The organism is Maribacter sp. Asnod1-A12 (assembly GCF_045063735.1).
In the GTDB taxonomy this organism is placed as follows: domain Bacteria; phylum Bacteroidota; class Bacteroidia; order Flavobacteriales; family Flavobacteriaceae; genus Maribacter.
The window spans coordinates 1,497,056-1,958,428 of the sequence record NZ_JBEFNZ010000006.1 but is presented as its reverse complement, the minus strand read 5'-3'; the positions used below and the strand labels follow the sequence as shown (position 1 = coordinate 1,958,428).

Annotated in this window: 415 protein-coding genes, 1 tRNA gene and 1 pseudogene (2 of these 417 only partly in view); 196 read left to right on the top strand and 221 right to left on the bottom strand. The window is 34.9% G+C overall.

All coding sequences use genetic code 11. From position 1 onward, the window contains the following. The 8 genes from ACJJVP_RS08315 to argH form a co-directional block, all read left to right on the top strand. Positions 1-404, top strand: the 3' portion of a protein-coding gene (locus ACJJVP_RS08315) for an aspartate aminotransferase family protein (RefSeq protein WP_405412623.1). Its footprint begins 721 nt before the window's first position; 404 of the gene's 1,125 nt are visible here — the last part of the coding sequence; its start codon lies off the left edge, out of view; the stop codon is at positions 402-404. Continuing rightward, entirely contained in the window at positions 401-1,597 is a 1,197-nt protein-coding gene (locus ACJJVP_RS08310) for a glutamate-5-semialdehyde dehydrogenase (RefSeq protein ID WP_405412622.1), read from the top strand. Before ACJJVP_RS08315 ends, ACJJVP_RS08310 begins: the two co-directional genes overlap by 4 nt. Before the next feature lie 152 nt (positions 1,598-1,749). Further along, complete coding sequence (gene proB / locus ACJJVP_RS08305; protein WP_405412619.1) at positions 1,750-2,517, top strand: glutamate 5-kinase; 768 nt, start codon at positions 1,750-1,752, stop codon at positions 2,515-2,517. Beyond that, positions 2,514-3,455, top strand: a complete 942-nt coding sequence (locus ACJJVP_RS08300; protein WP_405412616.1) for an acetylornithine carbamoyltransferase — start codon at positions 2,514-2,516, stop codon at positions 3,453-3,455. The genes proB and ACJJVP_RS08300 overlap by 4 nt, the downstream gene beginning before the upstream one ends. Continuing rightward, on the top strand, positions 3,445-3,627 hold the full coding sequence (locus ACJJVP_RS08295; RefSeq protein WP_405412614.1) for a hypothetical protein: 183 nt from the start codon (positions 3,445-3,447) through the stop codon (positions 3,625-3,627). The genes ACJJVP_RS08300 and ACJJVP_RS08295 overlap by 11 nt, the downstream gene beginning before the upstream one ends. Then, positions 3,617-4,396 (top strand): acetylglutamate kinase, encoded by a 780-nt coding sequence (gene argB, locus ACJJVP_RS08290; RefSeq protein ID WP_405412611.1) that lies wholly within the window; start codon positions 3,617-3,619, stop codon positions 4,394-4,396. Before ACJJVP_RS08295 ends, argB begins: the two co-directional genes overlap by 11 nt. Position 4,397: 1 nt before the next feature. Further along, the gene (locus tag ACJJVP_RS08285) at positions 4,398-5,471 is read left to right on the top strand and encodes a M20 family metallo-hydrolase (RefSeq protein ID WP_405412609.1); all 1,074 of its coding nucleotides are present in this window, start codon (positions 4,398-4,400) and stop codon (positions 5,469-5,471) included. A 62-nt stretch (positions 5,472-5,533) separates the two neighbouring features. Continuing rightward, positions 5,534-6,811 (top strand): argininosuccinate lyase, encoded by a 1,278-nt coding sequence (argH, locus tag ACJJVP_RS08280; RefSeq protein WP_405412607.1) that lies wholly within the window; start codon positions 5,534-5,536, stop codon positions 6,809-6,811. On the opposite strand, the gene ACJJVP_RS08275 is transcribed toward argH, so the two are convergent. Then, positions 6,808-7,689, bottom strand: coding sequence for a YihY/virulence factor BrkB family protein (locus ACJJVP_RS08275; protein WP_405412605.1), 882 nt, complete (start codon positions 7,687-7,689; stop codon positions 6,808-6,810). The genes argH and ACJJVP_RS08275 overlap by 4 nt on opposite strands. A 226-nt stretch (positions 7,690-7,915) precedes the next feature. Between ACJJVP_RS08275 and ACJJVP_RS08270 the strand changes: the two genes are divergently transcribed. Together ACJJVP_RS08270 and ACJJVP_RS08265 are read left to right on the top strand one after the other, a co-directional pair. Continuing rightward, positions 7,916-15,571, top strand: a complete 7,656-nt coding sequence (locus ACJJVP_RS08270) for a BspA family leucine-rich repeat surface protein (protein WP_405412602.1) — start codon at positions 7,916-7,918, stop codon at positions 15,569-15,571. A gap of 4 nt (positions 15,572-15,575) precedes the next feature. Then, a complete protein-coding gene (locus ACJJVP_RS08265) occupies positions 15,576-16,502 on the top strand; it encodes a PorP/SprF family type IX secretion system membrane protein (RefSeq protein ID WP_405412600.1) in 927 nt (308 codons plus the stop codon). Here ACJJVP_RS08265 and ACJJVP_RS08260 read toward each other — a convergent pair. The 5 genes from ACJJVP_RS08260 to ACJJVP_RS08240 all read right to left on the bottom strand — a co-directional run bounded on the left by ACJJVP_RS08260 (position 16,499) and on the right by ACJJVP_RS08240 (position 21,601). Further along, entirely contained in the window at positions 16,499-17,560 is a 1,062-nt protein-coding gene (locus tag ACJJVP_RS08260) for a putative zinc-binding metallopeptidase (protein ID WP_405412597.1), read from the bottom strand. The two genes, ACJJVP_RS08265 and ACJJVP_RS08260, sit on opposite strands and share 4 nt — an antisense overlap. A 35-nt stretch (positions 17,561-17,595) precedes the next feature. Beyond that, on the bottom strand, positions 17,596-18,438 hold the full coding sequence (locus ACJJVP_RS08255; RefSeq protein ID WP_405412596.1) for a pseudouridine synthase: 843 nt from the start codon (positions 18,436-18,438) through the stop codon (positions 17,596-17,598). 75 nt (positions 18,439-18,513) lie between these two features. Then, a complete protein-coding gene (locus ACJJVP_RS08250; protein WP_405412593.1) occupies positions 18,514-19,419 on the bottom strand; it encodes a geranylgeranylglycerol-phosphate geranylgeranyltransferase in 906 nt (301 codons plus the stop codon). Between the two features lie 13 nt (positions 19,420-19,432). Next, positions 19,433-20,371, bottom strand: a complete 939-nt coding sequence (locus ACJJVP_RS08245) for a mevalonate kinase (RefSeq protein WP_036156915.1) — start codon at positions 20,369-20,371, stop codon at positions 19,433-19,435. Positions 20,372-20,518: 147 nt separating this feature from the next. Beyond that, entirely contained in the window at positions 20,519-21,601 is a 1,083-nt protein-coding gene (locus tag ACJJVP_RS08240) for a diphosphomevalonate/mevalonate 3,5-bisphosphate decarboxylase family protein (RefSeq protein WP_405412591.1), read from the bottom strand. Positions 21,602-21,682: 81 nt separating this feature from the next. On the opposite strand from ACJJVP_RS08240, the gene ACJJVP_RS08235 reads away from it, so the two are divergent. Beyond that, the gene (locus tag ACJJVP_RS08235; protein WP_036156919.1) at positions 21,683-22,156 is read left to right on the top strand and encodes a TspO/MBR family protein; all 474 of its coding nucleotides are present in this window, start codon (positions 21,683-21,685) and stop codon (positions 22,154-22,156) included. Here the strand turns inward: ACJJVP_RS08235 and ACJJVP_RS08230 are convergent. The 7 genes from ACJJVP_RS08230 to ACJJVP_RS08200 form a co-directional block, all read right to left on the bottom strand. Continuing rightward, positions 22,153-22,692: a DUF1697 domain-containing protein gene (locus ACJJVP_RS08230; protein WP_405412588.1), complete on the bottom strand. Its 540-nt coding sequence runs from the start codon at positions 22,690-22,692 to the stop codon at positions 22,153-22,155. The genes ACJJVP_RS08235 and ACJJVP_RS08230 overlap by 4 nt on opposite strands. Beyond that, positions 22,692-23,975, bottom strand: a complete 1,284-nt coding sequence (locus ACJJVP_RS08225) for an NAD(P)/FAD-dependent oxidoreductase (protein WP_405412586.1) — start codon at positions 23,973-23,975, stop codon at positions 22,692-22,694. The genes ACJJVP_RS08230 and ACJJVP_RS08225 overlap by 1 nt, the downstream gene beginning before the upstream one ends. Further along, entirely contained in the window at positions 23,975-24,721 is a 747-nt protein-coding gene (locus tag ACJJVP_RS08220; RefSeq protein ID WP_405412584.1) for a glycerophosphodiester phosphodiesterase, read from the bottom strand. Before ACJJVP_RS08220 ends, ACJJVP_RS08225 begins: the two co-directional genes overlap by 1 nt. Positions 24,722-24,724: 3 nt before the next feature. Continuing rightward, the gene (locus tag ACJJVP_RS08215) at positions 24,725-26,500 is read right to left on the bottom strand and encodes an alpha-amylase family glycosyl hydrolase (RefSeq protein ID WP_405412582.1); all 1,776 of its coding nucleotides are present in this window, start codon (positions 26,498-26,500) and stop codon (positions 24,725-24,727) included. A 46-nt stretch (positions 26,501-26,546) separates the two neighbouring features. Beyond that, entirely contained in the window at positions 26,547-28,850 is a 2,304-nt protein-coding gene (locus ACJJVP_RS08210; protein ID WP_405412580.1) for a glycoside hydrolase family 65 protein, read from the bottom strand. A gap of 70 nt (positions 28,851-28,920) precedes the next feature. Continuing rightward, positions 28,921-29,577, bottom strand: coding sequence for a beta-phosphoglucomutase (gene pgmB, locus ACJJVP_RS08205; RefSeq protein WP_405412578.1), 657 nt, complete (start codon positions 29,575-29,577; stop codon positions 28,921-28,923). 12 nt (positions 29,578-29,589) lie between these two features. After that, positions 29,590-30,612, bottom strand: a complete 1,023-nt coding sequence (locus ACJJVP_RS08200; protein ID WP_405412576.1) for a LacI family DNA-binding transcriptional regulator — start codon at positions 30,610-30,612, stop codon at positions 29,590-29,592. Positions 30,613-30,935: 323 nt separating this feature from the next. Between ACJJVP_RS08200 and ACJJVP_RS08195 the strand changes: the two genes are divergently transcribed. Beyond that, positions 30,936-34,058, top strand: coding sequence for a SusC/RagA family TonB-linked outer membrane protein (locus ACJJVP_RS08195; protein WP_405412573.1), 3,123 nt, complete (start codon positions 30,936-30,938; stop codon positions 34,056-34,058). Positions 34,059-34,076: 18 nt separating this feature from the next. Next, complete coding sequence (locus ACJJVP_RS08190) at positions 34,077-35,687, top strand: RagB/SusD family nutrient uptake outer membrane protein (RefSeq protein WP_405412571.1); 1,611 nt, start codon at positions 34,077-34,079, stop codon at positions 35,685-35,687. Positions 35,688-35,993: 306 nt separating this feature from the next. Here ACJJVP_RS08190 and ACJJVP_RS08185 read toward each other — a convergent pair whose 3' ends face one another. Further along, positions 35,994-37,646, bottom strand: coding sequence for a solute:sodium symporter family transporter (locus ACJJVP_RS08185; RefSeq protein WP_405412569.1), 1,653 nt, complete (start codon positions 37,644-37,646; stop codon positions 35,994-35,996). A 274-nt stretch (positions 37,647-37,920) separates the two neighbouring features. Between ACJJVP_RS08185 and ACJJVP_RS08180 the strand changes: the two genes are divergently transcribed. From ACJJVP_RS08180 to ACJJVP_RS08160, 5 genes are read left to right on the top strand one after another with little or no spacing between them, the layout of a single operon-like run. Beyond that, on the top strand, positions 37,921-41,277 hold the full coding sequence (locus ACJJVP_RS08180) for a VCBS repeat-containing protein (RefSeq protein ID WP_405412567.1): 3,357 nt from the start codon (positions 37,921-37,923) through the stop codon (positions 41,275-41,277). Then, the gene (locus ACJJVP_RS08175) at positions 41,267-44,518 is read left to right on the top strand and encodes a VCBS repeat-containing protein (RefSeq protein WP_405412565.1); all 3,252 of its coding nucleotides are present in this window, start codon (positions 41,267-41,269) and stop codon (positions 44,516-44,518) included. The genes ACJJVP_RS08180 and ACJJVP_RS08175 overlap by 11 nt, the downstream gene beginning before the upstream one ends. 4 nt (positions 44,519-44,522) lie before the next feature. Then, positions 44,523-45,854: a vanadium-dependent haloperoxidase gene (locus ACJJVP_RS08170; RefSeq protein WP_405412562.1), complete on the top strand. Its 1,332-nt coding sequence runs from the start codon at positions 44,523-44,525 to the stop codon at positions 45,852-45,854. Between the two features lie 5 nt (positions 45,855-45,859). Continuing rightward, positions 45,860-46,759 (top strand): AraC family transcriptional regulator, encoded by a 900-nt coding sequence (locus tag ACJJVP_RS08165; RefSeq protein ID WP_405412559.1) that lies wholly within the window; start codon positions 45,860-45,862, stop codon positions 46,757-46,759. Beyond that, positions 46,752-47,609: a hypothetical protein gene (locus ACJJVP_RS08160; RefSeq protein ID WP_405412557.1), complete on the top strand. Its 858-nt coding sequence runs from the start codon at positions 46,752-46,754 to the stop codon at positions 47,607-47,609. The genes ACJJVP_RS08165 and ACJJVP_RS08160 overlap by 8 nt, the downstream gene beginning before the upstream one ends. Positions 47,610-47,617: 8 nt before the next feature. Here the strand turns inward: ACJJVP_RS08160 and ACJJVP_RS08155 are convergent, their stop codons facing one another. After that, on the bottom strand, positions 47,618-51,340 hold the full coding sequence (locus ACJJVP_RS08155; protein WP_405412554.1) for a metallophosphoesterase: 3,723 nt from the start codon (positions 51,338-51,340) through the stop codon (positions 47,618-47,620). 57 nt (positions 51,341-51,397) lie between these two features. Here ACJJVP_RS08155 and ACJJVP_RS08150 point away from each other — a divergent pair, with 57 nt between their 5' ends. Beyond that, positions 51,398-52,615 (top strand): Pycsar system effector family protein, encoded by a 1,218-nt coding sequence (locus ACJJVP_RS08150; protein WP_405412552.1) that lies wholly within the window; start codon positions 51,398-51,400, stop codon positions 52,613-52,615. Here the strand turns inward: ACJJVP_RS08150 and ACJJVP_RS08145 are convergent. After that, a complete protein-coding gene (locus ACJJVP_RS08145; protein WP_405412550.1) occupies positions 52,604-54,976 on the bottom strand; it encodes a GAF domain-containing protein in 2,373 nt (790 codons plus the stop codon). The genes ACJJVP_RS08150 and ACJJVP_RS08145 overlap by 12 nt on opposite strands. A 111-nt stretch (positions 54,977-55,087) precedes the next feature. Between ACJJVP_RS08145 and ACJJVP_RS08140 the strand changes: the two genes are divergently transcribed. The 7 genes from ACJJVP_RS08140 (at position 55,088) to ACJJVP_RS08110 (ending at position 61,665) form a co-directional block, all read left to right on the top strand. Further along, positions 55,088-55,987 carry a metallophosphoesterase gene (locus tag ACJJVP_RS08140; protein ID WP_405412547.1) on the top strand — a complete coding sequence of 300 codons (900 nt, stop codon included), beginning with the start codon at positions 55,088-55,090 and terminating at the stop codon, positions 55,985-55,987. 151 nt (positions 55,988-56,138) lie between these two features. Further along, positions 56,139-56,834 carry an aquaporin Z gene (gene aqpZ / locus ACJJVP_RS08135; protein WP_405412544.1) on the top strand — a complete coding sequence of 232 codons (696 nt, stop codon included), beginning with the start codon at positions 56,139-56,141 and terminating at the stop codon, positions 56,832-56,834. Between the two features lie 96 nt (positions 56,835-56,930). Beyond that, positions 56,931-58,247, top strand: coding sequence for a gluconate:H+ symporter (locus ACJJVP_RS08130; protein WP_405412542.1), 1,317 nt, complete (start codon positions 56,931-56,933; stop codon positions 58,245-58,247). A 10-nt stretch (positions 58,248-58,257) separates the two neighbouring features. Beyond that, positions 58,258-58,719 (top strand): RidA family protein, encoded by a 462-nt coding sequence (locus tag ACJJVP_RS08125; protein ID WP_405412540.1) that lies wholly within the window; start codon positions 58,258-58,260, stop codon positions 58,717-58,719. Between the two features lie 5 nt (positions 58,720-58,724). Next, positions 58,725-59,837: a D-TA family PLP-dependent enzyme gene (locus tag ACJJVP_RS08120; RefSeq protein WP_405412538.1), complete on the top strand. Its 1,113-nt coding sequence runs from the start codon at positions 58,725-58,727 to the stop codon at positions 59,835-59,837. A gap of 2 nt (positions 59,838-59,839) precedes the next feature. Beyond that, complete coding sequence (locus ACJJVP_RS08115) at positions 59,840-60,907, top strand: dipeptidase (protein ID WP_405412536.1); 1,068 nt, start codon at positions 59,840-59,842, stop codon at positions 60,905-60,907. Between the two features lie 104 nt (positions 60,908-61,011). Then, the gene (locus ACJJVP_RS08110; RefSeq protein WP_405412533.1) at positions 61,012-61,665 is read left to right on the top strand and encodes a hypothetical protein; all 654 of its coding nucleotides are present in this window, start codon (positions 61,012-61,014) and stop codon (positions 61,663-61,665) included. 5 nt (positions 61,666-61,670) lie between these two features. Here the strand turns inward: ACJJVP_RS08110 and ACJJVP_RS08105 are convergent. The 3 genes and pseudogenes from ACJJVP_RS08105 to ACJJVP_RS08095 all read right to left on the bottom strand — a co-directional run bounded on the left by ACJJVP_RS08105 (position 61,671) and on the right by ACJJVP_RS08095 (position 65,343). Further along, positions 61,671-62,054 (bottom strand): annotated as a pseudogene (locus ACJJVP_RS08105) (PH domain-containing protein). Positions 62,055-62,074: 20 nt separating this feature from the next. Further along, positions 62,075-64,252 (bottom strand): acylase, encoded by a 2,178-nt coding sequence (locus tag ACJJVP_RS08100; protein ID WP_405412530.1) that lies wholly within the window; start codon positions 64,250-64,252, stop codon positions 62,075-62,077. Between the two features lie 47 nt (positions 64,253-64,299). Then, the gene (locus ACJJVP_RS08095) at positions 64,300-65,343 is read right to left on the bottom strand and encodes a TPM domain-containing protein (RefSeq protein WP_405412528.1); all 1,044 of its coding nucleotides are present in this window, start codon (positions 65,341-65,343) and stop codon (positions 64,300-64,302) included. 184 nt (positions 65,344-65,527) lie between these two features. Here ACJJVP_RS08095 and ACJJVP_RS08090 point away from each other — a divergent pair, with 184 nt between their 5' ends. After that, positions 65,528-67,267 carry an ABC transporter ATP-binding protein gene (locus ACJJVP_RS08090; protein ID WP_405412526.1) on the top strand — a complete coding sequence of 580 codons (1,740 nt, stop codon included), beginning with the start codon at positions 65,528-65,530 and terminating at the stop codon, positions 67,265-67,267. Positions 67,268-67,641: 374 nt separating this feature from the next. Here ACJJVP_RS08090 and ACJJVP_RS08085 read toward each other — a convergent pair whose 3' ends face one another. From ACJJVP_RS08085 to ACJJVP_RS08070, 4 genes are all read right to left on the bottom strand, one after another. Beyond that, the gene (locus ACJJVP_RS08085; RefSeq protein ID WP_027065921.1) at positions 67,642-67,974 is read right to left on the bottom strand and encodes a 2Fe-2S iron-sulfur cluster-binding protein; all 333 of its coding nucleotides are present in this window, start codon (positions 67,972-67,974) and stop codon (positions 67,642-67,644) included. 70 nt (positions 67,975-68,044) lie between these two features. Then, positions 68,045-69,103, bottom strand: coding sequence for an NAD(P)/FAD-dependent oxidoreductase (locus ACJJVP_RS08080; protein WP_405412524.1), 1,059 nt, complete (start codon positions 69,101-69,103; stop codon positions 68,045-68,047). A 72-nt stretch (positions 69,104-69,175) separates the two neighbouring features. Further along, positions 69,176-69,415: a NifU family protein gene (locus tag ACJJVP_RS08075; RefSeq protein ID WP_036156981.1), complete on the bottom strand. Its 240-nt coding sequence runs from the start codon at positions 69,413-69,415 to the stop codon at positions 69,176-69,178. A gap of 2 nt (positions 69,416-69,417) precedes the next feature. Continuing rightward, positions 69,418-70,560, bottom strand: a complete 1,143-nt coding sequence (locus ACJJVP_RS08070) for a P-loop NTPase (protein ID WP_405412521.1) — start codon at positions 70,558-70,560, stop codon at positions 69,418-69,420. A 212-nt stretch (positions 70,561-70,772) separates the two neighbouring features. Between ACJJVP_RS08070 and ACJJVP_RS08065 the strand changes: the two genes are divergently transcribed. Continuing rightward, positions 70,773-72,449, top strand: a complete 1,677-nt coding sequence (locus ACJJVP_RS08065) for an amidase (protein ID WP_405412518.1) — start codon at positions 70,773-70,775, stop codon at positions 72,447-72,449. Positions 72,450-72,698: 249 nt separating this feature from the next. Here ACJJVP_RS08065 and ACJJVP_RS08060 read toward each other — a convergent pair whose 3' ends face one another. The 11 genes from ACJJVP_RS08060 to ACJJVP_RS08010 all read right to left on the bottom strand — a co-directional run bounded on the left by ACJJVP_RS08060 (position 72,699) and on the right by ACJJVP_RS08010 (position 91,888). Continuing rightward, the gene (locus ACJJVP_RS08060; protein WP_405412516.1) at positions 72,699-73,364 is read right to left on the bottom strand and encodes an ABC transporter ATP-binding protein; all 666 of its coding nucleotides are present in this window, start codon (positions 73,362-73,364) and stop codon (positions 72,699-72,701) included. Positions 73,365-73,432: 68 nt separating this feature from the next. Beyond that, positions 73,433-75,850, bottom strand: a complete 2,418-nt coding sequence (locus ACJJVP_RS08055) for an FtsX-like permease family protein (protein WP_405412514.1) — start codon at positions 75,848-75,850, stop codon at positions 73,433-73,435. 42 nt (positions 75,851-75,892) lie between these two features. Then, on the bottom strand, positions 75,893-76,606 hold the full coding sequence (locus tag ACJJVP_RS08050) for an ABC transporter permease (RefSeq protein ID WP_405412512.1): 714 nt from the start codon (positions 76,604-76,606) through the stop codon (positions 75,893-75,895). 2 nt (positions 76,607-76,608) lie between these two features. Beyond that, positions 76,609-78,273: an ABC transporter permease gene (locus ACJJVP_RS08045; protein WP_405412511.1), complete on the bottom strand. Its 1,665-nt coding sequence runs from the start codon at positions 78,271-78,273 to the stop codon at positions 76,609-76,611. Between the two features lie 34 nt (positions 78,274-78,307). Continuing rightward, positions 78,308-80,707 carry an ABC transporter permease gene (locus ACJJVP_RS08040; RefSeq protein ID WP_405412509.1) on the bottom strand — a complete coding sequence of 800 codons (2,400 nt, stop codon included), beginning with the start codon at positions 80,705-80,707 and terminating at the stop codon, positions 78,308-78,310. Between the two features lie 229 nt (positions 80,708-80,936). After that, positions 80,937-83,369 carry an ABC transporter permease gene (locus ACJJVP_RS08035; RefSeq protein WP_405412507.1) on the bottom strand — a complete coding sequence of 811 codons (2,433 nt, stop codon included), beginning with the start codon at positions 83,367-83,369 and terminating at the stop codon, positions 80,937-80,939. Positions 83,370-83,471: 102 nt separating this feature from the next. Next, positions 83,472-85,820 carry an ABC transporter permease gene (locus ACJJVP_RS08030; protein ID WP_405412505.1) on the bottom strand — a complete coding sequence of 783 codons (2,349 nt, stop codon included), beginning with the start codon at positions 85,818-85,820 and terminating at the stop codon, positions 83,472-83,474. Positions 85,821-85,842: 22 nt separating this feature from the next. Then, positions 85,843-88,260 carry an ABC transporter permease gene (locus ACJJVP_RS08025; RefSeq protein ID WP_405412502.1) on the bottom strand — a complete coding sequence of 806 codons (2,418 nt, stop codon included), beginning with the start codon at positions 88,258-88,260 and terminating at the stop codon, positions 85,843-85,845. 146 nt (positions 88,261-88,406) lie between these two features. Next, complete coding sequence (locus tag ACJJVP_RS08020) at positions 88,407-89,102, bottom strand: ABC transporter ATP-binding protein (protein WP_036157001.1); 696 nt, start codon at positions 89,100-89,102, stop codon at positions 88,407-88,409. Positions 89,103-89,251: 149 nt separating this feature from the next. Then, positions 89,252-90,502, bottom strand: a complete 1,251-nt coding sequence (locus tag ACJJVP_RS08015; RefSeq protein ID WP_405412499.1) for an efflux RND transporter periplasmic adaptor subunit — start codon at positions 90,500-90,502, stop codon at positions 89,252-89,254. Positions 90,503-90,541: 39 nt separating this feature from the next. After that, on the bottom strand, positions 90,542-91,888 hold the full coding sequence (locus ACJJVP_RS08010) for a TolC family protein (RefSeq protein WP_405412496.1): 1,347 nt from the start codon (positions 91,886-91,888) through the stop codon (positions 90,542-90,544). Positions 91,889-92,089: 201 nt separating this feature from the next. Here ACJJVP_RS08010 and ACJJVP_RS08005 point away from each other — a divergent pair, with 201 nt between their 5' ends. Together ACJJVP_RS08005 and ACJJVP_RS08000 are read left to right on the top strand one after the other, a co-directional pair. Then, positions 92,090-93,454 carry a sigma-54-dependent transcriptional regulator gene (locus ACJJVP_RS08005; RefSeq protein ID WP_405412494.1) on the top strand — a complete coding sequence of 455 codons (1,365 nt, stop codon included), beginning with the start codon at positions 92,090-92,092 and terminating at the stop codon, positions 93,452-93,454. Then, positions 93,454-94,800 (top strand): sensor histidine kinase, encoded by a 1,347-nt coding sequence (locus tag ACJJVP_RS08000; RefSeq protein ID WP_405412491.1) that lies wholly within the window; start codon positions 93,454-93,456, stop codon positions 94,798-94,800. The genes ACJJVP_RS08005 and ACJJVP_RS08000 overlap by 1 nt, the downstream gene beginning before the upstream one ends. A gap of 1 nt (position 94,801) precedes the next feature. On the opposite strand, the gene ACJJVP_RS07995 is transcribed toward ACJJVP_RS08000, so the two are convergent. From ACJJVP_RS07995 to ACJJVP_RS07975, 5 genes are read right to left on the bottom strand one after another with little or no spacing between them, the layout of a single operon-like run. Then, positions 94,802-95,146: an MGMT family protein gene (locus ACJJVP_RS07995; RefSeq protein ID WP_299322039.1), complete on the bottom strand. Its 345-nt coding sequence runs from the start codon at positions 95,144-95,146 to the stop codon at positions 94,802-94,804. A gap of 13 nt (positions 95,147-95,159) precedes the next feature. Beyond that, entirely contained in the window at positions 95,160-95,786 is a 627-nt protein-coding gene (locus ACJJVP_RS07990; RefSeq protein WP_405412489.1) for a LysE family transporter, read from the bottom strand. Between the two features lie 4 nt (positions 95,787-95,790). Further along, complete coding sequence (gene trmB, locus ACJJVP_RS07985; RefSeq protein ID WP_405412486.1) at positions 95,791-96,459, bottom strand: tRNA (guanosine(46)-N7)-methyltransferase TrmB; 669 nt, start codon at positions 96,457-96,459, stop codon at positions 95,791-95,793. Between the two features lie 52 nt (positions 96,460-96,511). Next, on the bottom strand, positions 96,512-97,582 hold the full coding sequence (locus tag ACJJVP_RS07980; RefSeq protein ID WP_405412484.1) for a sensor histidine kinase: 1,071 nt from the start codon (positions 97,580-97,582) through the stop codon (positions 96,512-96,514). Next, complete coding sequence (locus ACJJVP_RS07975; protein ID WP_405412483.1) at positions 97,583-98,269, bottom strand: response regulator transcription factor; 687 nt, start codon at positions 98,267-98,269, stop codon at positions 97,583-97,585. 184 nt (positions 98,270-98,453) lie between these two features. Here ACJJVP_RS07975 and ACJJVP_RS07970 point away from each other — a divergent pair, with 184 nt between their 5' ends. The 5 genes from ACJJVP_RS07970 to ACJJVP_RS07950 all read left to right on the top strand — a co-directional run bounded on the left by ACJJVP_RS07970 (position 98,454) and on the right by ACJJVP_RS07950 (position 105,438). After that, positions 98,454-101,261: a TonB-dependent receptor domain-containing protein gene (locus tag ACJJVP_RS07970; protein ID WP_405412481.1), complete on the top strand. Its 2,808-nt coding sequence runs from the start codon at positions 98,454-98,456 to the stop codon at positions 101,259-101,261. A 45-nt stretch (positions 101,262-101,306) separates the two neighbouring features. After that, positions 101,307-103,334, top strand: coding sequence for a beta strand repeat-containing protein (locus ACJJVP_RS07965; RefSeq protein ID WP_405412479.1), 2,028 nt, complete (start codon positions 101,307-101,309; stop codon positions 103,332-103,334). Positions 103,335-103,577: 243 nt separating this feature from the next. Next, positions 103,578-103,886: a T9SS type A sorting domain-containing protein gene (locus tag ACJJVP_RS07960; RefSeq protein WP_405412477.1), complete on the top strand. Its 309-nt coding sequence runs from the start codon at positions 103,578-103,580 to the stop codon at positions 103,884-103,886. A gap of 180 nt (positions 103,887-104,066) precedes the next feature. Next, complete coding sequence (locus ACJJVP_RS07955) at positions 104,067-104,390, top strand: T9SS type A sorting domain-containing protein (RefSeq protein ID WP_405412476.1); 324 nt, start codon at positions 104,067-104,069, stop codon at positions 104,388-104,390. 70 nt (positions 104,391-104,460) lie between these two features. Further along, entirely contained in the window at positions 104,461-105,438 is a 978-nt protein-coding gene (locus tag ACJJVP_RS07950; RefSeq protein ID WP_405412474.1) for an acyl transferase, read from the top strand. Here ACJJVP_RS07950 and ACJJVP_RS07945 read toward each other — a convergent pair. The 3 genes from ACJJVP_RS07945 to tyrS form a co-directional block, all read right to left on the bottom strand. Continuing rightward, a complete protein-coding gene (locus ACJJVP_RS07945) occupies positions 105,435-105,884 on the bottom strand; it encodes a hypothetical protein (RefSeq protein WP_405412471.1) in 450 nt (149 codons plus the stop codon). The genes ACJJVP_RS07950 and ACJJVP_RS07945 overlap by 4 nt on opposite strands. 68 nt (positions 105,885-105,952) lie before the next feature. Continuing rightward, positions 105,953-106,486, bottom strand: a complete 534-nt coding sequence (locus ACJJVP_RS07940; protein ID WP_405412468.1) for a hypothetical protein — start codon at positions 106,484-106,486, stop codon at positions 105,953-105,955. Between the two features lie 148 nt (positions 106,487-106,634). Further along, positions 106,635-107,927 (bottom strand): tyrosine--tRNA ligase, encoded by a 1,293-nt coding sequence (gene tyrS, locus ACJJVP_RS07935; protein ID WP_405412467.1) that lies wholly within the window; start codon positions 107,925-107,927, stop codon positions 106,635-106,637. A gap of 104 nt (positions 107,928-108,031) precedes the next feature. On the opposite strand from tyrS, the gene ACJJVP_RS07930 reads away from it, so the two are divergent. Continuing rightward, the gene (locus ACJJVP_RS07930; protein ID WP_405412464.1) at positions 108,032-109,039 is read left to right on the top strand and encodes an NAD-dependent epimerase/dehydratase family protein; all 1,008 of its coding nucleotides are present in this window, start codon (positions 108,032-108,034) and stop codon (positions 109,037-109,039) included. On the opposite strand, the gene ACJJVP_RS07925 is transcribed toward ACJJVP_RS07930, so the two are convergent. The 3 genes from ACJJVP_RS07925 to ACJJVP_RS07915 are packed head-to-tail and all read right to left on the bottom strand — an operon-like array spanning position 109,020 to position 111,519. Further along, positions 109,020-109,454, bottom strand: coding sequence for a DUF4296 domain-containing protein (locus tag ACJJVP_RS07925; RefSeq protein ID WP_405412461.1), 435 nt, complete (start codon positions 109,452-109,454; stop codon positions 109,020-109,022). The two genes, ACJJVP_RS07930 and ACJJVP_RS07925, sit on opposite strands and share 20 nt — an antisense overlap. Continuing rightward, a complete protein-coding gene (locus ACJJVP_RS07920) occupies positions 109,451-110,788 on the bottom strand; it encodes a dihydroorotase (protein WP_405412458.1) in 1,338 nt (445 codons plus the stop codon). The genes ACJJVP_RS07925 and ACJJVP_RS07920 overlap by 4 nt, the downstream gene beginning before the upstream one ends. Positions 110,789-110,790: 2 nt before the next feature. Continuing rightward, complete coding sequence (locus ACJJVP_RS07915; protein WP_405412455.1) at positions 110,791-111,519, bottom strand: polyprenol monophosphomannose synthase; 729 nt, start codon at positions 111,517-111,519, stop codon at positions 110,791-110,793. Between the two features lie 135 nt (positions 111,520-111,654). Here ACJJVP_RS07915 and ACJJVP_RS07910 point away from each other — a divergent pair, with 135 nt between their 5' ends. Genes ACJJVP_RS07910 through ACJJVP_RS07900 form a run of 3 tightly spaced genes read left to right on the top strand, consistent with a single transcriptional unit; the run spans position 111,655 to position 114,733 of the window. Beyond that, positions 111,655-113,328 (top strand): ArnT family glycosyltransferase, encoded by a 1,674-nt coding sequence (locus tag ACJJVP_RS07910; protein ID WP_405412452.1) that lies wholly within the window; start codon positions 111,655-111,657, stop codon positions 113,326-113,328. Continuing rightward, positions 113,328-113,981, top strand: coding sequence for a DUF4271 domain-containing protein (locus ACJJVP_RS07905; RefSeq protein ID WP_405412449.1), 654 nt, complete (start codon positions 113,328-113,330; stop codon positions 113,979-113,981). The genes ACJJVP_RS07910 and ACJJVP_RS07905 overlap by 1 nt, the downstream gene beginning before the upstream one ends. 8 nt (positions 113,982-113,989) lie before the next feature. After that, positions 113,990-114,733 carry a uroporphyrinogen-III synthase gene (locus ACJJVP_RS07900; protein ID WP_405400665.1) on the top strand — a complete coding sequence of 248 codons (744 nt, stop codon included), beginning with the start codon at positions 113,990-113,992 and terminating at the stop codon, positions 114,731-114,733. Positions 114,734-114,789: 56 nt separating this feature from the next. Here ACJJVP_RS07900 and pckA read toward each other — a convergent pair whose 3' ends face one another. From pckA to ACJJVP_RS07880, 4 genes are all read right to left on the bottom strand, one after another. Continuing rightward, positions 114,790-116,406: a phosphoenolpyruvate carboxykinase (ATP) gene (gene pckA / locus ACJJVP_RS07895; RefSeq protein ID WP_405412446.1), complete on the bottom strand. Its 1,617-nt coding sequence runs from the start codon at positions 116,404-116,406 to the stop codon at positions 114,790-114,792. Positions 116,407-116,657: 251 nt separating this feature from the next. Continuing rightward, complete coding sequence (locus tag ACJJVP_RS07890; RefSeq protein ID WP_405412444.1) at positions 116,658-117,791, bottom strand: glycerate kinase; 1,134 nt, start codon at positions 117,789-117,791, stop codon at positions 116,658-116,660. Continuing rightward, entirely contained in the window at positions 117,792-119,258 is a 1,467-nt protein-coding gene (locus tag ACJJVP_RS07885; protein ID WP_405412442.1) for an SLC13 family permease, read from the bottom strand. A gap of 61 nt (positions 119,259-119,319) precedes the next feature. Continuing rightward, positions 119,320-119,712, bottom strand: a complete 393-nt coding sequence (locus ACJJVP_RS07880) for a DUF423 domain-containing protein (RefSeq protein ID WP_405412439.1) — start codon at positions 119,710-119,712, stop codon at positions 119,320-119,322. Between the two features lie 81 nt (positions 119,713-119,793). Here ACJJVP_RS07880 and ACJJVP_RS07875 point away from each other — a divergent pair, with 81 nt between their 5' ends. The 4 genes from ACJJVP_RS07875 to ACJJVP_RS07860 all read left to right on the top strand — a co-directional run bounded on the left by ACJJVP_RS07875 (position 119,794) and on the right by ACJJVP_RS07860 (position 122,663). Beyond that, positions 119,794-121,167: a saccharopine dehydrogenase family protein gene (locus tag ACJJVP_RS07875; RefSeq protein ID WP_405412436.1), complete on the top strand. Its 1,374-nt coding sequence runs from the start codon at positions 119,794-119,796 to the stop codon at positions 121,165-121,167. Positions 121,168-121,226: 59 nt separating this feature from the next. Next, entirely contained in the window at positions 121,227-121,697 is a 471-nt protein-coding gene (locus ACJJVP_RS07870; protein ID WP_405412433.1) for an Lrp/AsnC ligand binding domain-containing protein, read from the top strand. Positions 121,698-121,735: 38 nt separating this feature from the next. Then, positions 121,736-122,053, top strand: a complete 318-nt coding sequence (locus ACJJVP_RS07865; protein ID WP_405412432.1) for a hypothetical protein — start codon at positions 121,736-121,738, stop codon at positions 122,051-122,053. A gap of 103 nt (positions 122,054-122,156) precedes the next feature. Then, the gene (locus ACJJVP_RS07860; RefSeq protein WP_405412430.1) at positions 122,157-122,663 is read left to right on the top strand and encodes a ferritin; all 507 of its coding nucleotides are present in this window, start codon (positions 122,157-122,159) and stop codon (positions 122,661-122,663) included. A 73-nt stretch (positions 122,664-122,736) separates the two neighbouring features. Here ACJJVP_RS07860 and ACJJVP_RS07855 read toward each other — a convergent pair whose 3' ends face one another. The 5 genes from ACJJVP_RS07855 to ACJJVP_RS07835 all read right to left on the bottom strand — a co-directional run bounded on the left by ACJJVP_RS07855 (position 122,737) and on the right by ACJJVP_RS07835 (position 129,498). Further along, a complete protein-coding gene (locus tag ACJJVP_RS07855) occupies positions 122,737-123,435 on the bottom strand; it encodes a zinc metallopeptidase (RefSeq protein WP_405412428.1) in 699 nt (232 codons plus the stop codon). 130 nt (positions 123,436-123,565) lie between these two features. Then, a complete protein-coding gene (gene ald / locus ACJJVP_RS07850; protein ID WP_405412426.1) occupies positions 123,566-124,666 on the bottom strand; it encodes an alanine dehydrogenase in 1,101 nt (366 codons plus the stop codon). A gap of 139 nt (positions 124,667-124,805) precedes the next feature. After that, entirely contained in the window at positions 124,806-125,060 is a 255-nt protein-coding gene (locus ACJJVP_RS07845) for a SemiSWEET family sugar transporter (protein ID WP_405412423.1), read from the bottom strand. 89 nt (positions 125,061-125,149) lie between these two features. Continuing rightward, entirely contained in the window at positions 125,150-128,554 is a 3,405-nt protein-coding gene (locus ACJJVP_RS07840) for a DUF559 domain-containing protein (protein WP_405412421.1), read from the bottom strand. Between the two features lie 83 nt (positions 128,555-128,637). Then, on the bottom strand, positions 128,638-129,498 hold the full coding sequence (locus ACJJVP_RS07835; protein WP_405412418.1) for a UbiA family prenyltransferase: 861 nt from the start codon (positions 129,496-129,498) through the stop codon (positions 128,638-128,640). Positions 129,499-129,616: 118 nt separating this feature from the next. Between ACJJVP_RS07835 and ACJJVP_RS07830 the strand changes: the two genes are divergently transcribed. The 6 genes from ACJJVP_RS07830 to ACJJVP_RS07805 all read left to right on the top strand — a co-directional run bounded on the left by ACJJVP_RS07830 (position 129,617) and on the right by ACJJVP_RS07805 (position 135,033). After that, entirely contained in the window at positions 129,617-131,491 is a 1,875-nt protein-coding gene (locus ACJJVP_RS07830) for a T9SS type B sorting domain-containing protein (protein WP_405412415.1), read from the top strand. Between the two features lie 63 nt (positions 131,492-131,554). After that, positions 131,555-132,433 carry a cell division protein FtsX gene (locus ACJJVP_RS07825; RefSeq protein ID WP_405412413.1) on the top strand — a complete coding sequence of 293 codons (879 nt, stop codon included), beginning with the start codon at positions 131,555-131,557 and terminating at the stop codon, positions 132,431-132,433. Between the two features lie 9 nt (positions 132,434-132,442). Beyond that, positions 132,443-132,706, top strand: a complete 264-nt coding sequence (locus ACJJVP_RS07820) for a DUF3098 domain-containing protein (protein ID WP_405412410.1) — start codon at positions 132,443-132,445, stop codon at positions 132,704-132,706. Then, a complete protein-coding gene (locus ACJJVP_RS07815; protein WP_405412407.1) occupies positions 132,707-133,504 on the top strand; it encodes an undecaprenyl-diphosphate phosphatase in 798 nt (265 codons plus the stop codon). A gap of 22 nt (positions 133,505-133,526) precedes the next feature. Continuing rightward, the gene (gene truB, locus ACJJVP_RS07810; protein WP_036157081.1) at positions 133,527-134,240 is read left to right on the top strand and encodes a tRNA pseudouridine(55) synthase TruB; all 714 of its coding nucleotides are present in this window, start codon (positions 133,527-133,529) and stop codon (positions 134,238-134,240) included. Between the two features lie 64 nt (positions 134,241-134,304). Continuing rightward, on the top strand, positions 134,305-135,033 hold the full coding sequence (locus tag ACJJVP_RS07805; RefSeq protein WP_405412404.1) for a hypothetical protein: 729 nt from the start codon (positions 134,305-134,307) through the stop codon (positions 135,031-135,033). Between the two features lie 32 nt (positions 135,034-135,065). Here the strand turns inward: ACJJVP_RS07805 and ACJJVP_RS07800 are convergent, their stop codons facing one another. Genes ACJJVP_RS07800 through ACJJVP_RS07780 form a run of 5 tightly spaced genes read right to left on the bottom strand, consistent with a single transcriptional unit; the run spans position 135,066 to position 140,851 of the window. Further along, a complete protein-coding gene (locus ACJJVP_RS07800; protein ID WP_405412402.1) occupies positions 135,066-135,680 on the bottom strand; it encodes a thioredoxin family protein in 615 nt (204 codons plus the stop codon). Positions 135,681-135,738: 58 nt separating this feature from the next. Further along, on the bottom strand, positions 135,739-137,142 hold the full coding sequence (locus tag ACJJVP_RS07795) for a TolC family protein (protein WP_405412400.1): 1,404 nt from the start codon (positions 137,140-137,142) through the stop codon (positions 135,739-135,741). A gap of 2 nt (positions 137,143-137,144) precedes the next feature. Beyond that, positions 137,145-138,497, bottom strand: coding sequence for an HlyD family secretion protein (locus ACJJVP_RS07790; protein ID WP_405412398.1), 1,353 nt, complete (start codon positions 138,495-138,497; stop codon positions 137,145-137,147). Continuing rightward, positions 138,490-140,172 carry a peptidase domain-containing ABC transporter gene (locus tag ACJJVP_RS07785; protein WP_036157092.1) on the bottom strand — a complete coding sequence of 561 codons (1,683 nt, stop codon included), beginning with the start codon at positions 140,170-140,172 and terminating at the stop codon, positions 138,490-138,492. The genes ACJJVP_RS07790 and ACJJVP_RS07785 overlap by 8 nt, the downstream gene beginning before the upstream one ends. After that, positions 140,165-140,851, bottom strand: a complete 687-nt coding sequence (locus ACJJVP_RS07780; RefSeq protein ID WP_036157093.1) for a TetR/AcrR family transcriptional regulator — start codon at positions 140,849-140,851, stop codon at positions 140,165-140,167. Before ACJJVP_RS07780 ends, ACJJVP_RS07785 begins: the two co-directional genes overlap by 8 nt. A 205-nt stretch (positions 140,852-141,056) precedes the next feature. Between ACJJVP_RS07780 and ACJJVP_RS07775 the strand changes: the two genes are divergently transcribed. Genes ACJJVP_RS07775 through ACJJVP_RS07765 form a run of 3 tightly spaced genes read left to right on the top strand, consistent with a single transcriptional unit; the run spans position 141,057 to position 142,902 of the window. After that, complete coding sequence (locus ACJJVP_RS07775; protein WP_405412394.1) at positions 141,057-141,620, top strand: DNA-3-methyladenine glycosylase I; 564 nt, start codon at positions 141,057-141,059, stop codon at positions 141,618-141,620. Positions 141,621-141,641: 21 nt separating this feature from the next. Continuing rightward, on the top strand, positions 141,642-142,229 hold the full coding sequence (locus ACJJVP_RS07770; RefSeq protein ID WP_405412393.1) for a hypothetical protein: 588 nt from the start codon (positions 141,642-141,644) through the stop codon (positions 142,227-142,229). Further along, on the top strand, positions 142,210-142,902 hold the full coding sequence (locus ACJJVP_RS07765) for a DUF2490 domain-containing protein (protein ID WP_405412391.1): 693 nt from the start codon (positions 142,210-142,212) through the stop codon (positions 142,900-142,902). Before ACJJVP_RS07770 ends, ACJJVP_RS07765 begins: the two co-directional genes overlap by 20 nt. On the opposite strand, the gene aat is transcribed toward ACJJVP_RS07765, so the two are convergent. After that, positions 142,894-143,526, bottom strand: coding sequence for a leucyl/phenylalanyl-tRNA--protein transferase (gene aat / locus ACJJVP_RS07760; RefSeq protein ID WP_405412388.1), 633 nt, complete (start codon positions 143,524-143,526; stop codon positions 142,894-142,896). The two genes, ACJJVP_RS07765 and aat, sit on opposite strands and share 9 nt — an antisense overlap. A gap of 132 nt (positions 143,527-143,658) precedes the next feature. After that, the gene (locus tag ACJJVP_RS07755; RefSeq protein WP_405412386.1) at positions 143,659-144,036 is read right to left on the bottom strand and encodes a DUF3127 domain-containing protein; all 378 of its coding nucleotides are present in this window, start codon (positions 144,034-144,036) and stop codon (positions 143,659-143,661) included. A gap of 126 nt (positions 144,037-144,162) precedes the next feature. On the opposite strand from ACJJVP_RS07755, the gene ACJJVP_RS07750 reads away from it, so the two are divergent. Then, the gene (locus tag ACJJVP_RS07750) at positions 144,163-145,311 is read left to right on the top strand and encodes a sensor histidine kinase (protein WP_405412384.1); all 1,149 of its coding nucleotides are present in this window, start codon (positions 144,163-144,165) and stop codon (positions 145,309-145,311) included. A gap of 2 nt (positions 145,312-145,313) precedes the next feature. Then, complete coding sequence (locus ACJJVP_RS07745) at positions 145,314-145,670, top strand: hypothetical protein (RefSeq protein WP_405412382.1); 357 nt, start codon at positions 145,314-145,316, stop codon at positions 145,668-145,670. On the opposite strand, the gene ACJJVP_RS07740 is transcribed toward ACJJVP_RS07745, so the two are convergent. Both ACJJVP_RS07740 and greA read right to left on the bottom strand, forming a co-directional pair. Continuing rightward, on the bottom strand, positions 145,657-146,049 hold the full coding sequence (locus ACJJVP_RS07740; RefSeq protein WP_405412379.1) for an HIT family protein: 393 nt from the start codon (positions 146,047-146,049) through the stop codon (positions 145,657-145,659). The two genes, ACJJVP_RS07745 and ACJJVP_RS07740, sit on opposite strands and share 14 nt — an antisense overlap. A gap of 76 nt (positions 146,050-146,125) precedes the next feature. Beyond that, complete coding sequence (gene greA / locus ACJJVP_RS07735) at positions 146,126-146,602, bottom strand: transcription elongation factor GreA (RefSeq protein ID WP_405412377.1); 477 nt, start codon at positions 146,600-146,602, stop codon at positions 146,126-146,128. Positions 146,603-146,734: 132 nt separating this feature from the next. On the opposite strand from greA, the gene ACJJVP_RS07730 reads away from it, so the two are divergent. Further along, the gene (locus ACJJVP_RS07730; RefSeq protein ID WP_405412375.1) at positions 146,735-147,172 is read left to right on the top strand and encodes a hypothetical protein; all 438 of its coding nucleotides are present in this window, start codon (positions 146,735-146,737) and stop codon (positions 147,170-147,172) included. Between the two features lie 7 nt (positions 147,173-147,179). Here the strand turns inward: ACJJVP_RS07730 and ACJJVP_RS07725 are convergent, their stop codons facing one another. After that, positions 147,180-147,845 carry a hydrolase gene (locus tag ACJJVP_RS07725; RefSeq protein WP_405412373.1) on the bottom strand — a complete coding sequence of 222 codons (666 nt, stop codon included), beginning with the start codon at positions 147,843-147,845 and terminating at the stop codon, positions 147,180-147,182. A gap of 104 nt (positions 147,846-147,949) precedes the next feature. Further along, a complete protein-coding gene (locus ACJJVP_RS07720) occupies positions 147,950-150,112 on the bottom strand; it encodes a TonB-dependent receptor (protein ID WP_405412370.1) in 2,163 nt (720 codons plus the stop codon). Between the two features lie 365 nt (positions 150,113-150,477). On the opposite strand from ACJJVP_RS07720, the gene ACJJVP_RS07715 reads away from it, so the two are divergent. After that, positions 150,478-152,928, top strand: coding sequence for an ATP-binding protein (locus tag ACJJVP_RS07715; protein ID WP_405412368.1), 2,451 nt, complete (start codon positions 150,478-150,480; stop codon positions 152,926-152,928). Here the strand turns inward: ACJJVP_RS07715 and ACJJVP_RS07710 are convergent. The 9 genes from ACJJVP_RS07710 to ACJJVP_RS07670 form a co-directional block, all read right to left on the bottom strand. Beyond that, entirely contained in the window at positions 152,903-154,261 is a 1,359-nt protein-coding gene (locus ACJJVP_RS07710; protein ID WP_405412367.1) for a sigma-54-dependent transcriptional regulator, read from the bottom strand. The genes ACJJVP_RS07715 and ACJJVP_RS07710 overlap by 26 nt on opposite strands. Positions 154,262-154,439: 178 nt before the next feature. Continuing rightward, positions 154,440-154,757, bottom strand: coding sequence for a hypothetical protein (locus ACJJVP_RS07705; protein WP_405412364.1), 318 nt, complete (start codon positions 154,755-154,757; stop codon positions 154,440-154,442). 605 nt (positions 154,758-155,362) lie between these two features. Beyond that, on the bottom strand, positions 155,363-155,668 hold the full coding sequence (locus tag ACJJVP_RS07700) for a hypothetical protein (protein ID WP_405412361.1): 306 nt from the start codon (positions 155,666-155,668) through the stop codon (positions 155,363-155,365). A gap of 154 nt (positions 155,669-155,822) precedes the next feature. Continuing rightward, positions 155,823-156,125, bottom strand: coding sequence for a hypothetical protein (locus ACJJVP_RS07695; protein ID WP_405412359.1), 303 nt, complete (start codon positions 156,123-156,125; stop codon positions 155,823-155,825). A 209-nt stretch (positions 156,126-156,334) separates the two neighbouring features. Beyond that, entirely contained in the window at positions 156,335-157,873 is a 1,539-nt protein-coding gene (locus ACJJVP_RS07690; protein ID WP_405412356.1) for a DUF4301 family protein, read from the bottom strand. Continuing rightward, positions 157,870-158,433 (bottom strand): AAA family ATPase, encoded by a 564-nt coding sequence (locus ACJJVP_RS07685; protein ID WP_405412353.1) that lies wholly within the window; start codon positions 158,431-158,433, stop codon positions 157,870-157,872. Before ACJJVP_RS07685 ends, ACJJVP_RS07690 begins: the two co-directional genes overlap by 4 nt. After that, positions 158,394-159,026, bottom strand: coding sequence for a nicotinamide riboside transporter PnuC (pnuC, locus tag ACJJVP_RS07680; RefSeq protein ID WP_405412351.1), 633 nt, complete (start codon positions 159,024-159,026; stop codon positions 158,394-158,396). Before pnuC ends, ACJJVP_RS07685 begins: the two co-directional genes overlap by 40 nt. Then, positions 159,010-159,270: a thiamine-binding protein gene (locus ACJJVP_RS07675; RefSeq protein ID WP_073240827.1), complete on the bottom strand. Its 261-nt coding sequence runs from the start codon at positions 159,268-159,270 to the stop codon at positions 159,010-159,012. Before ACJJVP_RS07675 ends, pnuC begins: the two co-directional genes overlap by 17 nt. Positions 159,271-159,296: 26 nt before the next feature. After that, positions 159,297-159,935, bottom strand: coding sequence for a 4'-phosphopantetheinyl transferase family protein (locus ACJJVP_RS07670; protein ID WP_405412349.1), 639 nt, complete (start codon positions 159,933-159,935; stop codon positions 159,297-159,299). 81 nt (positions 159,936-160,016) lie between these two features. On the opposite strand from ACJJVP_RS07670, the gene ahcY reads away from it, so the two are divergent. After that, positions 160,017-161,333: an adenosylhomocysteinase gene (gene ahcY, locus ACJJVP_RS07665; protein ID WP_405412347.1), complete on the top strand. Its 1,317-nt coding sequence runs from the start codon at positions 160,017-160,019 to the stop codon at positions 161,331-161,333. A gap of 72 nt (positions 161,334-161,405) precedes the next feature. On the opposite strand, the gene ACJJVP_RS07660 is transcribed toward ahcY, so the two are convergent. Continuing rightward, complete coding sequence (locus ACJJVP_RS07660; protein ID WP_036157135.1) at positions 161,406-161,990, bottom strand: DUF3332 domain-containing protein; 585 nt, start codon at positions 161,988-161,990, stop codon at positions 161,406-161,408. A gap of 228 nt (positions 161,991-162,218) precedes the next feature. On the opposite strand from ACJJVP_RS07660, the gene ACJJVP_RS07655 reads away from it, so the two are divergent. Further along, positions 162,219-162,740, top strand: a complete 522-nt coding sequence (locus ACJJVP_RS07655) for a 5' nucleotidase, NT5C type (protein WP_405412345.1) — start codon at positions 162,219-162,221, stop codon at positions 162,738-162,740. Here the strand turns inward: ACJJVP_RS07655 and ACJJVP_RS07650 are convergent. From ACJJVP_RS07650 to ACJJVP_RS07630, 5 genes are all read right to left on the bottom strand, one after another. Next, positions 162,732-163,745, bottom strand: coding sequence for a phytase (locus tag ACJJVP_RS07650; RefSeq protein WP_405412343.1), 1,014 nt, complete (start codon positions 163,743-163,745; stop codon positions 162,732-162,734). The genes ACJJVP_RS07655 and ACJJVP_RS07650 overlap by 9 nt on opposite strands. Positions 163,746-163,771: 26 nt before the next feature. Beyond that, complete coding sequence (locus tag ACJJVP_RS07645; RefSeq protein ID WP_405412340.1) at positions 163,772-166,654, bottom strand: TonB-dependent receptor; 2,883 nt, start codon at positions 166,652-166,654, stop codon at positions 163,772-163,774. 186 nt (positions 166,655-166,840) lie between these two features. Further along, complete coding sequence (gene rpmA / locus ACJJVP_RS07640; RefSeq protein ID WP_276493468.1) at positions 166,841-167,101, bottom strand: 50S ribosomal protein L27; 261 nt, start codon at positions 167,099-167,101, stop codon at positions 166,841-166,843. A 41-nt stretch (positions 167,102-167,142) separates the two neighbouring features. After that, a complete protein-coding gene (rplU, locus tag ACJJVP_RS07635; protein WP_405412336.1) occupies positions 167,143-167,808 on the bottom strand; it encodes a 50S ribosomal protein L21 in 666 nt (221 codons plus the stop codon). Positions 167,809-167,904: 96 nt separating this feature from the next. After that, positions 167,905-168,360, bottom strand: a complete 456-nt coding sequence (locus ACJJVP_RS07630; protein WP_405412334.1) for a DUF4199 domain-containing protein — start codon at positions 168,358-168,360, stop codon at positions 167,905-167,907. 182 nt (positions 168,361-168,542) lie between these two features. Between ACJJVP_RS07630 and ACJJVP_RS07625 the strand changes: the two genes are divergently transcribed. Beyond that, positions 168,543-169,865 carry a M16 family metallopeptidase gene (locus tag ACJJVP_RS07625; protein ID WP_405412331.1) on the top strand — a complete coding sequence of 441 codons (1,323 nt, stop codon included), beginning with the start codon at positions 168,543-168,545 and terminating at the stop codon, positions 169,863-169,865. A gap of 8 nt (positions 169,866-169,873) precedes the next feature. Beyond that, on the top strand, positions 169,874-171,943 hold the full coding sequence (locus tag ACJJVP_RS07620; protein WP_405412329.1) for a M16 family metallopeptidase: 2,070 nt from the start codon (positions 169,874-169,876) through the stop codon (positions 171,941-171,943). 70 nt (positions 171,944-172,013) lie between these two features. On the opposite strand, the gene ACJJVP_RS07615 is transcribed toward ACJJVP_RS07620, so the two are convergent. Together ACJJVP_RS07615 and ACJJVP_RS07610 are read right to left on the bottom strand one after the other, a co-directional pair. Then, positions 172,014-172,757 (bottom strand): head GIN domain-containing protein, encoded by a 744-nt coding sequence (locus ACJJVP_RS07615; protein WP_405412326.1) that lies wholly within the window; start codon positions 172,755-172,757, stop codon positions 172,014-172,016. Between the two features lie 74 nt (positions 172,758-172,831). After that, positions 172,832-173,716 (bottom strand): DMT family transporter, encoded by an 885-nt coding sequence (locus ACJJVP_RS07610; RefSeq protein ID WP_405412323.1) that lies wholly within the window; start codon positions 173,714-173,716, stop codon positions 172,832-172,834. A gap of 157 nt (positions 173,717-173,873) precedes the next feature. On the opposite strand from ACJJVP_RS07610, the gene ACJJVP_RS07605 reads away from it, so the two are divergent. After that, a complete protein-coding gene (locus ACJJVP_RS07605) occupies positions 173,874-174,248 on the top strand; it encodes a heavy-metal-associated domain-containing protein (RefSeq protein WP_405412320.1) in 375 nt (124 codons plus the stop codon). A gap of 1 nt (position 174,249) precedes the next feature. Then, a complete protein-coding gene (locus tag ACJJVP_RS07600; protein ID WP_405412318.1) occupies positions 174,250-174,672 on the top strand; it encodes a hypothetical protein in 423 nt (140 codons plus the stop codon). Positions 174,673-174,682: 10 nt separating this feature from the next. On the opposite strand, the gene ACJJVP_RS07595 is transcribed toward ACJJVP_RS07600, so the two are convergent. Then, complete coding sequence (locus tag ACJJVP_RS07595) at positions 174,683-175,630, bottom strand: pyridoxal-phosphate dependent enzyme (protein WP_405412315.1); 948 nt, start codon at positions 175,628-175,630, stop codon at positions 174,683-174,685. Positions 175,631-175,912: 282 nt separating this feature from the next. Here ACJJVP_RS07595 and ACJJVP_RS07590 point away from each other — a divergent pair, with 282 nt between their 5' ends. Then, positions 175,913-178,720 (top strand): T9SS type B sorting domain-containing protein, encoded by a 2,808-nt coding sequence (locus ACJJVP_RS07590; protein WP_405412312.1) that lies wholly within the window; start codon positions 175,913-175,915, stop codon positions 178,718-178,720. A gap of 26 nt (positions 178,721-178,746) precedes the next feature. On the opposite strand, the gene gldD is transcribed toward ACJJVP_RS07590, so the two are convergent. Genes gldD through mutY form a run of 4 tightly spaced genes read right to left on the bottom strand, consistent with a single transcriptional unit; the run spans position 178,747 to position 182,194 of the window. Beyond that, positions 178,747-179,307, bottom strand: coding sequence for a gliding motility lipoprotein GldD (gene gldD / locus ACJJVP_RS07585; RefSeq protein WP_036157160.1), 561 nt, complete (start codon positions 179,305-179,307; stop codon positions 178,747-178,749). Continuing rightward, positions 179,297-180,625, bottom strand: coding sequence for a gliding motility-associated protein GldE (locus tag ACJJVP_RS07580; protein ID WP_405412310.1), 1,329 nt, complete (start codon positions 180,623-180,625; stop codon positions 179,297-179,299). The genes gldD and ACJJVP_RS07580 overlap by 11 nt, the downstream gene beginning before the upstream one ends. A gap of 21 nt (positions 180,626-180,646) precedes the next feature. Beyond that, positions 180,647-181,117: a single-stranded DNA-binding protein gene (locus ACJJVP_RS07575; RefSeq protein ID WP_299800438.1), complete on the bottom strand. Its 471-nt coding sequence runs from the start codon at positions 181,115-181,117 to the stop codon at positions 180,647-180,649. 27 nt (positions 181,118-181,144) lie between these two features. Continuing rightward, the gene (mutY, locus tag ACJJVP_RS07570) at positions 181,145-182,194 is read right to left on the bottom strand and encodes an A/G-specific adenine glycosylase (RefSeq protein WP_405412307.1); all 1,050 of its coding nucleotides are present in this window, start codon (positions 182,192-182,194) and stop codon (positions 181,145-181,147) included. Positions 182,195-182,321: 127 nt separating this feature from the next. On the opposite strand from mutY, the gene ACJJVP_RS07565 reads away from it, so the two are divergent. The 5 genes from ACJJVP_RS07565 to ACJJVP_RS07545 all read left to right on the top strand — a co-directional run bounded on the left by ACJJVP_RS07565 (position 182,322) and on the right by ACJJVP_RS07545 (position 187,127). Further along, a complete protein-coding gene (locus ACJJVP_RS07565) occupies positions 182,322-182,612 on the top strand; it encodes an HU family DNA-binding protein (protein ID WP_027065813.1) in 291 nt (96 codons plus the stop codon). 257 nt (positions 182,613-182,869) lie between these two features. Next, complete coding sequence (locus ACJJVP_RS07560; RefSeq protein WP_405412304.1) at positions 182,870-184,417, top strand: Rne/Rng family ribonuclease; 1,548 nt, start codon at positions 182,870-182,872, stop codon at positions 184,415-184,417. Positions 184,418-184,506: 89 nt separating this feature from the next. Further along, on the top strand, positions 184,507-185,694 hold the full coding sequence (locus tag ACJJVP_RS07555) for a tRNA modification GTPase (protein ID WP_405412302.1): 1,188 nt from the start codon (positions 184,507-184,509) through the stop codon (positions 185,692-185,694). A 200-nt stretch (positions 185,695-185,894) separates the two neighbouring features. Beyond that, positions 185,895-186,197: a DUF3667 domain-containing protein gene (locus ACJJVP_RS07550; protein ID WP_405412300.1), complete on the top strand. Its 303-nt coding sequence runs from the start codon at positions 185,895-185,897 to the stop codon at positions 186,195-186,197. A 453-nt stretch (positions 186,198-186,650) separates the two neighbouring features. Next, entirely contained in the window at positions 186,651-187,127 is a 477-nt protein-coding gene (locus ACJJVP_RS07545) for a regulatory protein RecX (RefSeq protein ID WP_405412298.1), read from the top strand. Here ACJJVP_RS07545 and ACJJVP_RS07540 read toward each other — a convergent pair. The 4 genes from ACJJVP_RS07540 to bioA form a co-directional block, all read right to left on the bottom strand. Then, on the bottom strand, positions 187,124-187,984 hold the full coding sequence (locus ACJJVP_RS07540; protein WP_405412296.1) for a cupin-like domain-containing protein: 861 nt from the start codon (positions 187,982-187,984) through the stop codon (positions 187,124-187,126). The genes ACJJVP_RS07545 and ACJJVP_RS07540 overlap by 4 nt on opposite strands. A gap of 77 nt (positions 187,985-188,061) precedes the next feature. Next, a complete protein-coding gene (gene bioB / locus ACJJVP_RS07535; RefSeq protein WP_405412292.1) occupies positions 188,062-189,156 on the bottom strand; it encodes a biotin synthase BioB in 1,095 nt (364 codons plus the stop codon). A gap of 102 nt (positions 189,157-189,258) precedes the next feature. Further along, positions 189,259-190,470 carry a beta-ketoacyl synthase N-terminal-like domain-containing protein gene (locus tag ACJJVP_RS07530; RefSeq protein ID WP_405412290.1) on the bottom strand — a complete coding sequence of 404 codons (1,212 nt, stop codon included), beginning with the start codon at positions 190,468-190,470 and terminating at the stop codon, positions 189,259-189,261. 8 nt (positions 190,471-190,478) lie between these two features. Beyond that, positions 190,479-191,753 carry an adenosylmethionine--8-amino-7-oxononanoate transaminase gene (bioA, locus tag ACJJVP_RS07525; protein WP_405412287.1) on the bottom strand — a complete coding sequence of 425 codons (1,275 nt, stop codon included), beginning with the start codon at positions 191,751-191,753 and terminating at the stop codon, positions 190,479-190,481. A 108-nt stretch (positions 191,754-191,861) separates the two neighbouring features. Here bioA and ACJJVP_RS07520 point away from each other — a divergent pair, with 108 nt between their 5' ends. Next, on the top strand, positions 191,862-193,298 hold the full coding sequence (locus tag ACJJVP_RS07520; RefSeq protein WP_405412286.1) for an ArnT family glycosyltransferase: 1,437 nt from the start codon (positions 191,862-191,864) through the stop codon (positions 193,296-193,298). On the opposite strand, the gene bioD is transcribed toward ACJJVP_RS07520, so the two are convergent. From bioD to ACJJVP_RS07505, 3 genes are read right to left on the bottom strand one after another with little or no spacing between them, the layout of a single operon-like run. Continuing rightward, entirely contained in the window at positions 193,293-193,910 is a 618-nt protein-coding gene (gene bioD / locus ACJJVP_RS07515; protein ID WP_405412284.1) for a dethiobiotin synthase, read from the bottom strand. The two genes, ACJJVP_RS07520 and bioD, sit on opposite strands and share 6 nt — an antisense overlap. Before the next feature lie 6 nt (positions 193,911-193,916). Continuing rightward, positions 193,917-194,300, bottom strand: coding sequence for a DUF2007 domain-containing protein (locus ACJJVP_RS07510; protein WP_405412281.1), 384 nt, complete (start codon positions 194,298-194,300; stop codon positions 193,917-193,919). A 6-nt stretch (positions 194,301-194,306) separates the two neighbouring features. Next, positions 194,307-195,464, bottom strand: coding sequence for an aminotransferase class I/II-fold pyridoxal phosphate-dependent enzyme (locus ACJJVP_RS07505; protein ID WP_405412279.1), 1,158 nt, complete (start codon positions 195,462-195,464; stop codon positions 194,307-194,309). 307 nt (positions 195,465-195,771) lie between these two features. On the opposite strand from ACJJVP_RS07505, the gene ACJJVP_RS07500 reads away from it, so the two are divergent. The 7 genes from ACJJVP_RS07500 (at position 195,772) to ACJJVP_RS07470 (ending at position 202,250) form a co-directional block, all read left to right on the top strand. After that, a complete protein-coding gene (locus ACJJVP_RS07500) occupies positions 195,772-198,051 on the top strand; it encodes a PAS domain S-box protein (RefSeq protein WP_405412276.1) in 2,280 nt (759 codons plus the stop codon). Next, a complete protein-coding gene (locus ACJJVP_RS07495; RefSeq protein WP_405412273.1) occupies positions 198,048-198,458 on the top strand; it encodes a response regulator in 411 nt (136 codons plus the stop codon). Before ACJJVP_RS07500 ends, ACJJVP_RS07495 begins: the two co-directional genes overlap by 4 nt. An 88-nt stretch (positions 198,459-198,546) precedes the next feature. Beyond that, positions 198,547-200,346 (top strand): M61 family metallopeptidase, encoded by a 1,800-nt coding sequence (locus ACJJVP_RS07490; protein WP_405412271.1) that lies wholly within the window; start codon positions 198,547-198,549, stop codon positions 200,344-200,346. Next, on the top strand, positions 200,347-200,880 hold the full coding sequence (locus ACJJVP_RS07485) for a GNAT family N-acetyltransferase (RefSeq protein ID WP_405412268.1): 534 nt from the start codon (positions 200,347-200,349) through the stop codon (positions 200,878-200,880). A gap of 71 nt (positions 200,881-200,951) precedes the next feature. Then, entirely contained in the window at positions 200,952-201,518 is a 567-nt protein-coding gene (locus tag ACJJVP_RS07480; RefSeq protein ID WP_405412265.1) for a hypothetical protein, read from the top strand. Positions 201,519-201,528: 10 nt separating this feature from the next. Beyond that, positions 201,529-202,041, top strand: coding sequence for a DUF2975 domain-containing protein (locus ACJJVP_RS07475; protein WP_405412262.1), 513 nt, complete (start codon positions 201,529-201,531; stop codon positions 202,039-202,041). A 2-nt stretch (positions 202,042-202,043) separates the two neighbouring features. Further along, positions 202,044-202,250, top strand: a complete 207-nt coding sequence (locus ACJJVP_RS07470; protein WP_036157206.1) for a helix-turn-helix transcriptional regulator — start codon at positions 202,044-202,046, stop codon at positions 202,248-202,250. A 54-nt stretch (positions 202,251-202,304) separates the two neighbouring features. On the opposite strand, the gene ACJJVP_RS07465 is transcribed toward ACJJVP_RS07470, so the two are convergent. From ACJJVP_RS07465 to ACJJVP_RS07435, 7 genes are all read right to left on the bottom strand, one after another. Then, positions 202,305-202,583: a F0F1 ATP synthase subunit epsilon gene (locus tag ACJJVP_RS07465; protein ID WP_405412260.1), complete on the bottom strand. Its 279-nt coding sequence runs from the start codon at positions 202,581-202,583 to the stop codon at positions 202,305-202,307. A gap of 79 nt (positions 202,584-202,662) precedes the next feature. Beyond that, positions 202,663-204,171: a F0F1 ATP synthase subunit beta gene (gene atpD, locus ACJJVP_RS07460; protein ID WP_405400543.1), complete on the bottom strand. Its 1,509-nt coding sequence runs from the start codon at positions 204,169-204,171 to the stop codon at positions 202,663-202,665. A gap of 167 nt (positions 204,172-204,338) precedes the next feature. Beyond that, on the bottom strand, positions 204,339-205,973 hold the full coding sequence (locus tag ACJJVP_RS07455; RefSeq protein WP_405412258.1) for an SGNH/GDSL hydrolase family protein: 1,635 nt from the start codon (positions 205,971-205,973) through the stop codon (positions 204,339-204,341). 18 nt (positions 205,974-205,991) lie between these two features. Continuing rightward, the gene (locus ACJJVP_RS07450; RefSeq protein ID WP_405412257.1) at positions 205,992-208,775 is read right to left on the bottom strand and encodes a TonB-dependent receptor; all 2,784 of its coding nucleotides are present in this window, start codon (positions 208,773-208,775) and stop codon (positions 205,992-205,994) included. A 267-nt stretch (positions 208,776-209,042) separates the two neighbouring features. After that, positions 209,043-210,887, bottom strand: coding sequence for a glutamine--fructose-6-phosphate transaminase (isomerizing) (gene glmS, locus ACJJVP_RS07445; RefSeq protein ID WP_405412256.1), 1,845 nt, complete (start codon positions 210,885-210,887; stop codon positions 209,043-209,045). A gap of 154 nt (positions 210,888-211,041) precedes the next feature. Beyond that, positions 211,042-212,955: a DUF4270 domain-containing protein gene (locus tag ACJJVP_RS07440; protein ID WP_405412255.1), complete on the bottom strand. Its 1,914-nt coding sequence runs from the start codon at positions 212,953-212,955 to the stop codon at positions 211,042-211,044. A gap of 5 nt (positions 212,956-212,960) precedes the next feature. Next, on the bottom strand, positions 212,961-213,770 hold the full coding sequence (locus ACJJVP_RS07435; RefSeq protein ID WP_405412253.1) for a glycogen/starch synthase: 810 nt from the start codon (positions 213,768-213,770) through the stop codon (positions 212,961-212,963). A gap of 102 nt (positions 213,771-213,872) precedes the next feature. Here ACJJVP_RS07435 and panC point away from each other — a divergent pair, with 102 nt between their 5' ends. The 6 genes from panC (at position 213,873) to radA (ending at position 218,873) form a co-directional block, all read left to right on the top strand. Further along, positions 213,873-214,718, top strand: a complete 846-nt coding sequence (panC, locus tag ACJJVP_RS07430) for a pantoate--beta-alanine ligase (RefSeq protein WP_405416151.1) — start codon at positions 213,873-213,875, stop codon at positions 214,716-214,718. 8 nt (positions 214,719-214,726) lie between these two features. Further along, entirely contained in the window at positions 214,727-215,077 is a 351-nt protein-coding gene (gene panD, locus ACJJVP_RS07425) for an aspartate 1-decarboxylase (protein WP_073240922.1), read from the top strand. A gap of 2 nt (positions 215,078-215,079) precedes the next feature. Beyond that, positions 215,080-216,045 (top strand): lysylphosphatidylglycerol synthase transmembrane domain-containing protein, encoded by a 966-nt coding sequence (locus ACJJVP_RS07420; protein WP_405412252.1) that lies wholly within the window; start codon positions 215,080-215,082, stop codon positions 216,043-216,045. Positions 216,046-216,071: 26 nt separating this feature from the next. Next, a complete protein-coding gene (locus tag ACJJVP_RS07415) occupies positions 216,072-217,214 on the top strand; it encodes an alpha/beta hydrolase (protein ID WP_405412250.1) in 1,143 nt (380 codons plus the stop codon). A 53-nt stretch (positions 217,215-217,267) separates the two neighbouring features. Beyond that, the gene (locus ACJJVP_RS07410; protein WP_405412247.1) at positions 217,268-217,438 is read left to right on the top strand and encodes a hypothetical protein; all 171 of its coding nucleotides are present in this window, start codon (positions 217,268-217,270) and stop codon (positions 217,436-217,438) included. Between the two features lie 73 nt (positions 217,439-217,511). Next, complete coding sequence (radA, locus tag ACJJVP_RS07405) at positions 217,512-218,873, top strand: DNA repair protein RadA (protein WP_405412245.1); 1,362 nt, start codon at positions 217,512-217,514, stop codon at positions 218,871-218,873. A 105-nt stretch (positions 218,874-218,978) separates the two neighbouring features. Here radA and ACJJVP_RS07400 read toward each other — a convergent pair whose 3' ends face one another. Together ACJJVP_RS07400 and ACJJVP_RS07395 are read right to left on the bottom strand one after the other, a co-directional pair. Continuing rightward, positions 218,979-220,019 carry an aldo/keto reductase gene (locus ACJJVP_RS07400; RefSeq protein WP_405412243.1) on the bottom strand — a complete coding sequence of 347 codons (1,041 nt, stop codon included), beginning with the start codon at positions 220,017-220,019 and terminating at the stop codon, positions 218,979-218,981. A 69-nt stretch (positions 220,020-220,088) separates the two neighbouring features. After that, positions 220,089-220,853 (bottom strand): exodeoxyribonuclease III, encoded by a 765-nt coding sequence (locus tag ACJJVP_RS07395; RefSeq protein ID WP_405412241.1) that lies wholly within the window; start codon positions 220,851-220,853, stop codon positions 220,089-220,091. Positions 220,854-220,966: 113 nt separating this feature from the next. Here ACJJVP_RS07395 and ACJJVP_RS07390 point away from each other — a divergent pair, with 113 nt between their 5' ends. Both ACJJVP_RS07390 and ACJJVP_RS07385 read left to right on the top strand, forming a co-directional pair. Further along, a complete protein-coding gene (locus ACJJVP_RS07390; RefSeq protein ID WP_405412239.1) occupies positions 220,967-221,488 on the top strand; it encodes a hypothetical protein in 522 nt (173 codons plus the stop codon). 26 nt (positions 221,489-221,514) lie between these two features. Further along, positions 221,515-223,605: a TonB-dependent receptor family protein gene (locus tag ACJJVP_RS07385; protein WP_405412237.1), complete on the top strand. Its 2,091-nt coding sequence runs from the start codon at positions 221,515-221,517 to the stop codon at positions 223,603-223,605. Between the two features lies 1 nt (position 223,606). On the opposite strand, the gene ACJJVP_RS07380 is transcribed toward ACJJVP_RS07385, so the two are convergent. Then, positions 223,607-225,151 (bottom strand): glycine--tRNA ligase, encoded by a 1,545-nt coding sequence (locus ACJJVP_RS07380; protein ID WP_405412235.1) that lies wholly within the window; start codon positions 225,149-225,151, stop codon positions 223,607-223,609. 37 nt (positions 225,152-225,188) lie between these two features. Further along, positions 225,189-226,088, bottom strand: coding sequence for a hypothetical protein (locus ACJJVP_RS07375; RefSeq protein ID WP_405412234.1), 900 nt, complete (start codon positions 226,086-226,088; stop codon positions 225,189-225,191). Positions 226,089-226,128: 40 nt separating this feature from the next. Between ACJJVP_RS07375 and ACJJVP_RS07370 the strand changes: the two genes are divergently transcribed. Next, positions 226,129-226,836: a ComF family protein gene (locus tag ACJJVP_RS07370; protein WP_405412231.1), complete on the top strand. Its 708-nt coding sequence runs from the start codon at positions 226,129-226,131 to the stop codon at positions 226,834-226,836. Positions 226,837-226,881: 45 nt separating this feature from the next. Continuing rightward, positions 226,882-228,498, top strand: coding sequence for an Ig-like domain-containing protein (locus tag ACJJVP_RS07365; RefSeq protein ID WP_405412229.1), 1,617 nt, complete (start codon positions 226,882-226,884; stop codon positions 228,496-228,498). Here the strand turns inward: ACJJVP_RS07365 and ACJJVP_RS07360 are convergent. Together ACJJVP_RS07360 and ACJJVP_RS07355 are read right to left on the bottom strand one after the other, a co-directional pair. Then, positions 228,482-229,267, bottom strand: coding sequence for an amidohydrolase (locus ACJJVP_RS07360; protein WP_405412227.1), 786 nt, complete (start codon positions 229,265-229,267; stop codon positions 228,482-228,484). The two genes, ACJJVP_RS07365 and ACJJVP_RS07360, sit on opposite strands and share 17 nt — an antisense overlap. 3 nt (positions 229,268-229,270) lie before the next feature. Further along, the gene (locus ACJJVP_RS07355) at positions 229,271-229,735 is read right to left on the bottom strand and encodes an ankyrin repeat domain-containing protein (RefSeq protein ID WP_405412226.1); all 465 of its coding nucleotides are present in this window, start codon (positions 229,733-229,735) and stop codon (positions 229,271-229,273) included. A gap of 132 nt (positions 229,736-229,867) precedes the next feature. On the opposite strand from ACJJVP_RS07355, the gene ACJJVP_RS07350 reads away from it, so the two are divergent. The 3 genes from ACJJVP_RS07350 to ACJJVP_RS07340 all read left to right on the top strand — a co-directional run bounded on the left by ACJJVP_RS07350 (position 229,868) and on the right by ACJJVP_RS07340 (position 233,002). Then, positions 229,868-232,060 carry a PAS domain S-box protein gene (locus ACJJVP_RS07350; RefSeq protein ID WP_405412224.1) on the top strand — a complete coding sequence of 731 codons (2,193 nt, stop codon included), beginning with the start codon at positions 229,868-229,870 and terminating at the stop codon, positions 232,058-232,060. Positions 232,061-232,074: 14 nt separating this feature from the next. Next, positions 232,075-232,482 carry a response regulator gene (locus ACJJVP_RS07345; RefSeq protein WP_405412223.1) on the top strand — a complete coding sequence of 136 codons (408 nt, stop codon included), beginning with the start codon at positions 232,075-232,077 and terminating at the stop codon, positions 232,480-232,482. Positions 232,483-232,600: 118 nt separating this feature from the next. Beyond that, positions 232,601-233,002 carry a response regulator gene (locus ACJJVP_RS07340; RefSeq protein ID WP_405412221.1) on the top strand — a complete coding sequence of 134 codons (402 nt, stop codon included), beginning with the start codon at positions 232,601-232,603 and terminating at the stop codon, positions 233,000-233,002. 2 nt (positions 233,003-233,004) lie between these two features. Here the strand turns inward: ACJJVP_RS07340 and ACJJVP_RS07335 are convergent, their stop codons facing one another. The 3 genes from ACJJVP_RS07335 to ACJJVP_RS07325 form a co-directional block, all read right to left on the bottom strand. Next, complete coding sequence (locus ACJJVP_RS07335) at positions 233,005-234,369, bottom strand: DUF5689 domain-containing protein (RefSeq protein WP_405412218.1); 1,365 nt, start codon at positions 234,367-234,369, stop codon at positions 233,005-233,007. 15 nt (positions 234,370-234,384) lie between these two features. Further along, on the bottom strand, positions 234,385-235,932 hold the full coding sequence (locus ACJJVP_RS07330) for a hypothetical protein (RefSeq protein WP_405412216.1): 1,548 nt from the start codon (positions 235,930-235,932) through the stop codon (positions 234,385-234,387). 260 nt (positions 235,933-236,192) lie between these two features. Continuing rightward, complete coding sequence (locus ACJJVP_RS07325) at positions 236,193-236,417, bottom strand: helix-turn-helix domain-containing protein (protein WP_405412214.1); 225 nt, start codon at positions 236,415-236,417, stop codon at positions 236,193-236,195. 64 nt (positions 236,418-236,481) lie between these two features. Between ACJJVP_RS07325 and ACJJVP_RS07320 the strand changes: the two genes are divergently transcribed. Further along, positions 236,482-237,075 (top strand): hypothetical protein, encoded by a 594-nt coding sequence (locus tag ACJJVP_RS07320; RefSeq protein ID WP_405412212.1) that lies wholly within the window; start codon positions 236,482-236,484, stop codon positions 237,073-237,075. A 297-nt stretch (positions 237,076-237,372) separates the two neighbouring features. Here the strand turns inward: ACJJVP_RS07320 and ACJJVP_RS07315 are convergent, their stop codons facing one another. Continuing rightward, positions 237,373-237,717, bottom strand: a complete 345-nt coding sequence (locus ACJJVP_RS07315; RefSeq protein ID WP_405412209.1) for a helix-turn-helix domain-containing protein — start codon at positions 237,715-237,717, stop codon at positions 237,373-237,375. Between the two features lie 243 nt (positions 237,718-237,960). Here ACJJVP_RS07315 and ACJJVP_RS07310 point away from each other — a divergent pair, with 243 nt between their 5' ends. The 8 genes from ACJJVP_RS07310 to ACJJVP_RS07275 all read left to right on the top strand — a co-directional run bounded on the left by ACJJVP_RS07310 (position 237,961) and on the right by ACJJVP_RS07275 (position 246,979). Further along, on the top strand, positions 237,961-239,229 hold the full coding sequence (locus tag ACJJVP_RS07310) for a site-specific integrase (RefSeq protein WP_405412208.1): 1,269 nt from the start codon (positions 237,961-237,963) through the stop codon (positions 239,227-239,229). After that, positions 239,198-240,190: a tyrosine-type recombinase/integrase gene (locus tag ACJJVP_RS07305; protein ID WP_405412205.1), complete on the top strand. Its 993-nt coding sequence runs from the start codon at positions 239,198-239,200 to the stop codon at positions 240,188-240,190. Before ACJJVP_RS07310 ends, ACJJVP_RS07305 begins: the two co-directional genes overlap by 32 nt. A gap of 2 nt (positions 240,191-240,192) precedes the next feature. After that, positions 240,193-241,203 carry a tyrosine-type recombinase/integrase gene (locus ACJJVP_RS07300; protein ID WP_405412203.1) on the top strand — a complete coding sequence of 337 codons (1,011 nt, stop codon included), beginning with the start codon at positions 240,193-240,195 and terminating at the stop codon, positions 241,201-241,203. A 293-nt stretch (positions 241,204-241,496) separates the two neighbouring features. Continuing rightward, positions 241,497-241,916, top strand: a complete 420-nt coding sequence (locus ACJJVP_RS07295; protein ID WP_405412201.1) for a DUF6660 family protein — start codon at positions 241,497-241,499, stop codon at positions 241,914-241,916. A gap of 60 nt (positions 241,917-241,976) precedes the next feature. After that, positions 241,977-244,157, top strand: a complete 2,181-nt coding sequence (locus tag ACJJVP_RS07290; RefSeq protein ID WP_405412200.1) for a TonB-dependent receptor — start codon at positions 241,977-241,979, stop codon at positions 244,155-244,157. 11 nt (positions 244,158-244,168) lie between these two features. Then, positions 244,169-244,585 (top strand): Fur family transcriptional regulator, encoded by a 417-nt coding sequence (locus tag ACJJVP_RS07285; RefSeq protein WP_405412199.1) that lies wholly within the window; start codon positions 244,169-244,171, stop codon positions 244,583-244,585. A gap of 55 nt (positions 244,586-244,640) precedes the next feature. After that, positions 244,641-245,012: a DUF3703 domain-containing protein gene (locus ACJJVP_RS07280; RefSeq protein WP_405412196.1), complete on the top strand. Its 372-nt coding sequence runs from the start codon at positions 244,641-244,643 to the stop codon at positions 245,010-245,012. Continuing rightward, a complete protein-coding gene (locus ACJJVP_RS07275) occupies positions 245,012-246,979 on the top strand; it encodes a heavy metal translocating P-type ATPase (RefSeq protein ID WP_405412193.1) in 1,968 nt (655 codons plus the stop codon). The genes ACJJVP_RS07280 and ACJJVP_RS07275 overlap by 1 nt, the downstream gene beginning before the upstream one ends. Before the next feature lie 321 nt (positions 246,980-247,300). Here ACJJVP_RS07275 and ACJJVP_RS07270 read toward each other — a convergent pair whose 3' ends face one another. From ACJJVP_RS07270 to ACJJVP_RS07255, 4 genes are all read right to left on the bottom strand, one after another. Further along, a complete protein-coding gene (locus ACJJVP_RS07270; protein WP_405412191.1) occupies positions 247,301-247,963 on the bottom strand; it encodes a hypothetical protein in 663 nt (220 codons plus the stop codon). 92 nt (positions 247,964-248,055) lie between these two features. Next, entirely contained in the window at positions 248,056-249,135 is a 1,080-nt protein-coding gene (locus ACJJVP_RS07265) for a hypothetical protein (protein ID WP_405412189.1), read from the bottom strand. Further along, positions 249,116-249,658 (bottom strand): hypothetical protein, encoded by a 543-nt coding sequence (locus tag ACJJVP_RS07260; protein WP_405412187.1) that lies wholly within the window; start codon positions 249,656-249,658, stop codon positions 249,116-249,118. The genes ACJJVP_RS07265 and ACJJVP_RS07260 overlap by 20 nt, the downstream gene beginning before the upstream one ends. Continuing rightward, positions 249,658-250,095, bottom strand: a complete 438-nt coding sequence (locus ACJJVP_RS07255) for an RNA polymerase sigma factor (RefSeq protein ID WP_405412185.1) — start codon at positions 250,093-250,095, stop codon at positions 249,658-249,660. Before ACJJVP_RS07255 ends, ACJJVP_RS07260 begins: the two co-directional genes overlap by 1 nt. Before the next feature lie 348 nt (positions 250,096-250,443). On the opposite strand from ACJJVP_RS07255, the gene ACJJVP_RS07250 reads away from it, so the two are divergent. From ACJJVP_RS07250 to ACJJVP_RS07205, 10 genes are all read left to right on the top strand, one after another. Next, the gene (locus ACJJVP_RS07250) at positions 250,444-251,112 is read left to right on the top strand and encodes a recombinase family protein (protein WP_405412182.1); all 669 of its coding nucleotides are present in this window, start codon (positions 250,444-250,446) and stop codon (positions 251,110-251,112) included. A gap of 318 nt (positions 251,113-251,430) precedes the next feature. Next, positions 251,431-252,693 (top strand): GTPase-associated system all-helical protein GASH, encoded by a 1,263-nt coding sequence (locus tag ACJJVP_RS07245; RefSeq protein ID WP_405412180.1) that lies wholly within the window; start codon positions 251,431-251,433, stop codon positions 252,691-252,693. 1 nt (position 252,694) lies between these two features. After that, positions 252,695-253,666 carry a hypothetical protein gene (locus ACJJVP_RS07240; RefSeq protein WP_405412177.1) on the top strand — a complete coding sequence of 324 codons (972 nt, stop codon included), beginning with the start codon at positions 252,695-252,697 and terminating at the stop codon, positions 253,664-253,666. Continuing rightward, positions 253,659-254,516, top strand: coding sequence for a hypothetical protein (locus tag ACJJVP_RS07235; RefSeq protein ID WP_405412175.1), 858 nt, complete (start codon positions 253,659-253,661; stop codon positions 254,514-254,516). Before ACJJVP_RS07240 ends, ACJJVP_RS07235 begins: the two co-directional genes overlap by 8 nt. Beyond that, entirely contained in the window at positions 254,509-257,622 is a 3,114-nt protein-coding gene (locus ACJJVP_RS07230) for a hypothetical protein (protein ID WP_405412174.1), read from the top strand. Before ACJJVP_RS07235 ends, ACJJVP_RS07230 begins: the two co-directional genes overlap by 8 nt. 112 nt (positions 257,623-257,734) lie before the next feature. Continuing rightward, complete coding sequence (locus ACJJVP_RS07225) at positions 257,735-258,178, top strand: hypothetical protein (RefSeq protein WP_405412172.1); 444 nt, start codon at positions 257,735-257,737, stop codon at positions 258,176-258,178. A 50-nt stretch (positions 258,179-258,228) separates the two neighbouring features. After that, entirely contained in the window at positions 258,229-258,432 is a 204-nt protein-coding gene (locus tag ACJJVP_RS07220; protein WP_396632899.1) for an antitoxin Xre/MbcA/ParS toxin-binding domain-containing protein, read from the top strand. A gap of 974 nt (positions 258,433-259,406) precedes the next feature. After that, positions 259,407-260,534, top strand: coding sequence for a Gfo/Idh/MocA family protein (locus ACJJVP_RS07215; RefSeq protein ID WP_405412170.1), 1,128 nt, complete (start codon positions 259,407-259,409; stop codon positions 260,532-260,534). Positions 260,535-260,645: 111 nt separating this feature from the next. Next, on the top strand, positions 260,646-260,942 hold the full coding sequence (locus ACJJVP_RS07210) for a DUF6166 domain-containing protein (RefSeq protein WP_210708100.1): 297 nt from the start codon (positions 260,646-260,648) through the stop codon (positions 260,940-260,942). Positions 260,943-260,969: 27 nt separating this feature from the next. Next, positions 260,970-261,266 (top strand): hypothetical protein, encoded by a 297-nt coding sequence (locus tag ACJJVP_RS07205; protein ID WP_405412168.1) that lies wholly within the window; start codon positions 260,970-260,972, stop codon positions 261,264-261,266. A gap of 176 nt (positions 261,267-261,442) precedes the next feature. Here ACJJVP_RS07205 and ACJJVP_RS07200 read toward each other — a convergent pair whose 3' ends face one another. Next, the gene (locus tag ACJJVP_RS07200) at positions 261,443-262,696 is read right to left on the bottom strand and encodes a hypothetical protein (RefSeq protein WP_405412167.1); all 1,254 of its coding nucleotides are present in this window, start codon (positions 262,694-262,696) and stop codon (positions 261,443-261,445) included. Positions 262,697-262,829: 133 nt separating this feature from the next. Between ACJJVP_RS07200 and ACJJVP_RS07195 the strand changes: the two genes are divergently transcribed. Then, positions 262,830-263,867 carry an endonuclease/exonuclease/phosphatase family protein gene (locus ACJJVP_RS07195; RefSeq protein WP_405412165.1) on the top strand — a complete coding sequence of 346 codons (1,038 nt, stop codon included), beginning with the start codon at positions 262,830-262,832 and terminating at the stop codon, positions 263,865-263,867. Positions 263,868-263,924: 57 nt separating this feature from the next. Here the strand turns inward: ACJJVP_RS07195 and ACJJVP_RS07190 are convergent, their stop codons facing one another. The 10 genes from ACJJVP_RS07190 to uvrC form a co-directional block, all read right to left on the bottom strand. Next, positions 263,925-264,365, bottom strand: a complete 441-nt coding sequence (locus tag ACJJVP_RS07190; protein ID WP_405412162.1) for a hypothetical protein — start codon at positions 264,363-264,365, stop codon at positions 263,925-263,927. A 77-nt stretch (positions 264,366-264,442) separates the two neighbouring features. Further along, on the bottom strand, positions 264,443-265,768 hold the full coding sequence (locus tag ACJJVP_RS07185; protein ID WP_405412160.1) for an endonuclease: 1,326 nt from the start codon (positions 265,766-265,768) through the stop codon (positions 264,443-264,445). Between the two features lie 71 nt (positions 265,769-265,839). Beyond that, complete coding sequence (locus ACJJVP_RS07180) at positions 265,840-267,219, bottom strand: hypothetical protein (protein WP_405412159.1); 1,380 nt, start codon at positions 267,217-267,219, stop codon at positions 265,840-265,842. Between the two features lie 11 nt (positions 267,220-267,230). Further along, the gene (locus ACJJVP_RS07175; RefSeq protein WP_405412156.1) at positions 267,231-269,780 is read right to left on the bottom strand and encodes a TonB-dependent receptor; all 2,550 of its coding nucleotides are present in this window, start codon (positions 269,778-269,780) and stop codon (positions 267,231-267,233) included. Between the two features lie 171 nt (positions 269,781-269,951). Continuing rightward, on the bottom strand, positions 269,952-271,589 hold the full coding sequence (gene pgi, locus ACJJVP_RS07170; RefSeq protein WP_405412154.1) for a glucose-6-phosphate isomerase: 1,638 nt from the start codon (positions 271,587-271,589) through the stop codon (positions 269,952-269,954). Continuing rightward, a complete protein-coding gene (locus ACJJVP_RS07165; RefSeq protein ID WP_405412152.1) occupies positions 271,576-272,871 on the bottom strand; it encodes a peptidoglycan DD-metalloendopeptidase family protein in 1,296 nt (431 codons plus the stop codon). The genes pgi and ACJJVP_RS07165 overlap by 14 nt, the downstream gene beginning before the upstream one ends. Next, on the bottom strand, positions 272,871-273,842 hold the full coding sequence (locus ACJJVP_RS07160) for a tryptophan 2,3-dioxygenase family protein (protein WP_405412150.1): 972 nt from the start codon (positions 273,840-273,842) through the stop codon (positions 272,871-272,873). The genes ACJJVP_RS07165 and ACJJVP_RS07160 overlap by 1 nt, the downstream gene beginning before the upstream one ends. Before the next feature lie 7 nt (positions 273,843-273,849). Beyond that, a complete protein-coding gene (locus tag ACJJVP_RS07155; RefSeq protein WP_405412148.1) occupies positions 273,850-274,629 on the bottom strand; it encodes a DUF3108 domain-containing protein in 780 nt (259 codons plus the stop codon). Positions 274,630-274,989: 360 nt separating this feature from the next. Next, positions 274,990-277,281: a patatin-like phospholipase family protein gene (locus ACJJVP_RS07150; RefSeq protein WP_405412145.1), complete on the bottom strand. Its 2,292-nt coding sequence runs from the start codon at positions 277,279-277,281 to the stop codon at positions 274,990-274,992. Continuing rightward, complete coding sequence (uvrC, locus tag ACJJVP_RS07145) at positions 277,259-279,052, bottom strand: excinuclease ABC subunit UvrC (protein WP_405412143.1); 1,794 nt, start codon at positions 279,050-279,052, stop codon at positions 277,259-277,261. Before uvrC ends, ACJJVP_RS07150 begins: the two co-directional genes overlap by 23 nt. Positions 279,053-279,531: 479 nt before the next feature. Between uvrC and ACJJVP_RS07140 the strand changes: the two genes are divergently transcribed. Continuing rightward, positions 279,532-280,092, top strand: coding sequence for a 5-formyltetrahydrofolate cyclo-ligase (locus ACJJVP_RS07140; RefSeq protein ID WP_405412141.1), 561 nt, complete (start codon positions 279,532-279,534; stop codon positions 280,090-280,092). A gap of 6 nt (positions 280,093-280,098) precedes the next feature. Here ACJJVP_RS07140 and ACJJVP_RS07135 read toward each other — a convergent pair whose 3' ends face one another. From ACJJVP_RS07135 to ileS, 4 genes are read right to left on the bottom strand one after another with little or no spacing between them, the layout of a single operon-like run. Then, entirely contained in the window at positions 280,099-280,752 is a 654-nt protein-coding gene (locus tag ACJJVP_RS07135; RefSeq protein ID WP_405412138.1) for a lipoprotein signal peptidase, read from the bottom strand. Positions 280,753-280,785: 33 nt separating this feature from the next. Continuing rightward, positions 280,786-281,406 carry a hypothetical protein gene (locus ACJJVP_RS07130; protein WP_405412136.1) on the bottom strand — a complete coding sequence of 207 codons (621 nt, stop codon included), beginning with the start codon at positions 281,404-281,406 and terminating at the stop codon, positions 280,786-280,788. A 40-nt stretch (positions 281,407-281,446) separates the two neighbouring features. Then, entirely contained in the window at positions 281,447-281,830 is a 384-nt protein-coding gene (locus ACJJVP_RS07125; protein ID WP_405412133.1) for a TraR/DksA family transcriptional regulator, read from the bottom strand. Between the two features lie 3 nt (positions 281,831-281,833). Further along, positions 281,834-285,232 (bottom strand): isoleucine--tRNA ligase, encoded by a 3,399-nt coding sequence (gene ileS / locus ACJJVP_RS07120; RefSeq protein ID WP_405412131.1) that lies wholly within the window; start codon positions 285,230-285,232, stop codon positions 281,834-281,836. A gap of 187 nt (positions 285,233-285,419) precedes the next feature. Here ileS and ACJJVP_RS07115 point away from each other — a divergent pair, with 187 nt between their 5' ends. Beyond that, positions 285,420-285,824 carry a hypothetical protein gene (locus tag ACJJVP_RS07115; RefSeq protein ID WP_405412129.1) on the top strand — a complete coding sequence of 135 codons (405 nt, stop codon included), beginning with the start codon at positions 285,420-285,422 and terminating at the stop codon, positions 285,822-285,824. Positions 285,825-285,876: 52 nt separating this feature from the next. On the opposite strand, the gene ACJJVP_RS07110 is transcribed toward ACJJVP_RS07115, so the two are convergent. The 4 genes from ACJJVP_RS07110 to ACJJVP_RS07095 all read right to left on the bottom strand — a co-directional run bounded on the left by ACJJVP_RS07110 (position 285,877) and on the right by ACJJVP_RS07095 (position 291,792). Next, positions 285,877-288,288: a TonB-dependent receptor plug domain-containing protein gene (locus ACJJVP_RS07110; RefSeq protein WP_405412126.1), complete on the bottom strand. Its 2,412-nt coding sequence runs from the start codon at positions 288,286-288,288 to the stop codon at positions 285,877-285,879. Beyond that, positions 288,281-289,009 carry a DNA repair protein RecO gene (gene recO, locus ACJJVP_RS07105; protein WP_405412124.1) on the bottom strand — a complete coding sequence of 243 codons (729 nt, stop codon included), beginning with the start codon at positions 289,007-289,009 and terminating at the stop codon, positions 288,281-288,283. The genes ACJJVP_RS07110 and recO overlap by 8 nt, the downstream gene beginning before the upstream one ends. 124 nt (positions 289,010-289,133) lie before the next feature. Then, positions 289,134-290,477, bottom strand: a complete 1,344-nt coding sequence (gene gdhA, locus ACJJVP_RS07100; protein ID WP_405412121.1) for an NADP-specific glutamate dehydrogenase — start codon at positions 290,475-290,477, stop codon at positions 289,134-289,136. A gap of 160 nt (positions 290,478-290,637) precedes the next feature. After that, positions 290,638-291,792 carry a cystathionine gamma-synthase gene (locus tag ACJJVP_RS07095; RefSeq protein ID WP_405412120.1) on the bottom strand — a complete coding sequence of 385 codons (1,155 nt, stop codon included), beginning with the start codon at positions 291,790-291,792 and terminating at the stop codon, positions 290,638-290,640. A gap of 83 nt (positions 291,793-291,875) precedes the next feature. On the opposite strand from ACJJVP_RS07095, the gene ACJJVP_RS07090 reads away from it, so the two are divergent. Beyond that, entirely contained in the window at positions 291,876-292,619 is a 744-nt protein-coding gene (locus ACJJVP_RS07090; protein ID WP_405412118.1) for a DUF3298 and DUF4163 domain-containing protein, read from the top strand. Here the strand turns inward: ACJJVP_RS07090 and ACJJVP_RS07085 are convergent. Then, positions 292,616-293,077 carry a DinB family protein gene (locus ACJJVP_RS07085; RefSeq protein WP_405412117.1) on the bottom strand — a complete coding sequence of 154 codons (462 nt, stop codon included), beginning with the start codon at positions 293,075-293,077 and terminating at the stop codon, positions 292,616-292,618. The genes ACJJVP_RS07090 and ACJJVP_RS07085 overlap by 4 nt on opposite strands. Before the next feature lie 131 nt (positions 293,078-293,208). On the opposite strand from ACJJVP_RS07085, the gene ACJJVP_RS07080 reads away from it, so the two are divergent. Continuing rightward, the gene (locus ACJJVP_RS07080; protein WP_405412115.1) at positions 293,209-293,562 is read left to right on the top strand and encodes an arsenate reductase family protein; all 354 of its coding nucleotides are present in this window, start codon (positions 293,209-293,211) and stop codon (positions 293,560-293,562) included. Continuing rightward, a complete protein-coding gene (locus ACJJVP_RS07075; protein WP_405412113.1) occupies positions 293,559-294,470 on the top strand; it encodes a DMT family transporter in 912 nt (303 codons plus the stop codon). Before ACJJVP_RS07080 ends, ACJJVP_RS07075 begins: the two co-directional genes overlap by 4 nt. On the opposite strand, the gene ACJJVP_RS07070 is transcribed toward ACJJVP_RS07075, so the two are convergent. Both ACJJVP_RS07070 and ACJJVP_RS07065 read right to left on the bottom strand, forming a co-directional pair. Beyond that, positions 294,459-295,076, bottom strand: a complete 618-nt coding sequence (locus ACJJVP_RS07070; RefSeq protein ID WP_405412111.1) for a GntR family transcriptional regulator — start codon at positions 295,074-295,076, stop codon at positions 294,459-294,461. The genes ACJJVP_RS07075 and ACJJVP_RS07070 overlap by 12 nt on opposite strands. Before the next feature lie 102 nt (positions 295,077-295,178). Further along, the gene (locus ACJJVP_RS07065; RefSeq protein ID WP_405412109.1) at positions 295,179-295,652 is read right to left on the bottom strand and encodes an acyl-CoA thioesterase; all 474 of its coding nucleotides are present in this window, start codon (positions 295,650-295,652) and stop codon (positions 295,179-295,181) included. A gap of 122 nt (positions 295,653-295,774) precedes the next feature. On the opposite strand from ACJJVP_RS07065, the gene ACJJVP_RS07060 reads away from it, so the two are divergent. The 5 genes from ACJJVP_RS07060 (at position 295,775) to trxA (ending at position 299,534) form a co-directional block, all read left to right on the top strand. Beyond that, positions 295,775-296,749 carry an NAD(P)H-dependent flavin oxidoreductase gene (locus ACJJVP_RS07060; RefSeq protein WP_405412107.1) on the top strand — a complete coding sequence of 325 codons (975 nt, stop codon included), beginning with the start codon at positions 295,775-295,777 and terminating at the stop codon, positions 296,747-296,749. 21 nt (positions 296,750-296,770) lie between these two features. After that, positions 296,771-297,733, top strand: a complete 963-nt coding sequence (locus tag ACJJVP_RS07055) for a YheT family hydrolase (protein ID WP_405412105.1) — start codon at positions 296,771-296,773, stop codon at positions 297,731-297,733. Between the two features lie 154 nt (positions 297,734-297,887). Beyond that, positions 297,888-298,367, top strand: coding sequence for a c-type cytochrome (locus tag ACJJVP_RS07050; protein ID WP_405412103.1), 480 nt, complete (start codon positions 297,888-297,890; stop codon positions 298,365-298,367). Positions 298,368-298,503: 136 nt separating this feature from the next. Next, positions 298,504-299,193, top strand: coding sequence for a DsbA family oxidoreductase (locus ACJJVP_RS07045; RefSeq protein WP_405412100.1), 690 nt, complete (start codon positions 298,504-298,506; stop codon positions 299,191-299,193). 44 nt (positions 299,194-299,237) lie between these two features. Beyond that, complete coding sequence (gene trxA, locus ACJJVP_RS07040) at positions 299,238-299,534, top strand: thioredoxin (RefSeq protein ID WP_036157315.1); 297 nt, start codon at positions 299,238-299,240, stop codon at positions 299,532-299,534. Here trxA and ACJJVP_RS07035 read toward each other — a convergent pair. From ACJJVP_RS07035 to ACJJVP_RS07025, 3 genes are all read right to left on the bottom strand, one after another. Beyond that, complete coding sequence (locus ACJJVP_RS07035) at positions 299,531-300,640, bottom strand: lactonase family protein (RefSeq protein ID WP_405412098.1); 1,110 nt, start codon at positions 300,638-300,640, stop codon at positions 299,531-299,533. The two genes, trxA and ACJJVP_RS07035, sit on opposite strands and share 4 nt — an antisense overlap. Before the next feature lie 69 nt (positions 300,641-300,709). Then, a complete protein-coding gene (locus ACJJVP_RS07030) occupies positions 300,710-301,066 on the bottom strand; it encodes a DUF2237 family protein (RefSeq protein WP_405412096.1) in 357 nt (118 codons plus the stop codon). Positions 301,067-301,126: 60 nt separating this feature from the next. Next, positions 301,127-301,477, bottom strand: coding sequence for a DoxX family protein (locus ACJJVP_RS07025; RefSeq protein WP_405412094.1), 351 nt, complete (start codon positions 301,475-301,477; stop codon positions 301,127-301,129). 78 nt (positions 301,478-301,555) lie between these two features. On the opposite strand from ACJJVP_RS07025, the gene ACJJVP_RS07020 reads away from it, so the two are divergent. Then, entirely contained in the window at positions 301,556-301,927 is a 372-nt protein-coding gene (locus tag ACJJVP_RS07020; RefSeq protein ID WP_405412092.1) for a DoxX family protein, read from the top strand. Positions 301,928-302,050: 123 nt separating this feature from the next. Further along, positions 302,051-302,326 carry a hypothetical protein gene (locus ACJJVP_RS07015; protein WP_405412091.1) on the top strand — a complete coding sequence of 92 codons (276 nt, stop codon included), beginning with the start codon at positions 302,051-302,053 and terminating at the stop codon, positions 302,324-302,326. A gap of 9 nt (positions 302,327-302,335) precedes the next feature. Here ACJJVP_RS07015 and ACJJVP_RS07010 read toward each other — a convergent pair whose 3' ends face one another. Both ACJJVP_RS07010 and ACJJVP_RS07005 read right to left on the bottom strand, forming a co-directional pair. After that, positions 302,336-303,967, bottom strand: coding sequence for a SulP family inorganic anion transporter (locus tag ACJJVP_RS07010; protein WP_405412090.1), 1,632 nt, complete (start codon positions 303,965-303,967; stop codon positions 302,336-302,338). Positions 303,968-304,049: 82 nt separating this feature from the next. Next, complete coding sequence (locus ACJJVP_RS07005) at positions 304,050-305,024, bottom strand: phytanoyl-CoA dioxygenase family protein (protein WP_405412088.1); 975 nt, start codon at positions 305,022-305,024, stop codon at positions 304,050-304,052. Positions 305,025-305,170: 146 nt separating this feature from the next. Here ACJJVP_RS07005 and ACJJVP_RS07000 point away from each other — a divergent pair, with 146 nt between their 5' ends. Continuing rightward, positions 305,171-306,019, top strand: a complete 849-nt coding sequence (locus ACJJVP_RS07000; protein ID WP_405412086.1) for a helix-turn-helix domain-containing protein — start codon at positions 305,171-305,173, stop codon at positions 306,017-306,019. A gap of 124 nt (positions 306,020-306,143) precedes the next feature. Further along, on the top strand, positions 306,144-306,671 hold the full coding sequence (locus ACJJVP_RS06995) for a DUF421 domain-containing protein (protein ID WP_405412084.1): 528 nt from the start codon (positions 306,144-306,146) through the stop codon (positions 306,669-306,671). A gap of 49 nt (positions 306,672-306,720) precedes the next feature. Here the strand turns inward: ACJJVP_RS06995 and ACJJVP_RS06990 are convergent, their stop codons facing one another. Next, entirely contained in the window at positions 306,721-307,638 is a 918-nt protein-coding gene (locus ACJJVP_RS06990) for a nicotinic acid mononucleotide adenyltransferase (RefSeq protein ID WP_405412081.1), read from the bottom strand. A 110-nt stretch (positions 307,639-307,748) separates the two neighbouring features. On the opposite strand from ACJJVP_RS06990, the gene ACJJVP_RS06985 reads away from it, so the two are divergent. After that, the gene (locus ACJJVP_RS06985; protein WP_405412079.1) at positions 307,749-308,750 is read left to right on the top strand and encodes an NAD(P)H-dependent glycerol-3-phosphate dehydrogenase; all 1,002 of its coding nucleotides are present in this window, start codon (positions 307,749-307,751) and stop codon (positions 308,748-308,750) included. On the opposite strand, the gene ACJJVP_RS06980 is transcribed toward ACJJVP_RS06985, so the two are convergent. The 4 genes from ACJJVP_RS06980 to ACJJVP_RS06965 all read right to left on the bottom strand — a co-directional run bounded on the left by ACJJVP_RS06980 (position 308,747) and on the right by ACJJVP_RS06965 (position 312,791). Continuing rightward, entirely contained in the window at positions 308,747-310,414 is a 1,668-nt protein-coding gene (locus ACJJVP_RS06980) for a glycerol-3-phosphate dehydrogenase/oxidase (RefSeq protein ID WP_405412077.1), read from the bottom strand. The two genes, ACJJVP_RS06985 and ACJJVP_RS06980, sit on opposite strands and share 4 nt — an antisense overlap. A gap of 139 nt (positions 310,415-310,553) precedes the next feature. After that, positions 310,554-312,044 carry a glycerol kinase GlpK gene (glpK, locus tag ACJJVP_RS06975; RefSeq protein ID WP_405412075.1) on the bottom strand — a complete coding sequence of 497 codons (1,491 nt, stop codon included), beginning with the start codon at positions 312,042-312,044 and terminating at the stop codon, positions 310,554-310,556. A 78-nt stretch (positions 312,045-312,122) separates the two neighbouring features. Then, complete coding sequence (locus ACJJVP_RS06970) at positions 312,123-312,431, bottom strand: antibiotic biosynthesis monooxygenase family protein (RefSeq protein WP_405412073.1); 309 nt, start codon at positions 312,429-312,431, stop codon at positions 312,123-312,125. A gap of 3 nt (positions 312,432-312,434) precedes the next feature. After that, positions 312,435-312,791, bottom strand: coding sequence for a hypothetical protein (locus ACJJVP_RS06965; protein ID WP_405412071.1), 357 nt, complete (start codon positions 312,789-312,791; stop codon positions 312,435-312,437). Positions 312,792-312,873: 82 nt separating this feature from the next. On the opposite strand from ACJJVP_RS06965, the gene ACJJVP_RS06960 reads away from it, so the two are divergent. From ACJJVP_RS06960 to ACJJVP_RS06925, 8 genes are all read left to right on the top strand, one after another. Further along, entirely contained in the window at positions 312,874-313,398 is a 525-nt protein-coding gene (locus tag ACJJVP_RS06960) for a CvpA family protein (protein WP_405412070.1), read from the top strand. A 187-nt stretch (positions 313,399-313,585) separates the two neighbouring features. Next, positions 313,586-314,065: a CAP domain-containing protein gene (locus ACJJVP_RS06955; RefSeq protein WP_405412068.1), complete on the top strand. Its 480-nt coding sequence runs from the start codon at positions 313,586-313,588 to the stop codon at positions 314,063-314,065. A gap of 263 nt (positions 314,066-314,328) precedes the next feature. Then, a complete protein-coding gene (locus ACJJVP_RS06950) occupies positions 314,329-314,838 on the top strand; it encodes a CAP domain-containing protein (RefSeq protein ID WP_405412065.1) in 510 nt (169 codons plus the stop codon). Between the two features lie 111 nt (positions 314,839-314,949). Next, complete coding sequence (locus ACJJVP_RS06945) at positions 314,950-315,492, top strand: 3-hydroxyanthranilate 3,4-dioxygenase (RefSeq protein ID WP_405412063.1); 543 nt, start codon at positions 314,950-314,952, stop codon at positions 315,490-315,492. Next, positions 315,489-315,860 carry a DUF1304 domain-containing protein gene (locus tag ACJJVP_RS06940; protein WP_405412061.1) on the top strand — a complete coding sequence of 124 codons (372 nt, stop codon included), beginning with the start codon at positions 315,489-315,491 and terminating at the stop codon, positions 315,858-315,860. Before ACJJVP_RS06945 ends, ACJJVP_RS06940 begins: the two co-directional genes overlap by 4 nt. Positions 315,861-315,940: 80 nt before the next feature. Further along, positions 315,941-317,494, top strand: a complete 1,554-nt coding sequence (locus tag ACJJVP_RS06935; protein WP_405412059.1) for an aldehyde dehydrogenase family protein — start codon at positions 315,941-315,943, stop codon at positions 317,492-317,494. A 583-nt stretch (positions 317,495-318,077) separates the two neighbouring features. Beyond that, entirely contained in the window at positions 318,078-318,986 is a 909-nt protein-coding gene (locus ACJJVP_RS06930) for an OmpA family protein (RefSeq protein ID WP_405412057.1), read from the top strand. A 32-nt stretch (positions 318,987-319,018) separates the two neighbouring features. Continuing rightward, the gene (locus tag ACJJVP_RS06925; protein WP_405412055.1) at positions 319,019-319,672 is read left to right on the top strand and encodes a hypothetical protein; all 654 of its coding nucleotides are present in this window, start codon (positions 319,019-319,021) and stop codon (positions 319,670-319,672) included. Positions 319,673-319,727: 55 nt separating this feature from the next. On the opposite strand, the gene ACJJVP_RS06920 is transcribed toward ACJJVP_RS06925, so the two are convergent. The 4 genes from ACJJVP_RS06920 to ACJJVP_RS06905 form a co-directional block, all read right to left on the bottom strand. Beyond that, on the bottom strand, positions 319,728-320,726 hold the full coding sequence (locus tag ACJJVP_RS06920) for an acyl-ACP desaturase (protein WP_405412053.1): 999 nt from the start codon (positions 320,724-320,726) through the stop codon (positions 319,728-319,730). Positions 320,727-320,790: 64 nt separating this feature from the next. Next, positions 320,791-321,525: a metallophosphoesterase family protein gene (locus tag ACJJVP_RS06915; RefSeq protein ID WP_405412050.1), complete on the bottom strand. Its 735-nt coding sequence runs from the start codon at positions 321,523-321,525 to the stop codon at positions 320,791-320,793. Next, positions 321,522-322,604 (bottom strand): DNA helicase PriA, encoded by a 1,083-nt coding sequence (locus ACJJVP_RS06910; protein WP_405412048.1) that lies wholly within the window; start codon positions 322,602-322,604, stop codon positions 321,522-321,524. Before ACJJVP_RS06910 ends, ACJJVP_RS06915 begins: the two co-directional genes overlap by 4 nt. 24 nt (positions 322,605-322,628) lie before the next feature. Further along, the gene (locus ACJJVP_RS06905; RefSeq protein WP_405412046.1) at positions 322,629-323,762 is read right to left on the bottom strand and encodes an SPFH domain-containing protein; all 1,134 of its coding nucleotides are present in this window, start codon (positions 323,760-323,762) and stop codon (positions 322,629-322,631) included. Between the two features lie 185 nt (positions 323,763-323,947). Between ACJJVP_RS06905 and ACJJVP_RS06900 the strand changes: the two genes are divergently transcribed. Together ACJJVP_RS06900 and ACJJVP_RS06895 are read left to right on the top strand one after the other, a co-directional pair. Then, complete coding sequence (locus ACJJVP_RS06900) at positions 323,948-324,892, top strand: carbohydrate kinase (protein ID WP_405412044.1); 945 nt, start codon at positions 323,948-323,950, stop codon at positions 324,890-324,892. 1 nt (position 324,893) lies between these two features. Continuing rightward, positions 324,894-326,834 (top strand): amylosucrase, encoded by a 1,941-nt coding sequence (locus tag ACJJVP_RS06895; RefSeq protein WP_405412042.1) that lies wholly within the window; start codon positions 324,894-324,896, stop codon positions 326,832-326,834. Here ACJJVP_RS06895 and ACJJVP_RS06890 read toward each other — a convergent pair. The 3 genes from ACJJVP_RS06890 to ACJJVP_RS06880 form a co-directional block, all read right to left on the bottom strand. After that, complete coding sequence (locus ACJJVP_RS06890) at positions 326,821-327,957, bottom strand: ATP-binding protein (protein ID WP_405412040.1); 1,137 nt, start codon at positions 327,955-327,957, stop codon at positions 326,821-326,823. The genes ACJJVP_RS06895 and ACJJVP_RS06890 overlap by 14 nt on opposite strands. Positions 327,958-328,036: 79 nt before the next feature. Then, positions 328,037-328,789: an SDR family NAD(P)-dependent oxidoreductase gene (locus ACJJVP_RS06885; RefSeq protein WP_405412038.1), complete on the bottom strand. Its 753-nt coding sequence runs from the start codon at positions 328,787-328,789 to the stop codon at positions 328,037-328,039. 12 nt (positions 328,790-328,801) lie between these two features. Further along, positions 328,802-329,668, bottom strand: a complete 867-nt coding sequence (locus ACJJVP_RS06880) for an aldo/keto reductase family oxidoreductase (protein WP_405412036.1) — start codon at positions 329,666-329,668, stop codon at positions 328,802-328,804. Between the two features lie 168 nt (positions 329,669-329,836). Here ACJJVP_RS06880 and ACJJVP_RS06875 point away from each other — a divergent pair, with 168 nt between their 5' ends. The 18 genes from ACJJVP_RS06875 (at position 329,837) to ACJJVP_RS06790 (ending at position 350,491) form a co-directional block, all read left to right on the top strand. Further along, positions 329,837-330,838 carry an AAA family ATPase gene (locus ACJJVP_RS06875; RefSeq protein ID WP_405412033.1) on the top strand — a complete coding sequence of 334 codons (1,002 nt, stop codon included), beginning with the start codon at positions 329,837-329,839 and terminating at the stop codon, positions 330,836-330,838. A gap of 88 nt (positions 330,839-330,926) precedes the next feature. After that, on the top strand, positions 330,927-331,793 hold the full coding sequence (locus ACJJVP_RS06870; RefSeq protein ID WP_405412032.1) for a DUF58 domain-containing protein: 867 nt from the start codon (positions 330,927-330,929) through the stop codon (positions 331,791-331,793). A 5-nt stretch (positions 331,794-331,798) separates the two neighbouring features. Then, positions 331,799-333,460, top strand: a complete 1,662-nt coding sequence (locus ACJJVP_RS06865) for a hypothetical protein (RefSeq protein ID WP_405412030.1) — start codon at positions 331,799-331,801, stop codon at positions 333,458-333,460. Further along, complete coding sequence (locus ACJJVP_RS06860; protein ID WP_405412028.1) at positions 333,461-334,459, top strand: vWA domain-containing protein; 999 nt, start codon at positions 333,461-333,463, stop codon at positions 334,457-334,459. It begins immediately after the preceding gene. A gap of 1 nt (position 334,460) precedes the next feature. Then, positions 334,461-335,507, top strand: a complete 1,047-nt coding sequence (locus tag ACJJVP_RS06855) for a VWA domain-containing protein (protein WP_405412026.1) — start codon at positions 334,461-334,463, stop codon at positions 335,505-335,507. Further along, positions 335,500-336,351 carry a tetratricopeptide repeat protein gene (locus ACJJVP_RS06850; RefSeq protein ID WP_405412025.1) on the top strand — a complete coding sequence of 284 codons (852 nt, stop codon included), beginning with the start codon at positions 335,500-335,502 and terminating at the stop codon, positions 336,349-336,351. The genes ACJJVP_RS06855 and ACJJVP_RS06850 overlap by 8 nt, the downstream gene beginning before the upstream one ends. A gap of 59 nt (positions 336,352-336,410) precedes the next feature. After that, entirely contained in the window at positions 336,411-338,132 is a 1,722-nt protein-coding gene (locus ACJJVP_RS06845; RefSeq protein ID WP_405416149.1) for a BatD family protein, read from the top strand. A 2-nt stretch (positions 338,133-338,134) separates the two neighbouring features. Then, a complete protein-coding gene (locus tag ACJJVP_RS06840; protein WP_405412023.1) occupies positions 338,135-338,896 on the top strand; it encodes a tetratricopeptide repeat protein in 762 nt (253 codons plus the stop codon). Between the two features lie 57 nt (positions 338,897-338,953). After that, the gene (locus ACJJVP_RS06835; protein WP_405412021.1) at positions 338,954-339,250 is read left to right on the top strand and encodes a hypothetical protein; all 297 of its coding nucleotides are present in this window, start codon (positions 338,954-338,956) and stop codon (positions 339,248-339,250) included. A gap of 63 nt (positions 339,251-339,313) precedes the next feature. Beyond that, a complete protein-coding gene (locus ACJJVP_RS06830) occupies positions 339,314-340,906 on the top strand; it encodes a SulP family inorganic anion transporter (protein ID WP_405412020.1) in 1,593 nt (530 codons plus the stop codon). A 152-nt stretch (positions 340,907-341,058) separates the two neighbouring features. Next, a complete protein-coding gene (locus ACJJVP_RS06825; protein WP_405412017.1) occupies positions 341,059-341,688 on the top strand; it encodes a carbonic anhydrase family protein in 630 nt (209 codons plus the stop codon). A 295-nt stretch (positions 341,689-341,983) separates the two neighbouring features. Next, positions 341,984-343,003, top strand: a complete 1,020-nt coding sequence (pheS, locus tag ACJJVP_RS06820) for a phenylalanine--tRNA ligase subunit alpha (protein WP_405412014.1) — start codon at positions 341,984-341,986, stop codon at positions 343,001-343,003. Between the two features lie 9 nt (positions 343,004-343,012). Beyond that, the gene (locus ACJJVP_RS06815; RefSeq protein ID WP_405412012.1) at positions 343,013-343,408 is read left to right on the top strand and encodes a hypothetical protein; all 396 of its coding nucleotides are present in this window, start codon (positions 343,013-343,015) and stop codon (positions 343,406-343,408) included. A 207-nt stretch (positions 343,409-343,615) separates the two neighbouring features. After that, positions 343,616-344,107 (top strand): GbsR/MarR family transcriptional regulator, encoded by a 492-nt coding sequence (locus ACJJVP_RS06810; protein ID WP_405412009.1) that lies wholly within the window; start codon positions 343,616-343,618, stop codon positions 344,105-344,107. Between the two features lie 102 nt (positions 344,108-344,209). After that, positions 344,210-345,295 (top strand): efflux RND transporter periplasmic adaptor subunit, encoded by a 1,086-nt coding sequence (locus ACJJVP_RS06805; RefSeq protein ID WP_405412007.1) that lies wholly within the window; start codon positions 344,210-344,212, stop codon positions 345,293-345,295. A gap of 39 nt (positions 345,296-345,334) precedes the next feature. Continuing rightward, on the top strand, positions 345,335-348,484 hold the full coding sequence (locus tag ACJJVP_RS06800) for an efflux RND transporter permease subunit (RefSeq protein ID WP_405412005.1): 3,150 nt from the start codon (positions 345,335-345,337) through the stop codon (positions 348,482-348,484). A gap of 7 nt (positions 348,485-348,491) precedes the next feature. Then, the gene (locus ACJJVP_RS06795) at positions 348,492-349,895 is read left to right on the top strand and encodes a TolC family protein (protein ID WP_405412003.1); all 1,404 of its coding nucleotides are present in this window, start codon (positions 348,492-348,494) and stop codon (positions 349,893-349,895) included. Positions 349,896-349,912: 17 nt separating this feature from the next. Next, a complete protein-coding gene (locus tag ACJJVP_RS06790) occupies positions 349,913-350,491 on the top strand; it encodes a TetR/AcrR family transcriptional regulator (RefSeq protein ID WP_405412001.1) in 579 nt (192 codons plus the stop codon). Here the strand turns inward: ACJJVP_RS06790 and ACJJVP_RS06785 are convergent. Continuing rightward, complete coding sequence (locus ACJJVP_RS06785; protein ID WP_405412000.1) at positions 350,488-350,961, bottom strand: CYTH domain-containing protein; 474 nt, start codon at positions 350,959-350,961, stop codon at positions 350,488-350,490. The two genes, ACJJVP_RS06790 and ACJJVP_RS06785, sit on opposite strands and share 4 nt — an antisense overlap. 52 nt (positions 350,962-351,013) lie before the next feature. Between ACJJVP_RS06785 and dinB the strand changes: the two genes are divergently transcribed. From dinB to ACJJVP_RS06755, 6 genes are all read left to right on the top strand, one after another. After that, positions 351,014-352,117 carry a DNA polymerase IV gene (gene dinB, locus ACJJVP_RS06780; RefSeq protein WP_405411997.1) on the top strand — a complete coding sequence of 368 codons (1,104 nt, stop codon included), beginning with the start codon at positions 351,014-351,016 and terminating at the stop codon, positions 352,115-352,117. Between the two features lie 111 nt (positions 352,118-352,228). Further along, on the top strand, positions 352,229-352,654 hold the full coding sequence (locus ACJJVP_RS06775) for a hypothetical protein (protein ID WP_405411995.1): 426 nt from the start codon (positions 352,229-352,231) through the stop codon (positions 352,652-352,654). 147 nt (positions 352,655-352,801) lie between these two features. Beyond that, positions 352,802-353,887 (top strand): efflux RND transporter periplasmic adaptor subunit, encoded by a 1,086-nt coding sequence (locus ACJJVP_RS06770; protein WP_405411993.1) that lies wholly within the window; start codon positions 352,802-352,804, stop codon positions 353,885-353,887. A 16-nt stretch (positions 353,888-353,903) separates the two neighbouring features. Continuing rightward, the gene (locus ACJJVP_RS06765; protein ID WP_405411991.1) at positions 353,904-357,152 is read left to right on the top strand and encodes an efflux RND transporter permease subunit; all 3,249 of its coding nucleotides are present in this window, start codon (positions 353,904-353,906) and stop codon (positions 357,150-357,152) included. Further along, entirely contained in the window at positions 357,139-358,587 is a 1,449-nt protein-coding gene (locus ACJJVP_RS06760) for a TolC family protein (RefSeq protein WP_405411989.1), read from the top strand. Before ACJJVP_RS06765 ends, ACJJVP_RS06760 begins: the two co-directional genes overlap by 14 nt. Before the next feature lie 264 nt (positions 358,588-358,851). Further along, positions 358,852-359,376 carry a PAS domain-containing protein gene (locus ACJJVP_RS06755; RefSeq protein ID WP_405411987.1) on the top strand — a complete coding sequence of 175 codons (525 nt, stop codon included), beginning with the start codon at positions 358,852-358,854 and terminating at the stop codon, positions 359,374-359,376. A gap of 72 nt (positions 359,377-359,448) precedes the next feature. Here the strand turns inward: ACJJVP_RS06755 and pyk are convergent, their stop codons facing one another. The 5 genes from pyk to ACJJVP_RS06730 all read right to left on the bottom strand — a co-directional run bounded on the left by pyk (position 359,449) and on the right by ACJJVP_RS06730 (position 363,809). Further along, the gene (pyk, locus tag ACJJVP_RS06750) at positions 359,449-360,891 is read right to left on the bottom strand and encodes a pyruvate kinase (RefSeq protein WP_405411984.1); all 1,443 of its coding nucleotides are present in this window, start codon (positions 360,889-360,891) and stop codon (positions 359,449-359,451) included. Between the two features lie 2 nt (positions 360,892-360,893). Then, a complete protein-coding gene (locus ACJJVP_RS06745) occupies positions 360,894-361,358 on the bottom strand; it encodes an IPExxxVDY family protein (RefSeq protein ID WP_405411982.1) in 465 nt (154 codons plus the stop codon). Between the two features lie 115 nt (positions 361,359-361,473). Next, a complete protein-coding gene (rnc, locus tag ACJJVP_RS06740) occupies positions 361,474-362,208 on the bottom strand; it encodes a ribonuclease III (RefSeq protein WP_405411980.1) in 735 nt (244 codons plus the stop codon). A 9-nt stretch (positions 362,209-362,217) separates the two neighbouring features. Further along, positions 362,218-363,468, bottom strand: coding sequence for a beta-ketoacyl-ACP synthase II (fabF, locus tag ACJJVP_RS06735; protein WP_405411978.1), 1,251 nt, complete (start codon positions 363,466-363,468; stop codon positions 362,218-362,220). Positions 363,469-363,575: 107 nt separating this feature from the next. Continuing rightward, positions 363,576-363,809: an acyl carrier protein gene (locus ACJJVP_RS06730; RefSeq protein WP_008269813.1), complete on the bottom strand. Its 234-nt coding sequence runs from the start codon at positions 363,807-363,809 to the stop codon at positions 363,576-363,578. Positions 363,810-364,101: 292 nt separating this feature from the next. On the opposite strand from ACJJVP_RS06730, the gene ACJJVP_RS06725 reads away from it, so the two are divergent. The 4 genes from ACJJVP_RS06725 to ACJJVP_RS06710 all read left to right on the top strand — a co-directional run bounded on the left by ACJJVP_RS06725 (position 364,102) and on the right by ACJJVP_RS06710 (position 368,297). Then, positions 364,102-364,677, top strand: coding sequence for a phosphoribosylglycinamide formyltransferase (locus tag ACJJVP_RS06725; protein ID WP_405411976.1), 576 nt, complete (start codon positions 364,102-364,104; stop codon positions 364,675-364,677). Further along, positions 364,677-365,312 (top strand): viroplasmin family protein, encoded by a 636-nt coding sequence (locus ACJJVP_RS06720; protein WP_405411974.1) that lies wholly within the window; start codon positions 364,677-364,679, stop codon positions 365,310-365,312. The genes ACJJVP_RS06725 and ACJJVP_RS06720 overlap by 1 nt, the downstream gene beginning before the upstream one ends. Positions 365,313-365,426: 114 nt before the next feature. Next, a complete protein-coding gene (locus ACJJVP_RS06715) occupies positions 365,427-366,353 on the top strand; it encodes a PfkB family carbohydrate kinase (protein ID WP_405411972.1) in 927 nt (308 codons plus the stop codon). A 45-nt stretch (positions 366,354-366,398) separates the two neighbouring features. Continuing rightward, positions 366,399-368,297 carry an amidophosphoribosyltransferase gene (locus ACJJVP_RS06710; protein WP_405411971.1) on the top strand — a complete coding sequence of 633 codons (1,899 nt, stop codon included), beginning with the start codon at positions 366,399-366,401 and terminating at the stop codon, positions 368,295-368,297. Between the two features lie 1,065 nt (positions 368,298-369,362). Here ACJJVP_RS06710 and ACJJVP_RS06705 read toward each other — a convergent pair. Further along, complete coding sequence (locus ACJJVP_RS06705) at positions 369,363-369,971, bottom strand: superoxide dismutase (protein ID WP_405411969.1); 609 nt, start codon at positions 369,969-369,971, stop codon at positions 369,363-369,365. 119 nt (positions 369,972-370,090) lie between these two features. Here ACJJVP_RS06705 and ACJJVP_RS06700 point away from each other — a divergent pair, with 119 nt between their 5' ends. The 4 genes from ACJJVP_RS06700 (at position 370,091) to ACJJVP_RS06685 (ending at position 378,660) form a co-directional block, all read left to right on the top strand. Further along, entirely contained in the window at positions 370,091-373,186 is a 3,096-nt protein-coding gene (locus ACJJVP_RS06700; RefSeq protein WP_405411966.1) for a UvrD-helicase domain-containing protein, read from the top strand. Positions 373,187-373,192: 6 nt separating this feature from the next. Further along, a complete protein-coding gene (gene kbl / locus ACJJVP_RS06695) occupies positions 373,193-374,386 on the top strand; it encodes a glycine C-acetyltransferase (protein ID WP_405411963.1) in 1,194 nt (397 codons plus the stop codon). Positions 374,387-374,499: 113 nt separating this feature from the next. Further along, the gene (locus ACJJVP_RS06690; RefSeq protein WP_405411961.1) at positions 374,500-375,843 is read left to right on the top strand and encodes an OmpA family protein; all 1,344 of its coding nucleotides are present in this window, start codon (positions 374,500-374,502) and stop codon (positions 375,841-375,843) included. 72 nt (positions 375,844-375,915) lie between these two features. Continuing rightward, the gene (locus ACJJVP_RS06685; RefSeq protein WP_405411960.1) at positions 375,916-378,660 is read left to right on the top strand and encodes a PD-(D/E)XK nuclease family protein; all 2,745 of its coding nucleotides are present in this window, start codon (positions 375,916-375,918) and stop codon (positions 378,658-378,660) included. Positions 378,661-378,662: 2 nt separating this feature from the next. Here the strand turns inward: ACJJVP_RS06685 and ACJJVP_RS06680 are convergent, their stop codons facing one another. Then, on the bottom strand, positions 378,663-379,373 hold the full coding sequence (locus ACJJVP_RS06680; RefSeq protein ID WP_405411958.1) for an SDR family oxidoreductase: 711 nt from the start codon (positions 379,371-379,373) through the stop codon (positions 378,663-378,665). A gap of 116 nt (positions 379,374-379,489) precedes the next feature. Between ACJJVP_RS06680 and ACJJVP_RS06675 the strand changes: the two genes are divergently transcribed. Then, complete coding sequence (locus ACJJVP_RS06675) at positions 379,490-380,833, top strand: sugar porter family MFS transporter (RefSeq protein ID WP_405411956.1); 1,344 nt, start codon at positions 379,490-379,492, stop codon at positions 380,831-380,833. Positions 380,834-380,903: 70 nt separating this feature from the next. Here ACJJVP_RS06675 and ACJJVP_RS06670 read toward each other — a convergent pair whose 3' ends face one another. From ACJJVP_RS06670 to ACJJVP_RS06585, 18 genes are all read right to left on the bottom strand, one after another. Further along, complete coding sequence (locus ACJJVP_RS06670; protein ID WP_405411955.1) at positions 380,904-382,001, bottom strand: imelysin family protein; 1,098 nt, start codon at positions 381,999-382,001, stop codon at positions 380,904-380,906. 4 nt (positions 382,002-382,005) lie between these two features. Then, entirely contained in the window at positions 382,006-383,403 is a 1,398-nt protein-coding gene (locus ACJJVP_RS06665) for a di-heme oxidoredictase family protein (RefSeq protein WP_405411952.1), read from the bottom strand. A 108-nt stretch (positions 383,404-383,511) separates the two neighbouring features. Then, positions 383,512-384,675, bottom strand: coding sequence for an imelysin family protein (locus ACJJVP_RS06660; RefSeq protein ID WP_405411950.1), 1,164 nt, complete (start codon positions 384,673-384,675; stop codon positions 383,512-383,514). 377 nt (positions 384,676-385,052) lie between these two features. Further along, the gene (locus ACJJVP_RS06655; RefSeq protein ID WP_405411948.1) at positions 385,053-386,903 is read right to left on the bottom strand and encodes a PAS domain S-box protein; all 1,851 of its coding nucleotides are present in this window, start codon (positions 386,901-386,903) and stop codon (positions 385,053-385,055) included. A gap of 144 nt (positions 386,904-387,047) precedes the next feature. Beyond that, on the bottom strand, positions 387,048-387,446 hold the full coding sequence (locus ACJJVP_RS06650; RefSeq protein WP_405411946.1) for a response regulator: 399 nt from the start codon (positions 387,444-387,446) through the stop codon (positions 387,048-387,050). A gap of 18 nt (positions 387,447-387,464) precedes the next feature. Continuing rightward, positions 387,465-391,460, bottom strand: coding sequence for a chemotaxis protein CheB (locus ACJJVP_RS06645; protein WP_405411943.1), 3,996 nt, complete (start codon positions 391,458-391,460; stop codon positions 387,465-387,467). 238 nt (positions 391,461-391,698) lie between these two features. Then, entirely contained in the window at positions 391,699-392,040 is a 342-nt protein-coding gene (locus ACJJVP_RS06640) for an antibiotic biosynthesis monooxygenase family protein (protein ID WP_405411941.1), read from the bottom strand. Further along, positions 392,037-392,372 (bottom strand): n-acetylglutamate synthase, encoded by a 336-nt coding sequence (locus tag ACJJVP_RS06635; RefSeq protein ID WP_405411938.1) that lies wholly within the window; start codon positions 392,370-392,372, stop codon positions 392,037-392,039. The genes ACJJVP_RS06640 and ACJJVP_RS06635 overlap by 4 nt, the downstream gene beginning before the upstream one ends. A 33-nt stretch (positions 392,373-392,405) precedes the next feature. Next, positions 392,406-393,317, bottom strand: a complete 912-nt coding sequence (locus ACJJVP_RS06630; RefSeq protein WP_405411935.1) for a helix-turn-helix domain-containing protein — start codon at positions 393,315-393,317, stop codon at positions 392,406-392,408. A gap of 1 nt (position 393,318) precedes the next feature. After that, positions 393,319-393,831 (bottom strand): hypothetical protein, encoded by a 513-nt coding sequence (locus ACJJVP_RS06625; protein WP_405411932.1) that lies wholly within the window; start codon positions 393,829-393,831, stop codon positions 393,319-393,321. A gap of 41 nt (positions 393,832-393,872) precedes the next feature. Further along, positions 393,873-394,823: an SDR family oxidoreductase gene (locus ACJJVP_RS06620; protein ID WP_405411929.1), complete on the bottom strand. Its 951-nt coding sequence runs from the start codon at positions 394,821-394,823 to the stop codon at positions 393,873-393,875. Positions 394,824-395,027: 204 nt separating this feature from the next. Beyond that, positions 395,028-396,749, bottom strand: coding sequence for a leucine-rich repeat domain-containing protein (locus ACJJVP_RS06615; protein WP_405411926.1), 1,722 nt, complete (start codon positions 396,747-396,749; stop codon positions 395,028-395,030). Positions 396,750-396,840: 91 nt separating this feature from the next. Further along, positions 396,841-397,458, bottom strand: a complete 618-nt coding sequence (locus tag ACJJVP_RS06610) for a hypothetical protein (protein ID WP_405411924.1) — start codon at positions 397,456-397,458, stop codon at positions 396,841-396,843. Next, on the bottom strand, positions 397,458-398,030 hold the full coding sequence (locus ACJJVP_RS06605; protein WP_405411923.1) for a hypothetical protein: 573 nt from the start codon (positions 398,028-398,030) through the stop codon (positions 397,458-397,460). The genes ACJJVP_RS06610 and ACJJVP_RS06605 overlap by 1 nt, the downstream gene beginning before the upstream one ends. Before the next feature lie 53 nt (positions 398,031-398,083). Then, entirely contained in the window at positions 398,084-398,620 is a 537-nt protein-coding gene (locus ACJJVP_RS06600; RefSeq protein WP_405411921.1) for a hypothetical protein, read from the bottom strand. 88 nt (positions 398,621-398,708) lie between these two features. Further along, positions 398,709-400,553, bottom strand: coding sequence for a hypothetical protein (locus ACJJVP_RS06595; protein WP_405411919.1), 1,845 nt, complete (start codon positions 400,551-400,553; stop codon positions 398,709-398,711). Between the two features lie 207 nt (positions 400,554-400,760). Next, the gene (locus ACJJVP_RS06590; RefSeq protein ID WP_405411917.1) at positions 400,761-401,645 is read right to left on the bottom strand and encodes a PhzF family phenazine biosynthesis protein; all 885 of its coding nucleotides are present in this window, start codon (positions 401,643-401,645) and stop codon (positions 400,761-400,763) included. A gap of 54 nt (positions 401,646-401,699) precedes the next feature. Next, a complete protein-coding gene (locus tag ACJJVP_RS06585) occupies positions 401,700-402,239 on the bottom strand; it encodes a sigma-70 family RNA polymerase sigma factor (RefSeq protein ID WP_405411915.1) in 540 nt (179 codons plus the stop codon). 222 nt (positions 402,240-402,461) lie between these two features. Here ACJJVP_RS06585 and ACJJVP_RS06580 point away from each other — a divergent pair, with 222 nt between their 5' ends. Continuing rightward, positions 402,462-403,502, top strand: a complete 1,041-nt coding sequence (locus ACJJVP_RS06580) for a succinylglutamate desuccinylase/aspartoacylase family protein (protein WP_405411914.1) — start codon at positions 402,462-402,464, stop codon at positions 403,500-403,502. A 141-nt stretch (positions 403,503-403,643) separates the two neighbouring features. Here ACJJVP_RS06580 and ACJJVP_RS06575 read toward each other — a convergent pair whose 3' ends face one another. The 5 genes from ACJJVP_RS06575 to ACJJVP_RS06555 form a co-directional block, all read right to left on the bottom strand. Next, entirely contained in the window at positions 403,644-404,372 is a 729-nt protein-coding gene (locus ACJJVP_RS06575) for a hypothetical protein (protein ID WP_405411912.1), read from the bottom strand. A 306-nt stretch (positions 404,373-404,678) separates the two neighbouring features. Then, positions 404,679-404,939: a GIY-YIG nuclease family protein gene (locus tag ACJJVP_RS06570; RefSeq protein ID WP_405411910.1), complete on the bottom strand. Its 261-nt coding sequence runs from the start codon at positions 404,937-404,939 to the stop codon at positions 404,679-404,681. A gap of 99 nt (positions 404,940-405,038) precedes the next feature. After that, positions 405,039-405,299, bottom strand: a complete 261-nt coding sequence (locus tag ACJJVP_RS06565) for a GIY-YIG nuclease family protein (protein ID WP_405411910.1) — start codon at positions 405,297-405,299, stop codon at positions 405,039-405,041. Between the two features lie 47 nt (positions 405,300-405,346). Further along, positions 405,347-405,420: transfer RNA gene (locus ACJJVP_RS06560), tRNA-Ala, on the bottom strand. 136 nt (positions 405,421-405,556) lie between these two features. Next, entirely contained in the window at positions 405,557-406,354 is a 798-nt protein-coding gene (locus ACJJVP_RS06555; RefSeq protein ID WP_405411909.1) for a universal stress protein, read from the bottom strand. Positions 406,355-406,407: 53 nt separating this feature from the next. On the opposite strand from ACJJVP_RS06555, the gene ACJJVP_RS06550 reads away from it, so the two are divergent. The 7 genes from ACJJVP_RS06550 (at position 406,408) to ACJJVP_RS06520 (ending at position 412,104) form a co-directional block, all read left to right on the top strand. Beyond that, entirely contained in the window at positions 406,408-406,908 is a 501-nt protein-coding gene (locus ACJJVP_RS06550) for a GNAT family N-acetyltransferase (RefSeq protein ID WP_405411906.1), read from the top strand. A 12-nt stretch (positions 406,909-406,920) separates the two neighbouring features. Continuing rightward, complete coding sequence (locus ACJJVP_RS06545) at positions 406,921-408,255, top strand: MATE family efflux transporter (RefSeq protein WP_405411904.1); 1,335 nt, start codon at positions 406,921-406,923, stop codon at positions 408,253-408,255. 21 nt (positions 408,256-408,276) lie between these two features. Continuing rightward, a complete protein-coding gene (locus ACJJVP_RS06540; RefSeq protein WP_405411901.1) occupies positions 408,277-409,044 on the top strand; it encodes an enoyl-CoA hydratase/isomerase family protein in 768 nt (255 codons plus the stop codon). A gap of 255 nt (positions 409,045-409,299) precedes the next feature. Beyond that, entirely contained in the window at positions 409,300-409,689 is a 390-nt protein-coding gene (locus tag ACJJVP_RS06535; protein WP_405411899.1) for a hypothetical protein, read from the top strand. Positions 409,690-409,745: 56 nt separating this feature from the next. Next, entirely contained in the window at positions 409,746-410,195 is a 450-nt protein-coding gene (locus ACJJVP_RS06530) for a 6-pyruvoyl trahydropterin synthase family protein (protein WP_405411896.1), read from the top strand. A gap of 83 nt (positions 410,196-410,278) precedes the next feature. Beyond that, positions 410,279-411,265, top strand: a complete 987-nt coding sequence (locus ACJJVP_RS06525; protein WP_405411894.1) for a hypothetical protein — start codon at positions 410,279-410,281, stop codon at positions 411,263-411,265. Between the two features lie 74 nt (positions 411,266-411,339). Then, positions 411,340-412,104, top strand: a complete 765-nt coding sequence (locus ACJJVP_RS06520; RefSeq protein ID WP_405411892.1) for a UDP-2,3-diacylglucosamine diphosphatase — start codon at positions 411,340-411,342, stop codon at positions 412,102-412,104. A gap of 629 nt (positions 412,105-412,733) precedes the next feature. On the opposite strand, the gene ACJJVP_RS06515 is transcribed toward ACJJVP_RS06520, so the two are convergent. The 6 genes from ACJJVP_RS06515 to ACJJVP_RS06490 all read right to left on the bottom strand — a co-directional run bounded on the left by ACJJVP_RS06515 (position 412,734) and on the right by ACJJVP_RS06490 (position 417,550). Next, positions 412,734-413,996, bottom strand: coding sequence for an MFS transporter (locus tag ACJJVP_RS06515; protein ID WP_405411890.1), 1,263 nt, complete (start codon positions 413,994-413,996; stop codon positions 412,734-412,736). Between the two features lie 104 nt (positions 413,997-414,100). Continuing rightward, entirely contained in the window at positions 414,101-414,463 is a 363-nt protein-coding gene (locus ACJJVP_RS06510; protein WP_405411889.1) for a hypothetical protein, read from the bottom strand. Between the two features lie 62 nt (positions 414,464-414,525). Continuing rightward, positions 414,526-414,909: a VOC family protein gene (locus ACJJVP_RS06505; protein ID WP_405411886.1), complete on the bottom strand. Its 384-nt coding sequence runs from the start codon at positions 414,907-414,909 to the stop codon at positions 414,526-414,528. Next, entirely contained in the window at positions 414,906-416,594 is a 1,689-nt protein-coding gene (recJ, locus tag ACJJVP_RS06500) for a single-stranded-DNA-specific exonuclease RecJ (protein WP_405411883.1), read from the bottom strand. The genes ACJJVP_RS06505 and recJ overlap by 4 nt, the downstream gene beginning before the upstream one ends. A 128-nt stretch (positions 416,595-416,722) precedes the next feature. After that, positions 416,723-417,073 (bottom strand): four helix bundle protein, encoded by a 351-nt coding sequence (locus ACJJVP_RS06495; protein ID WP_276493283.1) that lies wholly within the window; start codon positions 417,071-417,073, stop codon positions 416,723-416,725. A gap of 48 nt (positions 417,074-417,121) precedes the next feature. Next, positions 417,122-417,550: an OsmC family protein gene (locus tag ACJJVP_RS06490; protein ID WP_405411880.1), complete on the bottom strand. Its 429-nt coding sequence runs from the start codon at positions 417,548-417,550 to the stop codon at positions 417,122-417,124. A gap of 66 nt (positions 417,551-417,616) precedes the next feature. On the opposite strand from ACJJVP_RS06490, the gene ACJJVP_RS06485 reads away from it, so the two are divergent. Beyond that, complete coding sequence (locus ACJJVP_RS06485) at positions 417,617-417,832, top strand: hypothetical protein (protein WP_405411878.1); 216 nt, start codon at positions 417,617-417,619, stop codon at positions 417,830-417,832. Between the two features lie 419 nt (positions 417,833-418,251). On the opposite strand, the gene ACJJVP_RS06480 is transcribed toward ACJJVP_RS06485, so the two are convergent. The 8 genes from ACJJVP_RS06480 to ACJJVP_RS06445 form a co-directional block, all read right to left on the bottom strand. Beyond that, entirely contained in the window at positions 418,252-418,824 is a 573-nt protein-coding gene (locus ACJJVP_RS06480) for a uracil-DNA glycosylase family protein (RefSeq protein ID WP_405411876.1), read from the bottom strand. Positions 418,825-418,901: 77 nt separating this feature from the next. After that, positions 418,902-419,246, bottom strand: coding sequence for a HopJ type III effector protein (locus ACJJVP_RS06475; RefSeq protein WP_405411874.1), 345 nt, complete (start codon positions 419,244-419,246; stop codon positions 418,902-418,904). 33 nt (positions 419,247-419,279) lie between these two features. Next, a complete protein-coding gene (locus ACJJVP_RS06470; RefSeq protein WP_405411872.1) occupies positions 419,280-420,251 on the bottom strand; it encodes a transporter in 972 nt (323 codons plus the stop codon). Between the two features lie 3 nt (positions 420,252-420,254). Then, positions 420,255-421,292 (bottom strand): cytochrome-c peroxidase, encoded by a 1,038-nt coding sequence (locus ACJJVP_RS06465; RefSeq protein ID WP_405411870.1) that lies wholly within the window; start codon positions 421,290-421,292, stop codon positions 420,255-420,257. Positions 421,293-421,345: 53 nt separating this feature from the next. Further along, positions 421,346-422,149 carry an MbnP family protein gene (locus ACJJVP_RS06460; protein ID WP_405411867.1) on the bottom strand — a complete coding sequence of 268 codons (804 nt, stop codon included), beginning with the start codon at positions 422,147-422,149 and terminating at the stop codon, positions 421,346-421,348. Positions 422,150-422,383: 234 nt separating this feature from the next. Further along, on the bottom strand, positions 422,384-422,707 hold the full coding sequence (locus ACJJVP_RS06455; RefSeq protein ID WP_405411866.1) for a hypothetical protein: 324 nt from the start codon (positions 422,705-422,707) through the stop codon (positions 422,384-422,386). A gap of 138 nt (positions 422,708-422,845) precedes the next feature. After that, entirely contained in the window at positions 422,846-423,517 is a 672-nt protein-coding gene (gene rsmI, locus ACJJVP_RS06450; protein ID WP_405411864.1) for a 16S rRNA (cytidine(1402)-2'-O)-methyltransferase, read from the bottom strand. 155 nt (positions 423,518-423,672) lie between these two features. Next, entirely contained in the window at positions 423,673-424,365 is a 693-nt protein-coding gene (locus ACJJVP_RS06445; protein ID WP_405411862.1) for a hypothetical protein, read from the bottom strand. Positions 424,366-424,468: 103 nt separating this feature from the next. On the opposite strand from ACJJVP_RS06445, the gene ACJJVP_RS06440 reads away from it, so the two are divergent. From ACJJVP_RS06440 to arfB, 7 genes are all read left to right on the top strand, one after another. Beyond that, entirely contained in the window at positions 424,469-425,113 is a 645-nt protein-coding gene (locus ACJJVP_RS06440; protein WP_405411860.1) for a thymidine kinase, read from the top strand. Then, on the top strand, positions 425,106-426,212 hold the full coding sequence (gene alr / locus ACJJVP_RS06435; protein WP_405411858.1) for an alanine racemase: 1,107 nt from the start codon (positions 425,106-425,108) through the stop codon (positions 426,210-426,212). The genes ACJJVP_RS06440 and alr overlap by 8 nt, the downstream gene beginning before the upstream one ends. An 84-nt stretch (positions 426,213-426,296) precedes the next feature. After that, a complete protein-coding gene (gene mscL / locus ACJJVP_RS06430) occupies positions 426,297-426,704 on the top strand; it encodes a large conductance mechanosensitive channel protein MscL (protein ID WP_036150583.1) in 408 nt (135 codons plus the stop codon). 242 nt (positions 426,705-426,946) lie between these two features. Further along, a complete protein-coding gene (locus ACJJVP_RS06425) occupies positions 426,947-427,936 on the top strand; it encodes an aspartate-semialdehyde dehydrogenase (RefSeq protein WP_405411855.1) in 990 nt (329 codons plus the stop codon). An 86-nt stretch (positions 427,937-428,022) separates the two neighbouring features. Next, positions 428,023-430,179 carry a prolyl oligopeptidase family protein gene (locus ACJJVP_RS06420; protein ID WP_405411853.1) on the top strand — a complete coding sequence of 719 codons (2,157 nt, stop codon included), beginning with the start codon at positions 428,023-428,025 and terminating at the stop codon, positions 430,177-430,179. A gap of 85 nt (positions 430,180-430,264) precedes the next feature. After that, a complete protein-coding gene (locus ACJJVP_RS06415) occupies positions 430,265-431,254 on the top strand; it encodes an ABC transporter ATP-binding protein (RefSeq protein WP_036150589.1) in 990 nt (329 codons plus the stop codon). Between the two features lie 14 nt (positions 431,255-431,268). Further along, positions 431,269-431,670: an alternative ribosome rescue aminoacyl-tRNA hydrolase ArfB gene (gene arfB / locus ACJJVP_RS06410; protein ID WP_405411850.1), complete on the top strand. Its 402-nt coding sequence runs from the start codon at positions 431,269-431,271 to the stop codon at positions 431,668-431,670. A 13-nt stretch (positions 431,671-431,683) separates the two neighbouring features. Here the strand turns inward: arfB and ACJJVP_RS06405 are convergent, their stop codons facing one another. The 10 genes from ACJJVP_RS06405 to pdxA form a co-directional block, all read right to left on the bottom strand. Then, positions 431,684-433,012 carry a GntP family permease gene (locus tag ACJJVP_RS06405; protein ID WP_405411848.1) on the bottom strand — a complete coding sequence of 443 codons (1,329 nt, stop codon included), beginning with the start codon at positions 433,010-433,012 and terminating at the stop codon, positions 431,684-431,686. Between the two features lie 73 nt (positions 433,013-433,085). Beyond that, positions 433,086-433,556 carry a 3-oxoacyl-ACP synthase gene (locus tag ACJJVP_RS06400; RefSeq protein ID WP_405411846.1) on the bottom strand — a complete coding sequence of 157 codons (471 nt, stop codon included), beginning with the start codon at positions 433,554-433,556 and terminating at the stop codon, positions 433,086-433,088. Then, positions 433,543-434,151, bottom strand: coding sequence for a hypothetical protein (locus tag ACJJVP_RS06395; RefSeq protein ID WP_405411844.1), 609 nt, complete (start codon positions 434,149-434,151; stop codon positions 433,543-433,545). Before ACJJVP_RS06395 ends, ACJJVP_RS06400 begins: the two co-directional genes overlap by 14 nt. 173 nt (positions 434,152-434,324) lie before the next feature. Then, positions 434,325-435,440: an NAD(P)/FAD-dependent oxidoreductase gene (locus ACJJVP_RS06390; RefSeq protein ID WP_405411841.1), complete on the bottom strand. Its 1,116-nt coding sequence runs from the start codon at positions 435,438-435,440 to the stop codon at positions 434,325-434,327. 81 nt (positions 435,441-435,521) lie between these two features. Further along, on the bottom strand, positions 435,522-436,874 hold the full coding sequence (accC, locus tag ACJJVP_RS06385) for an acetyl-CoA carboxylase biotin carboxylase subunit (protein ID WP_036150607.1): 1,353 nt from the start codon (positions 436,872-436,874) through the stop codon (positions 435,522-435,524). Positions 436,875-436,958: 84 nt separating this feature from the next. Next, positions 436,959-437,447, bottom strand: coding sequence for an acetyl-CoA carboxylase biotin carboxyl carrier protein (gene accB / locus ACJJVP_RS06380; protein WP_405411839.1), 489 nt, complete (start codon positions 437,445-437,447; stop codon positions 436,959-436,961). A gap of 33 nt (positions 437,448-437,480) precedes the next feature. Continuing rightward, on the bottom strand, positions 437,481-438,473 hold the full coding sequence (locus ACJJVP_RS06375; RefSeq protein WP_405411837.1) for a beta-ketoacyl-ACP synthase III: 993 nt from the start codon (positions 438,471-438,473) through the stop codon (positions 437,481-437,483). 233 nt (positions 438,474-438,706) lie between these two features. Beyond that, a complete protein-coding gene (gene rpmF / locus ACJJVP_RS06370; protein WP_027065618.1) occupies positions 438,707-438,904 on the bottom strand; it encodes a 50S ribosomal protein L32 in 198 nt (65 codons plus the stop codon). A 7-nt stretch (positions 438,905-438,911) separates the two neighbouring features. Continuing rightward, positions 438,912-439,442 (bottom strand): DUF177 domain-containing protein, encoded by a 531-nt coding sequence (locus ACJJVP_RS06365; RefSeq protein ID WP_036150613.1) that lies wholly within the window; start codon positions 439,440-439,442, stop codon positions 438,912-438,914. Between the two features lie 122 nt (positions 439,443-439,564). Further along, a complete protein-coding gene (gene pdxA / locus ACJJVP_RS06360) occupies positions 439,565-440,617 on the bottom strand; it encodes a 4-hydroxythreonine-4-phosphate dehydrogenase PdxA (RefSeq protein WP_036150616.1) in 1,053 nt (350 codons plus the stop codon). Positions 440,618-440,755: 138 nt separating this feature from the next. On the opposite strand from pdxA, the gene ACJJVP_RS06355 reads away from it, so the two are divergent. Beyond that, positions 440,756-441,340, top strand: a complete 585-nt coding sequence (locus tag ACJJVP_RS06355; protein WP_036150617.1) for a riboflavin synthase — start codon at positions 440,756-440,758, stop codon at positions 441,338-441,340. A 4-nt stretch (positions 441,341-441,344) separates the two neighbouring features. Here the strand turns inward: ACJJVP_RS06355 and ACJJVP_RS06350 are convergent, their stop codons facing one another. Both ACJJVP_RS06350 and ACJJVP_RS06345 read right to left on the bottom strand, forming a co-directional pair. Continuing rightward, entirely contained in the window at positions 441,345-442,433 is a 1,089-nt protein-coding gene (locus ACJJVP_RS06350; protein ID WP_405411833.1) for an acyltransferase family protein, read from the bottom strand. Between the two features lie 7 nt (positions 442,434-442,440). After that, on the bottom strand, positions 442,441-444,252 hold the full coding sequence (locus ACJJVP_RS06345; protein ID WP_405411831.1) for a sodium:solute symporter family protein: 1,812 nt from the start codon (positions 444,250-444,252) through the stop codon (positions 442,441-442,443). Positions 444,253-444,327: 75 nt separating this feature from the next. Between ACJJVP_RS06345 and ACJJVP_RS06340 the strand changes: the two genes are divergently transcribed. The 3 genes from ACJJVP_RS06340 (at position 444,328) to ACJJVP_RS06330 (ending at position 447,764) form a co-directional block, all read left to right on the top strand. Further along, entirely contained in the window at positions 444,328-445,083 is a 756-nt protein-coding gene (locus ACJJVP_RS06340; protein WP_405411830.1) for a sulfite exporter TauE/SafE family protein, read from the top strand. A 51-nt stretch (positions 445,084-445,134) separates the two neighbouring features. After that, positions 445,135-446,121, top strand: a complete 987-nt coding sequence (locus ACJJVP_RS06335) for a hypothetical protein (protein ID WP_405411828.1) — start codon at positions 445,135-445,137, stop codon at positions 446,119-446,121. Positions 446,122-446,240: 119 nt separating this feature from the next. Beyond that, a complete protein-coding gene (locus ACJJVP_RS06330) occupies positions 446,241-447,764 on the top strand; it encodes a GH3 auxin-responsive promoter family protein (RefSeq protein ID WP_405411826.1) in 1,524 nt (507 codons plus the stop codon). Positions 447,765-447,774: 10 nt separating this feature from the next. On the opposite strand, the gene ACJJVP_RS06325 is transcribed toward ACJJVP_RS06330, so the two are convergent. Together ACJJVP_RS06325 and cls are read right to left on the bottom strand one after the other, a co-directional pair. Further along, on the bottom strand, positions 447,775-448,341 hold the full coding sequence (locus tag ACJJVP_RS06325; RefSeq protein WP_405416147.1) for a hypothetical protein: 567 nt from the start codon (positions 448,339-448,341) through the stop codon (positions 447,775-447,777). 53 nt (positions 448,342-448,394) lie between these two features. Then, entirely contained in the window at positions 448,395-449,819 is a 1,425-nt protein-coding gene (gene cls, locus ACJJVP_RS06320) for a cardiolipin synthase (protein ID WP_405411824.1), read from the bottom strand. 133 nt (positions 449,820-449,952) lie between these two features. Here cls and ACJJVP_RS06315 point away from each other — a divergent pair, with 133 nt between their 5' ends. Further along, entirely contained in the window at positions 449,953-450,363 is a 411-nt protein-coding gene (locus ACJJVP_RS06315; protein WP_405411822.1) for an arsenate reductase family protein, read from the top strand. A gap of 70 nt (positions 450,364-450,433) precedes the next feature. After that, positions 450,434-451,990 (top strand): hypothetical protein, encoded by a 1,557-nt coding sequence (locus ACJJVP_RS06310; protein WP_405411820.1) that lies wholly within the window; start codon positions 450,434-450,436, stop codon positions 451,988-451,990. A 58-nt stretch (positions 451,991-452,048) separates the two neighbouring features. Here ACJJVP_RS06310 and ACJJVP_RS06305 read toward each other — a convergent pair whose 3' ends face one another. Next, positions 452,049-452,231, bottom strand: a complete 183-nt coding sequence (locus ACJJVP_RS06305; protein WP_405411818.1) for a hypothetical protein — start codon at positions 452,229-452,231, stop codon at positions 452,049-452,051. 256 nt (positions 452,232-452,487) lie between these two features. Here ACJJVP_RS06305 and ACJJVP_RS06300 point away from each other — a divergent pair, with 256 nt between their 5' ends. Next, positions 452,488-453,525 carry a helix-turn-helix domain-containing protein gene (locus ACJJVP_RS06300; protein ID WP_405411816.1) on the top strand — a complete coding sequence of 346 codons (1,038 nt, stop codon included), beginning with the start codon at positions 452,488-452,490 and terminating at the stop codon, positions 453,523-453,525. Here the strand turns inward: ACJJVP_RS06300 and ACJJVP_RS06295 are convergent. The 3 genes from ACJJVP_RS06295 to ACJJVP_RS06285 all read right to left on the bottom strand — a co-directional run bounded on the left by ACJJVP_RS06295 (position 453,522) and on the right by ACJJVP_RS06285 (position 455,142). Then, on the bottom strand, positions 453,522-454,214 hold the full coding sequence (locus tag ACJJVP_RS06295) for an SOS response-associated peptidase (protein ID WP_405411814.1): 693 nt from the start codon (positions 454,212-454,214) through the stop codon (positions 453,522-453,524). The genes ACJJVP_RS06300 and ACJJVP_RS06295 overlap by 4 nt on opposite strands. A gap of 185 nt (positions 454,215-454,399) precedes the next feature. Then, on the bottom strand, positions 454,400-454,849 hold the full coding sequence (locus ACJJVP_RS06290; RefSeq protein ID WP_405411812.1) for a PA2169 family four-helix-bundle protein: 450 nt from the start codon (positions 454,847-454,849) through the stop codon (positions 454,400-454,402). 50 nt (positions 454,850-454,899) lie between these two features. Further along, a complete protein-coding gene (locus ACJJVP_RS06285; protein WP_405411809.1) occupies positions 454,900-455,142 on the bottom strand; it encodes a hypothetical protein in 243 nt (80 codons plus the stop codon). A gap of 266 nt (positions 455,143-455,408) precedes the next feature. Between ACJJVP_RS06285 and ACJJVP_RS06280 the strand changes: the two genes are divergently transcribed. Beyond that, positions 455,409-455,621 (top strand): DUF2945 domain-containing protein, encoded by a 213-nt coding sequence (locus ACJJVP_RS06280; protein WP_405411807.1) that lies wholly within the window; start codon positions 455,409-455,411, stop codon positions 455,619-455,621. Between the two features lie 15 nt (positions 455,622-455,636). Here the strand turns inward: ACJJVP_RS06280 and ACJJVP_RS06275 are convergent, their stop codons facing one another. Continuing rightward, positions 455,637-456,713: a DNA topoisomerase IB gene (locus ACJJVP_RS06275; protein WP_405411806.1), complete on the bottom strand. Its 1,077-nt coding sequence runs from the start codon at positions 456,711-456,713 to the stop codon at positions 455,637-455,639. Positions 456,714-456,969: 256 nt separating this feature from the next. Here ACJJVP_RS06275 and ACJJVP_RS06270 point away from each other — a divergent pair, with 256 nt between their 5' ends. Continuing rightward, on the top strand, positions 456,970-457,575 hold the full coding sequence (locus ACJJVP_RS06270) for a DUF2652 domain-containing protein (protein WP_405411803.1): 606 nt from the start codon (positions 456,970-456,972) through the stop codon (positions 457,573-457,575). A 97-nt stretch (positions 457,576-457,672) separates the two neighbouring features. Beyond that, positions 457,673-458,140 (top strand): Dps family protein, encoded by a 468-nt coding sequence (locus ACJJVP_RS06265; protein ID WP_405411801.1) that lies wholly within the window; start codon positions 457,673-457,675, stop codon positions 458,138-458,140. Between the two features lie 75 nt (positions 458,141-458,215). On the opposite strand, the gene ACJJVP_RS06260 is transcribed toward ACJJVP_RS06265, so the two are convergent. The 3 genes from ACJJVP_RS06260 to ACJJVP_RS06250 are packed head-to-tail and all read right to left on the bottom strand — an operon-like array spanning position 458,216 to position 459,097. Beyond that, positions 458,216-458,410: a hypothetical protein gene (locus ACJJVP_RS06260; RefSeq protein ID WP_299798917.1), complete on the bottom strand. Its 195-nt coding sequence runs from the start codon at positions 458,408-458,410 to the stop codon at positions 458,216-458,218. A gap of 6 nt (positions 458,411-458,416) precedes the next feature. After that, complete coding sequence (locus ACJJVP_RS06255) at positions 458,417-458,764, bottom strand: hypothetical protein (protein WP_405411798.1); 348 nt, start codon at positions 458,762-458,764, stop codon at positions 458,417-458,419. Then, positions 458,765-459,097 (bottom strand): YtxH domain-containing protein, encoded by a 333-nt coding sequence (locus tag ACJJVP_RS06250; protein WP_405411796.1) that lies wholly within the window; start codon positions 459,095-459,097, stop codon positions 458,765-458,767. Between the two features lie 194 nt (positions 459,098-459,291). Here ACJJVP_RS06250 and ACJJVP_RS06245 point away from each other — a divergent pair, with 194 nt between their 5' ends. From ACJJVP_RS06245 to ACJJVP_RS06235, 3 genes are all read left to right on the top strand, one after another. After that, entirely contained in the window at positions 459,292-460,653 is a 1,362-nt protein-coding gene (locus ACJJVP_RS06245) for an NAD-dependent succinate-semialdehyde dehydrogenase (protein WP_405411794.1), read from the top strand. A gap of 5 nt (positions 460,654-460,658) precedes the next feature. Then, positions 460,659-460,829, top strand: a complete 171-nt coding sequence (locus tag ACJJVP_RS06240; protein ID WP_405411793.1) for a hypothetical protein — start codon at positions 460,659-460,661, stop codon at positions 460,827-460,829. Positions 460,830-460,945: 116 nt separating this feature from the next. Further along, positions 460,946-461,373, top strand: the 5' portion of a protein-coding gene (locus ACJJVP_RS06235; RefSeq protein ID WP_405411791.1) for a Pycsar system effector family protein. Its footprint extends 775 nt past the window's final position; 428 of the gene's 1,203 nt are visible here — the first part of the coding sequence; it begins with the start codon at positions 460,946-460,948; its stop codon lies off the right edge, out of view.

The following is a 461,373-nucleotide window of genomic DNA, read 5'->3' as shown; positions in this document are numbered from 1 at the left end:
GATTTCCTGTTGGCGGTGTCCTAATTCATGAGAACATTAAAGCAAAATACGGAATGTTAGGAACCACTTTTGGTGGAAACCACCTGGCATGTGTAGCTACTTTGGCTGTACTTGAAGTTATTGAAAAAGAAAACTTGATAACCAATGCGCAAGAGCTGGGAGTGTATTTTAATGAAAAGGCAAAAGAAATTTCGCAAGTAAAACGAGTAAAAGGAAGGGGATTAATGTTAGGATTGGAATTCGATTTTCAAGTTGCCGATTTACGCAAAAAATTAATCCACGAACAACACTTGTTTACCGGTGGAGCAAAAGATAAAACGGTACTTAGAATTTTACCTGCTTTGAATATTACAAAACAAGATTTAGACGTGTTCTTCACAGCTCTTAAGACTGTATTATCATGAAAACAACACTTAGTTTAGAAAAAAGAAATGCCGTATTAAAACGTATGGCAGAATTGGTGCAACAAGAGGAATCTATTTTAATGTCTGCCAATGAGAAAGATTTAAATTCTTTTGAATCAGGCGACATTGCCATGATCGATCGCTTAAAGGTAAATAAGGACAAGGTAGCAGAAATGGTTTCTTCCTTAAAAAAGTTAGCTTCCCTACCTGACCCTTTGCATGTAGAACGTTTTCAATTTACGCATGACAACGGTTTAGAAATCAGTAATAAAACGGCTCCGTTCGGTACTATTATGATTATTTATGAATCTAGACCGGACGTGACTATTGAAGCTGCCGGGATTGCTTTTAAATCTGGAAACAAAATTTTACTAAAAGGTGGTAAAGAGTCGCTAAACTCAAACTTAGTTCTGGTCAACCTTTGGCATAAAGCATTAGAATCTTGCGACTGTGCTACAGATTGGGTGACCTACCTAAATTACTCTAGAGTAGAAACACAACAGTTTTTAGAAAATCCTACCCAAAAACTAGATTTGATTGTTCCACGTGGTGGCGAAAAATTAATCGCTTTTGTAAAACAACACGCTAAGTGCCCAGTAATTGTAAGTGGGCGTGGCAACAACTTTGTATATGTTTCTCAAGATGCAGATCTGCAGTTGGCACTTGATGTTATTGTAAACGCAAAGACGACTAAAATATCGGCTTGTAATGCGGTGGACAAGGTACTTATTTCTAGAGATTTACCTCGTAAGGCTGAATTTTTAAGTCACTTGATACAAACACTAAAGAAGCATAATGTAGAAATATTGACCGATGCAAAACTAGCCGGTATGGATGGTACTTCGCAAATGGAAAATGATTTGGTCTGGTATGAAGAATTTTTAGATTATAAAATTGTCATTGGGCAAGTGCCTGATGTTGATGAAGCTATACAATTGATCAACACTTACGGTGGTGGACATTCTGCTGCTATCATCACAAAAGACGAAGAAGAGGCAGATATTTTCATGCAATCAGTTGACACGGCTGCAGTATACCATAATGCATCTACCCGCTTTACTGATGGCGGACAATTTGGATTAGGTGGCGAACTAGCAATAAGTACTGACAAATTACACCAACGCGGTCCCATTGGCTTGCAGCATTTGGTTACCAATAAATGGTACGTTAAAGGAAATGGACAAGTAAGATAGGTGATTGGTTGTTCGTTGTTCGTTGTTCGTTGTTCGTTGTTCGTTGTTCGTTGTTCGTAAAACGAATAATTATTGTGTCCGGTCGAGCGCAGTCGAGACCTGAAAAAAGGAGTTAGGAAAAATAAAATAAGCCTGACAAAATCAGAATTAGCATGTTGAAAAAGAGAATTTTATTGAAATTAGGTTCCAATACCTTAACCAAAGACACTGACCATATTTCTCGTGGTAAAATAGAAGATATTGGTAGGCAAATAGCTGCACTAAAAAATCAATATGAATTCATTATTGTAAGTTCAGGGGCTATCGCCGCAGCAAAGCAATTCGTTAAGATTGAACATAACGGTGAAGAAATTAACGTTAAGCAAGCGCTCGCATCTATTGGTCAGCCTCATCTTATGCGTATTTTTCAAGAGAATTTCAGAGAATTAGGTCTTTTTACTTCTCAATGCTTATTGTCCTATTCTGATTTTGAAAAGGAACAAACTAGAGTAAATATTAAAAACACGATAAACGTTCTGGTCGCTAATAATTTCATCCCTATCATTAATGAAAATGATACGGTAGCAACCGATGAAATTAAGTTTGGTGATAACGATAAATTAGCCGGATTAACAGCTTCTCTTTTATCTGCGGATATTCTAATTATCGCTACTAATACTGATGGAATTTATACGAAGTCTTCCTTATCGACCTCTACTCCAAAAACCATTGAAACAGTATCCGATCTAACCACTCTATTAAAAGAAATTGGCGAATCTAAATCTACCCATGGCACAGGCGGTATGCAATCTAAACTAGATGCAGCAACCATTGCCCAAAAAGCAGGTATAGAAACTTGGATCACCAATGGTTTAAAAGATCATTTCATTACTGACGCCATTGATAACAACAGCACATTTACAAAAATTAAAGCATCATGAATTACCTTTCTATAAACGATATCGATTCTTTATCTACCTGGGTAAAAGAAGCAATTGCCCTAAAAGAGCAACCTAAAAAACATAAAGCTCTTGGAAGTGATAAAACTATAGGTTTACTATTTTTCAACAACTCACTTCGTACGCGTTTAAGCACTCAAAAAGCAGCGATGAATCTAGGTATGGAAGTCATTGTCATGAACTTTGGTAGCGAAGGTTGGGCTTTAGAATATGCTGATGGCACTATTATGGACCAAGGTACATCTGAGCATATTAAAGAAGCTGCACAGGTCATTTCTCAATATTGCGATATCATTGCTATTCGTGCTTTTGCAGGTTTAAAAGATAAAGAGTTGGACGAAACCGAGGAAGTTTTGAACGGATTTAAAACATACGCATCAGTACCTATCGTAAATATGGAAAGTTCTGTTGGGCACCCGTTACAAGCACTAACCGATGCCATTACTTTAGAGGAACATAACTTTAAGAACAATCCAAAAGTAGTTTTGTCATGGGCACCACACCCAAGGGCTTTACCACACGCGGTAGCTAATTCATTTATACAAATGATGCAAAAGCAAAATGCTGAATTTGTAATTACACATCCGGAAGGATATGAGCTAGACCCAAACATCACTAAAGATTGTACTATTGAGCACGACCAAGAAAAGGCGCTAGAAAATGCCGATTTTGTATATGTAAAAAACTGGAGCAGTTATACTGATTACGGTCAAATAAAATCTCAAGATACCAATTGGCAAATGACCCTAAAAAAATTAGGGAAAGCTAAATTTATGCATTGTCTACCGGTACGTAGAAATGTAGTGGTTGCTGATGAAGTTTTAGATAGCAATCAGTCTTTGGTCATAGAACAAGCGAATAACAGAACATACGCAGCACAATTGGTGCTAAAAAAAATATTGGAAAGCAATGAAAATTAATAAGTGGATTTACATAGGCATCGCTTTATTTGCCCTAATCTTATTTGTCGTGAATATGGCAGATATTGACCACAGCACCGCACATTGGAAAACGTACATGGGTCCTGTAAGCAACATTATTCTTATTATAGCCATGGTTCTCATGTTTAAATTTGCCGATTATGAAAAGTAAATTAAGTGTTGTAAAAATTGGTGGTAATGTCATTGAAGATGAAAAAGCCTTAGATATCTTTCTTACTGCATTTTCCAAAATTGAAGGATTAAAAATATTAGTGCACGGCGGTGGTAAATTGGCTACTCAACTAGCTACAAAACTAGGCATTGAATCCAAAATGATAGATGGTAGGCGTATTACCGATGCGGAAACCGTAGATATCATTACCATGGTCTATGGCGGATTGGCAAACAAAAAAATTGTTGCTCAATTACAAGCAAAAAATACGAACGCTATTGGCTTAAGTGGTGCGGATGGCGATAGCATACAGGCGCATAAACGTCCCGTTAAGGAAATTGATTATGGATTTGTTGGTGATATTGATGGAGTAAATTCAGAACTATTGACCAAACTGTTATCTGCCGATTTAACTCCAATTTTCTGTGCGTTATCGCATGACGGAGCCGGGCAATTACTGAATACCAATGCAGATACCATTGCTTCTGAAATTGCAATTGGCATGGCATCGACCTATGAAACAACTTTGTATTATTGCTTTGAGAAAAAAGGAGTTTTAATGGATATTGCCGATGAAAACAGTGTTGTTAAACATATTGATTCCAACACCTATCAAAAGCTCTTATCTGACGGTATCATTGCGGACGGAATGCTACCAAAACTTCATAATTGCTTTCATGCATTAAACAATAAAGTAGCAAAAGTATGCTTGGGTGATGTTACGATGCTAGATAAAAAAACAAAACTGTTCACGACAATACAACTTTAAGATGAACCAAACAGAACTTACGGAAAGTGCCATATCTTTATTAAAGGAACTTATTTCAATAGAATCTTTTTCTAAGGAAGAAGACAAAACTGCCGATGCTATACAAGCTTGGTTGGCTAAATACGGCATCCCTATAGAAAGAGATTTCAACAACGTTATTGCGAAGAATAAATTTTGGGACGATGCTAAACCAACGCTACTTTTAAACTCGCATCACGATACCGTTAAACCTAATAAAGCATATACCAAAGACCCTTTTTTGCCTCACATTGAAGATGGAAAATTATTCGGATTAGGTAGTAATGATGCTGGAGGTCCATTGGTATCTCTATTAGCAACTTTCGCAAACTATTACCATGATGAAAACCTAAACCATAATATTCTTATGGTCGCTTCAGCAGAAGAAGAAAATGCAGGTGAAAATAGTTTACGTGGGTTATTACCAAAACTTCCGCATATAGATGTTGCTATTGTTGGCGAACCTACACTAATGTTACTTGCTATTGCAGAAAAAGGTTTGGTCGTTTTTGATGCCGTGGTAAAGGGCACTCCGTCACACGCTGCACATCCCAATGATGATAATTCCATCTATAATTCTATCAAAACATTAGAATGGTTTAAGAACTTTAAATTTGAGAAAACTTCTGAAGCCCTTGGAGATGTAAAAATGACCGTCACTCAAATTAGTGCAGGATCACAACACAATGTGGTACCAGCTCAAGTTGATATGGTAATTGATGTTCGTGTAAATGATGCCTATAGCAACAAAGAAATTGCAGATTTACTGAAGAAGAATGCGCCATGCGAATTAAAGGAGCGATCTTTACGCCTTAATTCGTCGAAAATAGATAAAGATCATCCATTAGTAAAATCGGGGATTGCATTAGGCAGAACAACTTATGGCTCACCTACACTCTCTGATCAAGCAGCATTAAGTTGCCAGTCAATGAAACTAGGTCCTGGTGACAGCACTCGCTCCCACTCTGCCAATGAATTTATCTATGTACATGAAATTGAAGAAGGAATAGATTTGTATATTAAAATATTAAAAGGGTTCCTTTCAAATAACCATTAACAATAACCAATGACCAATAAGCATTGTTCACTGCTTAATTGCTAATTGATAACTAACAACATATGAAACTCTGGGATAAAGGATTTAGCACTGATAAAAAGATTGACCACTTCACCGTTGGAAATGATAGAGAATTAGACCTACACTTAGCTAAATATGATGTAATAGCTTCTAAAGCGCATGCTAAAATGCTTGGTAAAATAGGACTGATTTCCCCTAAGGAAACTGCCGAGCTAGTAAATGAATTAGACCATATTGCAGCACGTATTGAAAAAGGGACTTTTACTATTGAAAATTCCTTTGAGGACATGCATTCTAAAATTGAATACTTGCTTACCTTAAGCCTGGGTGATACCGGTAAAAAAATACATACGGCACGTTCTAGAAACGATCAAGTTCTTGTAGCAATGCACCTATTTTTAAAGGACGAATTGACCGAGATCAAGACGATGACTAAATCGCTTTTCAATCTTTTGCTAGTAAAAGCACAAGAACATAAGGATGTCATGTTACCAGGATACACGCATTTACAGATTGCAATGCCTTCCTCATTCGGACTATGGTTTTCCGCCTATGCAGAAAGCTTAATAGATGACCTTTATTTTATTGAAGCAGCTTATAAAGTTGCCGATCAAAACCCTTTAGGCAGTGCCGCTGGTTATGGTAGTTCTTTTGCCATAGACCGAAGCTACACTACCGAAGAAATGGGTTTTGCAACTATGAAGTATAATGTAGTGGCTGCACAAATGAGTAGAGGAAAAGCAGAAAAAGCGACAGCCTTTGGTATTGCCAATATTGCCGCGACCTTGTCTAAAATGGCTATGGATATCTGTTTGTACATGAGTCAGAATTTTGATTTCATCTCATTCCCAGATGAGTTGACTACAGGTTCTAGCATTATGCCACACAAGAAAAATCCTGATGTCTTTGAATTGGTACGTGGTAAGTGTAATAAGTTACAATCCATTCCAAATCAATTAACCTTGGTTATCAACAACCTACCAAGTGGTTACCATAGAGATTTACAATTGGTAAAGGAAATTATTGTTCCTGCCATACAGGATATGAAAGCCTGTTTAGAGATTTTGACTTTTAGTCTCAAAGAGATTAAAGTAAATGACAGTATTCTAGATGATCCAAAATATGATTACCTATTTAGTGTAGACACCCTAAATGAACTGGTACAAAATGGAATGCCTTTTAGAGATGCATACAAGAAAATGGGTATGGAAATTAACGAAGGTACATTCTCACCAAAAAGAGATATTCATCATTCTCATGAAGGTAGCCTTGGTAATTTATGTTTGAAAGAGATTAATGATAAAATGAAGGAAGTTTAGTCTTCCTTCAAATATCTATCTGAATAAGTTTTAGTAAACTGAGCTCCGAAGGTGACAATCAAGCTTGAGTAAGATACCCATAACATAACCAGTATTATACTACCTGCCGCGCCATATGTAGATCCGGGTTCTGCTTTACCAAAATAGAAAGCCAGGGCATACTTACCTATTAAAAATAGAAGTGCCGTAAGTGCTGCACCAACCTTAACCGCTTTCCATCGTACATGGGTGCTGGGTAAATATTTAAACATTGCCCCAAATAATAAGTAGATAAACCCAAGTGACAACAGTAAATCTAAAACAAAACCTAATTCTAGCATCCCTTCTGGCAATAAGTTAGAGAGTTGGGTAGAAAATGCCGACAACAACGAGGTCAATACAAAACTTACCAATAGTAAAAAGCCTATAATAAGAATGAACCCAAAACCTTTTAAGCGCATGAACAACGTTGACAGAAACTCATTTGAGTATTTAGGTTTTGTTTCCCAAATATCATTTAAGGCATTCTGCAGCTGATAAAATACCCCTGTAGCACCATAAATAAGCACCCCAATACCTAATAATGTAGCAACTAAAGAAGTTTGCTCGCTACCTTGATTTTTAATGATATCTTGAATAGATTGTGCCGTATCCGAGCCCATTGCCGAAGAAATCTCAGTATATAATTCGCCCTGTACAATCTCTTTTCCCCAGATACCACCAACCAATTCCAAAATTAAAATTAACAATCCGGGTAATGATAAAATGGCATAATATGCAATTACAGCACTAATTTGAAAAGGCTCTTTATCTATCCATATCTTAAAGGTTTTTACTAATAACCTAGGTAGATGAGTAAGCTTGAATTTAGATTGTTTTTCTTCAGTATTAATTGACATTTAGTGTAGAATTTTGGCGCTCATTAAAAGTACCATAGATGACTTATTCTTTGTAATCCAATCCAAAAAAATAATACCTCTTAAACACTGTCAATCAAACTCATACTTACAATTACCAACAAAGAATTCTCTTACACAACTGTTTAATAGCTGTTCACAACAAATAATTTTAACATTTGGCATTCATAGGCATATTTGAAAAACACATTTGATCAAACTAACCAGCATGTCATTACTTAAAAAGAGTATTGCCCTTTGTCTTTTTCTATTAAGTGCCAACTTATTTTCACAGTCATTCACATCTATTTGGAATACCAATAATATAGAAACCGGTTCTTCTGCAAATAACCAGATCACCGTACCAACAAACCCTGCATACACCACCTACAACTTTGATATAGATTGGGGAGATAGCACTACTGATACTGGAGTAACCGGTAATATTACACATACCTATGCAACTTCAGGAAGTTATACCATTAGCATTAGTGGCACATTTCCTTCAATTTATTTCAATGATGAAGTAGCCAATGATAAACTTAAAATTATTGAAATACTTAGTTGGGGAAACATCCAATGGCAAACCATGGAAAATGCTTTTTATGGCTGTGAAAATCTAAATTTTGATGCTATTGATTCGCCTGATCTTTCACAGGTTACAACACTTAAATATATGTTTCGTGGTTGCACTTCCTTTAATGGAATTATAAATGATTGGGACATTAGCAACATAACAGATTTATCAGGATTATTTTATGGCTGCAATATATTCAACAGACCACTTGATTTATGGACTACCAATGCTGTTACGGATATGTCTGAAACTTTTGCTGGTGCCAGAGATTTTAATGAACCGCTAGATAATTGGAACACTGCCAATGTTACTACAATGTATCGCATGTTTTATGGTGCATCCGATTTTAATCAGAACATCAATAATTGGATTGTAGACAATGTAACCAATATGTCAGGCACCTTCTACTCCACAGGAAGTTTTAATGAACCCTTAAACAATTGGAATGTAAGCAAAGTAACATTTATGTCGTCAATGTTTGATGGGTCTGGTTTTAATCAACCCATTGATAACTGGAATGTAAGTAATGTAACTAATATGTATGCAATGTTTAGACATGCTGTTTACAATCATCCATTAGATAGTTGGGACGTTTCTTCTGTTGTTTACTTCTCCGAAATGTTTCAAAGACACAGAACCTTTAACCAACCTTTAAATAGTTGGAATGTAAGCAATGCGACAGATATGCATGGTATGTTCGATGGTTGGATTTGGGGACAAGTTTTTAACCAAGCCTTAGATAATTGGAACGTAAGCAATGTAACAGACATGAGTTATATGTTTAGAGACAACACTGCTTTTAACCAAGACATAAGTGGTTGGGATGTGAGCAATGTTATCAATATGGAAGGAATGTTTGAAGATACTACTGTTTTTAACCAAGATATAAGCTCTTGGAATGTTAGCAACGTAACCAATATGACCAACATGTTTCAGCAAACAGATGTTTTTAATCAACCTCTTAATAGTTGGAATGTAGCTAATGTTACTGATATAACAGGTATATTTTCAAATGCAGCAGCATTTAATCAACCGTTAAATAATTGGAATTTAGCCAATACAACCAACTTTGTCGACATGTTTAATAACGCCGTATCCTTTAACCAAGATATTAGTGGATGGGATACCTCTGGAATTACAAACATGGGCAGTATGTTTAACGGTGCAACTTCTTTTGACTCAAACATAAGTTCTTGGAACATATACGCAGTAACGAACATGAATAATATTTTCTCGAACAGTGGCATATCTCAAGAAAATTATGATAATATTCTAATTGCATGGGCAGGACAAACCGTTAGTCCTGGAGTTAACTTAGGTGCTACCAATCTACAATACTGCGATGCTTTAAATCAAAGACAGAGTTTAATAGATGATGATGGATGGAATATTACTGGAGACGCTGTAAATTGTTCTTATGTGTTATGTACTGAAATTACCATGCCACATGCGAGTGATACAGCAACACCGGCAAATAGTGATATTCGTTGGGATCCAGCACCAAACGCTACTGGCTACCGTATTTACCTAGAATTAGAAAGAGGTGGGGCAAGAAATTATGTTAATATCAATGGTTCACCAGCAAATAATCTAGATGTTGGTAATACTGTTGGAGTTAGTTTCACTAACGAATTTGATCCAGGAGATATCGTTTATGTAACTGTAGTGCCCTATAACGATGAAGGTCCTGCCGTAGGCTGTCAAGAAATTAATTTTACAGTAGTAGAAAGCTGGGTAAATAGCCCAGATGCATTTAAACTAACTTATGATACTACATTACAAGAAGGAACGACTACAACACCCATAAATCAACTTATAATTCAAACACAATCTAGCTTCACTTATGATTACAATATAGACTGGGGCGATGGGCAATACGACAACAATGTTACTGGAGATATCACACACACCTATTTAACTCCAGGAATCTATACAGTTAGCATTATAGGAACCTTTCCAAGTCCTAGGCATAATCAATCTAGTGGAGATGCTTATAAACTACTTAGTATTGACCAATGGGGAACGCAGGTTTGGGAAAGCATGAATAATGCCTTTGCTGGTTGTGAAAATATGGAATACAACGCTACAGACGTTCCTAATTTAACCAATGTAACAGATATGACCAGTATGTTCATTGTATGTAACAAATTCAATGGTGATATCAACAATTGGGATGTAAGTAATGTTACAGGCATGTATGGTGTTTTTGGTTCTGCCGATATATTTAACCAACCTTTAAATAACTGGGATGTTAGCAATGTTACTAACATGAATTTTATGTTTGCCAGTACAGATGAATTTAATCAAGATATTAGTTCTTGGAATGTTGGCAATGTAACAGATATGGCAAGAATGTTTAATAGCGCAGATTCATTCAATCAACCTTTAAACAGCTGGAATGTAAGTAATGTTACTGATATGTCTCAACTATTTTATAGTGCAGAAGTATTTGACCAACCACTTGATTCATGGAACGTAACAAAGGTTGAAGAAATGGATCAAATGTTCTACTCTGCCGAAGCATTTAATCAAAATATTGACAGCTGGGATGTTTCATCAGTAACAACTATGAGTCAAATGTTCTATTATGCATTAGCTTTTAATGAACCTCTAAACAGTTGGAATGTTTCTTCAGTGACAACTATGAATTCTATGTTCTATAATGCTGAAACCTTTAACCAGCCTTTAGATAATTGGAATGTGAGTAGTGTAAACACAATGGCTTCTATGTTCAGTAGTACCGATAGTTTTAATCAGAATATAGATAGTTGGAATGTTACCAATGTTACCAACATGAGCAGTATGTTTAGTTATGCTTTAAATTTTGATCAACCACTTAATAGTTGGGACGTAAACTCTGTAGTAAACATGTCTAGCATGTTTCGTGGTGCAGCTGAATTCAACCAACCATTGATTGATTGGGATGTAAGTGCAGTAGCAAACATGACCTCTATGTTTGAAGATGCCGTACTTTTTAATCAACCTATAAATACGTGGAATGTCAGTTCAGTAACACTAATGGAATCTATGTTTGAAGATGCTGCAGTGTTTAACCAAGATTTAAACAATTGGAATACGGCTGTAGTTACCAATTTTAATTCTATGTTCAAAAATTCCTTGGTTTTTGACGGTACTATCACCAACTGGAACACAGGTGAAGCATTAAATATGGCAGAAATGTTTAGTGGTGCAACGGCTTTTAACCAAAACATAGATTCTTGGGATGTTTCTTTTGTAACAACCATGGAAGCTATGTTTAATGAAGCTACCAGTTATAACCAAACCATGAACTCATGGAACGTAGCTTCTGTTACTACTATGGAAGATATGTTTAAAAATGCAGGTGTTTTTAATGAAAACATTGGTGACTGGAATGTTAGAGGAGTAACCACTATGGAAGAAATGTTTAGTGGAGCAACCTCCTTTAACCAAGACCTAAATAACTGGCGTATTTCTGGAGTAAACAATATGGATTATATGTTTAGAAATGCATCGGCATACAACCAACCTATGGATTTATGGAATCCTGGTAATGTAACTATGCGTTCTATGTTCCATGACGCAACTGCTTTAAACCAAAGTTTAGCTGAATGGGATGTGAGTGGTGTAACCAATATGAGCGATATGCTCGATAACACGGCTCTTATACGAGAAAATTATGATAACACTTTAATCGCTTGGTCAGAACAGACCTTGACCAGTGGAATCACCCTAGGTGCTGAAGGACTACCTTATTGCGATGCGCAGGAAGAAAGACAGTCAATGATAGATACGTATGGATGGACGTTTAGCCAAGATGTACGCGATTGTCCTATACCAGAGTGTACGCAATTAGCATCACCTTTAAATGGAGATACTGACGTACCTGTGAACACCAACATAACTTGGGATGCTGCCTTATTTGCACAAGGCTACCGTTTAACCGTAGGTACTTCTGCCGGTGGTAATGATATAGTAGATAATGAAACAATCACCAATGAAACATCTTTTGAATTTACTTCTGATTTTAATACTGGAGATACGGTTTATGTAACTATCACTCCTTTTAACGATGAAGGTGATGCTGTGGGTCCTTGTACCGAAGAAAGCTTTACTATATCTACGGATCCGGCAACTATACCTGAATGCACCAATTTAACCGAGCCGTTACATTCTGCAACAGATGTTGCGGTAACCACAGATTTAAGTTGGAATCCAATTTCGAATGCAGATGGCTATAAACTTACTGTTGGCACTTCTTCTGGAGCTAACGACTTATTAGATTCTGAAGATATTGGTAATATAAATACCTATGAATTTACTTCTGACTTACCTGAAGATAGTGATATTTTCGTCACTATAATTCCTTATAATGATGAAGGAGATGCTACTTCATGTACCGAAGAAAGTTTCCATACCGAATTAATTCCTGTACCACCAGTTTGTACAACCCTGACCAGCCCTATAAATGATGCAACCGATGTTGCTATTGATACTCATTTAAGCTGGACACCAATAGCTAATGCAACTGGTTATTTAGTACTAGTTGGTACCACCTCTGGCGGTATAGAAATAGTAAACAATGCAGATGTTGTTGGCGCTAGTACCTATGACATCCCTGTAGATTTACAGGAAGGCAGATTACATTACGTAACCATTATACCTTATAATGATGAAGGTGATGCTACGGGTTGTACTGAAGAAACATTCACAACTGGTGATTCTACAAGTCCACCGTCATGTACCACATTAACAGCTCCTATTAATGGTGCAACTGCGGTTGACCCTGGCACAAATTTAACTTGGGCAGAATTATCATCTGCAACCGGTTATAAATTGACTGTAGGAACAACAAGTGGAGGTTCAGATATTTTTACAGATGATGTGTTAAATGTAACTACATACGACCTTGCCGCCGATTTACCAGAAAGCACACCTATTTATGTGACAGTAACACCATATAACGACAATGGCGATGCTATTGGTTGTACCGAAGAAAGTTTTACTACCGATGGTGCTCCTTTATGTACCACACTAACAACTCCTGCAAACGGTGCTACAAATGTTCCTGTAGACACCAATATTGAATGGAACACAGTAGCTAATACCGACGGTTACCGAATTACCGTTATTGGCAGCAACAGTACGGCAAATAACATGACCGATTTTGAAGTGACAAGTGGCAATACCTTTAACTTTTCAAATGATTTTATAGAAGGAGAAACGGTTACGGTAACTATTAAACCATATAACAACAACGGAGAGGCCAGTGGTTGTACATCCGAAACTTTTACAATCGTGCCTCCACCAGTACCCACTTGTACTACGCTTATTACACCCGTAAACAATACTGCAAATGCAGATATAGATACTGATATTAGCTGGAATGCTGTTGCCGGAGCAACGGGTTACACGATAACCGTAACAGCAAGTGAAAGTACTGCCAATAACTTAACTGAAGTAGACGTTATTGCAACTTCCTATGATTTCACGAATGACTTTATACAAGGTGAAATGGTAACAGTTACCATAACACCATTTAATGAATCTGGTGCCGCTACAGGCTGTACATCAGAATCATTTGCCATTAAGCCCGTACCTACATGTACTAGCTTAAACACACCTGTAAATGGTAATGACGCGGTCGATGCCAGTATTTCAATATCTTGGGATGCAGTATATGATGCCATTGGGTATTTCGTTACCATTTCCGCCAATACAAGTACCGCTAACAATGTAACGGATTTTAAAACCACAGCTACTTCTTTAGATTTCACTGATGACTTTACGCAAGGTGAAACCGTTTCAGTTACCATTATTCCTTACAACGAGTCTGGTAATGCAATTGGTTGTACTACAGAAAGTTTTTCCATTCAGGCAGTGCCTACTTGCACAGGTTTAATTTCACCTGCAAATGGTGCTATAGATGTACCTGTAAACACTGATATAGAATGGACAACAGTGCCTGAAGCAGATGGCTATCTTCTTACGGTCACAGGTAGTTCAAGCTCAGCAAATAATGTTGACCAACTGAATATAACTACTGGTAACAGCCATATGTTTACCAATGATTTTGATCAAGGCGAAACCGTATCGGTTACTATAATACCTTACAACAATGCTGGGGAAGCCATTGGTTGCACTATGGAAAGTTTCAGCATTAAGTCTATTCCAAATTGTACCTTCTTAACCTCTCCTCTAAACGGTGCAGTTTTGGCAGAAGTAAATGAAATTTCATGGAATACCGTACCGGATGCAGACGGATACAGATTAACTGTTTTCGCAAATAACAGTACGGCAAACAATGTATCCGATTTAGAAGTTACCGATACTACATATACTTTCCCTAATGAATTTAACGAAGGTGAAACAGTTACAGTGACGATAGTTCCTTTTAATGATATTGGCGATGCCATTGGTTGTGTTTCTGAGAGCTTTACCATAAGACCATTACCAACTTGCACCAATTTGATAGCTTCGTTACAAAATGTAAATAATGTTGCCGTAACCGCAGATATTGAATGGAACCCTTCAAACGATGCAGATGGTTACAGAATCTCAATAGGTACAACCGCCAACGGAAACGATATCGTAGACAATGAAGATGTAGCCTCTTTGACCAGTTATATACTGAATGAAGATTTACCATCTGAAACACAAATTTTCATCACCATTACGCCTTACAATAGTTCTGGAGACGCTGAAAGTTGTACTACCGAAAGTTTCACAACTGAAGTAATCGCACCCGATTGTGCGGTTCTTATTAGTCCGACAAACGGAGAAACAAATGTTTCATTAGAGAGTACAATTTCATGGAATGAAGTCGAAAAAACCAACGGCTATCGTATTTCCATTGGAACCTCAGCGAATTCTAACGACATCATTGACAATGTGGATATGGGTAATTTAACAACATATACTCATCATGATGAGTTTCCATTTGACACTGAAATTTTTGTAAATATCACCTCATATAACAGCGCAGGAGAATCCGCTGGTTGTGAAACTCAATCATTTACTACAATGATTCCAGAAGATGAAACAAAATACGGATTCTCACCTGATGGTGACGGTATAAATGAATACTGGCATATTGAAAACATAGATTACTACCCTGAAAATGTAGTGAGTATTTATAACCGTTGGGGAGATATGGTTTTTCAAATTGAAAACTATGACAATGCCGCTAACGTATTTTCAGGTACTGCGAATATGAGTATGAAATTAGGCGCAGACCAATTACCTGCAGGCACCTATTTCTTCAACATTCAAATAGATGGTGAAACTATATTAAGAAAAACACAAGGTTTCCTTGTATTAAAGCGATAATTACATGCAGAATTTATATAAAAATATCACTTTAATAGCATTCGTTTTAGGAGCATTGATCAATAATATAATGGCTCAACAAACGCCAACATTCTCAGAGTACAATTACAATCCGTACCTAGTAAATTCTGCTTTTGCCGGTTTGGCAGCTAGTGCAGAAATAGGTATTAGTAATACTGGAACTTTCAATCAATTTGAAGGTAGTCCTAAAAGCTTTGCCCTTAGTTTTCATACTCCCTTAAACCGAGGAAAAGTTGGTTTGGGAGCCGGATTAATTCGTGATGAAGTTGGAGTCACCACTTCAACCAGTGCATTTGCTACGTATTCTTACAAAATATTTTTCGACACCAAAAAGAATAGACCTTATTGGCAAATATATACCCCTAATTCATTATCCTTTTCTATATCTCCAGGTGTGCAACAATATCAAGAAAATTTACTGGAGCTAGGTATAATGGACGATCCTAATTTCGCAATGAACATTAATGCCACCATACCTACTATAGGACTTGGTTTCTTATTAAACTTAGCAGATGTATATGTTGGCTTCTCCACACCAAATGTAATTGGAGATATGCTGGTATCTGATGATAATGTGGAAATTAACGTGCCTTATTACGGGTATTTGGGCTATCGGTTTTTCTCTAACAAATTTGAAGAATTAATGATTAAGCCCAACCTATTATTAAAGTATGAAAATGGCGCTCCTTTTCAAGCAGATGTAAATATAACCGTAAGTTTTAGAAACCGATTTGAACTAGGAACCGGTTACAGAACCAATTCCTCTATAAATCTGTTGGCTGGAGTTTATCTTTTCAAAAACATTAGAGCTATTTACAGTTATAACGTAGCAACAAATGATTCTCCTTTAGGAAACACCCATGGTATTATTGCTACCTATCGTTTTGGAGAAGGCTTTAGTAGAGACTAGACCTTTCTCAACAAATCGTGAATGAATTCTAATTTCCTTTCTACTGGTTTAGAAATTATAAACGGATAAGGGTCATCTTCTCCCATAGAGCGGTTCATACTATTTAAAGTGAACAATAAAGGAATACCGGTATTCATTACTTTCTCAAACTTGATTTCTTTATAAGGGTCAAAACTAGCACTCATTTTTAGGTTTTTCTTAGCCGTAATTTTCGGATTTGATTTAAGTCCGAAATTATAGGCCGTTTCCAATACATCTGTTAGGTGTAGATAATGAGACCACGTTTCTGCCCAATCTTCCCATGGGTGAGAAGAAGCATACTTACTAATAAAACTTTGTTGCCAATTCAATTTTGGACCATTGTTATAATGATTGGCCAATGCATCAGCATACGACTCTGATTCATCACCAAAAATGCTTCTAAATTCTGCTAAAACATCCGGATTATCACGAATTAGCAAATCCCAAAAATAATGCCCCACTTCATGCCTAAAGTGACCAAGCAAAGTTCTATAACGCTCTGCCATTTGCTGCTTTACTTGCTCGCGAACAACAGGATCTGCTTCATCTATCATTAGGGTAATTACACCATCTGCATGCCCCGTTTTTAAATCTTTGGAACCTTCTGGCAAATCATCTTTAGCTAAAAAATCAAAACAAAAACCCTTCTCATCATCTATCGTTTTGCTGACTACTGGCAATCTAAAACGCAATAGTTGATATACCAATCTATGCTTTGCAACTTCTATGTGCTTCCACTTTTCAAGGTTATCTTCATCTAAAAGATGCGGAATTGTTCTGTTAAGGGTACAAGCAAGACAGAATTTGCGACCTCTTGAAGCATCTACTAACCAATTACAAACGTTGTACTTGTAATTTTCACAGTACTCATAGAATTTGCCATCCAATTCAGGAATTTGCCATTTAGACACATTCGCATCTAAAGCCACTATCTTATTATAATAAGAAGAATAGCCTAACAGATAGCCACAATTTACGCATGTATTATTTTCGAAAACAACTGTATTCTTACAGTTCGTGCACTGAAATAATTTCATATCCTATAGTCTTTTAAATAGACAAGGACATTGTATTACTTGATCATCTTAAGATTTATAACCTCTTGATCGGTCAAATACCTCCAGTGTCCTCTTGGTAAATCTTTTTTGGTAAGACCACCATAAACCACCCTATCCATTCTTTGGATTTTATATCCTAAAGTATCAAAAATGCGTTCTACGATTTTGTTCCTAGAACTATAAATTTCAATACCTACTTCTCTTTTTGGAGCATCGGCTATAAAACTTACATCTTGTACACGAACCGCCTTTTCATCAACGACTACGCCTTCTTGTATCTTCTTTAAATCAGCACTTCTCAACTCTTGATCTAAAACCAAATGATAGATTTTACGCATTCCGTTTATTGGACTCTTCAGTACCTTGGTCATGCTACCATCATTGGTGAACAAAAGTAAACCTGTATGTTCTTTTTCCAATTTATCAACTGGTAATAATTTTGACTTAGACGCACTAGATATTAACCCAGAAACATGTCTCTTACCACGTTCATCTCTTATGGTAGTCACAAAATCTTTAGGCTTGTTGAGAAGAACATACTCTCTCTTGATAGGATTTAATAATTGACCATCGAATTTTACCTCATCGGTCAACTTTACCTTATAACCCATTTCTGTAATAGGTTTCCCATTTACAGTTACATTACCTGCAGCAATGTATATATCAGCATCTCTTCTAGAGCATACTCCAGAGTTAGCAACATATTTATTTAACCTAATAGAATTTGGATCTTGGGGCTTAGCCGGTGTTACATTTTTCTTGATGGGCGCATTACCACGAGCATAGCTCTTCTTCTTGAAATTACCACCTTGCCTACCTGAAGCATTTTTTCCCCTACTAGAATCATCCCTACTCATAACTGTACTAATTTTGCACAAAGGTAGCAAATTGCATTGCGGTTCAAATAGTTATATGAAACATATTACGAACAACTATAGTATTCTATTTAAAACCAACTGTACATCTATAAGTAGAATACTAAAGACACCCATAACTATGATAAGTTTTAGAATGTTGTGCAGCAATACATAGTCTTTACGGGCATTCGCCTTAAAAAGTAACACGATGAACAAAATCATTAAGAACACACATAATATGAAGTAAAAGTTCATATACCCTACATCAAACTGAAAAATCAGTAGTAAAGATGGTACCAAGGTCAAAAAAATTAAAAAAGAAATCAACAATTTTGATGTTCTAGCACCGTAAATAATAGGAATGGTTCTATAATTCTGAGCTAAATCTCCTGATATATTTTCTAAGTCTTTCACCATTTCACGAGCAAGTATCAATAAAAAGAGGAATACTGCATGTACAAAAATGACAGGCTGAATATTCTTATAATAAACGAACACTACGAAAAAGGGCGTAATTGCCAATGTAGCCGAAATAAAATTACCTAAAAACGGAATTCGCTTTAGCTTATGGGAATAGATCCAAATACCAAATATGTAAGATGAAAAAAAGAATACCGCTTTGAACGAAACATAGCTAGCGACTACTACTGCCAAAAAGTTCAATACAAAATAGGTGGTCAACTTAAACCGCTGACTTACCAAACGATCTAACATGCTTTTTCGTGGTTTGTTAATAAGGTCTTTCTCTGCGTCATAAAAATTGTTAATGATATAACCACCGGCAATGACCAAAGCAGATGCCAATACAATTACGAAGAGATTAATATCGAATACCACCCTACGTACAGGAAGTTCTGGCGCAAGTATATAAATAGATGCTAAATATTGAGCTAGAGCTATAACTAAAATGTTATACCCTCTAACCACTGAAAACAGACTCAGTACTTTTAAAAGTAAGAGTTTATTTCTTCTATTAAGCATTTATGAAAATTACCTAAAAATTATAGACTACTTCTAGTTTATAGTCTTTTAACGCAGTTTTAGCTTTTTCAAAATCTTCTGTAAAACCTAATATATAACCACCACCACCTGAGCCACAAAGCTTTAAGTAGTAATCATTGGTATCAATTCCGTTTTTCCACAAAGCATGGAACTTTGCAGGAATCATAGGTTTAAAATTATCTAAAACAACATGGGAAAGTTGCTTTAAATTACCGAATAAGGATTGAATATTGCCATTCACGAAATCTTCTACACAGGCATCTGTATGTTTAATGAACTGATTCTTTAACATACTTCTAAAACCATCATTTTTCATTTGTTCCATGAAAATCTGAACCATTGGTGCAGTTTCACCAATAATTCCGCTATCTAATAAAAATACCGCTCCCTTACCTTCTGCATTTTGAGAAGGAATACTTGTAGACTCGATATTGTCTTTAGAATTTATAAGTATCGGAAGGCTTAAATAGCTATTTAAAGGATCTAGCCCAGATGATTTACCATGAAAAAACGATTCCATTTTACCGAATATCGTTTTAAGTTTCAATAATTTTTCTCTAGTTAAATTCTCAAGAACCGTTATTTTATCTTGTGCGTATTTATCATATATTGCTGCCACCAAAGCACCACTACTACCCACTCCATAGCCTTGCGGTATAGAACTGTCAAAATACATACCTTCTGCAACGTCTGCTTTTAAAAGGTCCAAATCAAAAGAAACCAAATCTGGCTCTTTTTCTGTAAGCTCCTTTAAGTACACAGCAAAAGATGCTAAGCTTTCATTAGATTTGTTTGCCTCTTTTGACATGTTGGCATCAGATTTCAAAGCTCCCTTATAAAAATTATAGGGTATTGATAATCCTTTGGAATCTTTAATGATACCATACTCTCCAAAAAGAAGAATTTTTGAATAAAAAAGCGGTCCTTTCATTTTTTTAAAACTAAGCTGACATTGAAACTTATATAAATATAGTCAAAGATTCACAAAAAGTTGAACGTTTTACCCTAAAGAGTTAAACAAATTAGATAAATCATTCTTTTATAAACGTTTCTTCCAAAGAAATAGTACTTAAATGACCTACAACTTCTTAGCACCCAAACCAATTTGATCGCAAATATACTGCCCATTTTGACAATAAGGCACCAACTTTTCTTTTATAAAAGGAAAAACGATATCTTTTTCATTTTCAGGATATAAGACATGAACATTGGCTCCTGCATCTAAAGTAAAGCAAACATGCGTTTTAGATGTCTCCCTAAATTTCCAAATCTCATTGATTATAGAAAGTGTGTTTGGTTTCATCAATATAAAATAAGGATTGCTTGTCATCATCATGGCGTGTAATGTAAGTGCTTCACTTTCCACAATATTTATAAATGAATCTAAGTCTCCTTCTGACAAAATGGACTTTAACTTCTCTAAATTTTTATGTGCCTGGTCAAACCGCTGCGTAGCGAAAGGATGACCATGCATTAATTCATGCCCCAACGTACTGCTGACCTGTTTTTCGCCTTTATCTACCAATAAAATGGTGTCATGAAAATTATTAAATACCTCATGTACTGCGTATGGATATTTTATACCGAATAAGTTCGAGCTTCCTTCAATTGAAGATGTTTCTCCCCATTGTACCAAAGGTCCTTCTATACTGCGACATGCACTACCAGAACCTAATCTTGCTAAAAATGAAACTTTTTGGTTAAAATGTTCTTCTGAAAACGTCTTTAGAAACGTTCTTTCCATCTCCATAAAACATAAAGCCAAAGCAGACATACCACTAGCCGATGATGCAATACCACTACTATGCGGAAAAGAATTTGATGTATTGATTACGAAGTGATAGTCTTTTAAAAATGGCAGATAGACCTCTATTCTCTTTAAAAATGTATTAATTTTTGGTTTAAACTCTTCTTTTGCCTCTCCCTCAAAAAAAAGATCGAACGAAAACTCTTCACTTTTTTCATGCTTCTTTTTATACTCAACGCTCGTTTTAGTAACACATGCCGCTAAAGTAAAACTGATAGATGGATTTGCAGGTATCTGATTCTCTCTCTTTCCCCAATACTTCACCAAGGCAATATTACTGGGCGAAGCATACGAAACAATGCCTTCTTCTTTCAATGTTGTATACGGTACTGGAATAAAATCTTTTTCTGACATTGAATTTTCAATTTGTGCAAATATAGTTTTTAGGGCAATCAATTAAAATAAATCCTTATTTTAGAGCTAAACACCAACCAATTGAAAAGAAAACTAACGTACGTCTTTATTGGTATTATCGTATGCTCTACCATAGGATTTCTAAGCAGTGTAGTTACACAAAGCTCTGTAAACGATTGGTATATGACATTGAACAAGCCAAGTTTTAATCCGCCAAATTGGGTTTTTGCACCTGTTTGGAGCGTTCTTTATGTAATGATGGGCGTTTCTGTAGGTTGGGTCTGGGCAAAAGGATTTCATCATAAGTGGGTAAAAACAGGATTGTACCATTTTGGTTTTCAACTACTTTTAAATGGATTATGGAGCATTGTCTTTTTTGGACTTAAACAACCTTTCTATGCATTACTTATTATAATTGCTCTTTTGATAGTGCTTTTACTAACCTTTAAATGGTTTAGAGTGGTAAGTAAAATTGGTGCATACTTGTTAATTCCATATATATTATGGGTCTGTTTTGCTACAGCTTTGAACTTCAAAATTTGGCAACTAAATTAACTAGCCATTTCTAACAATTTATTCATTGTTCTATAATTTCTGGTTGTTGCCAATACATTCAACTTTCTCTCAATTAAGTTATTGTTCAATTTTGCTTTGCCATATCCGGCATTACACTTTAAATATATACAACCATCAGCAATTGAAAACTCTTCATTTACAAAAGCTTCCGTTTTAAACTTAATCAATGTTTCAATGCTTGGAGAACTACCTACAAGAACAAAATATAGCTGCTTTTTGATGCTATCATCATCAGATGCGAACGGATTATCATTTACCATACCAGACACCTGATCAGTGGTTCTTATTAGTACAGGCACCTCAATACCAAATCTATTCAAAATAGCTTCTGCAAGCAACCCTTCTAATTCTGATGTAGAATCAACTACGCTTTTAAAAATGATATTACCACTTTGAATATATGTCTGGACATCTTTTAGCTCTATACTTTCGCATAATTCTCGAAGTTCAGCCATAGGAATTTTATTCTTTCCAGCTACATTTATACCTCTTAAGAATGCGATATATGCTTCCACTATTTTTGACTATTTGAATTTAAACCTTCCACTACTCCATTGGCAGCAATAAAACCACCCGTCCAAGCATTTTGAAAGTTAAATCCGCCAGTAATGGCATCTATATTTATAATTTCTCCTGCAAAATATAGACTTGGTAGAATTTTACTTTCGTAAGTTTTAAAATTGATTTCTTTTAAGTCCACACCACCGGCCGTAACAAACTCTTCTTTAAAAGTACTTTTTCCATTTACCTGAAAAATACCTGCAGTAAGTTGTTCTGATAATGAAGTTAATTGTTGTTTTGATACTTCTGGCCATGTTGTTGTATCATCTATACTGGCTGCTTTTACCAAGTTTGCCCATAAACGTTTAGGAATATCCAACACCTTGGTTCTTAAAACCGTTTTCTTTTCCACTTGTTTCACCTTAAGAAACAGTTCCAATAATCCATTTTGATGATAATCCGGCACCCAGTTCACTTGAATTTTGAATTGATAATTATACTGCTCTAAAATTCTTGCTCCCCATGCTGAAAGCTTTAAAATTGCTGGTCCGCTCATTCCCCAGTGCGTGACCAACAAAGGTCCTTCAGAAAATAAACTCGATACATCTATTTTTGCTTTTACCGACTTTTTACCAAAATTCTTTTTCGGTATTAACTTTACCTCAGCATGTGTAGCTACACCTGGTATAGCTGAAATTCGTTTATCTTTTATATTGAAAGTGAATAGTGATGGGACCGGCGGAACAATTTTATGTCCTAACCCTTCAATATATTTCCACATTTTAGGATTGCTTCCCGTAGCCAGAATAAGCTTTTTGCAGTACATGAAACTATCGCCAATGGCTACTTTCCATTTTTTGCCTACTTCTTCATTTATTTGCTCTATTCCTGTCACGGAGCAAAGGGTTTTCACCTGAATCCCTAATCTATCTGCCTCTGAAACAAAACAGTCTATTATTGTCTGTGATGAATTACTGACAGGAAACATTCTACCATCGTCTTCAATTTTTAAAGCAACACCACGTTCTTCAAAAAAGCCTACGGTATCACCACTTGCATAGGTATGAAATGGACCTAAAAGTTCTTTCTCACCTCTAGGATAGTTTTTGCTTAAATCTGCAGGGTTAAATTCTGCATGGGTAACATTACAGCGACCACCACCAGAAATTTTAACCTTGGTAAGCACCTCTTTACCACGCTCTAAAATTGCAATTTTTGTATTTGGTCTTTTCTCGGCAATATGTATTGCAGCATAGAAACCTGCTGCGCCACCACCAATTACTAAAACATCATACATTATTTAACCCGTTCTGGAAAGTTTGTAATAATACCATCTACCGCAATACGCTTCATAGCTTCAATATCCGCAGGCTCGTTTACTGTCCAGGTATATATTTTAAATCCGGCATCTCGAATTTCATTTGCCTTTTCTAAATCCAGATTTTTAAAATATGGATTAATTGCTACGGCATTCAATTCTTTAGCCACAGGTATAGCATCTACTGGGTTTTCTTCAGTCAAGACTGCAATGGCTACCTTTGGGTTATGCTTACGCAGTTCCTTCAGCTCGTCCCAATTAAAACTTGAGATTATAAAATTTTCTGCAGACCAATTTCTTTGTTCTATATAGTAATTCATAATATGGTTAACCTTATCTGCAGTACCAGCACCTTTAAGCTCTATATTTAAAGCTACCTTGTTGTCAATAAGCTTTAAAACATCTTGAAGCATTGGTATTTTATGACCACCATCAACAATTACCTGCATTAAATCAACTATGTAATAATCTTCAATATTACCTGGTGCATTTGTCAATCTATCTAATGTTTCGTCATGAAAAACTACAATCTCACCACTTTTAATTTTAAAGACATCAATTTCAATCATATCCACTCCCAAATCCATTGCCTTTTGAATAGACGGCAAGGTGTTTTCAGTTTCGTGACCCATAGCACCTCTATGACCAATTACTAACGGTTCTTCTTTCATATGACAAGATGCTAAAGTGATACAAATAAAAGCTAAGGCAATTCTTTTGAGCATATCTTAAGATTTTAATTCAAAAATAAAGGATTCTAAAGGATTTAGGTTGATTGCGACATGACCTTCTCCATTTTCTATTCGTAATGAGCTGGTATGACCATAAAGTGCATCATTTAAAGGATAACTACCTTCTTTTAATTGCCATGTATTCATTAAATCGACCGGTAGTTTTAAATCGAAAGAAAAGTGGTCGTTGACATCAAAATTTGAAACAACTATCAGTTTTTGACTGCCTGACCAGCGAACATAAGATAGTACCCGATGGTTATAATTTTCAGTAATTTCTTTATTGTAAAAATGAATCTCTCTGTAATAACCCATTAAGGCTTCACTACTTATGGTGAAATTCAATAATCGCTTGTAAAAATCTCTTAACGAAGCTTCTTCAGGTGTAGATTGACCTCCATCATATTTCTTATTATTCACCCATCTTTGATGATGGGGAACACCTATATAATCGAAAATAGATGTTCTTGACGGACTACCAAAACCGGCATGTTCTGCGGCTGGCTCACCTACTTCTTGCCCAAAATAAATCATCGTTGGCGATGTACTTATCGTTGCCGAAACTACCATTGCGGGTCTGCCGATTTCAGCATTACCGACAAACTCTGGACTGGCGATACGCTGCTCATCATGATTCTCTAAGAAGTGAAGCATATTATGCTCTATATCTTGCAGACCATTTTGAACAACCGGTAAATGATCAGACCAGCCATAACCTTTCATGATATGTTTTAGACCGTCATAGAAATCGACCTTATCATATAAATAATCCATTTTACCTTTGTGAATATAGGTTCTATATAAATCTGGATTATAGACCTCAGCCATAATAAAAGCATCAGGGTTTTCCATTTTAATAGATGAATTCATATAGCTCCAAAACTCTACTGGCACCATTTCTGCCATATCATATCTAAAACCATCAACACCCATAGCTAACCAATACAGAGCAACATCTCTAAACTTTCTCCAAGAACTAGGTACTACTCTCTTTTTCCAATAGTTATAATGCTCTTCATAATTTTTTTCTCCAAAATCATTTGGCAACATATCAAAATCTAACCTACCATCTGGTCTTACACCGTAATTTATGCGAACAGTTTCATACCAATCGTTCATATCTGGTTGTGGACTTCTAGAACCGTTACCTGTCCATTTCGCAGGAATCTCTTCTAATTTAGCATATGAAAAATCTGGAACATCACCACCTAACGGAACATAACCATCTCGCCATTGTGGAGTTATAAATTCCGTTCCGGGGATGTAATAAAAATTGTTATCCTTTTGATATTCAACAGATGTGTCATCTCCAAATCCGAAATCAGAAACACCTTTAGGGTTCGTCTTCCCCTCATACTTTCTCGCAACATGATTTGGTACAATATCAATAATCACCTTCATGCCCGCCTTATGTGTACGATCAATAAGCGATTTGAACTCCTTTAACCTTTTTGAAGGATCTTTTGCTAAATCTGGGTTAACATTGTAATAATCTTTAACCGCATAAGGCGATCCCGCCCTACCTTTAACTACGTCTGAATCATCATTTGAAATACCAATTTCAGTATAATCATTAATTACAGCATGATGAGGTATACCTGTATACCAGATATGGGTAACACCCAACTCTTTAATTTCCGTTAGTGCTTTTTTATTAAAGTCTGCAAATTTACCAACTCCGTTTTCTTCAATAGTACCCCAAGGTTTGTTATTGGTATTTGTGTTTCCAAAAAGTCTGGTAAATACATGATAAATTACAATCTTACTATTCATGGGGCAATTCAATTTTAAACTTTAAAGCACTAAAATAAAGAATAGATTATACTGTAGTCAACTCGCCTGGTAATAAAGCTACCTTCTTACCATTAACACGAATGGTCACTTCTTCATTTCCTGTCAAAAGAAAAGTAGTGTTCTTAGCAGTAACGTTTACTTTAATTATTCTATTTCTAAAATTGACTTTAAAAGAATATGCAGTCCATTGATTTGGAATTTGAGGCTTAAAAGACAACTTATCGTTTATAATTCGCATGCCTCCGAAACCTTCAACAATACTCATCCAAGTACCTGCCATAGACGTTATATGCAAGCCTTCTTCCACTTCTTTATTATAGTCATCTAAATCTAACCTAGATGTTCTTAAATAAAAATTATAAGCTTGCTCCATTCTACCTAATTTCGCTGCCTGTATACTATGCACACATGGCGACAATGAAGATTCATGAACTGTAAAAGGCTCATAAAAATCAAAGTGTTTTTCTAAATCTTCTAACGAAAAATCTTCTTCAAAAAAATAAAAACCCTGTAAAACATCCGCTTGTTTTATGTAAGGAGACCTAAGAATTCTATCCCAACTCCATTTCTGGTTAATTGGTCTTTCGGTTTTTGGTAAATCATTCACTCTAACCAAATCTTTATCTAAAAAGCCATCTTGTTGTAAAAATACACCATGTTCCTTTGAAAATGGCAGGTACATTTTAGTGGCTACTTTCTTCCATTTTTCGCATTCCCTATCCGTAAGTTGAGTTTTACCAATTATTCTATGATAATCATCTGGATAGCCACTTTTAACTTTATCTAATTGCGTAAGCGTATAATTGATACACCATTTTGCTAAATAGTTGGTATACCAGTTATTATTAACATTGTTCTCATACTCATTAGGCCCTGTAACCCCTAGCATAACAAACTTGTTTTTTACTTTAGATAAGTTTACGCGCTGATGCCAAAATCTAGAAATACCGATTAACACCTCTAAACCCATTTCTGGTATGTAGCTATAATCCCCGGTATATCTAAAGTAATTATGAATAGCAAAGGCAATAGCTCCATTTCTATGAATTTCTTCAAAAGTAATTTCCCATTCATTATGGCACTCTTCACCGTTAATAGTTACCATTGGGTATAAAGCCGCTCCATTAGAAAAACCCAACTTTTTGGCATTTTCTATAGCTTTCTCAAGGTGGTTGTAACGATACTTCAATAACTTTCTCGCAACCTTATCATCTTTAGTGGCCATATAAAACGGAATACAATATGCCTCTGTATCCCAATAGGTACTTCCACCATATTTTTCGCCGGTAAACCCTTTTGGACCAATATTCAGTCTAGAATCTGTACCTAAATATGTTTGGTTTAACTGAAAAATATTAAAACGAATTCCTTGCTGCGCCTTTACATCCCCTTCGATAACAATATCGCTCATTTCCCAAATAGCAGCCCAAGCATCTTTTTGTTTTTGTAATAGTTGATCAAAACCTAAGGCACTTACTTTATCTAAACTGTTATTGGCTGCTTGTTTAAGTTCTTCGTTCGGGCGATTTCTTTTAACCGTGTATCCACCAAATTTCGTTAAAGTAATAGTTGAATCGGCTTTAACAAGTTGTTCAAACTTTAATGAAATAAAAGAATCTGTTTTTTCGACCGAAATCCCAGAAACTTGTTCACCATTATACTCTAATTCAGCCTGCATAAATGTACAGGTCTCAAATTCGGTTTTCATGGTATGTGCCTCTATAAAAGCGCGATTTTCGGATGCGGTTACTTTGGTCGTATTCCAAAATTTATCGTCCCAATTACTATCCTCATTGGTAATACCACTATCTAAAAAAGGCTCAAATATTAGTTTAGCATCGGTGTTTAGTACTTTAATAGTGTATGAAATGGCACCAACTTCATCAATATCTAAACTCAAGAAACGTTTTACTACAACATCAATTTCTACATTATTAGAAGACACTGCTTGAAAGCTACGAGTGTAAACGCCCTCTTGCATATTTAATTCTCGTCTAAAATTTGACACTTTTTTACTAGTTGCCAAATCGAACTCTACATCATTAATATAAATTTTTATTCCAATCCAATCGGGAGCGTTCAGTACTTTTGCAAAATATTCTGGATACCCATTTTTCCACCAACCCACACGAGTTTTATCAGGATAATAAATACCCGCAATATAACTACCTTGAAAAGTCTCGCCCGAATAGGTTTCTTCAAAATTGGCACGCTGCCCCATCGCACCATTACCGATACTAAATATACTTTCTGAAGATTTTACATTTTCTTTATCGAAACCTTCTTCTATGATGCACCAATTATCTGGTTTTATATAATCCTGATTCATAAAAATTATTGTTGAATTAAAATGTGAAAAAACAAAATTAAAATAGAAATACCTTAATTTATTTTCGATGCTATTTGTTAATTAACGATTCCAAAAAATCATCGTTCATCTCGGTAAAGTCGTTAAAATTATAATCTGCTTCATTTAGTATTTCAGCATCCCCTATAGCTATACTTAACATTTTTGCTTTATTAGCAGCTTGAATACCCGCAACGGCATCTTCAAAAACTACACAAGAATTTGGGGCAACACCCAAATTATTCGCAGCAATTAAAAAAACCTCTGGATCTGGTTTAGCTTTAGTGACACTATTACCATCTACGATACTATCAAAATATAACAATAAATCAACCTTCTCTAAAATTGGTCTTGCATTTTTGCTGGCAGACCCCAATGCTATCGGAATATTCTTATTTTTCAAATATTTTAAAACCCGTACTACATCTGGTAGAATTTCACTTGAATTCATTTTTTCAATATAAGCAAGATAGTCCACATTTTTCTCTACCATCCACTTATCAAATTGATTTTGTGTAGCCGTAAAATTACCGATATCTAAAAGAATCTCTAAACATTTTTTTCTACTGACTCCTTTAAATAGCTCATTTTGCTCTTTAGTAAATTCAAAACCTAATTCGTTAGCTAGTTTTCGCCACGCCAAATAGTGATACTTAGCCGTATCAACAATGACACCATCCAAGTCAAATATAAAACCTACTTTTTCCATTATCACAAAATATTAATTGATTGTAGAACCTCTTTTAATTAATGTTGCTTTTATCACCTCTGTTCTAAAAGGTTCTTCAACAACTTCTGTAGACTCTATTCTAGTAATAAGCATTTTAGCCGCTAATTTTCCCATATTTTCACCATGCTGCGCCACCGTACTTAATTTAGGTGAGGAAAACCTTGACAAGATACCATCTGTAAAACCTATTACAGATATATCATTAGGTACATTAAATCCTAAATTTTGAATAACGCTCATACTCTCTATAGCAAATATTTCATTTACGCAAAGTACAGCGTCAATCTCATTTTTTTTAAAAAAATCAGTCATTGACTTTGTATTATCCAACCCTTGAGGTATCGTAAGAATTAAATTTTGATCAACTTCGATATTATTTTTTTTCAAAGCATTAATATACCCTCTTTTTCTAGACTCACTAACATTGAAATAATTTTCCGTGGTTATCAATGCAATTTTATTACAACCCACATTAATAAAATGACGTACAGCTTCCGTTGCGATTTCGGCATCGTTCAAAATTACTTTGTCACATTGCACTTCATGAGTAACACGATCAAAGAGCACTATAGGTATACCTTGGTCTAGTAATTCTTTCAAATGGGTAAAATCATTCTTTTTTTGAGTTTCCGCACTTAATGATAGTATAAAACCATCTATACTACCGTTTGCTAACATTTCCATATTAATCACCTCTTTATCAAAAGACTCATCAGAAATACAAATAATTACATTATACCCCATTTGATTGGCATACATTTCTATACCTCTAAAAACAGTAGTAAAAAAATGGTGTACAATATCAGGAATAACAACACCTATATTCTTTGTTTTTTTATTTTTAAGACTAAGGGCTATGTTATTCGGACGGTAATTATAGAATTTTGCAAAAGCTTTAATTCTTTCTTTTGTCTCCTTACTAATTTCTTTGCTATTCTTTAAAGCTTTTGAAACAGTAGAAATAGAAACATCCAACTCTCGTGCAATATCTTTTAGTGTGATTTTTGGCTTCAACAAAAAAGGTTTTAAAACTTTAAGATAAGAACTTAAATTTTCACAAAAGTTAAAGTTATCTAACAACTATGTTTTGGTAAATATATATCAAAAAGAAGCATTCTCACGCCGAAATATCTATCACATATTCTTATATTATTGAATATTTAATTATGAATATAATAAAATCGCCCTTATTCAATCATTATACTCGCAAAAATTAAAAGTTATCAACACGAAACCGTTTTCGTAAATTTTTAACTTTCGGGATACTCTTGTCGGTACACCTTTTTGCATATTTTTAACAATTGAAATCAAATTAACTCAACTTAAATTAACAATTTATGAAGATTACATTCCTAAAAAGTCTGTTAATTCTCGGTGCATTTTTGTGCTTCGGATTTATACAGGCCCAAGAAGTATCTGGAACTGTTTCAGATGCTAGCGGACCTTTACCAGGAGCAAGTGTTCTTGTAAAAGGTACAACGAACGGTACGCAAACCGATTTTGACGGCAATTACACATTGGTCGCCGAAGATGGCGCTGTACTTATTGTAAGTTACATCGGCTATAAAACTCAAGAAGTAGCTCTCAATGGCAGAACTACAGTAAACTTCACTTTAGATGAAGATGCCGAAGCATTGGAAGAAGTTGTAATTATCGGTTACGGTACCACAACTGTAAAAGATGCGACCGGCTCAGTAACCGCAGTAACTGCTGAAGATTTTAACGGTGGAAACATTGCTTCACCAGAACAGTTAATACAAGGTAAGACTGCCGGTGTTAACATTCAAGAAACTAGTGGTGAACCAGGTGCAGGTATCCAAATCAACATTAGAGGTTCTAACTCTGTACGTGCAAATAACAATCCTTTATTTGTGGTCGATGGTGTTCCATTAGGTGCAGGCGATACATCGCCACAAGGTGAAACAGGTTTCGGACAAAGTTCAGTGAAAAATCCATTAAACTTTATCAATCCAAATGATATTGAAAGTATGAGTATTCTAAAAGATGCTTCTGCAACTGCAATATATGGTTCTCGTGGAGCTAACGGTGTTGTAATTATAACAACAAAGAGTGGAAAAGGAAGCAGCAAGGGAGTTTTCGATTTCTCTAGCTCATTAAGTATTGCTACTGCAGCAAATACTTTTGATTTGTTAGATGGTCCTGAATTTTTGGCAGGCGTAGCTTCTGTAGGCGGTAATGCCGATGCAGTAAATTTTGGTTCTAATACGGATTGGCAACAAGTTGTATTGAGATCAACGGCTTCTCAAAATCAAAACCTTTCTTATTCTAAGAATTATGGAAGTGGTAATGTAAGAGCAACTTTTGGTTATGGAAAACAATTTGGTATTGTGGAAAATTCTGACTTGGAAAGAATAACAGGTAGGATAAATCTAAACCAAAGATTTCTAGATGATAAATTGGTTTTAGGATTACAAATGTCTGTTGCCAGAATCAATGACTCACAAGCACCTATTAGTGCTCAAGCAGGTGCTTCAGGTGATGTACTAGGTGGCGCATATGCCGCTAACCCGACATGGCCTTCAAGTTCTACTTTTAACGCTGGCGGATTAAACGTTAATCCTCAAAATGCATTAGACAATACTCAGAACATTACCAATACCAACAGATATTTATTGAACGGTTCTATTCAATATAACTTTACTCCTGAAATTTCGGCTAAGTTAAATGCCGGTTTAGATAAAGCTGAAGCATCTAATACATCAGTTGTTTCTAAAGACATAAATAATATTGCCGGTGTCACCGATATAGGAAGAGGAAATTATGGAGTTTTAGAAAGAAACAATAAAACTTTTGAAGCTACAGTTAACTATAACAAACAGTTTGAAAACTCAAGCCTTGAGGCATTAGTTGGTTTTGGTTATCAAGACTTTCAAACCTTCGGTTTCAATGCTGCAGGTAGAGGTTATTCAACAGGTGACCTTAACGAAATGGGCGCTGATTTAAGAAGCGCTGTTACAGATTTACAGAATGCAGTATCAGGTCCTTACCAACAAGCTTATTATGCTCCAAATACAAACGGAGTTCTAATAAATAGATTGCTACCTACAGTAGTTCCACAAGAAGAATTAGGAAGAGCATTGAATAGTGCGGTAACTTCTGTTTATACCGATTCTTTCGACAATACTGATGAGTTACAATCTTTTTTCGCAAGAATTAACTATACTTTAAATGACAAATATTTATTTACTGGTACAATGAGAGCTGATGGCTCTTCTAGATTCGGACCTGAAAATCAATACGGTTATTTCCCTTCTGGAGCATTTGCTTGGAAAATGAACGAAGAAGAATTTGTTGGGGAGAAAGTATCAACACTAAAACTTCGTTTAAGTGCAGGTCTTACTGGTAATCAAGATGGATTGGGATATGGAAATTTTGTTGCGAGACAACGATTCTCTGGTTTAGAAATTCAACAAAATCTTGAAATCAACGCTAATGGTACAGAAATAGTTGCAACGGATAGACCTGAACTAAAATGGGAATCTTCATTCAACTTAAATGCCGGTATTGATTTTGGTTTTAACAACGATCGTTTCAGCGGTAGTTTTGATCTTTATAGAACAAAAACAACAGATATTCTTTTACAAACACCATCAGGAGTACCTGCTGTTGATCCTTACCAGTTTCAAAATGTAGATGCAAGCATCATAAATCAAGGTATTGAACTTGCTTTGGCTTATGATTTCGTACAAACCGATGACGCTACTTTCTCTGCAGATTTCAATATTTCTTATAACAATAATGAAGTTTTAGATTATGCAGGTAATATTGATACCGGTGCAGTTAATGGACCTGGATTAACAGGTGCATTTGCTCAACGTTTTGCTTCCGGACAATCTTTATATTCTTATTACCTACCTATTTTCGAAGGCTTTGACGGTGATGGAAACCCAACGTATCAAGACGTAGATGGTAATGGGGTTGGTGATCCCTTTGCTGATAAAACTTTTGTTGGCGAAGATGCTTTACCAGATATCACTTCTGGTTTAAGTTTAAATTTAAGAGTTAAAGATTTTGACGCATCAGTATTCTTTCAGGGTCAATTTGGATTCTCTGTATACAACAACACAGAAAATGCTTACTTCACTGCAGGTGCGCTTTCTAATTCTCGAAATGTGACTCAAAATGTATTGGGTAACGGAGAAAACCCAGGAGCCTCTGCTGATGCTTCAACTCGATTTTTAGAAAAGGGTGATTTCGTTAGATTTCAAAATGCAAGCATTGGGTACAATGTACCATTATCTGGAGAAGGTTCTTTAAATTCTTTGCGTTTTTCACTTACTGGACAAAACCTTTTCTTGATTACAGGATACAGTGGTTTAGATCCTGAAGTAACTGCCAATACCGGTGATTTAGATTCTGGTGTTCCTTCTAGAGGTATCGACTACGGTTCTTACCCAAGACCAAGAACAATCACTTTTGGTATTAACGCATCATTTTAATTAAAAAAATTGTATATCATGAAAAATAATTTTAAAATCTTAACGCTTTCTATTCTATCGTTGGTGGGGATTACGTCCTGTACCGACCTAGAAATAGAAGAAACAGATTCTATAATCTCTGACGGGTTTCAAGGCTTAGCCGACCCGTCATCTACCGTTACAAACCTTTACGGTACGCTTGCCGGTCAATATGCCACACAGGAAAATTACTTTGCACTTCAAGAAGTAACAACCGATGAGCATTTAATTCCTACACGTGGAGGTGACTGGGGTGATAATGGTCTATGGAGAGTAATGCATACCCATGATTGGGATGGTCAACATACTTTCATCGTTAATCTTTTTCAAGATTGGAGCGGAAACCAATTGCAAGCATCACAAGTTTTAGATTCAAGAAGTAACCCATCTGCCACAAACATTGGAGACGCCAGTTTTATCAGAGCTTATAGTATGTGGGTTATATTAGACAACTATGGTCAAGTTCCTTACAGAGATACTTCATTACCATCCTCATCTATTCCCGAAGTATTAACAGGACAAGTGGCTGTTGATTTCATTCTTAACGATATTGAAACCTCTATCGCAAATGCACCTACAACTGCTGCTGCTAGCGGAGATGCAAATTTAAGAATAAGTAAGGCTGCAGCAAGATATCTAAAAGCTAAAGTTCTTTTAAACAAGCATATTTATATAGACAGCACGCCTGATGCTGCTGATATGGCAGAAGTTGTTTCTTTAGTTGATGCAATTTCAGCAGACGGCTATGCATTACAAGATGGATACTTTAACCTATTCTTACCAGATGCAGATACTGAAACTATCTGGGCATTAGAAGCTAACACCATTAACAAAGTGGTAATGGGTCTTCATTATAATAGCACCAGTATTCAAGGTGGTGGCTGGAACGGATTTAGTACACTAGCTGAATTTTATGACCTATTTGAAGGCGACTCAGAGTCTAATGAACTAGATGCTTCTCAAAACCCGGTAGACGGTCAAGAAGAACGAAGAGGTGGTGTACCAACAATCGGTACTACTTTTACCAATCAACAATATGCTGCCGAAAATGGCGGTTACGTAGATGGATCGAACGTAGGGTATGGTTTTCTAATTAACCAACAATATGATTTAGACGGGACACCGTTAGAAGATAGACAAGGTGCCCCATTAACTTTTAAAAGAGATTTTGAGGATGGAGACGGAAATGTAAATTTCATCAACAATGATGAAACAACAGGTATTCGCGTTCAAAAATACGCTGCGAGAAATGGTGATGCTTCAATTAGCCATCAAATTGTATTTAGATATGCAGACGCTCACTTAATGAAAGCTGAAGCCATGTTCAGAAGTGGTAGTGACCCAACAGCACTAATAAATGAACTGAGAACAATACGTAACACTCAAGAATTATTAGGGACCGTATCAGAACAAGATATATTAGATGAAAGAGGTAGAGAATTATACCAAGAAGCTTGGAGACGTAATGACCTTATTCGTTTTGGTCAATTCGGCAGAGACTGGTTGTTCAAAGCAGAAGGTACTATTAATAATGATGATTATAATGTGTTCCCTATCCCACCAGCACAATTACTTGCAAATCCTAATTTGGTTCAAAACCCAGGATATTAAACATTTTATCATATACTAAAAAAGGCCTCCAAATAAATTGGAGGCCTTTTTCTATTAAGCCATTTATATTTCATTTTTCTAAGAATTATTTATTCTATTTAATTATAACAATATATAAACAGAAAGCATTCGCAGTATAAAAAACATGCCAACTTACATTACTCAAGAAAAGAATCTAAACAAAAAGGCGTTAATAAATATACATTATCAAAAGAGAGGACACATGTATTACATAAAGCAAAGAACATCTAAAAAATATGCCACATCAATTTAAGTGAACTGGCATTTAACCATTAAATACATATTTTACTTAGCGAAATACACATATATTCCAATTACAATACAACAAATAGCTATACCAGCTTGATTTACATATTTGTATGGCGTAATAGAAACTTGATCAGTATATTCTAAAACAAAAGGTTCTTTTCTTGGCTTTATAGCCCCTATAATCAGCATAATTACAATATTGGTTACGAAAAGTATTGCCATAATATGTAAGAAATGAGGATATGCTTCTGCCTCTATTAATTTCAACTGAATTGGATCAGTTATACCTTTAGCACTTGCATCTGCCAAAGCATCATCTACAAACTTATTCTTTAACCAGAACTGACTAATTATATACAAGGCAGATCCAGAAATTATACCCACTTTGGCTGCGATTGCAGGTACTCTTTTAGTTAAATACCCCACTACTATTATTGTAAAAATAGGAATACTATATATTCCATTAATCTCTTGTAAGTAATTAAACAGACTACCAGCGTCTGCTATTAAAGGTGCAATAAACATTGCTGCTAAAGCCAAACAGATTCCAAATATCTTTCCATACTTTACTACGGTAGTCTCTGGTGCGTCTGGGTTTATATGTTGCTTATAGATATCTATTCCAAAAAGGGTAACCGAACTATTTAAAACACTATTAAATGAACTTAAAATAGCACCGAACAAAACAGCCGCAAAAAAACCAACCAATGGTTTTGGCAATACCGCTCTTACCAATTCAGGATATGCCAGATCACTTGATGCCAATCCACCATCAAAATAATGATAAGCAATCATACCGGGCAACACCAAAATTAACGGACCTAGTATTTTTAAAAACGAAGCTAATAACAATCCTTTCTGACCTTCCGCTAAGTTTTTTGCACCTAAAGCTCTTTGAATAATTTGTTGATTTGTTCCCCAATAGAACAACTGTACTAACATCATACCTGTAAAAATGGTAAGAAAAGGAACCTCTTGACCAGCGTTACCAGTAGAATCAAATCGCTCTGGATTTGCATTTACCAATATATCCAAGCCACCAAAAACACTACCATCGCCAATAGCCATTAAACCAAATACCGGTATCAACAACCCACCAATCAATAATCCGACTGCATTAATAGAATCTGAAACAGCAACAGCTTTTAAACCCCCAAAAACTGCATAAACAGATCCTATAAGACCAATTCCCCAAATACAAATTACTAAAGCCGAACTGTCTGAAACACCTAAAAGTGTAGGCACATCGAACATACCACTGATTGCTACCGAGCCAGAATACAAAATAACCGGAAGTAACACTACCACATACCCTGTAAGAAATAGACCCGATGTTATAGTTTTTGTAGTTACATCAAAGCGTTTTGCCAAAAATTGCGGCACAGTTGTCAACCCTCCTTTAAGATACCTAGGCAGTAAAAAAATGGCTGCAACAACAATTGCAATGGCCGCCAAGGTCTCCCATGCCATAACCGACAAACCGTCTGTGTAAGCACTTCCATTTAAACCTACTATTTGCTCGGTAGATAAATTGGTTAAAAGCAATGAGCCAGCTATTACTCCGGCTGTTAAACTTCGACCTCCTAAAAAATATCCATCAGAAGTTTGTTCATTGGTACTTCGTGTTGCTAAATATGAAATTACCGCCACTAAAATAGTAAAGCCTAAAAAAGATAAAATGCCTATCATTTATTGAGTTGTTTGTTTGTTAGTCAAGGCTAAATATATTGGATTATTTCCATTACTTCTAAAAACAGACCGCAAAATCTCATTATTCATATTATTCAATAGCCACTATAACGATTTCTTTAAATTTTAACGTGGACTTTTACTAAATAAGCCTAACGAATAGTAGGTATTTGGCTATATTGCAAATTCATTTTGAACGAACTATTATACAGGTTACTAACTCAACTTTAATAGCTTATAAATACTCAAAGTGCTATTTCAAACATACTCAAGAATGAACTCTAATTTACTTAAGTTAAGTTGTGGAGTTTTATTTTTTTTACTCTTATGTTCTTGCGGTTCTAAAGAAGGTGCAGATATAGAAGAAGAAAAAATAGAACCAACATTATTTACTTTATTACAGCCAGAAGAAACAGGTATTTCATTTGTAAATAAAGTTGAAAACTCAAAAGAATTCAACATATTTAAATATCGCAACTTTTACAACGGAGGCGGTGTTGCAATTGGCGATATTAATAATGACGGATTATCCGATGTTTTTCTAACCGGAAACATGGAGCCGAACAAATTATTCCTTAATAAAGGTGAAATGAAATTTGAAGACATTTCAGAAACCGCTGGTATTAAAGGAAGTAAACCATGGTCTACAGGAGTCGTTATGGCAGACATAAATAATGATGGGTGGTTAGATATTTATGTTAGTAATGCCGGTAACATGGAAGGCAATAATCATGATAACGATCTTTACATTAACAATGGCGATGGTACTTTTGATGAAAAAGCCCACGAATATAATTTAGCCGAAACAGGCTTTTCTACTCATGCTTCTTTTTTTGATTTTGACAAGGATGGCGATTTAGATGCCTACATTCTTAACAATAGCAATATTCCTGTAAGTAGCCTTGGTTATGCAGAACAACGCGAAGTAAGAGCTCAAGACTGGGAAGGTGTACCTAAAATTTTTAGAGGCGTTGGCGATATGCTTCTTAGAAATGACAATGGTAAATTCGTTGATGTAAGTGAAAAAGCAGGTATTTACGGTAGCCTTATTGGCTTTGGTCTTGGGGTTATGGTAGTAGACATCAATAATGACCTATACCCAGACATCTATGTTTCTAACGATTTTTACGAAAGAGATTATTTATACATTAACAACCAAGACGGTACTTTTAGAGAAGAAGTACAAAAGTGGACAAACCATTTGAGTTTATCTGCTATGGGGGTTGATATGGCCGACATCAATAATGACGGACTAACAGATATCTTCATAACAGACATGTTGCCCGAACCGGATCAACGTGTAAAATCTGTTATGGAATTTGAAGGGTATAATATCTTTAAACTTAAGCAAAGTAAAGATTTTCATCAGCAGTATATTCAAAATACATTACAGTTAAACAATGGAAACGGCTCTTTTTCTGAGATTGCATATTACAGTGGTGTTGAAGCTACAGATTGGAGTTGGTCTGGACTTTTATTCGATATGGACAATGACGGATTAAAAGATATTTATATTACAAACGGAATTAACCATGACCTTACCGATTTAGATTTCGTCGATTTTTTTGCCAATGAAATCATTCAAAAAATGGCTTTGACCGGCAGAAAAGAGTCTATTGATTCTATCATCAATAAAATGCCTGTAACACCATTACCTAATTATGCATATCGAAACAATGGAGATATAACCTTTAGCAACTACAATAAACAATGGGGTTTTGAAATCCCCAGTCGATCTAACGGTTCTGCCTATGGAGATTTAGATAATGATGGCGATTTAGATTTAATCGTCAACAATGTAAATATGGAGACATTCGTATATCGAAATAACTCTGAATCTCAATTAGAAAACAACTATATAAAATTAAAATTCAAGGGTAGCGATGGTAATAAATTTGGAATAGGAACAGTTGCTCGTTTATATTACCCAGATAATGTTATCGACCAGACCTTAATGCCATCTAGAGGTTTTCAGTCATCAGTAGAATACCCGATGACTATAGGTCTTGGAACTACTGAAACTTTAGATTCTATTCGTATTATATGGCCTGACGATACTACTTCTAAGTTAATTAATGTAAAGGCCAACCAGACCATTACATTTAATCAAGAAGAAGCTACCGAAATATTTAAAATTAAAGAAACTGAAACTCCTACCCTTTTAAAATCAATCGATAATAATACATTCCTGACCCATAAAGAAAATAACTATATGGATTTTGACAACGAAGGGTTGATTTCTAAATCATTGACAGAAGAAGGTCCTGGTTTAGCGGTCGGAGATGTTAATGGTGATGGTAATGATGATATTTTCATAGGTGGCGCAAAAAATCAAACCGGTGCATTATATCTTCATAATGGCAATGGCTCACTTTCTAAAGCTATTGTAAAATATTTTGAAACCGAAGCACTACTAGAGGATACCACTGCTTCCTTTTTTGATTCGGATAATGATGGTGATTTAGATCTAATGGTCGGTACAGGAGGAAACGAATTAGGCATGCAGGGTACATATGGCATTCGACTTTATTTAAACGATGGCAAAGGCAATTTTTCTTTAAGTACAGACAAACTACCGAATATCAATAAAAATGTAGCGATTGTCGCTCCTTCAGATTTTGATAATGATGGTGATATGGATGTTTTTGTAGGATCAAGAAGTGTTGTAGGCACCTACGGCGTAAACCCTGATCACCTATTCCTCTTAAATAATGGCGATGGCACTTTTACAGATACTACAGAACGTTCTGCATACGACCTTAAAGATGCCGGTATGATTACCGATGCCAAATGGCTAGATATGGATGGAGATGGTAAAGATGACCTAGTAACCGTTTCTGATTGGGGCAGTCCAAAAATTTATAAAAACTCTGGTAGAAGGCTTAGCGATACCAAAAGCTCTCTTGACAGCCTTAATGGATGGTGGGGTGCTGTAGAAGGTTATGATTTAGATAACGACGGAGATCAAGATTTAATTTTAGGTAATACGGGCAGTAATATTCATTACAAACCTTCACCTGGGCAACCTATGAAAATGTGGGTAAACGATTTTGATAATGATGGTACTATTGAACAAATTACCACGCAAAACTATGATGGCGGTGATTATCCTCTTCATCAAAAAAAGGAATTAACTACTCAAATTTTAGCGCTTAAGAAAAAGAACATCAAAGCTTCAGAGTATGCTTCAAAAACTATTCAAGAGCTATTCCCACAAGACGTTATCGATAATACCATATTAAAAGAAGCAAGTATTGCTGAAACCGTAATTGCAATTAATGATGGCAATGGTAATTTCACTATCAAAATTCTACCTCCTCAAGTTCAATTCTCATGTATATGTGGCATTCAATGTTTAGATGTAAACAAGGACGGGAATCTTGATCTTGTAATGGCAGGCAATAATTTTGAATTCAAACCCCAATATTCTAGACTAGATGCTAACTATGGTAACGTTTTGCTTGGTGACGGAAAATTGAATTTTGAATGGCAAAACTATGCTGACAGTGGTTTCTTTATAAGAAATGAAGTAAAACAACTACAGGTTGTAAAGGATAAAGCAGGAAATGAATTTATCATAGCAGCCATCAACAATGACACACCAAAATTGTATCGATTAAATGAAGAATAGTATACTATACATATGTGCATTGGTATTTGCCATTGGTTGTAAACAAAATTCAGGAGAGTTATTTGTAAAACATTCTGCTGAGGATACGGGTATAACTTTTGAAAATACGCTAACCGAAACAAAAGACCTGAGTATTTTAGACTATCTCTACTTTTATAATGGTGGAGGTGTTGCCATTGGCGATATGAATAATGATAGCCTGCCAGATATCTATTTTTCAGGTAATCAAGTAAAAAACAAGTTGTACTTGAACAAGGGGAACTTACAGTTTGAAGACATTACCGAAACAGCAGGTGTCGCTGGTAGTAGCTCTTGGAATACAGGTACAATCATGGGCGATGTTAATGGTGACGGACTTCTAGATATTTACGTCTGTGCTGTTGTTGGGCTAAACGGATTTAATGGATATAACGAGCTTTTTATAAACCAAGGAGATGCTACTTTCAAAGAAAGTGCCGCGGAATATGGATTGGATTTTGAGTCATATAGTTCTTCTGCCGCTTTTTTAGATTATGACCTAGACGGAGATTTAGATATGTACCTTCTCAATCATGCCATACACACCCAAGACTCTTATGGCAACTCCCAAATTAGACACAAACGTATCTATGAAACCGGCGACAAATTACTACGAAATGATGACGGCAAATTTGTAGATGTAAGTGAAAATGCCGGTATTTATGGTGGTGTAAATGGCTACGGTCTAGGTATTGCCGTTTCTGATTTTAATCAAGACGGATATCCTGATCTTTATATTGGCAATGACTTTCATGAAGATGATTACTATTACTTAAATAATGGTGACGGTACTTTTACGGAAAGTCTCAAAGACGCATTTGGACACACTACCCGTTTTTCTATGGGTAGTGATGTAGCAGACATTAACCATGATGGCTTACCAGACCTTATTTCTTTAGATATGTTAGCTAAAGATGAAACCGTTTTAAAGTCTTCTGAAGGTGATGATGATGTTCAAATTCAAAAACTAAAAACCGAGACTTTTGGTTATCACAATCAGTATACTAGAAACATGCTTTCTATAAACCAACCAAATGGTAAGTTTCTAGAAACAGCTTTACAAAGTGGTGTAGCTGCTACAGATTGGAGCTGGAGCGCTCTATTTGGGGATTTCAACCAAGATGGAGAACAGGATCTATATATAAGTAACGGGATTCCTAAACGTCCAAACGACCTTGATTACATTAATTATATTTCTAACGAAAATATTCGGTCAAAAATCAATAACACCAACCTTGTAGATCAAAAAGCATTGAAAATGATGCCTTCAGGTTTTATTGGTAACATGATTTTTAAAGGAGCTGAAGACCTTAAATTTATAGATGAATCTAAATCATGGATTGCTCAAGACACCATTATTTCTGGAGCAACAGCTTATAGCGATTTAGATAATGATGGCGATTTAGATTTAATAACCAATAATCTATATAGCAAAGCAGAAATTCAAGAAAATACTACCAACAGTAAGCGTAATTGGCTAAAAATTAAACTGAACTACACCGAAAAAAATAAATTCGGAATTGGCACCAAAGTATTCTCGTACGCCAACGGAATTAAACAGTTTAAAGAAATGTACACTGTCCGCGGATTTCAAGCTTCTTCTGAACCCTTAATTCATTTTGGCTATGGAGACCTTGAAAACATAGATTCTTTAAAAATTGTTTGGCCAGACAGAAGCTCTCAACTGGTTAAAAATATCGCCGTTAATCAAACACTATATATTAACCCTGAAAACACTCAACCTTTTAATTATAGTTCACCAAAAAATAAGGAGAATTTACTGTTCCAAAAAACTTCAGACAATCTAGGTATCGACTATGTACATATTGAAGATGCTTACAGTGACTATTTACGTCAAAAACTAATTCCTTATCAAATGTCAGATAGAGGTCCTGCTGTTAGTATTGGCGATTTAGACGGTGATGGAAAAGAAGATATATTCTTTGGTGGGTCAAAATATATTGCGTCGCAAATCTACGTTCAAGGTGATTCTACTTTTTACTTAAAAAATTATCCGGAAATTAAAAATGATAGTATCAAGGAAGATATCGCTTCTATAATTGGCGATTTTAATTCCGATGGTAAAAATGATCTTATGATAGGTACTGGTGGTGCAGATTTTTTTAATGAAATGAAGCCGCTAACAGATTCTTATTACGTTTCAAATGATTCCAGTTTTACAAAAAAAGAATTTCCTGAGTTATTCGAGAATGCATCCGTTCTTTTAAAATTAGACTATGACCATGATGATGATTTAGATATCATTGTTTGCAATCAATCTATTAGTGCAGATTATGGAAACAAACCTAACAGCTATCTTTTAAATAATGAAAAAGGCAATTTTAAAGTGGCATTCAATCCGTTTGAGGATTTAGGAATGATTACTGACGCCATCGTTACAGATTTCAATGAAGATGGATGGGAAGATATTCTATTTATTGGCGAATGGATGTCACCAAGATTCTTTCAAAACAATGAAGGGAAATTTGAAGAAATTCATCCGTTAGAAAATGAAAAATTAAATGGTTTATGGCAAACCGTAATCAATTTTGATATTGACAATGATGGTGATCAAGATTATCTTTTAGGCAATTGGGGTTTAAATACTAAATTCTCCACATCAGAAGAGCATCCTATGAAAATGTTTTATGGTGACCTTGATAAAAACGGGGCTACAGAAACTATTGTCAGCACTTATAAAGATGGCAACGATTATCCAGTAGATGGCTTAAAAGAACTATCGAGCCAATTGGTTTCTCTTCGTAAAAAATTCAACACCTACAGTTCTTTTGCAGGAAAATCGATGAAAGAAATTCTTAGTGAGGATATGTTACCTAATGCAGAAATTCAAGAAGTACATACACTAAGTTCAGGCTATCTACAAAACAACAATGGCAAGTTCACCTTTGTGCCATTTAGTTATCAATTACAGTTGGCACCCATTATGGTATTTTTAGAATATGACTTTAATGGTGATAACAAAACAGAAGTTCTAGCTGCCGGAAATTATTTTGGTGTAAAACCATATCATGGTCGTTTTGATTCTTTTCCAGGAGCATTGATTAGTACTGGCAACAATGTTACCTTAGCGAATGAAATAGGACTCGATTTAACGGGAAAATCGATTCGAAGCATGAACATTATAAACTCAAACAACAACACATACCTTTTGCTCACATTTAATGACGAGGCAGCAGAGGTGTATAGCATTCTCAAACCATAGTACAATGAAAAGGTATTTAATCATCTTAATCGCAGGGCTTTTATTAGCGAACTGCACCGAAAAAAAGCAAGAACCTATAGTAATATCTCCTGATCAACTGCACAATTCAATTGACAAAATCATAGATATTATGATCCATGATATTTTCTCTCCACCGGTAGCAAGTAGAATATTTGCATATCCGAATATTGCTGCCTATGAAATTGTTGCTCAAGTAAACCCTGACTATCAATCATTATCTGGTCAAATAAAAGATTTAAAACCTATACCTGCCATCGACACCGTATCAGGTATTAATCCTCGATTATCTGCCTTAATTGCGCATATGAATATTAGCAGACAATTAATATTCTCTGAAGATAAGTTTGATGTTTTACAGGATAGTCTTTTCACTCAATGGAAGTCAATGAACGAACCTGAGTTCGAAGCTTCTAAAGCATACGGATTAAAAGTTGCAGACCATATTAAAGAATGGATGGGAAAAGACAATTATAGTCAAACCCGTACCATGCCAAAATTTACGGTAAATACAGATGACCCTACCAGATGGCAACCAACACCACCAGCTTACATGGACGGTATTGAGCCTCACTGGAATAAAATACGCCCATTTATTATAGACTCAGCCTCTCAGTTCAAACCAATTCCACCTCCGGCCTTTTCACTAGAAAAAGACTCCGAATTTTACAAAGAACTAAAAGAAGTATATGATATCAGTAATGAAATTACAGCTGATGGAGATGAATCTGAAGAAGTAGCTATAGCCAAATTCTGGGACTGCAACCCGTATGTTTCGGTAACTAGGGGACACCTAATGTTTGCTACGAAAAAGATTACCCCAGGCGCACATTGGATCGGAATTACTAAAATTGCGAGTAAAAAAACAAATAGCAATTTTGATGATACCGTTTTTGCTTATACGAAAACCTCAATGGCAATCGCCGATGGCTTCATTAGTTGTTGGGATGAAAAATATCGTAGCAATTTAATTAGACCAGAAACGCTAATCAACCAGCATATAGATGAAAACTGGAAGCCTATTTTACAAACGCCACCATTTCCCGAATATACAAGCGGACACAGTGTTGTTTCGGGTGCCGCAGCAACAGCATTGACTAGTATTTTTGGTGAGGAATTTAGTTTTGAAGACGACACAGAAACTCCTTACGGTCTACCCATAAGAAAATTTAATTCTTTCAATGAAGCTGCAGATGAAGCAGCCATAAGTAGAATGTATGGTGGTATTCACTATAGAGCCGCTGTTGAAGTTGGCGTGGGTCAAGGTAGAAAAATTGGCGGGCTATTAAATTCTAAAATAAAGATGAAGAATAACTAACAAACATGAGAAAAGGCATTACCATAACGATAGCGATTATTGCCATTGCATTACTCTGGTATTTTTTCATAAAACCACAAGACTATCAAATAAGGGTTGTAGCCAAGGCAAATATCGGTACAATCAACCAAGCTTTAAAAGCATGGAACAATACTCTGCCCGAAGCCTCTATTCGTCAAATTAAAGACCTTGCACATTTAGAGCAAATGGTTGCATCAGGAGACTCTACACATATTTATACCTGGTACGCTAAACCTATTAACGATTCAACATCGCAATTGGTTATAGATGTAAAAGATATACAACATAGCTTTGCAAACAAACTAGCCGTTCCTTTTTCCGACACTAATTTTGAAAAACAAACTCGAAAAACGGTTACCGATTTTATAGAAAACTTAAATGCACACAAAAAAGAATTCAAGGTTACTTTTATAGGTGAAGAACAACTACCTTCTACATACTGCGCCTGTGTTGAGCATAAAACCCTTCAAAGTAATAAAGCCTTTGGTATGATGAAAAGCTACCCTTTCATAAATTCTGTTGTTGCAAGTAATAAAATTCAAGTAAATGGCGTACCTTTTATTGAAACTACAAAGTGGAATATTGAAAATGACAGTCTTAGTTTCAACTTCTGTTATCCTATCATAAAAACCGACTCCCTACCAGCTATTAAAGACCTTATTTACAAAGAATTTATAGGTGTAAAATCTTTAAAAGCAATTTATAATGGTAATTATATGACCTCAGACAGGGCTTGGTATACATTATTAGATTATGCAAAAGAAAAGAATATTACAGTGAATCCTAAGCCGATTGAATTCTTTTTTAATAACCCGAATATGGGCGGAGACGCTTTGCGCTGGAAAGCAGAAGTATTCATGCCATTAACTGACCAAGATGAGTAAAATAATATTAACCACATTCCTTTTAATTTCTATTCTTACTTCATGTTCAAATTACGGACAACTAAAAGTAATTGCAGATTTGCCAAGTAGTTTATCTGAAAATTCTGGATTGGCAACTTATAATGACTCTACAATATGGGCTATTGAAGATTCCGGCAACAAGGATGAAATCTACCAGGTAAATTTTAAAGGTAAAATCCTTAAAAGTTTAGAGGTCAAAAATGGCAAAAACCATGACTGGGAAGACCTTACAATAGATACCGCTGGCAATCTTTACATTGCTGATATTGGCAACAATGCCAATGAACGAAAGAATTTAGAAATCCTGAAACTGCCAAACCCAACTATTGAACCCGGAGATAAAATAGACGCAGAAAAAATTGAACTTTACTACCCCGACCAAAAAGAATTTCCACCAAAGAAAGATGCTTATTTTTATGATTCCGAAGCCATATTTCACCATGGAAATAAAATCTTCATCGTAACCAAAAACAGATCAAAATCGTTTACTGGAGAAGCTCATATTTATTCTGTACCCGATACCAAAGGAGCATATAAAGCAACACTTGTTGGTTCGTTTACACCTTGTTCAGATTGGAAAATTTGCCAGATAACCTCTATAGATATCTCGCCTAAAGGTGATAAAATCATAGCGCTCAGTTATGGGAAACTTTTTGTATTTACAGATTTTACTTGGGATGATTTCACCAAGGGCAACATGCAAGAAATTGATTTAGGAGCACGTTCCCAATTAGAATCGGTTTGTTTCCTTAATGACGGCACCTTACTTATCTCTGATGAAAAAGCACACGGAGAAGGTGGCAACCTTTACACCTATTCTTTAAATTAAATCACTTTTTAAAATCCAAAACCTAGTCCAAAGGTAAATCTTGGTCCGTCTTCACTAGCGAAGATGGCAGTATTTATAGAAATGATATCAGAGGCATTTAAAAAGAACCCTCCGCCATACGAAGTGTGCCAACGACCAGAACTCATTTCTGGCATCCAAACTCTACCATAATCAAATCCTCCAAAAAGACCCATTGCCGTTGGCAATAATCTGGTACGTTTCTTTTTTAAACTAAATCTTATATCGGTATTTTGATAGTAAGATGTTTTACCAGTAAAACGTTGATTCCTAAATCCTCGCAGGCCGTCTAGACCACCAATACTTGCTGCTTGATAAAATTCGTATTCATTACCAATATTAAAATGCGCCTTCCATTTGGTAGCCAGCACCAATCTACCATTGGGTATTAATTTATAATCAAAACCTAGGCTAGGTATTATATACCCAAAACTACCACCTTCTTTTGAAAGGTTCTCTTTGAAACCTGCCTCTAATGATGATGACATTCCCAAAGTCGGGAACGCTTCATTATCTTTATTTTCATAAGAATAGGTAGCATGTGCCCCCACAAAGTCACTATTGGTCTCCTCACCATTTTGCTGATAAAAGGTGTTTATAAATCTGTCATTGGTTTCTTCAACACTTATATTTTCATATGATAGACCTAATTTTACTTTCGCTCCCAATTGACCTCTCCATACCAATGATGGCGAAAAATCTATTTGCCTAAGTTTTACCCTGTTGTAATCTAGCCCCAAATCATCATCAAAATTCTCTGTATTATTTCCAAATCCAAAGAAATTGATAGCAAAATTCGGACTCGTAAATCTTGCTTTTAGCTCCACATTCCAATTCTCGAATACATGTGCAAATTCACCTTGATATTTAAAATCAAATCCGCTTGTAGCGAAATAATAAGATGCTGCGAAGGTGTGTTGCTGTGTAAAAGGATTTTGCCTAAAACCATTATAGGTGTAGGTATTTACAAATCCTATCCTAACACCATCATCTGGGTTATAACCAATGGTGGGTATAATTTGATTAAAGCTATTTCTTAATTTAAGTGGTTGATAGGTATTAAGCGCGTAATCATCTGACAATTTAACTTTCGCACCACCTGTTTGCTCAAACGTGTTATTCTTGCTCTTAAAGTCATATAAAGCCACATTCTTACCTTCTTCAACCCTATATATATCATTATTATGACCACCGATAATTCTAACTTTTACACCAGAGTAATTATACGGATTTTTAACCTCGAAAATATCATCGTCATCTAAACCAAATACCCATAGTTCTTTCGTATCTTCTTTTGTGAATACCTTGTAGTAAAACAAACGCTTTTTCTTATCTCCAATGTTTCTAAATACTTTTACTTCAGTTTCTTCATCATTTAATCTATTAATCTCAAACCAATCATCTTTATCGGTACCTGCAACTACAGCATATTTATTCAATATCTGATAATACTCATTAGCAGTTTCTTGAATGTGACTTAAACGTGCAAGTAGAATTTCTTTGATTTCATCCACTGTTTTATCGCGCACTTCTACAGGAAAAGATTTAAATGCCTCATCAATATCACTAGGTTTTAAGTTTTCCTGTAAATATTTAGCCTGCGCTATCCACTGACTTTTCTCTGTTTCACCCAATAATGTCAAATCCAAAACATAGGTCATTGGAGATGAATTAAAGCCCTTTACACTTCTAATATCTTCATTAAAACCTTCCATAAGCCTTAAACCTGGTATAATACGGGTAGCTATTTTCATTAACGCCCCATCTCCCATTTTTGAGAATACCTGATCACGATCCCTAGGTATTGGTCTATATATAATTTTACCTTTCTCCTCGTTTTTAAATTCTGCCCATCTCCATTGATCAACATGTCGATCCCAATCACCTAGAACCATATCAAAAAGTCGTGCTCTCAAATAAAGGTCTTTATCTACTTCGTACTTTTCATCATCACGAAGGTCTTCAAGCATACCGTCGGTACTCGTTAAATTGTCTGAATATCCAAAGCTTGCTAAATCTCCATGACCATCACCGGTATGCTCTTCAATCATATATAATTCATCACCAAAAGTCTCATTAAATTCCTTTAAAGCGGGTTGTTTAGGCACATAGTATAAAACAGGATTGGTGTGATAAATACCAACTGCATCAGATAGACCTGCTGTGGTAAATGGACCATAAGGATGTGATCCCGTATAAAAGTCCTGTAATATTTCTTGAGTATAGGTTTCTTTTAAATCATCAAGCACATATTGATTTTGAAAAGCCATGGACTGCAAATATAATTCCGCACTTTTTCTTAAGGCTCGCATTACATATTCTCTACCATCTTTGGCACGTAAACGCAATGATTTAGATTGGTGTCCGCCACCTTTTTTAATAGGCTCTAAGCCTCCCATTAATGAGTCCAAATTTACAGTTGGCACTTTTACCTCTGTACCATAATATTTACGGTAACGGTCTCCCCAGATTCCTTTATAAAAACCACTTTTGTCAATTTCATCTTTCGTATAAACAGATGCGCTCACACTATCTGGAAATTGACCGGTAAATTCCCCAACATATTCTTTCTTAGTTGGTGGCAGAACTTCATTGGTAAACAAAAACTCTTCGTTATCATTATCGTCCACACCATAAAACCGAACTCTAGAAGAACCATCTTTATAGACTTCTAAAGTGGCATACCCCATTTTACCTGTATTAAACTGAGAACCGTTCAATAATTTTGTGAAGCCTTTTTTTGCACCAGACCCACTTACAATCTGCGGAGTGTTATTTTCAACAATATATTGCAATGTATGTTCATGACCAGATGCAAAAATTACACGATCAGAATATTGTGCCAAGGTTGTTACCCTATTCATTAACTCTCTATAACGCTTATTATTCCCATCTTCTATAGATGCACCCGAAGTACTTCTTAACACATTTACAAAAGTTCCTAAAACTGGTAAAGGCACAGCCATTTTTTTAGGATAAAATTGTTTTCTCATAGAGTAATGACCTCCATGCTCGCCATAGCTATTCGTTGGGTGGTGCATAGCAATTACGGTTGTACGACCCCTATAGTCTTTAATTGTATCTTCAAGTTCCAAGAAAAACTTTTCCCTACTTTTTATATCGCACTTATCATTAATATCCGGTCGCTTGTCCCAATTGGTTAGATACCATTCTGAGTCAATTGTTATAATAGCGATATCGTCACCAATTTCAACTACATCTATTGGACAACCGTTCTCTGGTAAAAAAGGATTTTTTTCCTTTTCTTTTAAAACCTTTTTAATATAATCTTCTTCTCGCTCAAGCCCTACCAAACCTTCGGTATACCAATCATGATTACCTGGTATAAAAAGTGGTCTTCCTTTAAAATCATTCAGTGTATTTAATTGTGCATCTAAATGATTCTTGGCCGTTCTATATGCTACAGTTGAGTCTTTGGGGTCAGGTAAACCAGCTGGATAAATATTATCACCTAAGAATATAGCGGTACTATTCTTATCAGCTTTATCTAGTCTTTCTTTAAAAAGTTTCAACGCTGAATTCATTTCTCCCATAGGAGATAATCCTGCATCTCCAATTAAATAGAATGTATGAGAAATTTCTTTTGTATCATTTACATCTATAGCATATTTTTCATCTACATATTTGGTATTATATGTAGCACAGCTAGTTATAAATATAAAAAGTGATAGATATGCATATATTTTTTTCATAGTAACGTTGCCCTCTTTAAATTTTTGTAATTTGGATAATTCTAACCAATATTTTCTATGTCAGATATCTTAGATAGCACACAACAGTATGTAGTTGACTTACTTACCAATCATTTAGATAAGAAGTTCTTATACCATAATCTAAGACACACCCAAAGAGTCGTTAAAAGTACTAAACAATTACTGGAATCATGTTCTCTGCCCGAACAGGATAAGGAACTTTTAGTATTAGTAGCCTGGTTACACGATACCGGGTACACTAAGGGAATAAATGAACATGAAGAAAGTAGCTGTGAAATTGCAGAAGAATTTTTAACCGCACATGGGTATGACAAGCAAAATATAGATAAAGTTAAAACGTGCATTCGTGCCACGAAATGGAACGCCAAGCCTACTAATTTGATGGATGAAATTATACGCGATGCCGACTCTTCTCATTTCGCTCAAAGTAGTTATTTAGAAACTTCTGATTTATTACGAGAAGAACTAAGGTTACTCGGTATCAAAAACTATACTCAAAAAGATTGGTTAGAACTTAATATTCAGGTTTTTAGAACCGACCATCAATATTATACCGATTACGCAAAAGAAAACTGGCTTGAAAAAAAAGACAAAAATTTAAGGAAACTTGTAAAAGACAAAAAATCTGAAAAAAAACTTGCAAAAAAAGAAAAACTAAAAGCCCAATTTAAAAGTGAAAGTCCAGATCGCGGTATTCAAACCTTATACCGAGTTACATTAAAAAATCATATTACACTCAGCGATATTGCCGATACCAAGGCGAACATTTTATTATCTGTAAATGCTATTATTATTTCATTAGCATTGTCAAATCTCATTCCAAAACTAGACAACCCCTCTAATGATTATCTAATTTACCCTACGGTAATATTTGTATTTTTCAGTGTAGTGTCTATGGTACTTGCTGTTTTAGCTACAAGACCTAATGTTACCAGTGGAGAGTTTACAAAAGATGATGTAGCCAACAAAAATGTGAATTTATTATTCTTCGGAAACTTTCATAAAATGGCATTAAGTGAATATGAATGGGCAATTAAAGAAATGCTTAAAGACAAAAATTATATATACAATTCTTTAACCAAGGATCTTTATTTTCTTGGAGTAGTATTGAACAGGAAATATTCTCTTTTACGATGGACCTATACTATATTCATGATCGGTATGATTCTTTCAGTAATAGCATTTGCTGTTTCGTTCAAATTTTTTGGTCCAGACCGTAAAATAGAACTATTAAGTCAGGTTTTATTCTTTTAAAGCATCCATTAAATCTTGATAGGTATACGTCTTTTCTGGCTCTTGCTCTCTCTTATATAAAATTTCTGCGCGTATTGCTTTCAACCCAGACACGCCTTGCAAACCCTCTAATTCTACAATTTCGACCTTATTCGTAAAACAACCCTTAGACCTAAGAAATTTAATATATCTTAAATACTCTAGTTCGTCTTTCTTTTGGGAGTATACTATAGAGAGAACTCCTTTTTGAGTTAAGCGCTGATCTGTACCTTTTATAAAAGATTTATCAATTCTTTTTTTGATTACCTCATAACGCGCATTATAAGTACCATCTACATCAAATTGTTTTTCATCCATTCTAAAACGAATAGATAGCGATGTGTTGTATACTAATATTAAAGATGCTGCATCTAACGGTACGGGTAACTTTGGCTTTAAGGAATAATGAGCGTTTTCCATTTCACACATTACCTGTAATTGCCACAACCTTAGATTGTTAAGATACAAAGAATTGTACTCCTTATTTTCTGATATTGAAGATCCAATATATAAGTTATGTTCTACACCATCTGTTTTGTAACGCTCATAAAAATGAGGAAACATAGCTTGAGCCGTTTCTTGTCTTTTATCAATAACAGCAGATAATTTTTTATTGATCAAGGTTACACTTTCGTCATAGTTCTTTCTATGATCATAATAAGAACCTGTACCCATATCTATTTTAGACTCATAAGCCAAAATATGATTTTCTATATTTTTATCAGATTTTTTCAAATGTTCAAATACCGGAGAAATCTCTTCGTTAACGAAGTCAAAAATAGCTTGCTCACTATTTGTATAAAGCATTTCCTTTATACTTTCTAAATGATTGTTTACCCTAAAAATCAATTCCTCATAAATAGGTAACTTCCATTTCTTTGTTGCGATATGGAGTACATTATCAATTTCAGATAATTGAATCATTAAATCTCTTTGAATAGCTAAATTTCTAGCATGCGAAGAATCTTTGATATCTATTTGACCGAATAGAGGGTATACATCTTTAAAAACAATTTCTTTAAAAGATGGTGATCTACCTTCAGTTTGATCAACTATGAATTTCTTTGCCTCCTCTTTAAATTTCCAATATACAGACGAATGAACCGATGTACACTCGTTCTGTATAATAGCATCAATTCGGTTATCTTCTTCTATTTTAGCTCGAACCACTGCAGAAACTATAAACGGCAAAACATCATCTAATTTTTGAGCGTTTACACCATTAAGCACACCTTTCTTTTCAGAAACAATTTCAAGAACACCTAAAAGATTATTCTCAGAAGCAATAGGGGCAAAAATCGCACTCTGCACCCCTTGCTCTTTTAAACCTTTATAAGGCTGCATACCATCCGATTTTTTAACCATGCGATCCATATCTGCAATTGTAAAATATGAATTATGATCTATTAGCTTATCGTAAGAGTCTTCACATAAGGCACTTTTACAATCAATTGCATGTTCACCTCTTAAAAGAAAACTCTCGAAACCAATACCGGTAACCTCTTCAAATTGATCTTTTTTTGCATCAAATGCAGCAAAACCAACCTTTATATTTGGTAACCTGAAAAAAGACTTAAAAGTTTCCTGTAAGTCATTCATAAATTTAACAGGCTGCAAAGTATCCTTAGAAATCAATTTTGATTTAATGTTTGAAATTGCCTGCTCCATCGTAACATCGAACAAATTGGCAATTACAAAACCTTTGCTGATAAAACTTTCAGGAGGAATTTTTTCCATCCAAAGAGACGCATCATTAGGATTCGCTAAAAGCTCATCTACATCTTCTTGGGTAATTTTCTTTGCTTTATCGGTAGGTATAATATCTATAAAATCGGCATTATACAAAATACGATAATGACGCATTACGCCATTAGCATCTGGAATATCATAAAAATAAGGACGACTAAAATCTAAATGGTAACCGTAATAATAATTTAAAACAACTACACAGCTCATGATATAATCCATATCCTCGCCAACATTTCTCAATTCTGGTACGTAATCATCACCAGCTTCTTGAATTATATTCTGAAAGCGTTTAGAAGACTTAATGATTATGTCTTGATAAGGTAACGTAGCAACTTTTATCTCATTACCACTTAAAGCCTCTGTAAAGGTATCTTGTAAAATATGTTCAATTAGACCAATATTTTTCTCTAAAAGAGTAAAATCGGAAAAACCATCTCGTAATTCAGGAAATCCTTTTTCTACAGCCAGAATTCGCTCTGCCGTAGCTGCTAAAAAAGGATCATCACCCTCTAAATGTTCATCATACTTCTGTAGAAGTTTTTCAAAACTTATAAGGTGCTTAACCGGCATAATCTTTCTATCGAACTTTCCCATGACCTATTTAGTCTACATTTTTGGTGTAAAGTTACAAAACCCAACCAGTTTTTTAGCTTACTAAGTTCTTATGATCAACGGGATTTTCGGATATTTAGCGAAAAATACAGAATGTCATCGGATAGCAGACTTACAAGAGCTTATAAAAATGCTAAGGTTATTCCGTTTGACGATACCTCAAAATTTATACTTTTCAGCGATTGCCACAGAGGCGATAATAGTTTTGCTGATGATTTTGCCAATAACAGAAACATTTATTTTCACGCCTTAAAATTTTATCATTCCGAGGGGTTTGATTATTGTGAACTTGGTGATGGCGACGAACTTTGGGAGAACATTTATTTTGAATCTATTTTTGAAGCTCATAAAAACGTTTTTAAACTTTTAAAACAATTTCATTTAGAACATAGGTTACATATGATTTGGGGCAATCATGATATGGTCTATAAAGATGAAGCCTATGTTAGAAAAAACCTTTCCAGTTATTTTGAGCCCATTGACGATAAGGATAAATCACTTTTTGAGGGCATCAAGTACCATGAAGCTCTTATTTTAAAACACACAGAAACACAACAAGAGATTTTTCTAACCCATGGGCACCAAGCAGATTGGTGGAACTATCGATTCTGGCGCGTTGGCAGATTTTTAGTTAGAATACTCTGGAAACCCCTTCAAGTTTGGGGTATTGCCGATCCAACCTCTCCAGCTAAAAATTATACTGAACTTATTAAAGTAGAACGTCGAATAAAAAAATGGATATTAAAAAATAATTTAAAAGTTACAGTAGTCGGTCATACTCATAGACCTCGTTTTCCTGAGCCTGGTGACATCCCCCTTTTTAACGATGGCAGTTGTGTTCATCCAAGAAGCATTACCGGAATTGAAATTGAAAAAGGATGTATTTCTTTAATAAAATGGCAAATAAACACTACCGATGACGGCACACTACGCGTGGTTCGTATTTTATTGGAAGGTCCACAAAAACTATTAGATTACATTAATAAAAAATAATTAAGAATCATTTATATCATAAAATATATCTTCTTTTTTTAAGTATTATCAATTACAATTTTTTTTATTTTAACAATAAAATATCTACAAAAGATGTGACTTAAGTAAGGTTTTGGTTTCTAAATAAATACAATCTATTAAACCTTATAAAATGAAAAAATTTATTGCAGAATTTATTGGCACCTTGTGGCTTGTATTAGGTGGTTGCGGTAGTGCCGTGCTTGCCGCAGGATTTCCAGAAATGGGTATTGGCTTTGTCGGGGTATCTTTAGCTTTCGGTTTAACAGTCGTTACTATGGCATACGCTATTGGTCACATCTCTGGCTGTCATTTGAACCCTGCAGTAACAATTGGTGTTTGGGTCGGCGGGCGTTTTGATGGCAAAGATGTTTTTCCATACATTGTCGCACAGGTTATGGGTGGTATCGCAGGCGCTATCATACTCTTTCTAATAGCTTCGGGAAAAACAGATTTCGTTTTAGGCGGATTCGCATCTAACGGTTATGGCGAGCATTCACCAGGCGGATACGGTATGACTTCTGCGTTGATTATTGAGGTTGTAATGACCTTCATATTCTTATTTGTTATTTTAGGCTCTACTTATACAAAAGCACCGAGAGGATTTGCCGGTTTAGCAATCGGACTTTGTCTTACTCTTATTCACTTGATTACAATACCTGTTACCAATACATCGGTTAACCCTGCGCGTAGTACGAGCCAAGCTCTTTTTGTTGGGGATTGGGCTTTAGATCAACTTTGGTTATTCTGGCTAGCACCTATCGTAGGCGCAATTTTAGCTGGATTAGTTTACAAAGCTATTTCACCGGAAATGACAGATAAATTATAGAATTTTAAAGAATAAGCTCATCGTATTACATAAAATATGATGAGCCTTTTTTTTATGGTATATTTAGAGAATCAACTAAACTAACTCGATTCAAATATGCCTTTATTTATTGTTATTCTAGGAATTCTTCTCCTATTTATTCTCATTGCAAAATTTAAACTCAATGCTTTTATCACCTTTATCATCGTTTCTTTATTCGTTGGTATCGCTGAAGGTATGGAACCCATTAGTGTGGTCGACTCTATTCAAAAAGGTATCGGTAATATTTTAGGATTTCTTGTTATCATTTTAGGTCTCGGTGCTATGCTAGGCAAGTTGGTTGCCGATAGTGGTGCCGCTCAAAAAATTACGACCAAATTAGTAGAGAAATTTGGAAAAAAGAACATTCAATGGGCTGTAGTATTGACAGGTTTTATAGTGGGTATACCCATGTTTTACTCAGTAGGTTTTGTCATTTTAGTCCCTCTAGTTTTCACTATCGCCGCTGCAACTGGTCTACCACTTTTATATGTAGGCTTACCAATGCTAGCTTCCTTATCAGTAACACATGGTTATTTGCCTCCACACCCAGCACCAACGGCTCTTGCAACCATGTTCAACGCTGATATCGGTAAAACTTTATTGTACGGCATCATAGTAGCCATACCCGCAATAATCGTTGCCGGACCATTACTTTCAAGAACCTTAAAAGGAATTAACGCCACACCACTTAAAGAATTTCTAAACCCTGTAGTTTTAAAGGAAGATGAAATGCCCAGTATGACGAATAGCATTATCAGTGCACTTTTACCTGTTATTCTTATTGCAGTTGCTGCATTAGCTCAGCTTTTACTCCCTGCAGATTTCTTTCTTACCAAAATTTTAGTTTTTATGGGTAATCCAGCTATTGCCATGCTTATTGCCGTTTTAGTTGCCATTTATACTTTGGGTTTAGGTCAAGGAAAAAGTATGAAAGAGGTCATGGATTCTGTTAGTAGTGCAATTACAGGTATTACTATGGTACTTCTCATTATTGCTGGCTCTGGTGCATTAAAACAGGTATTAATAGATAGCGGCGTAAGCACTTATATTGGTGCAATCTTAGAGCAATCTTCTATTTCTCCACTAATTCTTGCTTGGTTAATTGCTACTGCCATTAGAGTTTGTGTCGGGTCGGCAACTGTTGCAGGCTTAACTGCGGCAGGTATAGTTTTACCACTTGTTCAAGGTACTGGCGTAAGCCCAGAGTTAATGGTATTGGCAATTGGTTCTGGTAGTTTAATGTTATCCCATGTTAATGACACGGGTTTTTGGTTATTCAAGGAATATTTTAATCTTTCTGTAAATGACACCTTAAAAAGTTGGACAGTTATGGAAACAACAGTTGGTGTTATGGGATTGATAGGTGTTCTTGTTTTAAATACTTTTATATAAAAAAATACAAATGAAGCCATCTGAAAGAATTAAAGAATTGGGATTGATTTTACCACCTGCTCCACCACCTGCAGGTTTATATAAACCTGTTTTAGTCGTTGACCATTTTCTATATATTTCTGGTCAGGGTCCTATGCAAAATGATGGTTCATTGATTGTCGGTAGAGCTGGTCATGATATGACTATGGAGGAGGCTAAAATTGCTGCAAGGCAAGTTGCATTGACCATGCTTTCTACGATTCAGACTCATTTTGGCGATATCGATAAAATTAAAAGAATTGTAAAAACTTTGGGAATGGTGAATTCCACTCCTGATTTTGGTCAACAACCTTTTGTCATTAATGGTTTTAGTGAACTCATAGCAGATATTTTTGGACCTGATAATGGTGTTGGTGTTCGTAGTGCCGTTGGTATGATTTTACCCGGTGGAATTCCTGTTGAAATTGAAGCTCATTTTGAACTACATCATTAACAGTTATGGCAAACGAAAATTGGTATTCTATAGATAAAACAGCCGGAGTTATTTCCCCCTCTTTATTGGTGTATCCAGATAGAGTTCAGCATAACATCGATATGATGATTTCTATGACCGGTGATGTAAATCGGCTACGCCCACATGTAAAAACCTATAAAAACGCCAATATTATCAACATGCAAATGGCAAAGGGAATACAAAAATTTAAATGCGCTACTATTGCTGAAGCTGAACTACTTGGTAACTGCGATGCCGTTGACGTATTATTAGCGATGCAACCCGTTGGTGCTAATGCACAGCGTTTTATTGAATTGATTAAAAAACACCCAAGCACGAAGTTCTCGACCCTTGTAGATAATTCTAAAACGCTTAAAATTCTTAGTGCACTTGCAAAATCTCATCACATTAAAATTCCGCTTTGGGTAGATATCAATAATGGTATGAATAGAACGGGAATCATACCAGACCACGATGCTCTAGAATTGTACACTCTATTACATGAAAATGAATTTTTAATTGCTGAAGGTTTACATGTTTATGACGGTCATCTTCGTAATTCGGACCCCGTTAAACGAGAACAAGAATGTAATACAGCTTTTGAAGCGGTAATCGACTTAAAGAAGAGTATTGAAAATAGAAATATACCTAGCCCAAAAATTGTAGCTGGAGGTTCTCCTACTTTCCCTTTTCACTGTAAACGAAAAGATGTAGATGCCAGCCCCGGCACCACTCTCCTTTGGGATTCTGGTTATGGAAACCAATTTCCGGAAATGGGCTTTTTGCCAGCTGCAGTATTGTTTACAAGAATAATTAGCAAACCAACTACTGGCATTTTATGTTTTGACTTGGGTCATAAATCAGTTGCCCCTGAAATGCCTTTTCCTAGAATTGAGTTTTTAGACTTAAAACACAGTAAACAAATAAGTCAGTCCGAAGAGCATTTGGTGGTAGAGTATGATGATTTAACCATACCAGAGGTTGGTGATGATCATTACGCCATACCTAGACATATTTGCCCTACTGTGGTGAAATATGACACACTTACCGTGATAAAAAATAATGCCGTTATCGATTACTGGCCAGTAACTGCCAGAACTCAAAAATCTACTATTTAAGCATGTTTATATTCGATGCCCATTTAGACCTTTCTATGAATGCCATGGACTGGAATCGCGACCTTACTTGGTCTATTGAAGAAATTAGAAAAAGTGAACAAGGTTTAACCGACAAACCTGGTCGTGGCAATAATACCGTTTCTTTAGAAGCGATGAGAAAAGGGAATGTCGGACTCTGTATGGCGACGCAAATTGCTCGTTATGTCCATAAAGACAACACCCTACCAGGTTGGAAATCTCCCCAACAGGCATGGGCACACACGCAAGGGCAATTAGCGTGGTACAAAAGCATGGAAGAAGCCTGTGAAATGGTTCAGATTACCAACAAAAGCCAACTTGATGCCCATTTAGCTCTTTGGCAAACGGATGAAGAAAAAAAGCCTATTGGCTACTTACTTAGTCTTGAGGGTGCAGATTCTATCGTTGATATTTCATACCTACAAAAAGCATATGATTCAGGCTTAAGAGCTATTGGTCCGGCACATTATGGTCCGGGTACTTATGCTCACGGCACAAATTCAGTAGGCGGAATCGGAATGAAAGGAAGAGAACTTCTAAAAGAAATTGAACGATTAGGTATCATACTAGATGTTACTCATTTGTGCGACCTTAGTTTTTGGGAAACGATGGTTAATTATGACGGTCCGTTATGGGCAAGCCATAATAATTGCAGGGTATTAGTTGACCATCACAGACAATTTACCGATGAGCAGTTGAAAGAAATCATAGGTAGAAAAGGGGTTATAGGTGTTGTTCTTGATGCTTGGATGATGACACCAACTTGGGAGAGAGGTGTTTCCACTCCGCAATCTGCGAACGTAAGTCTACAGCAGATACTAGATAATATTGACCATATTTGCCAATTAGCGGGTAATGCGAATCATGTGGGTATAGGCTCTGACCTTGATGGCGGATTTGGAAAAGAACAAGGTCCTGCAGATGTGGATACCATAGCAGATTTACAGAAAATGACCGGACTGTTAGAAAATCGAGGTTATGCGCAATCGGATATTGAAAAAATTATGAACGGTAATTTCATTGACTTTTTAAGACGAAATTTACCCTCTTAAGCCATCGTTCATCGAATAATTAAGGCATCGACAGTTTTTTAACGAAGCCTTAAGTACCCATGGCAGGGTATTTGTTATCTTTATTTCATCATATTAAAGATTAGATGAGAAACCTTTTATTTCTTTTTATAGTATTGTTCTGCTTTTCTGCGGTACAGGTTTCTGCGCAAACAGATTTACCTACCTCAAAACCACTTAAAATTGACAAAGTAAACCCCGTTAATTCCAATGGAACTCCAAGTTCGGGATCGGTTCTGAACATGCCTAATTTAATCAAAGAACAACCTAGTATAGACATGACAGCACCTAACCCTGTAAAAATGTTAGCTGATGAAGAACTCGTACAAGCAGGTACAGGTATGAAAATTGATCCACGCATTGGCCCAGGTGAGCGATTAAGTGGTTCTGGACAGTTCTTTGCTGACCAATATTTAGGTGATGTAAAAAGTAGCGGTAAATTTATTGGTATCGTTTGCAGAGATCATGAATATGTAGACGGTGATCGTGTAAAAATATACATGAACGATATGGTGGTAGAACAGAACCTACTATTAACAGGTGCTTTTAAAGGAATTAATGTTGACCTGCAAGACGGTTTTAATCGCTTAGACTTCGAGGCACTAAACCATGGCTCTTCAGCACCAAATACCGCACAGGTAGATATTTACAATGATAAAGGAGAATTGATATATTCAAATAAATGGTTATTATCTGCTGGTTCTAAGGCGACTTTAATCGTTACGAAAGAATCTATGTAATAGTATTACATAATCTTATTTGCCAAATAGTGCTGTACTTCGTAAACATCAATACTCTTATTGAATTTCTTACTTACACTAGGTACATTTTCACTTGATATCTAGATTTTTAATTCGGCATCCAAATCAAAAGTTCCTGAAGTCTCTAAAGAAAATCTTGAGATATTTTTATAAGGTAAAGATTTGTATTCAACTTTACTCCCTGTAATGCCCTGTATATCTATCAATATCAATATTAATCGTTTATCAGTAAACATAAAAACATCTCGCAGTAAAGAAAAACCCAGTTCTATTTGCTCACCTTCAACAAGTAATCTTCCATATTTTTGTAACAATTGCTCTGTAGAAACTTCGCTAGCGTTACCTAATATTTTGTTCAATAAGCCCATAATTTATCTTCTTTATCAATTTACCTCTTACCCGGAACATAGGTCTCCTCCGCTCTTTTCAAAACATCTTCGCGGTAATAAGGTACTTCTTTCCAATCTACATTTTTATATCTAATAATTTGATCATCAAAATGTGGAGAAGATGGATCTCCACTTTGCCCACCAGCCAACATACTTTTAGCTTTTACGGTATCACCAAATTCTACGACCGCCACAAAACTATTACCTCTTGTACCATATAATTTTTTTGCCCCTTCTGTTTTATAACGTGCTCCATATGCAGCCAAAGCTCCCCACCTTCCTGAAGCAAAACCAATTGGGATGCTAGGCTTAGAATCATCAAATTGTTGAACGATATCCCCCGTAATTCTTTGATATCTATTGACCTCTCCCCAAGGTATGTTCCAAGTAACAAAATCGGCTGTTAATTGATCTATTACTTCTTCAAAAACTTTCAACGATTCTTCTGTATGGGTACCGAAATAGGTCATGCGTTCCATATCACTGATATTTTCTGGGTGTTTTGCTCTTTTACCCATAGCTGTACCATAAAAATGTGCCAAAGTCATAGCTACTTGATCTTCGCCAGTGGTATAATCCCAATCTTCGAGGATCTTAATTGGTTCTCTTAACTTCGGATTTTGGTCGTCATCAGAATAATAGGTTTTCACCAAACCAGGTATCAACGCTTTGAAAGCTGGTAAATATGGGTCATGCGCTAATTGAATTAAGCTATCTACGGTATATCCTTTTCTATCCGTTAATAATTCTATTGCATGTACCCCTCTAAAATTCTCTTGGTCTTTAGACATGTAATTTGGGTAGTCCTCTTTTTTAGGGCTAAATTCTAAAGCCGATGTATAAGGTGTAGAATTACAGTTTTGTATCCATCCATTTTCTGGGTTGAGAACTAAGATATTTTCATCTACCGTATGCAAACCTTGCCAATCTGTTTTAGGATCACTACCATCGACCGGTTCTGTATAATCAAATAGAACATCTCGTTTTGGAACGTAATTACCATGAAAATAAGCGATGTTTCCTTCCGCATCTGCATACACCGTATTGTTGCTGGAATTGGTACGGATATCCATCATTTCTCTAAAACCTTTATAACCATTTTGCTTTGTGCGGATGAATGACTGCTCTAATGCTTTTACCGGTTCCCACATCATGGCAGATGCCGTCCATTGCCCTTCGGCAACGTGTGTTATTGGTCCGTGGTGGGTTCTATATGCCGGGTATTTTTTCTCTTTAAACTTTTTACCATCTAGATATTTCAACACTATCTCAGATGATTGTACGGGTCGTAATTCTTCTCCATATTGATAGAATAAATTATCATCGTTATTAACTATTGTCTCCTTGAATTCATCCATGACATCTGTATAAGTTGATGTATGCATCCATCCGGTTTTCTCATTGAATCCTTGGTAAACGAAAAACTGACCCCACGTTACCGCTCCATAAGCATTTAATCCTTCCTCAGAAACTACATGAACTTCTCCCCTAAAATAAAACGAGGTATGCGGATTGATTAATAATAATGGATTACCAGATTGGGTTAACTTACCTGAAATAGCAATACCGTTAGACCCTTGTGGCTCTTCTACTTCTTTTTCTTTTTGCAACTGTATCGCTTCCATTTCTGGCAAAGCCATATTGCTATCATAAAAAGCGGCTATCTTCTTTGTTGAAATACGCTCAATATCTCCGCCAATAGATCCTTCGCTAAAGTACATTGGCATCCAAGGTTCGAAATGAGTCAACAATCTCGGTTTTACTTTTGGGTGCGTGTATAAATAATAATTCACCCCATCGGCAAAGGCATCACATAATTCTTTCAACCAAGCGGGACTCTTTTCATAATTTGCTTTGGCCTCTTCTTCTGTCATAAATAGCTTCGCACGTAAATCACTATACAACGCTTCTTCGCCATCTACTTCTGCCAACCTACCTGTTGCCCAAATATAGTTTTGCTCCACACGATTAAAATCATCTTCGCATTGGGCATACAACAACCCGAAAACTGCATCAGCATCTGTCTTACCATAAATATGAGGTACTCCAAAATCGTCTCTTATTATTTCAACATTCGCAGCTTGGGTTTCCCATTTTTCTATTTCACCCTTCTCTGGCTTATTAGTCTTACATGATAAAACCAATACAAATGCCAACAAATAAATAATTCTGCTCATAGCTACTATTTTAATAAATTCTTGAGATGTATAAATGTACTTGAAATTTACCAACTTCCGCTTGATCCTCCACCGCCAGAACTTCCTCCGCCACCGGAAAAAGAGCTGCCACCGCTAGATGAACTACTGCCCGAACTAAAGGAATGCGTTCCAGAAGACGAGAATGTTTTTCTGTAATAAGATTTGTCATTTTTGATCCAAGAAATGCTCAAATCTTCTTTACCAGAAATCTTAAGTTTTATATATGCTATGACTGCGGCTATGCCAAAAAAAGGAAGAAGTAACCACAGTAAAAGACTGGGTTCATCAAAAATAAAAGCTGCAGCCTGGGAATTGGACATATAAATACTGTAGCCTATAATTAGAGGAACAATTGCAAATACCAAACCGAAAACACTTGAAAAGGATCCTGCCAAAAGCATAAACACCCCAGGCAACACCCCTAATTTACCCATGAGTACCCCTCTAAAAACCTCAATAACATTGACATAGCTTTTAAGAAAGAAAAAGCTACCAACCCCTACAAATATGGAGAAAAATATACCAAGAAATATATTCGTATATAACTTCTCTTTAGAATCTTCATCTGCAATCTCTTGTTTAAACTCGTCAAGTGCTTCTGGATTATTAAGAAATTCTATGAGTTGATTACCAGCCTCATTAATACCCGTAAAATACGCCTCTTCTTTAAAATTAGGAATCATCGTATTTCTAATAATTCTTGACGCAACGGCGTCTGTAATATAGGGTTCTAAGCCATAGCCTACTTCAATTCTTACTTCCCTATCATTTTTAGAAAATAATATCAACAACCCATTATCTTTTCCTTCTTGACCAATACCATTTTGATTGAAAAGACCATTTGCATACGTTTCAATCGTATTAAAACCTAATTCATCTATAGTAACAATGACCAATTGATTAGTTGTGCCTTTTTCAAAATCAACTAACCGCTGATTTAATTCTACAACTTGACTTGAAGTAAAAATACCCGCACTATCCGTTACAAAATCACGCAAATCATAGTACTGCTCTTGTGCATTCGCATAAAACGTAACTAATAAAAAAAGAAAAATGGTTTTTTTAAGCATTGGCAGTTAATCAGGATACTCAAATATAAAAACCTTTATCGATACTCATAGCCAATATCAAAACCTATTCTAGATTCGGTAAAACTTTAGAATTGAAGTAACTTGCAATTCATTTCCGGTCGGTCTCGACTGCGCTGAACCGGACAATAGTATTTTAACCAGTAATTAGTAAGAGTAAACCCCTATGGCAGAAAAAAAAGTAAGTATTCTAACCGCATTCAAAACTATCATTTGGCCTCGTAGAAAATTGGTTTTGCTGGGCTTATTGCTTATTGTAATCAGTAAAGCTGCAAGTTTTGTTGCGCCGGTATCTCTACGGTACTTCTTAGATGACATCATACCTAATAAGAATTACGACCTATTAAAAATATTAGTTGCAGTGGTGATTTTTGCATTTTTGGTACAAGCGGTAATGTCATTTTTACTGACCAAAGTTCTTAGTATTCAGGCGCAATACATGATTTCCGAACTTCGCGCACAGGTACAAAAACAGGTACTTTCACTACCTATTCGCTTTTTTGACAACACAAAATCCGGCTCTTTAGTTTCCAGAATCATGAGCGATGTTGAAGGGGTTAGAAACTTAATCGGCACAGGACTCGTACAACTTGTTGGTGGTACCATTACGGCCGTAGTGTCTCTTGTGCTGTTACTAAGAATTAGCCCTACTATGACGCTTCTAACCTTTGTTCCTTTAATACTTTTTGCATTCATCGCTCTAAAGGCATTTAAAATTATTAGACCTGTTTTTAGGGAACGTGGTAAAATTAATGCCGAAGTTAAAGGCAGATTAACAGAAACACTTGGCGGAATTCGTGTCATAAAAGGATTTAACGCCGAAGGTCAAGAAAGTAAAGTTTTTGAAGAAGGTGTAGACCGATTATACCAAAATGTAAAAAAGAGTTTGACTGCTACCGCATTTATGACCAGCGCTTCTACTTTTTTATTAGGACTGGCAACTACCGGAATTATGATGGGCTTTGGTGGTTATAAAATGATGCAAGGCGAATTGACTACCGGCGAGTATTTTGAGTTTACTTTTCTTCTCGCCCTTATGGTGGCACCAATTGTACAAATGAGTAATATAGGAAGCCAATTGACTGAAGCTTTAGCGGGTTTAGACCGTACCGAAGAGTTAATGAACAAGGTTTCTGAATCTGATGAAAAGGATAGAACCATTACACTTTCTAACATTAAAGGTGATATGGTTTTCAAGGATGTATCATTCGCCTATGAAGAAGACAAAGATGTATTGCACAACATCAGTTTTGAAGCCAAATCTGGAGATGTTATTGCTTTAGTTGGAAGTTCTGGCTCTGGTAAATCTACAATCGCAGGTTTGGCAGCAAGTTTCTTGAATCCTGATTCCGGAGAGATTACTATAGACGGTACAGATTTATCAAAAGTTGACCTCACCAGCTTTAGACAATACTTAGGTGTGGTATTGCAAGACGATTTTCTATTTGAAGGCACAATTAGAGAAAATATACTTTTCCCTAGACCAGATGCTTCTGAAGAAGAATTACAAGCCGCTATTAAAGCAGCGTATGTTGATGAGTTTACAGATAGATTTGAAGATGGATTACTTACTGTTATTGGTGAGCGTGGTGTAAAATTATCTGGAGGTCAACGACAACGTATTGCTATCGCTCGTGCGGTTTTAGCAAATCCAAGAATATTAATTTTAGATGAAGCTACCTCTAACCTTGATACCGAAAGTGAAGCTTTAATTCAAAAGAGTTTAGCCGAACTTACCAAAGGAAGAACAACTTTCGTCATTGCCCACAGATTAAGCACTATTAGAAAAGCGAATCAGATTTTAGTTATTGAAAACGGACGTATTGCAGAACAAGGAACCCATGAAGAACTGATTGCAAAAGAAGGCAGATACCATAACTTGTTTACGTACCAGGCTAGGATATAAGTTGGCTGTTGTTCGTTATTCGTTGTTCGTTGTTCGTTGTTGGAAAATTAAAATAATTGTTGTTATTAGGGTAATCGAAAACTTAGGAACACAAATTTAGCAGATTGCTTCGGCGCGAAATGCTTCTCGCATTGACGGCAACAATAATACCTTCGTCAAAGCGAATGGAACACATAGCTGTTGGCTGTTGGCTGTTGGCTGTTGGCTGTTGGCTGTTGGCTGTTGGCTGTTGGCTGTTGGCTGTTGGCTGTTGGCTGTTGGCTGTTGGAAAATAAAAATTTATTTTCCAACATTAGACTAACACGAGCTTTTAAAATTAATTCAGCAGATAGCTGCGTTAGTTTCGATTACATCTCGTTTCTTAACAATGACGTTTATAGCTCTTCTGGTGCAAGCTCTACTTCTAGTCCGTCCATATCTTCGGTGATATGTAATTGACAGCCAAGGCGTGAATTATCTTTTACATTGAAAGCCTCTGATAACATAGCTTCTTCATCATCTCCCATTTCTGGAAGTTCTGTGTCTGATAATACATAACATTGACACGAAGCACACATAGCCATTCCTCCACAAATACCAATTGTACCTTCTGGCGCAAGTTCATAAGAACGAACTACCTCCATTAGATTCATGTTCATATCAGTCGGGGCATCTATCTCGTGCAACACTCCATCGCGGTCTGTTATTTTTATTTTGATATCGGTCATTCAATAATAATTTTTCAAACTTATAGCATTGTAGCCTTTCGACTGCGCTCAGGATGACATTTTAGTTTATTTATTCTATCGCTTTCACTACTGCTTTTGGCGCTTCTTTTTTGGTTCCGTCAAAACCACTTACACCACCTACGGTAGTATATTTCATGACATACTTTTTATCTGGATAAATTCTTTGGAAGGCACTTTGGCACATTAACGTTGCTTCATGGAAACCACAAAGAATTAGTTTTAATTTGCCTGAGTATGTATTTACATCACCTATGGCATATATTCCTGGAATATTGGTTTGATAATCGAACGTATCTACTTTAATAGCATTTTTCTCTATCTCTAATCCCCAGTCGCCAATTGGACCTAATTTTGGAGAGAGTCCGAATAAAGGAATAAAATTATCGACCTCTAAAGTAATCTCTTCCTTAGCATCAGAAATCTTTCTAATTAATACAGATTCTAATTTCTCTTCACCATTTAGGGCTATAATTTCTGCTGGGGTAATCAAGTTCAATTTTCCTGAATTTTTCAATTCCTGAACTTTCTCAACAGAATCCAAGGCACCTCTAAATTCGTTTCTCCTATGTACCAAAGTTACTTGAGAAGCTATATCAGCTAAGAAAATACTCCAGTCTAGGGCAGAATCTCCACCACCAGCTATGACTACTTTCTTATCACGATACACCTCAGGATCCTTAATCATATAAGCAACACCGTTATCTTCAAATTTTGATAAATTATCTAATAGTGGTTTTCTAGGTTCAAAGCTTCCCAATCCTCCAGCAATAGCAACAACCGGAGCATGGTGCTCGGTTCCTTTATTTGTGGTTACCACAAATGTACCGTCATCTAATTTTTTAATTGTTTCTGCACGCTCGCCTAGCGTAAACCCTGGTTGAAAAGACTTAATCTGTTCCATTAGATTATCTACCAAATCGCCCGCCAATACCTCTGGAAAACCAGGAATATCATAAATAGGCTTTTTAGGGTAAATCTCTGAACACTGCCCACCAGCTTGTGGCAAGGCATCAATTAAGTGGCATTTTAGTTTTAATAATCCGGCTTCAAAAACAGCAAAAAGACCTGTAGGTCCTGCTCCAATTATTAATATATCGGTTTTAATCATTACTGGAATTGTTTGTAATACTTCTCAAAATTATCAATCTATTGTTTTAAATATCATGACAATTATCAAGATTTAACCTTCTATATTAATTACATTTTGAATCTGTGGAGCGTATTTTTTAATCGTCATCTCTACCCCACTTTTTAATGTCATTTGATTGACACTACAACCAACACATGCACCTTCTAAACGCACTGTTACAGATTCATCTTCAATAGAAATAAGACTAATATCTCCACCATCGCTCTGTAAGAAAGGTCTAATTTCTTCCAATGCTTTTTCCACATTTACTTTAAGCTCTGTTGCAGTCATATCTATTTTTTGTTAACCGGCGAACAACCCGCCATTGTCGTAATTTTTATTGCTTCGGTCGGTGGCATTGTTTTGTTTCTAGAAACCACTTCACTTACTACCTCTTTTGTCAATTCTTCAAATGCCTTTTCAACAAGTGTTGCTGTTTGTAGTGCCGCTGGTCTACCAACATCACCAGCTTCACGTATACTTTGTACCAAAGGCATTTCACCAAGGAAAGGCACATTTAAATCTTCTGCTAGATTCTTAGCTCCGTTCTTACCAAAAATATGATATTTATTATCAGGTAATTCTGCCGGTGTAAAGTATGCCATATTCTCAATAATACCTAAAACAGGTACATTTATAGAATCTTGTTGAAACATGGCTACTCCTTTTCTAGCATCTGCCAGTGCAATCTCTTGTGGTGTACTCACAACTACAGCACCCGTAATAGGCAATGATTGCATGATACTTAAATGAATATCTCCAGTACCCGGTGGTAAATCGATCAACATAAAATCCAACTCGCCCCAATGTGCATCAAAAATCATTTGGTTCAATGCTTTTGACGCCATAGGCCCTCTCCAAATTACTGCCTGATCACGCTGTGTAAAGAATCCGATGGACAATAATTTTACACCATAATTTTCAACAGGCTTCATTTTAGACTTGCCCTCTACATTGACCGCTAATGGTTTTTCATTGGCAACATCAAACATAATAGGCATTGACGGCCCGTAAATATCGGCATCTAAAAGCCCTACTTTAAAACCCATTTTAGCTAAAGTCACCGCTAGATTAGCAGTTACCGTAGACTTACCCACACCACCTTTACCTGAGGCAACAGCGATAATATTGGTAATACCAGGAATAGGTTTTCCTTTTATCTCATTTGTTTTCGGTTTGGCTGCAGGAGCATCAACCTTAATATTTATTTTGATTTTAGCCTTTTCATACACCTCTTTATGGATGATTTTTAAAATCTCCACTTCGGTTTTCTTACGTGCTTGTAAACTTGGGTTGGCAATAGTTATATCAACCTCTACCTCATCACCAAAAATTTGAATATTGGTCACTGCACCACTTTCTACCATGTTTTGGCCTTCTCCAGGAACGGTAATATGCTCCAACGCCTTTAAAACATCCTTTTTATCTATCTTCATTTTAAAATTCATTCAAAACCCGCCTATTAGCAAGTAGGTTACAAAGATAATCCTTAGTTGTTAGATTAGGAAGCTAGCGTATTGAAAATGAATATGCCATTATAAATAGAATCTCTTTTTATCAGAAATTCAATTCACATTTTTTTATGATTTATCAAATATCATAAACTTTCTAAAAGACGTACTTTAGAATCCTCTTAAAACCAACTAACATGTACCAACCTACAAAAAGATTACCCCTGTTTCTATTTTTTAGTCTACTTACTTCATTAATCATTACATCTTGTACTAGCTCTAAAAATGAATTCTCTAAAAAAGATGTAAAACGATCACAGAAACTCATAGGTTTAGATTTTGGCAAACAATACATCGACACATTATACCCCTATTTACAGCGGAATAAAAAAGGGTTTGATTCCCTACGAAAATATACTCTAGACTACGATGTAGTACCTGCGGTTCGGTTTGACCCGCTACCTATGAATTTTGAGTCAAAACCACAAAACGGATTCCCGGAATGGAAAATACCAGAGAATATAGCGCTTCCTTCAAAAAAGGCGGACCTTGCTTTTTATTCCATACCTCAACTGGCATCACTCATCAAAAACAAAAAAATAAGCTCTTTTGATTTGACAGAGTTTTTTATAGCTCGGTTAAAGAAATACAATCCTATTTTAGAATGTACCATTACCATAACAGAAGAAATGGCGTTGGAACATGCTAAAAAAATGGATGCCGAACTGGCTGCAGGTAATTATCGCGGAATTCTTCATGGTATTCCTTACGGTGTAAAAGACCTAATGGCAGTGGAAGGCTACAAAACTACATGGGGTGCTGAACCTTACCGCAATCAACAAATTTATATGACCGCTAGCGTGGTTCAAAAATTACAAGATGCTGGCGGAGTGCTAGTGGCAAAATTGGTGTCAGGTTCTCTGGCTCGTGGTGATGTTTGGTTTGATGGAAAAACTAAAAACCCGTGGGATACTACCCAAGGTGCTTCTGGATCATCAGCAGGTTCTGGATCTGCAACTTCTGCAGGCTTGGTTCCTTATGCATTAGGTACCGAAACATTAGGTTCTATTTTATCACCTAGTACAAGAAACGGAATTACAGGTTTACGCCCAACATATGGTCGAGTTAGTAGACATGGCGTTATGAGCTTAAGTTGGTCTATGGATAAAGTAGGACCAATGGCAAGAAGTGCAGAAGACTGCGCAATTGTATATAGTGTTATTGCAGGAAAAGACCCTAAAGACGGAATGACTACCGATTACCCTGACGGATTTGATCCTAACAAAGATTACAAAACCCTACGTATAGGGTATTTAAAAAAAGACATAGAAAAAGATTCTTCGGATAGCAAAGTGAATCTGGATAAGGCAATTGCAATTTTTAAAGAAATGGGACTTACACTTAACGAAGTGGAATTACCAAAAGACGTTCCCTACAACAGTTTTGATGTCATACTAAGAGCAGAAGCGGGAGCATTTTTCGACGATATGGTTCGTGCTGAAGAAGTGGATAAAATGGTAGAGCAAACTCAACGTTCTAGAGCAAATTCTTTACGTCAAGCACGCTTTATTCCAGCAGTAGAATACATACAAGCAAACAGACAACGACAAGTACTCATTGAGAAAATGCAAGCTATCATGAAAGATTATGATGTTTTAATTTCACCAAGTTCTGGGAATAGGTTGTCGATAACAACGAATCTAACCGGTCACCCGGCAATTTCAATCCCTACTGGATTGGATGAAAAAAAACACCCAACCAGTGTTACTCTAGTGTCTAATTTATATGATGAAGCAAGTATTCTTTTATTAGCTAAAGCTTTTCAAGACCAAACCGAATTTGACGAAATGCATCCTGAAGGGTATACGAATTAGTGGCAGGTTGTTGGTTGTTGGTTGTTGGTTGTTGGTTGTTGGTTGTTGGTTGTTGGTTGTTGGTTGTTGGTTGTTGGAATATGTAATTTTAAGTTAAGTCAGAATACTTTTATTAATAAAAGTTTCTTGAAAATTTCCTTAAAACATATAAGTTCTCGACTGCGCTCGAAGTGACATTTTAGATATAGATTATTATTTGATGATTTATCCTATATATTTAAAAAGTTAGGATAAATCATCATTTCAAGACTAAATCTTTCTTCCGTCTAGAAGGTTGATGATCCTTGAACCGTATGCTGCATTCTTCTCGGAATGTGTTACTTGTATGATGGTCACCCCATCTTCTTCGTTCAATTTCTTAAAAATCTGCATGATTTCTTCGCTTTGCTGAGAGTTTAAATTCCCCGTTGGTTCATCTGCCAATATCAGTTTAGGATTTGCAATGAGTGCACGCGCCACACCAACCAATTGCTGCTGCCCTCCACTCAACTGTGTGGGAAACAAATCTTTTTTACCTACAATATTGAATCTATCCAACATATCGGCTACTAATGCTTTACGTTCTGAACCTTTCACCTTCTTATATAATAGAGGCATTTCTAGGTTTTCTTCTACCGTTAAATCATCTAATAAATGGTATGATTGAAAAACAAAACCGATGTACTCTTTATACAAGTTAGAACGATACTTCTCTTTTAAAGTATGAACCGATTCGTTCAAAAAATCATACTCCCCTTCATCAAACGTATCTAGCATACCAATCACATTAAGCAATGTAGATTTCCCAGATCCAGACGGACCCATAATAGATATGAATTCTCCTTCTTGAACTTCTAGATTAATATCCTTTAGCAAAAACACGCGTTGACCGCCCTGCTGAACCCATTTGAAAATATTTCTTAATTGTAATAACATTTGTTTATAGTGAATTAGTTGGTTAGTGAAATAGTGTATTAGTGGTTGTTGGTTAGCAATATTAAAAATTATTCCGTTCTTAAACTCTTTACAGGGTTTGCCGCTGCAGCTTTCATGGTTCTGGCACCTACTGTCAACAGCGCAATTAGGGCAGCTAACAATCCTGCACCAACAAAAAACCAGATACTTAACGGTACCCTAAATGCATAATCTTGCAACCATTTATCTAAAGCGAACCAAGCTATTGGCGCTCCTATGATGAAGGCTATACCTACCAACTTTAAAAAGTCTTTGGTCAATAATATGGTTATTGATGATGTACTTGCACCAATTACCTTACGTACGCCAATTTCTTTTGTTCGTTGTGCAACAACCAATAACGACATGGCAAACAAACCGATACAACTCAATACTATACCTAAAATAGAACCAGCGGTAATAATTGTAGCCATAGACTTCTCTTTTTTAAAGGTTCTATCTATATTTTCATCTATAAACGAACCTAAAAATTCTGCATTCGGCTCTACTTTATGCCAGGCATTTTTAATGGCATCAAAAGAACTTGCCATATCTGCAGGTGCAACTTTTACGTAGGCATAATACAAATCATAATTTTTGTCGAGAAAAAAAGTAAGCGGCTCTATGCTTTTACTAATATCTTGATGATTATAATTTTTTAATACACCAATAACATTATAGGCTACGGAATCTTCATCGAAATATATTCTTGTCGCTAAGGGATTATCTTCTTCATTCAGCTCTTTCACCATAGCCTCATTGATTACCATACTTAAACTATCTGCACTGTATTCTCTACTGAACATTCGCCCTTCTAACAATTGAATATCCAATGTCTTCGCATAATCATAATCTACATTGAGCACATTACTATTTACTATTCTGCCTTTATGCTCAAAACCAAACTTACTAATAGACATGCTGCCATCTCTACCTCTCCCAAAGTTATTATCAGACCCTGTTACGCTTAAAATATTGTTATTTCCGCGAAGCTCATTTCTCATAAGTTCTATTACGCGGTAACTGTCTTTCTTTCCGTTTAATGGTATAGAAACCACTTGTTCTTTATTAAATCCAAGATTTTTATTGCGCATAAACTGCAATTGCCCTTGAAAAACCAACGTACCTGTTATCAAAACGATTGCAATTACAAACTGCACTACTATCAACGCATTGCGCACTCCGTTTTTTCCCAATTCCCATTTGCCTTTAAGAGCTTTTAATGTGTTTAGCTTACTTAAAAGCAATGCCGGGTAACCACCTGTAAACAAGGTTACTATTAGAATCCCCAATAAAAAGCTACCCAAAATAGCAGGCGTCATTAAATTCTGAAAAGTAGCATCTGTATTAAAGAGTGTTTTATAGGGACCAATCAATAAATTAGAGAGTATTAGTGCCAAAACTACCGCAATGGCGAACACCATTAAACTCTCTAACCAAAATTGACCGAAAAGTTGTCCTTTTACGGCACCAAGGGTTTTTCTCATACCAATTTCCTTAAGGCGTTTTTCACCCAAGGCAATGTTCATGTTCACAAAATTGGCACAGGCAATAAAAATGATCAAAAAGGCGATGCCTAAAATCATATAAGGAAATGTTCTTTTTATTTGCAGTACGCCAGAATTAAAATTTGCGAAACGTTTGTCCGTATAAGGCAATAAATTAAGTTGACTGTAATTACCGTTTACATCTGGCTGTGCACCATCACGCTTCATATTATTCATTTGCTCTTCTTTGTGCAAAAGGGTAAACGCTACCGTACTTTCTTCAAACTGAGATTTAGAAACTCCGTCAGCCAATTGAAGGTATACTGGGTGATTTTGAGAATCCCAATCATCTGTATATTCTTTATAATCCCAATGGCTTTCAAATGGAATAGCAATATCAAAACTGACACTACTATTATCTGTTATGTTTTTTAAAATACTGGAAACCGTAAAAGGTTTTTCTTCCTTGCCTATTAGAATTCTTACGGTTTTTCCAACACCATCAGTAGTGCCAAATAGCTTTTTAGAAGCTTTTTCTGTAAGGGATACCGAGTTTTGATCAGGCATTGGTTTATTTGTATCCCCCAAAAGTGTAGGGAAACTAAAAATTGAAAAATAGTCGGCATCTACAAATTCTGCATCTAAATTAAAATCGTTATCGCCATACGACACAAGCGCATTTTCACTCAATGCCCTTGATATTTGTTTTACACCTGGCACCTCTTCTTTTAAAGCAGGAGCAAAAGGCACCGGATTAGCGGTAGAAATATCTGAACCTTTTGGAGTCTGATTGGTATAGTACACTTGATAGACCGACTCTTTATTTTCATGAAATTGGTCATACGACAACTCGAACAAGGCTGTCATCGTCAATAATAGTGCAACCGCAAATGCCAAGGTCAATCCCACAATATTTGCTGCAGTGAACACCTTATTTTTCAATAAGTTTCGCCAAGCGACTTTTATGTAATTCTTAAACATGTTTTGATTTTTGTTTTGATTGATTGATTGATGACTTTTATATTACTCCGTTCGTAAACTTTTTACAGGATTACTTAATGCTGACCTGACCGATTGAAAGCTAACTGTAACAAGGGCTATAATCAAAGACGAAATTCCTGCGATGACAAATACCGAATAACTCATATCAATATGAAATGCGAAATTTGATAACCAACGGTCCATAAGCCAATATGCTATAGGAAAAGCAATGAGCATTGCAATAAAAACTAATTTTACAAAATCTTTGGACAGCATTTGTGCAATACCAACAATACTAGCTCCTAAAACCTTACGAATACCAATTTCCTTTTTTCGCTGTTCGCCCACAAAAGCTGCCAATCCAAATAGCCCCAAACAGGCAATAAAAATAGCTAGTACAGAAAAAATAACTCCCACTTTAACTGCGCGTTTTTCTCGCACATATAAATTTTGAAGATTATTATCCAAAAAGCTATAACTGAAAGCGGCACTGGGAGCCACAGCTTTAAATACTGTTTCTAACTGATTGATTGTACTACTCTTTCCTGCCGTATTATAACGAACCAATGCAAAGGATTTACCTTCCCCTGTATTATTATGAAAAGCATATGCTCCTATAGGCTCATGTAAGGATGCAAAGTTAAAATCATCGACCACGCCAACAATAGTATTAGGCACTGAAATATGTACCTTTTTTCCAATAGATTCCTCAGGAGAATACCCAAGATATTCTACCGCTTTTCTGTTTAAGACCACTTCTACAAGAGTATCTTTTTCTTGTTTAAACTTGGCAATGTTCGCCCAGCAAGTAGTTTTAATTGTAAGACATCAATAACCGAGGCATCGGTTACGTTCGTCTGTATATTAAACTTTTCTTTATCATCTTCATTTCTACTTAAAGATCTACCGCTTACTTCCATTCCCGGAAAGCCCTGCGCTAAGGAAACCGAAGAAACATTACTTATACCTTTGAGTTCTGACACCAAGGCATCTTTTTTTTCTGAACCTTTTAGTCCATTGATTGAAATAGCTACAACATTCTCGGCATTAAAACCTAACTTTTGATTCCGGATGAACTCCATTTGTTTTAAAATCATCAACACACCAACAATCAATACCACGGACGCAGCAAATTGAAATACAACCAAGCCTTTTCGTATAAAAATATTGCCCTTACTGTTAACAGTAGAGGACTTTAATACTATACTTGGTTTGAATTTAGACAAGTATAATGCTGGGTAAGATCCTGAGATTAATGTTACCACTAGCCAAAGCACATACAAGCCTATAAAGAATTCAAAATTTAGCAGTAAATCAGAATTTAACTCTTGCCCTGTAACAGAATTAAATATAGGTAAAGCAGTTAAGGTTAATAATACACCGATTACAAGAGAAATAAGCGTCACCAAACCTGTTTCAATATAAAACCGAATTAACAGACTACCTGAAGATGAACCTAAAGTCTTACTAATGCCTACTTCCTTAGAACGTTTCTGAGAACGAGCTGTTGTCAAATTCATATAGTTAATACTGGCAATCAACAGAATTATAAGTGCCAAATAAGAGAGATTACGTACTTCTTTTATATCACCTATTCGATTTGCATACGCATTATCGTAACCAGCAGAATATAAATGAACCTCTTTCATGGGCTGTAGGGAAAATGTGTACCATTGATTTTCCTTTTCCATATTCTTATTTAGCATTTCCTGTAACTGCAATTCTGTGGATTCCAAATCTGTCCTAGGTTTTAATAAGCAATAGGTTTCAAAGCTGGCATTATTCCAAGAAGGATTCTTAAAAAACCATGTGGTTATTCCGGAAGCCATTATATTACAATCTAGTGTGCTATTATTGGGAAAATCCTTATAAACCCCAGTTACCTCCAATTTATACTTGCCATCTACAGTAAAGGTTTTTCCTATTGGGTCTTTTTCACCGAAATATTTTTTAGCACTTGTTTCTGAGAGTACCGCTGTATTTGGTCGATCCAATGCTCCTTTTGCTTGACCTTTTATAAATGGAACATCAAAAATATTCAAAAGCTCAGCATCTACCCAAAAGAGGTCTTTTTCGGTAAAATTCTGTTCCAACACTCTTAATGACGCAGTACCGCCAAAATCATTCTTTAAAGTTCTTGCAGCATATTCGACATTAGCAACATCGGTCATCATAGTTGGACCAAGTGACGGAGGTACCGTGGCCCAAATTTCTCTCCCATTGTCACCATCTGTATGTAACAACACCCTTTGGATATTGTCAACATTACTATACATGTTATCAAAACTCTGCTCATGCCTTATAAAGATTAACAATATCAAGGTCACTGCTAGTCCGATAGAAAGACCCAAAACATTGATTGCGGAAAACAAGCGGTTCTTTACCAAGTTTCGCCAAGCGATTTTGAGATAATTCTTAAACATGATTATTGTTTTAAATTGATTGATGACTTTTATATTACTCCGTTCTTAAACTCTTTACAGGGTTTGCCCTTGCAGCTTTAATGGCTTGAAAGCTAACTGTCGCAATAGTCACCAACATAGCCCCAAGCATGGCAATGGCAAAAATCCACCATTTAAGCACTACCCTATACGGATATTCCTGTAACCAACCATTCATAATGAAATAAGCTATAGGTACGGCAATAAAACAAGAGATCACCACTAGTTTTAAAAAGTCTTTGGAAAGCATGTTCCATACATTGAAGATAGATGCCCCTAGCACTTTGCGCACTCCTATTTCTTTCTTTCTTTGCTCTGCAACAAATGAGGTCAACCCAAATAATCCTAAACAACTAATTAGAATTGCCAGTGCCGTGAATACTCCAGAAAGGGTACCAATGCGTTCTTCCGATGCAAATTTTTGACCGTATTCCCCATCTACAAAATCATACTGAAAAGGTAAATCTGGAAAATGCTCCTTAAAAATAGTTTCGATCGTTGTTATATTCTGTGAGGCACTCTGGTTTGGATTTAATCTTAAGTTGTAGAAACTAGAATTGCCGTTCCTATCATATACATAAAGTCCTTGTTTTACCGCTTCATAAGGAGATTGGGTTATCATGTCTTGAACCACACCTATTATTTTTAACGGCGGATCGGGATCTTCTTCATCTGCATCTCGCAATAGTTGACCTACGGGATTTTCCATTCCCAAGTATTTTTTTGCTGTTTCATTTATAAGAACTCCCAAGGAATCTGATGCAAAGTCCCTTGAAAAATCCCTGCCTTCAATAATTTTAAGGTTTAATGATTTTGCATATTCTGGTGTTACTTCGGTCCAAGCTAAATCCTCTTGAAAACCTTCTGGTTTTCCCTCCCAATTAAATCCCGCTCTATTAGACCATATTTCAGTAGTGGGACTACTAGATGCCGACATTTCTATGACTGCTCCAGAACCCATAAACTCTGCTCGCATTAAATCGTACTTTCCGTTAAAATCTTGACTGAATGTAGGTACCTGAACCAATCCTTCTTTATCATACCCAACAGGGCGATTTTTTGCATGGTTAATTTGCTGCATTACAATTACGGTACCAATGATAAATGCCACGGAAACCGTGAATTGTATCACCACCAATATCTTTCTGGGCAAACCCGCATACTTACCTGTTTTAAACGTGCCCTTAAGCACATCTACCGGTTTAAAAGAGGAGAGGTATAAAGCAGGATAACTACCTGCCAATAATGAAGTAAATAAGATAAATACCAACGATATCATCCAAAACATACCATTGTTCCACGGGAATACAATTTCTTTTTTAGACAAGTCATTAAACCCGTTCAAGGAAAGCAATACCAGAAAAACGGCAAGAATATAGGCAAATAATACTACCAAAAACGATTCGCTTAAAAACTGATAGATCAATTGTCCACGTTGTGACCCTATAGATTTTCTTATACCAACTTCCTTACCACGTTTCTCTGACCTCGCCGTGCTTAAATTCATAAAATTGATACACGCCAACAACAATACAAAAGCACCAATAATACCAAATAGCCATACATATTTTATACGCCCGCCCTGTTGTTTACCATTTTCAAAACTGCTACGCAAATACCAGTCTTTCATAGGAAATAGAAAAATCTGGGGATTGTATTCTGCCGTGTCTTCGTTTAAATCTTTCTTTACATTTAAAATGGTCTGTGTTACCTTTTCCATTGAGGTATTGTCCGCTATCTGGACAAACATCTGGAAAGAGTTATTTCCCCAATTATCTTCAGCATTTTTCATCCATTCTTGGGTAGCAATTACTTTATCCCAAGGCATCAAATACTCTGCATCATGAAACGAATTGTTAAATGGAATATCCTCATATACCGCACTCACAACAGCATCATATTGGTTATTTACCTCTAAAGTTTTACCAATAGGGTCTTCATTACCAAAAAATGCATGGGCAACCGATTCAGATAACATTACTGAATTTAGTTCTCGCAAACCATCTTTCTCACCCTTTAAAATATTCAACTCTAACATTTCCGGAGCTTCGGGCTGCATAAAATAACCCGTCTTAGAAAGGCTTTTTTCTTTGTATTTTAAATATCTTGAATTGTTCCAGGTAGACATCACGAGATGCTTAAAGTTATCACCATAACCATCTCTTAAAGCCTTTTCCAAAGGCCTGGGTATTGCTTGACCTGTACCTATATTCCCATTAAATGTTTGGGATTGATAAACCTGAGCAATACTGTCCTTTTTAGAAAAATAATTATTGTAAGATAACTCGTCTTGGATCCATAGGCCAATGATAAGCGTAACGGCCATACCTAGAGCAAGTCCGCCAACATTGATAAATGTATACCCCTTGTTCTTGAGAAGATTTCGCCAAGCGATTTTTAAATAGTTCTTAAACATGATAGTTCGTTTTTTGATTGATGATTAGTTGATACTAAACATTGATTGATTGATTGATTGATTGATGACCATAAATTTGAACCTAAATTCATGCCACACTACTAATTTACTGCATATCAAATAGTTACAATAGAACATATAAATTAGTGTGTAAAATAATTAGACAACTGATGTACAATATATTTACAAAGACCACTTAAAAATGAGAATGTTACACCATTTTCATGTATTACTCCGATCGTAAACTCTTTACCGGGTTTACAATTGCTGCCTTTATACTTTGGTAACTTACCGTTACAATTGCAACTACAATTGCCAATACTGCTGCAAGAGCAAAAATGCCGATACCGATTTCAATGCGGTATGAGAAATCTTCTAACCACTTGTTCATGGCGAACCAACCTAGGGGTAAAGAAATGAGAATAGCTACACCCACCAATTTTAAGAAGTCTACCGTAAGCCGGTAAGATATTTGACTTACAGTAGCTCCCAACACTTTTCTAACACCGATTTCTTTTGTTCGTTTTTCGGCATTAAAGGCAGCTAATCCAAATAATCCTAAACAAGCAATAAAAATGGACAGCATAGTAAAAATGAAAAATATCTGACTCAGTTTTTGTTCCGCTTCATAAGTGGTATTAAAGGCTTCGTCCATAAAGCGATAATCGAAAGGTTGCCCGGGTGCCATGGCGTTCCATGTACTTTCTATGGCTGAAATATTATCTACAAAGTTTCCTCCGCTCATTCTTACCGCCATATTCTCGGCATTAGAATTAAGTTGTATTCCTAGTGCGTCAATATTATTACGCAAAGATGTAAAATGAAAGTCTTTGACCACACCGATTATGGTATAGTAGGTAGGATTTTCAAGTTCTATTTCTTCAGATATGCGCATACCTAAAGCTTCTTCCGCTGTGACATTTATAATAGGCAACGTAGCTTCATTTATGATCATAGCCGTAGAATCTGATGCATATTGCGGATTAAAATCTCGCCCAGCAACTATTTCCATTTCCATCGTTTTTAAGTAATCTGAATCTACTTTCCATTCTTGCATTTGAATGGCATATTCTTGACTTCTTGCACCTTCTTCAAAGAACGAACTATTTGACCTCCAAGATGGCGTTGGATAGTAATCACTCAACGTAGCGCTTTCTACAAAACCCATGGCAGCAATTTGTTCTTTAAAAGCTTTAGTCTTAGATCCTAGCGCCCCTATTTCGTTAATTAAAAGCACCCGATCTTTGGAAAAGCCCAAATCTTTGTTCTGTATATAATTTAATTGTTGAAATACTACCAAAGTGCTTACAATCAGAAATACCGAAATTGAAAATTGAAATATGACCAAAGCATTACGCACCCTACCATTACCTACACTTTCTGCACTACTACCTTTTAAACTTTTAACAGCAGTAAATCTTGACATGAAAAATGCAGGGTAACTGCCTGAGAATAATCCAAGCAAAAAGGTTGCCCCCAATAACGCCAACCAGAATAAGGGCTGAGTAAACGGAATAGCAATTGATTTGCCTGTGAAACTATTGAAAAAAGGCAATGCTATCATTGAAATGATTAGTGCCGCTAACAAAGACACAAATGCTATTAAACCTGATTCGGTTAAAAACTGAAAAACCAGATTCATTTTATTGGACCCTAAGGTCTTTCTAACGCCAACTTCTTTGGCTCTCTTTAACGAATGTGCCGTAGATAAATTCATAAAATTAACGCTTGCCAAAATAATCAAGAACAATGCTATGAAGGAAAGAATATAAATATTTTGAATACTGCTCGTTGCATTCATTTCCGTATCTCTATCAGAATACAAATGAATATCGGTCAAGGGCATGGTATGGTACCGAATGTAATTACCAGATGCCGCAAAAGACTCTGCCGTCATACCCGGAAAATACTTTTGTGACCATGGTAACATATACCTTTCTAACATCTCTTGCAAGGGCTCTTGAAAATCTTCAACCTTGGCTCCCGGTATTAGCTTTATAAATGTAAAATAGTTATTGCCGCCCCAATTGTCTTCTCTAGATGCTACATTGCCCGCCATTGCCAAAAACACACTATAGTCATTGAAATAGGAATTTTGGGGCATGTCTTCAATGACACCAGTTACCGTATAAGTATCGGTATTATCCAACAATAAATTTTGACCTATAACATCTGTATCACCAAAATGTTTCTCTGCTGCACTTTTGGTCAAGACTAACGAGTTGATGCCGGTCAATGCCGTTTTAGCATTACCTGCGAGTAACCCTATTCCGAAAAAATCGAACATTGTAGAATCGGCGAAGGCTATATGGTTTTCTTTGGCACTTCTGTTTTCCCCAACTTTCTTTACATAAGCACTACCTATGGTTCTAAAACGCACTGAAGCTTCTACCTGCGGATAGTCCCTTTTTAAGGTTTCCGCCATTGGTGCGGCAGATTCCCCTGCCTTGATTTCCGCTCCTCCAAATTTTATATCTGCATCTATACGATAAATTCTATCTGCATTGGCAAACATTTTATCATAACTACGCTCGTCGTAGATGTACAGCGATATAATTAATGCTCCTGCCATACCAATGGCTAGTCCGAATGTATTTAGAAAAGTAAAAAAGGCTTGCTTTTTTAAGCTTCTCCAGGCGATTTTTAAATAGTTTTTAAACATGGTTCTCGTTTTTTTCCTCCCCCTAACCCCTCCAAAGGAGGGGGAATGGCTTGGTGATTATTATTTACTCTCTTCCCTTAGGGAAGGGCTGGGGATGGGGTTTTACTCTGTTCGTAAACTCTTTACAGGATTTACCCTAGCTGCATTGAACGCTTGAAAACTAATAGTCAATAATGCAATAAAAACGGCCACTATTGCAGCTATGACAAATGCCCAAGCATTAATAGAAATACGATAGGCAAAACCTTCTAACCAGTTTTGCATTAATAACCATGCTATTGGGGTGGCTATAATAATCGCCATAAACACTAACTGCATAAAGTCTTTGGATAATAAAGTTACAATGCCCGTAATACTAGAACCTAATACTTTACGTACTCCTATTTCTTTTCTACGTTGGTCTGCCGTAAAAGCTGATAAGCCGAACAACCCTAAACAAGAAATTAGTATGGCAAGCAATGCAAAAACCTGAGAAAGATTACCTATCAGCTTTTCACTTTTAAACTTTGCATCATAAGTGTCATCTACAAATTCATACTCGAAAGGAAATGCAGGGTTAAACTTTTTCAATGATGCCTCCATTGTTGTCAATGCCGCTGTTGTTGCTACGCCCGGCTTCGCTTTTACATACATAAAACGAGCTTGGCTTGGATCATTAAAAAATATGACCGGATCACTAGAACCGTACATATCACCATAGACATAATCTTTTACTACCCCAATTACTGGGTAATCCTCTTCTATAGTTTTACCAATAGAGCTGCCGTTCCCCATTAATTTTGCGAACGATTCACTCACAATTATATTGACACTGTCTTGAGCGGGATTATTACTGAATCCCCTACCTTCAATTATCTCCAATCCAGCAGTGTTGAAAAAATCTGCTGTAATATCACGTACAGAAACCAAAACGTCTTTAGTATCTACACCACCTTGCCAACTTAATCCTGATGTATTATTTCCGCCTGATAAAATATCAGAATTAATGAGTCCGATGCTTTCAATCATTCCAGAAGACTTCATATTTTCTTCAATAGGTTTGAAGTTTTTAATAATATCTCCGGTTACGGGAATCTTCACTAGGTTCTCTTTATTGTAACCCAAATCGCGCCCTTTTACATATTGTACTTGTTGGTAGACGATAATGGTACAAATGATAAATACGATGGAAACTACAAATTGCGTAGCTACTAATCCTTTTCTAATAAATGTTGCGCTCCCTTTTGTTTTGCGTGCTCCTTTCAACACATCTACAGGTTTAAAAGAAGACAAGTAGAATGCCGGATACCAGCCCGCAACAATACCACAAACCAGTGTTATGCCGATCAAGGTTAAAATATGAGTAGTATTGAACAAACTAAAATCTAGTTGTTTATCTATCATCATATTAAATTTTGGCACCAGTAATTTTAATAACAGAATACTCAATACGGCAGATAAAGCTGCAGTTATTATCGCCTCTGCCATAAACTGAGAAATCAATCCTTTTCTACCCGATCCCAATACTTTTCGTACTCCGACTTCATTTGCTCTTTTTTCACTTCTAGCAGTTGCCAAGTTCATAAAATTGATGCAGGCAATCAATAATATGATTATGGCAATAAGACTAAACAATCTCACATACGTGATTTGCCCTCCTATATTTTTGCCTCCTTCAAAGACTGACCTTAAATGCCAGTCTTTCATAGAAAACAAAAATGCTATGGTTTCGTCATCTTCCGTTTTCATAGGAAGTATGGCTTTCACTTTACTATTGACAACATCAAAATTTGCTTCTGGAGAAAGCTCTACAAAAGTGTCTGAAAAATTGGCTCCATATTCTTTTACCCATTCATTATCCTTTGCAAAGCGCTCAAAAGGAACAACCCAATCAAAACTGTAGGTTACATTGTGTGGTAAATCTTCATAAACTCCTGAAACAGTATAACTTGTTTCGTTATTTATTTTAATTACTTTATTAATTGCAGAAGTATTCTCACCAAATAACTGGCTAGCCGTCTCTTGTGAGATGACAATGGCATCTACGTCATTAAAAGCGGTTTCTAAATTACCTTCTACAAATGAGAGACTGAACATGCTTAAAAAATCTGGGTCTGCAAATCGCCCAAATTTATTGATAGAAGTTTCTCCTACTTGAAATAAAAAATCTTCACCTTTTGTTCTTGCTGACCCAACTATACCTGGTACATCTTCTTTTAAAACCTTTGCTAACGGACCGGGAGTAGCCTGAAAAAATGTTCGCCATTCTCCTTCGTATTGTTGATTGGTGGGTACATAATACACTACATCTTGCTTGTCAAAATTTTGATCATAACCTACCTCATCTTCTACCCAAAGTAAAATCATGGCAGCACAGGTGATGCCAATTGCCAAACCAAAAATATTGAGCAGGCTATATCCTTTATTCTTCCAAAGGTTTCTCCCAGCGATTTTTATATAGTTTTTGAACATGATTCTCGTTTTTGATGATGAATTATTCTTTCCGTAAACTTTTTAATGGTTGTATCAATGCCGCACCTACAGATTGATAACTTATAGTCAGTATTGCAATGGTCAATGCAATTAAACCTGCTACTAGAAATATTCCCCAACCAATGGTAATATGGTAAGCAAAGTCTTCTAACCATCGGGTCATCATATACCACCCTATCGGCACAGCTATTATGATAGATACTAAAATAAGTTTCATGAAATCTAGGGTAAGTAACTTATAGATACTCTTAAATGGCGCACCTAATACCAAGCGTATACTAATCTCTTTTTTACGCTGTTCTACCATAAATGCAGATAGGGCAAACAACCCTAAACACGCCACTAATATGGCAAATAATGCAAAGCTGTTGAATATCTTACCCATGCGCTCTACATCATCATGCATGCGGCTAAATTCCTGGTCTAAGAAGCTATAATTTATAGATTGGTTTGGAACATTTTTATTCCAAAGAGTTTGTATGGATGCTAATGCCTGGTTTACATTACCTTTCTCCAATTTCAGTGATATAGATCCTAAATCTTTGCCAATTACCAATGACAAGGAAGAAATATCTTCTTTTAAGGACTTAAAATGAAAATCATCTACTACGCCTATTACTTTGAACATCTGCCCATTATTATTAATCTCTTTGCCTACTGCATTTTCTAAGCCTAACTCTCTTTGCATATTGGTATTTATAATGATGGAATTCAATGAATCTGAAGCAAACTGCTTAGAGAAATCTCTACCGGCATTAAGCGTAATACCTAATGTTTTAATGTAATCATAATCTACCCTCCAAATTTGAGCGGGTATGCCTCTACCTTCATTTCCTTCATCTTCTCTTCTAAAGGTATTTCCATTTCTACTACCACCATCTACTGGTAAATAGTTGGATATAGTTGCTGCCTTTACCTGTGGTAGTTGTAGTAACTGCTCTTTAAAATTTTCTGCACTATTCCCTAATACTCCGGTGCCCTCAAGTATCACCACTTGTTCTTTATCATATCCCAATTCTTTTTGAAGAATAAAGTCCATTTGCTGATAAATAATCAACGTGGCTATAATCAAGATTACCGATGTAGTAAATTGAAAAATGACTAATCCACTTCTTAATTTTCCACTCTTACTACCTATACTTAAACTACCTTTTAGAACATTTACGGGTTTAAATGCTGATAAATAAAATGCGGGATAAAGTCCTGCCAATGCTCCAACCAAAAGGGCAAAAACCAAAACAACAGGTATAAACCACCATATAGCCCAAGGCATTTCAATTGTTTTTGATGCGATAATATTAAAAGCTGGCAATAATGCCCAAGCCAATAAAACACCAAGTATAAATGATACGAAACTGAACAAGATAGATTCGGTCATGAATTGCACCACCAAATTACTTTTATATGCACCAATGGTTTTTCTTAGTCCTACCTCTTTTGCTCTATTAGCTGATTTTGCTGTAGAAAGATTAATAAAATTAATTACTGCTAACAGTAGTACAAAACCAGCAATAGCCGCAAAGAGCCAAACGAATCTAATATCGCCATGCTTAAGACCATCTGCCATTTTAATATCTGAATACAAGTGAATATCTGTGATAGGCTGCAATTTATATTCCATAGTTCTTAGCACATCAATAAAATCTGGCGCACGCCCTCTTTCTCGTTGTGCAGGAATGATATAATCTTCAACAATAGAAACCATTTTTTTCTCTAATTGTTGAACATTTGTATTTGGGTCTACTAATACATAGGTAAAGTAGTTCTGATTAGTCCAACTTGCATTGGTGTCTTCAATGGGTATTAAAAAATCGTATTCTAAATGCGAATTTTTAGGCGCATCTTTCATAACACCTGTAACGGTGTACGGTTTACTAGCGTCATTATCTAAAATGATTGTTTCGCCTATAATCGTTTCATTTTTAAAATATTTTACCGCTTTAGATTCTGAGATTATTAAACTCTTCGGATTTGCCAATGCCGTTTCCGGATTACCCTGAAGCAACTTCACTTCTAAAATTTCAAAAGCCTCTTGGTCCGCTAAAAGAAATCCGTCTTCTAAGTTGTTTTGGGTTTCACCCGTCAAACGAATTCCACGTTTACCAGCTCCAAATATTCCTGTGGTATTTACTTTTCCTGCTTTTATAATTTCAGGAAAATCACTTTGCAAGGCATCTGCAAAAGGCAATTGAAAGTGTGTACTTTTCATTACTTCGCCTTTGTACATACCTTCTAGCACTACACGGTACATTTGATTCTTATTGGCGTAGTGTTGATCATAACCCACCTCATTGCGAATGAATAATGCAATTAAAAGACAGGCTGCTATACCAACAGCAAAGCCGCCAATTTTTATGGCGGCAAAGAGTTTATCTTTCTTTAAACTTCTCCAAGCAATTTTAAGATGGTTTCTAAACATGATTCTCGTTTTATGTGATTGATGACACTTCTATTATCCGTGATTAAGAGATAAGCTTGGTTGGTTCGGTTTTTGGTTGATTAGTTGTCTTCACTTCTGCTTCGCTCAGTGAACGGAACCAATAATTGATTGATGAATAAACCCCGCTACATCATGGCTCCGATTGCCCTGTTCTGACTTTCAGTTACTATTTGACCATCGAATAGGTTAACCACTCTATGCGCATAGTGCGAATCTCTATCTGAGTGTGTTACCATAACTATGGTGGTTCCCTCTTGGTTTAATTCTGTTAATAGGTTCATTACCTCGATTCCGTTTTTGGAATCTAAATTACCTGTTGGCTCATCTGCCAGTATTAATTTTGGATTGGTTACTACCGCTCTTGAAATAGCTACACGTTGCTGTTGACCACCTGATAGTTGCTGTGGAAAATGCTTTTCTCTATGCGCAATTTTCATACGCTCCAATACTTTCATTACTTTTTCTTTACGCTCTGCTTTACCCATTTTTAAGTAAATCAACGGTAGCTCTACATTTTCAAAAACAGTAAGTTCATCTATCAAATTAAAGCTTTGGAATACGAAGCCTAGATTTCCTTTTCGTAATTGGGTACGTTCGCTTTCTTTTAATCCACCTACTTCATTACCGGCAAAATTGTAGCTGCCATCAGTAGGGTTGTCTAACATGCCAATGATATTCAATAAGGTAGACTTACCACAACCAGACGGTCCCATAATGGCAACAAATTCTCCATCTTCTACTTTTAGATTGACACTGTTCAATGCCAAAGTTTCTACTTCTTCTGTTCTAAAACTTTTTTTAAGGTTGGTAATAGTTATCATATTCCTGCTATTTTGATTGTTATAATGACACTGAGTTTCCCCAATTGTGACAGTTTTGTTTATTTTAATACTATTCTCTCGCCCTTTCACCCTTCGGCTACGCTCAGGGTTCGAATTCGAACTCTATAGGTAGCTGAGCGAAGCCGAAGCTATTTTAAGACTATTCTCTCGGCTTCGCCGAAATTATCATAGTTACTTGTAATTACTTTTTCTCCAGGTTCCAAGCCTTCCAATACTTCATAGTATCTAGAATTTTGCTTTCCTATTCTAATATTTCTTTTAATGGCTTCTCCACCATCAGCATTCACAACAAAAATCCATTGTCCGCCAGTACTTTGAAAGAAGCTTCCTTTTGGTAATAAAAGTGCATCGTTAGATTCTCCCAATTGTAATTTAATATTGTAGCTCTGACCTGAACGAATGGTCTCTGGTTTGTTATCGGTAAACACTAAATCTACCTTAAACCTACCGTTTCTTACCTCAGGATATACCTTTCTTAATCGCAATGGAAATTCTGTTCCGTTACGCTCTAAAACTGCAACCAAATCCCTTTTAACCCTATCAATATAGTGCTCATCGATTTCCGCTTCGATTTTATAATCAGTAAGAACATTTATCTGTCCTATTCGCTGCCCTTGTGCTATACTTTGCCCAATTTCGGCATCTAAAAATCCTAATTGACCATCTGCAGGAGCGCGAACATTTAAGTGATCTAGTCTTTGGTAAACCATACCCAAAGTCTTTTGCATACGGTCTAAATCTGTATCCAAACCTTTTAATGATGTTGAGCGTAATTCATCATCTTGTACGGTTTGTACTTTAATAATTTCATGCTGTTTTTGAGACAATTCATAATTTTCTTTTGATAGCTGAAATGCTTCTCTCGAAATCAATTCATCATCGAACAAGGCTTTGTTTTGCTCATAATTTCTTTTCAAACGTTGTAAGTCTGTACTTGCCGTCGCTAAAGACCGTCGGCCTTCTACCTGTCTTGAATCGAAACTCATTTTGGTTGACCTTAAGTCATTTTGCTTTAAAGCTAAGTTACTTTCGCTAGCCAAAATCTGCTCGTACAAATTCATGTTCTCTAGCTTCAAAATAATATCACCTTTCTTTACCATTGCACCTTCTTCTATAAGTTTCTCACTTACACGACCTCCTTCATAAGCATCCATATAAATGGTGGCTATTGGTGCAACACTACCGTTAATAGTAATATAATCATCAAATTTACCTGCAGAAACCTCAGCGGTCGAAAGCTTATCTTTTTCTGTTCTAAAGGTTGACACAGAATTGGCAAATAACAATTGGTAGCCAACAAATAAAAGCAGTATTCCTAATGCAATGTAGCCGAAGTGTTTTGGCTTCAATCCTTTTTTCTTTTCTAATTTTATATCCATCGTAATCTAAATTCGTTTGTTAGTTGTTGGTTGTTCGTGCTAATCTATATTGAAAACTGGTAATCCTCGGTAGAAATCTAATGTGCTTTTATTGATTTCTGAACGGAGTTTAACTTGTAAATTTTCATTCTGTGCACTGGCATATAAATTCTTAGCGGTAAAAAGCTCCAATGCATTTATGAGTCCTTTTTCATAGCGCTTTTGAGCTATTGTAAATGCCAGGTTTTGCGCTTCTATCTTTTGGTTGCTCTGTACCAATTCTACCAGTAAAGAATTATAATCTTGAACCAATAATTGTATCGCTTGAAACAGTTCTTGTTCTTGTGTCTTTAAATTATTCTCTGCACGTAACTTTTCTATTTTAGATTGTTTCACCTTAGATCTCGCAGACCAGCCGTTACTAATTGGCACGCTTAAATTTACTCCAATATATTGCGATGTATTATCTCTAAATTGTTGTCTAAATAGCAGCGTATTCCCCATTGTATCTCTTGTGGTTTCAAAATAGCCGGTGCCAATGCCCGCAAAGAAAGATAGTGAAGGGTATAAAGCCCCCCTTGAAACTGCTACCTGTTTTTTTGCTGCTTTAGCTCTTAATTCCTGCGCTTTTATCATCGGTAGAAAACCACGTGCTTCGGTATAAACCGAATCAGATTTCATTTCATCGGTATCAGATTCCAATGCTAAGTCGTCAAAATCTTTTTGAATGTTTATTTCTGACGTATCCTCCAAATTCATTTCTTGAATCAAAGTCAATTTTGCCGTAGCCAACTGATTGTTGCTTTGGGTAACATTCAATTTATCGGTCAATAATAAAGATTCCGCCTCATATAAATCCGCTCCAGCTTTCAGCCCTAGTTCCACTTGCCTTTCTACTAGGTTGTAATTAGATTGAGAAACGGTCAACTGTTCATTTGATATTGCTACCAATCCTTCAAAAAACTGAATATCGTAAAAGGCTTGCATCACCCTAAATGCCAACAAATATTTTTGCTGCAATACTTCTTCTTCGGTTGCCTTGAACAGTAATTTTGACGCTTTTATTGAATTGATTTTCTGAAAACCCTGAAACAAATCTATAGACGATTCTAAAGAATAGTTGTTCGAGTAAAAATCTTGATTTACAAATGTACCCGTATTAGGATCCTCTGCTCTACCATAACTAATTAGGTAACTAGAAGATGCATTTACAGATGGCAATAAATTACGAACCGATTGCCTGTACGTTTCTCTATTGGCTTGGTTGGTATACTTAAAATCGTTCAACTGCAAATTATGCTCTAATGCATAGGCAACACATTCATCTAATGTCCAACTATCTTGAGCCATTATAGAACTCCAAATAGAGAGCAATAAAAGTGCCGTTATTTTAAATTTTTGATTCATTTCTTTATTGGTATGCCATTCTCTATACTATATGCGTGCCATAATTTTAATTTACTGATTATCATATACTTACATGGTGATAAAAATTATATACATTTTACCAGTGTAAAAATGTTGTACAGATAATGTCAAATATTTTTACACTGCTATGAAAATACAAATTGCTATGTGTAGATTTAAATGAGTTAATAGATTGCCACCATGATAGATGCTAAAATACTTGTAGTAGATGATACCAAAAGTGTATTGAGCGCTTTAGAGATATTATTACAGTTTGAATATAAAAGTGTTCAAACCATATCCAACCCCAACCTGCTTACCTCTTTCCCAAACCTAAAGGAAATTGATATCATTTTATTGGATATGAACTTTTCTGCAGGAGTGAACACTGGTAACGAAGGATTATACTGGTTACGAGAGATAAAAAAGAAAGCTTCACATATATCGGTCATTATGATGACGGCTTATGGTGCCGTTGAACTTGCTGTTGAAGCGATAAAAGAAGGCGCTACCGATTTTGTATTAAAACCTTGGAACAATGAGCGACTATTAACTACCGTAAAATCTGCCTATGAGCTTAGAAAGTCACAAAAAGAGGTACAGCATTTAAAACAGAAAGAAAGTAATCTGAAGCAGGTTATCAATCAGAATTCAAATTACATCATCGGGAATTCTAAAGCATTGAACAGTGTTTTAAACCTGGTACAAAAAGTTGCTAAAACAGATGTCAATATTTTAGTTACCGGTGAAAATGGAACAGGTAAAGAACTCATCGCCCGAGAACTTCATAAATCATCGGCTAGAAATAATGAGGTTTTTATTTCTGTGGATATGGGTTCCATATCAGAGAATTTATTCGAGAGTGAACTTTTTGGTCATGTAAAAGGGTCTTTTACCGATGCTAAAGAAGACCGCGCAGGTAAGTTTGAAGCTGCTAATGGCGGTACACTCTTCTTAGATGAAATCGGCAACCTTTCTTTACAAATGCAGGCAAAATTATTATCTGTTATTCAAAATAGGGTTGTTGTGCGTGTAGGCTCCAATAAACCTGTACCAGTAGATATTAGGTTAGTTTGCGCTACCAATTGCAATCTAGACCAAATGGTTGCTGACGGATTGTTTCGTGAAGATCTTTTATACCGAATAAACACCATACAAGTACAGGTGCCAGCATTGCGAGATAGAGATAACGATGTACTAGTGCTTTCAGATTTCTTCTTGAAAAAATTTGCTAGCAAATACGGCAAACCTAGTTTAAAAATAAACCAGACAGCGCAAGAGAAATTAATGACATACCCCTGGCCAGGCAATGTTAGAGAACTATTACATACTATGGAGCGTGTCGTTATTTTATCGGAAGGAAATGTTTTAAAACCAACTGATTTTCTTTTGGATACTAAAACAACGGTTAGTATGGAAGGTGGACCAAAAACCCTGGAAGAAATGGAGTTGGTAATGATCAACAAAGCGCTGAACGACCATGAAGGTAATTATAGTGCAGCCGCAGATCAATTAGGCATTTCTAGACAAACACTTTATAACAAACTAAAAAAATCTGGCAAATAATGGTTAGCAAAAGTATATACTACCAACTTGTTTTCAGGATTATTTTAATTGCAGCTTGTGCCCTGTTAACCGCATTTTTATTTGCTAAAGAATATTATCTTCTTGGTGGTATTTTAGCATTGGTTTTTATAGGACAAACATACGGACTCATACACTACGTAAACCAGACCAACAGAAAAATAGCCTATTTTTTTGATGCCATAAAAAATGAAGATTTTACTTTACGTTTTCCTGAAAAACTGAGTGTAAAATCTATTGAAGAACTCAACCAAAGCTTGAATATGCTGAATAACATGATTCAAGATATTCATCTTAAAAAACAGGCACAAGAGCAGTATTATCAAGAAATACTGAGACAAGCTGATATTGGGATATTCACTGTAAACGATAAAGGTCATATTCTTTATGCAAACCCTACGGTACAAAACCTATTAAATTACAGGCCTTTAAATCATGTCAAGCAACTAAAGCAAATAGACCACAATCTCTATAGTCTATTTGAATCTTTAGAGCCTTTTGAAAGCACGCTATATTCTTTAGGAAATGAACGAGGTAAAAAAGAATTGACTTTAAAGTGTACGCCAATTGCTATTGAAGGCAAGCAGTTATTATTGGTCATTGTTCATGATATTCAAAAAGAACTGGATGATAAAGAAACCGATTCTTGGGTAAAACTGATTCGCGTTTTAACCCATGAAATTATGAATACCATTACCCCGATTACTTCTATCTCTGAATCTATCTTAAAGTATTTTAAGAAAGGAAATGTGCTTTCTACGCCCGAAGAATTTGGCGAACTTCAAATAAAAAATTCTGCAAAGGGTTTGGAGGTTATCAAAGAACAAGGAAATGATTTAATGAGTTTTGTACAGTCTTACCGCACATTTTTAAGTGTACCTGAACCTGATCGAGAATTAATACCGGCTAGCAAGATTTTAGAAAAAGTTAGGTTGTTAATACAAGAGTATACCAACGGACATAATATTACTTTAGAAGTATCATCCCAACCCGAGGACTTAGAACTTTACATAGATGAAAAACAACTCACACAAATACTTTTAAACTTAGGTAAAAATGCCCAACAGGCATTGGAAGGGCAAGATGAAGGAAGCATAGTCATTAAAGCTGGTGTAGACCAGCAAGGTAAAAAATACATTACCGTTACCGATAATGGACCAGGTATATCGCCTGAAATGCTAGACGAGGTCTTTGTTCCATTTTTTACAACCAAAAGCACAGGAACCGGTATTGGTTTAAGTCTAAGCAAACAAATTATGCGAATGCATGGTGGATCTATTCGTGTAGCATCAAATGAGACAACTACATTTACACTAACCTTTCAGTAATTTATAATTCAGCTTTTAGTTCCGTAAAAGGATCCCAAAAGTAATCTTCTAGTTTTATGATTTGCAGGTCTTTTATTACTACTCCTTCACCTTCTAACAGTTGTTGCATGAGGTTGGTACCGTCAAAATGATGCTTACCGGTAAGTAATCCGGCTTTATTGACCACCCTATGCGCAGGAATATCATCCATATTATGCGATGCGTTCATTGCCCAGCCTACCATTCTTGCGCTACGTGCCGCACCTAAATATTTGGCAATTGCACCATAGGATGTCACCCGTCCCTCAGGAATTAATCGTGCCACCTGATATACTCTTTCAAAGAAATTCTCATTTTCAGGTTTCATCAGCTACGTCAATTTAATTAAACAATCTAAAAGCGGTAATTACAAATAACAACACCATCAATCCGCTTAAAATAAAATTACTGTTCTTAGAGAACGACGTTGTTTTATGCTCCCACTTATTAAAATAGATCACATATAGATACATGGCCAAAAAAGTACCACTACCAGCTGCCAGAATAAACAAAACCTCATCTATAATTTTGAAGGTCATAAACCCTTGAGAATGAAAAACCGTATTTAATCCGCTATAATAAGGTATTGCTAAAAGATTAATAAGTGCCAAGAACACTCCTTTGGAAAAACTGTTCCTTTTTTTAGTTTCGGTAAGTATCAACGGCTTATTCTCTTGCTTTCTACCCTTTATAAAAAATACAATTGCCAGCACAAAAAAGATACCCAATGCCAATTGAAGCAATACTTCTATTACATGTTGGTTTCTTGAAATCAGTTTTGCAATCCGTACCGCAACGTACGTCTGTAGCATTACGGCCAATGCTACTCCCAACCCAAATATTATTCCGTTTGTCTTACCCTTTTCAACACTGGTCTTGGCAGCGTTTAAATTTAGTAGACCCGGTGGTAATGATGCAAAAAAAGCTGCTCCAAAGGTAAATACAAATAAGGTTGGCAATTGTTGCATTGAATCAGTTTACCTTGAACCTAATGAACGTAATAGGTTTTCCCTTTTCAAGATACTGATTTTCGTAGAAAGTCTGTATTTCTAAGACTTCTTTAGGGCTACCCTCATTCTTATACACATCATGGTTGGCATAAAGTACCTCTAACCCTAGACCGTGAAGTAGACCTAACGTATACCCATGCATGAACTCACTATCTGTTTTAAGATTCACGGTTCCTTCAGGTTTTAGAACTTGTTTATAGCGCTCTAAAAATGCCGTATTGGTCATACGATGTTTGGTTCGTTTATATTTTATTTGTGGATCTGGGAAGGTGATCCAAATTTCAGATACTTCTTCTTTTCCAAAAAGATGATCAACCAATTCTATTTGCGTTCGTATAAAACAAACATTAGGCAAATCTTCTTCAATGGCTTCTTTAGCACCTTTCCAAAAACGGGCTCCTTTGATATCGATACCAATAAAATTCTTGTTCGGAAATTTCTTTGCCAAGCCAACGGTATACTCCCCTTTACCACAACCCAATTCCAATACAATAGGGTTGTCATTTTTGAAATGGGTATTCCACTTTCCTTTTAAAGGAAAACGGCCTACCACTTCATCTCTTGTTGGTTGAATTACGTTTGAAAACGTCTCGTTTTCCTGAAATCTTTTTAATTTATTCTTACTTCCCACAATAATTACATCTAAGCTGCGGCAAATCTAAGAAAAAAGAGAAGGGTAGCGATTATTGTACTTCCTCTATTTGAACAATACTTTTCTCTAGGGTAAAAGAAAACTCCGATCCTACCTCTACCGCACTTTCTACGTAGATTTTTTCTCCGTGCGCTTCAATCACATGTTTTACAATGGCAAGACCTAAACCTGACCCTCCTTCACGGCGGCTACCACTTTGATCTACCCTATAAAAACGCTCGAAAAGTCTAGGAATATGAACGGCAGGTATACCCTCGCCATTATCGGTAACCCTCACAATAACCTTGTTCTTGACCAAATTTTCTACACTTACCTCTGTAGTTCCATTATCATTACCATATTTAATGGAGTTGACCAATAAGTTGGTAAGTACTTGCTGAATTTTTTCTTTATCTGCAAAAACAAATATCGGATCAACATATTCCATATCGAACGTAAGGGTAATATTCTTCTTGGCTGCTTTCATCTCCAAAAGATCGAACACACTTTGTATCAAGTCTACTATTTCAAAAGAGCTCTTTTCAAGATTAAGATCACCGACTTCAAGTTTGGTAATCAAGTCTAAATCCTTTACAATGTAAATTAAACGATCTACGGCTTTATTGGCTCGAATTAAATATTTCTTACGAACATTTTTATCGTCGATAGCACCATCTAACAAGGTTTCTATATACCCTTGTACGGTAAATAAAGGTGTTTTCAACTCGTGAGACACATTACCCAAAAAGTCTTTACGGTATTCTTCACGAATCTTTAATGTATCAATTTCTATCTTCTTATCCTTTGCGAATTTTTCTATTTCGGCTGTTAGTGTTCTCATATCGGTAGTCACCGGGTACGAGGGTATTGTGCTAGATTCTAGCAACTCTACATCATCATAAATTTTCTTAATACGCTTGTAGATGAATTTTTCAATTCTTAATTGCAAAGTAATAAAGGAAATGACAAAAAAGAATAATCCGGCGAACAACAATATTCCCCAATTTATAGTACTAAAGTGCCATTGCAACAATGCCAACATAGCTATGCCGATTATTACAATATAAAGCGATGAGCGAAATGCAAAACGATATGACTTTCTTGAACGAACTAGAGAAGCCATTTACAGAACAAACTTATATCCTACTCCCTTCACGGTCTTAAAATGATCCTCACCTATTTTCTCACGAAGTTTTCTAATGTGTACGTCAATAGTACGACCACCAACAACGACTTCGTTACCCCAAACTTTATCAAGAATTACTTCTCTTTTAAATACCTTACTAGGTTTTGAAGTTAATAAAGCTAGAAGTTCAAATTCTTTCCTTGGCAAAATGATTTCTTTACCTTTTTTGACAATCTTATATTCTTCTCTATTAATTATGATATCACCTACTTTGGTAATATCTTCTTGAGCGTTTTCTTCGTTCTTCATGCGTCTTAGTAACGCATTCACCTTACTTACCAAAACTTTTGGTTTAATTGGTTTGGTAATGTAATCATCTGCACCAGCATCAAAACCTGCTACTTGAGAATAATCTTCTCCTCTAGCTGTTAAGAAAGTAATAATTGTATTTTCCAAACCAGGTGTTCTTCTTAGAATCTCACAAGCTTCAATACCATCCATCTCGGGCATCATTACATCTAATATAATAAGATGAGGCATTTTCTTTTTTGCTTTGGCGACACCATCTGCACCATTTTTAGCAGTATACACATCGTACCCTTCGGCAGATAAATTATAGGCCACTATCTCCAAGATATCTGGTTCATCATCAACTAAGAGTATCTTAATGTCCTTCTTTTTCATGGTTTTCAAATTAGATTGATTCGCTCAAAAGTAAAGATAATACTATTACTGATACCTCAGTTAACATTGATTTAATGTAGTAACGTTTAGATAACATTAACAAAATAAATGTTTAACATGGATCTAACCCGAACATTACAGCCCATCTCTTTCTTTGCCGCTGATTAAAGAACCAATATATCTAATGAATAAATTACTGTTTTTTACATTCCTTTTTATCGCTATTATTTCTAGCGCACAAGACACAGGAAGTATTGTTGGAACTCTTACAGATAAAGAGTTAAACAACGAACCGTTACCATTTGCCAATGTTTTATTAAAAGGTACTACTAAAGGCACGACTTCAGATTTTGATGGTTTATACGAAATATCAGCTATAGAACCCGGAACATACACCGTTTCATTTAGCTACCTAGGTTATGAAACAGTAGAAATACCAAATGTTGAAATAGTGGCTGGTAAGGTAACAACGATAAATGTTCCATTAAGTGCATCGGAAGGTGTTTCTTTAGATGAAGTGACCGTAACTACCGTAGCTCGTAAAGATTCTGAAACTGCTCTTTTATTAGATCAAAAAAGAGCTATAGAAATAAAAGAAAGTATTGGAGCGCAACAATTAGCAAAAATTGGTGTTTCCGATGTTGCAACAGCAACAACTAAAATATCTGGAGTTTCAAGTAGCGAAGGTTCAGGAGATGTTTTTGTTAGAGGTTTAGGAGATAGGTATTTGAGCACTACGCTTAATGGACTTCCCGTACCATCTGATGATGTAGAAAAAAAGAATATTGATTTATCCTTATTCCCAACAAGAGTAATCCAAAATGTAAGTGTCAGTAAAACCTACTCTGTGATTTCTACTGCTGATCAAGCTTCAGGTACAATAAATATTAGTTCAAGAGAGCTACAAGGTTCAGAAGAATTCGATGTAAGTGTTCGTGGTGGAGTCAATACCAATGTAGCAAAGAGTGGAGTTTTTGATAATTTTAAGGTATCACCAAATCAAGGTGGAGTAAATTACGGTTTTTATAATATTAACGCCACTACTAAACAATTAATTACAGCGCAGGGTTGGAATACACAACAAGAATCAAATCCAATTAACTACACTTACGCTATTAGTGCCGGTAAACGCATTAAAGACAAATTATCAATTTTCTTTAATGGTTCTCAATCCCAATCTTTTGAATACGGCGAAGGTCTTTTTAGACAGTTTCGCTCCAACTTTGTTGATGATACCATTACTGATGCTACCGTATACAGTAAAAAAGTTACGACAAGCGCACTTCTAGACTTGACGTACTTCATTAACGAAAAGAACAAAATAAAATCTAGCACTTTTTTCGTGAACAAACTTACAGACCAAGTCTATGAGGGTGGCAGAAATGGTGAAGGTGTAATTTTTGAAGAAACTGACCCAGCTGAAGGATTAGGCCAGTTTGTTCGTGACCAAAACACTAAACAAACTAGACTTTTAGTTACTCAACTCTTGGGTACTCATAAACTTAGTGACAAAAATTCATTACAATGGGCAGGTGGTTACAACAAGGTTGACGCAGATGAACCTAACCGTATAAGAAATGAAGTCAACTTTGACCCAAATAGTAATTTTGTACAATTGGGTAGAACTGGTGGCTTTCAACAAAGAAAATCAAAACAACTTATTTCTGACAACGAATTTAATGGCTACTTAAAAGATGTACTTAACATTATTGATGATGAAGACATTGAAAAATCGTTCAAAATTGAATTAGGTGTAAATTATAGAAATAAGAAGAGAGACTTTGAATCACTGTTTATAGGTGTAGAAGAATCAAGTACAAACGCCATAAACCCTCCATCAATAGATAATCTTGGCTCTATCTTTCGTTCAGCAAATTTTGTAAGCGGTCAATTGGAATTAAATGAATTACAAGCCGATTTGTACAATGGAACCTTAACCTCTCAAGCTGCATTTGCTGATTTTAACGTAGGACTAAATAAATGGAACTTTAATGCAGGTCTTCGTTTTCAAAAAGACGACATAAACGTAACTTATGATGTAGGTAACATATCTGGTAGAGTTGGAGAAACAAATAAAAATTACAATAATTTATACCCTAGCTTAAACATTAAATATAGCTTAAGCGAGAACCAAGCCTTGCGTTTAGCAGTGAGCAATACGATTACACTTCCAGAATTTAAAGAGATAGCTCCATTTGAATATGTATCTCAAACAGGTCAAATTACTAGAGGTAATCCTGACTTAGAAGCATCTAGAGATATTAATTACGACCTTAAATATGAACTGTTTCCTTCAAATGGGCAACTAATTTCTCTTGCCGGTTTTTATAAAGAAATTAACGACCCTATTAATAAGGTACAGGACAGAGGTTCAGCGGGTGTATTCTCTTATTTTAACTCAGGTAACAAAGGAGAAGTATATGGTTTTGAATTAGAAACCAAGATAGATTTGATTAGTATAAATGATGAAGAAGATACTACAACAAGATATAATTTAGACCTTAATTTTAATGCAACAAGAATGTGGCACTCTCAAGATCTTAAAGAAGTAAGAGATGACCAAGGAAATTTCTTGAGAACCTTTCGTTATAAGGGTTTAACCGAAGTTGGATTACAAGGTGCATCTGATTGGATTGTTAACACAAGTTTAAACTTTTCAATACCTTCAGACAATCTATTCTCTGCATCTTTGACTGCAAATTATGCGTCTGATAAAATATATGCATTGGGGTCTCCTGAAATTCAAACCCAAGGCGAAACGTTCTATAATGATGCTATCATTGAAAAGGGATTTGTGGTACTAGATGCTACACTTATTAAAGAGTTTGGAGAGCATTGGAATTTACAATTTAGAGGAAGAAACTTACTTAATCCTGAAATAAAAAGAACACAATTAGTAAGGCCTAGCACTACTAATATTGAAACGGATGAAATTGTAAGATCATACACTAGTGGGACAACCCTAAGTTTAGGCGTAGGATACAGTTTTTAAAAAATTAAAACCAAATATTACATAAACATTAAAATTGAAATGATCATGAAAAACAAGACAATGAGATTATCATTTATTTTAACAGCTATATGCGGGCTAATGCTTGTTGGTTGTAGTGATGACGATGGAATTACAGTTGACCCAATACCAGATGCAACATGTACCGACGGTATTCAAAATGGTGATGAAACCGGTGTTGATTGTGGAGGGAGCTCTTGTGATGCCTGCGCCGAGGAAGCAAGCACAGAACTTTCTGGAAGTGTTACGGAAGATCAAACCTTAGACCCTACTTTAACCTATTCATTATCTGGAACGTATAGTGTAGAATCTGGTGCAACTTTAACTATTCCTGCAGGTACTACAATTGTATCTGAAGTTGGTACAGACAATTTTATTGTTGTTCAAAAAGGAGGGATGATAGATGTACAAGGTACTGCTGGCTCACCTGTTATCATGACTTCTTCTAATGAATCACCTGGCGATTGGGGTGGATTAGTTATAGCAGGTAATGCAACGACTACCGAAGGTGTAGATGCAACTGCTGAAGTTGGTGGAATTCTTTATGGAGGCACTGATGATACTGACAATTCTGGTTCTATTAGTTATTTAATAATTAATTATGCTGGCGCTCAAATTAATGCAGAATCTCAATACAATGGTCTAACATTATACTCTGTAGGCTCTGGGACTACTATTGAAAATATTGCTATGTTAAATGGTACTGACGATGGTGTTGAATTCTTTGGAGGGACAGTTGATGTAACTAATATGTACCTTGAAAACAATGAAGATGACGCGGTTGACTGGACCGAAGGATGGAATGGTACTATCACCAATACCTATGTACTTCATACAAATGAAGGTTTTTCTACTGCTGCTGAAGGTGACGGAATCAACAATAACCCAACTTTCACAAACTTTACAGCGGTTTCTTCTGTAGGTGGAACAGCATTACAATTCAAAAAAGAGTCTGGAGCTACTATTACCGGTCTTTCTCTTGCAGGTTATACTACCTCAATAGATATGGCGAATGATGGTCCTTTGGCCAATGTTATAATAGATGGCGTTGCTGCAGATCCTGAAGATAGTTATTTAGAAACTCCTAGTGTTGATTTAGCATTGTTTGCTTGGGTTAATTCTTCTACAGAAGTTACGACAAGTTTACTTTCAGGAAGTATTACTGCTGATCTTACTTTAGATGCAGCTGTTACTTACTATTTAAGCAGTACGTTAAGTGTAGAAAGTGGTGCAACTTTGACAATTCCTGCTGGAACTGAAATTATTGCCGATGTAGAGACTGGTGATGCAACACAAACTTACATTGTAGTACAAAAAGGTGCTCAGGTTGATATTCAAGGTACTGAAGATGCTCCTGTAATCATGACATCTACTGGATCAAGCCCTGGAGATTGGGGTGGATTGGTAATTGCAGGAAATGCAACTACTACAGAAGGTGTAGATGCTATCGCAGAAGTTGGTGGTATTCTTTACGGTGGTACAGATGATACAGATAGTTCTGGTTCTATCAACTATTTAATCATTAACTATGCTGGTGCTCAAATAAATGCTGAATCACAATTTAACGGATTAACATTATATTCTGTTGGATCTGAAACTTCAATTGAAAATGTAGCAATATTAAATGGTACTGATGACGGTGTAGAATTCTTTGGAGGGACAGTTAACGTAACAAACTACTATGCCGAAAACAACGAAGACGATGCAGTTGACTGGACAGAGGGCTGGAGCGGAACTTTGACCAATGCATATTTATTACATACTATCGAAGGCTTCTCTACTGCTTTTGAAGGAGATGGCATTAACAATAACCCAAGCTTCGTAAACATAACTGCAATTTCTACAGTAGGTGGTACTGCTTTACAGTTTAAGAAAGAATCTGGAGGAACTATAACCAATCTTTATTTAGAAGGCTATATTACTTTAGTTGATATGGCAAATGACGGTGCTTTAGCAAATGTTCAAATAGATGGAGCTGATGCTACTACAGAAGGACCATATAATACTGGTACAGAAGTAGACATTACTTCTTTTGCTTGGGCAACTGGCAACTAGATAACAGTATTATAAATTATTTAAAAGCCCGCAATTTGCGGGCTTTTTGTTTAGAATAATTCTTACAATCAAAGACTACACGCTACTTAAAACCACAATAAAATAGGTAGTTAAGGTTATAAAAAGTGCATTTCATCGATTATATTGCATTTCATCGATCTTTTCACAATATGTACTCCTACAAAAATATAAGAGACTGTTAAATTCCTATATTTGTGGCATAGCATTTGTAACCAGCTATATATGAAGCAACTTTACCTAATCATCTTCTTTTTTGTTATTTCCTTCAGCTATGGACAAAGTACCCAAAGCAATGGAGATATTGATGGTTTTAGTATGTATCCAAATCCGGTTACTACAGGTAAAGTTTATATTTCTACCAACCTTAACGCTCCTAAAGAAATCTTCATCTACGATGTATTTGGTACATTGTTATTAAAGACTACGATTTTAGGTAAAGAATTAAACCTTTCTGATCTAGATGCCGGCGTTTACGTATTACGTGTTCTTGAAAAAAACAAGATGTGTACACGTAAGTTAATTGTAAAGTAGCCCAATTATTCGTTTTCCTTCTCTCATTTTCAATTAACCACTATCGGTTAACTACACGTTTTTACGACGAAATACATCGCGTATTTCATTGACCTACATAAATTTAGTTTTCACAACATTTTCGGTATTCTAATTACACTTCTATCTATCTTTAAAGTGTTGATCCCAAATCAATACAACATGAAGAAAATCTACTTTATGCTATTTATGGTAGTCTCCTTTGGGGTATATGCCCAAGACACCATAGATATCAACAACCTACGTAACGATGAAATTGTCGGTTTCAAATTATACCCAAACCCTGCAATAGCAGATGTTGTTTATGTAACAACACAGAAAAATGATTATAAAGAAGTTAAAATTTACGATGTTTTCGGAGAATTAGTATTGACCGAAAAATTATCTACTAAGGCAATGAACATTTCTAGGTTATCGCCTGGTGTCTACGTTGTTCAAGTAACCGAAAACGATAAATCGATTACTCGCAAATTAGTTGTAAAATAACTTACATATTTTCATCTCAAAACGATTAAAATAATTTGGTTCAGTACCTTTGCCATAATTGGTTAGAAACATGAGGTACAATGCTATTTTTGATATACAAACAGATGGAGATTTTCTAACCCAAGCACTTCGTATATTCAAGTTTCAATACGATAACAACGAAGTATACCACGATTTTTGCACCTACTTAAATGTACAACCAGATATTGTTCAAAATTTAGAACAGATTCCGTTTTTACCTATTCAATTCTTTAAATCTAAAGATGTTCTTAGCACCACCGATGCGCCAGAAATAACCTTTACCAGTAGTGGCACAACAGGGAGTGAAACCAGCAAACACTTTGTTACCAATCTCAGCCTATACGAACAGAGTTATTCAAAGGCTTTTAATCATTTTTACGGCGATATCAATAACTATTGTGTTCTTGCCCTTTTACCTTCGTATTTAGAGCGAACGGGATCTTCATTGATCTATATGGCTGATGATTTGATTAAAAAATCAAAGCACCCAAAAAGCGGATTCTTTTTAAATGAATACGAACAGTTGCACCAGTTACTTCTTAAGCTTCAAGAAACCGATACCAAAATATTAATCATTGGTGTTTCATTTGCATTACTGGAATTTACTGAGCAATACCAGATTTCTTTACACAACACCATTATTATGGAGACTGGTGGTATGAAAGGGCGAAGAAAAGAAATTGTACGTCAAGAATTGCACGAATTATTATCAACGGGATTTGGTGTTTCTAAAATACATTCTGAATACGGAATGACGGAGTTACTTTCACAAGCATACTCAAAAGGAAATGGCGTGTTCGATTGTCCAAACTGGATGAAGATTTTAGTACGCGATACCGAAGACCCACTCACCTATTTAAACACAGGTAAATCTGGCGGAATAAACGTAATCGATTTGGCAAATATCAATTCTTGCTCTTTTATCGCTACTCAAGATTTAGGTAAAATAAACCAAAACGGAACTTTTGAAATTATCGGTAGATTCGATAATTCTGATATTAGAGGCTGTAATTTAATGGTGCTTTAGTTTTTGCTTAAAGAATACGTTAACCCTGGGCCATCGCAGGCCATCCATAGACTAGATATCGAGGTAGATGTTAAGTACATCAAAAGCTCTTTATCATCGCCAGTACAATTACCCGCTAATTCATTTCCGGTTTCAAAAGTGAGTTCCAAAAAATGATTGAGGTCATTATCATATTCTACAACCTCAAAAGTACCTGTAGCTTCGGCAACTTTCTCATCAACAATTCTAGTTTTTATAAAAGTACCTTCTGGTGAAAAAATGTAATATTCTTGCCATTCCATTTCTTCACTAGTGGTCTCTGAATTTTGAAAACTGCCAGACATTTCAACCAATTCCCATTTCTGTTCTGAAAAAACAAATTGCGAAGATTCTAAGCCAAAGTCATCATCATTAGCACACGATGCATAAACAACTAAAATTAGAAATATAATGGTATATTTTCTCATAGCTCGAAGACATTTAATAATATTAAGACGTACAGCTAACTAAATAGTTGCGTTAAGGCAGTATTAAATTAAAGTCCTAATATTTTGGCATCCACAAAAAAGGTAGAATTCACTTCTAATTCGTGATCTGTGCTCATTAATTCATCGGTAACGGTATTTAATCGCAAACTGAATTCATCTTTCTTTATATACTCCTTTAAATCTGCATCTGAAGTATCTAAAGTAATGACACTACCAGCATCTTCAGGTACCTCTTCCAAATAGGCAATTTTAATTTCTTCTAAATCATCAGCAGAAATATATACTTCTATCGAATTTAAAAAGCTAAAATCCGCACCATCAGGCGACAGTATCACCATTTCTAATTCGGTCAACCTAATTTCTTCTATCAGGTCTTTTCTAGTATCATTAACCTCAAATGTAGATTCTGAATTCGTTTCCATTTCTGGAGTAAATACATCGAACGGTAAATCTATTCCTGCAGAAGAAGGTATTGTAGCTCGCTGACTGTATTCCATATCAAACTTGGTCAACTCATCCAGTTTATCACATGCGGTAAAAATTGCAAACAAACAGAAAATTGATATATACTTCTTAATCATAATTCGGGGTTTACCCTTATAAACGCAGTATCCCATTAATTATTTTAAAATAAACAATGGGATACTTACATAATTACCTAAGATTAATAAAATACTATTTCTATTTTCACTACTTATAAGAAGATCTGTATTAGTGAACTATCAATAATTAATTGAATACTAATACAAAATAGTTTTTCTTACCTCTTTGTAATAGCACAAACTTATCGTTTATCAAATCATTTGCGGTAATTAAAAAATCTTCTTTAACCTTCTCTTTGTTCACAGAAATTGAATTTTGCTTCAACTCCCTTCTTGCTTCACCATTTGAGCCTAAAAATTCAGTTTTAGCAGCTAATGCCCCTATCATATCAAGACCATCTACTAGTTCAGTTTTAGAAAGCTCTGCTTGTGGTACGCCATCAAAAATTTCTAAGAAAGTCTTTTCATTTAAGCCCTTTAAATCTGATGCCGTTGACTTACCGAATAGTATTTGACTAGCACGAACTGCATTATCCAAATCCTCTTGAGAGTGGACCATTACTGTAATTTCGTCAGCCAATCTTTTTTGAAGTAATCTTAAATGCGGAGCTTCTGTATGTTCTTTTATTAAATCTTCAATTTCTTGCTGACCTAAAAAAGTAAAAATCTTAATATATTTATTGGCATCATCATCTGATGTGTTCAACCAATATTGATAGAATTTATATGGTGATGTTCTTTCTGTATCTAACCACACATTACCTCCTTCGGTTTTCCCGAATTTGGTTCCATCTGCCTTTGTAATCAACGGACAGGTCAATGCATACCCTTTACCACCAGCAATTCTTCTAATCAGTTCGGTACCCGTTGTAATATTACCCCACTGATCACTACCGCCCATTTGAAGGCTACAATTGTGTTCTCTGTACAAATGAAGAAAATCGTAACCCTGAACCAATTGGTAGGTGAATTCAGTAAATGACATACCTTCTTTTGCTTCTGAAGAAAGACGTTTTTTTACAGAGTCTTTAGACATCATGTAGTTTACAGTAATATGCTTACCTACGTCTCTAATAAATTCTAGGAAAGAGAAGTCTTTCATCCAGTCATAATTATTGACCAAAACGGCAGCATTTGCTTCATCTCCAGAAAAATCTAAAAATCGAGATAATTGCTCTTTTAAGGCATTCTGATTATGACGAAGTGTTTTTTCATCAAGCAAATTACGTTCTGCAGATTTACCAGAAGGATCACCGATCATACCCGTTGCACCACCTATTAAAGCATATGGTTTGTGCCCTGCCAATTGAAAATGACGAAGCATCATTACCCCTACTAAGTGACCAATATGTAAAGAATCTGCAGTCGGATCAATACCTACATAAGCAGATTGCATGCCTTCTAATAAATGCTCTTCGGTTCCTGGCATTGCATCGTGCAACATTCCACGCCATTGTAACTCCTTGACAAAATTTGTCATCTCTTCCTGAATTTTAATTGAATTGCAAATATAAATGGAATTCTTGCCAGTACACAGTAGATTAAAGCATGAATTTATTCACTCGTATTTCCTAAATTTGAAATATGGTATTAGTTACAGGAGGCACAGGGTTGGTGGGGTCGCATTTGCTACTGAAATTAACGATGAACAATACAAAGGTCAGGGCTTTATATAGAACTACAGACAAGCTCGATCGAGTAAATAAAATCTTCTCTTATTATTCTGATAACGCCATAGCCCTATTTAACAAAATTGATTGGGTTCAGGGAGACATTTTAGATATTCCTTCTTTAGAAATTGCTTTTCAAGATATTACGCAAGTATATCACTGTGCCGCATATATTTCTTTTAATCCGTTAGATTTTAAAAAATTGGAACGTATCAACAGAGAAGGCACAGCCAATATTGTAAATATCTGTATAACCAAAGGGGTAGACAAATTGTGTCATGTAAGTACCATTGGTACAATTGGAAGATCAATCAATAATGAAATAGTAGACGAAGAAACCGAATGGACACGGCAGAATGCAAATCCGTACGCTATTACGAAACACCTTGCCGAAATGGAAGTTTGGCGTGGTGCACAAGAAAATCTAGAGGTCGTAATTGTTAACCCGGGAGTTATTCTTGGTCCAGGATTTTGGAACAACGGTAGCGGTTCTTTCTTTAAAACCGCTTCTAAAGGATATGATTATTACCCCCCTGGCGGATCAGGATTTGTTACCGTAAACGACGTTACCAATATTATGATCGCCCTTATGGATTCTGATATTTGCAGTGAGCGATTTATTCTGGTAGCCGAGAATTTGAGCTATCAAAAAGTTTTGAGGAAAATTGCAATATCAATGGACAAAAAGCCCCCTTCAAAATCTTTAAAATTTTGGCAATTGAATATCGGAAAGATTTTAGACAGCATAAGAAATCTACTAACCGGAAAACCTAGGACTGTTACAAAAAATACTATTTTCGGATTAAAACACCCTACTACTTTCTGTAATTCAAAAATTAAACAGGCTTTACATATGGATTTTGAGCCAATTGATAAACAGATTTCTTTTTCTTCTAAACTATTTATTTCTGAACTTTCTTAGTCTTAGTAGAGTCATTGGTTTTAAGGTCAATATTCTTTTTGTTTTTCTCAATTAAACTAAGACTATCCCTTACTTTTTTCTCTTCTTCTATTTTTAAACGTAACTCTTCTAGATCAGACTCTACCTTTTTATACATGTTTTCATATTGTAAAGGTTTTGATGCATAGTACCTATCACTGTTTACAAATTGAGCACTATCAATTTTAAATTTATTGAATATATAAACCGAGGGTTCTACACCATTTTCTCGTAGCCTACTTAAATTAGTTCCTTTTGCCGCATTTACAATGGCCATTTCTTTTATAATTGAAACCATTTTATCTTCAGGAATCAAACTATCTGGCTTCTCTATCAATTCTTCAGCGCAAGAAGAAACAACCAGCATTGCTAGAACTAAAAATAAAATTTTTCTCATGGTCTGTTGAATGTTAACCTTTTCGCATTTCGCTCTTCAGAAAAATGTCCGTTACTATACCCTAAATGTCCATTTATAAAAGTATGTACGATTTTAGATGAGAATGTGGTATCCTCAAAAGGGGACCATTTACATTTGTAAGCAATATTCTCTTTTGTGACTGTCCAAGAACTATTAAGGTCTGCTACTACCAAATCTGCAAAATAGCCTTCGCGAATATACCCACGCTTTTCAATCTGAAATAATATTGCAGGATTATGACACATTTTCTGTACCATTTTCTCTAGAGTTATTTTCCCTTCTTTCACTTTCTCTAACATGGCATTTAATGCATGTTGCACTAACGGCCCGCCAGAAGGTGCTTTTGTGTACACATTGTCTTTTTCTTCTAATAAATGTGGCGCATGATCTGTTGCAATAACATCTACGCGGTCATCTAAAAGAGCATCCCATAGCATATCTCTATCGGTTGCTGTTTTTACCGCAGGATTCCATTTTATCAACGTTCCTTTTTTGGCATAGTCGGCATCAGAAAACCAAAGGTGATGAATACATACCTCTGCAGTAATTTTCTTTTGCTCTAACGGAATATCATTTCGGAACAGGTCTGTCTCTTTTCCTGTTGATAAATGAAATACATGTAACCTAGCTCCAGTTTTCTTTGCCAAAGCAATTGCCCTAGATGAAGATAGGTAGCATGCTTCTTCACTTCTAATAATAGGGTGCATTTCAATAGGAATATTATCCCCGAACTCTTCCTTATACTTTGCCAAATTTTCACGAATAGTGGTCTCATCTTCGCAATGGGCAGAGATGACCATTTCCGTATTACTAAAAATACTTTCAATTACCTTTTCATCATCTACCAACATATTACCCGTCGAAGATCCTAAAAACAATTTAATACCAGAACAGGCATTTCTATCAAGTCTTTTTAACTCCTCTAAATTATCGTTGGTTCCTCCAAATAAAAATGAATAATTGGCAAATGCAGAATTAGCGGCAGTTGTGAACTTTTCTTCTAATTTTTCAATTGTGGTTGATTGTGGGTTTGTGTTGGGCTGCTCCATAAAAGTGGTTATACCTCCTGCAAGTGCAGCTCTACTTTCTGTAGCAATAGTACCTTTATGCGTAAGACCTGGCTCTCTAAAATGAACTTGATCATCTATAACACCAGGTAATATATGCTTACCGGTTACGTCTACAATCTCAGCATCGGTATCAGATATGTCTTTGCCTATTTTTGCGATAACGTCATCAACAATTAGAATATCACTCTCTTGTGTTACGCCTTCATTAACAATTGTACCGTTTTTCAATAAAATCTTACCCATAACTAAAATTTATTTTTCAAAAATAGACTTCTCATTTTCATAACAAAGACACCCCAAATAGCCTCACTTATAATAGAGGAACTCATTTTTGATTTCCCCAATACGCGATCCCTAAATATAATAGAAACTTCTTCTATTTTAAAGTGCTTTAAATGTGCTCTAAACTTCATTTCTATCTGAAATGCATAACCTACAAAACGAACCGAATCTAAATCTATAGCTTCTAATACCTTTCTTTTATAACAAACAAAACCTGCCGTAGGATCATCTACACGCATACCGGTAATCAGCTTTACATATATGGATGCACCATATGACAACAACACTCTATGCAGTGGCCAGTTTACTACATTTACTCCTTTTTTATATCTAGAACCTACCGCTAAATCAGCTCCGTTCTCACAGGCTTTTAATAACCTTAACAAATCTGAAGGTGTATGCGAAAAATCAGCATCCATTTCAAATATATAATCGTACCCCTTGGCTATTGCCCATTTAAAACCATGAATATAAGCGGTTCCTAATCCTGATTTTTCCAGTCTGGTCTCTAAAAAAAGTTTTCCTTTAAACTCTTCTTGAAGTCCGCGCACGCAATCACCTGTGTTGTCAGGAGAATTGTCATCTACAATAAGTACATGAAAATCTTTCTGCAAAACAAATACCGCCCTAATTATAGCCTCTACATTCTCAATTTCGTTATACGTAGGTATGATTACGATACTACTGGACATATGTTATTTATAGGTGTTTCGACAAAAGTAAGGTTTTAATAGTCGTCTTAAAATGACCAACAAAACCTTTATGAAATTTTTAGATTAGTTAGCTCCCCGTAAATTTGTAATTTTGACACTTAGTAATCTATGCAAATGCCGACTAAAATCCCTAAGCAGTTCTACTTTTTTTTAGCTGCCATATTCATACTTAACCTTATACAATCTAGTTTTACGCAACTCATTTTTGATGAAGCTTATTACTGGTATTACAGTCAAAATATGGCTTGGGGTTATTTTGACCATCCGCCGATGGTGGCACTGTTAGTGAAAATCAGCAGTTTCTTCTTTGATGGCGAATTAGGCGTGCGGTTTATGAGCTGCGTATTATCTGCAGTTAACATTGTCCTTCTTTGGATGATGATAGACAACCAAAAAAAGAACGATTATATAAAACATTTTTTTGTTCTGGTTTTTTCCATGATACTCTTAAATGCCTACGGTTTTTTCACATTACCAGATACACCGCTTTTATTTTTTACCAGTTGCTTTTTATTGACCTATAAACATTTTATTAAAAACCCTACTACTGGTTTAGCCGTAGTTATGGGAATATTTATGGCTGCCTTAATGTACAGTAAATACCACGCAGTACTGGTTATATTTTTCGTGTTATTATCCAACATTAAACTCGTCACCAACAAATATGCCTGGCTTGCCGTTGTTATCGCCTTATTTTGCTATGCCCCTCATTTTTATTGGCTATACGAAAATGACTTTGTATCTATAAAATATCATTTATATGAACGCCCTAACGGTGCATATAGTTTTGAAAAATACACCCTAGGTTTCATTGTTAATTTGGTTGCCATATTCGGTTTAACCTTTCCGTTTATCTATAAGGCGCTGTTTAAAACTAAAGGAAATGACCTATTCAACAAGGCTCTTATCTATCTTACTTACGGTGTACTTATTTTCTTTTTTGTCTCTAGTTTCAACAGAAGGGTTCAAACACAATGGATTATTATTGTTTGCATACCATTGGTAATTATCGCATTTAACTACATGCTACAAAACAAGCAAGCCTTAACCTGGATTTTTAGATTAGGACTCATTAATACCGTTTTAATTATTTATTTAAGAATGGGATTAGCATACCAGCCGCTACTTTTTAATTTCTATTACGAAAGTCATGGTAACAAAGAGTGGGCAAAGGCTATTGAAGACGAAGTTGGCGGCATACCTGTGGTATTTGAAAACTCTTACAGAAATGCACCAATGTATTCTTTTTACACCAATGCAACACAGACCTTTTCTTTGAATAACTTCATGTATCGAAAAAATCAGTATTCTATAAACGACTCTGAAGAAATTGTACGCGGTAAAGATGTTGCTTATGTTACTAAATATTTAAACAATCCAATTTTTACTTATACTAAAGATAATGGTGCAACATATAAAGGCAAGTTCATCACTGATTTTCAATCTTTTCGAAAACTAAATTGTATTGTTGAAGATTCTACAATGAATTTAACCTCAAACATACCTATTAGGCTTAAAGTGTACAACCCGTATAAAATTGACATAAGCCTTAAAAAATTGAAATTTGCAGTAAGTTATATGGATGACTACAAAATACCCTTGGAGACACTACAAATGACAGTAGAACCCACCCAAGAGGGAACTACATTGTTAAAACAGCAAGACACTACAAATTTTAAATTTCAACTACCTAAAACGAAAAAGGAAAACATTGGCTACTTTAGAGTAGTAATTTCTGAAAATGACCTTTTATATGGTCTAAACGGAAAGGCAATTCCGATAAACTAATGGAACCTATTGCACGAACTTTTGAGCAAACCGATTGGATCACCATAACACTTATGGTAAGTCTTTTGTTTCCATTAATTGCAAAAAGCATCTATTATACCCGTTTTTTAAACTTCATTATTCTCCCTTTCAACAATAAGTATATTACCATGTACACCAAGAAAGAAAAACTCTTTAATTGGTTTCATTTTCTTCTAAGCGTCTTTCAAATCATAAATACGACCTTATTTATTTTTTTTATTTGGAGAGCTTACCTAAATCCTACGGAAGCAAAAAACCCTTATATTTTTCCTTTACTTCTTGCAGGTGTTTTCTTATTTATAACTCTGAAAACAATGTCACAACTGTTCAACGGATTCATATTTAATTCATACAGTACTTTTAACGAGTTGATTTTTAAGAAATTAACGTATTTCAATTATGCGGGCATTGTACTTTTTATTGCTAATATATTTTTGGCTTACGTTTTTATAGATTCAAAAATTGCAATTCTTATTGGCTTGATTCTATTTTTTGCAATCAATATAATTGGTTGGGTTACAGTACTCAGGAATTACCAAAAATTTATTAGCAGCTATTTTTTCTATTTTATTTTGTACCTTTGCGCACTCGAAATTGCACCCTTAGTTATTATGGGAAGCTTTCTAAAATAGTGCAGCATATGAAAGTAAAAACGATTTTGGTCTCTCAACCTGAGCCGAAAATGGAAAACTCCCCCTATTCCAAGCTTATCGACAAAGAGAAAGTAAAGGTTGATTTTAGACCATTCATTCATGTAGAAGGAGTTGACGCAAAAACAGTGCGACAGCAAAAGATAGATTTGAATGATTTTACCGCTATCATCTTAACAAGTAGAAACGCAGTAGACCATTTCTTTAGAATCGCAGATGAAATGCGATTTAAAGTGCCAGATTCTATGAAATACTTCTGCCAATCTGAAGCGGTTGCTTATTACCTTCAAAAATATGTCGTCTACAGAAAACGTAAGATTTACGTAGGTAAAAGATTATTTACAGATTTAGTACCACTGATCAAGAAATATAAGGACGAAAAATTCCTGCTTCCTTCGTCAGATGTATTGAAACAAGATGTGCCTGACACTCTAGATTCTTTAAGCATCAACTGGAAAAGAGCTATTTTTTACAAAACCGTTATTAGCGATCTTTCTGATTTACGAAATGTGTACTATGATATTTTAGTATTCTTTAGTCCGTCGGGTATAGAATCACTATTACAGAATTTTCCAGATTTCGACCAAAAAGAAACTAGAATTGCAGTTTTCGGAAACTCTACAGTAGATGCAGCAACAGATGCTGGATTACGAATAGATATTAAAGCACCAACACCTGAGACACCTTCTATGACGATGGCTTTACAGAAATATATAATGAGCGTTAATAAATAGAACGCTAGTATAACCATATAAAAAAAGCCTTGCAATGCAAGGCTTTTTTTATTGTCTTAAAACGCATACCGTTGTGGTCCGCCCCTTCTGATTTCTTCACTGGCATAACTTTCGAATTTTTTAAAGTTTTCCCTAAAGGCATTAGTCAACTTAAATGCAGTGTTGTAATATTTTTCATCATCGTTCCAAGTTGCTCTTGGGCTTAATACCGATGTTGGTACACCTGGGCACTCTCTAGGTTGCGCCACACCGAATACAGAATGAATATGGTACTTGTCATAAGAATATAGACCTAAATCGCCGTTTAATGCAGCTGAAATCATTGCTCTAGTATACTTTAACTTCATTCGTGTTCCAATACCGTAAGGGCCGCCTGTCCAACCGGTATTCACAAGCCATACATCTACACCAGATTCTTTCATCTTTTTACTTAACATTTCGGCATACTTTGTTGGGTGTAATGGCATGAACGGTGCACCAAAACAAGCTGAAAATGACGGCACAGGCTCTACAACACCTGCTTCTGTACCTGCAACCTTAGCTGTATACCCAGAAATAAAGTGGTATGCTGCTTGACTAGGAGTAAGCTTCGATATTGGAGGCAGTACTCCAAAAGCATCTGCAGTTAAGAAGAAAATATTCTTTACATTCTTACCAATAGATGGTTGTTGTATGTTATCTATATGATGAATTGGATAACTAACCCTTGTATTTTGTGTTATTGAAGTATCGGAAAAATCAATATTGCCCTTATCATCTAGCACCACATTTTCAAGTATTGCACCTGGTTTGATAGCTCCGTAAATTTCAGGTTCTTGCTCTTCAGATAAGTTAATCACCTTTGCGTAACATCCACCTTCAAAATTGAACACGGTATTTCTACTTGTCCAACCATGTTCGTCATCTCCTATTAACTTTCTATTCGGATCTGTTGATAAAGTTGTTTTTCCTGTTCCAGATAACCCAAAAAAGATTGCCGTATCTCCATCTTCACCAACATTAGAAGAACAGTGCATTGGTAATGTTTCTCTATATACAGGTAAAATAAAATTCAAAGCAGAAAAAATTCCTTTTTTAATTTCTCCGGTATACCCTGTTCCACCAATCAATGCAATTTTATCCGTAAAGTTTAAAATTGCAAAATTATGTTGTCTTGTACCATCTACCTCGGCATCGGCCATAAAACCGGGAGCGTTAATAACAGTCCACTCAGGAGTAAAATCTTGTAGTTCTGCTTCAGTAGGACGTAAAAACATATTATAAGCGAACATATTAGACCAAGGATATTCATTTATAACCCTAATGTTCAGTTTATAATCTTCATCTGCACATGCATAACTATCTCTAACGAAAAGTTCTTTTTCGTTTAAATAAGAAATAACCTTAGCATATAATGCATCAAATTTTTCCTTTTCAAATGGAATATTTATATCTCCCCACCAAATTTTATCTTTGGTAATATCATCTTTTACAATAAATCTATCTTTAGGGGACCTACCTGTAAATTCACCAGTATTAATAGCAAGTGTTCCATTGCTAGCTTCAACTCCCATATCCATTTCTAGAGTGGTTTTCTGAAGTTCTTCCGGCGTTTCCTGATAATGAAAATTGGCGTGTGTAATCCCATAATTTTTTAGGGATATAGTATTCGCATTTGTAGTTGAGCTTTTCATATTTAAGAAAATTTGTTCGTGTAAAACTAAAAAAATAAAAGCTGAACCTCTGATTTTCAGAGCTCAATTAGCTCCATTTATCGTCGAAATACGAATTCAATTAAATAAACACTAAATATGAAAAATATTCACAGGCATTTTATCTCTTTTAATACACATTATAAAGAAATAGCGCCATTTGAATACATTATTATTATTTTAGACTTAAAATTTTAATAAGTTAATAAAAAATAGATCTATTTTTTATTAACTTATTCTCGCTTCACACTGAAATAATCAGCCGTTTTTGTAGCTAAAAGCATGGCTGCATGCTTCATATTATACTCTAAGTTCTTACTATTATCTTGAATTTCGAATACATCAAAAATTCCTTTTTCTATTAGCATCTTTTTTGAGATATCCAACCTTCCACAAATTGCAATTACAGGAAGATTATATCTTTTGCCCAAATTAAGTACACCTTGCAATAATTTTCCGTTCAATGTCTGCTCATCAATTTTACCTTCGCCAGTAATGATGTAATCAAATTTTTTTTCAGATAACAACTTATACACTCCAGACAATTCTAAAACAAAATCGATACCACTCAAATATTCGGCATTTAAAAATGATTTAAGGCCATAGGCTGCACCACCAGCTGCACCTGAACCAGATAATCGACCATTATTTATATGATATTTTTTAGATACAATAGCATCTAAATTCCTAAGTCCCATATCCAACTCTTCTACAATTACGTCAGTTGCGCCCTTTTGCTTGGCATACACGTAGGCTGCACCATTTTGACCAAATAATGGATTCGTAACATCATTTACCGCATAAAACTTAACCCGTTTTATATTTTTAGAAACACCGCTATCATCTATAGCATGTATTGATTGTAGATTAGCCCCTATTACATCTAATTCCTCCCCATTATCGTTTAAAAAAATATATCCCAATGCTTTGGCGATTCCTATACCACCATCATTTGTTGCACTACCTCCTAAGCCAACGTAAATATGATTAACACCTTTTTCTATAGCATCTTTTATTTGTAGACCAGTACCATAAGTGGTCGTTAGCATAGGGTTTCTATCCTCTGGCGACAACAACTCCATACCAGAGGTATTTGCTAATTCTATATAAGCAGATTTCGTTTTTTGATTATATAGATAATAAGATTGCATCAGTTTCCCTAAAGGATTCTGGCTAATTACCTGCATTGAAATACAAGGTTTATAACTTGCAACCGCATTCATAAAACCATCTCCTCCATCTGATGCCTTAATATGATGAGACGAGAAAGAAAGTCCTGTTTTTTCTAAACCTGAAGTAAAAGCTCTTGAAAAAGCTTCGCTAGACAAAGAACCTTTAAATTTATCCGGTATAAGTAATAGCTTCATTTATTTGAATTTATCGGGGAAACTATTTATTGAAATACCCCATAACTCTGGGAGTACAAAATATACGAAAAAGGTTAATAGAATGATAGAAATAATATTCATAAAAAACCCTTTGCTCACCATATCGGGTATTCTTAAATAGCCAGACCCAAATACTACCGCATTTGGAGGCGTGGCTACAGGTAGCATAAATGCACATGACGCGGCAACCGCCGCACCAACCATTAGAACAAATGGATGAACATCTATAGTTAAGGCCATTGGTGCTAAAACAGGCAATAGCATAGCCGTGGTGGCAAGGTTAGATGTTATTTCGGTCAAAAAGTTTACCGCGGCTATCAGCACCAAAATCAAAACAATTATCGGCAAACCAGATAATGAGGTCATTTGACTACCGATCCATACCGCCAATCCGCTAACTTCAAAACCTTTTGCTAACGCCATACCACCACCGAACAAAAGAATTATTCCCCACGGCATTTTTACTGCCTCTTCCCAATTAATCAACTGTTCGCCTTTCTTTTTAGATGGAATTAAAAACAATACAATCGAAAAAAATATAGCAATGATGGTATCATCTAAACCGGGCAATAGTCTTTGTAGCAAAAAGGAACGCGTGATCCAGCAAAAAGCGGTTAGTGCAAATACAAATGCCACTACCTTCTCCTCGTAGGTTATTTTACCAAGATGAACGATTAACCGCTTTATTTCTTCCTTACCACCAGGAAAAGTTTTCTGCTTAAACTTAAAGGCATATTTAGTCAAATATTTCCAACATATAAAAATTAGAATTATAGATATTGGTAAACCGAATGCAAACCATTGCATAAAGGTTATTTCATAGCCATACGTATCTAATACAACACCTGCAAGAACCAAATTTGGCGGCGTACCTATTAATGTTGCCACACCACCAATAGACGCACTATAGGCTATTGCCAGCATTAATGCCTTACCAAAAGTCTGGTTTTCATCTTCTACCGTATCTGGATTGTCTTGCAATTGTTTAATTATCGCCAAACCGATAGGTAACATCATTACCGAAGTTGCCGTATTAGATATCCACATAGATAAAAAGGCCGTGGCTACCATAAAACCGAGAATAATCTTTCTTACATCAGACCCTATGAGATTGATAATATTTAATGCTATTCTTCTATGAAGATTCCATTTTTCAATGGCGATAGCAATTATAAATCCACCCATATACAGAAAAACATACTTATGACCGAACGAACCAGACGTTGACGATAGATCTAATCCACCAGAAAGCGGAAACAGTACTAATGGCAATAATGCCGTTATAGCAATAGGTATCGCCTCTGTAATCCACCAAATGGCAATCCAAATGGTTGATGCCAAAACTGCATTAGCTTGTACCGAAAGCCCTTCTGGATGAAAAAAAGAAAAAATTAATATAAACGAAAGTGGACCCAAAACAAGTCCTAATAATCTAGTTTTACCCATATAATCGCCATTATTCAATGAAAATACGTTATTTAAGTACTAAAATGCAGTAATACCATCTCTATTTCGCAATTTTAGATTTGATAATTCCGTATCCTAAAAACGCCCAAGCCGCGATTAAAAACAAACCACCGATCGGAGTTATAATTCCTAATATTTTAAAATCAAATTCCACAAGAGCATTTAACGCTAATAGATAAATGGAAAAGGAGAACAGCACTACGCCGACTACCGTACATATATAAATCGTTTTTTTTGACTTTAGCAGTTCGCTGGGTAACAAACCAAGCGCAAATAGAAAAAAGGCATGGTACATTTGGTAACGAACTCCCGTTTCAAAAGTGGCTACAGACTGCGCATCTACTAAGTTTTTTAAACCATGTGCACCAAATGCACCCAGAACAACCGCGAACATTCCAAAAAAACATGCTGTGCCTAAAATTGTTTTTTTCATAACTTTATCTGTAATTTTCTTTATAAATGTAACAATTTGATACCTTAGTAAATCGTTACCACTCAAAAATACTGAAAACGTATGATGCGAAAAATTCTAGTTGTAGGCGCTGGCAAATCAACCTCTTATTTGTTAGATTATCTTTTAGGAAAAGCGGAAGCTGAAAAACTGGAAGTTATCATTGGCGACATTAATCCGACCGCAATACCTTCGTCGATTGCAGAACATGCTCGTTGTACCGTTTTCGTTCTTGATATATTCGAAGAAACGGCTAGGCAAAAGGCTATTGAAAATTCAGATATCGTTATTTCTATGCTTCCCGCTCGATTTCATATTAAGGTAGCAGAAGATTGTGTTCGACTAAAAAAGCATTTGGTAACCGCTTCTTATGTTAGTACAGAATTACTTGCGCTTGACAAAAAAGTGAAAGAAGCAGGATTAGTATTTATGAATGAAATAGGACTAGATCCCGGTGTAGACCACATGAGCGCTATGCAGGTGATTGACCGCATACGGGATAACGGTGGCCAAATAATCTTATTTGAATCTTTTTGTGGCGGCTTGGTAGCACCAGAACATGACAACAACCTTTGGAACTATAAATTTACATGGAACCCCAGAAATGTTGTTCTTGCTGGGCAAGGCGGTACTGCCAAATTCACACAAGAGGGTACTTATAAATACATACCCTATCACCGACTATTTAGACGTACAGAATTTTTTGAGATTGAAGGATATGGACGTTTTGAAGGCTATGCCAATCGCGATTCTTTAAACTACAGAGAAGCTTATAAATTACAAGATGCTCTAACCATTTATAGAGGTACAATGCGCCGTGTAGGTTTTTCAAAGGCATGGAATATGTTTATTCAATTAGGAGCTACAGATGATACGTATACCATAGAAAACTCTGAAAACATGAGTTATCGTGAATTTATAAATCTGTTTCTACCCTATTCACCCACAGATTCCGTAGAGCTAAAACTTAGACATTATCTTAAATTAGATCAAGATGATATTCGTTGGGAAAAATTAGCAGAACTAAACATCTTTGATGAAACAAAAAGAATAGAAATTCAAAATGCTACACCAGCAAAGGCACTTCAAAAAATTCTAGAAGATAGCTGGACGCTTAAAGCTGAAGAGAAAGATATGATCGTTATGTATCATAAATTCGGTTATGAAATAAACGGAGAAAAAAAACAAATAGATTCTAAATTAGTAGTTATCGGAGAAAACCAAACCTATACCGCAATGGCTAAAACCGTAGGATTACCTGTTGCTATGGCCGCGTTAAAAATATTGAACGGCGAAATTTCTACTGCGGGAGTTCAAATCCCGATTTCTAAAGAAGTTTATGAACCTATTTTAAACGAACTTAAATTATATGGCGTCAACTTTAAGGAATATGATGTGCCTTATTTAGGTTACAACCCAAATTCTGTAGTTAATTAAACCTTTTTAACTTTCATATTTAAACCAAATAGGTATTTTTATATTTAATTCTACAAGGTATGAAAGCAACTACTTCTTTAGCTAAAATTGATGGAATCGATAAAAAAATCTTACGGTTTTTAATGGAAGATGCCCGCAAACCGGTACTTGAGATTGCAAGAAGTATTGGCATTTCTGGCGCAGCTATTCACCAACGACTTCGTAAACTGGAAGCATCTGGATTATTATCTGGTTCAAAATTTATTGTCAACCCCAAATCGCTAGGTTATACCACCATGGCATATATTGGTATCTATTTAGATAAGGCGATGAGCAACCCAATGGCAGTAAAGCACTTAGAAAAAATACCCGAAGTATTAGAATGTCATTACACGACAGGAAACTGGTCTATTCTTATAAAAGTGCTATGCAGAGATAACGAACATCTTATGCAAGTATTGAACAAAGAAATACAGGCTATAGATGGTGTATCTAGAACAGAAACCTTTATCTCGTTGGCACAACAAATTGATAGACAGATTACGATTTAATATTTTGATTCAATCTAAATAAAGATTAAATTTGAAGTATGAAAACGGTTTTTCGTTCTAAATTCTATACACTTTATCAATCTGATAAAGAAAAATGTCATTACCTAGACATGGAACAAAAAACCATTAAATTATCTTTTTGCCAATTTTTAGCACTACGAACTAAAGTGCGAAACATCTCAATTGAAGACCATTTTGATTCTAACCTAAACAAACACGGATTTGAAATATTGATGCTTTGTAATAAAGAACACCTTTTTGTTCTAAATACGATAGAATTATTAGATTTAAAATCTTTGGTCGATTACGGTTTCTTCAACATAGATGTCGACCAAATTGCGAATACAACCACCTAATCAACCTTTCTTATTTAGAATTAGTCTTAAATCAAATTCAAATTAAGGCGCATATTCTCTATTCTATCATATAGTTACTACTTTTATACAAAATAGTAAAGAAATGAAAGATATCGCAAGATTAAACATGAGCATTAAGGTTACTTCTTTAGATGCCCTTAATGACCAAATACAAATGGAAGGCAAAGCCTCTTCATCTTATTTAGCTATGGCATCTTGGTGTGATCAAAATTCATATTCAGGCAGTGCAGAGTTATTCTACAGACAAGCAACCGAAGAGCGTGAGCATATGATGAAAATTTTTAAATTCATTAATGATTGTGGTGGTAATGCAATTTCTCCAGAAATTTCAAATATAAATCATGATTATTCTTCATTAGAAGAAATATTTGAAACTGCCTTAGAACAAGAAATAGAAGTAACTAAGTCTATCAATAAAATAATTTCTTTAGCTAAGAAAACTGAAGATTACGCTGTTGAAAATTTCTTACAGTGGTTTGTAAAAGAACAATTAGAAGAAGAGAAATCAATGAGAGATATTTTAGACCTATTTGAAGTTATGGGTAGAGAAGGCATCGCAATTAAATTAATTGACGAACGTATCAAATAAGAATATTTTATTCAAATAAAAAAAGGGAGTTAAATATATTTAACTCCCTTTTTTTATATCTAAAAATCTAATATTAATCTCTACTCGCTACACGCATTGCAAAATATAATAAGGTCGCTAATGCTCCAATTGCTGCTACCAAATAAGTTCTAGCTGCCCATTTTAATGCATCTTCTGCTCCTGCATACTCGTCTTGTGCAAGCATGTTTTTATTCTTTAACCAAGCCAATGCCCTGTTACTTGCATCATATTCTACCGGTAGGGTTACAAAGCTAAACAAGGTTCCTATACCATACAGACCTACGCCTACCCATGCTATAGTACCACCAATCGCCGTAGTTCCCATTAACATGAACCCTCCCATAATTACCCACATAGAAAATTTTGAGGTTACATTTAAAATTGGCACTAATTTAGAACGCATACCCAACCAACTGTAAGCGGTTGCATGTTGTACAGCATGCCCAACTTCATGAGCTGCTACCGCCGCCGCCGAGGCGTTACGTTGCGCATAGACACCTTCACTTAGGTTTACTGTTTTATTCGCAGGATTGTAATGATCCGTAAGCATACCAGGCGTTGAGATAACTTTCACATCACGAATACCATGATCTGCCAGCATTTTTTCTGCTATCTCGGCACCGCTGAGCCCATTTCTTAAATGCACTTTTGAATATTTCTTGAACTTACTTTTCAATCGGTTGCTTACCAACATACTCAAAAGGCTAAAAACACCCGCGATTACTATATATCCTATATCAAATCCAAACATAATTTTCTTTTATTAATTTAAATATACTAAAGATTCGTACTTATTTAAGAATCTACTGATAGAAAAGCAAAAACCCCGCCAAATTCCTTTCGGATATGGCGAGGCATATTTTACTGACAAAATGTACTGTTTAAGCAACTATCTCTTCCCAACCAAAGGCTTCAATAATTTCTTGATATACTACATTTCCTTCCACAATATTTAATCCTTTCTTTAAAGATGCATCTTTTTCACAAGCAGCTTCCCAACCTAAATTTGCCAATTTTAAAGCATAAGGCAAAGTTACATTGGTCAAAGCCATAGTAGAGGTATATGGCACTGCCCCTGGCATGTTCGCTACTGAATAATGAACAACGTCATCAATAATATAGATAGGGTCTTCATGCGTTGTAGGCTTTGTTGTCTCTACACAACCACCTTGATCAACCGCTACATCTACGATTACGGTACCTGGTCTCATTTCTTTCAACATGTCTCTTGTAATCAAATTTGGAGCTTTTGCTCCTTTCAACAACACACCACCAATGATTAGATCATGTGTTTTTATAAGTCTTCTTATATTAAACTCATTTGAAAATTCAGTCACCACATGAGGCGGCATAACATCATTTGCATAACGCAAACGTTTCATATTAACATCTAAGATAGTTACGTGAGCACCAAGACCTGCTGCCATTTTAGCAGCTTGTATACCAACTACACCAGCACCTAAGACCAAAACCTTACCCGGAGCTACACCTGGTACACCACCTAATAACACTCCACGGCCTTTTACAGGCTTCTCTAAATACTTAGCCCCTTGCTGTATTGCCATTCTACCGGCAACTTCAGACATTGGCGTTAATAACGGCAATGTACCTTCTTCATCTTCTACCGTCTCGTAGGCTATACAAATCGCTTTCTGCTTTATCATAGCTTTTGTCAAAGCCTCGCTTGACGCAAAATGGAAGTACGTAAAAAGTATTTGACCTTGCTGAATTAAATCATATTCATCTTCAATTGGCTCCTTTACTTTTACGATCATTTCACTCATAGCGTATACTTGACCAATAGTATCTAATATAACGGCACCCGCCTGTTGATAATCTTGATTGAAAAAACCACTGCCTTCACCAGCATCTGACTGGACATATACTTTGTGGTTGTTCTTTACCAATTCGAAAACTCCGGCCGGCGTCATACCTACCCTGCTTTCATTGTTTTTAATTTCTTTTGGAATACCAACAATCATGATTTATCATTTTATGTTACACTGCAAAATTGAAACTAATTATGCATATATCAAACATTAAATCGATAAAACGTAGGGGTAGGTTGGTAAAATTATTAAATTATAACAGACATACCCCTAATTACTAGGGGGTATACTCCTATTTGTGTTTAATTTTTAAGATAATCATGATTAGAAGCAATACTGCCGTTGCCAGATTTGCAATGATGATAGGTAAACTTTGTAATGAAAATCCGTAAACCGACCACATTAAGGCTCCTAAAAGCAAAACGCTATACATGGTTAAAGAAATATCTTTGGTAGATTTCTCTTTCCAGGTCTTATATACCTGTGGTACAAAAGCCCCTGTGGTAAAGGTAGCTGCGACCAAACCTAAGATTTCAATACCATCCATATTTTTATATTTTACAACTGTACTAAAAAATTCATGAAACACAAAGAGGCGATTTTCATCGCCTCTTACTTTAATATCTATAATTGTAACTACCCTACAATATTGACTATTTTACCAGGCACTACAATCACTTTTTTCGGTTCGCGACCCTGTAACTGTTGTTGGGTTTTTTCATGCGCCATTACTGCTGCCTCTATTTCATCTTTACTTAAGTCTAAAGATAGCTGCATAGTAAACTTCATTTTACCGTTAAAGGAGATAGGGTACTCTTTATCACTTTCTTTAATATACTTTTCTTCAAATTTTGGAAAAGGTGCTGTTGCAATAGAATCTGTATGACCCAATTTACTCCACAACTCTTCTGCAATGTGCGGTGCGTATGGAGATACCAATATCGCTAAAGGCTCCAACACTTTTCTGCTGACACATTTTTGTGATGAAAGCTCGTTTACACAAATCATAAATGTAGATACGGATGTATTGAAACTAAAATTCTCAATATCTTCTTCTACCTTTTTAATTGTCTTATGTAATGTTTTCCATGATTCTTTAGATGGCTCCTCCTCGCTTCGGCTACGCTCAGCGACCGCAGTTTCATCTAAAAAGGGCGTGTACAATTTCCACAGTTTCTTCAAGAAACCATGTGCTCCCGTTATACCTGCCGTGTTCCAAGGTTTTGATTGCTCTAACGGACCTAAGAACATTTCATACAAACGCAAACTATCCGCACCATATTCCTCACAAATAGCGTCAGGATTAACAACGTTGTATTTAGATTTGGACATTTTTTCAACTTCGCGACCTACAGAATACATTTCACCTTCTACTAAGCTAAAGTCAAATTCATCCACCGCACTACCAATCCAAGATTTCAAATCTGACATTTTAACCTCATCGGATGAATTAATCATTGAAACATTAATATGTAATGGCCTTATATCAGAAATTTTGAATTGGGAAAAATCTATTTGGATACCTTCATCTACTAACTCCTTATACTTTTCACTATTCTTAATTCTTTCCTGCAACTCATTTATCATTAACTTATTTGAGAGAATATCAAAATAATCATCCTTTGAAATTAATACTTGATAAGGATAGATAAGACGATAATGATTCAAATCAGATTTTTTAATCTTTTCCAATGAAAAGGAGACCGCATAATAAAACGCACTAGTCCCCGTAATCATTCCTTGATTAATCAACTTCTTGGCAAACTCATCTTTAGGTACCAAACCTTTATCAAACATGAATTTTTGCCAGAAACGAGAATACAATAAGTGACCTGTTGCGTGTTCGCTACCACCTATATATAAATCTACATCTTGCCAGTAGTTAATCGCTTTTTCAGAAAATATCTCCTCGCTATTATGCGGGTCCATGTATCTATTAAAATACTGTGAACTACCTGCCCAACCTGGCATGGTATTCAACTCAAGTGGCCACACGGTGGCATTATTTATCTCACTGTTATCTACAACTTTATTTGCAACGGTATCCCATGCCCAAACCTCAGCATTACCCAAAGGTGGCTCACCGGTTTCAGTAGGTAAGTATTTTTCAACCTCTGGCAACTCAATTGGTAAATGTTCTGGAGAAATCATCTGTGGCATACCATCTACATAATACACTGGGAAAGGCTCTCCCCAATATCTTTGACGACTAAAAACAGCATCGCGCAAACGATAGTTTATTTTTCCTTCGCCATGCCCAATTTTCTCCAACTCATAGATAGCCAGCTTCATTGCTTTCTTATATGGTAATCCGTTTAAGAAATCAGAATTAGCAATAACAGTCTTCTCCTTATCGGCAAATGCTTCTTCAGAAATATCCACACCTTCAAATACATTGGGAATATCAATATTGAAATGCTTTGCAAAATCATAATCGCGCTGATCTCCACATGGAACGGACATCACAGCTCCTGTACCATAACCCGCCAAGACATAATCTCCGATCCAGATAGGAATAGGTTCTTTGGTAAACGGATGCTCAGCATAAGCTCCTGTAAAAGCACCCGAAATGGTTTTTACGTCTGCCATACGATCGCGCTCAGAACGCTTTGCAGTTGCCTCTATATAAGCCTCTACCTCAGCTTTCTGATCTGGTGTAGTTATTTTACCTACTAATTCGTGCTCTGGCGCCAAGGTCATAAATGAAACTCCGAAAATGGTATCAGGACGAGTTGTGAAAACTTCAATCCCCCTAGCCCCCGAAGGGGGAATATTTTGTTGTTCCAAATGAGCCTTTATCTCTTCTAAAACACCATCAATATTTCCAATTACTTTTTCATTTTTAAATCTTACGACTTTATAACCTAAACCATTTAAAACCTTAGTTCTTTTTAAATCAGCTTCTTTTTGAGTTTCATGAATTTCCCCATCTACCTCAATTACCAATTTTTTAGATAAACAAACGAAGTCTACTATGAAATCATCTATTAAATGTTGTTGCCTAAACTTATAATCTAGTTTCTTAGATTTTATAGACTCCCAAAGAACTGATTCAGCAGCAGTAGGATTAGCCCTCATTTCTTTTGCTCTATCAAGCAACAAATGAGAATTATTACCTCCGGTCATATAGCCAGGCGCAGTCCCTTCCCCTTTGGGGAAGGTTAGGATGGGGAACGTGACTGAAGCTCCTTGACTTCTTCCAATCCAATTGGTCTGTGAATCTTTTAACGGTTGTGGCCAATCTATCTTATTTAAACCATCTAACAAACGTTGTGCATATGCTGAAATACGCATACTCCACTGGGTCATTTTTTTACGAATAACCGGGTGTCCACCACGCTCTGATACTCCGTTTACGATTTCGTCATTTGCCAATACCGTACCTAGTGCAGGGCACCAGTTAACTTCGGTATCCGCCAAATACGTTAATCTATACTGTAATAGTATTTCTTGTTTTTTAACATCAGAAAAAGCAGTCCATTCATCAGCTGTAAATACCTCAATATCATCATCACATACGGCATTCACATTTGCATTACCATCCGTAGAAAACTTAGAAATCAAGGTTTCTATATCTTCTGCCTTATCGGTATCTTTATTATACCAAGAATTGAATATTTGTATGAATATCCATTGTGTCCACTTGTAATATTCGGGACTAGAAGTTCTTACTTCCCTGCTCCAATCAAAAGAAAAACCTAATTGATCTAACTGCCTTCTGTACGTTTTAATATTTGCCGCCGTAGTTACCGCAGGATGTTGACCTGTTTGAATGGCATACTGCTCTGCAGGCAAACCAAAAGAATCATACCCTTGTGGATGCAATACATTGAAGCCTTTATGCCTCTTATATCGTGCATAAATATCACTTGCAATATAACCTAACGGATGCCCAACATGGAGCCCCGCACCAGAAGGATAAGGAAACATATCAAGCACATAGAATTTTTCTTTTTCAGAATCGTTCTCTGCTTTAAATGTTTGGTTTTCTGCCCAGTATTTTTGCCATTTGGCTTCAATTTCGTTGAAATTGTATTGCATGATCTTTACTTCTTTTCTGTAAGTCGCAAAAATAGGTTTATTCTGCTAAAAGCGAAAGAATAACATCATTGTTACGTTTTGGGTTAAACCATGAGTAATTTACCACTATAGAGTACCCAAAGCATAGATGCCAATGCAGATAAGTTTATGAGATAACCAAACAATTTCATTTCTGGCAACGTATACGCCCTGCCCTTGAATATCACAAAAATATCTAATACCATAAATGCAGAAAAGAGACCAAGAAATGATGCCAACACCACATCTTCAAACCAATACCAGACCAAAACAGATTCGCATACCAATATCAAGAGCATTAGTAGTTTTGAGTTGTTACGCCCTATTAAAGTAGCAGTTGTTCGCTTGCCCGAAGCTAAATCTGGCTCTATATCCATTATTTCGCCCGCAATGTGTGCTTGAAATGCAAACAAAGACAAATACACCAATGTTTGCCATGGTAGCGTTTCTAAATCATTTAGTTCTGTTGAAAAGAATACGGTTACTACATACCCTACCTGAATTAGTATTTCAAAAGGAGGTCGTTCCTTTATTCTGAACGGTTTAAAATTATAAAGGATATTTACGACTACCATAAACAGCAGAAGTAAGAACATTTTAAAGCCGGATATAAAAGTGAAGGCAACTACAAATATGAATGTGAGAATTGTAATTTTAGTAAGCACTCCTTTTAGTTGCGATCTTGAAGCCTTTGCACCAAACAGAAAATTTCCTTTTCTAGCGTTAAATGCATCAGCACCTATATCATTATAATCGTTTAGACCGTAGACCAAATAATTTAAAGGGAAAGTGACATAGAAAAGACCGAGCCAAAAATTAACATTCAACCAAAAATCTACCTCATTTGCAAAAGGAACCAAATAAATCCAAATTGTAGGAAACCAAAGTCCGGGTCTGGATATTTTTAGATCTAATAAATTCAACATCTTATCAAAAGTTACGTTTAAGATGTAGTAAAAATAGTATTCTTAAAAAGAGATACAGCAACTGATTTTTAATAATAAATAAGCATTGTAGCAAAAAGTATATCTTTAAACAGTGAAAATGACGAACCCCAAATTTTTTATACTTACTCTTTTTTTAATCAGTAGTTGTATAACTTCACTGCAAGCACAACTTGGTTTCTGTGGCGGCAATTCCGGTGACCCTATTTTTATTGACGATTTTGGTTCAGGTACCACTGATGGACCCGAATTACCTGCCGGCACAACAACTTATAATTTTACAACAGGAACGCCCAATGATGGTGATTATACAATCTCTAGTACAACAAATTACTTCGATTGGCTTTCACTGCAAGACCACACATCTGGAGATAGTAATGGAAAATTACTTCTTGTTAATGCCAGTTTTACCGCAGGAGAATTTTACCATCGTGAAGTTTCTGGACTATGCGAAAACACCACTTATGAATTTTCATCTTGGCTTATTAATTTATCACCTGCAGGCAGTTGCGAAGGAATTAGTATTCCTGTGAATGTTCGTTTTCAAATATGGGACGAAACAGACACTACATTGCTCTCTCAGGGAGATACAGGTAGTATTCCAAATACAGGCAGCACTGAATGGGAGCAATATGCGCTCGTTTTCAAAACGGAACCTGGGCAAACATCTGTTATTTTAAAGATGAGGAACAATAGCAATGGTGGCTGTGGAAACGATCTTGCTATAGACGATATTCTATTTCGATCTTGCGGTGATAATGTTACCATTACTACGGCAGCAGATGAAGCTAGTTTGGTAGTTTGCGAAGATCAAGGCAGTGTTTCAAGAACTTTGACAGCAACACCAGATTCTTCTGTATTCAATTCTCATGCCTACCAATGGCAGCAAAGTACAGATCAGCAAACTTGGGTAGACATCGCTGGTGAAAATAGTGCGATTTTGAATACTCCGGCAGTTACTACAACTACCTATTTTAGAACAAAAATCGCAGAGGATATTGTCAATGTAAATAACGATTTATGCAACGTGGTATCCGATGTTTTTGATATTACCGTTCTACCTATTCCCGCTGCTCCTGTAAGTAACGGAGATGTAACCATTTGTGAAGGAGAACTAGGTACACTATCCGTCAATACGCAAAATTCATATTCCATTAATTGGTACGATGCCGCTACTGGCGGAAATTTAATTTTATCCGATGACCGAAACTTAGAAATTGGCACTGCCGGCACCTATTACGCAGAAGCTAATTCAACAGAAATTGAATGTGCATCTACCACAAGAACAGCAGTTACGCTGACCGTTAATCCATTACCGACCATACCTGATGACTCTAATGCTTTTCTTTGTGAAAATTCTTTTATCACTCTAGATGCCGATATTGAGAACGTCACCTACCAATGGTCTACAGGCGCTACCACCCAAATGATAGACGTTACTGAAGCTGGCGAATACGCAGTCATTGTAACTAACACCAATGGATGCTTGGCCACACGAACCATCACAGTTATACAAATAAATTTACCTAGAATTGATAAAATAGTATCTGACGGACCATCAATAGTAGTTTCTACTGCCAACAGTGGAAATTTTGAATATTCTATAGATGGAATCTCATTTCAAACCAGTCCTATTTTTGAAGCTGTACAAGGCGGATTTTACACTATTTACGTTCAAGACAGTAAAGATTGCGGTGTTGTAACGGAGGATTTTTACCATTTGGTCATTCAAAAGTTCTTTACACCGAACGGCGATACTGTCAATGATATTTTTGAACCTGACGGATTAGAAGTTTTTAATTCCGTTACCATTTCAATTTTTGACCGCTACGGTAAGCTTATAAAATTCGGGAATGCAAATTCTACTTCTTGGGACGGCACTTTTAAAGGTGAACGAATGCCAGAAGATGATTATTGGTATCTAATTGAGGCTGATTCTATACAATTTAAGGGGCACTTCAGTTTAAAACGTTAAGGCTTTATTTTTTTAAGTCCCATTTAACAATACTTTGCTATTTTTACTGCACTTTTAAGTACTATGGCGAACTCCTTCGAAAATTATCAAAGACGCAAACTCATCTCCTCCTATTTTTCAGTGGTGCTAAGTATTGCATTAGTCTTATTTCTACTGGGCATTTTAGGATTACTGGTCCTGAACACCAAAAAAATGGCAGATCGTTCTAAAGAACAAATCACCATTTCTGTGTTTCTAAAAGAAAATACCAAGGAAATTGAAGTTGAACAGCTTCAAAAAACCTTAGCAATGTCTGAATACACCAAATCTTCTACATACGTATCCAAAGAAGAGGCAGCAAAACAACATAGTGAAGATATTGGCGAGGATTTTGTTGATTATTTAGGGTATAACCCGCTAAAAAACTCTATCGACGTAAAACTAAATGCAGATTTTGTTACAGCTGAAAAAGTAGAAGAAATCGCCGACACCCTTTCAGAGAAGAGTTTTGTCGATGAAGTTAGTTATGATAAGGTATTAGTAAGCATGGTAGCGAAAAGTGTTGAACAGATAGGTTTTTGGATTTTGGTAGCTAGTGCCATATTTACCTTTATCGCAGTATTATTGATCAATAGCTCTATTCGATTATCTATCTATTCTAAAAGATTTATCATCAAAACCATGCAAATGGTCGGGGCCACAAAAACCTTTATCAGAAGACCTTTTATATGGCAAAACATTAAACTAGGTATGATCGGTGCTGCAATTGCTTTATTGGCGATTAGTGGTGTCGTGTATTATGTAAATATTAATTTTCAAGATCTAGGGCTATTCGATGAACCTTATATTTTGATTATTTTATTCGTTAGCGTTTTTCTATTAGGCATACTTATTTCGTTCATTAGCACCTATTTCGCGACCCAACGTTTCTTAAATCTTAGAACGGACGAATTATATTATTAAATTTGCGGTATGAGTAAAAACAACAAAGTGGAACAGCGTTCTAAACAAGAATTTATTTTTCAGAAGAAAAATTACATGTTCATGTTTATTGGCCTTGCCTGTATTGCAATAGGTTTTATTTTAATGAGCGGTGGCGGTAGCGATGACCCCAACGTATTCAATCCTGAAATATTTAATTTTAGAAGAATTAGACTTGCACCGACTTTGGTTCTTATCGGCTTAGGCATAGAAATTTATGCCATTTTATTAAACCCACACAAAAAGAAAGATTAATTGGATACTTTAGACGCTATTATACTCGGCATTATTCAAGGATTAACCGAGTTTTTACCTGTTTCATCAAGTGGGCATTTAGAATTGGGTAAAGCCATTTTAGGAGATAACTCTGTTCAAGAAGAAAGTTTATTATTTACCGTAGTACTACACTTTGCAACCGCATTGAGTACAATTGTAGTTTTTAGAAAAGATATTTGGGAAATTTTAAGCGGATTGTTTCAGTTTAAATGGAACGAAGAAAGTCAGTTTTCCGCTAAAATCATCATCTCCATGTTACCGGCCGTATTCGTAGGTCTGTTTTTTGAAGAACAGTTAGAAGCCTTTTTTGGGGGAAATATCAGATTTGTAGGCTTTATGTTGATCATTACGGCAGTACTTTTATATTTTGCTGATAAAGCTAAAGACACGGATAAGAAAGTAAGTTTTGGTAATGCCTTTATTGTAGGTATCTCTCAAGCGATTGCTATGCTACCTGGTATTTCACGTAGTGGAGCCACTATTTCTACTTCAGTTCTTTTAGGTGTAGACAAATCTAAAGCCGCCAGATTTTCATTTTTAATGGTAGTACCATTGATCTTTGGTAAAATTGCCAAAGACCTTATGAGCGGAGATTTAACTTTTAACGGAGAAAATAACGTAGCCATGGGCGCTGGTTTTATTGCCGCCTTTGTTGCCGGTCTTGCCGCTTGTACTTGGATGATTAAATTGGTTCGCAAAAGCAAGCTATCTTACTTTGCCATTTACTGCCTTGTGGTAGGGTTAATTGCCGTTATTTACGGTTTTACTAATCCGTAATACAAAATAAACACCCAAATTCATGGAAGATTTGACCAAAGAAGACTATTTGAACGGTCAGGTATTATTGATCGATAAACCACTAGAATGGTCCTCTTTTCAAGCTGTTAATAAATTGAAATGGGCTATTAGAAAAAAATTCAGCTTAAAGAAATTTAAAATAGGGCACGCGGGTACTTTAGATCCGTTAGCAACAGGACTTCTAATTATTTGTACCGGTAAATTCACTAAAAAAATTACTGAATATCAAGGGCAAGAAAAAGAATATACAGGTGTTTTCACTTTAGGTGCAACTACTTCTTCATATGATCTTGAAACCGAAATAAACGAGACTTTTAGTACAGAACATATTACATCTGAGCTTATAAAAGCAACTACCAATGAATTTATTGGTGATATAGAACAAGCGCCACCTGTATTTTCAGCACTTAAAAAAGATGGCAAGCGTTTATATGAATTGGCAAGAGAAGGAAAAACAGTAGATATACCAAAGCGTAAAGTAAATGTAAGCGCTTTTGAAATTACCGATATTGACGGATTGAATGTTCACTTTAGAATTGCATGTAGCAAAGGAACTTACATAAGGTCAATGGCTCATGATTTTGGAAAAGCATTGAATTCTGGAGCCCATTTAACAGCATTGAGAAGAACCAAAATAGGTGATTTTAACGTAGATAATGCTCAAGACCCTTTGGCTTATGCCAATATCTTGTTAGGCACAGAAGAAAACAGGTAATAAACAATTGATTACCATTTGTCGATCTTCTAAAATATTTTGGTATTATTAAGGTTATATACCCATGAATCTGAACAGAAAACAATTATCATTACTTGCCACTGTCTTTAGCATGTCTATTGTAGTGTTGGTATTGTATAATATTCAGTTTGGGGGGCAAGAAGAATCTAAAGAAGATTATGTTGTAGAAATGGTTATGGACCCTGAGGTTCTAGAAGAAATCCTAAAAGAGGAAGAACCATTAGAAGAACAAGAAGAAATAGACCCTATTAAAAGTCACTTAGCCTTTAACGAAACCGCTAAACCTAGTTACGGCAATCCAGAACCACTGCAGACTTTAGAGGAGTTAATGGCAGAGCGTAACGAAATGAGTGATGGCGACCTAACAGAACAAATGATTTCTGATAACGCTTATTCTGAAAGAGTAAAAGCTTTAGCCAAAAAACGAGAAGAGAAAAAACAACTTTTAGGTGAAAAGGAAGCCCAAAAAAAAGAATTTACAAACAACCTGGCCGCAAGAAGAACTTCTGTTTCTTATTCTTTGGTAGACCGAAACAATTATAAATTACCACCGCCAATATACACTTGTATAGAAGGCGGTAAAGTGGTCATCAATATTGAGGTAAATGCTTTAGGCTATGTTACCGAAGCCGATTATAATGCTAAAAGCTCAGGTACTTCTAACGGATGTCTTGTTGACAACGCCATCAAATACGCTTTAAAAGCAAGATTTAATTCTTCTACAAAAGACTCTCAAAAAGGCACAATTACCTATTTATTTCAAGGAAAGTAACCTAATAATACAAGAAAGAAACCATTGGATTTCTATTCTTGATTATCAAATGATTTCAGTAAGTCTTCTAAAATACTTTGACCCTTATCCTTATTATAAAACATTTGAAGATCCTGCTTAAACTCTGGAGTTAACTTACCGTGTTCTGTTTTATAATCAACAACCATATTTGTAGCTTTTGCCGAACGTGGTCCCCAAGTTGCAACTACAGCACCATTACCTTCTTCAACCGCTATTAATTTAGGAATAGATCTTCCACCGTTAGTTAAAAACTGATCCATGATCTCTAAATTCTCATCACGTAGAATAATAGATAAGGATATATTCGGATTAATTTCTGTTATCTTATTCATTACCGGTAATGCAGGTGAAGCATCTCCACACCAGCTTTCAGACAATACTACCCATGAAATTTTCTTGTTGACCGATTTAATTCTAGTTACAGCCTCGTCACTAAACTTTAAGGTTTTGTCCCATCTGCGCATACGACTATTATTCAATTGCGTGTATTGCGTTAATGCTTCTGACTGTGCAGGACCAGTTGCTTCTCCCTTTTCAGCTAGGTCTGCAATCAGCGCCCTGTATTCCGCATAACTAAAGCTGGTCTCTAATCCCTTTTTTATTAAATCTTCTATAACTAATTCCATGCGTTTACTATTTTAACATCTATAATCGAACGGTTTAGTAGTTATAAAAGTACAATGCTTACAAATTCTCAGGATTTACCGCCAAGCTATTGAACAGCTTAGCTTTTGCCGTAAAGTATTTATTCTCTACTTGGTTTTGTTTCAATACGGCGTCTATCAACTTACTTTCTCTAGAGTTTATTAGAAAAAGTGAACTTTCACCAAAACTGAATTTTCGCTCTTCGGCAGCCAATAAAGCCTCATAACTAGACACAATATCATCTATAAGAACATTCTGATCCTGAAAGGAATCTAACTCATTATAAATGGCAGTTATCTTATTCTGAATCTGTACCTCGGCATTATCAAGCTCGAACTGTGCGTCTTTTAATTTCAATTTCGCCAATTTTAAATCTCCACGCTCTTTTCTAAGAAATAGCGGAAGTTCAAAATTTAAGCCAGCTTTATAATTCTGTGTTTCAAATGAATTCAAGTACTCTGGCTCATCAGTAATGAACTTATACTCCACATCTATTCTTGGTAATAATTTATTTGTTTTTAAACGCTTATCCACCAATAGACCATCAATTTTATAACCTAACGATTTTAACTTCGGATGATTTTCTAACACAAAACTATCCAACGGTTTTCCTAGAATTTCTAATGCTTGATCAATTTCAGCATCTAAAGATGTATCTGGTACAACTTGCGGTTGTAGCTCCATTGGTATGTTTTCACCCATCCACAGGTAATTAGAAAGTTCTAACCTGGCATTTCGTAAAGTTACATTTGCCTGCTCACGTTCTAACGCTCTATTCTGTACTGCAATCTTAGCTTCTACCGTATCTATGGCAGCTATTTCACCTGCTTGCGCGCTACGGTTAACACCTTTCAACCTGACTTTAGCATTCAACAAAAAATCATTGAACAATAGACTATTTCTATATGCCTGTAACCAATTGAAATACGCCAATGAAGCATCGAACAAAATCTGATTCACCAATAAATCTCTATCTGCCTTAGATTGCTCCCTGAAAAATTTCGCCTTCTTTACGGTAGCCATACGTTCGTTGATCCAAGAACCACGACCTAATGACAGCGCAACTCCGGCACTATACAAGCCATCATCTGGCACATTTCTTTCGGCATTTAAATATTCACCAGAATATTGCTCAAATTCGCCCTTCAACTCTATACCGTACCAAGTAGGTATTTTAAAGGTAGAGTTTAAGAGGTCATAATATTCTGAACCTTTAAATTCTTTGGTTGAATAATCCACAGCTATCTTTGGATCAAAACCACCACGCGCTTTCATAAGATTTGCCTGACCAACATTCATGACCATCTCTGCCTGTTTGGCTATAGGGTGATACTTTTTTACATAACCCAAATACTCCCTAAAATTCAGTTGTATAGAATCTGGGGTCTGAGCATTTGAAAATAAGCCCGTAATTAGATATAAAAAGACAATAATTCTCTTCATCGCTATTTTTTTACAGGTTTATCTTGAGCGCCTTCTGGCTGATAATAATTGGCAGGGAATCCGTTGAGCTGACGCCATAGTTCATACCAAATAGGCACATCTTCTAACAATGCAATGGTATTTGCCCCAGAACCTACACGCAGGGCTTCTGGCCATGCCTGATCATCTTTATCGGGAGACAATAGTATTCGATACTTCCCATTGGGATTTATAAAAGTTTCGATTGCTACGACCTTACCCGCATATGTTCCGTAAGATGCATTTGGCCATCCGCTAAATACAATTGCCGGCCAACCATCGAACTGAATTCTAACCGTTTCACCTAAATGAATTAAAGGTAAGTCTATAGGATTTACAAAAGTTTCTACTGCCATATCATATTCTGCCGGCATAATACCTACTAACGGCGTACCTTCTTTAAAGGTCTCACCAATACCTGCAGTTAGCACTTTATTGATATAGCCATTCTGCGGTGCACGGATATAACGAAGCTCGCTTCGCATTTGATAATTTGTATAATCGTTCTCCAGTTTACTTACCTGAGCCTCAGAATCAAATTGATTAGACATTGCCGTAAACTTATCGCTCTGCGCTTTTGAAATTTTATCGGTATAAGAAGCCTGTACTCTATTAATCTCTACTTCTGCATTGATGATCTCGTTCTTGGCCGCCAACAATTTATTTTCTTGAGAAAGCAATTTTGCTTGAGTCTCCTGAAGCTTTAAACGTTTTGCCTCAACATCAGTTACCGCCTTTAAACCTTCGCTTTGTAACTGAGCCGTACGTTCATATTGGCGTTCTGCAATTTGTATGTTCGTCTTTGCCGCTTCAAAATCAATACTATCACTTTGTGCCTTTAGTTTCGCTTGCATCAATTTATTCTTGGCTTGCTCTAGTTTTAACCGCCTTTCATTGAATAATGCCGCTACCTGATTATCTAAAGATTTTACCTTATCCTCATAAGACGTAACAGAAGATGATTTTGATTTTAATTGCTGCCCTGTTCTTTCAACAAGATTTGGATCAAAATACTCAGACTTTACTTCAGATATAAAGAGTATTGTATCTCCCTTTTTTACATAGTCTCCCTCCTGTACATACCACTCCTCTATTCTACCCGGTATTTGAGATTGAATAGTTTGCGGTCTTTGACCTGGTGTTAGGGTAGTTAAAAACCCTCGGGCATTAATAGTTTGCGTCCAAGGCAAGAACAACACGATTACACCTACTACAGCAAATGCAAATAAAAACCGATTAAAATGCTTGTAATGCCTTTGGTGATTTACTTTTTGAACAGATTTAAATCGCTCAATCGACACTTTTTGGTTTAATTTATTATGAGATATATTAAGCATCTTTTCCTGAGATTTCGTTAATAATCTGTCCTTTATCCATCGTAATAATTCGAGAACATTTTTTAATCCACTTATCGTTTTCACTTACCACAAGTAATGCCCAACCGTTAGATGCATCACTTAAAAAGTTTAAGATCCTATCTGCTTCTTCACTATTAAATTGATCAAGGGGGTCTTTTAGAATCAGTAATTTAGGTTTACGAACTATACTTCTCGCCAACACTATTTTTTTAGAAACTGTATATGGAATCTGCTTTCCTTCTGGGTATAACACGGTATTAAGTCCGTCTGGTTGTTTCTTAACAAAATCCGTAAGTCCCACTTTGTCCAACGCCCAGTACACTTGCTCATTTGTAGTTTCTGTATCCCCGAAAGTGATGTTATGTAGAATAGTACCCTCAAAAGGTGATTCTTCTGGTAACGATTGACCCAGGTGCGAACGATAATAATTTAAATTCATCCCTTTTAAAGAGACTCCGTTTACATAAACTCCGCCACTATCTGGTTCAATAATTCCTGCAATAAGTCGTAATAACGTATTCTTACCAGAGCCACTATTTCCTCTTAAAAGAATGGTGCATGTTGGCGAAATGTTTAAACTTAGATTTGAAATTATCTCTCTTTTTGGATCGGGTACACTATAAGATATATTGCTTAACTCTACAGTAAATGACTGATTCTCTAAAAATGGCTTTTCACCTTCTTGTGTTTCTAGCCCTTTATCTACGACCTGACCCATTTTTTCTAATGAAGTCAACAAATCATAAAAGGTCTCTAAGCCTGTTATCAATTTTTCTACAGAGTTGATTACTAAAAGTATAATGATTTCCGCAGCTACAAACTGCCCTATATTCATTTCTTGGTTCAATACCAGTAGCCCACCAATTAGCAGAAGCCCCGCAGTTACCAAAACCTTAAAACCTATCATTTGAATGAATTGTAACACAATAACCCTAAAATGACTTTCTCGTGCATTCAAATACTCAACCACCAAGGTGTCATTCTTATCTAAAGCATGAGAAGTTTTACCAGATAATTTGAAACTAACAATAGAACGTGCTATCTCTTGTAACCAATGCGCTACTTTATACTTGCTCTTTGACTCATCTAAACTGGTATCTAAGCCTCGTTGTGCCGTAAACTTAAAAACCACATATATTAATAGAAGTAACAGCATACCATACACAATAAAAAATGGATGATAAAAAGATAACAGCAATAAGCCAAAAATAATCTGTAATAACGCAGCAGGAAAATCTATTAAAACCTTTGATAACGATTTCTGAATCGTCAACGTATCAAAAAAACGATTTGCCAATTCTGGCGGGTAGTAATTATGAAGTTCGCTCATTTTTATCTTAGGGAAACGATATGCAAATTCGAACGATGCCCGTGTAAATATCTTTTGCTGTACATTTTCTATAATTCTTATTTGCATTAATTGCAGAATACCTACAAAAGCCACACCTACAGTTACCCCAATTACCAAAACCACCCAAGATGAGCTTATTTGCGCACCTTGCATTAAATTGATGATTGCTTGGATACCTAAAGGCAAGGAAAGGTTAACAACACCCGCAAATATGGCGTAGTAGAATACCTGAAATATGTCTTTCTTGTCTAATTTTAAAAGCCCAAGAAAACGTTGCCAGGCGGTTAATATATTTTTATTCATCTAAATTTTGTTTTAATGTGTTGAACACAAGATGGGTTAAATATTGTGTAGGAGTAACCTTTTTGTTGCAATCTGTAAGTGTCGGAAAATGTTCTTTTAAATAATGTTGGTGTAAACCGTTTTCAAGTATGGTACTTGCCAAACTTAATGGATATTCATAACTCTCATCTACCTCTGAAATCATGTCTGCCAACCTGCCTACCAATCTCTTGTAAATAATATAAAAACCTTCTTTATTTTCAGTATCTACTTCCTTGGTCAAATAAGATTTTGAATACTCGTTAATAACTATCTTATTTAATGACACTTCATTGATATGCGAGAATGCCGAATCTTCTTTTATCTCTCTGGTAATGATCAAGATTGATTTCAATAATTTCTCCTTCGGATTTTGGATTCCGTATGTGGCAAAAACCAGTTGATATTCCATCCACCCCCAAAACCAAGATGTGAGATAAACCAACAGCTTATGTTTATTCTCAAAATACCGATAGATTGAACTTTCATTGGATCCAATCTGGACTCCTAATTTTTTAAATGTGAATTTTTCAAAACCCATTTCATTGATCATCTGAATACTAATCTCTACAATTTTCTTTCCTAATTCAGAAGACTCAGGGTTCTTTAAAAATAGTTTTTCATTAATCTTGATTTGCACACTTTGCATCAACTGATCCATAACTCACTAATTTATACTGAACAGCAAAAATAATAGTAATACTATTACAATTCGATAGTTTAACATTTAATAAAGAAAATTTAATGATTAGTTTAATTTTAACATGTTAGTTTTATCAAATTGACAAAAAACGAGCTTTCATTTAACTAATACCATACTATAATTCTTTCCATTTTCAATACTTTTGCCACTAAACATAGTTATTATGGAACCTGTTAGATGTGGCTGGTGCAAAGGTGATACGCTATATGAAGCCTATCATGATCACGAATGGGGAGTTCCCGTAAAAGATGACGAACTGTTATTTGAATTCTTGGTATTGGAAACATTTCAAGCAGGTCTTAGCTGGATTACCATTTTAAAAAGACGAGAACATTTTAGGGTAGCTTTTGATCATTTCAATTATAAGAAGATTGCAAAATATCCCGAATCTAAAATTCTAGCTTTACTGCAAGACAAAGGTATTATTAGAAATAAACTTAAGGTTCGTGCTACGGTTACCAATGCCATTGCATTCATGGAAATTCAAAAAGAGTTTGGCAGCTTTAGCAGCTATATTTGGGAATTTGTAAACTATGAACCTATTACCAATAAAGTAATCAATTACAAAGAGGCACCTGCCAACACTTCAATTTCTGACGACATTAGTAAAGACCTAAAAAAACGCGGATTCAAATTTGTAGGTAGCACGATTATTTATGCATTCATGCAGGCTACAGGCATGGTGAACGATCATCAAATAGATTGTTTTAGATTTAATCAAGTATAGCATAAACCAATTACAACTAACATGAAAAATATTCTCATTAAAATAACTATCGCTGCTTTTCTATTCTGTTTTCAGCTAGGTCGTTCTCAATATAAATACGAAAGAGAACATCGTATTCTAAAGTCTCAATTTCCGGCTCAAGCAATCACGAACATTAATGAGAACGTAATAGACTTTAAGCGAATAAAATTCTACAAAGAAACCGATAGCTCTAAAATAAGTTATGAAGCTAAACTTAAAAAAGACAAGCTTTGGTATAGTATAGAATTTAATGAAGAAGGCTCATTAGAAGATATAGAGATACTTATAAAACCCACAGATGTACCCAATGATACTTATGATAAAATAGTAAGTTATTTGAACAATATTTTTACTAAATATAAAATTAAAAGGCTACAACAACAATATCCTTCAAATAAAGGGACTGCGGAAGAGGTTTTTAAAAATGCGTTCCAGAATCTTATTCTTCCTTCTAATAACTATGAAATAGTTGTTGTAGGCAAAAAAGACGAAGGTTATTTAGATTATGAAATTCTGTTTGATGCTAATGGAAATTTTAAAAAAATAAGAACTTCTCTTCCTCCAAATTATGATCACGTACTATACTAGAGTTCGGTTCATCACAGCCCTACTATTGTTAGGTGCCACTTTCGCACAGTCACAAAATAATACAACTGCGTATTGGGAACCTGAAGTTGCTTTAAATTATAAGGTATCCCCATTACTTAAACAAAATTTTTCTTTATCGAATAGAAATTATACATACCACAATAACAAGTCTCAACTAACCGTTCGGCAAATAGAAATAGCCCATTTTTCTTCTTTGACCATCGACCCTTATAAAAGTATAGGTCTAGGTATTCAATACAGATTTAGAGAAGCGTTTGAAAGTGATAAGGAAAACGAAATTAGATTTACACAACAATTTAACATCACTAAAAAAAACAGTAGTGCTCGTTTTGGTAACCGTATTAGAATTGAGCAACGTATTCAACCTTCTAATTTGGTGCATCGTTTTAGATATCGCTTTGCTATAGATATTCCATTAAAAGGTTTAAAAATGGATATTGGCGAACCCTATTTGGTCGCTACTACAGAATCTTTGTTGAGTATAGGCAAAAGCATAAAACCAATGTACGACCAACGACTTACATCACAAATTGGCTGGTCTATTTCAGAACACCTAAAAGCGCAATTAGGAGTGCAGTTTAGAATGGAAAATTATACAGAAAGTACAGAACATGTTTTCTTTTTTCTAAACAGTCTGGTCATTTCAATTTAAAAACTTCATAAACTCTTTTCTGGGTATTTCTTGTGCACCCATACTTTCTAAATGATCAGTATGCAATTGGCAATCAATAACCTTATAATCTTTAGCTTTTAATTCTTCGGCTAGTTTAATGAATGCAAATTTTGATGCGTTAGAAGTTAAACTGAACATACTTTCTCCACAGAAAATATTACCTAAATCAACCCCATATAATCCACCAACTAAAGAATCGCCTTCCCAAACTTCATATGATTTTGCAATACCTTTTTGATGTAATTCTACATAGGCATTTTTCATATCATCGGTGATCCAAGTGCCATCTTGACCTTCACGCGGCACAGATGAACAATACTCCAACACTTCTCTAAAACAAGTGTTTTTTGTTAATCGAAACTGTTCGTTACGAATAACCTTACGCATACTTTTAGAGATTTTTATCTGATTGGGATATAAGATCATTCTGGGATCGGGACTCCACCATAAAATAATAGAATCATTATCGAACCACGGGAATATTCCACTTTGGTATGCTAGAAGCAAACGTTCTGGAGAGAGGTCACCGCCCACTGCCAATAAGCCTTCTACATTGGCACTATCTACTGGTGGAAAAATAAGGTCATCGGTCAAAAAATACATGACTATCTGCGGCTTTTAAATTTTTGCCAAAATAAATAAAGGTGATAAAACAAAAAAACTTGTTTAACTTTTTAAGCTAAACAAGTTTACTATTATCAAGACTTAGTGTCTTATAAAATTTTTCTATAACTCTTAGAAAGGGAGATCATCATGATCCTCTTCATTTAAATTATCTGCAGGCTCAAAGGCCTCCATCGGTGCAACTGGTGGCATACCCGCAGCTGAAGCTCCTTGAGATGAACCTTCTATTCGCCATCCTTGAATAGAGTTAAAATACTTTACTTGACCTTGAGGGTTTGTCCATTCTCTCCCTCTAAGGTTAATGCTCACTTTTACATCTTGACCTACTCCGTAGCTATTCAATAAATCACATTTATCTTGAACAAACTCAATCATAATATGTTGTGGATATTGCTCATCTGTAGTAACAACTAATTCTCTTTTTCTAAAGCCATTAGACCCAAAAGTTTGGGTTTCTCCTATTAATTTTACTTTACCTTCTATTTCCATCTTGAACTCTTTTTACAATAGAGTTCAAAAATACATAAAATGACGCGGTAATAAAACATGGTACACCGATAACAACACAACAATTATTCACAATTAGGGTTATCTTTAGTATTAGACAACTATTGGATGAACTTTATTCCTAAAAACAAAATTTCCAACATATTTCTATTGATAGGCTCCTTTTTAATGGTAAGTCTAATCTTGTGGAATACCAATAGCTTTTTCAAACAATTTAAAGAGGAAGAACGCCTTAAAATGGAGATTTGGGCCACTGCACAATCAGAATTTTTACAATCTTCTGAAACTGTAGATTTAGGTAGTTTGCATTTAAAAGTATTTCAAAACAATACTTCCACCCCAATGATTCTTATCAATAAAGATAAATCTATTAGGGTAAACAACTTTCCACAGAACAAATCTAAAGACTCGGTTTACATTCAAAGTCAACTCAAAAAGTTTAAAAGTGAAAACACACCTATATCTATCGATCAACAAGGTGAACATTTAGCAACTTTGTATTACGGCAATTCTGATGTTTTGACCAAATTAAAGTTTTATCCTATTGCGCTACTCTTAATTATTTTCCTTTTCGCAGCAGTTATTTATTTCTTGTTCAAAACTAATAAAGCCTCTGAACAAAATAAGTTATGGGCAGGTATGGCCAAAGAAACCGCTCACCAAATCGGAACACCGCTTTCTTCTCTTTTAGGATGGAACGAATTGCTGAAATCTGAAGCTATCAACCCAAGTATTACCAAAGAAATTGAAAAGGACATTGATCGATTACAAACGATTACCGAACGCTTCTCTAAAATTGGATCGTTACCAAAGCTAGTTGAAAGTGATATTGTAAGAGAAACACAAGATGCCTTCGACTACCTAAAACGCAGAAGCTCTAAACTCATTCACTTTACCTTTAATACCAAGGTAGATCACCTACCTGTTATGCTGAACAGCTCTTTATACAATTGGACGATTGAGAATTTAGTTAAAAACGGAATTGATGCCATGAGAGGTAAGGGTAGTATCGCCATAGAAATAGTTCAAGACAACAAATATGTCAACATTTTAATAGCCGATACTGGGCATGGTATTTCTAAAAGCAACTATAATAGTATATTTACACCCGGCTTTACTTCTAAAAAAAGAGGTTGGGGCTTAGGACTTTCTTTGGTTAAGCGTATTGTGGAAGAATATCACGAAGGCAAAATAAAGGTGTTATCATCTGGTAAAGAAGGTACTATAATGCAAATTTCTTTAAAAGTGTCTCACTAATTATGGCGAAGGAAAAATTAGAAGTTATTAAAGAAGCTAATCTTAGCAATAACTGTCCTGAATGTTTTAATCAAGATTTAAATCTAACTTTTTATCAAAAACATACCTACGGTAGCTTCTTTCATAAAATCACAGGAGAACTAAGTAATAAATTAGTTTGCAACACCTGCCATTCTACCATTTATCCTGTTACCTGGACCGATGATATCGAACGCATGTTCAACTACTATCAGAAAACTGCAATACCTGCCAAAAAATCATCTAAACCAACACTGCTATTTTATAGCTTGACCTTAGTTCTAATTGCGTTAGTTGCTGGTGCATTGTATTTATTTATTTCTGGAGTTATTCAACTTTAGAACCGATTGCCTTAGCAAGATCACTTAGCTCTTCATTGCCTAATTTTACTTTGTGCTGAAAAGTAGCATCCTTCATTTCATTTAAAGGAATTAAATGAACATGTACATGTGGCACTTCTAAACCAATAACCGACATACCTACACGTTTACAATCAACAGTCTTCTCTAATGCCCTACCTACTTTTCTAGAAAAAGACATCAAGCCCAAATAGGTTTGTTCATCTAAATCTAAAATTTTATTCACCTCTTTTTTAGGTATACACAATGTATGCCCTTTTGCATTTGGGTTGATATCTAAAAAAGCCAAGAAGTTCTCATCTTCAACTACTTTGAAACAAGGAATTTCACCATTTATAATCTTAGTAAATATTGTCGGCATAATAATTCGTATTTAATTCTAATAAAAAATCCTACCCTTTAATAAGGATAGGATTAAATATAGTTATTTAAAAGATTTACGCTCTTGTAATTTCAAGAATATCAAATTTAATTGCTCCACTTGGTACTACGATCTCGGCAGTATCTCCTACCTTTTTACCAAGTAGACCTTTACCAATTGGCGAGTTTACAGAAATCTTTCCTGTCTTTAAATCTGCCTCACTTTCTGCAACCAATTTATAAGACATTTCCATGCCATTATTTTGATTTTTAAGCTTTACGGTAGACAGCACCAAAACCTTTGAAGTATCTAATTGAGATTCGTCAATTAAACGTGCGTTAGCAACTGTATTCTCCATCTTAGAAATTTTCATTTCTAAAAGTCCTTGTGCTTCCTTTGCAGCATCGTATTCAGCATTTTCAGACAAATCACCTTTATCTCTTGCTTCACCTATTGCTTGAGATGCCTTTGGCCGCTCAATATCTCGTAAATGATTTAGTTCTGCCTTGAGTTTTTTTAACCCCTCGACAGTATAGTATGATATGTTACTCATAACTTCCTCGTTTTATAAATAGACAAATCCTCTGCAATTGCCTATTAATTCGGCTTTTTAAGCGAGGATTTAACACAAATATACATAATTTTTACGCACATTTGCTGAAGTTTTTTAAAACTAAATTAAAGCATGATGAAGAAATTAGGCATCGTAATTCTATTGATTATCACCGCTTGTAGCAATGACAGTACAAACAGAAATCCGTACTTACAAGAAATCGGTTTTCGTTTTGAAGCAAATTTAAACTTGCCTTCTTACAGTCCTCTTTCAAATACGGGTAGTGCCATTTATATTCCAAGTGATCTTGCCGGTACTAGAGGTGTTTTTGTAATTAACTCTGGTTTTGATCAATTTAGAGCTTTTGAAGGTAGTTGCCCAAATCATGTACCTAGTGATTGCTCTACTATGGAGTTAAATGGACAAACAGCTATTTGCTCTTGTGAAGATTTCGAATATAGCTTATTTACAGGTCAGTTATTAAATAGACCTGATGATGAAAATCGTTATTACGATATGCTAGAATACAATACTACTTATAGCGGTGGTAGCGTTATCATTTTCAATTAACAACAGGTTATTCTTCTAAACGGTATTTTTCCATAATTTCCTTAAACAACTCACCTGTACTTGGTGGTGTATAAGATATAGCATTTGCCCCAGCATCAATTGCCTGAACTATACATGCGTCAGTTTTACCACCAGTAGCAATAATCGCTACATTGGCATCTAAATCTCTAATCCTTTTAATGATTTCGGCTGTTTTACCTGCCCCCGATACATTAAAGACATCAACCCCTGCAGCCAATCTACCCTTGAAATCATCTTTTTCGGAAACCACAGTAATTGTTACCGGTATATCAATTTTTTCTTTAAGCTTAGTAATAAGGCTATTAGGGGTAGGTTTGTTTAAAACCACCCCTAAAGCCCCTTGAAATTCTGCATGTATCGCTAATTCTAACGATCGCACTCCGGTTGTTAATCCGCCGCCGACACCGCAAAAAATAGGCTTATCGGCAGCCAAAATCAATGCATTGGAAATTACCGGTTGTGGCGTAAACGGGTATACCGCTATAATTGCATTGGCATTTGTATTTCTAATAATTGCCACATCTGTACTAAACAGAAATGACTTTATCGATTGCCCAAATACACGAATACCCGAGCATTGCGAGATTACTTCTGGCACCGTTACAATGTTATTTCTTAATCTACTACCAAAAACTGGAATACTACGCTCCATAACCCTGTATATTAGGGTTCTAATTTAGATTATTCTTTTACGCACCGTACTTTTTAAGCAAATATTTAATACAAATTTGTAACAGATTACCTCATCTTTAATTCTTAAAAATTAATCGTTGCACCTAATAAAAAGTTAGTACCCGCTTGTGGGTAATATCCTTGAACTTCAAAAGTATTACCTGGCGTAGACCAACTGTCTAAATAGGTATAACCATTAGACACATATTTCTCGTTTAGAATGTTATTTACCAACCCAGAAAATACAATAGACTTTAATACATTATTCATTTTTATTTCATAAGTGATATTAAAATCGTTCGTGAAATAAGAATCCAATTTTGATGCCTCTGTATCTGTATTACTCAAATACTGTTCGCCAACAAATTTTGAATACAGTGAAAGACTCAGTGCTTCACAAGGCATATAACTAAGAATATTACCTGCTACCAAATTTGGTGAATAAGCAATATTAGTATCTCCTAAACCTTTTAATAGTCCATCTCTATCAATAAAGAAATCTTTGTTCTTATTATCGCTTATAGCAAAATTAGGTCTTACACTTAATTTATCTCCCAATCTAATATTCGCATCAACCTCTAAACCAAACCTGTAACTATCACCAACATTCTCTCTTAATGGTGCACCAACATCGTTTAACTCCCCTGTTACCACTAATTGATCTTTATAGTTCATGTAATATAGGTTGGTATTGACCTGTACATTAGTAGATACGTATCTCCACCCTAATTCAAAATCATTTAATTTTTCTGGCTTAGGGTTCCCGCTTTCGTAATCATTTCTATTTGGTTCTCTATTAGCTACCGCAAAGGACAAGTAGAAATTGTTATTTGCATTTAAATCGAATGTGACCCCTGCTTTTGGGTTGAAAAAATTAAACGTATCATCAACCAAACCTGTTTCATCTCCATTAGCCTTGTACCCAACAGTTCTATATTGCAAATCTCCGTATAACGACCACTGATCCGTTAATTGATAATTTGCTTTTGCATACAAATTAAAATCAGTTTTAGTTGAACTATCATCATAGTAGCGGTCTTTATAACTACTATCGCTAGCATATCTAGCCCAAATTACTTCGCCGAAATGGTCGCCTTCATACTTGTTAAAGCCACCACCCATTATTAAGTCTAGCTTGTCTTTCTTATAATTTGCGAAAAAAACAGTACCGTAGAAATCATTGTCCAACCAACGTCTTCTAATAAGATCCGTGGTATTTACTTCGTTACCATCAACTATTAGCGGTTTAAAACCATAGGTAGAAAAATCGTCTGCCTCTTTATATTGCTCAAAATAGCCTCTACCTCTGGTATAATGCAAAGCAATGTTGGTACTCCAGAAATCTGAAATTTGCTCATTCCATAAAAGCTGAGCATGGTCTTGCTTATAATTATCTACCTCATTATCATGAAATTGGGTATTACCATCTAAATCTGTATAAATACCTGAAGGATTAAAAGTTCTATCCGTTTCCAAAGTTTGACGATCTATACCATACCAAGCTTGATACGTAATTTCATGACCACCAAACATTAATGCTTTGATCAAAGTATTATCATCTTTATACGCAGCTTGTAAAAAATAAGATTCTAAGTCTGAACGGGCTCTATCAATATATCCGTCAGATTTTATTTTAGACAATCTACCTGAAATTTCAACATGGTCATTTAAGAGTCCTGTACTGAATTTCAAGTTATTTCTTAAGGTGCTGTAACTACCAATTGAAGTTGATATTTGTCCGTATGCATCTTGCGAGAATCCGTCAGTCAACACATTTAAACTTGCTCCAAATGCACCTGCACCGTTAGTTGATGTACCTACACCACGTTGTAATTGCAAACTCTCTGTTGAAGAAGCAAAATCTGGCATGTTTACCCAAAATGTACCTTGAGATTCTGCATCGTTATAAGGTATACCGTTAATGGTAACGTTTACACGTGTAGCATCGCTACCTCTTACCCTTATACCTGTATAACCTACACCTGCACCTGCATCTGTAGTCGTTACAACAGATGGTAAAAAATTCATTAATACAGGAATATCTTGACCCAAATTTCTTGGTTTGATATCCTCTTTTGTAAGATTTGAAAATGTAACCGGAGATTGCTTGGTTACCCTAATTGCCGAAACGAACACTTCGTCCAGCACTACTTTTTGACCCTCTAAAGAGTCGGTTTCCTGTTCTTGGGCACAGACACCCATACTCAGCGCAAAAAACGCCGCAATTGTGAAAATAGATAGTTTCATTCGTAAAATAATTACGAATAAAAGGGGCTATTATTCTAATGTTAAAATTGATTTTTGAGCAACTAAGCTCGAATTCCAAAAGACTTCATATGAACAAAAAAAAACATACTACATCTTATTCTAAAAAATTGTTTTAAATTTTTTAGACTTTCCCTTGGCAGCATTACCTGCCCAGGTTCTTTGGGTATAATCTCAGCTTTGTTCTAAATATAGAACTCGGCACCCCTTTGAGATGCCGCAAATGTAATGCACATAATTCATCTCTCATAAAGAAATTTAAAAAAATAACAATGTGTTTAATTAACACCATTTTAGAACTTCTTCTAGCAGTTTTAACGTATTTATACTATCAGCACCGAAACTATATGGATTCAAAAAAAAATAAATTCACACTTAAGATAACTATTAGCTACCTACTTCTAATTATTCTAGGGGTCATCGCCTCTTATTATATTTACAATGAAGTACAAGAGTATATCGCAACTGAACAAAAAACAGAAAAAGATAATAAACTTCTTAAAACAAATTCGTTTTTAGCGCAATTGTATGAAGCCGAAAGTCTTTCTAAACTCGCTCTACAAACTAAAAACAAAATCAGCTATACAGCTTACGAAAATAAAATAGATTCTCTTTACACCAATATTGAAGAGTTAAAAACACTTACCGAAAGTGACTATCAACACGGACTTTTAGATAGTCTGAGGTCTCTTTTGGCTAAAAAAGTAGCGAATATCAACGCACTGCGATCTATTCGAAACAATGACCAAACAGGTACAGCTATTAATTCTGCATTAAAAGAATTCGACAAACTTGAAGAATCTTTAGGTATTATTAAACCCGAAGGTTTAGCACCGAACTTAGACCAACTTTCACCAAAAGCACAAAGTACCATAAAAAAGGTAGCAGATTATTTAAATGCAAATGTACCTGCAGATGGAGACCGGAAAGAGAATACTCAAACGATGGATAGTGTTGTTCAGGTATCTAAGAACCTTTTAAAAGACGTACAGCAAGAAAATAACATCAATAAAAATTCTTTAGCCATTAGAGAAACAACCATCAATAAAACAGATGTTGAACTCTCTCAGCAATTACGCACCATACTTTCTTCTTTTGAGCAAGAGATTGTAATGAACAGCATAGCAATTTCTATCAAAAAAGAAACGCTATTAAAACGGAGTATTCGACTCGCAGTTATCGCTGCCATACTTGGCTTTTTAGTGGTAGCTATTTTTACTTTTATATTGAATCGTGATTTTTGGAAAGCAAACGTATACCGAGAAAAACTCGAAAAAGAAAAGGCATTTTCAGAATCGCTATTAAAAAGTAGAGAGCAATTAATTGCTACTGTTAGTCACGATTTACGCACACCCTTAAATACCATAAGTGGTTACGCCAATATTATTGAAGAAAGTGATAACCAAAAGGACACCAAAGAACATATTAGCCATATTAAATCTGCCACCAACTATGTAAACAATCTGGTGAACGATTTACTTGATTTCTCACAACTAGAAGCAGGTAAAATGGTTGCCAAGAACTCGACTTTCAGATTGGATAAATTAATTGAGGTAAGCTCTGAAAGCATAGCCTCTCAGTATAAAAATAAAGATATTGAATTAGTTTTAAATCTAGACCAATCATTAAAACACCCTATAAAATCTGATGCATTTCGTTTACGCCAGATTGTTTCTAACTTATTAGGAAATGCCTATAAATTCACTGAAAAGGGTACGATCACATTGACTGGTTTTATCACTAAAGCTAACAATTTAAGCTTTGAAATAACAGATACCGGTATTGGTATCTCAAAGGAAAAACAACAACTGATTTTTAAAGAATTTACACAGGCAGAAAATGACATTGATAAAAAATATGGTGGTTATGGTCTGGGACTCACTATCACCAAAAAATTAACAGAACTACTTGGTGGTACTATCTTTCTTAAAAGTACAATCAATAAAGGAAGCACCTTTACACTACAAATACCAATAGAATATGGTGAAAAACTTGAATTGGCACCAGAAGAAAATACTGCCATAGAAGATTTGAAAATGATTGTATTTGATGATGATACTTCTTTCTTAAAACTTATTGGCGAAATGCTTAAGTCCACAGAAATTGAAGCTCAATTATTTTCAGATTTTAATGCTTTTACATCTGAAGAAGATTTCAACTTTGATATGGTTTTGACTGATATAGAAATGCCTACCGTTACCGGCTATGAAATTGTAAACAAATTAAAATCTGGAGCATTCAAAAATTATAAAAAACAACCCATCTTGGCAATGACAGGAAGACGAGACCTATCATTACAACATTTCACCGAAAAAGGATTTACTAGCCTGTTACGCAAGCCGTTTTCAAAGACCGACTTATTACAAAAACTAAATACATTATTTAACAATAACACCAAGGCTCCAAGTAGTACCGTTATTTTAAATAAAGAAAGCAATGACAAGCCATTTAGCCTAACTAATATAAAAATGTTTTTAGGTGATGACCAAAATGCTATTGATGAGGTGTTACTGATTTTCAAAAAGGATACCAAAGAAAACCTCCTTCAATTACGAACCTCCGTTGGCGATAATGATTTTGAGCTACTAAACAAAACAGCACATAAAATGCTGCCCATGTTTCGTCAATTAGAAGTGCATAATGCTATTCCCGTTTTAGAAACTTTTGAAGTATTAAAGAACGATGAAATTAGCAGTCAAAAATTAAAAAGAAAATTTCAAGAAGTGCAGCGTGAGATTGAAATTTTAGTTGATGTACTTTCACAACAAAAAGCTACAGATCCAAATCATAATGATTGATTCTATTGTATAGTGTTTTGCGAGTTACCTGAAGTAATTTAGCTGCCTTTGATTTGTTGTAATTAGTACGTTTTAAAGCGTTTACAATTTGTTCTTTTTCGAATTCCGCTTTTGAAAGGCTCCCTAGTTCTGCGGTTTCTAAAACAGGACTCATCAACTCTGACGGTAAAACTTTTGCTTCTACTTTATCTGTAGTTGATAACAATACTGCGCGCTGAATTACATTCTGTAATTCGCGAATGTTTCCTGGCCAGTGGTATGCATTAAAAATATCCCAAACCTGATCAGAAAAATCCACTACCTGTTTATCAAGCTTTTCATTGAACTTTCTTAGAAAGTAAGAAGCTAATAATGATAAATCTCCGTGCCTGTTTTTTAAGGCGGGAATTTGCAATGAAAACTCATTCAATCGATGATACAGATCTTCTCGAAAAGTACCTTTCTCAACCGCCGACTTTAAATCTTCATTGGTAGCTGATAGGATTCGTACATCAACCTGTATTTCAGTATTACTTCCTATTCTTTTTATTTTGCGCTCTTGTAAAGCTCTTAACAACTGTATTTGATTTTCGTAAGAAAGATTACCTACCTCATCTAATAACAGAGTTCCGCCGTTGGCAGCTTCAAAACTTCCAATTTTATCTGCAACTGCACCTGTAAAACTTCCTTTAATATGACCGAAAAACTCACTTGCCGCTAATTCTTTAGGTATTGCTCCACAATCTAGCGCCACAAACGGCATTTCTTTTCTAGTACTTTTTTGATGAATTGCCTTTGCAGTTACTTCTTTTCCTGTCCCACTTTCTCCAATTATCAAAACCGACATATCTGTAGGTGCAACCAGAACCATATGTTCTTCTAATTTTTGAGTCGCATCACTGGTAAGAATCAATTCTTTTGAACTAGATTCTTTATTTTTATTTACTTCATTAATATTACCTTGCTCATTAGTAGGTTTTGAAGTTTCTTTTGAAGTAATAGGCTTGGCATTTAAAGCACCATCAATAACCAATAACATCTGGTCAGGCGTAAATGGTTTGGAGATATAGTCATAAGCTCCCATTTTCATAGCTCTTACCGCTGTAGTTACCTCGGCATAACCAGTCATTACGATCACAGGAACTTTACCATTAAGATTAGCTACTAATTTTATTCCATCATAATCCGGCAAACGTAAATCTGTTATTACCAATTGAAAATCATGTAGTTTCAATTGCTTTTCGCCATCTAAACCAGTAGAACTAATAATAACGTCAAAACTATTTCTTGCCAAAAATTTTTGCAACATTTGCGCAAATGAAGTATCGTCTTCGATAATTAATATTTTGGTCATAGCTAGTTTGGTGTTCTTAGTATCTACGTAAAAATACCATAAGCCGACTATTTGTATTTTAAAATTATCATAAAGCTTTTAAGCATTCATTTAAATAAAGTCATAAAAAAAAGGAAAGAATAGCCTTTAGCTATCCTTTCCTGACCAAACCAACTTGAACAAACAAGTTTCTCTATAATTACATATCTATCCAATTACCCTCTTGATCTGCATACACAGTACCCTGTGTGCCATCTTCAAGTGATAATACCAATTTAAATTGTTTCTCTTCATTAGTATATGCTTTATCTAAATTCGCAGTTGGAAAATTTTTAGATATTGCATTTGTTACTGCTTGTGGAACTTCTGAAACTGAGATTTCTTCAAAATCATCTGCTTCTACAGTTATTTCATTTACTTGATTATGCTGTATTCCATTATCTGTAAGTAATGCATCTTGTGCATTCATTCCAAACCCGCCTAATGTCATTGCTCCTAATAAAAATAAAGTTTTCATTTTCTTATATATTTAAGTTAATAATACGTTTCAATACTATTAACAAAGAAAAAAGAGTGCCACAAAATAAAAATTGTAAAAATAATTGATTTTCAACAACTTACGCTAAAACCATTCTTTATACAACTGTATAAACCTGTGCCGTTTATGAATTAATGTGTAAATATTACCCAATCAACTCTTCTGTTCAAAAAATATTTTTGAAGATAAAAAAGGAGCTGCAAATTGCAGCCCCCCTCAAACCACCTATCAAACTCTTGTCTTAAAACTTTCAAATCAACACCTCAATCAATTCAACAACAACTAAAATTGGCAATGCTAATCTTGGGGATTATTTCAAATACAATTATTTGGTGGCACTTTCATAGTTAACGGTTAGTGTTTACGCGAAAGTGATATTTTAAACACTTATTTTTCCCAACATAATTTTGATATTACTCCTAATGAAAAAATCAAAACCGTGCTTAAAACTAAAATTAATACTAGTGTGACCATTGTTTCATAACTTGCTTCACTTATTTAGACACAACATTTTTTGATAGGTCACATTTTAAATAAAAAAAAACCGCATTTAGCAGTTTTTTTATTTCTGTCAGTAAAATAGACTATCTCTTATTGATCCAATTACCATGTTGGTCTATATATACGGTCTTTCTTGTACCGCTTTTAAGTACCATTATCAATTTGAATTCTCCTTTATCATTTTTAAAAGCCCCACCTAGTTTAGAAGTAGGGTATTGCTTTAATATTTCTTCAATAACCGGTGGCGTTAACTCACTCGATTTTATTTTTACATATTCATCGGCAGTTTTAACCACTATTTCTTTTTCTATTCTATCAGAAATAGTTTTTGCTGTAGCGTTAAACATTATCCCAAAAGTTAAGAATACTAGTAATGCGTAATTTTTCATACTTAATATTTTAATCGTTAAAAACTCTTAATCTTAGAATACTTACGGAGTAATCTTAGAAATGGATTTTTAATTAACGAAAATTTAAAATTTTAGGCGCAAAAAAAGCTGCCTAGGCAGCTTTTCATAAACAACTAACTCAAACTTTTAAATTTTACATTTGCAACCAATTACCTTCAGCATCGGCATAAACTACAGCTGAAGCTCCATCTTGAGAAGAAATTTCTAGTTTATAATTATTATCATCGTCTACATAGGCTTTATTTAACATAGCCCCTGCGTAATCTGTTGCCAACGCATTTACAATCGGCGCTGGTAAATCAGATGCAGCTATCTCTGTATAATCTTGTAAAAAAACATCTTCCATTATACCATCGTGAAATATAATTGGAGTTGCGGCAGTACCTATCGTTAAACTACCTATGGCTAAAGCTGTGGCAAAAACTAATTTCTTCATCTTTATATATTTTAAATTAAACATTCTTGAAAGGTATATTAGAATAATTGTGCCAACACGAAATACGACATCTAGTTTAATTATAAAATATTGATTTTCAGTTATTTAAACTAAATATTCGTTCAGAGACTATTGGGTAAAAATGTGCGTAAATAAAAAAAGTGTGTAGAAACTACACACTTTTTTTATACGATATTCTATATTATAATTTAAGCCTGATGTGAATCTTTTAAAAGATCCACAACACTTTTTACAGGATTAAAGGTCACTAAGGGCACTTCTACAAAAATGGTATTCCAAAAAGCCATTGCACCATTCCATAAGCCAGGTAGCTCAAGAGCTTTTAATTCTTTACCATCTTTAGTTTTGCCTGTAATAAAACCTTGCTTTTCATCAACAAACTTTAATAGGTCATATTTCTCACCTTTATAATTACGAACAGCACATACCAAATCTACCGGATTAAAATGTGTAGAATTTTTAAGAAGATCCGCTTGTTGTGAATTATCCATATCTATTTGGGCAGACTCTATAATTTGTAAAGAAATCTCCCCTTTACCATTAGTTACCCAAAATGGACCACCACCTGGCTCACCTTCATTCTTAACCATACCGCAAATACGAATAGGTCTGTTTATTTTATCTTTTAGTACAGCTACTTTTTCGCTGTTGGATTTGGTATCAAAATCATTTGAGAAACGAACGTTCAAGTTTGTAACCAAAAAGTTTCTGATTTCTTCAATCTGTGTATCATCTACATTCCCCTTATCTAGCAACGCAGCATATTCAAAAGCTTTTTCCTGCTCTTTTAAAAGTACACCTGCCAAAACCTTTTTACTATCGGCAACTGCCTTGGCATCTTTCATTACGGCAACGTTGTCTATATTCTTGATAAAAATAACATCGGCGTCCTGTTCGTTTAAATTCTGGATCAATGCACCATGACCTCCTGGTCTAAATAACACAGAGCCATCTTCATTTCTAAATGGATTATTGTCCATATCTACGGCCAAGGTATCTGTAGAAGGTTTTTGAAATGAGTAATCTACATTATAAGTTATACCAGTGTCGGCAGAAACTTTTGGTCCAGAGGCTTCAAATTCTTCCCCAAACATTTCTTCATGCTGCTCAGAGATTGTAAAATGTAAATTTGCTTTTCCGTTAGAACCTGCATATAATGCACCTTCCTTTAAATGTTCTTCAAATGGTGTAGCTGCAGAAGATTCATACTTATGAAATGGCAATAATCCCTTCGGATAAAAACCATAGTTCAGTGCATTCTCGCCTAAAAGTTCAGAGATAAAACTAAAAACCTTTTCTCCTTGAGCATCAGATTTTAAATTTAATCTATCCATAACTTTCTGGTAAAACGGAAAACACTCTAATCCTTCAGAGAACTTCTTAATATCTTTATCATTAGTTCTTGTCAAATATGCATCTAGAGTTTCCTCAGCAGGGTTATAAGAACCTAAAAAACTAAATAGTGCTTTGAACATTCTTGATGCCGCACCAGAAGCCGGCACAAACTTTAATATATCTAAGTCTTTTAATTTCGAATCATAAAATGCAATGAGCTCTTTCTCTTCTGCATCAGAAAATTTAAGAATACCATTACCTATTACGGCAGCATTCTCTAATTTTACAAAAGGTATACCTTCTTTAAAGGTGTTGATATGACTCAACATTTGTGCTTTAGAAATTCCCTTTTGCTCTAATTGTTTTAAATCTTTATCTGTAAGTTCAATCATTTATCTAATAAGGTATCTATATGGTTAATGGCTTTTTCTAAACGTTGTTTTTTGTTCCCCTTCAAGGTAATAAATTTTTTGCCGTATTTTTCTAAAGTGTCTTTAAAATAATTGAACATTTGTTCTCTTTCATTAGGCTTATCCCTTAAATCATCAGCTTCCCAAGGAATATCTATATATGTTAGTAAATAAAGATCATAAGAATTCTCAAGTGCATATTTTTCTAATACAGAATCGCATTCCCCAATATAATATGCTTCTGAATACACTTTGGTTTCCAACAAATCTGTATCGCAAATGAGAATATCCGTAGCCTTTTTAGACAACTTATTTTCTAAGCGCATTTGCCCTTCGGCAATAGGTAACAGATCATGAGGTTCGCAAGTTTTACGTTCATTGTTCCATTTATCTTGAAGATAATCTCTTGCATATTCTGGTACCCAAACGGTATGGTAATGCCTTGCCAACTGTTCTGATAAGGTTGTCTTACCTGTAGATTCTGGACCAAAAAGAACCACTTTTAAGACATCTGAAGGTTCTTGCTTATATTTTTCTTCCATGCATTATACCCGTAAAAGGCCAATATTGTAAAAATGAGATATTGAAAACTAGTAAACGTAAATCCTTTATAAAAGTATAATGGAATAGATATTAAATCTCCAATGATCCAATATATCCAATTTTCTACTTTCCTCTTGGCCATCAACCACATACCCACAAAAAATATAGCTGTTGTTATGGTATCAACATAAGCAGTCCAACTATTCCATTTATCAAAAACTTGATACACGGTAAAAACAAAGATGATGGTACTTATAAATATTATGACCGAGGTACTATTTTCCTTTTTGGTTACTCTGGTAATTGGTGTGTAATGTTCTGCATCTACTTTTCTTGTCCAAATATACCAACCATACAAACTCATTATAAAATAGTAGGCATTGATCATCATATCGCCCAATAAACCCCATTTCAATAAGAGATAGACGAATATAGAAGTACTTATCAGCCCTGTAGGGTACACTAAAATTTTGTTTTGTTTGGAAAACCACACCGATAACAGTCCAAAAATGACCGCTACGATCTCTAGGATAATATCTAAAGTATCATAATCTGAATATTGACCAAAGAGATAATCAAAAATGGGGCTCATAGTCGCTTCTATCAGATTTAACTATTTTCATGAATAAAAGTCCGCGGTCCATCAATTCAAATGCTGTTTTAATTTCGGTATTCAACACTTTCATTACTTCATCATAAGAACCATAAACCTGAGTACTCAACGGATTCTCAAGTACGGTCAACCCACATTCTCGCAGTTTTTTTATAAAATTTATAATGTGCTGCTCAAAATCGTCTTGCAACGGCGAAAAGGTCAATTCAACTGATATATCCATATAAAATATGCTGTCTTTAATTTATTCTATTCTTTATCTCTTGTAGCATATACACAAGTAAACTGCTCAAACTCTAGAAATCGTATTTTATAACTCGATAAATTTCCTTGAAAAATAATTTGTGCCGTGGTATTACTAGCATCAAATTTAAAATCTAGAACATTTATATGGTGCAAAAAACTTACCCCCCTGTGGCCATAAATTTTATATAGGGATTCTTTGGCACCCCATACAATAGTCAATTTTCTAACTACAGCGGCAGTATTCGCAAGTGTCTTATACTCTTCAAAAGGTGTAAATTTATGTGCTATTCTTAAAATTTTATCACGCTGCATTTCAATATCGATACCTACATGTTCGGTTTTACTTATGATAATACCCGTAAAATTATGTGAGTGCGTAATAGATATAAAATTACCGTCTTTTAAATGGGGTTTCCCGTTTTCATCATAGATTAAATCGGCATCGGTATAACCATAGGTAGCAAGCAAATGCCTAATACTCAAGAAAGCCTTACGATGAAGTTCAGATTTCATTCCGTCAAATCGATTTTGACAATAGGGCGTGAGCTCAACACCCGACCAAAGGTTTTCTTCTGTCTCTTCAACCTTCCAAATTGCTAAGGAGGTTTCTTCATTTACTGTTATAGTTTTGTAAAGCGGCATGGGATTCTTAGTGTTATTCGTACCTTTGCACGAATTAAAAATTGCTGTACACAGAAAACGAAAGTATAAAATAATAAAGATATGAGCACGAAAACTATTCCGTATGTGCCTTATAAGGTTAAGGATATTTCCCTTGCTGATTGGGGAAGAAAAGAAATCGAATTAGCAGAAGCTGAAATGCCAGGCTTAATGGCTTTAAGAGAAGAGTACAAAGATGAGCAACCTTTAAAAGGTGCCCGTATTGCAGGTTGTCTTCATATGACGATACAAACAGCTGTACTTATAGAAACATTGACCGCTCTTGGGGCAGATGTTACTTGGAGCTCATGTAATATATTTTCTACTCAAGATCAAGCTGCTGCGGCTATCGCAGCAACAGGCGTACCTGTTTACGCTTGGAAAGGTATGAACGAAGAGGAGTTTGATTGGTGTATCGAACAAACATTATTCTTTGGTGAAGATAGAAAACCATTGAACATGATTTTAGATGATGGTGGTGATCTAACCAACATGGTATTGGATAAATACCCAGAAATGGCCGGAGAAATCAAAGGTCTTTCTGAAGAAACTACAACAGGTGTTCACCGTTTATACGAGCGAGTAAAGAATGGTACTTTACCTATGCCAGCTATAAACGTTAACGATTCTGTTACTAAATCTAAATTCGATAACAAATACGGATGTCGCGAAAGTGCTGTTGATGCTATACGTAGAGCTACAGATACTATGCTTGCAGGTAAACGCGTAGTTGTTGCCGGTTACGGTGATGTTGGTAAAGGTACAGCAGCTTCTTTTAAAGGTGCAGGCTCTATTGTTACTGTTACCGAAATTGACCCAATTTGTGCATTACAGGCTTGTATGGACGGATTTGAAGTTAAAAAATTGGAAACGGTTATAGGTAATGCCGATATCGTAATTACTACAACCGGAAATAAAGATATTATTAGAGCTGAACATTTTGAAGCCCTAAAGGATAAAGCCATTGTTTGTAACATTGGTCATTTTGACAATGAAATCGACATGGCATGGTTGAACAAAAATCATGGTAATACCAAAGATGAAATCAAGCCACAGGTTGATAAATATACCATCAACGGTAAAGATTTAATCATTTTGGCAGAAGGTAGATTGGTAAACTTAGGTTGTGCAACTGGGCACCCTAGTTTTGTAATGAGTAATTCTTTTACAAACCAAACATTAGCTCAAATAGAGCTTTGGAAAAACAGTGCCAACTATGAGAATGATGTATACATGCTACCTAAGCATTTAGATGAGAAGGTTGCAAAACTTCACTTATCTCGTTTAGGAGCTGAGCTTACAGAGTTGAAAGATTACCAAGCCGATTACATTGGTGTAACGGTAGAAGGTCCTTTCAAACCTGAATACTACAGATACTAAAACATTGGTTTTAGAAACTAAAAAGTCCTGATTTTCATCAGGACTTTTTTTATGCTTTATACTTTCTTTAGATTAGTTATTTTCTGCCAACATACCTTCTAAGTAATAACAATCTGTTTGCTCTTTAATTTGAGCCAAACCTTCTTCTTTAGAGCTTATCGGATTAATCTTAACCTCTTTTCCGTTTGGCATATAAACAATATAAAAACCTTCTTCAAAAGATGACAATTTTATAATTTCACCATTAGGTCTTACGGCATTCCATGATTTATCACCTGGCTTATAAACTAAATCAATTTTCTTTCCTTTTTTAGGACCATCAACGACAGTTACTTGCATTCTGTTCTTAGTAGCGGTCATTTCAAAAGTGTTACCGTCTCTTTCTACCATTTGAGTCTCTGACTCTCCTTCTTCCATAGCAATTGGATTAGAACCGCTCCAAAATTCTATTACGTTGAAGATAATGGCATCTCCTAAAAAGAATAAACCATAAACTGGAATTATGTTCAAGCCCCAAAATACCAAGTTGTTTACAAACTTACTATCAGAAACACCTTGGTTCCAGTCTTTTAAGTTATTGAAAGCACTAAATGAACCCAAGCAACTAGAGAATAATAAGGTACTTGCCATTGCAACACAGATAATTGATTTTTTCATGATATAAATTGTTTAGAATTAGATTTGCAAAATAAAGGCACACACCTAAAATGGCTTCTCCTAAACATTTTATTGTTAACCCTATAGATGTTTTTACCTGTTTTCTACATTAAATGATTGTTAAGCAGTCAATTATTTAATTTCAAAATTCATAGTTTTAATTTTTTAAAGGGAAGTCTGACATTAATACAATTGCTTTCCATTTATTTATTTCAATCAAGAATATATATGATACTATTTATTGACATGGACGAGGTTATTGCAGATACATACGGCGCCCATATAGAACTTTACAACACAGAATTTAATGGCGAACTAACTACAGATTTATGCTCTGGTACAGAAGTATGGTGCATGGTGCCGGAAGCGCACCAAGATAGTGTTCGCAAACATGCTACAAGAAGAGGCTTTTTTAGAAACTTAAAACCTATTGCAGGCAGTCAAGAAATATTATCTCAACTTGCCCACAAACATGAAGTCTATATCGCATCTGCCGCCATGCAATTTCCAAATTCCTTAGAAGAAAAAAGTGAATGGCTAGACGAACACTTTCCTTTTTTACCTTGGCAAAACCGAATTCTATGTGGTCACAAACACATTCTAAAAGGTGATATTTTAATTGACGACCGCAGTTTTAATTTAGAGAATTTTGATGGTAGAAGTTTACAATTCACCTCACCACATAACGTAAATACCGAAGGTTTTGAACGTGTTAATACATGGTTTGAGATTGGGGAGAAATTATTGTAATCCCAATTTCGCTAAATCATAAAAGTAAAAGTTCTTTTCGTCATTCATTGCGACGAAAAGTCCGTTTTTGAACGTATCGTTCAATGGCATTGTAACGGCTTCACAACCATCTGTTTCGGTGGTAGAGAGATTCACAGCTGTAATATAGGTATTGGTTTCTCTATCAAAAATATTAAACTCCCCCTTTTGCTGATTCGACACTATTAAATAACCATGCCCATCAGCATAACTTGCTATAGCAATACCTTCTATATCTTCATCAAAATACTCACCTCCAAAACAAGATAATTCTTCATTTCCCATACTAGGTTCTGCATGATACTTTTTTATACAAACACCTTCATCAGAAAAATAAACATACCCATTTTCATCATCTATAGCAATAGCCTCAATTTCTTTTACTCCGCTAAATTTTCCAAATTTTCGAACATAGTTAGAGGTTATACCTAAACTATCAGCATTTAGAGCATACTGGTACAAATAACCATCAGCCGGACCGGTTTTTCTACCAACGACAGCATATATCTTTGCATTTTTTGGAGACTTAAATAAGCTAACTCCCATTGGCAATCTATTTTCTTCTAATTCTTCATCTTCAAAAACCTTAAAACCACCACCATCTAAAGGCTTCATATCTGGTACAGAAAACATTCTGATCTGTTGTTTTTCGCGTTCTGTAAAAACCAAAATATCGGTTTTGGTAGAATCGTTGAGTTGAAAACCATATTCAATATCTACATTGTTTGGTCGTTGAATATTTCTAATGGTTTTATCTTCTATAATTTTCCCACCTAGATTAAATGCATAAACAGCCCCATTGGTTTTTTTATCCGTACCGAAAACAATACTCTCTTCAGCATTTTTAGGATTTATCCAAATTGCAGGATCATCTGTATCGTTCAAGGTAAACTCAGTAATTACGTCTGGCGCTATTTTAGGTAACTTACTTTGATTGCAAGAACTAAAAACAACTACGAATGCTAATAAATATGATATATTTTTCATTTTATGTGATTGATATAAATGCAAAATTATTTTTTAAAAAGATCATATTTTAAACCTAAAGTAAAACGTTGTCCATAAAACTCGACTTGTTGCGTATGTTCTTTTACCCCTTGAAAATAACGTAATGGCTGATTCGTAATATTCTTTAAATCTGTATATACACTTAGGTTTTTATTTATTTGAAAAGTGGCGTTGAAATCTAAAAACAGCTGCGTATCATAATATCTATCTTCAAAATCATTACCCCCGATTTCATCTATATAACTATCAGAAAAATTGGCAGATAACCTTGTACTGAACTTCTTATCTGCATAGCCTAATGATCCATTGAACATGTTTGGTGCTGTATTCGGTAAATCTAAATCATCTCGCTCATCACCATCTTCATTACGTATACCATCTGCTGAAGATGATAAATAAGTATAATTAAGATAAAGGCTGAAGTTTTTGGCAAAGCCTGGCAAAAAGTCTAATTGGCGCTGAAAAGCAAGTTCCAATCCAAAAATAGTAGCACTATCTCCATTTAATGGTTGAAAAACATCGTACCCTTCAGTACCGGCTCCTAAACTATCGTCAGGCGCTTCATAAATGAACGTATAAATAAACTCATCTATATTTTTATAAAATACACCCCCGGAAATTAAGCCTACACTTTGAAAATAGTGTTCTGCCATAAGATCGAAATTCATTGAGGTAGTAGGGTTCAAATCAGCGTTTCCTAGAACCAATTCTTTATCTTCATTAATAACTTCTGCTCTTGGTATAAGATCTTGATAGTTTGGCCTAGCTAAAGTATTTGTCCATGCAAACCTTAAGATAGTGTTTGGAGAAACATCGTATTTCAAATGAACACCAGGTAAAATGTTAGTATACGAATTTTTACCATTTACCTCTTCTACTAAAATTGCTTCTTCTATACCAGCGTCTTCATCTTCTTCCACATAGACAACTCTATTTCCCTTAGATTCTAGATTGGTATTCTCAAATCTAATACCAGCTAATACACCTAGTTTTTCTGATAATTTCTGATTGAACATAACATAACCAGCGACAACATTTTCGTTCACCTCAAAATTATCTGGGGCAAATTCATCTACAATCAGTTCACCATCTGCAACATTTAAATCTAAAGAACCTAACCAATCTTCACTGGCAAAAGAACCAATTCGGTATTGGCTACCTGCTAGAAAATCTGAATCACTATAATCTTTTACCGGAACAGTGGCTAATGTAGGAAAGTCATCTTCTAAATCGAACTCATAAAAATCGTTATTTCGCAATTTTGATTTAAATCGACCTCTAGCCCCAAATTTTATAGACCCTTCTCCTTGACCAAAAATATCTGCCGGGACTTCAAAATTCACAAACACATTTACATCTTCTTCTTCGGTATACTGATTTTCTTCTGTTATCTCACCATATTCAAAATTGGCTAAATCAGCATCTGTAGCATTAGCTGCCGAGAATCTTGGATATCTAGAATTTAACACATCATTATTGATAACGTATTCTGCTTCAAATTCTGCATAACGCTCATTAAGTCTCTCTTCAGATGCCTTTGCGTAAGAGGTCATCCAATCTACTTTTAGATTTCCCCAAAGATGATTACCGCCCAAGCTATAATTTTGCATTCGCTGATCTTCTAAACGACGGTTTTTATTTCTATTACTATCGATACCTCCTTTAGATTGCCTTTTAACTTCTACCGGAAAACTTGTAGGAACACCATCTGTAATTACAAAATCACCCAACGCAATATCTTCGGCGTCTAATATTTCTTGAGATAGGGCAAATCTATTTTCTCTATCATCACGCCAGTTATACATCGTCTTTAAGAAAACTGTATTGTTGACATCGAATTTATAATCTAGGTTTGCTGAAAAACTACGTCTTGTTCGCTGCACCAAATATTTTCGTTGCTCATAAACATTTGCATAGGGATCAACATCCACTTCTTCCAAAACAGCCTCGCCTTCACTATCTTCAACTCCTGTATTATATTCAAACTCATCGGTCCATTCCGCCTCTACATTATCTGAACCAAAGTCATTATCATTAATAGATGCAGCGACCATCCATCCAAATTTTTCATTTTTGCTACGATCACCTATAAGAAATGACCCATTATAAATAGGCTTATCTGTTATAAAGTTGATTCCCGATCCTAAGGTTGCAGAAACTCTAAAGCCTTGTGGAGATGTTCGTGTAATTAAATTTATAGACCCACCAAGTGCATCCGCATCCATATCAGGGGTAACAGCTTTGCTTACCTCAATAGATTGAATCATATCTGATGGAATTAAATCCATCTGAACATTTCTATTGTCGCCTTCGGCAGAGGGAATTCTACTACCATTTAAAGTAACCGAATTCAATTGTGGAGACAAACCACGAACAATTACATTTCTAGCCTCACCTTGGTCTACCTGCATAGTTATACCAGGTATTCTTTTAACGGCATCACCTATATTGGCATCTGGAAATTTCCCTATTTGATCGGTAGAAACAACATTCGTAATATTTAAATTGGTCTTTTGTGTGTTCAATGCTTTTGACTGACCACTTAATCCATAGGCAGATACCTCAACGCCTTCTAACTCCATAGTCTTTGGCTCAACACTCAAATTAACACTGATAGTTTCATTTGCTACTACCGTTATCTCTTGTGATAAATCGGCATAGCCTAAATAAGAGACCTTTATATAGTAAGTGCCTTCTGGAATACCTACAATGGTAAACCTACCATCAAAATCTGTAATCGCCCCTTTTGAAAGGGAAGGAATCATCGCGTTAGCACCTGGTAAATAGAGACCGTTTTCATCTGTTACCGTACCCTGAATATTACCTGACTGAGCCAGAAGAATAATTGGAACAAGAAAAAAAAGGTAAAAAAATACTGAGTTTTTCATTTTCTGAGTGGTTGTTATTATTTGGCCACAAAGAAATTAGATTGAAGACAGAACCGTGTTGCCTAAATCTTAAGGCTATTTTAAGATTACCCTAATTTTTACCATTATTTACCTTTGGTTAACACTGTCGTAACAAAAAACCCTCTTCATTGCTGAAGAGGGTTTTTAAAATAATTTGCTTAAAGCTTATGCTTCAAAAGGCTCTATGGAAACAAATGATTTTCCACCAGCTTTTTTCGTAAACTTTACTAAACCATCTACACGTGCGTGTAATGTATGGTCTTTTCCTGCGTAAACATTTTCACCAGGATTGTGTCTTGTTCCACGCTGTCTAACGATAATGTTACCAGCGATAGCAGCTTGACCACCATAAATCTTAACTCCTAATCGTTTCGATTCTGATTCTCTACCGTTTTTCGAACTACCTACACCTTTCTTATGTGCCATTGTCTGAGGTTTTAAATATTATTATACTTTAATGGTCCAGCTTATTTAGCTACACCACCGTCTAATTCGTCTTGCCATTTCTGTAACTCGTCCCATTTACCTTCAGCAGCTAATTCAGCTTGCTTTGGCCATGTGTCAGTTACGTGATTTCCACGTACGTCTGCTATAATTTCAGAAATTTTAGCTGCGTCTGTTTTTGCTAATTCAGCAAAAGTAGAAATACCTGCATTATTCAAAGTTTCAGCGATTTTTGGACCGATACCTTCAACTTTTTTCAAATCATCACCTTTAGCACTAGCTTTCTTAGCTTTTGCTTTTGGTGCTACAGGAGCTGCTTTTTCCTCAACTTTTTTAGCCTTTGGTTCAGCTTTCTTAGTCTCGGTTTTCTTTGCTCCTTTAGAAATAATAGATTCAATTACAATCTCTGTAAGAGATTGACGATGTCCATTTTTCTTTCTGTAACCTTTACGTCTTTTCTTGTGAAAAACGATTACTTTGTCACCTCTAAGGTGTTTAACGACTTTAGCCTCTACTGCGGCACCGTCTATAGCCGGGGCGCCGATAGTAACGTTCGATCCATCAGCTAAAAGAAGAACATTGTCAAAAGTAACTTTCTTACCTTCTTCTGCTTGTAAACGGTGAACGTACACTTTCTGGTCTTTTGCAACTTTAAACTGCTGCCCTGCCATCTCTACAATTGCGTACATATTGTTAAATGTAATGATTAAACCTGATGAATTTTTTCCATAGGCGGGTGCAAATATAGATCTTAATCGTGAATTTACAAGTGTTTTTTACGATTTTTAAACAGTCTTTAGTATTCTAGTGTTCGAAGTCTTAAATAGTTGCATAAATGCAAGGGTCAAAACAACGCTACTGGTAAAACCCATAGTAGCTACCACTAGAAATACAATGGCTTCAAAACTTCTATACGTGTTTGCCCATCTTGTTGATAATTCTTCTAAAAAACCTGGCTGTAATTCTGTAGAATAAAAGGCAAAAAAGATTGTAAAAATAAGTGTTGCTATGCCACCGGTAATCAAACCTGCCATGAAACCACCTGCATAACTAAATTCGCTACCCTTTTTTAACTTATAATATTTAATTGCCTCAAAAATAGCAAAACCGGTAATTACCGCATTAAATAGACTATAGAAGACATTAACATGCAAACCAAGTAATGATAGTATTAAGAAATAAGCAATTAAAGAACCACTGGCGGCAACACCAAATCTAAGGGGTAAGGCATAATTTTTCATAATAAATATTTTTTGTTTAGATATTCAATGTAATCATTAAACAAAATAAATGAAAATAATAACTGTTAAAGAATTCCTATATTGAAGATTGTTCTTACAAAATTTAAAATTGAGTGTAACATTTTAATTTGAATGGACACTAATAAAACAGAACAAGTAAACACGAACCTAAAACAGTTTAAATGAAATTGAAATTACTACTGGTTTCGGCACTATCCGCTATTGGATTTACCGGACTCGCACAAGAGGTTGCTTACGAAGAGTACAACCTTGAAAACGATCTACACGTTATTTTACATCAAGACAACACTGCCCCAATAATTTCTATCTCCGTATTTTACCATGTAGGATCAAAAGACGAAGACCCACAAAGAACAGGCTTTGCCCACTTTTTTGAACACTTACTTTTTGAAGGAACTGAAAATATCGAAAGAGGAGAATGGGACAAAATAGTATCATCTAACGGCGGATCAGGCAATGCCACTACCAATGAAGACAGAACATACTACTATGAAGTTTTTCCTTCTAACAATTTAGAATTAGGTCTTTGGCTAGAATCTGAAAGAATGCTTCACCCTGTTATCAATCAAAAAGGTGTTGACACTCAAAATGATGTGGTCAAGGAAGAAAAAAGGCTTCGTGTAGATAATTCACCTTATGGCAAGTTCATTGAAAACATAAAGAAGAATCTTTTTCAAAGTCATCCTTATAAAGAAACGGTTATTGGCAAAATGACAGACTTAGATGCCGCTACTTTAGATGAGTTTATAGGTTTCCAGAAAAAATTCTATACCCCGAACAATGCCGTTTTGGTTATTGCAGGCGATTTTGAGAAAGAAAATACTAAAAAATTGATTTTAGATTATTTTAAAGATATTCCAAAGGGAGCAGAAATTACAAGAAGCTTTCCTAAAGAAACTTCTATCACGTCAGAAATCAATGCAAAAGCCTACGACTCTAATATTCAAATACCGGCTACTATGATTGCCTATAGAACTCCCGGTCTTAAAAATAGAGACAGCCAAGTATTAGAAATGATTTCTACCTATTTATCTGACGGACCATCTTCAAAACTTTACAAAAAAATGGTAGATGATGAAAAACAAGCATTACAGATCGGTGCCATACCCGTAACCTTAGAAGATTACGGTATGTATATCATTTTTGCACTTCCGGTGGGCGAAACTAACTTAAACACATTAAACTCTTCTATTGAAACAGAAGTAGAAAAATTGAGAAATGGCCTTATTTCTGAAAATGATTATCAAAAACTACAGAACAAGTTTGAAAATCAGTTTGTGAACAGTAATGCCAGTATTGAAGGTATTGCAGAATCTCTTGCAGAGTATTATGCGCTTTATGGTGACACATCTCTTATCAACAAAGAAATAGAAGTATATAGATCTATTACCAGAGAAGAAATTAAAGAGGTCGCAAACAAGTATTTAAAACCTAACCAAAGATTGGTTCTAGAATATTTACCTGAAGAAAATACCGCAAACTAAAAATGACTATGAAAAATACATATATATTACTACTTACATTATTCTCCTTCATTGCTATACAAGCACAGGTAGATCGAACGGTTATGCCTAAACCAGGACCTGCACCTGAAATTAATTTAGGAGCTCCACAATCATTCAACCTTAACAACGGATTAAAGGTACTTGTGGTAGAAAATCACAAATTACCTAGAGTTTCTATGCAATTATCTATAGATAACCCACCAATATTAGAAGGCGACAAAGCTGGGGTAAAAAGCCTAACCGGAAGTCTTTTAGGCAAGGGTTCTAAAAATATCAGTAAAGATGACTTTTACGAAGAAATAGATTTTTTAGGTGCACGACTTAATTTTGGTTCACAAAGTGCTTCTGGACAATCGCTTTCTAAATACTTTCCTAGAATAATGGAACTAATGGCAGATGCCGCCATTAATCCCACTTTTACACAAGAAGAATTTGATAAAGAAAAAGAAATATTAATTACCAGTTTAAAAACCGAAGAGAAAGATATCAACTCTATTTCAAGAAGAATACAAAGAACTTTAGCTTATGGAAAAAATCATCCTTTTGGTGAATTCACTACAGAAGAAACCGTAAAAAATGTAACTCTTAGTGATGTTGAAGAGTTTTACAGAGATTATTTTGTTCCCGCAAATGCATACTTAATCGTTATAGGCGATGTAAATTTTGAAGAGGTGAAAACTTTAACGGAGAAATACTTTACCTCTTGGACGAAGGCAGTGCCACCAAGCTTTTCATATTCGTCAGCAAAGAACGTTCCTAACACCCAAATTAACTTGGTAGACATGCCTAATGCAGTACAATCAGAAATCACCGTACAGAACATTGTAGACTTAAAATGGAAGGATGACGATTTCGTTGCTGCTTTAATTGCTAATCAAATTTTAGGCGGGTCTAATAGTAGACTTTACTTAAACCTAAGAGAAGACAAGGGCTATACTTATGGTGCCTATTCCTCTATTGGAAATAACAAGTATGGCCCATCTAGGTTTTCAGCCACCGCAGAGGTAAGAAATATGGTTACCGACAGTTCAATTGTAGAGTTACTAAAAGAATTAGAAACTATAACCACCGCCTCTATAACCGATGAGGAACTTAAAACCGCAAAATCTCTTTACTCTGGCAATTTTATAATGGCTTTAGAGGATCCTGAGAATATTGCTTACTATTCCTTAAAAGAAGAAACCGAAAAATTGCCGAAGGGATATTTTAAAACATTTCTAGAGAAAATTGACAAGGTAAGCAAAGCAGATGTAGAAGCCGCCGCAAAAAAGTATTTCAATGTCAATAACGCCAGAGTAATCGTAGTTGGTAAAGGAAGTGATATCCTTTCTAATCTTCAGAATGTAGAATTTAAAGGTAAAAAACTTCCGGTTCTTGCGTATTCCAAAACTGCAGACAGAGTTGAAACACCAGATTACAATGCCGCCGTACCAACTGATGTATCAGCATACTCCGTAATAAAAAAGTATATTACAGCTATTGGTGGAAAAGATAAACTTGAAAGCGTAAATACCTTAGCCATGATGGCCGCAGCAGAAATGCAAGGAATGAAATTAGACTTAAACGTTAAAAAAACATCTAGCAATCAACTTATGCAAGATGTGCAAATGATGGGTAATTCCGTAAGCAAACAAGTTGTAAACGGTGATAAAGGCTATATGGTAATGCAAGGTCAGCGTAAAGATCTTGAAGAAAAGGAATTAAAATCTATTAAAAAAGAATCTGCTCCTTTCACTGAACTTCAATTACTAAACGATGAATCTGTAGTTATAGAAGGTATGGAAATGGTAGGCGATAAAAACACTTACAAGCTAAAGGTTGGAGAAAATAAATCTGCTTTCTTTGATGCCGAAACCGGACTTAAACTACAAGAGGTTACCATAACCGAAATGCAGGGGCAACAAATTGCCAGCACTTCTAACTTTGAAGATTACAAAGAAGTTTCTGGTATTTTATTTCCTTTTAAAATACTACAAACCGTAGGCCCTCAATCTTTTGAGTTTATAGTTTCTGAAATCAAAGTAAATGATGGTGTATCACCTACCGATTTTGAATAACTAAAATTTAATCTAAAAAGAAAAACCCGCTCATGAGCGGGTTTTTTGTTTTCTAATTTATAGGTTAAGCTTATCCTATTTTTCTTATTCTTGCTTCGCCAAAAATCAATCCTTTATCCACTTCTGGGCTACCCATATAATTCACATTTGTTTCTCCGTAGCAAGTTACCTTTAACCTATCTTTTACATGAACCCTAAAATTACTTTCACCATAAGCTGTAATTTTAGTCTCATCTGCCATCATACCTACTGTATTTACTTCGCTCTCTCCGTATGCCCTAAATAGCTGTCTAGCCACAGCACCTTCTCCTATTTCCAAATAACTGCTACCATAGATAGCTACTGTTAATTCATCTATGGAAACCGAATCAAAGTACACTTTTGCCTCGCCATATAAAGACATTTTAAAATCATCGGCATTAAAAAGATTTTTACATCTCACTACCTCTTCCCCTCTTATTGATAGATTTTCCAACTTTCTATAGGTAACGGTTGCAGTTGCCATAGTACCATTATATAGTGACTTACTACCACGCCATTGATCAGTTGAAATGCGTTCAGATTTTGTCACCACTTTGGCACCGTCTAAATACAAACGCAGCGTTCTGCCCTCTACCTCAACATTAATTTTATCTAAAGAAACTTTAGCATTTTCAATAACCACACTTTCCTCTTCCCCTTCAACTAGATTAACAGCTATGTGTGGACTAACAATTAATTTATCAAAAGATTTTACGTTGAATGATTTTTCCTGAGCCTGAATTGCGCCAACAGTCATTGTTACCGCTAGTAGTGCTACTAATATTTTTTTCATGATTTCCGTTTTTTTGATTAGTTCTATACAAAGACAAGTCAAAAATCATTTTGTTACAGTAGATATTACTATTTCTACCTAGCTACTGTCTTTTTTCTATTTACCAGCCATACCCCAAATAGTATAATTAGACCGCCTAACAACTGAAGAAAGCTAATATTTTCACCATCCAAAAAACCCCATAACACTGCCACAAGTGGTATCAAATAGGTAACAGAAGCCGCAAATACGGGACTGGACAATTTTATCAGTTTATTAAACAGAATATTTGCCAATGCCGTACCCAAAAAAGCCAACGCCATTATATACCAAACTGCCTCTTGCATAGCACTATTTCCCACAAATTGCTGAAACACGCCAGAATACACTAATATTATTACCGCAGGAAGAAAGGCAACCCCAAAACTAGCAGTTGTTACAGCCAAGGGGGTTAAATGAGATAAATGCTTTTTTATAATATTGATATTGAAGGCATAACCCAAGGCGGAAACAATGATGAACAATGCATACCAATAATTCTGGTCTACATTATTCTCCATACCAGCCGCAATTAATACTACAGTACCAAACAGACCAATTAAAACCCCTAAAACCTGTCTTCCCTTTAATGAAAGCCCAAAAAGTGCCAGCCCCACCAAAGTAGTGAACAAGGGTGCTACAGAATTTAAAATAGAAGTAATGCCACTGCTTATTTCAGTTTGTGCCAATGCAAAGAAAAATGGTGGAAAAAATGAACTACATAGCCCTGCGATAGTTATCCATTTCCAATCGGTTTTTGAAAGTGTTTTTAAAGACTTAAAACCCAATATAAATAACAGTACCGATGCAAATACAATCCTTAATCCGCCTACCTGTAGAGGCGTATACCCAACCAAAGACCTTTTTATCAATATAAAAGAAGAACCCCATATAAGCGATAGAACTACTAGGTAAATCCATTTTTGATCTATATTCTTCAATGTTGATGATTTTAAAACAAAAGTGAGCTTTTTTCTAAATAAATCAACCTCTTAACTAGTTATTTTTAAAATACAATGATCAATGCATTTTACATATTTGGTATATTTACACTGTAAACATGTTTGCTTTTATCAAGCTTATACAAAATCTACAATTATGAGGTTTAAAATATTAATTCTTTTCGTCACTCTATTTACGTTGACATCACAGGCTACATTAGCACAAGAAGACGATACATTACCTACTGAAGTTATAAACAGTGACAGCAAGACAATCTTAATAGGTATTGATGGTATGGCATGCCAAGAGGGTTGCGCTGATAAAATTTCTTCTAATTTAATGGAGAGTGAGGGTGTTGTTTCTTCCGATATCAGTTTTAAAGATAAAAGCGGACTCATAACTTTTGACCCTAACATTATTACTATGGAAGAGGTAAAGAGAATAATTACCGACACAAAAGTAAAAGATTACGTTTATACCATTACGTCTAATAAAACTATTACTGCTGTTACTCCTCAACAAAATAATTAAGATGAAAAAGATACTTTACACACTTACTATAGCAACATTCTTAACTTTTGTTGCATGCAAGGAAACTAAAAAAGCAGAAGAGCCTTCCAAAATGGAGCATGTCATGAGCATTCATGATGAAGTAATGCCAAAAATGGGAACATTAGGGAAATTAGTAGGGCAATTAAAACCAATGGCCGACTCTCTTGGAGCCGAATCAGTTGAAGCAAAGGCAATGAAAGATCTTCAAGAAGCAAATAAATCTATGATGGATTGGATGCAAGGTTTTGGAGACCGTTTTGACGCTGATGAAATTATGAACGGTAAAGAACTTTCTGATGAAAAGAAAGAATGGCTAAATGAAGAAGAAGAAAAAGTACAACAAGTAAAAGAGAACATCAATTCTAGTATTGAACGTGCTGAAGAGATTCTTGCCAAGCAATAACAAACTTTTACTAAAAGGGCAATTTAGAAAGATCTACATTACCCCCTGAAATAATAATTCCTATTTTTTTATTCTGAAAAACTTCTGGCTGTTCTTTTGATTGTTTCAAAACTGCAGCCACAGTTACAGCACTAGAGGGTTCTATAATAATTTTCATACGTTCCCAAACCAATTTCATAGCAGTTACAATCTCATCTTCGGTAATTCTAACGATACCACTAACAAGCTCTTTTATAATAGGGAAATTCTTATCGCCCAACATTGTTTTTAATCCGTCTGCAATGGTATTCGTGGTATCATTACTTTCTATTTTACCACTTTGCAAAGAACGATAAGCATCATCTGCCTCAAAAGGTTCGGCACCATAAACTTTACAATCATCACCAAAATATTTTACCGCCAAAGCAGAACCGGCAATAAGACCGCCACCACCAACTGGGCAAAATATAAAATCTAAATCTGGTTGCTTTTCCAATAATTCTAACGCAGCCGTACCTTGACCTAAAATAACATCATTGTCATTTGAAGGATGAATAAAAGTTGCTCCCGTTTTCCGTCCTATTTCATCCGCTAACGATTGCCTTGCTTCTACCGTTGGTTCACACTCATAAATTTTACCCAGATACTCTCTAACCCCAACTTTTTTGACTTCTGGAGCTGCATTTGGCATTACAATATGAGCAGTCACACCAACACTTTGAGCCGCAAGCGATAAAGCTTGTGCAAAATTACCTGACGAATGTGTGACTACGCCACTTTTCTTTTGTTCATCGGATAATTGCAGGATTGCATTGGTAGCACCTCGCATCTTGTAGGCTCCTGCTCTTTGAAAATTTTCGCATTTGAAGAATACCTTTGCATTGACTTCCTTGTCAATTAATCTTGATGTCAGAACTGACGTATTATGAACAAATGGAGTTATTCGTTCGTGACAATCTAATAGGTCTTGCTTTGTCATTTTTACTTTGTATTGATATCAATTTTTGTTTTGAAGTTAACGAATTTGAGCTTTTAATTTTTAAATTACAATCATCAACTATTCAAATTAAACAAAACTCATAGCTTTCTAAGACAAAACAACATTTCAACCCTAGATCAAAACGTTTGGGCAAATTCATTTTAAAGGATAATTCAAATAATATACTTTCAAAACCTGAAGACACTAATACCTATTAATAAAATGCTTTCATTGTTTTGTATAAGTTATTATAGAAATGTAATTCAACTATTCTTTATAGAAATGAAAGTACTTTTGATTATTACAATTTCACTATACTCCATAATATTACGTTCACAAGACTTAACTGAAAACTGGGTAGGCAGCAATTACTTTATGCAAGCTACCGCGTGTGACATACGAATAACAACAGCCGTTTCTAACTTAACCAATGATGCAGATGTCTATTTTTATTCTGGACAAATGGGCTGTACTACAGAATCCTATTCATCTAATAGAATAATTAACCACAATGCATTAGCTCCCTTCTTAGAATTTGGCAACAATGGTAAAGGCATTTTAACTTTCAATTTCAACCAAACCGTTACAAACCCTATACTTCATATAGATAGATTAGGTGGCGGATATGGACCTGGTCCATTTTCTAATTCAGCACTTTTAACTTTGTTAAATACAAATTCGTACTTAAACCGACTTTCTGGAAATGGTGAGCATTTTGAAGTTACTTCAAACACCATCACTAGAACACCCAATCAACCATTTGGCAGTAATACCACATCAGAATGTGGTCTTGCAGACGAAGGTGGCGCCGCTGGTTCTGTTCAAATAATGGGTAGTTTTAATTCTATTTCTTTTGAATTTGAATTAAATGGCTCAACAGGTGATGCCGATGTAGTAGAAATTGTCTGGGAAATAATTTGTGATTTCGATGAAGACGGAATAGATGATAGAACAGACTTAGATGATGATAACGACGGTATTTTAGATAGTATAGAACTTGGCTCAAACCCTTTACTTGATAGTGATAATGATGGCTTAATTGATTCAAGAGATATTGATAGTGATGGTGACGGCTGTTTTGATGTTACCGAAGCAGGTTTCACAGATTTAGATGATGATGGTGTCTTAGGTTCATTGCCAAACAATGTCGATCCAAATGGCATGATAATCAATACAGTAGATGGTTATACTCCGCCATTAGTATCATCAACCAACAATACTTTTTACTTCCAATATCATAATGGTCCTACAATTTTACAGCAACCTGTTAATAAAGAAATCTGTGCAGGCGAGGATACCTTTCTTCTCATAGAAACTGAAAATGCCAATACAATTCAGTGGCAATATAGCAATGACAACGGTACATCTTGGTATAATATAATAAATAATGAAACCTTTGATGGCGCAAACACAAATGAGCTAGAAATCAAAAACTCTGACCAGAATTTAAATGGATTTGAATTTAGGGCGGCTATGTCATTTTGTTCAAACTTAACAATCTCAAATAGTGCTATCCTTTATGTATATAAAAAACCAAATGCAGGAGAAGATAACCAAGTGGAGTTTCACCCTACAGACCCTATAGTTAATTTAATAGATTACCTAGGCGGCAACCCAGATGAGAATGGAACATGGAGCCCAGCTTTAAATTCTAACAGTGGAATTTTTAATCCTGAAAATGAAAATGAAGGTTTTTATACCTATACAGTAACTAACGGAACCTGCCAAAGTTCAGAAGCAATATTAGAAGTATCATTACTAGAAATAGATTGGGACGACTATCGTGATTTTGACCAAGACGGCATAGTCAACAACTTAGATTTAGATGACGACAATGATGGTATTCTTGATAGTATAGAACTAGGTAATGACCTTCTATTAGACTCTGATATGGATGGACAAATAGATTCTCAAGACCTAGATAGCGACAATGATGGTTGCTTTGATGTAGTGGAAGCTGGTTTTACAGATTTAGATTACGATGGTATTTTGGGGGATTTCCCAAATGATGTAGATAATAACGGGCGAATTACAAACGAAATTGATGGATATACCACTCCAATCTATTCAAACGAAAACAACGCATTTGATTTTCAGCTTCAGAATATTCCAACAATTACACAACACCCAAACAATGTAGAAATTTGCGAAGGACTTAATACAACCATTTCAGTTCAAATTGCGAATGCCAAAACATTTCAATGGCAATATAAACCACCCAATGAGACCAATTGGGTTAGTTTACAAAATGATGATACCTACAACGGTATATATACCAATACTTTACAGATTAAAAATGTTAATAGAAATCTAAACAACTATAGATATCGCGTTAAGACCGAGTTTTGCTTAAATGCTATTTTTACAGAAAGCGCAGAATTAGTCATATTAAATGCTGAAAATGCCGGTGAAAATGGTTTCGCTGTTTTTTGCCCAGACGATAACCCTATAGACTTAATCCATTTCCTAAACGGTAATCCTGATTCTTCTGGCACTTGGCTTCCTGCCTTAAATTCTAACACCGGTGTTTTCAATCCTAATATTGATAAGTCTGGAATTTACACCTATCAAATTAATAACTTTCAGTGTCAAAGTTCTGAAGCAATTGTAGATGTTGAAATATTACAAACTCCCATCATCTCTAATATTAAAGTAAAAGATTTAAGCGAAAACAATACGATAACAATAGAACTTAATAATTCTGGATCCTTCGAATTCTCTTTGGATAATATATTTTTTCAAGATAGTTCTACATTTAATAACTTAAATGCAGACAATTATATGATATATGTGAGAAATAAGAATGGTTGCGAAACCATTACTGAGCAAGTTTCCATCATTGATTATCCTAAATTTTTTACACCAAATAATGATGGTTATAATGACTACTGGAACATTGAAGGGCTTATTCGCTCTCCATTTAACTTAACTATTTTCGATAGATACGGTAAATTAATTAAACACATCAATAACCTGAATAACAGTTGGGATGGCACTTTCAATAATCAACCAATGCCATCCAGTGATTATTGGTTCAAATTTACCGCAAACAAGACTATTAAAACCGGTCATTTCAGTCTCAAACGATAAGCTAATTATTACATAAAATTACATTCTTATTTTTTCCACCTTAAGGTTTCAATAATTCCTCTTATATCATTCTGAAGGTATGATGCTGCAGGTAAAATAGAGTCATAATTAGGTTTCGTATAAAAATAAACGGAACCTGTTAGAAAATGCTCTGTACTATCGGTCACAAAAAATTGCGATTGAGATGCTGCGTTGCCTTGCACCTCAAATAAAGCGCCGTAGATTCTCTCATCTGGATTTACATACGGTTGTTCTACGATGTTATCTGCCTTTGCAGCATGCTCATAACTAAGTCTTTTAGAATCATTGATCAACTGAGACAAATTACCATTAATCTTCTTATAGCTTAAAAAAATAGCACCTTTCATCTCTGGATAAGATATAGTATAGGCTTGATCTCCATTTGGCTCTGCATTTGCCAGTTGATTGTATTTAAACCTAAAGTTCTCTGTTTCTAAATCCGCCAATTTTCCCTGCGGATACTCTAATCGCATTTTAGCTTTTGGTTTGGGTAGTACTTGCTCATCTTTACAGCTGGCCATCAAAAGAAATACTACTAAAAACGTAACGAATGACTTACTCTTCATGTGGTAAGGTAACTTTTATTTGTTTCAATCTTTTTTTGTCCATCGCTTCAACCACAAAGGTATAGGACTCGAACATTATTTTTTCTCCACGTCTTGGAAAACTACCTGCTTTTTCTAAAACAAAGCCTGCCAAGGTTTCAGATTCTCCTTTATTTTCTTCAAAGAAATCATTATCCTCTAACTTAATAACTCTATAAAAATCTTTTAGAGGTGTTTTACCTTCAAAGACATAATTAAAATCATCCAACTTAGAGAATATTAAATCTTCATCATCAAATTCATCACTAATATCACCAACAATTTCTTCAATAATATCTTCTAATGAAACTAACCCAGAAGTACCACCATATTCATCTACAACTATAGCCAAGTGGTTTTTCTTCTCTTGAAATTCACCCAATAAATCATCTAATTTTTTATTTTCGGGAACGAAATAAGGCTCTCTTATCAAGGTCATCCAATTAAAGGTCTTTCGGTCTAAATATGGCAATAAATCCTTCACATACAGAACTCCTTTTACGGTATCTATATTCTCACCAAAAACCGGAATTCTTGAATACCCATGTTTTTTGATTTCCCCAAGTACTTCAGGAAATTTCATCTGTTCATTAAGCGCAAAAATATCTATACGAGGTCTCATTACCTGTTTGGTATCCGTATTACCAAAGGTTACAATACCCTCTAGAATCTTTTTCTCCTCCTTTGTAGTATCACCTTGAGATGTCAGGTCCAATGCCTGAGACAATTGATCCACACTTAAACTAGATTTCTGCTTACCAAGCTTATTATACAAAAACAGAGTGCCTGATCGCATGGGCAAACTCAATGGAGCAAAAATAAAATCTAACACTCTCAATGGGTATGCCATAAAATGCGCAAAGCTCATTCTATTTCTATTGGCATAAACCTTGGGTAATATTTCACCGAACATTAAAATTAGAAAAGTAGCAACAACAACTTCTAATAAAAAGCGTACGGAAACTATACCAAATAATACTTGGTTGACATTTTCAAAAAGGGTGTCCCCTATAATACTAAACAGTAATACTACTCCAATATTAATAGCATTATTTGCAATTAATATGGTTGCCAGCAACTTTTTAGGTCGTTCAAGAAGTTTTATTAAAATGGAACTCTTAGCAGATTTTTCATCTTGTAGTTCTTTTATTTCGGTCGTAGATAAGCCGAACATGGCTACTTCAGCACCAGAAATAAGCGCAGAGCAAATAAGCAGTACACATAGTACAACTATATTCATTGCAAAAACACCGTTTACAACTAACGTTGTCATTAATAACGGTAAGGGGTCTGAGTCCAATAGTTACTATTTAAATTATATTTAAAACGGTAAATCATCATCCTCGTCTGGACTTGCAGGTGCAGGAGCTGATGCTTTAGATGGCGCTTTACTTTCAATACTTGCTGGTTTCTGAGCAGCAGGAGCTGAACCACCATTATTCTGCATACCTTCTTTCTTGGTAGTCAAAAAAGTAAATTCTTGCACATGTACCTCAGTTGAATATCTGGTATTACCATCCTCACCTTGCCATTGACGATTTTTCAATCTGCCTTCTACATAAACCTTATCGCCTTTACTTAAATATTTTTCACAAATTTCAGCAGCTTTATTTCTAACCACCACATTGTGCCAATCTGTATTTGTAACACGTTCACCAGTAGATTTATTGGTATATGTCTCATTAGTAGCTATTGGAAACCTACCAATACTACCGCCTCCTTCAAAATAATGCATTTTAACTTCATCACCTAAATGCCCAATCAACATTACCTTATTCAATGTACCGCTCATAACTTAAAGATATAAAATTCAAAAGTACTAAAATTTAAATGCTTTGATAAAATCTGCTATTAAAACCGGTACCGGAAAATCGGTTATTTTTTCAACCGGAATCATGTCATTGAAAACGTCATTCGTATAGACCAACCAAAACTTTGTATGTAAATGTTGATGTGATAATTTATGTACTACAGCATTCTCATTGAAACTTAGAACTTCATTAGAATCTATATCATTTAGCACTTCTTTATACCTTATAGTAATATCCTCTATTTCCAATACATCTTTTGATTCCAACAAAGGAAATTGCCATAAGTTTTGCCAAATGCCTTTGCCCGTTCTTTGATTTAGCCTTGTAAATTGATTCCCATCAGTATCCTTATATATAGGTATAAGATAATTGAAGTACCTATTTCGCACTTTTGTCTTTTTTAACTTGACCGGCAAGGCATCTACCAAGCCTTTTTCTAAGGCAACACAACTATCATTTAAAGGACAAAGTAAACATAAAGGCTTTTTAGGAGAGCATTGTATTGCCCCAAACTCCATAATACCTTGATTATAATCTCGAATATTAGCAGGATCCATTACTTTTTGGGCCAAGCTTTTAAAATATTTGACACCACTAGTACTATTAATAGGTGTATCTATACCATAATATCTAGCGAGCACTCTATATACATTTCCATCCACTACCGCCTGTGGTTCGTTAAAACATATAGACGAAATAGCACTAGCAGTATAGTCACCCACCCCTTTTAGTGTTAAAAGTTTCTTATAGTTATCAGGAAAGTTACCGTCATACTCTTCAACGACCATTTTTGCAGCGGCATGAAGATTTCTAGCTCTTGAATAATAACCAAGCCCTTGCCAAAGTTTTAACACCTGTTCTTCTTTAGCACTCGCAAGATCGTTAACAGTTGGGAAATTTGCTACAAAACTCAAGTAATACGGGGTTCCCTGAGCCACACGTGTTTGTTGCAATATAATTTCCGATAGCCATATTTTGTATGGATCAGAGGTCTCGCGCCATGGTAAACTGCGCTTATTTTGATGATACCAATCTAAAATTTTACCCGAAAATGACATGCTCTTTGATACTAAGTTATAAAAGTAGCAGTTTATACACTTAAAATTAACCCATTAGAAAGAAAGATTGAATTTAATTTATATATTTGCAACCCGAAAAAACATACAGAAAATCTAATATTGAAAGATGACGAAAGCGGAAATTGTATCGAAGATCTCAGATAAGCTGGGAATTGAAAAAGGAGATGTACAGGCAACTGTTGAATCTTTTATGGAAGAGGTAAAAACATCATTAGAAAGTGGTGATAATGTTTACCTAAGAGGTTTTGGTAGTTTTATCATTAAAACTAGAGCCGAAAAAACCGGTAGAAATATTTCCAAAAACACAACTATTAAAATACCCGCTCACAACATTCCAGCATTTAAACCTGCCAAGGTTTTTGTAGAAGGAGTTAAGAGCAACGTACACGTAAAATAATTAACTTAAAAAAGAACTTTATGCCAAGCGGTAAAAAAAGAAAGAGACATAAGGTAGCTACACACAAGCGCAAGAAGCGTAGAAGAGCTAACCGACACAAGAAAAAGTAGTTTTATAACTACTTTTTCTTTTTAAAATACGTTCATTGACATAGAGATCCAAAATTTGGATTTCGGCAGATACATATGTATTTGTCTATGGTATTGTTTAATCAGTTCGTTGCCTATTTTTTAGGTGAACGACAAAAAAATATTCAGGTGAATAGAGAATTAATCGTAAGATCTAGTTCCCAATCTGTTGACTTTGCCTTGCTAAAGGACGGAAAACTCACTGAACTACATAAAGAGGAAAACAGTAACGACTTTTCTGTTGGCGATATATTTCTTGCCAAAATCAGAAAACCGGTTACCGGTTTAAATGCGGCGTTTGTAAACGTTGGTTATGAAAAAGATGCATTCTTGCATTATCACGACCTTGGTCCGCAGTTATCTTCTATGCTTAAGTTCATTAAACAAGTGAGCACAGGAAAACTAAAGGATTACACTTTAGAAAATTTCCCGTTCGAGACCGATATTGACAAAAACGGTGTTATTACCGATGTTATAAAAGCGAACCAATCATTATTGGTTCAAATTGTAAAAGAACCTATATCTACTAAAGGACCAAGAATTAGTTCTGAGCTATCAATAGCTGGGCGTTACTTGGTAATGGTTCCTTTCTCTGATCGTGTATCCGTATCTCAAAAGATAGGTAGCAAAGAAGAGAAAGACAGGTTAAAAAGACTCGTTAGAAGCATTAAACCAAAAGGTTTTGGTGTTATCATTAGAACAGTCGCAGAGGGACAAAAAGTCGCAGAACTGGACAAAGATCTAGAAAACTTGCTGAACAAATGGACAGCAATGTGTAAAAAATTACATCGTGCTCAAACACCATCAAAAGTATTTGTAGAACTCAATAGAGCATCTTCTATATTAAGAGATGTATTCAATGATAGTTTTACAGGAATACATGTGGATGACACCACCTTATTTAATGAAATTAAGGATTATGTGACAGAGATCGCTCCAGAAAAAGAGAGCATCGTAAAGCACTATAACACCAACGTACCTATTTTTGAAAAGTTTGGTATTGAAAGACAGATTAAAACGTCTTTTGGCCGTACTGCAGCTATGAGCAAAGGAGCCTATTTAATTATAGAGCATACTGAAGCACTTCATGTTATAGACGTTAATAGTGGTAACAGATCAAACAAAGCTAAAAATCAAGAAGATACTGCCCTAGAGGTAAATCTTTTATCCGCTTCTGAAATTGCAAGACAACTACGTCTTCGTGATATGGGCGGAATTATAGTGGTAGATTTTATCGATATGGTAAAACCACAACATAGAAAAAGGCTTTTTGAACATCTTAGAGATGAGATGAAAGATGATCGTGCCAAACATAAAATACTACCTCCTAGTAAATTTGGTTTAATTCAGATTACCCGACAAAGGGTACGACCTGAAATGAATATTAAAACAACTGAAGAGGACCCTAATAATGCAGGGAAACAGGTGGAAGCACCTATTGTTTTAATAGATAAAATTACAGCGGACCTTGAAAAACTTCTTAAAGGCCCTAAAAAGGACAGCAGTATAACTTTAAATATACACCCCTTTATAGCAGCCTATATTACAAAAGGTTTTCCATCAATGAGAACAAAATGGTTCTTAGAGTATAAAAAATGGATTAAAATTCAACCGCGGGATGCGTATACGTATCTAGAATACCGTTTTAAAAACAAAGACGGCAAAACAATATATTAATGAAAAAAGCGATTTCCTTACGGAGTCGCTTTTTTTGTTGCCAAAAATGAAAGAAGCATCTCAACTAATCTTAATCATTTCCATTAAAGATGAAAAAATATCTATCTATATTTCTCCTGACTTTTTTAAGTTTTAACACCTTTGCACAAATTACATTTGAACCAGGTTACATTATTGATAATTCTGGTAAAAAAATAAATTGTCTTATAAAGAACAATGGTTGGAAAAACAACCCCACAAAATTTGAATATAAAATTGACTCTAATGCTGAAGTTCAAGAAGGTGGAATCTACAACATAGCCGAATTCTCTATTGAAAACGGAAAAAAGTATATAAGAAAAGACATAAAAATAGATAGGTCTAAGTCGATTCTTAAAAGATTAAGCAAGATAAAAGAAGCTGAATTCACCCAAGAAACCTTATTTCTTGAACAGCTAGCCGAAGGTGATGCAAATTTATTTTATTATGAAGACAGTAATCTAATAAGATTCTTTTACAACTTAAACAACGCTTCTACAACACAATTAATTTATAAAAAGTATCTCACTGAAAACAATCGTATTGGAGAGAATACTGAATATAAAAAACAATTGTGGGATGACTTAAAATGCGGAAATTTATCTCTTAATGATGTAAAATCTACTGATTATAGAAAATCTGAATTACTTTCGTTTTTTACTTTATACAATAAATGCAAGAATCCTAACTATGTAAACTCTACCACCTCACAAAATAACAATAAAAACGTATTTAATTTAGGCATACGTGCTGGTTTAAATTCTGCCTCTATGAATTTTAAGTCTCCTCAATCAAGTACTAATTTTGAACTTGAAAACAACTCAAGTATAAGGTTTGGTGTCGAACTTGAAGCTGTATTACCATTTAATAAAAATAAATGGTCTTTGTTTATTCAACCTATGTATCAAAGTTTTGATGGTAAAGAACAATTAGAGTTTCAAAAAGTTTCGGTAGACTATAAATCAATTGAAACATCTATTGGAGTTAGGCATTACTTTTTTCTTAATTCAGACTCCAGAATATTTATAAATACAGCATTTCAAATAGATACAGCTTTAGATTCAAAAATAGATTTCGAATCTAGTAGTGATTTTGAAATTAAACCAAGAACTTCATTTAATTTTGGACTAGGTTTTGCTCGCAAAAATGCCAGCATTAAATTAAACTACAACCCTAGAAGAGCATTACTTAGTAACTATGCAGCTATTTCGTCTGATTACAAAGTGCTTTCTATAGTACTTGGCTATAACTTTTTATAAGAGGTAATAGTTTAAAGTAGATTTGTATTTTACTAATATAAAAAACCAAGCGACTCTAAACAGAGTCGCTTTTTTTGTTTTAGGTTTTTATGTATTTTAACCATCAATTTCCTAACCAACCAAAGTAAATGTCCTGCAAAAACTGCTCTTCAACTCTATTAAACCATTCTTTATTTTGTAATCAGTGTGGTGCTAAAATTGTGAATGATAGATTAACTATAAAAGGATTAGCCACCGACCTTTCGAATAATCTTCTTGGCTGGGACAATAAATTTTTCTTTACCATAAAAAACTTATTATTAAGACCTCATGTTGTCTTCAGAGAATATCTTGGCGGCACAAGAAAGCGCTATATGAATCCTTTTACCATTCTAGGATTAACAACTGCAATAGCAATTTTTTTATTTAATTTTTTTGCCGAACAATATCTAGCTCTTAATATTGAATCTAACATGCAATCAATTTCCATAATGTCAAATATGATGGAAAAAAAAGCTAGGTGATAATTTTGATAAAGTAGCCTATGAGAAAGAAACATTAGAAATGGTAACTAATTCAAGCCAATTCATGTTGAAATACTTTAACCTTATAGTAATTTTATTTATTCCTCTTTATACTTTTATAGCCTTTATGGTTTACCGAAAACCCTATAATTATGCGGAACATTTGATAATTAATTCTTACATACAAAGCATTTCTTTTTTAGTTACTTCGATTATATTTACAATATCAGTTTTCACAACGCCATCTGTTTATCTTGTCACAATATTTTTTTTAATTCTTTACTATACCTATGCGTATGGAAAACTATATCATTTGAGCCTTGCAGAATCAATTTTAATATTATTAATTTTTATAGGAATACTGATTATCTCCATTATTAGTATAGGAATATTGTCTTTCGTTCTTGGGATAACAATTAAGTATCTTAGTACTTAAATAATACATTTCTTAAATTGAACCAAAAAACTAAAGGCTACACTGTTCAGGAAGCTACAAAAAAGATAGAAAGCTACTGTGCTTACCAAGATCGCTGCCATAAAGAAGTGGTTTCAAAATTGAAAGATATGGGTATGATCCCATTAGCAGTCGATACCATTATCGCTCAGCTTATTGAAGATAGGTTTTTAAACGAAGAGCGTTTTGCAAAGAGCTTTGCTCGTGGCAAATTCAACATTAAAAAATGGGGAAAAAATAGAATTGTTAGAGAACTGAAATTCAGAAATATTTCTAAATACAATATTACTACTGCCTTAAAAGAAATTGAACCTGAAGCATACCTAACTACTTTAGATGATTTAGCCCTTAAAAGATTGAAGCAGATCACTGAAACTAACATTCAAAAGCGTAGAAAAAAACTAGCCGATTATTTATTATACAGAGGCTGGGAAAGTCACTTGGTTTATGAGAAATTAAGGGAATTGATTCCTTAAGCTTTTAACGTACTATTCGTTCTAGAAATAGCCTTTTCATTTTTCCAATCTATCCAATCTTGCCCTTTTAGCTTTCGCATAAGCACATCATAATAACGCATTATAAAAATATTATACGATGCTTTCGCTAAGTTTTTGGGATTACGCGCCAATGCACGTAAACTCATTGAGAAGCCCGGAGTATTGTATTTCATATAATGCCAATAACCTTCTGGCATATATAAAACTTCTCCATGAGAGAGGGTTGTTTTAAACCCGTTTGCATTTTTTAATGCCGGCCACTTGTCATAATCCGGATTTGAGAAATCTATGCTCTCATGGGTAATTAACGAATGTGGCACCTTATATAGATTTTCCGTTTCTGACTGCGCAAACAGCACTACCTCTTTTTCTCCATCAAAATGAAAGTGAAATATATTCGCCAAATCTATATCGTAATGCATGAAAGTGTAAGAGTTACGTCCGCCAAAAAACATCATTGGCACCCCTTTTAAAAGCCTTAATCCGAAATCAGGAAACTTATAATCCTTTTGCAGTGCTGGTACTTCCTTCAAAATATTCCAAAGAAATATTCTATACTTGGTAGGCTCTTTTTTCAATAAATCTACATATGCCGACATTTTCATTTTGGCATGCGGTTCATTGAAACCATCTTTATGTTGTACAGGTCTATCATCATATAAAGGCACCGTGATATCACCAGCTATTTCCTTAATATAATCTAGATTCCACTTTTTAAAAGCAGGCCAATCTTCAATAGCCTGTTCTAACACAACAGGCTTTTGAGGTTTAAAGTAATCTTTAATAAAGTTCTCCTTGGTAATATGTTTTACCCTTGGAATATCTGCTAACTTCAATTACACATGGTTTTTTAGGGAAAACAAAGGTAATTAACGTTAAGAAAATAATTTCTTAAAAATGTAATAATGTAGTATTATTCAACAATTTTAGCTTTTTGCTTCGCAGTTTCATTACGCTCAATAGAATGACCGGGTCTAGACCATTTTGGTTTTTCACCTAAAGATTCAATCTTAGAATCTTCTGCTTCTACAGTTTTAGGTTGTGATACCTTTGTAAATGGCTTTTGCGGATTTAGACCTAACATCTTGAACATCGCCATATCCTCATTTACATCTGGATTTGGAGTGGTCAATAATTTATCGCCTGCAAAAATAGAATTGGCACCGGCAAAGAAACACATTGCCTGTCCTTCTCTACTCATTTCAGTTCTACCTGCAGATAAACGTACCTGCGTCTCTGGCATTACTATTCTTGTAGTGGCGACCATACGGATCATATCCCATATAGAAACTGGCTCTATGTCTTCCATAGGTGTACCTTCTACGGCAACCAATGCATTAATTGGAACTGATTCCGGTTGCGGATTCAATGATGTCAAAGCAACTAACATACCTGCTCTATCTTCCAATGCTTCACCCATACCAATAATACCACCGCTACAAACGGTTACATTACTTTTACGAACATTTTCAATAGTATCTAAACGATCCTCAAAGGCACGTGTAGAAATAACATCTTTATAATAATCTTCTGAAGTGTCTAAATTGTGGTTGTAAGCGTATAAACCTGCCTCTGCCAAACGTTTTGCCTGATTCTCTGTAATCATACCTAACGTACAGCAAACCTCCATATCAAGCTTGTTAATGGTACGCACCATTTCTAATACTTGATCAAACTCAGGACCGTCTTTTACGTTTCTCCATGCAGCACCCATACATACACGTGAACTACCTGACGCCTTTGCCCTAAGTGCCTGAGCTTTTACCTGAGAAACAGCCATAAGATCGTTACCTTCAATATCCGTGTGGTAACGTGCTGCTTGCGGACAATAGCCACAATCTTCTGGACAACCGCCTGTTTTAATAGAAAGCAATGTAGAAACTTGTACCGTATTGGGATCATGATTTTTCCTGTGTACGGTTGCAGCTTCATAAAGCAGCTCCATTAAAGGCTTGTTGTATATTTCTAGGATTTCTTCTTTTGACCAATTATGTCTTGCTTTGCTCATATAATCTTAGGTTGTTACCAGGGTTCAAAAATAACGGAATTTATATTGAAAAAATAATTGGATGTTTTTAAAATAATGACTTACCGCGTTGTCTAAAGTTGATTATTCATTTTTACCTATCAAAATACTTACCGCGTTTCCACCAAAACCTACAGCATTTACCAGTATTTTTTTAAGATTTCTATTCTTTGAGTCCGATGCTACAAAAGGTACTGAAATCATCTTGTTATGCTGCAACATTAGAATCGCTAATTCTAGATTTAGCATTCCTGATGTAGCGAACGTATGACCTATTTTCCATTTATTAGTGGTCAATTGAGGCATATGCTCACCAAACACTTCCTTAATGGCATTATATTCTGATGAGTCTCCTTTTATGGTTCCTGGTGCATGCATAACTATGGCATCTACCTCAGCAAGATTCATACTACCCAAAGCCATTTTCATGGATTTTTGAAAGCAAACGGCGTTAGCGGAAATGGAAGTATTGTGTTTTAAAATTTCCGTAGCAAACCCTACACCTTCAATCACTGCTAATGCATTGTCTACCACACCCGTTTCCAAACACGCCACCGAAGCTGCTTCGCCCAAAATCATGGTATTGTATTGTTTTTGCATATTCAATGCTTGGCACGGATAGTTTCGGCTACGCTCAGTTACCGCTAAGTTATCGACTACCGAAGCAGAACTAGAAGCAGGTGCTTTGGCATAAATCTTTAATGCCTTCATTTGGGCAATAGTAAAATTGGTCAACGGAGCTTCACTGGCACCTACCAAAAATTTAGTTGACATACCACTTGTTAGCCACGCCACTCCATTCAATACCGAATGTAAGCCTGTGGAACAGGTAATGGAATGGGATATTTCTGGTCCGGTTGCACCTAAATCATGAGATACCCATGATGATATATTACCAAGCGTGGTAGTAGGTGAACTTAATGTAGATGAAATACCGGTATCCAAAAATTCAGCATGATATTCTTCAAACAACTTTGTAGCCCCTCTAGAAGATCCCATGTTAATACCGAATTCAGCTGTATTTTCCCAACCAGATTGCTTCACCGCCATTCTTGAAGCTACCATTGCAAATAGCACACTGTCATCTAATTTTCTGTATTTACTATCAGACTCCCTTAGTTCTTCTACTAGTAATCTTGCAGATGTAGATAAGGGTGCTGCCCAAGTTTCAGAACCATTTATTTCTGATAAAGAAAAGTAATGATCATCGTTCTGATATGATTGCCAAGCTTCTTCTAACGTACTACCTAAAGATGACATTGAAGCTATTGCTGTTATGGATATTTTTTCTTTCAAAATTTAATCTAAAATGTATTTAACGCATCTGTGATCGAGTCGTAAATTTTCTGAAGTTGTATATCTGTAATTACGTAGGGCGGCAATGTATAAATAGTATTACCCAAAGGTCTTAACAACACCCCTCTTTCCAAAAAGAAATAATAAAGTTCGTCTCGCAAACTACCATAACGTTCCATTTTTATTTCAAGGTCTATGGCAAGAATAGCACCCATTACCCTAACCTCTTTTACTCTTTCATGATTCTGAATTTTGCCTGCGTATAAGTTATGCGCATTTTCAATATATGTTCTTCTTTCTATAATTTCTGGTGAATTTAAAAGTTCAATTCCTGCCAAAGCAGCTGCACAACCTAAAGGATGCGCGCTAAAAGTATGCGCATGAAAAAAACCTTTATGCACCTCATCACTAAGAAAACGGTCATAAATTTTCTGTGAACAACTGGTAATACTTAATGGAAACATACCTGCGGTTAACGCCTTACTTAGACAAATAACATCGGGCTTGCTCAATAAATGATCCGATGCAAAATTCTTTCCCGTTTTACCAAAACCGGTCATTATTTCATCGGCAATACATAACACATCATGTTTTTGACATAGACTTATTAAAGCATCCAATCCTTCTGCGGAATGAAATTTCATACCGGCAGCTCCTTGTACTAAAGGTTCAAAAACAAATGCCGCACAATCATTTTCATCTAAAATTTTAGAAAGCATGGTTTTTACCTCTTCAATATTATCTTCTTGCGGAACAGGTATTCGCACCACTTTTAACAGGAAATCTTCAAAGGGACCATTGTAAGACGACAGACCGGATGCACTCATTGCCCCAAACGTATCGCCATGAAAACCATCTTCAAAAGCAATCAACGTATCCCTTTTCTCCCCATTATTATGAAAATATTGAAGCGACATTTTTATCGCAGCTTCAATAGCGGTAGAACCATTATCGTTGAAAAATAGCTTTGCTTGATTATCCGGCAAAATGACCATTAATTTTTCTGACAATTTTATGGCAGGCTCATGAGTTAAACCGCTAAACATAACAAAATCTAACTTCTGCATTTGCTGGCTCATTGCTGAGATTATATGATCATTTGCATGACCATACATTACGGTATACCAAGATGCAATTCCGTCAATATATTCTTTTCCTTCTTCATCAAACAATAAAGCGCCCTTTGCCCTAGTTATTGGTAACTGTGGTTTACCCAACTTATGCTGGGTCAATGGATGCCATAAATATTTTTTATCTCGACTAGATAGATTTTCCACTTTCATAGAATTTATAATTCTTCATTTTATCTATCTTGCAAAGATCGGGAAATAAACCGCAATAAATAGATGCCTCTAGAAAGAAACAAAAATGCCTTTTTAAATTTTTCCCAAATGAAAAATACTACTGTATTTCTCATACTTTCTTTAATCACTTTTTTAATACGTTTTCCCTTCTTCTTTAGAGATTACATAGATCGCGATGAAAGCACTTTTATACTATTAGGGCAATCTTGGGCAAATGGTTTTCTACCCTACACACAATTATGGGATTTGAAGCCACCACTGACCTTTGCATTCTTTGCCGCTATTATTTCTGTTTTTGGCAAAAGTTTTGTCGCCATTAGGTTTGCCGGTGTGTTCTTGGTTGCCATTACCGCTTTTTACACCTATAAAATTGCTCTGACCATAATTTCAAAGAATGGTTCTATTATTGTTGGTGTATTTTGTATTGTTCTTTTAAGCCTTTTTGGCAGCCTACAAGGTGTAATGTCAGAACATATTTGTATTGCGCTTTTTGTACCAGCCATTTACCTTTTGCAAACTAAAAAGTCTCTCGGTTATATTTTCTTTGCCGGACTGTTAATGGGCGCAACGGTTATGGTAAAGTTAAACATGGCTTTCCCTATTCTATTCATTGGTATGTTCTTGACATATGAGTCTATTTTTAAGAAAGCCAACATATCTCCTCTTCATGTGTTACTTTTTGCAACAGGGGTAATTACCGTAATTGTCGGTACTATTGTACCATACTATATAACCGATCAAACTTATATCTGGTGGGAGTCTGTGGTATTGGCACCTTTAGAATATACCGGAGCAAGAAGATATTCTATTTTTAAACTGGCACCTATTTTCGTCATTACAGGACTTTTTCTTGTCTATGCCTATAAAAGCAAAAAACTTGATTTTAAAAATAGAACCATACAACTGCTATTAGTTGCCCTTATCGGAGTATTATTCTCTTTTGCAAAAGGAGGAAGAATCAACGGTCATTACCTTATTCAATTGCATCCCATGTTGCTTATTCTGGTTGCGATAGTTAGCTACAACTTAGTAATACAGTACAAACCTAAACTACCGGTTTATGCCGCTTTTATTGCATTATTGATACCCGCTGAAAGCTATCTGGAATACGCGAACGTTTTACAAAATAAATATAATAAGGGTACATTCTTTAATGGAGAAGGCTTTGCTGCACCACAGTATATTTTAGAACATAATTTAGATACCGAAAATATTATGTTTTTTGAGTACCATATTGGATATTGGAATTTAGACACTTTACCACCCACAACAGCTTCTACACACCCAAGTAACATTTGTAGAAATGAATTATTTACTTTTTACGGTAACCCCAGAAAAAACTCTGTTGAAGAAATTAAATATATCATGCATGAATTACGACCCCAAACAGTGGTTATTCGTAAGGGAAGGCGAATTTTCGACAAAAAAGAAATTGAAGAAAATGAATATATAGACGCATATTTAGATAAACATTATAAGGTAATTGCCACGCTGGACAATGCCGAAATTTTACAACGCTTATAATGTTCTTAAAACACTTTGAAATTTATCAGCGTATTTTTTGATTACCTCTTTGGTAAATTCCTTTTCTTCATCTATTCTACCTATTAAAGATACTCCTGTTTTATGCAGAATAATATTTTCTGTATGTGGATTAGCTTCACCACTAAACAAAACCGAAACTTCATAGCCTTTTTGTAACAACCAATTTATGGTCAATAAAGAATGATTGATACTACCCAAATAATTTCTAGATACCACTACAACCTTATAGTCGGGCATAATAATATCGAACATGGTATCTTCCTCATTTAACGGCACCAGAATTCCACCCGAACCTTCTATGACCAAATCATTATCTGTTTCTGGCTCATTAATATGAAATCTATCAATTCTAATACCTTCTATCTCAGCCGCTGCATGCGGACTCATTGGTAATTTTAAATTATAACTACTTGGATGAAATTTAGAGGTGTCATTAGAAATAAGTGCTTTTACTTTATCAGTGTCCGTATTATCTAAATCACCAGCTTGTACAGGTTTCCAATAATCTGCTTTTAATGCTTCGGTAAAAATTGCAGATGCTATAGTTTTACCAACCTCAGTTGAAATTCCTGTTACAAATATCTTTTGCATTCTATTTTAGTTTGAATTAGTGATCATTCCACAATTTAGGCACTTATATTTTCTTTTCTCAAAAAAAGGAAAAAGTTTATAAAATAAACCTGTCCTGTTATAATAAGGTTCAGATTTTTGAGCCTTACAATTGGGACAAATAATTGGCTTTCCATTATTATCAACGGCATAAGCCCTTATTTCATCATATATCTTAATTGCTCTTTCTTTGTCTTTTGAATAGACCTGTAGTTTTACACCCCCAATGGCATTACTTATAAGTGGATCAGAATTTAAAGTATTTTCATCCCTAAGAAATACCGGTATACCCTCTGACTCTAACTTGCCTTTTACAATCTGTACATCAGCAACATATTCAAAAGTTGCCAGTTGATAAAATTTATCTTCCATATAAACTTATATAAAACTAGACAATAATTTTACCAACAATCCTATTTCTTCTTTAGAATTGAAACTATGTAAACATATTCTTAATCGCTCTTGACCTTCTGGTACCGTTGGTGAAAGAATTGCTTTAATATTAAAGCCTTTATCAATTAATTTTTTAGACACCAACTTTGCTTTTTTAGATCCTGAAATTATACAGCCTTGAATCGCAGTATCGCTAGGTATAAATAACTGTTCTATTTTATGAGCCTTTAATTGCTTCTTGAAAAAATCTATATGCTCTCTTAATAATTTATTTGGTTCTTTTCCCAAATCACCCATTTGTTCATGTGCAGTAATTATAGTGGCTAAGGTATGCGGCGTTAATGCGGTGGTATAAATAAATGGTTTAGCAAAATTTATTAAATAATCCTTTAAATCTTTAGAACCCAGAACTGCTGCCCCATGACAACCATAAGCTTTACCAAAAGTTACCGTTCTTGCAAAAACATCTTTCTCAAGTTTTAATTCAGGTATTAATCCTTCTCCGTTTTTTCCTAATACACCAACAGCATGTGCTTCATCAACTATTAAATTATAGGTATTAGACTTTGCATATTTTGCAAACGCTTTTAAATCTGGCGTATCTCCATCCATAGAGAAAACACTTTCAGTAACAATGTAAACAGTACTATCTTTTTGTTCGTTTCTAGCCGTATTTAAATCTATTTTCTCTTTTAAGCTTAATAGATCATTATGCAAAAAACTATATGCTTTTGCATGGCTCATTCGTATACCTTCTCGTATACTGGCGTGAACATATTCATCGTAAAACACTAAATCCCCTCTTTGGGGCAAAGCACTAAACAGCCCCATATTAGCATCATAACCAGAATTAAATACCAATGCAGCATCAGATTTATAAAAATTAGCCAACAACGGTTCTAACTTGTTGTACAATTTATGATTACCCGAAAGCAACCTAGACCCACCAGAACCATTTGAAGCTACACTTTCTGTAAGCAATAATTGAAACGTTTTAGAAAACAAAGTTTCATTTGTAGCAAAACCTAAATAATCATTAGATAGAAAGTCTATTAATCCGTCAAGGGAATTTAATGAACGAAAAGCTTCCTCTTTTTTACGATTCGATAGAGAATTTATTAATTTTTTTGGTAGTTGGTTCATTTCACAAAAATAGCTTTTGAAATGAAATGTATGTTACGTTATTGACTAATTTCTGAAATAATTCATCAATAATTGTCTATTTCTAAAAAATAATGAAACCTATTCTATAATTAATTGTAAAAAAAACACATAACCATGAACAACAGTTAGTTAACCTACTTTACAAGGCTATTTATGACACATTAAAGCCTTAGAAAATATCCAAATCATAATCTTCATGTAATTTTTTACCTATTTTTTATACAGAATTTTCTTACTTTGACGTTAAAGTAATAGATTATACATAAGTTTTTGGATTTAGGAATAAATGAAAGGGAACAATATTTTAGATAGCAACAGGTTAAAAACATTGAAGTCATTCGATGTTATGGATACACATCCAGAGGCTATCTATGATCAAATAACATCATTAGCTGCTTCTATTTGTAACACACCGCTAGGCTTAATTTCACTTGTAGATGATAAAAGACAATTCTTTAAATCACACTCTGGTATAGATATTAAAGAAACCCCTATTGAAGATTCCTTTTGTAAACATGTAATTGGAGATGATGTCGATTTATTCATAGTGAATAACACCCATAAAGATAAACGATTTTATAAAAATAAATTGGTTACAGGTGAACCAAATGTTGTCTTTTACGCGGGTGCCTCATTGACAACAAAAAATGGACATAGATTAGGTACACTGTGTGTAATTGACCATGAGCCTAGACAATTGAACAATACTCAAATTACCGGATTGAAAACCCTTGCGAACCAGGTAGTGCAATTACTAGAATTACGAAAGTCTAAGGCAAAAGAGATTACTCAGGAAATAAATCTTGAAATAAAAGATAAGAAGTTAGATTCTATTGTTTCTATAACCCATATTGGGATTTGGGAACGCAACTTTATTGACGATTCTCTACAACTAAATGATCAAGCACTTGATATTTTAGAATTAGACCATAAATCTGCAAATACATTTAAAACTGACAAATGGTTTGACCTCATTCATCAAGATGATTTATTAGAAGTTAAGACAAATTTATTAACGTCATTAAACTACCCTTCTAATGGATATGACCTACAATACAGATTATTGCAGGCTAATGGAAAGTACAAGTGGATTCATGAAAAAAGTAATGTATTAAAATGGAGCGAAGACAAAAAACCATTATTAATGTATGGCACATTACAAGATATTACCGAAAAGAAAAATTACTATAACGAATTTCAACGAATAAAGGACAATCAGGAGGCTATGATCAATAGCACCAAAGATTTAATGTGGTCATTAGATACAGATTTTAACCTTATAACAGCAAATACAGCATTTTATAATGTTGTAGCTAAAATGACAGGCCAATCAATAAAAGAAGGAGATTTCATATTTTCAAATCAGTCACCTAAAGAATTAAATGAAAAATGGAAAGCTTACTATATTAGAGCGCTAAACGGTGAACATTTCTCTATAAAACAAAAAAGTCAAAATCAACAACCATTTTGGACTACCTATGGGCTAACCTCATTTGACCCCTTGTATAATAAGACAGGCGACATCACTGGTTTAACTTGCTTTTCAAAAGACATTACATCAGAAGTATTAGCTCAACAAGTATTAATTAATGCCAAAGAAGAGCTACAAAAAATAATGGACACATCTCTTGACATTATTTGCACAATAGATGAAGAAGGTTATTTTTTGAGTATAAACAAGGCTTGTAAAACCATTTGGGGCTATGACGACAGAGAGTTAATCGGTGAGAACTATTTAAAATTGGTTTATGAAAAAGATATTGCACCAACTAAAGAATCTGCTAAGTCCGTTTTATCGGGTGTAAAGGTATTTAATTTTGAAAATAGATTTCTTCATAAAGATGGTACCATAGTTCCAATGTTATGGTCAGCGAATTGGGATAAAAAAGATGGTGTCTTCTATTGTATTGCCAAAGATAATACCGAAAAGAAGAAGACAGAGCAACAACTTGAAAACAGTGAACGTAGATATAAAACTCTAGTTCAAGAAGGCAGTGATATGATTTGTATTGCCGATGAACAAGCTAACTTTATGTATGCCAGCCCAACTTCAACTAAAATCTTGAATATTTCACCTGAAGTATTCGTAAATACAAATGCATTTGAATACGTTCATCCTGACGATTATGATGCCGTGTACAATGAATTTATAAAAATTTTAGATACATCTCAAGTTGCTATAAAACCATTTAGATTTAAACATGGTGACGGCCATTGGACATGGTTAGAAACGGTAATTACGAATAAACTTGATGAACCTTCAATTAAAGGAATTGTAATAAACTCAAAGGAAGTTTCAACTAAAGTGCAACATTTGAAGGCGATTGAAAAACAGAACGCACAACTTAAAAAGATTGCATGGACCCAGTCTCATATTGTTAGAGCTCCCGTTGCCAGATTAATGGGATTAATAGAGTTATTGAGAGATGATAAAACATCACTAAAACCTGAAGAACAAAAACGAATTCTTAATTATATCATTACATCTGCAGATGAAATTGATCAGGTTATAATAGATATCGTAGAAAATACTATAAACGCAATTGACCTAGACGAAATCATATGAATTATCAACTACTATTAATTGAAGACGATCCCATATTTACATTTCTGCTAGAAAAGGGTATTCACCATGCAGGTTTAAAAGGCAAAATATCAAATTTTTCCAACGGTAAACCTGCTCTGGATTATTTAATAAAAGAATACTCAGAAAAAAATAATTATGTTATTTTTCTAGACCTTAATATGCCTATTATGAACGGATGGGAATTTATGGAGCAATTAGAATCTTTTGCCAAAATAGATAATTGTATGGTTTTTATTTTAACCTCTTCTTCTTATCGAAATGACATTGAAAAATTAAAGGAAAAATCATTGGTCGCAGACTTTGTAACAAAACCTATTACCCCATTTAACCTAAATTGTATTAAAGAAGGTATTGAAAATAAATTCGAAAAAAATCAAATCATTTAGGTTGTCTAACTAAATTTTTTAACCGGATATTAATTATTGTAATTACAAACATGATTTAGCTTCATTATCTTAGCTAAAAATCTTGTAAATGCGCTATATTTTAATTTTTCTAATCCTAAGTATACATTCGACACAACTCATTGCTCAAGAAAATAAATATACTATTTCTTTTGAAAATGCAATTCATCATGAGGCTAATATAATTGCTACTTTTCCGAATATAACGTCAGATACTTTAGCCCTTAGAATGAGTAGAACATCACCTGGTAGATATGCTCTACATGAATTTGCCAAGAATGTTTATAATGTTAAAGCTACTGATAGCAAAGGAAAAATATTACCGATATCTAGAAAAAACCCTTATGAGTGGAAAGTTTTTGGACATGATGGTCAAATAAAATTCTCTTATACACTTTTTGCAAATAGAGGTGATGGCACATATTCACAAATAGATGAAACCCATGCACATTTAAATATTCCGGCTACATTTATGTATGCCCCTTCTCTAAAAGACAGAAAAATAGAAGTAGATTTCAAAACCAGAGATGACCTTAAGTGGAAAGTAGCCACGCAACTACCGCATGTAACCAACAATACGTATAGCGCACCAAATCTATATTATTTTATGGATAGCCCAACAGAACTGAGCAACCACAAGGTTCGCGAATTCACTGTAGACGGGCAAACCATTAAATTAGCATTGCACGACCCTGGTACCGAAGAAGAAGCTGACCAATATTTTGAGAAAGTAAAAAAAGTTGTTCTGGCTGAAAAAGAGGTTTTTGGTGAACTACCTACATTCGATTACGGGTCTTATACTTTTTTAGCCTGTTACATACCAAATGCCTCTGGTGATGGTATGGAGCACAGAAACTCTACCATTTTAACCAGTACGAGGACTTTGGCAAATGGTGGTATGGATGGTAATATTGGTACAGTTTCTCATGAGTTTTTTCATAGTTGGAACGTTGAACGTATACGACCAAAATCTTTAGAACCCTTTAATTTTGAGAAAGCCAATATGAGTGGCGAACTTTGGTTTGCAGAAGGTTTTACCAGCTACTACACCAATTTGATACTTTGTCGAGCAGGATTAATTACAGCCGAAAAATATGTAGAGGGATTAACGGGTACTTTCAATTATGTTTGGAATTCACCCGCCAGACAATATTTCAACCCAATAGAAATGAGTTATCAGGCACCATTTGTTGATGCATCGACTTCCGTAGATCCTGTAAATAGAGAGAACACCTTTATATCTTATTATTCTTATGGTAGTGTTCTAGGTTTAGCCTTAGACCTTTCATTAAGAGAGAAAGAATTGAATTTAGATGACTTCATGAAACTGGTTTGGAATACTTACGGAAAAACTGAAAATCCGTATTCTATAGAAAATCTCAATAACTCTTTAAACCTTTATGCTGGTAAAAATTTTGGCAATAAATTCTTTAACAGCTTTGTTTACAAAAGCGAAATGCCAAGCTATACCGAACTATTTAAATCCGTCGGGGTAAGTTTATCTCAAAATAAAGAAGCAGCTTATTTTGGTGCCGCTGTATCTATCACAGACAACTTCAATGGTAAAATTCGAAGCAATACCAAAATTGGGAGTCCCGCTTATATTGCTGGTCTAGATAAAGATGATATCATTACTGCTATTAATGGAGATAAATTCCCTAACGGCATTCAGTTCAACAAGTTCATAGAAAGTGAATTTAAGCCAAAAGACATTCTTTCAATAAGCTTTTTACGGGATGGATCGGAAAGTAAAACGGAAGTCACCTTGACCGCTGACCCTAACTATACTATAAGCTTGATTGAGAAAAATGAGGAAGCCCCTTCAAAAAAAGTATTAAAAACTCGCAAAGCTTGGTTAAAAGTTGAGTAAATGAATTTGATATATACCACCGCCACAACAAATGAAGAATTGATACAGATTCTTTCTTTACAGCAGATGAATTTAAAATCAGCTGTTTCTAGCGATGAAATGGAAAAAGAAGGTTTCGTTACTGTACACCACACTTTAGATGTGCTTACTAGAATGAATAATGCTTGTCCGCATATTATTGCGAAAGATGGAGATAAGGTAGTGGGTTACGCCCTTTCAATGACCGATGACTTTAAAGATGAAATCTCTGTTTTAAGACCGATGTTTACCGAATTAGAAAACGTAAAAATTCAAAATTTTATTACCATGGGACAAATCTGTGTTGCTAAGACCCATAGAAAGATGGGAATTTTCCGGGGACTTTATAGCGCTATGAAAATTGCCTCTTACCCTAAATATGACGCTATTATCACCGAAGTTGATGCAACCAACTCCCGTTCCATAGGCGCACATTACGCCGTAGGATTCGAAAAAATATGCACTTATAGTTCTTTAGACCAAGACTGGGAATTGATTTCTTTGAAGACTAATTAATCCAAAATCTTTTTTATTTTATTATTGTTTTTCAATAATTTTTATATATTTGTTATCGTTAAACAATAATAATGGAGAAATTGTATAAATTATTAAGATGGATTATAGTTGGCTTAATATTTACTTTAGGATTAAACTTCTTAGGTATTTTGGTCAAAATAATTAGGTACTTCGTTTATGGAGAAATTAATCTTAAAAAAATCCTATCTATAAATTTCGATCAATTTTTTTCGGATATAGAGTTTATAATAATCAGTTTAATTATTGAACTACTTTTAGGCTATCTGCTATACCTCCTTTTAAAACTAATATATTTCTCTTGGACCTTAGACGACAATAAATTATTCTCAGAAAAGAGCTATAAACTATTATACTTATCAGGTAAGGTGATTATATTCATTTCTATTTTATTTATTGGAATTGAAATATTTGTAGAAGTTATATCAATAGACCAAAGTATTTCCTTAATCGATGTTACCCTTACAATGGCATACAGAATTGGCTATATTCTAGGCATACTTTTAAAAATACTGTATCAATGGATTCCCCTTTTAATACTTGGAATTATTACTTTAATTTTTGCTGAACTTATTGAAAAAGGTATAGTTCTTAAATCTGACAATGACTTAACTATATAAACAGAATACAATGAAAATATTCGGTCCAAATTCACTTTCAACCTTCTTCTATTATATTTTTAGAAGTATTTCAATTGTACTCTTAGCTTTTCTAACCTATATGGAATTTGCTTTTATTTCCGATAGATTTACGGTTGAAGACGGTAGATTCGACATGAAAATTCCCCTTATTGGAAGTTCTATACAAGGTGATTATCAGTTTAGAGATATCCTAACGATTACCCTAATTTTAATTTTCGGAATTCTACTGCTCTATTTACTTTCTAACATTTTTAAAGCTCTTAAAAAAACGGTCATTTTTAATAAGGGCATCATCAAAAATTTGAAACTCTTAACTATCCTAAATTTAATTATTGGTCCGGTTTTATACTTTCTTATTCATTATCCAATAATGCATAAGACTGAATTTCGAAATATTCACAATCTTATTCTACTGATTATATTTGGAATGATTTCCCTGTTTCTAACCTATGTATTTCAGAAAGGGTATACCGTACAATCGGAAAACGACCTAACCATATAACTATGAGTATCGTCGTAAACTTAAACACCGTATTAGCAGAGCGAAATTTAAAAAGCAAAGAGCTAGCCGAAATGATTGGTATAACCGAAGCTAACCTTTCCATTCTAAAATCAGGCAAAGCTAAAGCCATTCGTTTTTCTACACTAGAAGCTATTTGCAAAGCCTTAGATTGTCAGCCTGCGGATATTTTAGCATATGAAAAGGAATAAAAAAAGGCTACACTTTTCAGTGTAGCCTTTATAATTTATAATAAAATGTACTAACTAATCTGCAAGTACAATCACTCTATTATTCTTAAGCTCAATAGTACCGCTAGAAATTTGTAATACTGTACTACCGCTAGCATCTTTAGTAAACTTATAGGCATATTCTTCTTCTAAAGAAATATTACCTGTAATTTTAACCTTACCTTCTTGTAACAATGATACAATTGGGGCGTGATCTTTTAACATTTGAAACTCACCATTTATACCTGGAACCGTAACCGAAGTTACTTCGCCTGCAAATAATGTTGCTTCTGGTGATACAATTTCTAAATACATATTTTTTCAGTATTCAGTAATCAGCGCTCAGTAATCGAATGCAAAACTGCAAACTGCTACCGCCTACTGTTTACTAGATTTAAGCTTCAGTCAACATTTTTTCACCTGCTTCAATAGCCTCTTCGATAGTACCTTTAAGGTTAAAAGCAGATTCTGGTAAGTGATCTAATTCACCATCCATAATCATATTAAATCCTTTAATAGTCTCTTTAATATCAACTAAAACTCCCTTAAGACCTGTAAATTGCTCTGCTACGTGGAAAGGTTGAGATAAGAAACGTTGTACACGTCTTGCTCTACCTACGGCAGATTTATCTTCTTCAGACAATTCTTCCATACCTAAGATGGCAATAATATCTTGAAGTTCTTTATAGCGTTGTAAAAGCTCTTTTACTCTTTGTGCACAAGCATAATGCTCATCTCCTAAAATTTCAGCTGTTAAAATTCTTGATGTAGAATCTAATGGATCTACCGCTGGGTAGATACCTAACTCGGCAATTTTACGAGATAATACCGTTGTTGCATCTAAGTGAGCAAACGTTGTTGCCGGTGCTGGATCCGTTAAATCATCCGCAGGTACGTAAACCGCCTGTACAGATGTAATAGAACCTCTTTTTGTTGATGTAATACGCTCTTGCATAGCACCCATCTCTGTTGCTAAAGTTGGTTGGTAACCTACCGCAGATGGCATACGACCTAATAACGCCGATACCTCTGAACCTGCTTGTGTAAAACGGAAGATATTATCTACGAAGAAAAGTACATCTTTACCTTGACCTTCACCTGCTCCATCACGGAAATATTCAGCAATCGTCAAACCTGAAAGTGCAACTCTAGCACGTGCTCCTGGTGGCTCGTTCATTTGACCAAAAACGAAAGTCGCTTTTGAACCTTTCATTGCTTCTTTATCAACTTTGGTAAGATCCCATCCGCCTTCTTCCATAGAATGCATGAAATCGTCACCGTATTTTATAATACCAGATTCTAACATCTCACGAAGTAAATCATTTCCTTCACGAGTTCTTTCACCAACACCTGCGAATACAGAAAGACCACCATGACCTTTTGCAATGTTGTTGATCAATTCTTGAATCAATACTGTTTTACCTACACCAGCACCACCAAATAATCCAATTTTACCACCTTTTGCATAAGGCTCAATCAAATCGATTACTTTAATACCCGTAAATAAAACTTCTGTAGAAGTTGAAAGATCCTCAAATTTTGGTGCTTCTCTGTGAATAGGAAGACCATCTTTACCTGCTTTAGGCAAATCGCCTAAACCATCAATAGCATCACCGATCACATTGAATAAACGACCGTATACATCATCACCTACCGGCATTTGAATCGCACTACCTGTAGCAACTACATCTACCCCTCTGCTTAAACCATCGGTAGAATCCATTGAAATAGTTCTTACCGTGTTTTCCCCTACATGAGATTGTACTTCTAATACTAAAATCGACTTATCCTTGTTTACAATCTCTAAGGAATCATAGATTCTAGGAAGATCAGCACCTGACTGAAATTCTACATCAACCACGGGTCCAATGATTTGCGAAACTTTACCTGTAACTTTTGACATTACTTATATGTTTATTTATTACGTTTAATAAAACCTGAAAAATACTCTCATTTTCAGGCTGCAAAGATATAGTTTTCAATTTTAAAGAAAAATAGTTTTTTTCCTTTTTTATAAAAGTAAAAAGGTGCCCTAAAAGCACCTTTTAAATCTTGTAATTTTATATGCCACTATTGCAATGAAGCTGGGTAGTTTGTAGGATAATCACCCACATCTAATAAGTTGCCCGAAGCTTCAAAATTAGAGCCATATGTAATGTCTATAGCTTTCATAAATTCATTTGCCAACAAGGCATAACCTCTAGCGGTAGGGTGAATACCATCTAAAGAAAAAGCACTGCCTGTTACTAAACTAGAGGTTAAAGTAAAATCACCGCTCGTGATTCCTCCATTTGCCAATTGATTCAACAAGCTATTAGCATCTACGAAAGCTAAACCTGCCTGACTAGCAGTAGCCGAAATAATTTGATTGAAAGCTGCTGTTGCAACAGCAATTTCTTCTTGCTCACTAGGCAGAAGAACCCACTTATCCTCTAAAGGAAGTGATATACCCTCTACTGAAAATTGACCTGCCAATGCTTGTGGCAAACCGGCAGTCATTAGAGCACTTACAGATTCTAAATTAACAGTACCTATAATAGATGAACTAGGTAATACAAATAAGTCATCCTCCGTTGCCTCCCTCGTTTGACCGTATGTACTTCCTAATAAACTTGCAACCAAAGGTGCCGCCTCAACTGGCAGACCAAAAGATTGAACAAATGCAGGAAATGTTGGACTAGCACTTAAAACTGCCGCAATTTGAGCAGATAAGTCAGTTAAAGTTTCATCTCTAATAACAACTTCACTAGCAGCTGTGGTAGAAAACTCTATTGAACGCTCTGGCACCTCTAAGAAAGTGTAAACTTGATTCAATTGACCAAAAATTCCATTCAAAGTTTCAATCTGGTCTCCAAAATCTGAATTTGTTGGATCCAAAGGATTATAAGGTACAGTTGTAAAATGGGGTACATCTGTAACATTAGGTATATTAGCGACAACACCCTGAGCTCCACCTGCGGTTAAAGTGGCAATTAAAGCCCCGTAGCTACCATCAAAACCAACGCCTGGCGCACCAGAAACGGGTGTAATTGGATCTGTGCCATCACCTCCAGTTGTTGCATAACCTAATACATCATTATTACCAATCCAAAGTGAGAAAAAGCTAGGTGCTTGACTCACCGCCATTTCCAAGACACTTATATCTGGAGTTGTACCAGTCATTCTTACAAAATACGGATTAGCAAGACCTAATTGTACGTTCGCTATATTACCATAACCAGGCGCCAATAAGTGGAAGCTTTTAGCACCAGGAACTCCTAAATTGTTAAATGGACCTGTTGGATTATTTAAAGCTATGTCAGTAGTTACCGTTACATCACCTATTAAAGATTCTAAAGTAACAGGACCCGCACCACCAAATACCAATCTTGGTTCTTGAATTCGAGTACCGGCAAGTGCCAAACCACCAATATTATCATTAGTTAATGGCTGTGCAAAACTACCCCCACCAGCAAGACTAAATTTCTGAGAAAGTAAATTGGGCATGGATAATGTCTGACTAGCCTGAAACAAGGCTCCATCTGTAAAACCTGCCGTTAAAGAATTTCCTAAAGAAACGTAATTAGAAAAATCTACCGTGCCAGCAGTTATTGCCGGAAATTCTTCAGCCATTACTTCTGGCTCAAGGTCAACATCTTCTGGATCATTACAAGCCGTAAAAGCCAAGACACCTAAAGAAATATATAAATATTTTAAGTTTTTCATTTCAACTTTTTATTTTAATTAGTTGTTAATTGTCCAAGATAAGTAATACATAGAGCCAATAAACCCTGTTCCGAATGCCGTATAATATTCCTTATTAGTAAGGTTGGTTCCTCCTAATTTGAAAGTTGACTTAATACTCGGTACATCATAATTTACCTGTGCATCTACCACATGAAACTCTGGAATAACTCCGTTTCCAAATGTAGCTTCCCAGAAATAATCATCACTAAATCTATATGACACATTGAATCCAAAATTTTCAAATAATTGTTGATTTCCAAAAGATGCCTTAAACTTATGTTCAGGAGTATTAAAATTCAACATTACATCTGGGTTAGCATCTCTATCAAAATCTAGTTTTGTAAAAGTATAACTACCTCCTAAATCAAAATTACCGAGCACCTTCATATTCAACCCTAAAGATGCCCCATACGAATTAACGTTAGCATCTGTATTTGTATACGCACTGTATGCCTGAAAATCTCCGTTTGCAATAGCTGCTACCGAGAGACCACCATCGCCGGCTTGACCATAAAAAGGAGAAACCACTACCTCCTGAGAAATAAAATCTTCGTAACTGTTATAATATGTACTAAAATCTATAACAAGCTTATCTACCTTTCCCCTATAACCAATTTCAAAAGAGGTTACTTTCTCTGGCTTGATTAAATCTGGATTTGAAACCTCTAATACAGATGGATCTCCTGTTTCCCCTAAAGTAGTAGCCGAAGCTGCCGAGTAAGAATTGTTATATGCCGCCGCACCAGTTTGTGTTATTGAAGAAGGCTGCCCTAAAAGTTGACCATTAGCACTTATTTGATAATCTCTTGAATATCGATCTAAATTACTTTCTGCAGAACCAACTAAAATTGCCCTACCCGCATCTAAACCAATGAAAAGATCTTGAGTAGTAGGATTTCTAAATCCGGTTTGTGCAGAAGCTCTAATATTATGATTTCTATTTAAACTATATCCTGCAGATAACCTTGGAGAGAAGAACCCATCAAAAAGTTCTGATTTATCATATCTAATTGATCCCGTTAACTTTAAACTTTTATCTCCTTCAAACGGAAGTGTTTTTTGAACCTGTGAATATATACCGAATTCCGAATAGTTAATTGGACCGTCAAAATCGGTATAAATAGTACCAGAAGAATTTAAGCTATATTCTCTAAAAGAGCCACCTACTTGTATTTCTGCCCAATCGATTAAATGACTAAAGTTATAATTACCGTCTGCATGATAGTATTTTGAAGCATCTTGAAATTTAGACCCTGTTGACAAATCTGGATCATTAATACTTCTGTTGAAGGCTGCCTGAAATTCCGGTGTACCCGGTTCATATCTTCCTGTCTCTGCTTGAGCTCTTGCTGCTGCATGAGCCTGTTCATCAGTAGCTCCGGAAAGTGTTGCAGTGACATAAGCACCAGTGTACTCACCAAACCAAGTATTATCATCTTTCCATGCTCTATTGATATTTATTCCAGTAAATACCATATCGTATGAATTACCAGCTTTATCGCCAACCATATATCCTCTTACAAAAAAGTTATCGTTCCTAACCTCTATTTTATGTTGTTCCTGAAAAAAGCCAGCAATATTGTATCGGTTGGTACCTTGGTAAATAGTATTACCGGTACCAACTTTACCAACATATGAAATCTCTAAACTATTATCTTCAATTGGTCTATAATACAAACCCCAATCAGCTTTAATACTCTCTGCATTATAATTGGTAAGGTCACTTTCATCATACCCTGTTCTACTTACAACCTCCGATGGAACTAAAGCATTTGCACCTGAAGGCAAAATACCTAGCCCCTCTAAGGTTAGAGCAACATCTTTGATGTTTGTCGAAACCTCATCACCATATACATTTACACCATCGTAATTTAAATTTGACCTAGTACCGCCTGGTGTTATTTTATCATCTGTATTATTAGCAGCCCAATCAGTACCTTTCAAATAACCGAAATTAACTTTCATAGCAAACTTATCACTGAATTTGTGAGCAGCTCTAATTCCAAAATCAGTATAAGAATTATCGCCAGAGGCTTTTTGAGAAGTTATACCCTGTTTTATAGAAACACTTATACCTTCATAATCGAAAGGACTTTTACTTCGCATAAACAATATACCATTAAATGCGTTCGCACCATAAAGAGCAGAAGATGCCCCTGGTAATAATTCAACACTAAGAACATCTGTTTCGACCATACCTACTAGGTTACCGATAGGAAAATTTAATGCAGGAGTAGAATTATCCATTCCATCTACAAGCTGCATAAAACGAGTATTCGCAAAAGAAGCAAATCCTCTTGTGTTTACAGATTTAAAAGTTAAACTATTTGTATTTACATCAACGCCCTTTAAGTTTTCCAATCCGCCATAAAAGTCTGCCGCAGTAGTATTCTTTATCTCTGAAACACCAATTCGCTCTACAGTTACGGGAGATTCAAAAATTCGCTCTGGAGTTCGTGAAGCCGATATTACAACTTCGTCTAAAAAGGTTTGTGATTCATTTAAGGCAATGGTTATAGTTTGGCTTGCACTGGTAATACTTTCAGTAGTACTTGTATACCCAATACTGGACACCTCTATTTTAAAAGGCGGCACCTCGGATGTTGCCAAATTAAAATTACCATCAAAATCTGTTACTGTTCCAATGGTTTTGCCTACAATTACAATGTTGGCCCCGGGAATAGGCACGTTGTTTTGGTCAACAACATTACCATTGATATTGGTTTGGGAGAACCCGAAGGTACCAACGGTCATCAATGCTAGAAGTAGTATTGCTCTCATTCTTAATTAAAGTTTAAAATTAGTTGTGGGTTAAGATACAGATTATTTTATACTGACAATAGTAATTTGAAAAAAATTATGCGTGCATAGTATTATTTTCATAATCAAACAGTATAAATTCTACGATATACGCAATTAACTTAACTATAACAGTTCTTAGAAATTATCTTAAAAATTAGACTTATGTACATATAAGAGAACCACATACAAATAAAAAAGGGGCGTGAAATAAATCACGCCCCTTTTTTATATTTTAAAAATTAAATTTTATTCTACCGTAACCGATTTAGCAAGGTTTCTAGGTTGATCTACATTACAATTTCTCAATACCGCAATATGATAAGAAAGTAATTGCAAAGGAATTGTAGTTAATAACGGAGTTAGGCTTTCTAAAGTTTCAGGCACCTCGATTACATGATCTGCCAAATCTCTAACTTGCTCATCACCTTCGGTAACGATTGCTATAATCTTACCTTTTCTAGATTTAATTTCTTGAATATTACTTACTACCTTTTCGTAATGCCCCTTTTTAGTTGCTATTACAAAAACTGGCATATGTTCATCAATCAATGCTATAGGACCATGCTTCATTTCTGCCGCTGGATAACCTTCTGCATGTATATAACTTATCTCTTTTAATTTAAGAGCACCTTCTAAAGCTACGGGAAAATTATATCCTCTTCCTAAATAAAGACAATTTGTCGAATCTTTATATACATCAGCAATAATTTCAATTAAAGTGTTAGACTCTAAAGATTTTTCCACTTTACTTGGTATGGTCTCCAATTCAGTTAAATACTCATGGTATCTAGATTCAGAAAAAACTCCCTTCGCCTTAGCTAATTTTAATGCTATAAGTGTAAGAACCGTAATTTGTGTCGTGAATGCTTTTGTTGAAGCAACTCCTATTTCTGGACCTGCATGTGTATAAGCACCAGCATCTGTTTCTCTCGCTATAGATGACCCTACTACATTGCAAACACCAAATACAAAAGCACCTTTCTCTTTAGCAAGCTTAATAGCTGCTAAAGTATCTGCCGTTTCACCTGACTGCGAAATTGCAATTAAAATATCTTTATCTGTTATTACAGGGTTTCTGTACCTAAATTCAGATGCATATTCCACCTCAACAGGTATTCTTGCTAAATCTTCAAATATATATTCAGCAACCAAACCTGCATGCCATGAAGTACCACAAGCAACTATAATTATTCTGTTTGCATTAAGAAATTTCTCTAGGTTCAGATCAATTCCCGCCATTCTAATCAAGCCTTGATCTGCCAACAAACGACCTCTATAAGTGTCCTTTATAGCCCTAGGTTGTTCATAAATTTCCTTTAACATAAAGTGATCGTAACCACCTTTCTCTATTTCTTCTAGATTCATCTGAAGTTCCAAAATTCTTGGATACGCAACAGCATCATCTTTTATTTTTCTAAGTTTAATTTCTTTTCCCAGCCTAATAATCGCCATTTCTTCATCTTCTAAATAAACAGCATTATTTGTAAACTCTATAAATGGAGATGCATCGGAAGCAATAAAAAACTCTTCTTCACCTATACCAATTGCCAAAGGACTACCTAGCTTAGCCACAACAATCTCATCTGGTTTCTCTTTATCAAATACTGCAATAGCATATGCCCCAACTACTTGGTTAAGAGCAATCTGTACGGCTTTACCTAATTTTACATCTTCAGTTTTTTTAACCTCTTCAATAAGATTGACCAATACCTCTGTATCAGTATCCGACTGAAATGTATAACCTCGTTTTGTTAATTCTTGTTTAATGGCCTCATAATTTTCAATGATTCCATTATGTATAATTACTAAATCTCCTGAATTAGAATAATGCGGGTGAGAATTCACATCATTTGGAACACCGTGTGTAGCCCAGCGCGTATGCCCTATACCTATACTACCAGCTTGAGAGATACTTTTAGACTTATTTTTTAAATCTTCAACCTTACCTTTTGTTTTGGCAAGATTTATTTGATTACCATCATATAATGCTATACCAGCACTATCATAACCTCTATATTCTAATCTCTGAAGTCCTTTAATTATAATAGGAAAAGCATCCCTATGACCTATGTATCCAACTATTCCACACATAATACTATCTCTTTGAAAATTTTATTTCTAATTTAATCGCACGTTATACATACGAACATGCTCAAAATTTAGACTATTTAAAAAATACAACGTTAATTATCTAGAAGTTGTATATCAATTTATCAATAAAAAGACATTATCATTAAATATCTGATTATTCAGCCTTGGTATAAGAAATTTCCAATTTTAATCTTTTATCAAAATTAGGATCAGCAGCATCAATATTACTACCGTATAAAATAGTACCTAATGGAGTAATGGTAGAAGTAATAGCCAATTCTTTTTCTCCGCTAGTCACCTTTGCATCAGCAATATTCCAGTTTTGGATATCTGTTGTCAAAGTTAAGGCCAGTGTGGCATTAGCAGAATCTCTCACAATCATATTATTTATATGATCTGTTATTTTTACAGAATACTGAACCCCTTGATCATTAGACTTTTCTATGACCCCATCATAATTAAGATAAGCACCAAATAAAGTAGAAGATTCGAGATCCGTCTGTTCAGTAAATGTATTTATCAATGGAAAATTATTCTCTGAGTTATACAAGTAAAGACGTGGCGGATCCAATTCACTACCTACAGCATCTAATTGATCTCTATCTATATAAAAAATTAAATTTGCCTCATTAATTACCCAATTCTCACTTCTTATTTGCTCCACAATATTTTCACCACCATCTTCTTCAAATAAATTAATTTCAGCATAAGTACCTGGTCCTCCTTTAAGGTAAATTCTAGAAGCGTTCTCACCATTATCTAAAGCCTGTAAAATCTGAGGTCCATAATTTTCAGTAATTATTGTGTTAACCGCATTACCAGCGACTCCTGAAGTAAGTTGTGATAAAAATGAAAAAGTAAAATCAGTTTCTAAAACATTGTTAGGATTATCATCTGTCAAATCGTCTGTAGTACCATTAGTGTCATAATTAGTATAACTATAAGTCATAGTTATGTTAGAACTTTTAAGATCGAACATAAACATTACATCATTGCCAGTCTCATCAACAATAGAAAAATGTAGTCCACGTATAAAGTCGGTAAAATTAGATTGACTTATTAATTCAGAATCACCTTCTTTATCTAAAATATTATTTTGAAAAAATTCGTTGTTTAACGCCACTCTAATTCCTGGCTGTAGTTTAGTAAAGGTTTCTGATTCATCTACATCTTCTGTGTCTTCATCATCTTCATTACGAATTAAAATTTCTTCATCGCTTATTTCTACAACTCCTTCAAATAAAGGATCACCCGTTACGAAATCTGGTGAAAATACTTGATTTGAATAAAACGATTGAGCTTCTTGAAAACTGGCATTAGGATCCAAATCACGTAAAAAAAATGTTGAGCGCTCTACCTTTAAATCAAACGAAGGTAAAGGAGATTTACTTACATCGTCGTAATTACTACCATTTATATAAATACTATCTAATTCAACTTTTTCAGCAAAATTATCCGAAAATATAGTAGACCCATCAATATCGTTCAATCCGTCACGATCAGCGTCTACACTAGTAGCGTCTAATGGATCAGTACTAGACGCTGTTTCAATAATATTTGAAACTCCATCATTATCATTGTCGTTATCACTATTTTCAGGCTCATCATCAAATTCATCTGAAACCCCATCGCTATCACTATCCAATGAACTAGTATTTGTTAAAAAAGGAATATACAAGTACACCTCTTTAATAGTTTCATTTTCCTGAACAGTAGTAATTGCTTCATCTGTTAAACCCTCTCTATCTTCTTTATCTTGTGAAAAGCTCCCAAATGAAGGGTTTGCTGTACTAAGAAAAAATTGAGAAGTAACAGACGCCTCTGTTTTACCATAAACCGGATCAATATAAGTACCTAATTGATAGATTGGCAATTTATTGGTTTGTACCGCTTCAATATTTTTGTTAAAAGCAAAAACATCATAAACCTCTGTACCAGTTGTAAATGGCTCATTACCAACAACACCCGAACCTACGGTCGTTAAATCTTGCTCACAAGAAGCCAAAAGACCCAACATCAAAAACAATCCCAAATATTTAGGGAAAGCGGACTTAGCAATAAAATTCATTCAGATTATTTTAAAACTTCGGTGTTATAAAAATTAGCATAAGCCTCTTCAAACTCTTGAACAGGGACATATGGCAACACTGGTTTTTCTTGGTCAGAAATATGATTTTCTAGTTCTTCCGGAATATCCTCCGAAGCTAAAATAACAGCATCAGAATAATCAACAGCTACCTTTAACAAATTATTATATGTTGGTTCTCCTAAAGATGCAATCTCTTCTTCTGGAATACCATCAAAAGAAATCCTTTTTACCATATCCTTATCTAAAGAACCTTCAAAAGTTTTACCATAAACCGATAATACAATTTTACTGTCAGCAAAAAGTGGCTCATCAGCATAATACTTCTTAAGATATAACGGCAATAAACTTGCCATCCACCCGTGAACATGAATAATATCTGGAGACCAGTTTAATTTCTTAACCGTTTCCATAACTCCTTTAGCAAAGAAAATTGCACGTTGGTCGTTATCTGGAAAAAGATTTCCTTGCTTGTCCGTAAACGTTGCCTTACGCTTAAAGTACTCTTCGTTATCTATAAAGTAAACTTGAATTCTCTCTTTTGGAATTGATGCCACCTTAATGATCAATGGCATATCCATATCATTAATGACCAAGTTCATACCTGATAGTCTAATTACTTCGTGCAATTGATGCCTTCTCTCATTAATGTTCCCATATCTAGGCATGAAAATCCTGATCTGACCACCATTGCTGTTGACCATTCTAGGTGCTTCATAAGACATTAGGGAAACTTCGTTTTCGGGTAAGTAAGGAACTAATTCAGAAGATACAAATAATATCTTTTTACCATTCATAAAGGTTATATTTTATTTTTCACTGGAACGCAACTGCAAAATTACAAAAAATATAGAGATTAGCAGTAATTATAGTAAGTTTGCTCGCTAATGAACTTTTCAATGCCGGTAATAAAGACCAAAACCAAGCTCAAAGAAGAACTTAATAATTTAAGCAACAAACTAGACTTAGGTCTTGTACCCACTATGGGCGCGCTTCATAAAGGTCATACATCGCTTATTAAAAAAGCGGCTGAGCAAAATAAGAATGTTGTGGTAAGTATTTTTGTAAACCCAACACAATTCAACAACAAGGAAGATTTAGACAAATACCCAAAAACGATAGATGCCGACATACAACTAATTTCTTCGATTTCTGATAAAATTATCATTTTCACTCCAGAAGTTTCTGAAATATATCCTGATATTATTGTTCCAAAGATTTATGATTTTGAAGGATTGGACAAAGTTATGGAAGGTGAATTCAGGGATGACCATTTTAACGGTGTTGGTACTATTGTTGAAGAATTGCTAAATGTGGTACAACCTTCAAAAGCTTATTTTGGAGAAAAAGATTTTCAACAATTACGCATTATTCAAAAACTTACCGAAATACAGCATATACCCGTAGAAATAATAGGTTGCGAAATTGTTAGGGAAGACCATGGTTTAGCAATGAGTTCTAGAAATGAAAGGTTAAGCAAAAACATACGACAAAAAGCAGCATTTATTTACGAAACGCTAAAGACTGCCAAAAATAAATTTGGCACGGAAAATGCACTAAACGTTAAAGATTGGGTGATTAATCAATTTGAAAACAATCATGATTTTCAACTAGAATATTTTGACATCACCGATGTTGAAACATTAACCCCAATGAAGAATAAAATAAATAATGTAAAATACAGGGCGTTTATTGCCGTTTACGTGGAAGACGTAAGACTAATTGATAATATAGCCCTAAATTAAAATAAGATATGCAAATAGAAGTAGTTAAATCAAAAATACACCGTGTAAAAGTAACTGGTGCCGATCTTAATTATGTTGGCAGCATTACTATCGATGAAGATTTAATGGATGCCGCAAATTTTATTCGTGGCGAAAAAGTTCAGATTGTCAATAACAATAATGGCGAAAGATTAGAAACCTATATTATTCCTGGACCAAGAAAAAGTGGAGAAATTACGCTAAATGGAGCAGCCGCAAGAAAAGTATCTGTTGGTGACATTTTAATTTTAATTTCTTATACTTGGATGGATATTGAAGATGCAAAGAAATTTAACCCTTCATTGGTTTTCCCTAATGAAGCAAACAACCTTTTAACCTAACATTGACTAATTCGCTAAAAAAAAATCTTAAGATCATACTCCCAATTGTATTAGGAGTTTTTTTAGTTTGGTACTCTTACAATTCAACTACACCAGAAAATAGAAAACAAATCATTTTCTACATAAAAGAGGCTAATCCACTTTATGTTTCCCTTTCTATTTTACTAGGTATTTTAGGGCATATTTCTAGAGCGGTTAGATGGAATTACCTTCTTGAACCCCTAGGTTACAAGCCAAAACTCGTCAATAACATTCTTATCATCCTAACATCTTATTTTGCCAATTTAGGTATTCCAAGAACAGGTGAAATATTAAGGGCCACAGCACTGACTACTTATGAAAACGTACCTTTTGAAAAAGGTTTTGGCACCATTGTAACTGAAAGGGTTATTGATGTAATTATGCTTCTTCTAGTAGTAACCATTGCATTTTTACTACAAACAGATGTTATTATGGGCATTCTCCAAGAACGTGGTTTCAATGCAACCGGACTCATATTTCTTGGATTGGGTGGAGTAGCTCTATTCTTTGTTTTTATTTTTATCATAAAAAAATCTAAGAATGCATTTGCCTTAAAAATAAAAACATTTATAAAAGGACTTCTTGACGGAGTGTTCAGTATTTTTAAAATGAAAAATAAATGGCTGTTTATTTTTCATACTTTCTTCATCTGGGGATGCTATATCGGCATGCTTTGGATTATAAAATTTACGGTTCCAGAAACCATATCACTAACGCTTAGCCAACTCTTGGTAGCCTTTGTGGCTGGGGCTTTCGCCATGGCAACCACTAACGGTGGCATAGGTCTTTACCCTATTGCAGTGAGTAGCGCTCTTGCCATCTTTGGAATAAGTGCAGTATCTGGTGATGCCTTTGGTTGGATTATATGGATAGCCCAGACGCTAATGATAGTTGTTTTTGGTGCAATATCTTTTCTTTTATTACCGTTATTGAACCGTAGTAAATAGTTACTTTCAACTTATAATTATTTTTTATGCGCTTTGTATCTTTAGTATTCGCACTTTTATTTGGGATAACTTCCTATTCTCAAGTAACTCAAGAAATCTTCGAATCTTTTAAACTTCAAGAACGAAGAGATGTAAATTACTACTTTCCTGAAAACATGGATGAAACCAAAAAGTACCCTTTAATCATTGTACTTGACGGTGATTATCTTTTTGAACAAGTAGTGGCAAATTCAAAATTCTATAGTCGTTTTCATGGAATGCCACAAAGTATAGTTGTAGGTATCAACCAAAGTGATAATGATCTTAGATATGAAGATTGTGCATTTGACCCAGATAGCGGACTCCCTTCTGAAAAAGGTAAAAGCTTTTATGAGTTTATTGGCATGGAACTTATTCCCTATCTAGATCTTAACTATAGTACTGCGCCATTTAAAATGATCGTTGGATATGATATTACCGCTAGTTTCATGAACTATTGGTTGTTTAAGGATAATTCTATATTTGATGGTTATGTAAGTATCTCACCTACTCTTGCACCAGAGATGGAAAGTAGAGTACCTATGAGATTAGGTATCATTGAAGATCAAATTTTCTACCAACTTATTGTTGAAGGCGAAGCTAGCAATGACAAGCAACGAATTCTAACAATGGACAAGGAACTTAAAGCCATTAAAAAAGAATCTTTACATTATTTCTTTGATGAATATTCTAATGCAGATCATATTTCTGTTGCTACCTATGGCATTGGAAAAGCGTTTGATAATATTTTTGGAATGTTCAAACCTATTAGCCCAAAGGAATACAAAACTCAAATACTAACTAGTGAAGAGCCGGTCTATGACTATTTAGAAAATAAATACCAAGGTATTGTAGACATGTTCGGTTTTAGCAAGCCTGTTGAATTAAACGACATTATGGCAATATATGCAGCATCTAGAAAGAAAGAAGATTTTGAGTCGTTAAAACCTTTATCTGACTTGTGTAAAAAAGAATACCCACAAACTATGTTAGGTTTTTATTTTGAAGCTGAGTATTACGAACAACTTGGTGAACCTAAAAAAGCATTAAGAACATTTGAAAAGTCATTTCAAATGGAAGAAATAGATTTTTTAACTAAAGAAATGGCCCTTGAAAAAATGGATGCACTAAAAGCCGATTTCGGTTTTTAAAGATTATAATATTAAAAAACGGCTAGTCCCAAATTAGCCTAACCTACTTAATTATGATTAAAATTGACGCAATGTACTTCGTATTCTCCGGAGTGCTCTTTACTTACTTTGGACTCAAAGGAGAGTTCATTTTAGCTTATAACGGTATTGCCCTATTTATGGCGTGGGCATCATTTTTCCTCGCCTTTAGTGCTTTTAAAAAAGAGAAGTCCGGTGAAAATTAAACCATATTTTCATTCTTAAACTCTATCATTTCAAACTTCTTGCTACCTTTAGCTTTTTCGATAAAAGCTAAAGATGGCCAAAACTAAAACTGCGTTTTTTTGTCAAAATTGTGGTACTCAATACGCCAAATGGGTAGGACAATGCTCTGCCTGTAAACAATGGAACACCGTTGTTGAAGAGGTGGTACAAAAAGAAGAGAAGACTAGTTGGAAAACCCCTACCCAAACAACTAAAAGAGTTTCTAAACCTCTTTTGGTCAATGAAATCAGTATTGAGAAAGAAGTGCGCCTAAATACTTTTGACCTAGAATTCAATAGAGTTCTGGGAGGCGGCTTAGTTCCTGGTGCATTGGTACTATTAGGCGGTGAACCCGGTGTTGGAAAAAGCACCCTACTTCTTCAAATAGCATTAAAATTACCTTATAAAACGCTTTATGTTTCTGGTGAAGAAAGCCAAAAACAAATTAAAATGCGTGCCGATAGAATTCACCCAAATAGCCAAACCTGCTTTATTCTAACGGAAACTAAAACCCAAAACATTTTTAAACAAATAGAAGCGACAGAACCGGATATTGTTGTTATCGATTCTATACAAACACTTCACTCAGACTATATTGAATCTGCTGCAGGTAGTATTTCTCAAATACGAGAATGTACCGCCGAACTTATAAAATTTGCAAAAGAAACCAATACACCCGTTATATTAATTGGGCACATTACCAAAGACGGATCCATTGCAGGACCAAAAATTCTAGAACATATGGTGGATACTGTTCTTCAATTTGAAGGTGATCGCAATTATGTATATCGTATTTTGAGGTCGCTAAAAAATAGATTTGGATCAACTGCAGAACTTGGTATTTACGAAATGCAAGGTAGTGGATTACGCGAAGTCAACAATCCATCTGAAGTATTGATTTCCAAAAATGACGACGGCTTAAGTGGTACTGCAATTGCCTCTACCGTAGAAGGTATGCGACCTTTACTTATAGAAATTCAAGCACTAGTCAGTACAGCTGTTTATGGAACACCTCAACGTTCTACTACAGGCTATAACGCCAAACGATTAAATATGCTATTGGCAGTGTTAGAAAAACGTGCAGGATTTAAACTGGGCGCTAAAGATGTTTTCCTGAATATAACCGGAGGCATATCTGTAGATGACCCGGCTATTGATCTGGCCGTCATTGCTGCCATTTTATCCAGTAATGAGGATATACCTATTGATAAAGGAATTTGCTTTGCTGCCGAAGTTGGACTTGCCGGAGAAATTAGACCTGTACAGCGCGTGGAGCAACGCATATTAGAAGCTGAAAAACTAGGTTATGACACCATTATAATTTCAAAAAGCAATAAAATAGGTCTGAAATCGACAAAAATCAAAATATTATTAGCGTCCAAAATCGAAGAGGTTACAAATAATTTATTTAACTAGCGCTTATCTCGCATTATTCTAGCTAAAACCATAATAATTACAATCACTACTAAGATTAAGACTATTTGTCCAAAACCGACTTTTAAAATAATTAGGCTATCCATTCTAAGGCGCAGGATTAGGAATTGAATTATGGATGGTTTCTATTTCTTTCAAAACATCTTCAGATAAATCAATATTGATACTGCCAATATTTTCCTCTAACTGTCTTAAACCAGTAGCCCCAATAATTGTACTGGTCACAAAAGGTCTCGTATTTACGAATGCCAATGCCATTTGCGCTAAGGTAAGACCATTGGCTTGTGCCAAATCATAATACCTTTTGGTAGCCTCAACCGCTCTATCGCCTATATATCTATTATATTGAGGAAACAAGCTTAACCTAGAGCCTTCTGGCATTCTATCTCCTAAATACTTGCCGCTTAATGCTCCGAAACCCATTGGAGAATATGCCAATAGACCTACTTGCTCTCTCATAGAGATTTCGGCCATGCCCACCTCAAACAATCTATTCAATAGACTATATGGATTTTGAACGGTTATGGTTCTTGGCAATGTTCCATGAACTTTACTTTCCTCTAAAAAGCGCATGGTTCCCCATGGTGTTTCATTAGAAATACCTACATGCTTTATTTTACCTTCTCGTATTAAATCACGGAAGGTTTCTAAAACTTGATGAATATTATCTTCCCAATGATCAGATATATCATGCTTATAACCTCTTTGACCAAAATAATTGGTACTCCTATCTGGCCAATGTAATTGATACAAATCAATATAATCTGTTTGCAAACGCTGTAAACTTCCCTCTACAGCTTCAATAATAGATTCTCTAGTGAAACCGCTAGTACGAATAAACTTCGTCATTTCAGCTTTTCCAGCAATTTTGGAAGCTAGAACAATATCTTCTCTATTACCATTTTTCTTAAACCAATTACCAATAACCTTCTCTGTAGCGGCATATCTATCTTTATGTGCCGGAACAGGATACAACTCTGCCGTATCTAAAAAATTAACACCCTTATCTAGAGCATAATTGATTTGTTCATGACCTTCCTCTTCGGTATTTTGATTACCCCAGGTCATAGTACCCAAACATATTTTACTTACTTCAATATCTGTATGTGGTAAATTGGTATAGATCATTTAGCTTAAAATTTGCAAACTTAAGAAGCAAAACTACTAAATATTTTTAGTGTGTTTGTATCCATTTCGTTAACTCTGTACCTCTATTAAAATAGGACAGTGATCACTGTGCTTCGCTTCTGATAAAATTACAGATCTAGACAACCTGTCTTTTAGTGTGGAAGCCACCATGGCATAATCTAAACGCCAACCCTTATTATTATTTCTGGCATTGGCTCTATAACTCCACCACGTATAATTATTTGGTTCAGAATTAAACTCCCTAAAACTATCTATAAATCCGCTTTTCATGAAATCTCCTATCCATTCCCGTTCTACAGGTAAAAATCCCGATACGTTTTTTAATCCCACAGGATTATGAATATCTATGGCTTCATGACAAATATTATAATCCCCTAAAACTATTAGATTAGGATTTGTCTTTTTAAGGGTATTGGCATACTCTTGAAAATCTGCCATATATGTAAGTTTAAAATCTAATCGCTCCATGTTGGTACCTGAGGGCAAATACATACTCATAATGGAGATATCTCCAAAATCTGCACGAATATTTCTTCCCTCAAAATCCATATACGATATACCTGTGCCAAAAACTACGTTGTCTGGCTGGGTCTTAGAAAGTATAGCGACACCACTATATCCTTTCTTTTGAGCACTATACCAATAATTATACTTGTAACCCGCTTCTTCAAATAAAGAAAGATCAAGTTGGTCCTCGTTGGCCTTAATTTCTTGTAGACAAACTACATCTGGGGATACAGCAACTAACCATTCCAAAAACCCTTTTCTTAATGCCGCCCTTATTCCATTTACATTATAGGATATAATCTTCATCGATTTACTTTTTGTTTAAAAATAAAAAAGAGTTAATAATTTAAGGTGTATACTTTCTATTAAAATCATAATTTCACAGCATCAAATTTTTTTTATCTTTTAAAACGCATATTATGAATAAGTTCATTTTTTCTATTATAGTATTATTTATATCAGCTTCTTCTTTTGCACAAGCTTACCACAACAATGAAAATAGCCATGAGGTAAAATTGAATATCGGTCAATTTTTGGTAACCTCAACAGTTGAATTTGGTTATGAATATTACATAAACGAAGATACAAGTATTGGAGGAACACTATATTTTGATGGGAAATCAACCGATTACAATGGTAATTTTGGAATAGGACCTAACTTAAGAGCTTATTTTGGTTACGGACCAAAAAGTGGTCTTTTTGCTGAAGTGTTCGGTCTTTATTATACAGGTGAAGATGATGAGGACACTGCAAACATAGGTAATAGAAACTACGATTACTCTACCATAGCGCTTGGTCTTGGAGGTGGATATAAATGGGCTACTAGAAGTCAAAAATTCACTATTGAATTAAATGGAGGACTGGGAAGAAACATTAATCCAGAAGATTTTCAAGATGATTTTATGTTTAAGGCCGGTTTGTCTTTAGGTTACCGCTTTTAATGGGTATTTTTGAGGATTAACCGCCTATGAAGAGAATATTTCAACTATTACTAATAATATCAGTTACTACCTTAAATCTTTCTGCTCAAAATACTATCAAAAATGATAGTATTACCCAATTGAACGAAGTAATTGTTGTAGATACGCTAACGGCTAAAAATGCTATTGGCATTATACCCTCACAAACTATTGGCGCTGATACATTTTCCAATTATAGTCCTGTAGACTTCATTAGCTCCATTAATCAAATTTCTGGTCTTTATGCCTTATCTGGAGCACTGAATACCAATAGAATAACAATTAGAGGTGTTGGTTCTAGAACATTATACGGCACAGATAAGCTAAGACTTTACTACAACAACATTCCTATTACGAACGGAACAGGCTCGTCAACCATAGAAGCTTTTGATTTGGAAAACCTTACTTCAATTGAAGTAATTAAAGGACCCAAGGGAACAGGATTTGGAACTAATTTGGGTGGAGCCATTATTTTAAACACGAAACAAACAAGTAATCAACCTACCAAATTTACCAATAACACTACGGTAGGTTCTTACGGACTATTTAAAAATAGTTTAGGATTTACACATTCTCAAGATAATTTTTATATGACCTTTCAATATGGTCATATGGAAATAGATGGATACCGCGAAAACAATAGATTTGAACGTGACGGATTTCTTCTTAACACCATTTTCAAACTTTCAGAAAAAAGTGAAGTCGGACTTTTGATAAATCATATTGATTACTCGGCTCAAATAGCTAGCTCTATAAGTCAAGAAGATTTCGATGAAGACCCTACTCAAGCTGCCTTTACTTGGAAATCATCCAAAGGATACGAAGATAACAACTATAGCCTTATAGGACTTTCTCATACCTATTATGCAAATTCTAATTTAAAAAACACCACTAGCCTATTCTATACTTATTTAGACCATTATGAGCCTGCACCGTTTAATATTTTAGATGAATACACAACTGGTTATGGGTTTAGAACATTGTTCTCTGGCAATATAGCTGTTTCTCAAAATACGCTTTCATACACCTTTGGTGGTGAGCTATACAAAGATGAATATTCATGGGGAACTTTTAATAATCTATATCAAGAAAATAATGGTAATGGAAGCTTGCAAGGAGAAAGACTTTCTCAAAATAAAGAATTTAGAAACCAACTAAATGGTTTTGCTACGGCATCCTATTCTTTTACAGATAAACTTACAGCTCAATTAGGGTTAAATATCAATAAAACTCAATATGACTATAGAGATATTTTCAACACAGGTGAAAGCAACACTAGTGCCAATAGAGATTTTAATACACTATTCTTACCAAGTTTAGATGTTAATTATGCTATTACACCAACAAACCAACTGTATGCAAATATTAGTCGCGGATTTTCAAATCCTAGTTTAGAAGAAACACTAACCCCTGACGGAATCATAAATCCTGACATCCTTCAAGAGACAGGCACTAACTATGAATTAGGCATCGTACACAAAAGTAAAGACGAAAAACTAAAGTTGGAAGTCGCTGCTTATATTATGCCAATTAAAAACCTACTGGTTGCCAACCGTGTCGGAGACAACCAATATATAGGGCGCAATGCCGGCAAGACCAAACATCAAGGTATTGATTTAGACTTAAATTATCGAATTGACCTTAACGAGAAAATAAACATTTCACCATTTATAAGCTATACATATAGTAATCACAAATTTGTAGATTTTACTGATGATGAAGCTAGTGAAGATTATTCTGGAAATGATTTGACCGGGGCACCAAAAAACAAGCTGAATTCAGGTATTCAAACTAATTTTGGAAATGGTTTATTTATAAATATTACTCATCAATTTATTGACGAAATTCCTTTAACAGATGCAAATTCCCTTTATAGTGATTCTTTTAGCCTATTAAATATTAAACTAGGCTATAAAAATAATATATCCGACAGAATAAGAATGGGGTTAGATTTTGGCATTAACAACATTACCGATACTAAATATGCACAATCGGTCTTAATAAATGCAACCGGATTTGGAGGTAATGCCCCAAGGTATTTCTACCCTGGGAACAATATTAATTATTATGGCGGTGTAAAGCTGAACTACACTCTTTAATCTATTCCATTTTCTTTAACCAGGTTCTCATATCAACAGCATCATGAATAATGCCTTTTAATGCTGATATGGCCACACGTTCCTGTTCCATAGAATCTCTATGTCTAATGGTGACTGTTTGGTCTTCTAATGATTGATGATCAACTGTGATACAGAAAGGGGTGCCATTAGCATCTTGCCTTCTGTAACGTCTACCTACTGCATCTTTTTCATCATAGGTTACATTGAAATCCCACTTAAGGTCATCTACGATACTATGTGCTATTTCTGGCAAACCGTCCTTTTTAAGCAAAGGTAAAATAGCAGCCTTAATAGGCGCTAAAACAGCTGGTAATTTAAGAACTATTCTAGTCGTATTATTCTCCAATTCCTCTTCTTTAAGCGAGTTAGAGAATACCGCCAAGAACATCCTGTCTAAACCAATAGAGGTTTCTAAGACATAAGGCACATAGTTCTTATTTACTTCATGATCAAAATATTGCAATTTTTTACCAGAGAATTTTTCATGACTACTCAAATCAAAATCGGTACGAGAGTGTATTCCTTCTAATTCTTTAAATCCGAATGGGAAACGAAATTCAATATCTGACGCTGCATCAGCATAATGAGCTAATTTCTCATGATCATGAAATCGATAATTATCTTGACCTAAACCAAGTGATAAGTGCCACTTCATTCTTTTTTCTTTCCAGACTTCATACCACTCTTTCTGAGTACCTGGCTGAATAAAGAATTGCATTTCCATTTGTTCGAACTCACGCATTCTAAAAATGAACTGTCTTGCAACAATTTCATTTCTAAATGCCTTACCGGTCTGTGCTATTCCGAAAGGAAGCTTCATACGACCAGATTTCTGAACATTCAAAAAGTTCACAAAAATACCCTGTGCAGTTTCGGGTCTAAGGTAAAGATCCATAGCGCTTTCTGCATTAGCACCTAATTTTGTACCGAACATTAGATTAAACTGCTTTACATCTGTCCAGTTTTTAGAACCCGACATAGGGCAAGCGATATCCAACTCTTCAATAAGCGCTTTTACATCAGCTAAATCTTCATTTTGCAAAGATTTCCCCAACCTGCTTAAGATTGTTTTTCCTTGATCTTGATAATCAACTACACGCTGATTGGTCTGTAAAAACTGTTCTTTATCAAAAGCATCACCAAAACGTTTTGCAGCTTTTTTGACCTCCTTTTCAATTTTAGCATCAATTTTAGCGACATAGTCTTCAACTAAAACATCTGCTCTATATCTCTTTTTAGAATCTTTATTATCTATTAACGGATCATTAAAAGCATCTATATGCCCAGAAGCTTTCCACGTTAATGGATGCATAAAAATTGCAGCATCTAACCCAACAATATTATCATTGAGCTGTACCATTGCCTTCCACCAATAGTCTCGTATATTCTTTTTAAGTTCAACACCATTTTGACCATAATCATAAATAGCGCTTAAACCATCATAAATTTCACTAGATTGAAATACATAACCGTATTCCTTTGCGTGAGAAATTACACGCTTAAAATCATCTTCTTGCTTTGCCATGTGGCAAAAATAGAACAATAGCCCAAAAAAAAAATAATTATTTCAATTCAAATTCAGAAGAAGTAATTAAACGCTCGTCTTCAAACACATTTAAAGTATAATTACCGTCCATCAAAGAACCTTCTGGTATGGTAATAGACTCACAAATTGGAGAATCTAACCCTGTAAATATAAATTCAACTCTTTTGCTGTAAACGTTACCGTTTACTGTAATAGTATTGGCATTGTCCTCTATGATTTGTTTATTGGGATCTAAAAATTGTAAATAAATAACCTTTTCATTTCCCGCCTCACTTTCATCTGCCAATATCGTAACGCAACCTCTTAATTTTTCAATAATTGAAGCCTTATTGGTTTTTATTGGCTTAGTATTTCTAACTAATCTAAAACCACTGCCCTCAGAGCCAGCCATTTTTAAATAGCTCTTAGTTTTTAATTTCTGATTAAGCTCTAATATCTTTCTTCTTTGTAAAGCTTCTGCTTCTGCTAAAGAATTACTGTTAGTTCTAAGGTTTTCTATTTGCTTACGAGATTCATCATACTTATCTGTAAGTAACATATTATTATACCTTAAAAAATTGTTCTTTAAAATTAAACTATCGTTCTTAGATTCTAACCTACGCAATTCTGTTTTAAACTCTCTTAATTTTTGAACCGTAAAATTTAAACGTCCGACAGAATCTAAAAGCTCTTGTACTTTGAACTTAGAATCTTGCAATTCAATTTCGTTCATTTCACTTTTAGCAGACAACCTAGCCACATCTGCTTTCATAATGGTTAAGTCTTTCACCAGAATAGCCTTTTCGTCTTCTAAGAAGTCTATTTGAGCATTTGATTGGGCATAACTGTAGTAAAACGCAATTAATAATGCTAAAAGAACTGCAACAAATGCTGCAAGTATTATTTTATAATTGAATTTGTTATCTTGACTGTCCATTTAAAAAAGGGGCTGTAGGTGGTTTAATCTGTAAAATTTGATGAAAAACAGAATTTCAAATATACTAAAGGATGTTACCAACATACTGTTACCAATATCATGTTTTGGATGTAATGCTCGATTATATAGAGGAGAGGTTCTTCTCTGTACATCTTGCCGACATCAATTGCCTCTTACCGAGTATACCTTTAACGAAGAAAATGCCGTTGACCGTATTTTTTATGGTCGAATTAACATAAAAAAAGCAAATTCATTCTTATTCTTTACCGAAATTGGAATTGTAAAAAACCTAATACATTTTTTAAAATATAAAAATCAAGAAAGTATTGGTGAATTTTTGGGCAATTGGCACGGACAAGTTTTAAAAAAGCAAGGTGATCTACCTCAAATAGATTTTGTTATCCCCGTTCCCTTACACCGAAAAAAATTAAAAAAACGCGGTTATAATCAAGTAGCACTTTTTGCAAAGCAAATTGCATTACATATTAACTCAGTTTATACAGATGACACACTAATTAAAACAGCAAATACAAAAACTCAGACCAAAAAAAATAGGCTAAATAGATGGTATGACAACAGGTCTCTGTACGAAATAAAAAATAGCGAAGCTTTAATAAACAAAACTATATTATTGGTTGATGATGTAATTACCACAGGTGCAACTTTAGAAATTTGCGCCAACACCTTCAAAGATATTGAAGGTTTGGACATTTATATTTCTAGCATGGCCGTTGTTCCAAAGAATTAGAATTCTATAAAATAAGTTGTTTCTTTGCGTTCCATAATTATACTAATGAGCAGAAAAATTTTAGGTTTCATTTTTATTTTGATTATTATATTGGTGTCTTATCAATGTGCTCAACGTGGTACTCCTACAGGTGGTCCAAAAGATATTACTCCCCCAGAATTAACTAGAGCAGACCCACCTAATTTGACAACAAATTTTAAAGGACAAAAAATTAGGCTATACTTTAATGAATTAGTGAAACTAAATGATATTCAAAAACAACTTATAATATCTCCTCCATTAAAAAATTCGCCTGTACTTTCACCTATTGGCAATGCCAACAAATATGTAGAAATCACTATTAAAGATACCTTAGAACCAAATACCACATACACTCTTAACTTTGGACAAGGTATTGTTGACAACAATGAAGAAAATCCGAAATCATTTTTTACTTATGTTTTCTCAACCGGAGATTATATAGATTCATTAGAACTTAAAGGGGTTATCAAAGACGCATTCAATAAAAAGGCAGATGACTTTGTAAGCGTAATGCTCTATAAAATCGACACAAGTTATACAGATTCTACAGTTTATAAAAAACCTCCAAATTATATTACCAACACCCTTGATAGTGCCGTGATTTTCAAGCTTAACAATCTAAAAGATGGTAAATATGCACTATTTGGATTAAAAGATGCCTCTAGCAATAATTTATTTGATCAAAAAACGGATAAAATAGGCTTTATAAATGACACAATAAATTTGCCTACAGACTCGATATATTTATTAAATCTTTTCAAAGAAATCCCTGATTATAGCGTAGCCGTACCCAGTATGGAGGCTAGTAATAGAATTAGTTTCGGATATTATGGAGAAGGCTCCAACATACTAATCGAAACAATCACTAAGATTCCAGATACCGTTAGAACCAAAATTATTAAAGATCGAGAAAAAGACACGTTGAACTTTTGGTTTACGCCCTACGCAATGGATTCCATACTATTTACCATTACGAATGAAAGTTTACAAGTAAAAGATACGTTTAAAGTAAAAAATAGAAAAGTAGCGTTTGATTCTTTGAAACTTTCAATGAGTCAAAACGGAAATATAGAAATAGACAAACCGATTAATCTTTTAAGCAACACCCCATTAGTTAGTTTTGATAGTACTAAAATAAAATTAATGGATAAAGATTCTGTCGAGATAGCTTATAACTTAAAGCTAGATACTTTAGAAAATCTAATACATTTTGATTTTCAAATCGATCCCGACCAAAGTTATAGAATGGAGTTAGTACCCGGAGCCGTAACAGATTTTTTCGAAACATCTAATGACTCTGTAGCTTATTCATTTCGCACAAAAAGTCCTGCAGATTATGGTAATCTAACTTTGAATTTAAACGGCACTAAAATTGAATACCCAATAATATTACAGCTTACAAATGAAAAGGGAGAAGTATTAAGGGAAACTTACTCTACAGAACCTCAAGCCTATAGTTTTATTAATTTAGATCCTGGTAAATATCAAGCTCGGGTAATATTTGATTCTAATGAAAATGGAAAATGGGATACGGGTAGTTTTTTGGAAAGAAGACAACCAGAAAAGATAAGTTATTACCCCAATTTGATAGAACTACGTGCTAACTGGGAAAAAATTGAAACATTTAATTTAATAGATTAAATCGATCTTGATCATTTAAAAAACGAAGCTTATTTCTTACTTCGTCTACTTCATTCTTGAATATATCAACAATTATGGTCTCTTCTTTTTCAGAAAGATTTACTAATTGACCTAATGGGTTATATAAGCTTGAGTGACCAGGGTAATTATGTCCAACATCATCTACCCCAATTCGATTTACTCCAATACAATAAACCATATTTTCAATAGCTCTAGCTTTTAAAAGAGCATCCCAAGCATTAATGCGAGGTGTTGGCCAATTTGCGACATACAATAACACATCAAAATTATCTGTATTTCTACTCCAAACAGGAAAACGCAGGTCATAACAAACCAACGGACAAATAGCAAAACCTTTATAATTTACAATTAATCGTTCTTTACCCGCCTTATATTTTTCATTTTCACCAGCCAATGTAAAAGTATGTCGCTTATCATAAGTGACATATTCCCCATCTGGCCGTACAAAAAACAACCTGTTATAATTTGCCCCATTATCCTTGAATACTATACTACCGACAATTGCAATTTTCTTCTTAGTTGCAATTTTCTTCATCCAATCCAAAGTTAATGAACCTTCCTTATTCTTTATATTTTCAGGATGCATAGTAAAACCGGTAGTAAACATTTCAGGTAATACAATTAAATCAATTTCATCATCAATTTCATCGATCTTCATACCAAACATATCCCTATTCAATTCAGGCTTTTCCCAAAATAAAGAAGATTGAATTAAGGCGATTTTAAGACTGTTTTTTTCTTGTTTCATACCTTACTCCAACAAATCAATAAAGGCATTTAACCCTTGCATCTTAGCATGATCTAAAGCTGAATTACCCCTATTATCCTTTATTGACCTATCTGCACCATTTGCAATTAACAGCTTCGCAATTTCCATACGATTAAATTGCACAGCATATATAAGGCATGTCGCACCCATGGCATTACGTTCATTTAATTGAGCCTTTTTATCTATTAAAAGTTTAGCAATATCTGTAAAACCCTTAAAACAAACACCCATTAACGCAGTATTGCCAGAAGCATCTATGGCATCAATTTTCGCTCCATTATCCAACAGTAAAGTAGCGATTTCAATTTCATCATAGTAAGTAGCTAAAATCAAAGGTGTTGAACCTCTTTGATCTTTGCTATTAATGAGAATTGGATTTTTTTCAAGCATTGACTTGACCTCGTTAAAACTACCATCTCTTATTACTTTAAAAAAAAACTCGTTCATTGTCTTAAATAATTAATTATTCTATAAAACAGCATGTTAGCATATAGTTTGTCGCAGAGGTATTTTCTTACCAATCAACTATTTTTTCTTACTTTAAAGTAAATATGTACCTTTAAAATTAAATAAAAATAATTGAAAACATTAGCCGTTGATTTTCTATTAAAAGAGTCCCCCAATGCAATTGCCATAGTCGATACTAAGTTAAACTTTATTAACTACTCTAACCAATGGCAATGCAATTTTACTAAAAACAACAATGATGTTATAGGTAAAAACCTTTTTGAGGTGATTTCTGAAGTACCGATTGATTTCAATAAAGCTGTTACTTCTGCTCTAAATAGTCAAGAAAATAAAAATAAAGGAGAGAAATTTATATTACCTAGCGGTAAAATACTTTGGTTAAAATGGAAAATTTCTCCATTGATTAACAATAATATATTAGAGGGGTTAATTATTTTTTTAGAAGATATTACTCTAGCTCAAAATGAATTAGAACTACTTCTTAAGGCTGAATCTGTAGCTAGAATAGGCGGGTGGGAAATAGATTTAATTGAAAACACAATCTACTGGACAAGAACTACCAAAAAAATTCATGAAGTTGATGAAAGTTTTGTCCCTAATTTAGAAACAGGTATTAATTTTTATAAAGAAGGATATTATAGAAATAAAATTACCGAATTAGTCAATATAGGTATAGAAACAGGTAAAGCTTGGGATATTGAACTAATTATTATTACCGCAAAAGGCAAAGAATTGTGGGTCAGAGCAATGGGAGAAGTAGAAATGTTAAATGATAAAGTGATTAGACTTTTCGGAACATTTCAAGATATTGATGAACGAAAAAAAATTGAATTAGCTAACGAGGAAATCAACGAACGTTTAAAATTAACTACAAAAACTGCTCAAATAGGTTTGTGGAATTACAATTTAATCGAGAACCAATTAACTTGGGACGATGAAATGTATAAAGTTTTTAATGTTGATAAAAATCAATTTACCGGGGTTTTAGAAGCATGGTCATCTACCATACATCCAGATGACAAAGAAAAAGCTCTTAACGCTACTAATGATGCGATCTTAGGCATAAAGGATTTCGATGAAGAATTTAGGATCAAACTCAAAGATGGTACAGTAAAATACATTAAAGGTATTTCAAAAACCATTAAGGACATTAATGGTAAAACAATTAAATTGAAAGGTGCCAATTGGGACATTACCGATTTAAGAAGTACAGAACAACAGTTAGCTAGTAGCACCAAATCTTTTGCCGAAACTTTTGAGCATTCCGCAATTGGAATGGCCCTAATAAGCCCAGAGCTTAAATGGCTCAAAGTCAACAAAAGCCTATCTAAAAGTTTAGGGTATTCTGAAAAAGAATTATTGACGATGACAGCCACAGACATAACTCACCCAGAGGACATTGATGATAGTAAAACTTTTAAAAACAATGTTTTCAATGGTAAAAGCAAAGATTTAAAACTACAAAAAAGGTACTTTCATAAAAATGGAAATATAGTATATGCCATAATTGGAGTAACCCCTGTAAAAGGGTTGGAAGGAGAACCTAATTATGCAATAACTCAATTTTTAGACATTACCGATAGAATCGAATCAGAAAAAAGATTAGAGTCGCTAGTGGAAGTTACTAAAAGTCAAAACGAAAGTCTAACTAACTTTGCACACATAGTTTCTCATAATCTTAGATCGCACTCTACTAATATGACTATGTTGTCAAAATTTCTAGGAGAAGAAAATGACGAAGAAGAGCAGAAGAATTTAAGTAAAATGATCAAGAGCGCGACTGACAGTTTATCAGAAACTATTGATCATTTAAACGATGTAGTCCAAGTAAAAACCGGAGCACTAGAAAAATTACAGAGCGTTAGTGTGATAAATACAATAAACCAAACAACAAAAAGTATAAATGTATTACTTGAAGAACAAAATGCAATCTTAGATATTGATATTTCGAAGTGTCATTTTGTAAATGCCGTACCTGCCTATTTAGAAAGTATATTTTTAAATATTCTTACAAATGCTTTAAAATATAGCTCCAAGAAAAGAACTCCTATAATTGAAATAAAATCGAAATTGACGGCAGATAATATACTTATAACTTTTACAGACAATGGTCAAGGGATTGATTTAAAAAAACACGGAGATAAAATATTTGGTATGTATAAAACCTTTCACAAACATAAAGATGCGAAAGGCATTGGTCTATTTATTACAAAAAACCAAATAGAGTCAATGAATGGTACTATTAATATTGAGAGCAAAGTCAACCAAGGAACAACTATATTTATTGAACTAAAACAGAGCTAAATTTAAAATTGATTATGAAGAAAGTTAAACTTTGCTGTATTATAGATGACGATCCTATATTCGTATACGGGACAAAAAGAATAATCAAAGAAATAGATTTTTCTGAATCTATCATAGTTTATAATAACGGACAAGATGCTCTAGACGGTTTAATGCAAGCATGTATAGCTAATGAACCATTGCCAGATGTCATATTCTTAGACCTTAACATGCCTATTTTAAATGGCTGGGAATTTTTGGATGAATTCAAAGAATGCAAAAGCAAAAGGTCTGAAAAAATTATAATCTATATTATTAGTTCATCGGTAGATCCTAGAGATTTAGAAAAGGTAAAAGACTATGAACAAGTAGATACGTATATTTTAAAACCAATTACACCAGATGATCTTACAAAAATTTTAATAAGCACAGAAGATAATTAGTTTTTAGATCAGTACTTTTTCTTGCTATCTATAAATTAATGTATCTTCTATTAGAAATCAACTATGCAAGGGCAAACTTTAATTACTTGATTTTTGATTTTAATTGAATTAATAATATATGGGCGTATTTAATAGTTGCTGCATCATTGATGATGATGAATTTTTTTCAATAAGTAGCAAAAGCATACTACAGCATCAAAATTTCAGTGACAATATTTTATATTATTCTGGCGGTCAAGAAGCCTTAGATGGTCTAATTGGTCTATTGGTCGAAAATATAACCTTACCTGATGTTATTTTTCTTGACTTGAATATGCCCAATAGAGACGGCTGGTCATTTTTAGAGGAGTTTGAAGAACTACCGGAAGACAAAATTGGGCATATTCATATTTACATCACTAGCTCATTTATAAGCCCTGCCTATATGGAGAAAGCAAAAAATTACAAACTAGTTAAAGATTATATTGTCAAACCTTTAACTAAAGAAGCAATCAAAAGAATAATTGAAGTTAATTCGTAAAATTATCGTTCATTAGGGGTAAAATCTAATGGCGCATTTTGTGGTAGATTTATTGTACCAGCTTCTCCTGTATCATTATAAATGGTCCATTCATTTGAATTAAAAACTGAACTATTAGAAACTATCCCTATATTTCTTAATGCTCTACCATCTTCAAATTCGTGGTTGGTATTACTACCATCTTCCCCAATTACACCAAAAATATCTACTAAATTACCAAAAGGGTCTATAAGTACAATTGTATCATCCCCGTTTGAATCTGCTGGCGAATTCGTACCTACCGAAACATCTGGTGCAAAACCATAAATATTTTCAAATTCTTCGCTATTAGGTGAAATTACCAAAAAACCATTTTCTTTCATCTCAAATTCAGACAGGTCTATAGATGAACTTACTTCTGTATTATCGTTTGTGTAGCGTATTAAAGTCCATCCTTTTAATGATAGACTTTCTGCAGATGTATTATATAGTTCTACAAATCTTGCACCTGCATTATTATTAGGATCTGCAATTTCAGATATTAAAATTGATGAAGAGGTAAATTCATCAACCAAATCTTCACATCGTTTCTGATCAAAATTTAAATCATCAGTGCTTCTAATCATCAACCCAAACTCATTGCTCTCTATGGTTAATATACCTGTAGCTGTACCCATAAATTCTGGTAAAATGTCAGATTGAAAATTTGAATAACCACTATTAATCAAAAACATCTCATTATCGTTACAATCAACTAATGTTCTTAATGTTTCTTCCTCACTAATTGCAAAAGTTTCACCCAGCTCATCTTGTTGAAACTCTACATCATTTATTTTTACCAAGGTATTTACCATTTTTTCATCTAATTCTGAAATTGAAACTGAAATTGGCTCAACACCAACATTACTCTCGCAAGAAACTAAAACATGGTCAAAAACAATATTTTTTGGTAATCTACCCACGCTTAAATTACCGAAAGAGCTAAATACACCACCGATTTTATAAACGCCGTTAGACTCGCCTAAATACAATCCTTTAAGTTTTATAAAAATTTGTTGACCCACATCAAAGAATAAATGAGAGTCTCTTAATTCTAATTCTATTTGTAAGCCTTGTAAAGGATTATTCTCTTTATCTTGAAAATGAATAATATTAAAAAAATTACCTTCTTTATCCGACGAAATTACATACCCTTGAACAACCAGATCTTCTTGAATTTGAAATGTTTCGCCGCTATACAAGCTTTTAAGATCTGAAATACTAATGAAATCAAAAGGAGAATCTGAACATGCTATATTAGGAATATCAAACTCTTTACTTTTTACACAAGAGAATAACATAATTGCAGTAGTTATCACCGTAAAATATATTTTTCTCTTAACATTCATATGCATTAAATCTTTTTAAAAACTAAAGGCAAAATTTAAAAAATAGGTTCTACCGAAACCATACCAATATTTTGGCGCAAAAGAAGGGCTACCGCTTAGGTTATCTTCTTTCAATTGCCCATAATTGCCATTTCTACTTTGTTCGTAACCTCCTGTTCTAAATGTTGTATCAAAAATGTTATTAATACTTGCAAATACACTTATATACTTGCCTTTTTTTAACCAAGATTTACCCCCAACCATATTCAACAAGTAAAAATCATCTAATGGCTGTTGCCTTAACAAATTTTGTACATTTTCATCGGTTGCATCAGAAAATCTTAATTGTGTTTCTGGGTCTATCAAAAAACTTTGTGTTCTCGTTATAGTAGAAATATTCGAGTAATTATTAGCCAAATAGTTTGCGGTCATACTTACCCACCAATATTTAGGATCTCTATATTCTATACCTGTAGCAATAGCTTTTTGTGGACCTTGTGCTAATTTGTAATCCTTAATCGCAGATTGCCCTAAAAATTTGGAACCAGACACATCAATTACATCTTCATTTGCACCAGCTGTATCAAAATTAATGGTCACAAATGGATTGCTGGCATACACGTATTTTGAAATTGAGGTTACTAAAGACAACTTTACCGCACTTGATAATTGATATTCTAAGCCTAGTTCTGTTCCTAAATGCAACTTATCTAAATCTGTAATTACTTCTTGTACAAAATCTGACCCTACACCAGAATCAACAAAGAAAAAATTAATATCTGTTGTATTTTGAAAACGAGTATAAAAACCAGTAAATCTACCGGTCAACTTCGGCATTCTTAAATAATAGTTGACATCTGTACTAGTTATAGTTTCACTCTGTAAATCTGGCACTATATCATTGTTCTCTCTTGGGTTAATAAAAATATTTTGTAATACAGGTGCTTTATTTATTATTGCAGCGTTAGCAGTTACCCAATGCCTACCGGTTATTGTATAGGACACACCTGATTTTAAGGACCAATTAGAAAACTTCACACGTTCGCTCTTCCCAAAAGAATTGTCAATAAAACGTTCATTTTTAAAAGCCCCTATTCTTTGATAATCAACTATGGAATATTTGCTAGATGCAAATAATTTAACCTTATTGTAATGCATATTAAGCTGGGTATACATTTCGCTATTGCTACCTTTTAAATCATAATTATAATTAAAAATGTCTCCATTATTCTTATTTACTTCAGAGGAAACATCATTTAGAGTTTCCGAAAATGTATCGACATCTCGGTGATAATCAGCCCCTAGTAAATCATTAATTTGTGCGAAATTTTTTGAATGCAGTTGTCTATGAGTTATTCCTAAATCTAGCTTCAAATGACTATCTATATGAATATTAGATGTTACTCTAGCAGTTAGCTGATTGTCTTTGGTAGTGTCATCATACAAAACATATGCAGCTTCCCCATTTTGACTTATACTCGTGTTCGCTCTATACACACTTTCCCAATCTAATTGACTGTTTTCTACAAAACCTTCTTTTGCTTCATTTGCACTTTGAAAATTAGCTCCTATTGGTGAATTCAAATTATGTAAAGTTTGACATAACTTTTTTTATGTAAAGTATTTTATTATGCAAAGACTTGGTCTTAAAGTGCATTTAAGCAAGGTTTTTAATAAAAAAAAGTTGAGATAATTTATCTGGTTTATCGTAGAAACGAATGCATCTAATTGTTAGAAGAGAATTCCATTTTTAATGTAATTCTCTTCTTATTATAGAAATACTTATCGTATTAAAATTTGCACGAGAAAAAATATACCGGAAATTGAATCTGAGTTTTAAATTTTTACTTCATAAAAGTGAAAAATTCTACTAAATCTATCTCAAAATAAATACAAAGACGATGTAAAGTAGTTACAGAAATATTGGATTTACCTGCTTCAATTCGTGAAATATGGACACCAGTCTCATTATACACTTCCTCTTGAGTAACACCTTTTTGAAATCTAAGTGTTTTTAATCTGTTGGAAATTTTTAAAAGTAATTTGTCGTTACGTATATGACCCTTCATAGAATTATGAAAAGTCAGAAGAAATAGTCATTTTTGTAATGACATATATGTCATTATATTTATTATGGAATTAGAAGGATTCAAATATGAAATTATTGTATCAAATAAAGCAACTGAAAGCTTGCTTGTCAATATTATAAAATACTGGACATATGATAACAATACATTTACATACCCAATTAACGAAGACATTTCAAACGATGGTATATCGTTAGCAATAATTCAAAATATTCTTAAAAACTCAAAGTGTCTTTTAACTTTTAAAAATTGCATACTTTGTTATTCCTCTTTAACAATTACAGTAATTAATCGTAAAGATTTCTTAGATTTTATAGCATTATATCCTCGAATATGTCCAAACTGCAAAAAATTCTCGCCTAATTATAGTGACTTCCACTTAAAAGATGAATCCTTAGATGAAATTATAAGAAGTTTGTCTATAGATGAAATTAAAGTACTAAAAGGTATTATCCAGTTAAGAAGGAAAGATTTAATATACCGGCACATTTTCAACAATGATATTTCAGACTCTAATGTTTGGAATATTATAAATGGGCTTCAACGAAAGGGGTTAATCTGGATAGAAAGAGAAGATAATTGGAAAATTAAATCTTTTAATTTTAGTTCCAAAATTCAATATATTATAAAAAAGGAATGAAACTCATACAAACGAAAACGTCCTTTTTTTTAAAAAATTTTAATTGGTATTCTCTGACAGGCGCTTGTTTTACTTTTAATATTTTTACTGTAAACTCATTAAATCCTTAAGTTAATTCCACCTTATTCATCCAATAACTAAACTTTTATCTATAGCCATGGAATACCTACAAATGAAGCTGATTTTCATAAACATTCTTTGAGTAAAATGAAGAGAGATATTCTTAAAGAATTAAATATCATCTAGTGCCATACTACCTCTTATTTATTTAATAAAATATAACTAATATACATTGATCTAGTCATTGATTAATTTTGTCTTTGTACTTAAGTAAAAACTTCTCAATACATATCTTAATGCTAACTTCTGCTCTGGGTTAATTAATGAATCCCTTAATTTCTCATAATCTGAGTCAAGCGAGTTAATTGAAATTTCACTTACCTCGCTAAAAATCTCAATCTTAACATTTAGTCCTTCCGCTATTCTTTTGATCATTTTAGCTGTAGGTAAATTTTGCCCTTTTTCATATCTAGTAACCTGTGCTTGATTAATACCACATCTATTGGCAAGTTCAGACTGAGTCATATTCCGTTCCTTCCGAAGCCCTCTCAATTTATGCCCAAAATATTCTCTAGATATCATAAAATTATCTGTTTATGTAATTTATATTGTATACTTATATAATCTATGGATATAATATATAATAATCCTATATTTTTTCAAAAATTCAATCCCTTTGACCTAAAATTATATAATAATCCTATAAATGCAATTTCCAAAAAAATAAAAAATAAAAAAATTCCTCTTTATTACAATTTACAATTTAAAGCCTTGAATCACCTTGAAAATATGTCATTAATAATGTGCTTAATATAAAATTTTAATATGAATGAGAAGTTCGAAAAATTCAATTCCCTAACTCATGACGCATCAAATTATATGCGTCACAAACTTAAATTCTCTGAGTCAGGTATTTATAAATATAATTTGATTTGGAAAAAAGTACGTAAATACATCATTGATAATAATCATGAAGAACTTAATCAAGAAGTAGGCGATTTATTTATTGCTCATTTCTTTAATGATAAAGTTTATGACCCTAGGTCAAAATATACTCAAAATTACATAAGAATAATTAAATATCTAATTGAATACAAGGAGAACTCTAGAATGACTTTGCGAAAGGGCTTAGGGAATAAATTACCAAAGTTTGAAGGAGCAATCGGTGAAATAATAATTGATTTTATTAATAAACTACATAGAGAGAAGCTATCTATTGGAAATATCAGAACCCACTCTCGACACTTATTTAATTTTCAGCAACTATGTAAGCAACATAATTTAAATTCTCCAGAAAAAATTGACTTTCAATTTATTACAATCTATTTGAATCAAATAGAAAAAACATCTCATTCTACAACTGCAACTATTACTAGCATAATAAGAAAATTTACAAGTTATCTTTTTGAAATGAATATCATTAAAAAAAATATTTCAAAAAGAATACCAAGTGTTAAAAAGATAAAAGGAGAAAAATTACTATCAACATACAGCGAAAAAGAAGTTCTTAAAATTTTAAAAACTATTAATCGTTCAACAGCAATAGGTAAACGAAACTACGCAATCACCTTAATATTAGTAAAATATGGATTAAGAGCATCAGATGTTGCTAAACTATCTTTAGATGAAATTCTCTGGGAGAAACAATTAATATCATTCAATCAAAACAAAACTCTTGAAAATCTTACATTACCCTTGACTTCGGATGTAGGTAATGCTATTATAGACTATTTAAAATTTGGACGACCACAATGCGATTCTAGATCAATCTTTATTACTAATACTCCTCCTTACAGTAACACAATGACAAATTCAGGGATTTATCAAATTATTTCAGGTTTGATTAGAACATCCGGAGTAAAAGTTAATAATAGAAAAATAGGACCACATGCTTTACGACATAGTTTGGCTTCACGCATGTTCGAAAAAAGCACTCCGTTACATACAATTACTCAAGTACTTGGACACAAAAGTTTAGAATCAAAGAAGGCATACATGCACATCGACCTTAAATCTATGCAAAAATGCATTTTAAATGTATCACCTGTTAACAAAAATTTCTATGAACAAGGAGGAGGGAAATTCTACGAATAAATTATTTACAAGTGTATATGGTAAACATATTTCGGAATATATTAAACTAAAACGTCAACTTGGATATAAATATGAAGCTGCCGAATCCCATTTGTATAGAATTGACAAATTTGCAACGGAAACAAAGGAAAAAGGACCAGGTATCTCCTACGACTTCTGTAATAAATGGGCGAAATATGCACCAAATGAAAGTGATAAAGCAAAATATATAAGAATACTCTATCTAAAAAAACTTGCAGACTATTTAGACATATTAGATATAGAAACTTTCATACCAAAATTACCCAATTATAAAAAATCTACTTTTAATCCTTTTATTTTTTCGCCAGATGAGATTACAAGACTATTCACTATCTGTGATAATCTAGAGTTTACTCGAAAAGGTAATAATGTTAATTTATTCTCTATACCATTATTATTTAGAGTTTTATACGCTACGGGTATTAGAAGAGGTGAGGCTCTTTCACTACTGGAAGAAAATGTTAATATTAAAAATAAGACCCTTAATGTAACAGATTCTAAAAATGGATCTCAAAGGTTAATTCCAATTTCAGACACATTAGCTCAACAGTGCAAAATATATTTAAATTATAAGAAATACTTACCTCAAAAAACAAAAGATCCAAATTACTTTTTTGTTGGCATCTTAGGAGAACCATTACAACGAAGCACCGTATACGAATGGTTTAAAATATGTATTACAATAATGAGAATGCAACCAAAAGGTATAGATGGAAATCCTCGGATACATGATCTTAGACATACATTTGCTGTAACTTCCATAGTAAACATGACCAACCAAGGATATGATTTTAATTCTTGTTTTCCTATACTATCCATATACTTGGGACATTCAACTTTAAAATCTACCGAAAACTATATTAGATTAACTACAAAAATGTATCCTGAAGTTTTAAAGAAATTGGATACAACATTTACTGATATATTTCCAAAAAAATAATTATGAAACCAACCGATTTCTCTGAAACAATATCTAATTTTTTACATAATTACCTAAAAAATGAAAGAGGTTATTCAAGAAATACCGTAAAAAGTTATCGAGATACATGGAAGCTCTTGATTAGCTTTATGAATGACAAGAAGAATATCAAAGTTGAAAAACTTAGAATTAAGCATTTAACAAAAGAAACAGTTTTAGAATTTCTATATTTTATCGAATTTGAAAGAAATTGCTCGATTCAAACAAGGAATGTCAGGCTAGCTGCTATCAAATCATATTTATCTTATATACAATATATTGATATAGAGAATCTTCATGAAACACAAAAAATTCAATCTATAAAAAGTAAAAAATTTCAATCAAAACTTGTTGAGTACTTGAGCATAGATGCAATTAAAGAACTATTGAAACAACCTGACTTATCAACAAAAAAAGGTATAAGAGATCTTGCCTTGCTTTCTCTTTTATATGAATCAGGTGCACGAGTACAAGAAATAATTGACTTAACGCCTTCTATGATAGATTTTAAAAAACCGTATTCAATCCAGATTATAGGTAAAGGTAATCAAACCAGAAATGTGCCAATTGTAGAGACTCAAATAAAAAATCTAAAGCATTATATGAACATTTTGAAAATAGATAAAAATGAGGCACACCATCCATTATTTTATAATTGTCAAAAAGAACAATTCTCCAGTCAAGGCATAAGAGTTATACTTGAAAGAAATATCATCCAAGCGCGAAAAAATACTAATGTTATCTTTCCAAAAAATGTTTCACCTCATACTATTAGACATAGTAGAGCGGTACACCTTTTGTCATTTGGTGTTCCATTATATATCATAAGAGATATTCTTGGACATTCTTCAGTTATTACCACAGAAAAATATGCAAAAGTAGAAATGACAGCTAAAAGAAAAGCTATTGAAAAAGCTAATAAAAATGTAAGCCCTACAGAAACTTCGAAATGGTTAGACGATTCAAATCTTTTAACCTGGCTTAATGAATTGTAAAATTAATATACTTCCAGTATAGAATTTTAAAATAAATTTGATGAAATGATTTTTTTGTGGTGAGTAAACTATCGTCTGACACCTTTGAATATTAGAGTTTCACTAGAATTTCCAATAGTTTATTGATAGGAATGGTCAATTAAACTCTTTAAAAGACTTTAGGTTATGTGTAATTATAAATACCTTTTTATAGTCTTTAAAAGCAATATTTAAAGTTCGAATAAAGGTGGGATTAAATGTACCAAGTTCAATTAAGTCGAAACAGGTTTTTTTGAACGTTAGAATAAAATGTAGTGCCGAAAAAGGTTCCTTTTACGATACTACGTGTTCTAAACAAATTGCATCCCAACTACATTTGCAATCCAGTTGCATTGGAAATCGTCTATCTTTGCATTGTGAAATTTATAGCGGTCATACTATCCTTATATTTTTTGGCACTCAACGTAGTGCCCTGTGGCGATGATGCTCAAATTTCCGATTCATCAACAACCGAGTTTCAAGTGGGTTTGGACCATAATCAAAATCACGGTGAGTGCGAACTTTGCTCACCATTTTGTCAATGCCATTGCTGTCATTCGCACACCATTGTTTTTGATTTGGATATTTTTGAGCCTATCGAACCTAAGGTCATACAAGAAAGTTTTTCCCATTTTGAAAGCGTAAGCGAAGACCCGGTATTTACCCTCTTTCAACCTCCCAAGATTATTGGCTAATTACATATGCGATGACATCATCGCCCTCCAAAAAAATTAGTCAATTAAAATCAAATTACTATGATTAAATATGCAATAAGCCTTTGGCTTATGCTCATTTGCTGTGCATTCGGTTATGCACAGAATACTCTGAAAATCAATATTTTTACAGCAGAAGAAAAAGAACCTTTATTCGGGGCGACCATTTACATTGAGAGTCTGGATAAGGGAGTGACTACCGATTTTGATGGTATAGCCTTATTAGAGGATGTACCCGAAGGTCAATACAATCTCCAAATCTCGTACTTGGGCTTCGAGACTTTGGAAGCCAATATTGTTGTACCTACAGGAGACGATTGGGTATTTTATTTGAAAGAAAGCGCAAACGCTTTAGATGAAGTGGTAGTACGGTCCTCAAGAAGCACCCGAACCATACAAAGGATACCGACCCGAATAGAGTATATCGGGGTTGAGGAATTAGGGGAAAAAGCGATAATGAACCCAACTAATATTTCCATGGTACTTCGTGAAAGTACGGGAATCCAGATGCAACAGACTTCGTTGAGTAGTGCCAACACCAATATTCGGATACAGGGTTTGGACGGTCGTTACACCCAGCTCCTTCGAGATGGTTTTCCGCTCTACGGTGGTTTTTCAAGCGGCTTGAGTATCCTACAAATACCACCGTTAGATTTGAGACAGTTTGAAATTATAAAGGGAAGTTCTTCCACGTTGTACGGTGGTGGAGCCATTGCAGGTTTGGTCAATATGGTGTCCAAAACCCCTAATGAAGAACCTGAACTGGATATCATGCTTACCCAGACCCAAGCTTTGGGAAGTACGGGCAATGTCTTTTATAGCGAACGTAACGAAAAATGGGGATGGACACTTTACGGCTCTGGTCATTTACAAAAAGCTTTTGACCCTGAAGATGATGGATTTAGTAACCTTCCTCGTACGAGTTCTTTAAGTTTCAATCCCAAATTGTTCTATTATCCTTCTGAAAAAACTACGGTGTGGTTTGGTGTCAACGGAACGTACGATGATAGAAAAGGAGGTGATATTACGAAGATTGAGGAGGGTGAAAATGGAATCCATCAGTATACTGAAGAAAACCTTTCAAAGCGAATCAGCACACAAGCTGTATTCGAAACCCATTTGGACTCGACCCAATCCATTTCAGTCAAGAATAGCATTGCGTTTTTTGATAGAAGTCTCGAAATCCCTGACCTATCTTTCAAAGGAACGCAATGGAACACTTTTTCGGAGGCCTCATATCAGAAACAGGGCTTAACATCAGATTGGGTCTTGGGAGCTAACCTTTACACTACATCATTTGATGAAATGGAGAATCCAGTTGAACGTAATCAACGCGATATTACGTATGGACTATTCGCAAATAGTATCTATGACCTTTCGGACCGATGGATTCTTGAAACAGGTGTTCGAACAGATTATGCTGAGGATTGGGGATTCTTTCCACTCCCGAGGGTCTCCTTGCTTTACAAATCTGATACTAGTTTTTCAAGTAGGATTGGTGGTGGACTGGGATATAAAATCCCTGATATTTTTACGGAAGAAGCAGAGTTCATCAATTTCAGGGACGTACTTCCAATCGATAGGGGAACTATGAAAGCCGAACGGTCGTACGGTCTGAACCTTGATTTTAATTATCAAACAAGATTATCGGACGAGCTGGGCTTTTCGGTCAATCAATTGTTTTATTTGACCGCTATCAGAAATGGCCTATTGCTCAACTCTTTGGATAATGGCCAGTTCCAGTTTGAAAATGCGACGGGGGAAATCTTGAGCAAAGGCTCGGAGACGAATATCAAATTCACCTTCAGGGATTTTCGATGGTTCCTAAACTACGCGCTTATTAACGCGAGATTGAATTATTTACCTGGCAATCCTCAAAAACCCTTGACCGCCAAGCATAATGCGGGGAGTATTTTAATGTATGAATCCGAAAAATGGCGTATTGGGTATGAGACCTATTATACAGGGAAACAATTACTATCCAATGGAACGGAAACTACTGATTTCGTAACCATGGGGCTCTTGTTGATGCGCAACTTTAAATGGGGAAGCACATTCATTAATTTTGAAAATTTCACGGATAGGAGGCAGAGCCGATTCTCTCCTTTGGTATTGCCCCCACACGAAAATCCTACCTTTCCAGAAATCTATGCCCCCACGGACGGATTTATCTTTAGCGTAGGCCTTATTTTTAAACCATTTGGAAACGAAGACAACGATTAACTGACAATACAATGATACAAGCAGACAAATTTATGGAAGAAAAAGGGGTCCGCCCTACGGCAATGCGTTTGTTGGTCTTCCGATTCTTGGCCGAAAGCGAAACGGCCAAAACCCTATCTGACATCGAAAACGCTTTTGCAAAGGCAGATAGGACAACTTTGTACAGAACCCTAAAGACGTTCGAGGATAAAGCGATAGTCCATCAGATAGACGATGGTACGGGCATGACCAAATATGCACTATGTGAGGAAGGCTGTAATTGTGCCATCGAACAGGATTTGCACCTTCATTTCCATTGTAACAACTGTAAGGAGACGGTCTGTCTTACGGAACATAAAATTCCACATATCAATCTTCCGGACGGTTACATTGCAGAAGATGCGAATTTGGTATTGAAGGGAATCTGTGACAAATGCAGCCTGCAATAAATGCACTTCTGTTGCATGATTCCATAGTGTACCTTGCATTAAAAAATAGTAATCCATGAAATTCAACACAACTATTCCAAGCGGACTAAAAGGACATTACTTAAAAGAGATTGAACAGTATCGTTCATTCCTTCAAAAGAATGATTTAACAAGGGCATGGCATCATCTTGAACGTTCGCACGTATTGGGGCAATCTTATCCTTTTCAACATACATATTCCCATTGGCTGATGCTTAAATTTGGTTTTAGACAAAAAAAGTTCGAAGAAGTCTTAGGACAACTAATGCGATTACTTGTTGGCGGTTGGAAATCGTTCATTGACCGTGTACCAATTGGAAATACAGGTGGAAGTAATGTGTCACCTATGAAGAAGATGGAAATACCACGAGACTTAACGCTTATTTTGAATAATTACAGAAAAAGTTAATGAAAAAGAAAAAAATAAACTTACGGGATTTAGATTCTAAGAATCATGAGGGGGAGCACAGTCACGATGATGGACACAATCACAGCAGTCCAGATGAAGTGTCTAATTTTAAAACGTATCTGCCTGCGATTTTCAGCTTAGTAATGCTAATGATTGGTATTGCGGTTGATTATTTCGATGCTATTCCTTTTTTCAAGGGATGGGTCAGAATTGTTTGGTACACGATAGCTTACATTCCAGTAGGGTTTCCAGTAATCAAGGAAGGATGGAACAGTATCAAAAATGGAGATTTCTTCACGGAATTTCTATTGATGTCCATTGCCACTTTGGGAGCTTTTGCGATAGGCGAATATCCCGAAGGCGTGGCCGTAATGTTGTTTTATGCAGTTGGCGAATTATTCCAACAAGCAGCCGTTAATCGGGCAAAAGGAAACATCAAGACATTATTAGATGTACGACCTAATGAAGCTCTGGTATCACGTAATGGCGACTTCGTTTCTGTTCATCCTGAAACTGTAGCGATAGGCGAAAAAATTCAAGTACGTGTAGGCGAGAAAGTACCTCTCGATGGAATTCTACTTTCAGAAAAAGGTTCTTTTAATACCGCAGCCCTTACGGGAGAAAGCAAACCAGATACCATCCAGAAAGGCGCAGCTGTATTTGCTGGAAGTATTAATCTCGATGGAGTAATAGAAGTTGAAACTACCAAAAAATTTAAAGATAGTTCTATTGCACGCATACTAGATATGGTTCAAAATGCAACCGCTCGCAAATCCAAAACCGAACTTTTCATTAGAAAATTTGCTCGTATTTATACACCGATCGTTGTTTTTCTCGCTATAGGTCTAACGTTGCTTCCCTATTTCTTTGTTGATGATTATGTATTTAGAGATTGGCTTTATAGGGCTTTGATATTCCTTGTGATTTCCTGTCCCTGTGCATTGGTCATTTCGATTCCTTTGGGTTATTTCGGTGGTTTGGGTGCGGCATCTCGAAACGGGATTCTGTTCAAAGGCGCGTCTTTTCTTGATGCAATGACAAAAGTGAATACTGTTGTAATGGACAAAACGGGAACGGTTACTAAGGGGGTATTTAAGATTAAGGAAGTAGTAAACAGCTCGTCTTTTACAGAGGCTGAATTTATGGAGTATCTAATGGCCATGGAAGAACAATCTACCCATCCGATTGCAAAAGCAATTCTGGAATATAAAGCCGAAGGTGTGGATTTTGAAGCGACCGATGTCTCAGAAGTTGCTGGAAAGGGATTGAAGGGAACGGTCAACGGAAGGACGGTGTTGGTAGGCAACAAAGCATTGATGACCTCGAACAACATAGAGGTTCCCTCGGAAACGGATAATATCGTAGAATCAATTGTAATGGTCGCCATTGACGGAAAATTTGCTGGCTACGTTACCATTGCCGACGAACTGAAGGAAGATGCGCACCAAGCAATTAAACAGATTAGGAAATCAGGGATTTCCAAAATCATTATGCTTTCTGGGGATAAAGATTCCATTACCCAAAAAGTTGCGAAAGAGCTAGGCATCGATTGGGCAAAGGGTGGCTTATTACCTGAAGATAAACTCAATGAAGTAGAAAAGCTCAAAGCGCAACCGGATACAAAGGTTGCCTTTATAGGCGATGGTATCAACGATGCTCCTGTTTTGGCTGTAAGTGATGTAGGAATTGCAATGGGAGGCTTAGGTAGTGATGTCGCAATCGAAACAGCGGATGTCATCATCCAAAACGACCAACCGAGCAAGATTGCACGTGCTATTCAGATAGGTCGCTCAACTAGAAGTATCGTTTGGCAAAATATTGCATTGGCTTTTGGAGTTAAAATCATAGTACTCATTTTGGGTGCAGGTGGCCTCGCAACAATGTGGGAAGCGGTTTTTGCGGATGTGGGAGTTGCTTTGTTAGCTATATTGAATGCGGTGCGGTTGCAAAGGATGGAGTGGGAGTAATTTATTCTTTTAACTAAGCTCCAAAAAAGGGCCGTTTCTCGGCACTATCGATATTCGCGTCAAACATATCCTTATCCAGTTCCATTTGTCGTTCTTTTTAATAGTTCCGATAATTCACGTTTTACGGAACTAAAAAAGTATAAATAAACGACCGTCTGACCCCTCTGAAAATTAGCGTTTTGCTAAACTTTCCAATAGTTTATCGATAGGAATGGACAATTAAACTCTTTAAAAGACTTCAGGTAAGGTATAATTATTAATACCTTTTTATAGACTTTAAAAGTAATTTTGAAAGTTCAATTAGGGGTGGGTTTAAATGTACTAGTCCAGCTTTTTCTTGTATCGGTTTCTGCCCATATTGAAAACGCCAACTTTTAGACCAATGCCGGCGGTAAAACCGTTTAACCTTTCTATTGGACTTGTAGCTAAATTCAATTTTCCAGTAAGTCTATACTTTATCCCCGCCTCTAATTGTATGTATCTTGATAAATTAAAAAGCGTACTAACACCTGGCTCTATCAGAAAAACAGCATTATAATCTTCCAACTCAGTGTTTTGAAAATCTTCATCAAAATCTGGTCCTGATAGGATTCTGTACCCTGCAACACCTGCTCCCACTACAAGAGGAAAAGATAAACTTACCCTTTTGTCACTAAACATTATTGGTTCCAAATGAATTCCAACAGTTCCGGCTGTAACTATGTGATCTATCTCCGAATCAGCAATCAAAGGTTGGTCAGACTCAAAACCTGTTATCGCTAGACCAATTTCAAAACGTTGATTAGCAACGTAGGCTATTTTAAAACTTCCCCCATAAGCTGCCTTTCCACTTAGCTCACCATAATGTGCGCCTAGACCTAGATAGACACCGTGAACCTTGTTGTTTCTGTCGTTGAAAGTAATATACTCCTCGTCATTGTTAACTTGGGCGTTTCCCGATATAAAGGAAATTAGTACTAATAAGGGTAGAGCAAGTTTTTTCATATCTGTTTCATTAGTTTTTGTGCTAGGTATTTCTAACTGGTTATCTTAAAGACAGTTTAAAAAAGGAAAGGTTGCATTATAACGTTCCGACATCACTCCTTCAAGGTTATTATACCTTTAGACCCTATAATATCTATTTTTCCTGATTTTGTGATACCATAAGTACCTTCGATTTCACGAAGTTTTTTCGCTTTGTTCATAATATTGGAATGCACGTTTTCGAATGCTTTGGGAATTCGAACGACACCTTGCTCTAAAGTAGCTGAAAACCGATGTGAAAAATCGGTTATTCCTAAAAAGATCTTTGAAGACTCTTGTTCGATTAAAAGTTGGGTGCCTTCCCCTGATATTTTTTGAACGGTCAAATCCACGATTTTCATTCCTAAGTTCAAACTGTGTGTCAGAGACTTTATTTTTAGACTTCCAAATTTGGAATAACCAAAAATCGTACTCACTTCTTTTAACTCGATAATGTCCTTATTCGAATCCATATCCAAGGTGTTTACAGTTCCTATTTTCATGTTCGTACCCCTGCTGCTTATCTTTAGCGCATTGGAACCGTCCATTATAAGTGCTGCGTTTTTTAAATTGAGATTTGCCAATTGAATCTCTTTTGCTTCTAGTTTTCCAAATTCAATGGAAATATCTGCCTTGGCCAAATTATCGTTGATTTGTATATCACCATGTTCAACGAAGGAATTCAAGGGGCCTTCCCATTGGTTTAAGACCACATTGCCAAAACGATTGATAATCTTAAGTTTTGCTTCTCGTGCCGCATAAACCATATAGTCTATTTGAATCTGACTGTTGTCTCGATCGCCTGATTTGAAAATACTTTTGAACCAACTGAGCTCCGACTTCGAAATGCGCGAGATAACCGAGACAATGTTCTCATCCGATTTGAAAACCGGATCAATACGTTGGAGAACTTCCTTTGAAATTTTGTTCTCACCAGTCGTTACCTGAATTGATATTTTGACCGAAACCTCCTTTTTATCCCATCCCGTAACGGTTATGTCGCCATACCTATTATCCAATTGAAGCTCGTGCAATCTACTCAGCGGAAAACTTTTCTCAGTGGTTTTAGAAATCCATTCCTGGGCGATTGCCGCATTAGCGGCAAACAGTAGAGATAGTAACAACTTAATGGTTTTAAAGGATGTAGTCATCATTATTAGCTTTAGTGTCGACCTCGTTCAACTGTTTTAGTAAATCTTCAATTAGCTCAATGCGCTTTTTATAATTTGCCACTATGGCTTGCAGTACCTTCTTATTATTTACGTTGTTGCTTGTTTCTTCTTTTAGTTTTCGGTACTCATCATCAAGTTCCTTCATAAACGTTAAAAATTCTGCCTTATCATCTGCAGAAAGTTTGACTTCTTTCTCCAACAAATCTACTTGGTAGGCTACCAATCCTCTGTAATGCTTATCTATTTCCAATATTTGATTGGTAGTGTATTCGGTTGAACTAGGTTCATTTTTACCCAGTACGTAAATACCCGTAAGACCGGCCAGACCTATTATCAGCAATAGACTGGCTGCAATCCTGAAGATAGGCCTTCTCCTAAATGGAATTTCTTGAGGCGAATTTTGTTGAAGTGCTTCATTTATGTTCGCCCAAATTTTGGACCTATCTGCTTTCTCCTGATCGAACTGAGAAAGGTTTTGACGAATGTGTTTTTCAATATTGTCCATTACAATTCTTTTAAAATTAAAATGAGTTTTTTCTTAGCCCTATGGTATTGCGATTTAGAGGTGGATGTCGCTATGCCTAAAATCTCCCCGATCTCCCCATGGTCATAGCCGTCTATGAGGTAAAGGTTGATAATCTGTTTATATCCGATGGGCAGTCTTGATATGCCTAACTTTAATCTTTCAATATCGACCGCAGTATCGTCAACGCCTTCATTATCTTCTGAAATAAGTTCATTTCTATTGATCGGGATGCTGGATATACGGTTGGCTTTGAGAGCGTTGATACATTTATTTATTACGATTCGTTTTAACCATGCTCCGAAAGAGCTTTCATATTTGAAACTGTCCAATTTTCTGAAAGCATCGATAAAGCTATCCTGAACAATATCTTCCGCATCTTCCCTATTGCCCATGAAACGCATCCCTACATTGTACATGGCATCCACATAGAGTTCAAACAACCTATATTGTGAACTTCTATCCTTTCTCTTACATTTTTCAATGAGAATCTTATGCCTAAAACGAATCTCCTCTGCCAAGATGTTTATTTGCTATATTTATTATTAAAGACAACCCGAAAAGTGAATGGTTGCATACATTGGAAAAAAGTACGAATAAATTGGAAAGACTGCTGTTTTAGAATACAAGTTTCCTGAATTACTATTAAGTTTAAGCAAACGACCGTTTTATTGAACTTTTTAATCAAATCGAATTTCAAATAAATAGCGGTTCATTTTATCGGTATAATTTAATAGTATATTTTTAGAGCTATAATTATACTCATTATGCTATTTGGTTATGTAAGGGTCAGTACGAAAACCCAAAATCCCAGTTTACAGATTGATGCACTATTAAAAGAAGGTGTAGCCGAGAAAAATATCTATCGAGATGTTTCTTCCGGTGCCAAGTCAGAACGACATGACTTAGATTTAATGATTTCTAAACTTAGGGAAGGGGATACGGTCATCGTCTGGAAACTCGACCGAATTGCCAGGAGTATTTCCCACCTGTTAAAATTGGTCGATCAGTTCGAGAAACTTGGCGTTAAATTCAAAAGTATAAATGACCCGTTCATTGATACGACTTCTGCCCATGGCAAATTTATAATTACACTGTTCGGGGCCGTGGCACAATTGGAACGTGATATCATAATCGAGCGGACCACTGCCGGTCTTAAGAGTGCAAGAAGAAGGGGTATACAATTGGGACGTAAAAAAGGACTTGGAAAAGAGGCTAAGCAGAAAGCGATGTTGGCAGCTTCATATTATCAAGAGAATAAATTGCCTATTATAGATATAATGAAATTGGTCGGTATTAAATCTAAACCTACTCTCTACAAATATCTAGCGATTCAGGGTAGAAGAAATTGTAAGGATTGTGGTATCGTTTTCTGGGATACTGAACAAGAACTTGAAACTGCACTTTGCAAAAAACATTTAAAGAAAAATAAATAAGACTCTTTAAAAAAAGCGGAATTTGTAAAGAGTGAGGTTTTTTTAATTAGATTTTAGAGAGTTCGACCTCAATTCTAAGACTATGGACAAAAGCCGTAATACAAAGATTATAGTTTGACCTATCAAGTGTTAACTAAATCCATAAAAATTGATTTCTTAGTCTACGTTCGTCTATAAATTCCTACATTTCATCGATTTGTTAACTATAAGGTATAACAAATGGTTATGTAAGTATTTCTTTTTGACCAGTTTGACGATCTTTATGGATTAACATGCTCACGAATTTTTTTCAATATGTGAATATTAATATTATGAAACATGGATGATAATTTTTTACAATCAACGCTAAAGTCTGGTCTATTTGATATTGGCGATAGTGACGAAAGGCTAAAATGGCTTGAACAATCTGTTGCAGCCCTAGTTAAGTATTTACAAAAGAATTACTCCCAATTACCAAGGTATTCTTTGGTGGCACTCGACCCGAATATTTCGGACAGGGAACCAATACTTAAAGATGTTGAAGAAATTGTCACTAAATATTGGAAGGCACTTAGGGGAAAATATCCTGATATGCCTAGAAATATCCATAGGGGTGTTATTCTAAATGCATTGATGGAATTAGGAAGTAAAGATCCTGTTGCAGCAAGAATTATCTACCTAACGTCTACAAATTTCTATCCTTATATGAAACTTGGTAGGGAAAAGGAAATTGTCCATACCCTATTAACTGAATTGGGGAAAATGGCGGAAAACCATGCTATAGAAGAATGGTCTCTTATTGAAGAAGAACCAAAAATAAAGATTAGTAATTTAAAATTTACAGATTTAAAATTTGGTCAAGCAACGTTTGATGCATCATTGCTAAAACCAAAATTACTTGCAGCTGCAAAAAGAGACCCAAGTAACCATAATCCATACCAACATCCTGAGCAATGGGGTGAGCATTTTGCTACAAAAGCCACTGAAGGAATATCTAATTCTTTCAATGAGGCATTTAACACCTTTGCTAAAACATTTTCACCGACTTCAATAGAGGATCCTTTAAATAAATTTTTTGCCGATTTTAAGAAGTCACTTGATTCAACTCTCAAATCTTCTTTTTCATCAATTCTTGCAGTGGAAAGGAGAAGTAAACTATTGTGGTGGAAAGAAACTCTTTATTCTCCTTCGCTCAAGAAGAGTTACAGAGAAGTATCACAATCTATTCTTCCAATAATAATGGGAAGAGACCTAAACGAGCAGGTTGCCAAAATAACTCCAATAAGCGTAGACTATCTTTTGAGGGATACCTTGTTGATTTTAATTGAAAAAAAAGGTGAACAAATAAAGTTTAAGGACTTCTTTAACTCCTTAACAAAAGATTCAACCAAATCTGAAATAACCAACCTTTTGCCCGAAATAAATGAATCAGAAGGAAGAATTAGTGTAACTGATTTTATCGTTCTCTTCCTAAATAATAAGGCTGAACTCAAAGAATTTACTGAAAGAACAGGAATTAAGGAAGATGATGAGATTTTTATTGAAGATTTATCTGTCGCAATTTTCCATGATTTACTCACCAAAAGACTAAGCTCAAAGTAATATGGCTGGAAATTGCTCACAACCTAAATGTTACCCTGAGGATAGTGGATGCAATATTGAAGGATGCATAAATCTTTTAGATTGCAAATTCTATGGTAAAAAGGAAACTCTTAAAAAGGAAGACAAACAACCATTAGATGATGAAGGACACAGAATCTCTTGGACAGGAAATACAATGGGGCTTAATGATCTTAATTTTTTAACAGCATCAAGAAAGCCAATTTTTATAGGAGTTACAGGAGTTGCAAGTGCTGGGAAAACAACTTTTTTAGCCACACTATACTGTCTTATTAGACAGGGCGCTAAAATAGGTGAATATAGTTTTTCTGGTTCCCTTACTCTCAACGGCTGGGAAGATATTGCATGGTATCTGAGTTGGAAAAGTAATGCAGAAATTCAGTTTCCAGACCATACTACCAATAACTCAGGGAGAGTTCCAGGGTTACTACATTTATCCTTAAAAAATAAAGCAGGCAAAAATATAGACCTAATTTTCACAGATGCACCTGGTGAATGGTTTGATCACTGGAGTAATAATGTCAATAGCGAAAATGCAATCGGTGCTCAGTGGATATATGAAAACTGTGATGGTTTTTTACTTTTTGCAGACAATGATATGCTTTCTGGTAGTCAACGAGGTAACGCCAAACGACAACTTAAACAAGTTGCGGATCGGTTAATTGAAAACATCACCGATCGACCAATTGGTCTAATATGGTCTAAATCAGACTTAGAGTTAGCCCAACAGACTAAAAAACAAATTGTAACACATATAGAAGCTACTCCATTTAAACATTTCAATCAATTTGAAACTAGCGTTCAAGAGGGCGATAGGGGAAAATTTCATAAGGCTATTTTAAAATCAGTTAACTGGATTATGGAGGTATTGGAACAAAATCACAATACACTTCCAAAAATTTCAGTAGCCAAACCCGAGGATATGTTTCTTTCAAAACGCACTATCAATGAATGATATGGAAAAACATAATATTTTGATAATTGGAGGCCCAAATACAGGTAAGACTCATTTTGGTATTCAATTGTACGAACGTATAAACAGTCGTCAGTTTGAATTTAAAATCGATCCTCAAAACCGCCCTTCTGACTTATCAATTTTTGAAGACGGATTAAAAAACATTTATAATGGAAAAAGGGCCGCACATACAGAAGCTAGTGCCAACCGAAGTATTGAACTAAAAATAACAGATGAAAAGAACTCTGAGGTTAAATTGTCTTTTCCAGACTATGCAGGTGAACAAATCACCTCAATTGTAGATAATAGAAAGGTCAATGATTTATGGCAAGACTACATTGAAAATAGTACATCATGGGTATTGTTCATTCGACTTAACGAACTAACTCCTCTAGAGGATATCGTTAATAAAGGAATTCCAAGTGCAGAAGAAATTCAAAAAAGGAATAGTCAACCGCCTCCCGTAAAGATATCTGAAGCGGCCTTCTATGTAGAATTAATTCAAACATTAGCATATATAAAAGGACTTTCAACATACTCTACAATTTTTGAGCCTAACTTTACCGTGGTTTTATCCTGTTGGGATGAACTTGACCTTCCTGCAGATCAGGTTCCTTCAACTTTACTTCATGAGAGGCTTCCTATGTTATTTGATTTCTTGAATAATAACTGGCAAAAAGAATCACTTTCAATTATAGGCTTATCATCAACAGGGAAATCACTTACAGATGACCCTAATGAAGACTTTATGGATAAGGAACCTATAAATTTTGGATATTTCGTTGATAAAGGTGGAAGCCGAAATAAGGATTTAACAAGTTTAATTTGGTATTTTATAGGCCATGAGTAAGATTATTATCCATCAAGCCTTTTATGGTGAAGTCAACAAAGCTCATTCCAAAATTCATCAAACTATTGATGATTCTGAACTAACTTCATTCTTAATCAGATTTACGGATAGACCCGGTTCACTGACACCTGGCGTTACTCTTAAACCATATCTCTCAGGTTCAGCTTTTAAGAAATATTACGTTTTTACTAAAACCTTTCCTGATTCACAAGCTAGTCGCTCTGGCATGGTTCTAACACATGTTTTGATTACAGAAATAGCATTGCTTAATGATTTCAATGATTTAAAGAGTATTCTACACCTTTTTATATCTGAAATTCCCATTGAAAGAACCAATTTGGAACCCATATTACTTAAGGTTGAACACGCTGAGCAAACCTTTGAAGACAGGCAACCAATATTTATTCAAAAATCACTCTCATCATTTATTAAAGGTGATTTACCTATTTTGTTTACGGGTGATATAGGCTCTTTTGAGTCAATTCTTAACAAACTATGGAATTCCCCTATAAATACATTCAAAGAACAACTTAAGTTTAGAGCCAGTTTTTCACCCAAAGACATAGAAACTTCAGATGATTTAACAATAGTTTTTATTCAAAGTGAGCTATTGGCAAGGTGGAATGCAAGTAGCCTAATCAGTGGAGAAGAGAATGACTTAATTGAAATCACATCACCCACAGAAGCCTTGTTTCTAGGTGAACAAATAGAAAACCCATTTTATGAATTTCTTAAAAACATTGGTGCGAATCTTGACGATTTGAACACATATACCCAGGGGGACATTTTATACGCAGATTATATTGATTTAGACAAACTAAATGACCCTGACCTGTTAAGGCGTGATTTAAGAATTCTTGCTAAGCTTTCACCAAAGAAGAATCTTGGTAATATTGTTAAATCGAAATTTCTTAAAAAGTATAGCGAGTTAATTAACTATGGTTTAGAGACCAATATAAAAGGACTAAGAAACGTCCCTTGGATCTCCTTTAATCAAGGTGATGAAAATGGTGAAAATCTCGTAAATGCAATAATTAATAAAGCATTTAGCGATCCACAGTTTAGGCATATTGAAATGCTTTCAGAAGTTTCAGCAATCGTTATAAATGAAAAAGACAGAACTTGGTGGCATAAAACCATAGTTAACACATTTAAATTAAACATATCAAATACGGAAGAGACTATTCAGAAATCAATTTGGAAACTCCTACTCTTCTCAAAAGATTGCTCCAAAACGATTCTGTCAATTATTCCTTCTCTTAAAGGCTCGGAAGCAATTCTAGTTAAGCATTTGCCAAAAGAAGTACCAACTGAAATGGGAAAGAGTATTTTGCTTGAGGCACAAAAAAGGAAATGGTATTTGTTGCATGCGGAAATTTTATTAAAACTCTTTAAACCCGAAGAAGCCGTTAAGAAGCAATTGACTTTTGAACATCCGTTAAGTTTTGAGGATTCAATAGGTATGAGCTTGATACTAAAAAAAATTACAGATAATGAAGTCTTAGCCATTACTCTAGATTCTTGCAACGAGAAACTAATTCTAGAACTGACAAAAAGAATAATTAAAAATGAGTCTCTTTTAAAATCTCTCGATTTACAAGTTTCTTGTTGGTTAAATATTTGGACAGCTGTTCTCAACGAAAAGCAAGCTTTTAATTATGGTATCAAGGGCAAAGAACAAGCGATTGTTTTCAGTGCTTTTGATTTAATATTGCAAGGCAAAAAAGTAGATGACATAGTTTTTAAACATATTTCACACACAACTTATTCAAATATTTCAGACTATACCAGTCGCAATGAAGTTTGGGAATACATACCAATTAGTTCTAGGGATAAGTTTATTGAAGCAACAGCCGACACAATATTAGCGAGGTTACTCAAAGATGAAATTGATGGTGACTCAATAGAGCAAATTTTAACCGATCGTCTTACATCTGCATTATATATCACATCATTCCTAAATAAAAACAGGAATAATATGGAACCAGTGTTAAAGGTTTTCGAGAGTTTCTATAATCTACCAGAAAAATTTCTTAGTGATTATATCTACTACTATAGTTCACAAATCACGGAATATGAATCTCATAGGCTTGGCACTATTATTCTAAATAGAAATTTCACAACCACAGCACGTAAAATTTATGATAAATCAAGATACTATGTGTCATTCACGTTGGCTTATGAAATTTCTAAATCTCTAGTGAAACTAAGCTGGTGGGAATCACTCCGTCCTAGTCCGATTCTGCCACTAACATCACAATATAAACCTATGGTACAACAAAAAGAAAGCGAATTAAATGCAATAGAATCACTTCCAACAGTAGTTATTTTAACGGCAATACAAGAAGAATATGATGCTGTTAAACTATTCCTGAAAGAAGTTGTAGAAGTTGATCAAGATGACACCACCTATGAAGCAGGAATATTTTCATTATATGAGAAAGATATTGCTAAAGTCATTATCCGTGAATGTGGTGCAAAAAACACAATTGCAGCACAAGAAACAGAAAGAGCAATCCGAAATTTCAAGCCTTCTGCAATTTTCTTCGCTGGAATTGCTGGCTCAAGAAAGCCAAATGATTTTTCCCTGGGAGATGTAATTTTCCCGAAAGAGATATATTCTTATGAGGCAGGGAAATCAGATAAAAAATCGTTTGTGGCTAGACCTGATTTAGCTTCCACAACATACACTCTTATGGAAATAGCAAAAAAGGAAAGAAGAAAAGAGGACTGGAAATCATTAATTAAAAATGGATGGAATCAAGTTGTAAAGGCTGATTTGGGAATTATTGCCTCTGGAGAACAAATTATTGAGCATTATGAATCAGAAATAGGTGATATTTTAACCAAACACTACAATGATACTTCTGCAGTTGAAATGGAGGGTTTTGGTTTTGCAAAAGCTGCTATGCGGCAAGGAAGAGGTAATAGCCAGATGATGATTGGGGTTGTTAGAGGTATCTCCGATATAATTGGACAACCAAGCAAAAAGAAAACGGAAGAGGAAGAGGAAGATACTGATAGAAGACCAGAAAATGCAAAACAATTAGCTTCGGATACAGCAGCTGCTTTTACATACTGGTTGATATTTAAAGCATTTCCCTAAGAAGATTCTAAAAAATGTTACGATAGTCCAAACTCTATACAAATCCCACCTTTTGTAAAGAGTTTATTGTTTATGTGATTTTTAGTATCTTCTTTCAAAGTTCAAATAAAGGATGATTACCTATTGGTATAAATTATTAGAATGTAAATCCAAGGGAGCCACAGGCTTAACCATACCTTTTTTGATTGGTGCTTCGACATTATTACCCAGTTCAAGAACATGGACGATATCTGATTTAATTATTGATATTTCAAAGAATCAAAATGGCGAAGTTATGTTGCGGTACTGTAATACGACTAGAGATTTTATTTTAACTATTAGCGAAAATTTTATTTTAGCTAAGACATATATTAATCATCTTACCTTTGGAAATTTGTTGGTTGTACCTGAAAAAAACCTGAAAGGATTAGATAAATTAGGGCATATCATCGAATCATTTGAATTAGATTATGCGAAGTTGATTAAATCGGGAGAATATTCTATTGAAAATGGGGAGGCCCATGAATTCAGTATTAAAGATTTAGATTTTATAAAAAAGTGCATTAAAGTTCAATAAACGGATAAGTTAGGACACCACGTCGTTAATCATAACCATCAAATTATAGAATGGAAAACTTAAAGAAAGAACAAATTCGATTAAAGGAATACGGCGAATCAGTTTTCGAAGATAAAACTAACTTTGAAAAGTGGTTAAAGACAAAGTCAAAAGCCTTGGGCGGGATAACCCCTGAATCACTTTTAAAGAGTTCAAGAGGCGTACAGAAGGTTATGTATGCTTTAGGAAGAATTGAACACGGTATCTTGGCTTAAAGTTCAAATAAAGCAAGAGTTAGGACACCATGTCGTAATTCGTAAAGTTCAAATAAAGGATGGTTAAACAGAGGGGGTAAATCGGTATTGTGCAAAATGACACCACCTGACCACGTATGGTCCTTAATGTTATGGATAATTTTCGCAAATGATGGAAAACAGATTTTTCAAAAGAAATAAAATAAATATTTTGAATTTTATCCCAATGGGGATCTGCGTGTGTTTTTCTATCTATTTTCTGATGATTGAACCTGTTGAATTTTCAAATAGAAATTCAATTATATTTTATTCGTTTGGACTTTATTTTTTTACTATTGGTTTTAATTATGTAGCGTTGAGAAATTTCGATGTCTGGCTTCTTTGGTTTGGATTTTCCCTTGTACAAATAGTAATTTACTACAAACACGGACTTAACAATGCTGATTGGTCAGCAATACGTGGACTTAGAAATTTTTGGATTTTCTTAATTGCGTTTCAAATTTTAAGATGGGTAAGCCTAAACTTTCAGAATAAGGAATTTGTCACTCTCACACGAAGTAAGTGGGACCCGCTTGACAATAGGAGATTTACCCGCTTGGATATGCTGCTTTATGGGCCAGCTATTTTCTTGATATTCATTCTTCAAATAATATAAAAACTATATCACCGTAATCTCCGATAAAAAGCCATTGTCTAGTTTGCCAAAGTTTAAATAAAGGATGAGTTCGGATACCATGTTGTAATTCGAAAGTCCTAATTTAAAAATTTACTAAATGTCAAATAAAAAAATTAGTGTTTGACAAGCTATTTATTAGCTAAATATTATATGCTTATAAACGTACTGCATACCGATAAATAACCTTTAGACCAATAGAGCATCAGTAAAAAGAGTACTTATTTCAGGCTTGTCTTTATATCCAATCGCTCAAAAAAATATTCTTTGTAACAAATTGAACTTTTTGACTACTTACTAAATAATGTAAACCTATTTGTAAATGAAAAAAGTATCAAGGCGTTCTTTCGTAAAAAGCATAGGAATAGGAGTTGGTTCTACAACTATTTTACCAACTCTAGCTTCCTTTGACAGCCATTACTTAAAACTTATACAACCCTATTCTGGAAAAAAATTGAATGTTGCATTATGTGGCCTAGGCCGTTACGCAAATATTTTAGCTAATGGTTTAGCTGAATCTGAATATTGCCAACTTTCAGGCATAATTACTGGAACACCCGAAAAAGCTAAAAATTGGAAAGCAAAGTATAACATTCCGCAAAAGAATATCTATAATTACGAGAGTTTCGACAAAATTGCTAGAAACAATGATATAGATTTGATTTATATTGTTTTACCTAACGGTATGCACAAGGAATATACAATTAGAGCTGCAAATGCAGGAAAACACGTAATTGTAGAAAAACCTATGGCATTTACAGAAAAGGATTGCCAAGAAATGATTGATGCCTGTAAAAGTGCAAAGGTTCAACTAGCCGTAGGGTATCGTTTACATTATGAACCTCACCATATTGAAATAAAAAGACTTGGACAGGAAAAAGTTTTTGGAGAAGTGCGTTTAATCCACGCATCGCTTGGTTATAATCTAACAGGGACTCCGCTTGACGATTGGCATTTAAATAAATCACTTGCTGGGGGTGGTGCCCTAATGAATCTTGGAGTTTATTGTATTCAAAGTAACCGTTATGTTTTGGGAGAAGAACCTGTATCTGTAACAGCACAATTTGCGCCAAAAACAATGCCCGAATTATTTAAAGAAGTTGAAGAAAATATAACTTGGCAACTAAATTTTCCAAGTGGTGCTGTTTGCACTTCAACTGTTTCTTCAAATTGTAATATTGACCGCTTTTATGCATCTGCCGAGAATGGTTCATTCGAGTTAAGTCCAGCAATTAGTTATGGCCCGTTTAAAGGAAGAACGAGTGTAGAAGAATTTAATTTTCCTGTTATTAATCAACAAGCAGCACAATTGGACGGAATTGGCAAACACATTATTGAAAGACAACAACTTCCAAGTCACATTTCAGGAGAAGAAGGACTTAAAGATATGCGAGTAATTGAAGGAATATATAAAGCCGCGAAAACTGGAAACAAAATTAAACTTAACTAAAGTTCCAAATGGCCTTTATACTCAATCGGAATAAAAACGAACGCAATACAGTAAATCCCCTTTTAAAAGCGTTCGTCCACTTGCTTAAAGTTTAAATAAAGGATGATAGATATGATTAAGTTACAAGGGAAATATAACAATGGTAAAACTGAAGTATTTTATAACGGATTAAAACTTTCTTTAGAAGAATCGCTTAAAATAAGTAAGCTTTCACCAACGGGGTTTAGCTGGGGTTATCTAGGATCTGGACCATCTCAATTGGCACTTGCTGTATGCGTTGAACATTATGGTAAAGCAAAAGGTGGCGTTGTTTTGATTTATAAAAAATTTATGGCGGAAGTAATCGCAAACTTAAATCATCAGGAAGATTTTGATATTCTACTAAATTCCGATTTAATGATTTGTTGAATTACAAAAGTTTAATAAAAGGATTCTATGAAAATACCTGAAATAAAACTTATTCCGCAACCCGAAACAGATGAAGCCAAAAAGGCTTTGGGTTATGAATGGAATAAAGAAGCAGGCACTAGGCATAAACTAGGTGGGAAACCAGACGGTTTAAGTGAGGAAATGTATCCGAAATGTGTTTCATGTAATTCAAAAATGACCTTTTACGCTCAAATAGATTCTATTGGTGATAAATACGATTTAGCCGATTGTATGGTAATACATCAATTTGTCTGTTTCGATTGCTTTGAGGTAAGCTGTCAGTTAACACAAACAATAGTTTAATTAAAGGATAGATAACCATTAAAATCCGCTTGTTTACAATGAGTTAGACACCCTACCGTACATTTTCGCTCCGATGGGCTTCATACCCCATCACCAAGCGGTTCTTAAATTTCAAACTTATGCTAATCCTATAAAAAGACTAATTACAAATTCCAATTTTCAATTTTCTCAAATTATTATGCAAAGTAAATATCATTTAATATATTAATTTTCAATCTTTTACCTGTATAAAATGACATAATATCATACTTGACATAATTCAAATAAAAACTCGGCAGGTACCTATAATACGTAGGATCCGGATTGGGAGCATTATAATACCCCAATCTTCCTCTTCTATATATTCCAGTTTGAAAGCCCAAGCCGGCATTGACACGTAGATTTTCAGATTCGTGGTGATAGTTTAAAAGAAATAATGGTTCACGAATATGACGCTCTCTTGAGTTTCTGATTTTACCGTTTTGAATACCTGTATATGGATTATATCTATTTCCTTGAATCTCTTGTACTTCTTCTGTTATTGCAGATGAACGCCCCCTTCTATTTGATGCAACAATTGCTGTAGCGGAAATGGTATTTTTATCGTTTATCAAATACTCCATTGAGCCGTAAACCGAATAAGAATCATATAATGTACCTTCTATGTAACCTTCTTTAGCCCACCGTCTAGAAGCCGAAACAATATAGGCAAGTTTATCTTTTTTAACTCCAGAGTTATAGGTTGCCATAAGCCTGCCACTATATGTTCTATTTGAAACCGAAGAGGACAATCTTGTACCAGGTCTTAAGCCCGAAGGCCTTAAATCAATATTTGTATTACCCAATACACCACCAAAAGTAAAGTCAGCAGCATTTAAACCGTTTGCATATTGTTGATTTCTTATAACGTCATTTAATCCACCCCAATTATTCCATTGAGGCCTGCCGTCATACATTTTATTCATAGGTAAACCGTTGAGATGTACTTCTCCATATTGTGAGTCATAACCTCTAATTCGAAAAAAAGCTTGACCAAAATCAAAAGCAGCCCTATTAAGGAAAATATCTTTTGTAGATTGTAATAGGGCAAGTGCATTAGAATTGATTTCATCATCCAACAACTCATCATCTGTGATATTGACTAAATTAATTGATTTTTCAACCGTAATATCACGTTCTAAAATAATTACACCAAGATCAATTTCATGGTTATTAAGAATTAAAGGAATTCTTTTTACAACGAAATCCGGCGAAGATATCTGAAGGATATAGTCACCTACCTTTAGCGTTTCCAAGTAAAATTCACCTAAATTATTTGAATTTGCCAATACTATTTCACCTTCTAAAAATATTTCCGCATCAACAATTACCTCCGCTTTCAACCTATCTTTGACCGTACCAGAAATAGTAGATATATTTTGCGCACGAAGACAGCAAATTTTAAATAACAATAAAAAAATTAAGATATACTTGATAACCCTTAAACTTAAAACCTTATTAATGAGCTCTTAAGATACAATTTAAGAAATTATTAACATTAAAATATCGTATACTCGCTTATTACTAGGTCAAAATACCAAACCAATGCACTTACTATCTTTTGTTTTACTTTTTATCCCCTTTCTCACATTTAGTCAAAATGCTAACACCTATCAAATTAGAACAATTGCTTTTTACAACTTAGAAAACCTATTTGACACAAAAAATGACAGTTTAATTTTTGATGATGACCGCACGCCAGAAGGTAAAGACAAATGGACAGAAGAGCGTTATTCATTAAAAATTGAACATATGTCTAAAGTAATCTCTGAAATTGGTACAGATGATAATAAAACCCCACCAGATGTCATCGGTGTTTGTGAAGTAGAAAACTTAAAGGTCATAGAAGATTTAGTCTACCACCCTAACTTAGCGAAATTTAATTATGGTATTGTACATTATGACTCGCCCGACGAACGTGGTATAGACGTAGCTTTACTTTATAAGAAAAGCGCCTTTGTTCCTGTAAATTTTAATAGTCACAGATTATTACTATTTAATCTAGAAGGTAAACGAGATTACACTAGAGACCAACTTATTGTTGAAGGTTTATTGGATAACGAGAAAGTATATTTCATGGTCAACCATTGGCCTTCTAGAAGTGGCGGTGAAGCTAGAAGCAGACCATTTAGATTAGAAGCTGCAAAACTTAATAAACGAATTATAGATTCCGTTCAAAGACAAGATGTAAAAGCTAAGATAATAAGTATGGGAGATTTTAATGACGACCCTATAGATCCTAGCTTTAAAAAAATTCTAGAGGTAAAAAAGAATTACAAAAATTTAGACTCCACGAGCTTATACGGACCCATGGAAAAATTATTCAGAAAAGGCAAGGGTTCTTTAGCGTATAGAGACCGGTGGAATTTGTTCGACCAACTATATATGACTGCTAGTTTTATAGATAAAGAAAAAATGGGTTATAGTTTTTGGAAGGTAGGTATATTTACTCCTTCATATTTAATGGACACAAAAGGAAAATATAAAGGATACCCACTAAGAACCTACGCAGGGGGAAGTTACATTGGCGGTTATAGTGATCACTTCCCGGTTTATATATACCTCATTAGAAAAGCAAAATAGGGGAATCAGAATTTTAAAATTCTGATTCCCCTATCATAAAAAGATTACTTCCAAGTATTAGTTAAGCCATTGTCCCCAAGGAATTCTACTTAAAATAAGTAGCAATCCTAAACTATAGAAAATGGCAATACTCTTAAATTTCTTGTTACCTTCTACAAACTTCTTATGTCTTGACCAACCAACTGTTATTAAAGCAATGGCCAATATATTGATAAAGGGATGCTCAACTGCCAATAAACGGGCTGCAGAGGTTAAACCGCCCATACCAAACTCTTGTATAGCATTAAGACCACTTGGCGAAACAAAGTAAAGTACTAGCCCTATCAATAATTGAATGTGGCATAAAATAAGTGCAAAAAGGCTTAATCTAAGATCTTTGCCCATATTAAAGATTCGCTTTGCTAAAAGACCTGAAATAGCATTAATAACTGCTAATACTAATACAGCCAGTGCTATATATGCCAGGTAAGAATGCAGCATGTGAATAGTTTCGTACATAGTTCTAATTTTAAGTTTTAAAAGTACTGAATTTTGCTTGTAAAAACTATGTCTAAATAGACATGGTTACATCTTAATTACTCCCATTTATTCTCTGCATCGTTACCTCCCCAGATCAATGTCGCAAAATAAGGATTGTCAATGAAAGGATTTCTATTGCCTTGAGCAGCATAAATAACATTGTTTCGTTGTTCTTCAAAACTTGAAACAGGATCAACAATATTCCATTCTAAAAAAAGGTCGATATCACCAACTCGACTAAAAGGCTCACCGTATCTAACATTTAAATACAATACCATTCTAGCTACATCGCCACGCCAATCATCACCTGGATACCAACTATTATTATTCACCAAGGTATATGACCCACTACCTTCTGCAAAACGGTAATTTAATCTTTCAGAATTTACTTCGGCATCTGCAACTCTTAAATGGTGTAAATCAGAAACAGCATCTTCTGAACTTAATAACGATTGAGGATAAATATGTTCTGTATTAAACGTTTGTGGAGAGTAGGGGTTACTATCTGAAGTATACTCTTCCCAATATCTACTTTCACCAGAATACATTAAAATTACATTATCTTGATTATCCAAATCAGCATCGGCATTATATAAAAAATTATGTCGTTGACCATATGATAATATAGTTGTATGCATAGCTTTTGTATGAGATTCAAGTTCATCGAATAAAATATCGCTACTATTAGTAAATACCACTTCATTATAATAATCTTGCAACTCTGAAGGAATAGAAAAACTTATTGGCTGAACTACTGTTACCGTAACCATGCCTGTTGAGCAATCAGTTTGCCCACCATTAAAACAAAATGTATAAGAAAAATTTTCCTCACCTTCAAAATCGGGCAATGCAGTATAACTTATTATTCCTTCATCACTTAATTCTAAAGTACCTTGAAGCGACGAATCATCTATTGAGATAATTTCTACCTCATCTAAAAGTAAGTCATTCTCTAAAACATCTAATATATAGGTTTCACCATCTTCTACGACATTGAAAATATCATCGTTAGCAATAGAATCTCCATTACCTTCAACTGTAACCGTAACAATTGCGGTAGAACAATTAGGTACAGTTAAAGCATCGCATATCGTATAAGTAAAGCTATCTGTACCTGTAAAATCAGAGGCTGGAGTATAAAAGAAAGTACTGTTTTGAGTTTCAATTATGGTTCCTCCATTTTGTGAAATATTATCAAACTCAACAATCGCTGCTTGATTATTAAGCTCATCATTATCAAGAACATTTAAAGATATAGCAATATTTATTGAAGTAACAGCAACATCATTTTCTGCTACAGGCAGTTCAATTACATCAACATCGCTATCACTACTACAGCTTGACATTACTAGAATTCCAAGAAATATATATAAGTACTTCATAATAACTGAAAAATTTAAAAACAAAAAACCTCTCATTTGAGAGGTTTTTAATATACGATTAATTTAAAATATTATTCAACATATACCCAAACACCATCTGTCTTAATGACGGTGAATGTTTCTATGGCACTAGAACCATTATAAACATCAATAGATAAAAGGTATTTTTGACCTTCTGCCGCACTCGAATCTATATTGTCAAGTAATATATTGAATGCTGCCAAAAGAGCTTCGTCGGTCCAAGTAGTACTACCACCTTGTCTATTAAAGTTACCGAACGAATTTAAGTTAGCTGCAGCGCTAGGAAACAATTCAGCTAATGAGGCATCGGCTCCTAAGGTTGCATAGTCTGCAGATAGTAAAGAATAGGCAATAGTATTATCTGGTTCCCATTCTCCATTTGAAAATCCGTACTGGAAAGAAGTTTCAATAACATCTGGAGTCAATTCCCATTTGTCGCCATCAAAAATACTTACTCCGTACTTAGTACTTGTTGATCCGTTATAAAATTCATATTGAACAGGAGCAACATCACCAGCCTGAGCAAATGGATATAAAGATTCTAAAAATATATCTAACTTATAGATTGAACCACTATCAAAATTACCATAACCTTGTTCTAAAACTTCATAATCTTCATCAGAAAAAACATAAGGATTTTCCCAATCTCCATTATTTTTAACTACGATCGCCGTTGTTTCTACAAGAACTACATTTGGTTCAGAACTTGAACTAACATAGCTACCACCTATATACTCTACGACTATAGTTTCAGTATAGTTAAAACCACCATCATAGATATCAAAAGTAGGAACATAAATATCTCCCTCAGACCCCATTGGTAATATTACATTCATAGCTTCAATTACCATCTCATCTGACCAATATGCGTCATTATCAGATCTTCTTTCAAAATTTCCAAAATCTGCCATACTTGCAGTCGCTTCTGGGTAGGCACCGCTCAGTGCAGTTGCTATCGACTGATAGTCATCAAAAGTCAATACATATTGGTTGTCAATATCTTCAACATTATATGTTAGTTCAACAAAAGTACCATTACTTGCTGTTTCGTAATTAGTAGCCAAATAACTATCAATATCATTGATACCTGTTAAGACTTCAGTAGTACTAATAGATTCTAATACTGTCGTTGCTTCTAAATTATAAGTTACCTCGACTAAAGAACCTTCTCCCCAAATAGGATAAGTATCTGCCAAAAAACTAGGTATAACCAAATTTGCCAGATCTTGAGAAGCAAAGTACTCTACAGAATCTAATTCCGCAGCATACAATTCATAATCTTCATCGGTTAGTGTATATGTTTCAACGCCTACGATAAAATCTTTGCTCGCTATTTGCTGCGCATCCAAATCATCATTAATATCTTCTAATGGATCACAACTAACGAATAGTGTTCCTATAATTGCTATATAATAAAATGCTTTTTTCATTTTAATTTTTTTTAAAAGTTAATTTTTGCACCAAGACTAAAAGTTCTGCCGAAACCATAATATACTAATGCTGTTTCAGCAACAGAACCTGCTCCATCTTGCGCGTCTGTAACATACCTAGTATCAAAAACATTATTCATTCTTGCAGTAACTGTTGTATTGAAAGATCCAAAATTAAAACCGTGCGTAATTGCGGTATCAAATAAACCATATGCCGGTAACTCCCATGCATCTGGCGCTCCTTCTACTCCACGATCACTTGGGTCGAAATCTGCATATAAATTGTCGTAATAATTGTAATCAACTATAAGTTTGGTTTGTGGAGCAAAATCATAATTTAAACCTACAGCCAATGTAGTTTGTGCTGCATCTCCTACATGTAGATCCTTAATAAAAAGATTTACTGTTTCTACCAAATTTTGATCTTCATCAAGAATATTAACATCGGCAACATCACTATCCCATCTCCAGTCACCTAGAGAAAGCATACCTGTTACACTTAGCTTATCTGTTGCTCTATAATTGAAATCAACTTCTATACCTTGGTGAATAGCATTTACACCTAAAATGTTTGCAAAAGCTGCTGTTCCATCAGGTTGTTGAAAAGATACCGTTTCGGTTCTATCGTTCCAAGCAGTTCTATATAGGTTAATATTACCTGATAATTTAGATGTACGATAACCATAACCTAACTCATAACTTGTAATTTTTTGATTCTCGGCATCTGCATTAATATTTTCATTATTATAGTTTTGAAATACCGCATCAAAATCTGCAGCTTTTTCAAAATAACCTACATTGGCGAATACATTATGTTTTTCATCAATTCTATAGTTTGCACCACCTTTAGCACTATAACCAAAGAAATTGTATCGATCCGTTTCTTGTAATGGATCTGAATCTAAATAGTTAAAATAATCTACTCTTTTATATCCTGTATTCGATGCTGCAAGAGATATAAAAGTGTTCACTTTGTCATTTACATCATACTCCAATTGAGCAAAAGCACCAAGCCAGCCAACTAAACCGTCATTAAAATAATCTCTTTTGTCACCTACTTGCAAAATTGCATTTGGATTATTTACATCAGCATCACCTAATGCATATTGAGCACCTAATAAATCAGTTACTTCAGAAAAATGAATTCCTTTATAATCTCTAAAATCAAGACCACCTAAAAACACTAAATTATCTGATAAATTTGTCTTCAACGTAGATAAAACACCATACCAGTTATGGTCGTTACGAGAAGCTCTTAAATAGGTTTCAGCACCATTTGCACCTGCTGCAATATTTTCATCAACAATTTGATCAAAATCTATAGTACCATATAAACCATTTCTATATTCACTAAAACCCGTATCATCAAAAGAGAATTTGTTTGTACCGGCATAACCGCCGCCACCTCCAGAACCGAAAGATGCATAAGCAACTGTAGAAAGGTTGGTGTTTTCGTTAATTGTCCAGTAATGATTTAATGACATTTGTGGCTTGTTGTAGAAATTATCTTCTTGATGTGTAACCTGACCATCTTTGTAACCCCAGTCAGCATTAAATTTTCTACCACTTTCACTATTTCTATACGTCTGTATTAGTTGACGATTTTGTCTTTGACCGTGTCTTTGAGCTGCCCCAAAAGCACTAAATGACAATTCATGTGATTCGTTTATCTCTTTAGAAATATTTAAAAAATAAGAAACACCAGAAAATTCTGTTCCATCTACATAACCACGTCCTTCGGTATTAGCTGCCGAAACCGTAACAGCAAAACCATTATTTAAAAGACCTGTTGAATATGTAGCACCATATTTTTGATAACCATCATTACCTACAGAAGTAATTATATTTCCTCCCTCTTCAGCGTCAGTTGTCTTTGTCACAACATTAATTGTTCCTCCAATTGAAGGCACTGCTATTTTTGACGCTCCTAAACCTCTCTGCACTTGCATAGTTCTTGTCACATCACCTAGACCAGCCCAGTTAGACCAATAAACAGCACCATTCTCCATATCATTAACAGGAATACCGTTTATCATTACCGCAACATTTTCAGAACTAAAACCTCTAATATTAACTCTACCATCACCAAAACCACCACCAGATTTTGTCGCATAAATACCAGGTGTAGATTTTAAAATTTCAGGAAATTCTTGAGTTCCTAATTTCAATTCAATTTCATCGGCCTTTATAGTAGAAACTGCTACCGGAGTTTTACGATCAACAGCTAAAGAATATGTTGTAACAACAACTTCATCTAAAGCATTTGCATCTGGCAATAATGATATTGTACCTAAATTACCACCTGAACTAGTAAATGAAATCTCTTTGCTTGTAAAACCAATATAAGATACGATTAGAGTTCCTGATTCAGAGTTTGGTTGGATTGTAAATTTTCCGTCAAAATCTGTAGAAGTCCCATTTGTGGTGCCTTTTACCATTACCGTAGCGCCCGGCAAAGGAGTATTAGCTTCGCCGTCTAGAACAACGCCTGTCATTGAACTTTGTGAAAAAGCAGTTACGGTCATTAAAAATGCCGCTAATGCAAAATACATTTTTTTCATTTTCTTCGAGTATTTGTTAGTTTTTTAACTTGCTGCAAAAGTCAATTATTTTTAAACCTTCAACGTTAAGAGAACGTTAAATCAGCCTTGCAAAAATACCCAAAAACTTTACATAATTGAATTGAAAATGAAATAGTTACCCTTTTTAGAGGATCTTTATCGTATTAAAAATTATTTCTTAAAATATTGTAAAAGTCGCAGCGTAGAGCTATCATGATCAGAAATTTCTGAATTTTTTATATCATCAAGAATAGTACCAGCCAACTGTTTTCCTAACTCAACACCCCATTGATCATAACTAAATATGTTCCATATAATACCTTGTACAAATATTTTATGCTCGTAAAACGCTATCAATGAACCTAATGACTTAGGAGTTAATTTTTCTATCAGTATTGTATTGGTAGGCTTGTTACCGGCAAACACTTTAAAAGGCGCAAGACTGTTAATTTCTTCTTCAGATAAATTTTTAACTTTTAGCTCAGCAATTACCTCTTCTTTAGTCTTTCCATTCATTAAAGCTTCTGTTTGCGCAAAGTAATTTGCCATTAATTTATCATGATGGTCCTTATCGCCATGTAATGAATGTTTAAATCCAATAAAATCTGTTGGTATCAACTTAGTACCTTGATGTATCAATTGAAAAAAGGCATGCTGAGAATTGGTACCCGGTTCTCCCCAAATAATAGTACCTGTTTCATAACCAACTGTATTGCCAGCCCTATCTACACTCTTACCATTACTCTCCATAATGCCTTGCTGTAAATAAGCAGAGAATCTACTTAAATACTGTGCATAAGGAATAATAGCTTCTGTTTCTGCACCATAAAAATTATTGTACCAAACACTAACCAAGGCCATAATTACAGGTATGTTCTCTGAAAAATCAGTTTCCCTAAAATGTACGTCCGTTTCATTGGCTCCTTCCAACAAAGCATCGAAATTCTCATAACCAACAGCCAGGGCAATAGTTAAACCCACTGCGCTCCATAATGAGAATCTACCACCTACCCAGTCCCACATTGGGAATACGTTTGCTGCATCTATACCGAATTCAGCTATTTTCTCGGTGTTGGTAGACACTGCAGCAAAGTGCTTTGCAATGTCTTCTTGTGTTCCATGGTTTAAAAACCACTTTTTAATAGTAGTTGCATTACTCAACGTTTCTTGAGTTGTAAAGGTTTTAGAAACCACCACGAACAGAGTTGTCTCAGGATCTAATGTCTTTAAAACTTCATGAACATGATCACCATCTACATTACTAACAAAATGAATGGACAAATGATTCTTATAAAATTTTAAAGCTTCGGTCACCATTGCCGGTCCTAAATCTGAACCACCAATACCAATGTTAACTACATCTGTAAAGGCTTTACCCGTATATCCTTTTAAATCTCCGTTGATTACCGAATCCGTAAATTCTTTGATATGCTCTTTTACTTCATAGATTTCTGGCATTACATTTTCGCCGTCAACTAAAACCACATCATCTTTCTTAGCACGTAGTGCAGTATGAAGTACAGCTCTGCCTTCTGTCTCGTTAATTAAATCTCCACCAAAATAATCTTTGATAGCACCTTTTAAATTCACCTCATCCGCTAACTTTAACAACATTTGCATGGTCTCTTCAGAGATTCTGTTCTTAGAATAGTCGAACAAGAAATCATTCCACTGTAGTGTAAACTTTTCAGCCCTTTTTGCATCCGAAGAAAACAAACTTCTTAGATGCTCGCCTTTAGTTTCTTCATAATGTGCCGTTAGTTTATTCCAAATATCAGTTTGCTGTGGGTTTATTTTATTTAGTGCCATTTTCTTGATTAAGTGTTAGTAAATCCTCGTCTTCTTCAATTAAAACTTTTGGATAGATTATACAATCCAACTGTTCTTTATATGTTGAAATATATGCGAAATATTCTTCTTTTAACGAATCATGCAACGGTTCTGCTTGTGGTAACTCCTCTTTTAAAGGGTCTACTTGTCTTCCATTTTTCCAGAAACGATAACATACATGTGGTCCTCCTGTATTTCCCGTCATACCGATCCATCCTATAACATCTCCTTGACGTACAAATTCTCCCTTTTTAACTTTTTGAGCTTTCATATGAAGATACTGGGTAGAATACGTACCGTTATGTCTGATCTTTACATATTTACCGTTACCACCTCTTCTTGTTGATTCTACTACAGTACCATCTGCAGTTGCCATAATTGGTGTTCCAATAGGTGCGGCATAATCCGTACCCTTATGTGGGCGCAATTTATAACCGTAGTACTTTATTCTTCGTTTAAGATTATACCTAGATGATAACCTACCGTACTCTACCGGCATTCTTAAAAAAGTTCTCCTTAGGTTGTTTGCATTTTCATCGAAATAATCAACCAAACTTCTTAATGAATCGTTTTCATAAGCAAAAGCATAAATAGGTTTACCATTATGCTCAAAAAATGCGGCTTCAATTGGCTCTGCACCGGCATACACCGTATCGTTTATGAATTTCTCATTATAGATAATCTTGAATTTATCATTCTTTTGTAATCTTGAAAAATCTATTGTCCATGCATATACATTTGCAAGGTTGTGCGTAACATTATAATCTACACCTTGCTCTAATATGGCTTCTGACAAACTAGATTCTATGACCCCAGAAACTTCTCTTTGAACGAACTTAACCTTGTTCTTGTCTTTATAGACTTTTACACTATCTCGTAAATCTATTACAGTATAGTTTATTGGATCGTTCTCATAAATAAATACTTGAGCTTGCGCCGTAGTATCTTTAGATTGTAAAATAGTATATGGTTTCCCTACGCGAATCTTACGCACATCAAAACTGTCTTTAAAATTCTCTGAAACAGCAAGAACTTTTGGATAATCTACTTTGTTATCCTGCATTAACTCACCAAAACTATCTCCATATTTTACGGTATCTAATTTAACATGGAATTCATCTAAATTAAAACCAAATCTTTCATTGATTTCCGGTATTTCCGCGACCTTTAGGTCTTGAGCTATATCTTTCTTCTCATTATCGGCGTCTTTGCATGATGCAATTACTGTTAATGCCAATAATACCCCCCAATACTTCTGCATTATTCTACTCTTGATTTATCTGGATTCAACATATGGTCTACCCATTGTTTACCCCAATTGTTTAATTCTTGTTCTGTATATAATTCTGGAAAAAAAACGATTTTTTGAAAACTAGGTGGCAAATACTCTTTCCAATTGGTACCACCCGTTGCATCAATATCCCCAGTGTCTCTTCTCAAATATCTATGAGCCGATCCCATGTGCATTAACTGCCAATTTATATTGGCATTTACATCTAAAGTCTTCAACCCATCCACTAGGGCTTTATCCTCTCTCTGTTCTTTGGGTAAACTTAAGTATTTATGATATATTGTGGCATTTTCAACCTGTTTTGCTATTCTTATTAACCTAGGCGTATACCTATACTCAAACTGCTTTAAGGTCAAGGTTTTTTCACCCGTATCTTTATCTGTAGCACCTTTTTTCCAATAGATACGTTCGTATAATTCTTCTACAGTAGATTCTGATAAAAATTGAGCTCTTTCTGAAACATGAATCAAATTTTCTAAAGGTGTAGCATATAATTCAATCATTCTAAATTGTGCAGATTGAAAGCCACTTGCAGGCAACAATGCCATACGATACTGTAAAAACTGTTCACGCTCCATACCTTTTATCATTACACTGAATGAAGATATCAGAACTTTATAATAGCTATTAACCCTTCTAACTTTTTCTATAAAAAAATCTAAGTTGTCGCTTTTGTCATCTACTAATTGTTTTTGCTCGTGCAAAATTAGCTTAAAGTACAGCTCGGTAATTTGATGATACATGATGAAAATCTCTTCATCTGGGAAATGTGTTCTTGGTACTTGTAGACTTAATAAGGTATCTAGATGAATATAATCCCAATAGGTAAGATAACGTTGGTGCAATAAACCGTCTAAATAAGAGCTGATATCTTGCCCTGAATCTTTGTATTTTTCTTCTAATTTAGAGATTTGGGATTTGATCTTCTCTTTATCTTCCATTTAGGGTCTAGTCCATTATAATTTTAAACTGATGTTTGAGACCATTATACCCATCAATATCTGCTTTTATGGCTCCTACCGCTAAATCTGCTTTAATTCTTATCGGAATTCTATTGTCATCATTTGACACCCATAAAGATAAACTTTCCTGCTCTTTGAAAACACGACCAGATTGAACCAAAGGTCTAAATTTTAAGCATTCTACCTTACCATATTTTGTATTCAAAACCTCTGTTCCTAAATATTTAAGTTTAAAGTCAAAAATACCATCATCATCATAAAGCATTTTCAGAGTTATAGCTTTTCCTATTTCAAGGTCCTCTGTTTTATAGTTGTTCCTTAAAAAATAAAAAGCGGATATTAAATCTTGTATATTGTTCTCTAATGTAAAATTAAGCTTTTTCTTGTTTTTCTTATCATTAAGTTCTGCTTTAGATGTATTATGATCAAAGTTTATCTCAACATCTTTGGTATAACCACCTTCATCAATTTTACGAACAAATCTATATGGTTTACCATCTTGTTTATCAAAATAGCTCTCATAAGTATCATCGACCTTAAAAAACCAACTTGCTACCCCTGTTGTTTCTCCATGACCTACCACATGGTATACAGACTTATCGTTAATAGTCGCAGAATTTACCTGCAAAGTGGCAAAACTTGCGTTTAGAAAACCATAGTGCATTCTAAATTTTAACCATTCCCCTGTTTTAAAAGCAGATTGGGAACCTTGACCCTGCACGCCAAAAAATGAAAAGAAAAGGGCGATTAAAATTATTTTTTTCATATTCGGTAGTTTAATGTAAAAATAGTAATTGAAACTCTTCAATCACCTTCATTACATTATCTTAAACAAAATTTATTCCAAAGTATTGTTGTATAAAAAAAGCCCAGTCTTAAAACTGGGCTTTTCCTAAATAACCAACCAAACTTTAAATTATGAAAAACCACTACTTAAAGTTGTAAGGGAACCACCCCTTAGCTGATGTAAATTTAAGACACATTATTCTACCAGTATCAGGGTTTAACTTACTTTAACGATAATCTTAACAGTTATTCACACTTATAAATAATTATTGGGAAATTCTTAAGAAACCAAGTAAGGTTTTCAGCAATTGTAAGCTTGATAGTTTTACTTCTTTACCTATTAAAACCAATATCCGATACTTACATAGAATTGCGATCTATCTATTTCTGGTGTCCACGAATACATAAGATTTACCGGTCCTAAAAAAGACTCCCAACCACAACCTATTCCATAACCCGAATAAGCAGGTGCTTTGAACCAATCTCCCGTTCTAAACAAATCATCGTCTACATTAGCAAAATTGGCCGATAACAATAAATGATTTTTTTCGGCGAATTCAAAGTCTAGTCTAGCAGATGCTTTTACAAAACTATTTCCTGGCAAACTAATAAAGTCATAACCTATAAAGGGAACCAAATTATTTATAAAATCAGTACCATAGCCTCCGAGTATAAAATCGAAAGAAGTTACACTAGAGGTGCCTAATTTAAAGCCTCCTTCAGTTTCTACGTTCAATGAAAGATTTTTAATTAGCGGTAACGCCATGCCTAACCGGGCTTTCGAAACTGAAAAATCTTTAAAATTATTGTTATAGTCAGATGACAATACATAATAATGCATATCCCCATTAAAATACAAACCCCTAGAAGGAAAGTATTTATCATCATAAGTATCTAGCTTTAGTTGCCCATAAGCACTAATAAAATTACTTCGTTCAAAATAAGTTCTCGTATTAGTTGTCGTATTATCAGATACAGACGAATCTGTTATATCACCAAATGTTCTGGTACTATATTTTAAATGCTTGTATTCTGTACCCAAGGTAAAAGCAAACTCTTCTTTAACAACAGTTTGAATATACAATTGATTTGTAAAGTCGGATACATTTAGATTAAGCGTGTTTAATTGTGTTCCCGAACTTACTTCAAAATTACTTTCTATTAAATCAAAACTTATCTCTTGCTCAAACTCATTGAATCTAGAATTAACACCAAAGCTCCAATACGTTCCTTTATCTATATAGTACTCAAAATTATATCTGATATTATCTCCTAGAATGATATCTAATGAAGCTACATCATCTCTCGAAGCTACCCGCTTCTTTGTAAGATTAATGATAGCCGCGCTTTTATATAAATCATCAAAATGTGCCCCTAGCCGTAAAAAAGAAGTATTTCTTATTTCGTCTAATGGTAGAATTAAATCTTCGCCTCCATCTAAATTGTGAAGTAGCTTATATTTTATAGTTCTAAAATTACCCGTAGCTGATAAATTACTAATGCCTTGTTGTAATTTCTTAAAATCTATAGGCTCATCTAAATTAAACCTAAGCTTACCTTTGACATAACCTCTAGTATGATCCGTATTGCCATCGATCATCAATCTATTAACCGTTAGCTTATCATCTGCGTCAACAGCAGGTATTGAATTTTTATCTTTCGTATAATTTACAGCAAGCTTGTTTAGTTCTTCAATCTTTAAATTTGCAGCGTCTTCACCTGTTTTAACTATTTCTTTTAACCTATTAAAATCAATTACAGAATACTCTTCTATTTTTGGTTTAATATAAATATCGGTCTTCATAGACTTCAACTCCATATCGGCAACTGTTCTATAATTATTTATTTGCAGTAAAATTTCCGTAGCAGATAATAGAGCGTCCCTATCAGACAAATCATGCTGCACATCGACCCCGATAATAATATCGGCTCCCATTGCCTTAACCTCATCAATTGGGTAATTATTCACCACACCACCATCAATCAGTACTCTATCATTTATTATTGTAGGTTCAAAAAGCGAAGGTAAAGTACCACTGGCCAAAATAGCTTCTGGCAAATATCCTGAATTTAAAATCACCTGTTTACCTGTTTCTATATCGGTCGCAATACACACGAACGGCGTAGGTAACTTATTAAAATCATCTATATCTTTTACATGATACAAAAGCTTTACAAATTCATTGTAAATGTTTTGACCTCCAGAAAAGGCTGGTGGAACAGAAACCTTGAAGTTTTTAAACGGTAAGGTCAATGCATATCGTTCAGAATCTTCTTTTTCATAAAAAGTCTTTGCGCTTCTTGGCAAGTTATCTTGTATTAACGAACCTATATTAGTGGCTTTGAATATTGAATCTAATTCCGCCGCCGTATAACCCGCTGCATATAATGCCCCCACTATGGCACCCATACTTGAGCCCCCGATATAATCTATTTCTACACCAGCCTCTTCAATAACTTTTAAAGCACCGATATGAGCCATACCTTTTGCACCACCACCACTTAAGACCAGACCTATTTTAGGGCGTTTCTTTTCTTCTTCATTTTGAGCTAACAATGATGTAGTAGTGAATAAAATTATCCCTAAATAAAAAACTATTCGATTTATACTATTCTTTACGAAAAGACTCATATATCTTTTTTGCTTTTGACACACCAACTTCTTGACTTAGAGCTTCTACCGAAGCCTCTTTAATTCGTTTTACCGATTTGAATGTTTTTAACAACTGTTGCGCAGTCTTTTCACCTATCCCATCAATACCTTCAAGTTCGGAATTGATAGCCCCTTTACTTCTTTTATTTCTGTGAAATGTAATACCGAATCTATGGGCTTCATTTCTTAAATATTGAATAATCTTTAAACTTTCAGATTTCTTATCTAAATATAAAGGTATCGGGTCTTCTGGAAAATAAATTTCTTCCAATCTTTTTGCTATACCAATAATGGCAATTTTACCTCTTAAACCCAAAAGGTCTAAACTTTTTAGAGCAGACGACAATTGCCCCTTACCACCGTCAATTACAATTAATTGAGGTAATGGCTGCATTTCTTCTTGCAATCTTTTATATCTACGATATACAACCTCTTCCATAGACGCAAAATCATCTGGCCCAGTAACTGTCTTTATATTATAATGTCTATACTCTTTTTTTGAGGGCTTGCCGTTTTTGAAAACTACACATGCCGCTACAGGATTACTACCTTGAATATTACTATTATCAAAACACTCAATATGCCTAGGTTCGGCAGACAAACGTATATCTTTTTTCATTTGCGCCATTATCCTATTCGTATGCCGATCAGGGTCAATAATTTTAATTTGGTTAAATCGTTCTTGCCTAAAAAATTTTGCATTTCGTTCAGATAAATCTAGAATTCTTTTTTTATCCCCTAATTTAGGAACAGTAATTTTTAAACCTGGAGAAACGGCGATTTCAAAAGGTACAAACAATTCTTTAGAGTCAGATTTAAACCGCTCTCTAATTTCAACAATAGCCAACTCTAAAAGATCCGTATCTTTTTCTTCAAGTTTCTTCTTAATTTCCATGGTATGAGACCTGATAATAGAACCATGGGCTAACTGAAGAAAATTAACATAAGCAAATGCATTATCAGATATAATACTGAAAACATCGACATTACTAATCTTAGGGTTGACAATGGTAGATTTTACCTGATAGTTTTCTAATACATCTATTTTATCTTTTATTACTTGAGCTTCTTCGAACTTCATTTCAGCTGCAAGGGATCTCATCTGGCTTTTAAAATACGTAATGGAAGATTTAAAATTACCTTTAACAATTTGCCTAATATCATCTATTTGACGATCATATTCAGTAATTGATTGATAACCCTCACATGGCCCTTTACAATTACCTAAATGATACTCCAAACAAACCTTATACTTACCTGAATTAATTTTTTCAGCTGACAAATCGTAATTACATGTTCTTAACGGATAAACACTTTTAATTAAATCTAAAAGTACCCTTACAGTTTTCATACTTGTATATGGTCCAAAATATTCTGATCCGTCTCGTATCACCCTTCTAGTAGGAAAAAGTCTGGGGAAACGTTCATTTTTTAAGCATAGCCACGGATACGATTTGTCATCCTTTAATAATACATTATATCTAGGTCTAAGTTCTTTTATTAAATTATTCTCCAACAAAAGTGCATCTGATTCTGTTGGAACAACAATATGTTTTATAGCTCTAATCTTTTTAACCAGAACACGAGTTTTACCATACTCATGGTTCTTATTAAAATAAGAAGAAACACGTTTTTTTAAATTCTTTGCTTTACCTACATACAAGATAGCTTCATTACTATCATAAAATTGATACACCCCTGGACCAGTAGGCAATGCACTTAACTGTATGTTTAAAGGAATCTCTGTCATAATATAGCACCACTAAATTAGGCTTTAATAGCCACTTTAATTACATGATATTACTTAATTATTGCTTCTAATTATTTTGTGAATTTGATAATTATTTTATAATTAAATAATTATCAAATAAAATTTATGGTTATAAATTATAATATCGATAATTAACAAAAATACACACAAAGTTAATCTGTTTAAAATCAAACAATTAAATGACTTAAACGAGCTGAACATGACTTAAAATGTTAATTTTATTATAAATATGTGCATTTCAACGAGAAAAATGTGCATTTCAAAGAGATTGTATTGATTATTTTACCTATTTTTAACTCAACAACAACAACTTTTGGTTCATTTACAAATAAATTAATATGGATAGCTATATCATCACTTTAGGAACATACCTTATTTTAATGTTATTTTTTAAAGTATTTTTTGCTGTTGCAGGTAAAGAGTAAATTAAAAAGAGCATACGCTAAAAACACTTCACGATGTTGAAGAAAAATTTGCGTAGAAAATATTTAGATTTAAGAAGTTCCCTAGATAGTTCTCAATCTTCTTCAAAAAGTATTGCTATTGCAAATGCTGTGTTGCAAATGCCAATTTGGAACAATGAATACTTTCACATTTTTCTACCTATTGAACAAAAGCATGAAATAGATACCGAGGGAATCATTTCAATATTTTTAGGTTTAGACAAAAATGTTATCGTACCTAAAATTATTTCAGATACCTTGTTAGAGCATTACCTACTGACCGATAATACCAAATTTACCACCAACCACCTAAACATACCCGAACCTGTTGACGGTATTACAATTGAACCTAAGAAATTAGATGTTGTTTTTATACCGCTTTTAGCTTTTGATAAAACAGGAAATAGAATTGGATACGGCAAAGGATATTATGACCGATTTCTTAACGAATGTAGAAGTGATATTATAAAAATCGGATTATCGTTCTTTGAAGCCGAAAATAAAATAGAGGATATTGAGCCTACAGATATACCTCTCGATTTCTGTATTACTCCGTATAAAACTTATTCTTTTTGAGTACTCTTAATTTTGTACGACCTCATTCTCTTTAGTTAAGGGCTCTTCTTCTTTATTAAATGCTCTTTTATTAAAAACCAACAATATACCTACACCCGTGCTTATTGCGGTATCGGCAATATTGAAAACCGGTTCAAAGAATCTAAAATTCTGCCCGCCTACTACAGGCATCCAAGTTGGCCAAGTTGAATCTACCATTGGAAAATATAACATATCTACCACCTTACCATAAAACATTTTGCCATAAGGTTCATCAGAAAATAGGGTTGCTACTTCATTATAACTTTCGTTGAAAATAGCACCGTAAAAAACGGAGTCCAATATATTACCTAAAGCTCCTGCAAATATTAATGAAACCGCCCATATTAAAGTATTTGAAGCTTTTTTCTTAATGACGTCAAAAAGCCAATAACCTATACCGAAAATGGCAAATAACCTAAAAACGGTTAATACCAGTTTTCCAATATTATCTGAAATTGGCAGTACATCACTAAGCTTAGCACCCCAAGCGGCACCTTCGTTTTCAATGAATAATATTTTAAACCAATTAAATACATCTACAGATTCACCGAGTACAAAATGGGTTTTAATATATATCTTACTCCATTGATCAATTATTAAAATCAATAAAATAAATAGGACAGATTTTTTAATGTTCATGAGCTTTTATCAATGAGCGCAAAAATATAAATATTATTCGGTTTTACTGAGATCTATATTTCCGGTTACAGTTTGTACTTTAAATGTAGAATGACCAATGGGAATTGGATTAGCTGACACGGTCCCATACTTACTAATAGCTTTAACATTAGCAGCATTTGAAATTACCTTTACACTTCCGCTTTGAGTTTTCACATTAGCTTTTGCTTGAACGTTCTTCAACAAGCAAGCCCCGTCAGACAAGGTTATATTAAGTTCTTTATACTCCCCTTCTATATTTACTCTAGAATTGGTGCCAAAAACTTCTACTTTTTTATGTAAAGGCATGGTCAATCTTAACAAAATGGAAATTACCTTATGAGCACTTAATTTATCATTTGGGTTTTCAAAATTTGGAGTGAAACCAGCCTTAATTAATAATGTAGTACCGTTAGTTACAACTTCTAAATCTAAGTCTTGACTGTATTCACCCTCCATTTCCGCCTCTACATTAATCTCATTGCCAACCACCGTATTCACCTCAACAATAAAACAATTGGCTGCATCAATTTGAATTAAATCAATATTACTTGCCAGAACCTGATTATGTCTCTTTTTTTGAGCTTGAAGCCCAGAACAAAGTACAAGCAGAAAACAAAATATTTTGGCTTTCAAAATTATAGCTATTAAAAAAACGCCCTTAAGGCGTTTTTAATTATGATTGCATATTTTTAGCTTCAATACTAAGTGTAGCGTGCGGCACAAGCTTTAATCGTTCCTTATTAATCAATTTACCCGTTACACGGCAAATACCGTAAGTTTTATTTTCTATACGTAAAATAGCATTTTTAAGATCACGGATAAACTTTTCTTGTCTAATTGCCAATTGTGTATTTGCTTCTTTGCTCATTGTTTCTGAACCTTCTTCAAAAGCTTTAAAAGTAGGCGATGTATCATCGGTACCATTATTACCATCGTTCATATAAGCACTTTTCAAGAGTTCCAAATGGCTTTTCGCCTTTTCTATCTTGTCTTCAATCAATACCTTGAATTCTGCCAAATCTTTGTCAGAATACCTTACTTTTAAATCTTCTGCCATCTTTTAATGTTTTTCAATAAACAATTTAGTGTTCACTTCGTCAAAAGCAATTTCTATGCCTTTTTCTAATTTTTCTACAAAATTTAGTTCTGCAGTTAAAGTTTCTGTTTTGATATACTCTACATTGTTTTTTACAGCAACTTCTACAAAACCATCCTTCAATACCTCAATTGCAATTTTATCTGTCACCTCAAAACCAGAATCTTTTCTAATATTCTGAATTCTATTGACCAACTCTCTTGCAATTCCTTCATTTCTCAACTCCTCATTAATCGTTACATCTAAAGCAACAGTTAATTTACCAGAGGTCGCTACCATCCAACCTTCAATATCTTGAGAAGAGATTTCTACATCCTGCAACTGTAAAGTAATACTTTTATTTTCTAATTGGATTGTTAATTCGCCATCCTGCTCAATTTTTTGGATATCATTCTGACCAAAACCATTGACAACTTGAGCTATCTGCTTCATTTCTTTTCCGAATTTTGGACCTAAAGTCTTGAAATTAGGCTTAATACGTTTTACCAATATTCCAGAAGCATCATCTAATAGTTGTATTTCCTTAACGTTAACTTCAGATTTTATTAATTCTGAAACCGCTTCAATTTCTTCCCTATCCTTGTTATCAAGCACAGGAATCATAATTTTCTGCAATGGTTGACGCACTTTTATCTTCTCTTTCTGACGTATAGATAACACCAAAGATGATATCACCTGTGCCTTATGCATCTTCACTTCCAAGCTTTCATCGATCAAGGACTCATCTGCCACAGGGAAATTTGCTAAATGCACACTTTCAAAACCATTTTTTACGGTAGCTTTATTTAAATCTAAATATAAACGGTCCATAAAAAACGGTGCAATAGGTGCAGAAAGTTTAGCTACTACATCTAAACAGGTATAAAGAGTTTGATAAGCCGCAATTTTATCTGTAGCATATTCTCCTTTCCAGAAACGTCTTCTACACAAACGCACATACCAGTTACTCAGGTTCTCTTGAACAAATTCAGATATTGCCCTAGCAGCCCGTGTTGGCTCATATTCATCATAAGCCGTATCAACGGTTTTGATCAATGAGTTCAACTCAGAAAGAATCCAACGGTCAATCTCTGTACGTTCTGCCATTGGCACATCTGCTTCAGCATACGTAAACTCATCCAAATTCGCATACAATCCAAAAAATGAATAGGTATTATATAAAGTACCAAAGAACTTACGTTTTACCTCTATTATACCTTCAGTATCAAACTTTAAGTTATCCCAAGGGTTAGCATTACTGATCATATACCACCTTGTAGCATCGGCCCCATGCTCGTTCATTGTTTCAAAAGGATCAACGGCATTGCCTAAACGTTTAGACATTTTCTTACCGTCCTTATCTAAAACGAGTCCGTTAGATACTACATTTTTATACGCTACAGAATCAAAGACCATAGTTGCAATTGCATGCAAGGTATAGAACCAACCACGTGTTTGATCAACCCCTTCCGCTATGAAATCCGCAGGAAATGTTTTTCCCTCATCTATCAATTCTTTATTTTCAAACGGGTAATGCCATTGAGCGTAAGGCATAGAACCACTATCGAACCAAACATCGATAAGATCACTCTCACGTTTCATTGGTTTCCCCGATGACGAAACTAAAGTAATTTGATCAACTATATTTTTATGTAAATCTATTATATCATAGTTCTCATCAGACATATCATCTACTACGAAGTCTGCATAGATATCTTTTTCCAGAACTCCCGCTTCAATTGCCTTGGCCATTTCTGACTTTAATTCAGCCACAGAACCAATGATAATTTCTTCTTTACCGTCTTCTGTTCTCCAGATCGGTAGTGGAATACCCCAATAACGCGATCTAGAAAGATTCCAATCATTTGCATTTGCCAGCCAATTACCGAATCTACCTTCACCTGTTGCTTTTGGTTTCCAGTTTATGGTTTGGTTCAATTCAAACATTTTATCCTTTATATCGGTTACTTTAATGAACCAAGAATCTAACGGATAATATAATATTGGCTTATCTGTACGCCAACAGTTAGGGTAACTGTGCACATACTTCTCTACCTTAAAAGCTTTATTCTCTTCTTTTAATTTAATAGCAATTTCAACATCTATAGAACGTTCTGGAGCTTCGCCATCATCATAGTATTCATTCTTAACATACTTACCACCAAACTCTTTTAGCTCTGGTCTAAACTTACCTTGCAAATCAACTAAAGGAACCAAATTTGCATTTTCATCTAACACCAACATTGGCGGAATTTCAGGAACTGCCTGCTTGGCAACAGAAGCATCATCTGCACCAAAAGTTGGCGCGGTATGAACAATACCTGTACCATCTTCTGTAGTTACAAAATCACCTGCAATTATTCTAAAAGCGTTTTCTGCATTTTCATAGGGAAGTACGTAATCTAACAACTGCTCGTATCTAATGCCCAATAAATCTTTCCCCTTAAATTCTTTTACTACATAAAAAGGAATTTTCTTATCACCAGACTTATATTCTAACAACTCTGACTTTCCTGACACCTCTGTGAATTTACCTGAGAATTGCTTACCTACCAAATTCTTGGCAAGCACCACATTCATTGGTTCAAATGTATACTGATTATAAGACTCAACTAAAACATAATCTATTTTAGAACCAACAGTCAACGCCGTATTAGATGGTAAAGTCCAAGGGGTAGTCGTCCAAGCCAAAAAGTATATGGTGCCTTCGTTCTGTAAAAACTCAGGTAACGTTTCTTCTACAGCCTTAAACTGTGCAGTTACCGTAGTATCGGTAACATCTTGGTAAGTACCTGGCTGATTTAACTCATGTGAACTTAATCCTGTACCAGCTTTTGGCGAATATGGTTGTATGGTATAGCCTTTATATATTAAATCTTTTGAATATATCTGCTTCAGTAACCACCATACCGTCTCCATATATTTGGATTTATAGGTGATATACGGATCTTCCATATCTACCCAATACCCAACTTGTTCGGTCATGGAATTCCAAACATCGGTATATCTCATTACCGCTTTTTTACAAGCAGCATTATATTCTTCAACCGAAATTTTAACTCCGATATCCTCTTTGGTAATACCCAATTCTTTTTCAACACCCAATTCAATAGGAAGTCCATGAGTATCCCAACCTGCTTTACGCTTTACTTGAAAACCTTTCATGGTTTTATACCTTGGAAAGATATCTTTTATGGTCCTAGCCATTACATGATGAATACCCGGCATACCGTTTGCAGATGGCGGACCTTCATAGAATACATAACTATCCTTACCCTCACGAGTAGATATACTTTTTTCAAAAATGGCATTCTTTGACCAGTAGTCAAGTATTTCTTCTGCGACCTTTGGTAAATTCAATCCTTGATATTCTGTGAACTTCATAAAAAATGCTTCTAGTACTGCGTTTAAAAGGCTGCAAAATTATAAAATTTTGATCAAAAAGGAGCGTATTGACCATACTGAAATACTTATAAATCACCTATTAAAGTATTTATTTACATCTGAAACATCCAAAAGTTAAAATTATCCGTATATTATCCTGAACAATTAACCATTTAACGTTTACACAATGAAAAAAGTAATTTTAGGATCATTAGCAATTTTAGCACTTAGTATGTCTGTTTCATGTAGAGATGCAGCCGATAAAGCAAAATCTGCAACTGAAGAAGCTGGAGCCGCATTAGAAAATGCTGGTGAAGATTTAAAAGAAGCAGGTAAAGACTTAGAAGAAGCTGGCGAAGGTGCTATGGATGCTGCAAAAGAAGCAAGCGAAAATGCAATGGATGCCGCTGAAGATGCTGCCGATACAGTTAAAGAAGCTGGTAAAGAAGGTATGGACGCCGCTAAAAAAGCAGGTCAAGACGGTATGGATGCTGCTAAAGAAGCAGGTAATGATGTAAAAAAGGCTGCTAATGATGCAGCTGATAAAGCAGCTCAAAAAGCTGCTGATGTAGAAAAGGCGGTTAAACACTAACAATAACCTTTTTTTATAATTTTAAAGACCCGTTAATAACGGGTCTTTTTTATTAAAAATTATATCCTAATCCAATAATTAAATTTATACCAGGCGCTACGATACCTGAAGAATACGTTCGATATCGTTGGTCTGTAAAATTCTCTAAGCTAGTAGTAATTTTAATTCTATTTGTTACATCATATTGAGAACGAAAATTTAAAGTATACCATGAAGGAGAAAACGGATTTCCATTTTCATCGACAGCGTATATATATTCCTTCTCTTGCTCTGATACTGCTAATTCATCATTTGAGATTTCTCCATTATAATTCAAGAAAAAATCTGTTCGTAGTCTTTGATTTTTCCACACAATATGAAAATCACCAAAAGTAGGTGCAGCATGCCTTGCAGGGGTTTCCGAACCATCATCTTCTTCCTCAACGCCCTCTGTTAATGTCAAATTAGATGATAATGACCATTGTTCTGTTAAATAAGCCTCTAGCCCAAACTCAAAACCATATACATAAGCTTTTGCCGCATTTTGAATTGCCTGCACATTACTTAACTCGCCACCATACTCTATTTCAGAAATGCCGTTATAACTAAAATCTCTTCTGACCAAAGCATCTACCAAATAAGTGTAATACGCCGTTCCTTTTAAAATTAGCTTATCGTTTAAATTTCTCTGAATACCTATCTCTGCATTATATGCATACTCAGGTTCCAAATCTGGATTTGGAACTACTACCGACCCCGGTTCAGAATCAAAAATCTTACCTACATCATCTATGTTTGGAGCCCTAAAGCCTGTAGATCCATTTAACGTGACTTGCAGATTAGCTCTTGGAAACCAGCTAAAACCAATACTCCCCGTTAATGCGCCAGTACTTAAATCAGCAGTGTCGAACGGAAAATCATAAAAAGTATCATCGAATACCGCATCTACCCAAACATGACTATACCTTAAACCGGACATAATCGTGAAATTAGGTTTCGCTTTGTATTCCCCGTTTACATAACCTGCCAAACTTTGCCAAGTAGAACCATCTGGATATCTGGAAGCCGCATCGGTTTTTTCATTAGTATTAATATTAAAGTCGAAACCATTCGACCCTACCTTATTGTAGATATATTCACTACCATAATAAAGCTTAAAATCTCCAATCTTCTTATTCTCGAAATCGATATTAAAGTTTAGTGCATCTACTTTTTCTTCGGTAGTGTTTCTAACTTCATCTTGAAAATCTCTATTAATTCTACTTTCTTCAAAATGCTGATACGCCAAACCTAACTTTAAACCATCATATACTTTTCCGTTTCCTTTTTTCTGTAATTGTGCGTTACCCATAAGCCATTTTTGTGGGCCATAATCCCATTCAGCAGAGCGCAAACCCAAACCATCACTCGACGGCCTAATTAAACGATCATATCTTGAATAGTCTGATGTTTCTGTATAATATGCCCCAAAATTTAAATCCCATTTTGAATTAGGCTTAAATAGAAATTTTTGCATTAAATTAATTTGATCATAACCAGTGGGTATTTGTTTTTTTGGTGAATCATTTTCAACCAATTCATCTATACCATTTATAGTTTGAACATATGTATTTCTTAAATAAGAATCTGGTCCATGAGAACCCATTCTTAAATCTTGAAAATTATTATAGGTAACACTTGTAAGTGACGACCACGTTTTTTTACCTATATTAATATCTGCATGTACCGTATTCTCCATATTCGCCGAAGCGAACCTATAATTAGCATTACCACGCAGCAATAGACTATCACTATCAGATAACATAGGTTTTTTAGTATAAAAATTCATAACCCCACCAATGGCATCACTTCCATAAATAACCGAACCCGGACCAAAAATTACTTCTGTATTCTTAATTGTAAAAGGGTCAATTGATATAACATTTTGCACATTACCACCTCTAAATATGGCATTGTTCATTCGCACTCCATCTACAGATAACAACAACCTGTTGGTAGCAAAACCACGAATCATTGGACTACCACCGCCCATTTGACTTTTTTGAACAAACACTTTACCGCTATTTTGAAGTAAATCTGCAGCCGTTTGTGGAGTTGAGAAAGAAATTGACCTTGCGTCTATAGATATTATTCTATTCGGAATATCTCTTTTTTGTTGTTCCCATTTAGAGACAGACATAACCACCTCATCTAATTGTTGAGCCTTCATTATTAAGTAAGCCCTTTTTCCTTGCCTTAGCAGTTGTATTTTTGTGGTTTTAAATTCTTGATAACCAATATGTTTTAAGGTGATGCGCTCTTTACCCATAAATACAGAAGCATCAAAAACTCCATCAAAGTTTGATAATGCAATCTTAGATTTATCTTTATTGTATACGGCAACATTAGAAATCTCTTCTCCACTATCGGCATCTAAAACGATAATTTCTTGAGCATTGCCAAGACAACAACATAAAAAAAGTGTTAAAAATAGATACTTACACATATGTATTGAAAACTTCATTTAAAACCGCGAGCGACTTGGGTTTCCTAAAACCTTGTAAATGCAATTCAAAATAAAGTATTAAGGATTTTAGTAATTCGTGGCGATTGGTTTTTTTCATTTTTACAGTATGCATTGCATCAAATTTTGTGCCCAACAAGGTCTTGAAATAATAAATATTTTCACCTCTTAAAATTGGGTTCAATGATTCTACTGCGGCAAACTCGCCTTCTAACAAATCGAAATAAGGCTTATCTATCTGATATACATCTGGATAAAAACCTAAAAAACGTGTCAATGACAGCATAAAATGGAGATGAAAATTAGCAACATCCTTATGTACATCCAACCATTGTAACGATGCTTCTAAAAATTGGAACAAATCTTCATTCTTTTCTTCTTCGCGTATACTATTACCTAATAATTCTGCTAAAAATAAGGTCATAGCGTTCTTCGCCATGTCTGCATATAATGTTTGATAATGATAAAACACCTTAGCTTCTTTAAGTGTCTCTAATGTTCCCTTGTTTTTGTGATTGGCAACAATTTCTAATTGAGTTAATGGCTGAAAATATGCAGTTTTTAATTTCCCTTTTTTTGAAGACAAAACACCTCGTAGTAGGTAAGATTTAATTCCGTCAGATGCTGTAAAGGCTTTAACAATTAGACTTGTATCGCCATATTTTAGTGCAGAAAATACTATTGCCTTTGTGGTTACCTGCATATTATGACATCTGTTTCAACAAAGATAGTTGATTGAATTTTGGTAATGAAAAGGTATAAAAAAATGCGAGGCTGTGCTACAGAACCTCGCATTATAAATTTATGTGCTTTAGCTAATCTAATTTCTAGATTACGCCTTGTGCAAGCATTGCATCTGCAACCTTAACGAAACCAGCAATGTTGGCTCCTTTTACATAGTTACAGAACCCATCTTCTTCTTTACCGAATTCAATACAAGAATCATGAATATCTTCCATAATATCCTTTAAACGCTCATCTACCTCTTCACGTGTCCAGCTAATTCGTAATGAATTCTGAGACATTTCCAATCCAGATGTTGCAACACCACCTGCGTTTGAAGCTTTACCAGGTGCAAACAATATTTTTGCGTTATTGAATTCATGAACAGCATCGGTATTACAAGGCATATTTGCACCTTCTGCAACACACATACAACCGTTCTTCAATAGATTTTTAGCATCTTGTTGATCCAATTCGTTTTGGGTAGCACATGGTAATGCAATATCACATTTTACTTCCCAAGGTGTTTTCCCTGCATGAAATTCTGCAGATGGATATTTATCAGCATATTCAGAAATACGACCCCTTTTATTATTCTTAAGATCCATTACAAAAGCTAACTTTTCATCGTTGATGCCATCTTTGTCGTAGATGTAACCACTAGAATCTGAAAGTGTGACCACTTTGGCACCTAATAAAATTGCTTTTTCTGCGGCATACTGAGCTACGTTTCCTGATCCAGAAATTACTACCGTCTTACCATCAAAACTTTCGTTTTTGGTCTTCAACATACTTTGTGCAAAATATACAGTACCGTACCCTGTTGCTTCTGGTCTTATTTTAGAACCACCCCATGAAAGACCTTTACCAGTTAAAACACCGGTAAACTCATTTCTAATCTTTTTGTACATGCCAAAAAGGAAACCGATTTCACGAGCACCAACACCAATATCACCTGCAGGCACATCGGTATTAGGACCAATATGTCTGTTCAATTCTAACATGAAGGCATGACAAAAACGCATTACCTCATCATCAGATTTTCCTTTTGGATCAAAATCAGAACCACCTTTACCACCACCCATAGGTAATGTTGTAAGACTGTTCTTAAATACTTGCTCAAAAGCTAAGAATTTTAATATACTTGCATTTACAGTCGGATGAAAACGCAAACCACCTTTATACGGTCCAATAGCAGAGTTCATTTGTATTCTATATCCACGATTTACATGAATTTCACCATCATCATCAACCCAAGCCACTCTAAAAGAAACTAAGCGCTCTGGCTCAACCATTCTCAATAGAATGTTCTTACCGTTATATATGTCTTGTTTTGCAATATAAGGTATAACAGTTTCTGCAACTTCTTGCACCGCTTGTATGAATTCTGGTTCATGTCCATTTCTGGCTATAACCTCATCCATAAATGCTTTTATTTTATTCTCCATAAAGCTATTTAAACTTATTTAAATTATTGATTTCAAAATATAACGTCAAAATTATGCTATTTGTGTAATTTGATTGCTTATTTTTTTAAAATTCGATAAAAATTGTTGTTTTGACAACAAACTACCTATACTTGCTACATTTAATTTAACATTTAGGGCATTATCCTATCGCTTGTTCTATATCTTTAATTAAATCATCAACATCTTCAATACCAACACTTAATCTTATCAAAGCATCAACCACACCACTACTAAGTCGTTCTTCTTTTGGAATACTTGCATGGGTCATACTTGCAGGGTGACCGGCTAAGCTTTCTACACCACCTAAAGACTCTGCTAACGTAAATACCTGTAACTTTTCTACAATCTTAATCGCATCTTCATAACTACCTCCTTTAGGCACAAATGAAATCATACCCCCAAAATCTTTCATCTGTTCCTTGGCGATAAGATGATTAGGATGATCTTCAAAACCTGGCCAGTATACTTTTTCAATTTTAGGATTGTTTTTAAGATATTCTGCTATTGCTTTTCCATTTTCACAATGGCGTTGCATACGCACATGTAGCGTTTTTATTCCTCTTAATACCAAAAAACTATCCATAGGTCCACAAACGGCACCGCTTGCATTTTGTATAAAATAGAGGTTATCCGCTAATTCTTTATCCTTAACTACCAAAGCACCAACAACGGTATCGCTATGACCACCAAGATATTTGGTAGCAGAATGCATAACTATATCTGCACCCAATTCTAAAGGCTTTTGTAAATATGGGGTAGCAAATGTATTATCTACCGCCAGCAAAATTTCAGTATTCACAGTTAAAGCAGCTATCGCTTTAATATCTATAATATTCATCATTGGGTTAGTTGGTGTTTCTACCCAAATTAATTTTGTCCTTGAATTTATTTGTTTTCGCACGGCATTTGTTCCTTGCATACCTACAAAATGAAAAACAATACCAAATTTTTCAAAAATCTTTTTGAATATTCTATAAGTTCCTCCATAAAGGTCATTTGTAGAAATTACTTCATCTCCCGGCGCCAATAATTTAATGACCGCATCTATTGCCGCAATGCCACTACCAAAAGCTAAACCATATGCTCCCCCTTCAATACTTGCCAATGAATTTTCTAAAGCTCTTCTGGTTGGGTTGGCACTTCTAGAATATTGATACCCCTTATGTCCTCCTGGTGTAGTTTGTGCATAAGTCGAAGTCTGGTATATTGGTGGCATAACTGCCCCATAAGCCTCCTCTGGTTGTTGACCACCATGAATGGTTTTTGTATTAAATCTTATGTCTTTAGAAACCATATTCAAGTATTTATCACACAAATGTATTGTTATCTTTTGGGGATTACAATGAAGCTGTATTTTTACATTAAATCTATCTTTCAATGAAATCTAAGCTTACCTACCTACTTATTTGTTTTTTAATCATAGCATGTAACAACAAGAATTCTCTTTCTTTTGAATCGATAACTATTGCTACAGATTCTTGCGAAAATTGTACATCGGTACAAATAGAAATTCCACAAGCCACCGAAAATACAAAACTGGCCAAAACAATTAATACAGCTTTAACAGGCGAGATTATCGCCTTATTAAATTTTGACGAGGAAAGCAATGCTCAAAACCTTAATGAAGCCAAAGAAGCATTTGTTAATGACTATGAAGAACTTAATGGTAAATTTCCTGAAGAATCTATGCCTTGGGAAGCTACTATAAAAGGAGACATCACTTTCGAAAACAACCAAATAATTACCATTAAACTTGAGTCTTATATTTACACAGGTGGGGCTCATGGTTATGGAACCAACCGATTTTTAAATTTTGATAAAATTACCGGCAAGGAGCTATATCAAGAAGATTTGTTCAACAACTTAGATGAATTTAGAGCTTATGCCGAAACACTTTTTAGAAAGCAAGAAAATATACCCGCACAAGGCTCTATAAATAACACCGGCTTTATGTTCGAAACAGAGCAGTTTTACTTACCCGACAATTTAGGTTATACCGAAAACGGACTGCTACTTTTTTACGAACCTTATGAAATTGCCTCTTTTGCAGATGGTCCAATAACCCTTACCATATCTTACACAGAAGCAAATTCTTTTTTAAAACACCAACAAAAGCCTTAAGCTAATTGTTTTAACAACAAATTGATTTGCCCGCTATGAAGACCTTCGTGAAACAAGTTAAATGTTATAGCATCATCAATATTTTTAAGTGACACTCCCGCACTAGTGGTATACTGTTTAAAAGATTTAAAAAGTGAAGATTCATAATCTTCCTTAAGCCAATCTACGGTAGAAATTAAAAAATCTGCGATTATCATCATTTCTTCATCAGATGCAGTTCCGTCGGGGAATGTTCCTTTTGTAAATTTTGCAACCAATTCATTTGGTATACGCATCTGTAAATCACTAAACTTATAAATAAGAACTTGCTGGGTTGAAACGGTATGCGCAATGTTCCAATAAATATTATTATTAAAACCTTCTGGTATTTGAAGAAGCTTTTCTTTTGAGGTATCAGTTAAAATCGCATATAGATTTTTGCGATTTTGCAGCATTACATCATATGTATTCTCTATCATAATTTCACATTTAAAGCTTTGTAAAAATAGTACAATTAATGATATTTAGGTTTCTTTGTATTTACGATCAAGTCATCATACAATCTTGTTTTACCGCTTCCAAAAAAAATATCACTTAACTAATTAAAGTCATGAAAAAAATATATCATTTAAGTACTTGTTCTACATGCCAACGCATTATTAAAGAATTACACCCGCTTACAGATTTTGAATTACAGGATATTAAGACGGAAACTATAACTAAATCTGAACTCGAACAAATGCATAGCCTTTCTAATAGCTATGAAAATTTATTTAGCAAAAGAGCAATTTTATATCGCGAACGAAATTTAAAAGAACAAAAACTTTCAGAAGCGGACTATAAGAATTTAATTTTAGAACAATACACCTTTTTAAAAAGACCTGTAATTATTGTTGATGACCAAATATTTATTGGCAATAGCAAAAAAGTGGTAGAAGCCGCTAAAAAGGCAATTCATTCGTGAACAAAAGACTTTTAGCCATACTTGCTGCAGTGGGCGCAACCACTATCTATGGACTAAACCACACCATAGCCAAAGGAATTATGCCTCATTATGTACAACCTTTCGGTTTTATCATTTTGAGAGTTGTGGGTGCTGCTATTCTCTTTTGGTTTATTTCACCTTTAGGACCAAAAGAACGGATAGATCCTAAAGACTATAAACGCCTATTTATTTGTGCATTATTGGGCATGGCAATGAATATGTTGGTGTTTTTTAAAGGCTTATCACTATCTACACCTATAAATAGTGCAGTATTAATTACCACTTCCCCTATAATTGTACTTATACTATCTGCCGTTATTTTGAAAGAAAAGATTACTAGAAGAAAAATACTAGGTATTACCATCGGTCTACTAGGGGCATTAGGTCTAATTCTATTTGGTGCCGAAATTAGACAAGACGCCCCCAATATTCCGCTAGGTAACTTCTTGATTTTTATGAACTCTATGTTTTATGGGTCATACTTAGTGTTGGTTAAAGTGCTTATAAGTAAGTATCATCCGTTCACCTTCATGAAATGGTTATTTTCATTAGGCGTGCTAATATGTCTACCTTTTGGTTACGAAGAATTCATGGAAATATCATGGAGCACATTACCTTTTGAAGCTTATTTTGGTATTGGATTTGTAATTTTAGGTACTACTTTTTGCACCTATCTTTTTAATATTTTCGCCCTTACACAATTGAAAGCATCTACGTTAAGTGCGTTTGTATATGTACAACCATTAATAGGTATTTCTTACGCTGTTGTTACCGGGCAAGACACTATAACAACTGTAAAAATTATTGCAGCTTGTTTGGTTTTAATCGGAGTATATCTTTCTAGTAAAAAAACCAAAAAACCAAGTAATAAACAATTAGGTATGTGATTTTTTTGAATTTTCTAGATGAAATGCGATTGCTTTAATCGCCTTCACTTCATCTCGTTGATGCATGGCCGATACTAAATTAATATGTTCTTGCATAATTTCATTTAAAGGTCTATTTATACCAACCAGGTCCATAAATGGTAATATTTTGGCAGACTTAAATAGTTGGTACAAGGTTCTATTACCACAGTTTTTGGCAATGAACTCATGAAAGAAACGATTTACCTTATAGAATACATATTCGTTCTTTGGTCCATTCTCGAAAGGGACTAGTAAATTTCTTAGATCATCTATTTTAGATTGCGATACATTACGTGTAAAAAGTTTTACCGTCATAGTTTCTATAGCCATTCTACATTCAAACATCTCTAAAATTTCTTGGTCAAATAACTCTCTTACAGAAAGACCGTTGTCCAAATCACCTACCAATAAACTCTCTTGCTTCAGTTGTAATAGAACAACAGGTATGGTATCATCTTTAATATTTAATGTATGCGATAGCCTATGTTCTGTAATAAGTTGACCAGGAATCAACTTTTTAGTTACGATCAATTTTTTAACTTTTCCGTATGTCTCTTGAAATATCTCTTCTGGTAGGCTAACCATAAAAGTATTTATAATATTAGTGGTTATTCAAAATTTAATTGCGAAACTAGCTTCAATCATCTGCTTAAAGAATTAAAAATAAGTTATTTAACACTTAAATTCCTATAAATTCACTGGAATTTTCAAGAACTTTCTAGAATCTTCCTTTGTTAAGACTTTAAAATTTTCACCCTTTTCCAATTCACTGAATTTATCAAGTAGATCATTAGATAAACCTGTCAATTTTCTGGTCTTTAAATCCATCCATGCCCCCATCATTTCACAGCGAGCTATATTTTCGCCTTTATGGTTGTAAAAATTATGGTGAAATTCAAAAAACTTTCCATCTTCACTTAATCCCATAACTTCTAACGATACTTTAATCGGCTTACCAGGAAATACTTCTTTAAAATAATATACATGCTCATAAAATACTACTGGTCCTATCTCGTGAGCTGCCATAGTTCTATGATCAAAACCTTGCTCCATTAAAAAAGCCATACGGGTATGACTCATAAAATTAATGTATGCAGAGTTGGCTAAATGACGATTTGCATCAACATCACTCCATCGTATTTCAAAATCCTTAGTGTACATATCTATATTTTTTTCTTATGCATGCATAATACCCCATAAAAATAACATAGTTTTGAAATTTAAGAACTATAGGACACGGTTTTTTATCGTAAATTATAAATCACGTTCAAATTCATATGATTATGTCAAATAAACCTGCTTTCATTAAAGATTTATCATTACCTGCGGTTGCAGCCCCAATGTTTTTAATTTCTGGTCCGCAATTGGTCATTGAATGTTGTAAAAATGGAATTGTTGGTACTTTCCCTGCATTGAACCAACGTACTAGTCAAGGTTTTGAAGAGTGGCTAATTGAAATTAAGACCGCTTTGAATGTGTTTGAACAGGAGACCGGTAAAAAAGCCGCTCCTTTTGGTGTTAATTTAATTGTACATCCTACAAACCCGAGATTAGAGGCTGATATAAAATTATGTGTTAAACATAAAGTACCCTTAATTATTACTTCTTTAGGGGCTGTATCTAAAGTAGTAGATGCTATACATAGTTATGGCGGATTAGTTTTTCACGATATTATCAAAAAACGTCATGCAGAGAAAGCGGCCGAGGCTGGTGTAGACGGTTTGATCCTTGTTGCTGCCGGTGCCGGTGGTCATGCAGGTACGATCAACCCCATGACATTGGTTGCGGAAATAAAGAAATTTTTTCATAAAACAATTCTTCTTTCCGGATGTATAAGTACCGGTAGAGATATTGCTTCTGCCTTACAAATGGGCGCAGATTTAGCATACATGGGCACTCGTTTCATTAATACCGATGAAAGTAAAGCTACACCTGAATATCGCCAAATGATTATTGATGCAGGTGCTAGCGATGTGGTATACACAGCATCTATTTCTGGTGTACACGCCAACTTTCTTGGTGCAAGTTTAAAGGCTGCAGGTATTACAGAAGAAGACCTCAAGAAAGATGTTAAAATAGATTTTGGAAAAGAATTGAATACCGAAGCTAAAGCCTGGAAAACTATTTGGTCTGCAGGTCAAGGCTCAGCGTTAATTGAAGATTCTACCTCTGTTAGCGATTTAGTATCACAATTAAAAACTGAATTTAAAGAAGCTATCGAAGAACAAATTAAAGTTCTAGAAACCTATCCTAAATAAAAAAATAGCTTATACATATAAATGCCTATAGTTGACTCTTCATACAATCCACCTTTGTTTTTTAAGAACGGGCACTTATCTACGATTTATTCTGGAATAGTTAGAAAAGTAAAGAATTTAGAGCAAATTCGCATTCGTATTACCTTACCCGATTCTGATTTTTTAGACACTGACTGGAGCTATGCTTCATCTGCTTCCAAAAAATTGGTTATCATAATTCATGGACTCGAAGGAAGCTCTAAACGTGCTTACATTCAAGGGAGTGCCAAAGTTTTAATCGAATCTGGTTATGATGTCTGTGCCATTAACTTAAGAGGATGTAGCGGCATCGCCAATAAATTATTCAGGTCTTATCATTCAGGAGCCACTGAAGATTTACACGCCGTAATCGAACATGTTTTACAATTAAAAGAATATCAGAATATTTACTTACATGGTTTTAGCCTTGGTGGTAATCTTCTACTGAAGTACTTAGGCGAAAAACGAGAATTGCCTATTGAAATAAATGGTGCCGTTGCTATTTCAGTTCCTTGTCAATTGGCAGATTCACTTCACCAGTTACTACAATTTAAGAACGCGCTATACGCCAAACGTTTCAAGGGAAATTTAATTAAAAAACTGAAATCAAAACAAGAGTTGTTTCCTGACCTTATTTTAGATACCGATATCGAAAATATTAAAACCCTTAAAGACTTTGATGATTTTTATACCAGCAGAGCTCATGGATTTAAAGACGCAATGGATTATTATAGCAAAAGTAGTAGTCTTCAATTTTTAGAAAATATTACCGTACCAACCTTAATAATCAATGCTTTGAACGACTCTTTCTTAGGTACTGAATGTTACCCTATTGAAATCGCAAAACAGCATAATAATCTTTTTCTAGAAATGCCCAAATATGGTGGTCATGTCGGTTTCTACGGAAAGGATAACATTACATATACAGAACTACGCACATTAGAATTTTTAAAGAATTTAAGCTAAAACTACCATTCAGAACCAAACTTAAACAAATTCTTCGAGGCTTAATTTTATTGAATAAAAACAACAATACTACCTTGTTAAAATATACTAAGACCCGCAAAAATTCAATATATTAGTCCTTTAATTACAGACAACATTTAAAATTTATTAAAGTATGCGCAAATTATTCACTTTATTAGCTCTTAGCACCATGATTATTAGTTGTGGCGAGAAAAAAGAAGAGAAAAAAGATGGTTTTGAAATGAACAGAACCAAAAAAGAGGCTAAAACAGAAACGACAAGTGAAGGCGTACCTGTTGATTTAGACAACAAAGGTGTAGGTCCAATAACCAGTGTTAGTTTTGACGATGCCGTAAATGAAAAGATGGCAGCCGCTGGTAAAGAAAAATTTCAAGCTATATGTACTGCTTGTCATATGGCTGAACAACGTATGATCGGACCTGCTTTAAAAGGTGTTTACGAACGTAGAAGTCCAGAATGGGTAATGAACATGATTATCAATCCTGATAAAATGTTGAAAGAAGATCCTATTGCAAAAGCATTATTGAAAGAATACAACAATGCAATTATGCTTAATCAGAATTTAAATGAAGAGGATGCTCGTAACTTAGCAGAATACTTACGTACGCTATAAAGTTAAACGCCAACCTAATACCGAAAACCCTTTCATGAACATGAAAGGGTTTTCTTTTTACCTATTACTCATTGTCATTTTATAAAGTATGTTTTTACTACTTTTTACGACCAATTAGGTATTAAATGATTCATATATGCAAAACGATAAAATAAAAATAGATATAGTTTCTGATGTTGCTTGCCCATGGTGTTATGTTGGTAAGAAAAGATTAGAAAAAGCAATAAAAGAATGGGATGGCGCCGAGATAGAAGTTGAGTGGCACCCTTTTCAACTAGACCCAAATATACCAAAGGAAGGACTAGACAGGGATACTTACCTTACCAATAAATTTGGCAGTGTAGACGGACCTCTGGAAATGACGAAACGTTTAGAAGAAAGCGGAAAAGAAGAAGGTATCAACTTTAACTTTGGGAAGGAATGGTTGGCGGTAAATACACTACCGTTACATCAACTTTTACATGTGGCAGGTGAAGAGGGTTTTAAAGACGCTCTTAAAGAACGTTTTATGAAAGCATACTTTGATGAAAATCTTCATTTAAACGATGTTGTCGTTCTAAGTTCCATTATGGCGGAATATGATTGGACGGCAGAAAAAACAGAAAAAGTTATAAATGACGACGCTATTGCCTATGTAGTAAAACAAGAAATTGCGCATTACCAGCAACGCGGTGTCAACAGTGTCCCTTTCTTTATTATCAATGACAAGTTCGGTATTAGTGGTGCACAACCACCTGTAGCTTTTTTAGAAGCTTTTCAACAAGTATCACCATTAAAAATAATTGCTACGGGTGATAGTTGTGATCCTTCTACAGGAATTTGCTAATTTAATACTAGCTAAAAATTATTATTAATTATAAAACAAAAGATATGAAAGCATCATTTTCTGATATCATTAAAGGGGACACTCCGGTTTTAGTAGACTTTTTTGCTGACTGGTGTGGACCTTGTAAAACGCTAGCTCCTATTCTAAAGGACGTGAAAACCGATTTAGGAGACGCTATTAAAGTCGTAAAAATCGACGTAGATAAAAATCAAACATTGGCATCTCAATACCAAGTTAGAGGTGTGCCTACTATGATTCTTTTTAAAGATGGAAAGCAGGTTTGGAGACAATCTGGGGTAGTACCAAAAAATGACTTATTACAGATTATAAATTCTAACTAATAGAATTTTAAACATACCGGACTAGGCAAATCAACTTGGCTTACAAAACTTAGAGTGCCATTTTCTGCATCTCTATTAAAAACAACAATATTGTTGCTACGTTGATTTGCTACCAGTACATATTTACCAGTAGGGTCAATAGTAAAGTTTCTTGGCCAATCGCCCTTTACAAACTCTCTACCTACCAATTCTAATTTTCCAGTAGTTTCATCTACCTTGAATATTACTACTGTATTCTCCCCTCTATTTGTTCCATATAGAAATTTACCATCTGGTGATAAATGAAGATCAGCGCAAAAACTCTCTCCTTCAAAATCTGATGCTACAGTATCATACGTTTTCTTACCATAATACTTGCCATTCTCTTTCTGAAACATTGTTATGGTAGAGTTTAATTCATTGATTACATAAAGAAATTCTGCATCATTAGAAGTTACAAAATGTCTTGGTCCTGCACCTTCCGCAACCACTAACTCTTTTTGATTGCTTGGAATAAAATTATTATTGGACGCCGTGTACTTTTTTATTCGGTCAAGACCTAAATCAGACACCATTAATTCTCCGTTTAAAAACGATGCCATATGTGCATGAGCTTTCCTAGTAGAATCCAAAACTTTATGATCTATAATTTGTGGAGAAGGTTTTAGATTTCCATTTTCCAAAGCATTATACACTGCAACATTACCACCAGAATAGTTTGCTGCTGCCACTAGATTGCCATCTTTACTAACACCTACAAAACATGGGTTAGCGCCATGTGTAGATTGTTCTTCTACATATACAAGAGAAGTATCCTTTACTCTGAATGTGGTAATTGACCCATCGTCCTTTTTATAATCATCTACTTCGCTTACGGCATATAAAGAATTTCTATCTGGAGAAAATGTTATGTAAGATGGGTTTTTAATCTTAGCAACTAAAGTTTGGTTTGTCAATTCACCAGTACCTAAGTTTAAATTGAATTTATAGATACCTTCACTTTCACCATCGGTATATGTTCCTACAAATAAAACTTGTTCGTTTTTAGACTCTTCCACCTTACAGCTGTTTATAATAGATAATGTGGCAATAGCTATTAAGACTATTACAATGGCTTTATATTTCATCCTTTAAAAATAAGAACAATTTTTATGCGGAATAGCCATGTTCTTATATAATATAGATTTGATAAACGATTAAAATTTAGCCTCTAACAGTGATGTAAATTCAATAAAATCTAAAGTCTTTTTATGAGTAGCTTCTAAAACTACAGCTGGAGCAACACCTGCTTTATTAGCTTGTAACCATCGGGTAGCACATAAACACCATTTATCACCTGCCTTTAAGCCTGGGAATTTATACATAGGTATCGGAGTAATTAAATCATTGCCCTGCTGTTTAGAAAACTCTAAAAATTCTTTGGTCATAACAGCACATACTGTATGTGTACCACTATCTTCTAATTCTGTTTTACAAAAACCATCGCGATAAAAACCAGTTAATGGTTCGTAACAACAGGCGATTAAATCTGTACCTAAAACATTTAATGCCATAACTATGTTTTTATTCTATCTAATTTAGTTTTCAATATAAAAGATTTATTACTTTAAATATCATTCATTTTCAAATCGAATTAAAATCACAAATAATATCAAATTTATAATAGCATAAAACAAAGAAGGAAAAGCCAATAAGAACGGATCTTTAATCTTAATTCTTACAATAAAGCCAAAGACCATTAAAATTGACAATCCTAAACTTGCCATTACTGCCCAATTTTTGTAAAATATCCCTAAAAATAGTCCTACCGAACCTATAAGTTGAAGGAAACCTACTAGCACCCTAAACTTCTCTAGATCATACCTTTTAAACTCAAATACCATAAAGTTTGAGAACAAGCAACTTATTCCGAAAAAGATGAAAGAAACTGCTGAAAACAAAATTATAGCTTTAGTAATCAACATGTATTCTTTAAAATTGACAAATAACATATACAAGTTTAAAATATTTTGTTTAATTTTATTTCAAATATATTAAACAAAATGGATTATATCAATATTTTAGCCAAAGTAATTATCTTCATATCAATTATTAATGTGTGGGTTTTTCGTTTTAATAAGAAAACAATTTACCGAGGAGGCAATGCCTCTTCAATGAAAGAAGAGTTTGCCGCTTATGGACTTTCAGATACTACAATGTATATCATTGGAACCCTAAAAATACTTAGTGCCCTAGGTCTAATTGTCTCTATTTGGTTTCCTATATTAAGTTTGCCTTCCGCTGGTTTAATGGCAATACTAATGATTGGAGCCATTATAATGCACATAAAAATTAACGATTCACCAAAACAATCAATGCCTGCAGCAATATTTCTTGCATTGTCAATAGTTATTATAAGTCAAACCTTTATTTAGTTTGGTTAAATACAATTTTCAAAAGCATAAAGAGTAAAACTTATAAATATCGTTAAAATACAGAGATTTATATAATTTTACGTAACATTATACTCGAATTCCATACATATAAAAAAAGATTAGATGATGGGATATAGCGGGCAACCAATGAAAGTAATTAAAGCGAATAGGTCTTTACTTAAAAAAAGTAGAAGCTTTAGAGAATTACGTAAAGACTATATTGACTATTCACAAGAAACAAAATTACACTTTAAAGAGCGTACCGATGTTGAGCGTAAGGTAATACGTGACAAAATAAGAGCTCAAGCTAAAATAGATAGCATACAAGAAATTGGTATTTACATACTATCTTTTGCTATAGTATTAGGTGTATTTTATTCAATCTATTATTTTAAATAATAACGACACCTACAAACCCCACAGTTTAAACGGGTCTTTCGTTTCGGGTTCATCTTCTTTAGATTTTGAAAGAGGCTTGTCTACCATAACCTTGTATGTAGGATCTTCCATAACATTTACATCTATAATATCATCTGCAGCGGCTAATAAACGTATACAGTCATTACTCAAGTGACGTAAATGAACTTTTTTACCCACTTGAGCATAGCGTTCAGTAATCTTATTTAAAGCCTCTATACCGCTCATATCTGAAACACGACTTTCTTTGAAGTCTATTATCACCTCCCTTGGATCACCTTGCACATCAAATTTTTCATTAAAAAGCGTAGTTGAACCAAAGAATAAAGGACCATATATTTCATAATGCTTTACCCCGTTTTCATCTACATATTTTCTTGCTCTAATTCTCTTGGCACTTTCCCATGCAAATACCAATGCCGATATAATTACCCCTATTAATACCGCTAATGCCAAATTATGAAGTACTACGGTAATTAAAGTAACCAATATCATTACAAAAATATCTGACCTTGGCATTCTTCTTAAAGCCTTGAAACTTGCCCACTCAAATGTACCTACGGAAACCATTACCATAACACCTACCAAGGCAGCTATAGGTACCAATTCTATTACAGGTGCACCAAACAATATGATCAGTAATATGGTTAAGGCGGCAATGATACCAGATAATCTTGCCCTTGAACCTGCTGACAGGTTTACCAAAGTCTGTGCTATCATTGGGCAACCACCCATTCCACCAAAGAATCCGTTCAAAATATTCGCGCCTCCTTGTGCCAAACACTCTCTGTTACTGTTACCTTTTGTATTGGTAATCTCATCTACCAAGTTCAAGGTTAACAACCCTTCGGTAAGTCCTACCGCTGCCATTATTAATCCGTAAGGTAAAATGATCTTAAAGGCTTCCAGGGTAAAGGGAATAGTCGGGATATGAAAAGAAGGCAGAGATCCGCTAAGCGACTTCAATTTTTCTCCCGGTAACGTTTCTTGATTGATAATGTCTACTACCTGTTTGGTTTCTATATCTAAAAAATACACTATTAGAAAAACTACAATGATTCCTATCAATGAAGCCGGTACCGCTTTAGTAAGTTTAGGAACAAAAACGATTATTGCAATGGTAAACAGCACCAAGCCAACCATAGTATACAATGTTATACCTGTTAACCAAACCGCAGCATCGCCTACGCCAACTTTAAATTGATCCATTTGTGCCATAAAAATAATGATGGCCAAACCATTAACAAACCCAAACATTACAGGCTGAGGCACTAAGCGAATAAATTTTCCAAGCTTTAAAAAACCCACGATCAATTGAAAAACACCTGCCAAAGCAACTGCTGCAAAAACATATTCTAAACCATGAGAGTTCATTAATGCCATTAGCACAACAACCGTTGCCCCGGCACCACCAGAAATTAAACCTGGTCTTCCACCAAAAATCGCCGTAACCAAGCCCATGATAAAAGCACCATACAAACCTACTAATGGCGAAAACCCTGCAAGAATAGCAAACATCAATGATTCTGGAATCATTGTCATTGCAACCGTTAATCCTGCTAAAATTTCATTTTTGTAATCTACTTTCTGATTGAAATCGAAAATATTGAGGTACTTCTGCATGCCCGATGAATTTAAGGGCGCAAAAATAAGTCATATTTATTGCCCTCGCCACTAACTAGCAGATTATTACCATATTATCTCTCTACCAGTCTTTTAGCCCTAATAATTTCTCTCCTAAAGGTGATAATTTAGCAGTATCATATTTGGTTTGCTCCCATTTACGTGGGTCACCCGGAAATGCATACCCTTCTGGGGCTATTTTGTTCTTCCAAGAATTGACTCTCCAATGACGCATTTCTTCATTTTCAGGCTCTGCTGGCATCATTGAAATATACTGCGCTATACGAACTTTATCTTTTGATTTATTGGGTCTTATACCATGAGGTTCTGTACTATTGAAAATTAACAGATCACCTGCCTTCATTTTCACTTTTACTATTTTATCTTCCAAACCATCTAACGAAGGCTGAAAGCGATCTCTATCTTCTGGTTGTGTCAATTTCCAAGAATCGTAATTACGGTATAACCAAGGTATACATTGAAAGCCTCCAATATTCCCGTCATCTTGGTCAGCTAATGCCAATACTCCTTGTACATTTTGTGGCTTGGTCTCAGGGTCATAATCCCAATGAATGAATCCTTTCTTATCTACCCCTGGTGGTAACGGGAAATTTAAATTTGCCCTATCTATTGTCAACCAAAGTTTTTCTGTTCCCCAAACATCTACAAAAGCATCATATACTCTTTGGGTTTGTCTATTGTTCCATAAATGTTGATGGTTGTAAACCTCAACCATACCTGTACCTTTCAACTCTTTCATTTGCATTTCTGCTCTTGGTGGTGCATACCACGTTGAAGAATCTGCAGGACTCTTTTCATCAAACTCCCAAAGAAAATCTGTCGTAGCTTTTGCTTGCTCTAAGGGTACTGCATTCTTTATTACGATATATCCATTTTCCATCCAGAATTTCCAATCTTTCTCGCTGAGTACACGAAGTGGTTTACCGTTAGATCGATCATTCAATTTTTGCTTACTGCTTGTTGCCGTTGACGGATTTCCAGGTATTTCTTTATGCGCTTTATTACCTTGTTCAACCTTATTGTTTATTTGCTGCATAGTACATTAATTTTAAGTTGTTGTATAAAGCAAAACTACTGAGGGTAAGCATTTTGAGCTACCGTAATATTGACCTAAATTTGAACAATATTGATTTTATAGCTACTCCATATAGAATTTATATGCAATTTTGTTACATTTAGCCCATGAAGATTGAACTAGAAACCATTGATCCCGCATCTAAAAGTCCGTTCAGACTATTGCATGACCCCAAGTTGAGCCATCTATTTTATTGGCATTTTCATCCTGAATATGAAATCGTTTATATTGAAGGTGCTAATGGAACAAGACATGTAGGCGATCATATTTCTGAATACGAAGAAACCGATTTGGTTCTTATAGGATCTAACATACCACATTTAAATTTCGATTACGGAGTAAAGACTTCCTACAGAGAAGAAGTCTTACACATTAAACCTTCTTTTAAGAGCACTTTTGTAGATCCTATACCTGAATTAAAAAATTTAAATAGACTATTAGATCTTTCTAGATACGGCATTGCTTTTCACGGAGAAACTAAAAAAGTGGTAGGTGAATTACTAAAGGAACTACATACCCTAAAACCTTTTGAATATTTTATGGCAATCATGAATATTCTTAAAAGACTTTCTCAAAGTAATGAGTTTGAATTACTACACAAGAAACCTTATAAGAATAAATACAGTAAAAAGGAGCAAAGTAGAATTCGTGATATTTATGCCTTGATCGATGAACGCTACCAAGGTAAAATATCGGTTGATGAGGTCGCTAAATTCTGTAATTTAACCAAGCCTGCTTTTTGTCGCTATTTTAAAAAAGCCACGGGTAGTACTTTTGTAGAGTTTTTAAATCAATATCGTATCAGTCAATCTAAACGTTTATTGCTTACTGGTAAGAATGTAAGCGAAACATGTTTTGAATGCGGATTTGAAAGCCTCTCCTACTTCAACAGGACCTTTAAGAAAGTAACAGGGGAAAATCCATCAGCATTTAAAAAGAGATTGCAGCGCGATTAAATGAACTAGAACTCTATGTAATAGAGGAAACAATTAAAACGAGATACTGTTATTTTTAGAGGAGTACATTTTTAACTTGAATCCATACTTTAAATGGACCAGGTAAAACTTCTAAAATTTAACTATGGAAATTTTTGACCCGCTTTCACTAAAAACCGTTTTGCAAATATGTGTAGCTGCGGTTTTTATCTATTTATACATGATGTTCATTACACGCGTAACAGGCAAAAGAACATTCGCTAAAATGACCAGTTTTGATTTTGCAGTTACTATTGCCATGGGATCTATCTTAGCCGATGCGGTGAACAAACCAGTTTCAAGCTTAATGCCCGCAATGGTTTCTATAGCATTACTTGCGGGTCTACAAGCTTTATTCGCTAAGCTGTTATCATCGTCTGATGCAGCACAAAAAGTAATAACCAATAGCCCAATTCTTCTAATGAAAAATGGTGCTATTTTAAAAGAAAATTTAAACAAAGCATTGGTAAGCAAAGCAGACCTTATGGGAAAACTTAGAGAGGCAAATGTTTTACAATTGTCGCAAGTAAAAGCCGTTATTTTTGAAACTACTGGAGATATATCGGTTCTTCACACAGATAAGCCTATCGATATTGATACTGTTATTGTAGAAGACGTTAAATCTACCGTATAAAAAATGCCCTACTACAAATAGGGCACTTTTGAGACAATCAACCTAAAAACTATTTTGCCTTCTTTCGTTCTACGTTCATCGTAGGATTAGAAGTTTTACTTCTTTTTTTACTCTCATCGTATCCATTACCCGATTTTAAATATTCAATATACCCCCTACCTTTAAATTCATAAGTAGTTCCACTATCTGGGTGATATAGCTCTATAGTACCATCGTTTATAACATATAATTCAAAGTAGTCATTGCCAAAAAAATCATAGTCTAGAGTCAGTGTTTTTAAAGAATTATCACCTTGTACATTATACACCTGATAGTCTCCCTCAAAATCCCATTGAAGATTAGATATGCCAGTATTGGGCGCATCTAATGAAGACCTAAAAAAGCTAGGTAAAAATTGCAAATAATTCTCATTATCGAAATCATTTAATGCCCCTGCGTTACTAGTATATATTTTTTCCCATGCGTCATATTCCTGTAATAAATAGTTGATATTATCGTAAAATACCATGTCATAATCAAAATTATTAGTCTGGTAACCATTCAAGTAATATGAAGTATCGCTGCTTGAATCATACAATTCAATAGTGTTATTATTTACTGCATATACCTCTAAAAACCAAGACCCGTCAATATCATGAGCAATATCTACTGTTCCCCTAAGTGTACCATAAGTACCTACATCAATACCATAGCCACCACCTGTTTTACCAATACCAACAATATTATTATTTGCATAAAACACTCCGCGATCAAAAGAAACTGTAAATGCCCTTTGTAAAAAAGGCACTTCACCATTACCTCTAATAGCATTAATATCTACATACCATATATCATAACTTTGTAATACTTGGTCTGTGTTAAAGGCCGACTCTTCTATAAAATCATCTTCAATAATTACTTCTGTATAGCAAGAAACCATTAAAGTTGTCAATAGGAAATATCCCGCAAGTAGTTTTAGTGTTTTCATAAGATTTCATTTAATTGGTTATCTACCTAGAAACAATCTCCATGCCAAAATTTTTATAAGACGGATTCTAATCATATGTTGACCATACAAATAATTGGTAAATTTACACCATGAACGATAATGTGAAATTTGCGGTTTTAGGTGGTGGAAGTTGGGCAACGGCTATAGTTAAAATGTTGACCAATAACCAAGAAAAAGTTGGTTGGTATATGCGTAATACCGATGCTATTGAGCACATTAAAACTCAAAAACACAACCCAAATTATCTTACTTCTGTAGAGTTTAAGACTGAACAATTGATGTTGACAAGCGATATTAACGAAGCTGTTAATTATGCTGATGTTTTAATTTTTGCAATACCTTCTGCTTTTTTGGTGGGAGAATTAGAAAAACTAACGGTTTCATTAAAGGATAAAATTATCTTTTCTGCAATTAAAGGTATCGTACCAGAATCTGGATTGATAGTAGGCGAGCATTTTCATAATACGTATGAAATCCCTTTTGAAAACATTGGTGTTATTACCGGTCCCTGTCATGCTGAAGAAGTGGCTATGGAACGATTATCTTATTTAACCATTGCTTGCGCAGATACTGAAAAGGCAGAATTGGTTGCCGATAATCTTGCCAGTAATTATATTAAAACCAGCATTAGTAAAGATATTATTGGTACTGAATATGCTGCTATGCTAAAAAATATATATGCTATAGCGGCGGGTATTGCCCACGGATTAGGTTATGGAGATAACTTTCAGAGTGTATTAATGAGTAATGCCATTCGTGAGATGAAACGATATACCAAACGTATTCACAAAATAGACCGTAACATTAATAAATCTGCTTATTTAGGTGATTTATTAGTAACCGGTTATTCTATTTTTAGCCGAAACAGAATGTTTGGAAATATGATCGGTAAAGGGTACACTGTAAAAAGTGCGCAGATGGAAATGAGTATGATTGCAGAAGGATATTATGCCGCCAAAAGTGCTTATAACATAAAAGAGAACTTTACAAAAAAGGTCAAAACTCCTATCATTGACGCTGTTTATAAAGTTCTCTATGAAAACAAGAATCCTAAAAAGGTGTTTCTTGATTTAACCGATCAATTAGATTAACGTCTTTCTAATGAGAAATCTGAATGTTCTTTTAATTCTTCATTCAAGGTTGTTCTCCATTCTTCAACTACGTCATCCGTTACTTTGAACCTATTCTGAAACTCTGCCATCAGCGGTTCCATTAGCGTTCTAATACTATCTATATCAAAATATAGCCTACCGGTTCTTCTAATGAAGAAATCCATAGGGGTTTGCACCATTTCATAATCAATACCGAAAGCCAATTCTGCTTTAGCTAAACGCACATATTTATCCGCTTCTACAATACCCTTATAATTTTCAAGAATTGTCTCTGTTTGCTTACCATAGTTGGTCACTAAAAACCAAGCATCGTGTTTTGTAAAACCATCCTTTTTAATTTGGTCATACACCTCATCAATGTATTTTTTTACATGCTTGAATTTCTTGAAATCTACATTTCCACATAGAAATATTTTCTCTGTGTAACATTCTTTTAATTCGGTATCGTAATCCTCTTCCATCTTCTTGGCAATACGATCCACTACTCTTTCTGCCATTTTACGGTAACCTGTTAACTTACCACCCGCAATACTGATTAAGCCTGTATCTGAAACAAAAATCTCATCTTTTCTAGATAGTTCTGAAGCAGATTTACCTTCCTCGTGAATTAGTGGGCGCAGACCTGCCCATGAAGAAACAATATCTTCTAGCTCAAGATTAATATCAGGAAACATATTATTAACCGCAGAAATTAAATAAATAGCATCTGCAAGATCTGTTTTCACCTTGTTCTTATTATCATTATAATTGGTATCTGTTGTACCTACATAAGTGATTTTACCTCTTGGTATGGCGAACATCATTCTACCATCTGGTATGTCAAAATAACAAGACTGCTTAACAGGCAATTTTTCATACGGAAATACTAAATGCACCCCTTTGGTCAAATGAAGCTGTTTCCCTTTTTTAGAATTATTTAGGCTTCTTAACTCATCTACCCATGGGCCAGCTGCACTAATGACGTATTTAGATTTAATGGAAAATTCTTTACCCGTAACCGTATCAATTGCTTTAACACCGGCAACTTTATCCTTTTCATATACAAACTCATTCACCTTTGCATAGTTCAATGCCTGAGCACCGAACAAAAGACTAGTCTTTATATTTTCTATGGTTAAACGCGCATCATCTGTTCTATATTCCGCATAATAACCAGCACCGTTCAAAATCTTCTTTGGTAATAAAGGTTCCAATTTTAAGGCTTCTTTTTTTTCTAGCATTTTTCGCTTATCATCACCTGTAACCTGAGCAAGAATATCATATACCTTAAGACCAATAGATGTTAACCATTTACCGTAAGAACCATTTTCTATTAATGGCAATAACATTTTTTCCGGCAATACTAAATGAGGAGCCAATTTGTGAACAATGGCACGTTCAGACCCTACTTCTTTTACCAACCAAAAATCGAACTGTTTTAAATATCGCAATCCACCATGTATTAGCTTGGTAGATTTACTACTGGTACCAGAGGCAAAATCCCCTTTTTCCAATACGGCTACTTTTAAACCACGTGATGCAGCATCTAATGCAATACCGCCACCGGTAATTCCCCCTCCTATAACCACCAAATCAAAATCTTGTGATTTTAAATTATCAATTTTTTTTTGACGTTCTAAATTGGTGAATTTTATATTTTTCATCGGTAGATGTCTATTTTAATTTAAAGCGAATGTATAGTCAGAACTTAGGTATAACCTAACTTATTTTAGCAAAGATATACCGAGTTATATGCTATTCTATGCTCTAAAAAATTATTAAATTGTAAAATCGGTGATTATACTATTCCTCATCTTCCCAACCTTTTGATCTTTCCACAGCTTTCTGCCATTTTTTGTACAAACGTTTTCTTTTAACTCTATCAAAAGTTGGTTTAAAAATTCGGTCCATTGGTCGACTTTCATCAATATCGGATTGCTGCCAGAAACCAACCTGTATTCCTGCAAGAAATGCAGCACCCATAGCGGTAGATTCAATAATTTCTGGTCGGTGTACTTCAGAATCTAAAATATCTGCCTGAAATTGCATTAAATGATTATTTGCACATGCACCGCCATCCACTCTTAAATTTTTAAGCTGAATACCAGAATCATCTTCCATAGCCTTTAAAATATCTTTAGTCTGATATGCCAGCGCTTCTAAAGTTGCCTTTGCCAAATGTGCTTTTCCCGTATCTCTTGTTAATCCAAAAACTGCTCCTCTAGCGTACATATCCCAATAAGGCGCACCTAAACCTGCGAATGCGGGAACTACATAAACCGGATTCTCTCCTTCTATAGAATTTGCAAGTTCTTCGGTTTCCTGTGCATCTTCAATTAGTTCTAAACCATCTCTTAGCCACTGTATTGCCGCCCCTGCAATAAAAATACTACCCTCTAATGCATAATTAATCTTACCATCTAAACCATAAGCTATAGTGGTTAAAAGTCCGTTTTTAGAAAATTGTGGTTTTTCTCCGGTATTCATTAGCATAAAACAACCGGTACCATACGTATTTTTTGCAGACCCTTTCTTAAAACAAGCTTGCCCAAATAATGCTGCTTGCTGATCACCTGCAATACCAGCAATTGGTATTTTAACTCCATTAAACTCATAATCCCCAAAATCTGCAGCAGATGGTTTTACTTCTGGCAACATCGTTTTTGGTATATCTAATGCTTTCAACATTTTATCATCCCATTTCAGATTTACAATATCATAAATCATTGTACGCGATGCATTGGTATAGTCGGTTACATGATTATGGTCTTTCGTCATATTCCAGACCAACCAAGTATCAACCGTACCCATTAGTAAATTTCCTGCTTCGGCTTTCTCTTTGGCTCCTTCAACATTATTTATTATCCATTTCACCTTGGTACCCGAAAAATAAGAGTCAATTACCAACCCTGTTGTTTTCTTTACATGCTCTGTAAGTCCTGTTTTCTTTAGATGCTCACAAATATCTGCTGTACGCTTGTCTTGCCAAACAATGGCATTATATACAGGTTCACCTGTGTTTTTATCCCAAACAACTGTAGTTTCCCGCTGGTTGGTAATACCTATACCGACGATTTCAATCGGCTTTACTTTTTCTTTTTCAAGCAGCTCTTTTAACACGGCCATTTGTGAAGATAAAATTTCTTTCGGGTCATGTTCTACCCAACCCGATTTAGGAAAAATTTGTTTAAATTCTTTTTGGACCATCGCCTTAATGGTACCGTCATGGTCTACCAACAGAGCTCTAGAGCTAGTTGTTCCCTGATCTAATGATATTACAAATTGCCTTGACATGCGCTTTAAGTTATTTCCTTAAATATAGCAGAATTAAAGCTGATTGCAAAGCAGTGAATATTCTAGAGATTAGAAGACTTAATGGTTTTTATTAAAACTATATTCTCTTTCTACCAAGCAAATACGAACAGTATAAGAATCATACCATTCGGCAACACCTTGTTTTTGAGCTAATACATGATCTGCCTGCTGTTTCCATTCATGAATTGCATTTAAACTCTCCCAATAACTTACTGTAATTCCTATTTGTTCTCGCGCACTTTCAACACCTATAAAACCAGGTTGCTTTATGGCCAATAGCTCCATAAATTCAGCCATTTTGCCATATCCATTATCACCTGTTGTTCTAGTAGAAGTGAAAATAACAGCGTAATAAGGCTTTTTCATAGTTTATTGAATAAACTCTTTTTCTACAAAATAGTTGACAATTGCTTCTTTCATAAGAACCGTTTGCTCTCCGGCTTTCAAAGAAGGTAATTCTTCCATTACATTATAATGAGGCCAGCCGTCTTCATCGAAAAAACTGAATTCATAAAATCCGTATGGCTCTAAAAGACGACAAATAGCAATATGCATTAAGTCTAACTTATCATCCTTTTTATATTTTCTATGGTACTGCCCTAATTCTTGAACTCCTACCAAATAAATTATGGCATCTAATTCTAGAGGATCGCCATCAGAAAACTTTGTTGAAAGCTTTTCTACCAAAAAATTCCATCGTTCTTTTAATTGTGTATCCCTAGCCATATAATTTCCTTCAATCTCATCTATGATATAGACCTTGCAAAGGTACAAATCAAAGTTCTATATTTGTTAAAACACTTTAGGAATGGGACTTTTAGATATTTTACTAGGATTACCTTTAATATGGGGTCTATGGAAAGGATATAAAAACGGACTTTTCATGGAAATTGCATCTATTGTGGCACTAGTCGCCGGAATTTTTGGAGCAATTCATTTTTCATATATCACAGGAGAATATTTATCTGAGCATTTGAATTGGGATGAACGGAATATGAGTATCATTGCCTTTATAATTACATTCGTACTGATTATTATTATCGTCAATTTAGTTGGAAAACTATTAACTAAGGTCGCTAATTTTGCCATGCTAGGCTCTTTAAATAAAATTGCAGGGGGTATTTTCGGTGCTTTGAAAGTCGCGATTTTATTAGGAGCCGCTTTCATATTTTTCGACCGTATAGATACAACCTTTAATTTAATTACTGTAGAGACTAAAGAGAAATCTATTCTATATCAACCTATTAAAGATATTGGAGCCTTAATTTTTGATACTGTTCTAATTGTTGAAACCCCTTCAATTCAGGAATCAGAGGATTCTATAATCATATAATTGTATTGTTCACTAATCTTACTTTTTGCACACTTTATCGAATAAGTATTTTTGTCACCGTACTGCGTTTAATTTTTCAATAATATTACTACATCGATAACCCAAATCGATTACGAGAGCTTAGAACACTCTTAACTTTTTACCTACTGCGCTACGCCGAAAGGCTACACAATTAAAAGACACTTATATGAAAATGAGATTGCTTTTTGCGGTCCCTGTCTTTTTATTACTTTTTCTTAGTTCTTGCACCAGCGAATCTATAGACGACACGCCGGTTCTCGAAGCTGAAAATGTTATAACTATAGAACAGGACCTACTAGACATTGTAAATGCGCACAGGTTAAGTTTAAATACTAATACATTAACTTTTAGTGATGTAGCCTATAAATATGCTAACCTTCATACTGATTATATGATTTCTGAAGGTAGTATAAGCCACGATAATTTTAGCTCAAGAGCATCTAACATTGATTCTGAAATAAGTGTTGAAATGGTTGCTGAAAATGTTGCCAAAGATTACGGCACGGCTTTAGAAGCTTTTGAAGGATGGTATATTAGTAGTAGCCACAAAAAAACAATGGAAGGCGATTTTACACACACTGGTATTAGCGTTAAAAAAGACGACTTAGGAAATTACTATTTTACACAACTTTTTTTCAAGCAATAAACCGATTTCATATTACTTTATTAAGTGTTATTTGGACTCTAGATTAACTCAAATAAGTTGATAGGTTTCCTTATGTAGATGAAATGGAAAAAATTATATAAAATGCATTTTTCTACGTTGTAATCTTACGTGTATTTTATCGATGAGCCTGAATTTCACTATTAGTGGTAGCTTAACGAGAAATTCAGTCCCTCTGTAGATGTTATTCTTCCTGCAGGAACTAACGAAACTATTTTTGACGTTCACAAAAATAGTTTCCCTTTATGAAATCCACCTTCATTTATTTCGCTTTAATCTTAGTCTTTTTAACATCCTGTTCAAGATACGAGAACTTTGCAGGATATGAAGACACTTCAGAAGATTCTCTTTTACAATTTACTTTAGCTTCGTCAAAATCACATAGTACAATGGAGGCTGAACTTTTCAGAATGATCAATGATCATAGATTAAGTTTAGATTTAAATGAACTTGAGTTTGAAAGCACTACATATTACTATGCAAGCTTGCATACCAGTTATATGATTTCTAAAGGCATTACTAGTCATGATATGTTCACTAAACGTGCAGAGAATATTTCATACAGAACCGATGCCATTTTTGTTGCAGAAAATGTAGCAAGAAATTATGACACAATTGAAGATGCGTATAATGCATGGCTAGATAGCACTGGGCATAAAAAAAATATTGAAGGAGATTTTAATTATTCAGCCATAAGTATTGTCGAGAATAGCAATGGTGATTTTTATTTTACCCAAATATTCGTAAAACAGTAAAAGTGATTATATATCTTTTTACAAAAGCCTTTGCAACCCAAAGGCTTTTTTTATGCTTACCTTTTAGGTGAAAAATAATCATTTCTTTAACTTTCACTTAAATTCACAGAAATGAGCATACAATCACCATTCAATCTTAACAAATGGATTGAGGAAAACAGAGCTTCACTTAAGCCCCCTGTTGGTAACAAAAATTTATACAAAGATGCCGGCGATTATATCGTTATGATCGTTGCCGGACCAAATGCCAGAAAAGACTATCACTATAATGAAACCGAAGAGTTGTTCTATCAGCTTGAAGGAAATATAGAAGTGCATATTCAAGAAGACGGTAAAAAACGCACTATGCAACTAGGACCTGGAGATATGTATCTGCACCCAGCCAAAGTACCACACTCTCCAGTTCGTAATGAAGGATCTATAGGTCTTGTGATAGAACGTAAACGTGACCATATGAATGTAGACGACGGTCTATTATGGTTTTGTGATAATTGTAACCACAAGTTATATGAAGCCTATTTTACCCTTCACGATATAGAGAAAGATTTCTTATCTCACTTTAAGCATTTTTATAGCTCAGAAGAATTAAGGACTTGTGACAATTGCGGAACTGTAATGCCGGTTGATGAACGTTTTATAGATAAAGAAGAATGATACTAATAGCAAAAATAATTACCGCTCTTGTAGCCCTGATTCACATTTATATTCTTTGGTTTGAAATGTTTGCATGGACAACAACAGGTAGAAAGGTTTTTCAAAATTTTCCAAAAGATTTGTTTGAACCCACAAAATCTATGGCGGCAAATCAAGGGCTTTATAATGGCTTCTTAGCTGCTGGGTTGATTTGGTCATTTTTCATAACCGAAATACAATGGTCTGCAAACGTTGCTCTCTTCTTTTTAGGTTGCGTTGCTATTGCTGGTGCTTACGGTGCTTTAACCGTAAGTAAAAAAATATTCATAGTCCAAAGTATACCTGCGTTAACCGGAATCATATTGTGGTCTATTATTAAATTCTCTTAGCTACAATTTCTTCTACACAAGGATAAAATTATTTGTATTTTTGTAATATATCTAACATTAATTACTTAAAAAGTTATAAAATGTCAAAAATAGTAGCAGATTTCGGAATACAAGATGCTCTAAAAGCATTAGGAATTAAAGATGTCAATGACGGAACCTCTACCGGATCTAATCATTTTTCTTCAGGCGATATTATTTCATCATACTCACCAGTAGATGGTTCACTAATTGCAAAGGTCAAAACAACGACAAAAGAAGATTACGAAAAAGTAATGTCTACTGCTACGACAACTTTTAAAGAGTGGAGAACAAAACCTGCACCCCTACGTGGTGAAATTGTTAGACAGTTTGGCGACAAACTTAGAGAACTTAAAGCACCACTAGGTAAACTTGTTTCTTATGAAATGGGAAAAAGCTACCAAGAAGGTCTAGGTGAGGTTCAAGAAATGATAGATATATGTGATTTCGCAGTTGGTCTTTCTCGTCAATTACACGGTTTAACTATGCATTCAGAAAGACCCGGTCATAGAATGTACGAGCAATATCATTCTTTAGGTGTTGTAGGTATTATATCTGCTTTTAATTTCCCTGTTGCCGTTTGGGCATGGAATACGGCACTTGCTTGGATCTGTGGTGACGTTTGTGTTTGGAAGCCTTCTGAAAAGACACCTTTATGTGGTATTGCATGTCAAAACATAGCTGCCGCAGTAATGAAAGCTAACAACCTTCCCGAAGGTATTTCTTGTCTAATAAATGGCGATTATAAGATTGGTGAATTAATGACCCAAGATAAAAGAATTCCTTTAGTATCTGCTACGGGATCTATTAGAATGGGAAAAATAGTTGCTCAGGTTGTGGCTGCCAGACTTGGAAAATCTTTACTTGAACTTGGTGGTAATAATGCAATTATAGTTACACCAGATGCCGACTTAAAAATGACCGTTATAGGTGCCGTGTTCGGTGCTGTTGGTACGGCGGGTCAACGTTGTACTTCTACTAGAAGATTGATAATTCATGAATCCATGTATGATAAGGTAAAAGAAGCTGTCGTTGCAGCATATCAACAATTAAGAATCGGTAACCCACTTGATGAAAATAATCATGTAGGTCCATTAATTGATACCGATGCTGTTGCTCAATACAACAAGGCTTTAGAAAAAGTGGTTAAAGAAGGCGGCAAATTAATTGTTGAAGGCGGAGTATTAGAAGGCGAGGGTTACGAAAGTGGTTGTTACGTAAAACCTGCTATTGCAGAAGCTGAAAATGATTTTGAAATTGTACAGCACGAAACATTTGCTCCAGTACTTTATTTATTGAAATATACCGGTGATATTGAAAACGCCATTGCTTTACAAAACGGAGTGGTTCAAGGACTATCTTCTGCAATTATGACAAACAATCTACGTGAAGCTGAACATTTTCTTTCTGCCTGGGGTAGCGATTGTGGTATTGCCAATGTAAACATTGGTACTTCTGGTGCTGAAATTGGCGGAGCTTTCGGTGGTGAGAAAGAAACCGGAGGTGGTCGTGAAAGTGGTTCAGATTCATGGAAAGTTTACATGAGAAGACAAACCAACACTATTAACTATACCACTGAGCTACCTTTGGCACAGGGTATAAAGTTTGATCTATAATACACTTATAATTTCCTTTGCTTGTTAAATTCTAGTCTAGGCTGTTTTTGAATTGGTTGGCTCACTTGACCAACTACCTTGAAGCAAAGCTTGTATGCCTAAAACAATAAACATGCAAAGGAAATTTATAAAACCCTTTATTTTTTTCTTCATTTTACAGTGTAATTTACTCTGTATCAAACTAATAAATTATAGTACTCAATTCAATAATTTCTGTACAGGTTTACACAAATAGTGTATAGTTGGATTTAGAGACCCTTAACTTTAAGGTATAAAAAAATCCTATCGACTTAAAGAAGACAGGATTTTTTAACCAACTAACTCAAAACTTTACACTGCATATTCAATGCCCAATCTTTGTGGGGAGAAATATACTGTTAAAGTATTTACGCAAAAATGCAATTAATAGTTGTTGCTGCTAACACTTTTTTTATCGGTTTACCTATTATATGTATAGTTGGTATAGAAATATACATAACTTCAGTTTAGATAATCATTGACTGTAAGGTAATTAGGCACGAATGTTTTAACATTTTTAAGATTTTTTTAATAAATTGTGCGCTAAACACTAAACATTTTTACAATGACGAAAACAACAACCTATTTATTATTGATGTTGATTACCATTGTAGTTGGTACTTTCATTTTCTATAATTGGTGTAGCGAATGCGCAACAGCAGTTACAAAGACTGAACCAGCCACAGAAAAGGTAATTGTAAAAGAGCCCTCGGCAACATCGTATCCATTCGCAATTGATGGAAACGGATTTGCCTATAACACCAATGACAATTATAACTTCAACATTTCTTCGCATGATATTCTTATGCCTTTAAGTGCTGATTTGACAAAAGGAGTTTCTGGCTTACAGACACATTTAGGAACTAACACAAGTAATGTTATTAATGTAACAGGCTATTATACAAGTGAAGAAGAGAACAATACCGCTTTCCCTAATTTAGGTCTTGCCAGAGCTAATTCTATTAAAAATGATTTGGCATCTAAAGGGTTTTCTACTGCTCAAATTAATACATCGGGTAAACTTATGGATGAAATGATTGCTAAAGATGGCACATATTGGGGTGCTGCTTCATTTGATCTCGAAGAAAAATCTGATACTGCAGATGACGATCTTAAGGCATTATTTGACAAAATAAATGCCAACCCTTTAATCCTATATTTTGACACTGCAGAAGCATCAATATATTTAGATACCGAACAACGTCAAAAAGTTGCCGAAATTTCTAGATATTTAGACAAGGTTGACGGCTCTACTGTAAGCGTTGTTGGTCATACCGATGCAACTGGGCGAGCAAATACAAACATGAGACTAGGTCAAGACAGAGCAGAATTCGCTAAAAATTACTTAATGCAAAACGGAATAGCGGCAGATAAAATAATTACTACATCTAAAGGACAAACGCAACCAATTGCTGATAATACCACTGAAGAAGGTAGAGTAAAAAATAGACGAACGGTTATTACATTAAAATAAAACATACACTAATCCTATAAATAAGTAAAATCATGAATTTTGAAAATATGAATATTTGGTGCATCCTAATTCCAATTTTAATTGGTCTTATCTGCGGTTTACTAGGTTACCTAATAGGTAAAGGTTCTGCCAAGGTGATAGATAATTCTGCTGAAATAAATAGCCTTAAAGCTAGTAATACAAAGTTAAAAGCCGATTTAAATGACTTAAACAATCTTAAAGCGACCAACAGTAAATTAAAAGCTGATTTAGATGCTTGTAACCAAAAAGTGATTGCTGCAAGCAAGGTTGTAACGCCTGCTCCTGCTGCACCAAGCGTTCCAAGTACTGACCTTGGTGCATCTGCCGCATCTTTTGCTGCCGGTGCCGCTACAAGTAGCGCACTAGCTTTTGATGGCGCTGCCGCTAAAGCTGCATTTGGAAAAACCGTTAAACAAGACGATTTAAAACTTGTAGAAGGTATCGGTCCAAAAATAGAAGGTATGTTTAAAGATCATGGTATTAAAACATGGAAAGAGCTTTCTGAGGCTAGTTTAGAAGCATGCCAAAAGATATTAGACACAGGTGGAACAAGGTATAAAATTCATGACCCTTCTTCTTGGCCATTACAAGCCAAAATGTGTTACGAAGGCAAATGGGCAGAACTTGTTAAATGGCAAGATGAACATAAGCACGGTAAACTATAAGCAGCCGAAAAAGAGCAAAAAAAATCCCGATCATATCTGATCGGGATTTTTTATTTTATAATGCTCCGTTTGCCTCAACCCACTTAAAGTGATATTGATCTTCTGGAAATTTCATACGTTCTGCAATTCTTTCTAACCTTGAAGGTAGCTTAATTAAGTAATCACGAGCCTTTTCTGCTTCTTCATTCAAAGAACGAACAGAATCCAGCTCCCAATACGCATTCAGCTTACTTAGAATGTCGACATAATCTTGTGCCGTATATACACCTAAACGTTGTGCACAGTTAGAGAAGTTCTCAAATGCCGAACCAATTGTACCACCAGACTCACGTAAAAAATGTGCCGGCATTACAATCTTCTTCTTCATCATGTCCGCAAAGGCAATCATCATACCAGATGGGTCTTCACCTAATATGGTCTTTACGAATTCTCTATACGCCAAATGGTGTCTCATTTCATCACCAGCAATAATCGTACACATTTTACCTAATAAGGCATTTCCTTTTTTCTTTGCCATTTGACCAACACGCTTATGGGAAATATTGGTTGCTAATTCTTGAAAAGAGGTATATACAAAGTTTTTATACGGATCGCGGTCGGTACCAATATCAAAACCATCAGAAATTAAATGTTGGGTAGTTATTTCAATTTCTCTCATATTTACCCTTCCCGATAGATAAAGATACTTGTTCAATACATCTCCGTGTCTATTTTCTTCAGCTGTCCATGCACGAACCCATTTCGCCCAACCGTTTGTTTTATGGTCACCGTGTTGGTCAATACCAACAACATCCATTAACCACGATTCATAAGTTGGCAATGCTTCTTCTGTAATGGTATCTGCAACCATAGTTACCCAAAAATCGTATCCTAAGTCTTTAGATTCCTCGCGAATATCTTTTACCTCTTGCAAAAATGTATCTTTTTCAGAATCTGGTAAAAAATCTGTCGGTTGCCATATATCCTCTGGTTTTATAAGGAAAGATTCCATGAAACTTTCTACCTTAGGCTCTAAAGCCTGCATCACTTCTAATCTTATATTTTTAGTAGACATATTTTAATTTTTATTAAAGATCGTCAATAAAACAATCTATTTTTTAGTAAAGTTAACGGTTTTCTTAGTTTCTGCCCGTTTCATTAGGATAAAAGGTATATACCGGCTCACTCTGCCAGTATTTTTTTGAATCAACATCAAATACAGTTAATGGACCTTTAAAGGCTGCGCCAGTATCAATATTCCAAACATTAGCTGCTTTTTGCGGAGTAGTCTTCCCTATTCTAGTAACAGGTGTATGACCAATATAAATTTCCGAATAATTCTTAAGTCGCTTCGGATAATGAATATGCTCTTCTTCTAAATCTTGATTTAATGAAAGTGCCAACTCCCAAAGGGTACGATCCCAATAAAATGTCTTTTGAAAATATTCATGTTCTATACCCTTTAAGTTCGTGAAACCGGCATGCAAAAACAATCTGTTTTGTGAATCTAAATGATAATTCTCTAAGCTTTCATAAAACTTTAAGTGTACATCTTTAGTTTCTTTTGAAGCATTACCATATGAATTTGAAGTTGCTTCACCACCATGCATAAACCAAGTAGGATTATCTGCTTGCCCTGTTAACCATTCATAACAGAGTTCATCATGATTACCTCTTAAATATATACAATGGTATTTTTCTTTTAAACTTAGCAGAAAATTTACCGTTTCTACAGCTTCACTCCATCCATCAATATAATCTCCTAAAAAAATTATAGTATCATCTTCGGTAATGGCCGCTTTTTCAAGAACTTGCTTAAGCGCCTGTAATCCTGAATGAATATCACCTACAACTAGTGTTCTTTTTAAACTCATTTAGCAAAAATCGCAATTATGGCTATTATGACAAGGATAAAAATCACTAAAAAGAAAATTTTCCAAAACGAATATGGTCTATTTCCACTTAGCACCCCTGTTTGCCCATTTATATAAAAATTAAATTCTTTACCATCATATCTATATGAACTTAAATAAATAGGTAGTAATATATGCTTAAACTTTTCATCTGATAATTTAATATCGGCATTAGCTACTCTTTGTATATCACCGCCAATATCTCTTTTGATCCAATTATAAGCTATGTTCTTGGCTTCTTGAAATGATTTATGATGCCCTTCTTTTAAGGATACAGTGTATTTTTCAGTTACAAAACCTGATAAATATCTAGAATTGAAAACCACTAAATCTTTTAAATTCCAAAATGCCACTTTTGAGGGAATTTCTTTGCGTTTCTTTTCTGATGCACTTATAAGAATATCATCTACAAAACCATCTACTTTACCTGAGGCATAAGTCCACTTGGTTTTTCTTACTTTTCTCGTTCTTCTAGCTTTATTACTATTGTATGTCTGTGTCTCATAATAATAATCTCCACGTTGACCCTGATATGAGGCATAAAGATTGGCATCAAAAGTCCAATAAGGAATGTACAAACCGTGAAGCCCCTCTGGATCTAGTGCTGCCTTTTTTAAATTATCTGGAGCAAACCAAATTTTGCCTACCCAAGTTTTAAAAATATCTTGTGCCTTCTTTGCATCTAATTGAAAAGGCACTAAAGCACCAGGTAATATCCAACCTTCTTTTTCAATATCCTCTCTTATCAAAGGTTCACTACAATACACACAATTGAGTGACTTATAGTTTTCTTCTACATGTTGATTGGCTCCACAATTTTTACAATGTAAAAGCTCTATAGTTTCTGTATAGGCATTTTCGCCAACTATTTTTAAATAGTGCTCTAATTCTAGTTCTTCAAAACTACTTTTAGACTGTTCAATAAATTCTTCATAACCACAGTACTCGCAATTAAGTTGATGCGAGCCGGGCTTAAATTTTAGCTCAGCACCACAATTGGCACATGCTTTTTTATATTCCGATTGTTGAATATCGTCCATAGAAAGTATACCTTATATAAACATTTAGGCAGTAGGTAAAGGTGGAGGTGTATTACCGCCTAAGAATGATTTCAACTCCTCTACTTCTTTTAGAGCGATCCAACTAGCCATACCTTGCTTCCAAACCAAAGAATCTCGGTTTACCGTTCTACTGGCAAACAACTCTTTTAACTTATCAAACCCAACAGGCCCTAATTGTTGGCCATTAACTGCATAGAAGTACGTTATTTGAGCAGGTATCGGCGGCGGAACTTGAGATTGCTGCGTTACCTGACCAGCTAACGTTTGTGTAGGTTGTCCCATCATACCACCCATTTGCTGCGCTAGAACAAAACCCATACCCATACCCATACCGGCACCAGCGGTTCCGCCTTCATTCTTTGCAGCCAACTCCATTGCTTTAGCTGCTTTAAATTGAGCAAGTTTGCCCATATCCAACTTATCTAAACGGCTATATTCAAAAATTTCTTTCTTAAGTTCTTCTGGCATCGATACATTTTCGATATAGAATTTTTCTAATTCAATACCTACTCTATTAAATTCTGGTTGCATTACCTCTTGGCAAGTTTCAGAAAGTTCACTGGTATTTGCGGCATAAAGCTCAATGGGTAAATTTGCTTCACCCACAGTATCTGTAAAGCGAGTTACAATTAAACTTTTTAAATGCTCGTTTACTTCATAATTAGTGAAATTACCATCGGTACCTACGACATCCACTACAAATTTGCCCGGGTCGTTAATTCTAAAACTATATGTACCGAAAGCACGTATTTCAACTAGACCAAATCTGTCGTCACTTAGAATAAAAGGATTCTTGGTTCCCCATTTTTCATCTGTAAAAAGGCGTGTATTTACAAAATAAACCTCCGCTTTAAAAGGACTGTCAAAACCATATTTCCAACCCTTTAACGTAGTTAATATGGGTAAATTTTGTGTATTTAACGTATACGTACCTGGTTTGAAAACATCTGCTAATTGACCTTCGTTTATAAAAACAGCAGTCTGCCCTTCGCGAACTATTAATTTTGCATTATTTTTTATTTCGTTTTGGTAACGTTCAAAACGATGTACTATAGTATCATTGGTAGTATCTAGCCATTCTACTATATCTATAAATTCGTGGCTAAGCTTTTTCTTTATTTCATCAAATATGCTCATGGTCAGTGTATGTTTTTAAATGTGCAATTCAAGATATGCAATTCAACACCAGACCCAAAACTAGAAACATATTAATTCTAAAAAATAATCTCTAAACTGTCATATTTTAATATTTACTTAAGATTATTTAGGAAGTAGGTGCTTTTTCTAATTAACTTAGACTTCCTAACTTTCTTTTTAAAACTATGAAAAAGGTATTCTGCATAGGGGAATTGCTAATTGATTTTGTTGCCGAAAATCAAGGTAAAGATTTATCGAAAGCGAAAGTATTTTCTAAAAAAGCGGGTGGTGCCCCTGCAAATGTAGCTTGTGCAATTAGTAAACTTACTGGTGATAGTTTTTTTATTGGCGCTGTTGGTAATGATCCTTTTGGTACTTTTTTACTACGAGTTCTCGAAAATGAAAAAGTTGATATTTCCTTAGCTCAAAAATGCAATACTTTTACCACCTTGGCCTTTGTTTCAATTGATGAAGATGGAGAACGAGATTTTGTTTTTAGCCGTGGCGCAGATAAAAAACTTACTTATGATTCTTCTTTAAAATCTAATTTCGAAAATAACATATTGCACTTTGGCGCCGCAACCGCTCTGTTAGGCGGCTCATTAGAAGAAACCTACAATAGGTATTTATTTGACGGACTTACTAAGAATGCACTTATAAGTTTTGACCCAAATTATAGAATTGATCTTTGGAAAGACAAAGAGGATGTTTTTATTCGTAAATGCCACCCATTCATAGAGAAATCACATTTATGCAAATTTAGTTTAGAAGAGGCTCAATTACTTTCTGGAAAAGAAAAATTGGAAGATGCTTGTCAAGTATTTCATGAAATGGGAACCCAAATCATAGTAATAACATTAGGCGGAGAAGGCACATTACTTAGTACTTCTAGTTTTCAAAAAACAATACCGAGTATAAAAGTGACTCCTAAAGACACTACCGGAGCCGGTGATGCTTTTATAGGCTGCCTTTTACAGCAAATTGCCCAACACGCTAGGTTTGAAGAAATCTTAAACAACGAATCGTTACTTACTCAAATGGTTTCCAGAGCAAATAAAGCCGGAGCTATAACTACGGAAAATTTTGGTGCTATTGAATCGTTGCCCACATTGCAACAATTAGACGCTTAAAATGAACCAAGCTGAATTACATCGGTTGTTGACCCTAAAAAGTCAAAAGAACAAAAGTGCCATATCTTTAACCGCACTATTCGAACAAAGGTTAGCTACAAACCTTACTCTAATAAAAACACATTTTTTTTCATTATATCAAGAAAAAGAACATAAAGCAGTTTTCTATACTCTTTTAGATAAATTAGAAATACTTTTCAAAAACAGACCTACAGAATTACAAAAGCAAGATATTACTCGCTTAAATTCTGGAAACTGGTACCAAAGTGAGCAAATGACCGGTATGCAATTGTATGTTGACCGGTTTAATAAAGACATAAACGGACTCAACGAAAAAATCTCTTATTTTGAAGACTTAGGGATAAATTTTCTACACCTAATGCCGATAACCACAAGACCTTCAGGTGAAAATGATGGTGGTTACGCAGTCAATAGTTACCATGAAATTGACACTAAATATGGTACAAAAGCAGACTTCTTAGCTTTCAGCAAAAAGGCACGTGAGAAAAATATTTTCTTAATGCTAGATTTTGTCGTCAACCATACCTCAGACGAATTTGAGTGGGCTCAGAAAGCCAAAAAAGGAAGCCAACACTATCAGAATTATTATTACATCTATACTGATCGGCACATACCTGATGAGTTTGAAAAAACGCTACCAGAAATATTTCCACAATCGGCTCCTGGCAATTTCACTTATAATAGCGAAATGGAGAAATGGGTTATGACCTGTTTTAATAATTATCAGTGGGATTTAAATTATAGAAATCCGGAAGTATTCATTGAAATGCTTAGTAATTTACTATCATTGGCAAACCTTGGCGTAGATGTTATACGATTTGATGCTTTAGCTTTTCTTTGGAAAAAACTTGGTACAATATCACAGAACCTACCTGAAGCACATACGCTAATTTCATTATTTAGAATGTGCCTACAGGTAATTGCACCTGGTGTTATTCTTTTGGCGGAAGCAATTGTTGCACCTAGAAATATTATTAAATATTTTGGCGAATATACCAATGCAGGTAATGAGTGCGAAATAGCATATAATGCATCGCTAATGGCTTTGTTATGGAATTCGATTGCCACCAAAAAAGCTTCTTTAATGCTTAAAAGTGTTACAGAAATTCCATCTAAACCCAATGATGCTACTTGGATCAATTATATTCGTTGTCACGATGATATTGGCCTTGGTTATGATGATGATTTCGTACGTTCAATGGGCTATGACCCAACAGCTCACAAACAATTTATCTTAAATTATTACTGTGGAAAACTAGAATGGTCGCCTTCCAAAGGTTTAATGTTCATGTACAACCCGAAAAACGGTGATGGTAGAATTACCGGTAGCGCTGCCTCCCTACTCGGACTCGAGACTGCCATAGAACAAAACAACAAGAATATTATTGATTATGCCATCGCCAAAATTTTAATGATGCATGGCATTATTCTAACCTATGGCGGTATACCTATGATATATGCAGGTGACGAAATTGCCACCTTAAATGATTACTCTTACGAACAAAACGAAGATCATCTAAATGACAATCGCTGGGTAAATAGACCAATGCAGAATTGGAGTGTTGTCTCTACATTGAAAAACAAAAAAAATAGTCCACCTACCATAATATACAACAGGATCAAGAATATGATTCGCCTACGAAAAGAGCAGACCGTATTTGCCGACACAAACAATCTTAAGGTTTATGGTTGTCCTAACGAGCACGTATTCGTCTTTCAAAGAACCCATGAAAATGAAAATATCTGGGTCTTGTCCAATTTTAATGAGGTTACAGAAACTTTAAATATTGGCTGGTTGCTTTCTATTGGTATTCATGCCGGTAAAAATTCTATTGATTTACTTACGGGAAAATCATTTGAACTTATTCATAACGAATTGCCTCTAAAACCCCACGAACAACTCTGGATTAAGAATATTTAACCTTTCTAAGTACACGAAGTGCTTCTTTTAACGAAGCATTTATACCCGGATATTTGGGCTTTAAGATTTGTCTTGCCTTTTCCATGCGTTCTTTTGCCTTTTCAAATCCGTTCAGAAAGCATATTAAATATGAATCGGCTAGGTATTTCAATTGCTTTATTTCGGCAATGGTCAATTCAGTATTCTTCTTTGCCTTGGCTACCAAAACATTGTTACTTTTATATATCTTTTTAAGCTCTTCTTCGTCATATATCGGTGGTTGAAAAAGTAAATCGCTTGTAATTTGATAGGTGCCATTTTCGCTAAAATTTATAACCACTTTCTCTAACGGGTAGTACCTTTGCTTTGCGGCTAAACCAAGGTGAACGTACTCAATCGTGGTAAATGAATCATTGTCATACGTAATAGTCACCTCATCTAAATTAGAGTAGAATAGCTTTACCTGTTCATTGATCAGTTCAATATCGACCCTATAGAAATATGTTTCTCCGTTCACTACTTTTTTATTGCCGGCCCAACACACTACAAATTGTTCTTTAAAAACCTTGTAGTCACTTTCTAAATCTTTATGGCGGTGATTTAAAAAATCTATGACACCATCTAAAGTAAGCTCAATATTGTTTTTTGCATGTTGTTCGATAGTAGCAACAGCCTCAGCGTTAGTATCTTTCAATTCAATATCAAACACTTTTGGTAGACTTATACTACCCTCCCTAAAAAAAACGGACCCTCCATAATATTTCCAGATATTCTTTCTTAGCGAGCAAATTTTTCCAATAGATTTTATGGTCACCAACCCCACAACTTTACCCTCTGGCAAATGCGGAAATGGAATATTCTCGTACGAAATCAATGGCGGATTATCTAAATAGGCATTTACCAAATTTTGAATCTTGCTATCATCAAAAAAGTCTACACCTACTATTTTATTATCTTCATCTTCCACGCCAATTACTATGAAAGAATTATTGGCAGGATTACTATTTGCCAAGGCACAAACATGCTTTAAAAACTTACCCTTACCTTCTTTCTCACCAATTGAAATAAAACGCTTTTTGTCGTAAAAACTATTCTCGTCGTTATGAGCGAGCAAGTTTTTTACCAATAGGCGTTTATTGATCATAAGTTATAATTTTGGCTTTTGGCTTTTGGCTTTTGGCTTTTGGCTTTTAAAGATTTTATTCTAAAACCTTTTTATAATATCATCTTTTATCTACAATAGTTGAAGACGCTTGTGCTGTTGGCATAACTACCAAATCCGCAATATTTACATGATACGGCCTTGTGACTACAAAATGAATGATGTCTGCTATATCTTCTGGTTTTAAAGGCTGAAAGCCTTTATATACATTCTCGGCTCTATCTCCATCTCCTTTAAAACGAACATTGCTAAATTCTGTTTCCACCAATCCAGGGTTCACTGCCCCTACCCGAACTCCCGTACCATTTAAATCTATTCTCATGCCTTGATTTATGGCATCTACAGCATGCTTACTTGCACAATACACATTGCCCTTTGGGTAGACTTCTTTACCAGCGGTAGAACCAATGTTGATAATATGACCAGATTTACGCGCTACCATTTGTGGAATTATTGCTTTTGAAACATACAATAAACCTTTCACATTAATATCTAACATGGCATCCCAATCATCTATGTTTCCATCTTGGATGGTATCTAAACCATGTGCATTACCTGCGTTGTTTATAAGAATATCTATCTCTGCAAATTCTTTTGGCAACGAATCGACTGCTTCTTTAACAGAAGCCTTATTTCTAATATCAAAATTTAAGGTATGAACTTGTACTTCTTTACCAAGCTCTTCTTTTAATGCATCTAGGCGGTCTTGACGTCTACCGCACAAAACCAAATTTATTCCGTTTAATGCAAAAAGAATCGCTGTTGATTTTCCAATGCCACTTGTAGCTCCTGTAATAAATGCTGTTTTCGTCATTTTATGTTTTAATTATGCAACTTCTTGATCTTCGTTTGCTTCTAACAAAATAAACCAATCTTGTAACTCCATATCAATTGAAACTGCCTCCGCTGCCATTTTTAAACGCTTTGGTGTTGCTGTCCCTACAACCGGGTGAATTTTAGACGGGTGTTTCAAAATCCAAGCAAGTAAAAGTTGGTCTTCTGTTGCCTTATACTTTTTAGTAAAGTCTGCCAGCACTTTTTTAATTCTTACATTAGCTTTAGATTCTTTTTTAAAATAATTGCCAAGTGGACTCCAACTCATGGCTAGCCTGTCATTGATTATGGCATCATCTAAAGTACCGTCATTCATTACCCCGTTTGAAGATAGTGAAAACTCTACTTGATTTGCTTCTATTTGAGTTTGCTTTTCTATAAGTTTAATTTGAGATTGCGTAAAATTTGACACCCCGAATTGCCTAATTTTTCCATCATTTTTTAATTTATCTATAGCTTCGGCAATTTCTGAAGGATTCATTAAGGGGCTAGGTCTATGCAACAGAAGCATATCTAAGTAATCGGTCTGCAGCATATTCAAAGACCGTTCTACAGAGGATCTAATGTAATCTCTATCATAATCATAATGCTTAACCCTATTTGCTCTCTCTTCTACATTGAATTGAATACCACATTTACTGATCAGTTGAATTCGTTCTCTTTTTATCTCACTCCTTTTAAAGGCTTTACCAAAATCTTCTTCATTTGTATAATCGCCATAAATATCGGCATGATCAAAAGTGGTAATGTTATTTTCCAAACAATGATTCATTAAAGAAATCATCTCAGAAGTAGAATGTTGTTTTCCCCATTTACCCCAAGTCATTGTACCCGCAATTATTCTTGAATATTTAAACATATTATTATTTGATTAATGAAATTAGAAAGAAATACCTTAAAACCTTCATAAAAATAAGGGGTTTTCCATTTTTTTAACCTATCATTAACAGCGACTGAATGAATAAATTTTCAATTTGCGTAACTGTTAAAATTAGAAGCCTTAACAATCAATAATATATAGTTTTAAATGGAAGAAAATACTTCAATTGACATTAGTGCTGTTAACGAGAAAATAGCAAAAGAAAGCGCTTTTATCGATTTACTGATGCTTGAAATGAATAAGGTAATCGTGGGCCAAAAATATATGGTAGAACGATTATTGATCGGACTTTTAGGACAAGGTCATATATTGCTGGAAGGTGTACCCGGTCTAGCAAAAACTTTAGCGATAAACACACTATCTAAAGCTGTCAAAGGTAGTTTTAGTAGAATACAATTTACACCAGACCTATTGCCTGCTGATGTTGTAGGTACACTGATCTATAATATGAAAATCAATGATTTTTCTATTAAGAAAGGTCCAATTTTCGCAAACTTTGTTCTTGCCGATGAAATTAACCGTGCTCCTGCAAAAGTACAATCTGCATTATTAGAGGCGATGCAAGAAAAACAAGTTACCATTGGTGACGAAACTTTTATTCTTGACAAACCTTTTCTGGTAATGGCTACTCAAAACCCTGTTGAGCAAGAAGGTACATACCCTTTACCCGAAGCACAAGTGGATCGTTTTATGCTAAAAACTGTTATAGATTATCCAAAAATAAACGAGGAGCAATTGATAATGCGTCAAAACTTAATGGGTAACTATGAAACGGTAAATCCTGTAGTATCGGTTGAACAGATACTTAGCGCGCAAAAAGCGGTTCGTGAAGTATATATGGATGAAAAAATTGAGAAATATATTCTTGATCTTGTTTTCGCTACTAGATATCCTGAAAAATATAATTTAGAGAGTTTAAAACCTTTAATCAGTTTTGGTGCATCGCCAAGGGGTAGTATCAATTTAGGTACAGCTGCAAAATGTTATGCTTTTATAAAAAGAAGAGGTTATGTAGTACCAGAAGATGTTCGTGCCGTTGTACTTGATGTATTGAGACACAGAATAGGTATTACGTACGAGGCTGAAGCTGAAAATATTACCTCTGTTGACATCATCAACAAAATTGTAAACGAGATAGAAGTGCCTTAATTCAGTTACTATATTCAGTAATTTTCATAACTATCTAATGCTGAATATAAATTACTGCGAACGGAGACTGTAAACTGTTTACTAAGAAATGGATACCAAAGAGCTACTCAAAAAAGTAAGAAAAATTGAAATAAAGACGAGACGTCTTTCCGACCATATATTTGGTGGGGAATACCACTCTACCTTTAAAGGTCGTGGTATGACATTCAGTGAAGTACGCCAATATCAATTTGGTGATGATGTTAGAAATATTGATTGGAACGTAACCGCACGATATAACGAACCATACATAAAAGTTTTTGAAGAAGAGCGAGAACTGACCATGATGCTTATGGTAGATATTAGTGGCTCTGAATTATTTGGTACAACAAATCAATTTAAAAATGAAATCGTTACCGAAATATCGGCAACACTAGCTTTTAGTGCGTTACAAAACAATGACAAAGTAGGGGTTATTCTGTTCTCTGATCAAATAGAACTTTTTATCCCTCCTAAAAAAGGGAAGACCCATGTTTTACGTATTATTAGAGAATTATTAGAATTTAAGCCCAAAAGTAACAAAACAGATATTGGTCAAGCTTTAAAGTTCTTAAGCAGCGTCATGAAAAAGAAAGCTATCGTCTTTGTACTTTCTGATTTTATTGATGACAACTATGTAAAAACCTTGAAAATTACAGGAAACAAACATGATTTGACAGGCATTCGTATTTACGATGAGCGCGAAGAAACAATACCAAATTTAGGCATGGTTCAGGTACAAGATGCTGAAACAGGTAAATTACAATTAGTAAATACAAAATCTAAGAAGGTACGTAATGCCTATGCCGAATATCATAGAGAACGCGTTACATATTTCAAAGAATCTTTTACAAAATCTGGTTGCGGAGTTTTAGATTGTAGGGTTGACGAAAGTTATGTAAAAAAATTATTGGGTTATTTTAAAAGAAGAGGTTGATACGAATGATTAATACAAATAGAATAATTGAAAATGGTGTTTCGTGTATAAAACGAATTTCGCCTATATTCTTATTTCTACTGTTCATCTTAGAACTTTCTGCACAAAATAACCCCATTATTAAATCAGAGGTAGATACTACTTTTATTAAAATAGGCGAACAGGTACAATGGAAAGTTACCGTTGATATCGACTCTACAGATTTTGTTATTTTTCCAGAGGGACAAACATTTTCGCCGCTAGAGACCGTAGAGGCTTTTGCTACCGATACTACTAGAAAAAAAGACAGATTAACACTTCAAAAAATATATGCACTAACCCAGTTCGATTCTGGAGCTTACAAACTACCCGCGCAACGAATTGATATTAACGGTGTTGGTTTTATGACCGATTCGTCATTAATCAATGTAGCAACAATACCTGTAGATACATTGAATCAGAAAATGTATGACATTAAACCGCTTATTAATGTAGAGAAAAGTAATTACACTTTTTGGAAATACCTACTTATTGGCATACTAGTTTTGCTAATCTTAGGTGGACTACTATATTGGTTTGTATTTCGTAAAAAGCCACTTACTGAAGAGGAAAAAGTAGCTCTTTTGCCACCCTACGATAGAGCTCTGCTAGAACTTAAACGTTTAGAAAATTCGAGATACTTAATACAAGACGAATATAAAGAGTACTATTCTGAATTGACCACCATTGTACGTTCGTACTTAGAGGAAGATGCCCATGTAACTGCACTAGAAAGTACAACAGGACAATTAATTGAAAAACTAGAGCTTCTTAAAGATGCCGGCGAACTAAATTTAGAAGACGATACTATAAAGCAGTTTCAACAAATATTACAAACAGCAGATTTGGTGAAATTCGCCAAAAACAAACCTTCTACTTCTGTTGCTGAACATGATAGAAAACTAGTTGAACAAATTGTTGAAAAAACACATGAAGCTTTACCAGAACCAACAGAAGAAGAATTATTAGAGCAAGCGGAATACCAAGAAGAACTAGAGCGCAAGGCTAAACAGAAAAAAATAAGAATCGCCGTAATATCAGCAATTGCCGTAGTCATGATCGGTATAACTATTGCTGGTGTAAAATTTGGTTTCGGTTATTTAAAAGATACGGTTATAGGGCACCCAACGAAAGAACTTTTAGAAGGAGATTGGGTACGTAGTAGCTATGGTTTTCCACCTATACAAATAGAGACACCCCAAGTATTGGTACGACAAGAAGTAAAATTACCGGCAGAGGCAAAAGCTGTCATTACCGATATGCAGGCGTTTCAATATTCCAGCCCTATTGGGCTTTTTAATATAGCCACAACATCGATAACTTTAGCACAACAAGATGCAGAACCAGATTTTGATAAAACTATTGAAAAGATTTTATCAAATTTCGAAAGTCAGGGAGCAAAGAATATCATTACCAAACAAGAAGAATTTACCACTATAAGCGGTGTTAAAGGAGTAAAAGTATTTGGTAGCGGTCAATTTAAGGCACCAAGTTCTAAAGAATTAATAGAGGGCGAATATACCGTGCTACTTTTTGGTGGCAAAGGTTTTCAACAATACGTTATCCTTACTTGGTTAAAAGATGATGCGTATGCAAAAGAAATAGTAGACCGAGTTTTAACATCGGTAGAAGTAAAAACAGAAGTATAAATGTTGGAGAATATTTCATTCGCAAATCCTGATTTCTTTTGGCTGTTCTTAATACTGCCATTAGCAATTGTATGGTATATATTCAAGCAAAAAGAGCAAACTGCCTCTTTGCGTATATCTAGTACAAAAGGGTTTAGCTACAATGGTATTTTACCAAAACTAAAACCAGGATTGTTCGTTTTACGGCTTTTGGCATTAGCCGCCATAATCGTTGCATTAGCAAGACCACAGACAGAAGATATTTCTACACGCTCAAAGACAACTAAAGGTATCGATATTGTTATGGCAATAGATGTTTCTTCAAGTATGTTGGCAAGAGATTTAAAACCGAATAGACTTTCTGCTCTAAAAGAAGTTGCCGCAGATTTTATCAAGCAAAGACCAAATGACCGTATCGGTCTTGTTGCTTACGCTGGTGAGGGCTATACCAAAACACCGATTACTACAGATAAAGCTATTGTTCTAAATGCACTCTCAGAAATTACATACGGTCAATTAGAAGATGGTACCGCTATTGGCATGGGATTGGCTACATCGGTTAACCGTTTAAAAGAAAGTAAGGCGAAAAGTAAAATAATTATCTTGTTGACAGATGGTGTAAATAACTCTGGTTTTATAGAACCACAAACAGCATCTGATCTTGCCATTGAATTTGGCATAAAAACATATACTATAGGTATAGGAACAAATGGCAACGCCTTAACACCTATTCAATATAATCCCGATGGTTCTTTTAGATATGGCATGCGTCAAGTCGAAATTGATGAAGACTTATTAAAAGACATAGCTACTGCAACAGGCGGTAGATATTTTAGAGCAACGGATAACGAATCTTTAGAGGAAATTTATGATGAAATAAATAAATTGGAAAAAACCGAGGTAGAAGAATTTAAATACTATCGATACGAGGAAAAATTTAGGTTTTGGGTTCTATTGGCCGGAGGTCTGCTTTTATTAGAATGGATTTTAAGACACACGCTTTTTAGAAGCTTTGTATAATATGATACAATACGACGAAAAAATATATTTCTATTTACTCATTATCATTCCAATGATAGTGGTGCTGTTCCTTTTATTATTGGTCTGGAAAAAAAGAACACAAAAGAAATTTGCCGATTCTGAACTTTTAAAAAGGCTTACACCAAACCGATCCTATAACAAAGGAGGTTTAAAACTGGTTGTTTTTATTCTTGCATTGGCGCTATTGACTATAGGTTTAGTAAATCCTAAAATTGGAACAAAATTAGAAACTGTAAAACGAGAGGGTGTCGATATCGTATTTGCTGTTGATGTTAGTAAAAGTATGCTAGCAGAAGATATTGCCCCCAATAGAATAGAGAAAGCAAAAAGATTGGTTTCTGAAATCATAAATCAATTAGCGAGTGACCGTATAGGTATTATCGCCTACGCCGGACAAGCATACCCACAACTACCGATTACAACCGATTATGGCGCTGCAAAAATGTTCTTGTCGGGTATGAACACAGATATGCTCACCTCTCAAGGCACTGCTATTGACCAAGCAATTGAATTAGCAACCACCTATTACGATGATGCAGAACAGACCAACCGTGTTCTATTTATTATTTCTGACGGTGAAGATCACTCTGAAGGTTCTACTTTAGACGCCGTAGAAAACGCAGTGGATGAAGGTATAATAATTTACACCATCGGTGTTGGTAAAGAAAAAGGTGCTCCAATACCGATTAAAAGAAACGGGATTTTAGAAAGTCTTAAAAAAGATAGTCAGGGTGAAACCGTTATCACAAGACTAAACGAGAGTGTTTTAATAGATATTGCAAATGATGGAGAAGGGCAATACATAGATGGCTCTAATACTGATGCCGCGGTAAAATTCATAAAAGAAGAATTGTTGAAAATGGACAAAAAGGAATTTGAAGCCAAACAATTCGCAGAATATAAAGATCAGTTTCAATGGTTTATAGGTGGAGCTTTGTTGCTTCTCTTTTTAGATATATTTATCTTGGACCGAAAGACAAGCTGGTTAAAGAAACTCAATTTGTTCAATGAGAAAAGAAATGAATAAAATAAGTACCCTTTTACTGCTCTTTTTTGTTTGCTTATCATCTTTTGCACAAGAGGTCGATGAGAAAGAAAAAGAGAAGGCATTAAGGTCATCAACCAATTTTACCTGGGATGGTAATAAAGCTTTGTCAGAAGATAATTTTATTGCTGCAGAGGCAGATTATAGAAAGGCTATTGCAAAAAGTTCTGAAAATAGTGCCGCACCTTATAATCTAGGTAATGCCTATTACGAAAATGAAACTTACAATGAAGCCTTCGGCAGATTTAAAGAAGCTGGCGAAGCATCTACTTCAAAGACCGACAAACATAAAGCATACCACAATATGGGTAATGTTTTTATGAAACGTAAAGATTATGCCAAGGCAGTAGAAGCATATAAAGAAGCCCTACGTAATGACCCTACCGATGAAGAAACTCGTTATAATTTAGCTTTGGCACAAGAGCTTTTGAAAAAAGATCAAGACGAAAACAAGCAAGATAAAGACGATAAGGATAAGGATAAAGAGGAAAACAAAGATCAAGATAAAAAAGACGAAGGGGACAACGAGGACAAAAAAGATCAAGGCGAAGACGGTGAAAAAGGTGATGAAGGTGATAAAGACGAAGAAAACAAAGACGATAACAAAGAAGGTGAAGGCGACAAAGAGTCTGATCAAAAGAAAAAGCCTGAGCCAGGTGAAGGTAATAATGAACAAAACCAACAGCAACCAAAACCTAACCAGCTTTCTAAACAACAAGTTGAAAACCTATTAAGAGCCATGCAGAATGCAGAGAAAAAAGTTCAAGATAAAATTGATGCAAAAAAAGTAAAAGGCGCTAAAATTAAAAACGAAAAGGATTGGTAGACTTTAAGTCCATAACTAAACTTGGGTTATTATTAACCCTTTTTCTGTCATCAGTTTTGATGATGGGCCAAAGTAGCAATGATGTAACTTTCGAGATGAAACTGAGTAAACCTAAACTTGGTCTTAATGAAAGATTACGTGTAGATTTTATTATGAATCGTGATGGTGATAATTTTAATCCTCCAGATTTTACTGGTTTTAAAGTAATCATGGGACCCTCACAATCTATTAGTTCTTCATGGATAAATGGAGTCAGAAGTTATTCAAAATCATATTCATACACCTTATCTCCGACTGCAAGAGGTAAATTCACCATTAAACAAGCCTCTATTGTAATTGGAGGTGAAACTTATAAATCATTAGCTAAAGAAGTTGAAGTTACTGCCGCGGTAGATAAACCAAGTGACCAAATGACCGCTGATGATGTAGCCGACGAGAATTTGCATTTAGTAGCTGAAGTTTCAAAAACGAATCCTTATTTAAACGAGGCAATTACGGTAATCTATAAACTTTATGTAAGTCCTAATATTAGCGTGTCTAACTATCAACCTTTAGATAACCCTAAATACAATGATTTTTGGAGTCAAGATATTAAGGTAAACGCAATAAGCGCACAAAATGGCACCTACAAGGGCAAACCATATCGTTATGTAATTTTAAAACGTATTGTTCTTTACCCACAAAAATCAGGTAAATTAGATATTGAACCATTATCATTAGATGTTACCGTAGACGTACCCACAGGTAGGAGAGATTTCTTTGGTCAAAGAATGTATGCCCAAACCAACAAAACGGTATCTGCAGGTAGTAGAACTATAAATGTAAAACCTTTACCATTAGATAATCAGCCTGCTGATTTTAACGGTGCAGTCGGTGATTTCGATTTTGCCGTTACCACAAGCAAAACAAGTTTAAATGCTTCAGAATCACTACAAGCTACTGTAGAAGTAAGCGGTAAAGGAAATTTAAAACTATTCAAGTTACCTGAATTAGAATTACCAAGTGCCTTAGAAGTTTACGAGCCTGAGTTTACAGAAGGGGTAAGAACTACCTTGGCTGGCATGCAAGGTAAAGTAAGCAATCAATACACAATTGTACCTTCATTTAGAGGTAAATATCCTATAGCCCCTGTAAATTTTAGCTATTTCAATCCATCTACTGGTAAATATGCTACATTAACATCAGATGAAATTTTGATAAACGTTTTAGAAGGCCCTTTAAGTTCATCTAACAATTTAACAGCTTCAAACAGTCAAAAACAATCTGTGATTAGTACTGGCAATCAATTCAATTTCATAAAATTGAATCCTAATCTAACTGGTAAATCAACATCTTACTTCTTAGGATCAACCACATTTTACCTATGGCTATTATGCCCTTTATTGTTAATACCATTAGCTATTCTATTCAGAAAGAAAAGAGATGCCATAGCTGGTGACATTGTAGGCAATAAAGTTAGGAAGGCAAATAAACTTGCACGTAAATATTTATCTGCGGCAAGAAAACAACTCGGAATTAAAGAATCTTTCTATGTTGCACTAGAACGTGCGTTGCATAATTATTTAAAAGCTAAATTGAAAATCGAAACCTCTGAGTTTAGCAAAGACAAAATAAATGAGCTGCTTAAAGAAAAACAGATAGATGATACTACGGTAAATAACTTTATTGCCCTACTTAAAAATTGCGAAGCGGCTAGATACAGTCCATTTTCAGATGTACAAATGCAAGCCGATTATGATAAAGCAAGTGAGGTTATTTCTTTAATGGATAAACAATTATAAGTATGTTCAAAAAGCTAGCTGTTTTTTTTAGTCTTTTTACGGTATTACTATCTACCGCTCAGAACAATCAATTATTTGAGCAAGCTACCGAAGCCTATAACGATGGGAATTATGAAAAAGCAATTGGTTACTATGATGACATATTAACTAATGGCAAACACTCCTCTACGGTATACTACAACCTTGGTAATGCTTACTACAAATTAAATAAAATAGCTGAAAGCATCTACTATTATGAAAAAGCGTTATTGCTGTCTCCGAACGATAATGAAATAAAAACAAATCTAAGTTATTCTCAGAACATGACTATAGATGCTATAGACACTATGCCAGAAACAGGTTTGTCTAAACTGTACAAAAATGTTACAGACAAACTTAGTTTTGACCAATGGGCTTATGTTTCTATTGCATTTATGTTCGCTTTCGTCTTTTTATATATTTTATTTTACTACAGTAATTTTACTACAAGAAAACGTATTACATTTATTGGTAGTTTACTTTCCTTATTTTTCTGCATTTTAACCCTCACTTTTGCCTTTATACAACGTAGCGATTTTGATGAATATCAACCAGCTATAATATTTGCAGAGGAAAGCTTGGTTAAAGCCGAACCCAACAATAATAGTTCAGAAGTTTTTATTATTCATGCCGGAACCAAAGTCAATGTACTAGATCAACTGGATGCTTGGAAAAAGATTAAACTTACCGATGGAAAAACAGGATGGATTAAAGAAAATGAATTGCGATTATTAAAGGATTTTTAGAAATTTGTTAACATTTTTTTACTTTTGAACATTATCTTTATCCTAGATTATACATAAATGACTTTTTTAGCTCGTATATTATTATTGTTATTGTGGCTTTTTGCGGTTACCGCACCGAGCATAATTACTTTGTGCGATATTGAGAATCCAATAGTTATTACCAACCTAAATGAAGAAGAACAAGAGTCTGGTAAAAAATCATCTATAGGTGAAGAGAAATTCGTAAAAGAAAGTTCTTTAGTTTATGTAGAGGTATCCATTTTTGAAAGTTCTATTATCAATAACTTTAAAATGATAGATTATTTGAATCTATCTTTTGAAGTACTATCTCCGCCACCTGATCAGATTAGTTGAATTTTTCGTTTTTTTAATTTACTAATCTGTCCCGATATATTTGGGATTTAATCTTTTTATAAAATGTTCAAACATATTAAAAGCGATATTCCCGCAAGTATCGTTGTATTCTTTGTAGCACTTCCTCTTTGTTTAGGTATAGCTTTGGCAAGTGGAGCCCCATTATTTTCAGGAGTAATTGCTGGTATTATTGGGGGTGTTCTAGTAGGTGCCCTTAGTGGTTCTAAAATTGGTGTTAGTGGTCCGGCGGCAGGTTTAGCCGCAATTGTACTTACGGCAATCGGTACTCTGGGTGGGTATGAAAATTTCTTAGTCGCTGTTGTATTAGGTGGTATTATCCAAATGGTATTCGGAGTTTTAAAAGCCGGTGTAATCGGCTATTATTTTCCATCTTCTGTAATTAAGGGAATGCTTACGGGTATCGGTATCATAATCATTCTTAAACAGATTCCACACTTTTTTGGATACGACCCTGACCCTGAAGGAGACTGGGCGTTTTTTCAAGTGGATGGAGAAAATACTTTTTCTGAAATATTAAACACAATCAATAACATAAGCCCCGGCGCTACCCTAATTGCTATAATTGGCCTATCTATACTTCTACTTTGGGATAAAGTACTTTCTAAGAAGGGCAAAGTGTTTCAAATAATTCAAGGACCGTTAGTTGCTGTTGCAGTTGGTATTTTATTTTATGTTCTTACCCAAAACAGTGAGGTATTGAATATATCAAAAGAGCATTTGGTCAGTGTTCCCGTACCAGATGATTTTTCATCTTTTATAGGGCAATTCAGCTTTCCAAATTTTGGTGCCATAAGTAATCCGCAAGTATGGATAACAGCATTTACCATTGCACTTGTCGCCAGTTTAGAGACTCTACTATGTGTTGAAGCTACCGATAAATTAGATCCTCATAAAAATGTGACCCCAACCAATAGAGAGCTTTTAGCTCAAGGAGCTGGTAATATTGTTTCAGGTATGATTGGTGGTTTACCTATCACTCAAGTTATAGTACGTAGTTCAGCCAATATACAATCAAATGGTAGAACGAAACTATCAGCCATAATTCATGGTTTCTTATTGTTGATATCAGTTATTTTGATACCGACTTTGTTAAATATGATACCATTATCGGTACTGGCCGCAATACTGTTCATCGTAGGTTTTAAATTAGCTAAGCCAGCATTGTTCATTAAAATGTATAAATTAGGATGGAAGCAATCTATTCCCTTTTTCGTGACTGTCATAGGTATTGTATTCGGTGATTTATTAATCGGCATTACTTTAGGTTTAGTTGTTGGTATTATCGTTATTCTACTTAAAAGTTATCAAAATTCACACTTTCTTCATATTGAAGATAATAGCGATGGAAAACACAAAATTAAAATGACGCTTGCAGAAGAAGTTACTTTCTTTAACAAAGGGGCCATTTTGAAAGAATTGGACAATTTACCACACAATACATATTTAGAAATCGATATATTGAACACAAGGTATCTAGATTATGATATTGTTGAAATTTTAGAAGATTTTAGCATTAAGGCCAGAGAAAGAAATATTGATATAAAATTGATCTCTAAACGTGGAGTCGTTGAAAATCCTCCAAGTTATGTTGAGTTTTTTGAGCAACGCCCTAAGTCAAAACTTAGTTTAAGCTAAAACAAATTGTTTTTTTGAGGCTCAATTTAAAAGACCAGAAAAACATCAATTGTATTTTGTCTAAATAGAAAGTAAGACATTAATAGTAACTATTAGTCTAGGTCAATATACTCTATCGACAATTTATACATATCATAAAAATATAAAATACTATGAAAGCACATACTAAAGAAACCCAAGCGACGGTAACACCGATGAAATCATTAGATTTTTTAAAAGAGGGTAATGAAAGATTTCAAAATAATTTAAAAGCAAACCGTAATCTATTAGAACAAGTTAATGATACTAGCGAAGGTCAATTTCCATTTGCAACAATTTTAAGTTGTATAGATTCACGGGTTTCGTCAGAACTGGTTTTTGATCAAGGGTTGGGCGATATTTTTAGTGTAAGAATTGCTGGAAACTTTGTAAACGAAGACATTCTAGGCAGCATGGAATTTGGTTGTAAATTAGCCGGTACAAAACTTATTGTAGTTTTAGGACATACAAGTTGTGGAGCTATTAAAGGAGCTTGCGACCATGCAAGGTTAGGAAATTTAACCGCACTTATCAATAAAATCGAACCAGCAGTAGAGGCCGTTAAAGAACCAACGGATGAATCTCTTAGAAATTCAAAAAATTTAGAATTTGTAGATGAAGTTTCAGCTAAAAATGTAGAACTAACTATTGATAATATCAGAAAACAAAGTCCGGTTTTAGCCGAAATGGAAGAAAATGGCGAAATAATGATTGTTGGCGCTATGTATGACATAACTTCTGGAGCTGTAGAATTTTATAGCTAAGCAGCATAAAATGCAATTTTTATAAACAGAAAGACCGATGTAGCTATTACATCGGTCTTTCTGTTTATCGCTACTAATTTCCAAACTAAATAGCTCCCTTTTTTTAATCTATTAAAATAGTAATAGGCAATTATTTTATTTTAGATCATAGTTTTAAACAACCATTACAAACCTAACCATTAATTGGCTTAATAATTATAAATAACAAAATTAGCTATAGACTCAACATCAAAAGCTATAAAAACACATCATAGCTATCTTAAAAGTTTTAAATTTGCGGCTTTAATCAACATTCATGATTGATAAGATAAAAGAACAGATTTCTGAAGTAACATCGTTCACAGCTGATAATATCGAAGCTGTTGAAACGTTTAGAATTAAATATTTAGGGAAAAAAGGCATTCTTAATGACTTCTTTGCGGAGTTTAAGAATGTGCCTAATGATCAAAAAAAAGAGTTTGGCAAAACTATAAATGAACTTAAACAAGCTGCTACAGAAAAAGTAGAAGTTTTAAAAGGCGTTTTAGCAAGTACACAAACCGATGAACAGATATATGGCGACTTAACCAGACCTGGTATTCAAATGGATTTAGGTTCTCGTCATCCTATTTCAATCGTAAAGAATAAAATCATTGATATTTTCTCAAGAATTGGTTTCAATGTTTCTGAAGGTCCAGAGATTGAAGATGATTGGCATAATTTTACTGCGTTGAACTTGCCAGAGTATCATCCTGCAAGAGATATGCAAGATACTTTCTTCGTACAAACAGATCCAGATATCCTTTTACGTACACACACCTCATCTGTACAGGTACGCTATATGGAAAATAACAAACCACCTATTCGTACTATCTCTCCAGGCAGAGTATATCGAAACGAAGCTATCTCGTCCAGATCTCATTGTTTCTTTCATCAAGTTGAAGGTCTGTATATTGATAAGGATGTTTCATTTGCTGATTTAAAACAAACACTGCAATACTTTACTGCAGAACTTTTCGGAAAATCTAAAATAAGATTAAGACCTTCTTACTTTCCATTTACTGAACCTAGTGCAGAAGTAGATGTATATTGGGGTTTAGAAACAGAAGCTGATTATAAAATTACCAAAGGTACTGGTTGGTTAGAAATTGGCGGTTGTGGTATGGTAGACCCAAATGTACTTACAAACTGCGGTCTTGACCCTGAAGTTTATTCAGGCTTTGCTTTTGGGGTTGGTATAGATCGTATTGCAATGCTTCTTCATCAAATAACAGATATTCGTTTATTAAGTGAAAATGATTTGCGTTTTCTAGAGCAATTTAGAAGTGCATTATAAAATCACTTTGTGAAAAAAGATATTGAAATACCCGTTGTTAAAGATGTACACATCGCCATTATTCGCGAATGGAACGAAGAATTCTTGGACAAAGAATGGAATGCTTATATCATAAATAATCGCGAAACTACTATTGAAATGACTATGGTAGTTTCGAAAGGTTATGATGGTGAGCGTAAAACTTCGATAATGCGACACAACCTCGGTATTGTAAACCCTAAATCATTTAAAAAAATTGAGGTGGTGCAAGAAGATGTCTTGACATTAAATAATGAGTTTTTTTTAACTTTTTTTGCCAATGGCCAACTGTACGATAAACGATTTGTCTTCGAAAAAAATTCAGTAACCGATTCTAACTTAATCCCTATATTACTCATAAATAAAGATGGCATTATGGCTATTTAATGCAATCAAAATATATATTTTCTAGAAAGAAGCAATATTTTTTATATATCAACATCTTCAATAATTATAATACTTCATTGTTTTACAATTAGTTATGTAGTTATAGTTTCTGCAACTATGTAGCTCTATGTTTTTAACATAATTTAAGTTCTTTTAGTTTGTTTGTAGACGAACTAACTATACCTTTGTCGCTTCAATTTTAGTCATATGAGTAAAGAAGAGATAAAAAATAAGCTAATCGAAGAACTGGGAGTTCATTTCGAATCTGAATATGATTTGCCTCCATTAGCTGCCAGAATCTTTGCGAACTTGGTTATTACAGAAGAAGAAGGGTTAACCTTTGAAGATTGCCTTCTTAAGAGAGGCGCTAGTAAAAGTTCTATTTCCACATCCTTAAATCTTTTATTACAAATGGATTTTGTAAAGTATTTTACAAAATCTGGTGATCGTAAAAGATATTTTAAGGTGGCTGAAAAGAATACTTTCTTCATTAAAAAGCTTAATCGTTCATTAACAAAACTTGAAAGAGAGAGTGAAATGGTTCGTAAAATTACCGCTTATAATGAAGAGTATAGACCTGATAAACATGAAGAAAATAAAAACAAAATAACAGTTTACGTTAAATGTATCGATGATATGACGTCAAACCTGAAAACTACAATTGCTACATTAAAACAACAACAGCAAGAGCTAAAATAATTTTTTATATCAATTTGGTTCGTTTTTTACCGAACATTCCGAATTAACAAGACCTTGACAAGGCTAAGCAACTATTTTAATACAAATAAACATCCATCTAAAATGAAGAAATTATCAATTATAGCAATATTAAATGCAACTCTTCTTTTGAGTTCCTGCTTTAGTTCATCAGAAAAACCGGCAGAAGGAGCAGCCGCACCTCCACCACCAAGTTTAAAAGTCCAAGCACTAAAAAAGCAAGATTTAACTACATACAACGAATTTTCAACCACTTTAGAGGGTAAACAAAATGTTGAGATTTGGCCTAAAGTTTCTGGTTTTGTGCAAAAAATATATGTGGAAGAAGGTCAGAAAGTCAAAAAAGGACAACTACTTTTTAAATTAGAGACCCAAACTCTAAATCAAGATGCTAATGCAGCTAAGGCTTCAGTTAACGTTGCTCAAGTAGAAGTAGATAAATTAAAACCCCTAGTTGAAAAGAATATCATCAGTAGCGTTCAGTTAGAAACAGCTAAAGCACAACTTGCGCAAGCAAAAGCGAGTTATCAAAGCGTTGCTTCTAATATCAACTACGCTAATATTTCAAGCCCTGTTGATGGTTATATTGGTGAAATTCCATATCAAATGGGTGCTTTAGTAAGTTCTTCGATGACACAACCTTTAACTACGGTTTCTGACGTTAGTGTAGTTCGCGCCTATTTTTCTATGAGTGAAAGAGAAGCTTTAAACTTTAAGTCTTCATTACCTCAAAATAAGGACCACTTAATTGACCTAAATAAAGCACCTGAAGTAAAATTAGAGATGATCAATGGTGCAGATTACGCAAAACCAGGAAAAATTGCAATGGTTAATAACATAATCAATAGTTCTACAGGTAATATAACAGCTAGAGCAGATTTTGAAAATCCAAATAATATACTAAGTAGCGGAAGTACCGGTAAAATAAAAATTCCAACAATTTATGAGGGTGTCTATGAAATACCACAAGTTGCAACGATAGATTTACAAGGCAAAAAATTGATATATGTTTTAAAAAGTGACAATTCAGTCACAACTATGCCAATTGATATTATTGAGAACACCCAAAAAGGCTATATCGTTAAAAATGGTATAGAACAAGGAACAACTATTGTAGTTGAAGGTGTTACAAAAATAAAAGACGGAATGACAATTACACCAGTAAAATAAGACTTTCCAAAAAATCATTTCATATATAAATAAATAAAAATGTTCCAAAAATTTATAGATCGCCCTGTACTTTCTACAGTAATATCGATCATAATAACCATTTTAGGAGTTCTAGGCTTATCATCATTACCTATTGAACAATACCCAGAAATTGCACCTCCTACCGTACAAGTGACAGCTACATATACAGGCGCAAATGCAGAAACAATTCTAAATAGTGTAATTGTACCATTAGAAGAGGAAATAAACGGTGTGGAAGGAATGACGTACATGACTTCTAGTGCAAGTAACGATGGTGCAGCGAGTATCAGTGTATTTTTTAAGCTAGGTACAGATCCAGATATTGCGGCAGTAAACGTTCAAAACAGAGTTGCCAGAGCAAATAATGTATTACCTAGTAACGTAATTGCAAACGGGGTTATCACTGAAAAAACACAGACAAGTGCATTAATGTTCTTCTCGTTGTTCTCAGAAAATGAAAACTACGATGCCACATTTGTTGAAAACTACGCCAACATCAATATTGTTCCAAAATTACAGCGTATTGAAGGCGTTGGTAGTGTAAATGTTATCGGCGCTAGAGATTATTCTATGCGAGTTTGGTTAAAACCAGATAAAATGGCCGCTTTTAACTTAATGCCTGCAGATATACAAAGTGCACTTAATGAACAAAATGTAGAAGCTGCAACAGGTAAAATTGGTGAAAATGCAGATGGCGTTTACGAATATGTTCTAAAATATAAAGGAAGATTATCTGAAATTTCAGAGTATGAGAACATTGTCATTAAAGCACAAGATAACGGACAGTATTTAAGATTAGGAGATGTTGCCGAAATTGAATTGGGTGCTTTTAATTATGGTACCAAAAATGAAGGTATGGGAAACCCAGGTACAGTTGTGGGTATTTTTCAAACTTCAGGATCAAATGCTAACGAGATAATTAAGCAAATTGAAACAATTCTAAAGGAAAGCAAGAGCGATTTTCCAAAGGGGATAGATTACATAATACCTTATAACACAAAAGATTTCTTAGATGCTTCTATAGACCATGTTATAACTACTTTAATAGAAGCTTTTATCTTAGTATTTATAGTTGTTTTCTTGTTTTTACAAGATTTTAGATCCACACTAATACCTGCAATTGCAGTACCAGTGGCAATTATTGGTACTTTTTTCTTTCTTCAGCTATTTGGCTATACCATAAATATGTTAACCTTATTCGCAATGATTCTTGCCATTGGTATTGTGGTTGATGATGCCATTGTGGTGGTCGAAGCGGTGCATGCTAAAATGGAGGAAGGTGCTACTAATGCAAAAGTAGCTACTAAATCTGCAATGTCAGAGATTTCAGGTGCAATTATATCCATTACCCTGGTGATGTCTGCTGTGTTTATTCCTGTTTCGTTCATTGAAGGATCCTCAGGGGTTTTTTATCAACAGTTTGGTATTACATTAGCTATCGCTATTTTAATATCAGCTGTAAACGCACTTACGCTAAGTCCAGCTTTGGCCGCCTTGTTTTTAAAGCCTCATACACCTTCTGACGAACACAAGAAAAAGAGTTTATCTAAACGTTTCTTTTCTGCTTTCAATACTGGTTTCGATGCTATAACGGATAAATATATTGGTTCTGTAAAATTTTTAGCCAACAAAAAATGGTTGACAGTTTTATTATTAATCATTTTTACCGGCGTTGCTGCTTTACTTTTCAAGACTACACCTTCAGGATTTATTCCTAATGAAGACCAAGGAATTATTTTTGCCGATATGACTTTGGCTCCTGGTACTACTTTAGAAAAAACACAGGAAACGGTTAAAAAAATGGATTCAATCTACGAGTCTATGGACATTGTTAAGGCTAGAATGAATATTGCAGGTCGAAGTTTATTGAACAATGTTAACGGTGGTTCTTACGGTTTCTCTGTAATAAAACTAAAAGATTTTGAAGAACGTAAAGGCGATGGTCAATCAGTAGATGCTACAATTGGAGCTTTATTTGCTAAAGCCGCAACTATTAAAGATGCTAAAATACTATTCTTTGCACCACCAAGTATTCGTGGTTTTGGTAACTCTGCAGGTTTTGAAGTTAACCTGCAAAGTAAAGACGCAGATGACTGGCATACGGTTAGCAATACAACAAATGAATTTTTAGCTGCATTAAACTCAAGACCTGAAGTTCAATATGCTATTACACAGTTTAACCCAAATTTTCCTCAATACGAATTAGTTGTTGATGTAGAAAAGACAAAATCTGCAGGACTTGCATTAACTGATATCTTTAATACAATGCAGGGTTATTATGGTGGCTTATATACCACCGACTTTAATAAATTTGGTAAACAGTATCGTGTAATGATACAGGCTAAACCAGAGGACAGAGCAAATGAAGAATCTATAAATTCTATTTTTGTAACGAATTCTAAGGGTGAATCAGTCTCTATTTCTCAATTCGTTTCTTTAAAGAAAATTTATGGTCCTGAAGTTGTTAGTAGATTTAACCTATTGAGTTCTGTAAAAATAAATGGCGCTCTTAATCCTGGCTACAGTACTGGTGATGCCATTAACGCAATTGAAGAGGTTACTGCGCAAGTATTACCTCAAAATTACACCTATGAATATTCTGGTTTAACAAAAGAAGAAAGTAGTGCCGGTAGTCAAACCATTATCATTTTTGCATTGAGTTTAATATTTGTATACTTTCTTTTAAGTGCCCAATATGAATCATATATATTACCTTTCTCAATTTTATTATCGTTACCAGTAGGTATCGCAGGTGCCATTGCTTTTATAAATTTTGCAGGTTTAGAGAATAATATTTATTTCCAGATTGCATTGATTATGCTTATTGGTCTACTTTCTAAAAATGCCATTCTTATTGTAGAGTTTGCTTTACAACGTAGAAAACATGGGATGTCAATAATCGATTCTGCCATAGATGGTGCAAAAGCGAGACTTAGACCTATTTTAATGACTTCGTTCGCCTTTATTCTTGGATTAATGCCATTGGCACTGTCTAGCGGAATTGGTGCAGTAGGTAATAGATCTATTGGTATGAGTGCCGTTGGTGGTATGTTAATAGGTACCATTTTCGGTGTATTCGTTATACCGGCATTGTATGTTATTTTCCAATCGCTACAAGAGCGCATTACTGGTGCACCGCAAGAACTTATTGAAGAACCTAAGAACTAAAGAAATCATGAATAAATTAGTATCTAATAAACTTATACTGGTCGCTTTTCTGCCACTTTTATTGCAGTCTTGCTTTACCGCAAAAACATACGAGCGCCCAGATTTGGAAACAGAAAACCTGTTTCGAACCGATAATTTACCTCAAGACAGTGTATCTTTTGCATCGGTTTCTTACCAAGACCTTTTTACAGATTCTTATTTGAAGACCTATATTCAAAAAGGATTGGTAAACAACCTTGACATTCGCATTGCACTTCAGAGCATTGCGTCTGCAGAGGCTTATGTTAAGCAAGGTAAAGCTGGTTATTTACCTACTATTACTGGTGCTGCAAGTGCGACCAGAACTGCAAGAACTAGTGAGAACGGACAATTTGGTAGTTTTTTCACTCAGCCTTTCAATCAATATGAAGCATCTGGTACGGCATCTTGGGAAGCTGATATTTGGGGAAAAATAAGAAGTACAAAACGCGCTAGCGATGCGAGCTACTTACAAACAGTAGCAGCGCATAAAGCTGTAAAAACAAGTTTGGTAGCACAAATTGCTACTACTTACTATCAAATTTTAGCTTTAGATAAGCAGATTTCTGTTACCGAAGAAACAATTGAAAACCGTTCTAAAAGTTTAGAGACTATTACAGCTTTAAAAGAAGCAGGGCAAGCGAACCAAGTAGGTGTAGATCAAACTGCTGCGCAATTATATAGCGCTCAAAGTCAATTACTAGACCTTAAAAATGCATTGTATCAAACTGAAAATACCATGAGTATTCTATTAGGCGAACAACCACAAACCTATGCTCGTACCACTTTAGATGAGCAAACTCTGACTAACGATCTACAACTAGGCGTTCCAACTCTTTTACTTCGTAACCGACCTGATGTTATGCAGGCAGAATATGGTTTAGTCAATAGTTTTGAACTGACCAATGTTGCTCGAAGCAATTTTTACCCTTCAATTACCCTTTCTGCCCAAGGTGGATTTCAAAGTTTAGAAATTGATGATTGGATAGACTCTAGTTCCATTTTCGCAAATCTAGTAGGTGGCTTAACTCAACCCATTTTTAATGGAAGAAAAATAAGAACAGCTTATGAAGTAGCCCAAGCTCAGCAAGAACAAGCAGTATATATGTTCAAGAAAACACTTTTAAATGCTGGTCAAGAGGTATCCAATGCTTTGTATGATTATAATATCTCTTTAGAAAAAGAAGAATTTATCTCTAAACAAGTATCAGCATTAAAACGTGCAGAAAGTAATTCTGAAGAATTATTGAATAGTGGTTATTTAACGTACCTAGATCTTTTAACTGCTAGAGAAAATGCTTTAACAGCAGAACTTAGTTTGGTAGATAACAAATTATCACAATTGTCTGCTACGGTTGAGCTATATCGTTCGCTTGGCGGTGGATGGCATTAGGTTCATGTTTATTTGAAATGCAGAAAAAAACTACATATATCGAGCAAGCGCTATTGCTGTTCTCTAAGTACGGATGCAAAAGGGTCGGAATGGATGATGTTGCTGAGACCCTTGGAATCTCTAAGAAAACACTATATGAGATTTTTGATAATAAGAATCAGTTGGTTCATGAAAGCATTGCTCTTTTACTGAATCGAACACATGAAAAAATGATACGATTTTATCAACTATCTGAAGAAGCATTAGAACCTTTTGATAAAATAATACATATTTCTAGGGTAGGACTTGAAGAGTTGAGAAAATTGAGCCCTACTTTTTTGTTCGGTCTAAAAAAATACTATCCACAATCATATAAGCTATATGATGATTTTGCACAAGCTATAATTTACACCTATATTCTTGACCTTTTACAAGAGGCCGAAAATAAAGGGCAATTAAGAAAGAACATTAATATTAAACTTATCTGTGAGCTATTTCTTCTTAGAATTAACGAAGTCATACTACCCAATAGAGATTTCTTTGATAGCTACAGTAATAATGAATTACTAGAACATTTGGTAATTGTTCCATTAAACGGAATTCGAAAAACGAATTAATCGATCCAATTCTTAAATGGGTGTTCACTTAGCTGTGAATTGTAATACTTTACCTCACCCGTTACTTCAACACCCAACCAAGTTGGCTTCTGAAATGATTCATTTTCATCGTTCAGTTCTATTTCGGCGATAGTCAATCCTTCATTCTCTCCAAAAAATTCATCAACTTCATAGACATGATTTCCAACGTTAATTTCATATCTATACTTATCTAGAATTCCTTTTTCACATAATTTCAAAAGTGCATCAGCTTCTTCTACAGATATTTCTTTTTCCCATTCAAACCTAGAAGTACCTGTGGCGTTAGATTTCCCTTTTACAGTAATAAATCCTGCATCACCCTTTATTCTTATCCTTACCGTTCTACTAGGGTCTCTATTCAAAAAACCTTGAACAATACGTGTTTTAGATGTTGCTTCAGATTTATAATCGTCAGATTTCACCAAAAATTTACGCTCTATTTCTATCATATGAATGGTTAAAACTACTATCCAAAAACTAAGATAAGTCTTAAATTTGCTTATGCCCAATGAAATGCCCTTGCGAAAAATTATTCATGTTGATATGGATGCATTTTATGCATCTGTAGAAGAATTGGATAACCCTGATTTAAAAGGGAAACCTTTGGCAGTAGGTGGCAGTGAAAAAAGAGGTGTAGTATCTGCAGCGAACTATGAAGCTCGCAAGTTTGGGGTACGTAGTGCAATGAGCGGATTTCAAGCCAAAAAAAATTGCCCACACTTAACCTTCGTTAAACCTAGGTTTGAACGGTACAAGGAAATTTCAAAACAAATACGAGCTATCTTTTTTGAGTATACAGATTTAGTTGAACCGCTATCTTTAGATGAAGCTTATCTTGATGTTACCGTCAACAAGAAAGGAAATCCTTCCGCTACTATGTTGGCCACTGAAATACGACAACGTATATTAGAGAAAACAGGCTTAAATGCATCCGCAGGTATTTCCATCAACAAATTTATTGCTAAAGTTGCCAGCGATATCAATAAACCCAATGGACAAAAAACAGTAAATCCAGAAGAGGTAATTCCTTTCTTGGAAGAATTAGATATACGTAAGTTCTATGGTGTAGGTAAAGTCACTGCTGAAAAAATGTATAAGCTGGGCATTTTTACCGGTAAGGACTTAAAAGGAAAATCTATCGAATTTCTAGCAGAGAATTTTGGTAAGAGCGGTCCTTACTATTACCACGTAGTTCGTGGTATTCATAATAGTGAAGTTAAACCACATCGCATTCCAAAATCCGTTGGTGCAGAACGCACTTTCAATGAAAACCTCAGCAGCGAGGTTTTCATGCTAGAACGTTTAGAACATATTGCCCAAGAACTTGAAAGAAGATTGACGAAATCTAAGGTAGCAGGTAAAACTATAACGCTGAAAATAAAATACAGCGATTTCACCTTGAACACAAGAAGTAAAACAATGCCCTATTTTATTGCTGATAAAGACCTTATTTTAGAAACTGCAAAGGACCTTTTGTATCAAGAAGAACTTCAAAACTCGGTCAGATTACTTGGTATTTCACTTTCTAACTTGAATACCAATAAAAAAGTAGCAGAAAAAATTGAGGATAAATCAATTCTAGTACAATTAAAGTTCGATTTTTAGTAAATACACCATACTTTTCTACTCTTTTGACGAATAATCATAAACCTTAACAAAAATTAACGGCGTTTAGTTGTACATCATAAATAGCTAGAATAATTTTGAACAGTTAAAATGAAAAAGAACTTTTTACAATTTATTCTTTTTATCTGCCTACTTCTTTCAAGTATAGGTGGTACTCTATTTGCTAATTACAATATAGAGGGTTCTTCATTTTACACCACTAATCAGGTTTCAAAATTTTTCAGTTCAAATCAGAATTTTGGCGACCATAACCATAAGGCGGTTTTAAAAAACGTTTTTGGAAATGATGTAAAATCTTTAGAATTCGATGCTGTAGAAATTGAAGAAGAGGAAGAAAGCAAACATTATTCTTTAAGCAGCTCTGTTGATCAAAATTATCCATCGGCAGCTTTCTATTTACTTTCATTACTTTTCCTTTTTAGTTATTTAGAAAATAGCAACACACTTTCCAAGCTATTTAAATCCTTCTCTACAGTTGATAGGCGCTTTGTCCTATACCAGGTATTTCGTATCTAAAATCTATTTTGGTCTAGATTCTAATCTGACCCGACACTTCTTTTTTTACACAATTTAATTATTGTTTCAATATTCATTTTGCGTTTGAAACTTGTGTGTCTCCGCGCATTTAAAATTCATTTTTCCAATCAATTAAATATTCATTTTATGACCAAGAGAATTCTCCTGATCACAATCGTATGCGCATTATTTATAGCTACGAGTTGTAATTCCAAAAAAGAAAAAAAAGAGGAACATACAAAGTTTCTTATTACAAGTCCCATTAAAAAAGACACATCGATCACCAAAGATTATGTTTGTCAAATAAATTCATTTAAACATATTGAGCTCAGAGCCCTTGAAAAAGGGTATTTGAAGGAAATTCACGTAGATGAAGGTCAGCTAGTTAAAAAAGGGCAAAAAATGTTCAATATAATGCCCAATATCTATGAAGCAGATTTACAAAAAGCAAAGGCAGAGGCCAAGGTTGCTGAAATTGAGCTGCAAAACACCCAACTTTTAACAGATGGTAATGTCGTTTCTAAAAATGAGCTTGCCATGGCAAAAGCCAATTTTGACAAAGCCAATGCCGAAGTTTCCTTAGCTCAGACACATTTAGGATTTACCAACATACGTGCTCCTTTTGACGGTATTATGGATTACCTGCATGCTAGAGAAGGTAGCCTTTTAGATGAGGGTGAATTACTTACAACATTGTCAGACAACTCTAAAATGTGGGTATATTTTAATGTTCCAGAAGCAGAATATTTAGACTACATCATCAGCACGGATAAAGATGATAAAAAAGAAGTGCAACTTTTAATGGCGAACAACAAAAGATTCAACCAAAAAGGTATTGTTGAAACTATTGAAGGTGAATTTAATAACGAAACAGGTAACATAGCTTTTAGAGCAACATTCCAAAATCCTGATCAAATTCTTAGGCATGGAGAAACCGGTAGTGTACTTATGACCATACCGTTTAAGGATGCCTTAATTATTCCACAAAAAGCCACTTTTGAAATATTAGATAAGCGTTATGTTTTTGTTTTAGACCAAGATGATGTGGTGCACCAAACTGAAATAGATGTCGCTGCAGAGCTTCCACACCTTTTTGTTATTAGCAAAGGTCTTCAACCAAAAGACAGAATCTTAGTTGATGGTATTCGTATGGTTAAAAACAACGAAAAGATAGAAACTGTATTTGCTGAACCAAACGAGGTGATGTCAAAATTGGCCGTTTACGCCGAGTAATTTAAAAACAAAAAACATGTTCAGTAAGTTTATAAAAAGACCGGTATTGGCTATCGTCATATCGGTGATAATCGTATTTGTAGGGTTGCTCTCTATAAAGCAATTACCTATTTCACAGTTCCCCGATATTGCGCCTACGACGGTCAATATCTTTATTGCCTACCCTGGTTCTAGTGCAGATGTTTTGGTGAAATCTACGCTTATTCCCTTAGAAACCGCCATAAACGGTGTACAAGGTATGCGTTACATTGCATCAGATGCTACCAGTGCAGGTGAAGGTACGCTCCGTATTATTTTTGAACCTGGCACAGACCCAAATCAAGCCGTCGTCAGGGTAAAAACAAGAGTGGATCAAGTAATGCCATTGTTACCAGAATTAGTACAACGAGAAGGTGTCATCATTACTCCCGTACAGCCCAGTATGTTAATGTACGTGAACCTTTATAGTGACAATAGTGATGACCATGAGTTGTTTCTTTATAACTATGCCTACACTAAAATGATTCCTGAAATTCAGCGAATAGACGGTATAGCTAGTGCTCAAATTTTAGGTAGCCGTAAATATGCCATGCGTGTTTGGTTAAAGCCAGACCGTATGCGTGCCTACAATGTATCTGCCGAAGAGATTCTTGAAGCTATGGAAGAGCAAAGTATTTTGGCTCGCCCTGGTAGAATTGGGCAAAGTTCAGGTAAAACATCGCAGTCGTTAGAATATGTGCTTCTCTACCAAGATAGGTATGATGAACCACAGCAGTACAAGGACATAATTTTAAAAGCGAATCCTGAAGGTGAAATTTTAACTTTAGGAGATGTTGCCGATGTTGAATTGGGAAGTGAATTTTTTGATATTTATTCTAACCTAGACGGTAAGCCCTCTGCCTCTATTGTCTTAAAACAAACCTTTGGCAGTAATGCCAGTGATGTAATTACCGAGGTAAAGGATAAATTAGCAGAACTAAAATCTGAGTTGCCAAGTGGCATGGATTATAAAATTAGTTATGACGTTTCTAATTTCTTAAACGCATCTATAGAACAAGTTATACATACGTTAAGAGATGCCTTTATACTGGTTGCCATTGTGGTATTCCTCTTTTTAGGTGATTGGCGTTCTACCTTAATTCCCATTATTGCAGTACCTGTTTCCTTAATTGGTGCATTTTTCATCATGCAGTTATTCGGGCTCTCCATTAACCTTATTACCTTATTCGCACTGGTACTCGCCATTGGTATTGTGGTCGATGATGCGATTGTGGTGGTAGAAGCAGTGCATGCCAAAATGGAAGAAACACATTTGGGCCCCTATGAGGCGGTAAAACTTGTGGTTAATGAGATTGGTGGTGCCATTATCGCCATTACTTTAGTGATGGTTTCGGTATTCGTACCTATTGCATTCATGTCTGGACCTGTTGGTGTTTTCTACCGGCAATTTTCCATAACCATGGCGGGCTCAATTATTCTGTCAGCCATTGTAGCATTAACATTAACCCCAGTACTTTGTGCCATGATTCTTAAAAACAATCACGGTAAGGAACGTAAAAAATCTCCTATAGATAAATTTATAGATTGGTTCAACCGAGGGTTCGAAAAGCTAACCGGCAGGTATGTTAAGGTGCTAAATAAAATCGTCGCCAGAAGGGTACTTACTTTCAGTATTCTAGGCGCGTTCTGTGTTGGTATTTTTTTTACCAACGAAACCTTACCTGCAGGATTTATACCTAACGAAGACCAAGGTATGATCTATGCTATTATTCAGACTCCACCAGGTTCAACCCTAGAGCGTACGAATGATGTGGCTAGAAAACTACAAATTATTTGTGAGGAGACCGAAGGTGTTGAATCTGTTTCTTCCTTAGCAGGTTATGAAATTATGACCGAGGGTCGTGGTTCTAATGCCGGTACGGTTTTAATTAACCTGAAACCTTGGGGAGACCGCCATCATTCCGTTCATGAAATTATGGAAGAGCTTGAGGAGGAAACTAAAGACCTTGGTGCCGTAATTGAATATTTTGAACCGCCTGCCGTACCTGGTTTTGGTTCTTCTGGCGGATTTTCCATGCGTCTTTTAGATAAAACCGACGGAACGGATTATCACGAGTTTGAAAAGATAAATAACGAATTCATGGAAGCTTTATCCGAGCGTGATGAACTTACCGGGTTATTTACTTTTTACTCTGCCAACTATCCGCAGTACGAGTTAAAAATCAATAACAAAATTGCTATGCAAAAAGGGGTTTCCATAGATAAAGCCATGGAAAACTTGAATATTCTTATTGGTAGTACCTACGAGCAAGGTTTTATTCGTTTTGGTAGATTCTTTAAAGTGTATACACAAGCAGCTCCTGAATACAGGGCTTTGCCTTCGGATTTAGAGAAGCTATTCGTGAAAAACGAAGAAGGTGAAATGGTACCGTATTCGGCGTTTATGTCTATGGAAAAGAAACTTGGACCTAATGAAATTACCCGATACAACTTGTACAATTCGGCTTCCATTAGAGGACTACCTGCAGAAGGTTATACTAGTGGCGATGCCATTAACGCTATTAATGAAGTTGCCGAGCAAACACTGCCAAGAGGTTTTGATGTCGCTTGGGAAGGACTGTCTTATGACGAGGCACAAAGAGGAAATGAATCTATTTACATATTCTTGGTCGTTCTAATTTTCGTGTACTTCGTGCTTGCGGCACAATATGAGAGTTTTCTACTTCCACTTGCTATTATTCTATCCTTACCTATTGGGGTGCTAGGTTCTTTCTTTATGCTAAAGACCATGGGGCTCGCAAATGATGTTTATGCACAAATCGGACTAATCATGCTCGTCGGGCTTCTAGGTAAGAACGGGGTGCTTATTGTGGAATTTGCCGTGCAAAAACGACGACAGGGCAGTACTATTCTAGAATCTGCCATTGAAGGGGCAAAGGTGCGTTTTAGACCTATATTAATGACTTCATTTGCGTTTATTGCAGGTCTTATTCCTTTAGTAATCGCACACGGTGCAGGGGCAATAGCAAATAAAACAATTGGTAGTTCTGCCATGGGTGGTATGCTTATGGGAACCTTAATCGGTGTACTTATAATTCCAGGTCTGTATTACATATTTGCTAAAATGGCAGATGGTCGCGGACTTATAAAAGGGGAATCTGACGAGCCAGTTTCTGAAGAGTTCATGCGACTTAGCGAAGGTGAAAGCAAAACCCGACAGAAACTTAGAGAACTAAAACAAATGATTAAAAAACTAACCAAAAAACAAGAAGATGGTCAAAATTAAAAAAACCATGAAGCATGGTAAATTACTTTTGGTGGTTCTAATTAACGTAGGTTTATTCTATTCGTGTGTACCTACGAAAGATCTAAAAGAAGTAAATAAAAATTTGCCTACACGATATGATAATCTGGTCGCAGATTCTACGAACAGTGCAGTATTAAAATGGAAGGATTTCTTTAAAGATGAAAACCTTACAAAATTGATTGATACCGCATTGGCAAATAACCAAGAATTACGCATTATGATGCAGCAAATTGATGTCGCCCATAATGAAGTAAAAGCGAGAAAAGGAGAATACTTGCCTTTTGTCAACTATGGTGTAAGTGCCGAAGTTGAAAAAGTAGGTGAATATACCCGCGATGGTGCTGTGGAACAAAATCTGAATATGAAAGACGGAGAAGAATTTCCCGAGCCTTTAACGGATTACTCTGCCGGACTTTTTGCCACTTGGGAACTTGATGTTTGGAAGAAGCTTCGCAACTCTAAAAAGGCAGCTGCTCTAGAATACCTATCTACCATTGAAGGTAAAAACTTTATGGTCACTAGACTAATTGCCGAAATTGCAGATTCTTATTATGAGCTTATCGCATTAGACAATCAACTAGCATTTATAGAGCAAAACCTTGACTTACAAGGCAATGCGCTTAAAATGGTACGATTACAAAAAGAAGCTGCAAGAGCCACAGAGCTTGCCGTTAGAAGATTTGAAGCAGAGGTTTTAAAAAACCAAAGTCACAAGTTTGAGGTACAGCAAGAAATTGTTGAAATAGAAAACAAATTAAATTTTTTAATTGGACGCCAACCTCAATCCATTGCACGTAATTCTGAAGGGTTTATTGAAACCCAAATGGATACTATTTATGCCGGATTACCATCTCAGTTATTATTAAACAGACCTGATATTAGACAAGCTGAATATGAGTTAGAAGCTGCAAAGCTAAATATTAAAGTAGCAAGAGCTAACTTCTACCCGTCGATTGGCTTAAAAGCAGGTGTTGGGCTACAAGCATTTAAAGCTAAGTACTTGACAGAGACTCCAGAATCGATAATATATAGTGCAGTTGGTGATATTGTTGGTCCGTTGATTAATAGAAATGCTATTAAAGCAAATTACAATACCGCTAACTCAAAGCAAATTCAAGCAGTTTATGAATATGAAAAAGCAATTTTGAATGGTTATATTGAAGTTGTAAATCAGTTGTCAAAAATGGAGAATTTGAAACAGAGTTATGACTTAAAGGAACATCAAGTAAAGGCATTGACAGAATCAATTGATTTATCGACACGATTATTTCAATCTGCAAGAATTGAATACATTGAAGTATTACTGACACAACGCGAAGCGTTAGAGTCTAAGATGGAATTGGTCGAAACTAAAAAAGATCAATTAATGGCAAGAATAAACATCTATCAAGCATTAGGTGGCGGATGGAACTAGTACTGTCATAAACAAGTAAAATTGAGTTTTAAAACCCTAGTAAGAGTATTTCTTATTAGGGTTTTTATTATTTAGCGTATTTTATGAGAAAATAAAGCAATTTAGTGTTCAACTTTTTTGACTTCGTTTTTAAGTATTAGCAACTAAGACTTAAACATTAATACTAATACTACTTTAAAATTATAACTGTCAAAAGTAATTTTTTAGCTTTAACACTAATTGCTATGAATAAGAAAATATAATTACCTCTATAAACTACACAGTATGATAGATTTGAAAGATTACGACAATGCCGTAATCAAGTTTAGAAAAACTTTAAATTTTACGATGTTACCCATTCTATCTTGGGATTTTTATGCTTCTAATTATGAAGAAATAAAACAAATCGAAGAAGATGCAGTTGCCCTTTTAAGTTTGGTTTACGCCAATTCTTGGGATATTGACACCAACATTCTAGATACCAAATTAAAAGAAAATAAAAACGTTGTTGTGGTAACCGACACCAAGTTAAACATTGTTTTTGCTACTAAGAATATGTGGAATATGAGTCAATATCATCCTCAAGAAATAATAGGGAAAAGTCCAAAAATGTTTCAGGGAAAATTGACATCTTCCTCTACTTTAAAAATTGTATCTGATGCAGTAAAAGAAAAAAGACCTTTTGAAGTTACTTTAGTCAACTATAGAAAAGATGGCTCTACTTATAATTGTTGGATTCAGGGACAACCCGTTTTTGACAATAAAGGTGAGGTAGTTAATTTTATTGCTTTTGAAAAGGAAATAGCTTAATCGGATAAAATAAAAGTATAAAAAAAGGATTGCTTTAGAGCAATCCTTTTTTTTAAATCATATTTATTCTGATTATATATCACCAGATTCAATTTCTGTAACCCTTAAGGTATTCACCATTCCTTTATCTTTAATCGGCATGGCTGCGAGGCTAATTAACATATCCCCAACCTGTAAATACCCTTTATTGAATGCAATACGGTTTACATCATCAATAGTATCATCAGTTGAAACAAATTTATCGTAGTAAAAAGCTTTAACACCCCACAATAGATTCAATTGTGTTAGTATTCTTTTGTTTGAAGTAAATACAAGAATATGCGCACTAGGTCTCCATGCTGAAATTTGAAAAGCCGTATACCCACTATTTGTTAATGTAGAGATTCCTTTTGCCTTAATTTCATTTGCCATTAACGCAGCATGATAACAAATTGATTTAGTTATAAATCTTTTCGTACGAATATGCGGTGGATCATGAGGAACATGAATTAAATCTGAACCTTCTACACTCTCTAAAATACTTGACATTTTTTCAATAACCTGAACAGGATAATTACCAACAGATGTTTCACCAGATAACATTACCGCATCTGCACCATCCATTACAGAATTAGCAACATCGTTCACCTCGGCCCTTGTTGGCGTAAGGCTCGTAATCATTGTCTCCATCATCTGAGTCGCAATAATTACCGGTATTCTAGCTTTCTTAGCTCTTAATACCAATTGCTTTTGAATTAATGGAACTTCATGAGCAGGTACCTCAACACCTAAATCACCACGGGCAACCATTAAACCATCACAATAAGCAACAATCTTATCAATATTCTCTACTGCCTCCGGCTTCTCGATTTTAGCAATAATCGGAATTTTATGTTCAGAATGTTTATTGATAATATTCTGAAGATCGATCAAATCTTGGCTAAAACGAACAAAAGAAAGTGCAATCCAGTCTACCTCTAAAGAAATAGCGAATTCGGCATCCTTAACATCTTTCTCTGTTAAAGCAGGCAAAGATATATTTGTATTTGGTAAGTTAACCCCTTTCTTAGACTTCAATGGCCCGCCTTGTATTACCTTGGCTAAAACCTCATCTTCTCCATTGGTCTTTACAACCTCGAACATCAATTTACCATCATCTAAAAGAATACGTTCCCCAGCTTTAACATCTCTAGGAAATTCTTTATAATTCATGTAAACACGTTCTGCAGAACCTTCAAATGGTTCACCGGTTACAAATGTTATTTCATCACCTGGACTAACTACAACATCACCTGCCATTACGCCTACACGTAATTTGGGACCTTGTAAATCGGCTAAAATAGATGTATTGGTATCCATTTCAGCGTTTAGTTCGCGAATCATTTCTACACGTTCCTTTACATCAGCATAATCTGCATGAGAAAAGTTAATTCTGAAGACATCTACTCCTGCATCAATCATGCTCCTGAGTACCTCTTTCTTGCTAGTTGCAGGCCCTAATGTGGCTACAATTTTCGTCTTTTTTACAGTTGGCATATTTAAAAAATTAGATTGTTCTTTGATTTTAGTTTTTCTGTACTTATTTCATATGCTGCCATAACTCTTGGCAACATCAATATTTTTTTAATTAAGGAATTTATATCAAAATCCTTTTCTGTTTCTATTTTCAATAGATAATCAACATCTTTATACTCTGGCATCAACCTTGGAGTTTTATATGTTGTTTCGTTCTTAAATAAATCTTCATGTATTATGAGTTCTTTTTCACTGCTATGATTCGCAATTAATACCCAATACATATCATTATACTCATCTTCCCATTCGAAAATGGGAAACGATTTATGTTCAGCAAGATTAAAATTCTTTTTTGCTCTTACAAATTTTGCCTTCATACTTTGGTTTAAACCGTAGGCCAAAGCAAAATCTTCTAAGGTAGTGTGTAAAGCTATAAGGCTAAAAGATTCATCGTAAAAATCATCATTTATTTTATAAGTAGCAGCCATACTTCAACAAAAGGGTAAATATAGAACTTCTAAGCTATAATGCCTAGTTACTTAATTTGATAAAAACACTTTAAAAGTTATTAAAATGTTAGCATTTAATCATTTTGGTAAATGATTAATTTTCCATCTTGTCCTGCAATGCAAAAAATGCTCTTTTAGCCGCTCTTTCTTCGGCTTTTTTCTTAGAAGTCGCTCGAGCTTTTGCAACGACATTACCACCTATTGAAAGCTTAACGGCAAAATGTTTTAATGGATCATTGCCTGTATCTTCATACACATCAAAATCAAAAGTTTTCTTCTTTTTCTGACACCATTCGATTACGAGGCTCTTATAACTTATGACTCTACCTTCTAATTGCTCGATATCGACATAAGGCTCAACAACTCTCTTTTGAATAAATTTTTCGCAATATTTATATCCTCTATCAAGATAAATCGCCCCTACCAGAGCTTCAAAAACATTACCATGTATATTTTGACCAAAGTGTGACTTAGGAATTCTACTTTCAACATAATTGATCAATCCTAGATCTTTTCCTAATTCATTCAAATGCTCCCTGCTAACAATTTTAGATCGCATTTTAGTTAAATAGCCTTCATCCCCTTCTGGCACTTCGCTATAAAGATGTTTGGAAATTATGGTACCCAACATAGAGTCACCCAAGAACTCTAGTCTTTCATAATTCATAGCGTTACCCTTATCATCTTTTATATTCATTGACCTATGAAGAAAGGCCTTTTTATAAAATGATAATGTTTTAGGCTTAAAACCTAAAATTCTAGTTATTCCCAAAAAAAAATCCCCATCCTCTTTTGGATGGGAATTAAATAAGTTTGTGGGAAATGACATAAATACTAATTAATCAATTTTTTTAAAAACTACACATGCATTGTGTCCGCCAAAACCGAATGTGTTACTCATGGCAACTTTAACATCTCGTTTTTGAGCTTTGTTCAATGTAAGGTTTAAACTAGCATCTATATTCTCATCTACCGTTGTATGGTTAATGGTTGGTGGTACTATACCATGCTCCATCGCCAATATTGAAGCGATTGCCTCAATAGCCCCTGCCGCACCCAATAAGTGACCGGTCATTGACTTGGTCGAATTTATATTTATTTTCTTAGCATGTTCGCCAAATACTTTGGTTATTGCCTTAAGTTCAGCAACATCACCTAAAGGTGTCGAAGTACCATGCGTATTAATGGCATCTACATCTTCAATTGACATACCTGCATCTCTTAAACAGTTTTCCATTACTCTAACTACCCCTATCCCATCTGGGTGTGGTGCAGTCATATGGTAAGCATCACTTGACATACCGCCACCTGCTACTTCTGCATATATTTTTGCTCCTCTTGCAACAGCATGCTCATATTCCTCAAGAACCAATGCTCCTGCCCCTTCACCTAAAACGAAACCATCTCTAGTTGCGTCGAAAGGTCTTGAAGCTGTTTCTGGACTATCGTTTCTTGTTGATAATGCGTGCATTGCCCCAAAGCCACCCATACCTGCAATGGTTACAGCTGCTTCACTACCACCTGTTACAATAACATCACAATGACCTAAACGTATATAGTTCAAGGCATCTATCATTGCATTGGCCGAAGAGGCACAAGCTGAAACTGTTGTATAGTTAGGACCCATAAAACCATGTTTTATAGAAATGTTCCCCGGTGCTATATCAGCAATCATCTTTGGTATAAAGAATGGATTGAATCTTGGTGTACCATCACCATTGGCAAAATTCATGACCTCGTTCTGGAAAGTTTCCAACCCTCCGATTCCTGCTCCCCATATTACGCCAACACGAAATTTATCTACTTTTTCTAAATCTAATTTAGAATCAAGAATAGCTTCGTCTGAAGATACAAGTGCATACTGTGCAAATCTATCTAACTTACGGCCTTCTTTTCTTTCAAAGTGATCTTCGGTCTTGTAATTCTTTAGCTCACATGCGAATTTTACTTTGAATTTCTCTGTATCGTAATAAGTAATTGGTGCTGATCCACTTTTACCGTTGACCAAAGCTTCCCAATACTCTTCAATATTATTACCTATAGGGGTAAGTGCCCCCAAACCTGTAACTACAACTCGCTTTAACTGCATTTAACTTCTTATTTGTTTAAATCTAAACCAAGCGTAAATTAAAAAAAATTATCCATGCGGAGCATTTACCACATGGATAATTTGAATTCTATTCAAGAAAACATGTTTTACTTCGCTTCTTCTATATAGCTGATGGCTTGACCAACAGTTGCGATATTCTCAGCTTGATCGTCTGGAATTTGGATATCAAATTCTTTTTCGAACTCCATTATCAACTCTACCGTGTCTAATGAATCTGCGCCTAAATCGTTAGTAAAGCTAGCCTCGGTTACCACTTCGTTTTCATCAACTCCTAATTTATCAACGATGATAGCTTTAACTCTTGATGCAATGTCTGACATAATAATATTTGTTTTAAAAATTTAAATTGAAGGCAAAAATAAAAAACTTTGGTTTAATTACACTAATTGTCGTTAAAATGTATGGTAATTTAATAAAATTAAAGACATGTGCAGTAATTTTACCACATTAATATTTTGTTTCGGTAACGTTGATAAAAGGTATTTAAAAGTAGCGAGGTAATTAGAACTTTAAATGATAATCGTTTTTTTCTATATTCTGACAAGCTTTAAATTTACTTTATTTGCCTAACTTAAAATTTAATTGATTGCCCTCTTATAAAGACCACTTGTATTGAAAACCAAAAAAATTATTCTTTTTGCCTCAGGTTCTGGATCTAATGTTGAAAACATTGCCAACTATTTTAAACTCCGCAAAGATGTTACTATATGCTGTGTACTAACTAACAAAAGCGATGCCAAAGTCATTGAACGCTGCAACAGACTTGAAATAAACGCCATATTCTTTAATCGCCAAGCATTTTCTAAAAGTGACTTTATTTTAAATATGATAAAGTCACTAAAGCCAGACCTTATAGTATTAGCTGGCTTTTTATGGAAAATACCAGAATCTATCACCAATGCTTTCCCTAAGCAGATCATAAATATTCATCCTGCGTTACTACCTAAATATGGCGGTAAGGGCATGTACGGTATGAACGTTCATAATGCAATTAAGGAAAATAAAGAGACTGAAACCGGTATTACCATACATTACGTAAATGCACATTATGATGAAGGTGCAATTATCAAACAAGCAAAAGCAACCATTGATGAAAACGACACCGCAAATGATATTGCCGCTAAAGTCCACGAATTAGAATATGAATACTTCCCAAAAGTTATTGACGAAATTTTATCGAAACAATAATGGCGAAAAAAGGAAAATTCTATGTAGTATGGAAAGGTAAAAAACCAGGCATCTTTGATTCATGGGCAGCATGCAAAAAATCTATTGCTAACTATGCCGGCGCAGAATACAAATCTTTTGAATCTTTTGACATCGCCAAAAAAGCCTATAATGGTAATTACGCCGATTTTAAAGGAAAGAAAAAAACAACCTCCACCTTATCTAAAGAAGAATTGGCAAAAATAGGTTTGCCAAATTATCATTCTATTTCTGTTGATGCGGCTTCTAGTGGAAATCCCGGAGTTATGGAATACCAAGGTGTTGATACCAAAACGGGCAAAAAATTGTTTAAACAAGGTCCCTTTCCCCAAGGCACCAACAATATCGGCGAATTTTTAGCTTTGGTTCACGGACTAGCATTTTTGAAAGAGCGTAATAGCGACCGTATTATATACACAGATTCTAGAACCGCCATGAGTTGGGTACGAAAAAAGAAATGTAATACTAAACTAACAGCATCTGCCAAAAACAAAAACCTTTTTGAACTTATAGCTAGAGCTGAAGACTGGTTAAAGAAAAATAAATACACTACAGTTATCGCAAAATGGGAAACGAAGGCTTGGGGAGAAATTCCTGCTGATTTTGGTAGGAAATAATTGGCATTTTGTATCAACAATTCGCCTTTGATAACTATTACAATTTGTATTTCATAATCCATTTTAATTAGCCTTTCAAAATCGTATATTTGCATCTTAAATTTTTTCACATTTATGGGCAAGCTTTTAATTGTAGGAACTGTCGCTTTTGACGCCATCGAAACTCCTTTTGGCAAAACAGATAAAATTTTGGGCGGCGCAGCTACCTATATTGGATTAGCGGCATCTCAATTCGATGTAGATTCAGCTATTATATCTATCGTAGGTGATGACCTACCTCAAGAATATTTAGACTTATTAACCGATAGGGGTATTGACATATCTGCCTTAGAAATCGTAAAAGGTGGTAAAACTTTCTTTTGGAAAGGCAAATACCATAACGATTTAAATTCCAGAGATACTTTAGCTACAGAACTAAATACCTTAGAAGACTTCAACCCTGTTGTTCCTGAAAATTACAATGACGCCGATGTAGTAATGCTAGGCAATCTTCACCCAATTGTTCAATTAGGTGTAATTAATCAGATGAAAAAACGACCAAAATTAATCATATTGGACACTATGAACTTTTGGATGGACAATGCTTTAAATGATTTAACGGAAGTGATTAAACATATCGATGTTTTAACCATCAATGATGAAGAGGCTAGACAATTAACGGGCGAATACTCTTTGGTAAAAGCTGCACAAAAGATTTTTACCATGGGCCCTAAATATGTAGTGATCAAAAAAGGAGAACACGGTGCTTTATTATTTAATGAAGACCAAATTTTCTTTGCACCGGCACTACCTTTAGAAGAAGTTTTTGACCCTACAGGTGCCGGCGATACATTTGCAGGTGGTTTTTCAGGATACTTGGCAGCAACCAACGATAGTTCTTTTGAGAACATGAAGAAGGCTATTATACACGGATCCAATTTAGCATCGTTCAGTGTCGAAAAATTTGGCGCAGAAAGAATGATTCATTTAGAACGTAAAGAAATTAGAGAAAGACTGCATCAGTTTAAAAAACTGACACAGTTTGACATAGAATTACAATAAACACTTAACCCCAAATATTTGGGGTTTTTTTAATACCAAAAAGTAATGAGTGACGCAATTAAGCATGAATGTGGTATTTCTGTAATACGGTTATTAAAGCCTTTAGAGTATTACAAGGAAAAGTATGGAACAGCATTTTATGGTGTAAATAAAATGTATCTAATGATGGAAAAACAGCACAATCGTGGTCAAGACGGTGCAGGTTTTGCCAGTATAAAATTAGATGTAAAGGCTGGAGAACGTTATATGAGCCGTGTTCGTTCTTGTCAACAACAACCTATACAAGATATTTTTGCCCAAATCAACGACCGTATAAATACCGAGCTTAAAGAGCACCCTGAGTATGAAGATAACGTGGCTTTGCAAAAAAAGCATATACCCTATATAGGCGAGTTACTTTTAGGCCACGTACGTTATGGAACTTTCGGAAAAAACAGTATCGAAAGTGTACACCCATTCTTGAGACAGAACAACTGGATGCACCGTAACCTTATTGTTGCAGGTAACTTCAACATGACCAATGTTCATGAACTGTTCGATAATCTTATTCAGCTAGGGCAGCACCCAAAAGAAATGGCGGATACGGTTACAGTTATGGAAAAGATAGGTCATTTTCTTGATGATGCGGTTGCGAAACTATACAAGCAAATCAAGAAAGAAGGCTATACCAAACAGCAAGCTTCAGCAATTATTGCAGAACGTTTAAAAGTGCATAAAATATTAAAAAGGGCCGCGAAGAATTTCGATGGCGGTTACGCAATGGCCGGCTTATTAGGCCATGGTGATTCTTTTGTTTTAAGAGACCCAAGCGGAATTAGACCTGCTTATTATTATAGGGATGACGAGGTTGTGGTGGTAGCATCAGAACGCCCTGCTATACAAACGGTCTTCAACGTACCTTACGAAGAAGTAAAAGAACTAGACCCAGGGGCAGCTATTATTATTAAAAAGAACGGAACTAGCACAATAGAACAAATTCAAGAACCAAAAGAACGTAAGGCATGTTCTTTTGAACGCATCTATTTCTCTAGAGGTAGTGATAAAGAAATCTACCAAGAACGTAAAGCTTTAGGTAAGTTGGTTTTTCCTCAAATTTTAGAATCTATAAATGAGGATATCAAAAATACAGTCTTCTCATATATTCCAAATACGGCCGAGACTTCTTTCTATGGTATGGTCAAAGAAGCGCAGAACTATCTAAACAAGAAAAAAGAAGAACAAATTCTTGCTTTGGGTACTGGAATAACCGGTGAACAACTTCATGAAATATTAGAAGTACGACCTAGAATCGAAAAAGTGGCCATCAAAGATGCCAAGCTTAGAACTTTTATTACTCAAGATAGCAGTAGAGATGACCTTGTAGCCCACGTCTACGATATTTCTTATGGCTCTGTAAAAAAAGGTGATAATCTTGTTATTATAGATGATAGTATCGTTCGTGGCACAACTCTTAAAAAGAGTATTTTAAGAATACTTGATAGACTTTCACCTAAGAAAATTATTGTCGTTTCATCTGCACCTCAAATAAGGTATCCTGATTGTTATGGTATAGATATGGCCAAGCTAGAAGACTTTATAGCCTTTAAAGCGGCCCTAGCTTTACACCAAGACAACAACTCTATGCATATAGTTGAGGATATTTACAAAAAATGTCTTACTCAGGTAAATAGTCATGATAATGATGTTATTAATTATGTAAAAGAATTCTACGCACCATTTACCGCTAAAGAGATTTCAAAGAAAACAGGAGAACTATTAAGTCCAGAAGGAATAAATGCAGAAGTTTCTATCATATATCAAACGATCGAAAGTTTACACGAAGCTTGTCCAAAAAATTTAGGAGATTGGTATTTCACCGGTAATTATCCAACACCAGGCGGAAACAGAGTTGTAAACAGAGCTTTCATAAATTTCTATGAAGGAAATAATGAACGCGCTTATTAAATAATATTTCGATGAAATGCACAAATATTGTGTATTTCATCGACAAAATTAGTATTTTATCGATGGAATAGTCGATTTGACTTAACCCGCTTTACATTTAAAGCTACCATAGCATAAGTAGGTTAAGTTCATGGTAAGATTTGGGGCAAAAAAGGTGGAGATTTCTCCACCTTTTTTATTTTTAATTTTTTCCACCCTACATGCTTGTAATCCCTTTCTTCACAAAGAACCCTTTAACGTAATTACAAGACGTTCAGCCAATTCCTTTTAAAAGCATTAATAAGCCTATTACATTTACAGAACCATAGCATAAGTAGGTTAAGTTCATGGTAAGATTTGGGGAAAAAGACGGGGCATTGCTCCGTCTTTTTATTTTACAGCCCTTTCTAACTTCTCTATTCCTATAAATTATTCCTCAATTATTAATTTCGGTATTACAACTTAAGTTTGTGACGTACAACGATTAGCTTTTTGTATACCACTACCTGCACATATATTTACAGAACCATAGCATAAGTAGGTTAAGTTCATGGTAAGATTTGGGGAAAAGACGGAGCATTGCTTCGTCTTTTTATTTTACAACCCTTTCTAACTTCTCTATTCCTATAAGTTATCCTCAATTATTAATTCTAGTAGTACAACCTAAGTCTGTGACGTACAACGATTAGCTTTTTGTTTGACAGCATATGCCTATATATTTACAGAACCATAGCATAAGTAGGTTAAGTTCATGGTAAGATTTGGGGAAAAGACGGGGCATTGCTCCGTCTTTTTATTTTATACCAATTGGCCTATAAAACAACTAGTTACCCCCTAAGTCCACACTATAGAAAACCATCTACTCATAAATAAAAGTTTATTTTTTTCTTAAAAATCCTTTTTTTATTTACTCAATACCAGTAATTTAGTCTCGCCATAGCATAAGTAGGTTAAGTTTATGGTAAGATTTGGGACGAAAAGGGTGGAGACTTCTCCGCCCTTTTCTATTTTAAAAACAAAAAAACCACCCATGAATAATTCATAAGTGGTTTCCTACAAGTTAGTTAAGAATATTTCTGCTCTTTCTTATTTGTTACTTGCGTATAATTTCGAAACTTCATCCCAGTTAATGATATTGAAAAATGCTTCAATATAATCTGGTCTCTTATTTTGATAGTTTAGGTAATATGCATGTTCCCAAACATCTAATCCTAAAATTGGGAAGCCTCCACAACCAACACCTGGCATTAAAGGATTATCTTGATTAGGTGAAGAACACACTTCTACTTTACCTCCTTTATGAACACATAACCATGCCCAACCAGAACCAAATCTTGTACCAGCAGCAGTAGTGAATTTACTTTTAAATTCTTCAAAAGAGCCAAAAGCCGTATCAATAGCCGATGCTAACTCACCACTAGGCTCTCCACCACCATTTGGTGATAAAATTGTCCAGAATAATGAATGGTTATAAAAACCACCACCGTTATTTCTAACAGCACCATTGTTCATGTCTAATCCTGTTAAAATATCTTCTATAGATTTTCCTTCTAGTTCAGTACCTTCAATAGCAGCATTTAACTTAGTGGTATATCCGTTATGATGTTTTGTATGATGTATTTCCATTGTCCTTGCATCAATATGAGGCTCAAGAGCATCATAAGCGTAAGGCAATTTTGGTAGTTCAAAAGCCATAATTTATGTGTTTTTAGATTTATACTAATTGTCTCCCAAAGTTACGGATTTTAACATTTATATTCATGTAATAATTTGTTAAGAACTGTACAGGAATCATTAATTTGCAGTAAAAACCAGTGTCTACCAATTCTTTTACTATATATAATGCCTCTGCAGGATCTGGCAAAACCTATGCCCTTGCCAAAGTATACCTGAAAATCATACTAGAATCACCCCAGAATTTCAGAAAAATACTAGCCATCACATTTACCAATAAAGCGGTAAATGAAATGAAACATCGTATTTTAAATAGTCTTTTCGAGTTTTCAAAGACCATTTCTCTTGACGACGCTAGCCCGTTATTCACTGACATATTAAAAGAAACCAGTTACACTTTTGAAGAACTACCTGTTCTAAGCAAACTTCGGTTAAAGCAAATTTTACACAACTATGCCTTTTTTGATATTTCTACAATAGATAAGTTTACCCATAGACTTATCAGAACATTTGCGAAAGACTTAAAGATACCTCAGAATTTCGAGGTTGTACTTGACGTTGACCTACTTTTACAAGAAGCCGTTGAACGTGTAATCAGTAAAGCAGGAGAAGACCCTGAATTTACAAAGGTGCTTTTAGATTTTGCCTTGGAGAAAATTGAGGATGACCGAAGTTGGGATATTGGATTCGATCTTTTAAAAATAGGTAAACTGATATTCGATGAAAACAATGCCGCACATTTAAAGCAATTAAAAGATATTCAACTAAGCGACTTCTTAAAACTACAAATTCATTTAAAAAAACAAACAAAAAACCTAGAAACACGTATTGTTGAACTTGCAACTGCCGCTATCGATACTATAACTACATCAGGATTGGATCTTAAAGATTTCCCTAGAGAAACTTTACCCAATCACTTTAAAAAAATAATTGCCGGCAACTTTACACCTACCCAACTCTACAATAATAAACTAGAGGATAATTTAATTGAAGGTAAAGTAGTAAAAGCTACCGTTAAAAATGCTCCGACAGATTTAGCTCCTCAATTGCTTTATCATTATCAAGCTATAAAAGAGCTAATTTATAAAAGAGGTCTGTTTGCTAATATCAACAGAAACATAATTCCTTTTGCGCTATTAAATGCCATTCAAAAAGAACTGAAGATTATTCAAGAAGAGAAAGACCAATTATCAATATCAGAATTCAACACCTTAATCGCCAAAGAAGTCAAAAATCAACCGGCTCCATTTATTTACGAACGACTTGGCGAAAAATACCGTCATTATTTTATTGACGAATTTCAAGATACTTCGCAAATGCAATGGGAAAATCTTATTCCATTAATTGGGAGTGCCATGGAAGGAGAAGATGAATTGGGCAGTACCGGGTCATTATTTTTAGTGGGCGACCCAAAGCAAGCGATTTACAGATGGCGTGGTGGTAAAGCCGAACAGTTTCTAGAATTGGCAACCCACCAAACGCATCCATTTACCATAAAGTCAGAACTAGTTACGTTACCAAAAAACTATAGAAGTTATGCAGAGGTCATTCATTTCAACAATAACTTTTTTCAAAGCATAAGTCCGTTTTTAGAGAACGATATTTATCAAGAGTTCTTTAAAAAAGGAAATACACAAGAAATCAATCAGAAAGAAGGCGGTTTTGTAAATATCTCATTGCTAGAAGAAGAAACCGATGAAGATTATGCGGCTAATACATTAGCGACCATTCAAAATTGTCTGGACCAAGGTTATACCTATAATGATATCTGTATTATCATCAGAAAAAAGAAACATGGACTACTACTGGCTGACCATTTAATGCAAAATAACGTGCCTGTTGTTTCTTCAGATTCCTTATTATTAAGCGAAAGTACCAAAACCATTTTCTTGGTTCAACTAATTAGGTATATGGTTCAGCCTACCGAATTAGAGATTCAATATGAAATATTAAATTTTCTATCGGAAGGGGTAAAAGATAAACATGCCTATATCTCTGAAAACTTAGGAAACCTTGACACCCATCTTTTTGAAACATATGGTTTTGATGCTTCTACACTAAGACAAGCTTCGGTTTTTGATGGTTTAGCCTATGCTATAAAAACATTTAACCTTATTCCTACGTCAGATGCTCACCTTTCTGCTTTTATGGATTTAGTTTTTGACGTTGAATCTAAATATGGCTCAGACATGCAGTCCTTTTTAGACTATTGGGATAAAAAGGGGAATACTGCAAGTATCAGTACTCCCGAAAATATTGAATCGGTACAGATTATGACCATTCATAAATCTAAGGGTCTGGAATTTCCTGTTGTAATTTTTCCATATGCCAATTCAAATGTATTCGAAGAAATCGACCCTAAACTATGGCTTCCGGTAAGTAAAGAAGAGTTTTTAGGCTTTTCCGAAGTACTTATCAATAAAAAACAAGAAGTTCAAGAATATGGTGAGCTTGAATCGTTACTTTATGAAATTGATCACCAAAAATTACAGCTCGATGCTTTCAACCTATTATATGTAGTGCTTACAAGAGCTGTTAATGCCTTATTTATAATAAGCGCTAATAAACTTGATAAAAAAGGGGAACATAATACCAATTCGTATTCTGGTCTATTCATTCACTTTCTAAAAAGTATTGGTGCATATCAACAAGACAAACTATCATATGACTTTGGTAAATTGACACCACCACCCTCTAAAAAACAAAATAGTACAGACCAACTCACTATACCTTATATATATACCAATAAAAATAGACCCGATTTTAAAATTCTTGCCTTGGCAGGCACTTTGTGGGACGAAGGGCTAGACGTTGCGATAAACCAAGGTAATGTTATACATTATATATTAGGTGCTGTTTACACGTCTAAAGATTTAGATAGAGCCATACAAATGGCACTACAAAAAGGTTTGGTCAAAGAGCAAGAAGTCATTGAGATAAAGGAAATTGTAAAAAAGGTCATCTTTCATGAAGATTTGAACCAATTTTACCAGCATAACATTGAAATACTAAATGAACGAGATTTATTAATGGCGGATGGTACAATTCAAAGACCTGATAGAGTTGTTCTAAAAGGTAAACATGCGACAATAATAGACTATAAAACAGGAGAACAAAACCCAAAATATCATCATCAAGTAAATACCTATGCCCAGAGTTTTTCAAATATGGGCTACACAATAGATCATAAAATTATTGTGTATATAAATAAAGAAATAGAACTAGCTTATATATAAAGGAATATGTACGGAAAAATCAAACAACACTTACAACAAGAAATTGACAACATTAAAAGTGATGGACTTTTTAAAGAGGAACGAATTATCGTTTCTCCACAAGATGCCGTTATTAAAATAGATACCGGACAAGAGGTTATCAATTTTTGTGCTAATAATTATTTAGGTCTATCATCTCACCCAGATGTTATACAAGCCGCTAAAGATGCTATGGATACTCATGGTTTTGGTATGTCTTCAGTACGTTTTATTTGTGGAACCCAAGACATACATAAAACATTAGAAGAAAAAATCGCACATTTCTATGCTACCGAAGACACGATATTATACGCCGCAGCCTTTGATGCCAATGGCGGAGTATTTGAGCCTTTGCTTAGTGCAGAAGATGCGATTATTTCCGATTCTTTAAACCACGCCTCTATTATTGATGGTGTTCGTTTATGCAAAGCAAAACGTTACCGTTATGCCAATAGCGATATGGCCGATTTAGAAACCCAGCTTATAAAAGCGAATGAAGACGGAGCTCGATTTAAAATTATTGTTACAGATGGTGTATTCTCTATGGACGGTATCGTAGCTCCGTTAGATAAAATATGTGATCTAGCCGATAAGTACGATGCTTTAGTGATGATCGACGAATGCCATGCCACTGGTTTTATTGGCGAAAAGGGCAAAGGCACCTTAGAAGAAAAAGGTGTTATGGGAAGAATTGATATTATAACCGGTACTTTAGGCAAGGCTCTAGGTGGCGCAATGGGAGGTTATACTACAGGTAAAAAAGAAATTATCACTTTATTAAGACAACGTTCTAGACCCTATCTGTTTTCAAACTCTTTGGCACCAGCTATTGTGGGGGCATCTATTAAAGTATTCGATATGCTTGAAAACGACACAACTTTACGCGATCGGTTGCAAGAAAATACTGCATACTTTAAAAAAGGCATTGAAAATGCAGGCTTCGACATTGTCGATGGAGACTCTGCAATTGTGCCAGTTATGCTTTATGATGCTAAATTATCGCAAGAAATGGCAAATAAACTATTAGAAAAAGGCATTTATGTAATCGGTTTTTTCTATCCAGTAGTTCCAAAAGGTAAGGCTCGTATAAGAGTTCAACTATCTGCCGCACATACAAAGCAGCATCTAGATTCGGCCATTGCAGCTTTCACAGAAGTGGGCAAAGAGCTAAAAATCGTTTAAAAGACATATTTAATCTATTAAATGCGCTAAAAAAAATAGGAAATTGATTTTGTTAATAATATTTAACAAGTTACATTTGCAGCTAATAAACACTTAAACTTAAAATTTAATACATGAAACATCTTAGCAAATTATTGGCGGTTGCCCTACTTGTTGTAGGTATCAACAGCATACAAGCGCAAGACGAGAATAACCCTTGGCAAGTGCAATTTGGGGTTAATGCCATTGACGTATATCCAACTTCGGATGTAAGTTCTTTCGGTAACGAATTCTTCAATGTGAACGATCACTGGAACATTTTACCTTCTATATCTTATGTAGGAGTATCTAAGTCAATAGGAGATGGTTTCTCTGTTGGAGCTAGAGGTTCTCTTAACAAAATCAGCAAATTTGGTGACGTTAGCGTTGACGATCTTTCTCACTACGCTATAGATGGTACAATAAAATATGATATCATTAAAAGACAAACAGTTCTTGACCCATTCATCGAAATCGGTGGTGGTTATACTTGGATCGATGAAATCGGTGCTGGTACTGTAAATGGTGGTATTGGACTTAATATCTGGTTTTCTGAAAACTTAGGTCTTACATTACAATCTTCTTACAAGCATGCTTTTGAAGATTACTTAGCTCCACACATGCAACATTTAGCTGGTATCTCAGTTAAATTTGGTGGTACTGATACTGATGGTGATGGTATCTACGATAAAGATGATGCTTGTCCAGAAGTTGCTGGTCTTGAAGCATTCAACGGTTGTCCTGATTCTGACGGTGATGGTATCGAAGACAGCAAAGATGCTTGTCCTAACGAAGCTGGTTCTAAAGAAATGAACGGATGTCCTGACGCTGACGGTGACGGTGTTGCTGATAAAGATGATGCTTGTCCAAATGAAGCTGGTCTTCCTGCTTTAGCTGGTTGTCCTGATGCTGACGGTGACGGTGTTGCTGATAAAGATGACGCTTGTCCTTCTGAAGCTGGTCCTGCTGAAAACAAAGGTTGTCCTTGGGCTGATAAAGATGGCGACGGTGTACTTGACAAAGATGATCAATGTCCAGATGTTGCTGGTACAGTAGCTAACGCTGGTTGTCCTGAAGTAACTGCTGAAGTTCAAAAGCAATTGAACGATTATGCTAGAACTATCTTATTTGATACTGGTAAATCTTCTATTAAAGCTGAGTCTACTTCTGTAATGGTTGACATTATCACAATCCTTAAAGAATACCCTAACGCTAAGTTTACTGTTGAAGGTCATACTGACAGCGTAGGTAGCGAAAAATTAAACCAAAGCCTTTCTGAGTCAAGAGCTCTTTCTGTAAAAGAATTCTTAGTTGACAAAGGAATCGAAGAGTTTAGATTATCTGCTGTTGGTTACGGTGAGGCTAAGCCTATCGCAACAAACAATACAAGAGCTGGTAGAACTCAAAACAGAAGGGTAGAAATTAACTTAGTAAAATAAGTTTAAAACAAACCTAAGTGTTTTAATAAATAAAAGCTCCGCAATATTGCGGAGCTTTTTTATTTTTACACTATGCAGAGTTTTATACAAGATGTAGTACAAAAGGTTTTAAGTGACAACCCAGACACTGGTAATGTAGTTTTTGTTCTACCTAGTAAACGTGCTGGTGTATTTCTTAAGAAAACACTATCACAATCACTTAACCAGACTGTACTTGCCCCAGAAATCTACAGTATAGAAGATTTCATTGAAAAGGTTTCTAACCTTGTTACCGCAAATACAACCACACAATTATTTGAACTCTATCACGCCTATCTAAAAGTAGGTGACTATGAAAAAGAATCTTTCGATTCTTTTTTAAAATGGGGGCAAATTTTATTACAAGATTTTAATGAAGTAGACCGTTACTTAGTTGAAGCCGCAACCTTATATCAAAATGTTGCTGCCATTCAAGAAGTCAACCATTGGTCATTAAATCCTGATAATTCTGAAATGATTGAAAACTACCTTCATTTTTGGAGGTATTTAGAAGAGATTTATAATCAGTTTAATAATCGTTTATTAGAACAAGGGCTTGGTCACCAAGGTCTCATTTATAAAACATCGGTATCAGAATTACCTAACTATATCAACAACACTAGCAAAAAACATATATTTCTAGGTTTTAATGCCCTAAACACTGCCGAAAGTATTCTGATACAGACTATTTTAGAAAAAACAGATGCTTCGATATATTGGGATATAGACCCCTATTTTTTACAAGACAATATTCATGATGCAGGTTATTTTATACGCAATTATAAAAGTACATGGAATGTTTTAAAAGGGAAACCTCTAGCAGGATTAACCAATTACTACAATACCGATAAGAATATTGAAATAATTGGAGTGCCTAAGAATATATCTCAAATAAATTATGTAGGGGATCTACTGTTCAAAATTCAGAATGAATCTCCTGATACTTTACGTAACGCCGCCATTGTTTTAGGTAATGAAGAATTACTGAACCCGCTGTTGAATTCTATTCCTGATAATATTCCGGCTACGAACATCACCATGGGACAAAAGCTAGAGTCTACTACATTAGCCAGCTTTTTCACCAACCTTATTGAGTTTCACGAACAAAAGACCGAAAAAGGATGGTTCTACAAGCATTTACTAAATCTTTTGACACACTCATATGCCGTACTACTATTTGATGCCAACGAAGTCTCAACAGAGCGTTTAGTTTCAAAAATTAAAACAAATAACTGGTCATATATTACCAATACCCAAATACGCGAGCTATTACCGGAACATGCGGCTATTCATTTACTTTTTGAAGATGTAAAGAATAATCCGAATAGTCTTATAGATAACTTTCTAGCACTTATTCAATCCATCAGGACTATAGAAGTTGTAAAACAGAACTCCCTTTTACTAGAACAGCTTTATAAATTCTTTACGTTATTTAATCAGCTAAAAGATTTATGTACAAGTTTTACGTACATCAACAATCTTAAAAGTCTTAAACATTTATTTAGTCAATTATTGAGTTCAGAAACTTTAGATTTTCAAGGAAACCCAATTGAAGGCATTCAAATTATGGGAATGTTAGAAAGTAGATTGTTAGATTTTGAAACTATTATCATTACTTCTGTAAACGAGGGCGTATTACCATCGGGGAAATCCAATAATTCGTTTATTCCGTTCGACTTAAAAATTAAAAACGGATTACCAACCTATAAAGAGAAAGACGCGGTATATACCTATCACTTCTACCGTCTGTTACAACGTGCTAAAAACGTGTATGTTCTTTACAATACGGAACCAGATGCCTTGGAAGGCGGGGAACGTAGTAGATTAATTACGCAGCTGCTAACCGACGATAATAGAACCGATATAAAGTCTTTTATTGCGACACCAACTATTCAGCCCATTACCAAAGAAATAGAACAGGTTGAAAAGACAAGTAGCTTAGCAGCTCTTATCCAGGAGAAAGCTAGAAAAGGGTTCTCACCAAGTTCATTGAGTAATTACATTAGAAACCCTATAGATTTTTACAAGCAGAACTTATTGAATATCAATGAGGTTATGCAAGTAGAGGAAACGTTGGCGCCCAATACCTTTGGTACCATTGTACATGATAGTTTAGAAGAACTATACACTCCGCTTGTTGGCAAAACACTTACTGAAGAATCATTAAACGCCATACGAAAGAACGTATCTACTTCCGTAGCCAGAAATTTTGAAAAAACATATAAGGAAGGAAATATAAGTTCAGGCAAAAACTATATTTCTTTTCATGTTATCCTAAAATATATACAGACATTTATTGATGCCGAAATAACCGCTATAAAGGATCATAGCATAAAAATCATTGCCCTAGAACAAGAACTATCCGTACCGCTTACAGTACCAGGTTTAGAATTCCCTATTATTTTAAAAGGAAAGTTAGACCGTGTAGATGAATACGATGGTATAACACGCATTATAGATTACAAAACAGGAAAAGTAGAACGCCGTAATGTTGAGATTGTAGATTGGGAAATTTTGAACGAAGAATACCAATACAGCAAAGCGTTTCAATTACTTTGTTACGCTTTAATGTACTTTAAAACCCAACCCACAGAGAACCTTGCTATTCAAGCAGGTATTATCTCATTAAAGAATTTCGCAGAAGGCACTTTGCTATTCGCACAAAAAGAATCTGCCCGATCAACCACAAAAAATCACATCATAAATAATGCAGTCATTTCTGATTTCGAGCAGATACTTAGTCAGCTAATTACAGAAATATGTAACACTGATATTCCATTTATAGAAAAAGAAGTGTAATACTACTTCTTATCCGGTCGTGTTGGTCTTACCTCAATTTTACTTGGTAAGGTTCTTTCGTTCATTTGTAACAAGTCTAATACCAATTCACCAATATCTTCTGGCTGAATTTTCCAAGCATCTTTTTCATCTGGCTCATTATTATTAAAATGTGTGGACACCGATCCTGGCATTATGGTAGAAACTTTAATTCCATATTGTCTTAAATCTAACATTGCAGCTTGTGTAAAACCTACCACTCCGAATTTAGAAGCATTATACCCTGCGCCTTTTGCAAAGAAGTTGGTACCTGCCAAACTAGCCAATGTTATATAATACCCCTCTGACTTCTTTAAAGCCGCTACAGAAGCTTTTAAGGTGTGAAAAGTACCATTTAAATTGGTATCTATCATCTGATGCCATTCTTCATCCGTCATTTCATCAATAGGTGCAAAATTACCAACTCCGGCATTTGCCAAGACCACATCTACTTGACCCCATTTATCCATTATTTTAGAAACGGCATTCTTCTCATCTGCCATTTTTGCTACGTCAGACACAATACCTAAAACAGCATCGTTGTCAAAATCCTTTAAAGCCTTATCCACACTTTCTTGAGAACGCCCACTAATGGCAACTCTCATACCTTGTTTCAATAATGTTTGTGCTACTGCAAATCCTATTCCCTTGGTCCCTCCTGTGATATAGGCTACTTTATTTTTTAAATCTTTCATCGTTCAAATTTTAATAATACCACAAGTTAGCGATTCTCTATTTTTTTTGTTGTCCTTTTAGATTAAGATTTAACGGTTTTGATTTGTTATATTTAACTACAACTTAATACTCAACAATGAACAGAATTATCGTTTGGTCTATAACCGTAGCTCTTGCAGGATTTTTATTTGGATTTGATACCGTAGTTATCTCGGGAGCAAACGAACCCATTAAACAATTATGGAATACATCACCTCTATTTCATGGTACTTTTATTATGAGCATGGCACTTTGGGGTACTGTCGTAGGTTCTCTTTTTGGCGGTATACCTACCAAAAATTTAGGTCGTAAAAAAACCTTACTCTGGGTCGGTATTCTATTCTTGGTTTCCGCATTAGGTTCGGCTTTGGCCCAAGACCCTTATTCGTTCTCTATATTTCGTTTTATTGGTGGCCTAGGTGTTGGTATCTCATCTGTTGCAGCACCGATTTATATCTCTGAAATTACATCAAAAGAGAATCGTGGTAAGCTAGGTGGACTCTATCAGTTCTGGTTGGTATTCGGCATACTAATCGCCTTTGTCTCTAACTGGCTGCTTAAAGGTTTTGACGGAGCAAATGACTGGCGTTGGATGTTGGGCATTGAAGCCATACCTGCATTCATTTATACCCTAATGGTTTTTACCGTACCAGAGAGTCCACGGTGGTTGGCACTACATAAAAAAGACGAAGCCGCCGCATTGAAAATATTAGAGATTATACACTCAAAAGAAAAAGCGGCACAGCAGCTGACAGAGATTAAAACCGACCTAAAACACACAGCTAAAAGTGAAAGTCTTTTACAAAAGAAATATTCTAAAGTACTTTGGCTTGCTTTCTTTATTGCATTTTTTAACCAACTTTCTGGTATTAACTTTGTACTGTATTATGCCCCAGAAATTTTAGAACAAGCTGGACTGGGAGGTAAGGAATCTTTATTTAATTCTATTGCTATAGGTATCGTAAACCTCGTATTCACCTTCATAGGAATACGTTTATTAGATAAGCTCGGTAGAAGACAACTCATCATTATTGGATCAATTGGTTACATCATAAGTTTGGTAATGGTGGGACTATGTTTTCAAATAAATCTAGGATCGACCCTAACACTAACATTCATCTGTACTTTTGTTGCTTCTCACGCCATTGGTCAAGGTGCTGTTATTTGGGTATTTATTTCAGAGATTTTTCCGAACAGTATTCGTGCTTACGGGCAATCTTGGGGCGTTAGTGTCCATTGGGTATTTGCAGCAATTATTACATTGATTACTCCGTTTTTCTTAGATGCTACAGAAGGCATCTTAAAAGACCACGTCTGGTATATCTATTACTTCTTCTGTGCTATGATGGTATTGCAACTTATTTGGGCAATTACCAAAATGCCCGAAACCAAAGGGGTTTCTCTAGAAGAACTGAGTAAAGAATTGGTGAAAGAGTATTAGTCCAAAAAAATTACTACATTTTATAAAAATATGGGCTAGCATTCTAAAATACTAACCCATATTTTATTTTCTAGTCACCATCAGTATCATTGAAAGTAACAACGATATTGGCAGCACTTGAAAAATCTGTCTTTAATAGACCTATTACCGTTTGTAAATCTGTTCTTAAGTTATCTAATGCATTTACATCGGTCACTAAAACATCTTCAATTGATCCATTAATGGTATACAAATCATCCAAAGCTACTTGAAATGCTTCTTGAATGGCAGTATCTATATCTGGTCTATCTAGTACTTCTTTTAAATAATCATCTAATCCAAAACCTTCTTCCCCAATATAATCACCTAAATAACTATTATTAAGTGTTTCTAAATTTTCAATCAATGCTTCTTTACTTATTTCACTTCTGTATGCCTCAAAATAAGTAACCCCATCACTTTCTGCATTTAGGGCCTCCTCTATTTTGGTACCTTTCATAGATTCTAATGCCGCAATAATCGCATTGACTACCTGATTCTGACTTCCATTAACACCTGTCTCTAGATTACTTTTAAAACTAGGTTCTACTTCACCCCAAAAAATTTGTAACGCGGTACTTTGCTCATTTAAATTCTCTATTAATGCTAACAAATACTGCATACGTTTTTCAGCATTAACATCTGTCGTCAATTCTGCCAAAACCAATTCAGCTGAATCATGAAACAACAAATATTCAATGGCACTATACCCTTTTGTATTTGCACCTGTACTGGAAACAAAAGCGTTATTCAATGTTTCCTCTTCTAAAATGTTATCTTCTATGGCTTCAAAATTAGTAGGCCATTGATTTATTCTAGTATGTATAAATGAATTTTGGATGGCACCTAAATTAAAAACTTCATTGCTCTTCCAATTTAAAAAAGAGGCTTTCCATGCTTTTTGCAATGCCAAAAGTTCAACTTCGGCAGGGTTTGCTGAAAAATCTAAACTTGCTGAAACTAAGCTACCTAAAACTTCTAGATGGGCAGATTGATTTACTTTTATCTGAAAATCATACAAATCCGATACTTGCATTAAGCGCCCCTCTTCTACAGTTACCTCTGATATTGAAATGGCTTCATCACTATCATCGTTACCACATGAAAAAACCAAGAGTAAAAATGCGATGAATAGAATTTTATTTTTCATAGTATTAAAGTGTATTCAAAAATTGAATTAATTTACTTCTTTCTTCAGCTGAAAAGCTTTTAAAATTTTCTTTAGATGCCTGTGCTTCCCCACCATGCCAAAGTATTGCTTCTTCTATATTTCGTGCCCTACCATCATGCAATAGGTTTGTATGCCCATTTACCGTCTCTATTAAACCTATTCCCCATAAGGGCGGTGTACGCCATTCATTACCGTTTGCATCAAAATCTTGCAAGCCATCTGCAAGACCATCACCCATATCATGTAAGAGTAAATCTGTGTAGGGGCGAATGGTTTGATTTGCTAATGCTATTATCTCGTAAGATCCTGTTTCAATTTTAGGAATATGACATTTTATACATTCAGCACTTGCGAACAACGATTTTCCTTCCAGAACGTCCTCATCATCAACATCTCTTCTTGCCGGAACAGAAAGTGATGCTGCATAAAAAGCTACTTTTTCTAAATTTTCATCCTCAATTTCAGGAGTACCTCCATTTGGGTAATCGTCACAATCTAAGGGTGTAGGACAATTTTCATCAGGAAATAATGAAGAAGTAATGCCTAAATCGCCAGCAAAAGCTGCAGCAACTTGTTGTTTAATGTTCGGTTGATTGGCTTTCCATCCAAAACGACCAATTTCCATAGTATTGGATTCTACATCATAAACCATGTTTATTCTCCCAGAAATACCGTCATCATCGGCATCATTAGGATCTGAATAACTTAACAATGTTGCATCTGGTATAGCATCTAAAAGACCTAGACCGATCATTTGATTAGCAACCCTAGGCGAAAGTCTTGTTAAACTATTAAGCTCACCAAACCCTAAACCGGTAAAAGAATATTCTGGATTTTGCAAACTTACCTGCGTACCATCATCATAAGTTTCTGTAAGCGGTGTATAAGTCACTATAAGTGTACCTTCATTATCAACGCTTAAAATAGAATTGTCTTGAAATTGTGTACCATAAACGGGATCACCGATATTACTACCAGTGGCATCGGTCTCTAATAGTCCCAAACGTATTAATAGCCCGTGTGAGAACTCTCCATCAAAAGCTGGCGGTCTTCCCCTGCCATCTTTGAAATGGCAACCAGAACAATTTCTAGAATTAAAAAAAGGACCTAAGCCGTCTCTTGCTGTGGTCGATGCCGGTGCCGTTACCCAACTCTGGTTAAAAAGTGAGTTGCCCACTCCGAAAGTGACCCTTTCATCAAAAGTTAAATCTGGTGAAGCAAAACCAAAAGCTTCTGCAGAAAAATTAGTGGACGTCGTAGTACCACCAGAAAGTTCTTCGCCTTCTTCTGCCACTAAAGGCACAATGACCTCATCTTTGCTACAAGATGAAACCATTAAAACACTGATTACCAGTAAACAAAATGATGAAAATCTGTTCATATCATATAACAACAAAACTGGATTTAAATAAATCCAGTTTTAATATTTTTTCTTTAAAAGAGAACGGTTTTCACAGCCCTGTACTCAAAAGACATATGTAAATGCGAATTAGTCGATACCTAAAGCAACTTTCGCTTCTAATAATTTGTCACCAAAAGCAACTAATGATTGTACTGCTGTCTGTACTTTTGCTCCTTCCACACTAGACTCACCATCAACAATTGCAAGATCAAAAGGATCTAATGTTGCTTCAACATCTGCCTCTGCAGTTGCCAATAATGTATTTAGTTCAGTAGCCAATTCAGCATCTGCCTCGGTAATTAAATCTTGTAACGAGTTACCGGTTACATTACCGTAAGAACCAGTATATACATTTACGATACCGTCTAAATTCAATCTAATATCTCTGTTTGTATTATCACTAAAACAAGAGTGTTCGTCTTCTTGATCTTGATTTTGCAAGGCAACGGCAATACGCTCAATAGCCAATTCACTTCTAGATAATTCTGCAATACTACTAATGATATTATCTAAAGCTTCTTCTTCATCTAAAGCTAAGAAGGTAGTTTTATATGCACCTGTCCATTCATCAATTACCACTTGTAAATGATCGGTTAATAAATCTGCTACAATTGCCAAATACGCTCTTCTACGTTCTTGATTTTCTGCTGTACCACCGTCAACAAAATCAGTATAAACTCTTTGACCGGCTAAATTTTCTGAAGGAGCGGTAAGATCTTGACCCCAAAGCAAAAACTCGATTGCATGGTAACCTATTGCTACATTCTCTTCACCACCGTTACCGTTCTCACCAGTCAACAATTCTTTTGTTAGGCTAGGAAAGTTTTCTGTATCATTTATAATACCGGCGCTTAAATCTCCTTCAACATAATCGATATAAGCTTCATCTAAAGGCCAAGAATTTAAATATCCTTCAATAGCCTCTGTATCACCAGTATCTATTGGACCATTTGCAAAGCGAAACGCTTCTGACGGACCGTAACTTTCTCTTGAAGTTAACCACGCCTCTTTTGCTGCATTAAAATTTTCTTCTGTTGGTGTTTCAACAAATGTTTCGATAGCAATATTCAATGCTTCTGCATCAACTAAAGCCGCTTGATAGTTAGCCAAAACCAAATCTGCATAATTGGTCAGTACAGTTGATCTGTCTATGGTTTCGTCAACGATTACTTCTGTCGTCGTATCATCGTCTGATGAACAACCAACAAATAGTAAACCTATAAAGCCAATAGTTAGAATTGCTTTTTTCATAATTTATTTAGATTAGATATAAATAGAGGCGCAAATCTAAAGTAACATACTATTTCTGACAAGCTATTTTTAATTATTCTAAATAAAAACTTAAAATTTAACAAATGTGTATTAAGGAAGTAAAGATAAACATGTTGTTACTCAGCTATCTACGGTATGTAGTTAAAGAACAGTAATCTAGTTCATGTTTAAGATATGAACTTCTCTTTTAAAAGGCTTTGTTCAAACCCATGTTCTAAGCTTAGGGTTTTTAAGAATTATAAATCCTAGAAATTCATAATAGGGGATTAAAAATCTAATTTCAAGGTTCTTATTTCACGACTTTAGATTTAAAAATATCGACTCTAAATCTACAGGTGTTTTCATATAAAAGAATTTTAACTATGAGGAAATAATAACTTTATTGTCGTGCCTTCATTTGGTTCACTTAATACTTCTATTTCACCTTTCATAAGATCCATTTGATGCTTCACAAGAAATAAGCCCATACCTCTCGCTTCACTATCATTACCCAATGATGATGCCATTTGAAATAGTTTATCACCCCTTGCTTTTAAATCCATACCAATTCCATTATCAGTTATTAAAATAATAGTATGATTTTTTGTAATACTGTTAGATATTGTAATTAACGGCGTTTTGTATGCTTTTCTATATTTAATAGCATTGGAAATACAATTCGTTAAAATATTTTCTAAAAATGACGGGTAAGACTTTATTTTAAGTACATCTGGATTCTCATTAATAATTTTAGCCTTAGACAGTTTAATTTCTCCAATTAAGTTATTTTCTGCTTTAAAAATATAATCATTTACCACTAGCCGACTTTTCTTGGTTTTGGCACCATTTCCAATGGTAACCATCTCTTTTAAATCAAGAATATTCTCAGATAAACTTTTGGTGCTATACCTTAACACAGCCAACGTTTCTTTCAACTCTTCCTTATTTTTTACATTTTCAAGAAAATCGAACATCAGTTCATAATTAATAGCATGACCCTTTAAGTTATGAAAAATTACACGCGTAAAGTTCAATAGCTTATCTATTTCTTTTTCGCCTTTTTTGAATTTTCCATTCAACTCATTGAACGTTTGGCAACTTGCTGTTACATCTTCTATTACACATAAAAGTTGTGTGCCATTTTTAATTAAACTTCCTTTTACAGAAAGAACTCTTTTGTTTCCATTTTTATCTTTAAAATCTAAATTACCCTTTACATCTTTTACACTATGGTTAGCAATTTTTATAAAACGGGCTCTGCTGAAATTATTTTCAAAAAACTCGATACAATTCTTCTGCTCTAATTCAATTTTATCTACGCCAGATAATTTTAGCAACTCTCGGTTTACCTTTAAAATATGACCGTTAAAAATATCGACAACCGCCATCGCATTGGGCGCTTCATTAAAAAATAGGTCTTTATCTAATTGGTCTTCATTTTCTTCAGTAGCAACCTCATTGCTTATAATTTGTGCTGTTCCGATTATACGATTACACTTACCGGACTTAAATTTTGGTTTTCCAATGGTCTTAACATATACTTCATTATTATTCAATGAAATTTTTAAACTTCTTTCCCAAGGTGTACCATTTTCTATGGCATCAGATAGTGTTTTCTTTATGGGCTCAAAATTCTCCTTTTCATCAAGAAAATTAATAAGGTTATCAATACTAATTTTAGAATCTTCTTCTATTTTAAATATTTTCTTTGTTATATCTGATAAGGTAAGTTTCTCTTTTTCTACATCATACTCCCAACTTCCTATTTGCGCAATTTTTCCTTTTTCGTTAAGAAGATTTTTTGTCTTTAGAAGATCATATTCAAGACTCTTTAAAATGGTAATGTCCTCTGCCGTCAACATTACGCCAACAGTGTTACCCTCATGATCTTTCCAACTACTAAAATGCCATATAATTTTTTTTGTGCTACCGTCATTTAGTTGCACCTCATCTTTCATTTGAATACCTCTTAGACCACTATAGGCAAAATCTAATTTTGTTTTGATATCCTTTGAAAAACTTGGAAAAATACCGAATATTGATTTTCCGTGTATTTTATCTTTATCAAAAAAGAACTTTCTTTTCCATTCTTCAGATGAATCGACAATATTATAATTGTTATCTAACAATATAGTTGCCGTGGTTAATTCTTGTAACCAAGAAACTATTTCTGTTTTCCTCTCTGTGTTCAAGAGCTCATTTTTGTAGATATTCACTATTGGTCTCATAACAATAGAACTTATATTTTGTAGGACAAATCTTGCATTTATATTATCTTAAAATTCAATTTTGTTGTGAACATTTTATTTTTTGTTGTGAAATAGATTGTTTTAGTGGTTTCTATTTTCAACTGTTGCAGATTCATCGAATCTTTAAGCCCGAATGTCGGCGACTACTCTCAGAATTGATTCTTTTGTAAGTGGCTTTAAAAGCACCTCTTTAATCAATGGTATTTCATCTGCTTTTTCTTTATCCGCAGGACTTAAAGAAGTCGATAATAAAATGATTTTAGTACCAAAATTTGTTTTGTTTTTTAATTTATTGAATTTGTCAAGAAACTCCCAAGCACTCATTATTGGCATATTAATATCTACCATCATAAGTTCAGGTGGCTCTATACCTTCTTGACCTAGATAATTTAATGCATTGATTCCGCTTCTAAACTCTAGAACCAATTCGGTACTACCTGATTTTTCTATGATTTTTTTATGAAAATAATTTGTTGCTAAATTATCATCTAATAATAAAACTGATTTTAATTTTATACTCATAATGGTAAGGTTAGATTATTATTTTTTTATTGTAAAAGAAAATTTTGTGCCTATTTTGCTATTAGATTCAATCCAGATTTCACCACCGTGCAGTTCAACTATTTTCTTGCATTGCGCCAATCCTATTCCAGTACCGTCATAACTATCCATATTATTAAGCCTCTGAAAAATATCGAATACACGTTCTCTATTCTTTTTTACTATACCTATGCCGTTATCCTTAATACTAAACTTCCAATTCAGGTCTAGCTCTTCAACACTAATAACTATTTTAGGCGAACGATCTTCTCTTCTAAACTTGATTGCATTGGTAATAAGATTAAGAAAAAGTGAATGTAACTCTGTTGCGTACCCACTTATTTTTGGTAAGTTTTTATAGATGATTTTTGTATTTGTATCAGCAATACTTTTTCCCAAATCCTTTTCTATATCAAATAAAATAGATTTACAATCTATAAGACTCATCTCTGGGTTTTTCCCTATTTTAGAATAGCTCAGTACACTTTTTACAAGACTTCTCATTCTAGATGCGGCTTCTATTATAAACTTCATATAATTTTCAGCTTCATCATCTAACTTATCTTTATACCCCTCATCTAACAGCCCAACAAAATCAGTAATCGTATTAAGAGGCTCTTGTAGATCATGACTGGCAACATATGCAAACTGCTCTAGCTCTTTATTACTTCGGTACAGTTCTAATTCGATTGACTTAAGCGGTGTAATATCTACATGGCTTCCAACGATTCTAATCGGTTCTCCTTTATTGTCACGTTCAATAATTCTTGCATTGCAATGTACCCATACAATACTACCGTCCTTATGGTAAAACCTGGATTGGTAGATTAACGGGGAATCTCTTTTTGATTTCTTGTACTGTTCAAAATTTTCTTGAGCGAATTTCAGGTCATCTGGGTGATATAGTTTTTCCCACGCTTGAGTGTTATTCTCTATTTCATGGTCTTCGTAACCGAACATCGCCTTGTAGCTTGGGCTAAGGTAGTCGGTACCGTCCTGGGGTCTGACTTCCCAAAACCCGGCCATGGTCCCTTCCAATAATTGTTCGAACGCCAGGCTTTTGTCGTAATATTTTTTTTTGGCAATCTCTAAATCCGATATATCTCTGACGGAACAAAGAGAATATATACTATTTCCATTTTCATCATATATTATATTGGCGTTTACGCTCACCGACAGCAACGAACCGTCTTTTCTCTGAAATATTCGATTTACATTTTTTTTGTATCCCTCCTTCACAAATTCGGTATACCTGTCCTGAACCTGAGCGGTACTTAAATTTTCCTCTGCATAGAAATCCTCAAATTTCATGTCTAAAAGTTCAGAAACATTTTCATAGCCGAGACCACGAGCCATTCGCTCATTACAATTCAATAAATTTCCCTCAACGCTAAATGTAGCGAACATATCAGGAGCATTATTATAAAGTAATCTAAATTCTTCTTCACTTTTTTTAATTATCGCTGTTGCTTTCTTTATTTCATCAATATCCACAAAACTTATCACCGCTCCACTTATAATATTATCGCTATCATAATAAGGTGTAATGCGCTTTAAAAACCATTTACCGTCAACAGTTTGCAATTCTGAAGTGACCATTTTACCACTCTCAATAACTTCATGAATTTTATCTATAGAAGTTGTTCCCGTACCAAAACTGTTTGAAAAATGAGAAATAGGTCTTCCCTCATCAGACTCTCTTAAATGAAAGTGTTCACTTATTGCAGGAGTAAATTTTCGAATTCTGATTTCGGTATCTAAAAAGATAGTGCCTATATCGGTACTTTTTAAAAGATTGTCCATGTCATTGTTCAGCGCTGCCAAATCTTCGATCTTCTGCTGTAATTCTGCGTTTACAGTATGTAGTTCCTCATTTACACTCTGTAGTTCTTCATTGGTACTTTGTAGTTCTTCATTGGCCGCCAAAAGTTCTTCATTGGTGGCCTGTAACTCTTCATTACTTGTTTCGACCTCTTCGATTACGTTACTTAGATTTTCTCGCGCATCTTTCAGCTCGGCTTCTAATTCCAAAATTCGTACCCCTGTTAATCCGGTGGTATCCGTCAATACTTTTGCAGTCCCTTGCGGTTCCTCTTTAGGCAAAAAAAGCAACAAACATCCTTTTGAACGATTAATATTGTTCATCTCGAAGGGATTGACCAATAGATCAAATGAAATTGCTCGACCTTGCCCCCTAACAGGCATTGTTTTGTGCAATATTCTCTGATTATTAGCAAAAGCCTTTCTAACGGTCGCTGCTAGGGAAATTGAAGCACTAGGAGGTAACATTTTAAGTAGATTAATACTAAAACCTCTTTCTGGTAAATCAACAAATTTTCTGAATTCACCAATGGCATGTAAAATATTGTATGTTTCATCTATATATACCCCGGCCAAGCCCAGTTCTTCTGCCACGGTCTCGTTCATGACATCGGCCATTTTGGTCTCTGTGCGCGATTTGTTGCTCGATAAATTATTAAACGAGGTAGTCAATTTCTGTTGATCCGGGTAGTTCAACGGTTCTAAACCTCTGCCCTTGGCACGTTTTATATTTTGATAAATTTTTGATTTTCGGTCAATTTCTTTGAACACACTTGAATAATCTCCTAAAGACTCACTACTGCCCAATAACAAAATACCATTTAAGTTCAATGAATAATGTAAAAAGCCCATTACCTTTCGTTGCGCAGGTGACTGCATATAAATAAGCATATTACGACAGACCGTAATATCCATTTTATTGAATGGGGGATCTTTCAAAATATTGTGTTGACTAAAAATCACCATCTTTCGCAAATTTTCGGTAACCTGATATTCTTCTCCTTTTTGTACAAAGAATTTTCTTAATCTTAGTGGCGATACGTTTGCAACGATACTTTCTGGGTATAGCCCCTTACTACCAATATCAAGATGATTTACCGCCAGATCTGTAGCAAATATCTTTATCTGTAACTTTTTCCCTTGTCGTTTTGTTTCTTCGGCAACGAGCATCGCCAGACTATAAGCTTCTTCTCCCGTACTAGAAGCAACACACCAAACTTTAAAAACATCATTATCGTTCTTTCCCGCAATTAATCTTGGTATTATTTTAGAGTCTAAGGTGTCCCAAACGTAGTTGTCCCGAAAAAAATTAGTGACTCCAATTAAAAATTCACGAGCTAAAATATCTGACTCCACTCTGTTGCCTCTTAAGAATTCTAGATATTCCCTTTGGTTATGTAATTTATTTACACTGATTCTTCGTGCAATACGTCGTACCAATGTAGGTCGTTTATATTCTTCAAAATCTAGCGTGGTTTCTTTTTTTAGTACTTTAAGAATGCTTACAATAGTTTCTTCGTCTTCTTCAATTTGAACTACTGTATCATTATTGGTCGTGGGATGCTCTATATAATTTAACAACTCGCCGGCCATTAACTCTACCTGTAAAGTATAATCTACCAGACCGGTATTGATAGCGCTTCTGGGCATACCATCGAATTTTGCCTGCTCAGGATCTTGCACCATGACCATACCACCAAATTCTTTAATTTCACGGGCCCCACTTGTACCATCACTACCGGTACCACTCAGTATAACACAAATTGCCTTTTCTTTATATTCTTGCGCCAATGACCTAAAAAATATGTCTATCGGCAAATTCAGATCGTGCCCTTTGGGCTTGTTGACAAGATGCAGTTTACCGTTGATTATGGTCATATTCTTTTTGGGAGGAATAAGGTATACACTACCCCTTTCAATGACCATATTATTTTTAACCTCTTGTATGGGCAAAACCGTATTCTTTGCAAGTAATTCTGCCATTAAAGATTTATAATCAGGACTCAAATGTTGAATAATAACAAAACTATATAGACAATCATGAGGAATATAATTAAAGAACTGTTTAAGTGCCTCTAAGCCCCCTGCACTTGCTCCGATAGCTATTACTCTATGATCAAACTCATGCTCTTCATTTTCACTATTAGCTGATTGTTCGGTCGTATGTATGCTCATTTAGTTTGGTTTTGCTTAAAAAATCGTAACAACTGGTTCTTCTGACCTATTAAATACTAAATGCTCGCTTTCAATATGGTCTTAATATTATAAGCACAAATTGACAGCGTGATTTAATGGTAAAAATTTCAATTAAATATGTGAAGATAAAAATTTGTGTAGTATTTTTCTTAATTTATTTCGCAATAAATCCCACTAATAATTATTTAAATAACTTAAAAACAGCCTTTCTTATCAGTTATAACCTATTATTCTTGTCTAAGAATCTACATCTATTGTTTTTTCCACTATCAAAAATAGTCTCGTAATGATTTACTATTGGAAAAGGGTCATAATAATCATGTAATAATTCTTTCCACTTTAAGTAGCCTTTAGACTTGCGAAAACCTATTTCATGACTTTCCACATCTGCCCAATCTACCAATAAAATATACTGCGAGTTATTCTCTAAACACCTACGTAACGTATGTGAACGATATCCTTTTATAGATTGAATGTAGTTACTGGCTAAAGTAAAATCTTCTTCAAACTTAGATTCTAAGCCTGTTTTAATGTTAAGAACAGCGACTTCTAGTATCATATTTCTTCTAATATCGAGTTTCCTTTAGAATAGTCACCAGAGGTCCACTGCCAGGTTTCATGAAGTCTTAGTTTTCCATTATCCATGATTTCGGGTTTTGAGACACAACTACCCGTCATTAATTCACCCTTTGTATTCACTTGATGATATCGCATTTCAATGGTACCGTCTAAAGCTACCAGACCTATTAAGTGACCTTCTACAATCTGACCGCCACTGTATGTAGACGTTAAAATTGTATCTTTTTGTTTGTATTTAAAAAGTGTCTCTACCGATGTTTCTCCGTTATCAGAATTGGAAACTGGTCTAAATATTTTATTATTATAGTTCATGGCGCATCTATCACTTATTACCTTACTCGAATATTAGTTCAATTTATAGCTTTCACGATATGCTGACGGACTCATACCTTCTTTCTTCTTGAACAACCTTGAGAAATAGTGCGGATATTCAAAACCCAATTCATAAGCAACCTCAGCAATACTCTTATGAGGTTGCAACAACATATTTTTAGCCTGGTCTATTAAATGTAATTGCAAATGCTCGGTTGTAGTCTTACCGATTTCCTTCTTTAAGGTGTCACTAAGATAGCGCTGAGAAACGGACATATTATTTGCTATCTGCTCAATACTCGGAATTCCATTTTCCTGTAATTGACCTGTTTCAAAATACGTTGATAACTGTGCGTTAAATTGCTCTAACAAGTTATTTGACAATTCCTTTCTGTTAAGAAACTGCCTTTCATAAAAACGATTGGCATATTTTAATAGAGTACTTAATTGAGAGATGATAATATCTTTACTGAACTCGTCTTGATTGTTCTGATATTCTATATCGATATTCTCTACAATGGATTCCATCTGCTTTTCTTCTTTTGGTGATAAGTGCAACGCTTCATTGACCGAATACGAAAAGAAACCATATTTTTTTATCTGATGTGCCAACTCGGTCCCTTTTAAAAAATCTTCATGAAAATTAATGGAGAATCCTTTTTGGTCATACACCACGCTACTGTCCCATTGCAATACTTGCCTTGGTGCTATACAAATCAAAGCACCATTAGTGAAATCATAGGTTGTTCTCCCATAGTTTAAATCTCCTTTTACAATTTTCTTTAGACTTATAGAATAACAATCGTTTGTAATTGGTGGCGAACTTTCTTTTGGGCAAGGCAAAAATCCTTCTCCCTTTGCAGAAAATACACTGAACATAGGGTGCTCGGGACCTGGAAGTTCCAAATAATCTATGTATGCCGATAAAGTTTTAAAATGCTGCATATTATGTATTCATTTCTTTTGCTGCCAGTTGTAACTGCTTATTATACCCGTCTATTCTTGCATGTGCCGTACCATCTACTAACAGTATAACAACCAATATAGCAATGGTCGTTATCATACTTGCTCTCCAAATTGGGCTGCTAACCAACAATAGAACCAATGCACAGGCAATAATGATTATCGGTATTGCGGTAAAGACTATAGTGTCATATTCTTTTAAAGTAGCTTGGGCTCTTTCCAATTCAGTATCTACAAAAGCAGTTGCATCTGTATGGTACGCTTTTTCAAATTGTGTAATTCTTGATCTATTGGTAAAAAACAAACCCAGTCCAATGATTAGAAGCAAGCAACCTGCTACTAATGTTGGTATAATATAGGCTCTTGCCATTTCTGTCTTTCCTAGTTGCCAGAACCCAATACTCGCCACTAAAAATGCCATGCCGAATAGCATGAAAAACGGAGTGGAAAAAAGTTCGGCCTTTGCCCAATCTGTTGCTGCTTTTAAAATATCCATAGCTGATGTTTCAAAGTGTTATACTGAGGTTGTTTACTAATTTACAAATTCCAAGTTATACCTGTTTCCTTTTCCGATAACTCCCAAAGCCTTTCCATAACCGCTTTGTCTTTGGCATGCGGTTCTAATTTGCACTCACCTACCGGACCTGTCCAATAATTTTTACCTGTTGGGCCGTAAAAAGCCTCTTGATTCAAATCTGGTTCTGTAGCACACATAATCTCTGGGTACGCCCCTTTCTCTGCAGATTGTACCATGGGTGTTAATTTCATGATCTGCCATATGAACCTGGTCAACAAGCTTCCACTGGTTTTAATAAGCGATGTAGATGAAGCACCTGGGTGGCAGGCATATGCCTTAACATTTGTTTTACCCGCCTTCTTCAATCTATCCTGTAATTCATAAACCGTCATCATCTGTGCCAGTTTGCTTTGACTGTACACTGCATTCGGATTATAATTCTTGTCCCAGTTCATATCATTGAACTGTATGGTCTTGATGCCCATATTATACCCCATACTGCCAACGGTAACCATACGCCCGTTTGATTCCTCTATGCGCGGATATAACAATGCCTGCAATAAGAAATTACCGTAGTGGTTTACACCAAGCTGACTTTCAAAACCGTCTTCGGTAAACGTTTGTTTGGGCACTTGGGCAATGGCGGCATTACATAACAATGCATCTATTTGTGGTACGGTTCTTAGCACCTCATCTGCGGCTTTTCTTACGGATGACAATGATTCCAAGTCCATCTGTATATTCGTCACCGGTATAGCATTACCCAATTCTTCTTGTAAGGTTACCGTGGTATCCGCAGCTTTTGTTGGGTTACGGTTCAACATTACCACCTTTGCCTCTTTTTTCAAAAGAATTTTTGCCGCTTCAAAATCTGTACCGCTCGTAGTACCCGTTATAACGAATGTTTTGCCCTTTAGGGTTGTAATCCTATCGGGCGTCCACCCTTTTTTACCAAATTGTGTTGTACTCATTATATCCTATTTTTTGTATGTCTAAAAGAATAGGACAAAGGTAAAATGGAGGATAGGCTTTTGCCTTACACACATTTTCGAATGTTGTGTGCTTTTTGGTGGTTATTAGTTTGTTAGTGGGATAGTGAAAATAATAGTTATAATTCAGAATCAAAAAGATACATAAAGTATAAATGGTTAGGTAAACATTACAGCAGACATGCCCTAATAGTTGCTTACCTTGATCTTTCTTTTTCTTAGTTCTTTCACCAGGTCTTTATTGAAGAATAAATTATTGGTTCGTTTTAAACGTGGTAGATATTCAATGTCAGCTATGCTTTTCACATCAAAACAGTCATCTTCCCCGTCCCAAAAAGGATACAGCTGACCGTAAATTTCACTACCTCCGTCCGGATATAATTCTTCAATGTCTATTAATAGGCTAGACGGAATTTTTATGTTTTTGAAATACTCTACCGCTTCCGGAAGTATGTCATAACCCCTTTCTTCAATATCGATATCATGTGTTTTGGCAAACTCATAAATATTAAACTTTGGCAGCAGTACCTCATCTTCATACATTAATTTCTGAATAACCAATAGCTTAAAATTGAGATCAGATTCAAATAAGAAGTCTCCTTCTGGGTATTCGGAAAGTTTTTGTTTTGCCTTGGCATCAAACAACGCCCTGTTTCTTATTTCTAGATCTACAACGCGTTTTGGAATCTTAGCCATAACCTTTGGCAATGTCTCAAACGGATTCTTCTTCAGCCCCAATACTTTTAATTGAGTCAATTGACCTATACTTTCTGGCAGTGTTTTTAATTGTGTCTGCTCTAAATGAAGCTCCTCTAGCTGGGTAAGTTCGCCCAACCAACTCGGTATTTCTTGTAAAGGGTTTTTGCTAAGAATCAGCACCTTCAACTGACTCAGTTCTTTTAATGCTAACGGTAATTGTGTAATAGCATTGTTCGCCAAATTCAATTCCGTTACATGCTGCAGACCCGCTATACCTTCTAAATCAGTAAACTGGTTGTTGTATACACTCAAAGTTTTTAAATGCGATAATCTGCTTATCTCTGCAAAATCAGTAAGTTGATTGCCATCTAGATTTAGGTACTTTAGATTTTGTAACGCAACTAAATTCTCAGGTAAGGTCTTAAGCTGAAATTGATGATCTAATGCGTTCGATGAATGCCTGCCCAATGTAAGGCTTACCAAATTTGGCAACGTATGTAAATTATTTAAAAATGCATCTGGAATGCTATGCATATTATACACTCTTACATTACTCAGCTGCTGTAATTTAGAAATTTTCTCGTTTAAAAAATCGCCAAATTCGTTCCAGACCGATAAATCTTGAAGGTTTATGCACTCGTACAATTTCTCTTTTACAGCGCCATCTTCCCTGCCGTAACCCCAATATAACTTTTGAATATAAAAAGGCGGCTTATCACCTATATTGTCTATTTCGGTAAGGTCGGTAAGTGTGTCTTCATTAAACGTACACTCTTGCAATAGCTTCTCATAAAAAGCGTCACTAGGCAAGGTGGAGAAAGCTTCTATATTATCTAGATTACTTAGGTAGGCATTGGCTATATAAACTTCGTTCGGTTTTTTTGAAAGTTTTTTATCTAGGGTTTCAAGCAGCCCATAACGCAACATTAGTGCTTCATGTAATTCTTTTTGTTCTGCCGTTCTAAACAAACCCTTACCGCTTAAAAATTGCTTGTATTGTTTTGCGCTATTGCCCAATAGGTGTTGCCTAAAGTAAAATGCATACTCCCTGTTTGTATTGTTATTGTTTATATAAATCTGCAATACAGCATAACAATCGCCTTGGGTATTTGTTGTTTTAAAGAGGGTATCACCGAAGGAATTTATAGCTAAAATTTCTCTTGGTATCTGGTCTTGAAATACTGCTTGTAGTAGTTTTTGTTGGCTCATACTTTAAAGAATTTGCTTAGGGTTGTGTTTTAAATTAAAGCGATGCTATTGAAGTTTTATTGCTTTAAAAAACATTTAGAATACGTTTTATTTATGCCAGTTCTTCTGATACCATTTCAATAGACTTACCATTGTCATTTGTCGCCCAAATTTGTAATGTGTCATAGCCATTTCGTTTTACACTTTCAAAATCCATTTTGGTACCATCAATAAGTTCTAGCAAACCATTGGTATCAACCTTTTCACTAAACTCATCTTCATAATCAATACCATAATATGTGCTTATGGTTATTTCAAAAACTTCGTTTCCATTACTATCCTTATATTGATTTGCTAATGGTCTATTGGCAATTTGCTCTTGTGTAAAAGTATCGCAAAACATGGCATTGTAACCATGTTTACAACCATCAAACAGTAGTATTTCTTCACCAGTTTTTATATCCACCGCATATATTAAAGCTGGTGCGAAATTAGTCTCCATTATTAGGTTGTTATAATCTTCGTTAAGTTCTCCGTAGTATTTTATTTTGAATTTGCTCTCGCCTGATGCATTTCTTAATTTTCTACGCCATTCGTGCGACTGCAAGTTTTTAGGGTTTTCAATATGCTCCGTAAGATCATTAAGAAATGTAGGACTTAAGATGCCGTTGTCTGTGTTTAAAACTTCGGACTTATTATTCTCTTTTTTAAACAAGCCGAAAATGCCCATTACTTTAATTTTATCTGTTTTACTACAGAAGTAAGGGGTATTGCAAAAACACCGTCATCATTTAATAAGAAAACAATATACTTGGTCTTACCAATAAGTTTACCCTTCTTCATTTCATTATCTACTAGAGTAATGGTAATATCTCTTTGATTGATTATTTTTTTCTTCGTGTACATACCGTAAAAATCAGCAGATAAAAATAAATACACAATAAGACCTGTTATTATCATTAACACTCTATACTGTTTGAACCATTTATTTCTATCGCTCCCAAAATTGAATCTTGAATATGATTTAGGCCATCTTTTTAACCAAACATAATCAAGGTAAAATAGCATGGAAATAAACAACGTAGATGCCGCTGCAAAAAGAATAATGTAAACATCTGAAAACGGAGCTATTAAAAAATCAAATACGTCTCCGTAATCAAAAATGTTTATGCCAAACTCAGCATACTTTTTATAATTAAATATCATACCTATACCTACAGCCAAGAGATAACAAACCGTAATTACAGTCTGTATTTCTTTTATTATTAGTTCATAAGTATCTTTTATTAAGCCTTCCTTCATTTTTTAAAAATAGGGATTAAGATTGAACCAAGTACTTTAAGACCTTTAGAAACTCAATATTGATCACCATACCGTATTTGAAGATTTGGGTTTTCTTTTCTCCACTTTTCTAATTCTAGCTTATTTATTCTGTTACCAAACAGCTCTACACATTTCAGTTTCTTTAGTTTATTCAGTTTGGCTATTTCATTTGAGACGGTCAGTTTATTCATTGATAGGTCTAGATATTCTAGATTTTTGAGTCTGTACAAATCTTCGGGTAAGGTTTTAATATCTAGGTCATATAAGGTTAGTTGTTCTAGACCTTCAAGTTCTAATAATTCTGGTGGTATGGTTCTAAACGGTGGTTCGTCTATATATTGGTCCATTGCGCTCAGTGGAGGATAAATAGCCCAACCTTCTAAACTATCAACGTAGATTTCTAATTTCTTTGCATTCTTTAATTGCCCAACCTCTTTGGGTATCTGATCTAACCCATATTTAGATAGCTCAATGAACACCTGTTCTTGATTTTCTAGATCTTTAAAAAGGTGATTAGGCTGACAAGAGAAGATTAAAATTAGTAGTGTAATTAGGGTTAGAGTTTTCATTTTTCGTAGAAATTTAAAAAAGCAATCTGTTACTTCATAGTACGGGTCTTTTCGCTGTAGTTGGCGGTTTAGTTTTCGTAAAGTCTAATTATTTACTCAATGCTTTTAAAATTCGTTCTTCGTTAATTACAATATCCCTAAATAATACATGAGGAAATTCAGTGTAGTTGGATTCCTTAAAAGATTCTAAAATATTTGATAATGTTGATGCCGTTAATAGTGATAAGTTCATCTCCGTATCCATTTCGCAATCTGTAACAAAATCGTCACTAAATTCTGGAGCAACCAATAAAATCTTAACAATTCGTAGATTATTTTTCAATGCTAATTTTTGATAAGACTTTAATTGTCTTGAAACCGTGCTGAACTTATTATAACCTCTTTCCTTGCTAGTTTTGCATTCAACAATAATAATCTCATCATTTCCTAAATTTAAAAGAATATCTATCATATCCTTTTGGGTGTTAATTTTACTTTTCAAAGCTTCATCGACATCAAAACCTAAACCTTTGAAAATTACTTTAGTCAATTCTTCAAACTTTAATCCTAATTCACTTTCTTTTACGGTGATGCCATTTTCCTTTAGAACATTCAAATCTCTAAAAGCTACATTAGAGTAGTTTTCCAAATAAAGATTTTCAACATCTTTGTAATGCTCTAAAATATTTAAGATATCATCTCCTCTTTGTTTAATTCCATTATCCTTAATAAACTTAGTTAAATCGGGTTTAGTTATTAAGTCAAGAATATCTCTGGGTTTGATGTTATAGTCCAATAGGTGATCCCCTTTTAGAACAAACTCTTCTTGTAGTTCAAATTGAGTTCTAATTTCTTTATTTAATTTCGGTAATGATTGGTTTAGCTCTACCAGCATTTTATCAAATCCATCCAAAGAAATACCTACTTTTTCGTCACGTTCTACATTTTCAAAATGTTGAATTAAACTACCTATTTTATCTTCTAAAACACTTCCTTTTAGATTTTCAATATTTAAGCCTTTCTCACACAATTCATTTAAAGTTTTCTTTTTTTCGGTCAAAGTGCTTCCCGGTTTATAAATATCTTCTGAAAGCAAATTGGTGAAAGAAATTCCCTCTTTTATAATTTCCTCTATTTTTTGTGCAGATGATAATTTTCTATCAATATTATGATTCCTTGCAATTTGATTTATTATAGGTTCTCGAAGCAATTTTAAAGTTCTTCTATAAAACTTTGTAGCAACTTCTTTTTTCCTAATGTTTCTTAATAATCTAACCATTTCATCAGCTACATAAATGGTATTTTCTTTGTTAGAATAAAATATTACGCCAATATTTTTAAGACTTTTAATTACTTCCTGAATGTCCAATTTCTTAATTGGGATAATGGAATAATTAATAAGTTTCACTTCTTCTTGAGAAAGACCCAGTTGCTTTCCTAATGTTAAAATTATAGAAAGTTCATCTGACGTTATTTTAGCATCTCTATTATTTTTTATATCATTCTGATAAGCTGTTTGTAAGCATGATTTATAAATTCTATAATCTCTTTTTCTAGCTGAACTCAAATCGGACTTCTCATCTTCAAAATCTGTATTTAAAACTTTGATTCTACCTTTTAAATTTTTTATTTCCGTTTCATATAATCTTGAGAGCCAATCCTGCTTCATAATACAATTACCATCACGAATTATTATATCTATTAAAATATCTAATTGTGATGTTATTTCTTGAAACTCACATTCTATGTAACTCCTAAATTCTGAAGATGTTAAATTAAATATCCTGGAAATATTTTGATTATCAACAGATTTCAAACCTTTATCCGAGGAGCTTAAAATCTTATCAATTTCCTTTGCGTTTGTTGGATTTTTAGATATGATATTATCAATAATCTTAATAAATGAATTCTTTTCAATCGATCCTAACTTATCTAATATTTTCTCTAGTTTCATAATACTTGATACGTACTTGTTATAATTAATTCTGGACTAAATAATGCGACCGTAAAAAATTTAAACCCTAAAACGGCAGGGGGAAGTAATGTTTTAGAACCAACCAACAAGGTAATATTTTTCTTCAATGCAGCATTACGGGTAACCGTAAAAAGAAACATTAAAGCATTTCGACTGCGCTCAATGTGACATTAGGTCTCATTATCACTATTTAGTTAAATTAACTTCAATCTGGTTTGCCACTACTCCTTTGCCACCAGCCATTAGTCCGGTTATATGCTCATTTTCCACTTGCAATTGCACTTCAATCTCACTTGATGATGGCGGACTCATGTATTTGCCTTGCTGAATTTTAAAAGTGGTTTTCTTTAGCTGCAAGACATCATACAAATAGCTTGCTAGCGGACCTGCAGCCATGCCCGTACCGGCTTCTTCTAAAATACCATAGCGCGGGGCGAACATTCTAGCCGTGGCATCGATATCTGTCATGGTATCCGTAGTAAATACGTAATAGCCTATTAAATTGAAATGATTGCTTAAGTGTTCTATGGCATCAAAATTTGGCGATAATCCTGTTAAAACCTTGCTACTTTTTACGGGGATCATCAGAAAAGAATTCCCCGTATTCACCACTTTTAAAGGAGCATTTGGCAGCAAGTCGGTTTTGGTTAGTCCTAATGATTTTAGAATCTCCTCTTCTTTTTCAGACGGGTTTACATAACTAGGTGCTAATTGCTCCATAAAAGCCAAATCGCCCTGAATTTCTATTTTTCTGTTTCCGTCAATAGTTTCTTTTGAAGAGGTATTACCTTTTAATAACCCCAACTGTTTTAAATAAGAAAATGCGGCTATGGTAGCATGCCCGCAATGGGCTATCTGCTTGGTGGGTGTATAGAAATCCAACTTAAAATCTGCCATATTGGATCTAGAAATAAAAGCGGTTTCAGAGAGTCCCACTTTTTTGGCAATCTGCAACTTGTCTTCATGCGAAAGTACATCTGCATCTAAAACGACACCTGCCGGGTTACCGCCCTTATCATTTTCTGTAAAGGCATTTAGAATTTGTACGGTTACTTTTTTTAATTCGCTCATCTTATCTTTTAAAGGTTATACCAGGTAGACGGCAGACTTTAAAAAAAGACGTAGCTATTCTTCATTATTTTCAAAATCGAGCAATTTTCCTGTTAGGTCAGCTATTACATTAGGGCAAGAAAGCAGTTGAACCTTTAATATTTCCCTAGCTTTTTGTACCCTTGATTTTGTGCCCGAATACGAGATGTTCAAATGCTTGGCCAGCTCTTTTTGTGAGTATTCTTGAAAGGTGGTCAATATAATGGCTTCTTTATGTTGCGATGATAACTCGCCAATTTTCTGATTGATGCAATTGGTGAGCTTGGCATAGTCGAAATCATCCGACTGTTCTTCTGCAAGCTCCATAGCTTCAATACTCGAAGTGGTTTTACCCTGTTTTCTAAAATGATCTATAATCGTATTTCTAGTAATTTGATATACCCAAGATGTTAATTTAGAGGTGTGTTGCAGCTGATGGATTTTGGTCTGTATTTTTAAGAATACTTCATGGTGAATGTCTTTTGACACTTGCTCATCTTTGATCTTACCCAAAATGAAATGATACAATTCTTCATTAAGGTCTAGCCAAATGGTATTGATTTCATTATTTATCATAATGGCAAAAGATTTAATCTATTAATGAACTAGCTGCAAGTTAGTTTTTTATGAGAATAGCGGTGTTGTGTGTTAGGTAAAAAATGGTATTAATTAATGAGTACAAAGTAATAAGTTCCATATATGGGTTCTTACGTTTTTCTGTTCATAATTTATCCACTATGAATAGCTTTACTAGCAACTTGGTTTTTAATACCTTGGTCTTTCCAAAAATATATTATCATGTACAGGTCTCTATTAACCCTTTTTATATTTTTCTCGCTTTCTTCTGCGATAGCTCAAAATAGCTTTCAAAATGTATTTTCAAACACCACAAGACCGCTAAAAGAAAACATACGTATTGAATTTCAAGATCATAGAAACAACAAAACCTTTATGCCTATTTCTGTACTAAAAGGAAAGAACGAAGGACCTGTATTTACCATTGTTGCCGGTGTGCACGGGTTTGAATATCCGCCTATTGTTGGCGTACAAGAGCTGTTAAACGAAATTGATGTTGATAAATTGAACGGTACCGTAATCATTATACCTATTGCAAATACCAGTTCGTTTTTTTCGCGAACCTCTATTGTAAATCCGCATGACCAAGTGAATCTTAATGGTGCTTTCCCGGGTAAATCTTCTGGTAGTGTTACCCAAAAAATAGCAGATTTCATTACTACAGCCATAATACCCGCCAGCGATGTATTTTTAGATATTCATGGCGGTGGTGTTAATGAAGATCTGCTTCCGTTTGCACTTTTCTACGATAACCCTAATTACCCAGAACAAACAAAGAAAGCTAGGGAGCTTACAGAGATCAGCGGCTTTGAATACATTGTTTCATATCCTTTTACTTTAAAGGACAACGAACCTGCAAAATATGTCTTTAAACAAGCCTCGCAAGATGGTAAAATAGCCTTGAGCTTTGAAAGTGGCAAATTGGGTAATGTCCAGGAAGATGCGGTTAGCTTAATAAAAAATGGAGTTTATAATATGCTTGACAATATGGATATGTATGATAACGGAACCGGACCACATGCCAACCTTATTCAGCTCAACAACCAAACCTATTTAAGCGCTACCGAAACAGGGCTTTTTTACAGCGACCTTAACGCGGGAGATACCGTTAAAGAAGGGGATGTTGTAGGTTACATCACCAATGAATTTGGTGAAAAACTTAAGGAGTACAAAGCACATACATCGGGTATTATATTGTACAAAATCTCTACCCCGCCCGTTAATATTGATGATACTTTAATGTGTATTAGTAAGCGTTTGTAGCTGATCTGCTGTAGGTTAATTTAAGTAACGTATGGCTGAACAACAATTCAATTTAAATAAGGTGCAACGGTACATAAGAAAAGCCTTCACATCTGTGAAGGCCTTTGTAATTCTTATTATGTTATTAGAAAAAATCTATTGCTAATTTCTAACATAAACTACATTGTCACCAGAGTAATTAGAAAAATATAATAGTCCATCTTGATCTACCTGAACTGCTAAACCTTCTGGATTGATTTCGTATACTGGATAATTATCTGGACTAGGTTCTATAGCAACCAATTCCAAATTACTATTACCTAGTAATTTAAAATGTAACTGATATGCTATACCTCCATACGTTTCATATGAAGTGGCAGTAAAATCTTTGTTGATGGATAAAAACACTTTATCTGTTCTTTCTTCATTACCATTGTTAACATGCTCATAAGATATAAAAGACCAATTGCCAACGAACTTTCTATTATCTCTCATGTACACCTCAGAATAAAACTCATTAGTGTCTGCAGGATAAAACTTTATAATATTAGAAGCGTCTACATCTAAATCTGTAACTTTCCAATTACTTAATACTTTATCCTCTGTATAAATATCTACATAGTAACTTTTTTCCTCTAAATTTTCTGAAATTGAAATTTTACCAGTAGCGTCTATACCCCCGGAAAAGACAGCGTTTACTTCATTGAAATAATCTTCCTTCGATGCATAAACTTTTACCAAAAAGTCTGTATACTCATAGTCACTTGAGTACTCCACTACTTGACTTAAGTCTATTTGAATATTTATAGCGTTTAATTGTTCTTCTGCATCATCTGTGGCGCAGCTAAATAAACAAACAACAAGTAGATAGGTGAAAATAATTTTTTTCATGTTAATGATTTTCTTTTGGGGGGTTGTACATATCATCAATAATCATGTACTAATAACATTTTAATCACCCCGATATTGTATCGCTGAAAAAATGCAAAATAGCTTTAGGTGGAAGTATGTGTGTAGAGTATTGTTTTGTAAATGGATTTTATTACAAGGAAACTCTATTCTTTTATAATTCCCTGAAATTACATTTACGATATAATCTCCCAAATGGTGTAAAACAAAAAAGCTTCCAAAATGGAAGCTTTAAGTGGAGAATACCGGATTCGAACCGGTGACCTTCCCGAAAGCATTCGGGACGCTCTATTCCTTCTTATCAATCGAAATTAAATGCTCAATATATTTTCGGCTTTTCTTCTTTTTAATTAAAAGCTCTAAAGAAGAAGCTTCAGATCTAGTTTCAAATTCACGTTTCCAACTAAGTTCCCAATCTTTAGCCTTTTTCGTATATGTTGATCCATTACCCTTATTATGTCGTATAAGTCTCTCATTAATATCTTCTGTACTACCAATATAGTAACGGTCTAAAGTCTGACTATAAATAATGTATGTAGTAAATGACATATCTAAAAATAATCAAATAAAAAAGCTTCCAAAATGGAAGCTTTAAGTGGAGAATACCGGATTCGAACCGGTGACCTTCCCGAAAGCATTCGGGACGCTCTATTCCTTCTTATCAATCGAAATTAAATGCTCAATATATTTTCGGCTTTTCTTCTTTTTAATTAAAAGCTCTAAAGAAGAAGCTTCAGATCTAGTTTCAAATTCACGTTTCCAACTAAGTTCCCAATCTTTAGCCTTTTTCGTATATGTTGATCCATTACCCTTATTATGTCGTATAAGTCTCTCATTAATATCTTCTGTACTACCAATATAGTAACGGTCTAAAGTCTGACTATAAATAATGTATGTAGTAAATGACATATCTAAAAATAATCAAATAAAAAAGCTTCCAAAATGGAAGCTTTAAGTGGAGAATACCGGATTCGAACCGGTGACCTCTTGCCTGCCAGGCAAGCGCTCTAGCCAACTGAGCTAATCCCCCTTTATTACCTTATTCACTCAAAAAAACAGAAACGACCTTCCCGAATGCTTTCGGGACGCTCTTGCAAACAGAATAAATCCGCCAAATTTTAAGCAGCTCAAAGAAAACCTATTTTAACAAGCCATCAAAATACTACTTAATCTTTCTTTACGCTAAGAACCAATACCGGTACCGGGGCATAAAACTCAGTTTTTGAAATAGTACTCTTTTCCCATAACTTCTTAAAAAAACCACGTTTTCTTCTAAAAACACATAGTAAATCGGGGTGTTTTGCTTGAAAATGCTCTAAAACACCATGATAGGTAGTTGAGTTTTCTGTAAAGGTCAATTGAGAACTTATATCCATCAATGCCGTATTTATCTTTAGATCGTCATCTGAATATCCTGGTGTTTTCACCATCAATAAATTCACGTTTGCATTATGCTTTTTCTGAATTTCAATTAACGGATCTAGAATTCTCTTTCTTCTTAGAATACCAGATTTAAAGGCTACTAATATATTCTCGAAAGATTTATACCCGGTTCCTTTTGGTACGATTAACGTTGGTATGTTCGTTCTTTTAATAATGGCTCCTGATGTTTGTCCTAAATAATTCGCTTCTTGAATATCATTACTTCTTGGAGCTAGAATAATCAAATCTATACCGATACCTTTGTCAATTTCTTTTAATCCGTCTTTTAGCTCACCATTAAAGCTTGCTATTTTTAAAGAAACATCTTTCGTATTTACAGTACCTATTATTTCTTTTAATCTCTCTTTAGAATTATCGGCGATTTTTTGAGAAACATTGGTAAGCGTTCCTGTTTTTCCGCTGACATTAAAAACCTCCATTACATATATTTCAGCACCAAAACTTTCAGCAAAGTCTACTGCATATTGTAATGTTTGATTTGCATTTGTTGAGGTACCTATAGGAACAAGAATATTCATCATGATAAAAAGTGTTGATTATAACTCTAAATTTACAATTTAATTAAATTCATTTTATGATAGCACCGGCAAAGATATCTCAAATACCAGAAATTCTTGTCATGACAGATGCTTGTAGAATTGCAATGGAAACCAATGGTATTTACCAGTGGACTACCGAATACCCCTCTAAACAGGCATTTGAAAATGATATAGAACGCAATGAACTTTATGTATTACAACTTGATAACGAAATAGTAGGCTGTATTGTTGTTTCGCTTTTTATGGATGAAGAATACCGTTCTGTAAATTGGCTGACTACACATGCAAATAACTACTACATTCATCGCCTAGCGGTGCACCCTAAACATCAAGGCAAAGGTTTTGCCCAGCGTTTAATGGACTTCGGTGAAAACTTTGCCAGAGAAAATAATGCGATATCCGTTAGGTTAGATACCTTTAGCCAAAACAAAAGAAATCAGAAATTTTACGAGCAACGTGGGTATACCAAATTAGGAGATATCTTTTTTCCAAAACAAAGCGAACACCCCTTTCATTGCTACGAACTTGTACTATAGAAAACCCATTTTTTGAAGACCTCTGTTAATTTAAAATCTATAAACGCCTTAGCTATACCTGCTACCATTGCAGGTATAGCAGAACCTCTTTTATCTATAACCGATACGGCTATTGTAGGTAATATACCGGTGGACGGATTAGAATCTCTTGCCGCTGCAGGTATTGTTGGATCTTTTCTCAGTATGCTAATATGGATTCTTGGTCAAACGCGTAGTGCCATTTCCGCCATTATTTCGCAATACTTAGGTGCCGGTAAATTAGAAGAAGTTAAAACACTGCCCGCTCAGGCAATTTACCTCAACATTGCCTTAAGTATTCTGGTTTTGCTTTCTACCATTTTTGTCATTCAAGAAATCTTTGAGCTCTTAAATGCCAAAGGAAAAATATTGCAATATTGCATTAGCTACTACGCTATTCGTGTATGGGGCTTTCCATTAACCCTATTCGTTTTTGCGGTGATGGGTATTTTCCGCGGATTACAGAATACCTATTGGCCCATGGTCATAGCTATAACAGGCGCGGTCTTGAACGTAATTTTCGATTTTGTATTTGTATACGGAATTGAAGGACTCATACCTGCCATGTACCTTGAAGGTGCCGCCTATGCAAGTTTGTTGGCGCAAGCGATCATGGCTATCATGGCGTTCTATCTTCTAGTAACCAAAACCGATATTAGCCTAAAACTGAAATTGCCCGTTCATCAAGAACTGGGTCGATTAGTGGTTATGAGTTTAAACCTTTTTGTTCGCGCCATTGCATTGAACACTGCACTTATTCTTGCTGTAAGAGAAGCAACCGCGCTTGGCGACAAGTACATTGGCGCCCACACCATTGCCATAAACTTATGGCTGTTTTCTGCCTTTTTTATCGATGGTTATGGTGCTGCCGGTAATATAATGGGCGGTCGATTATTGGGGGAACGTAATTATGACGGACTCTGGCTACTGGCAAAAAAGATTACGAAATACGGGCTACTTGTCAGCCTAGTTATTATGGCATTGGCAACTATTTTCTATAAACCTTTGGGTAACTTGTTTTCTAACGAGCCTTTAGTGCTATCTGCTTTTTACGGCATCTTCTATATTATTATTCTGGGTCTTCCTTTTAATAGTACCGCATTTGTGCTTGACGGAGTATTTAAAGGTCTTGGAGAAATGAAATATCTACGCAATACCCTTCTTGCAGCTACTTTTCTTGGATTTGTACCAACGCTGTTCTTAGGCAAATACCTCAATTGGGGATTAACGGGAATTTGGCTTGCCTTCACCGTTTGGATGTTTATTAGAGGTGGTGCACTTGTCTGGAAATTCAGAAACAAATTCAAACCTTTATTGCAAAATCCGTAATTTTGAGGCAAATAAAATGCTATGGTCACTACGAGAAAAAATGGAAGTTTATATACTCGAATAGATGGTAAAGTTGCTCATGTAGAGTTTGGGCACCCTGCCAGTAATTCTTTCGTTTCTGAACTTCTAGAACGTTTAACAGACACTATTAACGAGCTTTCAAATAATGAAGCTATTTCGGTAATCCTATTAAAATCTGAAGGTGAAAAAGCGTTTTGTGCCGGTGCTTCTTTTGATGAATTGTTAGAAGTTTCTAACCTTGAAGAAGGTAAGGCATTCTTTAGTGGTTTTGCCCATGTCATAAACGCCATGCGCAAATGTAAAAAGGTAATTGTTGGCCGTGTACATGGCAAAACCGTTGGTGGTGGTGTTGGTCTGGCCGCTGCTTGTGACTATTTGTATTCTAACGTAAACTCATCTATTAAACTTTCTGAGCTTAGTATCGGTATTGCTCCCTTGGTTATTGCCCCTGCCGTTGCCCGTAAAATAGGTAATGCCGCTATGGGCGAAATGTCTTTGGCACCTACGGAATGGAAAAGTGCTTATTGGGCTCAAGAAAAAGGACTGTTCAATAAAGTATATGACTCTGCAGACGAAATGGATAAAGAACTTGACTTCTTCATTCATAAATTGGCAAGCTATAATGCCGAAGCTTTAACCGAATGGAAGAAAGTTTTGTGGGAAGGTACCGACCATTGGGATACCTTATTGACAGACCGAGCAGCTATCACCGGAAAATTAGCCCTTTCTGATTTTACTAAAAATGCACTGTCAAAATTTAAAAAATAAACAATAACTGAAACAGCTATTCGTTCTGTTTCTAAATCATTAGTATGGAGTTTTTTCAATTTTTAAATGGAAACCTAGTATTTCCTGTTCTTGCACTATCTGTTTTGATCATTTATTTTGTGAACAAAATACGTGCAAAAAAGAAGTACAAAAGGTAATTCAACACCTTACGCAACTAATTGGTATTTGAACATCTTATAAAAAACCAGTTTTATCTTCGCAAAAATCACATTAGTATTTCTATCGTTCTTTCTTGTGACCTGTTCTGACAAAGCTGATCCAGGACCAGAGCCAGTAGATTGTTCTACGGTCATATGTACCTTAAATTTTGTTACCATTACCGTAAGCATAAAAGATCTATCGGGTGAGGCGGTTGTTCTAAATAACTATGAGGTTATCGATAATGAAACCGGCGAAAATCTGGCAGCAGATTTTAACGATGTTGAATATGAGAATTTTAAAGAACAAGGTTTCTACCCAATTTTTAATGATGCCAATCGTTCTCAATATCAAAACTCGACCGCGACACTCACTTTCAAAGGCACTATAGACAATGAAGAGGTTATTACCGAAGATTATATAGTAGGTGCAGATTGTTGCCATGTTAGTTTAATCTCTGGAAATACCGAGATTATTTTAGAATGATTTCTTCCTATAAATGCTTTTAAAGTTTCCCTACCTTTGCCATATAATTATAGGTCATGAGCAATATTCGTATTACCAAACAATTCAATTTTGAAACCGGACACGCGCTTTACGGTTATGACGGCAAATGTAGAAATGTACACGGTCATAGCTATAAATTATCGGTTACCGTTATTGGCACGCCTATTACTGATAATAACAATGTAAAGTGGGGTATGGTCATTGATTTTGGTGATCTCAAAAAAATTGTCAAAGAAGATATCGTTGATGTTTTTGATCACGCTACCGTTTTCAATAAAAATACACCTCACGTTGAACTTGCCAAAGAATTAATTGACAGGGGGCACAATGTTATCTTGGCAGATTACCAACCTACCAGTGAAAATATGGTGATAGATTTTGCTGCGAAAATAAAATCTCGCCTTCCTCAAAACATTGCTTTATTCTCTTTAAAACTGCAAGAAACAGATACTTCTTTTGCAGAGTGGTATGCAAGTGACAATTAAGTTCAAGAAAACTTAACCTTTTACTTTCTTTACAAGCTTTTAAATAGTTTTATTTTTAAGGCAACTCCTTAATATATAACAACATGACCAAACATCATATTTACTGGTGGAATCTTGAAAACCTTTTCGATGTAGAAAATTCGCCTAGACGAAGCGAATTTTTAAATAATCATTTGGGTAAAGAACTTGACGGATGGAGTGCTGCTATTCTAGACCAAAAAATAGCCAATCTAACAGCGGTCATTTCAAAATTCAATAACGGTGAAGGTCCAGATATATTGGGTGTTTGTGAGGTAGAAAACGAGTTTGTTATTGAGCTACTTATAGATGCCATGAGTGCTGCCTTAAATAAAAATTACGGCTTTGTAATTTCTGAAGGTGATGATAAACGAGGTATTGATACCGCACTTATTTATGATAAAACAAAATACGGACCAGAACAGCAAACGTTTAGTCTACGTATTATAAAACGAAATACCACCAGAGATTTGTTTCAAGTTCATATCAATACTGCTAATGGCAATAAGCTGGTATGCATACTTAACCATTGGCCTTCTAGATCTGGTGGTGAACTCGAAAGCGAACCATTTAGAATTATGGTTGCCGAAAATTTATCGTATTGGATAGAGAGAATTTACGAAGAGCAGGGCGATGATGCAAATATCATATTAATGGGCGATTTTAATGATAACCCGTATAACAAGAGTATTACAGCATATTTAAAAGCTATCAATAACAAAGCTTTGGTAAAAAGTAATAGAGTACGCCTAAAGTACTTCTATAATGTAATGCATCGATTTTTAGATGCTCAAATTGGCACCTTTGTATTCGGTAATGAATATAATATGCTTGATCAGTTTATGATATCAAAAAGTATCGTTTCAGAGAAGTCAGAATTACCTTTTAAACTAAGTACCGTAGAGATCATTGCATACCCTGAACTAACCTCCGGCTCTTATCAAAAGCCAGTAAAGTTTGGTAGACCTAACTCGTCTACCTATAATGATAAGGGCTATAGCGATCATCTACCTATAAAAATAGTGCTGAACGAAAAAGACGCTGTTGTATAATTTAGAATAGCATACTCTTATTTTGACGCACGTATTCCCGTGGTACGCAAAACAGTTATTATATTTACATCCTGATGACGAACATTGAACTTCCCGCAGGAAAAAAAGTATATTTTGCTAGTGATAACCACCTAGGCGCACCTACTATGGAAGAAAGTAGAGTGAGAGAACTAAAGTTTATTCGTTGGTTAGATACAATTAAGTCGGATGCCGGAGTCATTTTCTTAATGGGTGATTTGTTCGATTTTTGGTTTGAATACAAAACCGTTATCCCAAAAGGATTTACCAGAACGCTAGGAAAGCTTGCAGAACTGTCGGATGCAGGAATTGAAATTCAATATTTTGTAGGCAATCATGATCTTTGGATGAACGGTTACTTTGAAGAAGAACTTAATATACCTGTTTACCATAAACCTCAGCAATATTCCATTAACGGAGCTTCTTTTTTTATTGGGCATGGTGACGGTCTAGGACCAGACGATAAGGGGTTTAAAAGAATGAAAAAGGTATTTACCAATCCGGTAGCTAAATGGTTCTTTAGATGGCTACACCCAGATATAGGTGTGCGATTGGCAAAACACTTATCTGTAAGTAACAAATTAATAAGTGGTGATGATGATGCAAAGTTTTTAGGTGAAGAAAAAGAATGGCTGGTTATATATGCCAAACGAAAGTTAGAAACTCAACATTACGATCATTTCATTTTTGGTCATAGACATCTTCCTCTAGAAATTGAACTAAAAGAAAATTCAAAATATACCAATCTTGGAGATTGGATTAATTATTACACCTATGCCGAGTTTGACGGCAAGCAAATTTCCTTAAAAGAATTCAACTAAATTTCAGCAAAAACATCGACGAAATACATAAATTTTAACGTAATCTTTTTCTTACAACATAAATTAAGGAGTTCACAACAATACTTTTATAAAACTAGTTCTTCGTTATATCTTTACAGTGTTATTAAGTTTAAGTGTTGACCCCAAATCTTCATTTTACCTACAAGTTCCCTGCTTAATGACCCAAATCTAAATATTACCTACATTAAAGAACAGCCCCTATTTTAGGGGCTTTTTCGTTGTTTTATTTTTTTAACACTCATTAATTCTTCTTGAATTATTCTTGAAATTTATTTAAAACAAAATGATTGTTATTCAAATAATTTTCGCAATTAGTTAGCTTTTATAATTTCTGAAGTACAGTATATATCGAAATAAAATTATAAAAAATCAACACCAAACCACATGTAATCTTTTTCTTACACATAAATATACTGACTTCACAACAAAAGTTAGTATAATCTACACCTTGGTAATATCTTTACTCTGTTGTTAAGATTAAGTGTTGATTCCCAAATCTTCAGTTTACCTACAAGTTCCCCCGCTTAATGATGAAAATCTTAAGCATTACCTACAATAAAAAAAGCCCCTGAATAAGGGGCTTTTTTTATGATATACTTTTAAATATTTTAGCTCTCGTGATCATCTACGTCTTTCTGTAAATCTAGTTTTCTAAATTTAGGAGATACAATTGCAGTAAGACCCACCGTTAATAAGGTCATAGTACCACCAAAAACAACTGCGGTTACCGTACCCATCAATTTTGCCGTTACGCCACTTTCAAATGCTCCAAGCTCATTAGACGACCCCACAAACATAGAATTTACAGAAGCTACACGCCCACGCATATTATCGGGAGTCTTTAATTGCAATATCGTTTGTCTTATAATCATTGATACACCGTCTACTGCTCCACTTAAAAACAAGGCAGCCACCGAAAGCCAGAAGTAAGTAGATAATCCAAATACAATCATACACACCCCAAAACCAAATACAGCCAATAATAACTTCTTACCTGCATTTTTATGTAACGGAAATCTCGTAGAACCTAACATGGTAATAGCGGCCCCGACTGCTGGAGCGGCCCTCAACACCCCGAAGCCTTCTGAACCTACATGTAAAATATCTTGTGCAAAAATAGGTAACAAAGCCACAGCGCCACCAAAAAGTACGGCAATCATATCTAAAGTCAAAGCACCTAATACTGCTCTAGTCTTAAATACAAATGTTAGTCCCTCTTTTAAACTCTGAAAAACAGGTTCGCCAATTTTCGGATTTAAAATTGGTTTTTTAGAAATATTGAAAAGAGCGGTCAAAGCTAGCAATGAAAAGCCAAAAATGACACACATAGACCAATGTACGCCTATTAAACTAATAGAAAATCCCGCTAATGCCGGACCAAGAACCGATGCCATTTGCCAAGTAGTACTGCTCCATGTAGCCGCATTAGGGTATATTTTTTTAGGTACGATTAAGGCTATTAAAGAAAATATTGTAGGACCTAAGAATGCACGTACCAATCCGCCACAGAATACCAAGGCATATATTCCGTACAGAATAACTTTAGTCTCATAGGTTTCTAAAACAGAGGGTAAGCTTAACATAAATAAACCAAAGCTTATAACAGAGAAGCCGAAAATGCATTTAATTAAAAGATTTCTTTTTTCTTTTTGATCTACAATATGACCGGCAAAAAGTGCCATACTTACCGCAGGTATAACTTCCATCAAACCAATAATACCTAATGAAAGTGGGTCTTTTGTCATTGAATAGACTTGCCATTCTATGACTATAAATTGCATTGACCAGGCAAAGACCATGGCAAAACGAACTAGAAGAAAAATATTGAATTCCTTATATCTTAAGGCCGCATAGGGATCATTAACGCTCATAGTGTAATCGCTAAATAGTATTCAAAGATATTTAATAAATGACAGGGCTTGTAAAGAATAATCAACTAATTATGACGTAGAACCAACTTCTCTTCTACTAAACCCTAATCAATACCTAATTCGCCAAAAAAGGTATCTAATTCCAACTTAAATAGTGTACCGTTTATTAAGTCTCTAACCTCAACAGCTTCTTGATAACTCACCGCAAACGTTACCTGGTGCGCAGGTGTATTCAACAATAATGACCTGCAAGTCTCTTTTGTTTTACAATCTCCACAAAGATGACCTTTACCGTTTTCAACAGTATCCGCAATACATTTAGAAAAATGGCGCAATTCACTTTGGGTAAGTAATAATCCAATATCCCTGAAAATCACTTGAACTTTATTGGATTGGCTAGGTTTATCTTTTTTCCATTGGAAGGCTATTCCAAAGTCATTCTGGTAAATAGGGTGTATATCGTTCATAAGAATCTACATATTTAGGATAAATATATGCATCTTATTTAGAATTATTATAAATAGTATTGTTAAATGGTGATTTCTATTTGATTACCTTCTGGGTCTAGTACAACACTTTCATAGTAACCATCACCGGTAGTTCTGGGTTCACCGGCAATTGTAAATCCGTCTTCTCTCAATTTTTCAGTTAAAACATTTACTTGCTCTTTTGAGCCTACGGACATGGCAAAATGCATAAATCCGGTATCTACAGCATTATCAGAAGCGGCTACTATAGTTGGTTTATGCATGATTTCTAAACGAGCACCGTCGGTAAAACTCAAAAAGTAAGAGGTAAACTGTTTGGTTGCGTTATGATACTTTTCTCCCGAAATGGCATTGAAATACCTCTCATAAAATACACGAATTACTTCTAAATCTGCGACCCAAATAGCAATATGCTCGATTCTCATTTAATGTCCTTTAGCTTCAATTGCAAACTCACATTACCTTGCCATTCATTCTCATCAATAGAGAAAACAGCGCTAAAAGGTTTTCTACCCGTTACCAGAGATAGTTTATCGCCCATATTAAAGCCGATACCATCAATTCTATGACTGTCTTGCTGAACCACAGAAACTTTTAAATGTGCTTCTTCTTTACCTACACCTTTTGCGTAACCAGTATCATGTAAATCTTCTGCCATAAATATTGGCGACATATTACCAGGACCAAAAGGGGCGAATTGCTTTAGAATTCGCATTAACTTAGGTGTAATATCTTTTAATTCTATTACGGTATCTATTGTAATTTCTGGTATCAACATTTGTGGGTCAATACTCTCTTTCACAACCTTTTCAAACTGATGCTTAAAATTATTATACTGCGCCTCTAATAAGGTTAAACCTGCGGCATACTTATGACCTCCAAATTGTTCAATATAATCTGCACAACCTTCTAAAGCATTGTACACATCAAATCCTCTAACTGATCTTGCCGATGCCGCCAACTTATCGCCACTTTTTGTAAAAACCAGCGTTGGTCTATAGTAGGTTTCCGTTAATCTCGATGCTACAATGCCGATAACTCCTTTATGCCAAGTATCTTTATAAACTACAGAAGTAAAACCTTCTTCCTCCTGATTTTCTTGAATTTGCCCTAGTGCCTCAATCGTAATTTCCTGATCCAGCCCTCTTCTATCGGTATTGAATTTTTCAATTTCAGAAGCGAATTGTATGGCTTGATTCATATTGGTTTCCGTCAATAAGTTTACTGCATATTGACCATGTTTCATTCTACCGGCTGCATTAATTCTAGGTGCAATGATGAAAACCACGTCTGTAATGGTAAGCTCTTTTTTATTTATTTGATCGATAATAGCTTTAAAACCTATTCTAGGTCGCTGATTGATAACTTGCAAGCCATAAAAAGCCAATATTCGATTCTCTCCAGTTATCGGTACAATATCTGCCCCTATTGCAGTTGCCACTAAATCAAGGTAATAGATAATATCGTCAATAGTTTCTCCTCTTTGTGATCCTAACGCCTGAATCAATTTAAAACCGACTCCGCAACCACATAACTCATCATACGGATATGAACAATCTTCCCTTTTTGGGTCTAAAACTGCTATTGCACTCGGTAATATTATACCAGGCCTGTGGTGGTCACATATGATAAAATCAATTCCCTTTTCTTTGGCATACGCTACTTTGTCAATTGCCTTCACTCCACAGTCCAACGCAACGATCAATGTAAACCCATTATCCTCTGCAAAGTCAATTCCTTTAAACGATACACCATATCCCTCATCATACCGATCCGGAATATAGGTTGCCACATTAGGATAGTAGCTTAACAGATATGATGACAATAAAGCTACGGCCGTAGTACCATCGACATCATAATCACCATATACCAAAATATTTTCTCCGTCGGCAATGGCTTTTTCAATTCTCTCTACCGCAATATCCATATCCTTCATTAGAAAAGGATCATGTAAATCTTCTAACTGCGGACGAAAGAAATTCTTAGCCTCTTCATAAGTAGAAATACCTCTTTGCAACAACAGCTGCGCCACCAAAGCATCGACATTTAACGCATCGGCTAAAGCATCGATATCTTCTTGTTTCGGTTTTGGTTTTATTGTCCAGCGCATTCTAGTCAGTGTTCAGTTTACAGTTTCGGTTGGCAGTTCTTCAAATTAAAGTTCAAGTTCAAAAATCAAGTTCAAGTTCAAAACCCTAAATAGAATCTTTTCACCTCCTTAATAAATTCGAATTTAGTTTACTTTTTATTTTTAATGATTGTTGCTATAATTCGTATTAATTGTTCTAATTCGTCTAATATTTCAACTCTTTTAGATGCATTTCCATATTCTACTTTAGTCAAAATCTTTAGATTGACCCTAGATTCCTTCAATTCTTTTAAAGATATAGAGGCCTTATTGATATAATCCTTAACTGTATTTGTTCCTTGCGCTTCACCAAAATTAAGCGCAGAACTTCCTGCTGATCTTAGCAATTGATTACCATAATACTGACCGGTCATATCAGACGGCAAGTCTTTACAAAAAAGTACAATATTAGCTGCAAAATCAACCAATCTATCTTCAAGATCGAACTTTTTATCCGGCATAATTTTTATTTGAACTTGAACTTGTTACTTGCGATTGAACTTCTAAATTTATTTTTTATGAAAAACAGTCTTAATATCAAGCTCGGCAAATTGTCTGAACATCTCCATTACTCCGCAATACTTCTCAACTGATAGATCTACTGCTCTTTGTAATTTTTTCTCGGCTAAATTTGCGCCATGAAAATGGTATTCTATAACTACTTTGTCATAAAACTTAGGATGCTCATCTGTTAGGTTTGCGATTGTCTCAATGTGAAACTCATCTACTTCTAACTTCATCTTCTTGAACATTGCCGCTACATCTAAGCCAGAGCAACCAGCTAATGAAGACAACATTAATGCTTTTGGTCTTAAACCACTACCATCACCACCGTCTTCTTTTGCAATATCTATTCGTAAAGAGTGCCCAGAAGGATTGTTACTTTCAAAGGACATGTTGCCCAACCACTTTGTGCTAATATGATTTGTTGTACTCATAGTTTTATGTTTTTTGTAGGGTACAAAAATACGATAATATAGGCTGAGATGATGTTAGGTAGACGAATGAAAAGAGTTAATGATTTAGGTATTGACTGTTGGCTGTTGGCTGTTGGTTGTTGGTTGTTGGTTGTTGGTTGTTGGTTGTTGGAAAATAAAAATCAGTATTTGGAAGTGCAAGACTATCTGTTTATTTTAAAAATTAATTTTCCATTTGTCTCTATTGTCAGTTCGATTTCTATGACGTTGCCAAACGGTTTTTGTAAAATGTTTGGTTGTTAATCAGAGCAAAAACTAGATGAATGATTTTGTTCCTCACAGCGTTTATTACACTCATTTTGTTTTTTCCTTCTAATTTGAGTTTTATCATAAACGGAAAAGATCTGAATCGAACTATGAGCTTGGAACTCGGAGTGATTTGATAGTGTATCTTTTCCGTTTTTAATTTACTGATTCTAGATAACAAATCTAAAGGAGTAGTTTTTAATTCAATTTTTCATTGACTTAAAAAATGCCTGCCCGCCAGTTAGGAGGGTATCGAGAACCCTTCGGCTGTGCTCAGGACATCGCCTTTAGAACATGATTGCTTCTCGATACTAATTTTCTCGTGCCTCCAAAATTCACTCGAAGTGACATAAAAAACACTAATTAAATATCCTCTTTCGTAGCAATTAGCTTTTGGAATCGCAAGTATGTCAACCCTACTCTAAAATCTTTGCAACAAGTTCCTGCAACTCCCCAACAACTTCATCTTCAAACCATGGATTCTTTCCTCTCCAAAAATGATTTACTGGTGATGGATGTGGTAAGAGAAAAAACTTTGGCAGGTATTCTTTATAGTGCAATACATTCTCGGTCAAGTTCTTTTTGGCTTGCTTACCTAAGTATTGATCTTGAGAGTATTTACCGATCAGTAAAATGAGCTGTACATTTTTGAATTGGTCCCAAACCTGAGAATGCCATAAGGGGGCACATTCTTTTCTAGGTGGTAAATCGCCTGTCTTTCCTTTTCCCGGATAACAAAAACCCATGGGTAACACTGCAAAATTATCAGGGTTATAAAATACCTCTTCGTTTACACCAAGCCACTCTCTAAGTTTTTTACCACTTGGGTCATCCCAAGCTTTGTTTTCAACATGGGCTTTTCTGCCTGGTGCCTGACTTACCAATATAATTTTAGAATTGTTAGTACCCGCAACAATTGGTTGTGGTTCTAATGGCAAATGTGCCTTACAAACCTCGCAACCTCTTATTTCAGCTAATAATTCTTGCACGTTATCTTTCTATTGAATTGAATGTTTAATATAAATTCTAACGAATTACCTTTTAGCAATGATAAATTAGATTACCTTTAAAGCAACTTCAATGCTTCACCATCAAAAGACAATCCTTCAAAACCTGTTTCCATAAAGTTTCGAATATTTTGATGTGAAGTTCCTTTAAGATCCAACAATACCTCATCAAAATAATATTGACCAAAACAGGCCAAGGTTTCCTCTTTTGAAAGTTCTTCTTTCATGGCAAAAGAGAATAATTTACAAGACCCGGAATTCTGACCAACCTCATTTCTAACTTTACCATTGGTATAAGCGGTTGGCGTAAATGCATATTTAGAATCTATAGCCACCATAGTTTCTGAAAAGGAAATCTCTTTAGGACTAGCAGCTAATTTTTTCTTGAATTCTTCTAAGGTCATGGTTAGTTATTTAGATTTTTAAATACTCATCAATTAAATATTGATGTTCAAATATAACGAAACCCTGTTTTTTACTTCAACTTTTCCTTCGTTCAAATTTTGAGAAATTGGTAGCATACTTGAAATGCCCAATGCATATCTGTTGTAGTTTGCCTCTAGCCCAAATCTAGCAAAATACACATCGCCACCTGTGTCAGGAACAGCAAAATCAAACTCTTTATTTTCGGCGAAGAACTCTGCTCCCAAACCTGCTTGTGGGGTTAGCGAAACCGATGGAGACAGGTAATAGGTCTTATAGGTATTCAATGTTGCATTCCATTGATTTCCGAACAAATAATTTTTACTGTTCTCCGTTTTTATCGTGTAGTTCAATAGGGCGGCAAAACCCCAATTTCTATGTGTAATACCGTAATTTGCGGCTAATATATAATCCCAACTACCCGTTCCTAATTGAAACCCAGGGTTAACACTGCCTTCATTATTGGCTGCATCAAAAGTTCCTGTCGGTAATTTTATACCCCCGCCAATTTGCAACGCATGTTCTGGTTTTATTGAAATTATACTATCGGCAGTTTGCTTCAGTACATTGTAATATGCTAAAACCGTAGCATCACCAATACCACTTATAGTCTGCTCTGTATTATCTATAAATGTTCTATTGTGTGAATGATAAGGGAGAATGGCATTTACCAAAAATCGTTCTCCAATCGGGAATTTTCCCCATGCCTGTACGGTATTGAAATTCTCATTTATCCATGGCGAATTATCAAAAATACCATCGCGAGAACGGTACTTCTGACCAATATATCTAAGTCCTACAAAGTTATTATTCAATCCGGTACCGAAACCCATACTTCCTCCATTACCACCACACCCACAGGTATCGCAGAAATATTCATATGCGGTATTTTTCCAGATACACTCGGTTGTTTCTTCTGGTAAATCATTTGCTTGAGCAGTAAAAAATCCGCCAAGCACAAGTATACTTATTATTATTTTTTTCATTTTTTAATATTCTGAAAATCGTTCGTCATTTATAAAAGTATCATCCGTCAAAATTTCAAAAAAAGCTAATAATCCCTCTTTTTCTGTATCATTTAATGCTATTCCTAATCCGTCATCGGTGCGTAGAGAATCATCAATTGTTTCCGATTCAACCATGCCGTTGGTATAAAAATTCAATACCGATTCTAGACTTCCAAACCTACCATCATGCATGTAAGGCGCGGTCAGTGATACGTTTCTTAAACTTGGCACTTTAAACTTATAATTGTCACTATCGCTACCGCTCACTTCGGCTCTGCCAATATCATTTAATTGTGGATTTGGTGGCAAGCCATTGTTTCTAAAACTGCCATCGGTAAATAGATCTGTAGCGTGACATGTAGCGCACTTTTGCTGAAACACTTCTAGACCATATGCCTCTTGCTCAGTTAATTCTCCTCCTTCTTCATTGCGTACATACTTATCGTATTTACTATTTGAAGAAATCATCATGACCATAAACTGTGATATCGCTTTTAGAAAGTTCTCGGCATTTACACCACCTCCCTCAAAAGCCATTTCAAATTCTTTTTGATACTCGGCATCTGCTATCAGTTTATTGATAACCCCTGTCATGGTTTCACCCATCTCCACTTCATTAGTGATTGGAATTATTGGAAAGAGGTCTAAGTGAGACGTAGCACCATCCCAAGCAAATTCAGTAAAGAATGCCATATTAGATATGGTGGGCGTATTTCTTGTACCCTCCAAATCATTTACACCGTGACTAAATTGATGTCCGTGGTGAGTGAAAGCAGAACTTTGTTCATGACAAAAGCCACATGATATAAACCCACTTGAAGATAGTTTACCATCATAGAATAATTTCTTACCCAGCTCAAATCCTAATTGTGTTGGCGGATTAGCCTCAATATCATAAGCCAATTCAGGAAAATTCTCTGGAACTTCTACTGTTAAAAGCGTGTTCTCAATAGCCACATAATCATCATCACTGCAAGACACCAAAAACACGGACAGTAATACCCAAAATAGATATTTCATCTGTTATCGTTTTAAAAATTAGGGTCGCCCCATTAAGAGCGACCCGAAAATATTTAGTGTGAATCTCCTGTGCCGTTATGAACATGGTCTACGGTAAACATGCTTGCAGTATTCAAAGCAACTTGTGGCGACTTTTCTTCGCTTACCATAATTACCGATTGCTCGGTTAATGATAGTTTGTTTTCTCCGTCTAAAATGGCATTGGCATCCGCTACCAGATGTATAATAGGTGACATTTCATCGCTTACCAATGCATCTGTCCCCAAACTCAAAGTAACTTCTTTGTAGTTGTCCAAACTAGAACCGTGACTACCCATATGTACTTTAAAATCTGTTGCCTCAGTAATAGTTTCCGATGTGAAAGTCCCTTCAAAATTTAGAAACTTATAACCCGCTTGCCATGACCACATCATATTGGTTTCTTCGGCTACAGTCAAAAAATCTCCTTGACCCTCTGCTCCTTGAAGGTATTTTTCTTGGTCCACGCCTATGCCAAAAGTTATAGACACATAATTACCTGCTGGTATATTCTCTAACACAACTTCTGTACTACCGGTTTCTTCACTAGTTACAAAATAACTATCGTCTTTTTCATAGGTAAACACTTCACCTTCATCATTAGTTAATCTAAAATTACTGACAATGTAATTTAGTCTTGTAATAGTCAATGTTTCGTTTTGAGAATTGGTGTAACTTGAAGTTGCCAATAGCAAATCATCTGAACCAACACTATTGTCAAATTCAAGAGTTATGCTGTTTTCGCCCATTAATTCTTCTGTAGCATCGTCATCGTTACTACAGCTGGCGAATACAGTTAAAATTAAGGTTACTGCAAAAAATTTATATATAGATTTCATCTGTTGATTTATTAATTATTCGGATATAGTACGAGAAAATGTACCTCTGCTTTTAAACAAAAAGTACAACTACGCACTACACCTTAGTTTATGTAATGGTTTCACCTAATGACAATGCATTAGGCATGATTTCAAAATAATTGATTGTGTACACGACTACAGATTTTGTGTCGTGGTGTGAGCATATAACAGCATCTGCCTTTTAAATAAGGCATACCTATGCTAAGTTGTACTTTAAGATAAGGAGTTAGGTGGACGAAAAACAGCTGATATATACTGCTGCTCGTTTAAGTTAGGATGTATTGAAACCACTCTTGTTTCAACAATCGTACTTTGAAAATTACAATCAAGAATGCTTACAAACCCAATTGGGTATTCACGAAGGTCAGCAGACGGAATATCTTGATGATTTTCTTGCTGCTGCTTTTTAATCAATTGCGAGAGGTAACATTTACCATCACAATTAAGCATGGGCTTATCTTTATTGATACACAGTACTTCGGCAATATAATCTTGATTAATTACATATTCCAACACAGGCAAGACCGGTTTTACCATCGCAGTGAGGTATAACAAGATAAACGTGTATGTTAGAAATTTGTTCATGCTAAATCGCAGTAAAGGTAATTCTCATTTTGAAAATTTCTTAACTCTTTCTTAGAATTAACATTTAAATCTTTTGAGTTTTATTGGTTTCTACTTATTCCCTCCAACAATAATAACAATCTCTCCTTTTAGTGGTTTTTCGGTAAAATGCTTTAGAACTTCTTCGGCAGTACCGCGAACGGTTTCTTCGTAAAGTTTGGTAAGTTCCCTTGAAACGGAAACAGGTCTTTCAGCGCCAAAATATTCTACAAAATTGCCCAAAGTCTTTAATAGCTTATGCGGAGATTCATAGAAGATTATAGTACGCGGCTCTTCTGCCAATAACTTTAAACGTGTTTGTCTTCCTTTTTTTACGGGTAAGAACCCTTCAAATACAAACTTATCATTAGGTAAACCACTATTGACCAAGGCTGGTACAAAAGCGGTTGCACCTGGTAAACATTCAACTTCAACACCTGCTTCAACACAAGCGCGTGTCAAAAGAAATCCGGGATCGGAAATTGCCGGTGTACCTGCATCTGAAATTAATGCGATGTTCTCACCTCCTTTTAACTTTCCTACTAAAAAATCAACCATTTTATGCTCATTATGCATATGGTGGCTTTTCATTTGCGTACCAATTTCAAAATGATGCAAAAGCTTTCCGCTAGTACGGGTATCTTCCGCCAGAATTAAATCAACCTCTTTAAGAATACGAATCGCCCTTAAGGTCATATCCTCTAAATTACCGATCGGTGTAGGTACTAAATAAAGTTTTCCCATGTATTATAAAGTAAAAAACCTCAAAGCTCTCTCGTGAGGTATAGTATTGAAAATTTAATTTAGATTCCGATGCGAAAATTAGAGCATTTAAATCTTTACTATCGAATAAAAAACCCAACACAAGTGCTGGGTTTATGATACATATATTGTATTAATTACGAGAATCTACGAGATACCAACTCAATAAATCGTTCTTCGTATGGTTCTTTTCCCACCCAATTATTATAATCTGGCTTTACCATATTTTTTATAAAAGCAATAGAACGCTCTTCTGTATCTATGGTATTTAGTTGAGACAATACACGATTATAATCTTCCATGTTATCATTGAACAAATGTTTTACAAAAGCCAAGCGATCGTTCAAATCTACTTTTACATTACTTTTTGCCAAACGGTCATTTAATGATTTTGGTGCGGTATCTACTGGTTTAAAATCTTCCTTTCTTGGTGTAAAGAGCTCCTTATCATTTTTCATAAGACCGGGCTTCGACATAAAATCTGCCAAAACATCTTCTAGCTCTTCATTATCCGGCATTTCAGAAATAAATCCTTTAATGGTATCCATACCTGGGTGTTTCACTATATCCTCTTCATGCGGATTATTTTCCGGCACTCCTGTATTTCCTTTCATTACGGCATTTGCCATTTCCTCAAACTTTGCCGCAATTGCATTTTTTGAAACATCAACTTCCATATCATTGAGTTCTACTTCAATAAATTTAAGCACAGCGAGTTTCTCATATAGGTTTTTAGAAACCTCATATAATTTTGTAACATCATCTAAATTATCGGCAGTCAAAATTTCTGTAGATAACTTTCTCAATTCCAGTTTCAACTTATTTTTCATCTCACAATTTTTACGGTAAAGACCTAAATAGCGGGTTTTTTAAATACCTTTATCATCTTTAAAGAATAACGAAAAACCGATTATTTTCGTCTAAAATTACAAAATGTTTCTTGAAAACACAGTTAATCATAAAGAACAATTCGGCTGGATAGAGGTCATTGCCGGATCTATGTTTTCTGGAAAGACAGAAGAATTGATCCGTAGACTTAAACGAGCGCAGTTTGCCAAATTAAAGGTTGAAATCTTTAAACCGATGGTAGACACTCGTTATGATGATGAAATGGTAGTATCGCATGATGCCAATGAAATACGTTCTACGCCCGTACCCGCAGCTGCCAATATTCGCATTCTTGCAGATACCTGTGATGTAATCGGTATTGATGAAGCTCAATTTTTTGATGATGAAATAGTTACCGTATGTAACGATCTAGCCAATAAAGGTGTTAGAGTAATTGTCGCGGGACTAGACATGGACTTTAAAGGAAAACCCTTCGGACCCATGCCTGCTCTTATGGCTACTGCAGAATATGTTACTAAAGTTCATGCCATTTGTACTCGCACGGGCAATTTGGCAAATTACAGTTATAGAAAATCCAGCAACGATAATTTAGTTATGTTGGGTGAAGTAAATGAATATGAGCCTTTAAGCAGAGGTGCATATTACAAGGCTATGCTTAAGGAAAAGGTGAAAACCATGGATGTAAAATCCGAGGAGGTCGATTCTCTCAAAAAAAAGCAAAATGGCTAAGGCAGAAGAGACCATTTTAGAAATTGACCTAAAGGCACTTGCACATAATTACAAGTATTTACGCTCTAAAATTAAGCCCAACACTAAATTTATGGCAGTGGTAAAAGCCTATGCCTATGGCAGTGATTCTGTAGCTATTGCCAAACAGCTTGAAAATTTAGGTGCCGATTATTTTGCAGTAGCTTACGTGAACGAAGGCATCACGCTGAGAGAAGGTGGTATTACCGCTCCTATCTTAGTTCTTCACCCCCAGAAAGTCCATTTTAAAACGCTCATAGAAAACAATCTTGAGCCAAGTGTATATTCTAAAAATATACTGTCGGATTTCATTACAACAGCCAAAGAACTGGGTAAGACAGATTACCCTATTCATTTAAAATTTAATACAGGACTAAATAGACTTGGATTTTCTGCGGATGATTTACCGGAAATCTCTACCCTTATTCAGCAACAAAATGCAATAAAGGTGATTGCGCTATTATCGCATTTAGCAGCCACCGAAGACCCTAATGAGACCGACTTCACTAACCTTCAATTAGAAAGGTTTGATACTATTTGTAAAAAGGCAGATGTTCTATTGAAAACCGAGACTCTAAAACATGTGCTCAATACTTCTGGCATTATTAATTATCCAGATGCACAGTATGATATGGTTAGAAGTGGAATTGGATTATACGGTTATGGCAACGAACCTCATGTAGATGCTAATCTACAACCCGTAATGACTTTAAAAACAATTATTTCTCAAAAGCATGTTATAGTAACAGGTGAATCTGTTGGTTATAATCGTAAATACAAATCTGATCATAAAACTGTAACCGCTACCTTGCCTATAGGTCATGCAGACGGTATTGGTAGAGAATACGGGCGTGGTAAAACTTATGTGAGTATACACGGTCAATTAGCACCTATAGTCGGTAACGTTTGTATGGATATGATTATGGTCGATGTCACTAATATTGAATGCGAAGAAGGAGATGAAGTAGAGGTTTTTGGAAAAAACCTTTCTGCAAACAAATTTTCAGAAACAGCCCAAACCATAACGTATGAGCTACTTACGGGACTTTCTCAACGTATTAAACGAGTTTTAACAAATTGATTTTGTTAACATTTATTTAAGGGTTGTTTTTTTTTAGTAAATTGCCGTACTTATTATATTAACCATTAATAAAAACATTAGAACATGTTAAAAGAATTTAAGGATTTTATTATGACAGGTAATGTCATAGATTTAGCCGTAGCCGTATTACTTGCAGGTGCTATGGGATTAGTAGTTAGCGGATTTGTTGGCGATATTATGATGCCAATAGTAGGTCACTTCAGTGGAGGTGTCGATTTTGCTGACTTAAAAGTAGTATTAGATGAGGCTGTAGTAGGTGCTGATGGCGCTGTTGCTAAACCAGAAAATGCAATTCTTTATGGTAAATGGATAAATGCAATTATCAACTTGATCATCGTTGGTTTTGTATTGTTTATGATTGTTAAAGCTTACAACAAAACTAAAACTCCACCAGCTCCAGTAGAAGAGGCTCCAAAAGGACCAACTGCAGAAGAGTTATTGGCAGAAATAAGAGATGCTTTAAAAAAGTAATCTTAATAATACTCCCTAGTATTAGGGTACCGTTGCACTGCAACTTACATTAATTAAAACCGTCAACTTTGTTTCGCTAACATTGTTGACGGTTCTTTTTTATAGCACACTTTCCTAATTACCTCTTCATAATCATTTGTTATATTTTAAACAATTTGTTATATTTTGATTATTCTACTCTTTTTTACTTGTGCAAGTACCAGTAATACGTATTTTTGCCGCTTAATATAATTGTTTTACAAATGAAAGTAGCTGTAATTGGTGCCACAGGCATGGTTGGCGATGTAATGTTGAAAGTATTGGCAGAACGTAATTTTCCATTAACGGAGTTATTATTGGTAGCCTCTGAACGTTCTGTAGGTAAAAAGATGACCTTTAAAGGAAAAGAACATACGGTTATAGGCTTAGCTGATGCGGTAGCCGCAAGACCAAATATTGCGATATTCTCTGCGGGTGGTGACACCTCTTTAGAATGGGCTCCTAAATTTGCAGAAGTGGGAACTACAGTTGTAGATAATTCCTCTGCTTGGAGAATGGACCCAACCAAAAAATTGGTTGTACCTGAAATCAATGCTCATGAGCTTACGGCAGAAGATAAAATCATTGCAAACCCTAACTGCTCTACCATTCAATTGGTAATGGCATTGCACCCTTTACACAACAAATATAAAATGAAACGAGTTGTTGTTTCTACCTATCAGTCGGTTTCCGGTACTGGGGTAAAAGCAGTAAAACAATTGGAAAATGAAATTGCCGGCGTGCAAGGAGAAATGGCGTACCCTTACCCTATCGGTAGAAATGCAATGCCTCACTGTGACGTCTTCATGGAAAACGGATACACTAAAGAAGAAATGAAATTGGCGCGCGAGCCTCAGAAAATTCTAGATGACCGCACTTTTTCAATTAGCGCAACAGCAGTGCGTATACCTACCGCTGGTGGGCATTCGGAATCTGTAAACGTAGAGTTTGAAAATGATTTTGAGCTAAACGAAGTGCGTCGTTTGTTAAATGAAATGCCTGGTGTTACCGTTCAAGATAATCCTGACACAAATACCTACCCTATGCCAATCTATGCTCATGATAAAGATGAGGTTTTTGTTGGTCGCATACGTAGAGATGAAACGCAAAGAAATACTTTGAATATGTGGATCGTTGCAGATAATCTTAGAAAAGGTGCGGCAACTAATGCTGTTCAAATTTCAGAATACCTAGTAGAAAAAGGCTTAGTATAACTTATACCTTTTACAACGTTAAAACCTTCAAAACTTAACTGTTTTGAAGGTTTTTTTATGGTATTTTAGTAAAAATTGAACTGCTCATGAAAAAACTAATACCTGGGCTTCTTGTCCTTGTGCTCATTTCTTCTTGTAAAAACATATCTAAACCTGAACCTATTACCGTGAATTATCCTGTTACCGCAAAAGTTGATACTATAGATACTTATTTTGGAACCGAAGTTAAAGACCCTTATCGTTGGTTAGAAGATGATAGAAGCCCAGAAACAGAAGCTTGGGTAAAAGAACAGAACAAAACTACTTTCGGGTATTTAGAACATATTCCCTTTAGAAATGATCTAAAAAATCGTCTTGAAAAATTATGGAACTATGAGAAACTAGGTTCTCCTTTCAAAAATGGCGACTATACCTATTTCTATAAAAATGACGGACTCCAAAACCAATATGTTGTCTACAGAGCCAAAGGTGATGAAGAACCAGAAGTTTTTTTAGATCCAAATACATTCTCTGAAGATGGCACAACTTCTCTCGCAGGTTTAAGCTTTACTAAAGATGGCTCATTGGCAGCCTACCTTATTTCTGAAGGTGGTAGCGATTGGCGAAAAGCGATAATTTTAAATGCCGAAACCAAAGAGATCGTTGAAGACACCCTAATTGATATTAAATTCAGCGGACTCTCTTGGAAAGGTAAAGAAGGCTTTTACTATTCCAGCTATGATAAACCAAAAGGTAGTGAGCTATCGGCTAAAACTGACCAACATAAAGTATACTATCATAAATTAGGTACTTCTCAAAAAGATGATGAACTTATATTTGGTGGTACTCCAGCAGAAAAGCATCGTTATATAGGGGCCTATGTTACCGAAGACAATAAATACCTACTGATCAGCGCTTCTGTTTCTACCTCTGGTAATAAATTATTCATCAAAAATTTAGAAGACCCTAACGGATTACTTATCCCCATGGTTGAAGACACAGATTCTGACAACTATGTTATTGACAATATAGGATCTAAACTGTATATCGTTACCAATAGAAATGCACCTAACAAGAAAATAGTTACGGTTGACGCTGCTAACCCTGAGGCAAAAAACTGGGTAGATTTTATTCCGGAAACGGAGAATGTATTAAGTCCAAATACTGGTGGCGGTTACTTTTTTACCGAATATATGGTAGATGCCATTTCTAAGGTAATTCAATATGATTATGATGGTAAACTTATTCGTGAAGTAGAGTTACCAGGTATAGGATCCGTTGGTGGATTTGGTGGTGATAAAGAAGATAAAGAACTGTACTTCTCTTTTACAAATTATAACACCCCCAGTTCTACCTATAAATACGATCCTACAACCGGTGAATATGAATTGTACTGGAAACCTGAGATAGATTTCAATCCTAATAACTATACTTCAGAACAAGTATTCTATTCTTCAAAAGATGGTACTAAAATTCCCATGATCATTACCTATAAAAAGGGTACGGAATTGAACGGTAAAAATCCAACCATTCTATACGCCTACGGCGGATTCAATGTAAGCTTGACTCCGTCTTTCAGTATCGGTAATGCCGTTTGGATGGAGCAAGGCGGAATTTATGCTGTACCAAATCTTCGTGGTGGTGGTGAATATGGCAAAAAATGGCATGATGCAGGTATTAAAACTAAAAAACAAAACGTTTTCGATGACTTTATTGCCGCTGCAGAATACCTTGTTGAAAACAAATACACTTCAAAAGAATACTTAGCTATTCGCGGAGGTTCTAATGGCGGATTGTTAGTTGGTGCCACAATGACGCAAAGACCAGATTTAATGCAAGTAGCCTTACCGGCAGTTGGTGTTATGGATATGTTGCGCTACCATACATTTACGGCTGGTGCCGGATGGGCTTATGATTACGGTACCGCCGAAGACGATGATGAAATGTTTCAGTACTTGAAAGGATATTCCCCAGTGCACAATGTAAAAGCAGGTACTGCCTACCCTGCAACGTTGGTTACAACTGGCGACCATGATGATAGAGTGGTGCCCGCACATAGTTTTAAGTTTGCAGCAGAACTACAAGAAAAACAAGCAGGCACGAACCCAACGTTAATACGTATTGAAACAAATGCCGGTCATGGGGCGGGTACGCCTGTAAGTAAAACTATAGAGCAATATGCAGATATTTTTGGCTTTACACTTTACAATATGGGCTATACCGAGCTACCTAACAAAAGTGTTTTAAAAGAATTTAAGGAGTAATTACTATCTTAAATCAATAAATTATTGAAAAATCCGTTTCAAATTGGAACGGATTTTTCAATTTTACATTCCTAAGAATAAAAGCATGTTACGAGTAGAGAATCTATCATTTTCATATGATAAACTTCCAGTTTTAGAGTCCATTGATTTACGCATTCAACGTGGAGAGCATGTGGCTATTATTGGTGAAAGCGGATGCGGCAAAAGCACCTTGCTAAAACTAATGTATGGTTTAATGGATCTAGAACAGGGCGAAATATTCTGGGAAGACGAACAAATTTTAGGTCCTGCATTTCATCTGGTTCCAGGTATGCCTTTTATGAAATACCTGTCTCAAGATTTTGATTTAATGCCGTTCATTACCGTTTCTGAAAACATTAGCCAGTATCTATCTGTTTTTTATCCTGATGAACTAAAAGAACGAACTCAAGAGCTATTAGAGATGATAGAGCTCACTGAGTTTGCAGATAAAAAAGTAAAAACCCTAAGTGGTGGTCAACAACAACGAGTTGCCTTGGCTAGAGTATTGGCGCAAAAACCAGAAGTGCTGCTTTTAGACGAACCGTTTAGTCATATCGACAATTTTCTTAAAAACAGCTTGCGTCGAAATATTTTCAATTACTTGAAAGAGAATCTTATTACTACCATTGTTGCCACGCATGACGTGCATGATGTTTTACCTTTTGCGGACCGCGCGGTTGTTTTACGTGATAAAGAAATTATAGCCAGGGCAAGACCTATGGAGCTTTATAAAAATCCTAAAAACTTGTACGTAGCCTCTCTTTTTGGCGAGGCCAGTATGATTTCTATAGATGTGCTGAAAACCTATGCGAATACCAAAAGAAAGATTATAGTATATGCACATGAGTTTCGGGTTTCACCTTCTCAAGGCTTTCATGTTACGGTAGAAAAAGCATACCCAATGGGCAGTCATTACCTAACAGAAAGTAAAAGCGATGATGATGAAACCATCTTCTTTAACGCAGATAAACTATACCCTAAGGGGAAGGAATTGTTTTTGAATGTAGCCATTGAAACTATCAATCAACGCATACAAGAAGCCGCTGCTAATTAATACAAAAGCGAGTTGTGAACAAAGAACAAATTCTTACCGAATTACAATTTAAAGCCATTAGAAGTAGTGGTCCCGGAGGTCAGCATGCCAATAAAGTTTCCTCTAAAGTAGAATTGTCTTTTCATATTGAAGCTTCGGCCGGACTAACAGAACGCCAGAAAAAAAGGGTGCATCTGAAATTAGGTAACAAACTGAGTAAAGAGGGCTTACTAATTTTACAATGCGATGAATCTCGCAGCCAACATAAAAACAAAGAGTTGGTTATTAAAAGATTCTTGAAACTTATAGAAAAATCTTTAGCAGTACCTAAAGCCAGAAAGAAAAGCAGACCCACTAGATCATCTATTGAAAAGAGACTGAAAGGCAAGAAAATCGCTTCTTTAAAAAAGCAGAATCGCGGTAAGCCAGACTACTAATATGTAAATCCATTTATGCGAAAATGGAATAGAATACAAATACGGTTATGGCTCCTGTTATACCTAGCACTCCAGTGCCTAAGCCAAAAAGGCGATACCCTGTCTTTACATTCATACCGCTCATTTGCGTTACCACCCAAAAGAAACTATCGTTTGCATGAGATATTACAGCAGAACCTGCACCAATTACTACTACAACCAGAGCTTTCTGTATTTCGGTATCAAAACCAAGTGATGACATCATCGGCATAATTATGGATGCTGTAGTTACCAATGCCACCGTTGAAGAACCTTGTGCTGTTTTCAAGGCTGCCGCTAAAACAAAAGGCAAGAAAACACCCATATTATAATCGGTCAATGTTTGCCCTAGAATTTCTGCAATGCCGGAATTCTGTAATATTTTACCAAAAATTCCGCCTGCACCTGTAATCAATAAAATAGAGGCCGCATCTTTAATTGCCTTACCTACCCAACCAGCTGATGAGAGCATATCATAATTCAATTTTTTAGGCAAGAGCAAGCATAAGAATACGCCAATTAATAACGATATAACTGGCTCGCCCACAAAATTGATAAAATCTAATAGTCCGTTTTCTTGTCCGATATCCATGGAGTTCAGTACGGACTTCAAGACAATTAGAAAAATGGGAACCAGAATGGGTATAGATGCTTTTAAAGCACTGGGCGAATCTTTAATTTCTTGTTCTGCTTCTAAAGCATCTTCAACATCAGGCGCTATCATAGTTTTTGATGCATATTTCTTAGCGAATATAATTCCGACAATCAAGGCGACAATACTTGTTGGAAACCCAAAAGCAATAACCAAACCTAAATCTGCACCAAGAATACCTGCTGCAGCTATAGGACCCGGAGTTGGCGGCACCATTGTATGTGATGCCATTAAGCCCAAACCTAATGCTATTGCCGGACCGGCAATTGATATTTTGGCTTTCTTGGAAAGACTTTTGTTCAAAGGATGTAACAGCATAAAACCACTATCTGCAAACACCGGAATAGAAACAATATAGCCGATGATTCCCATTGCCATAGTCACCCGTTTCTTCCCTATTACACCCAACACTTTCTCTGCAATTGCAAATGCACCACCAGTATGTTCTAAAAATGCCCCTATAATAACTCCGAGAACTATAATCAACCCAATTTTACCTAGCGTTCCGCCAAAACCGTCATTTATAGAAACAATGATATCAGCATAAGGCATCCCGGCAAAAATGCCATATAAAATTGAAATGATAAACAGCGCAAGAAAGGCGTGGATTTTAAGCTTAGTCGTTAATATAATTATGGCAATGACTGCAAGAAATAGGTAAAATATTTCCATGATTCAAGTTATATAAGTGGTTTAGTCTTTTAATTAATTGCTTTAAGATAGTTAAATAAAGACCAGGATGTAATTATTGAATGCTGACAATAGTCAACTCCTTTCCATTAAAACTAAAAACATCGCCTACTGCTTTACCAAACACAAGTTTACCAATAGGTGTTGCGGCAGAAATACAATAGACGGACTTAGGTTTGCTTTTAAATTCTCCTGCAGATATAGCAATGTAATATAAGAAGGTATCTGTGATGACCAAACTACCCAACCCTACCGTTGGGGCATTTCTGTCTTTTGGTACTTTTGAAAGTAATTGTTGTGTTTTTTCTAATTCCGCCAATTGCTGACCTAATTTTTCTCGCTCTAATTGTATCATTGCGCGACCAGTCTCATGCTTGTCACCAGCACTGCTTTTTGTCTCTGAGGTTAAGGCAGACTCTAATTCTTTAATTTGATTCTGTATTCTAGTTGACCTATCGTCAACAAATTGCAAGCAAAAATGATGAGCGTCATTCTTTAAGTTATCAAGTGATTCAGTTTCCTTCAATGTGATACAGATCTGCTAGTTTATAGATCAAGTAATTTACGATTTGATTATCACTTTCACCACCACTTATCATGTTTTGAATTTCTATTTCATTTTCAGCTTTAAAATAGTCCAAATCACCAGAGCGATCATCACTAAAAATATTCCACGATTTAAGTCCGCTTAACATTGCTTTATGTGCTTCATAACGGTTTGTAATTGCTTGAACTTTTTTCTTATCTACCTTTACAGTAGATTCGGTATCGTTTAGCAACTTATAATCTGCCGTAATTTGAGCGTCTGCTTTTTCTGCTTCGGTAATAATTTTAAAGTAAGCTCTAGACACTAAAGATTCATACTTAGAATTGAAACCTGATTCCATATTATCTTTTGCCAATGCCACTTCTTCATCTGAACTGGCATATAAATCATCTTTAGTATATGAATTATCGGCAATAAGGGATTGTTTCCAAGCCTCACTTTTTATATGTTCTTTCCAAACTTTTGCATATTCTCGCTGGTAGTGGGTTTTAGACAAACCACAGCTATTTAGACATAATATTCCTATAACGGCCATTAGTGTAGCCGAAGTACTTCTTCTGATCAATGTTTTCATATAGTATACATGCTATTACAAACCATCTTAAAAGTTTACTGTTCTATGGCAAACCAATAAGTGCATTTTTGGGTAATAGATAATCTGAGGGGGCATACAATTTATAAATAAAAACAAGAGTAGACCCGACTTTTTGATAAGATTTCAAAAAATGGGGTGAACGGAATAATTTCTTAGTCTAAAGTACTGGCTAATTTTTTCCCAATAGTACTGCCGATAGCAATACCCATACCTCCTAAACGAACACCGCATGCTACATTACCGGATAGTTGTTTAAGTATCGGTTTCTTTTGTTTACCAACGCCCATAATACCGCTCCAGCTGTAATCAATTTCAAAAACGGTTTTTGGTAAAATGACTGATTTCAACAACCCTTGGAGTTTATTTTCTACTAAACGGGTTGTTCCAAACTCAGTAGTTTCTTCGGTTTTAAAATCCAGATTACGACCACCGCCCAATAAAATTCTATTATCAATATTTCGGAAGTAATAGTAGCCCTCTTCTAGATGAAATGTTCCTTTTATATGCAGGTCTTTAATTGGTTTTGTAATCAATACTTGTGCCCGTGCAGGTTTTACGTTCTCCGACAGTAGTTGAGAAGCAAAACCATTTGTTGCTATCAGTAATTTTTGGGTCATAAATTCCAGGTCATCTGTTCTGACTATTACTTTTGCCCCTGCATCATCAAAAGAATGTACTTGAGTTGAATTTACAATTGTGATGCCTTTTTGCTGTGCTAATTGCACTAAGGCTGACATCATCTTACCGGTATTAATTTGCCCTTCAAATACTTGAGAGATATAGTTGCTGTTAATTTCTTTGAAATTGAAGGTATTTGGAGTGGCCTTAAAGGCATCCTTTTTAAAAACGGGATGAAGTAACTCGTTTACCGACTTTAATTCCTTTAGACAGCTCTCAAATAAAGCAACATCCTCATTTAAAAATAATTCGTGTCCGCCATTATTCTGATAACCAATTACATCATCCCCTAACAACGTACGTAGCGATTGTATTCCATCAAACCGATCTTGAACCAATTGCAGTACTACTTGTTCTGAATGTGTTTTTAGGTCTGATAAAATTTCAGAAATACTACCAAAACAGGCGAACCCTGCATTTTTGGTACTGGCACCTTGAGGAAGTTTTCCTTTTTCCAAAATAAGAATACGTGCTTTAGGATACTTTCGTTTTAATTCTAAAGCACAGTTTAAACCTACTATTCCACTACCTACAATAGTAAAATCGATATTAGAAAACCAAGATGTACGTTCCCAGTAGCTTAAATTCATAGTTGCATTTTGATATAAGATAAAAAATCAATCTTAAAAAAGAACATAAAAAAACTCCAACATTGCTGTTGGAGTTCGTTATTAATTTTCTGGTTGAGGATCCATTTTCCAATCGTCCATAAAAGCTGTCGTATAATTACCAGCCAAATAATCTGGGTGGTCCATCAACTGCCTGTGGAAAGGAATGGTCGTTTTAATTCCCTCAATTACGAATTCATCTAAAGCTCGCTTCATTTTATTGATCGCCTCTTCCCTTGTTTGGGCAGTAGTGATGAGCTTTGCAATCATAGAATCATAGTTTGGAGGAATACTGTACCCACTATATACATGCGTATCCATACGTACCCCATGACCACCTGGCGTATGTAAGGTTGTAATCTTACCCGGTGATGGCCTAAAGTTATTATAAGGATCTTCCGCATTAATTCTACACTCAATAGAATGTAATTTTGGAAGGTAGTTTTTACCTGAAATCGGCACACCTGCAGCTACAAGTATTTGCTCACGAATTAAATCGTAATCAATAACCTGCTCTGTAATAGGGTGCTCTACTTGAATACGGGTATTCATTTCCATAAAATAGAACTTACGGTGCTTATCTACCAAAAATTCTATGGTACCAGCGCCTTCATATTTTATGTATTCCGCAGCTTTAACCGCAGCTTCACCCATTTGCTCTCTTAACTTATCTGTCATGAAAGGTGACGGAGTTTCTTCCGTCAACTTTTGGTGACGACGTTGTACAGAACAATCTCTTTCTGACAAGTGACAAGCTTTACCGAATTGATCACCAACAATTTGAATTTCAATATGTCTTGGCTCTTCGATCAGCTTTTCCATATACATACCACCATTACCAAAAGCAGCAGTTGCTTCGTTAACGGCACTATCAAAAAGCTCTTCCATTTTATCTTCAGAAAAAACGGCGCGCATACCTTTACCACCACCACCGGCAGTAGCTTTGATCATTACCGGATAGCCCATTTTCTTCGCTATCTTCTTGGCATCTGCAACATCTTTCAATAGACCTTCTGAACCTGGTACACAAGGTACACCAGCTTCTTTCATGGTTTCTTTGGCCGTAGCCTTATCTCCCATTTTGTCTATTTGATCACCAGAGGCACCAATGAATTTTATATCATGCTCTGCACAGATTCGTGAGAACTTTGAATTTTCTGAAAGAAAACCATAGCCTGGGTGAATGGCATCTGCATTTGTAATCTCTGCAGCTGCAATTATATTTGGGATCTTTAAATAGGATTCACTACTAGCGGCAGGACCAATACATACAGCCTCATCTGCAAAACGCACATGTAAACTTTCTTCATCTGCCTTACTATATACGGCTACCGTTTTAATACCCATTTCTTTACAGGTACGGATAACACGCAAAGCGATTTCTCCCCTATTGGCAATCAGTATTTTTTTAAACATCTTTTAAATTTTAAGTTCTTGGTTCCACATAATTCTTACACACCGCAGAACAGCGGTATCTAACAATAACTACTCAAAATTTAGTTAAGAAGGATCTACCAAGAATAATGGTTGATCAAACTCTACCGGTGAAGAATCGTCTACCAAAATCTTAACGATTTTACCAGAAACTTCAGATTCTATGTCGTTGAACAATTTCATTGCCTCAATAACACAAAGTACATCTCCTGTACCAATTGTCTGACCTACTTCAACAAAAACAGGTTTGTCTGGAGAAGGTTTTCTGTAGAATGTACCAATGATAGGAGACTTTATTGTAATAAACTTATCATCTTCCGCCTCTGCTGCCGGAGCTGCAGGTGTAGCTGCTTCTGCAGGTGCTGCAGGTGCCGCTGCTACCGGTGCCGCTGCTGGCTGCGCCATAGGCATAGTATGCACGTAAGTTGGTTCAGAATTACCAGTTAAGCTTCCGGTACGAATGGTAATCTTAATATCATCCGTTTCCAGTTTTACCTCGCTAGCGCCAGACTTGGCAACAAACTTGATAAGGCTTTGAATTTCTTTAATATCCATATTTTCTAAGTTATAATTGGTAGTTGATGTTAGTTAATACGCCCATTTAAGGTAAATAGAACCCCAAGTAAAACCGCCACCAAAGGCTGCAAATACAAGATTATCTCCTTTTTTAAGCTGTTTTTCGTAATCAAATAATAATAATGGTAATGTTGCTGATGTAGTATTACCGTAACGTTGAATATTCATCAACACTTTTGAATCACCTACACCCATTCTTTTGGCGGTAGCATCAATAATACGTTTGTTCGCCTGATGTGGCACTAGCCAATCTACATCTGACTCGGTAAGATCATTTCTATCCATGATCTTTGCCGCTACATCTGCCATATTAGAGACGGCAAATTTGAATACCGTTTTTCCTTCTTGAAAAATGAAGTGTTTTTTATTGGTAACACTTTCTATAGTAGCTGGCATCAGAGATCCGCCACCTTCCATGCCCAAATATTGTCTACCGCTACCGTCTGCTCTCAAATACTCATCTTGTAGACCAAGACCTTCTGTATTAGGTTCAAAAAGAACTGCACCGGCACCATCTCCAAAAATGATACATGTGGTACGATCGGTATAGTCAATAATAGATGACATTTTATCTGCACCTATTAATAGTACTTTTTTATATCTACCTGTTTCTATATGACCTGCTGCTGTGGACATGCCAAAAAGAAAACTTGAACAGGCCGCCAATAAATCATAGGCAAAAGCATTGACCGCTCCTATTTCTGAAGCCACGAAAGCTGCTGTAGAAGCAACCATACTATCTGGTGTTGCCGTAGAAACTATAATAAGGTCTATTTCAGAAGCATCTAGCCCCTTCTTTTCCATTAGGTCCTTTGCCGCTTTAATGGCTAAATACGACGTACCTTCTCCCTCTTCCTTTTTAAGTACCCTTCTTTCCTTAATGCCCGTTCTGGTAGTAATCCATTCGTCATTGGTTTCAACCAAATCCTCTAGCATTTTGTTGGTCATTACAAACTGGGGAACATAGCCTCCTACCGCGGTAATAGCTGCTGTAATTTTGGTCATACTTTATTTGCTTTCTTGTAAAAAACTTAAAAAACCTGTCAAAAGTCATGAAAATTAGTGATTTTCAACGACTTTTTGGGTAAAGTTATCGGGTTTTTGAAAAATTGCAATTAATAGCCATACCTCTATTACCAGTTAATTTATCTGAGTAACAAGGGTGTAAAATACAAATTGGGCTAAAAAAAACTCCCTACTTCAAATGAAGTGGGAGTATAGTATAATGTAAAAGGTTCTTAAGCTTCTGCTTCTTCAGTTTTGTCAACCAAAACTTGACCTCTATAATGTAATTTTCCTTCGTGCCAGTGAGCTCTGTGAAAAAGGTGAGTCTCGCCAGTTGTAGAATCGGTAGCCAATGTAGGTGCTACTGCTTTATAATGTGTTCTTCTTTTGTCTCTCCTTGTTTTGGAAATTTTTCTTTTAGGATGTGCCATTTAAACCTTATTTATCCGTTAATAGTTTCTTTAATGCGTCCCATCTGGGATCGTTTTCTTCTTTATCTGATCTTTTCTCTTTTGGTTGAAGCTCCTTTAACCTGTCTAACACTTCAGATTCTAAAGTGCCATCTTCAATACCAGGGTGAATTCTTTTTTGCGGAACTGCCAATACTAGCATTTCATACACGTATTGCGCAATGTTCAATTGGTGCTCGTTATGAGGAAGAATCAATATTTCATCATTCTCGTCATTATACTCTTCACCAAACTTTACCACCAAATGTAAATCTCCGCTTATAGCTTGATCATACGGTTCGCTAGTAATGTCACAATCAACATTCACTGTTCCAGATGCCTCCATATCAACCTCCATCATAGTACTTGTTTTATGAAGTACCACATCTAAATTGATGCTGGCAGCGTTGAACTCATCATATCCAAAAGAATCAAAGAACGTATTGTCAATCTGGTAATTAAAGTTGTGTTTTCCTTGCTTCAATCCTGAGAAAGGAATATTGAACTCCTTTTGCTTCATCACGTACACACTTAAATTAACACTAATCGCCCACAAAAGGCGGGTGCAAAGATACTATAATTTTGATAAAAGACAATAGTTATCAACTATTTATCTTTATAACTTTTTAATCTAACTAAATTTTAACGTTCTCTCTTTAAACGTTGCTTTTTTAATACGTCTTTAGTGAGCTCTTCGTACTCCGTTCTGTTCTTAAAAATCTTTAATGCCATAAAGACCGCTTCTTTAAAAGAACTCTCGTCTGCCACGCCTTTTCCTGCTATTTCATAGGCTGTTCCATGATCTGGTGATGTTCTCACTTTACTTAGCCCTGCCGTAAAATTTACTCCTTGACCAAATGATATGGTTTTAAAAGGGATTAACCCTTGATCATGATATGCCGCTAAAATGGCATCGAACTTTTTATAACCATCAGATCCAAAAAAACTATCTGCTGAGTACGGTCCATATACTAAATGACCCATATTTGACATTTCTTTTATCACCGGCTTCATTACCTCATCGTCTTCTTTGCCAATTACTCCGTTATCTCCACTATGCGGATTTATACCCAATAAAGCTATTTTTGGTTTGCGAATACCAAAATCCATCTTCAATGATTTTTCAATGGTATTGATCTTATCGCGTATTAACCTTGGTATTATAGCTGCAGAAACATCCTTTACCGCTACGTGATCTGTCAACAGACCTACCTTTAAGGTATCTGTTACCATAAACATTAAACTCTCACCATCCAGCTCTTGCGCTAAAAAGTCTGTATGTCCTGGAAATTTAAATTCATCTGACTGAATATTATTCTTGTTGATCGGTGCGGTTACCAACACATCTATATCTCCTTTTTTTAATGCATCTACTGCTGCTCGTAGAGATTTAATGGCATATTCACCACCAGCTTTAGTTGCTTGTCCAAAATCAATTCTTGGCACTTCTTTCCAGACATTTACAATATTGACCTTATTATCTATCGCTTTTGACGCATCTGGAATTCCGTTGAAAACAACATTAAGTTTCAACTGCTTCATTTGAAAGGAAACCGTTTTATTAGAGGCAAAAATAACGGGAGTACAGAAGTCTAACATTCTGCTGTCTTGGAATGTTTTTAATGCAACTTCACATCCTATTCCGTTTAAGTCTCCTATTGAGATGCCTAACCTTATTTTCCTATTTTCCTCCATGATAATCTGTACCTTTGTAACCCCACTTAAAAACCTTAAAATTGGTTTTAACTTTCCAAAAGGAGAAGCAAAGTGGTCGTCCTAATTTAAATATTGGGACACATATTAAAGGACAAAATTACTTAAATTAAACGACACATGTTTACGGGAATTATTGAAACATTAGGTAAAGTTACTTCTCTGGAAGCCAAAGGCGGAAACTTAGATATCACTATAGAATCTAGCTTAACTCCTGAACTTAAAATAGATCAAAGTGTTGCACATAACGGTGTTTGCTTAACGGTTGTAAGTCTTACTGATACTACTTACACGGTAACTGCCATTGCAGAAACACTGAATAAAACCAACTTAGATACGCTTAAAACCAATGATGTTGTAAACTTGGAACGTGCCATGATTTTAGGGTCTAGGTTAGACGGCCATATTGTTCAAGGTCATGTAGATCAAACTGGGGAATGTACCAGTGTAAAAGAAGATAATGGTAGTTGGATATTTTCTTTCACCTACGATGTAAAAACTGGAAACCCCACCATTGAAAAAGGATCTATTACCATTGACGGTACTAGTTTAACCGTTGTTAATTCTGGAAAAAATTCTTTTGACGTAGCTATTATACCTTATACCTACGAACATACTAGATTTAACACCTATAAACCGGGTACCATTGTAAACCTTGAGTTTGATGTTATTGGGAAGTATGTTGCAAAATTGATGGCGAAATAACCAGCTATACCTTAATAAATATCTTTTTCTGATATAGAATATAGCCCACAAGGCTATAGAATAGCACTACACTCAACCCATATAAAAGGGACGATGTTTCTAGTGCCAAAAAATCATGGACATATATTTTTTGGAACAACCACCCATGCAAAGAGGTGTCGCCAATTTGTACTTGCCCCATTACCTTGCTGATAAAACTTGAAAGGAAATAAATAACGATGGCATTTGCACCTGCATACCTGAATATAGAACCAAATTCTATTTTCTTTACATCTGTCAAATAATAAATCAAAGCTAAAATAAGGTTTGCCCAACCTGCAGTGACCAATACAAAACTACTGGTCCAAAGTGCTTTGTTGATTGGAAAAACAATATCCCACAAGTGACCTATAATTAAAAGGCCGCCACCAAATCCCATTAAAATAGTTGCTTTCTTTTCTTGCTCAGCGGTTAATATCAAGCCTGTAAAAACTCCCAATAATGAACTTGCAATTGCAGGTATGGTACTTAACAACCCTTCTGGGTCATAATCTGCTTTGTAATTGTGAGAACCGAATACTTTTACATCTATCCAATTGGCTAAATTATTTGGTGCCCTTTCTAATGTTGATGTCACTCCGTCTACAGGAACAAAAGTCATCAACAACCAATATCCTATTAATAATATTACTGTTACCCAAATCAACTGTTTCCAATTCAGGTTAATGAATAACAATGCGGCAAAAAAGAACACGACACCGATGCGTTGCAACACTCCCGGAAAACGAATATCACTGAAGCTTTTAAAGAACGGAAAGTGAATAAGAAACGCACCTAAGAAGAGTCCTAATGCAATTAACTTCAATGCTCTTATCGCAATCTTCTTATAGGCTTTAGCATCTACGGTTCTATTTTTATAGGAGAATGCAATTGATGTACCCACAATAAATAAGAAGAAAGGAAAAACTAAATCGGTCGGTGTGTAGCCATGCCAATCGGCATGCAAAAAAGGGGCGTATACATTAGACCATGTACCTGGTGTATTAACCAAGACCATTAGTAATATGGTAGCTCCCCTAAATATATCGACCGATAAAATTCTATCCTTTATCATCTTGCTACTACAATATGTTACCTTTTAAGCGATTCCAAGCTTTTACCAATAGTACACCTGCAATTGCAGAAACAGCTGTTAAAACAATGGCTTGTGTGGTTCTACCATAAATCCAATACCCTGTAGCGAACATTATAGAATAAATTAGAATAACTCCTAACAACATTGCCGTTATACCTGCGGGTACACTCCACTTTTCTTTATCTTTTACAATCTCTACTGCATCGGTTTTTGCATCGGCGACTACTTTAGACCAGCCAGGCCCACCTGGTTGAATCTTCTTGTAGAAACTTCTTAAGGTATCGTTAGATTCTGGTTGTGTCATAAATGTCGCTATCAACCAAATCACCGTAGTCAACACTACAATAAAGATGTATTCTGACCAGTCTGGCAAAACGCCTGTTTCCGAGGCAAAAAGATATGCCCCTACGGGAGTCAGTTTTAATATAATAGAAATAATACCCGATGCGAACATCGCAGTAATCTCACTCCATGCATTAATTCTCCACCAAAACCATCTTAGTATAAATATAAGTCCGGTACCGGCACCAAAAGCCAATAATATATCAAATAATTGAAGCGCATTTTGCAGCAATAAAGCCAATGCAGCACTAAATAGCATTAAAACAACTGTTGAAATTCTACCTACTGCTACCAATCTCTTTTCAGATGCCTCGGGATTTATCTGTTGCTTATAAAAATCAAAAACGATATACGAAGATCCCCAGTTTAACTGTGTACTTATCGTACTCATATATGCCGCAACTAAGGATGCTAAAACAACGCCCAACAATCCGCTAGGTAGTTTGGTCAACATTGCTGAATATGCCAAATCATGACCTAATTTATCTGGAGTTACATTTGGGAAAGCTTCTTGTATACTCGCCAAATCTGGATATACTACTATAGAAGCCAATGCGACTAGAATCCATGGCCATGGTCTTAATGCATAGTGCATAATATTGAAAAAGAATGTTGCACCAATTGCATGATTTTCATCTTTTGCCGCCAACATACGTTGCGCAATATAACCACCACCACCTGGCTCTGCACCTGGGTACCAAGAACTCCACCATTGCACAGCTAGGGGAATAATAAATAAGGTAATCAATGCCTTCTTATTGCTGAAATCTGGAAGGATGTTTAGTTTTTCAGAAACATTTTCATTTGCCATTAAAGCTTCAATACCACCAACCTCTGGTATATTCACCAAGTAATAAGCAGCGCCAATTGCCCCTGCCATTGCTACAAAGAATAAAAGGAAATCGGTATATACTACCCCTTTGAATCCGCCGAGTGCACTGAAAGTTACGGTTATCAAACCAGCACTTACAACCGTTTGCCAAGGTTCTAAGCCAAGCATAATACTTCCTATTTTTATTGCCGCCAATGTTACGGCCGACATGGTAATTACGTTAAAAATCACACCTAAATAAACCGCCCTAAACTTTCTTAAAAAGCTAGCAGGTTTTCCGCCATAGCGCATTTCATAAAATTCTAAATCTGTATTTACATTCGACTTACGCCACAATTTTGCATAAACGAAGACGGTTAGCATACCTGTTATTAAAAAACACCACCATACCCAGTTACCAGAGACGCCATTTGTACGAACTATATCTGTTACTAGATTAGGTGTATCTGTTGAAAAGGTAGTTGCTACCATCGAAAGTCCTAAAAGCCACCACGGCATGGTTCGACCAGATAGAAAAAATTCTGATGAACTTTTACCAGATGTTTTAGATACATAAAACCCTATGCCTAAGACAAGGGAAAAGAAAACTACAATAAAGGTATAGTCTAACGTACTGAGTTCCATAAGTTGGTTTTAGGTTGATTGTTAAAGATATATTATTTTAGGACATTCTTATACCTAATACGCTAAACGTACCTCGTGCTACTATCAATAACTACAGAAATTACCCCAACAGCTTGGATTTTGGCATCAATTGCCACTTTTATTATAGGATTATCTAAAGCAGGCATTAAAGGTATTGCTGTTTTAAACGTCACCATAATGGCTTTAGCTTTTGGCGCAAGACAGTCTACAGGCATGGTGGTACCTCTTTTAGTTCTTGCTGATATATTTTCCGTTATCTACTATAATAAATATACACAGTGGAAATATGTCTTTAAAGTATTACCGTGGATGCTCGTTGGTTTATTAATAGGTGTATTCATAGGAAACGAACTGCCCGAAAAGTTTTTTAAAATAGCCATGGCAATCATAATCATCATTACTGTTGGTATGATGTTTTATTGGGATCGCAAAAAGGACAAGAACGTACCATCTCACTGGACATTTGCCGGAGCCATTGGTACCATAGCCGGTATTACTACCATGGTGGGTAATTTAGCGGGAGCTTTCTCTAACATTTACTTTTTAGCCATGCGCTTGCCAAAAAATCAATTTATAGGTACGGCAGCTTGGTTATTTTTAATTGTAAATATCATTAAACTTCCATTTCATTTTTTCATCTGGAAAACCATATCTATTGAAACTTTACAATTGAACTTGATGCTTTTACCTGGTATTCTTTTAGGGTTTTTCGTTGGAGTCCGATTTATAAAACACATTAAAGAAGCTTTTTTCAGAAAGATGATTTTAGTATTAACTGCTGTGGGTGCGGTGCTTATTATGCTTAGTTAGTGTTGTATCTTTAGGCTTGATTCTTAGTATAATTGTCAAATTGTGTAAAAAATGAAAATTGGATTAAAATCATTACTGGCTTTACTTTCATTACTAGCTTTTTCAAATACTAATGGACAAAACATTGTTGAAGAATATCAAAAAGCAAAAAAAGACAGTTTAAGAATCGGAGAACTTAACACTGATTTTCTTGAATATATTGAAAAAGGATATACACTTGCCAAACCAGATAATACATCAAATATTTCTGGGGTAATTATCTTTTTTGAGGGTTCTGGATTTGACAAAAAGAATATGAGTGCAAAACAATTGTATACTCAGGCGAATATAGCCGGGTATGCTGTTTTATCTGTTTCAACAGAAATACCATTGGACTTCTTTTTCTCTGAGAACTCAATTATAGATGCGCATAAAATAATCGAGAGGGCTTTCGACAAAAATAATTTACCGAATAATAATGTATTCTTAATTGGTGTTGGTCTATCTGGACATAGAGCCTTAAAATATGTTGAATATCAAGAAAAAAATAGTCCTGATTTCGCATTGAACTTATCTGGACTCGTTATTTGCGATGCACCATTAGATTGGGTAAGACAATACAATGAAGGCAATAGAGATAGAAGAATTAATTATGACGAAGGTGCTGTTTGGGAAGGGTCTTTCTCAAATTTTATACTTGAGGAAAATCTCAAAGGTAGTCCAACATCAAATCTTGAGAACTATCTTAATTTTTCATCTTACAGCTATTCAGACAAAACCGATAGAAAAATTAAATATTTTAAAAAATATCCGGTAAGAGCTTACATGGAAGTTGCTATAGAATACTGGTTAGAAAAGAAAAGAAAGACTACAATTGACAATAATGGACCAGATATGGTCGGTCTGATTGCTCAATTAAAATTGACGGGAAATGAGAAGTCAGATTTAGTGATATTTTATCCACATGAAAGTAAAACAGAAAAAAAGAATACTGCTGCTACTTGGCTTGCAGTAGATAAAGATGAACTAATGGCTTGGATTATAAAATGGTCCAATTAGAAATTAAAGCTATATCCTTAAAGCGCCAACCCAATAAAGTCCACATATTTCAGATTAGGGTTAATCTTTACCCCACGTAACCAGTAATTTAGCAGTACTAACCTAAAATACCGTTACACATGAATATCATAGGGAATTTTATAAAAGGAGTTATCGATATTACCGACAAAATTACTGGTGATGATAACCCTATTGAAGATCAAAAAGCTGTTCTTCAAAACCTTTTAGAAACAGCAAAAGATACTTCTTTTGGTAAAGCCTATGACTTCAATAGTATTCTAGAAAGTGATCATCCGCAGCAAGCATTTCGTGATGCCGTGCCTTATTTCGATTATAATCAAATCAATGAAAAATGGTGGCATAAATTGCACGAAGACCAGACCGATGTAACGTGGCCCGGTAGTCCTGATTATTTTGCGCTGAGTTCTGGTACAACTGGTAAGACAAGCAAACGTATTCCGGTGACCAATGCTATGATAGATGCTATTAGACAAGCGGGTATTAAGCAAGTGTTAGCAATTTCGAATTTTGATCTTCCGGCAGATTTCTTTGAAACGGGAATTTTAATGCTGGGCAGTTCTACTGATTTGGTTGAAAACGACGACCATTTAGAAGGTGAGATCAGCGGTATTAGTGCCAGTAATATTCCATCTTGGTTTAGTGGATATTACAAACCCGGAAAGGAAATTGCCAAAATTGATGACTGGGACGAGCGTGTGGCAAAAATTGCCGAAAAAGCTGCAGATTGGGATATTGGTGCCTTAAGCGGAATACCATCATGGATTGAGTTGATGTTGAAAGAAGTCATTAAAAAGCACAACCTCAACAACATTCACGAGATTTGGCCTAACCTGCAGGTGTACACTTCTGGCGGAGTTGCATTTGGACCGTACGAGAAGAGTTTTAATGCCTTAATGGGGAAACCGGTAACGGTAATTGACACCTATTTAGCATCCGAAGGGTTTATTGCTTTTCAAGCAAGATCAGAAACCGATGCCATGAAATTGGTAACGGATAACGGAATCTATTTTGAGTTTGTTCCCTTTGATCCTGATTATATTTTAGAAGATGGTTCTCTTTCTCAAGATGCTCCTTCGCTAACTTTATCAGAGGTTGAAACCGGTCAGAACTATGTACTTATAATCAGCACAGTTAGTGGTGCATGGCGTTATTTAATTGGAGACACTATAGAATTTACCAATGTGGAACGTGCAGAAATTAAAATTACAGGCCGTACCAAATTCTTCTTGAACACCGTGGGCTCGCAATTATCTGTCAATAAATTGGATGATGCACTACAAGACATCATGGAAACCTTTGATATTGAAATACCTGAATATACCCTTTGTGCCAAAAAATACGAGGACGGATTTTACCACACTTGGTATTTGGGTACTACAGCAACACAAGACGCTGAAGCTATAGCTGAAGAACTAGATGAATCTTTAAAAGCTGCCAATAAAAATTACAAGGTTGCTCGTTCTAAAGCTTTAAAAGGAGTGAAAGTTTTTACCATTGACCCTACTGTTTTTCATGATTGGAACGACTTTAATAAAAAGAAAGGCGGACAAGTAAAAATGGAGCGCGTAATGAAAGAGGAAAAGTTTGCCGAGTGGGAAGCTTTTGTCAAGAGTCAGAAATAATTCAGCTCTTTTATTCTTTTAATGCAGCATCTCTTTCTTCCACCAAAATCATTATTTCTTCAGGAGATAGATAGAAATTCTTAATTCTATCTACATACTTTTGGGTTAAACCCGCTTTCTTTAAAATGAACTCTTTGGTTGCAAGAATATACGTTTCCATACCGTGGTTTACCGCATAAGAATCTGCACGGCGTTCAGCCCCGCGAATGTATTTTTTAGAGGTAATATATTTAAAGCCAAAACCTATTAAATTCAAACCACTACGTTGTTGGTAATCCATCACATGGCCCAGTTCATGACCCAACCACCCGATCATTATTTCTGAAGGAATGTCTTTAGTATAGTAAACCGAATCTGCAATCTTTATTCTTTCACTAATCAATATTTTATAAGACCTGTTTTTCTTGGATTTAAAGACACTCCAAAATGAAGGCTGCGCCTGCATGGTAGATTTCTTGATATTCTTCTTGAACTTAAATTCTATAGCCACATCTGAAAGCTCAGGATAATGTGAAAGTGCAATTTGCGCTTCTTCTTTAATTATTGGGGGAATAGTATGTTGTGCAGATGCAACCATAGGGTAACTTAATAGTATTAAGAGTAAATAGTTCAATTTAAATATGAATTTTATCAAAGTAGCGGACTAAAGAATTTAGCAAGACCTTCTAAGAATTTACTGAATGGTGATCTCTTTCTAAACTTTTCTAAATTTATTTTTACATCATCGGTACAATGCTTTGTAAATAACCTTTCTATATGTGAAGCTTTATTCTTATCATACAATATAGCATTGGTTTCAAAATTGTGTTCAAAGCTTCTGTAGTCAAAATTACCAGAGCCTACAGAGACTATTTCCCCATCTATGATAATTACTTTGCTATGAGAAAAATCAGGTCTTAAATATATATTCGCACCTACTTCTAATAAGGCTTCGAAAGTTGAAAACATGCTATATTGAGCCAGCAGTGAATCTGAAATTTTCGGAGTTAATAAGGTAACTTGCACTCCACTTAGTGCAGCAATACGTATGGCTTCCAATACGGGCTCGCCAGGTATAAAATAAGGGTTGGCAATACAGATACTTTTGGTAGCAATATTGATCATCGCCAAATACTGCTGCATAATGGCAGGGTATTTAGAATCTGGTCCGCTTGAAATAATCTGCGCCACCGTGTTACCCACAGGCTCTACTTTTGGAAAATACTTTTCTTGCAATAATAATTCTTCTTTACCTGCAAAATGATAATCTTTTACAAAAACCCGTTGTAAACTGTTTACGGCAGGTCCTACAATTTTTAAATGTAAATCTTGCCACACCCCAAGTTCAGATACTGGTTTCATGTATTTATCAGATACATTGAACCCACCGGTAAATCCTACTTTTCCATCAATAATTATAATTTTTCGATGATTTCTATAATTCAGCGTAAACAACAGATTACCGAAGCGAATTGGCATTGTAGAAAATGCCTTTACGCCAAGATCTTTGAAGCGTTTTACCCGTTTACCACGCATAGAATTACTGCCAAAAGAATCATACAACATTCGAATTTCTACCCCTTCTTCGACCTTTCTTTGAAATAGCTCGTAAAACCTATCCAACAACATACCTTCCTCTAAAATATAGTACTGAAGGTGAATAAAATCTTTTGCCTCTTCGATTGCTTTAAAAATGGCATTGAATGTTTCTTCTCCACTATTCAACAAGGTGATATCATTACCTTCATAAGGTGCGAAATAGCTGTTTTTTCGAATAAGCGAGGCTAATTTTTCTGATTTGTAATCGTTGAACCTATGCACACTCTGTTCACCACCCTCAAGCTCTTTATGGGTTTCAGAATACAGTCTTCTCTTCTCTGTCTGCTTTAGTTTAAAAAGCTTAAATTTTCGTCTATTAATACCGAATAAATAGTATAACAGGGGACCCAAAAAAGGGAAAATTATAACCGATAAAGACCAACTGATCATCTTAGTTGCTCTGGATCCATTGAAAATAATATTGACTATACTCCACAATGTTACTGCTATGTAAGTAAGCCAAAAAACAGTATTCATATTCTATTTGTTGGTTCTTTAACAAGATACTATAATTTGCCCAAGCCCTACTTTGATTAAACCTATCAAGATACTTTTAGTTTTAAACGAGTTAATTACTACCTCTAGATGTGAGTACTTTTAAAAAAAAGTGATGGGAGTAATTGCTATGGATAAAAAACAAATAACATTATATTACAGTTCGAAAAATTCAATAGGCAAACAATTAAATGCCTATGTTGAATCTTCAGGTAAAAATCATTTAACAATCGATATCTCAAAGACGAACGTAACGGGCACCCAATGGGCCGAATTAGCCGAAGGGTTAAATAAAAATATTTCTGACCTGGTGAATACCGATTATCCAGATTTTAAGGTAGCATATGGTGATACTGTTGTTGATTTAGATGATGACGGTTGGTTGAAAATTTTAGATAAAAATCCTAGTTTTCTTAAAAATGCCATAGTAATAAAGGGTAAAGAATTTATTGAACTTACTAGCGCATCAGATTTTAAACAATATATGGACTCTGATAGTGCCGGTATTGAAAAACCTTATAAATAAAGGGCAAATTTACCTAGTTCTACGTATAGGTTTTCTAAACTTCTAATTACTCTACCTTTAAGATATACCTATGAACAGAATCTTTAAATGGCTATCTCTTTTCCTTATCTTCTTAGTTGCAGCCTATATGCTTGCCGAATGGAAAATGAAGAATGAAATTATTAGCTTTTTGGAAAGAAAGGTGCCTAGCCATATAGATTTCTCTTACGATAAAATTACAATTAATCTAATTAAAGGCAACATAGCATTTGAAGAAGTCGCCGTGGTCAGTTTAGGAAAACAAACTTCTTCTTGCGAAATAAAAGTCGATGCCAATAAGCTATCCATTAAAGGTTTTAGTTATTGGAAAGTGCTATTTCAAAAAGCGATTTTTATTAAATCATTGACGCTTACCAAACCTCATCTCAATTTTAAAACTTGTCCAAAAAATGTTGATGAAGACACCGCAAATAAAAATAACCCAATTAAATTATTAAAAGAGATATTCGTTGAAGAACTGATTTTTGAAGGTGGAATCGTAGAAGTTTGGGACGATGAAGAAGAAGTAGAATTGATTGCTGTTAACGAAATTAATCTTTCTTTAAAAGAAGTGGCTACAAACCCAAAAACTATTGCTAAATATATTCCCTTCACATTTTCAGAATACTATATTGAAATTCAAAATTTTAGTGCCCCCCTGGGCGAATTTGAAAAGCTTCAAATGCAATCAATGGTTATGAACAACGCTACAATCGACATCACTAATTTTTCACTTTTTACAAAATATTCTAAAACAGTATTAAGTGAGAAAATCAGCTATCAAAGAGACCACACTAATTTCTCTGTTCCATCAATAAAAGTAGAAAATCATAATTACTTAGTCTCGAAAGATTCTTTACTCATCAACTTCAAAGAACTCGCACTTAACACTCCAAAGTTAAAAGTTTACAGAGACAAATCTAAATTAGAAGATTTTAGAAATAAGCCACTTTATGGAAAATTATTGCAAAAATTACCCTTTAAAGTCGCTATTGACTCTATTTTCATCAAAAATGGGGCAATTGTCTATGAAGAGAATATACCGAATAACGCGCCTGCAGGGGCTCTTAGTTTTGAAGATTTGAATGCCTCTATAAGTAATTTATCAAACCAGAAAAATACCCAAGATTTGGTAAAAATTGGTCTTACCGCCAAATTAATGAATACTGCTAAATTTCATCTAAATTGGCAATTTGATGTCTATGACCCCAATAGTACTTTTCTAATTTCTGGGGGACTATCTAACCTCAATACCTCTAGCTTGAATGATTTTCTTGTGCCCAATTTAAGAACACAGACCACCGGTACCATAGACCAACTATATTTTACTATTTCAGGTAACGAACACAATTCGAAAGGAGACATTAAAATGAGTTATGAAGATTTTAAGTTTGAAGTATTGAACAAAGAAAGAAACGGAGTAAAAAAAGTACTTTCATTTATTGGTAATTTATTTGTAAACGATGGTTCGAAAACAGATGAAGACGGATACCGTTATGGTGAAATTTCGGCAGAGCGAGTAAAGAATAAATCTTTCTTCAATTACTTATGGATCAATATAGAAGACGGACTTTTATCTGTACTAACAGGAAACGGTAAAAAGGAATAAAATCAAAAAAGCCAGGTAGTAAACTACCTGGCTTTTATCTTCATAGCAGTATTTTATACTAGTTGTCATCAGTAGCATCATCTACTGCGTCTTCAACTTCATCAGCGCCATCTTCGATTTCATCTCCGACATCATCCATTCCTTCTTCGATCTTTTCTCCTGTAGTTTTTTCTTCTCTACAGCTAGTTGCAATGCTCATTGTTGCAAAAGCAAATACAATCATTAATAGTGACTTTTTCATAATATAGATTTTAGTAATTAGGTTAACATTTTTTATTTATAAGTATATCGGCATATTTTTTAACTATATAGTCTCCAATAACTTCTAACCCAAAGATGAGCTTTTTAACAGAGAACGCTTAGTTGTAAAAAAGTGAAAATTAACTCATCTACCCAAAGCGCATTTGTGTTAATTAACATTTGAAAAGTGTTAAGGTTTTTCCTCTTTTTCTAGTTTTTTTGTGTTGTACGATGTTCGTTGTACATAAAATAAAACAATGAAAAAGTTAATTATAAACAGTTCTAGGTCTATCGAAATATTTACTCAAATACAGAAATGTGTACAGGGTGAGCTAAGAGAAGACTGGGGTGAAAGTGTTTTAACTTTTGATACTACTGTTGGAAAAGGGTCTTTAAGAACCATAGGTTTTAACTGGGGGGTGTCTCTTATTGATTGCAATATTACACTTACTGAAGAAATTGAACTTGTTTTTGAAACTCAAGACTTGGCACCTATTGAATTCATTTTTATTTCTAAGGGGTATTTTGATTACAGTGAAAACAATACAGATTCATATACCCGATTAGAACAATTTCAAAACACAATTATCTCGCACAAGAGAGATGCCGAAAAAACATTTTTATTTCCGAAGAACGAGACTTTGAAAGTAAACTTTATACGAATTAACCGTAAAGAATATTTACAAAAGAAAAATAACAATATCTCTCAACTGAATCAACTGTTGGTTTCATTGTTTAATGATAGCAAAGGAGAAGCCACATTTAAACACGGTGGTAGCTTTAGCTTGAGAATTGCAGATGAGATCAAGTTATTAAACGATGTTGGCTCTAATAGCGGTATGCTAAGGTCTCTCTCTTTAGAGGGCAGGCTTTACCTAATTCTATCGTTGCAGTTATTAGAACATAAAAATTTTGAAGAAAATATGAATTTACCCGAAGCTATTTCGAAAGAAGATATTTTAAAAATTCACAAGTTAACCACTTATATTCTAGAACATATTTCTGACAATATTTCTATTGCTACCTTGAGTGGTGAATCTGGCTTAAGTCCCAAAAAACTACAATTAGGATTTAAGATTCTGTATTCTAAAACGGTGAACGAATATGTGAGGCAACTGAAATTAGAAATCTCTAAGGATTACTTAAAAAATTCTGATTTATCGGTATCTGAAATCGTATATGCCATTGGTATAAGAAGCAGAAGCTACTTCTCGAAGATTTTCTTTGAAGCCTATGACATTCTACCTACTGAATATAGAAAACATTTAAAAAACAAGAACTCATCTTTGAATTAATTCTCAGGATATTCGAAAGGCATTAACATACTATCGTATGATATATCAAGATTAAAAAGATTTTTAGCAATAGGCTCTACATTTAACTCTGTGGTGTGTGGCGGTTTTAATATGTCTATTACCCTATCTATTCTAGTTTCTGTAGAAAGCCACTCTTGCTTATCATCATGATTTATAACAATTGGCATATAATCTACCAAGTTTTGAAACTTGACTACTTCATTTTCAAGTGGTCCAGTTAGTAATGAGCATGTTATGAAACCATCTTCAAGTACGGTATATATACCCGCTAAATATAAAATTTCTCCTCTCTTATTATTAACGTGATACGGATAAATTCCGCCTTTTCTCAAAACGGATGTAAAAAAACCGGTAACGGGAATTATACACCTTCTACTTGTAAACGAATCATGATACCAAATGTCAGTTTCTAAATTGTACGATGGTATTGTTAACGTGTTGGTCAGTTTTTGAAATAACTCCCAATCTTCATGGAAACTGCTTGGCAACAAGCCCCAAATTGCTAAAGAAATAGTATTGGAGTCAGCCATGGTTACCACCGGTATAGATACCTCGTTTAGTCCATTAATGACTACTTGTGGTGAGTATAAATTTGGATACTTGAACAAAGCATTTAAATCACGCTCTATCTCCTTCATTTTTGCTGTATTCGAAATTTTAAAATACATATCAATCATTTGCTTTAAACCTAAAGTTCGCCAAATAAACAAAGCCCTCTTATTGCAGAAACTAAAAAATATGACCCAATAACAAATTGGTTATAGTTTAACAATATAGCCTTTGATATTTATAAATTACATCGCAAAAAAAAGAGGCTTTAAAAGCCTCTTTTTTTTTGTTTTCATTAGTGAAATTACCTGACGTTCTCTAATATCTTAATATTCGAAAGGCTGTTTTCTATTGCTACTTTATGGCTTCTTAAAATTGTTGCCGTGGTCGAAGGTAGTGAAGTGTCTTCCAACACATCATTATATTCTTCAATAGCGGCTTTTTCGCCCCTATTAGCTTCTTCTAACATAGCTTCTGCGTTGTCTAAAGAAAAAAGAGCCTTTACATCCATCCAGGCCCTATGAGCTTTACCCGCCATACTATCTCCCTTGTCTACGTTTTGACCAAACGTTTTAATTTCAGCTTTTAATTCGTGTCCAAAATCATAACGCTGCTTTGCCTTGATTTCAAAGAAAGACTTCAGTTGCTTGTTTTCTGTATTCTCTGCTGCTTTTTTAAATCCTTTCTCAGCATCGTACGTTTTTTCTAAAAGTTCGTTTAACTTGTTTCCTACTTCTTCGGTATATGTACTCATTTCTTATTGTTTTAATGATGTGACTTTTTATTTAGAGATGTCAACCACAATTACATCTTGTAAAATTTATTTCTATTCTTAAAATCCTTTAATTTTCTCTTTAGTTCACTAATGTCTTTTGCTTTAGACTGGTCTGAATACATGAGCACATGCTCCATATCAATTTCAAAAATTGCATCTTCATCATCATCCGTTAAATCATTTAAGGTACTATCCACCAAATAATCTCTTACTAATAGACCCACATAGCCTAAAATGCCCATTATCGAAATACCTATCATTAAATCTAACATATGCTTTGTTTTGAATTCAAATTTATAATAGATAAGGGGTCTTTTTTACCTTGAAAAAAAGCAGCATTAACTCCTTTGAATAGGGTTAATAATCAGGTGTATAGGATTAAAAATATAGTGCCCATCTAACACAATAAACTGTTAGATTTTAGAACTTGCAGTATCAAATTAGTTCTCACGTTTGTGCATCTTATATAGGTAGTTTCCATCACTTGTTCTCCAAACACTAGAAGTGATGGAAAGCACAAACAAAAATTAAAAATGTTATGATTAGAAAAGGTACAACTGTAAAATGGTCTTGGGGCAATGGTACTGCCGAAGGTAAAGTTGAAGAAACCTATACCTCAAATACAACTAAAACAATTAAAGGAAATGAAGTTACCAGAAATGGTAGTGATGATGACAAAGCACTTTACATTAAGCAAGAAGATGGCGATTACGTTTTAAAAAGCGAAAGCGAAGTGGAACGTGCGGATTAAGTTATTAATTAACCATTAGTTTTCTTTAGCTAAACTCTGTAACGGATTAAAATCTGCTATTAAATTGATCAAGACTTTCTCAGCGGCAGTTTGGTTTTCCGTTGCTTTTGTAGATGCTACTTTTTTAATGGCTTCGTCTAGCTCATTTCTTTCATATATACTTACTACGAATGGGTGCACATAATACTTCTTACATACATTTCTAGTATTACCTAAAGCCTTTGCGGTGTCATCAAAAGCTTTTATGATATTCTTTTTAATCTCACTATCTACCTTCGTAGGTTCATTTTCAATAAGAGATTCAAAAAAGATGAGTGTACCAGACCAAGTTCTAAAATCTTTTGCCGTAAAAAGATCTCCGCTGATTTCCTGCAAATATTCATTGACCATGCCACTGTCCACACCCATTTTTGTTCCATCCTCATCAAAAAACTGAAAAAGGTCCCAACCTGGTATTTCTTCACATTGTAAAACCAATTTTCTTAGTTTTCTATTATTAAGGGTAATGTTATGCTTTTTACCCTTCTTACCGGTAAACTCAAACTTTAGCTTATTCTTACTAGTCTTTAAGTGTCTTGTTCTTAAAGTTGATAAGCCATAGGTTTTATTTCTTTTTGCATATTGGCGATTACCAATACGAATATGGGTCTCTTCCATTAACCTAACAATTAGGGCCAAAACCTTTTCTTTAGGCCACCCATCTAACTTTAAATCTTCATCTACCTTTTTACGAATATTAGGTAAGGCTTCCCCAAAATGATGCATTCTTAAAAACTTGGTTCGGTTTCTTACCCTCAACCATAAATCATGATAACGATACTGTAACCTATGTTTTACATCATAACCTACTGCTTGTAAATGAGCATTGGCAATAGGCGCTATTTTCACCTTTTGCCATGCCGGCGGAATCACCAGTTTTTTAATTCTAGTTAATTCAGTCTTTTTACTGAGCGGCTTATTTTTAAGTAGGTATCGAAATTTATCTTTCTCCTTAATACGTTGTATAGATAGCGCTTCCCTATTTACATATTTTAAATGCATATGCGCAGCTACATCATGTGGTTCACTCGCAAGTAAGTCTGAATAATTCATTTTATAAGTGCTTTAAAATTTGACCTCTGTACAAATAGAAAATTTTGTTTACTTGTTCTTTAAATATATTAAACAAAATTAATAAATCATGATACTACTTCTGTGTTATATAAAACTCTTTTGTAGCCTAAAACCTTCTTCAAACTATTTAGTTAGGTGTAATACTCAAATTCGATTACGATAGTCTTTTTGGGTAAAGGAGTATTTTTAATCACAGAAGTTCAATACCTTTCATTTTCACATTCTACTACTGCTTATGAAAGGAGAACCCATGTTAATTTGTATACCCGACATAAGTGGCTTTACAGAGTTTATGAGCGAAACAGATTTTGAATTAAGTTCAAAAATTATTCCTGCGCTATTAAACCAAATTATCTACACAAATAAAATCGGACTCAAAGTTTCTGAAATTGAAGGTGATGCTGTTTTATTTTTTAAGACAGGCGAAATGCCCAGTTTAGAAAAGCTTATCGAACAATGCAGAATTTTTTATACGGAATTTTATAGGGAGTTAGAATCTTTGAGAAAAAAACATCAGAAAAATAAGGATGCCGCTGTAATACCCGATATTCTCGGTTTAAAAATTATACTGCACTATGGTAAAGAAATTGCACTAACAAAAGTTGGCAATAGCATTAAACTTTTTGGTGAAGACTTAATCATTGCACACAAGCTTTTAAAAAATAAAATAAAGTTGAGTGAATATTTGCTATTGACCGACGGCTTAACCAATTACTATAAAGAAAATGATTTAAATAACCAATTTGATTGGGGTTTACTAAAACACAACTCTACAGAATACGATCATGTTGGCGTAATAAATTACTCTTACATTAATTTAAAACCACTTGTGCAAGAATAACGTTAAATATCGTTAAAACGTTCACCATTAAGCTTTCTGAGTTAACGCTAAACTTCTCGATTCTTTAATTTTGTAGTAGAATAATTAAACAAATATTATGAGCTATTTAGATATAAAATCGAAAGATATAGAGCCAATAGTCAAAGAATTAAATGTTTTATTGGCTGATTACAATTTATATTATCAAAATCTTAGAGGTTATCATTGGAATGTTTCCGGAAAAAACTTTTTCGACCTACACATTAAGTTCGAGGAGTTATATACCGATGCAAGAATCAAAATAGATGAGATTGCCGAGCGTATTTTGACCTTAAGACATAACCCAACTAGTGAGTTTTCTAAATATTTTGAGATGTCTTCAATCAAAGAGACATCTTCTCTTATTGCCGACACCGAAATGGTAAAACACATTTTAAATCAGCACGAAACTTTGTTAAAGCAAATGAATAAAGTCATTAAAAAAGCCGAAGCTGGTGGAGATGAAGGTACCATTGATATGATTGGAGCTTACATTGGTGAAATTGAAAAGGTAAGCTGGATGCTTGACGCCTGGACTAAAGAATAGGTTTTATTTAAAACCAAAATATAAAAAAGCACCTCTAATATTAGAGGTGCTTTTTTATTTCAATATAATTACATTTTACTTTACAACCTTACGCATTATATAAAGCATACCAAATTTCTTCGCAGCAGAAAATGCCGTCGAAACCCAATTGTAAGGACTCAAATCTTCCTGTACATCTTGTTTTAAACCTTTAAGCTCTTCCAATGCAATTTCGCGCTCTAATTTTAAGCGTTTTAAATTGAATTCTATCTCCTCAAAATTTTTGTACATAGTTTCTTAATTAAAGAATTTGACCGACAGTTTTTTTACCAGCATATTATCTAACTTACTTCTAAAGATGTAAGCTAAAATCAACAGTAAAATAAACAATCCTCCAGCAAGTAAACAAGCGCCTACCATGCTATCAAGTATATTTGCTAAGAAAACAACACCAGCAACGGTTATAAACATAAGTGCCAAAAAAGCAAGACCACCTATGACTGCCATTTTTAATAGCATACCGGTGGTCATTGTTAATTGTTGAAACACTTTTAGCCTATAGTATTCTTGAGTTTTTTTATAGTAAACCTCTCCTACATCAATTGCCTTATTAGACGTTTCGTTAAGTGAATCAATAATTCCCATTTATACTGTTTTCTGCAGTTTCTTATTTTTTGTCTTTAATTCAGCTAATTTCTTCTCTAATGTAGAAATCACATCTTCTGTTTTGTAGCTCAAATCAGATACTAAAGATTCTACTCTTGTATCTAGAGTTTCTCTTTCATCATACATTTTAGAAGCCACCCTATTTTTAAGATCAACTGCACTGTCTGCAAAATTGTCTCTTGTTGCAGCTGCCTGATCAGCTATTAATTTTCTCGTGTTCTCACCTTTGTCAGGTGCATAAAGAATTCCCAATGCAGCACCAATTGCAGATCCTGCAATAATTGCTAATAATGTATTTCCACTATTGTTCATATTATAAATATTTTTGATTAAACGTTTTTTATACATGATAAGGTAATCATTATCGTGTTCAACAAATATCTAGATTAAAGATATAATTACTTGACTCAAAACCTATTAATATTAACGTTAACAATAGCTTAAAAGGGCTAAGAATTAAATGAAACGAATTAATACATATACTTACTTACCAATAACTTTGTAATATGAAAGAATATCAATCCAAGAATCCGTACAACGGTAAAGTTGTTCAAACCTATATTCAAGATAACTCTTCGGCAATTGAAGAAAAATTAAAAAAAGCCTTGGCTATAGAATCGTCTTGGGCAAATAAAGAAATTAAGGCTAGATGCGAACTTCTGACTAACGTGGCAGAACTTCTTATAGATCGAAAAGAGGAATATGCAGAACTCATGACAAAGGAAATGGGAAAACCTTATTCTCAAGGTGTTTCTGAAATTGAAAAATGTGCTTGGGCGTGTGATTTTTATGCATTGAACGCTGAAGATTTATTAGCTGATGAAATTATTGAAACCGATGCAGCCGAGAGCTTTATAAGTCACGACCCCTTAGGATGCATACTGGCCGTGATGCCTTGGAACTATCCTTTTTGGCAGGTAATTCGTTTTGCCGCTCCTACTTTAACAGCGGGAAACACAGCACTTTTAAAACATGCACAAAACGTTACTGGGTGCTCTTTAGCATTAGAACAGTTGTTTTTGGATGCAGGCTATCCTGAAGGTTGTTTTCAAAGCTTAAAAGCCGGACATGAAGATATTGAAAAACTTATTGCCAATGATGGTATTAAAGCTGTAACCCTAACCGGCAGTGAAAAAGCCGGTAAGTCGATAGCAAGAACGGCAGGTGAAAATTTAAAGAAGTCTGTATTAGAACTTGGCGGAAACAATGCATGTATTATTTGGGAAGATGCAGATTTAGATTACCATATAGATACTATGGTAACTGCACGTATGCAAAACACCGGTCAAAGTTGTATCGCTGCTAAACGCTTCATTGTTTGTGAAGCCGTCTATGACTCTTTTGTTGAAAAATTTACCAAAAAAGTAAGGTCATTAAAAAGTGGTGATCCAATAAATAAAGAAACTTTTATAGGTGTTATGGCTCGAGAAGACTTAGCTGAAGAACTTCAAAAACAAGTTGATGATTCTGTAAAACAAGGCGCACAGGTTATCTTAGGTAATATGCGAAATGGAGCCTACTTCGCACCTACGATACTTACAGATGTCACCATTGATATGCCCGTCTTTAAGGAAGAAACTTTTGGACCCGTTGCAGCTATTATCAAAGCAAAAAATAGAGAAGATGCTATCGCACTAGCTGCAAATTCTAGGTTTGGGTTGGGTAGTATGCTATTCACTGAAGATATAGATGCTGCAATGAACGTAATATCCAAAATTCCCGATGGGGCATTTTTTATAAACGACATGGTAAAATCTGACCCAAGATTACCTTTTGGCGGTACAAAGGCATCTGGCTATGGTCGAGAATTATCTAGAGAAGGCATCTTAGAATTTATAAACAAAAAAACAGTATACATTAAAAAATAAGAATTATGACAAAACATACAGAAGAAACAAAATTCGTAAAAGATCCAGAAGAGAATACTCAAGAATATATTCTGCAAAAAAACAAAAAAACCAAGGTAGGGGCTACCATACTTATTGCATTTTTGGTATTATTGATTATTGGCCTGATTATATCTAATTTATTTTTTAACAATTAGAGTATTCCAACTCATTTTCAATAAACTATCAGATTTGACTGCAGTAATGTTTTTTGTACCACCGGCTATGATAAGAGAATAAATTTCGTAAATTTCTAAGGTTTTATACCCAGAGCATGTCCACACTAGTTTCTAAAACCGAAATTTTCGCTACTACAAAATTGACGGATGATTTCGACCCCAAATTTCTTTATCATAATCTAAGACACACACAGCGCGTTGTAGAGAGTACAAAAGAACTTATTGAAGGCGAAGAAATTGGTGAAGAAGAAAGTGAACTACTTTTAATTACAGCTTGGTTACATGACCTTGGTTATACAATTTCTTATGAAAACCACGAAGAACATAGTTGCCAATTATCTAGAGATTTTTTAATCAAGAATAATTGTACGACATTATTTATCACCAATGTTTGTAACCTAATTTTAGCGACTAAAAAAGGACATGAACCCAAAAATAAATTAGAAAATATTATTCGAGATGCAGATTCTTCGCATTTTCATGTAAAAAATTTTGTAGCTAATACAGAGCTATTAAGAGAAGA

What these genes read in the sequence shown, in the direction of transcription:
- ACJJVP_RS07800 (WP_405412402.1), bottom strand. Translation starts at nt 135,680, where the DNA reads ATGGAATTAGTTATAGAAGATTTAATAAAAAAGGGATTAGAGACCAGC.
- ACJJVP_RS07615 (WP_405412326.1), bottom strand. Translation starts at nt 172,757, where the DNA reads ATGAAAAAAATATTAGTAGCACTACTAGCGGTAACAATGACTGTTGGC.
- ACJJVP_RS06945 (WP_405412063.1), top strand. Translation starts at nt 314,950, where the DNA reads ATGAGCATACAATCACCATTCAATCTTAACAAATGGATTGAGGAAAAC.
- ACJJVP_RS08140 (WP_405412547.1), top strand. Translation starts at nt 55,088, where the DNA reads ATGTCATCGGATAGCAGACTTACAAGAGCTTATAAAAATGCTAAGGTT.
- atpD (WP_405400543.1), bottom strand. Translation starts at nt 204,171, where the DNA reads ATGTCAAAAGTTACAGGTAAAGTTTCGCAAATCATTGGACCCGTGGTT.
- rplU (WP_405412336.1), bottom strand. Translation starts at nt 167,808, where the DNA reads ATGTACGCAATTGTAGAGATGGCAGGGCAGCAGTTTAAAGTTGCAAAA.
- ACJJVP_RS06775 (WP_405411995.1), top strand. Translation starts at nt 352,229, where the DNA reads ATGAAAAAGAACTTTTTACAATTTATTCTTTTTATCTGCCTACTTCTT.
- ACJJVP_RS07265 (WP_405412189.1), bottom strand. Translation starts at nt 249,135, where the DNA reads ATGATGACTACATCCTTTAAAACCATTAAGTTGTTACTATCTCTACTG.
- ACJJVP_RS06355 (WP_036150617.1), top strand. Translation starts at nt 440,756, where the DNA reads ATGTTTACGGGAATTATTGAAACATTAGGTAAAGTTACTTCTCTGGAA.
- ACJJVP_RS07020 (WP_405412092.1), top strand. Translation starts at nt 301,556, where the DNA reads ATGGATTATATCAATATTTTAGCCAAAGTAATTATCTTCATATCAATT.
- ACJJVP_RS07125 (WP_405412133.1), bottom strand. Translation starts at nt 281,830, where the DNA reads ATGGCAGAAGATTTAAAAGTAAGGTATTCTGACAAAGATTTGGCAGAA.
- ACJJVP_RS06915 (WP_405412050.1), bottom strand. Translation starts at nt 321,525, where the DNA reads ATGAGTTTAAAAAGAACACTAGTTGTAGGTGATATTCATTCAGGATTA.
- bioD (WP_405412284.1), bottom strand. Translation starts at nt 193,910, where the DNA reads ATGCAAAAGATATTTGTAACAGGAATTTCAACTGAGGTTGGTAAAACT.
- ACJJVP_RS08150 (WP_405412552.1), top strand. Translation starts at nt 51,398, where the DNA reads ATGTCAGATATCTTAGATAGCACACAACAGTATGTAGTTGACTTACTT.
- ACJJVP_RS06295 (WP_405411814.1), bottom strand. Translation starts at nt 454,214, where the DNA reads ATGTATTTTAAAATTTCGAATACAGCAAAAATGAAGGAGATAGAGCGT.
- ACJJVP_RS07820 (WP_405412410.1), top strand. Translation starts at nt 132,443, where the DNA reads ATGAGTAAAAACAACAAAGTGGAACAGCGTTCTAAACAAGAATTTATT.
- ACJJVP_RS08065 (WP_405412518.1), top strand. Translation starts at nt 70,773, where the DNA reads ATGTACCAACCTACAAAAAGATTACCCCTGTTTCTATTTTTTAGTCTA.
- ACJJVP_RS07175 (WP_405412156.1), bottom strand. Translation starts at nt 269,780, where the DNA reads ATGAAAAAAATGTATTTTGCATTAGCGGCATTTTTAATGACCGTAACT.
- ACJJVP_RS08095 (WP_405412528.1), bottom strand. Translation starts at nt 65,343, where the DNA reads ATGCTTAAAAAAACCATTTTTCTTTTTTTATTAGTTACGTTTTATGCG.
- ACJJVP_RS06505 (WP_405411886.1), bottom strand. Translation starts at nt 414,909, where the DNA reads ATGAGAATCGAGCATATTGCTATTTGGGTCGCAGATTTAGAAGTAATT.
- ACJJVP_RS06455 (WP_405411866.1), bottom strand. Translation starts at nt 422,707, where the DNA reads ATGGTAAAACCGGTCTTGCCTGTGTTGGAATATGTAATTAATCAAGAT.
- ACJJVP_RS06935 (WP_405412059.1), top strand. Translation starts at nt 315,941, where the DNA reads ATGTCAAAAATAGTAGCAGATTTCGGAATACAAGATGCTCTAAAAGCA.
- ACJJVP_RS07495 (WP_405412273.1), top strand. Translation starts at nt 198,048, where the DNA reads ATGAATTATCAACTACTATTAATTGAAGACGATCCCATATTTACATTT.
- ACJJVP_RS07160 (WP_405412150.1), bottom strand. Translation starts at nt 273,842, where the DNA reads ATGGAAGATAAAGAGAAGATCAAATCCCAAATCTCTAAATTAGAAGAA.
- ACJJVP_RS06630 (WP_405411935.1), bottom strand. Translation starts at nt 393,317, where the DNA reads ATGCAGCATTTTAAAACTTTATCGGCATACATAGATTATTTGGAACTT.
- ACJJVP_RS07505 (WP_405412279.1), bottom strand. Translation starts at nt 195,464, where the DNA reads ATGAACCAACTACCAAAAAAATTAATAAATTCTCTATCGAATCGTAAA.
- ACJJVP_RS07390 (WP_405412239.1), top strand. Translation starts at nt 220,967, where the DNA reads ATGAATAAGTTCATTTTTTCTATTATAGTATTATTTATATCAGCTTCT.
- ACJJVP_RS07845 (WP_405412423.1), bottom strand. Translation starts at nt 125,060, where the DNA reads ATGGATGGTATTGAAATCTTAGGTTTGGTCGCAGCTACCTTTACCACA.
- ACJJVP_RS07720 (WP_405412370.1), bottom strand. Translation starts at nt 150,112, where the DNA reads ATGAAACTATCTATTTTCACAATTGCGGCGTTTTTTGCGCTGAGTATG.
- ACJJVP_RS06770 (WP_405411993.1), top strand. Translation starts at nt 352,802, where the DNA reads ATGACCAAGAGAATTCTCCTGATCACAATCGTATGCGCATTATTTATA.
- ACJJVP_RS07890 (WP_405412444.1), bottom strand. Translation starts at nt 117,791, where the DNA reads ATGAAGCTATTACTTATACCGGATAAATTTAAAGGTTCTTTGTCTAGC.
- accC (WP_036150607.1), bottom strand. Translation starts at nt 436,874, where the DNA reads ATGTTTAAAAAAATACTGATTGCCAATAGGGGAGAAATCGCTTTGCGT.
- ACJJVP_RS06470 (WP_405411872.1), bottom strand. Translation starts at nt 420,251, where the DNA reads ATGAAAAAAATAATAATAAGTATACTTGTGCTTGGCGGATTTTTTACT.
- ACJJVP_RS07765 (WP_405412391.1), top strand. Translation starts at nt 142,210, where the DNA reads ATGATCACGTACTATACTAGAGTTCGGTTCATCACAGCCCTACTATTG.
- ACJJVP_RS06335 (WP_405411828.1), top strand. Translation starts at nt 445,135, where the DNA reads ATGAAAATTGGATTAAAATCATTACTGGCTTTACTTTCATTACTAGCT.
- ACJJVP_RS08060 (WP_405412516.1), bottom strand. Translation starts at nt 73,364, where the DNA reads ATGTTATTACAATTAAGAAATATTTTCAAATGGGTTCAGCAGGGCGGT.
- ACJJVP_RS07565 (WP_027065813.1), top strand. Translation starts at nt 182,322, where the DNA reads ATGACGAAAGCGGAAATTGTATCGAAGATCTCAGATAAGCTGGGAATT.
- ACJJVP_RS06855 (WP_405412026.1), top strand. Translation starts at nt 334,461, where the DNA reads ATGATACAATACGACGAAAAAATATATTTCTATTTACTCATTATCATT.
- ACJJVP_RS07685 (WP_405412353.1), bottom strand. Translation starts at nt 158,433, where the DNA reads ATGGAAGAAAAATATAAGCAAGAACCTTCAGATGTCTTAAAAGTGGTT.
- ACJJVP_RS07315 (WP_405412209.1), bottom strand. Translation starts at nt 237,717, where the DNA reads ATGATATCTAGAGAATATTTTGGGCATAAATTGAGAGGGCTTCGGAAG.
- ACJJVP_RS08160 (WP_405412557.1), top strand. Translation starts at nt 46,752, where the DNA reads ATGAGTAAAATAATATTAACCACATTCCTTTTAATTTCTATTCTTACT.
- ACJJVP_RS07965 (WP_405412479.1), top strand. Translation starts at nt 101,307, where the DNA reads ATGAAAAACAAGACAATGAGATTATCATTTATTTTAACAGCTATATGC.
- ACJJVP_RS06465 (WP_405411870.1), bottom strand. Translation starts at nt 421,292, where the DNA reads ATGAAATATCTATTTTGGGTATTACTGTCCGTGTTTTTGGTGTCTTGC.
- ACJJVP_RS07835 (WP_405412418.1), bottom strand. Translation starts at nt 129,498, where the DNA reads ATGTTGAATTTATTAGATCTAAAAATATCCAGACCCGGACTTTGGTTT.
- ACJJVP_RS07790 (WP_405412398.1), bottom strand. Translation starts at nt 138,497, where the DNA reads ATGCTTAATATATCTCATAATAAATTAAACCAAAAAGTGTCGATTGAG.
- ACJJVP_RS07780 (WP_036157093.1), bottom strand. Translation starts at nt 140,851, where the DNA reads ATGGATCAGTTGATGCAAAGTGTGCAAATCAAGATTAATGAAAAACTA.
- glmS (WP_405412256.1), bottom strand. Translation starts at nt 210,887, where the DNA reads ATGTGTGGAATAGTTGGATACATAGGTCATAGGGATGCTTTTCCTATT.
- ACJJVP_RS07370 (WP_405412231.1), top strand. Translation starts at nt 226,129, where the DNA reads ATGAAAAACAGAATTTCAAATATACTAAAGGATGTTACCAACATACTG.
- ACJJVP_RS07230 (WP_405412174.1), top strand. Translation starts at nt 254,509, where the DNA reads ATGAGTAAGATTATTATCCATCAAGCCTTTTATGGTGAAGTCAACAAA.
- ACJJVP_RS06710 (WP_405411971.1), top strand. Translation starts at nt 366,399, where the DNA reads ATGAGTGACGCAATTAAGCATGAATGTGGTATTTCTGTAATACGGTTA.
- ACJJVP_RS06640 (WP_405411941.1), bottom strand. Translation starts at nt 392,040, where the DNA reads ATGATACTAGAAGTCGCTGTTCTTAACATTAAAACAGGCTTAGAATCT.
- ACJJVP_RS06625 (WP_405411932.1), bottom strand. Translation starts at nt 393,831, where the DNA reads ATGGATATTTTAAAAGCAGCAACAGATTGGGCAAAGGCCGAACTTTTT.
- tyrS (WP_405412467.1), bottom strand. Translation starts at nt 107,927, where the DNA reads ATGACAAATTTTGTCAAGGAGTTACAATGGCGTGGAATGTTGCACGAT.
- ACJJVP_RS07180 (WP_405412159.1), bottom strand. Translation starts at nt 267,219, where the DNA reads ATGAAAAAAGCATTTTATTATATAGCAATTATAGGAACACTATTCGTT.
- ACJJVP_RS07025 (WP_405412094.1), bottom strand. Translation starts at nt 301,477, where the DNA reads ATGTTGATTACTAAAGCTATAATTTTGTTTTCAGCAGTTTCTTTCATC.
- ACJJVP_RS07475 (WP_405412262.1), top strand. Translation starts at nt 201,529, where the DNA reads ATGAAAATATTCGGTCCAAATTCACTTTCAACCTTCTTCTATTATATT.
- ACJJVP_RS07630 (WP_405412334.1), bottom strand. Translation starts at nt 168,360, where the DNA reads ATGAAAAATTATGCCTTACCCCTTAGATTTGGTGTTGCCGCCAGTGGT.
- ACJJVP_RS06555 (WP_405411909.1), bottom strand. Translation starts at nt 406,354, where the DNA reads ATGATGAATATTCTTGTTCCTATAGGTACCTCAACAAATGCAAATCAA.
- ACJJVP_RS07380 (WP_405412235.1), bottom strand. Translation starts at nt 225,151, where the DNA reads ATGGCAAAGCAAGAAGATGATTTTAAGCGTGTAATTTCTCACGCAAAG.
- ACJJVP_RS07490 (WP_405412271.1), top strand. Translation starts at nt 198,547, where the DNA reads ATGCGCTATATTTTAATTTTTCTAATCCTAAGTATACATTCGACACAA.
- pheS (WP_405412014.1), top strand. Translation starts at nt 341,984, where the DNA reads ATGATTGATAAGATAAAAGAACAGATTTCTGAAGTAACATCGTTCACA.
- ACJJVP_RS06795 (WP_405412003.1), top strand. Translation starts at nt 348,492, where the DNA reads ATGAATAAATTAGTATCTAATAAACTTATACTGGTCGCTTTTCTGCCA.
- ACJJVP_RS07360 (WP_405412227.1), bottom strand. Translation starts at nt 229,267, where the DNA reads ATGAAACAAGAAAAAAACAGTCTTAAAATCGCCTTAATTCAATCTTCT.
- ACJJVP_RS06685 (WP_405411960.1), top strand. Translation starts at nt 375,916, where the DNA reads ATGCAGAGTTTTATACAAGATGTAGTACAAAAGGTTTTAAGTGACAAC.
- ACJJVP_RS06890 (WP_405412040.1), bottom strand. Translation starts at nt 327,957, where the DNA reads ATGATCAATAAACGCCTATTGGTAAAAAACTTGCTCGCTCATAACGAC.
- gldD (WP_036157160.1), bottom strand. Translation starts at nt 179,307, where the DNA reads ATGAAGAGTAAGTCATTCGTTACGTTTTTAGTAGTATTTCTTTTGATG.
- ACJJVP_RS07375 (WP_405412234.1), bottom strand. Translation starts at nt 226,088, where the DNA reads ATGGACAGTCAAGATAACAAATTCAATTATAAAATAATACTTGCAGCA.
- ACJJVP_RS06415 (WP_036150589.1), top strand. Translation starts at nt 430,265, where the DNA reads ATGTTACGAGTAGAGAATCTATCATTTTCATATGATAAACTTCCAGTT.
- ACJJVP_RS07725 (WP_405412373.1), bottom strand. Translation starts at nt 147,845, where the DNA reads ATGGAGCGTAGTATTCCAGTTTTTGGTAGTAGATTAAGAAATAACATT.
- ACJJVP_RS07555 (WP_405412302.1), top strand. Translation starts at nt 184,507, where the DNA reads ATGAAAAAATATCTATCTATATTTCTCCTGACTTTTTTAAGTTTTAAC.
- ACJJVP_RS08015 (WP_405412499.1), bottom strand. Translation starts at nt 90,502, where the DNA reads ATGGATATAAAATTAGAAAAGAAAAAAGGATTGAAGCCAAAACACTTC.
- ACJJVP_RS07730 (WP_405412375.1), top strand. Translation starts at nt 146,735, where the DNA reads ATGATGAAGAAATTAGGCATCGTAATTCTATTGATTATCACCGCTTGT.
- gdhA (WP_405412121.1), bottom strand. Translation starts at nt 290,477, where the DNA reads ATGGAGAATAAAATAAAAGCATTTATGGATGAGGTTATAGCCAGAAAT.
- ACJJVP_RS07775 (WP_405412394.1), top strand. Translation starts at nt 141,057, where the DNA reads ATGGAACCTGTTAGATGTGGCTGGTGCAAAGGTGATACGCTATATGAA.
- ACJJVP_RS07435 (WP_405412253.1), bottom strand. Translation starts at nt 213,770, where the DNA reads ATGAATGGTAAAAAGATATTATTTGTATCTTCTGAATTAGTTCCTTAC.
- ACJJVP_RS06800 (WP_405412005.1), top strand. Translation starts at nt 345,335, where the DNA reads ATGTTCCAAAAATTTATAGATCGCCCTGTACTTTCTACAGTAATATCG.
- ACJJVP_RS08005 (WP_405412494.1), top strand. Translation starts at nt 92,090, where the DNA reads ATGATAGATGCTAAAATACTTGTAGTAGATGATACCAAAAGTGTATTG.
- ACJJVP_RS07655 (WP_405412345.1), top strand. Translation starts at nt 162,219, where the DNA reads ATGATACTATTTATTGACATGGACGAGGTTATTGCAGATACATACGGC.
- ACJJVP_RS07000 (WP_405412086.1), top strand. Translation starts at nt 305,171, where the DNA reads ATGAAGATTGAACTAGAAACCATTGATCCCGCATCTAAAAGTCCGTTC.
- ACJJVP_RS08260 (WP_405412597.1), bottom strand. Translation starts at nt 17,560, where the DNA reads ATGAAATTATTTCAGTGCACGAACTGTAAGAATACAGTTGTTTTCGAA.
- ahcY (WP_405412347.1), top strand. Translation starts at nt 160,017, where the DNA reads ATGAGCACGAAAACTATTCCGTATGTGCCTTATAAGGTTAAGGATATT.
- ACJJVP_RS08010 (WP_405412496.1), bottom strand. Translation starts at nt 91,888, where the DNA reads ATGAATCAAAAATTTAAAATAACGGCACTTTTATTGCTCTCTATTTGG.
- rpmF (WP_027065618.1), bottom strand. Translation starts at nt 438,904, where the DNA reads ATGGCACATCCTAAAAGAAAAATTTCCAAAACAAGGAGAGACAAAAGA.
- ACJJVP_RS08250 (WP_405412593.1), bottom strand. Translation starts at nt 19,419, where the DNA reads ATGCTTAATAGAAGAAATAAACTCTTACTTTTAAAAGTACTGAGTCTG.
- ACJJVP_RS06395 (WP_405411844.1), bottom strand. Translation starts at nt 434,151, where the DNA reads ATGAAAACATTGATCAGAAGAAGTACTTCGGCTACACTAATGGCCGTT.
- ACJJVP_RS07625 (WP_405412331.1), top strand. Translation starts at nt 168,543, where the DNA reads ATGAAATTGAAATTACTACTGGTTTCGGCACTATCCGCTATTGGATTT.
- ACJJVP_RS08035 (WP_405412507.1), bottom strand. Translation starts at nt 83,369, where the DNA reads ATGTTTAAAAACTATTTAAAAATCGCCTGGAGAAGCTTAAAAAAGCAA.
- ACJJVP_RS06490 (WP_405411880.1), bottom strand. Translation starts at nt 417,550, where the DNA reads ATGAGTACAACAAATCATATTAGCACAAAGTGGTTGGGCAACATGTCC.
- ACJJVP_RS07210 (WP_210708100.1), top strand. Translation starts at nt 260,646, where the DNA reads ATGATTAAGTTACAAGGGAAATATAACAATGGTAAAACTGAAGTATTT.
- ACJJVP_RS06905 (WP_405412046.1), bottom strand. Translation starts at nt 323,762, where the DNA reads ATGAGCATATTTGATGAAATAAAGAAAAAGCTTAGCCACGAATTTATA.
- ACJJVP_RS08245 (WP_036156915.1), bottom strand. Translation starts at nt 20,371, where the DNA reads ATGAAAGGACCGCTTTTTTATTCAAAAATTCTTCTTTTTGGAGAGTAT.
- ACJJVP_RS06425 (WP_405411855.1), top strand. Translation starts at nt 426,947, where the DNA reads ATGAAAGTAGCTGTAATTGGTGCCACAGGCATGGTTGGCGATGTAATG.
- recJ (WP_405411883.1), bottom strand. Translation starts at nt 416,594, where the DNA reads ATGCGCTGGACAATAAAACCAAAACCGAAACAAGAAGATATCGATGCT.
- ACJJVP_RS07440 (WP_405412255.1), bottom strand. Translation starts at nt 212,955, where the DNA reads ATGAATTTTATTGCTAAGTCCGCTTTCCCTAAATATTTGGGATTGTTT.
- ACJJVP_RS07925 (WP_405412461.1), bottom strand. Translation starts at nt 109,454, where the DNA reads ATGAGAAAAATTTTATTTTTAGTTCTAGCAATGCTGGTTGTTTCTTCT.
- ACJJVP_RS07880 (WP_405412439.1), bottom strand. Translation starts at nt 119,712, where the DNA reads ATGAAAAAAACAATTTTAGGCACAGCATGTTTTTTTGGAATGTTCGCG.
- ACJJVP_RS07015 (WP_405412091.1), top strand. Translation starts at nt 302,051, where the DNA reads ATGATGGGATATAGCGGGCAACCAATGAAAGTAATTAAAGCGAATAGG.
- ACJJVP_RS08045 (WP_405412511.1), bottom strand. Translation starts at nt 78,273, where the DNA reads ATGTTTAAGAATTATCTCAAAATCGCTTGGCGAAACTTGGTAAAGAAC.
- ACJJVP_RS08090 (WP_405412526.1), top strand. Translation starts at nt 65,528, where the DNA reads ATGGCAGAAAAAAAAGTAAGTATTCTAACCGCATTCAAAACTATCATT.
- ACJJVP_RS06900 (WP_405412044.1), top strand. Translation starts at nt 323,948, where the DNA reads ATGAAAAAGGTATTCTGCATAGGGGAATTGCTAATTGATTTTGTTGCC.
- ACJJVP_RS07220 (WP_396632899.1), top strand. Translation starts at nt 258,229, where the DNA reads ATGGAAAACTTAAAGAAAGAACAAATTCGATTAAAGGAATACGGCGAA.
- ACJJVP_RS08100 (WP_405412530.1), bottom strand. Translation starts at nt 64,252, where the DNA reads ATGAGCAGAATTATTTATTTGTTGGCATTTGTATTGGTTTTATCATGT.
- ACJJVP_RS08075 (WP_036156981.1), bottom strand. Translation starts at nt 69,415, where the DNA reads ATGACTGCAACAGAGCTTAAAGTAAATGTGGAAAAAGCATTGGAAGAA.
- ACJJVP_RS06265 (WP_405411801.1), top strand. Translation starts at nt 457,673, where the DNA reads ATGAGCTATTTAGATATAAAATCGAAAGATATAGAGCCAATAGTCAAA.
- ACJJVP_RS06540 (WP_405411901.1), top strand. Translation starts at nt 408,277, where the DNA reads ATGGTCACTACGAGAAAAAATGGAAGTTTATATACTCGAATAGATGGT.
- ACJJVP_RS07520 (WP_405412286.1), top strand. Translation starts at nt 191,862, where the DNA reads ATGAAAAATACTACTGTATTTCTCATACTTTCTTTAATCACTTTTTTA.
- ACJJVP_RS08310 (WP_405412622.1), top strand. Translation starts at nt 401, where the DNA reads ATGAAAACAACACTTAGTTTAGAAAAAAGAAATGCCGTATTAAAACGT.
- ACJJVP_RS08070 (WP_405412521.1), bottom strand. Translation starts at nt 70,560, where the DNA reads ATGAAGATAGATAAAAAGGATGTTTTAAAGGCGTTGGAGCATATTACC.
- ACJJVP_RS06865 (WP_405412030.1), top strand. Translation starts at nt 331,799, where the DNA reads ATGATTAATACAAATAGAATAATTGAAAATGGTGTTTCGTGTATAAAA.
- ACJJVP_RS07055 (WP_405412105.1), top strand. Translation starts at nt 296,771, where the DNA reads ATGCCTATAGTTGACTCTTCATACAATCCACCTTTGTTTTTTAAGAAC.
- ACJJVP_RS08080 (WP_405412524.1), bottom strand. Translation starts at nt 69,103, where the DNA reads ATGATTAAAACCGATATATTAATAATTGGAGCAGGACCTACAGGTCTT.
- ACJJVP_RS07620 (WP_405412329.1), top strand. Translation starts at nt 169,874, where the DNA reads ATGAAAAATACATATATATTACTACTTACATTATTCTCCTTCATTGCT.
- ACJJVP_RS06755 (WP_405411987.1), top strand. Translation starts at nt 358,852, where the DNA reads ATGATAGATTTGAAAGATTACGACAATGCCGTAATCAAGTTTAGAAAA.
- ACJJVP_RS07300 (WP_405412203.1), top strand. Translation starts at nt 240,193, where the DNA reads ATGAAACCAACCGATTTCTCTGAAACAATATCTAATTTTTTACATAAT.
- pyk (WP_405411984.1), bottom strand. Translation starts at nt 360,891, where the DNA reads ATGCCAACTGTAAAAAAGACGAAAATTGTAGCCACATTAGGGCCTGCA.
- ACJJVP_RS07110 (WP_405412126.1), bottom strand. Translation starts at nt 288,288, where the DNA reads ATGTGTAAGTATCTATTTTTAACACTTTTTTTATGTTGTTGTCTTGGC.
- ACJJVP_RS07225 (WP_405412172.1), top strand. Translation starts at nt 257,735, where the DNA reads ATGATTACCTATTGGTATAAATTATTAGAATGTAAATCCAAGGGAGCC.
- ACJJVP_RS06805 (WP_405412007.1), top strand. Translation starts at nt 344,210, where the DNA reads ATGAAGAAATTATCAATTATAGCAATATTAAATGCAACTCTTCTTTTG.
- recO (WP_405412124.1), bottom strand. Translation starts at nt 289,009, where the DNA reads ATGCAGGTAACCACAAAGGCAATAGTATTTTCTGCACTAAAATATGGC.
- ACJJVP_RS08130 (WP_405412542.1), top strand. Translation starts at nt 56,931, where the DNA reads ATGCCTTTATTTATTGTTATTCTAGGAATTCTTCTCCTATTTATTCTC.
- ACJJVP_RS06300 (WP_405411816.1), top strand. Translation starts at nt 452,488, where the DNA reads ATGAAAAAGTTAATTATAAACAGTTCTAGGTCTATCGAAATATTTACT.
- ACJJVP_RS07395 (WP_405412241.1), bottom strand. Translation starts at nt 220,853, where the DNA reads ATGAAGATTATATCCTATAATGTAAATGGAATAAGGGCGGCATTAAGA.
- ACJJVP_RS06825 (WP_405412017.1), top strand. Translation starts at nt 341,059, where the DNA reads ATGAAAGCACATACTAAAGAAACCCAAGCGACGGTAACACCGATGAAA.
- ACJJVP_RS06720 (WP_405411974.1), top strand. Translation starts at nt 364,677, where the DNA reads ATGGCGAAAAAAGGAAAATTCTATGTAGTATGGAAAGGTAAAAAACCA.
- ACJJVP_RS06525 (WP_405411894.1), top strand. Translation starts at nt 410,279, where the DNA reads ATGACCAAACATCATATTTACTGGTGGAATCTTGAAAACCTTTTCGAT.
- kbl (WP_405411963.1), top strand. Translation starts at nt 373,193, where the DNA reads ATGTACGGAAAAATCAAACAACACTTACAACAAGAAATTGACAACATT.
- ACJJVP_RS08180 (WP_405412567.1), top strand. Translation starts at nt 37,921, where the DNA reads ATGAACTCTAATTTACTTAAGTTAAGTTGTGGAGTTTTATTTTTTTTA.
- bioA (WP_405412287.1), bottom strand. Translation starts at nt 191,753, where the DNA reads ATGAAAGTGGAAAATCTATCTAGTCGAGATAAAAAATATTTATGGCAT.
- ACJJVP_RS07870 (WP_405412433.1), top strand. Translation starts at nt 121,227, where the DNA reads ATGAAAGCAACTACTTCTTTAGCTAAAATTGATGGAATCGATAAAAAA.
- ACJJVP_RS08185 (WP_405412569.1), bottom strand. Translation starts at nt 37,646, where the DNA reads ATGATAGGCATTTTATCTTTTTTAGGCTTTACTATTTTAGTGGCGGTA.
- ACJJVP_RS06880 (WP_405412036.1), bottom strand. Translation starts at nt 329,668, where the DNA reads ATGTTTAAATATTCAAGAATAATTGCGGGTACAATGACTTGGGGTAAA.
- ACJJVP_RS07410 (WP_405412247.1), top strand. Translation starts at nt 217,268, where the DNA reads ATGATTAAAATTGACGCAATGTACTTCGTATTCTCCGGAGTGCTCTTT.
- ACJJVP_RS07060 (WP_405412107.1), top strand. Translation starts at nt 295,775, where the DNA reads ATGTCAAATAAACCTGCTTTCATTAAAGATTTATCATTACCTGCGGTT.
- ACJJVP_RS07400 (WP_405412243.1), bottom strand. Translation starts at nt 220,019, where the DNA reads ATGATCTATACCAATTTACCACATACAGATATTGAAGTAAGTAAAATA.
- ACJJVP_RS08255 (WP_405412596.1), bottom strand. Translation starts at nt 18,438, where the DNA reads ATGAGTAGGGATGATTCTAGTAGGGGAAAAAATGCTTCAGGTAGGCAA.
- ACJJVP_RS06965 (WP_405412071.1), bottom strand. Translation starts at nt 312,791, where the DNA reads ATGGCTAGGGATACACAATTAAAAGAACGATGGAATTTTTTGGTAGAA.
- ACJJVP_RS07050 (WP_405412103.1), top strand. Translation starts at nt 297,888, where the DNA reads ATGCGCAAATTATTCACTTTATTAGCTCTTAGCACCATGATTATTAGT.
- pckA (WP_405412446.1), bottom strand. Translation starts at nt 116,406, where the DNA reads ATGAAAAGCTCAACTACAAATGCGAATACTATATCCCTAAAAAATTAT.
- ACJJVP_RS07945 (WP_405412471.1), bottom strand. Translation starts at nt 105,884, where the DNA reads ATGAGAAAATATACCATTATATTTCTAATTTTAGTTGTTTATGCATCG.
- ACJJVP_RS08175 (WP_405412565.1), top strand. Translation starts at nt 41,267, where the DNA reads ATGAAGAATAGTATACTATACATATGTGCATTGGTATTTGCCATTGGT.
- ACJJVP_RS07980 (WP_405412484.1), bottom strand. Translation starts at nt 97,582, where the DNA reads ATGGCTTCTCTAGTTCGTTCAAGAAAGTCATATCGTTTTGCATTTCGC.
- ACJJVP_RS07940 (WP_405412468.1), bottom strand. Translation starts at nt 106,486, where the DNA reads ATGATTAAGAAGTATATATCAATTTTCTGTTTGTTTGCAATTTTTACC.
- ACJJVP_RS08170 (WP_405412562.1), top strand. Translation starts at nt 44,523, where the DNA reads ATGAAAAGGTATTTAATCATCTTAATCGCAGGGCTTTTATTAGCGAAC.
- uvrC (WP_405412143.1), bottom strand. Translation starts at nt 279,052, where the DNA reads ATGACAGAGATTCCTTTAAACATACAGTTAAGTGCATTGCCTACTGGT.
- ACJJVP_RS06950 (WP_405412065.1), top strand. Translation starts at nt 314,329, where the DNA reads ATGAAATCCACCTTCATTTATTTCGCTTTAATCTTAGTCTTTTTAACA.
- ACJJVP_RS07750 (WP_405412384.1), top strand. Translation starts at nt 144,163, where the DNA reads ATGAACTTTATTCCTAAAAACAAAATTTCCAACATATTTCTATTGATA.
- ACJJVP_RS07305 (WP_405412205.1), top strand. Translation starts at nt 239,198, where the DNA reads ATGAACAAGGAGGAGGGAAATTCTACGAATAAATTATTTACAAGTGTA.
- ACJJVP_RS07745 (WP_405412382.1), top strand. Translation starts at nt 145,314, where the DNA reads ATGGCGAAGGAAAAATTAGAAGTTATTAAAGAAGCTAATCTTAGCAAT.
- ACJJVP_RS07155 (WP_405412148.1), bottom strand. Translation starts at nt 274,629, where the DNA reads ATGAAAAAAATAATTTTAATCGCCCTTTTCTTTTCATTTTTTGGCGTG.
- ACJJVP_RS06870 (WP_405412032.1), top strand. Translation starts at nt 330,927, where the DNA reads ATGGATACCAAAGAGCTACTCAAAAAAGTAAGAAAAATTGAAATAAAG.
- ACJJVP_RS06835 (WP_405412021.1), top strand. Translation starts at nt 338,954, where the DNA reads ATGACTTTTTTAGCTCGTATATTATTATTGTTATTGTGGCTTTTTGCG.
- pgmB (WP_405412578.1), bottom strand. Translation starts at nt 29,577, where the DNA reads ATGGAAAAAGTAGGTTTTATATTTGACTTGGATGGTGTCATTGTTGAT.
- ACJJVP_RS06285 (WP_405411809.1), bottom strand. Translation starts at nt 455,142, where the DNA reads ATGTTAGATTTAATGATAGGTATTTCGATAATGGGCATTTTAGGCTAT.
- aqpZ (WP_405412544.1), top strand. Translation starts at nt 56,139, where the DNA reads ATGAAAAAATTTATTGCAGAATTTATTGGCACCTTGTGGCTTGTATTA.
- ACJJVP_RS06365 (WP_036150613.1), bottom strand. Translation starts at nt 439,442, where the DNA reads ATGAAGCAAAAGGAGTTCAATATTCCTTTCTCAGGATTGAAGCAAGGA.
- ACJJVP_RS08195 (WP_405412573.1), top strand. Translation starts at nt 30,936, where the DNA reads ATGAAGATTACATTCCTAAAAAGTCTGTTAATTCTCGGTGCATTTTTG.
- ACJJVP_RS06255 (WP_405411798.1), bottom strand. Translation starts at nt 458,764, where the DNA reads ATGGGAATTATTGATTCACTTAACGAAACGTCTAATAAGGCAATTGAT.
- ACJJVP_RS08220 (WP_405412584.1), bottom strand. Translation starts at nt 24,721, where the DNA reads ATGCTCAAAAGAATTGCCTTAGCTTTTATTTGTATCACTTTAGCATCT.
- ACJJVP_RS06510 (WP_405411889.1), bottom strand. Translation starts at nt 414,463, where the DNA reads ATGAACGATATACACCCTATTTACCAGAATGACTTTGGAATAGCCTTC.
- ACJJVP_RS07415 (WP_405412250.1), top strand. Translation starts at nt 216,072, where the DNA reads ATGCGCTTTGTATCTTTAGTATTCGCACTTTTATTTGGGATAACTTCC.
- ACJJVP_RS06590 (WP_405411917.1), bottom strand. Translation starts at nt 401,645, where the DNA reads ATGAGCGAATTAAAAAAAGTAACCGTACAAATTCTAAATGCCTTTACA.
- ACJJVP_RS07960 (WP_405412477.1), top strand. Translation starts at nt 103,578, where the DNA reads ATGAAGCAACTTTACCTAATCATCTTCTTTTTTGTTATTTCCTTCAGC.
- ACJJVP_RS07700 (WP_405412361.1), bottom strand. Translation starts at nt 155,668, where the DNA reads ATGAAAAATTACGCATTACTAGTATTCTTAACTTTTGGGATAATGTTT.
- ACJJVP_RS06875 (WP_405412033.1), top strand. Translation starts at nt 329,837, where the DNA reads ATGGAAGAAAATACTTCAATTGACATTAGTGCTGTTAACGAGAAAATA.
- ACJJVP_RS06440 (WP_405411860.1), top strand. Translation starts at nt 424,469, where the DNA reads ATGTTTCTTGAAAACACAGTTAATCATAAAGAACAATTCGGCTGGATA.
- ACJJVP_RS08215 (WP_405412582.1), bottom strand. Translation starts at nt 26,500, where the DNA reads ATGAATAGTAAGATTGTAATTTATCATGTATTTACCAGACTTTTTGGA.
- ACJJVP_RS07190 (WP_405412162.1), bottom strand. Translation starts at nt 264,365, where the DNA reads ATGTACGAAACTATTCACATGCTGCATTCTTACCTGGCATATATAGCA.
- dinB (WP_405411997.1), top strand. Translation starts at nt 351,014, where the DNA reads ATGCCCAATGAAATGCCCTTGCGAAAAATTATTCATGTTGATATGGAT.
- ACJJVP_RS07045 (WP_405412100.1), top strand. Translation starts at nt 298,504, where the DNA reads ATGCAAAACGATAAAATAAAAATAGATATAGTTTCTGATGTTGCTTGC.
- ACJJVP_RS06730 (WP_008269813.1), bottom strand. Translation starts at nt 363,809, where the DNA reads ATGTCAGACATTGCATCAAGAGTTAAAGCTATCATCGTTGATAAATTA.
- argB (WP_405412611.1), top strand. Translation starts at nt 3,617, where the DNA reads ATGAAAAGTAAATTAAGTGTTGTAAAAATTGGTGGTAATGTCATTGAA.
- ACJJVP_RS06580 (WP_405411914.1), top strand. Translation starts at nt 402,462, where the DNA reads ATGTACAGGTCTCTATTAACCCTTTTTATATTTTTCTCGCTTTCTTCT.
- ACJJVP_RS07275 (WP_405412193.1), top strand. Translation starts at nt 245,012, where the DNA reads ATGAAAAAGAAAAAAATAAACTTACGGGATTTAGATTCTAAGAATCAT.
- ACJJVP_RS07240 (WP_405412177.1), top strand. Translation starts at nt 252,695, where the DNA reads ATGGCTGGAAATTGCTCACAACCTAAATGTTACCCTGAGGATAGTGGA.
- ACJJVP_RS07335 (WP_405412218.1), bottom strand. Translation starts at nt 234,369, where the DNA reads ATGAATGTTAAGAGAAAAATATATTTTACGGTGATAACTACTGCAATT.
- ACJJVP_RS07150 (WP_405412145.1), bottom strand. Translation starts at nt 277,281, where the DNA reads ATGAGTCTTTTCGTAAAGAATAGTATAAATCGAATAGTTTTTTATTTA.
- ACJJVP_RS07840 (WP_405412421.1), bottom strand. Translation starts at nt 128,554, where the DNA reads ATGCAATACAATTTCAACGAAATTGAAGCCAAATGGCAAAAATACTGG.
- accB (WP_405411839.1), bottom strand. Translation starts at nt 437,447, where the DNA reads ATGGATATTAAAGAAATTCAAAGCCTTATCAAGTTTGTTGCCAAGTCT.
- ACJJVP_RS06375 (WP_405411837.1), bottom strand. Translation starts at nt 438,473, where the DNA reads ATGACCAAAATTACAGCAGCTATTACCGCGGTAGGAGGCTATGTTCCC.
- ileS (WP_405412131.1), bottom strand. Translation starts at nt 285,232, where the DNA reads ATGAAGTTCACAGAATATCAAGGATTGAATTTACCAAAGGTCGCAGAA.
- ACJJVP_RS06665 (WP_405411952.1), bottom strand. Translation starts at nt 383,403, where the DNA reads ATGAACAGATTTTCATCATTTTGTTTACTGGTAATCAGTGTTTTAATG.
- ACJJVP_RS07705 (WP_405412364.1), bottom strand. Translation starts at nt 154,757, where the DNA reads ATGAAAACTTTATTTTTATTAGGAGCAATGACATTAGGCGGGTTTGGA.
- ACJJVP_RS07165 (WP_405412152.1), bottom strand. Translation starts at nt 272,871, where the DNA reads ATGCAGAAGTATTGGGGGGTATTATTGGCATTAACAGTAATTGCATCA.
- mscL (WP_036150583.1), top strand. Translation starts at nt 426,297, where the DNA reads ATGTTAAAAGAATTTAAGGATTTTATTATGACAGGTAATGTCATAGAT.
- ACJJVP_RS06475 (WP_405411874.1), bottom strand. Translation starts at nt 419,246, where the DNA reads ATGACCTTAGAAGAATTCAAGAAAAAATTAGCTGCTAGTCCTAAAGAG.
- ACJJVP_RS06315 (WP_405411822.1), top strand. Translation starts at nt 449,953, where the DNA reads ATGGGAGTAATTGCTATGGATAAAAAACAAATAACATTATATTACAGT.
- ACJJVP_RS06980 (WP_405412077.1), bottom strand. Translation starts at nt 310,414, where the DNA reads ATGAAAAATATAAAATTCACCAATTTAGAACGTCAAAAAAAAATTGAT.
- rsmI (WP_405411864.1), bottom strand. Translation starts at nt 423,517, where the DNA reads ATGGGAAAACTTTATTTAGTACCTACACCGATCGGTAATTTAGAGGAT.
- pnuC (WP_405412351.1), bottom strand. Translation starts at nt 159,026, where the DNA reads ATGAGCCCCATTTTTGATTATCTCTTTGGTCAATATTCAGATTATGAT.
- ACJJVP_RS07605 (WP_405412320.1), top strand. Translation starts at nt 173,874, where the DNA reads ATGAGGTTTAAAATATTAATTCTTTTCGTCACTCTATTTACGTTGACA.
- fabF (WP_405411978.1), bottom strand. Translation starts at nt 363,468, where the DNA reads ATGCAGTTAAAGCGAGTTGTAGTTACAGGTTTGGGGGCACTTACCCCT.
- ACJJVP_RS06745 (WP_405411982.1), bottom strand. Translation starts at nt 361,358, where the DNA reads ATGGCTGCTACTTATAAAATAAATGATGATTTTTACGATGAATCTTTT.
- ACJJVP_RS06670 (WP_405411955.1), bottom strand. Translation starts at nt 382,001, where the DNA reads ATGAAAAATAAAATTCTATTCATCGCATTTTTACTCTTGGTTTTTTCA.
- ACJJVP_RS06810 (WP_405412009.1), top strand. Translation starts at nt 343,616, where the DNA reads ATGAGTAAAGAAGAGATAAAAAATAAGCTAATCGAAGAACTGGGAGTT.
- ACJJVP_RS08030 (WP_405412505.1), bottom strand. Translation starts at nt 85,820, where the DNA reads ATGTTCAAAAACTATATAAAAATCGCTGGGAGAAACCTTTGGAAGAAT.
- ACJJVP_RS06280 (WP_405411807.1), top strand. Translation starts at nt 455,409, where the DNA reads ATGATTAGAAAAGGTACAACTGTAAAATGGTCTTGGGGCAATGGTACT.
- ACJJVP_RS08275 (WP_405412605.1), bottom strand. Translation starts at nt 7,689, where the DNA reads ATGTCAATTAATACTGAAGAAAAACAATCTAAATTCAAGCTTACTCAT.
- ACJJVP_RS07365 (WP_405412229.1), top strand. Translation starts at nt 226,882, where the DNA reads ATGAGCAGAAAAATTTTAGGTTTCATTTTTATTTTGATTATTATATTG.
- ACJJVP_RS06610 (WP_405411924.1), bottom strand. Translation starts at nt 397,458, where the DNA reads ATGGGCATTTTCGGCTTGTTTAAAAAAGAGAATAATAAGTCCGAAGTT.
- ACJJVP_RS07010 (WP_405412090.1), bottom strand. Translation starts at nt 303,967, where the DNA reads ATGCAGAAGTACCTCAATATTTTCGATTTCAATCAGAAAGTAGATTAC.
- ACJJVP_RS07785 (WP_036157092.1), bottom strand. Translation starts at nt 140,172, where the DNA reads ATGAATAAAAATATATTAACCGCCTGGCAACGTTTTCTTGGGCTTTTA.
- ACJJVP_RS07930 (WP_405412464.1), top strand. Translation starts at nt 108,032, where the DNA reads ATGGTATTAGTTACAGGAGGCACAGGGTTGGTGGGGTCGCATTTGCTA.
- ACJJVP_RS07005 (WP_405412088.1), bottom strand. Translation starts at nt 305,024, where the DNA reads ATGCAGCAAATAAACAATAAGGTTGAACAAGGTAATAAAGCGCATAAA.
- ACJJVP_RS07695 (WP_405412359.1), bottom strand. Translation starts at nt 156,125, where the DNA reads ATGAAGAAATTAGTTTTTGCCACAGCTTTAGCCATAGGTAGTTTAACG.
- ACJJVP_RS07825 (WP_405412413.1), top strand. Translation starts at nt 131,555, where the DNA reads ATGGCGAACTCCTTCGAAAATTATCAAAGACGCAAACTCATCTCCTCC.
- ACJJVP_RS08270 (WP_405412602.1), top strand. Translation starts at nt 7,916, where the DNA reads ATGTCATTACTTAAAAAGAGTATTGCCCTTTGTCTTTTTCTATTAAGT.
- ACJJVP_RS06520 (WP_405411892.1), top strand. Translation starts at nt 411,340, where the DNA reads ATGACGAACATTGAACTTCCCGCAGGAAAAAAAGTATATTTTGCTAGT.
- ACJJVP_RS07905 (WP_405412449.1), top strand. Translation starts at nt 113,328, where the DNA reads ATGGAACCTATTGCACGAACTTTTGAGCAAACCGATTGGATCACCATA.
- ACJJVP_RS06790 (WP_405412001.1), top strand. Translation starts at nt 349,913, where the DNA reads ATGCAGAAAAAAACTACATATATCGAGCAAGCGCTATTGCTGTTCTCT.
- ACJJVP_RS06635 (WP_405411938.1), bottom strand. Translation starts at nt 392,372, where the DNA reads ATGAACTATAATAATAAAATATTTAGACCAGTTTCCAATTCTGATAAC.
- ACJJVP_RS08210 (WP_405412580.1), bottom strand. Translation starts at nt 28,850, where the DNA reads ATGAATCAGGATTATATAAAACCAGATAATTGGTGCATCATAGAAGAA.
- ACJJVP_RS07500 (WP_405412276.1), top strand. Translation starts at nt 195,772, where the DNA reads ATGAAAGGGAACAATATTTTAGATAGCAACAGGTTAAAAACATTGAAG.
- ACJJVP_RS07950 (WP_405412474.1), top strand. Translation starts at nt 104,461, where the DNA reads ATGAGGTACAATGCTATTTTTGATATACAAACAGATGGAGATTTTCTA.
- ACJJVP_RS07480 (WP_405412265.1), top strand. Translation starts at nt 200,952, where the DNA reads ATGGAGAAATTGTATAAATTATTAAGATGGATTATAGTTGGCTTAATA.
- ACJJVP_RS07280 (WP_405412196.1), top strand. Translation starts at nt 244,641, where the DNA reads ATGAAATTCAACACAACTATTCCAAGCGGACTAAAAGGACATTACTTA.
- ACJJVP_RS06995 (WP_405412084.1), top strand. Translation starts at nt 306,144, where the DNA reads ATGGAAATTTTTGACCCGCTTTCACTAAAAACCGTTTTGCAAATATGT.
- ACJJVP_RS08125 (WP_405412540.1), top strand. Translation starts at nt 58,258, where the DNA reads ATGAAGCCATCTGAAAGAATTAAAGAATTGGGATTGATTTTACCACCT.
- ACJJVP_RS06345 (WP_405411831.1), bottom strand. Translation starts at nt 444,252, where the DNA reads ATGGAACTCAGTACGTTAGACTATACCTTTATTGTAGTTTTCTTTTCC.
- ACJJVP_RS07990 (WP_405412489.1), bottom strand. Translation starts at nt 95,786, where the DNA reads ATGCAACAATTGCCAACCTTATTTGTATTTACCTTTGGAGCAGCTTTT.
- mutY (WP_405412307.1), bottom strand. Translation starts at nt 182,194, where the DNA reads ATGTCATTTTCGGGTAAAATTTTAGATTGGTATCATCAAAATAAGCGC.
- ACJJVP_RS07355 (WP_405412226.1), bottom strand. Translation starts at nt 229,735, where the DNA reads ATGAACGAGTTTTTTTTTAAAGTAATAAGAGATGGTAGTTTTAACGAG.
- pgi (WP_405412154.1), bottom strand. Translation starts at nt 271,589, where the DNA reads ATGGCACTAAATAAAATAAACCCACAGCAAACTGATATTTGGAATAAA.
- ACJJVP_RS07715 (WP_405412368.1), top strand. Translation starts at nt 150,478, where the DNA reads ATGGATTCAAAAAAAAATAAATTCACACTTAAGATAACTATTAGCTAC.
- ACJJVP_RS06970 (WP_405412073.1), bottom strand. Translation starts at nt 312,431, where the DNA reads ATGAAAAAGCCTTATTACGCTGTTATTTTCACTTCTACTAGAACAACA.
- ACJJVP_RS06840 (WP_405412023.1), top strand. Translation starts at nt 338,135, where the DNA reads ATGTTCAAAAAGCTAGCTGTTTTTTTTAGTCTTTTTACGGTATTACTA.
- ACJJVP_RS08155 (WP_405412554.1), bottom strand. Translation starts at nt 51,340, where the DNA reads ATGAAAAAAATATATGCATATCTATCACTTTTTATATTTATAACTAGC.
- ACJJVP_RS07235 (WP_405412175.1), top strand. Translation starts at nt 253,659, where the DNA reads ATGAATGATATGGAAAAACATAATATTTTGATAATTGGAGGCCCAAAT.
- ACJJVP_RS07910 (WP_405412452.1), top strand. Translation starts at nt 111,655, where the DNA reads ATGCCGACTAAAATCCCTAAGCAGTTCTACTTTTTTTTAGCTGCCATA.
- ACJJVP_RS06615 (WP_405411926.1), bottom strand. Translation starts at nt 396,749, where the DNA reads ATGAGCCAACAAAAACTACTACAAGCAGTATTTCAAGACCAGATACCA.
- ACJJVP_RS06690 (WP_405411961.1), top strand. Translation starts at nt 374,500, where the DNA reads ATGAAACATCTTAGCAAATTATTGGCGGTTGCCCTACTTGTTGTAGGT.
- ACJJVP_RS06645 (WP_405411943.1), bottom strand. Translation starts at nt 391,460, where the DNA reads ATGAGCATACATACGACCGAACAATCAGCTAATAGTGAAAATGAAGAG.
- ACJJVP_RS06325 (WP_405416147.1), bottom strand. Translation starts at nt 448,341, where the DNA reads ATGGTTGCATCTGCACAACATACTATTCCCCCAATAATTAAAGAAGAA.
- ACJJVP_RS06305 (WP_405411818.1), bottom strand. Translation starts at nt 452,231, where the DNA reads ATGAAAAAGTCACTATTAATGATTGTATTTGCTTTTGCAACAATGAGC.
- ACJJVP_RS08300 (WP_405412616.1), top strand. Translation starts at nt 2,514, where the DNA reads ATGAATTACCTTTCTATAAACGATATCGATTCTTTATCTACCTGGGTA.
- ACJJVP_RS06765 (WP_405411991.1), top strand. Translation starts at nt 353,904, where the DNA reads ATGTTCAGTAAGTTTATAAAAAGACCGGTATTGGCTATCGTCATATCG.
- ACJJVP_RS07710 (WP_405412367.1), bottom strand. Translation starts at nt 154,261, where the DNA reads ATGACCAAAATATTAATTATCGAAGACGATACTTCATTTGCGCAAATG.
- ACJJVP_RS06675 (WP_405411956.1), top strand. Translation starts at nt 379,490, where the DNA reads ATGAACAGAATTATCGTTTGGTCTATAACCGTAGCTCTTGCAGGATTT.
- ACJJVP_RS06405 (WP_405411848.1), bottom strand. Translation starts at nt 433,012, where the DNA reads ATGGAAATATTTTACCTATTTCTTGCAGTCATTGCCATAATTATATTA.
- ACJJVP_RS07675 (WP_073240827.1), bottom strand. Translation starts at nt 159,270, where the DNA reads ATGGATATATCAGTTGAATTGACCTTTTCGCCGTTGCAAGACGATTTT.
- ACJJVP_RS06310 (WP_405411820.1), top strand. Translation starts at nt 450,434, where the DNA reads ATGAACAGAATCTTTAAATGGCTATCTCTTTTCCTTATCTTCTTAGTT.
- ACJJVP_RS07070 (WP_405412111.1), bottom strand. Translation starts at nt 295,076, where the DNA reads ATGGTTAGCCTACCAGAAGAGATATTTCAAGAGACATACGGAAAAGTT.
- ACJJVP_RS07975 (WP_405412483.1), bottom strand. Translation starts at nt 98,269, where the DNA reads ATGAAAAAGAAGGACATTAAGATACTCTTAGTTGATGATGAACCAGAT.
- ACJJVP_RS06620 (WP_405411929.1), bottom strand. Translation starts at nt 394,823, where the DNA reads ATGAGTACAACACAATTTGGTAAAAAAGGGTGGACGCCCGATAGGATT.
- ACJJVP_RS06330 (WP_405411826.1), top strand. Translation starts at nt 446,241, where the DNA reads ATGAATATCATAGGGAATTTTATAAAAGGAGTTATCGATATTACCGAC.
- ACJJVP_RS07660 (WP_036157135.1), bottom strand. Translation starts at nt 161,990, where the DNA reads ATGAAAAAATCAATTATCTGTGTTGCAATGGCAAGTACCTTATTATTC.
- ACJJVP_RS06495 (WP_276493283.1), bottom strand. Translation starts at nt 417,073, where the DNA reads ATGCCGGATAAAAAGTTCGATCTTGAAGATAGATTGGTTGATTTTGCA.
- ACJJVP_RS07865 (WP_405412432.1), top strand. Translation starts at nt 121,736, where the DNA reads ATGAAAACGGTTTTTCGTTCTAAATTCTATACACTTTATCAATCTGAT.
- ACJJVP_RS06925 (WP_405412055.1), top strand. Translation starts at nt 319,019, where the DNA reads ATGAATTTTGAAAATATGAATATTTGGTGCATCCTAATTCCAATTTTA.
- ACJJVP_RS08240 (WP_405412591.1), bottom strand. Translation starts at nt 21,601, where the DNA reads ATGTCAGAAAAAGATTTTATTCCAGTACCGTATACAACATTGAAAGAA.
- ACJJVP_RS06485 (WP_405411878.1), top strand. Translation starts at nt 417,617, where the DNA reads ATGAAAAGAGTTAATGATTTAGGTATTGACTGTTGGCTGTTGGCTGTT.
- ACJJVP_RS07970 (WP_405412481.1), top strand. Translation starts at nt 98,454, where the DNA reads ATGAATAAATTACTGTTTTTTACATTCCTTTTTATCGCTATTATTTCT.
- ACJJVP_RS07250 (WP_405412182.1), top strand. Translation starts at nt 250,444, where the DNA reads ATGCTATTTGGTTATGTAAGGGTCAGTACGAAAACCCAAAATCCCAGT.
- ACJJVP_RS06575 (WP_405411912.1), bottom strand. Translation starts at nt 404,372, where the DNA reads ATGAAAAAAATTATTTTCACCTATCTACTTGTTGTTTGTTTATTTAGC.
- ACJJVP_RS06515 (WP_405411890.1), bottom strand. Translation starts at nt 413,996, where the DNA reads ATGAGCGTTAATGATCCCTATGCGGCCTTAAGATATAAGGAATTCAAT.
- ACJJVP_RS06910 (WP_405412048.1), bottom strand. Translation starts at nt 322,604, where the DNA reads ATGGACGATATTCAACAATCGGAATATAAAAAAGCATGTGCCAATTGT.
- ACJJVP_RS06715 (WP_405411972.1), top strand. Translation starts at nt 365,427, where the DNA reads ATGGGCAAGCTTTTAATTGTAGGAACTGTCGCTTTTGACGCCATCGAA.
- ACJJVP_RS07470 (WP_036157206.1), top strand. Translation starts at nt 202,044, where the DNA reads ATGAGTATCGTCGTAAACTTAAACACCGTATTAGCAGAGCGAAATTTA.
- ACJJVP_RS06595 (WP_405411919.1), bottom strand. Translation starts at nt 400,553, where the DNA reads ATGAAACTAGAGAAAATATTAGATAAGTTAGGATCGATTGAAAAGAAT.
- ACJJVP_RS06390 (WP_405411841.1), bottom strand. Translation starts at nt 435,440, where the DNA reads ATGAATTTAAGCTACTGGGAACGTACATCTTGGTTTTCTAATATCGAT.
- ACJJVP_RS07455 (WP_405412258.1), bottom strand. Translation starts at nt 205,973, where the DNA reads ATGAAAAACTTAAAATATTTATATATTTCTTTAGGTGTCTTGGCTTTT.
- ACJJVP_RS06760 (WP_405411989.1), top strand. Translation starts at nt 357,139, where the DNA reads ATGGTCAAAATTAAAAAAACCATGAAGCATGGTAAATTACTTTTGGTG.
- ACJJVP_RS07205 (WP_405412168.1), top strand. Translation starts at nt 260,970, where the DNA reads ATGAAAATACCTGAAATAAAACTTATTCCGCAACCCGAAACAGATGAA.
- ACJJVP_RS07875 (WP_405412436.1), top strand. Translation starts at nt 119,794, where the DNA reads ATGATGCGAAAAATTCTAGTTGTAGGCGCTGGCAAATCAACCTCTTAT.
- ACJJVP_RS08265 (WP_405412600.1), top strand. Translation starts at nt 15,576, where the DNA reads ATGCAGAATTTATATAAAAATATCACTTTAATAGCATTCGTTTTAGGA.
- ACJJVP_RS07900 (WP_405400665.1), top strand. Translation starts at nt 113,990, where the DNA reads ATGAAAGTAAAAACGATTTTGGTCTCTCAACCTGAGCCGAAAATGGAA.
- radA (WP_405412245.1), top strand. Translation starts at nt 217,512, where the DNA reads ATGGCCAAAACTAAAACTGCGTTTTTTTGTCAAAATTGTGGTACTCAA.
- ACJJVP_RS07195 (WP_405412165.1), top strand. Translation starts at nt 262,830, where the DNA reads ATGCACTTACTATCTTTTGTTTTACTTTTTATCCCCTTTCTCACATTT.
- ACJJVP_RS06660 (WP_405411950.1), bottom strand. Translation starts at nt 384,675, where the DNA reads ATGAAAAAAGCAATTCTAACTATTGGCTTTATAGGTTTACTATTTGTT.
- ACJJVP_RS07650 (WP_405412343.1), bottom strand. Translation starts at nt 163,745, where the DNA reads ATGAAAAATATATCATATTTATTAGCATTCGTAGTTGTTTTTAGTTCT.
- ACJJVP_RS07805 (WP_405412404.1), top strand. Translation starts at nt 134,305, where the DNA reads ATGAATCTGAACAGAAAACAATTATCATTACTTGCCACTGTCTTTAGC.
- ACJJVP_RS06705 (WP_405411969.1), bottom strand. Translation starts at nt 369,971, where the DNA reads ATGGCTTTTGAACTACCAAAATTGCCTTACGCTTATGATGCTCTTGAG.
- ACJJVP_RS07090 (WP_405412118.1), top strand. Translation starts at nt 291,876, where the DNA reads ATGAAATCTAAGCTTACCTACCTACTTATTTGTTTTTTAATCATAGCA.
- panD (WP_073240922.1), top strand. Translation starts at nt 214,727, where the DNA reads ATGCAAATAGAAGTAGTTAAATCAAAAATACACCGTGTAAAAGTAACT.
- ACJJVP_RS08000 (WP_405412491.1), top strand. Translation starts at nt 93,454, where the DNA reads ATGGTTAGCAAAAGTATATACTACCAACTTGTTTTCAGGATTATTTTA.
- ACJJVP_RS06885 (WP_405412038.1), bottom strand. Translation starts at nt 328,789, where the DNA reads ATGACGAAAACAGCATTTATTACAGGAGCTACAAGTGGCATTGGAAAA.
- ACJJVP_RS07285 (WP_405412199.1), top strand. Translation starts at nt 244,169, where the DNA reads ATGATACAAGCAGACAAATTTATGGAAGAAAAAGGGGTCCGCCCTACG.
- ACJJVP_RS07325 (WP_405412214.1), bottom strand. Translation starts at nt 236,417, where the DNA reads ATGAAGGGTCATATACGTAACGACAAATTACTTTTAAAAATTTCCAAC.
- ACJJVP_RS07035 (WP_405412098.1), bottom strand. Translation starts at nt 300,640, where the DNA reads ATGAAATATAAAGCCATTGTAATAGTCTTAATAGCTATTGCCACATTA.
- argH (WP_405412607.1), top strand. Translation starts at nt 5,534, where the DNA reads ATGAAACTCTGGGATAAAGGATTTAGCACTGATAAAAAGATTGACCAC.
- ACJJVP_RS07140 (WP_405412141.1), top strand. Translation starts at nt 279,532, where the DNA reads ATGTTGAAGAAAAATTTGCGTAGAAAATATTTAGATTTAAGAAGTTCC.
- ACJJVP_RS08115 (WP_405412536.1), top strand. Translation starts at nt 59,840, where the DNA reads ATGTTTATATTCGATGCCCATTTAGACCTTTCTATGAATGCCATGGAC.
- greA (WP_405412377.1), bottom strand. Translation starts at nt 146,602, where the DNA reads ATGAGTAACATATCATACTATACTGTCGAGGGGTTAAAAAAACTCAAG.
- ACJJVP_RS07245 (WP_405412180.1), top strand. Translation starts at nt 251,431, where the DNA reads ATGGATGATAATTTTTTACAATCAACGCTAAAGTCTGGTCTATTTGAT.
- ACJJVP_RS08110 (WP_405412533.1), top strand. Translation starts at nt 61,012, where the DNA reads ATGAGAAACCTTTTATTTCTTTTTATAGTATTGTTCTGCTTTTCTGCG.
- ACJJVP_RS07340 (WP_405412221.1), top strand. Translation starts at nt 232,601, where the DNA reads ATGGGCGTATTTAATAGTTGCTGCATCATTGATGATGATGAATTTTTT.
- ACJJVP_RS06680 (WP_405411958.1), bottom strand. Translation starts at nt 379,373, where the DNA reads ATGAAAGATTTAAAAAATAAAGTAGCCTATATCACAGGAGGGACCAAG.
- ACJJVP_RS08285 (WP_405412609.1), top strand. Translation starts at nt 4,398, where the DNA reads ATGAACCAAACAGAACTTACGGAAAGTGCCATATCTTTATTAAAGGAA.
- ACJJVP_RS06570 (WP_405411910.1), bottom strand. Translation starts at nt 404,939, where the DNA reads ATGTCATTTACTACATACATTATTTATAGTCAGACTTTAGACCGTTAC.
- ACJJVP_RS06250 (WP_405411796.1), bottom strand. Translation starts at nt 459,097, where the DNA reads ATGAACAATAGTGGAAATACATTATTAGCAATTATTGCAGGATCTGCA.
- ACJJVP_RS07320 (WP_405412212.1), top strand. Translation starts at nt 236,482, where the DNA reads ATGGAATTAGAAGGATTCAAATATGAAATTATTGTATCAAATAAAGCA.
- glpK (WP_405412075.1), bottom strand. Translation starts at nt 312,044, where the DNA reads ATGTCAAGGCAATTTGTAATATCATTAGATCAGGGAACAACTAGCTCT.
- ACJJVP_RS06245 (WP_405411794.1), top strand. Translation starts at nt 459,292, where the DNA reads ATGAAAGAATATCAATCCAAGAATCCGTACAACGGTAAAGTTGTTCAA.
- ACJJVP_RS06350 (WP_405411833.1), bottom strand. Translation starts at nt 442,433, where the DNA reads ATGATAAAGGATAGAATTTTATCGGTCGATATATTTAGGGGAGCTACC.
- panC (WP_405416151.1), top strand. Translation starts at nt 213,873, where the DNA reads ATGCCGGTAATAAAGACCAAAACCAAGCTCAAAGAAGAACTTAATAAT.
- ACJJVP_RS07345 (WP_405412223.1), top strand. Translation starts at nt 232,075, where the DNA reads ATGAAGAAAGTTAAACTTTGCTGTATTATAGATGACGATCCTATATTC.
- ACJJVP_RS08020 (WP_036157001.1), bottom strand. Translation starts at nt 89,102, where the DNA reads ATGATAACTATTACCAACCTTAAAAAAAGTTTTAGAACAGAAGAAGTA.
- ACJJVP_RS06860 (WP_405412028.1), top strand. Translation starts at nt 333,461, where the DNA reads ATGTTGGAGAATATTTCATTCGCAAATCCTGATTTCTTTTGGCTGTTC.
- ACJJVP_RS07795 (WP_405412400.1), bottom strand. Translation starts at nt 137,142, where the DNA reads ATGAAGAGAATTATTGTCTTTTTATATCTAATTACGGGCTTATTTTCA.
- ACJJVP_RS08190 (WP_405412571.1), top strand. Translation starts at nt 34,077, where the DNA reads ATGAAAAATAATTTTAAAATCTTAACGCTTTCTATTCTATCGTTGGTG.
- truB (WP_036157081.1), top strand. Translation starts at nt 133,527, where the DNA reads ATGGAAGATTTGACCAAAGAAGACTATTTGAACGGTCAGGTATTATTG.
- ACJJVP_RS06985 (WP_405412079.1), top strand. Translation starts at nt 307,749, where the DNA reads ATGAACGATAATGTGAAATTTGCGGTTTTAGGTGGTGGAAGTTGGGCA.
- bioB (WP_405412292.1), bottom strand. Translation starts at nt 189,156, where the DNA reads ATGAGCAAAGCAAGACATAATTGGTCAAAAGAAGAAATCCTAGAAATA.
- ACJJVP_RS06585 (WP_405411915.1), bottom strand. Translation starts at nt 402,239, where the DNA reads ATGATAAATAATGAAATCAATACCATTTGGCTAGACCTTAATGAAGAA.
- ACJJVP_RS06655 (WP_405411948.1), bottom strand. Translation starts at nt 386,903, where the DNA reads ATGAGACCAATAGTGAATATCTACAAAAATGAGCTCTTGAACACAGAG.
- ACJJVP_RS07030 (WP_405412096.1), bottom strand. Translation starts at nt 301,066, where the DNA reads ATGGCATTAAATGTTTTAGGTACAGATTTAATCGCCTGTTGTTACGAA.
- rpmA (WP_276493468.1), bottom strand. Translation starts at nt 167,101, where the DNA reads ATGGCACATAAGAAAGGTGTAGGTAGTTCGAAAAACGGTAGAGAATCA.
- cls (WP_405411824.1), bottom strand. Translation starts at nt 449,819, where the DNA reads ATGAATACTGTTTTTTGGCTTACTTACATAGCAGTAACATTGTGGAGT.
- ACJJVP_RS06845 (WP_405416149.1), top strand. Translation starts at nt 336,411, where the DNA reads ATGATGGGCCAAAGTAGCAATGATGTAACTTTCGAGATGAAACTGAGT.
- ACJJVP_RS07740 (WP_405412379.1), bottom strand. Translation starts at nt 146,049, where the DNA reads ATGCCGACAATATTTACTAAGATTATAAATGGTGAAATTCCTTGTTTC.
- ACJJVP_RS07770 (WP_405412393.1), top strand. Translation starts at nt 141,642, where the DNA reads ATGAAAAATATTCTCATTAAAATAACTATCGCTGCTTTTCTATTCTGT.
- ACJJVP_RS06650 (WP_405411946.1), bottom strand. Translation starts at nt 387,446, where the DNA reads ATGAGTATAAAATTAAAATCAGTTTTATTATTAGATGATAATTTAGCA.
- ACJJVP_RS06240 (WP_405411793.1), top strand. Translation starts at nt 460,659, where the DNA reads ATGACAAAACATACAGAAGAAACAAAATTCGTAAAAGATCCAGAAGAG.
- ACJJVP_RS07915 (WP_405412455.1), bottom strand. Translation starts at nt 111,519, where the DNA reads ATGTCCAGTAGTATCGTAATCATACCTACGTATAACGAAATTGAGAAT.
- ACJJVP_RS07485 (WP_405412268.1), top strand. Translation starts at nt 200,347, where the DNA reads ATGAATTTGATATATACCACCGCCACAACAAATGAAGAATTGATACAG.
- ACJJVP_RS08025 (WP_405412502.1), bottom strand. Translation starts at nt 88,260, where the DNA reads ATGTTTAGAAACCATCTTAAAATTGCTTGGAGAAGTTTAAAGAAAGAT.
- ACJJVP_RS06850 (WP_405412025.1), top strand. Translation starts at nt 335,500, where the DNA reads ATGAATAAAATAAGTACCCTTTTACTGCTCTTTTTTGTTTGCTTATCA.
- ACJJVP_RS06785 (WP_405412000.1), bottom strand. Translation starts at nt 350,961, where the DNA reads ATGATAGAAATAGAGCGTAAATTTTTGGTGAAATCTGACGATTATAAA.
- ACJJVP_RS07310 (WP_405412208.1), top strand. Translation starts at nt 237,961, where the DNA reads ATGAATGAGAAGTTCGAAAAATTCAATTCCCTAACTCATGACGCATCA.
- ACJJVP_RS06830 (WP_405412020.1), top strand. Translation starts at nt 339,314, where the DNA reads ATGTTCAAACATATTAAAAGCGATATTCCCGCAAGTATCGTTGTATTC.
- ACJJVP_RS07255 (WP_405412185.1), bottom strand. Translation starts at nt 250,095, where the DNA reads ATGTACAATGTAGGGATGCGTTTCATGGGCAATAGGGAAGATGCGGAA.
- ACJJVP_RS06270 (WP_405411803.1), top strand. Translation starts at nt 456,970, where the DNA reads ATGAAAGGAGAACCCATGTTAATTTGTATACCCGACATAAGTGGCTTT.
- rnc (WP_405411980.1), bottom strand. Translation starts at nt 362,208, where the DNA reads ATGTCATTTCCCACAAACTTATTTAATTCCCATCCAAAAGAGGATGGG.
- ACJJVP_RS06275 (WP_405411806.1), bottom strand. Translation starts at nt 456,713, where the DNA reads ATGAATTATTCAGACTTACTTGCGAGTGAACCACATGATGTAGCTGCG.
- ACJJVP_RS08225 (WP_405412586.1), bottom strand. Translation starts at nt 23,975, where the DNA reads ATGTATGATGTTTTAGTAATTGGTGGTGGCGCAGCAGGTTTCTATGCT.
- ACJJVP_RS08120 (WP_405412538.1), top strand. Translation starts at nt 58,725, where the DNA reads ATGGCAAACGAAAATTGGTATTCTATAGATAAAACAGCCGGAGTTATT.
- ACJJVP_RS07290 (WP_405412200.1), top strand. Translation starts at nt 241,977, where the DNA reads ATGATTAAATATGCAATAAGCCTTTGGCTTATGCTCATTTGCTGTGCA.
- trxA (WP_036157315.1), top strand. Translation starts at nt 299,238, where the DNA reads ATGAAAGCATCATTTTCTGATATCATTAAAGGGGACACTCCGGTTTTA.
- ACJJVP_RS06920 (WP_405412053.1), bottom strand. Translation starts at nt 320,726, where the DNA reads ATGTCTACTAAAAATATAAGATTAGAAGTGATGCAGGCTTTAGAGCCT.
- ACJJVP_RS06990 (WP_405412081.1), bottom strand. Translation starts at nt 307,638, where the DNA reads ATGAAAACACTAAAACTACTTGCGGGATATTTCCTATTGACAACTTTA.
- ACJJVP_RS06565 (WP_405411910.1), bottom strand. Translation starts at nt 405,299, where the DNA reads ATGTCATTTACTACATACATTATTTATAGTCAGACTTTAGACCGTTAC.
- ACJJVP_RS07690 (WP_405412356.1), bottom strand. Translation starts at nt 157,873, where the DNA reads ATGATTGAACTTACAGATAAAGATTTAAAACAATTAGAGCAAAAGGGA.
- ACJJVP_RS07115 (WP_405412129.1), top strand. Translation starts at nt 285,420, where the DNA reads ATGAAAAAAGTAATTTTAGGATCATTAGCAATTTTAGCACTTAGTATG.
- ACJJVP_RS08055 (WP_405412514.1), bottom strand. Translation starts at nt 75,850, where the DNA reads ATGTTTAAGAATTACATAAAAGTCGCTTGGCGAAACTTATTGAAAAAT.
- ACJJVP_RS07755 (WP_405412386.1), bottom strand. Translation starts at nt 144,036, where the DNA reads ATGGAAATAGAAGGTAAAGTAAAATTAATAGGAGAAACCCAAACTTTT.
- ACJJVP_RS07920 (WP_405412458.1), bottom strand. Translation starts at nt 110,788, where the DNA reads ATGGGTAAGATTTTATTGAAAAACGGTACAATTGTTAATGAAGGCGTA.
- ACJJVP_RS07575 (WP_299800438.1), bottom strand. Translation starts at nt 181,117, where the DNA reads ATGAGCGGTACATTGAATAAGGTAATGTTGATTGGGCATTTAGGTGAT.
- ACJJVP_RS07955 (WP_405412476.1), top strand. Translation starts at nt 104,067, where the DNA reads ATGAAGAAAATCTACTTTATGCTATTTATGGTAGTCTCCTTTGGGGTA.
- ACJJVP_RS07185 (WP_405412160.1), bottom strand. Translation starts at nt 265,768, where the DNA reads ATGAAGTACTTATATATATTTCTTGGAATTCTAGTAATGTCAAGCTGT.
- ACJJVP_RS07670 (WP_405412349.1), bottom strand. Translation starts at nt 159,935, where the DNA reads ATGCCGCTTTACAAAACTATAACAGTAAATGAAGAAACCTCCTTAGCA.
- ACJJVP_RS06530 (WP_405411896.1), top strand. Translation starts at nt 409,746, where the DNA reads ATGAGCAATATTCGTATTACCAAACAATTCAATTTTGAAACCGGACAC.
- pdxA (WP_036150616.1), bottom strand. Translation starts at nt 440,617, where the DNA reads ATGGAGGAAAATAGGAAAATAAGGTTAGGCATCTCAATAGGAGACTTA.
- ACJJVP_RS07085 (WP_405412117.1), bottom strand. Translation starts at nt 293,077, where the DNA reads ATGATAGAGAATACATATGATGTAATGCTGCAAAATCGCAAAAATCTA.
- ACJJVP_RS06930 (WP_405412057.1), top strand. Translation starts at nt 318,078, where the DNA reads ATGACGAAAACAACAACCTATTTATTATTGATGTTGATTACCATTGTA.
- ACJJVP_RS07095 (WP_405412120.1), bottom strand. Translation starts at nt 291,792, where the DNA reads ATGGTTTCTAAAGACATAAGATTTAATACAAAAACCATTCATGGTGGT.
- ACJJVP_RS07590 (WP_405412312.1), top strand. Translation starts at nt 175,913, where the DNA reads ATGAAAGTACTTTTGATTATTACAATTTCACTATACTCCATAATATTA.
- ACJJVP_RS07995 (WP_299322039.1), bottom strand. Translation starts at nt 95,146, where the DNA reads ATGAAACCTGAAAATGAGAATTTCTTTGAAAGAGTATATCAGGTGGCA.
- alr (WP_405411858.1), top strand. Translation starts at nt 425,106, where the DNA reads ATGGCTAAGGCAGAAGAGACCATTTTAGAAATTGACCTAAAGGCACTT.
- ACJJVP_RS06955 (WP_405412068.1), top strand. Translation starts at nt 313,586, where the DNA reads ATGAAAATGAGATTGCTTTTTGCGGTCCCTGTCTTTTTATTACTTTTT.
- ACJJVP_RS07855 (WP_405412428.1), bottom strand. Translation starts at nt 123,435, where the DNA reads ATGTTTGGATTTGATATAGGATATATAGTAATCGCGGGTGTTTTTAGC.
- ACJJVP_RS06445 (WP_405411862.1), bottom strand. Translation starts at nt 424,365, where the DNA reads ATGAAAAATAAGTTGAAACTGGAATTGAGAAAGTTATCTACAGAAATT.
- ACJJVP_RS07885 (WP_405412442.1), bottom strand. Translation starts at nt 119,258, where the DNA reads ATGGGTAAAACTAGATTATTAGGACTTGTTTTGGGTCCACTTTCGTTT.
- proB (WP_405412619.1), top strand. Translation starts at nt 1,750, where the DNA reads ATGTTGAAAAAGAGAATTTTATTGAAATTAGGTTCCAATACCTTAACC.
- ACJJVP_RS06600 (WP_405411921.1), bottom strand. Translation starts at nt 398,620, where the DNA reads ATGAAAACTCTAACCCTAATTACACTACTAATTTTAATCTTCTCTTGT.
- ACJJVP_RS08295 (WP_405412614.1), top strand. Translation starts at nt 3,445, where the DNA reads ATGAAAATTAATAAGTGGATTTACATAGGCATCGCTTTATTTGCCCTA.
- ACJJVP_RS07830 (WP_405412415.1), top strand. Translation starts at nt 129,617, where the DNA reads ATGACGAACCCCAAATTTTTTATACTTACTCTTTTTTTAATCAGTAGT.
- ACJJVP_RS07135 (WP_405412138.1), bottom strand. Translation starts at nt 280,752, where the DNA reads ATGAACATTAAAAAATCTGTCCTATTTATTTTATTGATTTTAATAATT.
- ACJJVP_RS08085 (WP_027065921.1), bottom strand. Translation starts at nt 67,974, where the DNA reads ATGACCGATATCAAAATAAAAATAACAGACCGCGATGGAGTGTTGCAC.
- ACJJVP_RS06895 (WP_405412042.1), top strand. Translation starts at nt 324,894, where the DNA reads ATGAACCAAGCTGAATTACATCGGTTGTTGACCCTAAAAAGTCAAAAG.
- ACJJVP_RS06550 (WP_405411906.1), top strand. Translation starts at nt 406,408, where the DNA reads ATGATAGCACCGGCAAAGATATCTCAAATACCAGAAATTCTTGTCATG.
- ACJJVP_RS08040 (WP_405412509.1), bottom strand. Translation starts at nt 80,707, where the DNA reads ATGTTTAAGAACTATTTAAAAATCGCTTGGCGAAATCTTCTCAAGAAC.
- ACJJVP_RS07065 (WP_405412109.1), bottom strand. Translation starts at nt 295,652, where the DNA reads ATGTACACTAAGGATTTTGAAATACGATGGAGTGATGTTGATGCAAAT.
- ACJJVP_RS07080 (WP_405412115.1), top strand. Translation starts at nt 293,209, where the DNA reads ATGAAAAAAATATATCATTTAAGTACTTGTTCTACATGCCAACGCATT.
- ACJJVP_RS07595 (WP_405412315.1), bottom strand. Translation starts at nt 175,630, where the DNA reads ATGACAAAGCAAGACCTATTAGATTGTCACGAACGAATAACTCCATTT.
- ACJJVP_RS06420 (WP_405411853.1), top strand. Translation starts at nt 428,023, where the DNA reads ATGAAAAAACTAATACCTGGGCTTCTTGTCCTTGTGCTCATTTCTTCT.
- ACJJVP_RS07645 (WP_405412340.1), bottom strand. Translation starts at nt 166,654, where the DNA reads ATGAAAAACTCAGTATTTTTTTACCTTTTTTTTCTTGTTCCAATTATT.
- ACJJVP_RS07860 (WP_405412430.1), top strand. Translation starts at nt 122,157, where the DNA reads ATGAAAGATATCGCAAGATTAAACATGAGCATTAAGGTTACTTCTTTA.
- ACJJVP_RS07465 (WP_405412260.1), bottom strand. Translation starts at nt 202,583, where the DNA reads ATGTATTTAGAAATTGTATCACCAGAAGCAACATTATTTGCAGGCGAA.
- ACJJVP_RS06940 (WP_405412061.1), top strand. Translation starts at nt 315,489, where the DNA reads ATGATACTAATAGCAAAAATAATTACCGCTCTTGTAGCCCTGATTCAC.
- aat (WP_405412388.1), bottom strand. Translation starts at nt 143,526, where the DNA reads ATGTATTTTTTGACCGATGACCTTATTTTTCCACCAGTAGATAGTGCC.
- ACJJVP_RS06960 (WP_405412070.1), top strand. Translation starts at nt 312,874, where the DNA reads ATGGGACTTTTAGATATTTTACTAGGATTACCTTTAATATGGGGTCTA.
- ACJJVP_RS07270 (WP_405412191.1), bottom strand. Translation starts at nt 247,963, where the DNA reads ATGAAAAAACTTGCTCTACCCTTATTAGTACTAATTTCCTTTATATCG.
- ACJJVP_RS06290 (WP_405411812.1), bottom strand. Translation starts at nt 454,849, where the DNA reads ATGAGTACATATACCGAAGAAGTAGGAAACAAGTTAAACGAACTTTTA.
- ACJJVP_RS06260 (WP_299798917.1), bottom strand. Translation starts at nt 458,410, where the DNA reads ATGTACAAAAATTTTGAGGAGATAGAATTCAATTTAAAACGCTTAAAA.
- ACJJVP_RS07215 (WP_405412170.1), top strand. Translation starts at nt 259,407, where the DNA reads ATGAAAAAAGTATCAAGGCGTTCTTTCGTAAAAAGCATAGGAATAGGA.
- ACJJVP_RS07600 (WP_405412318.1), top strand. Translation starts at nt 174,250, where the DNA reads ATGAAAAAGATACTTTACACACTTACTATAGCAACATTCTTAACTTTT.
- ACJJVP_RS06460 (WP_405411867.1), bottom strand. Translation starts at nt 422,149, where the DNA reads ATGAAATCTATATATAAATTTTTTGCAGTAACCTTAATTTTAACTGTA.
- ald (WP_405412426.1), bottom strand. Translation starts at nt 124,666, where the DNA reads ATGATTGTTGGTATTCCAAAAGAAATTAAAAACAATGAAAGCAGGGTA.
- ACJJVP_RS07260 (WP_405412187.1), bottom strand. Translation starts at nt 249,658, where the DNA reads ATGGACAATATTGAAAAACACATTCGTCAAAACCTTTCTCAGTTCGAT.
- ACJJVP_RS07385 (WP_405412237.1), top strand. Translation starts at nt 221,515, where the DNA reads ATGAAGAGAATATTTCAACTATTACTAATAATATCAGTTACTACCTTA.
- ACJJVP_RS06605 (WP_405411923.1), bottom strand. Translation starts at nt 398,030, where the DNA reads ATGAAGGAAGGCTTAATAAAAGATACTTATGAACTAATAATAAAAGAA.
- ACJJVP_RS07450 (WP_405412257.1), bottom strand. Translation starts at nt 208,775, where the DNA reads ATGAGAGCAATACTACTTCTAGCATTGATGACCGTTGGTACCTTCGGG.
- ACJJVP_RS08165 (WP_405412559.1), top strand. Translation starts at nt 45,860, where the DNA reads ATGAGAAAAGGCATTACCATAACGATAGCGATTATTGCCATTGCATTA.
- ACJJVP_RS07510 (WP_405412281.1), bottom strand. Translation starts at nt 194,300, where the DNA reads ATGGAAGATAAATTTTATCAACTGGCAACTTTTGAATATGTTGCTGAT.
- ACJJVP_RS08145 (WP_405412550.1), bottom strand. Translation starts at nt 54,976, where the DNA reads ATGGGAAAGTTCGATAGAAAGATTATGCCGGTTAAGCACCTTATAAGT.